Here is a 461,373-nt window from a genome sequence, read left to right on the forward strand (position 1 = left end):
CCCCCACCCGCGATAGGAGTCCGGCGCGGGGGCTCGGAGATGTGTATAAGACTGCGCCGCATGCGCGGCAGCGCGCTGCGCCAGCGCGGCCAGCTGCGCGATCGCGCCGGCCTGCTCGCCTAACGCGGCTAGCTGCGCCGCTGCCTCATTCGCTGCGGCTGTGCTCGCAGCGGCAACATGCTCCGCTAGCACGTCGATGATATCGAACGCTTGCTTGCGGTAGATCAACTTCACATCCGCGGCAAGCTCGCGGCTGTACACCATCGTGTATTCATTGCCGAAGGTTGCCCCGGTATTCACTTTCTCAATAAACCATTCAGGCTGAGGCTGCCAAGTCAGCTTAGACGTCAGCTCCTGCTCTATCCGTTCAGCCGTGAAACCTGCCTGCTCTGCTGCACGCCGCAGCAAATCCTTCACATGCCAGTCGATTGCAGCGTTCACTTGTGAACCGAACTCGGTCCGGAAAACTTCCAGACGGCGTTCCTGTTCCGCTGCCGTTTTTGCTCCTGCGAACAGGAGACCGGTCTTGAAGCCAGGTTTCCGGCTTTCCAAGAATACATGCGCTTTATCGCGCAGCGGTGCCGGCGTAATAATCGCGTTATCCAAAAGCGACTGTACGCTGCGGCGCAATTCCACGCGAAGCCGCTCAGGCTCTGCGGCAAGCTTTTGCTTCTCGGCTTCAAGCTTCGCCATCTCTTCCTTGACCTGGGCCGCGGCTTCTTCGCCGCCTGCTTCCGCTATCAGCCGCTCGCGCTCCGGCTCATCGCGCATATCCCACCACTTGTCATGCTCAGCTACCAAATGGCGCAGCGAAGCATCTACGCTATAAGCCGCAAGTTCCACCTTCTCGGCAGCAAGCTGGGTTAACAGCAGCTCCAATTGTTCCATTTCCGAATGCCGATGATCCGGCTGGCGCAACGACAAATAAACGATTCCCGCCGGCTCCAGATGCCAAGCTTGAAACGCTTCTTCTACACTCTTCCGGTACTGATCGAACGACAATTCACGGTCACGGTGCTTATCAATCTGATTTACGATAAAGTATAAGGGCTTGCCCCAGTCCTTCAATTGCTTCGCAAACGCAAAGTTAATTTCGGATTGGACGTGGTTATAATCCATGACATAAAAGACGACATCCGCCAAATGAAGGGCAGATTCGGTCGACATGCGGTGTGCGTCATCCGTTGAATCAATACCTGGTGTATCAAGAAGTACAGTATGATTGCCCAATCGTTCGGTAGGATAATAAATCGATACGGATTCAATATTTTCGCCGTCTTTGCAATAAGCATCCAGCTGATCAAGCGGAATATCAACGCTAACCCGCTCTCCGTTTGTTACGCTAACGACACTTGCTTTTGCCGTCTCCCCGCCTCGAATGGCTACGACGTTTGCGCTCGTAGGGATCGGGCTGGACGGTAGCAGCTGAGCCCCGCATAATCGGTTGACCAAAGTTGATTTGCCTGCCGAAAAATGTCCGCAAAATGCAACAGTAAGCCGGCCTTCGGCCAGCTTACTGTGGAGCTCCAGTACTTGCTTTGCGTGTAGACTGTCGCCGGCCTTCTGCATCGTTGCAGAGGCTTGCGACAGCGCTTCTGTTATGCCTTGTACTGTCGTCTTCATCATCTCTTATACAGCTTCCTCATCCGCAGGCAGGCAAATTTCAAATACGTTGCCATGCTGCAAAATCATAATGTTGCGCTCTTTTTCTTTCATGACAACAACTTCCGGCTTAACGCGCATACGTTCGATGTATTGATCCGGAACATCGCCGGAGCCGCTTACGGTAATGCCTTCTACCAGAATATCCTCGTTTTCTTGCGGAGGTGCTTCGAGAACTTGTTCAAAAATATCGGAGAACAGTTCAAAATTGTTTGTATACACGGAAATGCATTTCATTGTTCATCATCCTTCATTGGCTTTTTTCGGTTTGGCAGCCTTAATTTTAGTTTTCGTTTGTCCACCTGACTTCATACGCTGTTTGCCTTCCTTGCACAAATCAAGCAGCGGGCAAATCGGACATTGTGGGTTTTGTGCTTTGCAATGATAGCGGCCGAAAAAAATGAGCCGGTGATGGGTGATTGTCCATTCCTCTCGGGGCACAAGCTTCATCAGCTTTTTTTCGACTTCCAGGACGGTATCATCCAGCTTAGCCACGCCAAGCCTTTTCGATACCCGTTCCACATGCGTATCCACGGCAATCGCAGGAACGCCAAACGCATTGGAGACGACTACATTAGCCGTTTTGCGGCCAACGCCAGGCAACTCGGTCAGCTGTTCATGCCTCGAAGGAACTTCCCCTTCATATTTATCGATTAGGATGCGGCATAGCTTTTGAATATTAGATGCCTTACTGCGGAATAATCCGATACGGCGAATATCCTGCTCCAGCTCTTCAAGCGGCACAGCCAAATAATCTTCCGGCCGTTTGTATTTCTGAAACAGATTAACAGTAACTTTGTTCACTGTCTCATCCGTACATTGCGCCGACAGCAGGACGGCAATGGTCAGTTCGAACGGATTGCTGTGATGCAATTCACAATGGGCATCCGGGAACATCTCCGCTAACGTATCCAATATATGACGCATCTTCTGCTTCGCATTCATTGTCTCTCTCCTAATCCCAAACACTATCGTTCAAAGTGTAGCGAAATTTGTCACGAGAAGCAACCATATTCGGCCTTAAATAAAGAAAAAACCGCCCTTTTGGACGGTAATTTCACAAAATATAAGAATTTAGACGGATAACCTTTAAGATTTAACGATTTTGAGCGCTTTATTGTTGAAGCCATAGACCGTAATCGTATCGCCGTCTTTGAGCGCGCTCACTTGAATGGTAGCGTTGTTGAACAGGATTTTAGTATCGGAAGTAATATACGCGAAGTTGCCATTATCTTCGGAAGTATTTTTGTACGTCCATAATGTAGCGTTTGGAGCATCATATTTCCAATACGTACGTTTATCTCCCACCGCTACGGTTACGATCGTTTGCTCATTCTCGTCCTTATAGACTTGAACAATATCACCCGCGGCAATTGCGGAAGAAGCATACGTTGTTTGGGTACCCTTAATCACTTTGACGCCTTTGGAGAGCGATACGGCGGATGAAGTGCCGTTCATTTCGGTAACGGACAGACTCGTTGCCGACACGGATGCAACGGTGCCGTACTTCATTGAGATCGTCTTCACGGACTGGATATTGCTGCCGATGTAAGGGACATTGATGATCGTCCCGGTAGTCAATGCGCTAATCGTCAAGCTGCTCCCATTCTCATCGGTAATCGGAACATTGGTAAGCGACAGATCCCGTTGCGCGTTATCGGCAGTTTTGACGGTAACCAGCTTTGTTGATGCGTTCGCGGAAACAACCTGATATTGAAGCGTCTTGTGAACCTGGATCGTGGCGGCTTTGTCTTGATTCGAATCAAGCAGGAGCGTCACGGTGTCCCCTGCCTGCAGGCTTCCGATTGTAGGTACGGCTACACCCGGAATTTGAAGCAGCGGCGATGCATAAGAAATACTTACCTTTTCGCCTGATTCAAGCTTAACGGACAGCAGCTTGTCCGTCGTATTGACCGAAACGAGCGTACCCGTCTGCTTGTAAATAAAGCTGAGCGAAATAATATTTTTGCCGGAGTACGTAATCTTAACTTTGCGGTTGGCAACCAGATAAGATCTCGCTTGGCTTAAAGTGATGGACGAACCGTCGGAATCAAATTTGGTCGTATCCGTCAGGTACAAAGCGTTTGCGTTGGAAGTGGCAGGGTCAACCACGGTTAGCAGCTTATTATCGTTGCTGTAATTTACTACCGTGGCCGAATCGATAACCGAAACATTCCGGTTGACAACTTCAATGCGGGTTACTTCCTGCTCGGCATTCAAAGTAAGCTTGATATTGTCGATTTCTTTCAACAGATCGCTCACCGTCGGCTCTTCAATCCCGTTAATAACAACGTCTACGTTATCAGCCAGAAACTTGGACTGAAGGGTACCGTCTACAAGATAATTGATGAGCCCGCTGCCAGCGGAATAAAATTGTCCGGCAACCGTATTCGATGTCGCTTGTACTTCCGTCGTAACCGAAACAACCTGCGGCGTTGTGCGGAATGTATCCTGAACAATCGTCAGGTTCGCATCGCGTTTCAGATCTGATATTTGCAGCGTTTTGCCCGTGCTGTCTTTTACAGAAACCGCGCTGCCATACGAGAATTTCACAGGCTCGTCATTCACCCATGCGTAGAAATAACGATCGGTAGTATTCACCCGGTCAAGCTTTGCCGTGATGGTTTTGACATGCTGTTCGGTTCCTTGCGCCTCCACGTACAACGCTTTGCTCGAGCTGCTAATAAGCACGACATCGGAATATAGCTTAATGTCGCCCGCGGCAATCGCATTGTCACTGTCCGACGAATAGAAGAGGGAACTCGAATCAAGCGTGTACGTCGTTTCTTTTCCTTCTTTGTACAAAGTGATGGAGGTTGCCGTTTGTGCCGTTACGATTCCGCTCACTTGACCATCGTAAGGGACAACATATTGTTTCTCCGCACGGCTGAACAACGTCGCTAGACTTGCACGGTTAACCGGAGCTTTAGGATCAAACTTCGTTGCCGATACGCCTTTCACCAAATCTAACGATACGGCAGCATTGACATAACCTAAATATTTAGCGGAAATTTGGGTTCCGTCGGCGAAGGTAGATGCCGTCTTGCTAAGATCATCCGCCAAGTCTTTCTTATCGATGGCTTTCACCATTAATTTGGTTACCCATTCGCGCGTTGCCGGCGTTGAGCCCCATGCCACCTTTGTGTTAGCAGCCGCGTTGGCATACTCATCGTTCTGGTCCAGCAAGCCATTCTTAAACGCCACCATGATATAAGGCTTAAAGAAATTGCCTACTTTGAAGGAATCGGGATAAGCAACGATGTCGCTTGGATTAACCTCATCCTCCAGCCCGGCAAATCGAAGGGCCATTACTACAGCTTCTTCTTGCGTGACGCTGTTTAACGGGCGAAATTCTGAGCCCTTTGTCGTTTTATAACCATTAATAATGCCTTGAAGAGCCAGCTTCGCAACATGCTTCTGGGCCCATGCAGGAATCGTATCGATAAACAGACTATTGGCGGTTGTTGCTGCAAACGCGGACGGCGCGGGAACAGCAATGGCAGTGCCGCCGGCAAGCAAAGAGAAAGCTAGAACGCCGGCCATCAGTTTGGAACGGGATGAATGTTGTGGCATAGATGAATAATCCTCCTCAATTTATCATTTAACGGTTGGTCGAACGGTTGGATGGTCCAGGTCGAAGTGACCCATTAGGCTCTCCGGCGCTTGGCCATCCACCAGCAAATCATAAGATTGCACGAACTCGAACTGGAACAAGGTTTGCCCCAGCGAATCCAGAAGCATTTGTTCTCCTGGCGCTCCCAGACGGGCTTCGTCAGGCAACTCGATATCGATTGTTACCGCGTTGTCAGCAAGCTTGACGGATTTAATTGGAATGGGCTTCCACAAAGATACGGTGCCATCTGGTCCGTCCTTTTGTAGAGCATTAAGCGCTTCCTTGACCAACTCTTCATCCGAATCGAAAGTTACGTTCCTATCTTGTTCGACCAGCTTCTCAAGTTCTGTATCCGCGTAATAAATTTTAATCGGATTCACCGGTTTGCTGCTGCTTCCGATCACTTTGGAATCCGTTTCTTTATCGGGTTCTTTTGTCGCAGCCGGTTCTTCCGATGGACTTGGCGAAGGCTCGTCAGCAGAAGTATTCGCGTTGTCGGCGGTATTCGTATTTGCGGCTTCATTACCGCTATCCGACTGTCCGCCTGGCTTATTCGAGTTTCCGCATGCGGCTGCAGTTAGAAGTACAATAAAAACAAGTAGGATGATTGCCGGTTTGCGCACGTGTGAATTCCTCGCTTTCCAAGGTGAAACGACATTCGCCGTCCAGGGACGGCAAAAAGCGTTTCCTTCTAATATCTTAGAATTTAAGAAAGTTTCAGGTACTCTTTAATGCCCGCTACGATTTCCGTTGCCATCTTGTTTTGCGCAGCGTCGCTGTACAAGATAACAGAGTCGCTTGCATTGGACAAAAATCCGGTCTCGAGCAAAATAGCCGGCATCGTTGTTTCTCTCGTTACATGGAGATTTCCGTATTTCACGCCGCGGTCCTTAAGGCCCGTTGCCTTCACTAGATGCTTGTGAATCACGTTCGCAAGAGCTATGCTGCTGTCTCGGGTATAATAAGTTTCCGTTCCCGTAACGCTTGAAGTAGGATTGCTGTTTGCGTGAATGGAAATGAAAATATCCGCTTTATTGTTTTTGGCAAACGTTACGCGGTCTGCCAGCGTCACGAATTTATCTTCCGGTCTGCTGAGCAGCGGCTTGATATATTTTTCTTTGTCCAGCAAAGCTTTCACTTTAAGCGAGATGCTGAGATTAACTTCCTTCTCCCAACGTCCGTTGATGCTTTTGGCACCCGGGTCGGTACCGCCGTGTCCGGCATCGATAACAACGTTATACACTTTAGTGCCCGGATCCGTAGTTACCGGCGGTGTTGTCGGGTCAACAGGCGGCGTAGTTGTTGCGGGATCGGTAAGACCAATCGTTAACGTACCGGCTCCATTATCCTGAATCACCGTGTCGGCATCTTTGTCCGTATTCATATCTAGCACTAGTCTAGCAGTAGCCGGATTCGTAGAAAAGACGGAATAACGGAACATGGAGATGTACGGATTATCCGTCACGGCAACCCGTGTTTCCGCTCCCATGAATTGAGACGACATGACGTCCGAGTATGTAGTATTCGGAAAATCAATGACGATACGTTTCGGATTATCCAGCTTGAACGCCTTATTTGCCGTCACTTTGCCTTCATAATTCACGATAATGCCGAAGTTGCTGTCATACTGAATCGATGTAATCGAGCCTGTTCCCGCTGGATCTGGATCCGGAGTTGTCGTTGGGTCCTCCGGCTCGGCCGCCTTGTACAGGAATACCGATTTGGTCGCTTGATCCCATTTCACCGTTAGACCTAGCTGCTCGCTTACAAAACGAACAGGAATCATGGTCGTTCTGCCTTTTTGAAGTTTGGCAGACATGTCCATTTGCACCTTGTTGTTATTAACGAGTGCGATGTTGTCGTTGATTGTAAGTATAATTTCGTTTTGGCCGTTATGTATGGTGACTGTCTGCGCAGCTGCCGACCAATTGACCTCATATCCCATATTCTCGGATACAACCCTGATCGGTACGAGCGTAAAGTTGTTCACGATCTGAGGATCATCGTAAGGCTTGAGCAACTGATCGTTCAGATAAAGCTTCGGGACAACTGGGGTTGTTGCAGCTTGTCCCACTCCGGAGAACAAAGAAAACAGAACCGCCATAAACAACAAAATAGGTACAAACTTCTTTTTCATTTTCCACCTCGATGACTGAAATTGCCTGCATCGAATGTGAGATCATTCGACTTTGCTAGACGAAATAATAGACGCAATTTGTCAGAAAAAGTTGCGTGCAGAGGAAAAAAGAGGACAACTCTTCTTATTCCGAAGAGCTGCCCCCTTTCTGCTTCTATCTATTATCCCAAATAGGCAGGACGTTGTTGTTCGTAAGCTGTAATTTCGTCTTCATGCTGCAAAGTCAGGCCGATATCGTCGAGACCAAGAAGCAGGAACTGGCGACGGTGCTCGTCAAGATCAAAGGCAAGATCAAGACCGTATTCATCAGTCAGCTTTTTGTTCTCCAGGTCGACCGACAGCTTGTAGCCGTCATATTTCGCCGTGCGTTGGAACAGGTCTTCGACTTGTTCTTCGCTCAGCTTGATTGGCAGAATGCCGTTCTTGAAGCAGTTGTTGTAGAAAATGTCGGCATACGAAGGCGCAATAACAACCTTGAAGCCATAGTCCAGAATCGCCCAAGGCGCATGCTCGCGGGACGAGCCGCAACCAAAGTTCGCGCGGGAGATTAGAACGGAAGCGCCTTGATAGCGCGGTTTGTTTGGTTCGAAATCAGCGTTAACATCGCCGTTTTCGTGGAAACGCCATTCGAAGAACAAGAATTGGCCAAAGCCGCTGCGCTCGATGCGTTTCAGGAATTGTTTAGGAATGATAGCGTCCGTGTCGACATTCACGCGGTCGACCGGGGCAACGATGCCCGTAAGTTGTTTAAAAGCTTCCATGTCGGTAATACCCCTCTCTCACACGTTCAATTAGTTCAACACTTCGGATTTGATGTTCCAGTCGCGTACGTCCGTGAAGCGGCCGTTGATTGCAGCTGCTACAGCCATTGCAGGCGATACCAGATGCGTACGTCCGCCGCGGCCTTGACGGCCTTCGAAGTTACGGTTGGAAGTCGATGCGCAGCGTTGTCCAGGTTGCAATACGTCCGGGTTCATCGCAAGGCACATGGAGCAGCCTGCTTCGCGCCATTCAAAACCAGCTTCAACGAATACTTTGTCGAGGCCTTCTTTTTCCGCTTGCAGCTTAACGCGTCCGGAGCCCGGAACAACGATTGCCGTTACACGGTCGCTTACTTTGTATCCGCGTGCGATTTCCGCAGCGGCACGAAGGTCTTCGATCCGGCCGTTTGTGCAAGAACCGATAAAGACATAGTCGATTTCGATTTCGGACATTGGCGTGCCTGGTTTCAGGTCCATATATTCAAGCGCTTTTTCTGCTGCTTTGCGCTCGTTTTCGGTTGGCAGATCTTTCGGGAACGGAACAGAAGAAGTAATGTCTGTACCCATGCCCGGGCTAGTGCCCCAAGTTACTTGAGGGATCAGAGAATCAACGTCGAAGTCAACAACAACATCGTATGTCGCGCCTTCGTCCGTTACGAGCTCTTTCCAATCTTCTACAGCCGCATCATAGTTGGCAGGCGCGTATTCGCGGCCTTTCAAATAGTTGAACGTTGTTTCGTCCGGTGCGATCAGACCTGCGCGAGCGCCGCCTTCGATCGACATGTTGCAGACTGTCATACGCTCTTCCATAGTAAGAGTGCGGATCGCTTCGCCCGTGTACTCGATAACATAACCGGTAGCGAAGTCAGTGCCGTATTTCGCGATAACGCCGAGGATCAAGTCCTTCGCCGTAACGCCAGGTTTACGGGAACCGTTGAAGCGAACTTCCATCGTTTTTGGCTTAGCTTGTTGCAAACATTGCGTTGCCATAACGTGCTCAACCTCGGAAGTACCGATACCGAATGCAAGAGCGCCAAACGCACCATGCGTGGAAGTGTGGCTGTCGCCGCAAACGATCGTTTTGCCCGGGTAAGTCAGGCCGATCTCAGGACCCATAACGTGAACGACGCCTTGGTCCAGGTTGTTCAGGTCAAACAGCTTAACGCCGAAGTCTTCGCAGTTTTGCGTCAGCGTATCGATCTGTTGTTTCGAGATTGGGTCTTTAATATTGAAACGGTCCTTAGTAGGAACGTTGTGGTCCATTGTCGCGAAAGTCAGGTCAGGACGGCGAATTTTGCGGTTCGACAAACGAAGTCCTTCGAATGCTTGCGGCGAAGTTACCTCGTGTACCAGGTGAAGGTCGATGTAAATAATGCTTGGTTTGCCTTCTTCCTGATGAATGACGTGCTTATCCCAAATTTTCTCAAACAGTGTTCTTTTCGTCATTATGTTCACCCCATCGTTCAAGCGATCATCTCGCTTAGCTCTATTAGATGTTCCTAGCATAGCATCTCCTTCTTGATTGAACCAAGATATAATATCTATAATGGTTATAGGCAATAACTATAAAATAACGATAACTATTCTCATTTGGACTATAAGGGGATCATTGGCATGGAACTTAGACAACTTCAGTATGTTATACAAATCGCTTTGGAGAAAAATTTCTCGCGAGCAGCAGAGAAGCTTCATATTGCGCAGCCCTCGCTTAGCCAACAGCTGTCCAAGCTTGAACAAGAGCTAGGCGTCCTGCTGTTCCGCCGCACAACCAATTCCGTTGAGCTGACGCAAGCCGGACAAGTATTCGTGGATAAATCGCAAACGATTCTCGACGCGATTGAACAATTAAAACAAGAGATGGATGACATGGCCCAGATGAAACGCGGACGCCTTGTTGTTGGTACGCTGCCGATCACGGGGTCGCATATCCTTCCGCTTGTGCTGCCGGTATTCGGAGCGCTGTATCCGCAGATCGAAGTCATTCTTGTAGAGGATACAACGGTGAGGCTGGAGCAGCTTACGGCTAGCGGAGGCACCGACTTGAGTCTTCTCACTTTGCCGCTCGTTGACCAGACGTTGGAATGGGAGCCGCTTATGGAGGAAGAGATTTGCTTGGCCGTTCCGCCCAACCATCGGCTTGCCGGCCGTAAAGACGAGATTGCAATCGAAGAACTGAGAGACGAACCGTTTGTAGGGTTAAAAAAAGGCCAAGGCTTCCGGCAAATTCTCGTCCACCTGTGCCAGCAGGCAGGCTTTACGCCAAATATCGTCTTTGAGAGCAGTAATATCGAGACCGTACAATCGCTGATCGCCGGCGGAATGGGCATTACGTTTGTTCCGAAAATGCTGACCCGCGCGGCAGGCGGCGAATTTGTCCCTGTATACTTATCCTTGAAAACGCGCCCTTCTCGGACCTTGATTATCGCCAGCCGCAAAGGACGCTATTTGTCCAAAGCGGCAGTCGCATTTATCGAAACGATGAACAAAACAATCAGTCAATATAAGTAACTCTTAATATAAAGAAGGTCTGCGATCCTCAAATACCGGGATTTTGCCGCGTACCGTATCCACCAGAGAGAGGTCGATCTCGGCGTATACGATGGTCTCTTCTTCACCCGCTTCGGCAATAATCTCGCCCCAAGGGTCAAGAACCATCGAGTGACCGAAGAAATGCGTTTCTCCGCTTACGCCTACGCGGTTGCAGGCAATTACAAACATCTGGTTCTCAATGGCACGCGCGGTAAGTAGCGTCCGCCAATGATGAAGCCTCGGATGAGGCCATTCTGCAGGTACAAATAGCAGCTTCGCGCCGTCAAGCGCAAGTTTCCTGGCGAGTTCCGGGAACCGGATGTCATAGCAGATCATCATGCCTGCGCCCGCTCCTTCAATCTCCAGCTTGCCAAGCTTATCCCCTGCAGCCAAATATTTCTCCTCGTCCATCAGACGGAAGAGATGAATTTTCGAATAATCACCGATCTGGCGTCCTTCCCGGTCAAATGCAAAAATCGTATTGTATACGCCGTCTTCGCGCCCTTCCGCAATGGAACCGGCAATAATGTTAACGCGATGTTTCAAACTAAAAGCCGACAAATAGGAGATTGTCTGCTCGCCGTGCGGGTCGGCAAGGTGCGTAATTTCCGTTAAAGCGTAACCTGTATTCCACATCTCGGGGAAAACGATCACATCCGGTTTGTTCGCCCCGGATACCGCCTCTTCCAACATTTGAGCCAACTTGGCGAAATTCGCTTCCGGTTGTCCTACCTCTATATGCATTTGCAATAATGCAATTCGTAATGGCTGTGTCATGCCAAGTCCTCCAATTCTAATTCGCGTGTTTTCTTCTAATGGATTGTATTTCCCTAATGATACCTTCTCATGGTTCTGTGTCAAGATGGACAGATTAATGGGGAAGAGGTTATTCATTCGATGTAGAAGGAGAGAATGTACATGCGCCAAAAACGTTTCGCAGCCCTGCTGCTCGCCCTTTGCTTTATGCTGACATTCGCGGCCAACTCCGCCTTTGCGGCAGCACCGGAGGACCAGCCGTTTAAACCCGTTCAAGTATTTGACGTTAAAGCCGGCAAAGTGGTGCTTTCCACGCCAAACGATAAAGAATACCAGCAATTTGCGAACAAGTGGATCGCGTCCGTGACGGGGCTTGCTCCACAGCTTACCAATGATGACAGCTGCAACTATGTTTATCGCGTTCCGCTTGAGAAACCCGTTACGATCACGGTAAACTCCACAAAGCTGGTCGCCGACGATGTGTTTTTATTTTATTGCGACGGCAAACCGCCGCTTCTTCTTGTCTTTGACGAACAACGCAGACCGTATCTTCTGCTCTTTAAAGAAGATATTGCTCCGTTCATCAAAAAAATCGGCATACCTGCAACCTAGGCCCAAACGATTGCTCAACTCTGCGCATTGCTCGACATAAAAGGTTTTGACATGCTACATTTATACAAATGTCGTTACTCGATTAGAGAGCAATTATGGTGGAGTGTGAGCAAATGGAGACTCAAGTCAATAATCATGTAATCAAACCGGCAGACCGAATGACGGCGCTGCCTACGCAGTTTTTCGCCAAGCTTGTCGGCAAAGCGAATGCCCAGGCGGCCAAAGGCCGGGACGTCATCAATCTGGGGCAAGGCAATCCCGATCAGCCTACCCCTCCCCATATCGTAGCCAAAATGCAGGAAGCATCGGCAAATCCGATGTACCATAAGTATCCGCCGTTTAGCGGTTATTCGTTCTTGAAGGAAGCGGTCGCGCAGCGCTATAAAGAAGATTATGGCGTGGAAGTTGATCCAGCCACGGAAGTTGCTATTCTGTTCGGGGGCAAAACGGGTCTGGTTGAAATCAGCCAATGCCTGCTTAACCCGGGCGATGTTTGTCTGGTACCGGATCCGGGTTACCCGGACTATTGGTCCGGAGTTGCCTTATCCGGCGCCGAGATGAGCTTTATGCCGCTCACGGCGGATAACCGATTCCTGCCGGATTATAACGCGATAGATCAGGAAGCTCTAAAGCGCGCGAAGCTGATGTTTATCAATTACCCTAACAACCCGACCGGCGCTGTAGCGGATTCCGAGTTTTACGAAGAAACCGTTGCTTTTGCGCGCAAGTCCGGCGTTGTTGTAGCAAGCGATTTTGCTTACGGTGCGATTGGATTCGACGGCAAGAAGCCGGTCAGCTTCCTTCAGACGCCTGGCGCCAAGGAAGTTGGCGTGGAATTCTACACCCTTTCCAAAACGTACAACATGGCGGGCTGGCGGGTTGGATTCGCAATCGGAAATGCCCAGATCGTCTCGCTGATCAATCTGATTCAAGACCACTACTATTGCAGTCTCTTCGGAGGCATTCAAGAAGCTGCGGCTCTGGCGCTTACCGGTCCGCAGGATTGCGTGGTCGAGCTTAACGCCCGTTATGAAAGCCGTCGCGAAGCTGTATTTGGCGCTCTCGAGCGAATCGGCTGGAAGGCCGAACGTCCTGGCGGCTCCTTCTTCTGCTGGCTCCCGGTACCGGAAGGTTATACTTCGGAATCGTTCGCCGACCTTGTACTGGAGCAAGCCGATGTTGTTGTCGCTCCCGGCAATGGCTTTGGTACCCATGGCGAAGGTTATGTTCGGTTGGGCTTGTTGACCAGCGAAGAACGGCTTGTTGAAGCGATCGAGCGAATTGGAAAACTCGGCATCTTCTAACCTATTCGGCAGGCCGCTTCTTCCCGGTCTGCCGTTTGATTTTGCGGCGCTTGCCTTGCTTTACAGCATTCAGTGATCATGATATGCTAACATTAACTGAACATGTAACGTGATGACGGGACTAGTAAGCAAGATGAACCGCGTACAGAGAGCAAATCCATCAGGCTGCAAGATTTGCCCCGGTTCTTGCTGAATCCAACCCCTGAGCGGCCGGCGCAAGCCGGACAGCGCCTCCTGTTACGAGGCCTAAAGATGGACCAGACATGCGCATGCGCGCCGTCCGGTCAACAAAGGTGGTACCGCGGAAGCTATAGACTTTCGTCCTTTACGGACGGAAGTCTTTTTATTTTGCCATGAAATGGGATGAGAACATGTCGGATAGAATCGTTGTCAAAATCGGAAGCAGCTCCTTAACTTCGGAAGAAGGCGGCTTAAACCGTGAACGCATCACCTATTTCGCAGCCGAACTCGCTGCATTGCACAAACAAGGCTGCCCTCTTATTCTTGTAACCTCCGGCGCGGTTGCCGCCGGCTTCCGCCAGATTGGCTACGCCGCAAGACCCAAGGCGGTCCATGAGAAGCAAGCGGCGGCAGCGGTTGGCCAGGCATTGCTTATGCAAGCCTATCAGCAAGCTTTTGGCGATTATGGGATCGGCGTGGCGCAAATACTGCTCACGCGCGCCGACTTCTCCAACCGTACACGGATCCGGAACGCCCTCAAGACGATCGAAGAACTGCTGCGTCTTCGCATTATTCCGATTATTAATGAAAACGATACGGTCGCGACCGATGAGCTTGAACTGAAGTTTGGGGACAATGACAAATTGTCCGCCCTCGTTGCGGCGATGACGAAAGCGAGCAGGCTTGTCATGATCACGGATATGGACGGTCTTTATACGGAAGATCCGCGGAAGAACCCCCATGCCGTCAAAATCGAGCGCGTCGATCAGATATCCGAAGAGATCATGCAGCTGGCCGGCGGTGCAGGTTCTGCAGTTGGTACCGGGGGCATGCGCTCCAAGATTGAAGCTGCCCGCATCTCCATGCGTGGCGGCGTCCGGGCGTTCATCGGCAAAGTCCAGCAGACCGGCGATCTACAATTGGCGGTTGACGGTTCGGGCAAAGGCACTTATTTCGATACGCAATTACATAGTTTGCCCATGAAAAAGCAATGGCTTGGCTTCCACTCCAATCCGCATGGGCGTATCGTGGTCGACGACGGGGCTGAACATGCGCTGCTTGTGCGCGGTAAAAGCCTACTTCCTGCCGGAATCAAGGAAATCCAAGGTGATTTTCATTCCGGGGACGTTGTAGAAGTTACGAACCTCTCGGGCGAAACGATCGGCCGCGGAGTTGTCAATTATGAAGCTTGGCAGATTCAGGCCGTAGCCGGTCTAAGTACCGAAGAAGTGAAACGCCGCGTAGATGTGGCGCGAATCGAGGTCATTCACCGCGACGAGTGGGTTTCCTTGCGATAAGAGCTTCTTATGCTTTCGAAGTATGAATCATCACCATGCCCCTGATTAGGGCGATTGTGGCGATAATTCATTAGGTTTATGCTTTCGAAGTATGAATCATCACCATGCCCCTTTCTAGGGTCATGGTGGTGATAATTCATTTTAGGAGGAATCAACATGGCTAGCGAAGTAAGACAAAAAGCAACTTTAGCGCAAACTGCGGCAACTATCATGAACAAAATGACGACCGGGCAGAAAAACAACGCCCTTTCGGCGATGGCTGACGCTTTAATTAAGGATCAAGCATCCATTATTGAAGCAAACGCCCTTGATCTGGAGCGCGGCCGCGAGAACGGCACAAGCCCTTCCCTGCTGGACCGGCTTGCCCTCAATGAAGATCGCGTTGCGGGAATTGCCGAAGGACTTCGCCAGGTCGTGGATCTTCCCGATCCGGTTGGCGAACTGATCGAGCAATTCGACCGTCCAAATGGCCTTCGCGTTGAAAAAACGCGCGTTCCGCTTGGCGTAATCGGCATGATTTACGAAGCACGTCCTAACGTAACGGTTGATGCCGTTGGTTTATGCTTGAAGACCGGCAACTGCGTTGTGCTGCGCGGCGGTTCCGCTGCCTTGGAATCCAACCGCAAAATCGTTGAAGTACTCCGAAATGCACTCGCAACTACGGATTTGCCTGAGGATGCCATTCAGCTTATCGAAGACTCCGACCGTGCTTCCGTCAATGAAATGCTCAAATTAAACGGTCTGCTCGACGTTGTCATTCCTCGCGGCGGTGCTGCCTTGATCCGAAATGTGGTTGAGAATGCCACCGTACCCGTTATTGAGACGGGCGCAGGCATTTGCCATACGTACGTGGATGAGAGCGCGGATTATGATATGGCGGAACAGATTGCTTTTAACGCGAAAGTTCAGCGCCCTTCCGTCTGCAACTCGATGGAGACGCTGGTCTTGCATGAAGCATTCGCCGAACGCCATTTGCAGCAAATCGCCGATCGCTTTGTTTCCGCAAACGTAGAGCTCCGCGGCGACAAGCGAACTTCGGAACGTCTATCGCAGATCAAGCTTGCTACGGAACAAGATTTTGCAACGGAATATAACGATTATGTTTTAAATATTCGTATTGTAGCAAACTTAGATGAGGCGCTTGACCATATCCGGAAGTTCAGCACCAAGCATTCGGAATGTATCGTAACGGAAAATGCGGAGCACGCGGAACGCTTCTTGAACGAAGTAGATGCGGCTGCCGTTTATCATAACGCCTCCACCCGTTTCACGGATGGTTTTGAATTCGGCTTTGGCGCCGAGATCGGCATCAGCACGCAAAAGCTGCATGCACGCGGCCCCATGGGGCTGCCAGCTCTTACTTCTACAAAATACCGCGTTTACGGCAATGGCCAAATTCGCGGTTAAGACCAGATAAATCGTTTGGAGGGGAATCCTATGTTATCGATGGAACAAACGAATGCCCGCGTCAATGTTGAAGCTTTGAAAATCTGCTTCTACGGCGCAGGCTCGATGGCGGAAGCCATCGTACGTGGACTTATTAATCAAAAGCTGACCAAACCCGAACAAATTTCAATGCTGAACCGCCAGAACGCAGACCGGTTGAACGAACTATCCGAGCGTTACGGCGTGCAGACGGTACTCAACGGTTCAACGAATGAGCAATTTATTGAAGATGCCGATATTCTTTTCCTGGCGATGAAGCCCAAGGATGCGGTGAGCGCGATCTCATCGATCAAACATCTTGTGAAAGACAATCAGCTCATCGTATCGGTGATCGCCGGTTTGTCGATTGCTTCAATGGAACGCGTATTGGGCAAATCCGCGGCAATCGTGCGTTCGATGCCTAACACGTCAAGCACGATTGGTCTTGGCGTAACCGGAATCAGCTACTCGGAAAGCGTAACGGATGAGCAGCGCAAGCTCGCCGAAACGATGTTTGCATCGATCGGCATTAATGCCGTCGTAGACGAATCTTTGCAGGATTCAATCGTTGGCGTATCGGGCAGCGGCCCGGCTTATGTCTACTTCTTCATGGAAGCCATGATGGAAGCCGCGGAGAAGCTAGGCCTTCAGGCTGATCAGGCCAAACAGCTGATTATCCAGACGGTACTTGGCGCTGCCGAGATGGTACGGGCAACTGGCGAAGAACCTGCCGAGCTGCGCCGCAAAGTAACTTCTCCAAACGGAACTACGCAAGCAGCCATTGAATCGATGACAGAGAGCGGTTTAACGGAAGCTGTCGTTCGCGGCATGATGCGCTCCGCTGAACGCGCCGGCGAAATCGGAGCGGATATCGAAAGGAGCACGTTAGCCTAATGAACCAGATGTGTATTGCTACTTACCGCTGCTTTGACGACAAAGCGGATTTTGATAAAAAAGCATTGTCCATCGCCGTTGGCTTGACGGTTGGCAGCTGGACCGAGCTCCCCGAAGCGCGCAAAGCCGAGATGGAAAAACATCTTGGCAAAGTACTTTCTGTGGAGGTTCACGAACAAGCAGGCAGCGAGCGTTATGCAGACATCCGCATTGCCTATCCGGACATCAACTTCAGCCGCGATATTCCTGCCCTGCTCGTTACGATCTTCGGCAAGCTGTCGATGGACGGCAAAATCAAGCTGATCGATCTCGATGTATCCGAGCAATTCCAGTCGGCTTTCCCTGGCCCGAAATTCGGCCTTGAAGGCGTACGACAGCTGCTTGGCGTTCACGACCGCCCGCTTTTGATGAGTATTTTCAAATCGGTTGTTGGCCATGACTTGCCAAACCTGCAAGAGCAGTTCTATAAGCAAGCGCTTGGTGGCGTAGACCTTATTAAGGATGATGAAATCCTGTTCGAGAACCCGCTCACTCCGCTTGAGAAACGCGTGGAAGTATGCATGGAGGCGGCCCGCAAAGCACAGCAGGAAACAGGGCAAAAGCTGCTCTATGCCGTTAACCTGACCGGTCCTACTTCACAATTAGCAAGCCAAGCGCGCAAAGCGATTGCCGCTGGCGCTAACGCGCTGTTGTTCAACGTATTGTCTTACGGGTACGACGTGATGCATGAGCTGAGCAAAGATCCGGAGATTAACGTGCCAATCGCGGCTCACCCGGCAATGGCCGGCGCCTTCTATCCATCGCCGCATTACGGGATTAGCGCTTCCGTGTTGCTTGGCAAGCTGATGCGCCTTGCGGGCGCGGACTTGGTCCTATTCCCTTCGCCATACGGCTCGGTCGTTATGCCGAAGGCAGAAAATCTGGCGGTAAAAGATGCGCTGCTCGCGCCTTCCGATACGCTTCGGACAAGCTTCCCTGTTCCGTCTGCCGGAATCCATCCGGGACTCGTTCCGCTTATATTGCGCGACTTCGGCACGGATGTAGTTGTGAATGCCGGCGGCGGTATCCACGGCCACCCAATGGGCACTGCAGCAGGCGGCAAAGCTTTCCGCAGCGCGATTACGGCAGCCATGAACGGCGTACCGCTACGCGAAGCGGCAGCTCAGCCTGGCAATGAACCGCTTCAAGCGGCTATTGATGCATGGGGGATTAAGGAATGACTACAGCTAAGAAACGCGTCATCTTCTGTGATTTCGACGGAACCATCACCGTCAACGATAACATTGTAGCTATTATCAAACATTTCAATCCGCCTGGCTGGGAAGAGATTGCAACAAGCGTGCTTTCTCAAAAGATCTCGATCCGGGACGGCGTAGGCCAAATGTTCCGCCTCCTTCCGACTTCCATTCAACGGGAAGTTGTGGAGTATGGGATTAACAACGTGCAGATTCGAGACGGCTTTGCCGAGCTGCTTCAATATTGCAAAGACGAGAATATCGAGTTTTACGTGACAAGCGGCGGCATCGACTTTTTTGTATTCCCGGTACTCGCTCGCTTTGGCATTCCGGAGTATCATATCTATTGCAACGGCAGCGATTTCTCAGGCGAACAGATCGAAATTACATGGCCGCATCCATGCGACGGGCATTGTACCAATGACTGCGGCATGTGCAAAACGACCATTATGCGCCGATTCCCGGCAACGGAATATGAAAGCATCATTATCGGCGACAGCGTAACCGATTTCGAAGGCGCTAAGCTGGCCGACACGGTCTTCTCCCGCCATTATTTAACGGACAAATGCAAGGAGCTTGGCCTCCCGCATACCGAATTTACTACTTTCCATGACATTGTGCATGAGCTGAAGAAAGAAAGGATTGTCTAATATGGCTTTCTCCGATATTAAGCTGGAACATAAGCAGCAGGCGCTGGCCGACCTGCGCAGCGTTAAAGAATTATTTGCTTCCCGCGGCTGGTTTGCCGGAACAAGCGGCAATCTCTCCGTTCGCGTAGGCGATTATACGCCAGACGAATTCTACTTCGCGATTACGGCTAGCGGCAAGGATAAGACGGTACATACGCCGGAAGACTATCTGTTTGTCGATAAGGACGGAAAAGCTTGTGAAGCAACCAGCTTGAAGCCTTCCGCCGAAACGCTGATTCACAACGAGATTTACCGTTTAACGGGTGCAGGCGCTATTTTCCACGTGCATTCCGTATACAGCGCCGTCATGTCCGAATGGTTCTGGGAACGCAGAGCGGTTCCGGTTGACGGCGTGGAGCTCATTAAAGGATTAAACATTTGGGATGAAGAAGCCCATATCGATATTCCGATCGTCTCCAACTTTGCCGAAATTCCGCGTATCGTACCGGAAGTGACGGAGCGCCTCGACAAACGAATTCCGGGCATCATTCTTCGCAAACACGGCATTTACGCCTGGGGCGCTAACGCCTTCGAGGCGAAACGCCACATTGAAGCGTTTGAATTCCTGTTCGAATATGTATACCGCTGGGAAATGCTGAACGGACGGAAATAACATAAGTAAATGCAAAGAGCTGCCCTTTAGGCCATTCACGGGAATGGTTAGAGGCAGCTCTTTCTTGTTCATTTCTTCATCTCTTCTCCCTTTGGCCCCTAGATTCTCGCATTTTTCTCCAAACCGTAACAAGAATAATGCATCCTGAGAGAACGATATTAATCCAGATGGACAAAACAACCACAACATATTGGCCAGTTCCGGGCTGAACGGCCGCCAAGCATACGAAGGAAAGCAGCAGAAGGACAAGCGACAACGAGAGGGCAATTCTTGACAGCGCGCCGAAGTCGTCCATCACTTCTTCGTCCTGACGCCAAGCTCAGTCATCTTATGCTGCCAGAGCTCATGCGACTCCTCCGCATAATGGCAAGCGGTCTGCTCCAATCCTACCAAACGGAGCTGGGGTTCTTCCGTTGAGCATCTTGCCGATGCTATAGGGCAGCGCGGATGGAAGCGGCAACCGGAAGGTGGTTTGGCCGCGTTTGGCATCTCCAGGCTGCGGAGAGGCAGCTCCGCCATCGCCCTGGCAACCTCGGGATCGGGAGTTGGAACAGCGGATAGTAGAGCTTGTAGATAAGGATGTTTCGGCTCGTTGAGAACGTCAATGACGCCGCCCAATTCCATAACGCGTCCGAGATACATGACGGCCATGCGTCCTCTGCCTGCGATATAGCGAGCCGTTACCCGCTCTCGCCAACCAAGGCAATAATCTCTCCGGGATGGATATCTAGACTGACATCAACCACTGCACCCACTTTCTGGGCGTGGCCAAACATGCTCTGGTTCCGTTCGAAATACATGCTTACGCGATCAAGCCGCATCAATACCTCAGAACTTGCCGTTCTGGCAGCTCCCCGCGTCCTCTGTTTGAGCTCCAATTCTGACTCTAGATTTCTTACGCTCATGATGTACGCACCTCCGCTACAGACTCGGGATTCGGATATAAATGGCAAGCCACTTCATGCCCAGCAGGCGTGTACACTTTGACTGGATTCTCCACCCTGCATTTATCGTGCGCAAATTCGCATCTCGGATGGAAGGGGCATCCCGGCGGCATATTGAGCAAATCCGGAGGTGTTCCTGGAATTCCCTTCCGTTCCGTTATATCTTCATACAGGCTAGGAACAGCTTTCATGAGTTTCGCCGTGTAGGGATGTTTCGGTCGTTTGAACATATCGTAGACATCGCCGGCTTCAACGACGTTGCCGGCATACATCACGCCGACCCTGTCGGCGGTTTTGGCTACGACGCCGATATCGTGGGTCAATAGCAGCATGGAGATGTTCATGTCTTTCTGTATTTTTTTGAGAATATCGAAAATATAAGCCTGCGTAATAACGTCTAGTGCAGTGGTTGGTTCATCGAGAATGACAAGCTTGGGATCGAGCAGCAGGCTGAAGGCGATCATAACCCGTTGCTTCATGCCGCCCGAGAGCTCATGCGGGAACGAATTCAGTACCCGATCCGGATCAAGCCGCACATAATCGAGCAGATTCCTTGCTCTTTCTGTCATCTGTTTCTCCGTATACGGTTTGGAATGGGCATGGGCACGGAACGTCTCCATGATCTGATCCTTAATGCGCACAACTGGATTGAGAGCATTCTGAGCCGCCTGAAACACCATGGATACTTGCTCCCATTTGTAAGACTGCAATTCTTTTTTGCCCATTCTCATCACATCCCGGCCATCAAACCTTATCGAGCCGCTCGACACCCGTCCTGGAGCAGAAATCGCACGCAAAATGGCAGAAGCCATCGTTGATTTCCCGCTGCCGCTTTCTCCGACAAGCGCTGTAATCTTACCCTTCGGGACGACAAAGCTCGCTTCGTTGACAGCCCGCAACAGCCCGGCACGGGTCGGAAATTCGATTGTAAGTCCGGTTACTTCCACCAACGATTCCATCATGTCCCCTCCTTCGCCCTCAACTCTTTACGTTCTCAGTCTCGGATTAAGCGCCTCTTCCAGCCCATTGCTGAAGAAGATGCAGGCCATTTGGAACAGCCCTAGACACATGATCGGAGAGACCAGATAAATATAGCCTTTGGGGTTAAAAATACCTCCCGTGTTCTGAACGGCAAGCTGGATCATCATCCCCCAGTTGGTCGGAGAATAAGGCGCAAGACCAAGCATCATCAAGCCGACGCTGGCAACGATGGCACCTTGTGCCGCCATGATGAAATTAATCGCCAGATAGGGCGTCAGGTTCGGAAGAATTTCCCGGAATAAGATATAGGGCGTCTTTAGGCCCATAATTCGGCAGGCGATAATGAATTCGCGGTTTTTGAGCGAGAGCAGCTGTGACCTAACTGCCCTGGCGAGCGGTGCCCAGGACCAAGCCGCCAGAATAAAGGAAAACATGATCGGGTTCTTGATCTGAACAAGAGCTGCTACGATCATCAACACGGGAAAGCTCGGAACCGTCAGGAACAAGTTCGTAATGAACATGAGCACCGTGTCGGTCTTGCCGCCGGCAAATCCGGAAACCGCGCCGATAACAAATCCAAGCACTAGCGTAAACATGGCGGCGAATAGTCCAATCTGCAGAACATCCCGCGAACCGTACACCAGCTGTAGGAAAGTATCCCTGCCGCCGTAGTCGGTACCCAACCAATGGGCGAAAGACGGGCTTTCGTACCGGCCTTCGAAATTAACGGTCATGTCCAGCGTCGCCAACATAGGTCCGAAGACGGCCATAAAGATAAATAGGGCTAATATAATCATTCCTGAGAACGCTTTCTTATTCCGGTACATCGTTTGCCAGAATTCAATAACACCTTGACTCATCCGTCAGCCCTCCTCAAGCTTAACGCGCGGATCCAGCTTGGCGTAAATAAGGTCGGAGGCCAGATTGGCCAGAATGACCGCTAAGCTGGTCACGAGCAGCAAGCCCTGCATCAATGTATAGTCGCGCTGTTGTGTCGCCTGCCCGATGTAGTACCCCATGCCCGGATAACTGAACACATTTTCGATCAGCGGGGATCCGCCGAGCATAAATCCAAAGTTTACGGCCAGTGTCGTAATGAGCGGCAGCATCGCGTTGCGCCTGACATAACGGTTCATAAGCGTCCGTTCCGAGACGCCTCGGATACTGGCGGCGACGATATAGTCCTCGCCAAGCACGTTAACCGCGCTTCCTTTCATGGTCAGAGCCCATGTCCCGATCGTCGTAATGACATAGGTCAGTATAGGCAACGCTCCGTGATACAGCACGTTAAGTATGAATGGCAGGTTGAAACCGGGCTCCACGATTGGATCATATGCCCCGTTAACCGGGAACCAGCCGAATTGGAAGGAAAAGATAACTAGCAGCAGGATGCCAACGATGAAGTTGGGTACGGATGATGTAAGAATCGCATAGATCGAAATGATCGGATCGAGAATCGTCTTGCGTTTAAACGCCATCAAGGCGCCAAGATTGATGCCGATCAGGAAGCTTATGACAAGCGACACGCTCAGTACGAACAACGTCCAGGGCAGCGCATTGGCAATAATCTCGTTCACCGAAACGTTCTGATAAATCATGGACATGCCCAGATTGCCATGCAGCAATCCGCCCAAGTACCGTCCCAATTGGGTAAATATCGGCTCCTTCGGATTATAATTGATCATAGCCGTGATCTGGCGGTATGCTTCATCGAGGCTCATTCCGCGCTGGGTGGCAAAGTCCCTTGCCCAAGCATCGATCGCATTGCCGGGCGTCATCCGCAGCAGGAAAAAAGTAAGCAGCATGGCGAGGAAGACCGTGATCAGCGATACGGCGATTCTTTTCAAAACCCCACTCAGGCTCATTCTTGTCACCTCCAATTGTTTATTCTTATCTCGGCCAATATTCTTCCGGCATGTAAGATGAGTTGAAGCCGTGGTTCAAGTGGGTAATGGCAAGCTGCTCTTCCGGATCGGTCGCGATAGGCATATCGCGGTTGTATGGGACGATCTGATCCATCATCGGAAAGTCCCCTGACATTGTCTTGGTATTCAGCCAAGCGCCTGTAGCATTCTGAAAAAAGTTGACGCCCCAGCAGTTCTCGTTGGCGATCCATGCCAAATTGGCGATAAGCTCGCGACGTTCCTGTTCGTCTTGCACATAGGGGTATCGCTTCATTTCCTGATCGATGTCATAGACTTTCCCGTCGATGCCCTTCAGCTTCAGATCAAGCTTGCCTGTATCCACTTCGTTCCCGTTCGCGTCCTTCTTCTTGACATTCGGGAAGCCGACCTTGGTTTTCGTTCCTTGCCAGAACAGCACGCGCATCGAACTCCACGCATTCTGGAAGCCCCAGGATATATCAACCCAATCCATAGACATGTCATATTGTCCTTTATCCGCGTTAGCGAAATAGATGGTGCTATCAACCGCCTTTAGCTTGGTCGGAATGCCGAACTTGGTGAATTGTTCGGCGGCAATTTGGGCAGAGTTCACGCCAGGCGCCCAATTGTTCGGCGCACCGATAATGAAGGATGGCACTTTGCCATTAGGGTCGCGCCAATTCCCATCGGATCCTTTCTTCCAGCCGATTTCATTAAGCAGCTGGGCTGCCTTCTCCAGATTTGTAGTGTAATCGGTCATCTGGTTGAGCACGGATGCGTCAACTTCCTTATCCAAGGATGAAGGCATGATGCCCGTCATTGAAATCTTCGGATATTCCTGCCCGTAATAGTTGCCGATTTCACGCAGCTTTGTTTTATCCAGCACATAGGTCATAGCCTGCCTGAACTTCACATTGTCGAAAGGTTTATTGCGGATGTTGTACATCAGTCCCACGCTTGCCGGATCATACATCCGATAGTGCAGTATATCTTTGTTCTGCTTAAGCAGCGAGTCAAGAATATCCTTTGGCGGCGTGCCGTCATACCAATCCAGCTTGCCAGCCTTCACTAGCGCGTATTGGGCCGATAACTCTGGCACGTTTTTGATCCAGATCTTATCGAAATGGACGGCATCCGGCCGCCAATAATCTTCGTTTTTGTCGAGCAGCATATCGGTGGTGGTCACTTTTTCGAATTTATAAGGTCCTGTACCGACGGGGGTCGCAGGGCCTGAACGGGTAAACTCATTCCAGTTCAAGGCCATTTGTTTGGAGAGGTCATCCGTAATATCAAGATTAAATGGCCCGTCCTTGGATTTGTCTGTAAGCGGTTTCGCTTCTTTCAGCAAAGCATCAGCCTTATCCACGTATTTCTTGTAGAGGTGGTAAGGAATTTCACCCTGCAGGTCTTGAGCAAGAAGCAGCTTCCTCAGTTCGGGATACGGCGCGGGATTCCTCCAGTGGAATACGACGGTATAATCATCGGGCGTATCGATCGAGGTTAAATACTTCGTCACCTCAGCCCCGTTGTTCAGACGATAATACGCCCAAACATCCTTGCTCGTGAAAGGTTCTCCGTCATGCCATTTCACGTTTCGCTGCAAATGTACGGTCGTCGTTAGTTCGTTATCCTCGGAGGATTCCGCCAGACGGTTGTACACATTGTTCATGGACCGGATAAAGTAGAATAGTCCCTCATACATGTAACGGGTGTTGTTATCCCCAATTCCCCCGGAACCAAATGGATTGCCTTGATACAACGGAGGTTTGGGCCATCCGCCCAAAATACGGAAAATCTTATCCTTGTTATACATAATCTGCGCATCCGGTATCGGCTGCCGCATATCCTGCACATTACCGGCGTTCAGCCGATCTACCAGGTCGGGAGCTGAGCTTCCGCAACCTGAAACGATCATAAGGGCTGGAAGTAACGCGCTCAAACAAAGGCTCGATATTCTTTTGTGTCTGCTCAAGAGGTTCATGCAGTTCCTCCCGTCTAGGTTTTCTTCTCCGGATCCTGTCTGCCCTCCGGAATATTCCTTATTATAGCGAACGATTCTAAAACCCAGTTCATTAAAACGCTTCCATACACTTCTAAAAGCGGAGAAAATCGTTTCGTATTCGACGGTTGAAAACAGTTGAAAATGGTTATATTTGTTTTCTCCTCCACTAGCGAAATCCGCATAAACGAAAAAAGAACCTTTTGACTAGGTCCTTTTTCGTTTATTGACAACTATTCGTTTGCCCTTGCCGCCTCCATTCCATCGGTGTCATTCCCACGTGCTTGACAAACACCTCGTGAAAACGGCTGGACGAGCTAAATCCAACTTCCGTAGCGATAAATTCAACGGGTTTGCGCGATATGTGCAGAAGCCGCTTGGCCTCGTCAATCCGCAATGTAATAATGTATTGTTTAGGAGACACGCCAACACGGTCCATGAACTTTTTACGGAAAATGCTTTCCGACAAGTAATGGTTTGCCGCTAAATCCGACACTTTCAAAGGCATGTGGTAATTCTGGTGAATATCTTTGAGCGCGTCCTGAATCATTTGCTCCTCCGGATGCTCCAAAGCAGCCTCAATTATCTTGTCGCAAGTTCCTGTATGATAAGCCAGAAGCAGCGTTTCCAACCCGTTTCGCAGCACGTCATAGGAATATTCGTTCTTCTCCTCCCGCCCGCATTCTTCCCTAATTTGGCGCATGGCGGTTAACGCCCGCTCAATTGCTCCAGGAGTTAAAGACGCCTTCAGAATGGGCCCAGGCCGCTGCGTGAAAGCATGCGACAATAAATATTGGCAATACGAGGGGATATTCTGGTCGTAGATATGCAGCGAATAACCTTCCCAAGCCCGGATACAACCGTAACAGTGCTTTAAATTCGCCGGGATAAGCAGTAGGTCTCCAGGAAGAGCTATAACGTTTTGTTCCCCCGCGGAATAATAACCTTCGCCCTTGATCAGAAGGGTGAGCTCAGCGGAGGAATGGGAATGCAATTGAAATTGTCCTTCCTTATTCTCCTTGTTGCTCGGATTCGTATGAAAATTCACAATGCAGTCCATAAATCCGATCTCCATAGGCGATCCAGTCCTTTACTAATAAAGTTAGTTGATTTGGCAACTATTAGGATATCACATCATAGGTAGACTGTAAGTCAGTCGGAAGTATGGGGACGATTGTCCCTGTGAGCAATAAAAAGAGATGCCCCATTGTCATTCCCATGACTGACGAGACATCTCTTTTTATTCATACTCTCTCTTCGACTACGGCCAGCAGCTCTTCCATCTTGAACAAGGAATGAACTTCAAATTCGGCTTCTTCCAGATTCGCTCTGCCTGCCGGCTCGTTCTCAATGACGCAAAGCACTTCCTTCAGCTCCGCGTCATGATTAAGCAAATCAGCAGCACTGAGGAGCACCTGTCCGCCCGTTGTGATGACATCCTCGATGATGCATACCTTTTTCCCTGTAATGTCCATGCCTTCCGCCAGTTTGCTGGTGCCATACTCCTTCGCTCTCTTGCGAACGAATACGACGGGAATCCCCGTCTTGAGAGATAGGGCAGTGGCGATCGGAATGCCGCCCATCTCCAGCCCTGCTAGAACTTCAGTTCCTTCCGGAACAAGGGGGGCAAGTTCTTCCGCGATTGCTGCTAGTAGTACGGGATTGGATTCAAACAGGTATTTATCGAAGTAATGATTCGATGTTTTCCCTGAACGAAGCCTGAATTCTCCCGTCAGTCTCGACGTTTGCATAATTTCTCTTGCAAGCTCTAATCTGTCCATATAGAGTCCCCTTTTCCCCTGAAAGTAGATTGCCATTAATGCCGGTCCATCTTCAAAATTTATATGGAAGTCGATCTATAATCGTCCTTTAATAATTGCTTGGCAATATAGAAAATCTGGCCCATATGCTCCGAATAATGCGCTGCGCATTGATGCAGCATATCGAGATTACTGCGTTCCTTGCCGCGTACGGACTGGGTCTGTACCAATTGCTCATCCGATAACGTGTTTATTGTCTCGATTACAAATTGAAGACGTTCCTGTGCCATTCTTATAAGCTCGTTTGTTGTAAGAAATATCGGTCTTAACTCCGCATCCCGATCCCGAACAATCGCTTGACCCAAAATGCCTTTATTTACACGCTCCAGGATATTGCCTGCGATATGCCTGATTAATGTCGATATGGAGTGACTATTGGAATCAGGGCTCCAATTCACCTGTTCGTCATTCAGCTGTTCTAGCGCTTTTATGATCCTATTCTGGATATCCGCGAACTTCCAAGATAACCATGAGCGATTAAATTCATGTTGCATATTAATCGCCTTTGAACATATTGAAGATCGCGCCCGCCGCACTGCCTTCATCCTTGCCGCCGGTACCAAATCCGCGCGGCGCTGCAGCAAATACCCTGCTAGCCAGTCGGCTGAATGGCAGGGACTGAATATAGACGGTACCTGGCCCCTCAAGCGTAGCGAAGAACAATCCTTCGCCGCCAAAGAGGAAGGTTTTCACTCCTTTTACCATTTCAATGCTATAATTCACCGTTGGCGTAAAAGCTACCAAGCAGCCTGTATCCACGCGAAGTTTCTCGCCGGGGTTCAACTCTTTGCGGATAATCGTGCCGCCCGCATGCATGAAAGCAAGGCCGTCGCCTTCCAGTTTCTGCATAATAAAACCTTCGCCGCCAAAAAAGCCCGTTCCAATCTTCCGCTGGAACTCGATGCCAACCGATACGCCTTTTGCCGCGGCAAGAAACGCATCCTTCTGGCAAATCATTTTACCGCCGGCCGCGTATAGGTCAATCGGAATAATCTTGCCGGGATACGGGGCCGCAAAGCTGGCTTTCTTCTTGCCCGAGCCTTCGTTCGTGAAGGCGGTCATAAACAAGCTTTCGCCGGTTAGAATCCGTTTGCCCGCACTCATCAGCTTGCCCATTATGCCGCCCGACGACTGTCCGCTGCCATCGCCAAATATGGCTTCCATATGTATGTCGTCATCCATCATCATCAAACTTCCCGCTTCCGCGATTACCGTCTCATTCGGATCCAGCTCGATCTCAACGAACTGCATATCGTCGCCATGAATCATAAAATCTATTTCATGATTGTTCCTCAACATAATCCCTCCCGATCAAGTTCATGCTTTCTTATCATAACATTAACCTCCCATACATTTCCTATAAAAAAAAGAAAGCATACAACAAATTGTATGCTTTCCACTTTTCTTATTTGACCGCTCGGATCCACACGGTCATTTCTCCTTTTTGGCGGTTGCCCCATAAATAATACGGAACTGCTTTCAGTTGTACCGGCTTGGATGCCTGCTGTTTCGCATACGGACGATATGGCGTTTCCTCCCGCCAAGAATCCTGTTCATCTAACCGGCCCTCTGCTTCAACCACAACCGCTCCGCCCAGCAATTGATCATCGAAATAACTGTTCAGCACGCCGGAAGCCGCAATCGAGATGGCGGCAAGCGGTGCCCCGTTATCTGCTTCTTCCAAGCAATAAACAAGCGGTCCGCGTTCAATTGCTACTTTCCCGGCATTTGCCCGAATCTCCGGATGCGACGCCGTTAATTGCGTTTCGAGCTGCGGCTCCCATTCCGCAATATCTCCTTGCTGCCAATTGCGTGTCGCTAAGCCGTAACCATTGTCCGCGGTATATTCCGTTATTTGCCCATTAACCTTCAGAACCGCTTGCCCCTTGCTCCAAGACGGAATGCGGAGAGCAAACGTGAACGAACCGCCTGGAACTTCCGTAAATTCAAAGCTTGCATACCCCTTCCATGGCATTTGGGACTGTTGCTTCACGGTAACGGAACCTGCAGCAAGATCAAACCGGGCTTCGCTGCCAATAAACAGATGAGTGTAAATCGTGTTGGCTGCGCCCGAAGCCGTATAAATATAGTCATTCAAGGAACTAAGGAGACGAGCCACGTTTGGTGGACAGCAGGAACAGCCAAACCACTTCTGCCGTTCTGCCTTCACATGATGGCGGCCCGGATTTTTCTCGGAAGCTTTCGGCCATACTTCCAGCGGGTTCACGTAGAAATAATGTTTCCCGTCCTGAGACATGCTGCCTACCACGTTATTATACAAAGCCCGCTCCAGTACATCGGCATAATCGCTTTTGGCTTCCAGCATCAACATCCGCTGCGCAAAAAAGATCAGGCCGATCGAAGCGCAAGTCTCGGCATACACCGTATCGTTAGGCAGGTCATAGTCAAAAGAAAACGCTTCGCCATGATGCGTGGAGCCAATACCGCCGGTAATGTACATTTGTTTGCGAGTCATGTTGTTCCATAACCGCTCGCATGCTGCCCGAAGCTCTTGATCGCCCGTAAGTCTTGCTAAATCCGCCATAGCCGTATACATATAGACGGCTCGGACAGAATGGCCAACAGCCGCCTCCTGCTCGCGAACCGGCTTATGCGCTTGGTTGTAAGCCAATTGAGCTACGGTTGGCACAGGACGCTTGCCTCCCGCCCACAAACTGTATCCATCGCGCTGATGTCCTTCCTCGACAAGGAAGTTCGGTTCCTCGCCACGCTCATCTATAAAGAACTGTGCCAGATTCAAATAACGCTGTTCGCCCGTTGCCTGATGCAATTTCACAAGCGCCAATTCAATCTCCTGATGGCCGTCGTAACCTCTCAGCTTGCCTTCTTCCGGGCCAAATACCGAATCTATATGGTCGGCGAATTTGCTCATCACATCAAGCAGCTTGCGCTTGCCCGTCGCGTTATAATACGCCACTGCCGCTTCCATCATATGCCCGGCGCAATACAGCTCGTGGGCTTCATACAGGTTCGTCCACTGTTTGCCGGGATCTTTTATCGTGAAATACGTATTCAAATAACCGTTCTCATGTTGTGCGAGCGCAATGAGATCGATGACGCCGTCCGCCGTATGCTCCAATTCCGAATCAGGATGATTCGCCAAGGAATAACCAACCGCTTCCAGCCATTTGGCCACATCGCTGTCCTGAAACACCATGCCGCCATACGGATGTTCCTCTAACCCCGCCGCGACGCGGAAGTTCCGGATCGCGTAACTTGGCTCAGCATCTGCGATCCGGTCATTCAACGCTTCCCATTGATAGGGAATAACCGTCTCGCGTACCAGCTCCGTAAAGCGGTTCCAAAATGCATCCTCAATATGTACGCTACTTCTTCCCAGCTGCTTGTTCAATTGCTTAGCCATGACTGTTCCTCCTGATCGAAAATAAAAGATTTGATTATTGCTAATTTCTAGTTTATTCTCGAAAAGACAAGGAAACTACCACTAAAACGACCTTCTTTTTTATAAAAAATCACACTGGCGGGAGGTACTCATGGGTAACGAAACTACGATATCGTTTCAGCTTCCTCCCATGCCTTATTACATCGCTACCGGCTTAACCGAGTATACGCCCGGCGAGCAGCATCCGAACCGGCGCAATCTCGGACTTTTTGACCTGCTCTGGGTTACCAAAGGCACTTTATATATGGGAGAAGACGAGAAAGAATGGACGGTAACCGCCGGTGAAACGTTACTGCTGCTGCCGGACCGGTATCATTATTCAACGAAGCCATGCGACAGCGAGACGGCCTTTTATTGGATTCATTTCGATTTCAAAGGGGAATGGACGGAGCAGGAAGCAGGCGCTTCCTCGCTCCCCCTTACCTTGCGCCATGCTTGGGATAATCCGTATCTGATCCAGCTCCCCCAATACGCAGCCCCGCCGGAGTTTACGCTCGCCGAACGTCATCTGAGCCAACTACTCCTCTATTCCAACGAACAGCAAAGAGGCGTTTATTGGCAAGAGCATCAATTATTTATTGAACTTCTTGGTCTATTGGAGGATCGGCGGGACCGTTCGAATAACGACACGCCTGCCTTGAGGCTTGCGAGCAGGACCGAAGCATACATCCGCCAGCATTACCAGACGGAACTTACGAATTCGGCATTGGCGGAAGCCTTGCATTTTCATCCCAACTATATCGTCAGGTGCATGAAAGAGATCTATCACTGCTCGCCTATGGAGTATTTGCATCAATACCGCATGGAGCAAGCCAAACTGCTGCTCGTGAAAACCGAATGGTCGATCTCCGTAATTGCCGATAAGACAGGCTTCCGTCATGCGCCATATTTCTCCAATTGCTTTAAAGCCTATACGGGTACCTCTCCGCTGAAGTATCGGAAACAATTTGCGCCATAATAATAAACAGATATGAGAACCGAACAGGAGAATGCGTATGAATCATTCCATTGCTCAACAACATGACGGATTCCCCGGCCGCTGGATTGGCGGAATCGCTTTGCTCCTAGCACCGCTATTACTGCTTGCCGGCGTGCTGCTAAGAAGTCCATTCCACTTTTTCTTTCCCGATCAGCTCAGAGCCTATCAGGAACATCCGTCCCTCATGTTCTGGTCTTACAGTACGTTTAATGCCGGAATTTTGCTGCTATGGCCCGCTGTCTTGACGGTCGTGAGAATGATTCACCAGACAACGCCGGTCCTAGCCAAATGGGCAGGCTACTTTGTCATCTTTGGCTTGTTCGCGAGAACCTTTCACGCAGGCGTAGACCACTTGGCCTACCAAATGGTCCGCATACAAGGTCTGGATACCGCAACCCAGACCGTGGCCGATTCTTACGGTGCTTTCCATATATTCAGTATCCTTAGCCTCGCTATTCTGCTGGGGTGGATCGTACTTGCCATCGCCGCTTACCGCTCTAAGACGCTTGGGCTAATCCGCTCCATTGCTTTAGCGCTTATGTCCGCTCTTCCTCTAGGCGTGTTAAAAGGAACAACCACCTTCTCGATCATTGCGGTTGCCGGTCTTTGCATCGCGCTAATGCCTCTAGGGATACAAGTCCTTCGCGATGGTCCAAATCCGCCAGCACGCAACGTCCTGCTATCCATCGTGCTGGGAACCGTATTGATCGGCGTGTTTTACTTTATTGGCCAAGCGGGATAAGCGAGCAAAAAAGCCTTGTAGTCCCTCCAGGGAATACAAGGCTTTCTTCTTAGTATAATAGATAAGTGCTATCCGCGTGGCCCCCGGAATTTCTGGGAATGCGCGCGGGCTTCATCCACGTTGGTTACCCGGTTACGGCTCCATTCGATTAGAATCCGATCGATATAGCGCAAGCTAAGCTTGCCGGCGAACACGGCTTCCTTCAGAGCAAAGCGGATGAGTTCATCCGCATAACGGTCCTCATCCAGCCACCCCGTGATCGTCTCGCACTCCATCGGCGACAGCAGCCGGCCAAACTCCTGCTCGAATACGCTAAAGATGTTGCTTGCGTCTGTTGTCCGTTGCACCGTGCGGCGCTCCGCCCGGCGTGTCTCCCGTTTCTCCTCGGCTGCCCACTCGGCGGCCTTCAACATCCAGCCGGCCCAATTATATTGCTCCGATTGGATGCCGGACATCGAATCGATTCGCTCGTCGATGGTCAGGAATCCTTCCTTCATCAAACGGCCAATCATCTGCTCAATTACTCTTGGCGTGGAGCCGATACGTTCTGCTAGCTGCTCCATTGTCGGGAATTCTACGCCTTCAGACTCCCGGAACAACATGAGCTGCAGAAGCAATATCGCATCTGAATCCGTTAGATTCAAATGGCGGTAAGAACGAAGAAGCAAGGCCGAAACATGGACGCCTCCTTCATTCATGACAGCCGCCATCCCCCGCGAATAGGCCTTCCACATGTCTTCATTACTCATGCAACCGATCCCTCCGCTACGCTTAACTACTGCTATTCGATTAGTTCGAATCGCCCTTTACAATCGTGTACGTATCGCGGGCAATAAGGAGCTCCTCGTTGGTTGGCACAACCAGCACCTTCACGCGGGAAGCCGCCGTCGAGATCTCGCGAACTTCCTTGCTGCGGATATTGTTAAGTTCCTGATCCAATTCAACCCCAAGGAACGAAATGCCTTCGCAAACGGCTTTGCGCAGAACGTTCGAGTTCTCGCCTACCCCAGCCGTAAACAAAATCACGTCAACGCCGTTCATGGCTGCGGCATAAGCTCCAATATATTTGCGTACGCGGTACGTGTACATATCGAATGCCAGCTTCGCATTCGCATCGCCTTCGCCAATCGCTTCCACGATCTCGCGCATATCGCTGCTAATGCCGGAAATCGCCAGCATCCCGCTATGCTTGTTAAGCATAGAATTCACTTCATTAAGCGTCAAGTCTTCTTTGTTCATCACGTAAGGAACGATAGCCGGATCAAGATCGCCGCTGCGCGTTCCCATCATCAGACCTTCAAGCGGCGTCATGCCCATGCTTGTATCAAACGATTTGCCATCCAAAATAGCCGTACAGCTGGCGCCATTGCCGATATGGCAGGAAATCATCTTCAGCGACTCCAGCGGCTTGCCAAGATAGCTTGCCGCCTGCTGGCTCACATATTGATGCGATGTACCATGGAAGCCGTAACGGCGCACTTTGTGGCGGCGATACAACACCTTAGGGATGGGATACAGATACGAGGTATCCGGCATAGTCTGATGGAAGGCGGTGTCAAAGACAACGACCTGAGGAACATTTGGCATGTTCGCTTCCACCGCGGTAATCCCCATCATATGGGCGGGGTTATGCAACGGAGCAAGATCAAACAACTTGCGGATTTCCTGCTTCACTTCGGAAGTTACAAGCGCAGAGCTCTTGAACACTTCGCCGCCGTGTACGATACGGTGTCCTACCGCATCAATCTCATCCATCGATGCCACAGCGCCATGTTCCTTATGCGTCAGCATGTCGATGACCTTTTTTACGGCTGTAACATGATCCAGAATTTCGCTTACTTGCGTCACGTCCGGTTTGCCCGGAGGTTCATGCGTCAAGATCGAAGAATCCATGCCGATTCTTTCTACGCGGCCGCTTGCAAGCACGGTTTCGTTCTCCATATTATAAAGCTGATATTTCAGCGAAGAGCTTCCTGCATTAATTACGAGTACTTTCATTTAGATACGGTCCCCATCCTTGTCATATTTGAAAAATCCGATGCCCGACTTCACGCCGAGATGTCCTGCGCGTACCATTTTCTTCAGTACGATCGAAGGACGGTATTTCAATTCACCGTATTCCCGGAACATCCGGTCAAGGGCAGCAAGGACAGAGTCAAGGCCAAACCGGTCAGCCATCTCGAAAGGACCGTTCTGGAACGAATAGCCGATACGCATCGCGCTGTCGATATCTTCTGCCGACGCAACGCCTTCTTCAAGCACATGAAGCGCTTCGTTAATAAACAGGCAGATCAGACGAGTAGTCACAAAACCTGGCGATTCAAATACCATGATGCCTTTTTTCTGAATAACCTCATCCACGAATTCTTTTGTTGCGTTAAAGGTAGCATCGGAAGTTTGCAGACCGCGTACAATCTCGACCAGGTCTATCTTGGATACCGGATAAATGAAGTGGAGGCCAATAACGCGCTGCGGATGGCTTGTTGCGCTTGCCAGTTCCGTTAAGCTAAGCGTAGAGGTATTGCTCGCAATAATGACGTCGTCTCCGCAAATTTCGTCCAGCTGTTTGATAACCAGCTTCTTGCGTTCGAGGTCTTCGGTAATGGATTCGATCACCAGCTCGCAGGTAGCCAGCTCATCATAGTTCTTGCATGTATGGATACGGTTCAAAATCAGTTTTTTCTCAGCTTGCGTCAATGCCCATTTCTCAATCTGTTTGTCCAGGTTGATCTCGATCATCTGCATGCCGTATGTTAAGCGTTCCTCCGAGCTTTCGATTAAATACACATCCAGCCCTTTGGATGCTAGCATTTCTGCAATTCCTTGTCCCATAGTTCCGGCGCCAATGACGCCAACTTTTTTAATGGTCATAATTCTGTAAGTTCTCTCCTCGTATTTTATATCTTTTTTTAGTTGTTATTGAGAATTATTCTCTCTATCCAATACCCATTATACCTTGTTTTTAACAAAGAATGTAGGCAGGAAGTGAACGAAAAATGAACGGCAGTTGAGATGAACCGCCGTTCATTTGCGCTATGAAAAAATGTTATGCGCTTTGGGACAACTGGGCAAGAAGCGCCCGGAAGTCGTCGCCGCCAAGCGTTTCCTCGCGGATGAGAACATCCAGTGACTGCGTGAACACATCCCGTTTTGCTTCCAGCATCGCTTTGGTCTGAGCCATCAGCTCATCCAGAATGGTACGGGTAATGTTGGCCCATTTGTCCGGCGTCATCATGTTGGCATCAATAATGCCAAGCTCCGTTAGACCGGATTCCACCATCGTGCGAACGATGTTCATCGCTTGGTCAAAGTCGCCGCGCGAGCCGGTGCTGCGTCCTCCGTAGAAGATCTCTTCCGCTGCCGCGCCGCCAAGCGCAATCATAATCTGACTGTCGAGAAAATCCTTCGTGTACAAATAACGATCCTGCTGCGGATTATGGCGAACGTAACCAAGCGCCTGGCCACGCGGCGATAAAGCAACCTGCGATACGCTGCCCGGGCGGACAAGCTCTGCAGCAATAGCATGACCAAGTTCATGAAGAGCTACACGTTCGCGTTCTTCGGCTGTAGCTTCCCGGTCCGTTTTCTCGCCCATCATTACTTTATCGATAGCCATTGCCAGATGCTGTTCCATAATGGTCGCGCTGCTCTCGCGCATCGCATAGATGGCACCCTCGTTCATGACACTTTCAAGCTGTGCGCCTGAGAACCCAAAGGACTCTGAAGCAATGCGGTCCAAATCGACCGATTCGTCAAGCGGTTTGTTCGCCGCATGCAGACGAAGAATATGCAAACGCCCCTTCTTGTCGGGCAGATCAACTCCGATATGACGGTCGAAGCGACCCGGGCGAAGCAGCGCGCTGTCGAGCATTTCCTTCCGGTTTGTTGCGGCAATAATGAGAATCCTCGGCGCTTCATCGGAATGAATGCCATCCATCTCGGTGAGCAATTGGTTCAGCGTCTGATCATATTCCCGATGTTGGCCGCCGTCCCGTTTGCCGCCAATGACATCGATCTCGTCAATGAAAATAACGGCGCTTTTTTTACCCGCTTTTTTAGCTTTCTCGCGTGCTTCCTTGAACAAATCGCGAATACGGCCCGCGCCGACGCCCACATACATTTCAACAAACTCACTGCCGGATGCGGCCAAATAGATCGAATCCGTATAATGGGCCGCTGCTTTCGCAAGAAGCGTTTTGCCTGTCCCCGGAGGGCCGGTGAGTAAAATCCCTTTCATCGGCCTGATGCCAAGCTTCGCGATCTCATCTTGTTTGACAAGGAAATCGAGCGCTTCGGTAAGCTCTTGCTTCGCTCTGTCCTGTCCGCCGATCTGATCAAAGCTCATCGATACGGTATGAAGCGTCTTGCCACGTTTCGAGCCCGGCAACGCGGTCATTCTGCCTTTGCCGCCCCGGGTCGTAAACCACAATCCGGCTCCAAGGCCCGCAAGGACGAGAAATGGAATGATATTAAAACCTCTGACAGCAAGAAAAACAATCAGCACCAATAAAAAACCGGCCGATATCTCCATCACATATTTACGCATTCGTAGACACCTCCAGCATCGCAGGAGTGCGCGGAAGCACAACGTACTTCGTTGAGTTGCCGTCTTTCAGCGTGATATATACGTTATTATCGTCAAGCTCGGTTGCAAATTGAATCTCCTTGTTAGAAGCGGTAGCTTTCTGAAGAGCATTCGGAATTTGCGAGTAATTTTTCTTCTCCATCGCTTCGGCCACATCAAACAGAACCGAAGACCACACCTTCTCCAATTGATCATCAGGAGCCGCATTCGTAATATCAAGCTTCAATTCGCGGCTGCCGATCGCGTCTTTGCCTTCTTTTGCAATAGATTCATATACGTCTTTCAGATTCGCATCCGGCTTAAGAGATACCTGCACGGACACGACGTCCTGATCTATAGTAGGTTCTTTCGCCGAGGCGACACCTTCAATTTGTCCAATAGATTTCTGGAAAGGAGAAACAACGGCAAACTGTTTATATAACATCCATCCGCCAAACAGCAGTACAGCAGTTGCAACAGCGGAAAGCACGAACGGGACAATACGAAGTTTCATAGTTGGTTTCCTCCTCGATACGCGTTATATAGCAACACTTTCGTCTATCAACTCTGCCATACGAAAGTATATCATATATCGGCATCAAGGAGGCGGTGTAAAAACAGGAAGCGGAGCCAGCCGCGGTTATGCGGCTAGCTCGCTGTTTTGGCAGGAAGATGATATTCGGTCACGTAGGTGCCCGTGCGGAAATCATAGAAGTCATAGCTGTATTTCTCAGGACTTTTGCCTTGCGAATAAAACACTTCCCAAACAAGCTGCCCGTTCAGCGTTCCCGGCTGAATCCGCTTAATATCCGCGTCCGGTTTCGCAGCATGCAGGGCTTGGTTAATGGCATCTTTCGATGTGCCTTCGGATGCTTTCACGGTCTGCACCGTTTTGTCAGGACCTATGAGCCATACGTATATTTCTTCATCCGCGTCATTCTCGCCCTTCACGATCCATGATGTCGTGTCCCAAACCTGTTTCGTGATCGAGCTTACCTTCGTTAGGTTAGCCGCTTCTTTCGCTTGCTTCCGGATCGGATTCTCCGTATCCCAGAAAGGTTGCTGAATTGTATTGTAGTACATGACAATTACGGCAATCACGGCAGCCAAAGCTACAAAGAAGACAGCCACCCAGCGTTTAGGGTTCATGACCGACTGACGTTTTCTAGAAGTCGCTCTCATTATGCGTTAAGCAGGCGCTCGAAGCTCGCCTGCGCCTCGTAGCGGATTTTTTCCTCGTCCATCATCGTGCATTCGCCGTTATGAACGACTTTGCGTCCATTGACCCATACATGCTTGACGTCTCTTCCCGACCCCGAGTAGACAAGATGGGACACGATATCCGTCATCGGATAATAATGCGGCTGCTCTACATCAATCGCGATAAAGTCAGCTTTCATTCCTTCAGCCAATTGGCCGATGCTGTCTTCCTGCCAGATCGAACGCGCGCCGTACACCGTCCCCATGCGCAAAGCTTCCATAGCCGGAATAACCGTTGGGTCCCCGGAAATGCCTTTGTGCAGCAAAGCCGCGAATTTGATCTCTTTGAACAAATCGAGGTTATTATTGCTTGCCACGCTATCCGTTCCGAGCGATACGGTAACGCCTGCGCGAAGAAGTTCAGGAACACGCGCCACGCCGCTCGCCAGTTTCAAGTTGCTGACTGGGTTGTGGGACACCGCTACCTTGCGTTCCGCCAGCAGGGCAATTTCTTCATCGTTCAGATGCACCGCATGCGCAACTAGCGCAGGACGGGTGAAGAAACCAAGCTTGTCCAGATGCTCAACCGGACGGATTCCGTAATCGCGAACATTTTTCTCGACTTCGGCAAGCGTCTCCGACATATGAGTGTGTACCGGAAGGTCATAATCATGAGCAGCTTGTACAAACTTCTCGATATAGTCAGGCGGGCATGTATATGGAGCATGCGGAGAGATCATCGTGGTGATCCGTCCGTCTGCTTTGCCGTTCCAATCCCGGGCGAAAGCGATCGCTTCCTTCAGTTTTGCCTGCTGAATTTCCTCAGGGCATAAGCCAATTACGCCACGCGTTAACGCCCCGCGAATGCCCGATTGCTCGACCATTTGCGCAACTTGGTCCATCCGGTCATACATATCGACAAAAGCAGTGGTACCCGACTTCAGCATCTCCACAATAGCGAGCGCACTTCCTGCCCGCGTATCCTGGTCGACATATTTGCCTTCCATTGGCCACATCTTCTGCTCCAGCCATACCTGTAAATTCTGGTCATCGGAATACCCGCGAAGCAGCGACATTGCGGCATGCCCATGCGTATTGATGAGTCCCGGCATGAAGGCCAGCTTGCTGCCGTCAATACGCTCTGCTTGCGCATCCAGTCCTGTTGGAACTTCTGCCCCGATATATGTAATTTGATCATCCGTCACGACCATATGGCCGCGGAATACCGCATTCGCATCGTTCATCGTAACAAACAGGCCATTCTCAATCCATAACTGAGTCATTGTCTTGCTCATTCCTTTCTTTCTCCAAATAATAAGCCAGGCTGAGCAGCTCTCTTGTAAAGTCAGCGTGATGAATCCGAATATGATCCGGTAAACGCAAGATCGCGGGGGCAAAATTCAAGATTCCTTCGATTCCCGCTTCCACGAATTGATTGGCTACGTTCTGAGCTTCGGCGCCTGGAACGGTAATGATGCCAATCCGGATATTGTTCTCTTCAACCGTTTCCTTGAGTTTGCCCATCGGCTGAATGGTCAAATTGTTGATCATCGTTCCGATTTTGGTTGGATGATCGTCAAACACAGCGACAATTTTCATATTGTCTTTCGAGTATTTATTGTAATTGCATAAAGCATGTCCAAGGTTACCTGCACCAACAAGCGCAACATTAATCCGTTGGTCCAGCTTTAGGATCTGCTGAATTTTCTCGATTAAATAAGATACGTCATAGCCGATACCTTTGCGTCCAAAATCGCCGAAATACGCGAGATCCTTGCGAATCTGAGCAGGATTAAGGTCTAATTTGAGACCTAGCTCCTGCGAAGAAACGGTTTGCACCTCGCGGTTATTCAACTCATTCAGCACCTGCAGGTAGATGGGAAGCCGTCTGACAACGGCCTCCGAAATTTTCGCCTGCTTCATCCGTTCTCCCCCTCTTTACGTTTGCAGCCATTCCCGCATTCTCGGCACCATCTGATCGGTATGCATCGTCTCTATTTTAGGACCAGGCAAGGAGTACAAGAAGTGTTTCCCGTAATACGTATCAATGACTCTGGTGTCGTAGATAATAACAATCCCTTTATCCTTCGTGGTACGAACCAGCCTGCCGAATCCTTGCTTGAAGCGGATAACCGCTTGCGGGATCGACAGCTTCATGAACGGATTCTGCTTCTGCTTCTGCAACAACTCCGACTTCGCTTCCACTAGCGGATGATTAGGCGGTTGGAATGGCAAACGGACAATAGCAAGACAAGTCAGCGCCTCGCCGGGAATGTCTACCCCTTCCCAGAAGCTGCTTGTGCCGAGCAATACCGTTTCTGGCTGCTGCGTGAACCGTCTGGTCAACTTCGTCCGGTTACCGCTGTCAATTCCTTGTCCGAGCACCTGAATGCCGGAGGCAGCCAATGCTTCCTTGAGGGGTTCATACACCTGCTTGAGCATCCGGTAAGACGTGAACAAAACAAGCATTCGGCCTTTCGTTTCGGCAGCAGAATCGGCTAGAGAGTCCACAAGCATGGAAATAAAATGTTGGTCGCCCGAAGAACCTTTCAAGGTTGGAAAATTGCGCGGAATAATGACCAGCGCTTGTTCGCGGTAATTAAACGGCGACGGCAGCTGCACGGTCTTGAGCCGGTTGTTTTCCTCGAACCCTTCAAGTCCAAGCTGCTCGGCGGCATATTGGAACGACTTATGCACGGACAACGTTGCGGAGGTAAGGATAATGCTGTCCTTCACATCGAAGAAATATTGCTGAAGCTGCTTGCTGACATCAACCGGAACGGCATACAGTTGAACCGAACGGTAACGATAAGTCGTGCTTGCTTCGATCCAATACACTTCGGAGTTCTGCTCCATCTTGAGGAAAGTACGCAGATCGTCCTTTACCCTCGTTAAATCGCGGATAACGCCGTTCAGGTCCGTAATGAGTCCTTGAATCGTCTGGTCATCCAACCGGTCTTTAATATCCGATGCCATTTTGTCAGCGGTCTTTACGACGCGGCTGAGCTCCACGTGCACATTATTCTCGATCGTCAGAACATCATCCCAGCCCTTGGGAGGCGAATCGTTTTTCAATCGGCACACCGCTTGGCCGTTATCGTTCCCCGCTTCTCCGGACTCTCCGACAAAGGCATATAGCAGTTCAAACAACTTATCCCAATGTTCCTTCACATCTTGGAAAATCGGAATGATCGTGTCAATCGTTTCCGTCCATGCCTGAACTCGCTCATCATCCTCTTGCTGCAGGCGAAGCCTGAGTGCTGCTAGCAGACCCGAACGTGCATCCTTGAACAACCTTGCCGTCTGGTGAGCCAAAGAGAAATAGTTAAGCTGCATGCCAAGGTGTTTGCCGGCTACTTCTTCCACGTGATGGGCTTCATCAATAATCAAGTGGCTGTAGCTTGGCAACAAACGATGATCAGCCTGAACGTCCGTAAATAGCATGGAATGGTTCGTAATGCATACATCCGCGATGTTGGCTTCATGTTTGGCGCGATGGTAATAACAGCGTTTGAACCAAGGACATTGCCGGTTAAGGCAAGAATCGGCATCGCTCGCAACCGTAGACCAGAAATCTGCCCCTTTGTTGCCAAAGTTGAGCTCTTCCTGATCTCCTGTTTCCGTCTCGCTAAGCCAAACCACCATTTGCGATGCCGTAAGAGCATCGTCAATGGGAGAAGCTAGATCTTTCGTATTGATTTTACTTTCAAATTTGCGCAAGCACAAATAATTGCCTCTTCCCTTGAAGATCGAAGCCCGGAAATCAAAAGGCAAAATCTCGCGCAACAAAGGTACATCCCGCTGGCGAAGCTGTTCCTGCAAATTAATCGTATGCGTGCTGACAACAATTTTGCTTTCTTGCTGAATGCCGTAATAAAGGGACGGAATTAAATAGCCCAGCGATTTGCCTGTTCCGGTGCCGGCCTCAATCAGAAGATGGCGGTCATTACACAAAGAATCATAAACCTCGCGGAACATTGTCGTTTGCGCTTCGCGTTCTTCGTAATTCGAATATTTCTCCATGAAGCGTTGGCGGATTCCGTCCAAATATTGCTCAAAGGACACGTCCTTCAGTGGATCCTCTTCCACATCGGCCCGCGCGGGTTGTTCATCTGTCCATTCGCCGGCTTTGAGAGCAAATTGGTTAAAATACTGATAAGAGTTCATATCAATCGAGGTATGAAGCTCCGCGTATTTCAACGTCTCGGCCATAAACCAGCTCAAATCGCTTCCGTTGTCTATAAGAAAGGATAGCCGCTGCAAAGTGAGCAGCGGCAACTGTCTAAGTTTGTGTACCGATTGTGCGAATAGCTCTGCGGTGGCAATAGCGTCGCTGTCTGCCCGATGATGATTATCATGGGCAATCCCGAACAACTCGGTTACGGCGCCTAGCTGATAAGTAGTAATCGACGGATATAATACGCGAAGCAGCTCAATGGTATCGAGCCTCCGTCCGATAAACGGATGATAGCCGCAGCGGTCAAGCGCCTGATTCAGAAATCCGGCGTCGAAGTTGACGTTATGAGCGACCAATACCGCATCCTCCAGATGAGGGATGAGCTGCATCAGCACCTCATCCAGCTCTGGGGCATCCGCCACCGTCCCGGCATCAATGCCGGTCAGTTGCGTAATAAATTCGGGTATTTCTATTGTAGGACGTACGAAGGAACTAAATGAGTCAACAATTTCGAGGTTTTCGTTCAGCACGGCTAAACCAACCTGCAAAATATCGTCGCTGACGCCATGTCCTGTCGTTTCCAGATCCAATACTGCAAATTTCATTAATTTCCTATCCCCTCATAAGCAGCAAAGCTCGGTACTGCCGAAAAATAAGGATAATTGCTGCGGCGTTTCTTTACAACATTTCAAATTGTTTAACGGGTCCTTGAAGCTTGGGCAAGTCTCGTAGGCTTTCAGGAAAAACCGTTCTGCTTGCTCCAGATTCATGTAAATCGCTTGAATGCACCCAAGGGCATTATAGCCTAAAGCACGCCATTTCGGATAGTCCGTTAATGAAACCAGCAATTGGAAATGCCGCTGCGCCTCACTCCAGTTTTGCAGATGCATATGCGTCATTGCCAGATAAAGTCTTGCCAGGTTGCACTCCGGAAGGTAAGTTACCGCTGATTGAAAATGAGTGGCAGCATCGGAAAACATAAATAATTTATAATAACCCTGCCCCTTCGAAATCATCATGGCAAACTCATATGGTACTTCCATATCAAGCTCCGCGTTGTAAGCCTCTTCGTCCGATACCGGCTCCGGCCCCTCATTCTGCAGAGGCTCCTTGTTAAGGTGCTGCTGCTGTGGCATGGAGGACGGCTTTAAGGGCGGAAGCGCGGAAGCCGCTACGGGTTTGACCGGAGGTTCTCCCAATTCGGTACTGCTCTCCATCGTCATGAGCGATGGTGAATTCGGCTGAGGCAATTGCTCCGCAAAACCGGAAAATTTCTCTTCGAATTCAATCCATTGCTCGATTAGCGAATCGCTCATTTTTTTGAGCACGGTCACTTGCTCGTCAAATTGAGCTTTCTGCTCTCCGGTTGCCGTTGGATAAGATTCAATTAAGTGGTCCAGCATTTCATTCATGGCCTCGAACATCTGTTGAAACATGATACGCATCCCGCCTTCACCAAAGAATTGAGGAGTGTTATGCTCATTCTTTGTTTCGGGGGTGCTTTTCATACCCCATGCCATTCGTTACATAACGCTGGAATCCTGCTTAAAGCACTGTTGCGTGAATTTCCTCCGACAAGCTCTGGAGCGGACGGTTGTCGCTATCCAGAATCGTCACAATCGGCTTGTGCTTGCGTGCATCTTCATCGGTCATGGACGCGTAAGAGATGATAATAACCTGGTCTCCAGGCTGTACTAGGCGTGCTGCCGCACCGTTCAAGCAAATGACGCCGGAACCGCGTTTACCCGTAATGACATACGTCTCAAGCCGCGCGCCGTTGTTGTTGTTTACGATCTGTACTTTCTCGTTTTCCCAAATATCTGCCGCATCCATCAAATCCTCGTCAATGGTAATGCTTCCGACGTAGTTCAGATTGGCTTCCGTGACGGTTGCCCGGTGCAGCTTGGATTTCATCATTGTTCTATACATGATTATACACCTCTTCATTTGTTACAAATAAGGAATTATCTATTAGCCGAGTAGCTCCAAATTTAACGGCCAGCGCCAAAATATACTTCCCTCTATGTTCGGCAATTGGCTCATTCCAGGCAGGCAGCTCCAACGATGGATAAGCCAGCCACTCGACATAGTCGATTTCGGCCTGACCCGCTTCGCTGATTTTGGCTTTCACCCGGGAAAGAAGCTCCTCCGGCGTCATTCCTTGCTCCGCAACCCATTCTTTCGCTGAAGCAAGCGATTGAGACAATACAACCGCTTGCTGCCGCTGTTCCGCAGATAAATACACGTTGCGCGAGCTAAGCGCAAGTCCATCCGGTTCACGGACAATTGGACAAGGCCGGATCTCGACCGGGAAATTAAGATCGTCGGTCATTTGTTGAATGACCGCCAGCTGCTGGGCGTCTTTCATTCCGAAATAAGCGCGGTCGGGCTGAACAAGGTGGAACAATTTACTTACGACAAGACCTACTCCGTCGAAATGCCCGGGTCTTGAAGCGCCGCACAATCGTTCTGTAAGCTGGCTTACGATAACGGATGTACGCGGCTTTGCAGGGTACATTTCTTTCACTTCCGGCATGAAAACAAGGTCAATGCCGTTTGCTTGCGCGATTGCCAAATCTCTCTCTTCATCCCGCGGATAACGGTCAAAATCTTCATTGGGTCCAAATTGCATGGGATTAACAAATATAGATAATACCGATGCCGTATTCTCCGCTGCAGACTGGCGCATGAGGCTCGCGTGCCCTTCATGCAAGAAGCCCATCGTTGGCACTAAGCCGATTGTGGCTTGGTCGTTCGAATGTTTTATTTTATAAAGTTCGTTTTTAAGTTCAGCTATGGTTCGACACAAAATCACGCTTTTGAGACTCCTCTCTGGTTGCCTGGTTGCCGCTGCTTTGATCAGATGTCTCTCCTGCACCGCCGTACAAGTGGTTGATTGCCGCAGGTTTGGCACCAAATGAATGCTCTTCGGCAGGGAATACGCCGCCTTTCACCTCATTCACGTAGCTGCTGATGGCATTGCGAATCGTCGTTCCGATATCCGCGTACGTTTTGACCATTTTTTTATCGATATAAGGAGAAGAATATTGCAAAATATCATGATACACGAGAACTTGCCCATCGCAACCGCGTCCGGCACCAATGCCAATTGTCGGGATCGACAATTCCTTGCTGATGGCCTCGGCTAAAGGTTCGGTCACGAGCTCCAGCACGATGGCAAATGCGCCAGCTGCCTCAAGCGCTTTGGCATCATCCATCAGCTTCTGCGCTTCCTTGTCGAGCTTGCCCTGCACTCTGTAACCGCCAAGCTGATGCACGGATTGCGGGGTTAACCCGATATGGCCCATTACCGGAATGCCTGCTTTGACTAAAGCTTCGACTTCAGAAGCAATTTCCGTACCGCCTTCCAGCTTGAGCGCTTGCGCGCCGCCTTCTTGCATCAGTCTCGCCGCATTGCGAAGCGTTGACTCCCGGCCGATGCCATAAGTCATGAACGGCATATCCGTTACGATAAACGTATTTTTCGCGCCGCGCGCGACCGCGCGTGTATGGTAAATCATATCCTCGAGCGTGACCGGGATTGTGGTGTCATAACCAAGCACAACATTCCCTAACGAATCGCCGACCAGAATGACGTCAAGTCCGGCTTCTTCTGCCAGAACGGCGGAAGGATAATCGTAAGCGGTTAGCATCGAGATTGGATTGTTGTCCTGTTTCATCTTCTTGAGGTTGGTGATCGTGAGACGTTTCCTCATAACGCTTCATCCCCTTTTAAGTTTTAGGATAAACACAAAAAAACCTTTTAGCCGCTGCTAAAAAGGTTCCCGAACGAAAAAGGAAACGTATGCTAAATAATTGCTTCCTTCTGTCTCGGTCCCTACGGCTCAGAGCAGAGTGTGTCTTGCAAACGTACAACTACTATTACCCTTCGCAGTGCAGCTCTTACCAGATACCGCCTGCTCCTTTTATAGTAGCAAAAAAAGGTGAACCCGTAAACGCCTTTAGCGTACAGGTTCGCCCATTTCGGCAGAGAACACAACAACTGTGCTTCCGTCTTCCTTCCGAACGGTCAACGCGCCGCTGGCGTCAAGGCCAATCGGAACACCGTCGATGATCCCTTGAGGGGTAATCAGTCTTGCAGGTTGATGAAGCGATACCGATAACGCTTCCCATAATGTAATGATTGGCGCAAAACCTTTATCCAGGTACAGGAAGTATAGCTGCTCCCATTCATGAAGAAATTCGGTAATAACGGCTGTCCGGTCAAAACCTTCTCCATGATTGGCAATCCGAAGCGATGTGACCTTCTCGAGCATTTCTTCCGGGTAATCCGACTGCTCCAGATTAACGCTAATTCCGATTCCGGCAATGACGTAACGAAGACGTTCGTCTTCAGCCGTGGATTCTAATAATATCCCGCTTATTTTTTTGCCTTCGATCAGCAGGTCATTGGGCCATTTGATGCCAATCGGCAAAGAGGTCATCCGGCGCAAACTGCGGCATAAAGCTACTGCTGTCAGAAGGGTAAGCTGCGGCGCAAAATGAATCGGTACGGAAGGACGAAGCACCATGCTCATCCATATCCCTTTTCCTTGCGGAGATACCCAGCCTCGTCCCATTCGGCCGCGTCCGTTATTTTGTTGCTCGGCAATAACGAGCGTGCCCTCCGGAGCACCTTCCTCGGCAAGCTTTTGAGCCAAGTTTTGCGTCGAGTCCACCACTTCATGCCACTCGATTGAACGACCGAACACCTTTGATTTCAGTTGGCTTAAGAGCTCCGGCACGGATAAAGTATCGGGGACCGTGATGAGTTTATAGCCAAGCCGTCTTGAAGCATCAAATACATAACCCATGGATTCCAGCTTTTTAATCTGTTTCCATACGGCTGTACGGCTAACGCCAAGCTCTTGGCTAATCATCTCGCCGGATACATAAACGCCGGGATTTTGTTCAAACAATTCAAGCAATCGGTTCGTTGACATCGTTATTGTTCCTCGATTATCCATATTTGAGCTTGCTTCAGAAGTTCAGGCTGCGTATTTGGAAGCTTGCCCAGTGCAACGTCAAGCAATAAACGTTTGAGAAGTTGTCCGGTCCATAATCCGGGTTCTCTCTGCAACCCTTCGGCAAGCTGTCTGCCATTTAAATTCAACTGTTTCAGCGTGATTGCGGACATTCCGTTTAACCAGTCCAGAAGACATTGGTGGTGGGCGTGCTGCTTATGCTGCTTGTCCCAATCAACAACAACCAACCATCTGCGGGCAGCTTCTTCCCCATATTGGATAACGGCTTCCGTCCACGCCAGTCGAAGCTCCCCTGCTTGTTGCCTCATATTTATTTGAAGCAGCAAAATAGACATAATCGCATTCGTACGAATCATAGGGAAACGAAGTGCTTTAAAGGTTTCTTCTGCATCGGCCGCCGAAATGTCCTTAGTGATCATCAGAGCCGCATAACGGGTATCTGGTTCTGCAATCCCACTAAGCATCCCTGTCGTCACCGGCTCTGTCCACTTGTTTACATCAGGCAAAGACGTTCCGCAGTACCGCAGAAGCTCGCTTTCAGACAGCAAACGCAAGGCAGCGTCTGGGCTTGTTCCGCTTACCATCCGGTCAAGCTCCGCTTGTACCCGCTCCATGGCGATAAAGCGCAGGAGTTCCCGGTGATGAAGAAGAGCATTCCAAGTCGAATCCGAAATCGTAAATTCAAACTGCGATGCGAACCGGATGGCGCGAAGCATGCGGAGCGCATCCTCCTGAAATCTCGCGTCGGCATCCCCAACGCTCCGAACGGTCTTATGATGAATATCATCCAGACCGCCAAACGGGTCATAGAGCTCCCCTGACGCATTCATCGCCATCGCGTTAATCGTTAAATCGCGGCGCTGCAAATCGCCGTCCAAGCGGTCGATAAATTCAACCTGCAGCGGACGGCGATGTTTCTCGTATTCCGATTCCGTTCGAAAGGTCGTTACCTCGTATGGTACGCCATCATGCACCACGGTGACGGTCCCATGCTGCAGTCCCGTCGGGATGCAGCGCGGGAATATAGCCATCACTTGCTCCGGTTTAGCCGAAGACGCGATATCCACGTCCTTTATTGGAATGCCCATAGCCGTATCCCTTACGCATCCTCCGACAAAAAAAGCTTGAAAGCCTTGTTCCGTCAGCTTGTCGAGTACGGGCAAAGCTTGCTGCATCATGGCGGGCAGGTTATGGCCTATTCCCACTTACGCACTTCCTTCCTTGTCTACGCTTCGCATACCGGAACTGGCAGATCAGCTTCCATTCCAAGAACCCGATAATAAATTTGCTCGTATTGGGTCGTAATGACGTCATTGCAGAACTCATTCCTAGCACGGAACAAGCAAGCCTCTCTGAACGACTCGAGCAGCTTCTCATCCTTCAGCAGCTGCGTTGCGTATGCTGCCATTCCTTCTACATCGCCGATCGGGCATAGATAACCCGTCTCGCCATGGGTTACAAGCTCCGGAATTCCGCCGGCGTTGGAACCGATTGTAGGTACTCCGCAAGCCATGGCTTCAAGCGCGACAAGTCCAAAGCTCTCCTTCTCCGAAGGTAGCAGCAGCAAATCCGCAACGGAAATAACTTGTGCGACATCCTCTTGTTTGCCTAAGAAATGAACGCGGTCTTCCAGCCCCATCTGCCGGATTTTGCACTGGATTTTAGATAACTCCGGTCCTTCTCCAACGAGCAACAGTTTGGCGGGAACTTGCTTGGATACCCGTTCAAATATATCCACAACATCACTAACGCGTTTAACCGGACGGAAGTTTGAAATGTGCATAAGCACTTTTTCATGCGGCTCCGCATAATCAGCCCGGAGCGATACGGCATCTCGCGGATAATAGACGCGTTTGTCCACAAAGTTATAGGTCAGATCAATCGGACGGGTAATATCGACAAGTTGTCTCGTTTCATTAATGAGATCCTGGGAAACAGCCGTGACGGCATCGCTTTCGTTAATGGCAAGGCGAATCAAATCCTTAAGGGATTCGTCTTGCGCCAGAACGGTAATGTCGGTACCGTGCAATGTGGTTACCGTTTTGAAGCCGTCGCCGATCATTTGCTTAGCCAAATGCGCGCAAACGGCATGCGGAATCGCGTAATGAACATGAAGAAGGTCAAGCTTCTCCATTTTGGCCACTTGAGCCATTTTGCTTGCTAATGACAAATCGTATGGCGGATAACGGAATACATAATAATCATTGACTTCAACTTCATGGAAAAAGATGTTTTTATGAAATTTCCCAAGACGGAACGGGATGCTATGGGTGATAAAATGTATTTCATGACCACGTTCGGCCATTAATTTGCCAAGCTCCGTAGCAACAACGCCGGAACCGCCCAGGGTAGGATAACACGTGATGCCAATTTTCAATTTACGTGCCATAATTTATCGTCCACCCTCTCGTGTAACATGCTGATAATCTATATATTCGACAAAATTTTGTTTATGAATGACGTTATGATTAAAACCATTCTACCGCATGCGGACGTTTAATTGCGAAACCTTCCGCATACTTCCACCCGCGGGTTTGCCCAAGCAGGCTGTCCCGTGCTTCTACCCGCTCCACATAACGGTCCGTAAGCGGTGTTGCCACCCGGTCTTCGCCATTATCGGAAGCCGTTAGGAACTGGGATTTGTATGCCATTAACGATTGTTTCTTCTGTTCGTAGAAATCGGAAATATTTACGATTAACGAAACCTGATCTACATCGTTTATGTAATAATAGATAAGTTGCTCCACCTGGAAAGCTGGCAGCTCCGGCATATAACGGCGGAGTTTGGCATTAAATACGGCTTCTTCAACCAGCTTGCTGCATGCAATATGATCCGGATGACGGTCCACCCAATAAGGCACAAACACAATTGTTGGACGAGTACGGCGGATTTCGGCAACGATAGCGTCAATATGCCGCTTATTGATCTCAAGCCCACGGTCAGGCAGACCAAGATTCGAGCGGCTATATAAACCAAGCACCGAGGAAGCATGGGAAGCTTCTAGCTTCCTTAGCTCCACGGTGCCGTTTGAGGACATTTCCGCTTCGGTCAAATCACAAATGCCAACCCGTTTTCCGGCAGCCGTATATTTCGCAATCGTGCCGCCCATTCCGATTTCAGCATCATCCGCGTGAGCGCCAAAGACAAGGATATCTAATGGTTCACTCATGGCGCGTCTACACCCGGCTTGTACTTATGCACGAGCTCGCGCCAAGCGAAATCTCCGCGAGCAAGCGCCCGGACAAGCAGTTCAGCGGTAGCCACGTTTGTTGCAACCGGAATACCCTGCACGTCGCATAGGCGAAGCAAAGCAATGATGTCCGGCTCGTGAGGCTGGGCCATCAGAGGATCGCGAAGAAAAATGATGAGATCCATTTCATTTTGGGCAACCATAGCCCCAATTTGCTGGTCTCCGCCAAGCGGGCCGGACATAAAGCGCTGAATTTGCAAATCCGTCTTTTCCATAATGCGGGAACCTGTTGTTCCCGTAGAATACAACTCATGAGGCGCAAAGACGCTCTCATAAGCCGTCACGAAATTAACCATTTCTTCTTTTTTACGGTCATGCGCAATAAAAGAAATTTTCAACATTTATAACCCCACTCTTTCTACGCTGTATATAAAATTAGTCCATTACATGTTCAAAGCCATAAATTAACCCGCTGTAATTCATTACTTTCTTAACAGCTACGTTAACGCCCGGCATATACCCGGCACGGTCATAGGAATCATGCCGAATTTTGAGCGTTTGACCATAACCGCCAAATACAACTTCTTGCTGCGCGAATACGCCAGGAAGTCTGACACTATGTATACGGAAGCCGTTATAATACCCGCCTCGCGCGCCTTCAATTACTTCTTCTTCGTTCGGATTGCCTTGACGAAGTTCTTGGCGCACTTGCGAGATCAGTTCCGCTGTCTTAATGGATGTACCGGATGGAGCATCCAGCTTCTGGTCGCCATGGTATTCGATAATCTCCACATGCGGCAAATATTTGGAAGCTTCCGCAGCGAATTTCATCATCAGAATCGCGCCAATCGAGAAGTTAGGAGCAATCAGACCGCCAATGCCTTTCTCTTGGCAGAGCTTGTCCAGCTCTTCGATTTGCTCGGGGGTAAACCCGGTTGTGCCCATAATGGGACGAACGCCGTGTTCAATGGCAACCTTCGTATGTTGATAAGCAAGGGCAGGTACGGTAAAGTCAACCATGACATCCGCCTTCGCGTTACTAAATGCTTCTTCGATCGATGCGCTAACGATAACTCCAGTGTTTGCTTTGCCAGCGAATATGCCTGCATCAACAGGACCTGCTGAAGGAGCGACGGCGGCTACGAGCTCAAGCGCCTCGTCCTCCAGCACCATTTTTACAACTTCACGGCCCATGCGGCCGCTTGCACCGATAACTGCTACCTTAATTGCCACCAGGATCACCTATTCCTTCTGTTGTTGTTTGCCTATCACCCGCTTGCGCATCATTCTGCGCTGCCGATTGACATCGGCGAATAAGCGGCGAGCCGCGGAATGGCCGGGATCTAGCCTTAAAGCCTCTCTAGCGTTAATGACCGAATCCTCTATTCGGCCCATCTCCGAATACGTTAACGCGAGCAGATAAAACGCCTCAAAACTTAGGGGGTCAAGATCTGCCGCCTGCTGCAGAAGCGGTAGAGCATCCTCATAATGGGATGGTTCCTCCGCCAATTTAAGTTCTGCCGATGCGACCAAGAGCCTCGCCTCGATCGTTTGCAAATGATACTGATACTCGGGATGATTGCCGTCAAGCTCTACTGCTTGCTTTGCATATTGATGCGCTTTGCCCCATTTGCCGCTCCGGGCGCATGATACCGCGCATTTATGTTGATAGCTCGCATTTAGAGGTTCTGCCGCAATCGCTTGCTCGAACCAATAAATCGCTTGTTCAAAATCGCTGTTTAGAATAAACTCATAAGCCTTCCTCACGCAGCTTTCCCCGTCCATCTGCCCATCCTCCTTGTACACAGGTTGATGGTACAGCATATGTTCGAGTACGTTCTACTGTTCGGCGTTTTTTCTCGTCCAGCGGTTTGCGTCCCGCGTATTGAATTTATTCATGACTTTGTTATGCGCTTCCGTCAAATCAATCTGAAGCGAATTCGCAAAACAGGACAAGATAAATAAAATATCGCCAAGCTCCATTTCAATGGAGTTTTCTTCTTCGTTTGGCTTTTTGGGCTTCTCGCCGTGATAATGATTCACTTCCCTGGCGAGCTCCCCAACCTCTTCGCTCATTCGCGCCATTAGCGCTAACGGGCTGAAGTAACCTTCTTTGAATTGACCGATATAAGCGTCCACTTCACGCTGGATGTCGGCTAAAGATTTTTCTGCCATTGGTAAATGACCCTTTCTTTCTTATGTATACCGCTAATATCACCTATGTTAACGTAAAGAAGCCATGAAAACAATGTTTTTTGAGCCGTCCGTTAAGCTATAATACATAAATAGATTGTCCAAGAACTTAAAAGGAGCCTCACTTATGTCAAGGAAATTCATGCTTCAGCTTCAAACTGTGCTGCCGATATTAATTGGAACAGCCATTTATGCGTTTGGTCTACATTATTTCGTCATTCCAAATCAGCTAATGGAGGGCGGGGTTACCGGTATCGGCGTATTGCTTAATTATGCAGCCGATATTCCTTTGTCCATCTCCACGCTTGTGCTTAATATACCCCTATTCCTGATCGGGTGGAGAAAGTTAGGCCTTCACGAAATGGCCTACACCTTGGTTGGCATCATATCTTTATCCGGTTTTCTCGCGCTTCTGGAATGGATGATTGAGAAAGGCTGGATCGTTACCCTACATAATTCGCATGATTACCTCTTAGCCGCTTTATATGCCGGCGTTACGCTGGGAGGCGGGTTAGGGATCGTATTCCGCGCTGGCGGGACAACCGGCGGCGTAGATATCATCGCAAGAATTGCATCAAGGCGCAAAGCATTCAGCATGGGCCAGTTTATATTGCTGTCGGATGCGGTGATCATCGGAATCTCGCTACTGTACATCCCCATTGAAAAAGTGCTCTACACCTTAGTAACCGTATTTGTTGCATCAAAAATGATTGATTTTATCCAGGATGGCGCTTATGCCGCCAAATCCTTCTCCATTATTACTGAACATGGCAAAGAAATGGCTTCCCAAATTACTTCCGAGCTGGACCGGGGGGTTACTCTAATGCCAGCGATGGGCGCTTTTTCCGGACAATCAAAAGAGGTCGTATACTGCGTTGTTCAGCGGCAAGAAATGCGCCGTCTTAAGAACATAATACGCCGTATCGACCCCAGAGCTTTTACAGTCATTAGCGAAGTCCATGATGTACTTGGTGAAGGTTTTAAGGAAGAATAAACTTACGGGAGCGGCTTCACGCCATAAGGCTGCTGCTTGTATTTCCGCCAGCCCGAATAGGTGAGCACTGCCATGATGATCGCGCCAAGAAGCAAGATCCAACTAATGGGATTCGTTTCTCCAATCGGTGCCACGACCGGTTCTTCTTCCTGGTTATGTCCGTCATCAAATAACCGGTTTACCGAAAACTCTAAATCCTGAATCGAATTATCAGTCCAATCCTGCTTCGTTTGCCCCTTCATGCCGGCTTCGAGCAACACATTCGTATATTGCATGCGATCACGCAATTCTTGAATTCTGTCTACCGGCCGCTGCATCGCCGCAGCGGCTTCAATGCGTAACAGATGATCATTGAAGCTGTTCATCGCTGCTCTAGCGGCAGTCGCCCCGTCATCGGTCTGCCTATTCCAGGAACGATTGACCCGCTCTAAATCCTCTATCATAACCTTCTCGTATTGCAGCCACAAAGCGTGATCCGGACGAATTAATGCATCTGTAGTCAAATGAATCTTAGCCGCGGCCGTCAGCCAGTCCGATGCCTGCTTGCCGTTCTTCAAGGTAAATAGGATCGAATCAATGCTATCCTCGACCAGATCCCATCCTGCAGCTTGTCCCGCTTGTCTGATATCGCGGTTGCCGACAAGCTTCTCCAACTGCTGGACATATTTATAACCGGCTTGGCGATTGTTCAAATAAGCAGCCTCGTACAACGATGCAGCCGTATCGTCCAAACGAAGCAACTCGCTACGTGATTCATTGGCATGGCCTGTCCCGATCAGGTCAGAAGGCAAGGCTCTTGCAACCGTAACCGAACAGACGGTCATGACGATACATAAGCATAATGGCAGTACAAAACGTATCTTCATGGACATCCCCCTAAAAGCATCAGCTAATAACCACTTTATGAAGGGATGTCCAAACTTATGTCTGTTTTCTCGCTCTTAAGGCTAGTCCGCCAACAATAAAACTAAAGATTGTCAGGCTGTAAGTAAACCATTTGACCGCGGTCAAATCGTCCATTAGCGAATCCGAGAGCCACGGAAACACATCATACGTATAGTCTACCGTGTCATTTAGCAATAGCCATAACGTTCCAAGTACCGCTGCCCATACGCCTGCTTTCATGAATCGGGCATACAGCAATACTTCAATCGCCATAGCCCCGTGCGAAGCCATTAGCATCCAGTGTTCCCATTGCAGCGGATCGCCTTGCATATTCCCTGCCACGATCATCGATACAGCCCAAATGCCATATTTAATCGAAGTAACAACCGCCAAACCTTCAATGATCATGCGAGCGCCATTAACGAACCTGGAAGTGCTTTGAGGAGGAAACAGCCAATACAGCAAGGTAATGGTGAAAAACAAACTGGCTGTCGGGCTGTCCGGTACAAACACAACTTGCCACAGCGGATGGCTATTGATCGTATCTTCGATCTGATTGCCATACCAAATATAACCGTAAATGGTGCCAAGCAAATTACAGATAAACATCAGCCATAAGAAGAGGCGACTTAATAAAAAAGACTTGCTCCAAAACATTGATAATGGCATATTGGAATATTCGCCCCTCGCTAAATCATAATGGAAAACTAATTTCGAAAAAAACCTGACCGCATAATACGATCAGGTTTTTCGAATGCAGCTATTATTCAGCCGGCGCTTTTTGCTTCGCTAGCCAAGTTGTAAGTTGATCAATCTCTTCTGCCGTCAAAGTATCTTTGAATGACGGCATCCCGCCGCGACCATTAGTAACGGTCTCAACGAGCTCTTCTTTCGACAACCGGTCGCCAACGCCAGTTAATGCCGGCACTTGAGGAGGGTTGCCTTTCAGATCGTTCGCATGACAAGCCACGCATTGTGCTTTCTTCACGATATCCATTGCTGGATCGTTAGCATCAACAAGGGCAACTGCCTTCTCTTCTTTCTTCGTTGCGCTTGGAACTTCTTGGCCTTTTTCGTGGGCCTCACGTGCTTTCTCTTCCCGAACATGATGCTCAGGGATCGAGTTCGTTGCTTCCATCTCATGGGTGTAGTGATCCCAGGAAATAATGGTCAAATACACACAGGAGATTAAAGACAGGAACATAAGAGATGAAGCAATTGGACGACGATAGAAGCGGCGCTCTTTACCTGTATCCAGGAATGGAGCGAGCAGTAAACCGCCGAACATAACAGCTGGAACACCCATCGTACCAAGTACGATATAGTCACCAGATACCCATGGATATTTCAGGAACTGATACAGGAACAAGAAATACCAGTCCGGCATTGGAATAAAGGATGCATTTGTCGGATCCGCCGGATAACCAAGCGGTGCACCCTCAGCAATTGTCCATGTCAGGAACCCGACTAGAACGACACATCCGACCATCCATTCCTTAAGCAGGAAGTTCGGAATGAACGCTTCCGATTTACCGGGGTAGGACGTATAATCTGGCGGAATGTTTGGATGGTTGTTTTTCTTCACCCGCGAGTCGCCAACGTAAACGACCTTCTCGTTCGATTTATGACCGTGCGCCATAATAATTCCTCCCTTCGCTTAAAGTGGTCCAGAGATGCCTTGCTTCCGGATCATCAGGAAGTGCGCTGCGAGCATTGCGATCAGAGCGCCAGGCAAGAAGAATACGTGAATCGCGAAGAACCGCGTTAGCGTTTGCGCGCCTACGATGTCGCCACCGTACAGGAATTCACCGATATAAGGTCCGATATAAGGAACAGATTCAGCGATCTGTACGCCGACCTTCGTCGCGAAGTAAGCTTTGTTATCCCAAGGCAGCAGGTAACCTGTAAAGCCAAGGCCTAACATGATAAAGAAGATCAGCATCCCTACGACCCAGTTCATTTCACGCGGAGCTTTATACGAACCGGTGAAGAATACACGCAAGGTATGTAAAAACATCATAACGATAACTAAACTTGCTCCAAAGTGATGCATCCCGCGAACAATCCCGCCAAATGCTACCTTATGGTTCAAATAGTCAACGCTTGCATAAGCATTGATAATGTCCGGAACATAGTACATCGTAAGGAACATGCCGGACAAAATTTGAATTACAGTAATAAAGAACGTCAAACCGCCAAAGCAGTAAACGAAAGCGGAAAAGTGATGAGCAGGGTTAACATGCTCAGGAACTTCGTGGTCCGCAACATCCCGCCATAGCGGCGTAATATCAAGACGTTCGTCAATCCAGTTGTACATCGATTTAAACATCTGCTATCAGCCTCCTATACCCGAGAGTTCGCCTTAACTGGACCTACATACACAAAACCGTTTTCAACTTTCGTTTCATATTCATCCAAAGGGTTTGGTGCAACTGCAAGGTTCTTACCATCAACGGTATAACGTGCGCCGTGGCAAGGGCAGTTGTACTCATGTTGGCCCAGTGTATTCCAGCCAATAGTACAACCTAGATGCTTACAGACCGGTGAAAGTGCGAAAATCTGGCCATTAGCATCCTTCGTAATCCAAGCCCCAAGCTGTGGATCACTCACATACCAGCCATCAACCTGATGAATTTGGAACTTGAATTCTTGAGGCTCATTTGTTATTTTGCTCTCTTCAACTACTTTAACCCATGTACCCTCTGCTTTTTTGGCTAAGAGAGGATCTACCGCAAAACGGACCATAGGCAAAACCGCGCCACCCATCATAAAGGCAGTCGTACCGCCGAGTGTATACGACAAAAATTGACGCCGGGACATCTCTTTACGTTGAACCGGACGATGCGCGGTTTCTTGATGTTCGTGGTTACTCATCTTCTGTTCTAACCCCCTTTGCCAACCATTTCTCGCGTTCAGCCAGACGGCAAAACGCTTGACGAACTAGGACATAACCTATAATAGCCTAGGCGCTTGGGAGCGTCAAGAATATGGCTCGCGATTTGTTTACCTATAAAATGCCATTCACAAATTTGTTGGCAATTTGTCACAATTAACCTTGCCTTAACTTTTGTTTCCCCAAATCCCATTTTTTTTATTCAAAATAAGCCTCTTTTGACCGATGATAGCGCTTTTATTAACATTATGTTCCGTCACCGTTCCACAAAGCCTGAACGGCTTTCGACACAATTGCGGCAGATGGAGCCTCTCCGTCGGCGCTAGGACAAATGATCAAGTCCGCTTCCGGACATTCCAATTCGTTCAGACTAACGGCGGATATCAAGATAACAAAACGAAAGCCGGCCCCTTTTAACGATTGGCAAGTCCGGTTAATTAGTTCTGCCTCCCCATGTCCGTAATGCATGGCGGGATAAGTCACGATTCTGCCCTTGAACGGGATTTCAACCAGATCCATTACATCCCTCAACTGTTCAAGAGCTATTCTCGCTTCATGCGGCTGTTCCAATCCCGTCATGCCGGTAACAGGCAGCAAACAGGTATCCAGGTACGGTCTAAGCTCGTCCCATTGCTCCTTGGCAATATCGCTAAATTTCATTTTCTGCTTCCTTTCCCAGTTGAATTTATCCGTAAAGTCTATGTTACCCATAAAGGATGATCTTGCCAATCATCTTCAACAAAAAAACTCCCGCTGCTATGACGGAGACCGAGGTCATCTATCATAAAGGCGGAAGTTCTACTTCGTTTAAATTATTTTTTTAAATCGTTTAATTGAGCAGCTAAACGATAGAACGTATCCTCGTCCCCAATGGCTAACGCTTGATCTATGGCTTTATAAATCTGATCGGAGCGAAATTTGTGAACGGCTTCATCTAATACCATCTCTGCTGCTAATCCTAGCATTGCTTCATACGCAACTTTCATTTTGTCCATAGGATACACCTCCAAACCGGCGCTAAAGAGATCCTATCGTCTTTGACTATCGTCACGCGGTGATTCAAGTGAAAGAGTATAGGTCAATTCGTCTTTCTCAGTCACAATCGAACCGGCTCCTACTTTAAGCATATTCACCATTCTGCGCGCCGATAAGTACGATTGCCCCCATTTCAATTAATATGCCATCGCCTAGTTGGTTTCATAGAAAAAACTAATAGAGAAACATCCGGTCCTGATCTTCGAGGCTTACACCTGCGACAAGAGCCCTTCCCAGCTTGGTCATCCGCACAACCGTTCCATGTTCCTCATGCTCGCCAATCCGAACCATGCCCATATGTACCATCGTCCCGATGAGCCGAACATCAAGCACCTTATCGGCTGAGTCATAATAGAACGGTTTGATAAACGGAATGAGCACCTTTCTTAGCGTTTCCACGGTCACCCATTGTTCCGCCAGATTGTTCATCCAATGTACCAGCGTATGAATATTCGGAATCGGCCCTTTGTACAGCTTCAGCCAAAACTTATAAAGCTGTTCCATTTCGTTAGCTGGTTTACTGTTCAGCCGCTCTTCGCCAATCGTCGAAAGAGACAGTACCAGGTTGTTGTCCAAGAAATACTTCATATAGCTGCAGTAATCATACAAGAGTGACATCCGGTTCGGATAATGGTGGAAATGCCGGCCGTACCCGAATCGCCATTCGCCTTTTGACGGCAGCTCTTCCGAAATAGCGAGCTTCTCCAAAATCTGTCCGCTGAACCTTTTGTACATCGAACCATCCGCCGAAAGCTGCACCTCGTTGTGATAGATATAATGAAGCAGCTGGTAAATATCCTCCTGTATTAGAAACTGCTCGTCTCGGTACATTTGCGGCTCATCCGTAAAATGAAGCTCTGCCGTAAACCGTTTGCGAAGCGTATCGCGAAATCTCGTCCTCAAATCTTGAGGCACCTGGAGCATGTAACGGTTCGTGCCCGTCACTCCGTTAAAGAGCCAACCTTGCTGCTTAAATCTGGAGATCATTTCGCGAGGACCGGTTTCTTTTGGCGCTTCAGCCTCGGCTTGTTTCTTTTTGGTACGTTTTGTTTTCTTCTGCGGCGGTTCTTCAGCTGGCGTCTCGAGTTCGCCAAACTTGCTTTGCTGCACCCTTGCAATAAGCTCTTCCAAACTGAATGAATCTCGTGATTCGAACAGCAAGGAGTTCAAGAACCGCATTTCGTCCAGTTTCATACTGCTGATCTGCGCCTCAAATACATCTTTCCGGCTTACGGTTGAGAGAATCGACTGAATCAAATCATTTTTTGAGTGGCCATTGCACTCACATTGATAGACGGAAGCGATCCGGCTGAGTTGCTGAATATCCGCATAGACCAGCATATCCGACAAATTCATAATATCTCTCCTTTCCGTAATATCCCGCGCCGCTACATTGCGGGCTATTTGATTTGCTAGCAATAATTAGTACCATTATGGGAAGAATTTTGAATTTTAAAACTAGTTGTGTGAAAAAGCTTCACATTGGGCGGATTATTGACGCTACCCAAGCAAATGCCCTTTCGATCGCCATTGGTTCCGGATTCCTTCTATTAGAAGTGGTAGAGGTTAGGAATCCGGCAACCAAAAGCGTACGCTGCGCTTCTCAAGGACATTTGCTTGCTCCGCTTCCGCTTGCTCGTTTTTCACACAAAAAAGCTCAATAAAATTCAAAAGAGAAGAGGACAAATAGGGCTGCCATTGAAGCTGGCAGCCCTTATTTATGCGCGCTGCGCAAGCAAATGCCCTTTCGATCGCCATTGGTTCCGGATTCCTACTATTAGAAGTGGAAGTGGTTAGGAATCCGGCAACCAAAAGCGTACGCTGCGCTTCTAAAGGGCATTTGCTTGCTCCGCTTCCGCTTGCTCGTTTTTCACACAAAAAAGCTCAATAAAATTCAAAAGAGAGGACGACAAATAGGGCTGCCATTGATACTGGCAGCCCTTAATATCCTTTCGATCGCCATTGATTAAGGATTCTATCTAATAGTAGTTGTATTTGGTTAGGTATCCGGAAACCAAAAGCGCACGCGCTTCTCAAGGACATTTGCTTGCTGTGCTTCCCGTTTTCACACAAATACCTAAATAAAATTCAAAAGAGAGGACAACAAATAGGGCTGCCATTGAAGCTGGCAGCCCTATTTGTTGCAAAAGTAATTCGTGCTCATGGGCAAACGAATGCCATTTCGATGCAATCCGATACAGCTTCCTTCTATTAGAAGCTGTATCGGACTTTCGGAAGCATGAAATACGCTTCCGCCTGTTTAAATAAATAAGGCTGCCAAGTAATCGGCAGCCTGTACGGTCCAAACAAATTGACGAGGGAATGAGCGGCAAATGTATCTCCTGGAGGAGCGTAGCGCTCGCCTTTGCTTTTAATTTGCAACCATTGAACATTGTTGAGGCAAATTAAAAGCAACAGTGACCGTAAGGAGATACATTTGTCGTGATTGACCCCTCCGTCAATCACACACAGCTTATTTCGTCGTCGATTCCTCCGACTGCAAATGCCGAGTACAATTATATAGAAGCGGAGACCACTTATTGTCCTGCAGCTGGAGTATGGAATACGATAAATTGCCTAAATGCTGCTTCAAGATATCAGAGCATAACGTATCAAACATTTGAGCGAGAAACCCGCCGTGGGAGACAACGAGCAGCTTGCCTTCCGGCCGCCTCTGCTGCCAATCCTCGAGGAAAGAAAGCCCACGCGCTCGGACCTGGTCATCCGACTCTAATCCTGCCGCAACTTCACGCCAGTTTTCTCCCCATCGTTCCACTCTCTCCGGTAGAGTCAGGCCCTCCACTTCGCCGAAATTACGTTCCCGCAAGCGCGGATCTCCGTCAATCAGCTGGATGCCTAGCTTGTCTGCAACAATTGAAGCCGTCTGACGCGCTCTCTGCAGATCGCTGGAAATGACGGCATCCCACAACTTTTCATCATGCAGTAGCCGATCCGCAAGCGCATTAGCTTGTCTAATTCCAAGTTCATTTAGCGGGATATCTGTCTGACCTTGAATTTTGCCTAATGCATTCCAATCCGTATTGCCATGACGTACCATTCCAATGATCACTGCCGTTCACTGCCCTTCCGACAAAATGAGAAAACCTCTAACGGGGTCCCGGTTATTCCTGGCCGCAGGTAGAGGTGTTACAATCCGCATTCACATGAGATAAGCTTGCGCATTAGCTTCGCGTTCTAGACAGCCAATTCAAGATCAATAAAGCCATTACGATGCCCAATAAAGACAAAGCAACCCAGTACTGGGGAAACGACGGAACGACTTGAAGCACAAACGGATCGCTAACGCTTGCTACAGGTACTTCAAACTCCGCGCTGATGACCAGATCACTACCGGAAGCATTCGCCGTATCCATTAAACCGGTTAGTTGCGCCATCTTTTCTTCCGACGTCCCATGTTCGATTCCATTCACAAAAAAGATAAAGGAGCATAAGAATATCGCTAAACAGGCCGACAAGATAATCGCAATGTTTCTCCGGAAAGTCGGCGTAAAATGATAATTTTTCTGGGCTACGGGCATTAACCACGATTGCTCGGCATATATGCGATCCATGACGTTGCGATTGACATGTTCCATTTGCGCGCTAACGATCTCGTCCTCTTCAGAAAGCTTTCGGATCAACTCTTCGCTTTCTTCCCACAAACGGTATTGTTCGGTGCAATGCTCGCAATCGAGCAAATGGGCTTCTATCGCTTCCCGTTCGACATCTTCCTCTGATAAAATACCGAAGATATCGAACTTGTCTTGTACGTCATCGCATTTCATCGTGTGTTCATCCCTTCGTATTCTTCCATCATCGGCGTCTCGCCAAAATAAGGCTCAAGCTGCGACTTCACGCTGGCTCTAGCCCGGAATAACAACGACTTGACGGAACTGACCGTTTGACCCAAAATATTTGCAATCTCCTGATAGTCAAGCTGGTCGTATTCCCGCAGAATAAGTGCCGAACGTTGCTTCTCAGGTAAATTGTTAATGGCTTCGCGAACCATCGCCATTCGTTCATTGCGCAAAACATGCTGCTCCGGCACCTGGTCAGGCGGCGCCGCCGGCATCATATTGGACTCATCGAGCGGAACATGAGCCGACTTCTGTTTCCGCAGTTCGCTAAGTACCGTATTGCGTGCTATTGTGTATAGCCACGTCGAGAAAGAAGCATCCACTTCACGGAAGGAATGGAGGCTGCGATATGCTTTATAAAAAGTTTCCGAGCACAAATCTTCAGCCATCAGCTCGAGCTTGGCGCTCTTTAACATATGATAAATAAAGGCCAATATCTTTCGTTGGTAACGACGCATCAGCTCCGAATAGAGCTCGACGTTGCCCTCTTTGATCTCACGTATTAATTGGGAATCAGTCATGACAGGCGAACCTCCTCACCTGCGAATTCTTCTTCCCAGTTCGATTATGTATCATTGTACCGAACCGGAAGCGAAAAGTTGCGGTCATTATCATAAAAATTTTATATATGAATCCGATGTATGTAATTCGATTAGATCTAGTCAAATTCCTTCTTCTTTCGACAAAAAGGATTTTCATCCATATTTTAACAAACCAGACTGTCCTTACGTATTGTAACATACCTCTTCCCATTAGTCTTAAAAAATAAAAAAACTCTAATTTCTACATGCGGGTTTTTGTCGTAAAAAGGCATGTCCCGAAAATGGACAAAAAAAAACCACTCCGAAGAGTGGCAGCATTCATATTGAACGCTATAGTTTTGGATAGGAGTGGAGAGAAACCATACTGTACTTTTATTATATGTATACGCTTCCACAATGTCAACGGTTTTTTTGAAAACGCTTAAAATTATTTTGTAAGCGCAATCGGTCGCCTACATACCAAAAAAACCTCTTTCGAGGTTTTATTGGCGTACCGTATATCCTGTTTTATCGAGCAGCTTCATCGCTTGATCCAAGTCTTCCTGCGAGCGGAATGATAACCGCAGAACGCCTGGAACGTCTTCTCTGCTCTCAATAATGTTAATGTTGCTAAGATTGATTCGAGCACTGCCAAGCTCACTGGCTATATTGCCAATAATACCGGGATGATCGGGCACGTCTACATAACAATCGTATAAAGAATGAATCATGCCTTTACGACGCTCAGGCAACTTGCTCCGGAACTCGCCTGCAGCCATGAAAGATTCTTCGATCGCATCACCATTCAGCGTTTCCAACATTTCCGCAAACTTCCCAATCTCCGTATTCCAATCCTTCAATAACTTCAAAAGAACTTCACGGTTATTAATCAGAATATCGCGCCAAACGATGGGATCGCTCGCCGCAATTCTCGTAATATCGCGGAAACCGCCAGCTGCCAGCAATTCATAAAGACCGTTTTGCTCATTGTAGCCGCGAACCTGATTGACAAGCGCAACCGCAATGATATGCGGCAAGTGGCTGATTGCTCCAACAATCTCATCATGCGATTTGGCATCTACGCTAACGAGATGCGCTCTGGTGTGGACAAGCAATTCTCTCAACCGTTCCAGTGCCGATACCGGCGTGGACTCGTCGGGAGTCAGAACGTAAAACGCATTTTCGAATAAATTCGTGGAAGCCGCTTCTACGCCTGAACGTTCTGAGCCTGCCATAGGGTGGCCGCCGATAAATGAAATGCCGTTACGCTCAAGCCGTCTGCCGCATTCCGCAACCGAAGCTTTGGTACTGCCTACGTCCGTAATAATGCAGCCTGGCTTTAAATCCAGCTCGCTAAGCTCCGTTACATATTGTTCCAGCATGCCAACCGGTACGCAAAGAAAAATAAAATCGGCACCTTCAGCTGCTTCCCGCAAGGAAGTCGTCGCATAATCCACGACCCCCCGCTTCATGTATTTCTCGACCGAGGATTGACGGTTCGAGTAACCGACTACCGTCAGGTCCGGCTTGCCTTTGAAACAAAGCGCTAGCGAACCTCCAATCAATCCTACTCCAAATATCGCAATCTTCGTCATAAGGCTATCCGCGCACCGCCGCTTCCTGCAAAACTTGCTCAAAGGCAGCGATAAACTTCTCGTTTTGATCCGGCGTGCCTACAGAGACGCGAATGTGAGTCGGATAGTAAGTCCAGCGCGGTCTAACGATGACCCCTTTGCGAAGCAAGGCTTGGAATACGTCACCGGAAGGAATTTTTGCGTCCACCATCACAAAGTTGCCGTGTGCCGGGAAATAATTCAATCCCAATCGGTCAAACTGGCTGTAGAAATATTCAATCCCCGCTCTATTCTGCTCGCGGCAGAACGCGACAAAATCTTCGTCGGAGAGGGATGCCTTCGCCGCAACTTGTCCTAGTCGCGTCGTATTAAACGGCTCACGGATTTGATTCATGTATTGAATGACATCCGCATGGCCAATTCCGTAACCGATCCGAACCGAAGCGAGACCATAGATTTTGGAGAAAGTGCGTAGCACGATCAGATTCCGGTATTTCTTAAGCAACTGAATGCCGTCCGGGAATCCCGGTTCTTTCACGAACTCGCAATAAGCTTCATCCAGAACGACCAGAACATCCTTAGGAACTTGATCAAGGAACGCGGTAAGCTCCTCTTCGTTCACGATGGTACCGGTTGGGTTGTTCGGATTGCATACCCATACCAGCTTTGTACGGTCCGTGATTCTGGCCAGCATTGCGGGAAGATCATGTTTGCCGTCTTTGAGCGGCACTTCAATGATCCGTGCATTCTCAATCTCGCAGTTGTGTTTGTATTGGGAGAACGTTTCGTCGGCCATGATCGTCTCGTCGCCTGGAGCGAGATACGTTCGTGCCAGCATCAGAATGATATCGCTGGAGCCTGTACCAAAGATGATCTGGTTAGTTTCCACTCCGAATTTTTGCGCAACAGCGGCAGTTAATTCAAAGCTCGCGCCGTCCGGATACGTTGAAATTTGTCCTAATTCATTTATAATAGCTGCTTTCGCCTGTTCGGAATAACCAAACGGGTTCTCATTGGAAGCAAGCTTGATTACTTCCTCTAGTCCAAGTTCTCTCTTGACGTCTTCTACCGGTTTTCCGGGCTGATAGACGGGGAGATGCACTATGTTGCTTTTTGGCTGCATCGCCATTCACCTCTTTGTCTTATTGGCTAACTGCATGTTCCCTATTGTCTCACATCTCATCAACGTTTTAAAGGGTTGGCGCATAAAATAGGAAAAGTGACATGCAAAAAGGACAGAGCTGGTCCGCCCTGTCCCTCTATGACTAACCTTTTAATCCGGCTACAAAGCTGCGAATTTCGGCAAGTCCCGCTTCGCGCTTCGCTTTATCGTTCAGCAGAGGCAATGATTCTTCGATTTTACGAACGATCGCGCTGCCGACTACAACGCCGTCGCATGATTTCTCAAAGCGCTCAACCTGCTCACGGCTGGAGATGCCAAAGCCTACCGCAATCGGCAGGTCCGTTGCTTCGCGAACCGTAGCGAGGAAATCATCAATGCCGCTATGGAATTCGGCGCGCACGCCTGTAACGCCAAGCGAGGATACGCAATACACAAAGCCGCGTGCTTTCCGCGAAATCCGAACGACTCGGTCTTTCGAGGTAGGCGCTACAAGCGGAATAAGATGAACGCCATTTGCTTCAGCCAGCTGCCGGACTTCCTCGTCTTCTTCCATCGGGAGATCCGGAATGATCAAACCGCTGATTCCTTTTTCAACCGCAAGATTCATGAATTTCTCAAGCCCGAACTGGAGCACCGGATTAAAATACGTGAATAATATAAACGGCATTTGAACGCCTGCTTCGCGCGCCTGCGCGGCAGTCTCCATGCAATCCCGAATCGTAATCCGGTTCTGAAGCGCGCGTTCCGATGCCCTCTGAATGACGGGACCATCCGCTAGCGGATCGGAATACGGAACACCAAGCTCCACCATATCCGCACCGGCTTGCTCGAGCTCTTTAATAATCGCAATAGAGGTAGGGATATCCGGATCCCCCATGGTTAAGAACGGAATAAGAGCCGTCTTTCCTTCTTGCTTCAATCTGGCAAAAGCAGCATCGATCAAATTCACTTCTTAAACACCTCCCAGGTAACCCATAATCGCTTCTACGTCTTTATCCCCGCGTCCGGACAAGCTTACGACAACAATCTTGTCTTTATCCAGCGTTGGAGCAAGCTTGATCGTTTGCGCGATGGCATGAGCCGATTCCAATGCCGGAATGATTCCTTCCGTCCGGGACAACAGCTGGAGCGCATCAAGCGCTTCCGCGTCGGTAATCGGGAAGTATTCCGCGCGGCCGGAATCTTTCAGGTAGGCATGCTCCGGTCCTATACCCGGGTAATCCAGACCTGCTGATATCGAGTGGGCGGGCTGAACTTGGCCGTGCTGATCTTGAAGCAAGTAGCTAAGCGATCCTTGGAACACGCCGTGGCTGCCCATTGTCATCGTTGCCGCGTGTTCTTCCGTATTAATGCCGCGTCCCGCTGCTTCAACACCAACAAGACGAACAGACTCATCGCCAATAAACGGATAGAAAATGCCAATGGCATTGCTGCCGCCGCCAACCGCCGCGACAACATAGTCAGGTAGACGTTCCTCGACTTCTACAATCTGCTTGCGGGATTCGTCCCCGATAATGCGCTGGAAATCGCGGACCATCATTGGATATGGATGCGGGCCGGTAGCCGATCCCAGAATATAAAACGTATCGTCAACATGGCTTACCCAGTAGCGAAGCGTTTCGTTGCAGGCATCCTTAAGCGTTCGAGTGCCCGATACAACGGGTACCACTTCCGCTCCAAGCAGCTGCATCCGGAATACGTTAAGCTGTTGGCGTTTCATGTCTTCTTCGCCCATAAATACTTTGCATTCGAGACCAAGCAAAGCAGCAACCGTCGCAGAAGCAACTCCGTGCTGGCCTGCGCCCGTTTCAGCAATTACTTTTGTTTTGCCCATACGTTTGGCAAGCAAAGCTTGGCCGATTGTATTGTTGATTTTGTGAGCGCCGGTATGGTTCAGATCTTCGCGCTTCAGATAGATTTTTGCGCCGCCAAGATGCTCGCTTAACCGTTCCGCATAATATAACGGCGTTGGACGGCCTGAGTATTTGTGCAACAAATCATGGACTTCCTGCTGGAAAGTAGGATCCTGCGAATTGCGCTTATACGCTTCTTCCAGCTCCAGCAAAGCGTTCATCAGTGTTTCCGGTACATAACGGCCGCCGAATTTGCCAAAGCGTCCGTTCTCGTCTGGTACTTGGTTCATCGTTCAATCACCTTTCTTACGAATAATCTAATCTTCTCGATATCTTTGCAGCCGTCTGTTTCGACCCCGCTCGATACATCAATTCCGTCTACTTGATTGTCTGCCAGAAGATCCCCGACGTTATCGGGATTAAGCCCTCCTGCCACGTATAGCGGTACATGTATAGCTGCAGCAGCTTCCTGATATTGTGCAATAACCTGCCAATCAAAGGTTTGGCCGGTGCCGCCGCCGGCCGTATCGATCAGAATGGCATCAACCGCGCCGCTATAAGCGGATATCCGCTCTATTGCACTGACGCCATCTTGTCCTATGGACAATACCTTCCATACCTTCGTTTGGAGATTGTTTTTCGCTAACCGGCAAAAATCGGGGGTCTCTTGCCCATGCAACTGTACGATATCAAGAGGCGCTTGCTCCACAATCGCCGCAAGCACTTCGACGGATGGATTAACGAATACGCCAACCGTTTGGGGAGCCGTTCCGTCTGCCGCCTGAATTCTCTTGACCGCTCGAATTAGAGAAGCCGCTGTTTCCGCGCTCACCTGACGTTTGCTTGGAGCAAATACAAATCCGATCTCATGAAACGGAAGTCCATCCATTGCCTCGATTGTCGCTGTTTCCTTTAATCCGCAAATCTTGATTCTTGGCGTTGCCGTCATCCCCGCGTCACCGGTCCCATCAAATCAATGACAGCTTCTCCCGCATCCGGCTGGCGCATGAAATGCTCTCCGATCAGCACGCCATGCGCGCCAACCGTTTGAAGATAATCCATATCCGCCCGGCCGGCAATTCCGCTCTCGCTAATGACCGTAACGCCTTTGGGCATAAGATCAATAAGTGCTTCTGTCGTATGAAGATCCGTTACGAATGATTTCAAGTCGCGATTGTTGACGCCAATCAAGGTTGCTTTATCAAGCTCCAATACCCGCTCCAACTCTTCGCGGTCATGCACTTCGACCAATACGTCCATCCCAAGCGATTTGGCCGTATCGTACAGCTCGGACAATTCAGCCGATGTTAGAATTGCTGCTATTAATAGTACCGCATCCGCGCCGATAAGACGAGCTTCATATACTTGACGATAATCAATAATGAAGTCTTTGCGGATTAACGGATTGCTGACGTTTTCTTTAATTAGGCTCAAATAAGCATTGGAGCCTTGGAAATAATCGCGGTCCGTCAATACCGAAATGCAGTCTGCACCGGCGCGCTCATAAGCGATGGCAAGCTCTGCAGGATGGAACTCAGGACGGATCAGCCCTTTGGAAGGGGAAGCTTTCTTCACTTCGGCAATAAGTCCGATCTCCCGCTTCCGGCCGCTCGTAAGCGCACGTTCAAAGCCGCGGCAGCCGGGCAGCCCGGCAATTTGGCGTTCATAATCAGGCAAGTGAAACCCGGAAGCGAGATGAGCAACCTCTTCCCGCTTCGTTGCTACGATTTTATCAAGAAACATGAGTCAACTCTCCTGTCGTCTGAATAAGCTTCTGTAATTGCTGCTTCGCTTTACCGGAATCTATCATTTCGGCCGCAAGGGCTACGCCTTCGACGAGGGAGTCCGCATAACCGCCTACATAGATGCAAGCCCCTGCGTTAGCAAGCACGATATCGCGGTAAGCACCGCGTTGTTCGCCGCTGAAGATCGAACGGATCAACGCTGCATTGGTCTCAGGATCGCCGCCGATCACTTCGGAGATCGGGTAACGGTTCAGTCCAAGCTCTTCCGGAGTAAGCTCGTACGTTACCACTTCACCGCCCCGCAGCTCGGAGATTTGCGTTGGCGCCGAAATGCTGATCTCATCCAATCCGTCTACGCTGCTTACCACCATGGCCCGTTTTACGCCAAGCTCATTTAATACGGCTGCAATCGTTGACGTCTTGGTACGGTCATACAATCCGATAAGTTGACGGTCGGCACCAGCCGGATTAGTTAATGGACCAAGCATATTGAAGATGGTACGGACGCCTAACTCCCGGCGCGGTACCGCTGCATGACGCAAGGAAGGATGATACAACTGGGCAAACATGAAGCAGATTCCGATCTCATTCAGGCAATCCGACGCTTGCTCGGGAGTCAGCGTTATATTCACGCCGAGCGCTTCCAATACGTCGGCGCTTCCTGCTTTGCCCGACATGGCCCGGTTGCCGTGTTTGGCTACCCGGATACCGGCAGCCGAAGCAATAATCGCGGAAGCCGTCGAAATATTGAACTTATGAATGCCGGAACCGCCCGTACCGCAAGTATCGAGCAATCCTTCTTGCTTCGTCAGCACTTGGCTTGAATGCTGGCGCATCACTTCGGCAAAACCCGTAATCTCGTCTTTTGTTTCGCCTTTCATGCGAAGCGCGGTAGCAACGCCCGCAATTTGAGCGGATGTGGCATTGCCGCTCATAATAATATCCATGACGCCGCGGGCTTCTGCACGAGTCAGATCGGTGCTGCTCATCAATTTGTTAAGGGCGCTTTGCATAGTCACCGTTTCTGTCATCAAATTCATTTTACAACACCTCTCCGCTTGTTACATAGTAGTCCGCGTTAACGGCATGACCTGTTTTGCTTTTTCGTTCTCCAAAAATCGCTTCCGCGGCACGAATCGCCTTCAGGCTTGCTTTCGCTTTGTTCACCGTCTCTATATATTCGCTTTCCGGAACGGAATCCCATACGATGCCCGCTCCGCTTTGAACGTATGCTTTGCCGTTCTTAAATACAATCGTGCGAATCGTAATGCAAGTGTCCAGCGAACCGCCAAAGCCCAGATATCCGATTGCGCCCGCATATGCGCCGCGCGCCTCGTTCTCCAGCTCCGCGATAATTTCCATTGCCCGAAGCTTAGGAGCCCCGGATACCGTTCCCGCAGGAAGACAGGACAGAAACGCGTCAAAGAAATCTTTATCCTCCCGGAGTTTGCCGGAGACGTTCGATACGATGTGCATGACATGCGAGTAACGTTCGATCTCCATGTAGGAATCGCAACGAACGGAACCAAACTCCGATACGCGGCCGATATCATTGCGCCCAAGATCCACGAGCATCAGATGCTCTGCCCGTTCCTTCTCGTCGGCCAGAAGCTCTACCTCCAGAGCTTTATCTTCCTCCGTCGTTTTGCCGCGTGGTCTTGTACCGGCTATCGGGCGTGTCTCTACTTTGCGTTCGCCGTTTACTTTGACAAGCGCTTCCGGAGATGTGCCAACGATAACTTCTTCGCCCATCTTCAAATAATACATATAAGGTGAAGGGTTCATCGTACGTAGCACCCGGTATACATGAAGAGGATCAACCTCTGTTTCGATGCTGAAGCGTTGGGACAATACCACTTGGAAAATATCGCCCGACCGGATATATTCCTTAGCTTGCTCGACGTTCGATATGAACTGCTCTTTCGTCAGGTTCGACTGTACATCACCAAGTTCGGGATCAGTAGGGATCGTGTTGCCTGCCGTAACCGGCACGTTAATCGGCTGCTGTACACGTTCGATCGTTGCTTCGATTTTGGCCAATGCGCGGTTATAGGCTTTTTCAATATCCGCATCCGTTGCCCCTTGGGGAATATGCACATTACCGATAATTTGAAGCTGTTGCTTGAAATGATCAAATACAATAACTTGATCACAAAACATAAACTGCAGGTCATTCATTTGCAAGTCATCCGTCCGGTGAGCCGGCAGGTTCTCATAATATTGAAGAAGGTCATATCCGAAATAACCAATTGCGCCTCCCGTAAAAGGCGGCAGTTCCGGCAGCGACGGGCTGCGGTAGCCGCGAAGCTGAGCTTTCAGCAGCTCAATCGGTTTCTCGTCAAACACTTGCGCCTCTCCGTTATGCTCAAGCACCATTTTGCCGTTTTTCCCATACAGCATCATAAATGGATCCGTACCGATAAAGGAGTATCTCGCCCATTTCACTCCGCCCTCTACGCTCTCCAACAGGAAGGCATGTTGTTCTTTCGCGAAATGTTGGAATAACCGGATTGGCGTCTCTGTATCTGCAAGCATATAGCGAACGATAGGAATAATATTATATTGGCCGGCTAGCTTCGTTACTTGCTGCAATTCGTTTGTCATGGAGAGTTCCTCCTCTAAATTCTTGAAATTAAAAAAGCCCCTGCTAGGGGCAGGGGCGTTGAATTTAAAGATGAATACAAACAAGATTGCATGCTAATAAAGAATAGGCCGTTAACGCATTCCAGTTAGAAATATAACCGTTGCGCCAAACATAAATAACAAGCCTTCTATTCTCCACTAAACTGCACTCGTCTCTGCTCTTCTCATCTCTACTCAACTCTAAAGCCTGCTACCCTAATTACCTGTACTACCTGTCTCTTATCTTGCTACTGGCTACTCTTCTCTTACTACTCTTCTCTAACTACTCTTCTCTGGCTAAAAACTACTGTTAGAACTCAATATACTACCGATTAGGCGACACGTCAATCAGGATTTTGACAAATCCGGACGCAACACTCGTGCGCCGCCAAGGTAGACATGGTTGATTTCGGCTTGCGACTTCTCCGTATTCAGGTGAATCATGAACCGGATGCAACGCTCAAGGCTACCTTTTACGGGCACTTCAAGCGCGCACATGAGAGGCACCAGATCCCAGCCGCCCATTTGACGAATGGCAATAGCCGGGAATGTAGCATCCAAATCTTGCGTTACGGTAATAAAAACACTTGCAATATCATCCGGTACAATGCCGTTTTGTTGCACAATCTCGTTTAGTAGTTCAAGCGTCGCTTGCAACATCGGCTCTTTCTCGTTTACTTCTACGGTAATCGCGCCGCGAATTCCTCTAACTGCCATTTTATTTACGCCTCCAATTTCAATTGCTCGACAATCTCACGTACCCAAGCGGCCTGGACATCCTTCTTGATCTCCACCTTGCCAATCTCCGTCGGTACAACAAATACCATCGTGCTTTCGCTGAATTTCTTGTCATGCATCATGGCATCCATAATGGCTTCCACGTCAAAATGCTCTGCCAACTTAACCGGAAGTCCCATCTTGGATAGAACACGTTTCGTCGTCGTGTATACTTCCTCGGAAGCGCCGTAACGCAAGCCTAGTCTAGCCGATCCGATCATGCCGATGGAAATGGCTTCACCATGGAGAAGTTCGCCGTAGCCGGCAACCGCTTCAAGCGCATGGCCAATCGTATGGCCCAGGTTCAAGATGGCGCGCAGATCGTTCTCCCTCTCATCCTTGGACACAACTGCAGCTTTAACGCTGCAGCCTTTGTATAGCGCATAGCCTAGCGCATCCGGCTCAAGCGCCAGCAGGCGCTCCGCATTGTCTTCGCACCATGCCGTAAATTCCGCATCCCAAATCAGGCCATGCTTAACGACTTCCGACAAGCCTGCGCTTACTTCCCTCGGAGGCAGCGATTGCAGCGTATTCAAATCATATAGCACCATTTCAGGCTGATGGAAAGCGCCGATGATGTTCTTGGCGAGCGGATGGTTTACCGCAACTTTGCCGCCAACGCTGGAGTCATGCGCCAGTATCGTGGTCGGAATCTGTACAAACTTCACGCCGCGCATGTACGAAGCTGCTACGAAACCAGCAAGATCGCCAACAACTCCGCCGCCAAGAGCCACAATGGTTGATTTGCGGTCGAGACCTGCTTCAAGCGCTTTGGTCACGAGACCTTCCAGCATGGTAAGCGATTTGGAGCTTTCACCCGCAGGAACAACCGCGTTGGCCACCGTAAAACCCGCATCGCGGAGATGGTTCTCGAGCGGTTCCAGATAATGAGGAGCAACGCGTTCGTCCGTAATAATCATAAGCGGGGACTTTAAGCTGATCTGATGGTTTTTGAAAAAAGTTGCCGCATCCTGCAAAAGGCCTTCGCCGATATAAATGGGATAAGAACGTTCGCCAAGCTCTACTTTCAGTTCGCGCATCATTTGTACCATCCTAACTATTGAAATTTCCGGTCATTGTACTTATGTAAACATCTTTGCTCATTATAGTACAGGCTTTGGGCTTTGACAAGAAATCCGGCTATCTTGAAGGCACATAAAAAGGCGGATGTTAAAGCCATTCCTGGCCTTAACATCCGCCTAACGAGCGGCTATGGAAAGCGTTAGCTGTTCACAAAGCGCTTGCCTGTTTCCCGCTCCGCCTTGGCTGCCATCTGATTCATCAGATTGGGAAGCTGCCGGCTGTCCAGACCGAGAATTTGAGCGCATTCTTGAATGGTTATGATTCCGCTTCGGTAAGCATGAATCACTTGTCGCTTGTCCATCGTCATCCTCCAATAAAGTGTCGGTTGTCCTTAGTATTGGAGCAGATGGAAAACGGTATACATCCTTATTCTGCGATTCTTCTGTAGAAAAAGGTGTCGGCGGATTCAAAGCCGTATTGCGAAGGCGAAAAAATCTGCTCCGTGCTGCCCACAAAGAGCAATCCCCCAGGGCGGAGCGCTTGCGCGAATTTCTGATACAATAAGTGCTTGGCTTCTTCCGTAAAATAGATCATGACATTGCGGCAGATAATAAGATCATAAGAATGGTCGAACGCATCATGCAGCAAGTTCTGCTGCTTAAACGAGATTGCGTTCTTGAGTTTGTCCGTAACCGCAAACATGCCGTGCTCTTGTTGAAAATACTTCTGCCTATACGCGGCCGGCACATCACGCAGCGCGCGTTCGAGATACAGCCCTTCCTTGGCTTTGTCCAACACGACGGCATCCAAATCCGTCGCCGTTATGGATGCTTTGTGCAAGGCCCCAAGTTCCGACATAATCATGGCGATTGTGTACGGTTCTTCTCCCGTCGAACAGGCGGCGCTCCAAACCTTAAGCTTATCGCTCCGCCCCATCATTTCCGGCAGGAAACGGCTTTGCAGCACTTCCCACCGGTTCGGGTTACGCCAAAATTCAGATACGTTGATCGTCATTCTGTCCAGAAATTCCGTCAACAGGCTGCGATTGTGTTCAATGGCCCTCCAATAGGCTTCGAACGTCTCGTGGCCGTGCTTCTCGCGAAGCGTAGTGAGCCGCCTCTTCATCTGGGCTTCTTTGTATTGCGATAAATCAATATTGGTCTTAGCCTTCATTCGCTGGATAAATAGATTGAAATCCAGATCCTCCGACATGGACGCCTCCTGTTGTAACGACAGCGTGAGTAATGGCTTAGATCCAGCGCTGCACCGTATGTTCGTATTCAACCAACTGCTCCGGAGCGAAGAAATTCGCAATTTCCCGCGCTGCGCTTTCCGGAGAATCCGAGCCATGAATCAAATTCAAATTCGTATGTACGGCAAAATCCGAACGGATCGTGCCGGGCATCGCATCAACCGCATCCGTTTTGCCAATCATGGCACGGGTAAGGGCAATCACGTTATCCCCCTGCCATACCATCGCAAATACAGGACCGGCTGTAATAAAGTTCAGCAGCGGCTCGTAAAAGGGTTTGCCTTCATGTTCGGCATAGTGAGTTTCCGCTAGCTCTCTGCTGACAACCATAAACTTGGCAGCAACAAGCTTCAGACCTTTCCGCTCAAACCTCGAAACAATTTCACCGATCAATCCGCGTTGTACACCATCTGGTTTAATCATCAAAAATGTTCTTTCCATGAGTGTCCCTCTTCTCGAAAGTTTGCTTGATTTAGTAATTGCGCTTGCCAACAAAATGCGCAATGTCGATCAAATTCTTTTTCGCTCCAATACCCGGCAATCCCTCTAATGCGTGTAATGCTTTTTGAATGTAATCTTCTGCCAGCTGGTCTGCCAGTTGAATGCCTTTGCTGCTTTTGATCAAAGTTATTGCCGGTTTGGTATCTACATTGCCATTATGCTCCTGAATAAGGCGGATTTGCTCCATTAGAGGCTCCTTCACCTTCTCGTCTTTCAGAGCCAAGATCACGGGCAATGTAATATTGCCTTGCCGAATATCCGAACCCGGCGGTTTGCCAATCTGTTTCTCCGTTCCGAACAAATCCAGCATGTCGTCGCGAATCTGGAATGTCATTCCGACATTGTATCCGTAACGGTACATACGGTTTACAACATCCCGGTCGGCACCGGCCGCGGCAGCGCCAAGCTGGCAGCTGATAGCGATCAAGAGCGCCGTCTTCCGGCGAATCCGCAGCAGATAATCCCGGATGGTTTGTTCCGTGTTGAAGAAATACCGGATTTGCTCCATCTCTCCAATACTCATCTGCACAAGCGATTTCGAGAGCATCTGATGAATAAACGGATCATCCAGCTCGGTGGCAATCGTAAGCGCCTTGCCGAAAATGAAATCGCCCGTATACATGGCAATCCGGTTATCCCATTTGGATTTGACGGTCAGCTGTCCGCGCCGTGTCGATGCATCGTCAATGACATCGTCATGCACTAGGGAAGACATATGAATAAGTTCAAGCGGCACGGCAACTTTCGTCAATTTATCAAGATCATATTGGCCGAATTTGCCCGCAAGCAATACGAACACAGGGCGCAGCCGTTTCCCCCCTGCCTTCAGCAGGTGAAGAGACGTCTCGCTTAGCAGCTCATCGCCGAACGATATGCTTCGCTCCAGCTCTTGCTCGATTCGGGACATATCGCCTTTTAACTTTGCAAAAATGTCTAATAGTTTCATTCTTTCACCTGTTCGGCAGAGTTTCTTCTTGATAAAAATGCAGGCTTACCTCATGATCGAGCAAGCCTAGCTCCTTCGCATACCGGAAGTACAAGGTCAAACCTTCCTGTTGCTTGGGACCAAAATCGTAATTCAGAGAAGTAAAGTACATTTGCCAGTAAGCCGGATCGCCGCCGAGCTGCTCGCACGCTTTGTTGATCAGCGGCTCCAGATCGGCTAGACTTTTCTCTTTGCTCGCCGCAAACGCCTTATACAATCTCCCGAAGGCTTCCGGATAAGCCGCTACGGCTTCTCTTCGTGCCGCAATTACGGCATACGTCATTGCAAGCCCGGTCCACTGGTTCCATACCTCGCCGAGATCAATTACAGTCAGCCCTTTGTTTGCCCAAGACTCGCGAATCGCCGGATCCCCGATAAGCAAAGCGCCGTCCGCCCATTCGAGCATCTGGTCAAGCTCCGGTTCTGCCGGTTCGTATGCCGGTTCAAGCTCGTAATACTTGTTCATCAAAATTTTTAGAAGATTAACCGATGTGGCAGACGTGGTTGTAACCGCAATCCGCTCCGGAGTTTTCTTCTCGATCGGCTCCTTCAGAAACAGAAAGATCGAATTTACTTTTCCCTCCGAACCAACCGATAAATGCGGCAGCAGAACATAATCCCGATCATTCATGCCGTAAGCAAAGGAAGATACAGCCGAAACTTGTATCTCCCCTTCACGAAGCAGCCGGTTCAGTTGTGCGGGGACCTTCAATACGACATCGATGCCCGCTTGCTCGGCATAATCGTCCAAGTAATGAAAAAGCGGCCAAGCATTGGCATAATCAATGCGACCCACGCGAAGTGATTTATTCAGTCTGCCCGTCATGTATGTCATCTCCCCATCTTCTAAATAATTGATGCTCGATATTCATGCTATCAAGCACTTTGCCGACAAGGAAATTAATCATTTCGTCCATGGACTGCGGTTTATAATAAAAGGCCGGCATAGCCGGAATGATTCGTACACCAAGTCGTGCGAGCGTAAGCATATTCTCCAAATGTATCGCATGCAGCGGCGTCTCGCGCGGAACAATGATCAGCTTGCGTCCTTCCTTCAGCATCACATCCGCCGCGCGGGTGAGCAGGTCATCCGATATGCCCCGGGCCATCGAAGCTAGCGAGCCCATCGAGCATGGCACAATGGCCATTCCTTCCACTCGGAAAGAACCGCTAGCAATGCTTGCGCCGATATCCGCATTCGGATGGAACACAAGTCTTCGCTCAGCAAACGCATCGCCAAACCTCTGTTCCAGAGCCGCCTGGCGGCGGCTGGTATCCCAGCCGAGCTCTTCCTTGAATACGCGCCAGCCGGCCTCCGTGACTACAATATGGACAAGGTAACCCGCATGAAGCAGCTCTTCGATCAACCGGATCCCGTAAATCGCTCCGCTTGCTCCAGTTATGCCGACTACCCATCGTTTAGTCCTTGTTCCTCTGGTTGCTTCTTCTACCATTGGTGCACCACCAGCAGATCAAACATCGCAAAGGCAAACAATACAACGCTTAACGTTCCGTTCATTCCAAAGAAGGCAATCTGTACGCGGGACAAATCGTTCGGACGAACAAGCCAATGCTGATAGAACAACATCAGAATCGATACGACCGTACCAAGCAGGTAAATCCAGCTCAGTTCCGTCATCCAAAACAAAGCGAAGAAGCCAACTGCCGTCACGATATGAAACCCTCTCGCGATCCATAATGCTCTTGAAAGACCAAATCTGGATGGGATGGAATGCAGACCGTTATCTTTGTCGTATTCGTAGTCCTGAGTCGCATACACGATATCGAATCCGGCAATCCACAGGGCGACCGTTAGGTATAACACCCACGCGGAAGCATTAAGCGAACCCGTTACCGCAACCCAACCTCCAAGCGGCGACAAACCGATCGTCAGACCAAGGAATACGTGGCAAAGCCAAGTGATTCTTTTCATATACGAGTACAAGACCAGCATGACTACCGCTATCGGGAGAAGCTTCATCGCAATCGGATCCAAGTTTGCAGCCGCAACAAACAGCAATGCAAACGATACGACAATAAACAGAATGACCTCAACCGATTTCAATAAACCTGCAGGCAACGCCCGCTGTGCCGTTCTAGGATTAGCTTTGTCGATCGCCTTGTCAATAACGCGGTTCAAACTCATGGCCGCGCTTCGGGCACCAACCATCGCAAGCGCAATCCATCCAATGTCCCCCCAGGAGGGCAATTGCTTGTTAACCGCTAATGCCCCTAGAACAGCGCCAAGAAAGGCAAATGGAAGAGCAAATACGGAATGTTCAAATTTTATCATTTCCAAAATAATGCGTAGTTTGCGAATCATTGTTGCGATTTCTCCTTTGTACCGATGTGAAGAGCCGCGATTCCGCCGGTCAGCGGAAAGGCCTGTACGTCACGAAGTCCGGCTTGCCGGAATAAATCGGATAACTGTTTGGCATCCGGGAACAACTTCAGGGAATCCGGAAGCCACTTGTATTCGTCGAAGCGCTTGGCTACCCACTTGCCAATCATTGGCAACATCCGCTCGAAGTATAAATAATACATCCCCTTGAACGGCTGCCACATCGGCTTGGACAACTCCAGACAAACAACCAGGCCGCCTGGCTTCACCACTCGCTCCATTTCCTTCAGAACCTGCAAATAATCCGGAACATTGCGGAGCCCAAAGCCGATGGTTACATAGTCGAACGAGTTATCGGCAAAGGGCAATTCCATCGCATTGCCCTGCACGAGCGTAATTTGTTCCTTTAAACCTTCGTTCTTGACCTTAACGGCTCCTACATCAAGCATATTCTGGCTAAAATCCAAGCCGGAAATATTGCCGGTGCCGCTTGCTTTCGCTAGTGCGATTGTCCAGTCGCAGGTTCCGCAACACAAATCCAGCGCGGTTTGGCCAGGCTGAACATTCATCTTCCGCATCGTAAACTTCCGCCACGCTTTATGTCTGCGGAAGCTGAGCACATCGTTCATCATATCGTATTTGGGCGCAATATTCTCAAACAGCGCATGTACGTGTTCTTTCGAACTAGAGCCCGAGTTTGAACTTGAGCTTGGATTAGCATTCATCTGTCATTTCCCTCATTTCGTTAGGCCCGGATGCGGGCTGACATCTTCTCCAGGAAGGAATCCGCCATATCCTGAATGACTTCCTTAAGCGGTTCGGATTCCAGCTTGGCTGCCGTTTGGCGCAGACGGTCAGCCGCAGACTTAAGTTTTGAAACCAGTTTGCTCTGCAACTCGTATTTTCCCAGTAGATCATAAACATAGGATTGCTCCGGCTGCTTAGCAAGACTTTGCTGCTCCTCTGGCGTGCCTTCCTGCATGACATGCCAATAAGCCCAGCTTTGATAAAACCGGGGTGATGAATCGAACCGCTCCATTTCAGCTAGAACCGTTTCGCAACGGCTCACTTCTTGCAGCATCTCCGGCCATAGCTTAACAAAAGCGCCTTCCATCAAATCGGTGAACAGCTGAAACATCTCGCTCTTCAGCGCAGTCAGCTTAGTCAGATATTCTTCAGCCTTCAGCTGCGAACGCTGCATCTTTATGTAAAGATCCATCTTCAATCGGTTCACTTCGCATACAGCTGCGCTAATCTTCGATACCATGGCGATTTGACCGGCCTGCGATAGCAGTTGATAAAACCGGCTGCTGAAATAATCCCCGGCCAGTACTTTCAGCTGTCTGGACCTCATTTCCATCTCCGTGCGTCTAGTATCCTCCGTATCGATCAGATCATGGGTGTCCATGCCTAGTTGAACCAGAGATACTACAAGCGTATACAACTCGCTCTTGGAAGCTAGTGCTTCATGCTCATTCAGGACAGCGTGCAAAAGACGCAGCCTTGGGTCCGGAAAGGCAGGCAGCTCGGTGTAAGTTTGAATCATGTCATACTCGACATACTTGGATGCGAGTTCATTGATACGATAAGGTTTCATGGGGTAAGCCTCCGAACACATATTGCCGCTAAATAATCTAAACTATTATAGCACATCTTTACGCTTAGAGCATACGAAACAAGCATCCGGATGAGAATTGTTCAATATTTCGATACATCTCCTTCAAGAAGACGGAAGCGGTGCTGTCGAATAGGTATCAATCGGTCCCAATCGCTCTTCGAGAAAAGAAGTATAAGCAATACGCAGACGTTTTCTCCACAACTCGTCGTGCAAGGGATCCGCGTCGCTTAATTCGCTTAAGTGTTCGCTAAGCCAACTGTCTGTCCGGCGAACATCCGCCGCGAACAACATCCGTCCATTATCCTTGGCATCCACATACCGGATCAGCAGACGGTTAACATTGTCCATTTGCGTAAATGACAAACGGATCAACTTCTCCATGTCCTTGTACCACCGGTCTGCCTGCTTCTCTTCATCCGCCCGCATCTCGACAGTCAGCACCGCCTGGTTCCAATCTACTTTTCCGACGTTTCCATTAAGCTGCAGGCCTATGATCGCATCAACCAAATTGCTGCTTGTCAATCGCTTCAGACCAGTGGGATGAAATACGGCAACCTCCCTCCCCGAGTGAACCCCGGAGTGGGGCAGCAGGCCAATCACCGCCGTTACTGCTAGCGCCGCGCCTAGCGCCGTCAAATAAGCCTTACGCATAGCGGAATCCCCCTTGATCCAAATAGACGATATCGTTCCAAAGTTCCCTATATCCCATTTTACAACCAAAGAAGCCAAGCTATGCACAAAAAAACTCCCGATACGCATTCTCTGCGCATGGGAGTTTGTCCGTACGTATAATTATTGATCCGTTTCAATCATACCGTGCTTTGTCATTACGGAAGCTTTGCCGCGGATTTTGACCGCCGATGTATGGTCCGTGAACTGAACGATCAATATCTCATTCTTGTCCAGCTTCTCCGTGTGATGGAATTTGGTATCCTGACCACGCGTAAGACCGATAACCTGCACGCCTTGATCCTTCGCTTTAATAACGATGTAATCACCTTGAGTCGGCTCCATCTTAACCCTCCTAAAATGAATCATCACCTAGTTTGCCATGCTATGGCACATTGTGAGGACTTCATTGCTTCGAAAGCATCCACACTTGAACGCTCTAGCATCCTATTGCTGCGCCTGATTATACTATAGACCGCCGCCGTCATGCAAGACTTGGCAGCCGGCACGAGAAAGCGCCCGAACGCATGATGCGTTCGGGCGCTATGTTCAAGCATTAATTGGAAACGAGGTCTTTAAGAGATTTACCAGGCTTGAATGCAGGCATTTTGCTTGCAGCGATATCAATCTCTTCGCCTGTTTGCGGGTTGCGTCCTTTACGGGCTTGGCGTTCGCGAACTTCAAAGTTGCCGAAGCCAACCAGCTGTACTTTGTCTCCGCTTTGAAGAGCATCGGAGATTGCTTCGAATACAGCGTCAACCGCTTTAGTAGCGTCCTTCTTCGACAGATCGGACAATTCAGCGACTTTATTGATCAAATCGGTTTTGTTCATTTGTTTCACCTCCCCTAATAGGCAAATGAAGAGTCATCTTATCCCTCTTATTTACTGAAAACTTGAAAAATATACCTCGACCTCAAACAAACTTATAGTAATACAGCCGTTTTCCAATTTCAAGTAGGCGGAAGAGGTTCCTTGCACTTTCATTCATTTTTTCATGATTATCCGCTTCGTCTTCGGGACAAATGAATAAAAGTGACAGCTAGAGCGAGCACTAGGACAACGCCTTTGATGATATCATTCGCGTAGTATTGCACCTTCATCATCGTCATGCCGTTCAAGAGCACGCCGATCAGGATCGCTCCAAAGAACGTACCAACGACATTAGGACGGCCGGCGCCAAGCACGGAATAGCCGATAAAGACGGCAGCAACCGATTCCATCATCATGGGAGCGCCGGCATCAATCTGGCCTGTACCGACACGCGCAGCATACAAAATGCCGCCAATTGCCGCGAAAATGCCGGAAGCAATGTAAGCAGCCGTGCGAATGCGTCTAACGCGTACGCCGGAGAGGCGCGCAGCTTCTTCGTTTCCGCCCGTTGTATACATTTGGCGTCCCCATCTCGTGTATTTAAAGAACAGGTGAACGGCGATAACGGCGATAATCATCAGAACGACAGGCACGGGTACGCCTAGCAATTTGCCTTGTCCAAGCCACAAGAACGATTCGCTGAACTTGCCTGGAGCCGTGGAGCCGTCAGGCATTGGCATGTTGTTGTAGATGGAGTAGCCTTTCGTATAAGTCTTGTGAATACCACCGATGATGTACATGACGGCAAGAGTCGCCAGCATGTCCGGAATACGGATTTTAACGATTAATAGCGCATTTAATAGTCCGACCAACGCACCGATTAGTAGAGCAACAATAATTACGACAACTAGCGGTTGTTCGTACCAGACCATCATTGCTGCCGTTGCGACAGTCGTTAATGATACGGTAGAGCCTACGGACAAGTCAAATCCGTCAACCGTCAAAGAGAACGTTACGCCAATCGCTACGAAGGTTGTAATGGAAATCGAGCGTAAGATGTCGGATAGGTTTGCATACGTAAAGAAATGCTCATCCCACATCGAGAAGAATAGGATAACCAGGGCAATAACTAATAACGATCCGAATTTAAAAATGAAATCTAGTGACTTCTCTCTCATGCCTGCTCCTCCTTGCCGCCGCTTGCATACAGCATCAGCAGCTCTTGCGTGGCTTCGCCCCGTCCAAATTCCTTCACGAGCGCACCGTCGCACATGACAAGAATCCGGTCGGCAATGCCCATCGCTTCTGCAAATTCACATGTTAAGTAAACAATGGCCTTCCCTTGCTCGGCGAGTGTACCGATAATGCGGAAAATATCGCTTTTGGCGCCGATATCTACCCCTTTGGTCGGCTCGTCGAACAAATAAACCTCCGCACCCGTCGGCAGCCATTTGCCGATGGATACCTTCTGCTGATTACCGCCGCTTAACTGACCCGTTTTTTGCTGCGCGGAAGAGGTCTTAATCCCGAGCTTGCCGATAATAGCAGCCGCGTTATTAGACTCCTTTCTTCCCGAAAGAAAACCGTTTCTAGTCATCAGCTTCAAGATCGGCAAACTCAAATTCTGCTGGACGGATTCCCCGACAAGAATGCCCTGCTTCCGCCGTTCTTCCGGTACGAGCACGATCCCGCCCGCAATGGCGTCCGCGGGTTCGCTGTTCTTGATCACTTTTTTACCGATCGAGACGGTCCCTTGGTCTGCCTTGTCGGCACCAAACAGTACTCTTGAAAGCTCGGTTTTGCCGGCTCCTACGAGACCAACAATGGCGACAACTTCACCGTTGCGGGCTTCAAAGCTGACATTGCGCACATGATGGCCACGCGTAACGCCGGATACTTCAAGAAGCGGATCACCGATTGGAACCTCTGTTTTCGGGAACTCCTCCACAAATACGCGGCCAAGCATCGCCTGAACGACTTCATCGATGGTAAGCGTCGATGTTGGTTCCGTCAAGACTCGTTCACCGTCGCGCATAACCGTAATGCGATCACACAGTTGGAACACTTCCGGAAGCCGATGGGAGATAAAGACGATCCCGATCCCTTCTTCCTTCAGCTGTCCAATAACACGGAACAACCGCTCCGCTTCTTCGAGGCTCAGCGGTGCGGTCGGCTCGTCAAAAATAACGTATTTCGCTTTTTCGGTAAGCAATCTCGCGATTAGAACAAGCTGCTTCTCGGCAAGCGTCAAATCTCCCGCTTTTTTCTTTACGGGAATCGATGCTCCAAGCCGCGCCAATGTTGCCTCCGCCTGCTTCTCCAGCTTGCGCCAATTCAGCCATAAGCTGCTGCCTTTGCTTGAAATGCTGTCCAGCATGACATTCTCGGCTACGCTAAGCTGCGGAACAAGAGCGGTATCTACTTCCTGATAAACACAATGGATGCCCAATTGTTTGGCATCCGCAGGTGAAGCTATATGAACCTGCCGCCCGTCGATCGTAACGGTCCCTTCGTCTTGGCTGTAGGCACCCGATAATATCTTCATCAGCGTACTTTTGCCGGCACCGTTGGCACCTAGCAGCGCATGTACTTCGCCGCTAAGCAAGTTGAAATCGACATCGCGGAGGGCGGGGACGCCGGAAAACGATTTCCGGATCCCCTTCATTTGCAATTGCTTTGCAACACTCATGCCCTTGCACCTCTCGCTAAAAAGAATGGCTACGTAAAATCCGGATTATTTGGAGCCTTCCAGCTCTTTCATCCAGTCTTCATAGTTTTGCGTGCTGCTTCCCCAACCGTCAACGTATTGGGACAGTTGAGTCGTGCTCACTTGCTCAGCCGGCAAAGCGTCACGGCTAACATATACAGCGTTCAATACGAGAATCGGATCGTTAGGCTCGCCTTTGAATTCTTTATACAACGTACGAACTTGAACGCGTCCGATATCTTTCGGATCTACTGCGGCGGATGCAACCCAAGGGCTGTTCTTGTCTTGAATCATTTGCAGATCCTCATCGCTCATGTCGATGCCGTATACTTTAATTTCAGTACGTCCTGCTTGCTGAATAGCGCGCGCTGCGCCTTTTGCGAATTCATCCCATGCTGCCCAAACAGCCGTAATGTCGCCTTTGTTCGGGTATTGCTTCAGAATCGCTTCCATTTGCGCTTGCGTATCCATAGCAGGGTTGTTGGCGTTGCCGAAAGCCGCGATTTCTTTAATGTCCGGGTATTTAGCTTGGAAATCTTTGTACGCCAGTTGACGGCGTTCCATTGGAGCAAAACCGGCTACCCATACTTTAACGATATTCCCTTTGCCGCCAGCGTCTTTCGCCAGTTGCTCAAGCGTCAATTCAGCCATCGATTTGTTATCCTGTTGAAGAACTGGCACGCCGTCAATTTTCACGTCAGCGTCGAATACGACAACTTTGATTCCTTTTGCTTGCGCTTTCTTAATGCCTTGCTCGAGCGCGCCCGCTTGGCCGTGGTCGATCAGGATCCCGTCGAAGCCTTGGTTAACCGCAGCATCCAGGTTGGAAGACATTTTTGCAAGGTCATTATCGGAAGCGAATACTTGCACGGAGCCGCCGAATTTCTCAACTTGCTCTTTCACGCCTTCTACGTATTGCGAAGAGAATGTACCTGTATTGAACTGCATAACAAGTGCTACTTTTTTGCCTTTCAATGCGTCAAGCTCACTGTTGCCGGATGCTTCCGGCGATGTGGACGCTTCAGCAGCAGCATTATTGCTAGCTTCGGAATTAGCGGAATTGTTGTTGTTTGTTTTGTTGCCGCAAGCCGATGCAATAACCAGAATGATCGCAACAAGCAGCGTTAATGAAACTTTACCCCATTTTTTCATGTGCTTCTCTCCCTTTTTTTATGTAACCATATGATAGATGAATTTTCTATTTGTAATCATATCACTTTTACCAAGTATGTCAATCGGAATTTAAGTAATATCATTCGAAATAGAGATCGTTTCGACAAATCCGAACATTATTGTCGAAAAATATCGAAACGTTCAACAATTGCATTATATTAACCGCTGAACATAATTGCAATGAATTTTTTGTTACAAGCTTCAGGCTGATCTTGAACGCAAAAAAAGAACGGCTGATCCGGTGTTTAAACCGGTTCAACCGTTCTCTTCTTTTGAGAATCTAGAGGATGATGGCAATAAGTCCGCCGGATCCTTCATTAATGATTCTACCGAGCGTTTCTTGAAGCTTGTAGCGCGCATTGTCCGGCATCATGGCGATTTTGCCTTGGATGCCTTCGCGTACTAAGGAATGAAGGGATCTGCCAAATATGTCGGACTCCCAGATTTTGATCGGGTCTGCTTCGAAGTCCTGCATCAGGTAGCGGACCAGCTCTTCGGTCTGTTTCTCCGACCCGATAATCGGCGCGAATTCGGATTCTACATCGACGCGGATCATGTGAATCGAAGGCGCGGTCGCTTTCAGCCTTACTCCGAAACGGGAGCCCTGGCGGATAAGCTCCGGCTCATCCAGAGCCATCTCCGCAAGCGTTGGAGCAGCAATACCATAACCGGTTGCCTTAACCATCTCCAGAGCTTCCGCGAACCGGTCGTATTCCCGCTTCGCATGCGAGAATTCCTGCATCAGCTGAAGCAGATGATCCTTGCCGCGGATTTCAACGCCAACTACCTCCATGAGGATGCGGTCATACAGTTCATCCGGAGCGAAGAGATCAATCTCCGCCACGCCTTGACCCATATTCATTCCGCTGAGGCCGGCTCTAGCGATGAAATCATAGTCAGAGAACTGCGAGACCACGCGATCGACGTCTCTCAATCTGCGAATATCTTTTACCGTATCGCGTACCGAGTTTTCATAATTGCTGCGCAGCCAGTGGTTTTCGTTCAGAACCATGACCCAGCTTGGCAGATTCACATTGACTTCATGGACCGGGAACTCGTAGAGCACTTCGCGCAGGACGGACATTACTTCTTCTTCGCCCATCGTTGCTACGCTCATCGTAATAACCGGAATATCATATTTCGCCTGCAGCTCACCGCGAAGTTGAATCGCTTCTTCGCTGCGAGGGCGCGTGGAGTTAATGATCAGGACGAACGGCTTGCCAACTTCCTTCAATTCGCCGATGACACGTTCTTCCGCTTCTACATAGGAGGAACGCGGGATTTCGGCGATTGTGCCATCCGTAGTAACAACTACGCCAAGGGTAGAATGCTCTTGAATAACTTTTCTGGTGCCGATCTCCGCCGCCTCTTGGAACGGGATCGGTTCGTCGAACCAAGGCGTCGTAATCATGCGGGGACCATTCTCGTCCTCGTATCCCTTTGCCCCTTCAACGGCGTAACCAACGCAGTCCACAAGCCTTACATTAACATCAAGTCCTTCGCTTACGCGTAGTTGCACCGCTTGGTTCGGTACAAACTTCGGTTCTGTCGTCATGATCGTTTTACCCGCGGCGCTTTGAGGAAGCTCATCAACGGCTCTTACGCGCTCGGCTTCGCTTGCCATATTCGGAAGCACAACCGTCTCCATAAACCGTTTGATAAACGTTGATTTGCCCGTACGGACAGCCCCTACTACCCCGAGGTAAATATCCCCGCCGGTACGCTCGGCTATATCCTTGAAAATGTCCACTTTCTCCACTGAATATCCCCTCCCAATTGATTTTCCGGTATTCGCCGCCTTCCACCGGACAAGAGGGCAGGCTAGCGACGCAAACTCGTACAGCTTTGTTGGACTAGTAATAGCATATTGTCCTAGCCTACCGATTATTCCATTTCCTTTCACAATTTTTCCCCTAAAGTCAGTCACGTTCTTGCCCTTCCAAGATTGAGTTATATGAAGATGTAAAGATTTCTATACCAAAAAATCCTCATTACCGGTCCCGTAAAGGATAGTAATGAGGATCATGTGCCGCGCCAGAATTGCGCTTATGATTTAACGGCCTGCGGCTCGTTATTAACCCAATGATAAGCTGGGGCTTTAACCGGAACGTATTGATCGGAATCAACGAGAACCGTGCGAAGATCCGCGTCAGCGCTCGGTTTAACATCGCTGTGTTTCTGAATGACCTGCATGATATCAGGGCCATAGTCGATATAAACGCGACCGGTCTCATCCATCATTGCGGCTAACGTCTGGAAGGAATAGTCGCTTCGCAGATCAGGCGATTTTTTGTTCATCGCTTTATAATCAATGTAAGAATAACCCGGATAAGCTTGTCCGCTTGCCGGCAATTGGCCATCATGGCTGTTCTTGTAATCGTTAACCCAGCTTTGAATATCGTTCGCCTGCTGATAGGTTACCAGATTCATAAGTTTGATTTGCGGTTTGGTCTCTTCATTAATAATCAAGAAGTAATAATTGCCGCCGTTCTCAAACGCTGCAGTAGGTATTGAGCTTATGTACCCTTTATTCGTCAGCTGAGAAAAGTCAACAAGAAACTTCTCATATACAGGCGTATCTTCGGAGCTGTTTTTCATCGGCAGCATTCCGGTCTCCGACTGATATTGATCAATCGCTGCCTGTACGTTGCGGACAGCTTCTTTTGGAGCAACTTGATTCTGCTTCATTTCGCTTTTTGGATACATGCAGCCGCTGATCGAAATAACAGCCGCAATCAACGTTATAAGCATGACCGAGCGGCTAACCGCTGCCGAACGCAATTCTCTCTTTCTACCCCTCATCACTTGCTGATCCTCCCCGTTCTACCATAAATCGTCGTTTTCTTCCGCCTGCTTCGCAAGAAGCTTCTGTACCGCGGCCCGAAGCGGATCAAGCGGTACATCGACCTGAACGTCGCCGCGTGCCTTCGCCTGGCAAGCCAGTCTGAAACCTTGCTGCTCGAGACCGGCCAACTTCCTTCGTTCCTCATCCGCCATAGGCAGCAAATCGCTGCCCGGCCTGATCTGAACTTTGCACATAAAGCAAGCCGCATTGCCGCCACAGCGAGTCTGAATAAGGATCCCTGCTTTGCGGGCCGCCGACAAAATCGAAGTTCCCGGCTTTACTTCAACGGACACGCCTGAAGGCCAGAACGTCACTTTTGTGCTCATAGCGCCGCACCTGCCTGACAATAAATGAGCTGTTCGTTCATCCGTTTTTTCGCCTGAACGGTCAGTAGGTTACGCGCTTCAAGAGTGTTTCTTGCTTCCTCATGAAGCGAAACATTCTTTATATAGTGATTCATTATTAACGCAAGACGGTCTTCTCTGCCCCGAAGCATGTTGAACCATAATTCATGAGCAAGCGGAACAACGGGAACAGAAACTCCCTCGTCAATCAAGGTAAAACACTCCGAATAGGGCTTTAGCACAGAACGGACTTCCGTTTGATAACGGCAGCCGTTAGCCCGCACAACAAATCCTCCAACAAGCTCTACGGGAATGCCTTCCACAAGAAAATGACTAAGAACGGACCGATAATTGCCGCATTCGCTTAATTGCTTCACGTCTGTCGCGTATGGCGTCAGACGCTCATACAAGAGGTCATAATCGGCGTCATCGGTGTATAAGTCGATGTCATTCGGTTCTTCCGGCAATGGCAGACCCCGCAGCAACAACCCGCTGCTGCCGCCCAATACCCAAGCCGCTTCTACGCCATCAAGCGCCCGGACGATGGCAGCAAGAGCTTTGTCTATGGAGGTACTATTGTTATTGTTCATCACTGCACATCCTTCCCTTACGCTACTTTCGTTCCATCTAAGTTAGAAATAAGGCTTGTTAACCGCTTTAATAGATATGTCGCTGCTCTTCACGATCGCCTGGCAAGCGAGACGGTAACCGTCCTCAAATTCCTCCGGTTCCATCCGATCCCATTCCGCATCCGTAATGCCTTCAAGAGCCGCTGCTCCTTCTTCTATGTAGCACCGGCATCTCGCGCAAGTTCCGCGGGTACAATTCGAAGACCAGTCGACCTTTGCTTTCAATGCGTGCTTTAGCAGCGATTGCCCTACTTCGGACTCGACAACCGCCGTTTTCGTTCTCCCCTTCAACTCAATCATGCCGATCGAATTCCTTTCGCACTGTCATTATGTATGTATCTACCTTGCTTTAGACAATGGCAATCAGCCCGCATAAAAAACCGAATACAAGCAAAATAAAGGAAACAAAGGATAGCGTAAATTTGATTACTCCTTTTGTCTTTAGCCGGGCAAATGTAATGATAACGGCGGCGATCGCCATCAACCCGATTCCGATTAAAGATACCCACATCTTCGTCATTGGATCCATGAACTAATCTACTCCCTAGTCGATAACCATAATAAATGCAACACTCATTATAACATCAAGCACAAAAAAGGACAAAAAAAGCCAAAAAATCTGCTCCTATCGGCAGATTTTTTGGCGAATTCTTTACTTAATCATCATTTTGATCAATGATTCAATATTGCCTATGCCCATACCGCTTGCTTTCACGGCTTTTACAATATCGTTCATCGTTTTGTCTGAGACCGGAACCTTTGCCATATCCGATACTTGCTTAATCAGTTTACGGAGTTCGTCTTCATTTTGCATCGTCGAAGCCGATACGCCGTTAGCCAATTTTTTAACCGCATTCTCGGAAATGTTTTTCCCGGTTTTCTTATTTATTGCATTAAGAACATCTTTGGAAAGATTATTCTTGCTCATTTTTTTGCCCTCCTTCAATGTCGCTGAAGACCTCATAAGCGTTAGCCTTGGAACATCATATGAGGAGGGCGGATGATTGGTATAGGCAAGTGTCTTAGCCTAATTGTTCAATTTCATGCGTCTTTAAGCGGCCCATCAAATTGAGAACCGCGTCTTTCGGCGAGTTATTCGCAAACAACACGCTGTAAAGTTCGGCCGTAATCGGCATTTGTACATCATATTGCTTCGCAAGCTCATTGGCTGCTCTGGTCGTTCTAACCCCTTCTACGACCATTCCCATACGCTCCAGCACTTCCTCCAGAGGGGTGCCGTCGGCCAACATGGAGCCTGCCCGCCAGTTGCGGCTGTGCTGGCTTGTACAAGTCACTACGAGGTCGCCAACGCCCGCAAGTCCGGCAAAGGTTAGCGGATTGGCTCCCATGGCCGTGCCGAGCCGGCTGATCTCAGCTAAACCGCGGGTAAGCAATGCGGCTTTTGCGTTATCGCCAAAACCAAGTCCGTCCGATAGGCCGGCACCTAGGGCGATAATATTTTTGATAGCGCCTGCTACTTCAACGCCAACGACATCCGGGTTCGTATACACGCGGAAATATGTACTCATAAAAGCATCTTGCGCCTGTTCTGCGGCCTGAAGATCGGCAGAAGCAACAACAACCGTGGTCGGCTGCTTGCGGATGACCTCCTCCGCGTGGCTTGGCCCGGACAATACGACGATTGACTCCGCAGAACGGTTAAGCTCCTCCGATAACACCGTCGTCATCCGTTTTAAGGTTTCGGCTTCAAAGCCCTTTGTTGCATGAACAACTAAAGTGCCATCCTCCAGATAAGGAGCAGCTTGCTTAGCAACTGCTCTCATCGCCGAGGAAGGCGCGACGAACAAGGCCAGTCCGGCGCCTCTTAGCGCTTCTTGCATATCCGTAGTCGCGTGAAGCGAGGACGGAAGCGCAACACCCGGCAAATACTTTTCATTCGTCCGGGCTCTGTTCATCTGCTCCGCATGTTCGGCGGAACGAGTCCATAGCTGAACATCGTAACCGTTGCCGGCCAATACAGAGGCAAGCGCGGTTCCCCAGCTGCCTGCTACCAGTACTGCCGCACGCCCTTTATGCTTAACTGTCGTCATTCGCTAATCACGACCCTTTCTTAGCTCCCAGCTTGTTCTCCGTACCTTTCAGCAGCTTCACGATATTCGTACGGTGACGTACGAAGGCAAATAGACAAAGGATGAGACTTACCGTAACTACCGGAGCCGAATAATAGAAAATGGCGATAAGAACAGGAGTTAATGCAGCAAAGATGAGAGATCCAAGAGACACGTACCTCGTAATGGCAATCACGATAATCGTAATAATGCCCGCAATCAAAGCCGGTACAAAGGCAAGCGCTGCGATTGCGCCAATCGTTGTCGCAATCCCTTTGCCGCCTTTGAAGTTGAAATATACCGGCCAATTATGGCCCATGATTGCCGCCAGACCGCACAAGGCAGGGGTCCAGTCGATTCCTTCGTCGAGACCAAGAGCTCGTCCGATCCACACTGCGGCGATCCCTTTGGCGAAGTCAAGCACAAATACGAGTATACCCGGTCCTTTCCCCAGGACGCGAATCGTATTCGTTGCACCGGCGTTGCCGCTGCCATGCTCGCGGATATCAATGCCTTTCACAAGTCTTGCGATCACGATGCTAAACGAAACAGAGCCCAATAAGTAACTCAGAACAACCGCGATTACAGCGTATATCAAGCTTCTTCTCCCCTAATCTTCATCCGATTTCTTGCGCGTGAACAAACGAACTGGCGTTCCTTCAAAATCAAATGCCGCCCGAATCTTATTCTCGAGGTAACGCTCGTACGAGAAGTGCATCATTTCCGGATTGTTTACGAAAATCACAATCGTAGGAGGCTTGGTAGCCACTTGAGTGACATAGTTGATTTTGAGTCGTTTGCCTTTATCCGTTGGCGGCGGATTATATGCAACCGCATCGGACACGACATCATTAAGCAGATGAGTCTGAATCCGCATCGCATGTTGCTCCGATACATGATTCACGACAGGGAGCAGCTTATGCAAGCGCTGTTTGGTTTTCGCAGACAAATAGACGATTGGCGCATAAGTCATGAACAGGAAATGATCGCGGATGGTTTGCGTAAATTCCTGCATGGTCTTGTCATCCTTATCGACAACATCCCACTTGTTCACAACAAAGATAGAAGCCTTGCCCGCTTCATGCGCGTAACCGGCGATATGTTTGTCCTGCTCGATAATGCCTTCTTCCCCGTTGATAAGCACGAGCACGACATCGGCGCGCTCAATCGCTTTCAAAGCGCGCATAACGCTGTATTTCTCCGTAGATTCATAAACCTTGCCGCGTTTGCGCATACCCGCGGTATCGATCAGCACGTACTTTTGGCCGTCGCGTTCAAACGGCGTATCGATCGCATCGCGCGTTGTGCCCGCCACGTTGCTAACGATAACGCGTTCTTCCCCGAGCAATGCGTTCACGAGCGATGATTTGCCTACATTCGGACGTCCAATCAGAGCAACGCGAATAACGTCATCGTCATAGCCGTCATCTTCAATCTCCGGCAGTTTCTCGATCGCCGCATCCAACATGTCGCCGATCCCTAGGCCATGCGAGCCGGATACCGCAATAGGGGTACCAAAGCCTAAGCCATAAAACTCATAAATTTCATCCATCCGGCCTTGGTTGTCCACTTTGTTAACAGCCAGAACAACCGGTTTATGCGAACGGAACAGCATTTGCGCCACTTCGTCGTCCGCATGCGTGACGCCGGATTTCGCGTCGCACATGAAAATAATGACGTCCGCTTCTTCAATTGCAAGCTCTGCCTGCATCCGAACGGATTTCATTATTTCATCTTCGCCATCAATTTCAATACCGCCTGTATCTACGATGCTGAATGCTCTGCCATTCCATTCTCCTGGGCTATAAAGACGGTCCCGGGTTACGCCCGGTTTATCTTCAACAATTGCCAGCCGATCGCCAACCACCCGGTTAAAAATGGTGGATTTGCCCACATTCGGGCGACCAACTATCGCAATAACGGGTCTTGCCATTGTTCAATGCTCACTCCTTCAGAAATACTCACGACTATCATCATAGCAAAAAACAACGTTCTTGGCTAACTTTTCATCTTTAGTGATGGTTTACGATGATAATCGTTCCGTTTTTGAGGTCATGGGCGCTGGCATCCAATATTTTCTCAAGAAGAAAAGCAGTCTGCTGCATCTGTTTCTCGTCGGGCTCAATAAATATGGGTGCACCGCCGCCTACTTTCTCGTGTTGCACGGCAACCACGGCAACAATCTTAGCCATTATTCGGCGCCTCCTTATTCACTGAAGCTTCCGTTGGCATGCGGACTGCAGACTCCAGAATCGGCACTTTATTGATCACCTTCAGCGCTTTGGTCATATCCTTGTCCTGAGGAAGGAAAAAGATCGCGAGCCTGCCATCTTTCATATCCAGCTTCGCCATTGGGATCAGCGAAGGCTCCCCGTCATCGCGGAATATACCGAGAATCGTTGATAAATCGTACAGGATCGCTTGTCTTTGCCCCAAATTGCTGATGGTCACTTTGCCATTGGGGTTATAAGGCGTCAGAATAAACCCCATCCCGCGTTCACGGATAATCTCCTGATTTTCCCTAAGGCCAACATTCATAATGTAAATATCCCCTACAAACAGATCGGGACCGTCAACCCGCACCTCCGCACCTTCCGTGCGGCAGATATGAGCAATATTTTTGCCCGATTTGAGAAGACGAACAATCAGGAGCGACAGGATCCCTCCGGCAATGCCCAAATAAACGTTCCAGATGATCGCAAACAGACTGGTCAAGAGAGCAGACATAATAACCAAATAGTTGCGTCCTTCAAATACCATGGCAATGCCTTCTATGTACGTGGAGCCGCGGCTAACGAGCTCCAACTCGTCGATTTTGGTCAATGTCTCCCTCTCCATCTTCCTTACGTCGCGGAATTGCTGCGCGGCAAGGGACAGGAACGTAATCGCCGTATAGTCCTTATTGTAAAGAGCAGGTACCGCAACCGCGCCAAGCGCTGCTGCAATGACGCCAAGAGAGATATGGATAATGCGCCCGTGAGGATAAGTCGGGTATTGCCTGTAATCGGTGCGCAGCATAAGAAGCCGCGAGACGATGCCAAACACGATGCCCAGCAGCACGCCAAGCAACATTTTGTGCTCGACAAGATAAGTATTCATTTGGGTTAGCTTCCTCCTTTATTCCTCCATGGGATTGGGACAAATCGAACAACGCCGTTCTTAAGCGCCTGAAATACCAAGCTCACTACACGTGTTGCCGCAAAAGCAATCCATAAGCTGTCCCACCATTGCAAAGAACCGATGGACGCTTCATAGCTTCCCCGTTGCAGCATGGCATGGACAAGCTCTGCTATCGCGCCCGCGTAGAGCAGAACCGTAAACTGATGTTGTCCCTTGGTTGAGAAGGCGGCTGCCAGTACCCCGGCGGCTATTGGACCGTCAAGCAGCGGGTCCAGCCAGAAAAATACGGGGTCAACGCTGTACATTTTTCTTAAGCATCCCCAGATCATGCCTGCAAGCAGCGCACATACTAGCAAATATCCTCTTGAATCCCACACTACGGGACCGCTCATGACAAGCAACATGATAAGCATGAGCAGAATAGTACCCGCATAGACGTGGATTGCCATATTCCCAAGCCGGAACGTTTCCCGAACCGGCTGTAGAGCGGCACAAACCGCAATCGTCACAACAAGCCATTTTCCGTTCTTCACAGTCAATCCAACCAGGCAGGACCACCCGGTTGCCATTAATATGAAAGCCATAAGCATAATCCAGATTGAAATGTATCCGGCATTCACAAGATCGATCACCTCTCGTTGACCTATTATGCTCCAAATAAAAAGAGCTATTCCCGATTTTTACAAATCAGGAATAGCTCTGCTATTTCACGATAATAATTATTTCAATTTGCTCAGCTTGTCGCCGAAACGCTCAGCCAGCGAGTAGCTCATGCTGGAGCTGTTCAAGCTAACATTCGGGTTGTTGCCCAGATCTTCTGGCTTAACTTGCGGAGTACGCTCACGTTGCGGTTTGCCCGATCTAGGAGCTTGCTCGGAAGCAGCTGGTTGCTCTGGAGCTTCTTCTGTTTCTTTAATGCTCAGGCTAACGCGTTTCTCACCCGCGTTGAAGTCCAGTACTTTCGCTTGCACTTCTTGGCCTTCTTTCAGTACTTCGAAAGGAGTCGCGATGTGACGGTGAGCGATTTGCGAGATGTGCACCAAACCTTCAACGCCAGGAGCGATTTCAACAAACGCGCCAAACGTTACAAGACGGCGTACAGTACCCGTTACGATATCGCCTACGTTGAATTGGCTTGCAGCCGTTTCCCAAGGACCAGGTTGAGCAGCTTTCATGCTCAGGCTGATTTTGCCTGCCGCAGGATCAACTTTAAGCACTTTAACCGCAACTTTTTGACCTTCGGACACAACATCCTTCGGATGAGCCACATGTTGCCACGACAGTTCGGATACGTGAACCAGACCGTCGATGCCGCCGATATCTACGAATGCGCCAAATGGCGTCAGGCGTTGTACAGTGCCTTCCAGTTCTTGACCAACTTGGAGGCCGGCGATCACTTGTTGTTTGCTTTGCTCGAACTCAGCGTCCAGTACTTCTTTTTGCGACAGGATCACTTTGTTGTTCTCGCGGTCGATCTCTTTAACCTTTACGCGAAGCGTGCGGCCTTTGTAATCGCTGAAATCTTCAACGAAATGACGCTCTACCATGGAAGCCGGAATGAAGCCGCGTACGCCAACGTCAGCGACAAGACCGCCTTTCACAACGTCAGCAACTGCTACTTCGAATACTTCGCCGTTCTCGAAACGGGCTTGCAGAACATCCCAAGCTTTTTCGCCGTCGATCAGGCGCTTCGACAGAACAAGCTTTTCTTTCTCGTCGTCAATGCTGACAACTTTCAGTTCAACTTCTTGGCCAACTTGAACAGCATCGTTTGCATTAACCAGTTGCACAGCGGAAAGCTCACGAACCGGAACGACACCGTCATATTTATATCCAAGGCTTACATAAGCTTGGTTATCATCGATTTTGATGATTGTACCTTTAACTGTATCGCCTTTTTTCAAGGACACAAAGTTGTCCATTGCTGCCTGGTCTTGAACATTGATTTCTTCTGACATGGAAATAACCTCCTCGATTCATACCCCAACTTTATTTAAACCTGCTTTCACGATTGAATAGCAGTATTTAAAACGACTGTTATTTGTTCTTCTCAACCATCTCGTAAATGCGAGACATAATGGCATCCGTTATGCGGTCCAGCTTATCCGGCGAGGATTCATTTATGATAGCAGAAATATCAACCGGTTTGCCATAGAATACCCTAGTCTTGCCAAAAAGCCTGTAACGGCCAACCACGGCGCAAGGAATAATGGTAGCGCCGCTGCGGTAAGCAATCATCGCCGCGCCTTTTTTGGCTGCCGTCCCTGCTGCACCGTCGCTATTCCGCGTCCCCTCGGGGAAAATCCCCATCACTTTCCCTTCGCCAAGAAGGTTCAGCGCGGAACGGATCGCGTCTTTGCCAACGCCGCGTTTAACCGGGAACGCACCCCAAGCACGGATCAAAGGTCCAAACACCGGGACTTTGAACAGCTCTTCCTTGGCCATATAATGAACCTTGCGCGGCACTCTAATGCCGACGGCAGGCGGATCCAATAGACTGATGTGATTGGAGCATAACATAACCGGACCATCCTTCGGGATGTGCTCCAGCCCTTTCACTTCAAAACGGAACAATAGTCCGTAGAGAACGCTAAACAAGTTTTTAAAAATGGCATATAACATTAGTTTACTTCGCCTCCGCCAATTTGGTTCGGCTTAATTTCACAATGGTAGCCGCAACTTCATCGATTGACATTGACGTGCTGTCCAATACAATAGCATCCTTCGCGCAAATAAGCGGAGATATTTCACGCTGTTCGTCCAGGCGATCGCGATTCGCAATTTCCTGTTCGAGCTGTTCAAGCGTAATGGATTGCGTATCCGCAGTCTCCTTATAACGTCGCAGGGCACGCTCTTGCACAGATGCGGTAAGAAAAATCTTCAGTTCCGCGTTAGGCAGTACATGCGAACCGATATCCCGGCCGTCCATGACTACGCCTTTGCTCACTGCGAGCTGACGCTGCAGCTTACCAAGCAAATCTCTCACTGTTTCATTAGCAGCGACATGCGACACGGCAAGCGTTACTTCCCGGGAACGGATGAGATCCGTAATGTTCTCGCCGTTCAAGAAGACGGCTTGACCGTTTGCACCAGGTGCTAGCTTGATGTCGAGCGTCCTAGCATGAGCGGCCAGCTTATCGCCGTCCCGCGGCTCAATCTCAGCCCTCTGGGCGCTGAGCGTCACGGCCCGATACATCGCTCCTGTATCGATATAAATGTAATCTAGCTGTTCGGCAACCTTGCGCGCGACCGTACTCTTGCCTGCTCCGGCAGGACCGTCAATTGCAATGTTAATCCGGTCGCTGTCACCGTCTTGCTGCATCACCAACAACCTACCTCCTCAAAAAAATTGCATGCTTATTCGAGTGGCTGACGGTACATAGCGGACCGTAACCAATGAAATATAACCGGGTCTTATGTATAGAGTTATACTTCAAGGCAAAACTTATAGTTTCAAGAAAAAAGCAGGCACCGCCTGCGATCGTGAAAATTATACCACACTATAAACGCATATGCAAAAACGGCATCCGCTTAAAAAAGCCGTTATTCCGGGCTTGAATACGCTATCGGTAAGCAGCCCCTTCATAACGTTCGACATCTGTCAGCCAGTGTCGAATCATGTCATTTTGCAAAGTGAATTGCGCTATAATCAGACCGGCGATCAAGATGATCGCGATCTTCGTTAACCGTCTTGTAACGGCATCCATCTGCTTCTTCAATACCTCTTCGTCCTCGGAAATACGCATCTTGCTCCCCTTTCACGGCTAGCCGTTTCAGGATAGGATGCGTTAGCGAATCCAATCTTATACAGCGCTATCTTCCTCGGAATTCCAGCTGTCTCTCGAAGCAATAACGGATAATCTTCTGCCGCTCGCTGTCGCTGATGGCAACAAATTTGCACATGACCTGCTTCCTGCCAGTAACCAGATCGACGACGCGCACAACTTCCGCTTTGAAGGATGAATGCTCAATCGAACCGTTCTTATAAGGAATCAGAAGCCAGCAATCCATCTCCATGCCGGGCTTGATCGACCATTTGCCGTCGCTGATGAAGGAGATTCCGCCGCCGCCGACGTCATCGGTCATCGTAACGAACCGGACATTGCTCGACAAATTAACCGCTATCTCAAGATCGGCAGCAACCCTTAGAAAATGACGCCGCTGAATTTTGGTAATCCGTTCAGGATCAGGCTTGCGGATTTTGATCAGTTTAACAACGTCTTCGCGGAAGCCTATCACATGCGAATCAAAATAATGCTTAATGCCGTCTTCTAACAAGTAATGGACCGACAGCTCGTCCCCTAAGTAAAGCCGTTTCATCCGGCCTGATGCAGAATCGATCGGATTCTCGATTAGCAAACCGTCTTCCAGCTCGTCTGCGATCCTTGCTTTGTACTGGGCAGCTGCCTCTTCCTCATCAGCAGAAGCGATCTCGAAAAACAACATTTGGTTCACTCTAGGCAACAATTGGCTCCCCTCCCATATTGGTGTTTATTATAACACGTCAATTTGAGGGGAGCCATATCGTTATTTGGCGGAACTTGTCCGTTTGTCGAGCGGCGACAACTCTTCGATCGACTCTTCGACGCCCGACTCCGAATTGATATAGATCCGGTAATCGCTGCCGTTCACGCTTCCCGTAAACTCATAACACAACGTTTCTTCGCCTATTTCGTTCATAATCAAGGCCATGTTTTCTCTAGTCACCTTGTATTCCGGATTAAGCGCTTTGCGGGCTTCCGCTTTGCTTAGTTTTGCTTTTGGCAGACTGCGTTCGTGATGTTCGTAAACATAATCGTTGGCTTGCAAGCCAACCGCGTCTCCATTATCCAGGGCAACCTTGACCGTCACTTTCTCCGGGTAGATCAACACGCCGTTTTGCGTGCCGACAAAGGTGAATGCGCCGGTATTGTCAAACATATTGTAGCTGACTGCCCGCATGTTTTTAAAACCATGCTCGTTCAAAAACTTTTCCGCGGAAGCTTGTGCTTTGCCCTGGTCAATCTTCTTCTCCCCGATATCGCGGGAATCCATAAACCAGATCAGCTTGCCGCCTCTTTGCGTATAATCCATCTGCATTTTTTGACCTGTCTTCGGATCCGTAACCGTAGCGGAGTAAGACGAGTATTCCGTGCCTTTGCCGTTCTCCACAACGCGGATTTCGGCAGGTTTGGCGCCAAGGAATTCCTTCGCGTTCTTCTTGATGTCTTCGGCCGTTACCATCTTGCCGCCGAGCATCTTCATCGTGCGTTTCTGGTACATGCTTGCTACCGACGGTCCCCAGTTAATTTCCGGGTATTCGCTTACTTTCTTGTCAACGGTTTTGAACCCGTCAATAATTGTATTGTCGTTAGGCGAATTCTGCTTCGCAAGCGCTACTTCAACATCCATCCAGCGAAGGTGGTCGCCCAGCACTTTCTCCTGCATGGTGAACAAATCTTTGGAAATATCCTCCGACTTGGCATACAGCGTTTTTAAAGTCTTGAACTCGTCTTCGGACAATGGCTGTTTCGTCAAATCTCTAACCGAAGTTTTGTATGCGAAATTCGCGATGCGCGACAAGAAATCTTCGGCTTCGTTAAAAGGCAGCATCGTCAAAGGCAACTGGTTAATCTCGTTTTGCGCCTCGCTTGTCAGGCGCCATACGTTAACAAGTCCTTTGCGATGGTAGCTTTGGGAAGTGGAGTTCACCGCTAGCGTATTCCCAAGCTGTTGATGCAGTTGTTCCACATGATAAGTAAGGTCGTGGAAGGCACGCTGATACTGATTCTCGGCCTTGATCAGAATTGAGTTTTTCTCTTGATGCTCTTGGTAGCCCCAATACATTGAGCCGATTAATAGAAGCGTCATAATGGGGAACAACACCGCGCTTAGACGTTTGTACATAACAAAAAAGCTCCTTTCTTCTGCAAAACCTAGCGTTAGTTTGCTTTGCAGAAGGGAGCTTTATGCATCTGTGTCAAATGCTGTGTTCTTCAATATCGAGGTCGTTCGTGTTGTTGCAAATGCATTGCTTGAAGCCGGTGTCGATCATTCCTTTGTCGCGTCTTCCGCGAAGCACAAATTTCTCTCCGCATACATTGCATCGAATCGTTACCTTAACTCTTGGTTCCATTCCTGCCTCCGTCGATTTAGCACATTATTACATACCAGTATAGACGGATGGATTACAATTTAACCTCGTCCTCCCGGCTGATAAAACGGAATGGCGAACGGGAATTGGCACGGTTCATCTTGCGGAGGCCCCATACCCACAATGCAACCATAAACGGAATAATGACGTAAATCCAGTTGGTCTTGAACGAGATCATAATATAGTCATACGTTCCGTGCAAGAGAAGCGGCAAGCACAAGGAAATGGTCAAATATATATTTCTCTTGGACGCTGTGGCAAACTTCGCTTTGCCGACGTAATAACCCATCATGACCCCGAACAACGCATGACCGGACACGGGGAGAAGCGCGCGCATAAGCAACGTGCCGAATGTAGCCGGCGAAAAAATCGCGTAAAGGACATTTTCCAATGTCGCAAACCCAAGCGAGATCGAAGCCGCGTATACAATTCCGTCGTACGGCTCGTCAAACTCGGTATGATTGTAGATCATGTGGTACAGAACGAACCATTTCAGAAATTCCTCAATGCCCGCCGACTCTACAAAAGAAAAGAGCATAGGCTGATTATCGCCCAACCACAGCTGCATCCCGCGCTGGATGACAACAATCGGCACAACGATCAGCACGCCGAGCAGAAACATACGAACGACCATATGAATCGGCTCTGCATCATAACGGTCTTTCAAGTACAAATAAGTAAGCAGCGATACACCGGGGGCAACCGCGGCAGTCAGCACAGAAAACAATAGCAATTCGTTGTTTCACCTCCAAGGAGGCTTCCGGCGGCCGCGTTGCCGCCGGTTATACCCAGCCGCGATAACGAACCGCCTCAGCCATTTTGCGCACGCCGGCCATGTAGGCGGCAAGTCGCATGTTCACGTTTCTAGATTTATGAATCTCATATACTTGGTTAAAGCCGCGGATCATCATGACGCGCAGCCGGTCATCCACTTCTTGCTCATCCCAATAAAAGCCCTGGTTGTTCTGGACCCATTCGAAATAAGAAACAATTACGCCCCCGGCACTTGCCAGCACGTCGGGAATTAGAAGTATCCCGCGCTCGGTCAATAGCTTGGTCGCCTCAAGGGTCGTTGGGCCATTAGCTGCTTCTACAACAATCGCAGCTTTAATACGCGGTGCGTTATCCTCCGTAATCTGGTTCTCGATAGCAGCCGGAACAAGCACGTCGCATTCCAGCTCGAGCAGATCTTTATTGGATATCGTCTGCGGGAATAGATTCGTTACGTTGCCGAATGAATCGCGCCGATCGAGCAAGTAAGGAATATCTAATCCATCCTCATTATACAACGCTCCGTTCACATCCGATATACCAATTACTCTCGCACCGGCCTCATGCATGAATTTGGCAAGGTAACTTCCGGCATTGCCGAAGCCCTGAATAACAATTCTTGCCTTATTCAGCTCGATGCCCTTAAGCGCAAGCGCCTCATGTATCATAATAACAACGCCCCGCGCCGTAGCCGTCTCGCGGCCTCTGGAACCGCCTAACACAATCGGTTTGCCGGTAATAAAGCCGTGAGAATCAAATTCCCTGATCCGGCTGTACTCATCCAGCATCCATGCCATAATTTGCGAGTTGGTCATCACATCCGGGGCAGGAATATCTTTGGTTGGACCAACGATTTGGCTGACCGCGCGCACGTAACCGCGGCTCAGCCGTTCAAGCTCGCCGAAGGACATTTTTCTAGGATCGCAGATGACTCCGCCTTTCCCTCCGCCATAAGGCAGATCGGCTATCCCGCATTTGAGGCTCATCCAGATCGATAAAGCTTTAACTTCGTTTTCGGTAACGTCAGGATGGAATCTTACGCCGCCTTTTGTAGGACCTACGGCATCGTTATGCTGGGCACGGTAGCCGGTAAATACTTTCGTCACGCCATTATCCATCTTTACGGGAATTCTCACGCTAAGAATACGCATCGGCTCCTTCAGGAGCTCAATCATATCCTCTTTATAACCAAGCTTCAATAGGGCTTCTTCAATCACTACCTGCGTGGATTTCAAAACATCGTTATTCGCCATAATCAAGTTCACCCGCCTTTGTCTACTTGTAATATGAGCGTGTATACTTCACGATATTCCAAAAACAACCCCTGACATGCAAGAAGAGCACCTGCAGACAAGCCGTTGTCTGCCGATGCTCTTATCTCATGTGCTGCTCAATTATAGAAATGAGTGCAAATTTCCCGTACGGCTTGAGATGGCATGATGACCTTCCCATACTCTTCAAGCATCGCGGAAGTGACGGATGTCGCTTCTCCGTATTCGGCTAGAAGGGCGATTACGGCATTATGGCGCGATGTTTCGATTAGAGCCGGTTCCAGCGCCAAAATCCATTTTCCGTTGTAGGAATACAAACGTCCGTCTTCCGTAAGCGAAGCTGCCTGCAGCTGTTTGCAAACATTAATGACATCTTCAAAGTCCCGAAACGCGTACATCACGATATCGCTCTGCTCCATCGTAACTTCCATTTCGTATATCTCGTCTTCCGTGTCTTCATCATCGGTTGCCCGTTCATCGAGATGACCGTTCATTTTGCCACGGGTGACAATCACCACCATTCCTTGGGCGGGGAGGGCAAACACTTCGACCGCAAGAGGGCCGCTGGCATCGAAACCAAGTTCACTGTATGCTTGTTCCATCATTTCACTGAATAGGTCGTGTACTTTGGGGATTTCGCGCCACATGTCTTCCTTTTGGATCCCCCGCTCGAGCAGGTCGTCGAACGTCAGGAAAATCCGTATCTTGTCCTGACTAAGCCGTTCGATTTTCATGACTGGATCCTCCTCTGCAGCATCTGTTGTAAACAGCGTATGAAATTATTAGCAGGATGTGATCAAAATGATCAATTCGTACTATGTATTTACTTTATCATGTCTGTCCCCGGATTGCACCTAAATTAGCCAAAAAAAGAATCGTTTGAGACGCGCAAAAGGGCTGCGCGTGCATCAACCGATTCTAAAAACAACTTCATTAATGCGGTTTGGAAGACGATTCCGCCATGATCTGACTCGCCTGCTCCTTAAGTGCCGGATCGCTGTTGATCAGCTGCTCAACCTGCTCCCAGCCTCCTCCTTGCTTTCCGGCGGTATCGTCTGAACGCTTTGGGGCCATCGATGAAGCCGTCATTGCCTTTCCGAGACCTTTTCTCATCATCATCGATGCGGCGCTTTTGCCAACGGATGAACATGCGCTCGCAAGCGAGCTGGATGCCCACGCCGCCATACCGGGTCTTTTGCGCGATACGTATACTGCTGCCGCCAAACCAGCGACAGCGCCTAACATAAACCCGCCGATTCTCATGATTGGCGTAACCTCCTTATTAGGGGATAGTTGCAACATATATTTTCTCCCTAGCGCGAACCGTCATTCCCCTCAAATAAAGGAAAACAAACGGTTCATATGTTACTATGGGATCAGCAATCCAACCATTGACAACAAGGCGGCGATTTCGATGACAAAAACCAACCTGACCACCGTAAGTGCTGTTCTTGCCTTAACCTTCCTGTTAGCTTCTTGCAGTTCGCCTTCCGAGCCAACAGCCGCAGAATCAAGTGCTGCACCTGCCGCAAGCGCTGCCGTGCAGACGCCTTCCGCTGTTCCATCCCCGGCTACTCCGGCGCCTGCAAGCACTCCTTCAGCGAAGCCAAGCTCCGTACCGGAAGCGAAACAACCGCTCTACAAAATGACGAGCGTATACCGTTTCGTTCCCATTGACGAAACAAAAGCATCCAAAAAAGCGGTGCTGCTTACTTTTGACGATGCACCCCATAATGAAGAAGTCATTAACAGCTTATTGGATACGCTTGATAAACATAAAGCCAAAGCGATCTTTTTCGTAAACGGCTACCGGGTGAAAGATCATCCCGAATTGTTGACTTTAATCCATAAACGCGGGCAAACGATAGGCAATCACTCTTGGGATCATATCGATCTGAAGAAAGAATCGCCCGCCAAGGTGGAGTCGCAAATTGCAGATGTCCAAGCCGAAGTGAAATCGCTGATTGGAGAAGAACCCTTGTTCTTCCGCCCTCCTTACGGTTCCGGCGGAGATACCGTCAAGGAAACGGCAAAAAACCACGGCATGTTGTTCATGACGTGGTCCAACGGTTCCCTCGATTGGGAACAGAAATCACCCGGCGATCCGGACAAAGTGATCAAGAACGTGCTGGATCAGCTTCATCCAGGCGCCAATATTCTCATGCATGAATTATCATGGACGGCTGCTTCTTTAGACGGTCTTCTAACCAAACTCGAGACCAAAGGATATTCTTTCATCGATCCCGAGACGATTAAAGTTACTCCGTAAACCGCAAGCCGTACCAGAAAAGCCCTGCAACTAAACAAACGAATAGCAAAAATAAAATATTATAATACCATCTGGTCACTTTCTGCACGCTGGAAGGGTGTACCTTGCGTCTAGGCGGCAGCGCCTCTGCATTCGTCTCGGTCGCGATGCCAGGCTGTACTGCCGCCTGTTCATGTTGATGTCTCCCTCTGGAGCTTCCGAATTTCTGCACTCTGCTCATCACTGCTCGATATGCTCCCTCCTGAATCGAATAATAAGTCCCATAATAAAATCAACCAAGAAATGGGCTACAATAGGAGCCCATAACGAACCGGACTCGATATAAATCCAACCTAACCCGTAACTGATGGAGAAAACAAGACCCGTAGGAATCCAATGCTTCAAGTAACGGACATGAATGGCCGCAAAAATAATGCTTGTCCAATAAGGACCAAAGGAATGCTGTACCGCGCCGCGGAACAAGATCTCTTCGCATACGGCAACAACGAAGGAAATGACGGCAATATGCCATACCGGCCGATTTTTGAAAATGCGCTCATTAATCCCGCCGTCATCCGTCGCCTCTTCAGGAACCCACCTGGAAATTAACAGATCTACTATAATAACCGCGGCCGCCAAGCCGAGTCCCCACCATAAAAAAGTAAGGCTTTTCGGAAATTGCAATAATAGAAATGGATTAGAACGCTGAAATAATGCCCATATCAAACCGATAATAATAGTAATCGCTTGCGTGACGTACAAATTGACGAGCAGCATGCGGTCGTCGAGCTCGTCGACGGATAACTGGCGCACGCGAATGTTACGGAGATCGAATTTTTTCATAGCTTCCCGCCTGTCTAAGTAGGTCATATTTCCTTTTATGATCATTTCACCTATACTGATAGGGCACAAAATGACGGCACAATCTAATACATAGAAGGAGATTTGTGATGGAGAAACGTTTACCTCGTTCCGCAATGATATTTAGTTTGGGGTTTGTCTTTATGCTCGTCTGCGCGGTTGGCGCATTCTTCTACGGCGTAAAGATCGGGACGTCCAAAACGGAAACCAAATACGAAATGAAAGAATTAAAGTCTGCGTCCGCAGAAAACAACAGACCTTATCAGCAACAGGATCTTGTCTCATTTTATCATACCGTATTTTTGCCTTACCGTGAATTTCAATCTAAGTGGGACGATGCTGTCAGCGGATTTGAATTAAGCGACGGCGGCAGTGCCTCCTCTATTCTAAAGGATCTGGCAAACCTGGCTCATGCGAAAAAATCCGAAGCGGCATCCGTTGATCTGCAACAATCCCCGCTCCTAGGCGAAGCTCAGAACGATTATATTCGAAGCCTCGGGCAATTCGAGCAGGCTGCAAAGGCTGCAGCGGCTCAAGCGAAATCAACATCCGGCTCCGAACTTACTGGCAAGATCAAGCAGCTTGATTCTTACCGGCTAGCCGTTAGCCAATCTTTAGCCGCCCAACAGTCTTACTATACCGCTATGATGAAATGGGGGGCGACCGTTGATCCAAACATCCCTACCGATTATGCAATGCCAAAAGTTATTGAAGTGAAGAAATGGACAAGCCTGCCTCTCATCGTCAAAAACAAATTAATGGCCGACCAATTGGCTTCAAGAGAACAGCTTACCGTATTTTATCCGCAGGATCTGACGAGCCGAATCGACAAATTCATTTCGTCCGGCCAGCAAGCTAAGCTGAACCTCACGACCATATCTGCCATTGCCGAGCTTCTAATGGATACGGAAGCGGTTCGCAGCGGCGACTTTGCGGACAATCACACGACGCTGTACAAGCAGGATCTCCTGCCGCAGCTCCCCTTCTTCTCTTAATACCCCTCATTAATCATATTGAAATCCCTGTAACGAGGCTATAGCAGCCATTCCTCCGGTCACATTATGGAGACTGCTATAGCCTTGTTCTGCTAAATAATTGCAAACGGCCACACTACGCACGCCATGCGCGCATACTATATATAACGGTTTGTCGTCCGAAATGGTTCCGAGACTATAAGGTATCGTATTCATAGGGATCAAACGCGACGTTTCCAAATGATAGTAATCCCATTCAAAACTTTCGCGCACGTCTATGACCTGCTCCGGCTCGATCTTGCCGCCAGCAAGCAGCTCCAGCAACTTTTCCGGCTCCAATTCTTTCCACTCACTCATTCCCGGCTCTCCCCTGACCTACTATTATCTTCTTGTAATGCTTTGAATCATAACGAAAATTTCACATTTGATCAAGTTTATACATTGCATTTGTCCACTACCTTGCTATAAAATAAGAACGGTTGTCCAACTAACATCAGACGTGACTTTTTTCACAAATGAAGGACAAATACCATTTTACGTTTGCCGCTTTCAAGACGAATTTCTCGTCCGGACGCTCACGTTTTAGGTGCCGGGACGAGGTTTTTTGTTTTAGCAACCATCTATTGAATATTAAATGGACGTGAAGTGCCGACATAATGGGCAGAGCGCTTGTTTTGCCCCCTATGTCGGCACTTCACAAAAATTTTAGGAGGCAATCTACATATGTTTAAAGTGTTAGTATCGGATCCCATCAGCGATCTGGGCATCCAACAGCTTGTAGACGCAGAAGATGTAGCAGTCGACAAAAAGCCTGGACTAAGCGAAGACGAATTGGTGAGCATTATTGGTGAATACGACGCCTTGCTCGTGCGCAGCCAAACACGCGTTACACCTCGCATCATGGAAGCAGGCAAGCAGCTCAAAGTTGTTGGCCGTGCCGGCGTAGGCGTAGACAATATCGATCTTGAAGCAGCAACACAACGCGGTATCATCGTTATCAATGCACCAGACGGCAATACGATTACAACATGCGAGCATACTTTCGCGATGATGATGGCCGTTGCGCGCCACATCCCGCAAGCTTACCTGAAAACCGTTAACGGCGTTTGGGACCGTAAATCGTTCCTTGGCGTAGAGCTTCGCAACAAAACGCTTGGCGTACTTGGCATGGGCCGGATCGGCAGCGAAGTAGCAAAACGCGCAAAAGCATTTGGCATGGACATTATGGGTTATGACCCGTTCATGACGGAAGAACGCGCAGAAAAGCTTGGCGTTAAGCTGGCATCTGTCGATGAAATCATCCGCCATGCGGACTTTATGACTGTTCATACTCCGCTGACTCCGGAAACTCGCCATATGATCGGCAAAAAGCAATTCGAAGTTATGAAGCCTGGCATGCGCATTGTCAACTGTGCGCGCGGCGGCATCATCGACGAGCTTGCTCTTGTTGAAGCCATTGACGCAGGTATCGTAGCTGGCGCGGCATTTGACGTATTTGAGGTTGAACCTCCACAAGAGGATCATCCGTTCCTAACGCATCCAAAAATCATCGTAACACCGCATCTTGGCGCTTCCACGGTTGAAGCACAAGAAAACGTTGCGATCGACGTATCGGAACAAGTGCTGCACATTCTTCGCAACGAGCCTTTCAGCAATGCGGTTAACATGCCTCCTATTCCTGCTAACCTGCAAAGCAAGCTGCAGCCATACTACGCGCTGGGCGAAAAACTAGGCAGCCTGGTTGCGCAAATTACGGAAGGCGCCGTTCAAGAAATTACGGTTCGATACTCCGGCGAGCTTGCAGAGGTTGATACTCAGCCGCTGACTCGTTACATTGTAAAAGGCGTATTGTCCCATCATCTTGGTTCCGACCAAGTGAACGTCGTGAACTCGATGCATTTGGCAAAAGTACGCGACCTGAACATCGTTCAGCAAAAATCGCAAACGTCCAAAGACTTCACGAACCTGGTTACGGTCTCCCTTCGCACTAAGCAAGAAGAGCGTATCGTAGCAGGCACCCTGCTGACAGGTTACGGCGAACGCGTTGTTCAAATCGACAAGTTCCCTGTAGACGTGACGCCGGAAGGCAACCTGATCCTCATCTCGCATAACGACAAACCGGGCATCATCGGCCGCGTGGGTACGCTCCTTGGCAACAACGACGTAAACATCGCAACGATGCAAGTAGGCCGTCAGCTCGTTGGCGGTTCCGCGATTATGGTTCTGACGGTCGACAAGAACGCGGGCAAAGACATTCTGGAGCAATTGACTAGTCTGTCCGACCTGAATACAGCAAAAGAAATTACTTTGTTCTAAATAAAAGAAACGCCGATCATCGCGAGATGCTCGGCGTTTTTCTTTCTCTATAGGAGCCCATTTTAATTTAGCGGGGTATTGCGCAGTAAAAGACCCAAACTTACGGATTACCGCTCTCATAAACTAATGATGTGCATCTCGAGACCTTCCTGCCCGAAGGTCTTTTTTGCATTTATTCTCCAACATCTCATCACTCACTTTGGTACAAATAACGTTTTTATATGCGATAGAGGATACATTCCATTGTTCCCGCTTGCGTCGGTTAAGTCAACGATCCCGCTTCCCACAGCGTTAATAATGCCGATCTGCTCGGACGCGCTTCCGAAGTTAATGACAACCTTATTCCCCGATTCAAATGTGAACAGATCTTCAAATTTATTTACGCTTTCCAGATCTTTTGACATAGGAGTACGAACCGTTTCTGCGCTTTGGCCAAAAGGCATATAGTGGCTGGAGTATGGGATCAACCATTTCAAATGATTAAGGGACACAAATATTGTACGGTATACCGGTGATTGCAGAATGAGATAATCCGATTTGATCTCGCGTAAATAACCAGAGACCGGTTTGTGGCTGGATACGGAAATATCTACGAATAGATCGATTGCTTTTTGCAGCATCAGCCCTAATGGCTCCTCCTGTTCCATAAAGGAAATTCCATGGCTGTGGCTGTAATCTTCTTGGTTCGCTTTTGCATCCAATGTTACCCTATGAACATGGGACATCGGAATGTAGTAGTACTTTTGCTCGCGAAGAAGCACCACTAAGTCTATTCCGGCTGCAATTAACAAGCCATGCACTGGCGTTGTACCGGAAATCTCTACAATCACATTTTTGGAATAATAAGAAGCAAACTCGTTCAAATCAAATCCTCCCTCTATTATCCTTTCTTAGGATCTGGAATCAGAACAACCACGATACCCAGTAACTTAAGATGATTAACGTTACGATAACGGTAATGGGAATAACGATAATCGTCACCTTCAAATATTGGCCCCAGCTTATTTTCACGCCGCCTTTTCGGAGAATGTGCATCCACATGATTGTGGCAAGCGTTCCTATCGGTAGCAAAAGCGAGCCCATGTCGCTGCCGATTACACTCGCAAGGTAGGAGATTTTTAACGTAATCGGATCCAGTCCCATATTGGTTAACGTCAATGTCCCCACCATTAATGCAGGGTGATTGTTGAACAGATTGGACAAGACGCTAAGCAGCAGCCCCATCAGAACGCTAGCGTGCAATAAACTGCCGGCTACAAGCGGCTGCAAGAAATGAATAAGCCATTCCGTAAGCCCTAGATTCCGAAGGCCATAAATGATCACGTACATCCCAAAGGCAAAGATAAGGATATACCACGGGGTTTTCTTAATCATGTCTAATGGAGGTATCTTCAAATAAATCCAACGCCAGGCAAGCAAACAAGCAGAACCTATTACCGCCATCAAAGAAACGGGGAAATGGATATAGGATGCTAGAAATAAACTTACGCGTACGCAGAAAACGAAAATGAGGACATTGCGCATAAATTTATTGCTTCTTACTGCCGTTGTTTCTCCTTTAAGCGGGTGTCCGCCAGGCGTCAATCCCCATGACGGGACTGGTGGCAGCCTTTTGGGCAAAGTACGGTAGAACAGGAAAAACAGTAGAACGGATAGCAGCACAAGCCCGAGAGATGCGGGAACAAACATCATAGCCGTGTGCATATAGAGGTCCATGTGCACGATTTTGAGAGCTATCAGATTGACGATGTTGCTGACGCCGATGGGAGCGCTGGAAGCTGTTGCAATGAGCGCGCCAGAGAGGAGGTAAGGAATTTGCTGATGATTTTTAAGGCGCATGCTTTTGAGAAGCATCATTAAGATTGGCGTTGTAATTAGAATACTGCCATCGTTGTTTACAAATAGAGTCATAAGAAAACAAAATAAATTGGTCAGCCAGAATAATCGTATGCCCGAGCCTCTTGCTTTTCTAACTAATAGTTCAGCTGCCCATTGAAAAAATCCGAAGCTTTCTAATACGATTGCCATTACAATCGTTGCGATAATCGTAATAGCCGCACCGCTAATCGTCTCCGTTATAGATCCCAAGTCGGCAAATGTAACGGTGCCGGTTAGCAGGACGATGCATGCACCTATGGATGCGGGTATCGCTTCATTGACGTTTGGTTTCCAGAACATGAATCCAATCGTAAGGAAAAAAGTACAGATGGTGATTATAGCCATTAAATCATGCACGTGTTCTAACCTCTCTTCATGATGAACTTTCGAAGCTTTCTTCCAAATGAAGCAGAATTGTAAATTCAGCTATTTTCATAGATTCACTCCTTTCCAACTACCTGAAATGTTCAGCAATGTACTGTATTTATATGTGCATGACAAATGGCTCGTACTGGTCAATAACCCTAACTCTATGAAAACCATCTCGTGTCAGCCATTGATAGATATCCCTTAGTGATAGTTAGAGGGGAGCAAAATAATTTCCGCGTTTGCCCCTTATAAGCACAACAGACACAACGCAAAAAAGCCAAACATCATGAGATGTTCGGCTCTTATTTAAGCAAGACTATTTATTTATTCACGATAAATTTAATTTGCGTATTTAACCGGTATTTATCGCTTTCTTGATTATTTCCCGAGTCCCCTGTGTAAATCATAAAATCTGCCATGCCGGAAACGACGTACTCCCCTGAAGGCATCGTCCCCTTCCTACTCGCTTCCGTGAAAGCTTTCATGAAATCCACGTATTCCTTCGGATCTTGCGTTTCGTCGTAACCTCCGCCCCCTCTATAGAACTCCTTGAGGGGTACTCCTTTTTTTAAGGTTGTCACAATGAAAGGTTCATTCATCATGTACCCGATCTCATACCCTCTAGTCTCTTCTATCATAGGAAAATAAAACGGAGACGCAGAATGGGCGATTTGAATCTCATCTTGATCGCCAACATACTCTAATTCTGCATACAGGTTCACCTTCTCATCGCTCTCGTAAGCCTTCTTGTCCGACACGAGCCGGTACACGAAGTCGCCTTCTGTTACCTCGGCTTGTGCCGCAATGTCCTTGTTGGAAGTTGCAGGCTCAGGTTTCTCGCTTGAAGGCTCCGCATTCTTAGCCTCTCCACAGCCAGCCGCCGCCAAGGTTAGAACAACCATAGCCAGAATCATAACTTTTCGCATCTATTCCCCCCTTTCCCTACATTAAATTGACGTACCGATCCGCACTAAAGTTTCGGCTTGATGAGACCTTTGCCAATCAGATTGGCAGATACGGGCTTCTTGCCAAGTTCCCTTGACCAGACCGAAAGCTGGCCGATATGATGGATTTCATGAGCAATGACATGGCGCATAATCTCGCCCCAAGAGTGACCGGTAAACTTGCCGTCATTTTGCATGTCGTACAAAGGCAATGTTTCCATGCTCTCATCCCAGGACTGTACGAATTCTACGACTTCCTGCCGGAAGGAAGCATCAAGCTGCCGTACCTTCTCTAAACTTCTGTAACCATCAAAACTTTCCTGAAAATCAGGCTTCCCCTGCAAAGCGCGTATCCAGCTCCACTCCACGTCGGCGATATGAAACAACGTATGTAATATTCCTCCAACCCCTCCGGTTCGGACTCTCAGCAGCTCTTCTACCGGTATATCTTCGCACCAGCGGTACCATTCTTCTCTGACCAACCAGTTATATTGGAACATCGTTTTCATGCTTGATACTAACCCCCTTCTAAAATAATCGAACTATAAAAGACAGAAAAGCTAAAATAAACGCGCTAAACGGCAGTCCGAATACCACTACGACGAAAATAAACAATATAAGAAAAAAACAATTTTGAATTCTTTGCATACCCTACTCACTTCTTTTCAACTATTTAGAGTATAACATCGCCTAGAGCAATGTGTTTTCCCTACTTTTATTATAGTTGTATTCTCTAACTCGATAAGTTCTAACATTTGTAGAACCTTGTTAACGGACAGACCGGGCACAAGATTGTAGTAGTTTATAGATGCACAACAGCGGCGAACCAAGACCATAAACATAATCTTAGTTTGCCGCTGTTGTCATTTCATGCAATTCAGTGAGCTGATCGAAGTTCTTCCTTTAACTGAGCGATGAATAATTCCAAGCTCATAGCCCCAAGGTCACCTTCGCCCCGTTTGCGGATTGAGACGTTCCGGTCTTCTTTTTCACTTTCGCCGAGCACAAGCATATAAGGTGTCTTCTCCAGTTGCGCTTCACGAATTTTTATATCCAAGCTTCTCTTCCCGTACGTCTATATCCACTCGGATTCCAGCTTCAGCCAACTCTTTCTTCACTTGGTATGCATAGTCGTTGTAACGATTCGAAACGGGCAGAAGCTTCACCTGCACAGGCGCTAGCCAAAGGGGGAAAGCACCGGAATAGTGTTCGGTCAGAATACCTAGGAAACGATCGATCGAGCCATAGACAGCACGATGAATGACTACCGGGCGATGTTTCTGACTATCTTCACCGATATACGTGAGATCAAATTTCTCAGGCATTTGGAAATCCAACTGAATCGTTCCGCATTGCCAGCTCCGCTTTAGCGCATCGAGAATGTGAAAATCAATTTTAGGTCCATAAAAAGCTCCATCGCCTTCATTGATTCGATATGAGGCTCCCCGGTTGTCCAGAACATTCCGAAGTGCCTGTTCTGCTTGATCCCATAATTGTTCCGACCCCATCGAGTCTTCCGGTCTGGTTGAGAGTTCGATTCTGTACTCGAAACCAAACACGCTATAGATATGGTCGATAAGCTCCATAACCTTATTAATCTCATCTTCGATTTGCTCCGGCAAGACGAACAGATGAGCATCGTCCTGACAGAACGTGCGTACCCGCATCATCCCGCCTAGTGCACCGGAAAATTCATGGCGATGCACTTGGCCAAATTCCGCAAGACGAATTGGCAACTCTCGATAAGAACGAAGAGCATTCTTGAAAATCAACATATGGCCTGGACAGTTCATTGGTTTGAGAGCGAACTTCGTTTCATCCACATTTGTGAAATACATATTATCTTTATAATGATCCCAATGTCCTGATTGTTCCCATATTCGGTTATTCATCATAAGAGGTGTTCGCACTTCATCGTAACCGAGTTTCCGCTGAATATCCCGTGCAAAGTCTTCAAGTGCTGTGCGAATCGCCATTCCTTTCGGCAGATAGAATGGCATTCCCGGCGCTTCCTCAGAGAACATGAACAGTTCCAATTCTCTCCCCAGCTTGCGGTGGTCTCGCTTCTTAGCTTCCTCTAGCATATACAAATGTTCGTCAAGCTGGGTTTTACTCGGAAAAGCTGTTCCATAAATTCGCTGTAACATCTTATTATTCGAATCTCCGCGCCAATACGCCCCAGCCACATTGAGCAGCTTGAAAGCTTTAATTCGGCCTGTTGAAGGCAAATGCGGCCCACGACATAAATCTCGAAATTCACCTTGTTCATAGATCGTAATGATTGAATCCTCCGGGAATGTCCCAATCAATTCCAACTTCAGCGGTTCATCTTGTTCCTCAAATATACGTATCGCTTCTTCGCGGCTTACGACGTTCCGGGAGATGGAGAGGTTTTCCTGGATAATCTGTTGCATAGCTCTCTCGATAGCCTTTAAATCTTCGGTCGACAACGGCTTCTCCATATCGATATCGTAATAGAACCCATCTTCAATAACCGGCCCCATCCCTAGCTTCACAGCTTGCTGTCCATAGATTCGCGTAATAGCTTGTGCCATGATATGAGCCGTGCTGTGCCGGTAGACAATTAAACCATCCTTGTCAGACGGTGTTATGATCTCCAGGCAGCAATCATGGCTGATCGGTTGATTCAGATCAACTAATTTGCCGTCGATTTTTCCAGCTATCGCATTCTTTCTAAGTCCCGTTCCCAAAAAACCCGCCACTTGTTCAACGGTGGTTCCTTGTTGATACCTCCTAACTGTTCCATCTGGCAATTTTACTTCGATCTCCATGATTGTTGCCTCCATTTCTCAGTCATTTAAAAGTATTGAACGCAAAAAAACGCCTCTATCCCAGAAAGGGACGAGTGCGTTCAGCTCGTGGTTCCACCCTAATTCAACCTGCGACAAACTATTCCTGGTTTTACCAAAGATAGTTGTTGCAAGTCCTCATAAGTATCCGGTAACGGGGATCAGGCGGTGTCGCATACTTGCGTCATCCAAGAGGTCTGACGAGTTCAACGTCACGGCTACAAAGGGGTAATTTCAATCCGTTTCCTGAAGAAGCTCGCAGCGTATGCTTCTCTCTCTGGGCAGATCGTGAAAGAAATCATGTCTTTGGTCAGCGCCAATGGGATAATATTACATACATGTTCTCGATATGTCAAGAGTTCATGAGGCCAATGGTGGCTCGGATAATCGCATTTGAATCGGGTAAGGGGTAACGTGATTGAGGAGCATGAGCGTCCGCCTTTGCCGTGTCCATTGCCTACCTTAGCCAACCTCGATGAAAGGCAATGGACCGGCAACAGCGGCCGAAAGTACGTTACCCCGTCCCATGTTTTGTTTTGCTTTAGCTTTTATTTTTATTTTTGCTGTTGTTCTTTTTGCTTTTTGGTCTTGTCTTTGCCAAAAGCAAGGCCAGCATAGCGCGGCCTTCTCCTCCGCCGCACCACCAAGCATGGTGTGGCTTTGTCTTTTGGCCCATCAGCGCAGCGCTGCGGGCGAAGGTGGTGGCTCGGCGAGTGGGTTAGGGGTAACGTGATTGAGGAGCGTTAGCGCCCGCCTTTGTCGTGTCCATTGCCTACCTTAACCAACTTCAATGAAAGGCAATGGACCGGCAACAGCGGCCGAAAGCACGTTACCCCGTCCCACGAGCGCTCCGAGCCACCACCTGAGCCCCATCCAGCAAAGCCCCACAAGCATCCGCGCCAAACAACAAAAACCACACCATGTTCCACGAACAACAAGATTAATCCCCCTCATTCAACAAAAAAACGCTCCCCGAAGGGAGCGTAATGACAACTATTGATTCGATTCGACAGGCAGCAATAAAGTAAATGTCGTGCCTTTGCCGAGGACGCTGTCGACCTCGATGCGTCCATTATGCTGCGTAATAATATTTTTAACGATGGCTAGTCCTAATCCGGTACCGCCGGAGGCACCGCGCTTGCGGGCCTTGTCGGCCTTGTAGAACCGTTCGAAAATGTATGGTACATCTTCGCTTGGAATACCTTGGCCTTCATCGGCGATAATCAACTTCACGTAATTCATCTTGTTGATCGTCGCCAGCTGGCCGGCAATCTTAATCGATTTGCCCGCGGGCGTATGGCGGAGCGCGTTATCCATCAAATTCGTCAGTACCTGCTCGATTCGGTCTTCGTCGGCTTCCCTTACGGCAATTGGCGTATCCGGCAGATCGGCAATTAAACTGACGTCGCGTTCCTTGGCATAAACCTGGAACTTCCGGTGTACGCGGCGAATTACATTGCGAATATCGAATTCCTGGAGACTAAGCTCCACATGTCCGGCTTCCATCCGGGCCATATCAAGAAAGTCATTCACCAAGCGGCCCATCCGAAGGGATTCGTCGTAGATCACCTGGACAAGCTCTTTCCGCTCTTCCGGCGAAGCAACGATATCATCAAGCAGCGCTTCGCTGTAGCCTTGCAGCATGGAGAGCGGAGTCCGAATCTCATGGGAGACGTTCGCGACAAAATCCCGGCGAAGCTTCTCTAGCTTATGCTCTTCCGTGACGTTGCGGATAACGGCAACCGCACCGCGGACAACGCCGTCGGACTGCAGCGGAGCCATCACAACGGACCATACGTGGTTGCGGACTTGTACTTTATTCGTACAATCCCGACCTGCGGACATCACACGCTGGAACGTATCCCGTAAAGGACCGGGCACGCTATAGAACGGAGGAACGTCATCCTCATCCCAACCCATATCCATCTCAAGATCCGACCATCGGCTGACCAGCATATGTCCAGGAGGATTAGTCAAAATGACTTCTCCTTCGGCATCAAACGTAATAACGGCATCGCCCATGCTCCGCAAGATGCTCGACAAATGTTCTTTCTCATGATTCAAATCGTCAATGAGCGTCCCTAATTGTTCGGTCATATGGTTGAACGTTTGGGCCAGCTCGCCAATCTCGTCCGAAGACCTGATTTGAACTCTAGTCTTATAATTGCCGCCCGCGATCGAGTCCGCCGCTTTCTTCAACTGCAAGAGTGGCTGCTGAATGCGCGAAGACAAGAAAAAGGCAAAAAAGGTCGATAGCAAAAACCCTATAACAGCTACGACAATAAACAGCACTTTAATCTGATGCTGATAGTCCTTGAAGGCAATATCAATATATTGAAGGAGGAAGGTCCCGAGAATAACGAGGACAAGCGCGACGAGAAACATAATCGTCCACCATAACTTCCCCACAACCGTGTGCAGGGCAAAATTCCCCCAACGTTTGAGCAGCCTCATTACTTCGGCACCTCAAGCTTATAACCGACGCCCCACACCGTTGTAATCATCGACGCCGCGTCAGGCGATACCTTGTTTAATTTCTCGCGTAACCGTTTCACGTGCGTATCGACCGTCCTGAGATCGCCAAAGAACTCATAGTTCCATACATCTTTCAGCAATTCTTCGCGCGAGAACACTTTATCCGGCGATACCGCCAAATAATGAAGCAGTTCGTATTCTTTAGGAGTAAGGCTCACTTCTTGGCCTCCAGCCGATACGCGGTGCGCATCATGCTCAATGACCAGGTGAGGGAATACGATGTTGTTGCTCGAGTTCACTTCTTTTGTCAAAAAGGCTGTGGCGGAAGAACGGCGCAAAATCGCTTTTACCCGGTAGATGACTTCGCGCGGGCTAAACGGCTTCACGACATAATCGTCGGCGCCAACTTCAAACCCTTGCACGCGGTTCATCTCTTCCCCTTTGGCGGTCAGCATAATGACTGGCGTTGCTTTTACTTGACGCAAACGGGAGCACACCTCCACGCCGTCAATGCCAGGAAGCATGACGTCGAGCAGAATTAGCGCATAATCGGTTACCGTTGCCAGCCGAAGCGCCGTCTCACCGTCTTCCGCTTCATCGATCAAGTAGCCTTCCTTCTCCAGATACATTTTCAGCAAACGACGAATCCGTTCTTCGTCATCTACCACAAGAATACGGCTTGCATAGTCGGACATGCGGTGTTGCTCCTTTCAAAAATGATTGATTATTATTATACGCCTGCGTAGGAGTGTAAACCAGCGATGACGAGGTTAACCCCAACCAGGGTGAACAAAATGACGACGAAACCGATAACCGCAAGCCACGAGGACCGTTTGCCCTGCCAGCCTCGCGATAAACGGAAATGGAGATACGCGCTGTAGTACAGCCACGAAATAAGCGCCCATACTTCCTTCGGATCCCAACCCCAGAATCGGCCCCATGCGATATTGGCCCATATCATGGCGAAGATGAGTGCCCCTAACGTAAAGATAGGGAAACCAATGGCAATCGCCCGGTAACTGATCTCGTCCAGATCTTCCGGATCGATGTCACCCATCAGCGGATGGATAACGGCGCCGATCCGTTTGCGGAACAACAGACGAATGATGCCGTACAAGATAGAGCCCGCAATAACCGACCAGATGACCGTATTGAGCTTCCGTCCCGCATTAATCCCGTTCATCCAGCTTGGCGCCTCGAACAGCGGCTTGTCCATGCCGAGGAAGGAATCCATCTCGACAGCCTGGCTGTTATAAGGCTTAACGATTGGCGGCAACGTATATTTTGTGGTGTCTTCGGAAGAATGATCCACGCCTTTGCTGTCGATCGTTACTTTCTCCTGGTTAAAAGTAGCTTCGTACCCCGCCCCTCTGAAAATAAAGACGACAGCGATAAAACCGATAACGAGAACAATCGTATAAAGGGAGAATTCTACCCAAAACTGATCTCTTCTTGCTTCCTTTGACGTCTGCTTGAAATCTACCACGCGAATCAAATACATCATGCCTGCCGCAAAACCAACCGCAAAAAACGCTTCGCCAAGCGCGGCGGTCGTTACATGCACTTTCAGCCAGATGGAGCTGAGAGCCGGAATAAGCGGCTGTACTTCCTGCGGGAATACCGAAGCATAAGCAATGACCAAAACGACCAGCGGCAAGGAGAACATGCCAAGCAGCGGCTTTCGGTAGATGGCATAAACGACCGTAAAGGCGATCATAATAGCCATGCCGAGGAACGTGATGAATTCGTACATATTACTGGTCGGAATTTGACCGCTTCCAAACCAGCGGGTAAAGAAAAAGGTCAGATGAGCGATAAGTCCGAGCGTCGAAGTGACGAACGAGATTCGCGACCAGCGCTTTTCATGCTTTTCCGGGTCGCGGTTGCTCCATTTTTTGCCCGCGATCGTTACCACGTAGAACAAGAATGCAAAGCAATACAGGAAAAAGGCAACGATAAAAGCATCGCTGCTGAAATCGACATAACTCACGCGTTATTCCCTCCGTTATCAAGCGACTTAGGTTCTACGGCTATTCCGGACTTCCGGAGCGCGTAAGCCACGTCTGCTCTCATGCCATACCAGTTTTTGTTCGTATGAGCGCCAAGCGACAGCCGGCCGTCGTCAATGCGCAGCCATATGCGCCGGTGTTGCCAGTAAGAACCAAGCAGAAGGCCTAGCATGGAAATGGCCGCCCCATACCATACATAGGTCAGCGCTTTATCTTTGCGGACATTCAAATAAGTTGAAGCTTCGGCAAAGTGAACGTTATCCATGCCGTCGACTTTAATCTCGAGCTTGTCCGCGATTGAGGCATTCAGTTTGTCCTGATCAAACTTTTCCTTGTCCTTTTGCATCGGGAAATAGATATAAGGCTGTCCTTTTTCCGGCAAGCCTGGACCCGTGATCAAGAAAATAAAAGCCGGAGCGTTCGGATCACGGCTTAATGTCACCGGTTCCCCGTCTTCGCCAATGCCAAACTCCATATAATTGGCAGCTAACTTCATTTTGTACGGCCCAAGCGTATAATCCAAAGGCGCATCCTTCATCGGCAGTTCAAACGGACCATAAGACTCGCCAGTTTCTTTATTAACAAGCATCGGACTAACGCTCTTCAACTTAGGCGTTACGTCATAATCGAATTGGTAGAGCTTCAGGCCGTCATGCTTCAGCGGGTGATTGACTTCAATTTCCTGTTGTTTCACTTGCTGCAGAACAGGTTCGCCTGTTGCATCGTCACCGCAATTGTCCGTACATTTGTAAAGAATGGCATTGGTTTCGTATTTCTTGGCCCGAATCGTCCCTTGCAGTTCTGGCGGCAGCTCTTCGTCCTTGTAATATTCAACGGTGAACTTTTCGTTCTTCACGTAATAGTTCGTGCCTTCGATCGGAACCGTATCTCCGTCAGGAATGTTTACATAGCTGTCCATTTGCCAGCCGGGAAGGCTTCTGCCGAGAATAGCTAGCAGGAACAAAATGAGACCGATGTGATTAATATAAGGACCCCAACGGCTGAACCGGTTTTTCTCGGCGAGCAAGGCCGAACCGTCTGTATGTATTTTGTAACCCTTTTTCTTCAAATGGACGGAGAACTCTTTCACCCATTCGTCCGTATTTCCTTCCACTTGACCGGCATAAACCGTCTTTTGTCTTGTAATAAACCGCAGATGCTTGCGGATCTGCTGTTTGCTGAGCGCTCTGTACAGCGGCAGCACACGGTCCAGACTGCAAATGACCAGTGAAGTACCGATCATGACCAGCAGCGTAATGAACCACCAGGAATCATAGGTATGAGACAAGCCCAGCTTGTAATAAAGCTTGCCGGGCAGCCCATAGGTTTCCTCGTAATATACGGAAGGTTTGAAATTGTTCAGGAAGGAGCCTTCCTGAGGATAGATCGTGCCGAACATTGCCGTAACCAGCGTAATGACAATCAAATACACGGCGATCTTGACGGACGAGAAGAAATTCCAAATTTTATCAATCGGATTCGGATTGCTCTTCTGCGACCGCCGTGCAACCCCATCGTAGCGCATCTCAAGAGGGGCATCGTTCTCCATGTCTTCCATCAGCGGTTTGCCGCAGCTCTCGCACAGCACCGTGCCTACGGCGTTCTGATGCCCGCATTCGCATTTCGTGTTATGTAGCGCTAACACCGTGAAACCTCCTAGTATAGCAAGTCCTTCTTACTGAAGCAGTTGGTTAACGCGGGAATCAATATCCTTCTCGGTCATCCCGCCAACAAATACATCCGAAATCGTACCGTCGGGCTTAACGAAAAAGGTCGTCGGGTATGATTCCAATCCGTATTTGTGCTCCGTCTTCCGGTTCACGTCCCGCAATATCGGGTAACTGAGATCAAACCGGCGAACGAAATTGTTAACGGTCAACGTATCTTCGCTCAAATTGATCGCCAATATCTCGAGACCTGAATCCTTCCATTTCTCGAATTGGCGCTCAAACTCCGGCATCTCCTTCACGCATGGCGGACAAAAGCTACCCCAGAAGTTGATGACAACGGCCTTGCCTTTATAATCAGAAAGATTGTGCGTATTGCCCTGCAAATCAGCTAGCGTAAACTCGGGCGGTTGTTCCCCGATCTTCGGAATTCCTTCCTCTTTAGCGGCGAATAAGGTATTGCCAATGGCATATCCGCCAACTACCAGCACGGCAAGCAGAATGACAATTTGCACCGTTTTTCGATACTTGCCCATTCCCGTCCCATCACCTACATTTCACCATTGATGTCAGCTTTGAATACATCCATTATAACGAAAAATGGGCGGCAATAACCGCTGCCGCCGTTTACTTTTTATGAACTTTATGTGTCTTGCGCGCCTGGTCTCTAAGCTCTTTCACCTCAACGGGAGTCAGGTGTCTGAACTGTCCGCGGGCCAACGTCCGAAGTCCCAGTTCGCCGAATTTCACCCGTCTCAGCTTGAGCACCGGATGCTTGATCGCATCAAACATGCGGCGTACTTGGCGGTTGCGTCCTTCGTAGATTGTAATGCGGATCGTCGACATGTTTTTCTCTTCGTCGATATCCTGATACTCAAGCTCTGCCGGCGCTGTCATGCCGTCTTCCAGCATAACGCCCTTTTTCAGCTGATCCAAGAGAGATCCGTGCGGTACCCCTTTGACGGTTGCGTAGTAAGTCTTCGGTACGTGATGGCTCGGATGCGTGAGCAGATTGGCAAACTCTCCGTCATTCGTAAGAAGCAATAACCCTTCCGTATCGTAGTCCAGCCGTCCAACCGGATAGACGCGTTCTCTAATGCCGGGCAAAAAATCAGCCACCACTTTGCGCCCTTGCGGATCCTTGGCACTAGTGATGACACCTCTTGGTTTATTCAGCATTAAATAGATCTTTTTCTCGCTGCGGATCGGCTTGCCATTCACCGTAATCTCATCCGTTGCCGGATCCGCCTTTACTCCAAGCGTTGTCACTTTCTCGCCGTTTACCTCTACGGCACCGGAGAGAATAAGCTCCTCGCATTTTCGACGGGATGCGACGCCCGCTTGCGCTAATATTTTCTGTAAACGTTCCAATGCTTTCACCTCACCCTCCATCATAACGATATGAAGGAGAAAGCACAAGCGCGACTACTTGAATATGTACATGCAGATAAATATGGCAGCCAAAAATCCGACCAAATCCGAGAATAACCCGACTTTCAGCGCGTATCTGGTCTTACGGATGCCGATTGCGCCGAAATAAACGGTCAGCACATACAGCGTGGTATCCGTGCTGCCTTGAATCGTGGAAGCAATTCTTCCGATCAGGGAATCGGGTCCATGCGTGGCGATAAGATCAGCCGTGAAAGCGAGCGATCCCGCGCCGGTCAGCGGCCTCAGTATGCCAAGCGGCAGCACCTCGGTCGGAATGCTCAGCAGGTCAAATAATGGCCGAACGGCTCCCAGCATCAAATCCATTGCCCCTGAAGCCCGGAACATGCTGATCGCCACCATCATGCCAACCAACGCGGGAATTATATTGATAGCGGTGCCAAAGCCGTCTTTGGCGCCTTCAATAAACGTTTCATAAACGGGTACTTTGCGAAATGCGGCGTACAAAGGAATAAATACGATAATTGCGGGAATAAGCCAAGCGGATACGCGAGTGAAAAGCTCAAACAACCTCCCCACCTCCTCCATTCCTTAGAGCGGAAGATGCCGATATTGGAGGATCCGTGGCCTTGCTGATTGGAATTGCTTTATTTGGAGTGCGTGTTTTGCTTGGAGGCGGCGCCGACTTCCTGCGGTACCATCGGTCTGCGAGAATAGCAGCGCCCGTCGCGACAAACGTAGCGGCAAGCGTTGTACCGACGATCTCCGCAGGATTAGCCGAGCCGTAATTCATTCGAATGGCGATCAACGTTGTTGGAACAAGGGTAATGCTTGAAGTATTCAGCGCGAGCAGCGTACACATTGCCGGCGTTGCCGTTGTTTGGTCGGGATTAAGCTTCTGCAGCTCTTGCATCGCCTTGATCCCCATTGGCGTAGCCGCATTGCCAAGCCCAAACAGGTTAGCGCTTAAATTGCTCATGATATACCCCATTGCCGGATGATTGGGCGGTACGTCAGGAAATAGGCGCCGTACGATTGGACTAAGCAACTTGGCCAATTTCTTCAAAATCCCGGCATCCTCGGCGATACGCATCATTCCCAGCCAAAACACCATAATGCTGATCAATCCGAAGCTTATGGTGACACCGGATTTGGCCCCGTCAAACGCTGCTTGCGTGACGGCGTCAATCCGGCCGTTTATAGCCCCGACTACTACACTAACGACAATAAAAAACAACCATATCCAGTTCACCATAATTGGCTTACCTCCCCCGATTAGCCAAATGTTTGCGCTGCGCCAACTAGCGGAGCAGCATACGTTCATCTAAAACAAAGAATCTAAAACAGAAGTTACCGAATGCAGGAAACTTTCGCGGTTACGGGCTGCCCGCTTGAAATCAAGCCATGCGGCATCCGACATCGGCTGGCGTTCCGGCAAGCTAATTCTGGCGCCTCCGATATCGTATACCGGTATGGAGCCAATCTTTTGATCGTTCAAATACCATTCCAGCGCACCGCGTTCCCCAAGCTTGTAATTCATTGTAGCCATATCCAGAACTACGAGACGGGATTGCAAGCTGCCCCGTTCTTCTTCCGTCAGCGGATAATAAAACGCATGGCCTACCGCGTAAGGATAACCGGCTAGCGTTTGTCCTTTGCTCGCTACTTCCACTAGCGGATAGTTTCTAAAACCCCAGTCCAGCATGTTGCGGTGATCGATCCAATCGTCGCGGTCGTTTAATGTTACAGCGGCGATCTGTTGACCGTCTCTAGTCGCAGAGCTGACCAGACAACGGAGCGCTTTTTTGGTATAGCCGGTTTTAACCCCGTCGGCGCCTTCGTACATGGCTAACATTTTATTTTTATTGGTCCAGCTGTACTGCCATTGTTCATGCGGATTTGGAACGCTCTTCACCTTCGTGCTGACGATCTCGGCGAATACCGGATTCCGAAGGGCATAGGCCGTTAGTTTGGCAAGATCGTTCGCTGACGAATAATGCCCTTCGGCATCAAGGCCATGCGGATTTTTGAATTGACTGTGGGTAAGACCCAGCATTTCCGCCTTTTCGTTCATGAGATGAACAAACCCTTCCTCCGATCCGCCAACATGCTCTGCGATTGCCGTTGCCGCATCATTGCCCGATCGAAGCATAAGCCCGTACAGCATATTGAGCAATGTCATTTCCTCATTAAGCTGTAAATAGATCGAAGAACCTTCCTTGCCGACGGCACGGTTGCTCGTTTTCACTTTGTCCGACAGTTTGCCGTGCTCTATAGCTACAATGGCCGTCATTATTTTCGTCAGGCTAGCAATCCGCATGGATTGGTCGCCATTTTCGCTGTACAGCAATCTCCCCGACTTGACGTCAATCAGCGCCGAAGCATTTGCGCTTGTATGATACGGCTTAGGCGCCGCATGCGCGGGAGCGACAAAGCTTGTCCCCCAAATCAAACTTGCTGTCCATATTCCGATTCCTATGCGGCGAAGCTGTCTACCTATCACGCTTTATAATGCTCCTTTCCTATCGTCAGCCCTCACCTTGTACAGTATATGCTTACGATGGGCAAATTAAGACATGCCTTCCCTCGAGAAATGAGAAAACCTCTAGCGAGGTCCCTCGGGAGTGAGCGACCGCGTTTAGAGGCGAGTGTTATTGCTGAAATTAATTTACATTCGTAATTGGCCGCTTATTTAAATAAGCGTATCGTTGCCAGCTATATAGTCGCTGCTGCTTGCGCCTGTACCCGACTTGAACATCGATTGGACCTTATCGAATACTTGCGGAGCCGAGTCGATAATCCGTTCCATCAGATGGGTTTGGTTATCGAGCGGTACGATCTTGACGCCATGCGTGCCGACTACGAGAAACGCGATTGGAGTAATCGATACGCCGCCGCCGCTGCCGCCGCCAAACGGTTCGGCAATGCTGGCATTGTGATGGTTGCTTCCGTCGGACGGCGAAGAATGCTGATGCGATGAAGCGTCAAACCGGATATCGCTACCGCCCGCCACGAAACCGAAGCCAACCTTTGAGATCGGCATAATGATGCTGCCGTCCGGCGTTTGGACTGGATCGCCTACAATGGTATTGACGTCAACCATCTCTTTAATATTTTCCATCGCTGTCTGCATGAGGCCTTGAATCGGATGTTCTGGCATTGTGGACTCCTCCTGAAGTTAAATTGTGTTTGTGCGTTATGGATGAGGACTCGCCTACACTTTTGCTATTCTGCTCATCCCGGTAGCGGACTATGTATGGAACCAATCGTCAAACATATCCTTTGAGCCTTAAGCCTTGAATAACACGGCATGCCAGGCTTGTACGCCTTCCTTCGCTTTCTTAAGCCGGAATAGAAGCTTCAAACCTGCCATTATGGCGCTTCCTAACCCGATTTTGGCTATGCAGGACCATTCGGTTGTAAAACAAGTCCGGGCATAAACGGGCTGCACGTTCACGCGGGGTTCTGCTTGCAGCTTGACGAATTGGGATAACACGCCCAAGGTCGTCGTTTTGACGGACCATAACAGCCCCGTGGCCATTGCCGTCCACATCGCATCGCCAGTACCAACGGAACTGGACCACTTCCACTCCTCCAGCTTCACCTTGGCTAACGTCGCTTTTGCCCATTTCGATAAGTTATGGGTTAATGCGGCTGCGCGCTTATATTTTTCGATCCCGGCCATCACGCGATTCGTATCGATTTCATCTTTTTTTTCATTGTTGCTGCTCATTCCAATGCTAGTCCCCATTAAATGCTCTTGCAGACGGATCGCCTTGCCGCTGAAATCAATCGAACGGATCTTAAGCTTGTAGCGCAATAAACCAAAGACCGCTTTGAATTTAATTTCGATATCGTCATTGTCGCCGTCACGCTTCATTTGACCTTGAATGACAACCGGAGAGACCAAGGTTATGAACAGGAAAAGCACAATAAGGAGACCGGCTGCTAGTACCCAGAAATAAGGATGACCGATCATTCCATGCTTCCTCCAAGTTTACGAGATTAGGTTATTTCTAGTATGGCTTGGCAAATGGATTTCATGCAAAAAAAGCCCTCGGGATACGGATCCCGAGGGCTTTGCAAACGGATTATTTAAATGCGGGCACGATTGCGCCTTTATAGGTATCTTCGATGAATTTCTTCACATCCGGGGATTGAAGAGCTTCAGCCAAAGCCTGGATTGCTTCGGAATCCTTGTTGTCTGGACGAGATACGAGGATATTCACGTAAGGAGAGTCGCTGCCTTCGATGAACAGAGCATCCTTTGTCGGAACAAGATCGGCTTCAAGCGCGAAGTTAGAATTGATCAGGTCAAGATCCACTTCACCGAGAACGCGCGGTAGCGTAGCCGCTTCAACTTCCGTAATTTTCAGGTTCTTCGGATTTTCTGTAATGTCATGCACGGTAGCTGCAACGCCAACGCCATCCTTCAGCGTGATAAGCTTGTTAGCGGCAAGCAATTGCAAGGCGCGTCCGCCATTCGTAGCGTCGTTCGGGATAGCCACTTTAGCGCCGTCTTTTAATTCATCAATGCTTTTGATTTTTTTCGAATAAGCGCCCATTGGCTCCAAATGAACACCTGCTACGTTAACAAGGTCATAGCCATGTTCTTTATTGAAATCATCAAGATAAGGGACATGCTGGAAGAAGTTTGCGTCCAATCGCTTTTCATGTAACTGCGTATTGGGTTGAACGTAATCGTTGAATTCAACAACCTCAAGATTAATGCCCTTTTCTTTCAAAGCTGGTTTAATGTAATTAAGAATTTCAGCGTGAGGCACCGGCGTAGCGCCAACCTTCAACGTCACTTCTTTTACTTCGTTGTTGCCGTTGCTTGCCGACGTATTGTTCTCGTCTTTCTTGGCGCCGCATGCGGATAATGCGAACACAAGCGAAAGAGCAAGCAGGATGTAACCAAATTTCTTCATTTCTCTATTCCTCCATCTTCTGTATGTTGCTTCTATGATGTCCACCTTACTTCCGGCTGAACCGGCGAACCAAGTGGTCGCCCGCCATCTGCAGGAGTTGAACCAAAACAATAAGCAGCGCAACCGTCACGATCATAACGCTGAGTTGGAACCGCTGATAACCGTAACGAAGCGCAAGGTCGCCCAAACCGCCGCCGCCGATCACGCCTGCCATTGCCGTATATGATACCAGCGTAACGGCCGTGATCGTAATACCCGCAATTAGACTCGGTCTTGCTTCGAGAAGCAGCACGCGTCTTACGATATCCCATCTGGAAGCCCCCATTGCCTGCGCGGCTTCGATAACGCCTTTGTCCACTTCGCGCAGCGAAGTTTCAACCAACCGGGCGAAAAACGGCGCAGCCGCCACAACAAGCGGCGGAATAGTGCCTTGAACGCCAAGCGTCGTGCCCATCAGCACTTTCGTAAATGGCATGATCAGAATCATCAAAATAACAAACGGCACGGACCGCAAAATGTTAACCACGAGCGATAAGAACCAGTATACAGCAGGTTGCTCGAGAAGCTGTTTACGCGAAGTCAAGAATAGAATGATCCCGATCAACAGACCCAGAATGACGGTAAACAACAAAGAAGCCCCCATCATGGTCAACGTATCCTTGGTCGCCGGCCAAATATCCTCCCAGCGAACATCGCTCCAGTCAATGTTTTGTTTCAGCATCATTTCAGATCACCTACTTCCAGCCCTTTCGCCCGAAGTTCGGCGAGCACTGTGTCGATCTCTTGATCGTTGCCGATAAATTCGATGACGAGCTGACCGTATGGCGTATTTTTCATGCGGGAGACCGTCCCTTGCAATATCGTAAATTGCACAGAAGTCGACTTCACGGCGTTAAACAATAGCGGTTCATACGTAATCTCGCCAACATAGTTGATCTTGATCAGCCGGCCGCTTCTCGTATCGATCAGCTCGCGCGGATCAAAGGAATCGGCGATCTGGCTGACAAAATCCTTCGTGATGGAATGCTGCGGCTTCAGGAATACATCCAGCACATCGCCCATCTCGACGATATCGCCTCCGTCAATAACGGCCACGCGGTCACAGATCGCGCGGATCACATGCATCTCATGCGTAATCAGCAGAATCGTAATGCCTAGCTTCTGATTGATATCGAGAAGGAGCGACAAAATCGCGTTAGTCGTTTGCGGGTCAAGCGCCGAAGTGGCTTCATCGCAGAGCAGCACATCCGGGTTATTCGCAAGCGCTCTTGCGATTCCGACGCGCTGTTTCTGGCCGCCGGACAGTTGTGCCGGGTATTTATCCGCATGCTGTTCCAGTCCAACCAGCTTCAGCAGCTCGTCCACGCGTTCTTTGACCGCGGTCTTTGGCATCTTCGCCAGTTCCAGCGGAAACGCAATATTATCGCGGACGGTTGCCATCGAGAGCAAATTGAAATGCTGGAATATCATGCCGATTCTGCGCCGTTCCTTCTGCAGCTGCGTCGTTGATAACTTGGTCAGCTCCACGTCGCCTACCTTAACTACTCCCGATGTCGGGCGTTCAAGCAAATTGACGCAACGGAGCAATGTGCTTTTGCCGGCGCCGGAATGTCCGATAATGCCGAATATTTCACCTTTGTTAATGGTCAGGCTTATATTTTTTACAGCTTCTACGCTGTTTCCGTAAGTTTTTCTTATGTCCAGAAGCTCTATCAGTGGTATTACCTCCTGCTATCCATCGTATCCCATTGATGCTAGAATCCCCTGATCGGGCAGGTTCATCCTACAACTTAAAAAACAACAAACGCCATTATACCTAACTTTGTGCGTTATTGTCACTAGATAATAAAGTAAAAAAAGTCCGTTACCCCAAACAAGAAGGGAATAACGGACCAAACGTTCACGGTTTCGACTTTTTTGCAGGCTAACTCAGCAGTCTAATTATTCCTTGTCTTCAGGCAACGGAATAAACTCGTCGATTGTCGTTTGGCGCTCGCCCATGCGTTCGAACAGCATTTGCGTCTGTTCTTCCAGCGCCTCGTCGATATCAACTTGTCTAGGTTCCGGCAAAGCTTTGATGTTGGGCAATCCGAAATAATCCAAAAATGATTTCGTAGTTCCGTACAATATCGGTCTGCCGATCGCTTCTGCCCGCCCGACTTCCTCGATTAAATCCTTGGACACAAGCGATTGAATCGCGCGGTCGCTCTTCACACCCCGAATCTCCTCTATATCGATCCGGGTAATGGGCTGACGGTACGCGACGATCGCCAATGTCTCCAAAGCAGCCTGCGACAATTGGGAACGGGTAGGCGTATACGCCATGCGCTCGAAGTACAGGGCATGATCCGGATTTGTTGTCATCCGGTACGCCCCGGCGACTTCCGCCACTTGCACCCCTCGCTGCTCCCGTGCCAAGTCACGGTGTAAATCATAGACCAGATCTGCCGCCAAATCGGCGTCAAGCTCCAATATATCGGCAAGCTGACGTTTGTTCAGCCCTTCGTCTCCGGCCATAAATAACAAACCTTCAATAATTGTCTTCAACTTCGGGTAATCCATTGTTCGCCGCTTCTCCTCTCCAATGAATGACGATGTCATCAAACAGCTGATGCTGGAAGCAGCGAATATGTTTCATCTTCATCAGTTCCAGAATAGCAAGGAAAGTAACGACAACCTCATGTTTGTTCATGTTCTCCCGGATCAGGCGGGAGAACCGAACGGTCTCAAACTGCTTCAGAACTTCAACAATGTCCCGGATCCGGTCCTTGACGGAAATTTCATCCCTCTGCACCGTTGCTACTATGTTTCGGCGCGCCGCTCTGCGCAGCGCCCGCTGGAAGGCGGCGATCAGGTCAGAGACATGAAGACCCTCGAGCGGATTGACGAACTCTTCTTTCATGTATGGCGTCATATCATCCGGCTCCCGGGAATACACAAGACTGCGTTCTGTTTCCTTCTCCCGAAGCTGTTCTGCAATTTGCTTGAATTTACGGTATTCGACCAGCTTCTGAATAAGCTCGTCCCTCGGATCAAGGCCGTCATCCGGCCATTCTTCATAGAAGTCCTCAAACACGGGAGGTTTCGGCAGAAGCTGCTTGCTCTTGATGGCGAGCAAAGTTGCCGCCATGACAAGAAACTCGCTCGTGAGCTCCAGCTCGAGCTCTTTCATCGCGTTTAAGTAATCCATATATTGATCCGTTATTTCACTAATCGAAACCTCATGGATGTCGATCTCTGACTTATCGATAAGATGAAGCAGCAAATCGAGCGGTCCTTCAAAGGATTCCAACTTGTAATGCATCGTCACTTCTTTACGATCCCCCTGCCATATGCAAACGGCTGACGTCCTATCAACAAGTGACGCAGCATAATTTGAGCTAGTACTCTAATTATGCAGTAATTTCGACAAATTTGCCATCTCTATTGCAGAAACAGCCGCCTCATAACCTTTGTTCCCTGCTTTTGTACCCGCGCGTTCAATCGCTTGCTCAATGGAATCTACCGTCAACACGCCAAAAATCGTCGGCACGCCGGTCTTTAGAGCGATTGCGGCTACCCCTTTGGCTGCTTCGTTACATACGTAATCAAAGTGTGGAGTTGATCCCCGGATAACGGCGCCAAGCGTAATTACGGCATCGTATTTGCCGCTTTCGGCCATTTTTTGCGCGATAAGAGGAATTTCGAAAGCGCCCGGCACCCAAGCGATATCTACGTCTCCGTCGTTTGCTCCGTGGCGTTTGAAGCCATCAAGCGCGCCGCCAAGCAATTTACCCGAGATAAATTCATTAAACCGTCCAACTACAACCCCAAATCGAAGTCCTTCCGATACAACACTTGCTTCAAATACGTTTGGCATAATTAAATCCTCCTAGTGTTTTGCTTATTATATTAGTTGCGTTTGCCTTACATTTGAATAGGAACGCGCTCGACAATTTCAATGCCATGGCCTTCCAAACCTCTGATCTTGCGCGGGTTATTCGATAATAGGCGCATTTGGCGCACACCCAGATCACGCAAGATTTGAGCGCCTACCCCGTAATCGCGAAGCTCAAGCTTAGGTTTTTGCGCTTCATGGTCCTGCCCTTGATCAAGCTGTGCATAGGCTTTCAGCTTATTCACAAGTCCAGTCCCGTCCTGGCGCATATAAAGAAGAATTCCGCTGCCCGCATCGCTAATCTGCTTCAAAGCCGCTTGCAGCTGGGATCCGCAGTTGCAGCGCTTCGAGTGGAACACGTCCCCCGTCACGCATTCGGAATGAACCCGGACCAATACCGGCTTCTGCGAATCAATCTGGCCTTTGACAAAAGCGACATGTTCCTTGCCGTCTGCCTGATTGGAGAACGCTATGGCTTTGAAATCGCCAAATTCGGTTGGCATGTCAACCTCAACGATACGGTCAACCAACTTCTCCTTCGCGTTGCGATAAGCGATCATTCCTTGAATCGTAATGAGCTTGAGGTCGTGTTTTTCTTTGAAAATAACGAGATCCGGCAGACGGGCCATCGTACCGTCCTCTTTAATAATCTCGCAGATAACGGCTGCCGGCTCCGAGCCGCACATACGCGCCAGGTCTATGCCTGCTTCCGTGTGGCCGGCGCGGCGGATGACGCCGCCATCCTTGGCAACAAGCGGGAATATATGTCCGGGTTTACGGAAATCGGTTGGTTTCGTTTCCGGATCAATTAGCGATTTGACCGTTTGAGACCGTTCAAAGGCTGAAATTCCCGTTGTTGTCGAAACATGGTCGACCGATACGGTAAAGGCTGTGCCATGATAATCCGTATTGTGCTGGACCATGGGAGGCAGATCGAGCTGCTCGGCGCGTTCTTGCGTAATAGGCACGCACACGAGGCCACGGGCTTCCGTAATCATGAAATTGATGACTTCCGGCGTAGCTGTCTCCGCCAGCGCGATTAAGTCCCCTTCATTCTCGCGGTCCTCGTCATCCACGACAATGATTGGCTTTCCGGCTTTCAAATCCTCAAGCGCCGCCTCAATCGAGTCGAACAATTCCTCCTGCAGGCCAAGCTCTTGTTTGTTCATCATTATCCCTCCTTCTATCCCATTCTCTATGGATTATAGAAATCCGTTCTCGCTCAAAAAAGCGGCGCTGATCTTCGATTCCTTCCCGCTGCCGGATCTTCCGTTGTCCTTCGCGGGTTTGTAATGAAGCAGATGGTCAACGTATTTGCCGATCACATCGCATTCGATATTAACCGAATCCCCGGCTTTTTTGTTTTGCAGAGCGGTCTCTGCCAATGTATGCGGAATGACCGATACCGAAAATCCAGAAGCATTGGTGCCAACAACCGTCAGGCTAATCCCGTCAATGGTGATTGAGCCCTTGGGTATGACGTACCGCAGCATCTCGTCGTCAGACAGCCGGATGGCGAACACAACCGCATTCGCGTCCGTCTCGCGTCCCGTGATGACGCCAACGCCGTCAACATGCCCTTGCACAATATGGCCGCCGAACCGTCCGCCAGCGAGCATCGCCCGCTCCAGGTTCACTTCCTGGCCCGGACGGAGCTGGTGCAGATTGGACTTCCGGAACGTCTCCGGCATCACATCCGCATCAAAGGACGTTCGGTCGAAAGCGATGACCGTCAGACAGACTCCGTTCACGGAAATGCTGTCACCCATTGCGACGCCTTCCGTCACCTTGGAAGCCTCTAACGTAAGCACCATCGCTTCGCCTTGCTTCTTGACCCGTCTTAATGTGCCAACTTCTTCAACCAAGCCGGTAAACACGGGCACTCCCCCAATCTATTCATTGCCATAGGCAGGATATCCCGAAATGCAAATATCTTCGCCTGCCATTTCAACCTTTACATGCTCCAGCTCAATGGCTTGCGCCATCTTCTCGAATCCAGCGAATGTGAAGGTGCCGGGAGCATCTATGCCGCCAATAATTTTGGCAGCCATATAAATCATAATCTTATCGATTAAGCCCGCTTCCAGCATCGCTCCGTTCAGCTTGCCGCCGCCTTCGAGCAAGATGGAACCAATCTCGAGTTCACCGAGCTTGCGTATCGCTTCGGCTAGATCAACCTGTGCCCCATCGCCGCAGCGGATCACTTCAACGCCTGCCTGAACAAGCGCTGCCTCTCGTGCTGCATCGGCCTGGCCGGAAGCGATAACCAACGTACGGGCTAAGCCGTCCGTTACTACTCTGGCATTGAGCGGCAATCGAAGCTGGCTATCGACAATGATGCGAACCGGGTGAATGGCCGGAACGGCCGCGCGGGTCGTAAGTTGAGGATCGTCCGCAAGCAACGTGCCAATGCCCACCATAATCGCTTCATGCTGATGCCGCAGCGTATGTACCTGCTCGCGGGCCGCCGCTCCCGTAATCCAGCGGCTGTCCCCTGTACGGGAAGCGATCTTGCCGTCCAGCGTGCTTGCCGTCTTGAGCGTAACGAACGGAAGTTTCGTCGTAATGTACTTGTTGAACTTCTCATTCATGCTTCTGGACTGTTCATCCAGCAACCCCACTTCAACCTCGATGCCTTCCTCCCGGAGACGCGCGATGCCCCTGCCCGCTACTTGCGGATTCGGGTCGGTCGTTGCTACGACAACGCGGGCGGCCTTGGCATTGATGATGCGCTCGCAGCAAGGCGGCGTTTTCCCGAAATGGCTGCATGGTTCCAGCGTAACATACACGGTCGCCCCTTCCGCTTCGTCGCCGGCCATCTGCAAGGCATGCACCTCGGCATGGCCCGTTCCTCTCTTGAGATGCGTGCCAACGCCGATAATGCGTCCTTCTTTGACGACTACGCAACCTACGACCGGATTAATGCCGGTCTGCCCGGAAGCTTTCGCCGCCAGATCAAGTGCAAGACTCATATAATAAGAATCATTTAGTACGTCCATAAATGCAAAAAACACCCCCATTAGCCAGCTTAGCCAACGGGGGTGGGAATTTAACCATTCGACGACTGCATAAATAAGCTTAATAAACCTACCCTCTTATGCTTGTGAAAATAAGCACAAGAAAAAATAAGCATGAAAAAAGCTTTCGCGCATATCGCTTCGAATGTGTCTCCTTCTCCCATCCAGACTATACTGTCGGTCCCGGAATTGCACCAGGTCCACCGTTCCGGTTAAGGCAATGCGATGAATCGCTCTTGCCTTATTCGGCCCGGGTCACGGACTGACGAGAAAGCGCCGCACGCCGGATTTCCGGATGTGCAGGCGCTGCTCGATCACCGCCGGTTGGGATTTTCACCCTGCCCCGAAGGTAAGCCACAAACTATAAATTTGTTAGTATCTTAACATTAAACTTCGTAAACTTCAACCTTTTGCATTTTGTCGCGTCCTTTGAACGCGTCAACATGCTCCATGCCTTTGGCAACTTTGCCAAATACCGTATGTTGGCCGTCAAGATGCGGCTGCGGCTGGTAGCCAATGTAGAACTGGCTTCCGCCTGTGTTGCGGCCTGCATGTGCCATTGCGAGCGAACCGCGCTCATGTTTGTTCGGGTTGATCTCGCAATTGATCGTGTAGCCAGGACCGCCTGTGCCAGTACCGTTAGGGCAGCCGCCTTGCGCAACGAAGCCAGGAATAACGCGGTGGAATACCACGCCGTTATAGAAACCTTCGTTTGCAAGCTTTTCGAAGTTTGCTACCGTATTTGGAGCATCTTGTTCGAACAGATCGAGAATAACCTCTGCACCGTTCTCAAGTGTGATTTTTGCTTGTTTAGCCATGTGTAACATCTACCTTTCTTTGTCCGAATAAGACTACGTTACCAAATTTAACCCTTACTTAGCAAGCGATTTGCTCAGTCTTGCCGGAATTACGTCGTTTCCAACGATATTATCAAGCGTTTCGCGCTGAACGACAACGTCGGATTGACCGTCTTTTACGAAGACAACGGCAGGGCGGCGGAAGCGGTTATAGTTGCTCGCCATCGAGTAGTTATACGCGCCCGTACAGAATACGGCAAGCAGATCGCCCGTTTCGGCTTTTGGCAGCTGAAGGTCAATGATCAGCTTGTCGCCGCTCTCGCATGCTTTGCCCGCAATGGTAACCGTCTCCGTGTTCGCTTCGTTAGCACGGTTCGCCAGAATAGCCTCGTATTCGGATTGATATAGCGCCGGGCGAGGATTATCCATCATGCCGCCGTCTACCGCAATGTACTTGCGTACGCCGGGAATGTCCTTCATCGTGCCAACGGTGTACAGGGTTGTACCAGCATCGCCCACAATGCTGCGGCCCGGCTCCACCCAGATCTCGGGAAGAGGGAAATTAGCTGCCGTGAAATTCGCAATAACCGCATTCGTAATTGCGGCTACATATTCGGATACCGGAAGCGGCGTGTCCCCTTCCACATAACGGATGCCGAAACCGCCGCCAAGGTTAACAACCTTGAAGATCAGACCAAGCTCGTCACGGATTTGGACGGCAAACGCGGCAACTTTATCAACGGCCATGCGGAAGCCGTCTACTTCAAAGATTTGGGAGCCGATATGGGAATGCACGCCTAGAATTTCGATGTTCGGCAGCTGCATGGCTTCCTTAATCGCTTGCTTCGCCGCACCGTTGCCAAGGTCGAAGCCAAATTTCGAATCCTCTTGGCCAGTGGAAATATATTCATGCGTATGCGCTTCTACGCCTGGTGTAATCCGGAACAAAATTTTCACTTTTTTGCCTTTGTCGGCAGCAAGAGCGTTCAGCAGGCGCAGCTCGACAAAGTTGTCGACTACAAAACATCCGATGTTCGCGTCGAGTGCCATGTTAATCTCGTCCGGTGTCTTGTTATTGCCGTGGAAATGTATGCGGCTAGCCGGGAAGCCGGCTTGAAGAGCCGTGTAAAGCTCACCGTCGGATACGACGTCGAGCGATAAACCTTCTTGATCGGCAATGGCGCACATCGCCATAACCGAAAACGCTTTGCTCGCATAAGCAACCTGGAATTTCAGGCCGGTCTCGTTAAAAGCCGACACATATTCGTTTGCGCGTTGCCGAATTAAGGCCTCGTCCACAATGTACAGCGGGGTACCGTATTCTTTTGCCAGATCCGTTACGTCGACTCCGCCAATTTCCAGGTGCCCCTGGGCATTTATTTTGCTTGTGCCATGTAAGTACACGATTTCTTTTCCCCCTAATAGAAGCTGATTACGATTTGCACCAATAGCCACAGTATATCGCAATCTAACCTTGAGAGAAATGGATAAATCAACATTTCATTTGTATTTATTATCTACGACTTGGACCGCGGCATTTTGTCGCTTTGTTGCGGGCGAAGCAGGTTTGGACGGGTCCTGTTCTTGAGCACCGGCTTCCGCACGATGATGTTCCACATCGCGCGGTAATCGAACGGAATAAACGGCCACATATACGGACGGTTGAACGAACGCTGCATGCAAAGCATGATCAGAATAGCGGTTGTCGCAACTACAAATCCAGGAGCATAGAACAGCGAAACCGCTACGATAAGCACCAGCCTGACTATCCGGTTCGCGAGACCAAGCTCATAACTTGGGGTAGCGAACATCCCAATCGCGGCGATGGCCATATAGAGAATAACTTCGTTGATAAAAAGCCCGGTCTTGACCGCTATATCGCCAACCATGATGGCGGCAACGAGAGAGACGGCCGTAGCTAGCGTTGACGGGGTGTGGACGGATGCCAGCCGCATGAGATCGACGCCTAATTCAACGATCAGAAACTGTACGATCAGCGGCAGCTTGCCGACTTTTTCCGGTCCGAGAAATTCCAGCGCTTGCGGCTTCAGATCCGGATGAATAACAAACAGAAGCCATAGCGGCAATAGAAACAGCGACGAGAAAATGCCGATAAACCTGACCCAGCGCAAATAAGTGCCGATGAACGGCGTTTGCCGGTTCTCCTCCGCGTGTTGGATCAAATCGAAGAAAGTCGTTGGCAATATCATCGCGCTTGGAGAAGTATCCACAAATACAACGACGTTCCCTTCCAGCAAATGCGCCGCTACAACGTCCGGCCTCTCCGAATAACGGACAAGCGGAAACGGATTCCACCCCCGCTGCACCGTTGCTTCCTCCAGCTGTTTGTCAGCCAGTGGCAAGCCGTCGATATGTACTAGCTCGATTTTGTCCTTGATCGATTTGACGAGCTCAGGATCCGCCAAATCGTTAATATAAGCGATACAAATATCCGATTGCGTCCGTTCCCCGACTCTGACAAGCTCGTAACGCAGCTGAGGGTCGCGCAGACGTCTGCGGACGAGGGAAATGTTCATCATCATCGTCTCGACGAAGCCGTCCCGGCTGCCCCTAACGACGCGCTCAAGCTGCGGTTCATCCGGGCTGCGGGCCGGGAATGCTTTGGCATCGATAATAATCGCGTTAGGTTCCTTATCGATAAACATCGCAGTCGACCCGGACAACACGAAGGTGAGCATTTCGTTCCACTTTTCCTTCTTCTCCGCCTGGGCCGCGGGAACGTACATGTTCAGAAAATTATGGAAGGCATCGCCGGTCACTTCATCGGACTGCAGGTAAGTAAGACGTTTCAGAATTTCGGTCAAAATCGTATCCTTGGCGAGACCATTCATATAGAAAAAGGCAACGCGACGATTACCAAACGTCATCTCGCGCACGACGATATCGAAGCTGACCTTGTATCCTACCTCGTTCTCCAGCCGTTTGTATACTTCGTCCAGACTATCGGGGATAACATCATCTTTGTCCGAACTTTTTTCTTTCTTTTCATGCGATTGTTTTGGTTTCGATGCTCGGTCCGTTAATTCAAAAGGAGGAGTCGGAATCGCCATTCCTTGCTCCTCGTTTTTTTGCTCTGCGGGTATGTACATATACGGGGGTTCCCCGTTTGATTGCTCCCGCTCTTTCTCCTTATCGGTCATCCTCATCAACCTCCATGCCGTTAATTACTTGCCTACCATTGGAAAAACAACCAATCAAACAAAGAGCCTAACGTCTTGCCAAGCACCATTGCCATGACTAGACCCACCAAATAATCGGATAAATTCATGCGTTTCGCCAGAATAGGCAGAACGTTCATTACTTCCGTCAAAGCCCCCGCCAGCATGCCGACAAACACGCCGGCCATCAATCCGGCAACTGATAAGATCAGCGCTTTGGGCAGAGACAGCCGCCAGTCCATAAAGTCGGCAAACGTCCAGTACATGGAACCGCAAATGACCGCCGTCTCGAACCAGATGGACATGCGGTACGCATAAGCGATTTGGGCTAGCCTTGGAATCAAGTCGAGCACGATCAGGAACGCTACCAACCCGCTCCCGACGGCAAGACCGCCGGACAAGCCAAGCAGCATGATGAATAGATGCATGAGCCAGTCACCCATCGTCATTCCCCCGCTCGCCGTGCTGGTTGTTTTTTTTGCGCATTTCGTCGGCGATTACATACGCATTCACATTTTCCTGGTACGTATAAAGTTCAACCTCAAGAGGGTTTGGCTCCTCGTTGAATCTCTTCTTGAACAAATGGTTGAAGAACAGGATCATGCCAAGGCCAATGCCAAGCGAATACGGCACCTGAAACCATAACGGATGTTCGGATCGTTCGCCCGTCAATAGCTCGACGATTCGGATGTGAACTTCCTTCATGCTTACGTCGGTATGGAAATTCATAATCGCAAGGCCCGCACCAAAGAAGAGAAGCAGCCACGCAAATATTAGCACGACGATACGGGGCTTCTGCGGTTTAGGCGAAATCATGATGAGTACCTGAGGATCCCCGTAAGCCTCTACGGACAACTCGGGTGCAGCCTCGCGAATAACTCTGACGATTTGGAGCAAATCGATAACGACTCGGTTGCCGTCCCCTTTGTGATGGCGGTACAGCACCAGTTCGTTTAATTGCTGTTCCAGCTCCTCGTTAGGAGCAAGCAACCTCGACACCTGACCAAGCGTTACGCTCCGCTCCGGCCGGATATTCACTTTTTTCTTGAGACGAAGATAGAGGGCGGATGGCTGGGTAGTGTCCATCTGTCATCATTCCTTTATCTGCATAGGGTTTACTTCCCTGTTAGTATGAGATAAGGAGATAACGGATAGTCATGCTTATAAAGGTAAAATAAAGAAACTCTCAGCTCTTATGTTGATCATGCAGAAGGATTAACTTCTTCTTGGAAGAAATTTATTCAAGAACTACTGTCGCAGGAGGACACGAAACATGAATCGGATTGCCATAATAGGCTCGGGCGGCGCCGGCAAATCAACATTAGCCAGAAAGCTCGGCCTGCAACTTCACCAGGAGGTTTCCCATCTGGACGCTTTGTTCTGGAAACCCAATTGGGTAGCTGCACCAAAAAGCGAACAGATTACCGTCCAAACCGAGTTAGTCAAGCAAGACCGATGGATCATTGACGGCAATTACGGCGGTACGCTCGATATACGGTTAAATGCCGCCGATACGATTATTTTCTTGGATTACCCACGGATTTTATGTTTGTACCGCGCGTTGAAAAGAGTTTTCCAATACCGTCGCCGAACGAGACCAGACATGGGACCGGGCTGCAAAGAAAAAGTTGATCTGCCGTTTTTGAAATGGATCTGGAATTTCCCAAGAACTACAAAACCGGGGATTGTAAGCAAGCTAGAGCAATTAAGCGGGGAGAAACGGATCCTTGTATTCAGGTCTCCCGGAGAGGTAAATTGGTTTTTGAAAAAGTTGGAGCACACATGAAAAAGACCAAATGGCAGCCAATCGCCTTGAAAAGGCGATGGTTGTCATTTGGTCTTTTGGTTATTGGGCGATTGCGATTTGTTCGCTTCCAAGAGAACATATCGCTAATTACTGCGCGATCTGTTCTCTTATAACCTGCAAAATTTTCTTCTCCAACCTCGACACCTGAACCTGGGATATCCCAAGGCGGCTGGCGACTTCGGACTGGGTTTTATCACGGTAATAACGCAAATACACGATCAGCCTCTCGCGTTCGCTAAGACCCTCGATCGCTTCGATGAGAGCTAGTTTGTCGAACCAGCGTTCCTGCGAATCGTCGGCAATCTGGTCCATAAGGGTAATCGGGTCGCCGTCGTTCTCGAACACGGTCTCGTGAATCGATGTTGGAGGTTTGTTCGCTTCCTGAGCGAACACCACATCCTCCGGCGTAATGCCAAGACGATCCGCTACTTCGCTGACCGTCGGCAGACGGCCAAGCGTCTTGGACAGCTCATCTTTCATTTTCCGGACCTTGTTCGCCGTCTCTTTGAGTGAACGACTAACCTTAAGCGTACCGTCATCGCGCAGAAAACGCTGAATCTCGCCGATAATCATCGGCACCGCATAAGTAGAGAACTTCACGTCATAGGACAAGTCGAATTTATCGACGGACTTCAGCAGCCCGATACATCCGATTTGGAACAAATCCTCCGGTTCGTAGCCCCGGTTAATGAACCGCTGTACGACAGACCAGACTAACCTGATATTACATTGCACAAGCGTGTCTCTTGCCAAGGTATCTCCTGATTGGCTCAAGGCAATGAGACGCTTCACTTCCGAATCATCCAAATACGGCTGAGCCGTTTGCTTCAAATCGGCATCCATGAGGTTCAACCCCTATACGCTAGTTATACAGCGCTTTTTTCGATTCAATACGCTTCATCATCGCTACCCGCGTACCTTGGCCCAGTTCGCTAGTTACTTCAAAACGGTCCATGAAATTTTCCATGATCGTAAAGCCCATACCCGAACGTTCCATCTCCGGCTTGGAGGTATACAGCGGCTGGCGTGCCAGCTCGAGATCCTCAATGCCGCGGCCATTATCATAAATGGCAATGGATACAACATCCCCGTCGATCGAAGCTTCAATCGTCACTTTGCCGTCAGGATTGCTATCATAGCCATGAATAATGGAATTGGTAACCGCTTCGGATACCGCTGTCTTCAGATCATTCAATTCTTCTAACGTCGGATCCAATTGCGACACAAACGATGCCACCGCAATACGGGCAAAAGCCTCATTCTCCGATCTGGCGCTAAAGGATAATGTCATTTCGTTGCGTCCCATTACGAGACCACCTCCAGACTAGAAATCGCCATTCTTTCATTGTCGTAAATGCTCATTATTTTAAACAAGCCCGACATTTCAAACAGGCGGTAGACACTTGGATTCACGTCGCACACGACCATCTTGCCGCCTTTGCTGCGAACCTGCTTGTATCTGCCCAAAATGACGCCTAATCCGGAGCTGTCCATAAACTGCAGATCCTTCAGGCTGAGAATAATGTGGTGACTATCCCCCCGCATGATCTCCGCTTCCATCTTATTGCGGACAATATCCGCCGTATGATGGTCAAGCTCCCCGCGAAGACGTACGATCAAGACATTACGGTAATGCTCCAGTTCTGCTTGCAGACTCATTGTCGCCGTTCAACTCCTTTAGGCTTCGCTTTTGGATCGAACTACGATTTCTCCATGCGGCCCAAGGTTTCCTGCACGACGACAAAACTAGAAGAGAAGCGCTAGAAGAAGACAAAAAACGCTACGAGAACAATCCGCTGAAGGACCGTTTGAGCAATTTGAACCAGCCTGCTTTATCAACGGACTGAGGCGCGTCAACCGGGAATTCCTTCACAACCTGATCGCCTTGGTAGACAACGAGCTTCCCGATCGATTGACCGATGGCAACCGGCGCTTTCAATGGCTGTTCAATTTGAAGTTCATAACGGATGTCGTTAGTTGCAGCGCCTTTTTTGAGCAAAATGCTATAAGGATGCTTCGCAACAAGCGGCAGCTCGCGAACGGATCCTTTCTCGATTTTCATGGTACCCATCGTGTCTCCTTCTTTAAAGATCGGATGGGTCGTATATTGGGCAAACGTGAAATCAAGCATTTGCGAAACTTCGGCATTTCTTGTTTTGGTGTTCGGCTCGCCCATAACAACCGCGATTACGCGCAAATTGTCGCGTTTAGCCGTCGCCGTCAAGCAGAATTTAGCTTCATTCGTAAAACCTGTTTTGAGACCGTCCGCACCGCTGTAGAACCTTACAAGCTTATTCGTGTTCACCAGCCAAAACGGTTTCTCCGACGATTTGCGCAAATAATCCTGGTACGACCCGGTATATTTCGTAATCTCGGAATGCTTCAGCAATTCGCGCGACATCACCGCGATATCATGCGCGGAAGTATAATGATCGGCCGCGGGCAAGCCATTGCAGTTGGCAAAATGGGTATTTTGCAAACCTAGCTGCTGCGCCTTCTCGTTCATCATAACGACAAACTGTTGCTCGGAGCCCGCTAGCTTTTCCGCCATAGCGACAGAAGCATCGTTGCCGGAAGCCATCGCAATGCCTTTCAGCATTTCGTCAACCGTCATTTCTTCGCCCGGCTCGAGGAAGATCTGGGATCCGCCCATAGAAGCCGCGTATTCGCTTGTAGGCACTTTATCGGTAAGCTTGATCTTCCCGTCGTCCAGCGCTTCCATGATCAGCAGCATCGTCATGACCTTCGTAATACTAGCCGGAGGTAGCTTGACGTTGCTGTCCTTCTCGTAAATAACGGTACCGCTGTCGGCATCCATCAGGACGGCCGACCTTGCGGAAGGTGCTAAATCAAGCGACGAGGCTTGCTGCTGCCCAGGAGCGGATGGTACGGGCTCCTTGGCGATTACGGTTTCACTTGCGTAAGCAGCAGCCGGCATCGCAGTCAGGGTAAATGCAGCGAATAGAATGAACAGCTTCGTACAAACTTTTTTCATAGAGCAGGTCTCCTCCAAAGATGATTGTTCTACGCGTTTTCATGACGAAAACACCGCAATTGGGCTATATTGTCTTCTCCAGTCTTGACCTCTTTCATGAAAAATATTCCACAGAAGCTTTTTGTCGAATTTCGCCCTCGCGAATAAAAAAAACCGCCTTACTCCCTTCCGGGCGTAAGACGGTTCCTATATATGCGCTAGTATCGATTAGTCCCTTCCGTTGTCACAACAGACAACAAAAGCGGACGCTCCGCCGGCTTCTCAGCCGTAATCGAATATGCGCTTTGAATTTTAGCCGCAACTTCTTCTACTGCTATATCTTGAGCTTTCGTATGCAGCACGACCAGCGTTTCGCCTTCGCTAACCGGATCGCCTACCTTTTTACCGATCATAATGCCCACGGAGTAATCAATCAGGGCTTCCTTCGTCGCACGCCCGGCACCGAGAAGCATCGCAGCAATACCAAGCTGTTCCGCGTCAATTGCCGAGACAAATCCGGCTGCTAGCGCCTTCACTTCAACCTGCTCCGCCGCTTGAGGCAGAAGCGTCACATCCTCAGCCACGGTAGCATCTCCGCCTTGCGCGGCAATAAACTGCTTGAATTTCTCCAACGCCTGGCCGTTGTTCAACTGTTGCCGCAACAGCTCTTTGGCTTCAGCAACATTCTCGGCATGTCCGCCTAATACGACCATATGGGCACCAAGCGTCAAACACAGCTCCGTGAGATCTGCCGGACCTCTGCCCCGCAAAGTCTCGATGGCTTCCCGAACTTCAAGCGCGTTGCCGATAGCAAAACCAAGAGGTTGATCCATATCGCTGATGACGGCGGCCGTCTGGCGGCCGACCTGCGTACCGATCTCGACCATGGCTTGCGCAAGCTTCTCCGAATCCTCCACCGTCTTCATGAAAGCGCCGCTGCCCGTCTTGACGTCCAGTACAATGGCATCCGCGCCAGCTGCAATCTTTTTGCTCATGACAGAACTCGCAATTAACGGAATCGACTCGACGGTAGCCGTCACATCCCGCAGCGCGTATAGTTTTTTGTCAGCTGGTGCCAGATTTCCGCTTTGCCCAATAACCGAAAGCCCAATCTCATTCACTTGTTCGAGGAATTTCTCCCTCGACAATTCGGTCTGAAATCCTGCAATCGATTCCAGTTTGTCGATTGTTCCGCCCGTATGGCCAAGGCCTCTGCCCGACATCTTCGCAACCGGTACGCCAACCGAAGCAACAAGCGGTGCAATAATAAGCGTTGTTTTGTCGCCTACGCCGCCCGTGCTATGCTTGTCTACCTTTATGCCGGCAATTGGAGCCAGATCTACCTGGTCACCCGAGTTCGCCATGGCAAGCGTCAAAGACGCCGTCTCTTGCGGCGTCATACCGCGGAAGAGCACGGCCATCGCCCAAGCCGACATTTGATAGTCCGGAATGCCTCCATCGCAATAGCCATCCACCAGAAACGTCAATTCTTTTGCAGTCAGCACTCCGCCGTCTCGCTTCTTTTGTATTAGATCTACTGCACGCATGTTACCCACTCCGTTTCTGCTGCACATTCATTTATGTGAACGCGCCCGCAGCGTTTGTTGCCGAACGATCAGCTCGTCCAGCATCTGGCTGAGCTGGAGCACTTCACGATGTACAAATGTTTTCTTTTTCATTGCTTTTTCAACCATTTTCCCTCGCAACTGCTCAATTTCGACGAGTAACAGCTTGTCCACTTATCTCCACTCCATCATCCCGTAATCATGGACATTATACGACGATGCCGTCATCAAATACTGTCATATTCCGTCGATGGGATTATTACAATTATATTACAAGCACCCACTAGAATTGTCGGATTAATTCTTTCACCAGCGCCAAAAATTCCGCTTTAACCCGCTCGGTCGTTTCAATAACCTCGTCATGGGACAACGGTTGATCTAATACCCCTGCTGCCATGTTGCTGATACAGGAAATGCCCAGTACTTCAATGCCGGAATGGCGGGCTGCAATCACTTCAGCAACAGTCGACATGCCGACGGCATCTGCGCCTAATACGCGAAGCATGCGGATTTCGGCAGGAGTCTCATAGGTAGGACCAAGCAATCCGGCATAGACGCCTTCCTGCAGCTTAAGCCCTTGCTTAGCCGAAGTTTCACGAGCAATCGCGCGAAGACGTTTGCTATAAGCTTCGGACATATCCGGGAATCTTACGCCAAGCTCGTTATCATTTGGACCGATAAGCGGATTTTTGCCCGTCATATTCAAGTGATCGGAGATCAACATCAAATCGCCTGCTTCGAAATCCAGATTAACGCCGCCTGCCGCATTCGTAACTAGCAAGGAGGTAACGCCAAGCGCCTTCATTACGCGAACGGGGAAAGCGGTCAACTCAGAGCCATAACCTTCGTACATATGGAATCTGCCGCGCATGAGAATAACAGAGCGCCCGGACAAGGTGCCAACGACCAATTCCCCCGCATGGCCTTCTACCGTGGATACCGGAAAATGCGGAATGTCGCTGTAATCGATCGTAACCGCGTTGTCGATATGATCGCCAAGCACGCCAAGACCGGAACCCATAATCAGGCCAATCTCGGGTTGAACCTGCACCTGTCCCGCAATATAGGAAGCTGCCTCTTTAATTTGAACAGCCGTCATCGTATTTGAACTCATCGTAAGTTCCTCCTCTATCCTTGTTATTTGGTCTGAAGCAAACTTAAAAAGCTTGTACCGTTCGGCGGTACGGCAACTCCAAAGTTATCCGCAATCGTTGCCCCTAGGTCCGAGAAGGTTGTTCTGGTCTCGAGCCGCTTCGGCTGATCAAAAGCCGGGCTGAATAATAAAATAGGAACATACTCGCGTGTATGGTCCGTACCCGGGTGGACGGGGTCATTGCCGTGGTCGGCCGTTACAATGAGCAGGTCACGTTCGCCTATCGCGCTCTCCAGCTCAGGGATTGCCCGGTCGAATTCCTCCAGCGCGGCAGCGTAACCTTCCGGATCGCGACGATGGCCGTACAAGGAGTCGAAATCAACAAGGTTCGTAAATAATAAGCCTTTGAACGGCTTCTTTAATGCTTCAACCGTTTGAGCAATTCCGTCGGCATTGCTTTTGGTTGAAGACGTTGCCGTAATGCCTTCCCCGTCAAAGATATCATTGATTTTCCCGATTGCAATCGTATCGAAGCCATTATCCTTAAGCAAATCCAGCACGGTTGCTTCCGGCGGCTTAACGGCGTAATCGTGGCGGTTAGGCGTACGTTTGAAGGCACCGGGCGAACCGACAAAAGGTCTTGCGATAACCCTGCCCACGGCAAAACGTTCGTCCATTGTTAATTCCCGCGCAATCTCACACCCGCGATACAACTCTTCCAGCGGTACGATCTCTTCGTGCGCGGCAATCTGAAATACGCTGTCAGCCGAGGTGTATACGATCCACGCGCCCGTCTCCATGTGTTCCGCGCCAAGCTCGTCCAGTATTTCGGTTCCGCTGGCTGGCTTGTTGCCAATTACTTTGCGGCCCGTCCGTTCCTCAAACGCCTGTATCAATTCCTCCGGGAACCCTTCCGGGAACGTCTGAAAAGGCACCGTAATGTTGAGTCCCATCAGTTCCCAATGTCCTGTCATCGTATCTTTTCCTACCGAGACCTCCGCCATCTTGCCGTAATAGGCAGCGGCTTCCCCAGACGGCTTCCAATCGGATAATTCCGTAATCCGGTCGAGTCCCCAGCGTCTCATGTGTGGCAACTCTATCGTTGGCACCCGTTCAATAATATGCCCAAGCGTGTGCGAACCGCTGTCTCCAAAAGACGGCGCATCCGGCAGTTCTCCGATTCCAACGCTGTCTAGTACAATTACCGCAATGCGATCGAATTTCATGGTTACCTCCTAAAATGAATTGCCAAACTAGGTTGATTATATCAACCGTTTGTGGTGATTCATGCTTCGTAAGCATACGCTTAATGAATGGCCAAACTAGGTTGATTACATCAACCGTTTGTGGTGATTCATGCTTCGTAAGCATACGCTTAATGATTAAGCCCTAGGATGGGCATTCGAGTAGACATCTTTCATCTTTGCTTTGGACAAGCGCGTATAACGCTGCGTGGTTGAAATATCCGCATGGCCAAGCAGCTCCTGGACGGAGCGCAGATCTGCTCCGTTCTCCAGCAGGTGAGCGGCAAAGGAATGGCGCAAGGTATGCGGGGTAATGTCTTCCGAGATCCCCGCTTCCTTCGCGTATTTTTTGACCATTTTCCAGAAACCTTGTCTTGTCATTCGCGTTCCGAGCTGATTGAGGAACAAGGCGGGCTCGTCCTCTGCTTGCCGCAACAGCTCCGTTCTGCCTGCCTGCAAATAATCGTCCAATGCCGCCTGCGCCATTCGTCCGAACGGAATAATCCGCTCCTTCATGCCGCTGCCCACGCATCTTATAATGTTCAATTGCGAATTAACGCTATCGACATCAAGCGAAATCAATTCGGATACCCGGATTCCGGTTGCATAGAGCAGCTCCAGCATGGCCTTATCCCGCTTCCCTGCAGCGGTAACGGACTGAGGGGTCTCAAGCAGCAGGCCGGCGTTCTCGACGGTTAATACTTTAGGCTCCTTCTTTTCTTGTTTAGGAGACTCTATGTACATGGCGGGATTAAGCTGAATATAACCGTTTACCGCCAAATAATGAAAAAAGGCGCGTATAGACGCAATATGCCTGGAGACGGTTGACGTTTTACGCCCGCTCTCTTTTAGACGCAGTAAATAATGCGACAAATGGTGACGATGAATGTCAGCCACTTCCGCAACGGATTGCTGCTCCAGATAATCGAGCAAGCTTTGCAAGTCGCGACCATATGATTCCAGCGTACTGCTCGACAATGCGCGCTCGCTCATTAGATATTGTATAAAAGATTGTACGTGAGCTTTCATGCCGGTTCCTCTCGTTCAAGAAAGATGATCAAGGCCATGGGACCATGGACCCTGTCTCGCGGGCAAGTTATCCTGCTTTACAACTATTCCACAACCGGCGCTTCAAATCCTGCTTTACTCTTATTTGATCATCGATTTGCTTATTCGCCATACCAATAAAACCATCTCAGCCGATCGGCAAGACTGCCTTTTTCAACGGCTGCCGGGTCCGATTGAAACACCTTGAGCGCATCGCCTTTAGGTGTCCTGTAAGGATGGACGGGAGCAATCGCATCAATGAGAAAGCGATAGCTGCCCGTTACTATGAGAAGCAGCAATGTGAAGATGACGACAAATAAAATTCGGCTTAACCATTTGCGCAGCGAGAGGACCATCTGCTTGCCTCCTTCACTTTTGTTACGGTTGTCCATCCGTACAATTTATGAAGGCAGCCCGCCCTTTATGTCAGGGCTGTCGCCTATGTCCCCTCATTGTGTTAACGTTGATCGAAGTCTCAAGACTCCAGCTTATCGAACGAAATCGAATCCAACCAGCGTTCCAATGGCGTATAAGGCAGACCCGCCGCTTCGGCAACCGGTTTATAAGTGACCGTACCGCGATAGGTGTTGACTCCTTTTTGCAAAGGCACGCTGCCTTTGACCGCTTCCCAGCCTCTACTGGCAAGATCGAGGGCATACGGCATCGTCACATTCGTCAGCGCAAACGTCGATGTGCGGGGAACTGCGCCAGGGATGTTTGCTACCGCATAATGAATAACCCCATGCTTGACGTAGATTGGATCTCTATGCGTAGTTGGCCGGTCTACCGTTGCAATGGAACCGCCTTGGTCTACCGCGACGTCTACAATGACTGACCCTTTTTTCATCGACTGCACCATGTTTTCCGTAACCAAGTGAGGAGCTTTGGCTCCCGGAATCAAGACGGCGCCGATTAGAAGATCCGCTCTGCCGACTGCTTCCGCAATATTATAGGGGCTTGACATGACGGTATGGATTCTACTGCCAAACACATCATCCAGGTATCTCATCCGGTCCGTGCTTTTTTCCAAAATAACGACGTTAGCCCCCATACCAAGGGCAATCTTGGCTGCATTGGTTCCAACAATACCGCCGCCGATGACCACGACTTCCGCCGGAGGTACCCCCGGAACTCCCCCCAGCAGCACTCCCCTGCCGCCATGGAAAGCTTCAAGAAATTGAGCGCCTACTTGTACCGCCATGCGGCCGGCCACTTCGCTCATTGGCGTTAATAAAGGCAGACTGCCATTTGCGAGTTGTATCGTCTCATACGCGATTCCCGTTACTCCGCTGTCCATCAATGCTTGCGTCAGCTCTGGAGCAGCCGCCAAATGCAAATACGTAAACAGGAGCAATCCTTCACGGAAGTAACCAAACTCCTCTTTGAGCGGCTCCTTGACCTTCATGATCATGTCCGCTTCGCTCCAGACTTCCGCTGCGGCGGCACGGATTTCCGCGCCTTCCCGTTCGTAATCCAGATCCTCAAATCCGCTTCCTTCGCCGGCTCTCGTCTCCACAATAACCTTATGGCCTGCCGCCTTCAGCATGGTTACGCCTGCCGGGGTCAGAGCAACACGGTATTCACTGGCTTTGATTTCCTTCGGAACGCCGATAATCATAAGCTTCCCCCTCCTTGAATGTGGCGCACTTACCTACTATGTTGTATGAATCTTAGAGGACAAATGTTAGTCCTTAAGCGTACCTTTTCCAGCCCAATCAAAAAATATGTGCGGTTGTATTGTACGGTTGACCATATCGAACTTGGCGAAGCTCCCATACACTGAACAAGCACGTTTTCATTGTTTAATGCCGGACTTCATATAGAGAACGAATAGGAGAATGTTTATGCCAAAGCTGGAAAAACTGCTGTTCACAAGCTCGAGACGTGTTCCATCCAAACATACCGTTCGTAAACTAATTACCTTTAAAACAGGTCGCTCGTATAAAAAATGTTTGAAAAAGCTTCGGGTTAAAGGATTAAAGCCGTATAAAAGAATGCCTTCTCTTCGGACAATCGGCTGTCATTTCGACAAACGCAGACCATGGAAATCCATTGTCAGACATCCGGAAGTCAAACGCGTGGAGAGCGATGTCCGGATCCGGATGCATCTGTACCGGAAACACCGGCAAACGGTAAATCGGAAAAAGGCAACCACGTCGACGTCAACAACTTGTCCTCCGGAACTCACTTGGAACATCTGCCGCATTAAAGCAAACGAAGCATGGCCTCGAACAACCGGAAGCAAGATTAAAGTTGCGATCATGGATACGGGCATTGCCACGCATCCGAACCTGCAGATTGCGGGCGGAGTCAATACGATTAGAGGCGGAAGCTATGCCGATGATAACGGACATGGCACCCATGTCGCAGGGATTACCGCAGCCAAAGGACTAGATGGGGTTAAAGGGGTTGCGCCTGATGTAGAGCTGTATGCGATCAAAGCGCTGGACAGCCGCGGAGGCGGATTCGTATCCAGTATCATTGCCGGCGTGGACTGGTGCATTCGCAATAAAATGGATGTCATCAACATGAGCTTTGGCCTTGTTGGAACTTCGGTCAGCCAAGCATTGCGCGAGGTCATTGCAAAAGCGTATAAACAAGGGATCGTTATCGTTGCCTCGGCAGGCAATTCCGGAACGGACGATAACGGCATGATTGACGCACCCGCCTCCTTCCCGGAAACGATGGCCATCGCAGCCACCGATATGTCGGATAAAGTAACAAACTTCAGCAGCCGCGGCACGGGTATTGATCTTGCCGCGCCTGGCGAACAGATCAAATCAACTTGGCTAAACGGCGGGTATATGACGCTTTCCGGTACCAGCATGTCTGCTCCGCATGCTACAGGCGGCGTTGCTCTTCTGCTATCCCGTCAACCAAAGTTATCTCCTTCGGCAGTTACGGAGTTGCTCCGAGGCTGGGCACAATCTCTTCCGTCCGAGACTGAAGATGAACGAGGCGCAGGATTATTGCAGCTTGACCAGGTATAATGTGATAAAATCCGTCAAAAAAATGCCAAAACGGCTTTGCCGTCCAGTTATGCTGGGCAGCAAAGCCGTTTATTCATTAGATTTGTCATTATTTGCGTTACAACGATGGCAAACGCCTTGGAAGTCGAGACGATGGTCAATGACGGTAAAGCCGTATTCCTGCTCTAACCGCTCTTCCAGAGGAAGAAGCCAATCTTCCTTAATCTCGTCCATTGCGCCGCATTGCACGCAAATGAGATGGTGATGATGGTGTTTGCTGCTATCCGTACGAAGGTCATAGCGGGCAACGCCGTCACCAAAGTTTAGTTTTTCTACTACGTGCATCTCGCTCAAAAGCTCGAGTGTACGGTATACAGTAGCGAGGCCGATCTCCGGGGCCTTGTCCTTTACGAGCATGAACACATCTTCCGCGCTTAAATGATCATCTTCATTCTCAAGCAATACACGAACGGTTGCTTCACGCTGCGGGGTTAATTTGTAGCCCTGCGACTGCAACTGTTGTTTGATCTTCTCAATCCGGGCTTCCATGATTTCCCCCCTACCACATGTCTGCGCCAACATCAGGAAACGTTTGCTTTCATTATAGGGGTTAACCATTCCTAAAGTCAAACATTTTGCCGTTATACGCTTGTTTCGGAGCCCGTCAAATAAGGCGCTGCCCACTGCATAATGTGGGGCGAAAGATACGCTTCGAATAGCGATGCGCCAGCAAGAAGAAGCAGCATAAGCAGCGCGGTTGAAGTAAATGCGGCAACCTGCGGAGCCAAAGCTCCTTTTTGCTGCAACAAGCGGTTTTTGATGACAAACGTCGAAAAAGTAATCGCCGCTACGCTCGTAATCATAATAGCCGGCACGACGATTAAATTAGGCGGCGCAACAGAAGCCAGCGAGAACAGCAGTCCTTTCCAGGCATGCTGGGAAATTAAAGAACCGATGGCGAATCCAACAAGTGCGCCTTTCAAGAAATCAAGCGCGAGAACAAACGGAACCCCAACGACCGAAATGCCAAGGAACCATAACAAAAACAGCCATTTGCCATGGAAAAATAAATTATCCCAAAAAGACTGCGCGGGATCAGGCGTCGCGCCGTCATGAACCAGCCGGATATATTGATTAACATCCGTCGCCAAATCCTGTTGCTGCTCGAGTGTCAAAGCGTTGACCATCAGCCCGCCGAATATCGCCCCTACAACAAATAATACCGCAACAAATACATATAAGGTCAGCTGGTTTTTCACAGCATCTTGAAATGATGGCGAACGCATGGCATACCCTCCCCCTTGTCCCAATGATAAAGTGTATGTTTCCTTTATTCATCGTATGACGTTTGAGAGAGTTGCCCTTATGCAAGTTTTAAATCTTGCCCGTCAGTTGATAAAGCTTCCAGGCATAGACGGCTAGAATTGTCTTGGCATCACTGATGCGGCCTTCTGCGATATAAGCCTCTGCTTGATCAAGCGTGATGGCTTCCACCTGCAAATACTCATCTTCGTCCGTATGCTGCGTTCCGACGGTCACATTGTCGGCAAAGTACAAATATAACTTCTCATCCGCAAACCCCGGGGAAGTAAAAAAAGCGCTAACCAGCTTTAGGTTATCCGACCGGTAACCGGTCTCTTCCTCCAGCTCTCGTGCAGCAGCTTCAAGCGGATCTTCGCCTGCGTCCAGTTTGCCGGCCGGAATTTCGATTTGAAACTTTTCAAGCGGCTTGCGGAACTGCTCGACAACAAGCAGCTTGCCGTCAAGCAGCGCCATCACGGCAGCTGCGCCAGGATGCTTGACTATCTCGCGTGTGGCAGTACGTCCATCCGGCATAGCAACGGTATCTACTTGCAGCGTAATCATTTTTCCTTCAAAGATCGGTTCGGTGCTGATTGTTTCCTCGCGCCATAGTTCGTTATTTTGAGTCATCTCATTACTCCCCTGTCTATTAGAATAGGATAATTCCGGCATAACTTGTCCGCTCCTCGCATATCCATTGCTTATAAGAAACAACCAAAAGGAGCGTGTTTGGAATGAAACAATACTTAACACATAATGAGCTCAGACTTGTCGGCAAAGCTTGGGAAATTCAAAGCCAGCTCCGGAAGCTTTCTAATATGGATATCCCGCTGCACAAGCTGCTTAAGCCGCAAAAAGCAAAATAAACGGCTTATCCGACTGTCTGCATGCAACAGTCAGGACAAGCCGTTCTCGGCAATCTTTAAACCTTAGCGGCTTGTTTGATAATCTCGACGACAAACTCCGTAATTTTGACAAGGTCAGTAACCTTGATCTGTTCCTTTGTTGTATGGATATGTTGATACCCTACAGCCAGGTTGACCGTCGGAACGCCCATGCCATTAAAAATGTTGGCATCGCTGCCGCCGCCGGAATGGAACGTACGCGGCGTAAGGCCGATATTTGTTGCCGCTTGTTTAGCCAATTGAACAACCGGCGATTGATCATCATGGACATAAGCCGGATAGATAATATCGCTTTCGAATTCCGCACGCGCGCCAAATTCCTCCGCAGCACTCTCCAGCGCCTCGCGCATTGCCACTAGCTGGCTATCCAACTTCTCTTGCACGATACTGCGTGCTTCCGCGACCAGCTTCACGAAATCGCAAACGACGTTTGTTGCCCCTCCGCCTTCAAAGCTTCCGATATTGGCCGTTGTTTCGTTATCAATTCGCCCAAGCGGCATACGGGAGATTGCCTTCGCAGCGACCTGAATCGCACTGATGCCGTCCTCCGGATTAACGCCTGCATGCGCGGATTTGCCATGCAGCTTCATAATGACTTTTGCCTGCGTTGGTGCTGCGACCGCCATATCCCCAATCGAACCGTTGGAATCAATGGCATAGCCAAACGACGCCTTCAGCTTGGATGCATCCATATGACGGGCGCCAAGCAGACCGGATTCTTCGCCTACCGTGATGACGAATTGGATCGGTCCGTGCGGAATGTTGTTTTCCTTCAATACGCGAATCGCTTCCAGCATCGCGGCAAGGCCGGCTTTATCATCGCTGCCGAGAATTGTAGTGCCATCGCTTCTTATGTATCCGTCACTGTCGATCTGCGGCTTAATGCCGTTGCCTGGGGCAACCGTGTCCATATGGGAGGTGAAGAGGATCGTAGGCGCACCGGCTTCCCCTGTCCCTTCCAGATAAGCAAACAAATTGTTTGCGCCATGCCCTGTCTTTTCCATCGCGTCGTCTTCCTCAATGGAAAGCCCCAGCTCTGCGAATTTTGCTTTAAGTACCTTGCTGATTTCCTGCTCGAACCTCGTCTCGCTGTCAACCTTTACAAGCTCAATAAACTCGCTTACGATCCGTTCTTGATTTACCATTGCTATTTCCTCCGCTCTCTGTTTTCGATTACAATAGACGGGAGCTTGTTTTTTCCTAATTAGAAAGGAGTTTTATCTTTGAAGATGCAAAAGCTGATTCGTCTAGTTGCTATTCTTGTTGTTGCTGCTCTAGTTGTTACGACACTTGTAGCGTCCATCAGTTCTCTACTCTAGTAGTTCGGGAACCTGGAAGCCGAATACATGGCAGAAATGCGGCAGCAGCTGCCGCGCTGCCTCCTCCACGGTCAAGTTACGGCCGGTGAGGTCATTAAAAGAGGTTACGCCATATTCTTGAATACCGCAAGGGATAATCCCGCTAAAGCCAAAATCACCTATCCCAGCCTCAATATTTAATGCAAAACCATGGCTGGTTACAAAACCGCCGCGATCACGGGCCCGATTGAATTTCACGCCGATTGCGGCGATTTTTTCATTGCCGACCCATACCCCTGTATATTCCGGCTTTCTTCCCGCTTCTATACCATATTCGGCCAGCCAATTGATTATAGCCTGCTCCACTGTCCGAAGATAGGCGTGCAAATCCAGTCCTTCCATCGGAAGAAACACCATCGGATACCCGACTAATTGTCCTGGTCCATGATAAGTAATGTCCCCTCCGCGGTCGATTTCAAAGACCGATATCCCACGCTCCTTCAGCTCATCCGCACTAAGCAGCAAATGCTCGTGATGGCGGTCCGTGCCAAGCGTATAGGTTGGCGGATGCTGAAGAAGGAGAAGCGTCTCTCTCCGCTCCTCCTGGCTGATTTGCCGCACGATCGATTTTTGCATGTCCCAAGCTTCCGCATAACCGATCATTGGTATATATCGGGCTTCCAAATGCCGCTCCACGCTCGTTAATGCCGTGTCAGTCATTTACGGATTACCCCGTTTCTTAATACAATTTCGTATCCAGATTAAAGCCTTCAAGATTATCTTTTACCCGCTGCAGGAACCGGCCGCAAATAACGCCGTCCAATACGCGGTGATCCAGCGACAAGCACATGTTGGCCATCGAACGGATTGCAATCATGTCGTTAATGACAACAGGACGCTTCACGATCGATTCGAAAGTCAAAATGGCAGCTTGCGGATAGTTAATGATCGGATTCGTAATAATCGATCCAAAAGAGCCTGTATTGTTAACCGTAAACGTACCGCCTTGCATATCGCTTAAGGTTAACTTGCCTTCGCGTCCTCGGCGTGCCAAATCGTCGATTTCACGGGCAAGCCCGGCTATCGTTTTATGATCGGCATTTTTAATGACCGGTGTTGCTACGGATTCTTCCGTACCGACCGCAAGCGAAATGTTAATGTCCCGTTTCACGATGATTTTATCTACAGCCCACATGGAATTCATGATTGGGAAGTCTTTGAGCGCATTAACGACGGCTTTCAACACAAAAGCGAGATACGTCAGATTAATGCCTTCGCGCTTCATGAATTCATCCTTCACTTTGTTGCGAAGCTGTACCAGATTCGTCACGTCGACTTCAATCATCATCCAGCCATGCGGAATTTCGTTCACGCTGAGCATCGTATTGCGGGCAATCGCATTGCGGATCGGCGATACGTCGATGAAATCTTCGCCGCGGCCAGCAATGGACGCGCTTTGAGCAGGTACAGTAGGCGTGCGAGGCGATTCCGTCAAATGCAAACCTGACGAACGAACCTCCGATACCGTCGTGCTTGGCAGTGGAGATACTGGCTTGGATCCTGCTGGCGAAGTCGCTTTGGTTGCTCCAGAAGCGACATGGGCAAGGATATCTTTCCGAGTAATCCTTCCGCCTAGCCCCGTTCCGGTCACATCTGCCAGTCGAACGCCATGTTCGGCAGCTAGCTGTTGAACAGCCGGAGAGAATCGATTGCGCATCGATTGATCGCCTTCATCCGTCGCTCCCGCGTCCGCGCTAGCGCTTGCGTTTGAACCGCTGGCTGTACCCTGCGGTTGCGTTGCCTCCGTGGAAGCGACTTCTGTCTCAACGCGACAAACCGGAGTGCCTACGGGCACTGTTTCGCCGCTACTTACCAGAATCTCCACCAATGTCCCTGCAATGGTGGAAGGCAGTTCTGCGCTTACTTTATCTGTGATCAGTTCACAGATCGGTTCATACATCTCAATCCGGTCACCCGGCTGCTTCAGCCATTTATCAACAGTCGCCGAGACCAGTGATTCCGCCAGCTGAGGAATGACGATCTCCTTCACCGATTTCATTAATTATCCATCTCCCTACCTGACACGTACTTGCCGCTTAGTATAGCGCCAAATTGCGCATAGCTTCTTTTACTTTGTCCTTATTTAACATAAAGAACTTCTCACCCGGCGGATTAATCGGCATAGCCGGGACGTCCGGGCCGCAAAGTCTTTGGATAGGAGCATCAAGCTCATACAACAATTCTTCCGCGATAATAGCGGATACTTCAGCGCCAATGCCGCCGGTTTTATTATCTTCATGAATAATCAATACTTTGCCCGTCTTGCGAACGGCAGCAAGAATCGCTTCCTTATCCAGCGGTTGGAGCGTTCTAAGGTCAAGAATATGAGTGCTAATGCCTTCCTGCTCAAGCTCTGCAGCAGCTTGCTCTACGAACATGAGCGGCATGCTGTAGCCGATAACTGTAATGTCATCGCCTTCGCGAAGGACATTGGCTTTGCCGATCTCAACGATATAATCGTCTGCTGGTACATCGCCGTTTATAAGCTTGTAACATTTTTTGTTCTCGAAATAGATGACCGGATCCGGATCACGCACGGCCGCTTTCAAGAGACCTTTCGCATCATAAGCCGTATATGGCGCAACAATCTTAACGCCTGGCGTACCGAAAAACACCGATTCCGGACATTGCGAGTGATATAAGCCGCCAAAAATACCGCCGCCAATCGGCGCTCGAATGACAAGCGGGCAACTCCAGTCATTATTAGAACGATAACGGATTTTGGCTGCTTCGCTAATAATTTGGTTGGTAGCCGGGAACATGAAATCCGAATATTGCATTTCAGCAATAGGCTTCATGCCGTACATGGCAGCGCCAATCGCAACTCCTGCAATGGCCGATTCTGCAAGTGGCGTATCTAGGGCGCGCATCTCGCCAAATTGCTCAAGCAACCCTTTGGTCGTTGTAAATACGCCGCCTTTTACGCCAACATCCTCGCCAAGCACGAAGACATCTTCGTCCCGTTCCATTTCTTCTTTCATTGCCAGACGTATAGCATCAATATAGTCCATGTTTGCCATATTATTGTCCCTCCTCCGCATACACATGCAACAGCACGGATTCAGGCGCCGGGAACGGCGCGTTATCGCCATATTCCGTTGCTTCATCAATCATCTTGCGTATGCGAGCTAGAAGTTCAGCCTCCAGCTCTTCGTTCCAAAGGCCGCATTCTTCGAGATAGATTCTGAATTTCGGAATTCCGTCCTTCGCCCGATTCTCATCAACCTCTTCCTTCGTACGGTAAGCAAGGTCGTTATCGGATGTAGAATGCGGAGACAAGCGGTACATCATCGCTTCAATTAATGTTGGGCCTTCGCCGGCAATTGCGCGTTCGCGGGCTTCCTTCACGACACGGAACACTTCAAGCGCATCGTTGCCGTCAACTTGATAACCCGGGAATCCATAACCTAAGGCGCGATCCGCTACCCGGCCGCCAAGCTGTTTGCTTACCGGCACCGAAATGGCATATTGGTTGTTCTCGCACATCAAAATGACCGGAAGCTTATGAACCCCGGCAAAATTGCAGCCTTCATGAAAATCTCCTTGGTTGCTGGAGCCTTCGCCGAAGGTAACAAAACTTACGATTGGTTTATTTTTCATCTTTGCGGCAAGCGCGATGCCAACAGCATGCGGCACCTGTGTGGTTACCGGGCTGGACCCCGTAACGATACGAAGACGCTTGGAACCAAAGTGGCCAGGCATTTGACGTCCACCGCTGTTTGGATCTTCGGCTTTCGCAAATACAGACAACATCAATTCTTTGACCGTCATGCCGACAGCAAGTACAAATCCATAATCACGATAATAAGGCAGGAAATAATCATTATCCCGGTCCAAAGCAAAAGCAGCTGCTACTTGAGCAACTTCCTGGCCGATCCCGGAAACGTGGAAATTAATTTTTCCTGCTCTTTGCAGCAGCATGTTGCGCTCGTCGAATTTACGCGCAAGCACCATCATTCCGTACATTTCAACAGCCTGCTCGTTCGTTAAGCCCAATTCATTATGCCGAAAGGTTTGTTCGGTTGATTGACTCATGAGGTTATGCCTCCTTTAACCTGATTTTAAAACCAGGTACTAAGACTTGATATTACCTATTATAACCGCATTCGCGCGAAAAAGAAAATCTTCCGCTATAGCGCCAGCGATTTGCCTTCGATAGCAAGCATCGCTTCTCCGAGCGCTTCGGATAAGGTTGGATGCGGATGAATGAGCTGTCCGACTTCCCATGGCGTGGCATTCAGCAATGCGGCAAGCGATGCTTCCGAGATCAAATCCGTCGCATGAGGACCAATCATATGAACGCCAAGGATATCGCCGGTTTTCCGGTCGGCTATAACTTTTACAAAACCATCGGCTTCACCGAGCACCAGCGCTTTGCCAATTGCCGCAAAAGGAATTTTCCCGGTCTTAATATCATGCCCTTTCGTCCTTGCGCTATCTTCGGTTAATCCGTATGAAGCAACTTCCGGACGGGAGTAGATGCAACGGGGAATCAGATTTGGATCTGTTGCCGCATGTTTATGCCCGGCAATATGCTCAGCTGCTGCGACACCTTCATGAGCCGCTGCATGCGCAAGCTGAACCCCGCCGATCACGTCGCCAATCGCATAAATATGAGGTTCCGTCGTTTGTCCATTGTCATTCACGAAGATAACGCCGTTTTTCGTCTGAATATCGGTGTTTTCGAGTCCAATGTTCTCAATGTTCGCTTGTCGACCGACTGATAAAAGCAGCTTGCTGGCCGTTAGTAAAATATTGCCCTCGGACGTTTCCGCCATAATGGACACTTCGTCGGCATTAATCGAAAGTTCTTCAGTCTTGAGCTGGACATTAGTCAGTACTCGTACACCGCGACGACGCAACAGTCGGGTTAGTTCAGCAGATACTTCGGCATCTTCGCCTGGAAGCAGTCTTGCTCCTACTTCAATCAAAGTGACTTTCACGCCAAAATCTTGCAGCATCGATGCCCATTCTACCCCGATTACGCCACCGCCAACGATGAGGATAGAGTCGGGCAGCGTCTCAAGCTGTAATGCATCGTCGCTGGACAAAATATGCACGCCATCCGGTTTTAGTCCCGGCAGATGACGAGGGCGTGAGCCTGTCGCGATAATCAGATTTGTCGAGACAACCGACTCCATCTCTCCGTCCGCTAGTTCTACCGCCAATGATCCGCTGCGCGGAGAAAAGATGGAAGGTCCGATCACGCGGCCTTTGCCGTTAATAACTTGGATATCATATTTCTTCATTAAACCTTTCAAGCCGCGATGCAATTGTTCAACGGTTGTTTCCTTGCGGCTTTGAACTTTATTGAAATCAAGAGACAAAGCGCCTTCTGCGACCGTAACCCCATATTTATCAGCCTCTAGCAAAGTCGCATACACTTCCGCGCTGCGAAGAAGCGATTTACTCGGTATACATCCTTTATGTAAGCAAGTGCCGCCTAGCTTATCGAGCTCCACGATTGCTACGCTTTTGCCTAGCTGGGCAGCTCTGATCGCCGCTGAGTATCCGCCAGGGCCTCCGCCAAGCACAGCTACATCCACTTGGATTGTCATTTATGTATTTCCTCCTAAAATGAATTACCACCTACAAAGGCATAGGTTTTGCCGTTTGTGTGATTCATGCTTCGAAAGCATAAGCTAAATGAATTACCACCTACAAATGCAAAGGTTCTGCCGTTTGTTTAGTGGATCGTCTCGATTGCTACTCGTCCTATTGTACCTTTTTTCAAATCGATTTACATCGTTAAATTTCCGAAATAGACAGTCCCCTCAGAAAAAGGTATCATAGGAAATAATATTGATATCGGATACAAGGAGAACATCATACATATGAAATTAGTTGCTGCCCGTCTGGTTGCCGTTCTGCTGCTTGTCATTCCCGGCATAGCTGCCTGTATCGGTTTCCTCAAAATGAAGAATGCTATATTTAATTATTTCTCCGAATTTGGCAATGATTCGATTACTCCTGATTTCGCGTGGCTCAGCTTTCTATTTGGTCTTGTTTTGTTTATGATTGGCGTTGGTTTTATCGGCGGCTGGATTTTCTTCCGCGACCGCAAACGCAATTACGTGGCTCCGAGATTTCGTCCCAAACGTCCTAGACCGCCTAAACCGCAGGCTTAAGACGACGTAGAACACCCCGCGATAACTCTAATGAGTATTGCGGGGTGCTTTTTATTTCCTGAAAAGAAAAACCGCTTTCATATTGGAAAAACCAATAAAATAGCGGTTCTTGTCTTTAGCTGACTTTGTGTTCAATCCGAAGCTTATCCGCTACCATCGCGATAAACTCGGAGTTCGTTGGCTTTGACTTGCTGATGTTAATAGTGTAACCAAACAAATGCGAGATGCTGTCGATGTTGCCGCGCGTCCAAGCCACTTCAATCGCGTGGCGGATTGCGCGTTCAACGCGGGATGGCGTTGTTTTGAACTTTTCAGCGATTGCCGGATAAAGCGTCTTAGTAATTGCACCAAGAATTTCGATGTTGTTGTACACCATCGTGATAGCCTCGCGCAAATACTGATAACCTTTAATATGGGCTGGAACGCCAATTTCATGAATAATGCTAGTAATGTTCGCGTCAAGATTTTTGCCTTTAGCAAGCGGGACGACGTTTGATTTGATCGTCGTTGTTGCGGCAGAACTGAAAGATGCCGAAGAAGTAAATGCAGTATTGCTCACCAATTGGCGAATTCGATTCGCAAGAATTTCCATATCGAATGGTTTCAAAATTTAATATGACGCGCCGAGTTGTACAGCTTTTTGGGTGATATTCTCTTGGCCAAACGCCGTCAACATGATGATCTTTGGCATAGGCGAGATATTCAATTCCTTAATCCGCTCCAAGACGCCAAGGCCATCCAAGTGTGGCATAATGATATCCAAAATGAGAACATCAGGTACTTTTCTGCCTTCTTCGAAATAAGACAATACCTCTTCACCGTTATAAGCTACTCCGGTTACGTTCATATCATTTTGTTCCGATATGTATTCGGATAATAAATTGGTGAATTCACGATTGTCATCTGCCAGCAATACTTCGATCTTGTGCAAGGTCTGGTCCTCCCTTAAATGGATATTCACTCGCGATTACCTTCCCTAGTTGTCTTGGATAAAGTTTTCGACACGCCGCTTTAAATTCCTTCTGTCGAAAAATTTTTTTCCTTTGATTTTTAAATCAATTTCGTTATAATAAATATTTTATTACAAATGTTGATGACGTTCGAAAGTTTTCGACAATCTTAACCAATTCTAGACGCTTGTCATAAATAAAACCGCTGAGGGATACTCAGCGGTTTTGTTTGTTTATGCAGCTGTACGATGCGTTGTAGATCGCTCTCGCTCTCGCATTAGAATACCTGCATCTTGCAACATCCATTCAATAAAACATCCATACCCCGAGGAAGGATCGTTAACGAATACATGCGTTACCGCTCCTACAAGCTTCCCGTTCTGAATGATCGGCGATCCCGACATCCCCTGAACAATCCCGCCTGTTTTATCAAGAAGACGTTTATCGGTTATTTTGATAACCATCCCTTTAGTTGCTGGCGCAGGTTGTTTGGTAACATGAGCGATTTCAATATTGAATCGTTCGACCTTCTGCCCGTTTACAACGGTCAGAATCTGAGCCGGTCCCTCTTTAACCTCTTCGGCGAAAGTTACGGGAATCGTTTTGTCACTGTAGCTATGAATCGGATTTTCGTTCATTTTGCCAAAAATTCCGAAAGGCGTGTTTCGTTCGATATTGCCTAAAATTTTACCTTCTTTGACGAAATGAGCGCGTTTTTCTCCAGGCTCTCCCGTTTGGCTCTTGTTAATGGACGTCACGCTGGATTGTAAAATCTGCCCTTCCCCAACCTCAATCGGGGTCTGGGTATCCATATCCGTAATAACATGTCCCAAGGCACCGTAAACGCCCTGTTCAGGCGCATAAAACGTTAAGGTGCCAACACCTGCAGCGGAGTCGCGGATATAAAGCCCCAGCTTCCAATTACGCTCTTCTGCGTCTCGGATCGGATATAGCTTTGTTTCTCCAATCGTACCATTGCGTTTATAAGTAATTGCGAGCGGACGCTGTTCTTTACCTGCTTGTTCCACTAAATCAGCGACTTTGCGTACTTCATTAATATTGTGCCCATCGATCCTAATAATAAGATCGCCTAACCGGAGACCCGCTTTTTCACCCGGGGACTCTTTCGTACCGTTATTAGCGCGAACCTGATGATGGCCAACAACCAGTATGCCAGCGGATTTCACTTTCACACCAATGGTCTGGCCGCCTGGAATAACCCTCAAATCAGGAACCACATTAACTTTAACGGTTTTGAACGGAATTTTACCAAATAATTTCACTTTCATGCTCGTTTGACCGCTTTGATGCGGTTGTAACGAAATAGGATCGTTCAAATTGACTGATAATGACTGACGGGTTGAGCCATTAATTTGAAGCATTCGTGGATCCACGGTAACTTCTGCATGTACGGGTACTCCATATTGTAATCGTTTCAGTTGGCCGGAGAATAAACGTAGTTCATTCGGGAATGCGGCAAAATGTTGAAACGGCGCGGAGAGGCCGATCATGCAGACGCAGATAACGAGAACTAGGCCAAACCATTTCTTCCTTGGGCTGGAGTTCAATGATTTCACGCTCCCTGTTATTCCATCGCATGACGAGAAAGGTCGTTTCGCCATTGGCGTACCTTTAAGTTACCCCGCACTCCTTGTTTTATGACCGCAAAAACATTCCCTGAATGCCTTCCATTAGGCTCCCTTCTGTCGATCCGCCAAAACAAGCATTTCTTGTGCATGATGGCGAGTTTTTTCCGTAACTTCTACGCCGCCCAACATACGGGCAAGTTCCTCTATTCGCGAGTTCTCCATAAGCTTTGTTACATTAGTGGAGGTACGTTGCTCAATCACCTGCTTGCGGATTTCGTAATGATGATCGGCCATACAGGCAACTTGCGGTAGATGCGTGATGGAAAAGATCTGACACTTGGACGATAGCTGCGACATCTTTTCGGCTATCGCTTGAGCTGCCCTTCCGCTGACACCAGTATCCACTTCGTCAAAGATCAGGACCGGCACTTGATCGATCTCTGCGAAGATCGCCTTCAGCGCCAGCATAATTCTCGACATTTCACCGCCTGAAGCAATTTTGTTCAATGGTTTCAATGGCTCTCCCGGATTCGTTGACAACATAAAGATCGCTTCATCAATACCGTTGGCATTTAAGGTTGCCATCTCAGAACTATCGGCTGAAGCCGGATGATCAAGTTGTACGCGGAAAATGGTATTGCCCATCTGCAATTGCTTCAATTCAAGTTCGATGGTAACAGCAAGACGTTCGGATGCGTGGGCACGGAGTTCGGATAATTCTTGCGCCAGTTCATGTGCTTGCAAATACAATCGCTGTTCGTCCTTGCGCAGCCTGTCCAAATATTCATCGCGGTTCTCGATCTTATCCCGCTCTTCTGTTATGCGATCTAGATATTGCAGGATTTCGGGAATGGTCTCGCCGTATTTGCGCTTCAATCCGTTGATCAGATCCAATCTGTCTTCAATGAGGGAGAGCTGCTCCGGGTCGGAATCGATGCCATCCCGGTAATCCCGAAGCTGGAATACGGCATCCTCCGCTTGATAATAGGCAGATTGCAGCTGTTCAAGCAAAGGCGTCAAAATGGCAGGGTCATAAGTCTGGATATCCGTTAGCTTGGCGATCGCCTTGCTGAGGACAGCTAGTCCCTTGCCGTTATAAAGGAGATCATAGGCCTCGGATACGCTGTCCATCCGCTTACCGGCATATTGCAGCTTGCGCTTGTCTTCCGCTAACTGCTCATCTTCGTTTTCCTTCAGCTTAGCATTTGTAATCTCCTCAATCTGATACCGGTACAAATCCAGCATCTGCACGTTATGCCGGGTTGTTTCCTCCAGATCGCGTACGGATGCCCTAGCTTGCTGAAGCTGTTGATATACAGCTCTATAGGCTGTCTTGCGCTCAATGAGCAAATCACCCGCGAACAAATCCAACCACTCTAAATGCTGCTCTGTTCGCAAGAGCGATTGATGTTCATGCTGGCCATGTATATTAACGAGGCATTCGCCAATCTCGCGCAGCATTGTCATTGTGACCAACTGGCCATTGACGCGGCTGCTGCTCTTGCCATGCGCAGTGAGCTCCCGTCTAATCACAAGCATCTCTTCTCTTGAAGCCTGAACGCCGAGACGTTCCAATACCATCCATACCGGATGGGAGGATGGTAAATCAAACATTGCCTCCATCTCGGCTTTATCACAGCCATACCTGACCATATCTGCGGAGCCGCGTCCACCGACTATTAAGCTCAGTGCATCGATTATGATGGATTTCCCTGCACCTGTTTCCCCCGTCAATACATGAAATCCATGATGAAACGAAACATTTACTTCCTCAATAACCGCCAAATTCCGAATGGATAACTCGCGCAGCATGGCCTATGACCTCCAACAATGATTAATTCAGAAGGTCGAGCAGCTTCTCTACAAGCTCGCCGCTCTTCTCCTTCGTTCGGCAAATAATTAGGATCGTATCATCGCCGCATATTGTACCCATAACCTCCGGCCATTCCATGTTGTCGATCAATGCGCCAATGGCATTGGCCGTACCCGGCAAACATTTCATGACGACCAGATTCTCGGTATAGTCAATATGGGTGAAGTGATCAATAAGCGCCCGCTTCAGCTTATTAATCGGGTTATGACGCTGCTGATCCTGAGGCAGCGAATATTTATAACGGCCATCTCCAGCGGGCACCTTAATGAGCATAAGCTCCTTCATATCTCTTGATACGGTCGCTTGTGTGACCTGAAGTCCGGCTTCCCGTAAAGCGTCAACCAGTTCCTCTTGTGTTTCGATCGTACTTTTCGTAATTAATTCCTTGATTTTGTACTGTCTAATGCCCTTCATTACGTTCTTCCTCCCCAAAACATGCTAGTCGCTTATATGAAAAATAATTTGCCGAACAATCTGCTCTTTCGCGTCGACGAACAAAATTCCCGTGCATTCCGGCAACAGGAGCGAATACACAAGCAAACGGTCTCTTACGCCGCTGCCTGTCCAATCCATCGGCATTCGTTCGCGAGCAGTTTTTACAATATACATTTTGCCATCTTGCTCGGCAATATAATCAATGTACAGTCGGCTGTTCAGTGATTGTCCGTCCAATTCAATTCCTACCGGAACTCTGTGCTTACCGGAGATAACCTCATAGCCGGAACGTTCCAGGAACAGAACGTTCTCATCGTCTACATCCAGTTCACCGCCCTTGCCAAGCGTTAACCGATTAACGCTGACAGGCTGATGAAGCCACTTATAGACACCGCGGTATGCCCAGAACAATAAAAATGCGCCAGCGACTAGCATAATAAACCAGTCACCGAACATTCCCATACACAGCCCTCCTATCCATTAGAACCTTGTTTACTTAATTGGTTCGTGATGAAGGGAGCATTTTCCTCTCAGAACAAATGGACGAACGCATGTTTGGTTGCTTTCAGTTTAGCAAATCGAACACATGTTTGTAAAGAGGGGAAATAAAAACGGCTGCTTGCACATAGAAAACAAAAGGGAACGCCTGCCGCATTGCGGCTTAGCATTCCCTTCCATCTGTTTCGTACCCGCATGCTTGTGCTTGTGGTGTGAAACAAAGCTGCTATGGTTAATGTTTTTTGTTAACGGTAAAGGTCTCGCTTGCTTGACGGACAACGTCCGAAATCAGCTGTTCATCCGGCACTTGGCCGTTTGGCTCGTTCTCCCACGTCCAATGAGCGAGAAATTCGATGTTGCCTTCTCCGCCGGTAATAGGCGAGAAAGTCAGGTTTTGCAGCTTGTAGCCAAGCTCGGAAGCAGCTCCAAGAACGTTCTCAAGCACTTCCTTGTGAACGGCAGGTTCCCGTACTACGCCTGATTTGCCAACCTTCTCCCGCCCCGCTTCGAATTGCGGCTTGATAAGTGCAACAATTGCGGAACCAACGCCCAGCAAACCGCTGAGAGCCGGCAAAATAAGCTTAAGCGATATAAAGGATACGTCAATCGAAGCGAAAGTCGGCGGTGGTCCTTCCAAATCAGCCGGCTGCGTGTATCGGAAATTGGTCCGTTCCATGACGCGTACTCTTTCATCCTGTCTAAGCGACCAGTCCAGCTGATTGTAACCAACATCGATGGCATACACGAAAGAGGCGCCGTTTTGCAAAGCGCAATCGGTAAAACCTCCTGTAGAGGCACCGATATCCAGCATGACTCTGCCGTTTAGATCAAGATCAAAGGAACGAATCGCTTTCTCAAGCTTTAATCCCCCGCGACTTACATACGGGTGGATCGCGCCTTTCACCTTGATTTCAGCTTCGCGCGGAACCTTCATTCCGCCTTTGTCCACCGGTTCGTTGTTCACCAGAACAAGCCCCGCCATTACTGCTGCTTTCGCTTTTTCCCTGCTCTCGTAGAATCCGCGCTCTACAAGCAATACATCGATTCTTTCCTTAGGTGTTGTTGTCATGTTTCTCCTTCATTACTGCCCGGTTGCGCGTTTCTGCAGGCTCGGAAGCATATTCTTAAGCTCCATTGCCGCTCTCTCTCCCGTTAAGCCAACTTCCACTCGCTGCTCTTTGATGGAACCGTGTTCCACGAAAATGTCCGGAACGCCCATAATACGAACAGACATTCCGTAAATACCGCGCAAAGAGTAGAACTCCATCACCGCGCTGCCGAACCCGCCGAGTTCAGAGCTTTCTTCAATAACAAGAATATGTTTCCCTTCCGCTGCGAAAGCCAAAAGCATATCTTCATCAAGCGGCTTAATAAATCTGGCATTCACAATCTGGACTTGAAGTCCGTCACGCTTGAGCAGATCGGCGGCTTCTTCAGCTACCTGGATCATTGGCCCCATCGCCAGAATGACGGCAGAATCGCCTTCCCGAAGCGTTTCCCACTTACCGATAGGCAGCGGGAGCAGTTGTTCGTCCATCTTGACGCCCAATCCGTTGATACGCGGATAACGGACCGCAATCGGGCCTTCGTTATAATCAATCGCCGTCTTCATCATGCGGCGAAGTTCGTTCTCGTCCTTAGGCATCATAATGACAAGGTTCGGTATATGGCGAAGGAACGCAATATCATAAACGCCCTGATGCGTCTCGCCGTCCGGGCCAACAAAACCGGCACGGTCAATCGCAAATACAACATTCGCGTTGTGACGGCAAATATCATGCACAACCTGATCGTAAGCACGTTGCAGGAAAGTGGAATATACCGCATAAACCGGCTTCATTCCTTCCATTGCGAGAGCGGCGGACATGGTTGCCGCATGCTGCTCGGCAATGCCTACGTCGATCATGCGGTTAGGGAACCGTTCGGCAAATTTGAGGAGCCCGGAACCGCCAGGCATTGCAGGCGTTACCGCAACGATCCGTTTATCTTGCTCGGCCAGTTCAATCAATGTATTGCCAAATACGTCTGTGTACATCGGTGGACCAACTGCCTTGACAACTTGACCCGATTCGATTTTGTACGGCGTGATGCCATGCCATTTGAACGAATCGGCTTCTGCAGGGGAATACCCTTTCCCTTTAACGGTAATAACATGCACCAGAACCGGACCTGGAATGGAGTCTGCCTGTTTGAACAGTTCGATCATTTGTTCCATGTCATGGCCGTCCACCGGCCCTAAATAAGTGAAGCCAAATTGCTCAAACAAAATGCCGCTGACGAGCAAATATTTCAGGCTGTCTTTAAACCGTTCGGCCGTCTTCGCAAGCTTTCCGCCAATTGCCGGAATCTTGTTAAGCAAATGATGCAGCTCATCTTTCGCTTTCTGATAATGACGGTCCGTACGGATTTTGCTCAAATAATGATGCATCGCGCCAACGTTTGGCGCAATTGACATCTCATTGTCGTTTAACACGACAATCATGTCCTTCTTCTCATCGCCGATATGGTTCAAAGCTTCAAGCGCCATGCCGCCGGTAAGCGCGCCGTCGCCGATGATGGCCACGACCCGGTTGTCCTCGCCTTTCAAATCGCGGGCAAGCGCCATACCCATGGCACCGGACAGGGAAGTACTGCTATGACCCGCTTCCCAAACGTCATGTTCGCTTTCCGCGCGTTTGACAAAGCCGCAAAGCCCTTTATATTTACGTAATGTATCAAACCGGTCTTTGCGTCCGGTCAGAATTTTGTGAACATACGATTGATGGCCTACGTCAAAAAGAAACTTATCCTTCGGACTGTCAAACAAATAATGGAGAACGAGAGTCAGCTCCACTACGCCAAGGTTAGGTGCGAGATGACCACCTGTAACGGAAAGGTTCTCAATGAGAAACTGGCGTATCTCCTCGGATAACTGCTCCAGTTCTGTCATAGACAAATCTTTCAGATCTTGAGGTCCTTTAATTTGATCAAGCAGCACGTTACTTCCTCGCTTTCTGGAATACGACTTTTACACTCACGTCCCATTCCACAATAAACGTCAAAATATTGCAATCATTATAGCATAATCGCCGATCTTTTCCCAATGTACCTAATTACACGATCCTAATTAATAGTCCCGTTGTACGAGGTAATCGGCAATTAACAGCAATTTATCAGGCGCGTCCAGCCGTGCTTCGAGGATGGCGGCTTTCGCCTCACGAGTCAAACGTTTGACCTGTGATTTGCTCTCTTCGATCCCCAGTAGATAAGGGTAAGTAACCTTTTGCTGTTCCACGTCGCTGTTCGTTTTTTTGCCAAGCTTTTTCTCGTCGCCGATTAGATCAAGAATATCATCTTGAATCTGGAAGGCCAGCCCGATGTTGCGCGCATAATGGCGCAAAGCTTCCAACTGTTCAGTCGAAGCGCCGCCAATGCGGCCTCCTGCCGTCACCGAGAATACAATTAAATCGCTTGTTTTATGAAGATGAATATATTCGAGTTCCTCGATCGAGGTTATCCCCTGTTCGCCTTCCATGTCAGCCGCCTGACCGCCCACCATGCCCCGAGCCCCTGCAAGCATAGCCAAATCTTCCACGATATCAAGCGCTACTTCGGCGCTTACCCCGCCACTGCGGGCCGCTTTAGGGATAAGATGAAAAGCGTGAGTAAGCAGGGCATCGCCCGCAAGAATCGCCATGGCTTCTCCGAATACTTTGTGATTCGTCAGCTTCCCGCGGCGGTAATCATCGTTATCCATGGCAGGCAGATCGTCATGGATCAACGAATAGGTATGAATATATTCGATGGCGCAAGCAACCGGGAGCGCATGGCGCGCAGCCGCGGCTTGACCTTGAACCGCTTCGGCAGCGGCCAGGACAAGAGCCGGACGCAGCCGTTTGCCGCCAGCTTGCAGAGAGTATAACATGGACTCTCTAAGCTCCTGCGGAATATTCCAATCGGCGGGCAGCGCCTCGGGAAGAGACTTTTCAACAAGCGCAGCACATTCATGCAAGTAGGTCTTGATATCAGTAATCAATGTTATTCCCCTTTTTCCTCGTTCATTGGAGCGAATGCCTTCTTCTGAAAACCTTGCTCAGTCTCAATCAACAGTTCAATCTTGCGTTCAACCTGCTCGAGCTTGCCGCCGCACAGCTGCGACAGCTTCATGCCTTCTTGGAAAAGATCAATCGCCGTTTCAAGCGGAACATCTCCGCTCTCAAGCCTCTCAACAATTTTCTCTAGCTGTTCCATGGCTTCTTCAAAACTTAATTCGCTATTCGCCGCTGCTTTCAACGCCATCTTCTCCTTTCATCGACCAGACATGACAGTCTAGCTGTCCGTCTGCTACCTTAACCCTTACAAGATCACCCGGCTGAACTTCTGCAATGGATTTTATCAGTCGCTTCTCCTGTTCGTCGTAGACCAGGCTGTAGCCTCTGGCCATTACTTTGAGAGGACTAAGCGCATCCAGCTGCCTGATTGCGCTATGGAGCTGCAACCGCCGCTCTTTAAGAGAGGACACCATCGCTTGCTCAAGCCGCTTTTGATCACCTTGAAGACGTTTGGCCGCAAATGCCGCCTGCTCTCCAGGATGATGACCGGCCAACTGACTATGAAGTTTATCAAGCTTAGCTTTACCGCGTTCTGCTACACGCAAAGTTCGATGCTGCAAACGCTCCTGTAGACGATCCAGTCGCTGTGCCTGATCCAATAAATATTTACGCGGATGTACGAAAAATGGCGACCGCCTGACGCGCTGGAGCTGCTCCTTCCGGCCCTGTACCATCATCCGCAGCGATTGTTCCAACCGCTGTCGTTGTCTCGTTAGCTGCTGCTGCAGCTCTGCTACATGCGGCACGGCCAGTTCGGCGGCAGCGGTTGGCGTCGCTGCCCTCAGATCAGCTACAAAATCTGCTATCGTAAAATCCGTTTCATGTCCAACCGCGCTAATGATCGGAATTTGCGATGCGGCAATGCTTCTTGCGACAGGTTCTTCGTTAAAAGCCCAAAGCTCTTCAAGAGAACCGCCGCCCCTGCCTACAATTAATACGTCGACTTCGCCAAAACGGTTCATCGATTCTATAGCTTTTACGATTGAAGGTGCCGCTTGCGTCCCTTGGACGAGCACCGGAAACACGTAGATCGGAACGGAGGGATGCCTGCGCTGCAACGTAATAATGATATCCCGGACCGCTGCCCCCGTCGGAGAGGTTATTACGCCTACGGCGCGAGGGAAACGCGGAATGGGCCGTTTGCGCGACTCGGCAAACAACCCTTCTGTCTCTAGCTTTGATTTGAGCTGCTCGTACGCTAAATACAAACTGCCAATCCCGTCCGGCTGCATCGCCGTTACATAAAATTGATAGTTGCCGTCACGTTCATAGACGGACACGTTGCCGCGCGCCATCACTTTTGCGCCTTCACGCGGAATAAAAGGCAACCGCTGATTATGCGAAGCAAACATAATGCATTTCAAACGGCTGTCTTTGTCCTTCAGCGTAAAATACATATGGCCGCTGGAGTGATGGGTAAAATTAGAAATCTCGCCTCTTAGCCATACATCGCCAAGCAAGACATCCGATTCGAGCTTCATCCGTATGTACCGGTTAATATCTTTTATCGAATAAATGCGAGGCTGATCTGCCATAAGACACCATCACTCCCCGATTTTATGTGCACGCTTCGCAGCTGTAATCGTGTTGTTCATCAGCATCGTAATCGTCATCGGGCCAACTCCGCCCGGTACCGGTGTAATAAAGCCCGCTGTTTCCAAGCAGTCCTCGTAATCAACATCGCCGCAAAGTTTGCCGTCAGGCAGCCGGTTAATGCCCACATCGATAACAACCGCGCCAGGCTTCACGTATTTGCTGTCAATCGCTTTTGCTTTGCCAATCGCAACAACTAGAATATCCGCTTGCTTCGCGATCTCTTCCATATTGGCCGTACGGGAATGGCAAATTGTAACCGTTGCATTCTCGCGGAGTAGCAGCATCGCAACCGGCTTGCCGACAATATTGCTCCGGCCGATCACTACCGCATGTTTGCCCGCGATATCCACGCCGCTGCGTTTGATCAATTCAATGCAGCCGGCAGGCGTGCACGGAAGCAGGCTGTCATCGCCGATGACCAGATTGCCGACGCTTTCCGGATGGAAGCCGTCAACATCCTTGTCGACGTGAATCGCATCGATTACGGCTTTTTCATTAATATGTTTAGGCAATGGAAGCTGTACGAGAATACCGTTGATTTGGTCATCGTTATTCAGTTGATCAATAAGCGCAAGCAATTGCTCTTCCGAAGTCGTTTCTTCCAAACGGTGAACCTCGGAATGGAAGCCAAGCTGCTGACAGGCCTTCTCTTTCGAGCCGACATAAACTTTCGATGCCGGATCTTCTCCAACGAGAACAACCGCAAGTCCGGGAACAACGCCTTTTTCCTTCAGCTCAGCCGTTTCCCTCTGAATTTCTTCCCGGATCATATCAGAAATCTTTTTCCCTGCAATAATTTGTGCGCTCATCATCATCTCTCCCCTATGTACACGGCCGATTGGCCGTTCAACTAATTTGTCGATTCTGAATTTGCTTGCTCGCCTTCGCGTTCTTTGAGCAATTTGCCCAATACGCCGTTAACGAATTTACCGGATTCCTCGGTGCCAAAATGCTTTGCGAGTTCAATCGCTTCGTTAATTGCGGCTTTTGGCGGGACATCATTGCGGTAAGCTATCTCAAAACAAGCAAGACGCAAAATTTGACGGTCCACGCGGGACAACCGGTCCACTTGCCAGCCCGTCAAATATTGCTGAAGCATGTCATCAATGGCAGCTTTATTGTCAGCAACGCCATTTACTAGCTCGCGCACGTAAAGGTCTGTTTGATCATTCTCTGTAAATTCCGCTTCGATTTCATTCTCCGAACGAGCTTCCTCCATCAGCATATCGACTGCTTCCATGGGTGTAACTTCGTTCATCTCCAATTGATAAAGGCTCGATACAGCTATCTCTCGTGCTAATCTACGTTTCATGAATTCCTCCTCGGCAACATGCCGATATACTCTTTTATTTTGAAAAAAAACCTATGATCTCCTCCCTGCCCGGAACTGGCGGCAATCCATCTTCCGGCGTACGGAGGAGACCACAGGATTATCTAAACGGCCGATATCTTTCCGTGAGCCATGACCAAAGCCGCTGCCATGGCAGAATAGGACCGTTTTGCAAGTCCTTCTGCTTGCCTAACCAATAACCGACCGAGACGACCAGTATGAAAAACAGCATGTCCCAAAAGCCGGCAAACAAATACACAAATCCAAAAAACAGACCAGCGGCAGCGCCGATCGTCCGTTTCCCATAGACTGCCCAGTACTCCCTCCACATCGGCATTCTCCCCTTTACTCGACGCGACTTTTATTCGGTGCGGATTGAATGACGTTAGCGACAAAAACCGCTACATTCGTCACCGGAATGCCGGCGATTTCTTCAACATGCTCTTTAACCGCCTTCTGGATTTCCTCCGTGAGGCTAGGAATCGAGTTCTCGCCGTCAACCACCGCGCGCAGAATAATGTTGAGGCCGGAATCAGAAGCCTGGATCCGGGCTTTCAAATCTTTCACGCCGCGTTGCTTAGCCGCAGCCTTGAGCGCTAAATTCTCAATCGTCTCAATCGAGATGCGGATATCGCCAAAATCGGTACGCTGATCAATAGAAGGTGCCGTAGAGGAAGAACGTTTCAGCGACACAACAAAGAAACGCAAGCTTAGTACGAGAAGAACCAGACCAACAATAATAGTAGCGATAAGGAATGAATCGTTACGGTATAACTCAGTGACCATATCATTCAAATCGTCTTCCCGAATCCACTCAAATCCGATACAGGCAATAAAGACGGATATAACGCCGATGGCAATACTGTAAATAAACAAGAAGAGCTTGTCTATAATTCTGATCAACGTAACGCCTCCTCGCATCTGAGCGAATGAAAACCCCCTGGCGCGAAGCGGCATAACCATCACGAGGGGGTTATATGAATTCAATTCATCTGCGTATTTGTTATTTCACGCGGAAGTTTGTATCTTCTTCTTCCGGTTTGCTCTCCGTTTTGAAATGGACATCGTGAATATGTACGTTCACTTCAATAACGTTTAATCCCGTCATCATTTCAATGGAGCGTTTTACATTACGTTGAATTTCCGAGGCGATCTCCGGAATGCGGTTGCCGTATTCCACGATAATCGACACATCGACCGCAGCTTCCCGCTGGCCGACTTCAACTTTTACACCCTTGGACAAATTTTTGCGGCCAAGAAGCTCGGCAATTCCACCGGCAAATCCGCCACTCATACCTGCTACGCCATCCACTTCAACAGCAGCTAATCCAGCAATCACTTCAATGACTTCAGGGGCAATTTGAATTGTGCCAATGTCCGTTCTCTCATAATCTGCAGCAATCGTACTCATGATGGTTGTACACCTCCTTAAAGTTGCGCGCTCCGGCAAAATCGAAAGCTACGCCGAAGAATTACCTTCGCATCTTATTTCTATACTATAACATTCGACGTGAAATATGACAAACCAGGTGCAGATTGTACAATTCCGCTATTCCGCAAGCTCCGGTTGGTTCACATCGTATTCCTCAAGGAACTTGATATCGAAATTGCCATTCACGAACACCGGGTGGTTCAGAAGCTTCTGATGGAAAGGAATTGTCGTCTTGATTCCGTCAATGGCGAACTCCGCAAGCGCGCGTTTCATCCGTGCGATCGCCTCTTCCCGTGTACGGCCCCATACGATCAGCTTCGCAATCATCGAATCGTAATGCGGGGAAATCGTATAGCCCGGATAAACCGCGCTGTCCACCCGTACACCCGTACCGCCCGGAGGCAGGTAGAATGGAATCGGACCAGGAGAAGGCATAAAGTTGCGCTCCGAATCTTCCGCGTTAATGCGGCATTCGATCGCCCATCCGTTAATTTGAAGATCTTCTTGCTTAAACGACAGCGGACTGCCTTCTGCTACAGCGATCATCTCTTTAATAAGGTCGACATTCGTAATCATTTCCGTTACCGGATGTTCAACCTGGATCCGAGTGTTCATCTCCATAAAGTAGAAGTTGCCGTCCGGACCTAGCAGGAATTCCAGCGTTCCCGCGCCCGCGTAATTAACGGCAAGTGCGGCGCGTACTGCTGCGCGTCCCATCCGTTCGCGCATCTGAGGCGTCAATACCGGGCATGGAGCTTCTTCAACCAGCTTCTGGCGGCGGCGCTGAACGGAGCAATCACGTTCGAACAAATGAACCGCGTTTCCGTGCTTGTCGGCCATAATTTGAATTTCGACGTGCTTCATGCCCGTCAAATATTTCTCCAGGTATACGCCGGCGTTGCCGAAAGCTTTTTGAGCTTCCTGCTGGGCGGTTGTGATCTGTTGAACGAGGGATTCCTCATCCTCCGCAATTCGGATCCCTTTGCCGCCGCCTCCGGCAGTTGCTTTAATAATGACCGGGTAACCAATGCTGCGTGCAACAAGGATTGCCTCGTCCATATTCTCGATCAGGCCGTCGGAGCCCGGAATAACCGGCACATCCGCTTCCTTCATCGTTTGTTTGGCTACCGCCTTGTCGCCCATCTTGCTGATCGCTTCAGGGGAAGGTCCGATAAACGTAATGTTGCAGGACTCGCAAATCTCCGCGAAATCCGCGTTTTCGGCCAGGAAGCCATAACCCGGATGCACGGCATCGCAGCCTGTAATCGTAGCTACGCTCATTAGGTTCGTCAGATTCAGATAGCTGTCCTTTGAAGCAGTTGGACCAATGCAATACGCTTCATCAGCGAGTCGCACATGCAAGGAATCACGGTCCGCTTCGGAATAAACAGCAACAGTCGAAATGCCGAGCTCGCGGCAGGCGCGAATAATGCGTACGGCAATCTCTCCGCGGTTAGCGATTAATACTTTTTGGAATTTCACGTTTGTACTCCTCTCAGGCAACAATTTCTCCAAATTCGGAGTTAGGCTTATTCCGGTTTAACAAGGAAGAGCGGCTGGCCGTATTCAACCAATTGGCCGTTCGTCACCAGAACCTCAACGATCTCGCCGCGAACTTCCGCTTCCAGTTCATTCATCAGTTTCATTGCTTCAAGGATACACACAACACTCTTCTCGGATACGCGGTCGCCGGCTTTCACGAATTCCGCAGCGTCCGGAGACGGGGAACTGTAGAACGTGCCGACCATTGGCGATACAATCTGATGCAGGTTGTCCGTATTCGGACGGGCGCTAGGCGCGCTTGCTTGTACAGCCGCGACAGGAGCTTCTGCTACCGGCTGAGGTGCAAGTACAGGCGCCTGCGTATATGTATGCGTAATTGGGGCTGCTGCTTGTACATTCACCACTTCGGTTTTGCCAGGCTTGCGAATGAATAAGCGTGCTCCTTCGTTTTCGATCTCCAGCTCATGAACGGAAGTCTGATCAACCAGTTTGATCAATTCCTTAATCTCGCTCAATTTGAACATGAATAGTTTTCACTCCTTAAAAGTTTCCGAAGCCTTCTGCTTCGTATGCGTTTTCTCAGATGGAAATAGCATGATTCAGTTTCATTGGATAATGTTAGTTATCCTTCACATAACGTCTAACATTATATCACAAACGCGGCGGAACACGAATCAATTTTTTAACCTGCCTTTACAAACGGCCTAACATATCAGGCAAAGAAGAAGCCGGCAAGGGTCTTTAGCCCTGCCGGCTTCTCCATATTTGTCCACATTATGGAATGAATTGTACGGAAACTTGATCCGCGTCTACCCCTAACGTTTTCATAACCAGATCGATAATGTTGGCAGCTTGGCTCTTATCCAGCTTATCGCTCTCAACGAGAACTTTGTAGCCATTGCCTTCTTCATTGACGATTGCTTGCTGGAAGCTCTTCATCAATTCGTTCTCGATGCTCGTTAATTTGGAGTTTTTCTCTTCAAGCTGATCGAGCTGTTCCATGGCCGCTTTGCTGTCCTCAGGGTCTTGCAAATTGGTGATGTCTGCCAGGAGTTTATCCTGTTGCTCGTTGTTCGACTGGCTGCGCTTCTCTTCGGCTTGGGCAAATTCGCTGTTGTCCACTCCGCCCTGCGCCTCAATCTGATTAAGAACTTCCTTATCTTGCTCGGAGATGCCGCTGTTGTCTGCCGCTGCGTTATCCGCAGGGTCTACTTGATCAACCACAATCTGGCTATTGCCCGCATTTGCTTCCGTTGCACCGGCCTTTTGCTCCGTCTGTGTGCCGTCAGAGAGCATGTCAGGCGATTTGGTGTCTTGCGTAAACAGGTAGTACGCGGATAATACAACCATCAAACTCAGCATGGATACGAGCCAAATTGTTTGTCTTTTCGTGTTCATAGAACACCCTCCTCAAATTGGTTATTATCATTGCTTGCTTGGCGCTACGGATATGCGGTTGGCCGGTACGTTTACGCCCTTCTCCACCGCGTCTATAATAAGGCGTCTCACGGTCTGGTTCTCCGCGCCTTTGGCGACGATAAGCACACCGCGAATGCTCGGGTTAATCTTCTTCGTCACAATCGGCTTCTGATCGCCCGCGACTTCAACAATGACAATCTGGCCATTCTTATTGATCGCCGTGATATGCCGTTTGCCGCCGTTGCGGTCATTCTCGTCCGTAATGGACTGGTCCACCTGATCGTTTGTCGCGTATACGGTCTCTTCCGTAGAATCAATCGTCACGAGAACATCTACCGAGCTGACACCAACGATTTTCTCCAAAATCTCTTTCAAGCGGTTCTCAAGCGGCCTTTCGAATTGGGCAAAAGGCGAAGCATCTTCTGCCGGTTCTCCCCATGTTGCTGTTGATTCCTGCGGAGGCGGGTTGGCATCCTGCGTCACGGTATCCACCTTGTCGAATTTCAGAAAGGAGTTGAGCAGCATGAGGGCCGCTCCTATACAACCGATAACGAGAAGCAGTCTAAATGTCTTAACCCGCTTCGGACCGCCCGGACCGCCGCCCACCATCGATTCCAGACCACTCAGCCATTTGGCCACTGTCGCTTCCTCTCCTTTTCCTTAGTTGCTGCTTCCTGCCCGCTGCCTGATCTGAATGCTGCCGGGATTAACCGCCCATCCTTCAGCGAGCAGATTCCGGATTTCCTTGCCAACCTCAGCATTCGCCTGAACCCAGCCGTCTTGTCCGCCGTTTGGATCATCCTGCTTCTTTGCCGCTTCGCCAGCATCCGATTGAACGTCTACGTCATTGATATCTACCTGAACGGCAGTCACTTCCTGCACTTCATCCCCGGTTGACGATGGGGCATCAGCCGGCTTCTTCTGTTCATCGGGCTCGGGCAAAGACACCAGCACCGATTCTAACGAAGGCGTCATCTTCTGCCCTTGCTTTTCCCAACTAAGCGTGACGTCTACCGCTTCCACCTGTTGTCCCGTCTGCTTGGTTACCGCGCTCTTCATCGCCGATTCCAGCGTTTGCTCCATTAATGCCGCCGCGTCGCTCTCTTGCTTCTCGTTTAGTTGTTCCGCTTTTTTCTGGATGTCGCTTAAGGTTGGCATCTTCACTTCCCGCTTCACTTCCAACTGGTCCCAATGCGTAATTCCGTCTTTCAGCTTGGCGTTGAAATCCCCTTGCAGAAGGCGCAGAATCGGAGACATGATGGTTAGCAGAATGAGAAGTCCGATGACCAGCCTCGCATACCTAAGCATCGCTTTGTTCGGAAGCAGAAGCTCGACGAATGCAGCCAGCAGAATGACTGCGATAATATCTCTCAGCCAATCGCTGAGCCAGGCAATCATCTCATCGCCCCCTTTGATATCCTGCCGCAACTTCCCATCATCGGACCATCAGAGCGGCGTTGCCGGCTGTCAGCACGATCGTAACGGCGAGGAAGAACATGAGACTTACGGCGGCAAGGGCTGCGAATACGTAGATCATCGTTTTGCCTATCGTGGATAAGCAAGTGACGATCGGCGAATCGCCAAGCGGCTGCATGACCGCGGCTGAAACATTGTAGATCAGCGCCAGCGTCAATATTTTGACGGCGGGGAACGCGCATAGGAACAGTAGAATAATGACGCCTGCCAGTCCGATTGCATTTTTGGCAAGCAGGGAAGCAGATATGACCGTATCCGCAGCATCCGTGAACATCCGTCCGACCACCGGAACAAAGTTGCCGGTCACAAACTTGGCCGTCCTCATCGTAATTCCGTCCGTTACCGCTCCTTTAGCCCCTTGCACCGAAAGAACGCCGAGAAACACAGTGACCAGTACCCCCATGATGCCTACCCCGATATTCCGGAGCAAATTCGCCAGCTGGGTGACTTTGAATTTATCCGTTAGCGCGCTCACGATATGCAAGACGGCCGAGAAGAACAGCAGCGGAAACACAATGGTGTAGATGACGGTTCCGACCGTATTGATCATGAAGATAATTAGCGGATGCAGAATCGATACGGTCAGCACGTTTCCCATCGCGGCGAGCAATGTCAGAAGAAGCGGCATCATGGCTAACATGAACTGGATCATGGTACCGATTGCGTCTTTGGCGTAACCGATAGCTACGTGGAAGCTATTAACGGCAATGATGATCAGCACCATGTAAGTGATTGAATAAGCCACCTTGCTGACGGCATTCCGTTCAAAAGCGTTTTGCAGCGTTTCCAGCACCATGCTGAACACGGTGAGCATAACGATAGTGACTAGTAATTTGCCGTTATACAACACTTCGTGGAAGAAGTAACCAAGCAGCCCTTTAACCACGGTAGAGAGCTTCAGCCCTTCGCCGCCGGGCTTCAGCATGTCGAAGAAGGTTGGCATTTTCTCATCCGGAAAATATCCGCCGTACTCCTCTTTCAACCGGCTCCAGTAGTTTTCAACCGTTTCGGTGTCGAGCCCTTTAAGCTGGCTTTCGGTCAACTGGTCCGTCATGGCCGTATCGCTCTGCTGCTGCCCTGTCGCTTCTGCCGGCGCGTTCTCCGCTGCCGAGACCGGAATGGCCAGAAACATACTGACCAGCCAGGCGATCAGCAGAAAAGCGAATAACCGGAAGGTATACGCATACAGCTTGTTCATCCGTTTACCCCCCCGCCGGCAGCAGCCCCATTACGGTCTCGACGATTACGCTTATAATCGGAACCGCCATGACAAGAATAAGCACCTTCCCGGCAAACTCAATTCTCGATGCGATGCTCTCTTGACCGGCATCTCTTACTATCTGCGCTCCAAATTCGACGATATAGGCGATGCCGATAATTTTCAGAATCGTCTTCAAGTAAATGGAAGGTATGCCGGAGCGGTCCGCCAAATCCTCAAGCACCGTGATGACGGAATCGATTTTACCGATGAGGAAGATGAAGATAAACAGTCCGGTAAAAGCCGCAAGCAGAAAGGCGAATAATGGCTTCTGCTCTCGGACGACAATAATGAGAATAGTGGCGATCAGCCCGAGGCCGACGATCTGAATAATCTCCAACTTCATTCACCTACTTGCGGCTTCTTTCGAACGTTTTATTGAAACAGGAAGATTGTCTTGATTTCTTGAAACAAATCGTTCAGCAGCCGAATGACCATAAACAGGACAACGACAAAGCCGATCAGCGTAACCCATTGCGCCATATCCTCTTTCCCCATCTGCTTCAGTACCGTATGAATCATGCCAATAATAATTCCGATACCTGCAATTTGGAAAATAGCGCTCACATCCATATTCATTTGAGCGGCACCCCACTAAACCATCAATATCACGACGAGCACGGCAATCAGCACGCCCAGGCTTTTCCACATCTTCTCATAACGCGTTTGGTCCTCTCTTGCAGCGTCTTCCTCTGCTTTCAGTTGCAGCAGCGCCAGGTGGATATGTTTCAGTTGATCCTCCTTATCGCTTATGCCTAGAGTAGAACCAAGCCGGTGCATGATCGAAAGCTCGGTCTTCTTCAGCGCCGTCGATCCCCATCCGCTAGTCATCGCTTGCTCCCAGCTCTCGCGAAAGGTTAGCCCTTCGGGTCCGTTTACTCGTTCAGTGGCATCCCGGAACAATCCTGCCAAAGGCTCCGGCACCGCATCGGCCGTTCGCTCCATTGCTTCCGGCAGCGGAGTATGGCCATAACCGATTTCCGTCTCGAGCCTTTGAAGCGCATGAGCCAACTGGCGAAGCTGCCTGGGTCTTGCCGCCAATCTAGCTGCCTGCTGAAAGCCGATCATCGTACCTGCGAATAGGATCAATACAGCGCCTAGCAGCTTGATCAAGGGCCATCGCCCCTTTGCATCCCGGCGTAAGCCTGCTCTTGCTCGCCGATAGAAGCAGTTGCAGTAGGCTCCCGCGCGGCAGCGGGCAGCTTGTCTCTCCTGTCCGCGGCAATAACCCGGTGCATGAACCCGTCAGCAGATCGTTTCAACTCCACGACGTAAGTAAAAGCGCCTTCCTCCAGCAGTTGCCTAAGTACCGGCCTTCCTCGGGCATCCTGCAAGTCGTAAGCATGGGCGGTTGCAATAACGCTTATCCCTGCGTGACTCGCTTCGCGAATCGCGTCTCCATCTTCCGGCCGGCCGATTTCATCAACAATAACGACATCGGGTGACATCGAGCGAAGCAGCATCATCATTCCTTCCGCCTTTGGACAAGCGTCCATCACATCGGTTCGCGGTCCAACATCGAAAGTTGGAATACCTCTCACGCAAGCGGCAATCTCCGACCGTTCATCCACGATCGCAACTTTGCGGCCGGACCAACCCGCCGCATGCTCAAACATTCCCCAATGTCCATAGCTGATCGAGCGGGCTATATCTCTGACAATGGTTGTTTTCCCTTGCTGGGGTGGAGCGAGAATCAATGTTGAATGAACGGACTTACGGTTCTTGTCCAGCAGCTTCGGCAGCAAATTCCGGGCTGAACCTACTACCTCCCGGGCAATCCGGATATTGAATCCGCCAATATCCCGAATTCCTCGGACATGACCGCCGTCCAGAATCGTTCGCCCGGCTAGTCCAATCCGATGCCCTCCCGCAACAGTAATGAATCCCCTCTTTAACTCCTCTTCCATGGCGTATAGCGAATGATTCGTAATTTTCTCCAGCAGCTTCCGGCAAGTATCCGCGTTAGGCTTGTACGCTCCGTCACTGCCTGCACGAAGAGTTCCATCAGATGCGGCAAAACGGGACTGTCCCCGCACGCCGAGCTCCAGCGGCCGGCCTTCCCGAATCCGTATTTCTTCCAACTGCTCCATTGCCGATTCGGGCAGCTTATCCAGCACCGCCTTCAGCTCCGGCGGAAGCAAATGCATGATACGGTCCAGCATAAGTCATCACTCCCGGATGAAAAGTCCTTCGTACTCTTATTTGTATGCTTGCCTCACTAGAATATGTCCAACAACTTGCAGATTTAATAGATTGCTATTTTTTTAAAATGCCAATAAGCAAACAGAGCACGCCCGCGGTTACCCATGCCATCTTTCCGAATGAAAGCTTGTCTGTCATGCCAATGAGACCAATCGTTGTTGTGGCGATTAATATAAAAGGTCCTACTAATGCGAGAGATGAATTGACGACTAATGCTTTGTCGATCTGGTTCAACCTAAGCATGAGCAGAGCCGCGCAAATCTCGATCGTTCCCGATGTAAGCCGTAAAGACGCCATGGTGAGTACGATTTTATTCAACATCACCGTTCACCTCCTTGTCCGACGCCAAATCTTGCAGGCCTTATTCCAGCTATTTCATAAATCAGCATCCCTTTCATCCTATGAAGCTCGTCTCTTATTCATGCTTACCGCACGGGCACACGCCCAGCACCTCCTGCATATATTGCTCCATGCCCCGCCCTCAAGCGGGAATCATCATATGTTAGGAGTCAACTCCCATGACAACAGCGAGCAAAGCGGTTTGGCACCGCACTTTGCATGATCCGAGCGGTTACCGCGATTACGGCCCTGCAAGCCAAAAGGGAAAAACGATGGTCATCGACAAAGGTATCGGGCTAGGTAGCTTTGCCGATTTCTTGCAAGTGGCCGGCCGCTATGTGGATGTGATCAAGCTTGGATTCGGAACGGCTGTTTTGTATGAGCCGGAATTTCTCAAAAGTAAAATCGAGCTTGCCAAAAAAAGCGGGATAATCATCATGCCGGGGGGCACATTGCTTGAAACCGCTGTTCAGCAGCGATTAGCCGCATCGTTCTTCGATACGATCTGCGAGCTTGGGTTTAACGGCATTGAGGTATCTGACGGCACGATCGAGCTGGGTCGAAATCAGCGGACAGAGCTGATCAAAGAGGGCAAACAAAGAGGGCTGCTTGTTCTTACCGAATACGGCAAAAAATCAGCAGGATCACTAATAGATCCGGAGGAACTGGCGGTTACAGCCGATTATGATCTGGCAGCCGGCGCTGCCTGGGTTACGGTTGAAGCCAGGGAATCGGGATTGGACGTAGGTCTGTTTGATGAAAAGGGCAACTGCAGGGAACAAACCATCGAGCAGATTCTGGCTGAAATGACCTCCCAGGACTGCCTGATGTGGGAAGCTCCGTTAAAGCAGCAGCAGGCATATTTGCTTCAACAATTCGGGCCAAACGTCCATCTGGGCAACATTCAGCCTAGTGACGCCTTGGCTCTAGAGGCAATGCGCCGCGGACTCCGTTCCGATACGTTTGAATTCGGAATGCGGGAGGAGCCTGCCCACTATATGATTTAAAGCAACAACAGAAAGGAAGAGCGATTGCTATGCAAGTGCAAGTCATTTCAAGCGTGAATGAAGCCAGCTCCGCACAATTCGTCCACAAAACGGCTATGATTATCGACGTGCTCCGGGCCACGAGCTCCATTATTACAGCGCTGGCTACCGGCTCCTCCGGCGTCATTCCCGTGGAGACCGTAATGGAAGCCCGTACAGCGCAGCAGGAAGGCGATTTGCTCTGCGGAGAACGCTTCTGCAAAAAAATCCCCGGCTTCGATCTTGGAAACTCGCCTGAAGAGTTTCTGATGAACGCGGTTAAAGACCGTCGCGTCATCTTGACGACAACTAACGGCACCAGAGCCATTCATAAATCAACAAGAGCGGAAACGATGTTGATTGCTGCTTTGCTGAATGCTTCCGCATGTGCCAAGACGGCAATCGATCTAAGGCGGGATGTTGTTATTTTATGTGCGGGAAGCCATGATGAATTTGCCATTGAGGATGGATTATGTGCCGGACTTCTTCTTTCCAGGATGCAGAGATTATGTTCTGCCCCGCTCGAGATTGATGACTTCGGACTCGCCATGCTATCACTCTATCAAGACCGTGCCAACCAGATAAAAGAAACCATCCTCTCAGGAGCAACAGGCAAACGCCTGATTAAGCTCGGCATGGCCAGAGATATTGATATTTGTTCGGAGGTTGACACCTATACCATTGTTCCGCGGCTGCAGTCCAGCGGGGATTTGTTGCTCTGCTCCTGCCACTGACATAATCGCGATAGGATGTCCATATAATGGAGCAAGCAGTTTATCCGCTTCGTGACTGGAGTCCAAATCAATGACCGGTGAATTGATATTAGTAGGTTTAATCGTGATTGGCCTGATTGGGCGTTCGCCTATTATAGCAACGGCAGCGTGCGTGCTGCTTGCCGTTAAGCTTCTGCATCTAAGCCGGTTCCTGCCTTCGATCGAACGTCGGGGGCTGGAGCTTGGTTTATTGTTTCTGACGCTCAGCGTTCTCGTGCCCTTTGCTTCCGGCAAGGTCCAAATGAAAGAATTGATTGCCGCCTTTAATACATGGCCAGGCTGGCTTGCCTTAATTGGAGGAGCCGCTGCCGCCTACATGAATGCCAAAGGACTCGATTTGCTTAAGCTTGATCCTCAAATGGTCGTCGGGCTTGTGATCGGTTCGATCTTCGGCATTATTTTTCTGCGCGGCATTCCGGTTGGTCCACTTATGGCAGCCGGGATTACGGCGATTTTGTACAAGGTGTTTAAGTTAATGAGCGGAGGAGGATAAACGGCGAATTATTCTCGGGTTAAAGACCAAACTGCGCATTGAATATTCTTCCGATCGCCATTGCTCGGGGATTCCGCTGAATTAAATTTTAGCAGTAGGAATCCCCAGAGCAAAAGCGAACGTTATCACTTCTACAGAATCATTCAACGCTCCGTTTGGATTTAACCTGTCAAATAGATCGCCGTTTATTGTGGAAGGGCCGAAAAAAAAGCCGTGCAGCTAACCTGCACGGCCATTTTTTATGATCAAAACTTATTAACGGCGGTCTTGAGGTCCGCCGACGAATACTTGCTCAGCTGTGTCCAGACCATAAGCCGTATGAAGGGCGCGTACAACGTCCTGCAGAGGCTCAGCCGCGATAATGCATGAAACTTTGATTTCGGATGTGCTAACCATCTTAATGCTAACGCCCAGCTCCGAGATTGCGGCAAACATCGTTGCAGCTACTCCAGGATTGCTAACCATTCCCGCGCCAACGATCGATACCTTCACAAGATTGTCTTCCGAAGTCACTTCGTTGAAAGGCACTTGGTCGCGGTTGCCGCTAATTACTTCAACGGCACGCGCAATATCATCACCGGAAACAGTGAAGGAGAAATCCGCTTTACCGTCTTTAACACCGCTTTGCACGATAACGTCAACATCAATGCCGTTATTCGCAAGGGAACCAAATACTTTGGCGAGTACGCCCGGTACATCCTCAACGCCGAGAATGCTGATTCTTGCTACATTTTTGTCAAAAGCGATACCGCGTACAACTACACCTTGCTCCATGACCGCTTCCTCCTTCACACTTGTACCTTCGTTTTGCGTAAAGCTGGAACGTACAACAAGCTTCACATTGTTATGCTTTGCGTATTCCACCGCGCGCGGGTGAAGAACGGCAGCTCCCAAATGCGCCAGCTCCAGCATTTCGTCATACGAAATTTCATTCAATTTGCGAGCGCATTTCACGACGCGCGGGTCTGTCGAATAAATCCCGTCAACATCTGTGTAAATTTCGCACACATCCGCTTGAATGGCTGCGGCAAGCGCTACGGCTGTCGTATCCGATCCGCCGCGTCCAAGCGTTGTGATGTCGCCGTCTTCCGTCATGCCTTGGAAGCCCGCTACGATAACCACATTGCCCGCATCCAATTCTTTGAACAAACGATCAGGACGAATATCTGTAATCTTCGCCTTGCTGTGTACTGCTTCCGTCCGAATGCCAGCTTGCCAGCCTGTCAACGAAACCGCATTGTGGCCGAGCTGGTGAATCGTCATCGACAATAGTGCAACCGATATTTGTTCACCTGTCGTCAGCAACATATCCATTTCCCGCGCAGGCGGGTTTGGATTCAGTTGCTTAGACTGATCAATTAAATCATCCGTTGTATCTCCCATTGCGGATACGACAACCACAACGCGGTTACCCGCCGAACTGCTGTCTATAATCCGCTTTGCAACACGCTGCATCCGCTCCGGCGATCCTACCGAGCTTCCGCCAAACTTCATCACTATCAACGACAAAGCTGATTCACTCCCAACCTTGACATATAACATACAAGTCAATAGTATAGCACAATTTCGGCTTGTCTGGGTATATCCGCCCACTGATTTTGTCGAAAAATAAAAAGCCGCCCGAATCCATGATTCGAACGGCTTGTCTTGTATTATCTATGCGCGGGAGATGTATTTGCCTTCGCGAGTATCGATCAGGAGCACATCGCCTTCGTTGATGAACAATGGTACTTGAACGTTCAGGCCAGTTTCAACCTTAGCATTCTTCGTCGCGCCTTGCGCCGTATTGCCTTTAACGGCAGCATCTGTTTCAACAACTTTCAGATCAACGCTGTTTGGCATTTGAATACCGATGATTTCGCCTTGGTAGCTGGAGATGTTAACAGTCATGTTCTCTTTCAGGAAGTTCAGTTCCCACTCGAGTTGTTTGTAGTCCAGACCAAATTGGTCATAAGTCTCGTTATCCATGAATGTGTACTCATCGCCGGAGTTGTACAAGTATTGAACTGCACGGTTCTCGATGATCGCGCGGCCGATTGTTTCGCCTGCGCGGAATGTTTTTTCCACAACGTTGCCGTTACGGAGGTTTCTCAGCTTGGAGCGTACGAATGCCGCGCCTTTACCTGGTTTTACGTGTTGGAACTCGGTAACCGAGAAAATATCGCCGTCAACTTCGACGGTCAAGCCTGTTTTGAAATCGTTAACTGAAACTGTCACTTCAAATTCCCTCCTGAAATAGCTGCTTTAATAGTCCTTAACCCAGAGTTATCAATTGTTTCGGGGATGAGGTTAATATTTTAATACCGGACTCCGTGATGACGATATCGTCTTCAATCCGCACTCCGCCAAAGCCGGGGAGGTAGATGCCTGGTTCAACCGTCACAGTCATTCCGGGGGTTAAAATCGTATCGCTGTTTCGTGCGAGGCGCGGATATTCGTGAATTTCCATTCCCAGTCCGTGCCCGGTGCTGTGGCCAAAGTTATCGCCATAGCCGTATTTCGTAATAATATCGCGCGTAAGCGCATCGGCTTCATGCCCAGTCATACCCGGACGAATCTGTTCCAGCGCATGAAGTTGTGCTTCCAGCACGATACCGTAAATCTCGCGGTGCTTATCGGTTGGCGTCCCCACAACGACCGTACGGGTAAGGTCGGAACAATATCCTTTGTAATAAGCGCCAAAATCAAGCTTTACAAACTCATTATTGCCAATAACGCGCTCGCTAGCCACGCCATGCGGCAAAGCAGACCGTTCTCCGGACGCGACAATCGTGTCAAAGGACGAAGAAGTTGCGCCGTTTTTGCGCATAAACATCTCCATCTCAAGAGCGATTTCGCTTTCCTTCACGCCTGGCTTAATGAATGACTGGATATGCTGGAACGTTGCATCGGCCAAATCAGCCGCTTCCTGCATAATTTGCAGCTCGGCATCGTCCTTGATCATCCGCAGCTTCTCGACAAGTCCGGCTACCGGCACCAGCTTAATATCGCCAAGGTCTTCACTCCAGGCCGCATATTGGCTGTACACGACCTGATCCTGTTCAAATGCCGCCCTTCGAATTCCTTTGCCTGCCAGAAAATCGCGGATATTCGCAATCGCTTTCGGACCGTGTTCAATGATTTGGAAAGATGCCGCCTGCTGCGGTGCCTGCGTCATATAACGGAAATCCGTAAACAAAACCTGGTCTTGCGGCGTGATCACTACCGTTCCGGATGATCCCGTAAACCCGCTAAGATACCGCCGGTTATGCTCGCTCCCGATAATGATCGCTTCGAGGCCTTGTTCGGCCATTACTTCTCTCAGCCGATTTACTCTCTCGAGTGACATGTTATGCTCCCCTTTCACGCAACACCATTTTGAAGCTTTGCAACAAGCGCTGCAAGTCCAAGCTCATAGCTTTGACCGCCAAAGCCGGCGATTTGACCAATCGCCACCGGAGCAATGACCGATACATGACGGAATGATTCGCGTTTATGTATATTGGACAGATGCACCTCTACAACCGGAAGAGCTACCGTGCTTAACGCATCTCTCAGCGCATAGCTGTAATGCGTTAACGCACCCGGATTAATGAGTATGCCATCCGCTTGCCCGAATGAACTATGTATCCGGTCTATTAAAGCGCCCTCGTGATTGGATTGGAAAAACTCCAACTCCACGCCGAGCTGCAAGGCTTGCTCTTGCAATTTCGCTTCGATCTGAGCCAATGTTTCTGTGCCGTACACGCCTGGCTCACGTACGCCAAGCATATTTAAGTTAGGCCCGTTCAAAACAACAATTCTAAGCAATTTCGCACCTCCCAATCAGCGGAAATCTTGCACCTAGCCAAAGATCATTAGCCATTTTACCACAACTAACCGCTTCTTGAGAAGTCGCAACTGCTTTAATGTGCGCCAATCGGCTCCCGCGACGCTTCGTCCGTAAATTCGAAGGCGATGGAATACCCGATAAATAGTCCCCATAAGAGGAAAATGCACAGTTCGGAAAACAGCGTGTTCCAGCCAGCAACCGTAATCTGGCGGGACATTCCGGTAATAGGACCGAGCAATACGAACAAGATCAGCCACCACCCGAGGCCATACAATATACCTGGCCATGGTCCTCTTAATTTCCCGAGCAGCACTTTATACAGCATTGCCGCAAGAATAGAAAAAACGACGTAAAAAGCAATTCCGACCACGTATCCCCAGCCCGTTTTCAAAAAAGAAGATTTGAAAAAAGGATCGACAATAAACCCGGGAAGCTCGAGCGTAAACTTCATTTCAAAAAACAGCCAGCGGACGATCCCCCAGATCATGCCCGCAAAAAAGCCAATCACGCTGCTAAATAACCATGGATTGGTATGATGTTCCCCTTTATATTGCCTGCTGTTTGGTTTGGTTTGACCTTCTTTTGCCTGAGATGCTGCCATTGTTATGCCTCCATTCATGATCCGTTTGGAACCTACTCCTAGTATGCAACGTTAGCTCCGCGGATAACCAAGATGATGGCTGTGGCAAATCTACAACTGATCAAGTACAATAGATTTATACCTTTCGTCACCTGATCGGGACGATACTATTAAGGAAGGTGACAAGCTCTTGTCTCAGAACCCTACAAGCATTTACGGCGGACAAGCTGTAATCGAAGGCGTTATGTTTGCCGGCAAGCATGTGAATGTAACCGCTGTACGCCGGAAAAACGATGAAATTGTATTTTACGAGGTGCCGCGCACGACGAAGCGATGGGTTCAATCGCTTAAGAGAATCCCTCTTGTGAGAGGCGTTGTTGGAATCATCGATTCCAGCGCCAAGGGCTCTCAACATTTGAACTTCTCCATGGAGGCTTATGCGGAGGACGAGACTTCGGACATGTCCGAAGAGGAAAAAGCAGCCGCCCAGAAAAAAGAGAAGTCCGGCTGGAGCCTTGGCATGATTGTTGGCGTTGCGGCTGCAGGCGTTATCTCGTTCATATTCGGCAAGCTTCTTCTCACCGCTGCCCCGGCAGCTCTTGAAAGTTTGCTGTTTCAGAATGTATTCGAGAACAAAGTTGGTCATAACCTATTAGAAGGACTTATTAAACTGATCATACTGCTTGTTTATTTGTATCTCATGTCATTGACGCCGCTTATTAAACGGCTTTTCCAATATCATGGCGCGGAACACAAAGTAATCAGCGCATATGAAGCAGGCGAAGAATTAACCGTCGGCAATGTGCAAAAGTACAGCAGGCTGCATTACCGCTGCGGCAGCAGCTTTATCATTTTTACGGTTATCGTGGGGGTTATCATTTATTCCCTTCCGATCTTTGACTGGGATACGATTTGGGAGCGTGTCTACATCCGCATTCTGCTTCTTCCCGTAACGCTCGGGATCTCTTACGAAGTGCTCCGCTGGACAAACGCATTGCGTGATGTTCCCGTATTGCGCTACCTGGGCTACCCTGGATTGTGGCTTCAACTGCTTACAACCAAAGAACCTAAGGATGATCAAGTAGCCGTATCGATCGCATCCTTCAACCGGATGCGCGAGCTCGACAAAGAAATTAGCGTAAAAGCTTAATCCATTCAACATAAAGGACAGGTGATATTATGCCGCGGAGATGGAACGCATCGTCTATCATCGTGCTGACCCTTTTGGCCATCGGGATTTTATACGGAATCGGACAGCACCTTACTTCGTTTCTAATCCCTATCATCGTTCTAGGCGCCATATTCCTGTTGTATAAATATCCGCCTAACACTTGGGGTACCCGCGTGCGGGTCAGGCAGCAGCCTTATGTAAAACAAACAAAAACGACTCCCCGGCAGAAGCCGAAATCCCGCCGGGCACCGTTCCGGGTTATTGATGGCGGCAAAGATGATGATGATCTGCCGAAATACCATTAATGGCGAAATCCTTCGAAAAATTGATTCGCTGCCCGAAAGCCGGATTGAAACAGCAGCTCCACCATCCCTTCCGGCAAATGAAACTGTGTTGTCCGAACGCCTAAGGTTGGAATTTTGACCGTCCGGTCACGGGCATACTTCTTAATGTACCGCTCATCATGAGCCTGCATCATCGTCTCGAATATCGCTTCAAGCATAGACAACGGACCGCGTATTTCATGCGGTTCGTTGTTGTTTTTACCGACCATTTGGAAGCCGACCGTCGGAACCGGATTTTCCCTGCCGGCCTGCTCCCGGTCAAATAACCATAGCGGAAAATTGCTCAAGAGCCCTCCGTCAACAATATAAGCTTGCTGCAGCTTTGGCTTTTCCGTTGCCGTATTCGTAGAAGACAGCAGCTTGGAATAACGGACAATTACCGGATCGAAAAAATACGGAATGCTTGCGCTCATCCTTACCGCTCTGGCAATACTAAACTTTTTTGGATCCATGCCGTAAATCTTGATATCCTCCGGCAAAACAAGCAGTCTTCCATTTGTAATATCCGAAGCGACGATACGGAGCTTGCAGTCCGGCAAATCCCCAAACGTTCTGATCCCCTTCGCCTCAAGCAGGCTTGAAACCCAATATTCGAACGCTTCGCCGCTGTAAAGCCCTTTCTTGACGAGCAAACGCAACGCAGGACTAATGACTTTCATATTGAATATGAACGAACGTTTCAGAAACGACGTAAATGGCGTGTTTTCTACAATTCGTTTAATCTCCAGACCGCTGTAATTGGCAGCCAGCAATGTCGCAATAATAGCGCCGCTCGACGTACCAGCCACCTGTTCAAATTTAATGCCCTGCATTTCCGCCGCTCTCACCGCGCCAGCCAGCGATATGCCCTTTACTCCTCCACCTTCGAACACCGCATTAATTTTCACTTCCGCATCCTCCGGACAACGGAAGCAGTGCTCATATCGCTTCCATCAGAAGAATATATGCCAGGTAGAATTGTCTACATGCAACAGTATCCGAAATAAGCAAAGTCGTTTAAACTAGAAGAAAATAAAGACATCGGAGACTAAGGCATGAGTTTTCATGAACTAAAAGAACAAATAAGTTTGTGTCAAGATTGCAGGCAGAAATTCGGATTCACTCCCCATCCTATCTTTCGCGGGACGGCCAACTCCAAAATTATGCAAATCGGTCAAGCGCCGTCCAAGAAGGTGCATGAGAGCGGCTTGCCGTTTAACGACCCTTCTGGAGCTAAATTAAAATACCAATGGTATGAGATCACAGACGATATTTTCTACGATGAAAATAATTTCTATATGACGGGATTAGCCCATTGCTTCCCGGGCAAACATCCCAAAGGCGGGGACAATCCTCCTCCACTCGCCTGTGCGAATAAATGGCTGGCCAAAGAAATAGTAATGGTGGACAACGATCTCTATATCATCATTGGCGCTCGCGCAGCAAAATATTTGTTCCCGAAAGAGAGTTTTGAAGATTTGGTCTTTCGAGACTCGCAGTTTAATGGCAAACCGGCCATTGTACTCCCCCATCCGTCACCGCTTAATGTTCGGTGGTTCAAGTCCCATCCTTCGTTCGAAGAAAAGAGAGTACCAGAGATCAGGGAGATGATCTGGGATGTTCTAGGTCTTTGATAATGAGCCCGCAGGTTTAGCCGCGGGTTTCGGGGTTTCGGGGTTTCGGGGTTTCGGGGTTTCGGGGTTTCGGGGTTTCGATTTGAGCGGCAGCCGATGAGGCGCCGGAGCATGGAGATCTCCTGCAGGAGCGGAGCGTCCGCCTTTGTCCGGGGATTGCAACCTATGCAGCAGCTTATTCAAGCAATCCCCGGACAACAGTGGCCAAAAGCCAAGATCCCCATGCTCCTAGCCCACGATTCGGCTCAGCCCGAGCGGCCCTCCCTCCAAAAGCCCGCCGGTCTCGCGGCGGGTTTTTGGAGTTGTCTTGCCACAGCCAGAGAAGACGGCGCCGGGGCACGGGGTACCTCCTGAGGAGCGGAGCGTCCGCCTTTGTCTTTCTTTTGCCACCTCAACAACTCCATTCGAGGCAAAAGAAAGGCAACCGCGGCCGAAGGAGGTACCCCGTGCCCCAAGCAGCCCCTCCGGCCAAACAGCAAGACAACTAAAAAAGCCCGCCGCAAGCGGCGAGCTTTTCATTCCGTTTCTAATTCAGTCCGGATCCCTCTAAGCTCGTCCAAACGAGCGGGCTCACGGTTAAAGTATTCGACCAATGTCTCGATGCATGTGATCGAATCCCAGCTTAAATGATGCTCAATACCTTCCACGTCGCGGTAGATGTTCTCTTCCTGCACGCCGATAATCGTCAGGAAAGATTCAAGCAGATGATGGCGGTCAACGAGCCGTTTGCCCATCTTTTTCCCTTTGCTTGTCAGAACAAGTCCCCGGTACTTCTCATAGATCAGATAATTATCTTTGTCCAGCTTTTGAATCATCTTTGTGACAGATGAAGGATGCACCTCAAGCCCTTCAGCTATATCCGAAACGCGCGCATAGCCCTTTTCGTCAATAAGTTTATAAATACGTTCCAAATAGTCTTCCATGCTCGGAGTCGGCAATTTAAGAAGAACCCCCTAACCTTGCATTCTACACCTTGTCTCTGGCGTTACTCTTAGTATCATACAACGATTTTTAATGCCACTGCAAGCCGATTTGACCGCGTTTCTCCATTAAAACTTCATAAAAGCAGGCGTCACTTGGTTCAACCAAATGGTAATTTTCGTCATTTGATCGGTAAATAGCAAAATCCCCATCAGTACCATAACGCCCCCGCCAATCCGCATGACGATCGACGAATATCTCAGCAGCCAACGGGCCGAACCGAGGAAAAAGGCCAACAGGAAAAACGGAATCGCAAAACCAAGGGCATACGAAGTCGTAAGCTGGAACCAGGTTCCCGGCTTAGACGCCGCCAAAGCTAAAATCGCGGTTAATGCAGGTCCAATACATGGCGTCCATCCTGCGGAGAAGCCAACTCCAAAAATAAAGGAGCCGAGATAGCCTGTTTTTTTGGTCGGATCAAAATGGAACCGACGCTCCTTCATCAGTGCCTGCGGCTGAAAGATTCCGGCAAGAAACAAACCCATCAATACAATCAATATCGCGGACAATTTGCGGATAAGATCCTCGTATTGGCTGAAAAACTCCGCAAATACATTGGAACCGTATCCAAGCGTGTAATAGACCGTACAAAATCCCAATATGAAAAACAAGGTGTGGGACATTGTCCTCACTCTCATCTGGGACGTGTGGTTATTATTCTTCAAATCACTAACGGAAATGCCGGTTATGTAAGATAAATATGAAGGATATAAAGGCAGGCAGCAAGGCGAGATAAATGAAGCAAAGCCGGCGCCGAACGCCAGCCATACGTTAATGTTATCCAAAACTAAACACCCCGGTCGAAGTTCGAAGTTTAACTACCCATCTTCATACCACGTTTAAGCAGCATAAGAACAAGCATAATCGCAATCAATAATAAAACGATTGTACCGCCCGGAGCAAGGTTCCACACCCCTGCAAGCATCAACCCAAGGACGACAGCAAGCTCGCCGATCACGACAACGGTAATGACGCTCTGACGGAAGCTGCGGGCTATTATCAGGCTGCAGGCTGCGGGTATCGTCAGCAATGCCGAGACAAGCAATGCTCCTACGATTTTAATAGACGCGCTAATCACAAGTGCAGTAAGCACGCTAATCATAACATTATAGAACCGAACGGGCAAGCCGCTTACAGCCGCCGCATCCTCGTCAAACGTGAGCAGGAACAGCTCTTTCTGTTGAGAGATGATGGCTACGAGCACGACGATGGTTACGACCGCAATCGTAATCAAATCCACGTTATCGAGGGTAAGAATACTACCGAATAAATAGCCGTTCACATTTACGTTGTAACCTCTGCCCATCGTAAACATAATCGAAGCCAGCGCAACGCCGCCCGACATAATGATGGCAATAGACAGCTCAGCGTACGTTTTGTACGTCTTCCGCAACTTCTCGATAAAGAACGATGCGATTATCGCAAACAACAGTCCTACCGCGACCGGATATACGCCGATCAGAAATCCTAATGCTACCCCCGCAATGGATACATGGGACAACGTATCCCCAATCATCGATAAACGGCGCAGCACCAGAAAAATACCGATAAGCGGCGCAGTGATCCCGATCAATACGCCGCCAATCAACGCGCGCTGAAAAAACTCGCTAGCTAATATCTCCAACCGTAACGACCTCTCTTTTACTTTCCATTTGATGACGAAGTTCCCGCAAGCTATGGGTTAAATCATTCTCCACGCAATCCTGAAGCTCATGGGAGTGTTTCTTATAAAATTTTAACTTGCCGCTTTCGATGGCTGGCTGTTGTCCGAGATAAGAACGGATCATCTCCATATCGTGAGATACCATTAGAAACGTAATATTATGATGCTGATGCATATGCTTGATCATATGGAAGAAACCTTCTTGCGTCTCGGAATCAATCCCAACCGTCGGTTCATCCAGAATGAGAAGCGATGGATTATTAATTAATGCCCTGGCGAGAAACACGCGCTGTTGTTGTCCGCCGGACAATTGGCCGATCCGCTTCATAGCCAAATCCTCGATGTTCATCGCATGCAGCGCATCGTCGCATTTCTTCTGATCCGCTTTCGTAATTTTGCGGAACAATTTATTCCGGGTATATAAGCCGGATAAGACGACTTCCCGGACGGTTGCCGGGAATAAAGGGTTAAAGGAATTTTTTTGCGGCACGTAACCGATCCGGTCCCAGTCCTTGAATTGGGAAACGGGCTGGCCGAACAAACGAATCGTACCGCTATCCGGTTTAAGCAGCCCCACAATCATGCGCAGCAAGGTTGTTTTGCCCGCTCCGTTGGAACCGATAAGTCCAATAAAGTCTCTCTCTTTCACCGAGAAATTAAGCCCTGAGTGAACCGCTTGATTCTGATACGAGAAAGAAACGTTCTCAAGGGTAATAATATCTTGGTGACAACTGTTATTTTGCATCGTTGCCCTCATCTCTTTTGCATATTGATTCTGGTTATGCCTGTAATCCGGTTAATAAGTTTTGCAGATTTTGCTTCATCAGGCTAACGTAATCTTCGCCTGCTTTTTCCTGCTTTGGCGTCAGACCTTCGATCGGATTAAGAACGAGCAGCTTTGTCTTTGTCTCGCTCGCAATCGTTTTAGCCAAATCCGGAGAGACCAGCTCTTCAAAGTATATATATTTAATGCCTTCGGATTTCACAAACTTCGCAACTTTAAGCAAATCTTGAGCACGCGGTTCCGCATCCGGCGAAAGGCCCGTAATGGCAATTTGCTTCAGACCATAATCTCTCGCCAGATAACCAAATGCCTGGTGGGATACAACAATCGATTTATGGGGCGCTGCCGAAATTTTGGCTTCGAACTCTTGGTCCAATGCCTCAAGTTTGGCAACCAGCTCGTTATAATTGGCTTCAAACTCATCCTTATGCGCCGCATCGGCCTGAACCAAGCTGTCTTTCACATTGCCGGCCATAATAATGGCAGACTTTGGACTGACCCAAGTATGCGGATCTACGTCAAGATCGTGGTCATGATTATGTTCTTCATCCGAGTGTTCTTCCTCATCCTCGGGATTACCGTGAATCAGGTTAATTCCCGCGCTCATTTCAGCTGCGATCAAACCGTTATTTTTAGGCAAACCTTTCAAAAAATCGTCGGTCCAACCTTCAAGACCGGCACCGTTATATAGAAAAAGCTGCGCTTTTGAAGCTATCGTTAAATCTTGGCTTTTTGGCGTCCAGTCATGCGGCTCCACCCCGGCCGGGATCAGATTGACGACATTGACGTTGTCGCCTCCGATTTCTGAAGCCAAATAATAGAGCGGATAAAAGCTAGTTACGACATTCGTCTTGCCCTCCACAAGCGTTTTGCCCGAGTTATTCCCGCAAGCTGCCAGCAAGACGGTCACCGCTATCACCAGCAAGCTTAAATTTCTAGTATATCGCATTCGTATAATCTCCAATCAACCTCTTCTTAGTAATCGTTACTATTACGTTTTAGATTATACGAGCGGGTTCTGACCCTGTCAACAAAAAACTATTATCTACTATTCACACGCTTGTACCCCGGCATACGTGGATACACAAGAGAACCGCCGCGGATTTAAGGATCCGGGCGGTTCTCTTGTGTGGTTATTTACTTCACGATTGCGCCGTTAGGCATATCTTCAGGTACCGTCGCCAATGTTAATTGATCACCGTGCGATGCCGCCAGAATCATGCCTTGCGACAATTCGCCGCGAAGCTTCACCGGCTTCAGGTTAGTTACGCAAATGACTTTGCGGCCAACCATTTGCTCCGGCGTGTAAAACTTCGCAATGCCCGACACGACTTGGCGTTGCTCATAACCAAGGTCCAACTGGAGCTTAAGCAGCTTATCGGCTTTCGCAACCGGCTCGGCAGCAATAACCTGCGCAACGCGAAGCTCAACTTTGCCGAAATCCTCAATGCCGATTTCTTCCTTCGTTTCGACCGCAGGAGCAGACGCTGGTGCCGTTTGCTCCGCAGGTGCAGCAGCTTCCGCCTTAGCGGCAGCTCCGCCGCCCATAGCACCGGCAATATAAGCTACCTCTTCCGCCGCATCAAGCCGCGGGAAGACAGGTGCGCCTTTGCTGACGCGCGTGCCGCCTGGCAGCTGGCCAAAGCGATTCGTGCTTTCCCAAGTGGTCAGTTCGCCTTCTTCCAAACCTAGCTGGCGCCACAGCTCCCGCGGAGCATGCGTCAGGAACGGTTGAAGAAGAATCGAAATCATCCGCAGCGATTCCGCAAGGTGGTACATAACGGAAGCTAATTCACTTTGCTTCGCTTCATCCTTGGCAAGCGCCCAAGGCGAAGTCTCGTCAATATATTTATTCGTACGGCTAACGAATTGCCAGATTGCAGCGAGAGCAACCGAGAACTCCATCGTTTCCATAGACGCTTCCACTTGTCGAACCGTATCTGCCGCAAGCACTTGCAGCGACTCGTCAAATGCCGTCACATTACCGCCGTAAGCCGGGATTTCGCCGCCGAAATATTTATCAATCATCGCCACCGTACGGTTCAGCAGATTGCCGAGGTCATTGGCCAGATCAAAGTTGATCCGGTCAACAAAGTTCTCCGGCGTGAAAGTTCCGTCAGATCCAAAAGGTACTTCCCGGAGCAGATAATAACGAACGGCATCCAGACCGTAACGGTCGATCAATGTTACCGGATCTACGACATTCCCTTTCGATTTCGACATTTTGCCATCCTTCATCAAAAGCCAGCCGTGTGCAAATACTTTCTTCGGCAGCGGCAGTCCCAGCGCCATTAACATGATTGGCCAATAGATCGTATGGAAGCGGACGATTTCTTTGCCGACAAGATGAACATCGGCCGGCCAGAAGCGATCGTACAGATCGCTGTTATTGCCCTCAGCCCCGTAGCCCAATGCTGTAATATAGTTGGACAACGCATCAATCCATACATAAATCACGTGTTTCGGATCGCCTGGAACTTTTACTCCCCAGTCAAACGTTGTACGCGATACCGCGAGGTCCTCTAGACCTGGCTTAATAAAGTTGTTGATCATTTCATTCTTGCGCGATTCCGGTTGAATGAACTCCGGATTGTCCTCATAATGCTTAAGCAGACGGTCTGCGTATTTGCTCATCCGGAAGAAATAGCTCTCTTCCTTCACCAGCTCAACCGGGCGTCCGCAATCCGGGCAGTTGCCGTTGACCAGCTGGCGCTCGAGGAAGAACGATTCGCATGGCGTGCAATACCAGCCTTCGTATTCCCCTTTATAGATATCGTCCTGCTTCAGCAATTGGGCAAAAATTTTCTCCACCGCTTCTTTATGGCGCGGTTCTGTCGTACGAATGAAATCATTGTTCGAGATTTCCAGCTTCGACCACAGCTCTTTGATGCCAACAACAATATCGTCGACAAATTGTTGAGGGGTTTTATTTTTGTCCTTGGCGTTGCGTTCAATCTTCTGGCCATGCTCGTCTGTACCGGTCAAATACCATACGTCATAACCGCGAAGCCGCTTGTAACGCGCCATTGCGTCCCCGGCCACCGTCGTATACGCATGACCGATATGGAGCTTGTCGCTCGGATAATAAATCGGGGTCGTAATATAAAAGGTTTTGTTATCGTTACCCATTGTCCATTCCTCCAACTTCAAATTTCATCATTTTTGAACGCAAAAAACTCCCGTCCAACATGGGACGAGAGTTACGATCACTCACGCGGTACCACCCAAATTCCCGCTGCGCTCACCCTTCTGGTGAAGAAGCACAGCAGCTTCGTGTGCCGCCTTGCGGGGCGGCTGAGCTGTTAACGCCAGCTTCGCGCCATCTCCTTACCTCATCAAGGAGGCTCGGAAACGGATTCTCCGGGACCATCTTCCGATGTTTATCCATACCGGCTTCCAGCGCTTTGCCCGGCTCTCTGTTATGGCATCTTCATCGTACTTATCCGTTCATCGAATATATGCTTATATGACAAAATATAACCAATTGGGAGCTACGTTGTCAAGGAGCAGCCGTACCTTCTCCGCTCTTGTCGCCATCCACTGGCGGAACAGGATCGTAGCCTCCCGGATGAAACGGATGACAGCGTGCAATTCGTTTGGCTGCCAGCCAGGAGCCTTTCAGCGCCCCGTGTTTCTCCAACGCTTCAAGCGCATAAGCCGAGCAAGTCGGATAATAACGGCAGGTTGGCGGTGTCAGCGGCGAGATGACCTTGCGGTAAAAAACGACCGGTGCCTTCAATACTCGGACAGCTGTGCGGCTTTGGGCCATCAGTTTGCTCCGGTGGCCGACTCTTCTTGAATGCAGTCCTTACAGTAGCCGAACACTTCGAATTTATGCTTCACCACTCGGAAATCATCCGGAACGGCCGTCTGCTCCATCGGACAAAACGTAATCGGATACGTATGGCCGCATTGCAGACAGATCATGTGATGATGATGCTCGTTTTCCCTGCAATGCAATTTAAACTTTACGCCATCTTCAAATATGACTTGCTCGATGACGTTCAGCTCCTCCATCACCCGCAAATTGCGGTATACCGTATCAAAGCTAAGACCCGTATAGGATTTGCCCATATATTCATAAACTTCCTTAGGTGCCAAGTAACCCGGCGTCTCCGCGAATAATTTGGCCAGCGATTTGCGCTGATCCGTGATGCGAAGACCTTGTCCGGCCATTCTTTGTATTATTTCTTCAATTGTATGCAATGAAAGAACCTCCGACAATAAAGTGTCTTTCTATTCATAATGCCGAAAAAAAAGACTCTCGTCAATGAGAGTCTTTCGGGCAAGGATTAACCGTTGAGCCGCATGTTGATCAAAAAACTTGCGCACATAGCCAGAAATAACAGAACACTTATAACGGAAACCGCTTTACGCCTTTTTTTCGCCGTTGCCAGCCGCTCTCCGCCTGCCGGATTCTGCGCGGCTTCCGTCACGAACCGGTGCATGAATAATAACGTGATTACCGAAGCGACAAAAAACATATTAATGACAAACCAGATTGCCGTCCACATCATACCGGGCATACCCCCTGCTTCTCTTCCAATCTACCCGCTATAAATACCATTTGTTCAAAATAATCATCAAAACGACAAAGCTGACGATCGCCCCGACAAAACAAATCCATCCATAACGGAAACGCTGCTGGAACATACGCAGGATGCCAAGACTAAGCAGCCCGAAGATAAGCAATAAAAAGACGACTCCAATAATGAATAATGAAGCTGAGATGTCACTGACATCGACTAAAGTCACTGCATACACTCCCCTATGTATTAATGCAAGAACATACTATTAGCATTATAAGGGATTGTCCATCCATTCGCCAACCGCAATCGGTAAAATTGATGACAAATTCCGACAGGCAAGGCCCTGAATTAGCGGCCTTTCAACCATCGGATATCCGCTTCATAATAAGTACCGGCTCGCGGCCTTTTGCGAAGCTTCACTTGTAAAATATAATTTTTCACAACCGCCTGGCATATGGTCGGCCTAACAAGCTTTGGCAATTTGATGGTTTCCTTCTGGTTGTTCGGAAGTCCTTCGATCCGCAGCCGGTCATCCCGTACGTATAAGCGAAGATCTTCCCGGCTTGTTTCACGCGGAAGGTGGAACTTCACAAGCAAGTTATTATGGGTTTCAAAAAAAGAAATCCCTTCGTTTGCTTCCGCCTGATCCAGTATGGAATTGGCTGCCGCCGGCAGCGACTTGGTCATCATTTTCCGGACGAATTTCTCAACCCAATCCGGCTCCTTCATGACATCAAAGCCTTTCGGAAGACGCTGGCCATCCAGCCATCTCTCGAGTTCATCCCATTTGTTATCCACGTTCCCGTTCACCTCCAGCCGTTCTCTCCAACATATGCTGGCTTAAGCTAGGCGGCTACTTGCAGGGGATGATAGGCATCTATCCACACCGGCCGCGGAACCTCTGGGCGAATGCCGCATACGATAATATACAAGACGCTTAAAGGGAAAAGGGTGAGTACGATGCCTTCTATTGTTGGATTTGTAAAAGTAGTTAGCGTTGGTTCAAGCGCCGTTATTCAATTCGGAGACACCGTCCAAGTGTCGCCGTCCAGCCAGACGAAAACCTATGCAGGCTCCGGCTCGTTCCTGACGGGAAGCCTGGCCAACTCGAACAACGCGGTCAGCGCTACCAACACGCTAGATCCGGACGTGCAAGACAATTCTCAGAACAACCTGGAAACCGTGGTGTAGGATATGAATTGGACGATCTATCAGACGATTACGATTCAGCAGCTTAGAGTAAACAGCGTCTCCAATAGCTCGGTCCTGCAGGTCGGAAGCGCAGGATCGATCCGTTCATTATCTCAAATGTACAATTCGGGAGGGTTTACGGGACCTGCTCCGCAGCTTGGCGAAGAAAGCCCGCTCTCCCTAGTCCCCCTTCCGGATCCCGCATAAAGAGAGGAGGCTGTCAACATGCAGCAGCAGCCGCCCGGCAACGGGCTGTCTCCATGGCAAGCTTGGTCGCTTGAGCTTCAGTCAAAGATGAAGTTGCAGCAGACGTTAATCTACTCCTTGGAGCAGCAGCTTGCTGTTCTTAGCGAGCAGCTGAAGCAGCTGGAGAACAAGCCTACTTATCATATCGAGAAGCTGGAATATCATTTTGACCAATTAAAAGTCGAAAAGCTTGAAGGAACATTAAATATCGGAATGACGCCGCCCGGCATGCCTAACGGAGACGGGGATATCGAGCAGTTGTCCGTTCCCCCGCAAAAACCAAATGTATATCCCGCCGCTGCCTCCGGCTTAACGCCACCGTCCGAGCCTTATGCGGATGTGCGGGCAAAAGCAGATCGTTATTTGACGCTTGAGGGCGTGCAAAAGCTAATCGCCCTGGAGACGGAATACGGCGTAGATCTTGATCCCTACCACCGACGCATGGTTCTGGAAGATATCCGGAAGCAGTTGCCCTCCCGCATTCATTTCTATATGGAACTGAAATCAGAAGAGCAGGAATCCGATAGCGGAGAGACGCAGACCGAGCAGCAGAGGAAAGAAATGATTTTATCCAAAACGATTAGAGATGCCGACGCAGCCATGCAAAGATACGTCCTGCAATTAAAAAATGGCAGCAACAGCTGACGGGAGATGCTCACGATGGTGAATTTCACCGTTCATAATTGCGGTTTAACCGTGGGTGCAATTGAAATTTTGGGGGTGTCGGCAGCCTCCATGTTCCAAATCGGCGATTCCGATTATGTCACCCTTTACTCCATGTTTGATACGCCGCCCGAATCTGTCATTGCCGGCCCAATCGCCCCGCTTCCCACTCCCGAAGGAGAAGAAGATGCGGTTGGCGAATCTCCGATGGCCGGTTAGGAGGCCCTTGCATTGCTGGAACAGAATTATCCTATCCGCGTTGCCCAAATTGGTCTCGTATCGGTTGTAGACGTATCGCTAGGTGCCATCGTTCAATTCGGAGACCGAGCCGAAGCGACGCCAAGACTGAATGCTCTCGCCGTTCAACGCGCGATCGACCACACGAAAGCTGGCAGCGTTTATTTCGAATCCTACCCCATCTTCAACCGACCTTTGCCAAGTCTCGTAGACCCGGTTGCAGACAGTGGCGAGGACGTTAGTATTCGAAGATTTAACCATTGCCCTCGCATAAATGTTGGCTGCATCTATGTAACGGCAGTAGGCTCCACATCGAGCCTTCTTGCCGGAAATGCGATGAGAACGACCGCCGAATCCCGGATCAAGCACATCAGACAATACGAAGCACATCTCGTTAAGCTCACCTAGGCGATTTCATCAAAACCATTTGCACAGGTACAAATGTCCAGTTTCTCCGCAAACTCCTCTCATATATTGGTCTTGTGATTCCGAATCGAATCACAACAACGACTCAGGAGGAATGAACAATGGGATACCCTGTAGCAGGTGCCAATACGGGCTACGCACCGGTTCAAGGAGTCTGGAACAATAGCGCTGCCTATATTCTTGTTTTGTTCGTATTGCTTGTCATTATTCTCCGTACTTGCAGCTGGTTCTAAGCGATTCAGCTGCAAGTACGTCTTGAACGGGAGCCTTTGTACTCGCGTTCTTATATGGCATTTACGCCACAACAAACGGGGGTGTCCCATAAGTCATGTAAATGACGATGGGACACCCCCGTTGTTATTTAGGTTAAACGGCAACCTGCGCAATTAATGTTCTTCCGATCGTCATTGCTCAGGGATTCCTTGAATTAAGATTTCAGAGGTAGGAATGCCTGAGCAAAAGCGAACGCTTCAAAGCTTTGAAGTAAAGAGCAAAAAAAGCACTGCAAGGGTGAACTGCAGTGCTTTTTTCATAAAAAACGTGTTCTTGTTATGACAGATTAAGTGCCTATAAGTGCTTTATACTTGGCTGCATATTTGCTAACGCTTTGCACGAAGGTCGCATGGGACCAGGTCAATGGAGCAACGGATAATGGCGTTCCATCGTATGGATTAAGCTGCTCCGGAAGAAGTCCGCTCGACAACGCGTGCTCGACGACCCACTCCAAGGTTTGGCGAGGCCCATCAAGATCAGCCAGCGATTGCGCAGCTTCAATCTCGTAGTTGGCCACCCATAACGTACAGATGATCCATGGATTTCCCGGCACTTGATCTATCTCGCCAGTCTGCTGGAAATAATAATCGTTCGTATATCTGGCGATTCCGCCGATATTCGTCCGGACGCGCAGACCGTCCTTAATGGCATGCATCGTTTTGACGACGCGTTCGTCATGAACGGATAATACGCCAAACTCCCACAATCCAAACAAACTGCTCTCCAGCGTCATGTCCTTCACCCAGCGGTTATCCCGTTGAACAAGCCCGCGTGCGAAACGGCCGGTCTCTTCATCCCATAGATGGGTTAGAATCCCGGTTTTGATCGTATGCGCCATGTTGCGGTAATGATCGCTCCGCTCGTAATCGCCAAACAGCTCCGTAAAGAAAGCTCCCGCCATTAGACCGGCATATACGGAAGACGCCGTATACGTCCAGATACCGTAACGCTCCTCCCAAAGATCGTAGCTTGGCTTCGGAAGAGACAGCTCAGGGTCGATATATTCGCTTAGGAATGAAGCGGCTTTGCGAATCAGATTGCTATAGAGCGATTGAGGCAGCTCAATGACCTGATTGCGCGAGTAATCCTGCCATAAGGCGAACAGGACAAGCGCCGTTTCATCCTCCTGAATCGGGATCCTCTGGCTCCCCTTCACGATATACGGATGCCAGCTGGAGCCCACGGTTCCATCCGGATTGTACTTATGGTACAGATATCCTTCCGGGGAGAGCGCATTCGCACAGAAATGGAAAAAAGGAGCAATAACGCTCTGATAACCGGCCATAGACATCGCTTCGGCAATAAGCGCTCCGTCGCGCGGCCACATATAGCTATAATGATCCCGATTATATTGCAAAATGTCGGTATCGTTCGCCGCCAGTATCGCACCACGCTCATCCACCTGCGTCCGGACTAGCAGCAAGCTATTCTTGAACATTCGGATAACCTCTTTGGGCAAATCCCCCAGATCGGTCTCGGCGCGTTGCAGCCAATGCTTCCAGTAAATCACGATTCGGCTTAACAGCTTCTCTGGATGGTTATCCTTCACATACCTGTGGAGCGTCTTGACCTCCTCCAGATTTTTTCCAACGGACATCCAGTAATACATCGTCTTCTCGCCGTTAGCCGGCACGGTAGTGCGCAGACCAATCGTACTGTCAACGGAGCCTTGGGCAATCGTGTTGCCCATAAGCACGCCATCTTCCGCGTCGCGCCAGGTTCCTTCGGCAGAATGAAACCTTTTGACCCCGGTGGAATACTGCATTATGCCGCCTTCATCCGTACAGCCGCTAAACATAAAATAGTTTGAGCGTTTATAGTGGAACATCGTGTTATTTTCCGGATAAAAGGCCGCCGTATCCCCTACCTCAGAACCTTCAATCATCAGGTCCTGATGGAAGAACAGTCTTGCTTCCCGGCTATCGTTCCTCTTGTTGCGTACAACAACCCGCTTAATGTAGATGCATTCGCGCTGGTGAATACCGTCGTTGATATGAAGCTCGACGCCTAGTCCCTCATGCTTGGCAATAATATTCGTCACAAGGGCATCGTCGATATAATTCAGTTCGAATGTCCATTCCTTCTCGTCCAACCAGGAAAATGCGCCTCCGATCCAGATCCCGAACCGGCAATAGTGTCCGCCAACATGGTTAAGCTGTCCGACATACGGAAAATAAATATCCCGAATAAAACAGTGTTGATCCAAATTGAGCAGCAGCTTGCCATTGCCGATTACAAGGTGACGGGCCATCTTTCTGTCCCCTTTCTAGAAGCAAGAAGTTGATCGTACAAGGCCATATATGCTTTAGCCGAACGGCTCCAACTGTAATCTTCCTTTCCGGCATTATCCACAATGCGGCGCCATGCCGTTTCGTCACGGTAAAAGCTGAGCGCCCGGTTCAGGGTATACCAATAATCGTCCGCATTATAATGGGTAAAGCTGAAGCCGTTACCTTCCCCGGTCTCTTCATTATAGGATTGGACCGTATCCTTTAGACCGCCAGTTTCCCGGACAACGGGTATAGAACGGTAACGAAGCGCGAGCAGTTGGCTTAGTCCGCATGGTTCAAACCGGGACGGCATTAGGAAAATATCAGAGCCTGCATAGATCCTTCTTGCAAGGCGGTCATTATAACCAAGCCAGACGGCAGCTTTCTTCGGGTAACGGGCGACCAGCTGGTTCATCGCGTTCTCGAAATGCCAATCTCCCGCTCCGAGTACGACCAGTTGAACGTCTTCCTGCATAAGCTGTTCAAGCTTCCAAGTGATCAGATCAAGTCCCTTGGATTCCACTAGCCGGCTGACAATGCCAAGCAACGGAATGTCTTCCGACTCGGGAAGACCCAGCTCCGCTTGCAAACTCAGCTTGTTTTTCCGCTTGCGGCCAATAGACGAACGGTAAGGCGTATGTAGGGCATCATCGTTCATCGGATCAAACAATTCGGTATCAATACCGTTGACGATACCCGTTAAATCAGCGGAGCGTGCACGCAGCAGTCCGTCCAACTGTTCGCCATACTCCCAGCTTTGAATTTCGCGCGCATATGTTTCGCTAACTGTTGTCAGTTTGTCCGCATAAACAAGACCGGCCTTCAAGCAGTTTGCGGCACCATGAAACTCCAGCTTGTCATCCGTGAACAACTCGTCTCCGGCACCAAGCAGATCCTTGATTTGCTCCATGCCGAAGACACCTTGATACATTAAGTTATGGATCGTAAATACCGACTTGACGCCATCCCAAGCCGGATCATTCGCGTAACGCGTACGGAGCAAGAAAGGAATAAGACCCGTCTGCCAGTCATGGCAATGGACAACATCCGGCTGGAAGTCCATATACCGGACGGCCTCCATAACGGCAACACAATAAAATACGAAGCGCTCGGCGTCGTCTCCGTAACCGTAGAGTCCTTTGCGCCTGAAATAAAACTCATTGTCGATCAAGTAATAAATAACGCCGTTGATTTCCGCCTTGAACAAACCGCAATATTGGTTTCGCCATCCGAAGCTGACTTGAAACTCCGCAATTCTCTCAAACTGTTGAATATAGTGATCCGGAATTTCCTCATACTTCGGCATTACGAGTCTAACATCAGCACCTCGCTGTTTCAGTGCTTTTGGCAATGCGCCAGCAACGTCAGCCAGACCTCCTGTCTTAGCCAGTGGATTCGCCTCGGAAGTCGCCATTAATAGATTCACGTCTGATCACCTCATACCCTATCCAAAGTTTTAATTGCTATATTTATATAATTTTACGTTTGCCAGCAAGAAACGGATTTTCCACGGAACCGCGAATATCGCGGTCATATTGCACTCGAACATCCTTATCCAATATGCAGTGCTGGATTAAGCTGTTCTCGCCAATGTCGCCATTTTGCATGATGATGCTATTGCGGACAACGGCCCCTTTGCGAACGTGCACGCCGCGGAACAAAATGCTGTTCTCGACCGTGCCTTCGATCCGGCAACCATTGGCAATAAGCGAATTGGATACTTTCGAAGTGCCCAGGTAGCGTGCGGGCGGTTCATCTTTGCCTTTCGTAAATACGGTGCCCGGCTGGAAGAACACTTCGCGCCATACATCCGGTTCGAGCAGACTCATATTGCTTTGATAGTAACTGGACAATGTATTTACAACTGCCAAGTAACCTTCATGCATATAGCCAAAAACCCGAAGTTTATCGATTCTTGAGAAAATCGCGTGACGGACCAAATGGTCTTGCCCTTGTGCCAGCGAAGTCTCGACGAGTTCCATCAGCAGGTCTTTCCGCATGATGTACATCTCCATGGAGGAGACGTCGCTGTGCATTCTGCCATAATGGTCTTGCATGGCCGTAATGCGGCCGTCCGCGTTCATCTTCACCTTGCGCGCTTTGCCGCCCATAAGATCGGCATGTTTCTTGCACACAATCGTAATATCGGCTTCGCGTGCCTTGTGGGCTTCGATAATCGGCTCGAAATCGATGTTGCATACCATGTGGCTGCGCGCAATCACAACGTATTCCAAGGTGGAACGGTTAAAGTAGTCACGGTGCTGATAGAAATGATATAAATCGCCGCGGCTAACTTCCTGAATATCATCCGTTGCCGGAGGAAGCAGGAATAGTCCGCTCTGGCGATTGTTTAAGTCCCAATGGTCGCCTGATCCGACGTGGTCCATTAGAGAACGAAATTTCGTATGCGCAAATACGGCTACTTTATTAATGCCCGAATTGACCATACTGGAGAGGATAAAATCAATGAGACGGTATCTCGCCCCAAACGGTACGGTAGCCAGACACCGATTTTGTGTCAGCCGTTCCAAATCATCGGTTTCGTGAATTAGATTAATAACGCCCATTACTTGATGCTTCATGACGGCTCCACCTCCAGTAGTAAAGGTTCATTGGATACAAATTCGCCTACGGCTACAACGGTTATCGCATCATCGTCCGGACTGCCGATGCATACACCGTCTTCGATTACCGCACCTTCGCCTATAATCGCCCTGTAGATGCGGGCGCCTTTGCCGATTTGAACATTCGGCATAATGACAGATTCGCTAACGATACTCTTCTTGCCGGTCGTCACGCCAAAAAACAACACGGATCGTTCGACGTCGCCTTCTACGATGCAACCTTCCGTTACCATCGAGGAGGTTACGCTCGCGCCGGAGGCCATATATTGAGCCGGCCTGTTCGGACTGACGGAATAAATGCGCCATTCTTTATCCGCAAGATCAAGAGATGGTTTGTCGTCTAGCAGGTCCATATTCGCTTCCCACAAGCTTTCGATCGTGCCGACATCTTTCCAATAACCCCGGAAGGAATAAGCGCTCAAATGCAAGCCATCTCTCATCATAGCCGGGATAATGTCTTTGCCGAAGTCATTGCTGGAATTGCGGCTGGCTTCGTCATACATCAAATATTTCTGGAGAACCGACCACGAGAAAATATATACGCCCATCGACGCGATATTGCTCGTTGGCGACTTTGGTTTTTCTTCAAAAGCCGTAATCCGATCCTCGTCATCCACATGCATGACGCCAAACCGGCTGGCTTCCTTCCATGGCACTTCAATTCCTGCAATCGTAATATCCGCGCCAGACTTCTTGTGATGCTGCAGCATCAAGTCGTAATCCATTTTATAGATATGGTCACCAGAGATGACCAGAACATAGTTAGGGTCATACCGTTCTATGAAAGCCATGTTTTGATAGATCGCGTTTGCCGTGCCTTTATACCAGACGCCGCCCTTTTGCTTCACAAAAGGAGGCAGAATAGCCATGCCGCCATCCTTGCGGTCCAGCCCCCACGGACTTCCAATTCCCAGGTACCGATTCAATTCCAGCGGCTGGTATTGCGTCAGTACGCCTACCGTATCAATTCCGGAATGTGCGCAATTGCTTAACGTAAAGTCGATAATGCGGTATTTTCCGCCAAAATATACGGCCGGCTTCGCCAAATCCTTTGTGAGAACGCCCAGACGCTTACCTTCTCCTCCTGCCAGAAGCATTGCAACCATTTCCTTTTTTCGACCCATGACACCAACCCCTTCTTATTGTGTGTCCCCACTCACAAATCTGAACAACTGGAAGGATAGAGGGGGGAGATAGATGGAAATGCTCTGGTTATAGCCGTGCCAGCCCAATTTCTCGCTGTTATACTTCCTTTTTGACCGTGAATCGGTACCTCCGAACTGTCCTTCATTGCTGCCCAGAATCATGCGATAACAGCCCGGCTGCGGCACGCCTAATCGATAATGGGAATACCCGTTTCTGGAGAAGTTGGCGACCGTGACGGTAAAGCCATGCTTGCCATAACGAATGAAAGATATGATTGACTGTTCAGCATTATTCACGTCGATCCATTGGAATGCCGTAGCGTCCTGATCTCTTTCCCAGAGAGAAGGCTCCTTTGCATAGACATGATTTAATGCTTTGACATAATGCTTCATTTTGCCGTGAAGAGGGTAATCGAGCAACATCCAGTCAAGCGGGTCGCGGTCCTTCCATTCGTCGAACTGCCCCCATTCGCTGCCCATAAACAGCAGCTTTTTGCCGGGATGCGCAATCCAGTAACCGTACAGCAGCCGGAGCTGGGCAAATTTCTCCTCGTAGGAGCCAGGCATTTTGTTAAGCAAGGACCGTTTGCCATGTACGACTTCGTCATGCGAGAAAGGCAATACAAAATTTTCCGTGTAAGCATACAAAAGTGAGAAAGTTAATAAGTGGTGGTAGTGTGTGCGGTCGGCAGGATCATACGACATGTAGCGCAATACATCGTTCATCCAACCCATGTTCCATTTGAAATTAAAACCCAGCCCGCCTAAGTAGGTAGGTGAGGTAACTGCAGGCCAAGCGGAAGAATCTTCTGCAATCATTAGTGCGTCTGGGTAGTAGTGAAATACGGTTTCGTTTAGCCGTTTCATAAAGCGGAGAGCGTCTAGATTGTCTGTGCCGCCATGCTCATTCCAGGTGAAGAGTTCCGGCGGTTTATCCATGTGGAGATTGATCATGCTGGCGACGGCGTCAATCCGAAGACCGTCGAAGTGGTACATATCCATCCAATAGATGGCGTTGGAGATTAGAAAGCTGATAACTTCGTTTCGTTTGAAATCAAAGGCCAATGTCCCCCATAAAGGCTTTTCGGCAAGCTTCTTGTCATTTCCTTCAAAGATCGGAGTTCCGTCAAAACTTCTTAGACCATGATCATCCTTGCAGAAATGTCCCGGGACCCAGTCCAGGATGACGCCAATTCCGTGAGCGTGGCAGCAATCTATGAAATTCATCAGCTGCTTTGGCTCGCCATATCGGCTGGAAGGCGCATAATAACCGGTAATCTGATAACCCCAGGATTGGTCAAAAGGATGTTCGTTAAGCGGCATCAGCTCAATATGGGTATAACCCATCTCGGCGACATAAGGAACCAACTGCTGGGCAAGCTCATCATAGGTGAGGAAATCCTCTTTCCCTTTGAGCCGCCAGGATCCGGCATGCACTTCGTACATGATCATCGGATTGGAGTAAGCCGTTTTGTTCTTTGCCGTGTTCATCCACTTCTGGTCTCGCCATGAAAATCCGCGCAGATCAGACACAACGGAAGCCGTTTGAGGACGTCTTTCAGCGAGATTGGCGTAAGGATCTGCTTTGAGCAATCGCTCACCGGAAAAGGTCGCAATCTCGTACTTGTATACAGCGCCTTCGCCAAGTCCAGGCACAAAGATCACCCAGACGCCGGTAGAACCGATGCGCTCCATCAACAAACCGGTACGATCCCAGTTGTTAAATTGGCCAACAAGCCGAACTTCCTTCGCGTTGGGAGCCCAAACTGCAAATCTGACGCCTTCTTCACCTTCCCAATCCATGACATGAGCGCCCATGAACCGGTAACTGTGGTAAGAGCAGCCCTTGTTGAACAAGTACAAATCGCTCAACATCAGGCCGTACGGTGCCGTTTTTTGAATCATTTCCGACAATCGCCTCCATTGGGTTAGAATGGTGCCGTTAACGTTGAGGGTTCATTTCCCGGAAAATGGGGAGTTACCTACATTATACATATTTTCATGAAAATATACACCCCATTTTCAAAGCACCATGTAACATTATCTTACATAAATCTAACAATTTTTCTGCAAGACTCGATTTATGTAATAATGTTTAACACAGAACCCTTTCGAAACGGCTTGACTCGTACAGTTGGTCCAGCTGCAATCGACCATTTTTTTCGTTCTGCGGGGCATTACCGTGTGCGGGTCCCCATGTCTCATCAATCTCTGATGGTGCATGGAGCATAGGTCTCTTGCTTTTACGGGTTTGGAGCAATTGTCGATCCCGCATGTTTTCATGCTGTTATATCCCTCCTAGAAGCAAACCTGCGTTTTCTTATATTACCTGAGAAATAATAGACATATAAAGCTCGCTGTTAGCTGATCATTCTATCATTTCGTCATAGATATAGCATCTTCCGCATAATAGAACCGTTTCCTGCCGACAAGTTTAATTTATTAAACCAAAACGGTTTTAATTTTGACGATTCTGTTAAATACAGCAAAGCTATTGTATAGTGCAGACATACAGCTTATACTCGTTTTTGTAAATTGGCATGTTAGGCATTAAGGGAGGATCATTTATTGACAGCATTCTACCACATATTCCAGATACTAGATCAACCTATGGTGCTTGTCAAAGTATCGCGAACAGCAACAACCGTTCACGAAACCAATGAAGCCTTCTGCAGGCTTTCGGGATATACGCAGGAGCAGTTGAAAGACGCCTCCATTGAGCTGTTGATTACAAAACATTTACCTTGCGACAACAGTCAGCATTTTACGCAGGAGACCATTCTGATTACTTCGGGAGAGCAGGAAATTCCCGTTTATCTTGATTTCCGGCCATTAACGGTAACCGATCAGGACGAAGCCATCTACGCCCTGATCATGTTGGAGGTTACTAGCGAGTATGCGTTGCATGAGGATTCCTTAACGGTGATCAATCATGTATCGGAGCCTGCCAAGCGGTTGAAAATGTGGATGGCCAAACGAGATCTCAGCGCTAACCAACTATCTGCGGCTACGCACATCTCGCTTCAGACGATATCCAAGCTGCGCAATGGCCATATTGCCAAGCCCAACCGTTTGACTGCCGAGCTTATAGCCGGGGAACTGCAAGTCGCCGTCAGCGATATCTGGCCTGAAGTACGAAAAGGCCGGTGATCGCTGGCTTATTTTTTTTCGGCAACAACTCGGGATAAAAACGGACTTGGCTCATCCGTGTAATAGAGATGTAGTTCATGCATAGCGCGGGTGCAAGCGGTGTAAAACAGCTTGCGCTCGCTTTCCTTGCCATATACACGGCTTGAAGCGTTATAGAGAATGACGGCGTCAAACTCTACGCCTTTGGCCAAATACGACGGGATAACGACAATGCCGTTCTCAAAAGTGACCGTTTCCTTCTCGATTAGCCGCATGCCAGGACAATGAACGGCTAGCGCCTCGAACGCCGCCTTGCTTTCCTCGGCAGTCTTGCAAATGATTGCAATGGATTGCGCCCCTTCTTCCTCTAACAGACGAATACGCTCCTCAATCTTGACATGAAGCTCCTCTTTACCTGAGACTTCCGTGATCGTCGGTTCTTCTCCATGACGATTAAACGGCACGATTCGACTTCCGCCCTCAATCATTAAACTCGTAAATTCGACAATTTGCTTAGTGGAGCGGTAACTCCGGGTTAGTACGATTGTCTCAGTCTCCTCTTTGCTGTACAGTTCGCCAAGCGGATCAAAGCCGTTTCCGAGTGCCGCGTGCGCAAAGATAGACTGATTCAAGTCGCCTAACGCCGTCATTTTTGCCATTGGGAAAACTCGCTTCAAATAATAAAATTGGAACGGCGAATAGTCCTGTGCCTCATCGATAAACAAATGCCTTACCGACGTATTCGTTTGGAAGCCTTCAATTAAATCTTTCATATATAAGTACGGTGTTGCGTCTTCATAAGTAAGTACTCCCAGGTTCAGCTGCTCCGCCGTTAGCTTGCTTATCGCAGCCCACTCCTCTGCACGAGCAGGGTCAAGCCCGGACGCAAGATCACGCTCATACAACCGGCGGTACAACGTTTGCGTGTCAATAAACCGTAGTTTCTTCACGCGGCTCCGCAATCGTTTGAAGCGTTCTTGCACAATCATGGTAGCCAGAATATCCTTCTCCCGTTCGAAATCGTCAAAAAAGTCGGAGTCCGTTTTGCGGCGCATTTCGTTATAGGCATGAATGTACTCTTCTTTGTCCAACAGCTCCATCTCATCCTCAACCCACTGCTTCTTCCGTTCTTCCTTGCTTAATCTCGTCAGTTCTTTGAGCATCCAGTCAGCAACCATTTTGAGCCGGTTTGGAATCGAATACGATCCATCGAGCCCGTAAAATTTCTGCTCGATCTCTTCTGCCGAAATCAGCTTCCGCCCTCTGAACTTTATGGATTTGAACAATAATCCCGATCGGCCTAACGATTCGACATATTGATCGATCACTTTCATGAAGGCCGCGCCCGATTTATGTCGAATGGACGCCATGCGGGTCTCATAGTCCGGATCGTCCATCCCGCCAAGCGTATATTCCATCTGCGCGAATGGGTCCTCCAGAGCAAACGATTGTCCAATCCGGTGCTCCAAATATTGCTGATAAGTGGTTTGCTGCATGTTTTGCTCGCCAAGCTCCGGAAGAACGGTAGCTACGTAGCTGTTAAACATGGGATTAGGCGAGAACAACACAATCTGGTCCGCCTGAAGAGTTCCCCGGTAACGATACAGCAAATAAGCAACGCGCTGCAGCGCGGCAGAGGTTTTGCCGCTGCCTGCAGCACCTTGTACGATGAGCAGCCGCGCCCGCTCATTTCGTATAATCTGGTTTTGTTCCCGTTGGATCGTGGCTACAATGCTTCTCATTTGCGAATCCGATTGTTTGCCCAACACCTCTTGAAGCAATTCGTCGCCAATTGTTACTCCGGTGTCAAACATACTAACGATCTGTCCGCGCCGAATGACGAATTGGCGTTTCAGCTTCATCTCGCCGGCAATTGTTCCGATTGGCGTGTCATAGCGCGCCGGCCCCGGAGAGTAGTCGTAATAAAGACTGGATACAGGTGCCCGCCAGTCGTAAATCAAATAATCGGAGCTGTTCTCATCCAGCATCGAGCCGATGCCCAAGTATATCCGTTCTTCATTAGAACTACCCTCTTCTATGAAATCGACCCGTCCGAAGTAAGGGGTCTGTTCCAGCTTGCGAAGCATCTTAACCTGCTGTGCGGCATGCCTGTGGCTGTGTTCGCGTTCAGCCAGTACTTCAGCCTGCTGCTTCAAGCTCGCCGCGGATTCCGCAGCTTCAGCCGCATCTTCAAAGTTCAGCGTGACATCGTCCCAGAAGTTTTTCCGGATATCAACAATGTCTTCCCTCATACCGCTTGAGGTTTGCAGCAGCTTCCCAAGCTGCTCGCGAATGATCCGCATAACGCGATCCACTCGTTTCTGCTCCTCTTTGTGCTGTTCGTCCTGCATGATTAATCCTCTCCTTCAAGCGCTAATTCTGCATTGTTATAACGCATATCAAATGTTCGGTTTCCATTGTAACAAAATCTGCCTGTCTTCGTGTATCGGCTTTGCTTAAAAAAAAGCCAACAAAATCGTATTGATCCTATGAAAACAAGCGATTATAATGGCAAAGGCAGAAAATCTATCATACACCTTGTGCAAACGGTTTGCAATTTTTGCATATTCGATAAGGAGTACAACAGGAGGCACTATGTTTAATTTGTGGTTTGGCGCACTATTTATGCTTATCCATTTTACCTTATTTCTGATTTCATACCGGTTATTTGGACGAGTGGGGATATATGCCTGGATTGGCATGGCAACCGTATTAGCTAACGTTCAAGTAGTCAAAACCGTGGAAATGCCCTTGGATATCATTATCACGCTTGGCAACACGATGTACGGCACCATTTACCTCGCATCCGATCTTCTTAACGAGAAATACGGAGAGCGAGCAGCCAAGAAAGCGGTTTGGTTCGGCTTCTTTACGCTAATCGCGTCTACGGTTATCATGCAAATGGCGCTTGTCTTTCATCCGGACAGCTCTGAATTCGCCCAAGATACCAACAACGCCCTTCATACGATCTTTGGTCTGATGCCAAGAATCGCTCTTGGCAGCTTATGCGCTTATTTCGTCAGCCAGTTTCTCGACGTACGGATCTATTCCATGCTTAAACGGCTTTTCCCCGCGCCGGGGCAGCTGTGGATCCGCAACAACGGAAGCACGGTAGTTAGCCAACTGGTGGATACGCTGATCTTTTGTACGATCGCTTTTGCCGGCACATTGGAAGGAAGCGTATGGGTCTCGGTCTTTCTATCGACATACATCATTAAATTTATTGTTTCCATCTTCTCTACACCGTTCTTGTATGCGGCAAGACGATTTACGTTCAAAGAAGAGGACCATTAAACGTAAAAGGGCTCCCATGGCGGGAGCCCTTTGTGTTTGTTTGCTAATCTAGTTCGACAACCCGATATCATCGAGCATAATTTTACCCGGTCCGCCGATAAAACGAAAAGTAATCTGGCTGATGGATAAGTCTTTATCGTTTGCGGCTTGCGCAAAGCCGGTTAAAGGCAGACGGTAAGTCTGAAATACCGATTCCGTCTCATTCTTGTACTTTCCGCTCTTAATGGATTTCTCTAGCCAAGGAACAAGGGTATATGTCGTCTGAAAAGGCTTCTGAACCGCCATATAATCGTTAAGCGGAAGGATAACCTGCTCCCCGGTTGTTGCCGTTAATTCAATTTGAATTTGCGGTGACGAATTCTTATGCACGGGATCCAGCTGCGAAGACATATTGGCGAGAGAAAACGCAAACACCTGCTTCGCTTCTGCCGCATCGGACAGCGAGAAAGGCTTGGATAGGCTTAGTGTATAAGAGCTGTCCTCCAGCCATTCGATCTGTGCCCCTACCGTCCCCTTGTTATTATGATCGCGATCCTTCACATCCAGCTCATCCCATGACTTAAGATTGTCCCCTTCCAGCTGTCCGCCTTGCGGCATCGTGGATTTATTTCGATCTTCGTCGAAACGGGTCCATTCATCAAATGAAGAATCTTCAAACCGCGATACATATGCCGTCGAGTCCGGCAGCCATTCAAGCCCCGCACGATAATCCTGCAGCAGCGGAACATAATCCGATTTCTGGTGCAAAGTTGCTTCCAGGAAAGCGGAGACGTACACTTTGGCGGCTTGCTGCTGCTCTTCCGGCTCCATCATTCCGCGTTGGCTAAGGAATAACCCGCCTGGCGGGCGTTCATCCATAGTCCCCCACTCCGTGTTAAACCGGCTGTGATTGGCCTCGGACAAATAAACGGAAGCTTTCATATACCCGGAGTCTGGAGTGAAACTTGACCTTATATATTGCCGGTCTCCGTAGAAATCATTAACGTCCCCGTCCCGTGCTCCCTGCAAGGTCAAGTAATTGACATCCGTAAGCTTCGCGGACTTGTTGTCAATCGTCTTATCCGTTGGAGCAAGAGCAATAACCGTTTGAATGCGAACTTGCCCATTGTTTAAGCTTTCCAGCGTACGGTCGGCATCGAACCAGGTATCGCGGTCTGCTGCCATCGCAACCGCTTGACCTCCACGGGAATGCCCGATGAGAGCAATATTAGAGAAATCGACCCGGTTATAAAAGGCGTTGCCCTGCTCTTCGCTAAAAGTTTGTATCTGTTGGATATGCTTAAGCAGCATCCAAGCTCTTACCTGGAAATCATTATCCGGAATACCAGACCAAGTTGAGTAGTTCAAGAAATTCTCGTCAACCGAAATCGCAATAAAACCTCGGCTAGCAAGAAGTTTCCCTAAATAATCGTACCCCGCGTCAGAGAAGTCTTCCATTAAATGATTACCATGCACCATCAGCACTAACGGAAAAGGCCCTTCCCCTTCGGGCATCCAAACCCGTCCGTTCAGAGGCAGATCGTGTTGATCAAAACCCCAGAACTGCTCTTTCATCCAATACCAATGTTTGATGTAGTCGGAAGCATCTACGGATTTGGAAATCAACGCAGCATCCTCTTCATATTCGTCGCGCTGTTTGTCAGTTCCGCTTCCATAGGTAAAAAAGCTGTACTCATAACTACCCGGTTCGCCAGGATTATCAACGTCCAGCAAGGATGAAGGCGAGCCGTCTAATTGTTCGGCACTCGCGAACACGGCTGCCGCTGTCCCGCCTCCAAAGGGTTCTTTAACCCAAATGCCTATACCGGACACGATCATAGCGCCCAGAACGATACCCGCAATGATTCGGATCCGGCTCCGGCTAAACCAACCAATCAGTATACCTGCAATAGCGCCAATTGCCGTATATATAAGTGCGCATATGACCGAATTCCATATTTCAAAATCCGAATAATAGAGAATATAATAACATTCAAAGCCCACATACAGCAGAAAGCCCGCAAACAAACGCGGAACCGGCACGTACATGAAAGACAATAGAATCGCGATTACCTGAGAAGCGATTAATAGCGCCAATGCGTTAGCCAGCACAAACGCGCCAATATCAATAGCCATGCCAAACCCGGTAGGCATGCCTAATGCCGCTGCCGTTATCGCAGCCGAGCCGAATAACAACAAACCGGCGGCGCCAGCACGCCAAAGCGGTCCATCATATTCAAGCCGCCTTGCAGTCCGGCGGCGAAGCCAGTCTGCAAGTCTCTTTCTCCACGGCCCGCGCTCCGGCAGCGGCTGCGGATGCGGCTCCATTAATTCGAGTTCCATAACGACTCCGTTTCTTTGACGAACAGCCAATTCCGTCCATCCCGGCGTTCGATCTCAACCGGAACATCAAAAAACCGGCTCATCCGTTCCGTAGTCAATACTTCATTCGTTTGGCCTGCAGCGAATACTTCGCCTTGTTTAATAAGCAAAGTTTGATTGAAGCATGGCAAAATTTCTTCCACATGGTGAGTGACATATATAATAGTAGGTCCGTCTGTTGCGACCTTTTGTACCATCGATAACAACTGTTCTCTGGCAAAAATATCAAGACCTGTGCAGGGCTCGTCCAATATAAGCAGTTTTGGCTTTGCCATAAGCGCTCTTGCGATTAAGACGCGCTGTTTTTCCCCTTGCGACATCGTGTCATAAGTACGCTCGGCAAGATAAGCGCAACCCAAATCCGTCAATAGCTTCAATGCCTGTTCAAGATCTTCTTCATCGGTATGGTCATAAAGACCAATCGTGGCAAACTTTCCGCTTAATACGATGCGGGTAGCCGTTTCGCTTCCGTACAATTTTTGCTGAAGGGATGTGCTTACCCAGCCAATGCTTTTGCGGAGTTCGCGAAGATCGTATTCGCCAAACTTATTGCCAAGCACCGATATCTGTCCGCTTGTTGGCCATATATAGCCGTTTATCATATTAAGTAGCGTTGTTTTCCCGGAACCGTTCAAGCCTAGCAAGCACCAATGCTCATTTGGCCTTACTTGCCAATTGATATCTCTAAGTACATGCTTGTCCCCGCGTTCCCAGCTTGCTTGCTGAATATCAATAATCATCGGTCGTTCCCCTCCCATACACCTATAAATTATAGGTAAAATCGGGCAAAGCGGCAATCCAAAGTTATTGACATTCCTTAATCAACTGCCCATATGTAACAAAAAAAGCCTTAACAGCACAATGGCTGCCAAGGCTTTGCCTTTAAGTTACCGCGTAATAAAAAGGAACAATTACTAATGAAAGCAACACGGCGACAAGGCCAATTGCCATCGCCCACCCGCCAAGCGCCCTAGCTCCCTGGCGATATGCGATAAAGCCGAGTACGGCAGAAGTGATGCCAAGTACAACCGGCCACAAAAACCAAGACGCTGCAGCGAATACAAGCGCTACCCAACCAAGTGCGGTTCCGCCTGCTTCCACTTCCGCTACGGCTTCTTCAATGCTGCTCTCTTCTCTTGGCACGTAAGATACCGGTGCTCCGACAGCGAAATCCGCCGCCATTTCCTCGTGGACGTTGCCTACATTGTTTTCATTCGCCCATTCTTCCACTTTCCCGCCATTTAAATCCGGCATTGCATTGGGAGCAGATACTTCGTATTGCGGATAATCATTTTTGTGACGATCGGTAATTTTGACGCCCCGTTGATCCATTCCCCGTCACTCCTTCGGTTTAAAAGTGTGGCAGCAGGTAGCGGATGACTCTGTTGCTTGATCCTGGTGGTTCAGTCCGAGTTCGTCTGCTGCAAATTCCGCGTTAAAATCCGCATGCTGATCGATATCGATGGAAATGGCATTCGCGTTGCAATTGTTGCCTTCCTTCCAGAAAGCGCAGTTGGAAACGCTGCAAGTTACGCCTGTCGGCATAAAAAAATCACCTCCGTTATCAAGTTTCCCTGATCGAAAGTGATTCATTCCGCCCTATTTTTGCCCCTGCATACGGCGCTGGGTCATGTAATCATTCTCATAATACGCAAGCTCATCGCGCAGCTCTTCGTAGATCTTGGAGACGCTGAGGACGATATCGCGCGCTTCGCGAACGGGTTTAAACCGGAAGCGGATGGCATCTTGTCCAGTATAAGCATAACGACCGTCTTCCGAATAACATTCATTCTTCGGATAGAAGAAGGCGTTCACGCATTGATGATAAACATCGTAAAGGGCGCGCTCTGCAAAATCGTTATCGAAATTTGGCCGTCTGAGCAATACTCCCAGCTTCTCAACCGAGACTTCAGAGAATACCAATAAATGTCTCAAATCGGACAAAAGGCCTTTGTAAAACGTTTGTGCTTCATCACCAGTCTCCTCGCCGATTAATTGGTTCAGCGAATACTGGTTAAGAAACGATTCCAATTGATTAATTGCATCTTTTAACTTTGTACGCGATGTTTCACTAAGCGACTTCGCATTGGTCGATGGCATAGGTAGTTCCCCTTTCTTCTACTACAACAAAAAACTAAAGCACCGACAATATGATACCACAAATTGCTTAGTTATGGTACTAGCGTTTCAGACTTGCCAGGCGCATATTTTACGCCTTACGATGAGCAACCTATCCAATAGTGTGACAACTACGCCGGCAAGCGATGGAGGGACATTGAAATCATGAACGCAAAAAAATGGGTTGGATTATGTGCCATAATAGCACTGGTTGCCATTGTTGTACCTGGTACGCGTTATATCTTCACGGATCGGCAAGCACCAAATTCCGAGGTCAGGAACTTCTCGGCCGAGCAGGAAAAAACGCTCAAAGTAAAAACCTTGAACAAAGATATGGATGCCACCGCATTGTTATGTACAACCGAATGCGGCAAGGAATTCCATAAACTGATGGCAAGCGGAACAGATAAGGGAACCATGAAAGCCCAGTCGGATCATGTTGCCCATATGATGAACATGCACAAACATATGGTGTACATTAGCTGGATTAACGGCGAACGCAGCGTGGACCGCGGCGCCCTTCCGGATCCTACGGCTGCCAAACAGGTTGCCGAAGCTAAAGAAAAAGTAAAAGCGGGCCAATCTTTTCAATCCAAGCCTTTTGTTAGCGAGACGGGAAGCCGTTACATGGTGCTTGGCGTTCCAAGCGGCAAAAACAACGGTATTGGCGTGGTTGGCGTCATCAATCAGGATATCGTCATGCAGGTGGAACGCCATCAAAAACGGAATCTGCGCCTTGTTCCTTATCCGGCTGAAGGCAACTACCGCATCGAATCCGTTGAACCAAACAGCAATCGCGAAACAACGGTTCATGACGGCGAAGACAACGGCAATGCCAGCCATTATCATGTGCGAGATGTCGTTGTTCATTTCCAAGATAAGCTGTCAAAACAACAGTTAGAACAAATCAAGAGCAAAATAAATGCGCAAAATATCCAAAAAATCGGCGACACTTACGTGTTCCGTTCCAAGGATATGGATGCGGACAAAATGGTTCATTATTTCCAAAAATCTTGGAAAACAGAATACGTGGAGCCGCATTATTTGTACCTTACGAATGCGAAGGCTAGCGACGATGCAGACATTATCAAGCCAAACGACGCTCTCTATTCCCAGTACCAATGGAACCTCCCTTCAATCGAGACCGAAAAAGGCTGGAATTTATCGAAGGGCAGTGACAAAGTTATCGTCGCAATACTCGATACCGGCGTGCAGGCCGATCATCCTGATCTGAAAGGCAAGCTTATGGACGGCACCAACATTGTGGATACCAATGCCGCCCCTAATGACGATGTAGGCCACGGCACTCATGTCGCGGGTATTATCGGAGCTTCCGTTAATAACGGCGAAGGCGTGGCGGGTATCTCCTGGTATAACAAAATCATGCCGGTTAAGGTTCTGGACAGCAGCGGCGCAGGTTCAACCTATTCCGTTGCCCAAGGGATCATCTGGGCCACCGATCATGGCGCCAAAGTCATCAACATGAGTCTCGGCAACTATGCGCAAGCGGAATTCCTGCATGACGCGATCAAGTATGCTTACGATCATGATGTAGTAATGGTGGCCGCTAGCGGTAACGACAATACGGATCGGCCCGGTTATCCGGCGGCTTACCCGGAGGTATTTGCCGTCGCGGCAACGGATTCGGCCAATAATAAAGCATCTTTTTCTAATTATGGCGATTACATCGATGTTGCAGCGCCTGGCGACAGCATTGCCAGCACGTATCCGGGCAGCCAATATGCCGCATTGTCCGGCACATCAATGGCTAGTCCGCATGTTGCGGCCTTGGCTGGCTTGATCCGTTCGATTAATCCTGACTTGAACAACGAAGAAGTCATGGATATTATGCGCAATTCCTCGATTGACCTTGGCAATAAAGGCAAAGATAACTATTACGGCTACGGTTTAATTGACGTCGACAAAGCACTGAAGGCGGCTTCCAACTACACAACCGCTCTTCAGAACTATCCTAACCAGACAGAGCGCCGTTTAGAAGCAATTAGCCGGCAGTATAACGCAGAATAAGAATTCAGCAACCTCAGGTATTTCGCTGGGGATGCTTTTTATTTATCCACTATCGTTGATCCATGTTGCATGGAATACAGTATAATTACCGCTATTAGCTAAAAAAAGAAACTATACTGCACGAAATGCAGTGTGTTCGGCAATATTGAGCCCCTACGATCTCAACTCGCCGATTATGCTGCATTCTCTACAGTGTATGTCCTCTTCAAGGGACAATTCCTTAATTTTCCCTGTATACCGTGCAGCGTAGCTAAAGCATTAAAACCTTTCGTAGTTGCTCTTTCGGTTTTCGCTCTTTAGGTTTTCGCTCTTTAGGTTTTCGCTCTTCTCTTCGGGTTTTCGCTCTTCTCTTCGGGTTTTCGCGCTCTTTCGGTTTTCGCGCTCTTTAGGTTTTCAGCAGCTTTTTAAGCTGCCCCGAGCGGCATAGCCACGCGAGGGAATCCCGGTTGGAGTAACACAAATAAGCATCCTTGGCAGGAGCCAAAGGATGCTTATTTGTTGTCGTGCAGGAAAGGTGTTGGCAACAAGGAGGAGGAGAGTAAAGGGATATCTGTTTCGGTCGCCTTTGTCGGAACGACAACAGCGATAGAAATAGATATCCCTTACACGACGACGACGCCCATCAGCCAATAATAAAAACATCAAACTTTCCGCACAAACAACAAAAAAGCCTCCCGGCGAATGCCAGGAGGCGTAATTTGTTGTTCGTTGCGGAAAGTTTGCCGTAAGCCGGGTTCTGTACTTCAGAGTGGTATTAACGGGAACGACCCTCCCACGAAGAAGCGACAATCATCTATCTAGGCCATCCATTGCTGAACAGCTCAAGCAACCAACCCGAACGAGCCTCGGGCTAAGGCTGCAGCTCGAAGCTGCTACGTTCTCTCGGTCTTGCTCCAAGTGGGGTTTACCAGGAATATAGTCACCTATACTCCTCGTGGTCTCTTACACCACGGTTCCACCCTTGCCTGTGCCGGCGTTAAGCCGGCCATCGGCGGTCCATTTCTGTGGCACTATCCTTCAGCTCGCGCTGACTGGACGTTATCCAGCACCCTGCCCTGTGGAGCCCGGACTTTCCTCTCGCGGCAACAAGGCCGCCAGCGATTGTCTGTCAAACTTTCCGATGCACGAATAAGTATACAAGGATTTTTACAAAAGCTCAACCTGTTTTATACAGCCAATTGCTACACAAACCGGAATGGTTCCGTATTTATGGTGGAATAAACAGCTTTTGTATCAAACTTCCGTCCCGCAAGTTGTTCGTTCAGCCAATCGGCTACGCGTTGCTTCATAATTTTCTCGACGTTATGACCCGGGTCAATAATAGACAAACCATCCGCCAACGCATCATGTGCCGTATGATAGTCTACATCGCCGGTAATCAAAACATCTGCTCCGGCAAACTGGGCATGACGGGTATATCGGCCGCCGGAGCCGCCTAAGACGGCAGCTTTCTTGATTATGCGGGCAGGATCTCCGACAACGCGAACATAAGGAACTTCAAATACTTCCTTCACTTTTTCCGCCATTTCGCCGAGCGTAACGGGGGTCTCCAGCTTACCGCTGCGGCCAAGTCCGAAGGAACGGCCTTTCAAATCCACCGCATACAAATCATAGGCAACTTCTTCGTACGGATGCGCCTTCAACATCGCTTGCACCGCTTTTCGGTGGACGCTGTGCGGAACAATCACTTCAACGCGTACTTCTTTTGTTTTTTCCAATTGCCCCGGTTTGCCGATAAAAGGATTCGTGCCATCGCCGGGAAGGAATGTACCGGTACCTTCGATATTAAAGCTGCAATGGCTGTAATTGCCGATATGGCCTGCACCCGCCTGGAACATGGCCTGAAGGACTTTCTCATGGTGGCCCTCAGGCACGAAAACAACCAATTTATACAACTTATCGGTATGTACTTCTTCAAGGCATTGGCGACCTTCTGATTTTATTCCGACCAGATCCGCCATCCAATCGTTAATGCCGCCGTCCGCGACATCAAGATTCGTATGCGAAATATAAACGGCGATATCGTTTTTGAGCAGCTTTTCGTACAATCTGCCTGCCGGAGTCGAGGTATCAAGCTTTGCCAGAGGACGATAGATAATCGCATGATGCGCAATGATTAGCTCCGCTCCTGCCGCAATGGCTTCATCTACAACTTCATCTGTAACGTCCAGCGCTACGACAATTTTTCGGATTTCCTTGTTTAAAGTACCAAGCTGCAGCCCAATTTTGTCATTCTCGACCGCGTAATGCTTAGGCGCAAGCTGCTCCATTATTTGGATGACGGTTTGCCCGTTTGCAAACATTGAAGCACCTCCTCAATTACATTCATCTCATCACGGAACTGCTGTTTTTTCTGCTCAGCTTGATCCGATTGGGACATTTGGGTAACAATCCTGCTCATTTTCTCAAGCTCAAGCTTCCATTTTTTGAAAAAAACCTCTTGAGGAGCACGAAGCAAATGAGGACCCATTTTCTCCAGTATCGCAGCTCCCTTGTCTTTATAGGTCGGCAACGTCAGGAATGATGCTTCGTACACTCCTTCATTCCGTTTCTTCGCTTCATCCTCTTCATATTTGAACGCATGAAGCACTTCGTATATTTTATCGTCTTCCTCCAGAATGGTCTCTTCTGCAAGGAACCAACCGCGCTTCAGCAGCCAACTGCGAACAAACTCCTCGCCTACGTTTGGCTGAAGGACAAGCTCCTTGACGCCATTCAGCTTCCCGGCTAAATAGCCTTCCTCCAAGATGCTGCTCATGAGACTCCCGCCCATGCCGGCAATCGTAACCGTGTCGGCTTCTCCAGGCTCCAGAACGGACAAACCGTCACCGCGACGAACCTGCAATTTGGTAGTTAGTCCGGCATCAGCCGTTTGTCTGCGTGCCGCCTCATAAGGGCCGGGATTCAATTCGCCCGCGATTGCGGTTGGAACGCGTCCCGATTGAATTAAATAAACAGGCAATAAAGCATGATCAGAACCAATATCGGCTACGCGCGAGCCGGGCGATACGTAATCTGCAATCGCCTGAAGACGTTTCGATAATTTCAACATTAAGCAACCCACACCATCCATTGTTTTCGCATATAGAACAATAAACCACCGCCAGCCGCAATTTTTGCAAGCAGTTGAAGCTGCAGCAGCAGAAAGACCGGTTCCTTCCAAACGATCATCTCATATAATTCCGGCATAAACCACAAAATGGCGCATGCCGCAAACAATACCATTGCAGTAGGCTTGGACCAACGATGGACAAACCAACTTCCCCAACCAAATAGCGCCGCAAGCGGCAACCAATAAAGCTGCGACTCATACCAAGCCGGCGAACTCGTTAATTTCGCGAGCAGCCATGCATATACCATTATTCCCGCCAGCCAACCGCAAAAATGCAGCAACTGAATTTTTGATGTTATGCCGTACACAACCCAGAATAATGCGCAACCACCAAGCACGGCGGCCTTCCAACTCCACTCATTCCAATCGTGCAGGTCTAATATGTATAAGCCTGAACCGAGCATAAGAAGCATCCCTACACCCGTAACGGCAAGCCCGGCAGCCTCATGACGACGGCGAAGACGGGCGCCGTACCACAACAAACCAAGAACGCCGGCAACCGAAACCCCAATTTGCAATAGCGGGTGAAAAACGTTAAAATAAAGCACAACAAAGGAAATAAAGGTAAAAAATCCAAATGTAAGAAGCCAATGCTTGCCGGAAGCATGTTGGACGGCCATTACCGCTTTGGTGATCGAATGACTGGATTCACGTCTTGTTTCCCGTTCATGATCCATATACAAGTTAAGCAGAAAATCACAATATTGATCAGGCAGCAGTTTGCTTCTGCTCCAATGTTCAATTTCTCTAACGATAATCTGTCGTCGCTCTTCATTCATAAGCCTTATGTTGTCCTCTCAAGTAAGATGACGTTAGGTTCAATAGGAAAAAAAGACCTTGCTGCAAGGAGCAGAAAGGTCGGTATCAACTAGCCTATTCTAAGAAATCTTTAAGTCGTTTGCTTCGGCTTGGGTGACGAAGTTTGCGCAAAGCCTTCGCTTCGATCTGACGAATCCGTTCACGGGTAACGCCAAATACTTTGCCCACCTCTTCGAGAGTACGAGTACGACCGTCGTCGAGTCCGAAACGCAGACGCAGAACATTCTCTTCGCGTTCAGTCAGCGTATCAAGTACATCCTCCAGCTGTTCCTTCAGCAGCTCGTAAGCTGCTGCATCGGCAGGAGCCAGAGCTTCCTGGTCTTCGATGAAATCGCCCAAATGCGAATCGTCTTCTTCACCAATTGGTGTTTCCAGCGATACCGGCTCTTGTGCAATCTTCATGATTTCTCTGACTTTATCGGTGCTTAGTTCCATCTCCGCCGCAATTTCTTCAGGGGTTGGTTCGCGCCCGAGCTCTTGAAGGAGCTGTCTCGAAACCCGGATCAGTTTGTTGATGGTCTCAACCATATGAACCGGAATCCGGATTGTGCGGGCTTGGTCCGCAATAGCGCGCGTAATCGCCTGGCGAATCCACCATGTTGCATACGTACTGAATTTGAAGCCTTTTTGATGATCAAACTTCTCAACCGCTTTAATAAGACCCATGTTGCCTTCTTGAATCAAGTCAAGGAACAACATGCCGCGGCCTACGTAACGTTTGGCTATACTGACAACGAGACGAAGGTTAGCTTCAGCAAGTCTTCGCTTTGCTTCCTCATCCCCATTCTCAATTCGTCTTGCCAGTTCGATTTCATCATCCGCCGACAGGAGCGGAACACGACCGATTTCCTTCAAATACATCCGTACAGGGTCATTAATTTTAATCCCCGGTGGCAGAGCCAGGTCATCGTCGAAGTTGAAATCGTCACTTTCACGATCGCGCTCAGTATCTTCTCCACGGTTAAGCGGATCGCGATCCTCATCTCTTTCGTTTAATACCTCAATACCCAAATCATCAAGCTGTTCGAAAAACTCATCGATTTGTTCGGGATCCTGATCAAACGGCGATAATTTCTCCATAATCTCTTTATAAGTTAAGGAGGCTCTTTTCTTCCCCTGTTCAATCAATTGTTCCTTCACTAAATCTAATTTTTGTTCGGCATCTAGTTCAGTATGCTGATCATTCGCCATATTCCGACTCCCTCCTCCCTAGAACCGATCGTCAAGTCGTACCTTTAAGCTGTCTCTCTAGGGTTATAATCTCACTTAACATTTGCGCGGCGAGCAGATGATCTCCGGCGCGTTCCGCCTGCATCATTTCTTCTTTTTTTCGGTCGATTTCCCGGTACCTAGGAACTTTGATAATGTCCTGAATATCGGCTTCCAAAATCGCATCGTTAAAAGGAAAATCTCCGTCCATCATCAGAATGGCTGCAGCCGTCCTCTCCAGACGTTCGTCTTGGAGCGAGGCGATAAACCTCCCTGCATCCGGATCAAAGCCCTGCGCGTAAAATGCGTATAAATAAGCAGCAAGCGCTGCGTGATCCTCAATATTGAACGCGTCCCCCAGCTTTTCATGGACAGTTTGCGCTACTTCATTGTCGCGCATCATCACATGAAGCAACCTCCGCTCTACATACGTATAGGCAGGCTGCAGCATAGGTGGCCCCGATCTTCGGCGATTTTCATTCCTACCATTATTCCACGAATTGTCGTTATTATCCCTTCCGGGTTTCTTTTTTTGCAATTCTTGATGCTTATTATGACAATCCTGCTTCAGTACCTCTAATGGGAAATTAAATTCGCGCGAAAGCTCTTGCAGATAAACTTCGCGTTCAATAGCCGAATCAAGCTCTGCCACAATTCCGGCGGCTTCAAGCAAGTAATTTTTCCGACCTTCTTCTTTTAGCAGTATATGGTTTTTTCTTGAATATATAAGCTTAAATTTTGTCGTAGTAGCAGGCTGGTCAATGATTTCGCGAAGATAAGAATCCGGACCGTATTCCGTAATATACTCATCCGGGTCCTTGCCTTTGGGCAGCATGGCCACCATCACTCTAAGTCCTGCTCCTTCAAGCATCGGAATGGATTTCATGGCAGCTGCTTGTCCAGCATCGTCGCCATCATAACAAACGACAATTTCATCAGCCTGACGGGCGAGAATCGTACAATGCTCTTCCGTCAAAGCCGTCCCCATTGTGGCTATTCCATTCTTTACGCCTGCACTCCAAGATTTAATAACATCCATATACCCTTCGAATAAAACAACTTGCTTGCTCTTCCGGATGGCAGGCCGCGCATGATGCAGATTGTAAATCGTTCGGCTTTTGGTAAACAACATCGTTTCAGGCGAGTTCAAATATTTCGGCTGGCCTTCACCGATAATACGACCCGCAAACGCGGTTACCTTGCCGTCCCGATCCCATATCGGAAACATAATGCGTCCCCGAAACCGGTCTACGTATCCGCTGCCGTCAGACTTGGCAGATAGAAGTCCGCCTTTCTCCATCAAGGAGGGATCGAAATTTCTTGCCGATAAAAACCGGCTTAGCGTGTCCCATTGCTCGGGAGCATAACCAATCATAAAATGATTAATCAGCTTGTCCCCAAGGCCCCGGTCGCGCAAATAATCTTTGGCTGCACGTCCATGCTGCGTGTTGTTCAACAAGTAATTGTACAACTTGGCAGTCAGCTCATGCGCTTCAAGAACGGCATTCCGCTCCGTATCGGCAGCTGTTGGCTTTGCGCCGTCCGGATTAGCCCAGGTAACCGGTATGCCCGCTTCTTCAGCAAGCACCCGAACCGCTTCTGGAAAAGTATAGCTTTCAATCTCTTCCACGAATCGGATGACGTTGCCTGTTTTGCCGCAGCCGTAACAGTGGAAAATCTGCAGTTCCGGCGTTACGGTAAACGATGGCGTCTTTTCGGAATGGAAGGGACAAAGCCCCTTCATATATTTGCCGTTCTTAGAGAGATGAACGTACTTGCTCACCGTATCTACGATGTCATGATGACGGCGTACCGCCTCAATAACGTCGTCCGGTATTTTAGCATAGCTCAATGTTCATCACCTTCATCTTAAATGACACGTAAATAATATTCGCTATATGTCATGTTTCTCCTGCAAGTTTGATAAAACTTTTGTCAACTTTTGTTGAAACCGCTCCCGATCGTCGCTATTCATTGCTTTTGGGCCTCTTGTTTTGCCTCCTGCGCGCCTTCTTTTTGCTAATTCATGACGTCTTTCCATCAAATAATCGATGTTCTCGTCCGAATATTGCTCACCGCGCGGAGACAGGACAATAGAACCTTTCCCGATGGCAATGCATGCGAGACCAAAATCCTGCGTAATGACAATATCGCCCTTGCTTATATGATTCACGATATACAAGTCGACGGATTGACTGCTCCGGTCGACCTGCACAACCGAAACCCCTTCCTGCGGCTCAAGTCGGTGGTCATAGGAAGAAACCATGACGACAGGTACGCGGAAGCTGCGTGCAGCTCGAGCAATTTCAGTCTTAACGGGACAAGCGTCGCCGTCGACGACGATTGTCGGCTCTTTTTGCATCAAACACGCATCACCGCTCATTTGTATATTTCATTTACCGTACTATTATATACGGCAAGACTTCAAAAAAATCCTTCATTTTGCGCTTATCCCCCGCGAAAATGCTCCATAATGAGGCTTGCTGTCTCCTCGACCGCGCGGTGGGAAACATCAATCACGACACATCCGATTTGTTTCATAATCGCTTCCGCGTATTCAAGTTCCTTCAGAATTCGATCCTCCGCCGCATAAGACGCGTTGTCCGGCAAGCCTAGTGCCTTAAGCCTCTCCTTGCGGATCGTGTTCAAATACGGTACCCCGATCGTCAGGCCGATGATCCGTTCAACCGGGACATTGAACAGCTCCTTCGGAGCTTTGATTTCCGGTACTAGCGGAATGTTTGCCACCTTAAACTTCTGATGCGCCAAATACATGGACAAAGGCGTCTTCGACGTTCGTGATACGCCAATCAGGACAATATCTGCTTTCAGAACGCCAGACGGGTCTTTCGCATCATCGTAACGAACCGCAAATTCGACAGCATCCACCTTGCGGAAATAATCCGCGTCAAGAACATGGTTTAGACCAGGCTCTTGACGTGAATGCCGGCCGGTTTGCCGTTCGAGACTTTCGATAAGCGAGCCCAGCAAATCAATAGCTTCGACTTCATGCTCCTTGGCCAGACTCTTCATCGCGTCGCGCAAATGAGGAATAACAAGCGTATAGAGCACGATTGCACCAGATAACTTGGCTTGCAGAACAAAGCGTTCCAAGGTCGGAACGTCCATGACAAACGGCGCGCGCCGAATGTCGGTCTGGACCGGATGGAACTGTGCCACCGCAGCTCTGACAACAAGCTCGCCGGTGTCTCCGGCAGCGTCAGATACAACGTAAATAATAACTTCAGCCGAACCTGCCATAATCATCATTCCTTCCTTCTATGGATTGACGACAAGGATACGGGCGACGAGTATGCCACTATTACCAGACCAGCTTCGAAAAGTCGGCGATCGCTGTAATATCGTCCGCGATAAGCGCCAAAGCGGCAAGACGGTTGTTGCGAACGGCGTCTTCCTTAGCCATTACCATGACGGAATCGAAATAAGCGTTAATGGCTTGCTTCAGCGAAGACAAATTCGCCAGTGCTGCCGCAATATCTCCTGCGGCGATTGCGCTGGCAACTGCCGGATGAGCTTGCTGCCATTGCTCGTAAAGCACGCCTTCAGCAGCTACTTCGAACAAAGCAGGATCTACGTTGCGCGATTCTGCCTTGGAAGCCAGATTGCAAACCCGGTTAAAGGCATCAATCGTTAGCTTGAATTCACTGCGCTCGTTGCCGGAAGCCAGTCCATTAATAAGCGCGGCACGTTCAACAGTTATACGCAGATCATTAAAGCCGGTTGCCATGACGGCATCCACGACGTCATAACGGTTAGCTTGCTCCGACAATACATTCTTCACGCGAAGAGCAAAGAAGTCGTTCAAGTCTTTACGGATTTCATCCGCGCCGCGTTTCATCCCGCGCGCGGCATGCACTTCAAGTGCTGCATCAAACAAATCGGACAGCTTCAGATCAATTCCTTGCGCCAAAATAATCTGAACAATACCCGATGCCTGACGGCGAAGCGCGTAAGGGTCTTGCGATCCCGTCGGAATAATGCCGATCGAGAAGCAACCGGCAATCGTATCCATTTTGTCAGCCAAGCTGACGATGGCCCCCGTAAGGGACGCCGGTGCACGGTCGCCTGCAAAACGAGGCTGGTAATGCTCGTTGATCGCTTTGGCTACAACTTCGCTCTCGCCTGCTTTGCGGGCATAATCCTCGCCCATAATGCCTTGCAGCTCTGGGAACTCGTATACCATTTGAGTTACAAGGTCAAATTTGCAAATATCCGCAGCGCGGCTTGCTGCTGCAGCCGTATCTGCGTCCACTCCTAGCTTCGAAGCAATCAGGTCGGCAGTTGCGCGGATTCTTCTAACCTTATCGGCTACCGAGCCAAGTTCCTCGTGGTATACGATATTTTCAAGCTTGGCAAGTGCGTCGTTGATCGCCAGCTTCTGATCTTCCTCGTAGAAGAATTTCGCATCGGACAGACGAGCCCGAAGTACCTTTTCGTTGCCTTTAGCCACGTTCTCAATCGAAGTACGGTCGCCGTTGCGCACCGTAACGAAGAATGGCTGCAATTGGCCTTCCGTATTTAATACAGGGAAGTAACGCTGATGCTCTCGCATCGAAGTGATCAGAACTTCTTGCGGGATATTCAAGAAGGCAGGATCGAAGGTCCCATATAATACGTTCGGATACTCAACGAGGAATAAGACCTCTTCGAGCAAATCTTCCTTAATTGCAATTTCCCAGCCTTTTTCCTTGGCGAGTTCTTCGATTTGAGCCACGATCAGCTTCTCGCGTTCTTCAACGTCTACGATGACTTGCTGCTCGCGCAAACGCTCTTTATAGTCCTCAGGAGAAGCTACAACGGTCTCTTCGCCAAGGAAACGATGGCCGCGGGACACATTGCCGCTCTTCACGTTTGTAATCTCAACCGGAATAATCTCTTGGCCAAACAAAGCGATAATCCACTTGATCGGTCGTACAAACTTCAGCTCGTAATTGCCCCAACGCATATTTTTCGGGAAGGACATCGATGTGATCAGATTCGTCAAACCTTCTGGGAGCACGGAAGCTGTATGCGTTCCTACGCTGCTTTTGTTCGCATATACGTACTCAACGCCAGCAAGCTCCTGGAAGAAGAATTGCTCCGGTTCAACGCCTTGGCTGCGCGCGAATCCAAGCGCTGCTTTGCTCCAATTGCCTTGGTCGTCAAGCGCGATTTTGCGGGATGGACCTTTAACCTGCTCATTTACATCTTCTTGCTTCTCTGCCACGCCTTTTACGTGCAAAGCAAGACGGCGCGGAGTTGCGTATACGTCAACTGCCTCGTAAGGAATACGCGAGTCATCGAACCATTTGACCGCTTTCTCTTTCAACTGATTCATCGCGCTGCGCACAAAACGGGCAGGCACTTCCTCAAGCCCAATCTCCAGCAACAAATCTTTAGCCATTGTTCTCCACTCCTTTCTTCAGCAGAGGGAATCCAAGACGTTCCCGCTCCTCCAGATATGTTGCCGCGCAGGCACGCGCCAGATTGCGGACGCGCATAATGTAACCGGTACGCTCCGTAACGCTGATTGCGCCGCGCGCGTCAAGCAAGTTGAACGTATGGGAGCATTTCAGTACGTAGTCGTACGCAGGGAAAACCAGTTTATGCTCCATCGTTTTTTTCGCTTCGGCCTCATACATGTTGAAGAGGGAGAACAGCATTTCCGAATCGGATGTTTCAAACGTATATTTGGAATGCTCAAACTCCGGCTGCAGGAACACGTCGCCATAAGTTACGCCGTTCACCCATTCCAGATCGAATACGTTTTCTTTCTCCTGAATGTACGAAGCAAGGCGCTCCATACCGTAAGTAATCTCAACCGCTACCGGATTCGCGTCGATGCCGCCAACCTGCTGGAAGTACGTGAATTGGGTAATTTCCATGCCGTTAAGCCATACTTCCCAGCCAAGCCCCCATGCCCCAAGCGTCGGCGATTCCCAGTTGTCTTCAACAAAACGGATATCGTGATGCTTCGGATCAATGCCAAGACGCTTCAAGCTTTCCAGATACAACTCCTGAATATTGTCCGGGGACGGCTTCAGAATAACTTGGAACTGGTGATGCTGGTATAAGCGGTTCGGATTCTCTCCGTAACGGCCGTCAGCAGGACGGCGGGATGGCTCTACGTAAGCCACGTTCCACGGCTCTGGGCCAATGGTACGGAGAAAAGTCATCGGGTTCATTGTTCCCGCGCCTTTTTCCACGTCGTACGGTTGTACTAGGATACAGTTTTGCTCTGCCCAAAATTGCTGCAGTGTCAATATCATGCCTTGAAAATTCATGACCTTTCGCTCCTTTATCAATAGTTTAGGCGGATCCGGGGATGCAAAAAAGCTCCCGTCTCTACGCCTGCTGCCAGACGTAGGGACGAGAGCTGACTCCCGCGGTTCCACCCTACTTGATTTCCGCTTAGCGCTGCTCGTTCCAGCAACGTGCGAAAATCCTCTTTTCGTTAACTGACTCCGGAGTGCCGTTTCGCATGTTTGGCCTGCCCGGGCTTCCACTATCCCCGAATCGCTAGCGCAAGGCATTAACTGCTACTTTCTCCATCACTGTCCTTATTCATATTCCCATATATTAAACATTTTTAATGCTGTTGTCAAACCAGATATTAGGTACGAATGCCCATATTTATTCAAAGGAATATTTGTCCATCTGATCAAGGAAGGTCCTTGACTTCAGCTGTATGCCAATGTGGACATCCATCAGGCCCCGCATCAGCTTTTTCAACTCTTGTTTCGTTTCCGGCTTGACCTGAATCGCTCCAAGACGTCTCAAGTCCATGCGGCTGAACAATTTCATAAGCTTGTAAGCTCCATCGCTCATCGACATCGCTTGGGCATCGTTTCTCGCGCAACGCGAACATAACACTCCGCCTGCATGCGGACTTAAGCGATACGGTCCTTGATCGCTCGAGCAATTCACGCAATAGTCCATCTCAGGCGAATACCCCGCTACATCCAAGATGCGCATCTCGTATAGATGCGATATGATCTGAGGATCTTTGCCTTCCTGAAGTGCCGCAAGGCCTGCCTTCAGCTGCTCAAACAGCAAGACGCCTGACTCGTCTTCTTGCAGCGTTCTGTCCGTCAACTCCGCCATGTAAGACGCATAGGCAGCCAGATCAAGCTGTTCACGCAAAAGATGGTGAGATTCAAGAATCTCACCAGCGTTAAGAGAACCTAATCCTTTATTCCGGAAAAATACGAACTCTCCGTATGTAAATGGCTGCGCGAGAGAAGCATATCTACTCTTCACCTTCTTCGCGCCGCGCACCATTACGCCAAGCTTGCCGTTTGTTTGCGTCAGTAGCGTAATTATTTTATTGCCTTCCCCATAGTCCATGCTGCGGATGACAATGCCCTCCACACGATATAGCATACTACCTTCTCCCCCATGCTTGATTCAAGGCAGCCTGCAAAGTACACAATTAAGGGGCAGACGAATCCTCGAACTCAGCAGCAAACTCCTCATTGTCTCCCGGCAAATGTTGAGGATGATTCTCTGGACCAAGTTGATCCATTTCCTTGTAGAGCATGTATGACTCCACGTCACCGGTCAATGTAAAATACTTCCACGAAAAATTTCGCATTCGTATTCATCCCTTTCCGCCATGGAAATGAAGCCCCAGACGGTAATTAGGATACGAAGATTCCCCGAATGCTATCCTTAGCAATTTTCGTCAATTCGGCTTAATCGTGACGGAAGCCGAAATCCTTCAAGACGCGATCCTGATTGCGCCAATCCTTCTTCACTTTGACCCATAGCTCCAAGAAAGTACGGGAGCCAAGCAAAGCTTCTATATCGCGGCGGGCTTGCTTGCCGACTTCCTTAAGCAAGGCGCCTTTCTTGCCGATAATGATGCCCTTCTGGGAATCCCGCTCGACAAAAATCACTGCGCCGATATAAACAACACCATTCTCCTGCACGCGCATGTCTTCGATGCCAACGGCAATGGAATGCGGAATTTCTTCGCGCGTCATATGCAGGATTTTCTCGCGAATCAGCTCAGATACGACAAACTGCTCCGGATGATCCGTTACTTGATCGGCCGGGTAATATTGAGGACCTTCCGGCAAATATTTCTGAAGCTGCGCAAGCAGTGTTTCTACGTTGTTGCCTTGAAGAGCCGAGATCGGTACAATCTCCGCAAACGGGTACAGATCCTTGTATTGCGTAATTGTCTCGAACAGCAGCTCCGGCTGCACTTTGTCAATCTTGTTCATAACAAGAAATACAGGCGTATCAACCTTCTTAAGCTGTTCTATAATAAAACGGTCGCCGCCGCCAAGTCCGTCTGCCACATCGATGAGGAATAGAACGGCTTCGACTTCTTTCAGAGCGCCTTCCGCTGTTTTCATCATGTAGTCGCCAAGCTTGGACTGCGGTTTGTGGATACCCGGCGTATCCAGGAATACAATCTGGGAAGTATCCGTTGTGTATACGCCATGAATCTTATTGCGCGTCGTTTGGGGCTTATCCGACATAATGGCGATTTTTTGCCCGATTAAATGGTTCATAAGCGTGGATTTACCGACGTTCGGACGGCCGATAATGGCCACAAAGCCGGAACGGAATTTCGTTTGAGTCATCTGTATAGTTAACTTCCTTTCTCTAATGAAGCCGGTGTAAAAGCGCCAGGCAGCAGCTCGCTCACCGTCATAATATTCCAATTGCCGCGCAGATTGCCCATGATAACCGGCATGTCCGGTTTGCATAGTTCGATGAGAACTTGCCGGCAAACACCGCATGGGGTGATTGGTCCTTCCGTATCGCCCATCACGGCAATAACCTGGAATTCACCGGGCTGTCTGCCGTCGGCGATTGCGCGGAACAAAGCCGTTCTTTCGGCACAGTTGCAAGGGCTATACGCGGCATTCTCCACGTTGCAGCCATGGTGGATTTGTCCGTTGCCGTCCAGTAGGGCCGCGCCTACCCGGAAACCCGAATATGGTACATAGGCCCTCGACATAGCCTCCTTCGCCACTTCGAGCAAATTCGAATAATGTTCCGATAATCCCTCGAATGCCATGAGCCCTCAACCCCTATTCTTCGTATTAATCCCTAATAAAATGCCACAAGGGCGGCCCAAGAATGAGCAGCCCGATGATGACGGCAAAACATGTTGCTACAAGTACAGCGCCGGCAGCCACGTCTTTCGCCGCTTTCGCAAGCGGATGAATCCCGGGACTGGCAAGATCGACGGTCGATTCGACCGCTGTGTTAACCATTTCTAGCGTGATTACTAGTGCAATAGCTAACAACAGCACCGCCCAATCCAACCGGCTTAAGGGCAGCATAGCCCCGATTATAACAACAATGCCAGCAGCTACGGAATGAATCTTCATGTGCCGCTGGGACCGGACTGCCAAGACAATCCCCGAACATGCAAACCTAAGGCTGCGGATAAACTTCGGCATTAACGCGACAAACCTGCTTTTTGCAGGACTTCTTCCTGCTTAGCCGTCATTTCCGCTTCGCCCGCATCGTCGATATGGTCGTAACCGAGCAAATGGAGGAAGCCATGTACGAACAGGAACCCGATCTCTCTCTCGAGCGAATGGCCATAATCCTCGCTTTGCTCTTGCGCTCTCTCAACCGAGATGACGATGTCGCCAAGCATGCCCGAAATCGGATCGATCTCGTCTTCGCTTTCTACTTCGAAGATAATGTCAAGTTCCTCCGTACCGTCGTCTTGCATGGCAAAGGACAAGACATCAGTAGGACGGTCGATGTTCCGGTATTCACGGTTAAGCTGATGGATTTGCTCATTGTCGGTGAAGGTCAATGTTACTTCTCCGTCCGTAAGACCTTCCATCTCGCCGGCGATTTGCAGAAGCTGCTCCAAGCGACTAATCCACTCTTCGGGCACTTCCAGTTTGTCTTGTTCATTGCTCCAGTCTAATTGCAAACTCATGCTTTTAACGCTCCTTTGATTTTACATCTTCCGGGTATTCAATCCGCGAGTGGAATATGCCAATCACGCTTTCCTTAAGCGAATGGGCGATTTTGTCCAGTTCCTTCATCGTCAAATCGCACTCATTGTATTGATTGTCCTCTACGCGGCTTTTTATGATTTTCTGGATCATAGCTTCAACCTGTTCAACCGTTGGGTTGCGCAAACTGCGGACCGCTGCCTCCACGCAGTCAGCAAGCCCAACAATTGCGGCTTCCTTCGATTGTGCCTTCGGCCCCGGATAACGGTACTCGTCTTCCGTGAAGCTGACCTGAATGCCCTGCTCTTCCGCTTGTTTAAGCGCTTTGAAGTAGAAGAACTTAAGCGAGGTTGTTCCATGATGCTGTTCGGCAATATCCCGAATTGGCTTCGGTATATTTTGCGCCTTCAGCATGTCCACTCCGTCGCGGGCATGAGCAACGATAATCGATTTGCTAAGTTTGGGTTCGATCGTGTCATGCGGATTCTCCATGTTGGTCTGGTTCTCGATGAAATAACTCGGCCGTTTCGTCTTGCCGATGTCGTGGTAATAAGAACCAACGCGGCAAAGCAATCCATCCGCCCCAATCGATTCGGCAGCTGCTTCCGCCAAGTTGCCTACCATTACGCTGTGATGGTAGGTACCGGGGGTTTCCGTGAGCAGCTTGCGCAGCAGCGGATGGTTCGGGTTGGACAGTTCTACCAGCTTCAGCGCGGACAAGATGCCAAACGTAATTTCAAAAAACGGCATTAACCCGATGACAAGAATCGCAGTCAATAATCCGCTCGCGAAGGCAAATGCGAGGGAGTATACCAGCGGTCCTTGCTCCAACTGCTCGTTCAGGAACATAAGCGACAATACGGCCAGCGATCCAAACAAGCTGACCATAATTCCCGCTTTCAGAATAGTAGAGCGCTGGCTCGCCCGGTGAATGGAGAAAATCGCCGCAAGAGAAACGACGATAATGACAAATCCGTATTGAAAATCAAATATTTGAGCTTGCTGTGTATTCAGTATAATACTTCCGCTCATCGCAAACAAAACGGAGCTGATCAAAGCAAGATTCACGTCAAGCAGCAGCGTAATCAGCATCGTTCCCAGCGCGGCCGGCGCTAGATAACCGGCATAAGGCGCGGAATCCGTCTGCGTAAGCGAGATGACCTGCATCGTAATGATATTAATTAAATAAATGAGCCATAACATCAGCAGATGGGTATTGCTATGGCTTGGCTTCGTGCTGTCGTTGCTGCCGTATTGGTGCAGATACGTGTATAAGCCAACCACTATCATAACGGACATCAGGAGTAGTCCCAGCTGCGGCCAATAGTTCCGTTTGTCTTGCAACAGCTCGGATTCTTTCAGCAGCTCGTACATCTCCGGCGTAATAATCTCGCCGCGCTTTACGATGAGATCGCCTTCTTTGATGACGACCTGCGGCGTATTTTGTTTGGCCAGAATTTTTGCTTCATCCGTTGCTTGCTGATCCAAGAAGCGATTCGGCATAATCGTAAACCGAGCCAGTTCCTGCACGATCTCGCGGCTTGAACGATTGGTCAGAGAGCTCGCATTCACCAGCTCGGCGACTTTCGTACGGGCTGTCTCCGCGTCGCGGAGCTGCTCGCTCATCAGCTTGCGGACGACGTCTTGTCCAACCGTGCGCATCTCTTCAAGCTGGTCAACCGTCAGGTTCGGCAGCTTGTAGAAAGTCTCTTCCGGTATCGTATACACCTGATCCTTGATCACCTTCGACATTTCTTCCAGAAGGGAATCGTTATACTTCCCCGTTCCCATGTTCATCTTAACGAAGTTATCTAAGAATGCGCTGTATTTGCCAGGAATTTCATTCCGATAGATTTCGACCTTGTTTTGAACCGTAACTTGATCATCCATATTCAACTGCTCAATCCGGACAAAAATTTGATCGATCAGCTGTTCGTTGCGAAGCGCAACGTTAGAGTAGATCGGATCGATTTTGTTAGCGGCCTCTTCCTGCGCTTCCAGCGTCGCTTTGCTGTCGAAGATTTGATGCGGAGCCGCAATATCCTTGTCGCTTGGCGCATCCACCTGTATATCATAGGTTTCAGGGACCAGATGCGGTGCCAAGCTGAAATAAAACAGCAACACAAACATAAACAAGAGCAGGATACGCACGGGTATGCTCTGTTTCCAACCAGCCGGCTTTGTCGGCTGCAGGTTAGTAGGTTTACCGGCCTGAGTCTGATTCATCGAGCGGACATTCCTCTCTATGCTTTGTTTTCAGCGTCCCAGTTGTATGCCACGATTATTTTTTGAACCAAGGAATGGCGAACCACGTCTTGCTCGGAGAAATGGATAAAGCCGATTTCCTCAATATCTCTTAGAATGCGCTGCGCTTCGATCAGCCCGGAGTTTTTGCCCCGCGGCAAATCAATCTGCGTCACGTCGCCCGTGATGACCATTTTCGAACCGAAACCAAGCCTTGTCAGAAACATCTTCATCTGTTCCGGCGTCGTATTTTGCGCTTCGTCCAGAATAATGAACGAGTCGTCAAGGGTACGTCCGCGCATATAAGCGAGCGGGGCGATCTCGATCGTTCCGCGCTCGAACGCTTTTGCCGTTTGGTCAGGACCTAGCACCTCATGAAGCGCATCATACAATGGACGCAAATAAGGATCGACCTTCTCTTGCAAGTCACCGGGCAAGAAGCCCAGATTCTCTCCCGCTTCAACGGCAGGACGAGTCAGCATTATTTTTTTAACAGAGCCTTCTTTAAGCGCCGCAACCGCAAGAACAACCGCGAGATACGTTTTGCCGGTACCGGCAGGTCCGATCCCGAACACGATATCCTGCTTCTTGATTGTCTTCACGTAATGGCGCTGGCCGATCGTCTTCACGCGAATCGGCTTGCCTCTGTAAGTCGTCGTAATTTCAGCCTTAAGCAAATCGAGTAATTCTTCCGCTTGCATGTTGCGCGCAAGATCTAGCGCATAAGTGATATCTCTCTCCGATGGAGTATAACCGCCGCGAACAAGCTGAAGCAGCACGTTATACAACTGCTCTAGCGATTCCACCTCATGTTCGGGTCCGGAAATCACGATTTCCGCTTCGCGGGATGATAGAGTAGCTTCCATCTGTTGTTGTACGAGCTTAAGATACTTATCCTGGGGGCCGAAGACAGCAAGTCCCTCTACGGCATTCTGGAGCGGAATTTTGATTACTTTTGCTTCACTCTGCAACAACCTCATTCTCCTTGCATCTGGACTAGTGGCATCTCTTCTACGATTGATTGCTCCACTTCAAAAAGAACTTTCATATAAACTTTACCATTGTCCGTCTCTTCATGCAAAACAATTTCCTTTAATATAACAGCATCTTTTCCTGCATTTACCATTACATTCGCTTTAGCCTGCAGTATGGCATTATGTTTCGCTTCTTCTTCCGTTAATTGGCGCACGTCCGTCCGGACTTCCATGATCGTCTTTTTAAGTCGTCCGAAAGGAAGCTGCAACCCGCGCCACGACGCCTTCTCCTCCACAACAACGTTCTCGGAGGTACCAAACGGATTTTTGCCATATCCGCTTACCTGAAGCGCCCGGTTGCCGATAACCGCATACCACTTTGTTTTCTTTTCCCCCGTGTATACCTTAACTTCCTGGGTTAACGGAGAAGCTACGTTATATTCATACCAGACTAGTCCCCTTACGCTGCCTTTGGCAACAACCGTCTGCGTATAGTCGCCGCCTCCGATCGTTCCCGATATCAAGGTCTGTCCTTTTTTAACTTTCATATTTTTCTTGACTACGGGCCGGCCTTTCTCCGTATAAATCTCCGTAACGACCGCATCGTTGGAGGCGACCAAATGGCGCGGACTTTGCGGATCCGCCTTCTCGGCTTCCGTTGATTCGACGACTTGAATAATAACCCTTGTCCCTTTTTTCTCCACGCCAACCCAGGTTGTGCCCGGCAGGTCCGTCACCAGTTCCTTCGCGAGCACATCTTTATCCTTTAACCGGAACGACCATTGCAGAGGGAATATGCCTTCGCTTTTGGCTGCCGCAAGAATCTGTTCTTCCGACAGTTTCACGTTTCCTTTCACTTCAACGGACCAGACTAGCGAAGATAACAAATAGATGCCGATAAAAAACAAACCGATGCCAAGCGCGAAAAACTTTCTTTTTTCCACGCGGACCAGCCAAAAGGGCATTCCTTCTCTTCTCGCGACATGCGCTCTGCAGCCTGTCTCCTTCAGGAACGGGCGAAGGCGGAAATAATCGCCGACTGACAGTTCAAATTCCAGCTTCCCATCGCTTGTCCAACGGATGGAAGACAGCTCGAGCCCTCCTTCGAGAGCTCTGTTTACAAGACGTTCGGGTTGTCCGCCCCTGATATGAACCGTAACAACACCGCGTACCCACTGCAGCCATTGACCAGCCATGCTTATCCCTCCTGATCCCTTACTTCGATACTTTTAATTTGACCTTCTATAAAGACCTCTTCCGTCCAGATCGTGCGTATGACAAGCGAGGTTCCCGTCACTTCCAGCTCCCCTTTGCTTAAGGCCAGCTTAAGCTTCTCGCTGGAGAAATGAAGCACGCCGCGGTGATTCTCAATATAAAGCTGCCGGTCGCCGATCATCGTCATGCGGGGCAGATCATAGACCACATCCTGAGGCAAATCCAATACATCGGCAGTCCATTTGCGTAATTTACGGTTTATACGGCCCATAGCTGATCCATTGTCCCCCTCCGCCGCGCGAGTGCACATTATTGTACTGTACCAAAGTATGCGGCGAGGAAACGATTTATGAGATATATGGAGAACGGTGATGGATAAAAAAAACAGCCGGGTAACGATGCTTATATCGCATCATTACCCGGCTGTTGATTTCGATTGCTATTTGCCAAATGGCCGCTTTGCACGCGGCGGCCCTAATATTTCGGCCCATACGACTGCTTTGCGCAGTTCTTCGGCCTTAATGTCCGTTTTAACCGTATGATCCGCCGCAACTGCTTGCGGTTGCGGTTGTGCCTTAGCAGCAGCCAGACGCGCACGAGGCGGCTCTGAAGGACGGCTAGGCACCGCTTGCAAGCTCTTCTCCAGCGCCGCGGTCCTAGAGCCTTCTCCAGTCCCCATACCTTCGCCTCCCGCGTAAGAGCCCGTCACTGCGGGCCTCTGGGGAGGATAGGACGCCGATGTGGATACCGGTTGCGGTAATCCCTCAACATCGTCCTCTTCTTCGTCCTCTGCCCACTCGCGCTGCTGACTCGGCCTTTGTTGATTGGGCCCATTGCCGCCACCGAAGCTTGGCATCCTGTTCGTGCCGCGCGTGGGGCCCGCCCCCCCCCNNAGTGTTCGTCCGGCGCTTGGCGCCGGACCGACCGAACATGGAGAATAGCACGCCGCCGATTACGATTACCCAATAAATATTCTCAAGCAGAAAACTGATTACATTCACGTCTGCACCTCCATCCTCTGACGCGGCGGAGCGCCTCAGCCTTAGTTGTCTTTATCGGCAGGGGTGTCAGGTTTACCGATCGAATTGCGCATTTGCGTATCGGCTTCGATATTTTTCAAGTTCATATAATCCATAACGCCGATTTTACCGGATTTCAACGCGTCTGCCATCGCAAGAGGCACTTGCGATTCGGATTCTACGACCTTCGCGCGCATCTCTACGACGCGGGCTTTCATTTCCTGCTCTTGCGCTACCGCCATTGCGCGGCGTTCTTCGGCTTTCGCTTGCGCGATCCGCTTATCCGCTTCCGCCTGTTCGGTCTGCAAGTGAGCGCCGATGTTTTTACCCACGTCCACGTCCGCAATATCGATGGACAGGATTTCAAACGCCGTACCCGCATCCAATCCTTTGCCAAGTACGGTACGGGAGATCAGATCCGGATTCTCAAGCACGTCTTTATGCGAGCCTGACGAACCAACCGTAGTAACGATACCTTCGCCGACGCGGGCAATAATTGTTTCTTCGCCGGCACCGCCGACGAGGCGTTCAATGTTAGCGCGCACGGTTACGCGGGCTTTAACTTTAACTTCAATACCGTCTTTGGCAACAGCAGCTACGGTAGGCGTCTCGATAACGCGCGGGTTAACGCTCATTTGTACCGCCTGCAAAACGTCACGGCCGGCAAGGTCAATCGCTGCCGCACGTTCGAAGACGAGCGGAATGTTGGCGCGTTGCGCGGCAATCAAGGCGTTAACGACGCGGTCAACGTTACCGCCTGCGAGGAAGTGGCTCTCCAGCTGATTAATTGTAAGTCCTAGTCCGGCCTTCGTTGCTTTGATCAACGGATTAACGATCCGGCTTGGCGTTACACGGCGCAGACGCATGGCAACCAGCGTAATAATGCCGATTCTTACACCCGATGCCAAGGCCGAAATCCACAGCATGATCGGGAAGAAGCTAAGGAATACGGATAGAACAATAATCGCTACCACTACAATAATTAATACGGATACAATAGGATCCATTTGGTATAACCCTCCACATCATTTTTTCTCATTATCTTACAGGACTTCTCTTACGACAACCCATGTTCCTTCGGTTTTGATCACTTTTACGGTTTTGCCGGAAGCGATAAATTCGCCCGAAGTCACGACGTCAATCCGGTTATCGCCGATTTGAATCGTACCGGCCGGACGGAGCGGCGTGATGGCAATGCCTTCTCGGCCAAGTAAATCTTCCTTGGTTTCCGCAGACAAGTACCCTTGCTCGGCGGTAAGTTTCTCCCGCAGTATAAACTTGTTCCAGATGCCCCTGTCCTTGTACTTCCTTACGACAAAGTACAAGATCACGACTGCGATGACAAGTGCAATAACGAGCGATATAAAAGCTGTCATCGGGCTGGAAGCAGCCGTCAATACCCCGGCGATTAACGAAGCGCTGCCTACCAAGCCAAGTATCCCCCAGCTAGGCACAAACAGCTCGATGATCAGCAAAGCTATCCCGACGATAAACAGCGCCACCGATTCCATCCCCGCGAAACCAGCAATATAATGGCCGAAGAAATAAAGGCCAAAGGACACAATCCCCACAAACCCGGGGACGCCAAAACCCGGAACAAACAATTCAATGGCGATGCCCGCTATCCCTAGCGTAAACAATACGGTCATCACGATCGGACTCACTAGCCAAGTGGCGATTTTCTCCGCTATAGTCGGTTTTAGTTCGATCAGGTCCCGGTTCTCGAGCCCAAGCCACTTAATCGCGTCATCTACGGACTCGGCCTTATATTCTGCGTACCCAGCCTTAATCGCTTCATCCGCCGTTAACGTCAGAACTTCTCCTTGCTGCTTAACCGTTCCGAGCTCCGGCAGCGAGATTACGGCCCCCGGGTCTACCATCGCGGCAGCTACATCCGGATTTCTCCCGTTCAGCTCCGCAGCTTCCCTCATCGTTTTTACCCAGAAGGAAATCACCTTTGGACTATCGATAAGTTTGCCGGAACTGTTCACCACCGAAGCCGCGCCAATTGTGCTGCCTGGTTCCATCACGATGTTTTGTGCATTTAGCGCAATATAAGTACCTGCTGATACCGCTTTCCCTTCCACGTACGCCGTCGTTGGGATTTTGCTCTTGCGGACCAATTCACCAATCTCTTCGGCACTGGTTACTTCTCCGCCAAACGTATTGATTACCAGAACGACTCGTTCCGCTTTCGCCTCGGCTGCTTCTTTGTAAGCCCGTTCCAAAAACGACTTAAGCCCCGACTCCACCGACTGCTTGACCGGTACAACGTACACCGCGGGACCGGTTTGTGCCGCCTCCGCCGCTTGCGCGGTTGTGCCGCTTGCCAGCAGACCGCCGGCTGTCACCAACATTAGCGGAATAAGCATTAGCAGCGTCCAAATGACAGCAGCTAGTTTCATTCGCAATGTGCGCTCCTCCTTTTCAATCTGTAACCTTTAATACGGATATATGTACGCTATGTTTCAATTTTGTCACATTTGATTATAAAACAAAAGCAAAAACACCCCTCGAAAGGGGTGTTCTCGTCATAACGTATAGTTATTGCAGAAATTGTTGTACATATTGATTTACTAGTTTACCGTCAGCGCGCCCTTTTGTTTTTGGCAAAAGAGCACCCATAACTTTTCCCATCTCGGCTTTGGAAGAAGCACCGAGTTCCTGGATGGTCTGCGTTACAATCGCTTTTATCTCTTCTTCGGTCAGCTGTACGGGAAGGTATTGACTAATAATTTCAATTTCTGCTGAAAGATCTGTAACCAGATCATCTCGGCCGGCTTTGCTAAATTCTTGGAGGGAATCTTTACGTTGTTTGATCTCACGACTGAGTATATCTACCACTTCAGCATCCTCGAGAGGACGCTTCAAATCAATCTCCAAATTTTTGATAGCTGCACGAATCATGCGAATCGTAGTCAGCTTGAACTTGTCCTGATTCTTCATGGCTTGCTTCATATCGTCGTTCAATCTATCGCTCAGGTTCATTATGGAAGGATCCTCCTAAAACTTTCTCTTACGCGCAGCCTCAGACTTCTTCTTGCGCTTTACACTTGGCTTTTCATAATGCTTGCGTTTTTTCACCTCAGCCAAAACACCATCTTTAGCGATGGAACGTTTAAAGCGGCGAAGCGCAGCATCAATAGTTTCGTTTTTGCGAACTTTAGTTTCAGACACCAGTTTTCCCTCCCTCCGAAACAGACCGTCCAGAGCATTAAACATTAAACACGGTTTATCAAACTTCATTATAAGTCAAAACAAAATGAAGTGTCAACTTACACTATTTCCTACTAATGCTCCTAACTTTTCTCCACCCAACAAATGAATATGGAGATGGTATACCACTTGACCGCCGTCACTGTTCACATTATTGATTAGCCGGTACCCGGACTCGGCAATTCCTAGCTGCTGTGCGATCTCTCGCGCAGCCGCGAACACTTCCGCGATGACCGGTCCATCCTCTTCGGTAACATCGTTCATCGTAGGAATGTGTTTTTTGGGAATAATCAATATATGTACAGGAGCCGCCGGCTGAATGTCTTTAAACGCAATCACGTTCTCGGATTCGTATACCTTCGCCGAAGGAATGGAGCCTTCGATAATCTTGCAAAAAATGCAATCCAAATATGCCCCTCCCTTCAATCCATACTATGCCAATTATTATAACCGATAAAGGTGTGCTCGTCCAATCTTCGGACGCCGGCCAGAACAAAAAAAAATCTGAACCGGGTTTACCTCAAAATCTTAATAAAACGGCAATAGCGAAAGGGACAAAAGTCCTGCCAGCGGCAGCACCTGACGGTAAAACCGTCCTCTTGGATAATACGGATACGGGTATAGACCCGGGTACGGCATAAAAGCTCTCGAGTCCCAGCTTAACGAACCATTGCATGGTACCGCAAGGCATAAATATTGGTCATCGACATATTCCACGATTCCGTCGATACACCAACCGTCATGCGTCTGGGCAAGTACGTAACGATGCAGATGCGATGAGCAATGCTCCTTCAGCGACTGATCCTGTGGCGCGACCAGCGCTGCCTGGACCGTCTGCGCCTGATTCTCAACCTTTGCCGGTGCGAGCGCTGCCGGCTTGGACCCGGCCGGTTTAACCTCCGTGCCTTTTGCTTTGTCTTTCTTGCCTTTCTCCATCCTTATCAGCCTCCTGTCTGCTACTATCGTATGCAGAGCTGGGCATTTGGCTACTGGGCTGAATATTTGATGCTAGATTGATGCTCCTTGATCGACTGCTCGAGCTGATTGGCAAGTTCCAGCCAACCGATGCCTGCCCCGATCTGAATGGTGCCGCTGCGGTTTTTATCGGCATCGAAGTTGAATTCTTTCAGAATGGTCAGCTGTTTCGTATAGACGTCCTGCACAGATTTTAAGTATTCGGTTTGCTCCGCTGTGAGCTTCCCGTCTTGTTGTTTTATGTATGCAACAGAATTGTCTACATCAATCATATAACTGTAGATAGAACCGGGATCAAATGCATCCTCTTCATCGAAGCTATGCGATTGCTGTACAAAATCGGCAACGCCAGCAGCATCGCGGATAACGGTGCCTGCTTCGGCAGTTTTACCTTCCAATAAGGCGAATATATCGTCAAGCACGGCTTGATAATAATCTACCGCTTGGGTTGCCGCTCCAATGACGTCCTTTCCTTTGTCGTATTTCTTGTCCAAACCGCCTTGCAGCGATTGGGAATACAAAAATACATTGCCCGTTAAGCTAAATACAAGCAGAAGCAGAGTAATAGGCAATGCGTAGGATCTTTTCTTCGGATGTTGCTCCTTGTCCTGTTCCATCTGTGTGTCCACCTTTCTTTTGATAAAAGAAGGAAGGGCAGTCCGCTAACGTAAGCGGACCGCTTGTCCTCCGTCAAAGAAAAATACATGACTTTCGGCAATTGGCCGGCCTATAACCGACTCAATTGCCTCCGCGTACAGCTCCAACTGGAACCTGTGGCGTTCCGCGGCTTGCTCCCATTGTTTCATGTAGATCCGATCCGTCTTGTAGTCGAGAAGAACGACTCCGTTCTCGTCTTCGAACAGACAGTCAATGACCCCTTGGATTAAGACCGGCTCGCCTGCCATGTCAGGCGTTAAGCCCGGGTATACCCGCTGGGCGGGGAACATGCAGCTGAACGGAACTTCCCGTTTGGCCCACTTAGCGTTAACTAGTCTTCTGCCGATGTCCGTAACAAAAAACGAAGCAACGGCCGGCAAATCAATGGACTCAGCTTGCCTTGCCGTAAGCAATCTGCGGACTACCATGTCCGCCAGAATCGTCTCAAGCCGCTGAACGTCGACCTCTTCCGCCAGCGGAAGATGCTGCATAAGGAGATGGCTTACGGTCCCTTTCTCGGCGGCGGTCAATGAAGCTTCCTCCATGAATCTTGGCCGTCTTAAACGGAACGTATAACTGCCCCCTCCGGAGCTGTTATCCTTGGACCCTGAATTAGAATCATAGACAACCGGCGTTAACGGCTCGCTGTCTTCCGGCAACTCTACCGCTTCGGCATGAAGCCGTTTCATTTCCGTAACCGAAGTTTTGGCAGCTACGACGGTAGAGGCCATATGGCCGTACCGCCATTCTAGCTTGCTGCGCAACTCCTTATCCTCGTCTACTTCATCCAGCTGGGCTAACGAGAGGATTCCATCCAGACGGATTTCCCGCTGCCGATCCTCGTCCGTCAGCTGTTCTAAGCCGACAGCTGCCTCAAGACCAAGCATTGCAGCGTCCACCACTCCTGCTCTCCACTGCAGCAACCTTGAAGCATCGTCGCCAGGAAGCGTTTCTTCCGGCATTTGATTAAAAGCTGCCGAGGCTAGCGGACCAAGCCAGTCGAGAAACGTTGATGCCGAGCTCAACCGGAAATCGGGAATCGTTCCGTTAGCGACCGCAGCGCCTTGCCAGCGTCGCTGTTTGGCAGCGGCATCCGATACGGTGCCGATAAGAAACAGCTTCTCCTTCGGACGGGTCAAAGCCACATAAAGAATGCGCATCTCTTCGGCCAGCATCTCCATTCTCATCCGGCGCCGAATCGCCAGGAACGGCAATGACGGGTAACTGACACGCTTAAGCGGATCAATAAACTTCGGACCAAAACCAAGCTGCTTATGCTTAAGAAAGCTGCTTCGCAAATCCTGCTGATTGAAGTTTTTGCCGAGTCCAGCCGCAAAAACGACCGGAAACTCCAATCCTTTGCTTTTGTGAATCGACATAATCCGCACGACGTTCTCTTGTTCGCCAAGCGCTCTTGCCGTACCCAGATCGCCTCCGCTGTCCCGCATCCGTTCTACAAACCGCAAGAACCGGAACAAACCGCGGAATGAGGTCGCCTCGTATTGACGGGCACGGTCGTGAAGGGCTCGCAGATTAGCCTGCCTCTGAACCCCGCCGGGAAGTCCGCCGGCAAAATCATAATAACCGGTCTCCCGGTAAATGCTCCAGATCAGATCAGCGAGCGAGCCTTGTCTTGCATCATTGCGCCAGCGGTCCAGGCGGTCCAGGAACAAGGACAGCTTCCGTCTCAACTCGTCAGGCAATAGCAAATCGCCCGCTGCCTGAAGCACCGCGTCGTAATAAGTGTCATGCATCGCTCCAATTCGAATGAGCGCAAGCTCTTCGGCGTTTAATCCGAAAATCGGCGAACGGAGCGTACCCGCCAGGGGGATATCCTGGTACGGGTTGTCAATGACGCGCAGCAACGATAATACCGCCTCCACCTCGGTCGCGTCAAAATAACCGCTGCTTAGCTCCGCATAGGCAGGTATTCCTGCAGCCTGAAGCTCCTCTATAATGATCGGAGCCCATGCTTGCGTAGCTCTTAGCAAGATGACAATGTCGCGCCATTCCAGCGGCCGGCTTTCCCGCTTCTTGCCGTCGTAGACCCGGAAGCCTTCCTCCAATAGAGTCCGAATCTGACGGGCGATCAGACGAGCTTCCAACTGCGCCGTTTGAAGCTCTTCAGCCGATTCGGCTGGAGGTCCGGCTGCTCCTTGCTCCGAATCCTCATCCGAATCATTCGATATCGAAGACGAATCGTCTTCCGAATCCGGCGAACCTGCTTTGTCGATGACGGCCAGTTCCACCGCGAATCGCCCTTGTTGTTCGGGCTCCGGATAAGTAGCACCGCATACAAGCTCCGCTCGTTTGTCGTAGTCCATCTCCGCAACCGACTCGCGCATAATCGCGCGGAATACGTCATTAACGCCATCCACGACTTCGAGCCGGCTCCGAAAATTACGGGCCAGGTCAATTCGCAGGCCATCGCCGCCTGCAGTACCGTAACTTTTGTATTTGCTCATAAACAGATTCGGCTCGGCAAGGCGGAAACGGTATATACTCTGCTTCACGTCGCCCACCATAAACCGGTTGCCGGCTTCCGGATTCGCAATCAGCGATACGATAGCTTCCTGCACCATATTGGTGTCCTGGTATTCGTCCAGCAGAATTTCATCGAATTGGCGCTGGTATTCCAGCGCTGCCGCGGAAGGGGCCGTACGCTCCGGAGTTGATTCCGGCGCTCTTAAGATCCGCAGGCAATAATGTTCCAAATCGCCGAAATCAAGCAATCCCTTCGCCCGTTTCGCCGCTTCGTACCTCTGTCCGAATTCGATAACAAGCTCGGATAATGCCGCCATAAGAGGAGCAAGCTCCTGCATCTCCCATACGAACTCCTCGGCAGAACGGCCGAACAATTCGTCAGACAATGAGCTGATCAGCTTCTTCGCTTGATCGCGAAGTTCTTTGGCCTGCTCCTGTATGCCTTTATCGTAATCATCGCCGCGCATGGCCTTGAGCTTTCCGAACTGCACCGCTTGGAAAGCTTCGAACCACAACTCCCAAGGATTCATACGGACCGTTTCCGCCAAGCCGTTCACAAGAGAGAGATCCTCTTCAAACGTCGCCGCATAAGGCGCAGGACCAGCCGGTTCCTTGGTCAGCTGCATCGCCTGATTTAAGAGCGATGCAGCTCCGGACAGCGCTTGTTCCACGTCAGTCCTCAGACTGGCTACCCAAGGGCTTTCCCGAAGTCCCTCTACATCTTCTATAGCAAAATTTGCAGCCGTCTGGCGCAGCCAATACGCCGGCCAAGGATGGCTCTGCGCAAAATCATACAGCTGCTGCACCAGCTTGTACAGAGGCTCATCGCCCCGCTCCCCGCCGTAACGGTCAGCCAGGCGCAGGAAGGCTCCGTTATCGCCGGCTCCTTCGTACTTCTCTTCAAACAATTGATCGAGAACATCAATACGCATTAATTCGCTTTCTGTTTCGTTCGCAATCCGAAAGCCCGGATCCAGCCCGATCAAAGGATAATATCTTCGAATGACATCAAGGCAAAACGAATGGAGCGTCGTAATGGAAGCACGGTTCATCAGGGCAAGCTGCCTGCGCAGATGCTCCGAATCCGGCTGTTTCTCCAGTTCTTTCTCAAGGGCTATCCGAATCCGGTCTTTCATCTCGGCTGCCGCCGCTTTCGTGAAGGTTGCGACTAGCAGCCTGTCGACATCGGAGAACGAGGAGATTTTCCGGATAATGCGCTCAACGAGAACCGCCGTCTTCCCCGAGCCTGCCGCCGCCGCGACCAGAACATCCGAGCCTTCGGTTACAATTGCGCGCCACTGGTCATCCGTCCAGGTACTGTTCTCCGGCTTGGGCGGAATGTTAGTCGATTCCATGCTGTTCCTCCTTCTCTTCGTTCAACTGCTGCCAAATCTCTTCATCCGCCAGTTTGCTCAGCTTCGTATATTCATTGCCGTCAAACAGCGGGTCAAACTGGCATACCGGCTTGTAATCGCAATATTGGCAAGGCGACTTCGTCCCGAGCTTATACGGCTCAATGGATACTTTCCCGCAGCCGATCTCCGTGCCGATCCGGCCAATCGTCCGTCTGACCGAGCTTCGCAGAACATCCCATTGCTCGCCCGTCACGACGGAGGAACTGCTGTAAAAGCTTCCGTCCCGCTTCAGCGCGACCGGCAAAATCTCGGAGTAACCGGATTCCAGCTCTCCGTCCATCAGTTTTGCGGTTTCCGCTTCCGCCGTTATCAATCCGCGGGTTTTGAACTTTTTGAGCATTCTCGCTTGCACTTCGGCCCCTGATAAGCCGTTGGATACCGCAAGCATCGGATTATGCACATGGAAATACAGAACGCCCGCAGGCGACGCCGGCTTCCCAAGCCAATCGGATGCATGCGTCACAAGCACATCCAGATAGGTGAGCATCTGAAGCGACAGGCCAAACGCCACTTCCTCCAGCTTCAACTGCGTAGCGCTGGATTTATAGTCTAATACTCGCAGAAGCAAGCCGTCTTCCGTATCGGCGGCATCCACGCGGTCAATCCGGCCGATAATTTCCATCGTACTTCCGTTATCGAGCGGAATAACAAGAGACGGAAGAGTCCCGTCCGGGCCAAAATCAACCTCAAGTCCCACGGGCTGGAACTGCGCCCTGCGGGAATGCTCGCTTAAGATTACGGCCGCTTGCGCCACTATTTCTTTCAGCTTGCGGGCAATATACTGAAACCTGCCGCTGCTGAGCAAAATTTGCGACTGTAGTCTTGGCGCCAGCTCGTCCACCGCTTTAGCCGCGGCATCGCGAATTTCGCTTTCAGGCATTGAACCCCACCGCTGCCCGGCATTTCCCGCAAGACGGCTTAAGGCCGCATGGAACAACTGCCCGACATCCGGCGCTTCAAGCCGGTACATCTGACGTTCCCGAAGGCGCAGGCCATGGATGGCAAAATGCTGAAACGGACAGGATACAAATCTCTCCATTCGGGAGACGCTGGCCTTTAGCTTGGTGCCGTAAAGCTGTTCTGCCGTAACGGTCGTCAGCACGCTTTCCTGGTTGGAATAGCTGAGGGATCCGCTCAAAAGCTGCAGCTTGTCCTGCCATTCGGGCCGAATCGCAAACCAATTATAGACATCCCACCAGAAAGGAACGATCTCCGCTCCCTGCTGCCAGGCACGAAGTTCAGTGATCAGATAAGCAAGCGTCCTCTGAGGATGTTCGATATAAGAGCGTTGTTCCTTCGTTTCCATGCCTGGCGTTGGCTCTCCGGCTTTCTGATACACCGGAATTCCCGGGAATAGCTGCTTCACTTGCCGGATGACCTCCGACGGGAGGAGGCTTTTGCCTTCCTCGTCGGCTTGGGCCCAGCTGATCCAAAGATGTTGGCTAGGAGTCGTCAAGGCATTGTAGATTAGAAACCGTTCGTCCAGCAGCCTTCGTCTAACGCCAGGAGCCATGGCTAGCCCTTCGTCGGCAAGACGCTCCCGTTCCTGCTCGGTCAACACGCCGTCTTCCTGTACGCGCGTTGGCATAATGCCGTCATTGGCACCAAGCACATAACAAATTCGCACATCCCCGGAACGCGTCCGGTCCATGCTGCCGATCAACGCCTGATCAAGCGCTGGCGGAACGGCTGCTAGCTTCAGACTCTCAAGACCCGTTTCCACCATGCCGGCGAAAAGCTCCGGCGACATCGCTTCGTCCCCGACCATTTCGACGAGCTGATCAAGTAACTGCATAACGCCGTCCCATAGCTGGCGATGGGATCTCGCGCGCTGCGTGCGGCCAGCGGCGTTGTCATCCCGGCTCCACCGTTCAAGCCGGTCGGCGGCATCCGCATGGTCAAGCAGCTTGTACAGCGCTTCGCACATCGTTTTTACGTTTGCGGCTTTTTTCAAGGACTGCTCGAATTTTCTAAGCGGGGGAACGATCGACTCTCTCGCCGCCATAACAGCTTGAAACTCCCGTTTCGCTCTTGCGGAAGGCTCGTTCACAACATCAGGTTCATCTTCCAGAGATTGAGCCATTAACGGCTGCCATCTCGAGCGGTCCAGCCACTTCCACCCGTCTACTCCTGCCGCAAGCACATAGTTTTCCAGCCGGTCGAACAGCTCCCTCGAAAGGCTTCCGTCAATCGGGAACAGCAGCTCCGTCTTAATGCAACGGAATACAGCCTCGTAATGCCAGCCGTGAAGCACGGTTTCAAGCGCCGACCGAATAAATTCAATTAGCGGATGATGAACCGTGTTGTTCTTCTGATCGAGGAAATACGGAATCTCGTAATCATCGAATATCGTTTGGATATAATCGTTATAATCGGCCGCATTGCGGACCATTACCGCCATGTCGCGCCATCGGTAGCCTTCTTCCCGCGCCCTCCGTACCATATCTCTGGCAGCCGCCTCTACTTCGGCTCTACGATTCGCGGAGGCATGCAGAGACAAGCCGCAATCCGGATGGTCGGAGGCAAGCTTTGCCTTGTCCGGAATAAGCATAGGCGTTCTCCCGCCATAATGCTTCTCCAGATGGGACAGCATCGGGCTGTCTTTGAAACGCAATGGCCCGTCTTCGCCAAGAACAACGGTGTCATACGCCGTTACGCCGGCTTGCGCGGCCAAAGCCGCCAGCTTACCGTATGTTTCCGCCGTAGGATGAAACATCTCAAGCTCATGCGGCACCTCGCCGTTGTCATACGGACGATCGAGCGTTAGCGCAATCGTTACTTCGGCCGAAGAGGCGATCAGGGCCCCCAGCGCCTCGTATTCCTTAGGCGTAAAACCATGGAATCCGTCAATCCACAGCTCTGCCCCCTGCATTGCCGGAGCGGATGCGTACCCGGCAATCAATTGCGTCAAATAATCTTCCGAATCAATATATAGACCGCTTAATTCCTGTTCCAGCTTGTCATAAATAAGGCGCAAATCATGCAGCTTCCGGTTCAAGAGAGATGCCTCCTCTACGGAAGCGGTTTTTTCCTTCAACAGCTCGGCATCAATGCCGTAACGTTTCCACTCCGTCAGCAATTCTCCCAGCCGCTCGATAAATCCAGGCTGCTCCGAGCCGCTCTGAAACAGCTCCAGTTGCTTCCCAAGGCGGTGAATGATCTTGAACAGCATCATATGTTTGCCGTTGTCGCTGATCGGAATCAGGGCTGTTCCGCCCGTCTCCTGCATGACGCGAAAAGCTAGACGGCGGAAGCTAAGCGCCTGGGCACGGATCGTTCCGCTAAGCTCCGTCCCTTTCAGAAGCGCATACTCCGTCTGAAAGGTCGCCTGCTCCGGAACAAGCATAATAAGCGGAGAACCGTCTGGCTCGCCCTGCAGCTTGGCGCGGATGGCATCGAGACAGAAGGTTGTTTTACCCGTTCCTGAACGGCCTAGCACAAATCGAAGTCCCATCCCCAAATCTTCCTTTCCGAATCCATCTCATAATCTACTATACTATCATATCGCGTGTCCTTTTTCACCCGATTAACAAACGTATGTTCTGGAAGCGCATCGCTAAAATTAAGCCATAAAAAACAAAAAATCCCGCATGCGGATTTCCGCTCTGCCGGATTAGGTGGCTTGGACATACAGTGGTCTGCTCTGCCCAATTACTTTGTCGCTAATTGCAGTCGACTGCCTCTTAACGATACTTTTCTATTATACACAGCGATAAAGACTATGGGAAGACAAGAAGCCGCATGGATCGTAGAACGATTCACGCGGCTTCTGAGTCATATTTATTTGCTCCGCACTTCAAATACGGCAAATTTCAAATAATGGCCTTCCGGCACGCCAAGCAGCTGAGGATGATCCTTGCCCGCAGCCCGCCATTCAACAAGACGAAGCAGCTTGCCGGCATCCGAAGCAGCTTCCTGGATCGTCTCAAGGAACAGATCCGGTCTCATATGGTACGAGCAGCTGGCCGTCACGAGGTACCCGCCTTCATTCACCAGCTTAAGGCCGTGCAGGTTAATGTCCTTATAGCCGCGGCAAGCCCCTGCAACAGCGCTTTTTGTTTTTGCAAAAGCAGGCGGATCCAAGATCACAACATCCCATGTGCGTCCGCTGCCGCTGATCGGCTTCGAAGTATCCGTTCCGGCACGGCTGCGTTCCAGCCGCTCCTCAACGCCTTTCACTTGCGTACGCAAGTATTCAAACGCATCGGCCACAACAAATTCTACGCGGTCGGTGAATCCGTTACGCTCGACATTGCGGCGCGCCGTATCGATGGCATGCTCGGATACGTCGAGGCAGGTTACTTTTTTCGCGCCGTATTTGCAGGCATGAAGGGTAAAGCTTCCGGTATGGGCAAAGCACTCCAGCACGGTCGCACCGTCCCAATAAGGGAAGGTCACCTCTTTACCGTTCGGATTCACCGGCACAAGCCTCGTAACCTCCGTATCCGTATCAGCCGGACGGCTCTCCAGCTTAATCCCGCTTCGGGCTCCCCAGCCTTTCATTAGCGGTTCTATGGATGCGCGATTCTCGCGTTGATCATAGAAATAACCCGTCTTTTGTCCCTCTACGATATCTACTTCCAGCTTAAGTCCATTCTCTTCGATCTCAAGAATGCGCGGACATTCCCCGTACAATAGCCCCGTACGAAGTTCTAAGCCTTCCAGCTGCCTAACGCCAACATCGCTACGCTCGTATATCCCTTTTGGCCCAAACACGTCAACAAGAGCCTCTACAAGCGCTTCACGGCGGACATCCATCCCAAGCGTCACAATCTGAATGACCAATACATCGGCGAAACGGTCTACGACAAGACCGGGAAGAAAATCAGCTTCTCCGTATACAAGACGGCAATCGCGGTCCGGTACGAACCGGCTGCGATGAGCTTCGCATGCACGGAACTTTTCCCGGAAGAAATCGGCATCCATCTCATCGAGCGGCTGATACGAAACGACGCGAACCGTAATCTGGGATTTCGGATTATAATAGCCGGTTGCCAGGTATTTGCCGTTATGGCCAACGACATCAACCAGCTCCCCCGGTTGCGCTTCTCCTTCCAGCTTCTCAATCTCATTTGAATAAATCCATGGGTGGCCTGCTTCCAAACGCTTCTTGCGGCCCTTCTGCAGCCAAACTTTTGCTTTGCTCACTTCGTGTATCTCCCTTTCTGGTCTTGGCTTGTCATGCTTGTCTAACGATGCGCATATGTATCAAAGATAACGATTTATAAAAGGAGAACCCCTCATGCTCCAATCGATTCTGTTGCCTATGGCCATTGGATTTACGATATTTATTAGCGGAATGAAACTCATGGAACTCGCGCTGCACCGACTAGCCGGTCCTTATCTGCAGGGTATATTGCAACGGTCAACCGCCACTCCCATACACGGCATGGCCATCGGAACCGTGACGACGGCATTTCTGCAAAGCAGTACGGCCGTAACGGTTATCGCAATCGGACTCGTCAATGCCGGCTTGCTTACTTTTCCGCGTACGCTTGGCATTATCCTCGGCAGCAATATCGGGACATGCCTCACTACGGAGCTGATCGGGTTAAGTTTAAATAAATTGTCCGTTCCGTTGCTTCTGCTCTCTTTGACCGTTTGGCTTGTTACCGTGCTCTTTAAGGAATTTGGAGCATTGCCGAGCGTCCGGTCTTTCAAGCTGATCGAAACGATAAGATCATCTGCCGTTGCCCTTGGCGGCTTCAGCATGCTGCTGTCCGGCATGGCTTTGATGCAAGCCATTGGACCAGCCGTGCAGGAAAGCCCCTTATTCCATTGGTTCCTTGAAAAATCAACAAGCAGCCTCTGGTGGGGCTTAGCCGCCGGCGCGGTGCTGACAGCCATCGTCCACAGCAGTGCTGCTGTTATCGGTATGATTATGGGTTTTGCATCGATCGGAGCGATGCCGCTTGAGCTTGGCGTTGCCATCGTGCTGGGCGCGAATATCGGTACATGCGTCACAGCGCTCCTAGCATCCTTCAGCGGTTCGAAGTCCGGCCAATACGTGGCATGGTCCCATACCCTTCTGAACGCGGGCGGCGCCTTGCTCTTTATGCCGTTTCTCGGCGAACTCTCGGCCGTATCCGAATGGTTCGCCAATTCACCGGCGAGTCAAATCGCTCACGCGCAAACGATCTTTAACGTGCTTAGCTCCCTTATTGCGCTGCCGCTATGTTACTTGCCTACGATTCGCAAGCTGAGGGTTTAATCGAATTTAATGCCAAGCAAGTTGAGGGCCCCAGCTACAATGCGATTATTGTTCTCGTAGCCCGACTGTCTCTGGCGTCTCCACGCTTCCAGCGGATCAAACCATTCGACGCCGCGGATTTCCTCCACTTGCGCCTGCAGCGATCCTCCGACGGCTTCAACCAAATAATAATGGACCTCTTTGTTAACCGTTCCCTTATGGGCATCGTGGTATTGATATTTGATCTGATCAATCGGTTTCGCGATGACTCCGATCATGCCCGTCTCCTCGGCAATTTCTCTGAGCGCCGTCTGTTCAACCGTTTCCCCCGGCTCCATCTTGCCTTTAGGGAGCGACACTTTGCCATAACGGTCCTGAATGAGCTGGATTTGCAAAAGCCCGGCCTCGTTCCGGCGATAGACCACGCCTCCTGCCGAAATTTCAACCATCTTCGTCCCCCCTTGCCTGCTTGACATTTGCATGCAACAACGAGGATTTCCCGCTTTTTCCAATACTGCAGGAATGGGCAAGAAATCCTCGTGCGTTATTGCTATCTCTAAGCTCTCATCGCTTCCGCCGGTACATCGTCAAGAACCCGGACAAGCTGAGCGCGGCATTCATTAACGCCGGCTTCCGTAATTTTGACGCGGCACAGTTTGCCGACAAGCGCTTCTGTCCCTTCAAATACGATTTGCAGGTAGTTATCGGAGTAACCCATCACAAGACCTGTTCCGGGAGCTCCTTTGTAGTCGCGCTCCGGAATAACGTCGAGCACAGCTCCTACATATTGCTTCGCGTAAGCGAGCTGCATCTTCTCCGACAAGTCGATCAGTTTGTGGACGCGTTCGTTCTTCACTTCTTCATCCACTTGTTCTTCCATGCGAGCTGCAGGCGTACCCGTACGTTTCGAATAAGGGAAGACATGCATTTCGGAGAATCCAACCTCTTCCATAAACTTGAAGCCGTTCTCGAACATCTCTTCCGTTTCGCCAGGGAAGCCTACAATGACGTCAGTCGTGATTGCAACGCCTGGCATTGCTTCGCGGATTCGCTTCAGCTTGGCCGCAAATTCTTCTGTCGTATATTTGCGGCGCATCCGCTTGAGCACCGATGTATCGCCCGCTTGAAGCGGAATGTGCAAATGACGGCACATCTTTGTCGATCGGTTCAGAACATCGATCATAGCGTCGTCAATTTGACTGGCTTCAATCGAACTGATCCGAATGCGCTCAAGACCTTCGATTTTGTCCAAGTCCCACAGCAGGTTAACGAGACGGTAATTTTCCATATCGTCGCCGTAACCGCCGGTGTGGATACCCGTCAGAACGATCTCCTTGTAACCGGAAGCGACCAGCTGTTTAGCTTGCTCCAGTACGCTCTTCGGATCACGGCTGCGGGACAAGCCGCGCGACCATGGAATAATGCAGAAGGTACAGAAGTTGTTGCAGCCTTCTTGAATCTTCAGAAACGCGCGAGTACGTTCGTTGAAGTCCGGAACATCCAGCTCTTCGAATTCGCGGGTCTTCATGATATTGCGAACCGCGTTAACCGGCTGGCGGTCATCATGAATTTGATTAACAAACGTCATGATTTTCTCGCGGTCTTGCGTACCGATAACCAAGTCAACGCCAGGGATCGCCATGATCTCTGCCGGAGAGGTTTGGGCATAACAACCCGTTACCGCAATAACCGCATCCGGATTGCGGCGTACCGCACGGCGGATAATTTGACGGCTTTTCTTGTCGCCGGTATTGGTAACCGTACATGTATTAATCAGGTATACGTCTGCTGTCGATTCGAAATCAACCTGCTCGTATCCTTCGTTTTTGAACAGTTGCCAAATCGCTTCCGTGTCGTAAAAGTTAACTTTGCATCCCAAGGTGTAAAATGCAACCGATGGCATAAAATCCTTACGCTCCTCCCATTTCTCCGGCTTCGTACAGCAAGCAGGTCAGACCCACGATACCCGCGGTTTCCGTCCGCAAAATACGTTTGCCAAGTCCAACGATAACAGCACCGGCTATTTCCGCTTCATCTGCTTCCCGTTCCGTAAAGCCGCCTTCGGGACCAACGATGAGCAGCATCTTCGGCTCGGCTGTTTGATTGCCCGCCCGCTGCTTCCAGTTCAGCACGGCATCCCGGATGCCCTTGCCTTCCACTGCATCGCCTTCCCGCTCATAACAAAATAACGCCAAATCAAATGCTGGAATAACTTCCTTCAGCTCACGCCAAGTGCGAACGGGCTCAATGGCCGGTACGCGGCAACGGTGCGATTGCTCCGCCGCTTCCTTCGCGATTTTGCCCCAGCGCTCCAAACGTTTTGCTTCTTTTTTTCCGTCATATTGAACGATCATCCGCTCGGACTGAAACGGCGCAAACGAATACGCGCCAATCTCGGTTCCCTTCTGGATAACGAGCTCCATCTTATCGCCCTTCGGCAAGCTTTGGGCAATGGTGACCGACCAGCTGGACTCGCTGTCCATTGGAAGCTCCTCCACGATGTCCGCCACAACCTCCGAAGAACTTGCTTCCCTGACGGAAGCAAGCACAACGCGGGAAATACCGTCGCTGGCGATAAATTTCTCTTCCGGCTTCATCCGCATGACGCGGACCGCATGGAAGGCATCTTCTCCTATTAAACGCACGCTGGAGCCGTCAAACTGCTCCGCTGCTACAAAATATCGTTGCATTGCGTCAGTCTAACCATCCTTCATCATAGCATGTTTCCGCTTTAAAAATCTATGAAAAGCGGCTTAAAACAGCGGTTGGAATAATTTCGCAAAGAAATTGCTTAGCGGCAACCACCAATTGAGAATCGGGTCTAGCGTCACCCGGCGAAGCGGCGGGATAAATACAAGCAGAAGGAAAATATAAACGCCCCACTGCACATTCTGATCCATCTTGATCCGTGTCTTAAGCGGCACCAGATCTTGAATAATCCGATAGCCATCAAGTGGCGGCAGCGGAATCAGATTAAAAATAAACAAAAGAAAGTTAAGATAAATAAAATAGCTTAAAAACCGTTCTATTGCAAGGTTCACGCCATTCGAGCTCGCATACATGAGGCCTGTTGAGTCCAGCGTCAACAAGATCAGGATTCCGATGACGCCAAGCAGCAAGTTGCTAATCGGCCCGAGCGCCGATACGATAACCCCCATTACGCGGGGATTCTTGAATCGGCTCGGGTTGATCAGAACGGGCCTCGCCCAACCGAAGCCCGCAATCAGAATAAGAATGGCGCCAAGCAGATCGATATGCACACGCGGATTAAGCGTTACTCTGCCCATCTCTTTTGGCGTATTGTCCCCAAATTTGTAGGCGCTGTAAGCATGCGCAAACTCATGTACCGTAAACGAAATGATGAGGACCAGCGCAACAAAAGGCAAGTCCTCGATTGGATAAGCTAAAAAATCATTCCAGCTCATTCATTCACCTGCGGCTTTCTCGCAACGAAGGCAATCCAGTCTTCATCGCGCCGTTTGTCAACGATCTCAAAGCCCGAGCGGATCAGTCCTTCTTCCACGTCGGATTCCTTATTCTTGTAAATCCCGGAAGCGATATAAATGCCGCCTGGCTTCACCGCAGCAAACACGTCATCAATAAAGAGCAGAATAATCTCCGCCAGAATGTTCGCGACAACTAAATCAACTGGCAACGTTACCGACGTAGCGAGCGCATCGCGTTCGTTAACAGCATGGACAACTTTGCCGCCAAGAACACCTAACAAATCGCTTTCCAGCACTTCCACGTCGCTAGAGAGACCATTCAGCCTAACATTCTCCGTCGCGCTTGACACGGCTACAGGATCGAGATCCAGCGCCAACACGCGCCTTGCTCCCAGCTTCATGGCACCGATGGCCAGAATACCCGACCCCGTGCCTACGTCGATCACTTCTTCGTCGCCCGTGATAACGGACTCCAAGGTCTGCAGACATAGGGCTGTAGTTGGATGCGTACCGGTGCCAAATGCCATCCCGGGATCCAGCTCGATGATGTTCTCCCCTGCCTCAGGCTCATATTCTTCCCATGTCGGTTTGATCGTCAGCTTCTCCGATACTCTGATCGGTTTGAAATATTGCTTCCATGCCGTAGCCCAATCCTCTTCGTCCACAAGCTTGAACGAAATCTCATATTGGCCCGGATCAATGCCGAACTCCTTCAGCTCTTCAATTCGCGGCACCAGTTGCATCTTCAGCTCATCCATATTGACGCTTTCCGTGAAATAGCCCTTAATAATGGCTTGGCCTTCAGGAATATCGTTGAGCGGTTTCTCATACCACTGTCCCAGCGACGTGTCGCGCTCTTTGTTCAGCGTTCCCGATTCTTCAATGGATACGCCGCCCGCATCCATTTCATGCAAAAAGTTTGAGATCATCTCGATCGCTTGTTCCGTTGTCGAGATTGTAATTTCATGCCATTTCATATGTACGATTAACCTCCATCAATAAAAACTACCATCTATTGTACACTATTCATCATTTATGCACAAAAAAGCGGCAAACAAAAAGTTTGCCGCCCTTCTGCATTAGCCCAATGCTTCCGTCTCCGGGCTGCCGCCAATCTGTTCAATCATATGAATCGCCCGCTCTGCGACGTCTTCATCAACGGTTGCTGTAAGTAGTCCGCTTTCAAAAATGCCATTCACTTCAAAAGCTCTGAGCGCCTGAAGTTTCCGTAAAGCTTCCTGGGCAGCGGCCGGTTGGCCGAAATTCGCCCGGATTTCAATCTGACCGGACATTACACGCCCTGCTCATTCTCGGCTCGGGCATCCGCTGCCGCAGCGCGCTCAACTGCCTTTTTGTCCGCTGCATCAGCTAGCTCTTCCGAAAATTCGACATCTTCGTTTTTGCCTACCGGTAAGTCCCCGAAGTTTACTTTCTCCATGAAGTTTTTATCTTCGTTAGTCATTGTTTATTCCGCTCCTTAAGTATAGGCTTCAAGTACTTAGGTAATATGTTTCGCGAGGAGAGGATCTATTCACAATTGGCAAAAAAAACGTTCCGGGCTACTCGCCGCGGAACGCTTTTTTCATTTTATCGAAGATGGATTCATGATGTTCTTGATTCTCAGCCGGGGACTCGCCGCCGATGCCGCCAAACTGGCGAAGCAGATCTTTCTGTTCATCCGACAGTTTAGTTGGCGTAACGATCGTCACTTTTACATGCTGGTCGCCTTGACCGTAACCGCGAAGCTTCGGAACCCCTTTTCCTTTGAGGCGGAAATAGGTGCCCGTCTGCGTGCCTGCAGGAATCTTCAGCTTAACCTTCTCCGTCAGCGTTGGGATTTCAATCTCATCGCCAAGTGCTGCCTGAACGAAAGTAAGCGGCACTTCGCAATAAATATCGTCATTCTCGCGTTCGAAGAACTCATGCGCTTTCACGCGGATCACGATATACAGATCGCCTGCAGGACCTCCGCGCAAGCCGCCTTCGCCTTCGCCGGAGAGACGAATTTGCGCGCCGTCATCCACGCCCGCTGGGATGCGGACGCTAATTTTACGCTGTTTTTTCACTTTGCCCGCGCCATGGCAAGTTCCGCATTTCTCTTTGATCACTTTGCCTGCGCCGCCGCAATTCGAACATGCTCTGCGGTTGACCATGCGGCCAAACGGCGTATTTTGCACAACCTCTTGCTGTCCTGTACCGCGGCAGACCGAACAAGTATCGGGCTTCGTGCCGGGTTTCGCGCCAGAGCCTGCGCAAGTATCGCAAGATTCCGTACGAGGAATCGTAATTTCCGTCTCTTTGCCAAATACGGCTTCCTTGAATTCGATTGTCATCGAATATTGCAGGTCATTGCCGCGTTGTGGCGCATTTGGGTCGCGACGTCCGCCGCCACCGCCGCCAAAGAACATATCAAAGATATCGCCAAAGCCGCCAAAATCACCGTTTCCAGAGAATCCGCCAGCCCCGCCCATGCCTTGATTAGGATCCACATGACCAAACTGGTCATATCTTGCGCGTTGTCCGTCATCGCTCAGGACATCATAAGCTTCTTTCACTTCTTTAAACTTGGTTTCCGCATCCGCTTCTTTATTGACGTCAGGATGGTACTTACGTGCCATTTGGCGGTAAGCTTTCTTGATCTCGTCACCGGAAGCGCTCTTGCCTACGCCAAGCACCTCATAATAATCGCGTTTATCTGCCAACTCATCTCACCTCCACCCATGTTTGCTGCAAATAAATGTCTATGCACATACGAGAAGGTCAAAGACAGGAAGCCCCCGTCTTTGACCTCTCCCATTACAAGTTAAGTCTTATTTCTTGTTCTCGTCAACCACTTCGTAGTCAGCGTCTACAACGTTGTCTTTGCCGCGTGCGCCTGCTTCAGCATCTTCCGCGCCTTCAGGAGCACCGCCCTGAGCCGCTTGAGCTTGCTCATAAAGCTTGACAGACAGCTGTTGAACGATTTCAGTAAGTTCTTCGGAAGCTTTCGTAATTTGCTCCAGATCGTCTGTTGCAATTGCGCTTGTTACTTTCTCTTTGGCAGCATTTGCTTTTTCGATTTCGGAAGCGTCTACTTTATCGCCAAGGTCTTTCAGCGTTTTGTCAACCGAGTACACGAGCTGGTCAGCGCTGTTCTTCGCTTCTACAAGCTCACGGCGTTTGCGGTCTTCTTCCGCGTTCAGCTCAGCATCCTTCATCATTTGTTCGATTTCAGCGTCGCTCAAACCGCCTGAAGAAGTGATCGTAATTTTTTGGCTCTTGCCTGTGCCTTTATCGAGTGCCGATACGTTAACGATACCGTTCGCATCGATGTCAAAAGTAACTTCGATTTGCGGTACGCCGCGTGGCGCCAATGGAATATCATTCAGTTGGAAACGGCCCAGCGTTTTGTTGCCGGCAGCCATTTGACGCTCGCCTTGCAGGACGTGAATTTCAACGCCCGGTTGGTTATCCGCATAAGTGGAATACACTTGCGATTTGCTTGTTGGGATCGTTGTATTGCGGTCGATCATCTTCGTGAAGACGCCGCCCGCAGTCTCGATGCCAAGGGACAATGGAGTTACGTCAAGCAATACAACGTCTTTAACGTCGCCAGTCAATACGCCGGCTTGAACAGCTGCGCCAAGGGCAACCACTTCGTCCGGGTTAACGCCTTTGTGCGGCTCTTTGCCGATCAACTTTTTAACCGCTTCTTGTACGGCAGGGATACGAGTCGAACCGCCAACAAGAACGACTTTGTCGATTTCGCTTACGGACAGACCCGAGTCGCTCAGTGCTTGACGCGTAGGAGCAAGGGAACGCTCAACCAGTTGTGCCGAAATTTCTTCGAACTTCGCACGAGTCAGGTTTAGCTCCAAATGCTGTGGAACGCCGTCAGCCATCGTGATGAATGGCAGCGAGATTGTTGTAGTCAGAACGCCCGACAGTTCTTTTTTCGCTTTCTCGGCAGCATCTTTCAAACGTTGAACAGCAGCTTTGTCCTTGGAAAGATCAACGCCTTGCTCCTTCTTGAATTCAGCTACGAGGTAGTCGATGATCACTTGGTCAAAGTCATCGCCGCCCAGTTTGTTGTCGCCGCTAGTTGCTTTAACTTCGAAGAAACCGTCACCCAGTTCAAGGATCGAGACGTCGAAAGTACCGCCGCCAAGGTCATAAACGAGGATCGTTTGATCTTCTGTTTTCTCAAGGCCGTATGCCAATGCAGCAGCCGTAGGCTCGTTGACGATACGAAGAACTTCCAGACCTGCGATTTTACCAGCGTCTTTTGTTGCTTGGCGCTGGCTGTCGTTGAAGTAAGCCGGAACCGTAATAACGGCTTGTGTTACCGATTGGCCCAGGTATGCTTCAGCATCGGATTTCAGCTTTTGCAGAATAATTGCGGAAATTTCTTGAGCTGTATATTCTTTGCCATCGATTACTTCTTTGTGGTTTGTACCCATATGGCGTTTGATCGACATAACCGTACGGTCAGGGTTAGTGATCGCTTGGCGTTTCGCTGTTTCGCCAACGATACGCTCGCCGTCTTTCTTGAAACCAACAACAGAAGGTGTTGTACGGTTGCCTTCCGGATTCGGGATAACGACGGCTTCGCCGCCCTCCATTACCGCAACGCAAGAGTTTGTAGTACCAAGGTCAATACCGATAACTTTACTCATCGTAAGTTTCCTCCTCAATTTTCGCTTCGTTATAAGGACATTCTTATTTAAATTCCATAGCGGAAGTTATTAGCCGCTTACTTTAACCATAGCAGGACGCAGGACGCGGTCCTTCAGGACGTAGCCCTTTTGTACTTCCTCTACGATGATGCCTTCTTCGTGTTCATCCGATTCCACGGTCATAATCGCCTGATGGAATTCAGGGTTGAACGGCTGGCCAACAGCCTCCATTGCTTTCAGGCCTTCCTGCTGCAACGTTTGTTCCAGCTGACGGAAGATCATGTCAACGCCTTTTGCGAGAGCATCAAAATCCTGGTTAGCGGAAGCTGCCGCAACCGCGCGATCAAAGTTATCGACAACCGGCAACAGTTGTCCGATCAGCTTCATCGAAGCGTATTGCGCGAGATCTTCTTTTTCCTTTTGCGTGCGACGGCGGAAGTTATCGAAATCCGCTTGTGCGCGTAAGTATCGTTGATGATTCTCTTCAGCCAGCTTCGCAAGTTCTTCCAGGCGCGAATCTTCCTGTACGGATTCTTCTTGCTGTTCCGTTTGTTGCTCTTCTATAACTTCATCGATTGTTTCGTTATGTTGGTCATTACTCACCATATTCACCTCCTTAAAAGAATTGCGAAGCAATTCAACTGGCGGTTTGTGTATGCCAGTTGCTTGCGCGCCCCAAGCGCGTAAAAATGTTTTTCCTTTGCTTTTGCCTTTCGCTGCGGTGCTGCGCGCCGGGCGCGGGAGAGCGGGGTATTGCCTGAAGAGCGTGAGCGCTCGCCTTTGAAAACGGGAATATTCCGCAAGGAATCCATTCAAAATTCCCGTTTTCAACAGCGACGGAAGGCAATACCCCGCTCGTACGCCCCAAGCCCCAGCACCACCCGCAGCTCCAGCCAAAGCAACAGAAAACTATTTATAGAAGCGTCCCAAGATGTTGGCCATATCCTTCGAGATCACATCTAGAAGCGAGATCACTTTCCCGTATTCCATCCGGGTCGGTCCCAGAATGCCAATCGTGCCTAACGGTTTTCCATCCAATTGATACGTGGCCGTAATAAAGCTGCAATTCGCAATTGCCTCATGGTCATTTTCTGTTCCAATCCGTACTTGTATACCCGTCGGAGCGGCGGAAATCATTTTCATCACGGCAGGCGTTTCATCGAGCAGATCCAGAATCGTCTTCACCTTATCGACGTCTTTGAATTCAGGCTGCGTGAGCATATTTGTCGTACCGCTAAGGAAAATCCGCTGATCCGAGTCGCTCGCGAGCGCGCTGTCGAGAATGCCAAGCACTTCCTCGCAATGATCCACATAACGTTCCAGTTCTTGACCAACCTCCGCATACAGCTTCGACTTCAAACGTACGAGCGGAATGCCGATCAGCTTGGCATTTAGAATATTTACGATCTTCTCCATCTCATCCATGCGGATGCCTGGAGGAACGGTAATCGTACGATTCTCCACATGCCCGGTATTGGTCACGATAATCGCAACGGCCGTCGTCTCGTCAAGAGGAACCAGGTTGAAATGCTTGAGCGAATTGCTGAACATTTCCGGCCCCAGCAGAATCGACGTATAATTGGTCAAGTTGGACAAAATCATCGCGGCATGCTGGATAACCTGTTCCATTTGAATCATTTTTTCCGAAAAGAAGGAATGCGCCTGTTTCAGATCTTGTTCTTTCAATTCATTCAGCTTAACGAGATGATCGACGTAATAACGATAACCTTTGGTTGATGGAATGCGTCCTGCCGAAGTGTGAGGCTGCTCGAGGAAACCAAGCTCCTCCAGATCGGACATTTCATTACGGATCGTTGCAGGACTAAAAGCAACATCGCCGCGCTTCGAAATGCTCCTGGAACCAACCGGCTCAGCCGAACGGATATAATCGTCCACAATTGCATTCAGTATCATTCTCTGCCGCTCAGTCAACATTCGCATCATCCCTCCAAAAGTTTATCTGAATCCTCTCGTTAGCACTCATTAGACCCGAGTGCTAATCATTAATACAAAAATACCAAACCACCAGAAGCATTGTCAAGTCGGTTCGGCATTTTCAGGCCCATGTCCTGTACATTTCAAAAAATAAAAGGTCAGGCAAAATGCCTAACCTTTGTGTTACCAGCTTAACAATTTGAGAACGGCTATCTCGTCGCAGGCATGCTGCTTCGGACAGTTCACGCAGTCTTTCCACACTTTCTCCGGGAAAATCTCTTTCTCGACAACGGAGAACCCGTTACGCAAAAAGAAATTCACCGCGTAAGTCAGCGCCATTATCTTCGGAATGCGCTGTTCTCTCGCCTGTTCAACCAGGAAATCAACCAGTTTGTTGCCGATCTTCAGCCCTCTATACTCCTGAGACATCCCAAGGGAACGAATCTCCACGAGATCTTGACCCAAGCGCAATAACGAGCCGCAACCAACGACCGTATCCCCGATCTCCGCTACGACAAACGTATCAATCTGACGCAGCAACGTATCCCGGGTGCGGGGCAGCATGATTCCCTGTTCCGCATAGCCTTTAATGAGTTCGTACAATGTTTCTACATCTTCCGGTGCCGCTTTTCTGCACACTACCGTTAACTGTTCCGTTGCCTCCATGCTGCTTCGCCTCCACCCGGTGCATATCAATTCTATTGAATAAATATACAGCATAGCGCATGTTTTCTCAAGAACTATTTTTCCGAATTTTAGCCAGCCGCTTCTTCCTCTAAACCGATAAACGAACCAAATACGTCATTGCCAAAAAGAACGCCTTTATCGGTCAATTTGTATATCGTATCGCCATCTTCTTCAAGCTTCTCAAGCAACCCGTCTTTCAGAAGTTTTCCGATGATCAGGCCAAATTTATCCTCCAGCTTGCGACCATCAAATTGAGCCGCATAGTCGGAAACGCGGACGCCCTTAAGCAGACGCAGCCCCACCATCATAAAGTCTTCCATCGCTTCCGATTCCGGGATCGCGTTCTCCTCAAGGCGAGGAAGCTTCGTCTTTGTATAATCAATGTAAGGCTGCACGCCTTTCACATTCACATGGCGAAGCCCGCGCGCATAGCCGTGCGCACCTGCACCCAGACCGTAATACGGCTCGTTCCGCCAATAAGTCGAGTTATGTCTGCTCTCGTACCCTGGCTTGGCAAAGTTGCTAATCTCATAGTGAACATACCCTGCCTGCTTAAGCCGATCCATGAGCAAAGTATACATATTAAACTCCTCATCCTCCGGAGGGAGCGGCAGCTCGTCGCGCTGATACAGCTTATGGAAAAGCGTATTCTCCTCCACCTTGAGGCTATAGAGAGAATAATGCGGCAGATCAAGCGCAAGCGCTTTGTTGACGCTATCCTCCAACATCTCAAGCGTCTGCTTCGGCAAACCAAACATCAGATCGATCGACAGATTCGTGAAACCGGCCGCGCGCGCATTCTCCAAGCTCCGGTACACGTCGTCAACGTTGTGAATACGGCCAATCCGCTCGAGCAGCCCGTTATCAAACGACTGTACGCCAAAGCTGATCCGGTTCACGCCGCCCGCAAACATCGCCGCAAGCTTCTCCGGATCGGTTGTGCCGGGGTTAGCCTCCATCGTAAACTCCACATCGTCCGCAAGCGGAAAATGTTTTTTCACCGAAGCGAGAAAACGCGTCATCTGTGGCGGCGTCAGCACTGTTGGCGTGCCGCCCCCAACAAATACCGTATCGATTCTCTCCGGCGGCATTTGAGCAACCGTCAGTTCCATCTCTCTTTCCAGTGCATCGAGATAGTCGTCGACGGGCTGTCCCTTTAATACATACGAAGTAAAATCACAATAATGACACTTGTTCGTACAAAACGGGATATGGATATAAAGCGCCTTCGGCGCGTAATTTATCATTTCAATTTCCTCCTATACATAATCGCAAGCAATCCTTATACCGCAGCGATCATTACTCTCCCTAATAAAAAATCGACAGGACTAAGGAGAGCAAGCTCCTTAGTCCTGTCTAGATTTTTGGCACTGGCTGCGTTGGGGTAAGGGGTATCTCGTGGAAGAGCGAAGCGCCTGCCTTTGCTGCATTTTTTTCAACCGATCCAAATTGTTCGAAGAAAAAAATCAGCAACAGCGGCTGTAACGAGATACCCTGTCCCCTAAGCTCAGCCCTATGCCATGATCTTACGACAGGCTAAGCAGCAGCTACTCTTAGTCCTCGTCGATTTTCAGCACCGCCATGAAGGCCTCTTGAGGCACCTCTACGCTGCCGACCTGCTTCATCCGCTTCTTGCCTTCCTTCTGCTTGTCGAGAAGTTTCCGTTTACGGCTGATGTCACCGCCGTAACACTTGGCAAGAACGTTTTTGCGCATCGCTTTGACCGTCTCGCGGGCAATAACTTTCGTACCGATCGAAGCCTGTACCGGCACCTCGAACATTTGGCGCGGAATGAGCTCTTTCATCTTCTGGCAGATCACGCGTCCGCGCTGGTAAGCACGGTCACGGTGAACGATTACGGACAAAGCGTCGACCTGCTCGTTATTCAGCATGATATCCATCTTCACCAGATTCGATCTGCGGTAGCCCGACAGCTCGTAATCGAACGAAGCATAACCTTTGGTGCTCGATTTCAACTGATCGAAGAAGTCGTAAACAATCTCCGATAGCGGAATTTCATAAGTAAGCGTAACCCGGTTCGTATCCAGGTACTCCATGTTCACGAATTCGCCGCGTTTGCCTTGGCAAAGCTCCATGATGGCGCCTACATAGTCGTTAGGCACGATTACCGAAGCTTTTACATAAGGCTCCTCTACAAATTCCAGCTTGCCAGCTTCCGGATAGTTGGACGGATTATCAATCTCCATGACCGTACCGTTCGTCAGCGTAACGCGGTAAATAACGCTTGGCGCTGTTGTGATAAGCGGAATATTGAACTCACGTTCAATACGCTCCTGAATGATCTCCATATGCAGGAGGCCAAGGAAGCCGCAGCGGAAGCCAAAGCCCAGCGCTGTCGAGGTTTCCGGCTCGTAACGGAGCGAAGCATCGTTCAGTTCGAGCTTCTCAAGCGCTTCGCGAAGATCGTTGTAGTCCTGCGTCTCGATTGGGTACAGACCGCAATAAACCATCGGATTGATTTTGCGGTAACCTGGCAAAGCTTCCGGAGCCGGACGTTTTGCTTCCGTTACCGTATCGCCGACGCGCGTATCCTTTACGTTCTTGATGCCGGCAACAACAAAACCTACGTCGCCAACCGCAAGCTCGTCCACAATGCCCATCCGCGGTTTGAACGCGCCAACTTCGATAACCTCAAATTCAGCGCCTGTCGCCATAAAGCGGATTTTCTTGCCGGCCTGAATGCTGCCGTCGATGACGCGCACATACACGATAACCCCTTTGTACGGATCATAATGCGAGTCAAAAATAAGCGCTTTAAGCGGATCATCCGGGTTGCCTGTTGGCGCCGGGACCTTCTGTACCACTTGCTCCAGAATTTCTTTAATGCCGATCCCTGCTTTTGCGGAAGCCAGAACCGCTTCGCTTGCGTCCAAGCCGATGACATCTTCAATCTCTTGTTTCACGCGGTCAGGTTCTGCGCTTGGCAGGTCGATTTTATTAATAACCGGAAGAATCTCCAGGTTGTTGTCAAGCGCCAAATACACGTTGGCCAGCGTCTGCGCTTCAATGCCTTGTGCCGCATCGACAACAAGCAGAGCGCCTTCGCACGCCGCCATACTGCGGGATACTTCATAAGTGAAGTCGACATGTCCCGGCGTATCGATCAGATTAAGTAAATATTCTTCGCCGTCGTCCGCTTTGTACGTAAGACGAACGGCCTGCAGCTTGATGGTGATACCGCGCTCCCGCTCCAGATCCATCTGGTCGAGAACCTGATCCTGCATCTCGCGCGAAGATAACGCTCCTGTAAATTCAAGAATACGGTCAGCGAGCGTTGACTTCCCGTGGTCAATATGTGCAATAATCGAGAAATTCCTAATTTTCTTTTGCCGGTCACGAACGTCTGTCATGCCTAACCCCCACACAATCCAATATAGCTAATCATTCTTTCCATTATATCAGCTATATGGTATACCAGCAATGCGGTTACGGCAAGATGCACCGCTGCCTAACCGGTTACCGAACCAAACAATGAAGCAATGAACCGAATTCCGCTATTGGAGACGGACTGCAGAAGGCCAGCCGTACCGTCCGCCACTTTGTTCACCGTTGGTTCGCCCGAGTCGGACGAAATGCCGGGGAGCCGCTCATGACGGGCATTTTGCTCCGCGATTTTGCGGACTTCTTGCAGTTCCTTCTCAAGCTGAGCGATTTTCCGGTCTGCTTCCTTGGACAAGCCGCTCGTTCCGGCATTAACCTGCTCCTCGTCCGCAGCCGTCTGATTATACGCGTTGTCTTCCGACATAATCGCGGAAGTCCCCTTATTGTCGATCGGTCCGTAGATCCGTTCAATTCCCGACGAGGACATTTCGATGCCGTACAAAACGATAAAAACCAACACGCCGCCCAGCAGCACCCACTTTAATGCACCCTTCATCACGCTTGCACCCCTTCCACTCTGAGAAGGCTGCCGAAGCAGCCTTGCCTCTTCCTTATTTCGAAGCGGATACTTTCTCCGCATCCCAATAAATATCCGCGATAACTTTGGCCAGCACATCCGCCGTCCGGTAGCTTTCGGTCAGCGTATTATCAACGCCTCCGATTTCAATTAATACGCTGTCATCCGATAGCGACTGGTTGTATTCCCCGTTGCCCGTTGCGGTTGTTTTCCCTAGAATGCCGCGGGATAAGCCCGGGTATTGCTTTTCCAGCTCTTCGTGAATTTGAGTCGCAAATTCCGCGTTCTTTTTCCAGTCCGGATTTTTATGCCCGATAATGAAATACACTTGCGCGTAGCTTTTGCCGTTTATATTCGCCGTAGTTGTCTTCCGTCTGCCCGAATCGCGGTGAATGTCGAAGAAAAACTTTAGTTTCTTGTTGCTGGCCATCGCTTCCTGAACGGTCTTCTTCGAGTATTTGTACGAGTAGTTCCAATCGTAACCAGGAACCGTAGTTGGATAATCCTCGTCGGAATGGGTTGTTCCAACTCCAAGATCCTCGAGTTTCTCGGCGAGTCGTTCGCCGACTAGCGTTATATTTTTGCTAGCCGAATTGGCGTCCCCGTCTTTATCCGCGATTTCCGGATACCAGGATTCCCGGCTGTGGGAATGATAGATAAAGACGACTTTGTCTTTGCCTGTCGTGTGCCCCCCGGTTTGGTCCGGTGTTGGCGTTGGCGTCGGGCTCGGATCGTCCGATGGAGTCGAAGCAGGCGGTTCCGGCGTATGATCCGGTTCGTTGTCACCTTCATTCACCCCGGCACCATGATCATCTCCACCGCTTGAGCCCTTGTCTCCGGGAATCGGTATATTATCCTCCGGCCACACATCGGGTTCCGTCGCTACGCCACCTCGGATCAGGAAGGAGGAGTCTGCATTCATGCCCGGAATCTCGCCGGCAACCAAACTTCTCGGATCGCCGGGATTCACATTCGTCATTAAGCGAAGGAGAAAGCTGCTGATTTGCGTGCCGGACAATTCCTCGCCCGACTTGCTGCTATGAAATTGCGGCATCTCCATCTCTAGCATATCCCCGAAAAACCCGCTTGAAACAGAAGACGCAAATCCCGCCATAGAAGACACCGGCGCGGATAACGAATGTTGATGGGCCATGCCGGCAAGACCAATCGCAACAAAAAACAACATAGAGCTTATCGCTAAAACCATGAAGGTTTTTCCGGTTACAAGCAATTGACGAATACGTTTGCTTCCGCGCGTCAGATCAAACAACATAATCGTTTTTTTCATTTCAAGCCATACCTCCCGCTTCTTCGTTGCTCATCTGCTACTAATCTATGAGACAAGAAACTTTAATAGAACCGTCGAATTCGAAATTAATAGAGTTGGGAGGATGATTTGCTAGATTAAGAGAATACCCCAAACGCAAAAAAGCTCTCGAGGCCATTGCCTCAAGAGCTTGTACGGAATTCCCTTAGTGCGTATAAGCAGCAACGTTGTCTGAATCAACCGCCTCATGAAGCGAGGCATTCAAACCGCTTGCGATAATATTGGCGATATCTTCGATAAACTCGTCAATTTCTTTAGGAGTCACCAGCAGATCGTGACCAAGCGGATTCAAAGCTTCCTTCACAAGCTGCAGACGTTCCGCTTCCCCCATCTGGTTCATCAGGCCAAAGATCTGATCATTGTTGCCTTTGTTAGCCTCCATATGGCTTTTCATCAACTCGATCGTATGGTTTACGATTGTAGAAGCATACACGACAGTTGGCACTCCTATGGCAATCACTGGAATTCCCAGAATTTCCTTCGTTAAACCTTTACGTTTGTTGCCGATCCCGGAACCCGGATGGATGCCGATATCCGCGATTTGAATCGTCGTGTTGACGCGGTCCAGCGATTTGGAAGCCAACGCGTCGATGGCAATAATGACGTCCGGACGGCTTTTCTCCGCGATGCCTTGGACGATCTCGCTCGACTCAATCCCGGTAATCCCGAGCACCCCGGGAGCCACGGCACTCACTGCGCGGTAACCCGGCGCAACCTGGTCGGGCATCAGCTCGAAAAAGTGCCGCGTTACCATTACGTTTTCCACGACCAGCGGCCCAAGCGCATCCGGCGTCACGTTCCAGTTGCCAAGGCCCACAATAAGCACCTTTGCCGTCTTGCCTATGCCAATCCTCTCGAGGAACGTTTCGAAATGTTTCGCAAATTGCGTCGCTACGCGATCCTGCAGCCCCGTATCCTGTTTGCGCAGGTCAGGTACTTCAATCGTAACGTAGCGCCCCACCACTTTGCCGATTGCCCGCGAGCCTTGCTCGTTTTGCACATGCAGATGCGTGATCGTAATGCCGTTATCTTCGGTCGTCTCCGAATGGATGCCCGGGATCGGACCTCCTCCGCCAAGCTGCTCCGCTATTTCTTTGGCTTCTAGCGCCAGATCGGTACGAATGTTATATTGCTGCAAATCAAGTTCGGCCATCTTACCATTCTCCCTTCAAACCTTACCATTCTCTCCAGCTTATTGTTCGTGAAGGAAGACGATTTCATACTTTGCCGCGATTGTGCAAAAATGGCAGTAGCAGCTCGCTATTGCTTTTCGCAGTCGTGCATGGTAATATATTTTAAGTTGTGTTACCTAGACTTATAGCGTATGCTTTTTGTTTGCTTACGCAAACTTTGTAGGAGGTGAAACTCGATGCCAAACATTAAATCCGCAATCAAACGCGTTAAAACGAGCGAAAAACGCCGCGCTTTGAACGCTTCCCAAAAATCCGCGCTTCGTACGGCTGTTAAATCTGCTGACCAAGCTATCGCTGGCACTGACGTAGAAGTAGCTAAAGCTGCTCTGGTCGCTGCAACGAAAAAATTGGACAAAGCGGTTACTAAAGGCCTGATTCATAAAAATGCGGCTTCCCGCAAAAAATCTCGTCTTGCTAAAAAGCTGAACGCTCTGTCGGCTCAAGCTTAATACCGCAAACAAATGAACGGCTTCGCATATGCGAAGCCGTTTTTGATTTGTCGTTATCGTTATTTCGCGCTTTGACCTTGCTGCAAGCCAAGCGACAGCAGAAAAAGTTCCAAGCCAAGCGTCTTGTCAATGGCGCCAGTTTTCATTTTATAATCCAGATCCGCCACGTCATTAAGCAGCGCGCCAAGCCTGGTTACCTTGAACTTCTGACTTTTCTCCGCGGCAAGCTTTACCGCATACGGATGTAGTCCAATCTGCCCGGCCATCTGTTGAGGCGAATACCGATGCTGCTCCAGCTCTTTGATCTGCAGCATAATCCGCAGCTGTCTGGCAATTAATGCGGCAATCTTGATAGGCTCTTCCCTTCTTATCAGCAAAGCCCGGTACAGCTTAAGCGACCGGTCAACCTGCATGCTTGCAATGGCATCCACCAGCGCAAACACATCTTCTTCTACCGTGGAAGCCGTCAGCAGCTCCGTCTCTTCTACGCCAATGACCCCGCCTTCTCCGGCATGAAGGCATAACTTGTCCACTTCAAGTGCTAACTGCTGCATATTCGCTCCGATTCGCGACAGAAGCAGGTCCGCGGCATCCGCCGTCATCGTCCGCTTCTGCTCTTCCGCCCGCTTCACCACCCAGCGCTTCAGTTCGCCCGCGTCAAGCTCCTGAAAGGCAATCAAGGCATCGCGGTCCTTCAGCATCTTAACCAGCTTGCGACGCTCGTCCAGCTTCTCTGCATGGATAATAAACAACATAACCGTCGTCTCCGACGGAATATCCAGGTATTGCTGCAGCCGGTCCGTCTTATGATCCAGCTTGCCGCCCTCCTTGCCCCCAGCCGCGAACACGACGGAGTCACGGACAATAACGAGCTTCCGCTCCACAAAAAACGGCAACGTCTCCGCTTCAAGCGCCGCTTCCTCTATAAGCGTCTCCGACGTATCGAACTTGACTACGCCAAGCTCGCGCTCGTCCGGCGTGAACATAGCCTCCGTCAAGGTATCCACAAACTGTCCAATGCGGTAGCGATCTTTGCCGTATATTACATAAGCAGGCCGGAATTTCCCCGCTTTAATTTCCTTCATCGCTTCTTTTGCTTCCAAAAACATCCCTCGCGATCTCATCACAAATAATAAACCTCAAGCTAGACGCATAACAGCAACAAAGGGATGGGCAGCTATGGCCTCATCCCTTTGTCCCTGAACATCTATATAAACATCGGCAGTCAGGTCCATGGTACCGCCCTGCAGATGGTCATACTTTTGATCAAGGCTCGCGCTGATTTTGTATATCATACGCAAATAACCGGTCATGTGTGCGGATATCCGTAGTAAAATGATCCCGGATTAATGAGCCGCCTTCGATTCCGTTTTGGTCTTCACGTCAACGACGTAACGTTCCATACCGCCGGATTCCAGTTGAATCTCATAAGTCAGCTGTTTGTTGTCTGCCGACCATACGAGAGTGGCGATCTTGCCGTTTCTTCGCACGGAATCATAATACGCTTTGCCGGACTCTTCACCGGACTTGTAGATGTGGATCTGGTAACCTACAGCCTTGGCAATATAACCGCCGTCCGGCGAGGCTGCTTCAAGCGGAGCCGGTACATACCCGGTTATCCCTTGGTTCGGTTCGCTTCCGCTATTGCCGCCACCTTGATTGGCGCTTACGGATGGAGCTTCGCCGGTTACGGAACCGGAATCCGTATTGCTGCCGGATGCGGGTTCGTTGGATGTTCCGGCATCGTTGCCGGAAGCTTCTGATCCACCCGTCTCATTTTGTGCGCTGTAGAATTGTTTAGCGTCCTCGGATGTATCCGATTTTTCTACAAACGAATCAATCGAGTCTTTGCCAGCGTTATTAGCCAAAGGCTGAACTTCTTTCAATGACTTGCTTGTGTCAAGCATGCTGGATGCCGCATCCGATGACGCCGTTTGCGCGCTATTGTTATCGCTAAAGCTGCCTGAAGTCGGGAATAATCCCGCATTATAGGATACCAGGAACAATCCCGCGGCAACACTCGCCGCGATAATACCGGTAATTGCGCGGAAGCGCAGCTGATGCCGTTCTTTCGTACGCCGGTTTGTCTGCTGCGAAAGCCCGGTAACCGCTGATGGAGAAAGCTCCATCGTAGCGGCTTCCGGCTGCCGGAACGGTACAATTTGTTCAAGCTGAGGTAAAATAGCGTCTACCAGACTGTACTTTGGCATGACGTGAGGTAAACTCCCAAGCTCCTCTGACAGCTTTCTCAGCCGCTCAAACATTGCTGCACAGTCCGGACAATGTCTCGTATGCTTGATCAAGATCTCATATTCATGTTCATTCAAATCGCCGTCTAGCTGCCGATTCATGTATTCGATCACCTCTTGACAAGTCATCCCCGGACACCACCTTTCTGATAATCATGTAGTAAAGTTTGAAGCTGCTGCCTTGCTCGGAATAAGTAGGATTTCACCGTATTTAAAGGCAGATCAAGCGAATCAGCGATTTCGTTATAAGAGAAATCCTGCAAATAACGCAGTACAACTACTGCCCGATGATGCTCCGGCAATTTGTCGATGGCGTTGCGAATGTCTTGCACGGCATAAGCCGACAAGACCTCGTCTTCGACATTTTGCTTCTCCCGGAATACCATTTCATGCTCGTCTATCGATACGGTTGGCTTGCTTCTTCTAAACTTATCTATACAAATATTTGTTACTATCCGTTGAATCCATGTTTTGAACTGGGCCTTCTCTTCGTAGGAGCCGATTTTCGTATAAATCCGGATCAACGCTTCCTGCGCTGCGTCCATCGCATCCTGTTCATTGTTCAATATATAATAGGCTGTCCGGTAAACATGGGTTTCAATCTCTCGCAATAGAGTAATTAAAGCATCCCGATCTCCTGACTGAGCGGCTCTGATAAGGCCAGGCTCGACCACGAAGGATCCCCCTCTCTTGCAACCTCTCTGACGAGTACGTTGCATAAAATGTTGCATACCAAAAATGAAAAAGCTTTAATTTTTTAAGTGAAATAGTAGAAAACTCCAACCTAAAGGATAACAAAAAAATGGAACCCCGTATATAGGTAGTTCCTAGTGGGTTAGGTTGAAAGAAGCATTTTGGCGGGCAAAGAGGATGGGAAGATAGACTCTTCAATAATTTTTTTCCTCTATTTACCTGATCGTTTGTTCATAGATTCCGGCACGATTTACCTTATATCGGATCTCGCCGTCCTTATCGGTGCGCAGCACATCGGTCCCTTCCGACCGAAGGCGCTTAAGGACATCGGGATGCGGATGCCCGTAAGTATTGGTTGCTCCTACCGAAATCGCAGCCTGCAGAGGATTCCAATACCGCAGCCACTCTTCGGACGTGGAGTATTTACTCCCGTGATGCGCGACTTTAAGAACGTCTACCTGCTTGAATTCATCATCAGCTTCATCTGCAGCAAATGCGGAAGGCTTCTCCTGCATCCGCGCCAGGATCGCGGCCTCCGTTTTACTGCTTATATCGCCGCTTAGCAGAAACGAGGATTCATAAAGCTTCATATATAAAACGACGCTGTCGTCATTCTGCTCTTTGATATGCGGAACTTCCTTCCCGGAAGTATGCGGCGGCCATAATACGGTTAATACCGTATGCTCGTCAACCTCCCACCGCTCTCCAAATTCGGCTCGGTACAGCGGAATCCGCTTTTTTACGGCGGTTTGCAGAAGTTTCTCCGCATCTTCAGCGGATTTCAAGCTGCCATTCCATACAATCGCCTTAACCGGAATCGATTCCAGGACCGCTTGCAGTCCCCGGATATGATCGCTGTCGAGATGGGAAAGCACGAGCAAATCGATTGCGTGAACGCCTCTCTTCATTAATAAAGGAACTACAACCTTCTTTCCCACTTCAAACGGATCGCTCCGATCCTTCCATTCTTCGCCGGCTTTTCGGAAGCTCAGCGTCCCTCCGCCATCCACCAGAATCCGTTTGCCATGCGGCGAACGGATATAAATCGAATCGCCTTGCCCCACATCCAGCACGTCTACCTCGGCAGTCCGTTTAAGCAGATCCGGATAATAAGCGTAGAGCAGCAAACCGGCTCCCGCCGTTAGAGATAATAGCAATCCGCTTAGCCGACTTTGCCATATCGGAAGCTTGCGGGCTTCGGTTAGCTCCCAAATCGGCTCTGAATGGATCGCTATTCCAAACGCCGTATCCGCGAGAGGTTGCGTCACCTCGGAGGCGTCCGCTGGCAACGCAGCAGACGGAGCTTCAGGAAGCAATCTGCACAATACGCTCAGCGTCATGTACCATGCGGCTATCCACCATACCGGAGGAGTTGCCCAGATGGATCGCACCGCTTCTACCTCTCCCAGCTTCTCGACGAATAGGAAGGTCCAATCATTCGCATACACGCTAACTGCCGCAAGCAGTTGACCGCCAAGCGGCCATAGCAAACCAAACAGCAATGCGACGGCACCAATCGGCATAACGATAAAGCTAATGAACGGCACTAGAATCAGATTCGCCGGAATCGACAGGAGATGAAATTGATTAAAGTAATAGATGGTCAGAGGAAAAGAGACGGCCTGCGCAACAACCGTCACGACCAGCAAATCAAACAGCGATTTGCTTCTCGGCCAATTGGGCATCGCCCTCCTAACCGGCGGAACGAACAGGATCAGTCCCGCGGTAACCGCAAAGGACAATTGGAACCCAACATCCGATAAGAAATAAGGGTTCCAGACCAACATGGCGACCGCAGCCGCCGCCAGCAGATGCAGACCGTCCTTCAACTTGTCCATTCTGGCGGCGAGCAACGCCAGCATCGCCATCAGCCCGGCTCTAACAACCGACGGAGAAGAACCGGACAGCAGGACATACAGCGGAACGGCCATCATCAAAGCGACGAGGATCCGCTCCCTTGTCATGCGCAGCAGCCGCATAACGGCTCCAAGCGCGTATATAAATACAGCCACATGAAGGCCGGATATGGCCAATATATGAGTCAGTCCCAGCCGGGAAAATTGCTGGAACTGCTCGGGGTCAAGGTCCTCGCGGATGCCGAGGACCAGCCCCTTCATGTACCCGGACTGATCGGCCGGGTACAATTGGTCCATCCGCGCGCCAAGCCAGTCGCGCGCGGCATCCACGCGGCCGAGCATAGCGGCCGCGGTCCAGCCCGGGCCCGGGGGGGGGGGGGGGGGGGGCGNNCCGCATGGACGGCGCCGATGCCCGTGACCTCGAGCAGCCAGTGAACATGCTGGCTGCTCTCGAGATAGCGGCGGTAATCGAAGCCGCCGCTATTGGATGCGCCCGCCGGCAGCGATAGCTCGCCGGCGAGGCGCACTTTGTCGCCGCGATGCCACGCGGCGGCGATGTCCCGGTGCGGCTGCTCAGCAAGCCGCACCTGCACGAGCAGGCGCTCGCGGACCTTGCGCGGCGCCGCTTCGCCACCTACGCGGACGGCATCGGCCGTCACGCGGAACATCGCGCGGTCGCCGTCGATCTCGACCGCGGACACAATCGTGCCCGTCGCTTCCGCTTCATACGAAGCGCCCGGCAAATCCAGCGCCGTCACATGGCGGGTATCCGCCCATAACCGCTGGCCGGCTGCCAATGCGCAGCCGATTAAGCAGACAATGGCAAGCGTCCTAGACGACTGATTGATCCGTACAAGCGCAAACAGCAGCATCGCTACGGCGCCTAAAGCCAAAAGAACGCCTCCAAAGTCAAGCTCCGCAGCAAAGCTGCTCCCCGCAATCCAGCATACGGCAAACCAGACTAACGGCCGTTTATTCACAGCGACCCCTTCTTTCCAATCCAAATGAGAAACCTCTATAGAAGCCGCTCCATGATGTGCGCCCCCGCTTAGAGGGAGGTTTTATGCGGTAAATAAAAAAGAACCTCCAGACGCATCTATATAAGATGCATGCAGAGGTTCTTCCCCATTTGTTCATTCAAGTTACGAAGTGACTTTCATGCTTGCCTGCGGCGGTGGTTCGTAATCGGACAGGAAGCGGAATACAATCCCTTTCTGGCTCATGAGCAGACTCACTTTATCGCTGTCCTTCGGATATCCCCGGTGGAATACGATCTCCTGCACTCCGCTGTTCGCGAGCATATTCGCGCATGTCCAGCAAGGCTGGTCCGTCACGTATACGGTAGATCCTTCCCGGTCGGCACGATCCGTGAAGAGCAGCAGATTTTGCTCCGCGTGAATCGTACGGATGCAGCGCTGTTTCTTCACCATCTGCTCCTGGCCGTCATCGCCAAGTTTAGTTTCCCATTCCTCGGCGATCATGCAACCGGCTTCCGAGCAATCCTGCACGCCCATCGGAGCGCCGTTATAAGCCGTGCCAAGCAGCTTTTTCCCCTGTACGAGCACCGACCCGACATGGCGGCGGGGACAACGCGAACGCGTCGACACCATATAAGCGATATCCATGAAATAGGTGTCCCAGTCTTTGCGCGAGGCATCTTGTGATTCTGACATCATTTCCAGCTCCTTTTCCGTTTGCCACAGACAGCTCCCGGCGAATGGCGGCACAGCCGCATTCACCGGTTCTGTCTCTCTCTTGTTGTAGGATATATCTTATGAGTTCAATTGACTGCCGCGCAACGCTTGATCGAGGTCGGCCAAAATATCTTTAATGCCTTCGGTGCCAATCGATAAACGGATCAAACCGGAGGTTACCCCCGCCGCTTCCTGCTCTTCAGCCGACAATTGCTGATGAGTGGTGCTTGCCGGATGGATAATAAGCGATTTCGAATCGCCGACGTTCGCCAAATGCGAGAACAGCTTGACGTTGTTGATCACTTTTTTGCCGGCCTCAATTCCGCCTTTAATGCCAAAAGTCAGAATAGCTCCTTGACCGTCCGGCAAATATTTCAAAGCTAGCTTATACGACGGATGGCTTTCAAGGCCCGGATAGCTGACCCACTCCACCGCCTCATGCGTCTCGAGGAATTGAGCCACCGCTAGAGCGTTCGAGCTGTGGCGTTCCATGCGCAAGTGTATCGTCTCTAATCCCTGCAGCAGCAGGAACGAGTTGAACGGCGACAATGCGGCGCCCATATCTCTTAGCAGTTGTACTCTTGCTTTGATAATATAAGCAATTGGACCAACAGCCTCTGTATATACAACGCCGTGATAGCTCGGATCCGGCGTAGTAAGACCCGGGAACTTGCCGCTTGCCGACCAGTCGAATCGTCCGCCGTCTACGATAACCCCGCCGATCGACGTACCGTGGCCGCCGATAAATTTCGTTGCGGAATGCACGACAATATCCGCTCCATGCTCAATCGGCCTGAGCAAATAAGGGCTCGGGAACGTGTTGTCGACGATCAGCGGAATACCGTGCTCATGCGCGATAGCCGCTACCGCTTCAATATCCAGAACATCCCCCTTCGGGTTGCCGACGGTCTCGGCGTACAATGCTTTGGTTCGCTCCGTAATCGCTCCGCGGAAGTTCTCCGGATTCGACGGATCAACAAATTTCACCTGAATGCCAAGCTTGGGGAGAGTTGTCGAGAACAGATTGTATGTACCTCCGTACAAGCTGGTCGCCGATACGATCTCATCCCCCGCGCCTGCAATATTCATAATCGAATACGTAATCGCGGCTTGTCCGGACGCTACGGCAAGCGCCGCAGGTGCGCCTTCCAGCTCGGCTACGCGTTTCTCGAATACATCCGTTGTCGGGTTCATCAGTCGGGTATAAATGTTGCCAAACTCCTGCAGCGAGAACAAATTCGCCGCATGGTCCGTATCCCGGAAGCCATACGAGGTCGTCTGGTAGATCGGAACGGCTCTGGCGAATGTAGTAGGATCGATCTCCTGTCCGCCATGGACGGCCAATGTGTCGAGCGAACGTTTGTTTTGCTCTTGATTAGACATGTGCAACAACTCCTTGATATATAGGTTAGACATGCTACAACCACTTCAAAGCAAACGGCTCGATTATGGTAGTCCATTCATTATTCGGCTGTACCTGAAATGGTCCCGGGCTGGGAATACCTCCCTGCACCTTGTCCCATTTTCTCATAATCACGGCTTTGCTACAATGCCATCTTTTATGCCGGCCAGCAATTTATCGCCAATCCCCTTAACTCTGAGAAGATCGTCCACCGATCGAAAAAGTCCGTTCTGCTCGCGGTTGGCGATAATCGCCCGTGCCTTTGACGGTCCTATCCCCTTCAACGTATCCAGCTGCTCGACACTTGCCCGATTGATATCAATCAGGCCTGAACCGGCTTCAACCTCGGACTTGGCTGCTTGCTTGTCTTCCGCCTCCGCTTCCGCTTCCACCTCCTCAGCCTCCGCTTCCTCTTCCACCTCCTCAGCCTTTGCTTTCTCCGGCCCTTCCGTGTTTACCGCTTCCTCCGCTAACCCCGTTGTCACCGGCTTTTGCGCCGCCTGCGCATCGGCTTCCTTCACTTCATGCACGTTCAGAGCGCTTTCCACCTCGCGGTTCAACTGCACCCAATCTTCAGGGGGTTTCTCCTTCGGCTGTGCCAAAGCCGCCATAATTAAGACGGCTGCCGCAGCTATTAACAAAAGAGGAACAATCCAACTGCTACGATTCGAATTTGTTCGACGTCCATTTAAAAAACGAGCCATAATAGATACTCCTTTCACGATAAAAAGGCGATTTTTAACATTTTCATGTCATATGTGGCAAGTCTTGCGGAATAGGTTAAAAGAGCAAATCTGTTAGGAGGGCTGAGCATGAATGTCGGATTCATTGGTACGGGAGCAATGGGAAGCCTGCTGATCGAAGCATTCGTAGCATCTGGAGCACTCGACCCGTGTCAGATCGTTATCAGCAACCGCACGCATGCAAAAGCACAAGCGATTGCCGAGCGATTTCCCGGAATGAGAGCCGAGCGTTCGAATGCAAGCACCGCTAGCGTCAGCGATCTCTTGTTCTTATGCGTGAAGCCGCATGAATATAAGAAAGTCATTGATGAGCTGCTTCCCGTATTGCGGCCGGAGCAGCTTCTAATATCGATCACAAGCCCGGTTCTGATCGGGCATCTGGAAGAGCTGGTTCCGTGCAAAATCGCAAAAGTAATACCAAGCGTCACCAACTTCGTATGGAGCGGCGCGACCTTATGCATTTACGGCACGAGAATTGCGGAAGAAGACCGAATCATGCTCGAAGATCTGCTGGCCTTCATTAGCGAGCCCCTTCCGATTGAAGAGCCCTACACAAGGATCGTATCGGATCTCTCCAGTTGCGGACCGGCGTTTTTCGCGTACCTGGTTGAGCAGTTTGTCGATGCCGCCGTTAGCGAGACGGGCATTGCGCGGGAGGATGCGGTCAAAGTGGCAAGCTCGATGCTGCTCGGGACCGGCCTTCTTCTCACCGAAGGCGGTTTATCTCCGGAAGACGTTCAGCGCAGAGTCGCGGTTCCCGGCGGAATAACGGCGCAAGCGCTGCAGCTTCTGAATCGCGAGCTTGACGGCACCTTTAACCGGCTGATCCGGACGACACATAAAAAGTTCGATGAAGACGTAGCCAAGATAACAGCCGATTTCTACGGCGAAGAGGTGAACGGACAGTAGCACAATTTGCGCTGCTGGACCGCTCACCTCTTCTTTTTTTGCCGTGCTATTTAGTTCGCAACGATGTTGACGAGCTTGCCCTTAACAACGACCACTTTACGGATCGTTTTGCCTTCTATCAGTTCTTTCACTTTATCCATGTCTTTGGCGAGGCTTTCCATCTCCGCTTCCGCCGTATCGGCAGCTATGGAGACACGCTCGATAATTTTACCGTTTACTTGAACAACGATTTCGACTTCGTCGTCAACCGTCAAAGCTTCCTCGTAAGTCGGCCAAGCCGCATAAGTGATCGACTCGGTTCCGCCAAGTTTCTCCCACAATTCTTCCGTGATGTGCGGAGCAAGCGGAGACAGCATTTGCACGAATTGTTTCATCGCTTCAAGCGGCAGAACGTCCGTCTTGTATGCTTCGTTGACGAAAATCATCAATTGGCTGATCGCCGTGTTAAAGCGCAAATTCTCGAAGTCGTCCGTAACCTTCTTGATGGTGCGGTGCCAAGTTTGCTTGAACGCTTTAGTTGTTTCGCCGTCGTTTGAGATTTTCGCGTTAACGTTGCCGTCATCGCCGACAAACAAACGCCATACGCGGCTCAGGAAGCGGTAAGTGCCCTCTACGCCGTTCGTGTTCCATGGCTTAGTCGCTTCCAGAGGTCCCATGAACATTTCGTACATCCGGAGCGTATCCGCGCCAAATTCGTTCACGATATCGTCCGGGTTAATGACGTTGCCGCGGGATTTGGACATTTTCTCGTTGTTCGTACCGAGGATCATCCCTTGGTTAACGAGCTTGTGGAACGGTTCCTTCGTGTTCACAACGCCCAGGTCGTACAATACTTTATGCCAGAAGCGAGCGTACAGCAAGTGCAGAACAGCGTGCTCCGCGCCGCCGATATACAGGTCAACCGGCAGCCATTCCTTTTGCTTCTCCGGCGAACAGATTTCGTTCTCGTTCTTTGGATCGATAAAGCGCAGGTAATACCAGCAGCTTCCCGCCCATTGCGGCATTGTGTTTGTCTCGCGGCGCGCTTTCATGCCCGTTTCCGGATCAACCGTATTCACCCACTCCGTAACGTTGGCAAGCGGAGATTCACCGGTACCGGATGGCTTGATCGCCTCTACGTCCGGCAATACAAGCGGCAGCTGATCAACAGGAACCGGCTTCATGGTGCCGTCTTCCAAGTGCAAGATCGGAATTGGCTCGCCCCAATAACGCTGGCGGCTGAACAGCCAGTCGCGCAGGCGGTAAGTCACTTTGCCATGGCCTTTGCCGGAACCTTCGAGATGCTCGATCATCGTTTTGATCGCGTCTTCATTGGTCAGACCGTTCAGGAATTCCGAATTTACGTGAGGACCGTCGCCCGCATAAGCTTCCTTCGACACGTCGCCGCCTTGAACAACCTCAACGATTGGCAGATCGAATTGCTTCGCAAACTCCCAGTCGCGCGTATCATGGCCTGGTACCGCCATAATCGCTCCCGTGCCGTAACCGGCAAGCACATAATCGGCAATCCAGATTGGCGTCTTCGCGCCGTTAACCGGGTTGATCGCGTAAGCGCCCGTGAATACGCCTGATTTGTCCTTCGCCAGATCAGTACGTTCCAGATCGCTCTTGCGTGCAGCCGCTTCTTTGTAAGCTTCAACCGCTGCGGCTTGATCAGCTGTCGTAATTTGGCCGACAAGTTCATGCTCAGGTGCCAGCACGCAATAAGTAGCGCCAAACAGCGTATCGGGACGGGTCGTAAATACAACCAGCGAAGCGTCGTGGCCGTCGATTGCAAAAGTGACTTCCGCGCCTGTCGATTTGCCGATCCAGTTGCGCTGCATGTCTTTGATGCTTTCCGACCAGTCGAGCTCTTCCAGATCCTCGAGCAAGCGTTCTGCATATTCGGTAATTTTCAGCATCCATTGGCGCATTGGCTTGCGGATAACCGGATGGCCGCCGCGCTCGCTGAGGCCGTCGATGACTTCTTCGTTCGCAAGGACCGTACCGAGTGCCGGGCACCAGTTAACCGGTACTTCCGCTACATAAGCAAGGCCTTTGTTGTACAGTTGGATAAAGATCCATTGCGTCCATTTATAATAATCCGGATCGGTCGTGCTGAATTCGCGGTCCCAATCGTACGAGAATCCAAGCGATTTGATCTGACGGCGGAAGTTGTTGATGTTCTCTACCGTAATCTCGCGCGGGTGGCGTCCCGTCTGCAAAGCGTATTGCTCCGCAGGCAGACCAAATGCGTCCCAACCCATTGGATGAAGGACATTGTAGCCGCGCATCCGTTTGTAACGGGATACGATGTCCGTAGCGGTATAACCTTCCGGGTGACCTACGTGCAGGCCTGCGCCGGACGGATACGGGAACATATCCAGCGCGTAAAATTTCTCCTTGCCCGGATCTTCCGTTGTTGCGAACGTTTTGTTCTCGTCCCAATATTTCTGCCATTTCGGCTCTACCGTAAGCGGGTTATAGCCGTGAAATTCCTGACTCATGATCATTTCCTCCTAGTAACATGCGCATCGTCTAACCTAACACAAAAAAACTCCCGCCCCTAGCGTATTATCGCTAGGGACGAGAGATTATTCCCGTGGTACCACCCTAGTTAACGGCCGGCATGCTTTGCCTTCCGTTCACTCTAAATCCTTAACGCGGACTATACGCTGCGTTATTCACGCAAAAGCTCCAAGGCGAGATTCATATCGCTGCAGGTCCGGCTTTCACCATTCGCCGGCTCTCTAAGCCTTGCAATGCGACATTACTGCTCCTCTTCAACGCCATTAATTATAGAAAAACATGGTTAACCCCGATTATAACGCCGTAAGCGCCGTGTGTCAAGATAGGTTAACCGATCAAATCAGGGTCATACGTCAGGCAACCGGCAATAATCATGCCAACGCTGCACGAGATCAGCAAGATCAGAATGCCGACCGCGATATTATTTTGCTCAATCGCTTTGAAGATGGTCACATGCACGCCTAGCATTTTGCCGAACAGGTAAGTGATCAGCTCCGTTACGTAATAAAGAATGACAAGCGCAACAATCCCGATTACGCCCCAGAGCAGCATATCGGACAGCGATACCGAGTTCTCCGAAGCCGCTCGGACTACGATAGCAAGACCGGCCAACCTGCCGCCAAGGGACAATGCCGCCGACACATTTCCTTTAAAGATAAGAGCAAATTCCTTGTTTTTGGTTGTAAGCTCAAACAACAGCAACCCTACAATCATAATCCCAAAGCCCGTCAAGGCATAAACCAGAAAATCCACATACAAATTAGTGTCCATCTTATAGTAGCTCCCTATCCTAATTTAGTTATGCCAATCGGCAAGAAATAAGATAAATTATCGGTGATCGGATTGCCGATCCTTATGCCGATCGCGCCGGCTTTTCCTCCAACGAGAAAACTTCCGAACATATAGGAGCCCTGCCGCTCCCCCTTTTCCGTACGGAACTCCGCTTTCGGCAGCTCCGCGTACTTCTGGTAGACCGGAAGGAAATGGCCGTAAGAATTATGGCTATCTTCCGCCGCAACCGTACCGTCGCCTTCGAATATGGCGACCGTATCTCCTTCGCGCCCAAATGCGGGCTTCCTTACGTATTTCGTCCGGCTTTCAAGAAAGCGGTCCGGCTCCAGGTAAGTCGGGAGGAAATGCTCCTCGATCCACCGATGTTCTTCTTCCGTGTAATAAGGACTGGCTTCCTCATGAAGTCCCCATATAATGGCCTGAACGGCCTTGGACTGCAGAAGGAATGCGGACGGCGGATTGACGAATGCGAGTTTCTTCTGCTCAATAAGCTCAAGAAGCCATAATCCAATTGGATTTCCCGCCTCGTCTTCATCCTCGATCAAATTCTCAACCGGGAAGGTCTGGCGGTAAAGCACATGAATTGAATTGCCTTCCTCATCAAAAAGTCCTTCATGCCGGATAATCTGAAGCTGATCCAGCGGTACAAATCTCGACGGAAAAGGAAGAAGACTCCGCAAATAAGCCGCTGTATTCGCATCCTCAATGTTATCTCCGTGCGCGGTAAATACGATATGCGCCGGTTCGGGGGATTCGCCAAGCCCAAGGTATTCCAGACTTTCGATGACGGCCTTTTCCACTGCCAAGGCAAGTTGCTTCTCGTAACCCCCATTAGGGTTATGCCGGTCAAAAGCTTCGCAGATCAAGCCGTTAACCAGATGCAGCTCCTTAATAAAAGTAGGCGTATCCGAATTAATTTCCATGCATTTGTACGTCTCACCGGTGCCGATCAGATCCAATCTGGCGATGACGCTCTCGACCGATAAGCTTCTGATCCTTATGTAAGCCAACGTTTCGCGCGGGAAACCAAGCATCAATAAAGTCTCGTCGTCCACCGTGCGAAGCAATTGGGCCGTCTTGTAAAAAATATGGCCAATCCGGTTCGTCGATTCGCGAATCTTATGAACCTCTTCTCCCGTCATATCGTAAAGGTCATAGAGGGAATACTCTTCGCCGTACAAATCAGCCCAATAACCTTCGATCCCGGAATAGAAAGCGGCTCTTTCCTTTGAATGATCGTTCACTTCTAGCCTCCGCTGATGGAGCTGCCTTTGCCAAAGCCGGAGCTCGTTTTGCTTGAGATGCTTGATTTATAAGTGGAATAAGAGCTGCTTTTCTGCAGGGATGAACGGGTTGGGTAATAACTGTTGCCGTAATAATAATGCCGATAGTAAGAAGAACTGGAGTCATCGCAACGATATACGCCGTCCTTGCTGTCCCACTCCCAGTCTCTACACTGGGCGTCTGTAGGCGCGGCCGTTCGCGGATAAGCCGTCGATTGACCGCATCCCGTCAGCGCCGTAGCCATCGCGACCGCGGACACGCCAAGCATTGCTTTCTGAGTTAAATTCATAGACTAGTTTCCTCCAAGCTTCATAGTTCCTATAAAGTTATAACACACTTAAGTGACGTGTAGTGTAAGAAAAGTTAAAGTTTCCATAAAATGATGGTATGATGATGAAATCATTTTGATTACGGGGTGAGCGAGTTGAACAAATTAACTTATTTTATCGATCGTGGATTTAATGAATATGAGCCGCTTATGGACTATCATTCCGGGAAAGTCGGCATAGACGAAATGTATGCCCGGCAACTCTGCACGTATCTGATCGCCAATGGGATTCAATACGAATTAACGTCAAATGAGATGCAGGAAAACGAAGAAATGCTAATCGTCAAGCAAATTGGTCCTAACGAGAACTACGGGGATGAAGCCAACTACCGGGGACGCGGCATATTTATCGAGTTTCGCAAGCCTAACGAACGCGGCCGCAAGTTGACGGAGATCCGGAGCGCTAATCATTACGACGTCATCCGTTATTTGTTGAAAGATATCGTGGACATTCCGGGTTATGGCCCGATGTTCACGACATCCACTGAAATTGACGAAGACCGCGGCTGTTATGTCGTGTACGTCCGCGGCATGAACGAACCGGAGTAAGGTTAAGATGCGATAGAGAAATAACCGCACAAGAAAAAAAAGCTGCCGGTTGGCAGCTTCTTTCATTATTATCCGCGTTGTACCTTTATTCGGTTGACGGCACCTTATTTTCCGCAGCTTCTTTTTTGCCGGCTTTTGACTTATACAAAATAACAACCAGCACGCCAAGCAGCAGGACAAGAGCCGCCAGCCCTACAGCGGTCAGGACGCCAAACGCATGAATCAATTCCAGCCAGACGTAAAGCCCGGCAAGCGTAATAAATAAGGTTGGTACCGTCAATACGAAACCAGCTTTCATATAGGAGCCCCACGAGATCTTCACGTCTTTTTTCGCCAGCACATGAAGCCATAACAAAGTCGCTAGCGATCCGATTGGCGTCATCTTTGGCCCCAAGTTGCAGCCGATCACGTTCGCGTACACCAACGCTTCCCGAATGGCGCCTTCCGTTGCGGTTCCTTTGATCGCAAGCGCATCAATCATAACCGTCGGCATGTTGTTCATGACCGAGGATAAGATAGCTGCCAGGAACCCCATGCCAACCGTGGATACAAACAGGCCTTGATCGGCAATCGCCTGAATGACGTCTCCAAGCGCATCCGTAAGTCCCGCATTGCGCAAACCGTATACAACGACATACATACCGATCGAAAAAACGACAACGGTCCACGGCGCTTCCTTCAGCACCCGCTTCGTATGGATTGCCGGACTACGGCGTGCGTAGAACAGAAAGACCAAAGATACCGCTCCGGTAATGATCGATACCGGAACATGAATAAATTCGCTGGCCAGATAGGCAATCAGCAGAATCGCAAGCAATACCCAGGATAAACGGAACATCTTGTGATCCTTGATTGCTTGTCTTGGCTCTTTCAATTCCCGCACATCGTAGTTTGCGGGAATGCTTTTTCGATAAAACAGTAAAAGAACAACCAGGCTAGCGCCAAGAGAGAAGAAATTCGGCACAATCATACGGCTGGCATATTCCACAAAACCCGCTCCAAAGTAATCTGCCGATACAATATTAACCAAATTGCTTACAATCAGCGGCAACGATGTGGTATCGGATATGAATCCTCCGGCCATTACAAAAGGAATGATCATTTTGTAATCAAACTTAAGCGCCCGCACCATCGCCAGCACAATAGGAGTCAGAATAAGCGCCGCACCGTCGTTTGCGAAAAAGGCCGATACCGCCGCGCCAAGCAAGACGACGTAAATAAACATCCGTCTGCCATTCCCTTTGGCGAGACGGGCCATATGAAGGGCTGCCCATTCAAAGAACCCTATTGCGTCAAGAATAAGAGAGTTTAATATAATGGCGATAAATGCGATTGTCGCATTCCAGACGATTCCCGTAACCGCTCCTACGTCTGCAAAGCTGACAACGCCAAATAGCAGAGCCAGAATCGCACCGCCGGCAGCAGACCAGCCAATGCCAAGTCCTTTGGGCTGCCAAATAACAAACGTTAAAGTAATTAGAAATAGAAGAACAGCTATAAATGCCACTTGTGTTTCCCCGCTTTGCGTTCAATCAAAAAGCACATCATTCCATACTATAACAGCTAATCGACCGGATAAGCATCAATTAAATTTATCCTGATCGCCAATAAATTGATTAACATCCCTATAAAACGCTTTTTTATCCCCGCTCTCCAGCGCATGGCCCGACCTGGCATATTGCTTCTCCTGTATCGCCGTACTCATCTGTCGGTACAAGTTCATATGCGTGTCGTCAATTAGCGAACCTTCCAATTGCCCTCTGCCTACAAATAGAGGCATTGGGAGCGTTTGGTTTAACGGAATGAACATCGATTCCCTCTGTATCCCCCATACGGCATCTTGCCGAATATTCGCCGTGCGGTTGAACGGAATTAAATAGTTATGTATATAATCCTCCGCCCAGCCATCCGGCATAGACCGGTGCTCCGGCGGGTAGTCTCCGACAATAAGGGATCGCACTGCTGTGCTATGCTTATGGGCAAAACCTAGCGCATACGATACGCCTCTTGAAAAACCAAACAGGTGAAAATCAGTCAACCCGGCCGATTCAATAACCGCCTCTATGTCGGCCACATGCTCTGCCAGATTATAGCCGGACTTTGGCGTATCGCTTTTCCCCCTGCCCCGGAACGATAATAGAATACATCTTCTTGGAGCAAGCTCCTGAAGTAAGTCCACGTACTCCTCGGCTGTTTCGGATAATCCCGGACATACCACGACGGGAGCAAGTTTCTCATCCGCTCCGGCCATCGAATCGAAATAATGGATGCCAACTTCGCCGTTCATCGCGTAATATTCGTTCATCGCCACAATCTTCACCATCCTAGTTATACTATATTAATAATTGATAATTTGCCGGATTATATTGCAATTTGTCGAATTAGAAAGTATGGTAAAAGATGTCAAAATATTCATCTGTAGGTGAAAGTCATGAGAGCTACATTACTATTGATAACGAGCATCGCCGTGCTAATCATTTGCTCCGTCTATCAGATTAGACAGGTATCACCGGATAAGAACCCCCAAGAATTCACTTCCGTCATCGAGAATTGGGATTATCAATGGCTGTCGAAGCCGGGTAAACCGTTCCATCCGTCATGGATTGCAGAAGCGGATCCCGGCAAATGGCAACATGCCGATCGCAATCAGCCCATGTCCAAGCGCGCTGCAACCGCAGATGCCTTGCTTCTTAGGATCACTCTACCCTCGCTGGAATGGAATACGCCGAGTATTTGGCTGAAACGGGTCTACGGAACGGCTGTAAGCGTGTCGCTGGAGGACAAACTGCTCTACAACATGGCAAGATCGTATCCTTACGACGTGAACTACGCGCTTCTTCCGTTGCCGCAATCCGCAAGCGGCAGCCATTTAATGGTGTTGTTATATTTGTCCGAGGAAAGGCAGTCGCTGGAACCGGAAATCATCTTAGGCGACTATAATCAATTGCAGCCCCAGTACGAGAGGTACGGCTTGATTGAGCTGATCATGGGCGGTTCCTTCATGCTGATCGCCTTAATTATGATGACTTGCTTATTGCTCTTGCAACGGGAGCAGATTATGATGTGGCTGTCATTATGCCTCATTATACTGTGTTTGGGAGAAATAATCCTTGCTTATTCTCCGGCGCTCTACCATCATTTTTACGCATACGGAAAACCATTTCTGGATTTATTTGATTTAGCCCTGTTTTTGATTACTCCAGCGCTTGCCGTCTTTTTTGAACGGACGCTTGGGGCGGGCTTTTACGGCATCATCCGGAAATTCCGAATCGTTCTCCTGCCCGTTACGGTCATTGTCATCGTATTGTGGGCGCTTGGCAAAACGGTGTTCCCTTCCATAAACCTCAGTCTTCTGCAGGTCGTGCCGCTAACGGTCATAGCTGCCGTTCAGTTCTTGATCTTAACCGCGCACGCGATTGGATATGCTTGGAAAGGGAATCGGGATGCCATCTTGATCTCTGTAGGATACTCGATATTTGTCAGCGTCTTTATTTGTGAAATCATCATTTATTTCAAGGATGAGACTTACCATCTGATTTATTGGAAATGGGGAATGCTCGTTTTCATTGTGGCATTAATAGCCGTTATGGGAAGGCAGCTCTCCCATAACCACGAACAGCTGATCAAATATTCAAGAGAACTCGAGGTGTTCAACCGGGAGATTCAGCGCTCGGAGAAAATGGAACTAATCAGCCATCTGGCTGCCTCCATCGCGCATGAGGTGCGCAATCCGTTGCAAGTGACAAGGGGATTCATCCAGCTGGTTGGAGAAAAGGCGGAAGGAAAAGAGCGCCAGTTCCTGCAGATGGCCGTGCAGGAGCTTGACCGCGCTTCGAGCATCATTACCGAATTTCTGACTTTCGCCAAACCCGAGCTTGATGATTTGAAGACGCTCAACATCTCGGAAGAGCTATATCAAATTCAGGACATCATTTCACCGTTAGCCGCCATGCAGAGCACGAAGCTTGTAGTAATCACGGAACCGGAACTATATGTGCTCGGGAGCGCCGAGAAGCTGAAACAGGCCATCATCAATATGATCAAGAACAGCCTTGAAGCCATTAACAACGCCCATGGCACCGTTTCTATACATGCCAATAGAGACCAGAACGCCATTATCATCCGAATAATCGATAATGGCGAAGGAATTGAGCCGGAGAAGCTGGACAAGCTTGGGGAGCCTTATTTCACCAATAAATCCAAAGGGACAGGCCTAGGCTTAATGGTTACTTTCCGGATCATCGAAGCCATGGAAGGCACAATCCGATTCAGCAGCACAAAAGACGTCGGCACGGAGGCGGTTGTCCGGCTTCCTGCCCTTCCGAAAGAGCAGCCAGGCAATCCCGATACTGACAAATAAACAACAAAGAGAGCCCTGTTACATGAACAGGACTCTCTTTGTTATTTATCCAAGCCAATAGATCATCCCGGAAATGGAGAAGCAGATGACAGCCAGCACAAGCGACCATGTCGCAACCATTCTTTTGATCTTTCTGTCAGAAGGCTGTTCCGTATAAAAGTTGGCTCTCTGCTGATCCGGTGACGTCCAAGCTCCCACGGCAATTCCCGAGATTGCAATTAATCCGCAACCGATATAGATAAATAACTGAAACATAAATCGTCCCTCCTGAGCAGTCTTCGTTCGTTAACTAACTTATACGTCTTTCCTTCAAAAAAGTTGTAAAACAAAAGTCAGCCCCTTTCAGGACTGACTTCTCCACGCGGTTTTCCGTATATAATCTCCTATCCCTTGCACATCATTTATCTCGAATAACATAGCCCCTGCCGGAATATGGTCTTCTCGCAATCGATATTCCGGCCAGACGGCTACAGCCTTAATTCCCTTAAGGTCAACCAGCAGCCGTTCATCGTCAGCATGCCTGATGATTACCAGTTTCGGGAAAACCTCTTGTTTGAACCCTTCGACGAGGACAAAAGCATCAGCAGGCGCCTCCCCGATCAATTCAAGCAGCCGGGACGGTTCCTCTTTCACAATAGCGGTCCGTTCAGAAGAAGTAATAGCCGACCATATGGCGCCGGAATTGCGGTGCCGTGCCGTGTCCGCGTGGGGAGCCTCCGCTTCGAATTCATGCCCGTCATGTTTGATCGTAGCAACCTTTATGCCGCGCGAAACCAAGTCATCGATTAAGCGGCACATCAATGTTGTTTTGCCCGTATTTTTATAGCCCGTGATTTGAAAGACGGCTGCCGCCAACCGCTACACCCCATTCCTCTTCTGCAACTTGCAACGCCGCCTCATATTGCTCCGGCGTATTGATGTTCTCAATAAAGCTGAGGTTAATGCCCGCGGCATGAAACTTGTCCTCCGTCACCCGGACAACATTCAACTTGTTCAGTAAACCTTTCATCCTGTAATCGCCTTCCTGCAGGCAGCGTTCAACTTGTTCCACGCACTCCGCCCGGTAAATGGCCTGAAGCGGATGAAGCTGGCCTTCCAGGCAAGGGACGGCTGCCATACTGCCGCTTTCCTCCATTTCCCTTAATAAAAGGGCTGCCGCTTTATCCGATACAAATGGCATGTCGCAAGCCGACACCCACACGGCAGAATAACAATTGTACGCAAGTGCGGTATGAAGAGCAGCTAGCGGCCCGCGGCCGGGCGTTTCATCAATCAAGTAAGGATAGTTCAAACCGGATAAGAGCTTGCCTTGTTCTTCCGATGCGACTACAACGGTAACGCTGCTGCATAACCGGCTCATTTGACGGCTTACATGCTCAATCATGGATTGTTCGCCAATTGGCAAGAGCGCCTTCATCAGACCGCCCATACGCCTCCCTTGCCCTCCCGCCAAAATAACTCCTCCAAGCATCAATTCGTCATCCGCCCTTTCTGCTCCAGCAAATATTCGGCAAGCGGCTGAATTCGAACGGCACTTGTCTTGAAATCAGGCATCCGGCAGTTAGGATCCAGCAAATCATTGGTCACGCGATTGACGTTCTGGGCATCGCCCCAATGCATCGGAATAAACAAGGTATCTTCCCGGATCGCAGAGGTAAACTTCGTCCGGACAATAACCGTTCCCCGGCTGGACCGCACGCTCGCCAGCGCGCCATCCTCCAGCCGGTGTTTTCTCGCCGTTAACGGATGGATTTCCAATACATTCTCAATCTCTCGCGCGGCCAGAACAGGACTTCTTCGGGTCTGTACTCCGGTTAGATAATGAGAAAGCAGCCGACCGTTCGTTAAGTACAGCGGATATTCTTCCGATGGCTGTTCGGCAGGCGATTGATGATCCACTTGTTGAAATACCGCCAGCCCGTCCTGATGGGCGAACCGTTCGCCGAACAACCGCGGGGTCCCCGGATGGTCCAGGGCCGGACAAGGCCAATAAATCCCTTCTTCCTTGCGAAGCCTGTCATAAGTTATGCCATAATAGTCCGCAATACCGCCTCGGCTGGCAACTCGCAGCTCATTGAAAATTTCTTCTGACTGACGGAATGGGAAGTACTGCTCCTTACCAAGCGAATAGGCCAAATCGCATAATATTTGCCAATCATGGCGTACTTCTCCTGGCGCAGACCGGCCTGCGGGACGCAACAATACCCGGCCCTCGAGATTTGTCATCGTCCCTTCATTCTCAAGATAGGCACTGACCGGCAGCACAATATCGGCCAGCTTAGCGGTCTCCGACAGGAACATATCCGCCACTACCAGAAATTCCGCCCGCTCCAGCGCTTCCTCTACCAACGTTGCGTTTGGATTCGACACGATCGGATTGGAGCCCATCACGAATAAGCCTTTAATAGTGCCGCCATGCACAAGCTCCATCATTTCGTAGGCGGAAACACCTTTGCCAGGCAAATCATTCGGGTCAATCCCCCACACGCCAGCCACATAAGCACGGTCATCGGGATTTTCAATCAGCCGGTAACCCGGAAGCTGGTCGGCTTTTTGCCCGTGTTCCCGGCCGCCTTGCCCGTTGCCTTGCCCGGTTACCGCACCGTAACCGCAGCCGGCTCTTCCGATTTTGCCCGTGGCCAGCACCATGTTCAAGAAATTGCGCACAGCCATATGGCCATCGGCATGTTGTTCAACCCCGCGGGCCGTAAATACCATACCCGTGCGGGCCTTGCCAAATTGAATAGCCGCCTTGCGAATCAGCTCGATACTTACGCCGGTGTAGTCGGCAATCTCCTCCAAGTTAAGCGAAGAGACATGTTCTTTCACTGCGTCAAATCCTTTTGTCCGGTTTCGGATAAACTCTTCATCCGTCAGCTTCTCGTCCACGATCACTTTAAGCATGGCGTTAACGAGTGCCGCATCCATCCCCGGCTTGACTTGCAGATGAATATCAGCGATCGATACGGTGGCAGACGCACGCGGATCAATCGCAATAATGACAGCGCCATTATCTTTTGCTCTCGTGAAATAAGGCATCAGCGTTGGCTGGCATTCGGCGATGTTGGTACCGGCTAGAATAATGCATTCGGCCATCGGAATGTCCGACATGGCGAAAGTCAGCCCCCGGTCGATGCCAAAGGTCTTTACCCCGGCTGACGCCGCAGCCGACATGCAAAACCTGCCGTTATAATCGATATATTTGGTCTTAAGCGCTACACGCGCGAACTTCCCAAGCAAATAAGCCGATTCGTTGGTAAGCGATCCCCCGCCGTACAACCCGATTGTATCCGCGCCATGTTTGGTTTGAAGCTCCGTGAACCGGCTGCTGACGGCCTCCAGCGCTTCTTCCCAAGAGACGCGGGTTAATGCCCCGTCTTTGCGCATCATCGGGTGCAGCAGTCTTTCTCTGCTGACCGCATGCTGATAAGCATTCATCCCTTTGACGCATAAACGTCCTTCCGAGGCTTTGTTCGGAATCGCGGTCACCTGATAGGCGGGACGACTGCCAGAGAGATCCTCCACAACTTCCATCTTGCATTGAACGCTGCAGAAGGGACATTGCGTTGCCATAATCTTGTTTGCTTGCTCCACCGAGAAAGTCATCGTATCTATTTGACGCTCCATGCCATCTCCGTCCTTTCCGCCAACTGAAGGCGGGTTAGCAGTTCTTCCATATTGCCTCTGTCCAACAACTTCTCTCGAAGAGGCTGTAGTCCCATCCGCTCAAGCCATTTCCAAGGACGTTCCCCATAATGGGCAGTCTCCCGGTATAACTGAATACAGGCCACGGCGAGTTGCATCGCCATCTCCTCCTCCGCTTCTACGGCAAGCAGCTGCGCTTGCTTAACCGGATGCTCCGCATGCCCGCCGGCGTAAACTTCCCAGCCTGCCGGAACAGCGGCAAGCCCGAAATCCCTGACTAGCACATCCGAAGAACTTAAATAATGATCTGATAATTCCAACCTGACCGGATGCGGAAGCAAGATTTCCTTCGAGCGGAAAAAGACCTCCCTGGCGCAAACGTCCGACTGTTCACCGCTACCCGGCGGTTCCTCAACGCCATGCTTGGCTTCGGCTGCTAATCCCGCGTAATAAGGAATGGCAGCACGGCAGACGATGCAGCCTCCGGCTTTCTTCCACCCGAGTTTTTCCTGGATTTCCGCGACTTGCGTTGCTTCCAGCTTCGCGATTGCTTCTTTTATTTCTTCATGCCCAAGTTCGGTACAGCTGCATATAGGATCGGTTTTTTTCACCCCGACGCCAGCTCCGGCCAGCACGCAAGACAATACCGCGCCAACCAACTGCTTGCAACCGCCGCAGGAACCGGAGGCTTTTGTTTTCTCGCGAATCTGTTCAACCGTCTGCAAACCGTCTTCTTGAATGGCGCTCACAATGGCGCCTTTGCTTACGCCGTTGCAAGAACAGACGGTTTGGTGATCAGCCATCGCCAGAACCGCTTCATCGTTGCCTCCGGCTCCCCCCTCCGGCTTCTCGAATAAAATTTCGGCAGCCGTCTTTTTCTTCAAATAATCAAGCAGCTTCATCCCTTCCGAACTGTCGCCGTATAGGACCGCGCCAGCTATCTTGCCATTCCTGACCGTCACTTTCTTATACGTCCCCTGCAGTCCGTTGTACTGTTGAAGCGCTACCTCGACATCCCCTTGAATGTCTCCTGCCGAGAATACGTCCACGCCGGATACCTTAAGCATCGAGTAAGGAATGGAGCCTTTGTAAGGCTCAGTGTCCACTCCCGCTAACACGCGAGCAAGAACCTTCCCTTGTTCGTATAGGGGTGCGACCAGACCATATACCGTCCCGTTATGCTCCGCGCATTCGCCAACCGCGTAAACATGGGGCGTGTTGGTCCGCATGCAATCATCCACGAGGATTGCCCGGTTCGTTGCTATGCCGCTGCCGGCAGCTAGTGCGGCATTGGGGCTAATGCCTACGGCCAGAACGATCAGATCCGCGCTAAGCTTTGTACCGTCACTGAATAGCAACCCCTCAGCCCGTTTGCGTCCGAGTATCTTCTCGGTCCGCTTCTCCATCCAGAACCGCATGCCTTGTTGCGCGAGTTCACGCTTCAACATATCGGCCGACATCGCGTCCAGCTGTCTGTTCATCAGATTAGAAGCGTTATGGACGACATGCACTTCCATACCGAGGTTAAGAAGACCGCGCGCCGCCTCAAGCCCAAGCAATCCGCCGCCGATCACCGCCGCTCTCCGGTACTGCTCCGACGCTTCAATCATCGTCTCACAGTCCTTAATATTGCGGAAAGCCGTTACGCCAATCTTATGGATGCCCGGAATAGACGGGATAAAAGCCGAAGAGCCCGTCGCCAGAATAAGTTCGTCATAAGGCAGCGCCGTACCGGATTCTAGAATAATCTTCTTGCCTGCCGTATCGATGCGAACGGCTTTTTCGCCAAGTATCAGACGAATGCCGCGTTCCTTGTACCAGCCGAAATCATTAATCGTAATATCCGTGATCGAGGTGTCTCCCTGAAGTACTTTGGACAACATGATCCGGTTGTAATTCGGGTGGGGCTCATCCCCAATAATCGTGATCTCGAAGGCATCGGGCGATAACCGGTATAACTCCTCCACGCATCTGACGCCAGCCATTCCATTGCCGATTACCGCTAGTTTCCTTGTCGTCACAACGTTAATCCTCCGTTTGCCATATGCGTTAGTAATAGAAAGGAGACGATCTCGCCTTTTGCCGCGCCTCGTCCGCCCGCAGGAATTACGGCAATCGCGTTTGCCTCGGCGAACGCCGCAATATTGCCGGATTTATCGTTTGGCAACGGATTAATCCGCCACATGCCAAGCTCCATCGTTGCAATCGAACGGATATACCGCGGATAAGGACAAGGCTTGCCCACCGAATCCTCCAGCTTCCCCTTGAGCCATTGATTGCGGTAGCTTTTCATTCCTTTCAACCATTGAACCGTTGGTTTTACAAGCAGTTCCAAACCGGAATAACATGCAGACGGATTGCCCGACAACCCCAGCAGCAGACAATTTCCTTTTTTAAATGCCGAGGTTGGCGTTCCGGGTCTCATGAGCACCTTCGTAAAAACAGGCTCGAAACCGGCGCTCGCGGCGGCGCGTTCCACATAATCATGGTCGCCTACGGATATCCCGCCCGTCGTAATGACAATATCCGCTTGTTCCGCGGCTTGCTCAATCTCTCTTGTCAGAACAGCAAGTTGATCCGGCACGGGCTTTCTGCGAATGACATGCGCGCCTAACTGTTTCAGGAAGGCATATACCGCAAGACTATTCGCGTCATAAATCCGATTCGCGGATAAGGCTGCGCCCGGTTCCAGCAGCTCATCGCCAACTGGCAGCACGGCGATCCGGGGTTTGGCGTAAACAACGGCATCCCTTTGCCCGTATGAGGCAAGTACCGCCATCTCTTTCGCCCCGATCACTGTTCCTTTCACAAGAATCAGCTTGCCCGGCGCCAAATCCTCTCCCGCTTCCGCAACATGCTTCCCGCTTGGATGCGGACGGTCGATTCCGATCCATCTCGTGCGGCCGTCATCTTCTATACTGGTAGTAACTGCTTCTTGCATCACTACGGTATCGTAACGGTGCGGCACGGGTGCTCCCGTAAAAATCCGCACGCAATCCGCATCCTCTATAGCTATGCCTCCCGTACACTCCTCCACCCATTCGCGCGAAACGCCGGCTTTTATCTCCGCAATGACCCGAAGCCTGGTCTCTTGGCCAAGTTTTGCGCCAATCGTCGCGTTTGATCGAACGGCGTACCCGTCCATCGCCGCACGGCGGAATGGAGGCATTGGAAACGGCGTGAGAAAATCTTCCGCAAGCACTCTGCCAACGCAATCCTCCAAATCCAACCGTTCCGCCCGGCCAGGGGACATTCCCTCACACAAATGACGAATCGCTTCTTCTACAGATACAACGAACTGCTGCTTCTGCAAGGTAGCCATTTCACGGATCATCCTCCCCACCGGTCAAAATGAACAGAAAAAGCCCGTTCCCTATCGAGTCGGGAATCGGGCTTCATTGCCAAGGTCAACAGCACATCGTTGTGCTGTACATTTGTTTTGAGCATAATGGAAGAATGATTGCATGTCAATATAAGTGACGCAAATAAACATGCTTTTTCCTTATTTTACGGAAGTTATAAAATTTGGTGTTAAGTTTATTGACATGAGTTTGACAATTCCCCTATAATTCGAATTGGGTTCACAATGATGTGACCGTACGATCCGGTGGGTACAATGTTGTACCGCCTTCGGCAAAGAGGCCGCTAACTGTCCGCAAGGGCAGCTTGCGGCCTCTTTTTTATTCTAGAGACAATTGGAGGTTAGACCCCGCCCCGGGAACGCTGGTCTGGCCATCCACACTAAATAATTTGGAGGGATTGGAATATGAGTAATCCTACATCGTTTTGGAAGAGCGGGCACAAGCCATCATTATTCAGCGCATTTATGTATTTCGATATCAGCTTTATGATCTGGGTCCTTATTGGTCCGCTTAGCGTCGTTATAATGGGAGATTATGATATGACGCCCGTGCAAAAAGCGAACCTTGTCGCCCTGCCGGTGCTTGGCGGCTCCATACTGCGTCTCGTATTTGGATTTCTTACCGATTATATCGGGCCTAAAAGAACCGGGCAGCTTGGCATGCTGCTTACGATGATCCCCCTCGTCTGGGGCTGGAAATTTGTTGATTCGCTCGGAGATCTGCACATCGTTGCGCTTATGCTCGGCGTATCCGGCGCTTCCTTCGCAGCCGCGCTCCCGCTCGCAAGCCGCTGGTATCCGCCGCAATATCAAGGACTTGCCATGGGCATTGCGGGCGCCGGGAACAGCGGCACGGTATTCTCCACGTTGTTTGCCAACCGGATTGCGCAGCATTACGGCAGCTGGGAAGTTGTTTTTGGCCTTGCCCTTATTCCCATCGCGATTGCCTTCATCGTCTTTACGGTCTTCGCCAAAGACAGTCCGAATCAGCCAGCACCCAAAAAGCTGTCCCATTACGCAAAAGTATTGAAGCAACGCGACACGTGGCTCTTCTGCATTATGTACAGCGTAACGTTTGGCGGGTTTGTTGGCCTTTCCAACTATTTGACGATCTTCTTCAATACGCAATACGGGCTATCTGCCGTTAAAGCTGCCGACTTCACAACGCTTTGCGTCATCGCGGGCAGCTTCTTCCGGCCGATCGGCGGCTATTTGTCCGATAAACTCGGCGGTATCAAAGTACTCATGATTTTGTATACAGGAGCAGCCGTTATGCTCGCCTCCATCTCGAGTCTCCCACCGCTTTATCTTGTCATTGCGATGTTGTTCATCGGAATGATGTGCCTTGGCGCAGGCAACGGTTCCGTGTTCCAGCTCGTGCCGCAGCGGTTCGGCGATGACATCGGCCTTGTGACCGGTATCGTAGGAGCGGCAGGCGGCATTGGCGGATATGCGCTTCCTCTCATTCTGGGCAACCTGTATCAATCTACAGGTTCTTATACGCCAGGCTTCCTTATCTTGTGCGGCATTGCGATACTCAGCGTTGTCATGCTCGCGATCGCCCAGCTGGACTGGAAGAAGAATTGGATCGGAGAAGGCGGCAAGGCGCGCAGCATGTAATCCTTTATTGAAGAGATGTAACGGATATTTCGATTCTCCCGCATGAAAATTGTATCCGCGAAGGTTATAATGTGGAGAGACTTGATCTATTGCAGAGGAGAAAGAGCATATGCGGTTTATCGATAATAACCAGATTACGGATCCGGCGCTGAACCTGGCGTTAGAAGAATATATTTTGCGTTCGCTTCCGGAAGACGAATATTTGCTGTTCTACATTAATGAACCTTCGATCATTATCGGCAAAAACCAAAACACGGTTGAAGAGATCAACGCCGATTATGTAAAAGAAAAAGGCATTCACGTTGTCCGCAGGTTATCTGGCGGCGGTGCCGTCTATCATGACCTTGGGAACCTGAGCTTCAGCTTCATCATGAAAGATGACGGCAAGTCGTTCCACAACTTCAAGAAGTTTACCGAGCCTGTCGTGCGCGCATTGCGCAAACTTGGCGTTGACGCGGAACTGTCCGGGCGCAACGATCTGCAGGTCGGGGAACGGAAAATTTCAGGCAATGCCCAATTTGCTACCAAAGGGAAAATGTTCAGCCACGGCACGCTCCTCTTTGATTCCGAAATCGACAACGTCGTCTCGGCGCTGAAAGTAAACGCGGAGAAATATGTCTCGAAAGCGACCAAATCGATTAGAAGCCGCGTAGCGAATATTTCGGAATTTCTGGCGGAGCCGATGACGATCGAGCAATTGCGGCAATATTTGCTGGAATCGATCTTCGAGGGCGAACCGGAAATTCCGGTCTATGAGCTGACCGAAGAAGATTGGGCGAATGTGCGCAAGCTGGCCGAAGAGCGTTACCGCAGCTGGGAGTGGAATTATGGCCGCTCCCCAGCCTTTAACGTCCGCCAGACGAAACGGATTGAAGGGGCGGGCACTTACGATGTACGCCTTCAAGTGGAGGAAGGCATCATCGTGGATGCCGCCGTATTCGGCGATTTCTTCGGAAGAGGCGAAGCGAGCGAAGTAACTTCGCGGCTGGTCGGCCTGCGTTATGACGCGGAGTCGATCGGCAGCCTGCTTGACGAAGTTGACGTCAACTTCTACTTCGGCCCGATTACGAAGGAACAGTTGCTGTCCCTGATGTTCTAGAGGATTTGAGCAAAAACACAAAAAAGCGATGTTGAAGGGAATAACCTCTTCTACATCGCTTTTTTGTTGACATTCCATTCTTAATGATGAAATAACTTCGGCTAGCTCTCTAATCTTCGATAAATCTTTTTGACTCTCTTTAATTGCGATTCCGTAAGCTGCTCTTCCCTGCCACGGAGAACACGCAAAAAACCCTCTATATTCCCGCTGGTCACCGCCAGCAGCGTGCTTTCGGCGTGTTGGGGAACTTCCTTGGACCTGCAATTGCGCAGGTGATCAAGCAAATAAGGAAAAATCTCGTTGTTGTTCTCCCGGCTGACGGCTGCCAGCTTAGAAAGCGCAAGAACGCCCCTATCAACCGTAATTACAGAACCATTGTGCATAGCAGCTATGACTTGTTCAAGATGCTTCATGATCGTATCCGCCGACATATCCGCAATCGCCGATAAAGCCGTCATTGCTCCCCATACGATCCGGTTATCCCTGCTTTTGAGCAGCTCAATGAATGTCTCCGCGTATTCGCTGATAAGCGCAGGATTAAGTTCCCCTGCTTCATAGGCAACTTTTATGCAATCATGTTGGATTTTTTTGTTCTTGTTCGTCAAATTAACAATGATTTCCGCAATTCCGTCATGATTGCTCTCGCCGGCCAATTGCCGTGCCAGCAACACATTTGGTTCTTCGTCGTTCCGGCCAAGCTGAGAGGCTAAGCGATTTAATACCGTCATGAACATCCCTCTTCGATCCTATGGTCTCCTTACTTGCCAAGCACAAACGGAAGCCCCGACCAGAATACCCTGATGGCAAAATACATGAACAGCAGCGCCGAGAATAACGAAATGATTCGAATAAACTTTGCGCCAAGCGCTTTGCCCGCCCGGCCGCTTATATACGCCATGCCAAGCGACCATGTTAATCCCGCCGTGAAAAATCCGGCGATAAATACGGCTATCGCATAACGGCTGTCGCCATGCACTTCCGATACAATCGGTCCCGCCGATGCCACGAACCAGAGCATGACCGTCGGCGACGACAATGCGGCACCTAGGCCAAACAGGAAATCGGCTAGCCTCCGTTTAGGCCGGTTACGACCGCCATCGCTTTCTTTCACGCTCCAGTCGATCATTTTGGGATGAACGGACTCCTTGGCCATTTTGAAAGCGAGCAAGAGCAAGACAACCGTACCCGCAATCCATAAGACCCAACGGACAGCCGTAATCTCCAATATGAAGCTAAATCCGACCAGCGCAAGCGCCAAATAAGTCAAATCCCCGAAGCAGGAACCAAAACCAATCATAAACGAAGGCTTGAAGCCGCGTTCTACGCCGGTCTTGATAATGGCGACATTCACCATGCCCAAATCCAAACATAAAGATAACGAAAATAAAAAGCCTTGTATAAAGGCAAGCCATAATGCCATGTTCCGTCAATCACACATCCTGCGTTCTAGATTTCACCCGGTACCAATACTCGTATATCGTCTCAAACCCAAACTTGTCATACAGCCGGTTCGCCGGCTGATTGTCTTGCACAACTAATAAATAAGCCTTGTCTGCCCCATTTTGTCTCGCCCAATGGAATAGATGGAGCAGCAGCTGATAGGCCAGCCCCCGGTTGCGGAACCGTTCCGAAGTTACAATATCGTATAACCCGACGTATCCGTGCTCAATAACTCCTACGCCGCATGCAGCAGGCTCTCCATCCAGATAAAGCGTCGCAAAACATTGGCGCAAAGGCATGGAGGTCAGCAGTTTTGCGGCTGTCTCCCTGTGAGATTCAAAGCTTGGCACAAGCAAGGCGTAGTTATCCAGCCAGCGCTTGCTTAATTGTTCATCCAGTTGGCACTCCATCTCCGCCGGGGCCGGCAGCTCCGCCAGATCAGCCGTCTTTACATAAACCGGATCCATGACCCGATAACCCCGCTCGTCCAACAATTGATCCAACTGGTCTGGTTTTGCGAATGGCGTTATTTTGAAAATAACATCCTGGCGGCGCTCCGCATATAACCGTTCGCAATGGCGGATCTTGTCTATCACTTCAACATGGCTTTCATACAGAGGCATCACGCAATTGGAGCGTTTTGTATAACCGTCCGCAAACCGGAGCAGCCAGCCGTCGTAAACGACCGTCTGCAGGGATGGCCATGCGTTAAGACTTAATTCTTCAATCTGCTGATGCAATTGGCGTAATTGAAGCATGCCCGATCGCCTTCCTTCCTTTATAGAAGACGAAACCTTTCTAGCTGCTCATGTTGGTTCTCCCGAAGCAATATCTCGCGTTGTTTGGACCCTAGAAGGTCAAAATGAGGAAAAGGGTCTCGTCTGTGAATATATTTAGGATTTAATCCTTGCTCCTTGCACCACTGGGCCAGCTTGTTCAGATCGGAGCAGCCCACTTTCGTTACCGTCTTGATTCCCGGAAATCGCGGGTCCACCCAGTAATGGGTCAGGAACGCAATCTCTCCCCGGCCGACCGCTTCCTTCCATGCGCCCATCTCGGATCTGGAAATGCCAAATGCCATAACGCTATGCTCCTTGCCTTGCCTAAGACGGATAAATCTGCTTGACTCTGCCCACTTGACCGTCTGTCAGCCGTACTTTAATTCCGTGAGGATGCGTTGGAGAATTAGTAAGCAAATCTTTAACGATTCCTCGAGTCAGCTTGCCCGTCCGCTGATCCTGCTTCAGAACAATATCGACTTCAAGTCCGGGCTTAACCGTTGCCCGCTCTGTCCCGCTATTCATGGTTGATCATTCCTTTGTTTGCATGTATGCTTAATAGCTTATGACGCCCAGCATAGCATATGTAGATGAAAGATGCACTTCCAAAGCACAACTGGTATACTAAACGTTAAATGAGTTCGATGAAAAGAGGAACATATACAAAATGTCAACTGAATTTATTGCCATGGGAATAATTCCGGAGTTATCCGAAGTCCTCAAGACAAACGGGATTTCAAGCCCCACTCCAGTTCAAAAGAAAGCGATTCCTGTCCTCCTGGCCGGACAAGACGTGATTGCTCAAGCTCAAACCGGCACAGGTAAAACGATCGCTTTCACCTTGCCAATTCTGCAGCGCATCGACGTTAATAAAGAACAGGTTCAAGCGCTGATTCTGACGCCAACCCGCGAACTGGCGATCCAGATTACAAGCGAGCTGAAGAAACTCGCTTCCGCCGTTGGCGCAAAAGTGCTTGCCGCTTATGGCGGACAAGACGTAGAAGCGCAAATCCGCAAGCTGAACAATGCTCCGCATATCGTTGTAGCTACTCCAGGCCGGCTGATTGACCACATGAGACGCGAAACGATCAACCTCGGGAAGCTGAAGATGCTTGTTCTGGATGAAGCGGATCAAATGCTGCACATGGGCTTCTTGCCCGAAGTAGAAAGCATTGTCGAACAAACGCCTCGCGCACGCCAAACGATGCTCTTCTCGGCCACGATGCCGGATCAGATCAAACGTCTTGCAGAAAATTATATGAAAACGCCTGTTGATATCAAAATCCAAAGCACAAACGTGACGCTTGATAACATTAAACAAATCGTTGTCGAGACGACGGACCGCGGACGCCAAAAAGCTCTGATCTCGCTGATCGAGACGCAGCGCCCGTATTTGGCCGTTATTTTCTGCCGGACGAAGGTTCGGGCGAAAAAGCTGAATAAAGAACTTCAGGATTACGGCTTTGAATCCGATGAACTTCATGGTGACCTGACGCAGGCGAAACGCGAGCAGGTTATGAAGCGGTTCCGCGACGCCAAACTTCAGATTCTCGTCGCAACGGACGTAGCGGCTCGCGGGCTTGACGTTGAAGGCGTTACCCATGTTTTCAACTACGATGTACCAACCGATTCGGAGATTTATATCCACCGCATTGGCCGGACAGGCCGTGCGGGACAACGCGGCGTGGCTATCACTTTGGCATCGCCGTATGACCGTGGATCGGTTGCCCATATCGAGCGCAGCATTAACGCTTCCTTGGAGCGCCGCGTCGTTGAGTCTGACGGCACGATCGTGAAGAGCAACAATCCGCGTACGGAACGTGCCGAGGGCGAAGGCCGCGGCTCTAACAGAGGCGGTAAGCAAGATCGTGGCGGGCGCGGACGCGGAAGCCGCGATACGAAGCCGGCGCAAGGCGGACGCGGAGGCCGGGGCGAGCGGAATGAACGCAGCGGCGGAGGCCGTTCGCAAGCAAGCGGGCGCGGCCAGCAGGCACGTACGGCAGCGGTTGAAAGCAAAGCCGGCGATAGCGGTAATCCGTGGGAAGCCGGCAGCAATGAAAGAAGCGGACGCGGCGAACGCGAATCCGGGCGCAGAGGCGAGCGCGGCGCAAGCCAAGGCGGTCGCGGCGAACGTACGCAAGGCGGCGGTCGTGGGCGCAGCAATGGCGGCGCGGCAAGCACGAGCGGCGGTCGCGGGCGCAGCAATGGCGGCGCAGCAAGCACGAGCGGCGGCAGATGGGAAGGCCGTTCGAACAACGCTCCGCGCAGCGGCGGCAATAACGGCGGCTCGCGGGGCGGCAGTTCCCGTGGCGGCAGCCAAGGCGGACGACGCGGCGGCAACAGATAAGCATAAAGGAGTTGCAGGACATTGAAGAACGTGCAGCTGCCGGATGCGTATGTCCGGCAAATGCAGGCTCTTCTCGGAAGGGAAGAAGCCGAGCGGTTTCTTGACAGCTACAGCGAGCCCAGAGCTTTCGGGCTTCGCTTCAATCCATTAAAAAGCCAAACCTCTCTCACGGCTGCTCTCAAGCAGCCGTTTCATTTGGAACCTGTGCCTTGGTGCAAGGCGGGTTATTATTACGACGAAGAGACCAGACCGGGCAAACATCCCTTTCACACGGCCGGTCTTTATTACATTCAAGAACCTTCTGCGATGTCGGCAGCGGAGTTGCTTGATGCGAAGCCGGGCGAGACCATTCTTGATTTCGCCGCGGCGCCAGGCGGCAAGACGACTCAAATCGCCGGCAGCATGAATGGCGAAGGGTTACTGATCGCGAACGAAATCCATCCGGCTCGGGCGAAGATTCTCAGCGAGAACGTCGAGCGCTTTGGCATCCGCAACGCGGTTGTGACCAATGCGGCGCCCCATGAGCTGTCGAGACGTTTCCCGGCCTTTTTCGACCGCATTATGCTGGACTCCCCTTGCTCCGGTGAAGGCATGTTCCGCAAGGATGAAGATGCCATAGCGGAATGGTCGGAAGCGCATGTGACTTATTGTGCCGAACGCTCCTCCGACATTTTGGAGCATGCGGCGGTCATGCTGAAACCCGGCGGCGTGTTGGTTTATTCGACTTGTACGTTTAACCGTGCCGAGAACGAAGAGACAATCGAGCAGTTTGTGGAGAAGCATCCTGCCTTCCGCGTAGAGCAAATCGAGCGGTTGTGGCCGCATCAGGTTCGCGGCGAAGGGCATTTTGTCGCGCGTCTCCGCAAGGCTGCTGAAGAAGAGCCACTTATCGAAGTTCGGGAACGCAAGAGCAACCGGCGCGACCACGGTAAGCGGAACGCCGGACGAGCCAAGCCGCTTAACGCTGAGCTCGCCTTGTTTCACGGTTTTGCCGAGCAGGCGTTGCCTGGCTTCACGCTTGGTCCGGGAGAGCCGGTCCGGTTCGGAGACGCCTTGTATTGGCTGCCGCATCAAACTTCCGGCAGCTTTGGCGCCGCTGATCTTGACGGGCTAAAAGTAGCTCGTCCCGGCCTCCATCTTGGCGACATTCGCAAAAACCGGCTGGAGCCGGCTCATGCGCTAGCTCTTGCCGTCAAAGCGGACGATGCGGCCTGGTCGCAAAGCTACCCGCCAGAGGCTCCGGAAATCGCCGCCTATCTGCGCGGGGAAACATTGCCGGCCTCTCGCGACGCCAACGGCTGGGGACTTGTCGCCGTCAACGGGCTTCCGCTTGGCTGGGCGAAAGCAAGCGGCGGCCAGCTGAAGAATCATCTGCCAAAAGGTCTTCGCCGCTTCAATTAAAGCCGGTAAAGGCAACCGTCAGGCCACTTGCTTACAGCCGCTTCCGGCAAGCTTTTCCTCCTGGGTCATTACCCATTTGCAGTTATACCGTGACAGTAGTCCATTCCTATCAGGGCGTTTCACATACAATACTGTATACCGAACTGAGGGCGAATGTACTCGAATGGCAGCAGCCTTCCAGCGGAATATAATCACAAGGAGGAATTAGCATGTCTGGCGTATACGGAGGCGGCGTCAATACGGTAGGTTTCATCCTTGTCCTTTTCATTCTTCTGGTCATCATCATCAGAACAGTTTGTCACTAAGGACTTGGCAGCAAAAAGGGGCAGCACCACGGTCATGATGACCGAGGGGCTGCCCCTTCTCCTTTTCCATTAGCCTAACTCCAGGCAAACTCGCGCAACGCATGCGCAACGCCGTCTTCCGCATTGGAACGTCCAACGACATCAGCCGCGTCTTTGACTCCGTCGGGCGAATTGCCCATCGCAATTCCGCAACCGGCAAATTCAAGCATCGAGATATCATTGTAGTAATTGCCAATAGCGAGGATCCGGTCCCGCTCGATTCCTTGGCTTTGCGCAAATTGCTGCAAGGCTCTGCCTTTGCTTGCTTCCGGGTGATGAACGTCAATAAAGAAATCGCCGCTGCGGATCGTTAGCAATGTCGGAGGCCATTGTTCCCAGTCCATCTGGACGCGATCCACCGTCTCTTTGTCGCCAAATATCGTAAACTTTACGAGACCTTTTGGAAGATTAGCGCCATGGCCAAGAACGGAAGGAGAAATATGAAACTTGGTATACATATCGGTGAGCTCTGGCGTAAGAGATTCCACCATCATTTCAAAGGCGGTATTGATGTCGAAATGAATCTTGTTCGTCCGGCAGTATGCAACAAACGGCTCCAATTGCTGCGGCGCAATTTCATATTGATGAATGATCGTTTTTGTATCCGAGTCAATCGTTGCTCCGCCATTATGTGTAATAATTGTACCGCTTAGACCTAGCTCTTCGAGAACCGGAAAAACGCTGACAGGCGCGCGCCCCGTGCACAATACGATGCCCGCTCCGCGTTCCGCCGCCTCGCGCACGGCTTCGCGAGTCTTGACCGTCAATTGATGGTCATCCGTCAATAAGGTGCCATCCACGTCAAGCGCAATCAAATCATACTGCAATGCCATACGATTCTCCCCAATCCTATTCTCTATTTTTATTCCAAGCCCCGGTGAGCGCGCAGCATGGCTACTTCCTCATCGGTCAATTCACGGTAAGTTCCTTCCTCCAGATCAGCGTCCAGCTCAAGCGGCCCCATCGACACCCTCTTCAGGTATACGACTTTTTTGCCTACCGCCTCAAACATCCGCTTCACCTGATGGAACTTCCCTTCCATTATCGTAAGCGATATAACCGAAGTCACGCCACCCTCATTACTGTCTTTTTTCAATATCTTTAAATCGGAAGGCATCGTCAAATAACCGTCATCCAGCGTTACGCCAACTTTAAACGATGCTTGATCTTCTTCGCCAACATCGCCTTGCACAATCGCCTCGTAGGTTTTTGGCACATGCTTGCGCGGCGACAATAGCTCATGCGCCAGCTGTCCGTCATTCGTCAGCAGCAACAGACCTACCGTATCCTTATCCAATCGTCCTACGGGAAAAGGCTCCATCAACTGATCGGCCGCTTCAAGCAAATCGATAACCGTCCGTTCTCTCCGGTCCTCGGTCGCCGAAATGACGCCCGGCGGTTTATTCATCATTAAATAGATGACTTCCCTGTACATTACCCGCTCTCCGTCAAAAGCTACTTCATCTACCTCCGGATCGATAAGCAGCCCGCTATCCTTGGCCGCCTTGCCGGCTACCGTTACTTTACCCTGTTTAACCAACTTTTTGATCTCGCTGCGCGTACCGTAGCCCGTATGCGCAAGCAGCTTGTCGAGCCGCATTTTTTTCCCCATCCTACATCCACCTCCAACCGGCTGGCAGCTCGTTTTTGAGCATGCCGTCTCCGGAATACTTGCCCCAGCCAATCGGATAGCCGTCGGTGCAGACGAGTACATATCCCTTCAAAGGTTGCGGCAAGTCTCCTCCCGCCTTCATCTGACCGGCATCTACAAATAAAGTCTCGCCTTTCAAATACCGAATGACATTAGGGTCTGCCGAGCTGAAATCAAGCGATAGCGCAGCCTCGCGTTGCTGAAGCCCCATCGCCAGCGCTTGGGACGGTTCAAACTTATGCTTCCCCGCTTCGCCGACATACCAACCCGCCCTCACGACACGCAAACCGTCCAAGGAAGGCAAGCCTTCCGGCTGCAAATAGACCCGCGAGCCAAAGCATTGCACGTTACCAGTTCCCTCGAATAGCTCCGAAAGCTCTCTTTCGGCAAAAACATGCCATAACGCGGCGGCGTCTACGGGCTCAACTTGTCCTTTGCCGGCGTGCTTGCCGTTAATGACCGTCCGATGCAGCTTCCCGCTGTCTTTCGTTCCTCGTCCGCCTTTTTTCTCGGCGGCCCGCATTGCGGCTCCGGCATTGCCTTTCAATTTCTTTCTTTTCCCTGCATCCGCGTCAAGAAGGGCAGTCTCGGAGACAACCGGCTCTGCATCCTCCGTTCTAGTGCCTTTGCGGGTCAATACCGCCGCATAATGCCCTTCTCCTTCTATATGATGAGGCCATAACCTAACCGTTCCCGCTAGCGAAGCTAATTGGCCGCCAGTCAGATCCCGGCCGGCTTCGCCTGCCCAATCCGGATTCCCTGGCTTCCAACCGTATTGATGAGGAACCGGCAACACTTCGAAATCCGGATATTCGGCAAGAAGTTCCGCGATTTGGGCTTCGTTCTCTTCCGGCGAGAATGTGCAAGTCGAATAGACAAGCACGCCGCCTGGAGCAAGCATCGCTGCCGCATCCCGCAAAATATGCCGCTGCATCGCCGAGCAGCGCTCAATGGAATGCTTCTCCCACTCGGCAATCATCGACTCATCCTTGCGGAACATGCCTTCGCCGGAGCATGGGGCATCTACCAGAATACGATCGAACCAGCCTCGGAATACCGGGGCAAGCGCTGATGGCTCTTCGTTAAGCACCACCGCATTGCGGACGCCGGCAAGCTCGATATTTTTCGCTAGCGCTTTGGTCCGTTCTCTGGCGTTATCATTGCTGACGAGCACGCCGCTGCCTTGCAGCTTACCGGCAATTTGAGTCGACTTGCCGCCTGGAGCCGCGCATAAATCAAGCACGCGATGTCCAGGCTGAACATCAAGCAGCTCAACCGGCGCCATCGCGCTTGGTTCCTGGATATAATAAAGACCGGCATGGTAGTGAGGATGTTTGCCCGGACGGGCGCCCTCTTCATAATAATAGCCGTCTGGCGCCCACGGAATCGGACGGACTGTATCCCCCATCGGCGATAAGTTCTTCCAATCTTCGGCATCAATCTTAAGACGATTGATACGAATGCCGTATACACGCGGATCCTCATAGGAGGACATAAACCTGTCGAACTCTTCTCCGAGCAGCGACTTCATCTTTGTTGTAAAAGCAATCGGCAAATAGCCGGACATCTGGTCATCCCCTTGCAAGCTTTGCGCATGAAATATAACATCGAGTATACTCTAATGCTCTTCTAATTTGAAGGGCTGAGCATTTGTGATCAATATGTGAAATTAATCACAACCTATTGTCAAAACCGTTCCGTTCGCATATGATAAGAGCAAGAAGAGATTGTGAAATTAATCACATATCAAATTGCAACATGCTCCTTGCGATTGATGACTTCCCTTCAGCATAGCCGACAACAACATGATGAAGTCGACGAAGAGAAGAGAGAAACAACAAGCGTACCCTCCCTATTGGTCTCGCTTGATTTTTCGCAAGGAACTATGTGAATTATTTCACAGGAAAAATAAGGAGGAGTTTTTTATGAAGATCGCTGTTATTGGTTGCACGCATGCAGGTACCGCCGCCGTTACTCAAATGGCTAAGCTTTATCCCGAAGCGCAAATTACGGTGTATGAGCGCAATGACAATGTATCGTTCCTCTCGTGCGGCATTGCCCTAACTGTTGGCGGCGTAGTGCCGGATATGAACAAGCTGTTCTACGCATCGCCGCAGCAACTCATGGACTTGGGCGTTCATATGAAAATGCGCCATGATGTTCTGGAAGTCCATACGGAAGCCAAAACCATTCTGGCCCGCAATCTCGATACAAACGAAGAAATGCTCGAAGCCTATGACAAACTAGTCGTAACGACTGGTTCGTGGCCGATTGTTCCGAAGCTGCAAGGAATGGAGCTTGACAATATCGTGCTCTGCAAAAACTATGCTCATGCTCAAACCATTATCGAAAAAGCAAAAACGGCTAACAAGATCACCGTTATCGGTGCGGGTTATATCGGAATCGAGTTGGTTGAAGCGTTCGAGCAACTCGGCAAGCAAGTTACGCTAATTGATAATATGGACCGAATTTTGTTCAAATATTTGGATCGTGAATTTACCGATGTGATTGAACAAGAGCTTGATGACCGAGGCATAGAACTCAAATTGGCTCAGACGGTAACCGGCTTCCGCGGAGAGGAAGGCAAAGTAGCGACCGTTGTTACCACTTCGGGCGAATACGAAACGGACATGGTAGTCTTATGTATCGGCTTCCGCCCGAATACGGATCTCCTGAGGGGCCAGATCAACATGCTTCCTAACGGTGCCATTATTGTGGACGAATACATGCACACTAGCAATCCGGATGTCTTTGCCGCCGGCGACAGCTGCGCCGTGTTCTACAACCCGACGCATAAGCATGCTTACATCCCTCTTGCAACAAACGCGGTTCGCATGGGGACTCTAGTCGCACGCAACCTCTTGAAGCCAACGGTTCGTTATATGGGAACGCAAGGAACATCGGGGATCAAAATTTATGAGCAAAATATCGCTTCGACCGGCTTAACTGAACTTGCCGCGCTGGATACGGGCATGGACGTGAAGACCGTGATCCTTGAAGACAATGACCGCCCCGAATTTATGCCGACCTACGAGAAGGTGCTGCTCAAGGTCGTATATGAAGCGGATACGGGCCGGATCGTTGGTGCCCAAGTGATGTCGAAGGATGATTTGACGCAGGCCATTAATACGATGTCGGTCTGCATTCAGAACAACATGACGATGAGCGAGCTTACCTTTGTCGATTTCTTCTTCCAACCACATTACAACAAACCTTGGAATCTGCTGAATCAAGCCGGCTTGCAAGCCATTTAATATACAAAGCGGAAGCTCCCGCAAGGAGAGCTTCCGCTTTTTTGTTTTATTCCACAAATTGAACTCCGTCCGGAGTGAGCGCCGCGATCCGGGCCAGCGAATCAACACGGTAACCCGCTTCCTTCAGCTTATCCGCGCCGCTCTGGAACGACTTCTCAATGACGATGCCAATCCCCGCCACGCTTGCCCCGGCAGCTTCCACGATTCTCGCCATGCCAAACGCCGCTTCGCCGTACGCGAGGAAATCATCGATGATAAGCACCCGCTCTCCCGGCGTCAGAAACTTGCGCGAGATGGCGACTTCGCTTTTGACCTGCTTCGTGAAGGAGTAAACCTCCTCGACATACAAGTCGTCACGCAAAGTGAGCGACTTCTGTTTGCGCGCGAACACAAGCGGTACTTGAAGAGTTAACGCCGTCATGACAGCCGGCGCGATGCCCGATGATTCAAGCGTTAATACCTTCGTCACGCCTTCACCTTCATAAGCTCCCGCAAAACATTGCCCGATCGCCAGCATTAACTGGGGATCCACTTGATGGTTGAGGAAGGAGTCCACCTTTAATACGGTCTCGCTTAGAACAATACCTTCGTTTCGAATCTTATCTTGCAATGCTTTCATTACGCTTGCCAGCCTCCTGCCCAATTCTTCTCATCTACTAATGAGACTACCGCTAATCGGGCAAGTACGCAAGCTTTTCGGACACTTACAACCCCAGCATGAACTGAATCGTGCGGTCGGATACTTCCGGCAGATGCTCATGTCCAAAGTCCGGATAAATATCGGTGGATTTCGGTGCCGTAATTTTGTTATAAGCCGCAAACTGCGTAGACGGAGGGCAAATGGTATCGGCAAGGCCAACGGTCATCAGCACTTCCCCTTGAATCCGGTTAGCCAGATGCTGAAGATCGATGTAACCAAGCTTCTCGAAAATCTCGTCCTCCCGCTCATGACGCGGATCAAAATGGCGGAAAAACGTTCTCAGCTCGCCATAAGCATCCTTCGCCAAATCCATCTCCCACACCCGTCTGTAATCGCAAAGGAACGGATAGACGGGAGCCAGCTTCTTGATCCGCGGTTCAAGCGATGCGCAAGCAAGCGTCAAAGCTCCTCCTTGCGAACCGCCAATCGCGCCGACACGGTCCGCATCAACTTCCGGCATATTCATGGCAATGCCCGCAAGCTGAGCGGTATCGAGGAAAATATGACGCATCAGCAAGTTATCCGGATGGTCGTTAAGTCCCCGGATAATATGGCCGTGATGCGTAGTTCCCTTTACGCTGCCGGTATCTTCGGATGATCCGCCTTGTCCGCGGCAATCCATCGCAAAGACGGAGTAGCCAAGCGCCGCATAAGTCAGCTTGTCCGACCAATCCCCTGCGTTCCCGGTATATCCATGAAATTGAATAATGGCTGGATGCGGTTCGGAAACATTTTTCGGGCGGACGTATTTGGCGTGAATTCTGGCTCCGCGAACACCTGTGAAGTACAAGTCGAAACAGTCTGCAAAAGGTACTTGGAAGCTGCTTGGCGTAAGTTCGACTTGCGGGTCAACGGCGCGCATTTCGTCAAGCGCACGCTCCCAATAGGCATCGAGGTCTTCCGGACGCGGGCTGCGTCCCTCATAGGCGTACAACTGTTCAAGCGGCATATCAACTAGCGGCATCTTCGATCATATCCCCTTCTGTTCGTCCTGCTTCTTCAGAACTTAGTATCTTAGAAAGCGAAATTCCGGACGCTCCATCAGCTTCAGATTACTTGCAATCAACTCGCTGCGCTGCTGCACGCAAGCATGGGAACGCAGAGGGTCAGCCGGCGTATGTACGCAATAATCGACCAGCTTCTCAATGGTGGAGACGGCTACATGGCAGCGCGTATCCGATGATGCGTAATAGATGTACACATCGCCGTTCTCTCTGGCTATCAAGCCATTGGTGAACACCACGTTCGAAACGTCGCCAACCCTCTCTTCCCCTTCCGGTGCAATCAAATGTCCTCCTGGTGAATAGATCACTTTGTTTGGATCATTTAAATCCGTCATAAACGCATAGATGACATAACGCAGCCCCGCTGCCGTATTCCGAACGCCGTGGGCAATATGCAGCCACCCTTTCTCTGTTTTAATCGGGGCCGCACCTTGTCCGTTCTTCACTTCCTTAATGGTATGGTATATTTTCTCATCCACAATCGTTTCCAACTCAATAGTCGCATGCTCGATGCTCGTTGACAAGCCCCAACCGATACCGCCGCCGGATCCCGCATTAATAAAGCCGTCCTGCGGCCGTGTGTAGAAGGCATATTTACCATCCACAAACTCCGGATGGAGCACGACATTGCGCTGCTGGGGCGAAGGCGTCCGAAGGTCATCCAGCCGTTCCCACGCAATCAAATCCTTCGTTCTAGCGATGCCTGCGCTGGCTACCGCACTGGACGTATCCCCTTTATTGGCCTGAGGATCCTTCCGCTCGGTACAAAATACCCCGTAAATCCAACCGTCCTCATGTTTGGTCAGCCGCATATCGTAGACGTTAACGTCCGGATTAGCCGTCTCCGGCATCACGATTGGATAATCCCAGAATTTGAAGCCGTCAATGCCATTCTCGCTCTCCGCAACGGCAAAAAACGATTTGCGGTCATGCCCTTCCACGCGAACGATTAAATAAAACTTCCCGTTTAACTCAATTGCACCAGGGTTAAGTGCCGCGTTTACCCCGATCCGTTCCATGAGATGAGGATTCGTCTCCGGATTCAGATCGAAACGCCAGTACAGCGGCGCATGCGCGGCGGTAATTACGGGATTCTCGAACTTGTCATAAATGCCGTTGCCGCCTGCTGCAGGTTTATTTGGTTGGTTCAGCAGCTCTTGATGCTTGGTATGCAGCTCGTTCAGCTTTTCCAAAAAGGTTGTTGTAGTTGTCATTATGTACCCTCCATAAATTTTATTGTTTGACTAATTTCTCGAGTCGTTCCAGCGTTTCGAAGCCCATTCGCCCGTTATGGTATGGGCATTTCCAGGAATCAATCTTCATGGCTTCCAGGCTTGGCTCTCCGGCTTGATTCACCTTCCAGAACCATTCGCCGTTTGCCTTGTCCACGATATAGCGGTCTATGAATCTCCACGTCCGATAGGCAGCCTGAAGGAAATGCTCCTTGCCCGACAACTGATAGGCGTTCAAGAATCCAACAACCGCTTCCGCCTGCGGCCACCAGATCTTGTCGGTATCCGTCCAGCCGTTTGGACCCGCTTCGTTCACGACCGCTCCGTCCGTATCGACGCCTTCTTCGTATACGGCTTGGGCCATCGCGAGAGCAACTGATTCCGCACGGCTAATCAGCGGCTCATCCCCGAGCACCTCCGCCGCTTCCAACAGCAGCCAGCTGCCTTCGATGTCATGGCCATAAGAGATCTCATGAGACTTGGAATGCCATTGTTCATCAAAAAACAATTTGAAATGTCCGGATTGTTCATCAACAATCTTCTCTATCATCGTGACAATAAGCTCGGCTTGTTTCTTCCGCAATTGTTCCACGGGCCATACCCGGTACAAATTCGTATACGCTTCCAGCACATGCAAATGGGTGTTCATCGACTTCTTCTCATTCAGATCCGTGCTGCTTAGACTGAGATCCTCCGTCTCCTGCCAGTTGCAATCAAGCGCTTCAATATACCCTTTATATTCGGGATCATAACTGTAACGCTCAATTTGTTCGAACAGCCGCACCGCTTGCTGCAGCACCTCGTCATTTGGACAAGCGCGCACGTATTCCGAGAATGCATAAATAACAAAAGCTTGACCATAAATTTGTTTCTTGGTCTGAACCGGCTCCCCCTTATCATTTAGCAGCCAATAGAAACCTCCGTGTTCCCGGTCATAAAAGCGATCCATTAAGTAACGGTAAGCGCGATCAGCCACTTCGAGATAGTCCGGCGTCTTGTATCTCCGGTATGCCGCAGCAAACGTCCATAAAAGCCGGGCGTTTAATACAAGCAACTTATCGGCCGTTGCCTGTACTTTCAGATCATTGGTCATGCGGCCAATAAACCCGCCGTCTTGCTCGCTCAACGAATGCTTCAGCCAAAAGGATAAAATGTTATCGATTAATTCGCTCTCCATCTCCTGCTGCCAATGTTTCAATTCCAACGGTTCCACTTGTCGCAGTCTCCTTCCAATCAACATTAAGTTAAATTTAAGTTATCGATTAAGTTACAAGATAATCGCAAAATCAATTTCCGTCAATAAAAAAAACATGAAGCGAACTTTATCGCCTCATGTTTCGATTGTTTTTACAGACTCTCTGCTAATCATATTGCCTCTCACGAGTACTCGGCCGCTGCTCGGCGTGCCGGTTCTAATTTTGCTTACGATCTTGGTAACCGCCGCTTTCGCCATTTCCTTCCGGTCCACTTCAACCGTTGTCAGCCCGGGCTCGGCAAGCGTCGCGTACATATCGTTATCGAAACCAACTACCGAACAGTCTTTCGGCACCTCCACCCCTCGCTTGCGAAGAGACTGGATCAGCATGTAGGCAACCTGGTCGCAATTGCAGACAAACGCCGTCGGCATCGGTTCAGGCAACGCGAATTCAATTAATTTGCCTTTCTCATCCCGATCGCTAATGATGTAATCTTCGCGAAGCGCTATGCGATGCTCTAGCAGCGATTTATAAAAACCGAGGAACCTGTCCTGTATGCTGCTGGTGGAATGAATGTTGCCGACAAAGGCAAGCTCCCGGTGACCGTTTTGTATCAAATAGTTGGTCATCTCGTACATGCCGTAGAAATTGTCCGTAATAACGTAATCAAGTTCCGTATCGTCCGTATAGAAATCCAGAAATACAAGCGGTATGCCCGTCTCGTAAAAGGCCGACAAGTAGTCCTTGCTGAGCTGGCCTAGAACGATAAACCCGTCCGCTTTCCGGTCATGGTAAATTCTCGGCAATACAAGCTGCTCTTCATCGCTTTCGCTCAACATATGAAGAATGCCGGAATACTGTTCTTCCTCCAGCGTTGTTGCCAGAGATTGATAGAATTGCAGATAGAAAGATTGGGTAGCCGCTACGTAACGCTCGGCAATGACGACGCCAATGTTCGAGGTATAACCGTCCTTCATCGCTTTCGCCGCCGCATTAAACCGGTAGCCCATTTCTTTGGCCAGCTCTTTAATCTTCTGCTTGAGCTCTTCGCTTACGCCATCTTTATCGCCTAAAGCTTTGGATACCGTTACGCTGCTGACGCCTAGTCTGCTCGCAATATCCCGCATCGTTACATGATTTTGCATTTCGTGCCCTCCGGCTCTGTAGATCGCAAGTTTATCGTTAACCTTACAACGTTAAGATAGGACGGATACCGGCTTTTGTCAAATCCCGTCGTTCGCAAAAAATCCCGCGTACTGCATCGATGGCAGCCGCGGGATTGGTTTATGGGGTAGGGTTGTTATTTTTCTTGGCGCGCAAGATCGCGGTTTCGAGATCAAGCAATAACTGCTTGAGACCGTATAGGTCTTCCTGCTCGAACAACTCGTTGAATTTCATCTGGAATTGTGCCGCTTCCCTTACCCGGTGATAGTAATACAAATCCTGAATCGAGCTCAGCACTCTGGATACAACGTTGGAGCGTTCCTCGAAGTCGCGCTGCGAATCCAGGATCTCATGGCGAATGCTCGACATCTCCGTATCCAGCAAATAAGCCGCTTCGGCCGCTTTTTTCAAGCGTTCGCGCACATCCTCCGGCAGGCTTTCCTTATATTTATAATTAAGCGAATGCTCAATTGTAGCCCAGAAATTCATGGCAAGCGTGCGGATCTGGATCTCGGCGAGTACGAATTTTTGGCCAAGCGCCGTCTGTACCGGATATTCCACAATCATGTGGTAGCTGCGGTAGCCGCTGTCCTTGTAATTCGTAATGTAGTCCTTCTCGTAGACGAGCTTCAAATCCTTCCGTGTCCGGATAAACCCGGCAACGCGGTGTATATCGTCCACGAACTGGCACATGATTCGAATGCCTGCGATATCCTCAATGCCCTTTTCCAATTGATCGGCAGGTACGCTAAGACGCCTTGCTTTTTCCAAGATGCTTGATACTTTCTTGACACGACCGGTTACAAACTCAATTGGCGCATAAGCTTCGCGCATCTTAAGCTCAACCCGCATCGTTTTTAACTTTACTTTTAATTCTTCTACTGCTTGCTCATAAGGCTGCAAAAAAAGATTCCAGTCTCTGCCATCCATCCGGCCGCCTCCTGTTCCTATCGATGATCTGCGCCTACTGCCTCCGATATATTGCGGTAGCCGTCTTTACGCAATCGTTCTTTCAAGCCGTTCGTCAGTTCGCGGAGCACTCCTGGACCTTTGTAGATTAAAGCGGTATAAATCTCTACCAACGAGGCTCCGGCGCGAATTTTATCGTATGCGTCATCTGCGGTGAAGATTCCGCCCGAACCAATAATCGGAAGTTTGCCACCCGTCAGCTGGTACACTTCGCGAACAACCTCAGTCGAACGGTCGCGAAGCGGCGCTCCGCTTAATCCGCCCGTTTCTTTCGCGTTCGGATGCGTAAGCCCCTCTCGGGAAATCGTCGTATTCGAAGCAATAATGCCAGATACGCCGCTTTCTTTAATCGTCGATACGGTAAGCTCAAGCTGCTCGTCCGTCATATCAGGAGCAATCTTCACAAGAACCGGTTTAGCTTTGCTTCCTAATTTCGACGCCTGAAGTCCGATTTCCTCCAACACTTCGCCAAGAAGCGTGCGCAGCTCATCGCCATGCTGAAGCGCCCGCAAGTCGGGGGTGTTCGGGGAACTGATATTTACGACAAAGAAATCGCCGTGCGGATATAACACTTGTATGCAGGAACGGTAGTCTTCGTGAGCCCGTTCATTTGGCGTTGCTTTATTTTTGCCGACGTTCACGGCAATCGGAATGCGGTGAATCTTGCGCTGCGACAGCTGGCGGGCCATCTCATCGGCGCCTTCGTTATTAAAGCCCATCCGGTTAATAAGCGCTTCGTCGGATGGCAAACGGAATAGCCGCGGCAGCTCATTGCCGGGTTGTCCTTTGGGCGTTACCGTGCCTACTTCCGCGAATCCAAATCCAATGCTGGAGAACCCGTCTGCGGCTACGCCGTTTTTGTCCAGCCCGGCAGCAAGGCCAACGGGATGCGGGAAATGGATGCCAAACAGATCTACCGCAAGTTCGGGAGAAGAATCAACGCCATACATGGCATGCAGCATGTTGTTCATGCCCGGAACGCGTCCGGCTGTATGCAGGCCGTCTATAACGAGATGATGCGCCTTTTCAGGGTCCATTTTGAAAAATACCGGTTTAAGAATTGAAGAATAAAGCAAGATTACACACTCCGTTTCAAGTTGTCATTCCTAACAGACAGTTTATCTTTTTTAGAAGAAAAAGAAAAGGGCGGCGCTCTTATTCCAAGACTTGCGCGAGCTTGCGGCTACGAAAGAAACCGTTTACAATGAAAGGACATGGTTATCATTTTTCCATAGAAAGGTTGATTGAAGATGAGCACAGCCAAACGGAAAGCTCCCGCAATGAAAACAAAACCAAAAGAAGAGGTAAATATTAAGGCGCTCGCGTGGATCGGATCGATCGTAGTCGTCGTTATTGCCGCCGTTGCCGTCCTTCTCATCCTCAATCAATAATGCCCGCAAATGCCCGCAAAAAAACTCCATGTCCTCAGCGTAGGCTGAAAGGCATGGAGTTTATGATTACAGATTACATATTAAACGGTTCGTCAGCAATCTTGATCGAATCTGTAGGGCAGCCGTCGCAAGCATCTTGCAAGTCGTCGTACAGATCTTCAGGAATTTCTGTATTACCATGGTTGCCGTCGTTTTTGAAAATCACTTCAGCAATACCTTCGTCGTCATAGTCATAAATATCAGGCGCTGTAGCGCCGCATGCGCCGCAAGCGATACAAGTGTCTTTCTCTACCCATGTAAATTTACCCATTGGTATTCCCTCCCACAAAAAAATATACATAAAAAGGCGTCTGCAAACGTCGTAGTTGCCGCTCGCTATAATTAGTGTAAACCTTCACTCATCAATATATAACAAACCGTCCACCTTGGCAACAAGCTATGCCCATGCAAATGCTACAAATCATCCTTTTGAAGCGACGTTCCGCGCAGCTTTTTGTTGCGGATCAGCACGGACGGATCATCCCCCAGCATCCCGGCGGTAAGCACCGCATTCTCGCCAAATTTGTCCCGCAGCACGTCCATCGTTTTCGTCAAAGCTTCTTTGCGGGGCTGCTCTTTGTAGTCGAACAAATCGAGCTGAACTGCCGTTTCTTCTTCCGCCGCCAGATTCTGCAAGGTAACGCCGAGCAGACGCGCCGGCTCGTTAACCGGCCAATGCTCATCGAACAGTCTGCAAGCTTCGGAATAGATCGCATCCGTCGAATGGGTTGGCGCGCGCAAGGTGCTGGAACGCGTTATCGTGGCCATATCCGGCTTCCGGATCGTAATCTGGACCGTAGAAGCCATCAGCTTCTGCCGGCGCAGCCTGCGGGCCGTCTGATCCGCCAGATTGAGCAGGATGCGATGAGCATCATGCCGGTCCGTTACGTCGTACGGCAAAGTTGTCGTATGCCCGATCGACTTGCTCTGCTCCCGGTCTGCCCGAACCTCCGACAGATCAATCCCATGGGCTGCTGACTTCATCCAGGAACCGTAAACGCCGAATTGCCGAACGAGAAACTCTTCGTCCGCTGCGGCCAGTTGACCGATTGTCCGGATCCGCAGCCGTTCCAGCTTATCCGCTGTTTTTTTCCCGATGCCATGCAGAACGTCGCAAGGTTTATCCCATAATACGCTTGGGACATCCCTCAGACGAAGTACCGTCAAGCCGTTAGGCTTCTTCATATCCGAAGCCATTTTGGCAAGCAGCTTATTCGGCGCAACGCCAATCGAGCTGGGCAGCATCCATTCTTCCGCAATCCGGCGCTGAAGCGTCCCCGCTATATCCAGCGGCGAACCGAATATTTTGGAACCGGTAATATCCATATAACATTCGTCGATGGAGATCGGCTCCACGAGAGGCGTAAATTGCCTTGCGATACTCATAAAGCCGCGGGAGTATTTACGGTACAGGTCAAAGTCCGGCTGAATGAGAAGCAAACCGGGACACATTCTCATCGCTTGCCTGACGGTCATGCCCGTCTTGATCCCTTTGCTTCGCGCAGCATAGGAACAAGTCACGATAATGCCTTTGCGAAGCTCTACGCTTCCCGCAACCGCCGTCGGCTTGCCTTTATATTTCTCTGGCTCCTCCGCTTCATGTACGGAGCAATAGAATGCATTCATGTCCAAATGAAGAATGACGCGCCCTTTGGCCGGATAATCTTTGTGCCCGTCAGCCATAGCCTGAAATCACCTTCCTACTCCATCCAGCATACCGCCCTGCGGGAAGGTGCGTCAAATTGAGAATGATGCGTCCAAAAAAATTCCATGCTCCTCTCTACATTCTAATCAACAAGTGTTATAATAGTTAATTATATTTAAAGGCGATCAGTGTAGAAGAGAAGGAGGCGTCCCGGCTATGACAACATCGATAACTATATTTGATACTACGCTTCGCGACGGTACGCAAGGCGAAGGGATCAGCCTGTCAGCGGATGATAAGCTCAAAATTGCTCAAAAACTTGACGCTCTCGGCGTTCATTATATTGAAGGCGGGAATCCAGGAAGCAACGGCAAAGATATTGAGTTTTTCCAACGGGTAAAAAGCTTGAACCTGCAAGCCAAAATCACGGCCTTTGGCAGTACGCGCCGCAAATTCAGTCTGGCTGAACAAGATTCTTCCCTCGTCCGCATCGCGGAATCCGGCGTACCGGCTGCTACGTTAGTCGGCAAGTCGTGGGATTTCCACGTGCATACCGCTTTGCAAACGACGCTGGAAGAGAATTTGTCCATGATTTACGATTCCATCGCCTTTCTGAAGCATAAAGGCATGGAAGCCTTGTTTGACGCCGAGCATTTCTTCGACGGCTACAAGAACAATCCGGAATACGCGGTTCAAGTATTGCGCAAAGCTCAAGATGCTGGCGCTGACTGGCTTGTGCTCTGCGACACGAACGGCGGCACGCTGCCTGGTGAAATCCATGAGATTGTCAGCCGCATCCGCCAGGACCTTACGGCACCGATTGGCATACATACCCACAATGACTGCGAGCTGGCGGTAGCCAATTCCCTCGCGGCCATCCAAGCCGGCGCACGCCAGGTACAAGGAACGATCAACGGCTACGGCGAGCGTTGCGGCAATGCCAACCTTTGCTCGATCATTCCAAACCTGCAGCTGAAGATGGGCTACGATGTCTTGCCTGAAGAGAAACTTCGCACGCTGACAGGAACTGCGCGGTACGTGAGCGAGATTGCGAACGTCAATATGCCGGTTGGTCAAGCTTACGTCGGCAACGCGGCTTTTGCCCACAAAGGCGGCATTCACGTATCGGCTATCATGAAGGATTCCAAGACGTACGAGCATATTCAGCCAGAGCTTGTAGGCAACAAGCAGCGGATTCTCGTATCCGAACTTGCCGGCCAATCGAATATTATTTCCAAAGCGCAAACGCTTGGCCTGGATGTGAACGCGAACAATGAGCAGACCAAAGCGATCATGGACCATATTAAAGAGCTGGAACATCAAGGCTATCAATTCGAAGCTGCCGACGCCTCTCTTGAGCTTCTTCTCCGCCAAGCTTTTGGCGAGCCCGTTGAAGTATTCAAGGTTGAATCGTTCAAGATTCTCGTTGAGAGCGGCGCTAAAGGCCAAATGAACTCGGAAGCCATCGTTAAGCTGAAGGTTGACGGCCAGCAGGTCTATACCGCCGCTGAAGGCAACGGACCTGTCAACGCGCTTGATAACGCCTTGCGCAAGGCACTAGTTCAGTTCTATCCGAAGATTGAAGAGATCCATTTGTCCGACTATAAGGTTCGCGTATTTGACGAAAAAGATGCTACGGCAGCGAAGGTGCGTGTCCTTGTAGAATCCTCCAACATGGATAGTACCTGGAGTACGGTCGGCGTATCCAGCAACGTTATCGAAGCAAGCTGGGAAGCGCTGGTTGACAGCATCCGTTATGCTTTGCTGAATATGGAGAAAGCAAGTACAGCTCCTTACGACAATATCGAACGAATCGGTGTTGTTAACCACTAAATAAACGTCAAGAAAGCCCGGCAGACAACTGCCGGGCTTTTTGTTATTTCTACATTAGCTATATTGCTCGATCAACCGCTCCCACTCATCAATGGTAATCACGCCATTGATCCGTTCGCGGATAACCCCGTTTGCATCAATAAGGAAGGTGGTCGGGAATGTGTCAACCTTATAGGTGTTCGTAACGTCCCCTTTACGGTCCATCAGAATCGGAAACGTAAATTCATGATCGTCCACAAATTGCCTTGCGGCTCTTTCCTTATCAAACTTTGTTGCATTCACGCCGTAAAAAGCGATTTTATCCCCGTATTTCTCGTATAACTGCTGCAAATCCGGCGCTTCCAGCTCGCATGGACCACACCAGGATGCCCAGAAATTGACGAAAGTCAGCTTGTCCTGCTTGCCGCCAATCGCATACGTTTTCTCGTCTAGCCCCGGCAGCTCGAAGGTCACGGCTTCCGCTCCGGCTTTAGGCTTGAAGCTTGATGAGGCTGCCGTAACGCTGGATTCGTCTTTTGCAACATATTGATACACCGCCAAACCCGCTAATACAAAAGCTGCAATAAACAACATCGTTGCGCGCTTCATGATGTCCCTTCTTTCATTCGCGTTTCTATATTATGCCTATCGTAACACGGCGAGGAATGGAAGCTCAAGCTAGGGGGCACATTAGCCATTGAAAAAAGTCAATGTCACCAAGATCGGAGGAGACTGTTGTTCATGGCCAAACACAAATGGCTGCAGTATCTTGCTTTTGCTTCCGTTCCGCTTGTCCTTGTGCTTGGCAACTCGATGCTTGTTCCGATATTGCCTGACCTTGCCAAAAAGATGAAGATTACAGAGCTTCAGTCCAGCCTCGTTATCACTTTATTTTCGGTCAGCGCCGCTATTTTCATACCATTGATTGGTTATTTGTCAGACCGGTTCCGCCGAAAAGCAATCATCATCCCCGCATTGGCCGTCTATGGCGCCGCAGGGATATTAGCGGGCTTTGCAGCCGTCTGGGGCACTTACTGGCTCCTCGTTATCGCCCGCGTGATCCAAGGCATCTCTGCGGCCGGTACGGCGCCGATTGCCATGGCGTTAGTTGGCGATATGTACAAAGACGGCGAAGAAAGCGAAGCGCTTGGCATTGTCGAAGCGTCCAACGGAGCCGGCAAGGTGATCAGCCCGATTCTCGGAGCTTCGCTCGCCTTAATCATCTGGTATGCGCCGTTCTTTGCGTTTCCGGTATTTTGTGCCGCAGCTCTGGCTGCCGTGTGGTTCTTTATTAAAGAACCCGAGTCGAAGTCCGAACCGCTCAAGTTAAAGCAATATTTATCCGATATGAAGAAAATATTCAAGGAAAAAGGCAGCTGGCTCATTACCTCGTATTGTACTGGCGCATTAGGTTTATTCCTTCTGTTCGGCGTGCTGGTCTATCTGTCGGATATACTGGAGAAGCCCCCATACTCGATCGAGGGCGTTCTAAAAGGCTGCATCCTGGCCATTCCGCTCCTTGGCCTTGTTGTTACGGCCTATTTGACCGGTCACAACATCAAAAAAGACGGCAAAAAAATGCGCCGTTTTATTCTGATCGGATTATCGCTTATGAGCGCGGCTCTGATCGGTTGTTTGTTCAGCTATTGGCTCATCTATGTTTTTATCGGTTTTATTACGTTAAGCAGCATTGGTACCGGCTTGCTTCTCCCTTGTCTGAACACTTGGATTACGGGATCCGTGGACCGTTCCCACCGGGGAATTGTAACTTCGTTCTATAACAGTTTGCGCTTCTTCGGCGTTGCGGCCGGGCCTCCCCTCTTCAGTTGGCTTGCCGATCGTTCCGTAACCGCATTGTTTATTCTGCTGGTTGTACTTGCAATTGCGGCCCTCATCTTCGCGATTAAACTGCTGCATCCGGAGAAAACGGCTAATCCGGCTAGCTAACCTTTCCTGCGCTTAGTATAATGAATTGGATTCCGCAGGAAAGGGACGGGAAGCCGATGTCTACCATTGCGATTACACAGTCTGCTTATATTCAATTAATTGAACGATGCCAGCAGGAATTACCCCGGGAGGCTTGCGGAGTACTAACAGGAACTGCGGCAACTCAGGGTATTCCGGCAATCGTTACGCACGTACACGCCATAACAAATATTCACGAGGATCCGTTCCGCTCTTTTCGCTTTCATCCCGGAGAATGGGTATCCGTGTATTATGACATGCAAAAAAACCGACAAACGCTCGTCGGTTTTTTCCACTCGCACCCAACCTCTTCCGTCACGCCGTCCAAACGCGATTGGCTTGGCTTGCCTGCTTCAGAGGAACAGGCCTCCTATTGGATTATCTCTATGGCAGATGGTCCCGTACCAGTCGTTCAACCTTATAGGCATGCTGGCCAGACCTTCTGTCCTCTAACGCTAATGTTTGCTTAAATAAGCGTACAAATCCCCTAAAGTCGTAATGTTCCGGTCCAAAATCCGGATCAGGAACTGCTGCCAGAGCTTTGCTGTCATCAAGGAATCCTGCAGCGCGTGATGGCGTTCCGTTATTGGAATTCCGAAGTCTTCCAGCAAATCGTCAAGCGCATAAGAAGCCCGCTTCGGCTCCAGCCATTTGGCGACAAGCATCGTGTCCAGAACCCGGTGATTCAAGCTGATTTTCGAAGTTCTCCATAACGCGGCATTCAGGAACTGCTTATCGTGTCCGGCAGCATGGGCCAGCAGCAGTCTTCTGCCGAGAAATTCCATAAAGTCATGCAGAACCTGCATCAGATCCGGAGCATCCTGCACCATCTCATTCGTGATTCCCGTTAACTCTATGATTTGCCTTGGAATTCGACGTTTCGGGTTGACAAGACTATAGAATTGCCTGGACTCATTCAGTTCCAGTCCCTTCATATGGACAGCGCCAAACGAGATGATCTCGTCCCCGTTCGAGGGATAGAACCCGGTTGTCTCCAAATCAAATACGACAATGTCCAGCTCCCTCAGCGGCATATCCAGCAAAGACTGCTTGCGCTGCTCTTTGTTGATGGAGCGGATAAATGCCATCTGCTGTGCGTTTTGCGAACCAAGCATAGAGGCAATGGCAGGCGTAAAGCCTCCCATTTTATACAAATTCCACATCCGCCCGACGCCTTTTGGTTCCTCCTTCATTCCTTATCCACCGCCTTACATGAACCTTCCTGTTGTTCGCTTGAACACTTTACGCTGTAGCCTCTTCCCGATTCTGAGCGCGCTCTTTAGCTCCTCGGTCATTTCTCTGCTCAAGCTCCGACTGGAGAGCTTTCCGTTATTGGCATACAATCCGTCGTCATTTTGTTCCGTTGTCATAAGCCGCAACCGGAGAAACAGTCGGAAAGCCTGCTCGTAGGAGGCCGCTTCATCCGATTCCAATTGATCATGCATCGCCAGCGTGCGAATACGAGACAATGTTGCCGTATCGCGAATGCCCGCTTGAAGCGCCAGCAGACGCACGGCGTTCACAAGCGGGATATAGGCTCCATATTTAATATCCAGACTACCGGCATCCGTTCCATACTGTTCTTTAAGCAAATGTCCAAATACGCCAAGCAGCACTTTATGGCGCATCGTATTATCCAGCATTCGCCGAGTAATATTCGGATAATCAACGACATTATTGAAATAATGGTCCTTCAGCTCAAACGCCAAACGATGATCGCCGTATACCGATCTAGCATCGGCCAAAATCAACAAATAACGAACAGCTTCCCAAGCCGGCTCGGCAAACCAGCTATTCAGCTTGGCCTTCCATTCGGCTAACGACATGCACCATTCCGGGTTGTTGCTTAGCACGTTACCCTCGCATAACGGATAGCCGGATTGATGCAAAGTCGAGACGATAATTGAGGTTAATTGCTGAAAATAAGCCTTGGCTTCTTCCGAATCGTCCGCGGAGTCCTCAAAAACAATACCGCTGTCCTGATCACTCGACAACGTCTGCTCCTGACGTCCTCCGCTGCCGAACAATAGATACGCGTAAGGCACGGGGGGAGAACCCATCCCCAACCGTGCCATTTCCGCTTCCGCTAATAGGATAGAGCGGCAGATCACAGAATCATGCAGCTCATTTAATTGTTCGTTGAATTGTTCGACCGGACTCATCTGGAGAACGCCTTTCATATGCTCATGTACTTGATCCCGCAAACTGCGCAGTACATTCACGTTATCGGCTTTGCCGATTTGCTTCAGAAGCTGCACACGCACCGGATCTCCCATCCGCCGCCTCTCCCCTCAGGACAGTCCAACAAACCTTGCCTTAACCTTGGATGCCTTGACCTTTTTTAAGTTGCTCAGGATAACCATAAGCGCCGTGTTCACTCAGGTCAAGACCGATAATTTCTTGTTCTTCCGTTACGCGGAATCCAATTGTGTACTTAATAATGGCAAGCACGATGAACGATGCCACAAGAACAAATACGCCGCACACCAGAACCGACAAAGCTTGAACGCCCAATTGGTGCCAGCTGCCAGTATCAATCAGACCGCCTTGGCCCACGCCTACTTTGGAAGCAAGCTCATCCGTTGCGAAGATACCGTTAGCAAGCGTACCCCAGATACCTGCAGCACCGTGTACGGACATTGCATAGATCGGATCGTCGACTTTGATTTTTTCGAAGAATTTCGCGCTGTAGAATACAAGCACGCCTGCTACCAGACCGATTACTACCGCAGCCCAAGGCTCAACGAATGCGCAAGAAGCTGTAATGGCTACGAGACCGGCAAGCGTACCGTTCAGCATTGTCGTAATGTCAGCTTTGCCGTTAACTGCCCACGAGATGAGAAGTGCCGCAACTGCGCCAGCGCCAGCGCCAAGCATCGTCGTGAAACCTACATAACCAAAGAAACCGTCGCCGATTGCAAGTGTCGAACCAGCGTTGAAGCCAAACCAACCTACCCACAGAAGCAATACGGACAAAGCCGTAAATACTTGGTTGTGGCCGGAAATTTCGTTAGCGGAGCCGTCTTTGTTGTATTTGCCAATACGCGGTTTCAGGAGTACGGTTGCCGCGAATGCCGCAATAGCGCCGGACAAGTGAACTACCGTCGAACCAGCGAAGTCTTGCGCGCCGTCTTTAGCGAGCCAGCCGCCGCCCCAGATCCAGTGAGCCACGATAGGATAGATAACACCGATAAATACAATCGTAAAGATGAAGTAAGAGGACAATTTAGCGCGTTCTGCAAAGCCGCCCCAAGCGATGGACAGCGATACTACCGCAAAAGCAAGTTGGAACAGGAAGAACAATGTAGTAGGAAGACCGTCGTCTACGCTAATAATGGAAGGATCGAATAGAAAATCGCCGAATCCGATAAATCCGTTAACCGAGCTGTCGGCACCAAACGCGAAGCCATAACCAACTGCCCAATAAACCAATGCTGCAAGTCCTGCGGTGAAGATCGTTTTGCCGGCAACGTGGCCTGCGTTTTTCATTCTAGTGGAACCTGTCTCTAATAGGATGAAGCCGCCTTGCATGAGCAATACGAGCACGAATGCTACCATTACCCACAATGAGTTAATCCCCATGTTAAGCGTTCCTGCTGTCGGGTCATCGGCAAACGCCATTGCCGGAAACACCAAACATAATACAGCTAAAGTTAACACCATTTTCTTAATCAATACGACCACTCCCTTAATGTGATGTTTACTAACATGTTAGGAAAGACTTAATGTCATTATAGTCAGGAACACCTAATTTGACAATATATAATCTTCTAAAATAGAAAAAAAATCTAACGTTCGTGTCTTAATTCGAACGGAATGTTAAGTTTTTTCACAAATGAGCTAGGGAATTGGTTCTAGAGCATATATATTCTTCGCATTTTCAATCTAATACTTTGGAATCATAGTCTACCAAAATTCAATATTCAGGCGAAATTTGTACATTCATGTAACACGTTTGACTGTACGGTTAGTTTAGGATTAAAATTAATGAATAGTATATAGAAAGAAGGTGGAGAGATTGGGGATACGACGCTTTATCGTATAGGCGAACTTTCGAAGTTAGCGAATGTGAGCTCTCGGACAATTGATTATTACACTTCCATGGGCCTAATAGAACCGTCGGAACGTTCCGCCAAAAATTATCGTTTATATCACGATGAAACTTTAGCCAGGCTCAAACGTATCGAACAAATGAAGCTAGAAAAATATACGCTGGACGAAATCAGGGAAGCTTTGGACGGCTGGAGCAAGATTACGCCCGAGGAGCAAGTTTCTCAGAAGCTTACGGATCTGCAGCATCACTTATCCCAATTGGAACGCGAAGTGAAAGAGCTGGAGCCGGTTATTAAGCAGCTGAAGCCAAGACAAGCCAATCGGTTGTATACTCGCCTCATGCCGCAAACCGCAGCTTGTATCGAAGCGTTAATGCTTCTTATTAACAAGGGAAATTTCATGTAAGGATTTGTCCCATCGATACAGCCTTGACCATTCTATTGGAGGTATGATCACATGTTTTTCCACCCTATGGACTTCCTCATCCTGATTGCCTTCGCTTTATCCATTTGGGCGCAGTTTCGGGTCAAAGGAACGTTCAACCGATGGGCCGGCGTACAAACGGCATACGGTTTGACCGGTTACCAGGCTGCACGGCGAATGCTGGACGCAAACGGCCTGCATGACGTACCTATCGAGCCTGTACGCGGTACGCTGTCTGACCACTACGATCCGATTCATCGCGTTGTTCGATTATCTGAGCAAGTGTATTATGAAAGTTCGATTTCCGCTGTTGCGGTTGCCTGCCACGAAGTTGGGCACGCGATTCAGCACAAAGAGCATTACCCGATGCTTGTTCTTCGCCACCGGATCTTCCCGGTCGTGAACATCGCATCCGGTATCGCACCGTTCCTGCTCATCGCCGGCTTCTTGTTCCATGCGATGAACTTAGTCGGTCTTGGCATCATCTTCTTCTCGGTAGCCGTTGCCTTCCAGGTCATTACGCTGCCGGTCGAATTTAATGCAAGTAACCGGGCACGCGATTTGATGGTTGCCGAAGGCTTCATTACCAATGAAGAAGAACGCGGAGTAGCGAAAGTGCTTAACGCTGCCGCCCTCACTTATGTAGCAGCAGCGCTGATCTCCTTGCTGGAGCTCGTCAAATACATTATGATCTTCACATCAAGTAATGATGACTAAAACACAAGAAACGGTATCTCCAGGGAGATACCGTTGATGTAACTGACACAAGAAACGGTATCTCCTAAGGAGATACCGTTTCTTTGTTTCCTTGCTTATCTTCCAGCTCTTTAAAGTATCGGATCAGGAAGCTATGAAATACTTTGGCCACTAGCGGCATCTTTTCGTTGGACCGGTGAATGATGCCGATATTCCTCGTTACCTTTGGCGACCGGATGCGCACCTTGGCGGTTTGCAATACCCCTGCATGATACAACGCCATTTCAGGCAGCAAACTTACCCCCATGCCGGCTGCAACCAATCCGCGGATCGTCTCCGTCTCTTCCCCTTCAAAACCGATCTTAGGGGTAAATCCGGCTTCCTCGCAAGCTTCGTATACGATTGGCCGAAGCGAGTACCCTTCACCAAACATAACAAAGGTATCGTCCTTCAGCTGGCTAAGCTCAATCTCCTGCTCCCCGGCAAGCTGATGGGTAGTAGGCAGTATCGCAAACAATTCCTCCGTTAGCAGAACTTCGCCGCAAACCTGCTCATGCTCATCGGGAAACGGCGAGATAAAGGCCAGATCGATTTCTCCCTTTACCATATCGCGAATCAAGGAAGGATACATCCCCTGACGGAATCGAAACTGGACATTAGGATGCAGCTTGCGAAAAGATGCCACTACCTGCGGAACTACGGTTACGCCTAAACTATGCGGGAAGCCTAGCCGAATCTCCCCTTTTTCCGGGTCCATAAACTCGTGGATTTCCACGACTGCCTTCTCCAGGTCCTCGAGAATGACCTCCGCGCGTTTAAGAAACAGCTGCCCAACCGGAGTCAGCTGCAAATTACGCCCCTTCTGCAGAAACAGCTTAACCCCCAGCTCTTCTTCAAGCTGATGAATTTGCCGACTGACTGCAGACTGCGCAACATGCAGCTCTTCTGCCGCTTGCGTCACATGTTCTTTTTTGGCAACCTTCACAAAATAATAAAGCTGACGTAGTTCCATAATGTCTCCTATCTCTCCCGTACATCCTGATTCTAATTCATGCGCCTTCTCTTCGTCATGGCGCGGTCCAGTAAGCCGTATAGCACAAATCCCGCAAGTCCGCCGCCTACATGCCCCCACAGATCGATCGAAGGGATTAGGATCGAATAAACGACGCCAAATCCTAATATCGTATATACCGTTTTGCGCGAGGCTTCATCCAGCCACGCCTTGCGGAACAAAGAAATAAACAAAAACGCTCCATACACGCCGTAAATAGCTCCCGATGCTCCTACCGCTAAATGCGGCTCGTTCTGGATATAGCTCGAAATCAAGGAGCTAAGCAGATTGCCCAGGATGCCGCATAGAAGGTAAAACAAAGCGTATTTCAGCGACTTCAGCAATCGCTCAAGGGGCGGAGCAAACACCAGTAAGGAAAACATATTAAATAGCAGATGCTGAATACCCGAATGCATAAAGATGGAAGTAACGTACCGCCATGGTTCTTGCAGACCTAGCGGGTCACCTGCCGGATAACTTATAAATGCTCCATAATCAATTACATGGCCTGCATCATTGGTATTCCCCGTCATGGCAACTACGATGAAATAAATCAGGTTAAGCGCAATGAGAACGGAAGTAACCGGATATGCCCGTAAATATCCGCGAAAGCTTTCATATCTTAAAAAAATCATTACGAATCTCCCCTTCCAACCATTGGACAACGCCGTTTCACAAAGCTTATAATATAACCTGTTACAAACCTTAAACGTGAGAAGGAGGACATATCCATTATGTCACAAGAGCGTACTGGCGTTGCCGCATTCAAAGGCAATCCTATTACATTAATCGGTCCAGAAATCAAAGTTGGAGATCAAGCTCCGGATTTCACAATCAACAAATCCCTGGTTGACCATGTATCCTTGAAAGATTTCGCTGGCAAAGTAAAGCTGATCAGCGTTGTTCCTTCCATTGATACTGGCGTATGCGACGCGCAAACTCGCCGTTTCAACGAAGAAGCCGCTTCCCTTGGCGACAACGTTGTTGTGCTGACAGTTAGCGTTGATACTCCGTTCGCGCAATCCCGCTGGTGCGGCGCTGCAGGCGTTGACAAAGTAGTTATGCTGTCTGATTTCAAATCGCATGACTTCGGTCAAGCTTACGGCGTCTACATAAAAGAATTTGGCCTTGATATGCGCGCCATCTTCGTCATCGATGCGAACGATAAAGTACAATACGTAGAATATCTGTCCGAAATGACTGAACATCCAAATTACGAGCAAGCCATCAACGCGGCTAAAGCGCTCGTATAATCATTTACGCGTAAATAAAGCGAGTGAAGGCATACCTTCCTCGCTTTTTTATTTTGTATGCGGTTCTTTTTCTTAAGCTTTAAACGCAGCAAGCTTCTTGTCCAATGTCCGGTAAATATCAAGAATGACACGGTAATTGGAACCAAGATCACCTAGCGAGCCTTTGGAAGCGGAATAAATATCAACCGCCGAAGTAACAGGATTTACACTGATCACGGTTACGGTAATATCCATGGTGCGTCCGGTCATCGTACGTTTCTCCAGGACAATCTCCCCAACTGACTTCACTTCGTGCAGAAGCTTGTATCCCTGCATTTTCTTCAGGGTAGACACAACTTCCTCCCAAGCCTTTTCTTTCGAAAGCTTGTAAACATGTGATTTGAGCAGTGGGTCTTTAGCTTTATCGCCCGTCGCTTCGTGACTGCGAAGCAGTCCGATTAGAGTGCGCTTCAACAACGATGATCTCCCCCTCTAGCATCTATGTACGTATACATCAAAATAATTGTAGCATGTTTGTACTCATGAAAAAAGACCATAAAGGGTATCTACACAAAAGCAGCCCCTTAATCATCAATAAAATGATGACCAAGGAACTGCCGGTCGCTATAATGGCAAGAAAAAAACCCGCGAATGCCGTCCGACTTACATGCTTCTGAACCCGCTCTCGCAGGTGGGTGTCCGCAGAAACGTTTTTGAGATCCCCTTTAGAGGGCCTGTCAGCCGCGCTTCAATGTTGGTCTCCCTAGAAACAGCCATTGGTTCAAAACAACGAAAAGCCGAAACGAACATCGCAGGATGTATTGCTATTATAGACGTAAATCCGACAAAAGTAAACTTGTGTCTGCTGCTATTTACTGGTTCCGGTCTCTCTCCGAGTCCGCGAGATCAGCAAGTTCATTTTCCTCTGCTTCTGCTGCTTTCTGTTTCTCCATTTGATCTTGAAGCTTACGGTAGATCAGGTGGAAATTCCAGAAGGACAGGTAAGCAATCACGCTGCCCATGAAGAAAGGAATAAGGAACGTATATTGCGTGCTGAAATACATTACCGCCGCGGCCATAATGGCTGTCGAGAAGGAGCGGATCGGACGTCCAATTGTAATAAGGACCGCATTTTTGAGCAATTGAAACGTTTTCATATGATAGTGCACTAGCATAGAGAAGAAGTTAAATAAGGACACCACTAACAGAAGGCAAATCGCCAGGTACAGATAGGAGAACAAATTGAATTGATCCTTGTACACCACAAAATCAATGACCATGATTCCAAGAATAAGCGAATAGAAAATACCGCCGATCATACTTTGTAAATAATTCTCTTTGTATCCGCGGAAAAACGTCTTGAACATCGGAACATCCACTTCGCCCATTACCCATTTGCGTGCAATCGTGAACATAGCTGCCGTAGCCGGGAACAACGTGAATGGGGCGATAACTGCCATCATAATCAATGTCGCGTATACCTGACTCGTAACCGCAGAATCAGAAGTATCCGCAGGCGCAGCTAGAAGCCCGCTCCAAGCGATAAATACAAACGGAATCGAACATACCAGCCATAAGATGTTAATGACCGCCAGACGCATTATCCATTCGGAAATCCGGTACAAACCGCCAACAAGGCCTTTTGGTTCCATTTGAATCGCCCCTACCTTCATAGAATAAGTTGTGTATGAAAAACCCTCTATCGAAGCCACTTGAAGTAGTGCGACCGCGTGTAGAAGTAGGTTTTCTCTTAAGCGGATTAAAAAAAGGGAAAGCCCGGATGCCCGCTAGGCATCACGGACTTCCCCTGATCTAGATAACTTAGTTGTTTGCGAAGTCTTCAGACGAATATTTCGGACGACGGGACTCGCTGCTGCTGCTGCTACGGCCTTCACCGCTGCGTCCGCGTCCGCCACCACCGTTATTGTCACGGTTGCGGCCTTCGTAGCCACCACGGGATCCACCGCCGCTGCCACCTTGACCGCCGCTGCTGCGTCTGTCGTCACGGCCGCGGTATCCACCGCCGCCGCCTTGACCGCCGCCACGGTTGCCGCCGCCAAACGATCCGCCAGAATAACGGCGACCGTTCGAACGAATGTCCGGCTTGCGTTTCTTAGCGCGAAGCGGTTCTTCCGGCGTCAGTTCAACGTTAACGTCTTTCTTCTCGCCAGTAAGCAATTTGAGGGCAGCTGCCATCAAATGCACGGAATCGTATTGCTCCAGCAATTGGATAGCGATGCCTTTGTACTCCGTGAAGTCTTCGTTCTGCACAACTTCGAGCACACGCTCAGCCGTCAGGCGTTGTTTGCCTTCAATTGCTTCCGCCAGGCTTGGCAAAGGCTTCTTGCTGATGCGTTGACGCGTAACTTTCTCAATGAAGTGAAGGTGATCCACTTCGCGAGGCGTAACGAACGAGTAAGCGGAGCCTTCTTTACCCGCACGGCCGGTACGGCCGATCCGGTGAACATAGCTCTCAGGGTCTTGCGGAAGGTCAAAGTTAATAACGTGAGTTACACCCGATACGTCGAGACCACGTGCCGCTACGTCTGTTGCCACGAGAACATCGATGCTGCCGTCGCGGAATTTGCGCATAACGTTATCGCGCTGGTTCTGGGACAGGTCACCGTGAAGGCCGTCAGCCGAATATCCGCGTTTTTGCAAACCTTCGCTGAGCTCATCAACACGACGTTTCGTACGACCGAAAATAATGGCGAGTTCAGGCGATTCCATATCGAGCAAGCGAGCTAGCGCTTCGAATTTCTGGCGCTCATGCACTTCGAAATAATTTTGTTGAATCGTTGGTGCCGTAACTTGTTTCGAAATAACCGCTACATGCTCCGGATTTTTCAAGAATTGCTGAGCCAGCTTCTGAATGTTCGGAGGCATTGTTGCCGAGAACAAGAGGGTTTGGCGCTCTTCAGGTACTTGCTTCAGGATGGATTGGATATCCTCCATGAAGCCCATGTCCAGCATTTCATCCGCTTCGTCTAGGACAACGGTCTGTACGTCTTCAAGTTTAATCGTCTTGCGGTTAATATGGTCGAGCAAACGGCCCGGTGTACCGATAATAATTTGCGGCTTCTTCTTCAGAGCGCGAATCTGGCGACCGATTTCTTGTCCGCCATAGATCGGCAATGAACGAAGACCTTTGTATTTAGTCAGCTTCCCGATCTCGTCTGCTACTTGGATAGCAAGCTCACGGGTTGGCGTCATAATCAATGCAACGATACGTTCTTCGTTGACCGGAATCTTGTTAATAAGCGGGATTCCGAATGCAGCCGTTTTGCCTGTACCCGTCTGTGCTTGACCAATCATATCGCTCCCTGCCATTGCAATTGGGATCGATTTGTCCTGGATTGGGGTAGATTCCTCAAATCCAAGCTCCGTAATTGCCTGCAACACTTTCGGTTCCAGGCCAAATTCAGCAAATGTTTTCAAACTTTTCTCATACTCCTTTTATCTGCAGCCTACTAAAAAATATCCAAATCATTATAGCACATAAAGACTTACGAATACCAGCAATGGACAAAAAGCCATACTACCATAGATTAACAACCGCTGATTTTTAGCGAATTCAATCATGGAGCTAACCAATAATGAACATATGGACTTTCAAGCCTGCCGTCGCCGCAGCCGTCATGACGATAGGCTCATTGCTAATTGCCGGCGCATTTAATCTTTTCCTTATTCCCCATCAATTACTTAGCGGCGGCCTCTCGGGCGTTGCAATGATGATCGGCTATATTACGGGTGGAAATATCGGCTTGCTGTATTTAGTGCTTAATGTTCCGGTGTTGATATGGGGCTGGTTCATCGTGGGACGCCGTTTCATTATCTGGAGCATCTACACCGTTCTAGCGTCAACCTTATTTCTTCAACTCATTCCTGTCACCGCGATTGCGCAAGACGTAGTGCTTGGCTCTGTCTTCGGCGGCATCATTCTCGGGATCGGCACGGGCATGACACTCCGGTTCGGCGGATCCTCCGGCGGCTTTGATATTATTGCATCCATTATTACGCGCAAACGGGATTTACCGGTGGGCTCCATTATTTTCACGCTCAACGGACTGGTCATCGCGGCCCTCGTGTTATTTACGAAGGACTGGAACCTGGCGCTCTACTCGCTTGTATCCATCTTCACGGCCGGCAAAGTGGTCGACATTATCCATGTCCGCCATATAAAAGTAACGGCCTTTATTATTACGACAAAGACCGAAGAGATTTTGGCGAAGCTGCTTAGCCATCCGCGCGGCATTACCATCATCAAAACAAGAGGCGCTTATACTTCAGCGGAGAAAGATATGCTTATGACCGTAAGGACTCGTTATGAGCTTGCGGAGCTCCGGAAGACGATTGCGTCGATCGACCCTAAAGCATTCGTAAACATTGTTGAAACTGTGGGCGTGATCGGCGACTTTAGGCGACCGAAGGATTAGTCCAAGTATAATAGACAAACATGGAATCATATACATATCCCTATGTTTTTACAATTGATCCTGTTATAATGTGGTTATCCCGTAAGTTTAGTTTCTTGCCATATGATTTGCCCTGAACCTATGATGAAAGGGTGATGCTCAGGTGGATATGGAAACAGTCACATTGTCACAGATTGTGGAAAAGCTGGTGCCCGAGCTAAGTTCTTTCCTTACGAAGCGCGAGCTTGCGATCAACATCGTGCTGCGGGACGGATTAGCTGTTCTGGAACCGGAAGATGCAAGGGAAATTGTACATCACAGCATTTGCGAGCATCAAATAGAAGCTTTGCTGCAATGACAAATCGGGTGTTTGAATAGAACTGTTTAGCCTGTCGGCCTTGAGCCGGCAGGCTTTTTGTTTGTGTCAACAATTGGTTGCTTAGAAAGTCCCTTCTCCGAAAAAAATAATGCCACGAATCCTTCTTCTGCATTATAATTTGGATGAAAACGCTAACGGGGAGAGGGCATAATATGGACATTATCTTTTCGACGCTGCTGCTGTTGTACCACCTCATTACGGGAACCGGAGAAGACAATGTCGCCGCCAAGCAGCTATCTGCCTCGCTCTTTAACGCGGCTGCAGGCAAAACGATCATTCAGGTCGAGCCTGCCGCAACAACTACAACCACGCCAGAAGCCGTAGACAACGGCCTAAAGACGGATCCGCAGCCGGACGCCCCAGCAGTCAAAGGCGTATACGTAACGGCACACAGCGCCGGTGGGTCGCGTTTAAACACGTTGCTGCATCTTATGGATGACACGGAGCTTAACAGTATGGTCATTGACATTAAAGATGACAATGGATACATAACTTATCCGACGCAGACGCCGGAGCTGTTGACATTGGGAACAACCCAGAAATACATTGCCAATATCCAGTCATTGATGGCCAAACTTAAAGACCATAACGTATATCCAATCGCAAGAATTGTGGTGTTCAAGGATACCGTGTTAGCCAAAAAGCATCCCGAGTACTCTTACCGCCATTCCGATGGTTCACTCTGGGCCAACGGCAATGGAGACAGCTTTGTTAATCCCTATATGCCGGAGGTATGGGATTACAATGTGGCGATTGCTAAAGAAGCCGTTAAATTAGGCTTTAAAGAAATTCAATTCGATTATGTGCGCTTCCCTGAAGGCTTCGAGAAAAAAGCCGATTCCTTAACCTTTGCCAAGACGGACCAAAGCCGCGTAGATGCCGTTGCCGGCTTCGTGAAATACGCCAGAGAGCAACTTGAGCCGCTAGGCGTCCGGGTATCCGTCGATATATTCGGGTATGCCGCATCCGTGCCTGCAGCGGAAGGGATTGGACAGGATTTTGCCAAAATTTCGAGCGATGTTCATGTCATCTCCCCTATGATCTATCCAAGCCATTACTCGACCGGCTGGTTCGATCAGCAGGATCCGGATAAAAATCCTTACGCGACGATTGCCGGGGCCATGAAGGACACGCACAAGAAACTCGACCCGATTGGCGACGAGAAGCCGATTATCCGTCCTTGGATTCAAGATTTCACCGCAAGCTGGCTGGGCAAAGGACATTACATCAAATACGGGGCAACCGAAGTGCAAGCTCAAATCAAAGCGCTGCATGACGCCGGAGTGGACGAATACCTGCTGTGGAACGCAAGCAACCGCTATTCGGAAGGCGTGAAATACTGAAGCGCAAAAGTCATGCCAAGCTCGAAATAACCTCCGCTCCCCCAACCTTAAAAAGGCTTCTTCGACCGTTACGGGTCGAAGAAGCCTTTTTTCAATCATTTATTCAGCTGTTACTTTTGCTTTTTTCTTGCGGTTGAACAATTCATAAACCAATGGCACGAAGATCAGGGTCAGCAGCGTCGAGCTGGTCAGACCGCCAATAACGGTAATCGCCATGCCTTTCGAGATCAGACCGCCGGATTCAAACCCGAATGCAAGCGGCAGAAGCGCGCCAACCGTAGCGATTGCCGTCATCAAGATTGGACGCAGACGCGTGCCTGCTGCTTCAAGAAGCGCTTCACGAACCGACAAGCCTTCTTTTTGCTTGTGAATAACGCGGTCGACAAGGACGATCGCATTCGTGACAACGATACCGATCAGCATCAGCATACCGATAAGCGAGGTAACGCTGATTGTCTCTCCAGCGATCCAGAGGCCAACCAAGGCACCGATAACGGTGAACGGCAGCGAGAACAGAATCGCAAACGGTGTAAGTGCTCCGCCGAAAGTAATAACAAGCACAAGATACACAACGGCGATTGCAGCAAGCATGGCAAGACCAAGTTGCATGAAGGATTCCTGCATATCTTCCGTTACGCCGCCAATCTTGATATCAACACCGGCAGGCAGCTTCATTTCGTCAATCATCTTCTGCAAATCGGACGATACCGCGCTAACGTTGGAGGATACCACATCAGCCGTCACTTCCGCATTGATGCGGTCGTCCAAACGGGTGATTGTATTTGGCGATTTGCCTTCCTCGATCGTCACAACGTCCTTCAAAGCTACTTCAGCGCCCGTAATAGGCGACTTCAGCATCACATTCTCAATATCGGATTTGTCTTTGTACGTCTTGGTATCGACCTTCACGTACACATTCACATCTTCATTGTCTTTCTTAATGGTCGTCAGCACCGGATTGTCGCGAACCGGGCTAAGCGCCATGGCCACTTGGCCGGCAGTCAAGCCATATTGGCTCAACTTCGCTTGATCCGCTACAAGGCGGTATTGGTCATAACGTTCAGCAAGGCTGGAATCGACTTTCTCCAAATCTTTGTTGTCCTTCAGCTTCGCCATCAGGTCATTGACGACCGGATCAAGCGAATCCATATCCGGACCGTATACAACCATCGAAATAGTGGAACCGCCTACGCCGCCGGCAGCGCCAAAGTTTTGTTCTTTCCATTCGCCTTTGCCTCCGAGAGTTTGAAGAAGCGGAACGATCTGTTCCTTCTCGCCTGCAAAGTTTTTCATGTTCTCATCGTAAGTCAGGTTGAACAAAGCTTGTTTCGATGCGGCAGGGCTGAACGGATTAGAACCGCCAACCGCGTATTGAACAATATCAATACCTTCCCGCTTCATCAATTCCTTCTCGGCTTTCAAAGCCATGTCTTCTACTTGCTCTTTCGTCTCGCCCGGAGCCGGGTTATACGTGACGATCATGGATTTCTCCTCATCGCCGGACAAGAAGCTCATGCCGATGAGCGGAGTAAGCGAGATACTGCCTACAAGCAGCACGACCGCAATAATGGACGTAATCCACTTATGATTAAGAGACCAGCTCAGTACGCCTTTATACCAGGTAGCAAGACGGCCATGTTTATCGTGGTCGACGGCTTTGTCGGCTTTAATGCCGTTCCTGAACATCATATGCGCAAGCATTGGCACTACGGTAATTGCAACAAGCAAGGATGCAAGCAATGCGAATACTACCGTCAGAGCAAACGGGGTAAAGATTTCGCCAATCATGCCGGATACAAACGCCATTGGCAGGAATACCGCAATCGTTACAACCGTCGAAGACATAATCGGGATAAACATTTCGCGCGTAGCTTCGAGAATCAGTTCTTTACCTTTTAGCTTCTCGCCTTTAAGCGCCATTCGCCGGTATACGTTCTCAATGACGACAATCGAGTCGTCGATAACCCGCCCTATCGCGATGGTCATGGCTCCAAGCGTCATAATATTAAGCGTAATATCCATCTGGCTCAAAATGAGCAGCGCGATCAGAATCGACAACGGTATAGATACGACAGCAATAATGGTGGAACGGATGTCGCGCAGGAAAATCATGATAATAAGAACCGCGAATAGAGCGCCGATAACCGCTTTTGTGATCATCGTTTCTACCGATTTCTCAATCGGTTTGCCTTGGTCAAGCGTTGTGACGATGGTCAGGCCGTCGTTTTTCTCTTGCATGTCCTTAACGACATCCTTGACCTTATTAACAACGTCAACCGTATTGGCATCCGCAGATTTGACAATGTTGATGCCGATTGAATCTTTGCCGTTCGTACGAGAAACGGATTCTGCTTTGCCTTCAACCGTAAGTTTCGCTACATCGCTTAACTTAACGTTAGGCATAAGAACGAGATTGTTCAAATCGTCTGAAGTCGTAACATTACCGTCTACAACAACCGCTTTCTCGGTATCGCCAAATTCAAAAATCCCAAGCGGGGCTTTCATTGCGGAAGCTTGGATGATGCCTTTCACCGCATCTTCAGTCAGACCAAGCTGGGCAAGCTTGGCTTGATCAAATTCAAGCTGTCCTTGAATGAGGTTTTGACCGGAGATTTGAACATCCGCAACTCCCGAAACACCTTGCAGCTCAGGCAAAATGCTGGAGTTAACCAAATCTGTCAGCTGCGCCAGGCTTTGCTTGTCATTCGCAAAGCTAAGCGAGATAACCGGGAAAGCATTTAAGCTGATGCGGGATACATCCGGATCTTGCGTCCCTTCAGGCAGCTTTATATCAGCGAGCAGGCTTTTTACTTCGCTCTCTGCTTTCTCCATATTCGTTCCGAATTTATACTGAATAATAACGGATGACGCATTCTCGTAAGAGGTCGAGCTGACAGTGTCAACGCCCTCCATATTCCGCGTACGCTGCTCGATCGGTTTCGTAACCTTTTCCATTACTTCTTCAGGCGCAGCGCCCGGGAGAACCGTCGTAACGCTTACGATCGGAACCGTAATGTCTGGCAACGTCTCCATCTTCATGTTGAGACCGGAATACAAACCGGCAAACAACACGATAACAGTCATAATCCATAAAGCAAATTTGTTGTTCAGCGAGAACTTGATTATGCTCTTCAAACCTTTCCACTCCTTCTCTATTGTCTATACTTTGAACCGATAACCGACTCCCCATAACGTCTCGATATATTGCGGGTTCGATGGATCGTGTTCGATTTTCTCACGCAGCCTCCGAATATGAACCGTAACCGTAGCTGCGTCGCCATTTGAATCTAGACCCCATATCCGCTCAAACAGCTCTTCTTTCTCAAAAACCCGGTTGGGATGCGCGGCAAACAATAACAGCAGGTCATATTCCTTCGAGGTCAACATCGCTTCCTTGTCATGAATCGTTACCCGGCGCGACGTCTTGTCAATCATCAGCCCGCGTATGCGGATCTGCTCATGACTACCCTCGCTTCTGCCTGCGGTCAGCCGCTCATACCTGGCGAGGTGAGCCTTCACTCTGGCTACAAGCTCGCTTGGACTAAACGGCTTCGTCATGTAATCATCCGCGCCGAGCCCAAGCCCTCTAATCTTGTCAATGTCTTCCTTCTTCGCTGTCACCATAAGGACAGGAATGTTAATGGCCTGCCTAATCTGACGGCATATTTCGAATCCGTCCAGCTTCGGCAGCATGACATCCAGAATGATAAGGTCATAAGAGCCTTCCAATGCCTTCTGAAGCCCAATATCTCCACGGCCTTCAATCTCGACGGAGAAGCCGTGGCTTTCGAGATAATCCCGCTCCAGTTCAGCTATCGCCTTCTCATCTTCAATGATTAGTATGCTCTTCATGATCCGTCACCGTTCTAACCGGTACCGATTTCGGAAGCAGCAGGCAGAATCTGGCGCCGCCTTGCTCTGCATGTTCTGCCCAAACCGTACCGCCATGCCCTTCGATAATTTGTTTGACGATCGCCAGTCCAAGCCCGCTTCCTCCTGTTTCGGAATTGCGGGACTGTTCAGCCCGGTAGAACCGGTCGAAAATATACGGCAAATCGTCCTTGTCAATCCCCGGTCCCGAGTCTTCAATCGCAATAAGAACATCGCCTTGCCATTCCTTGACCGACACTTGAACGCTCATCTCATCAGACTCGGGCTGCTGACCCATATATTTCTCACTGTTGTTCAAAATATTCGTCAGCACGCGGCCTAGCTTGTCCGGATCAGCGGCGATAAGCATCTGAGAATCGGGAGCATCATAATGGAGCCGAATGCCGGACTTCTCGAGGTCAAAACGCTGCTCTTCCAAGAAATGCTCCAAATATTTGCCGATGTCCATCGTCTTGAAATCAAAAGCAATCTTATGCAAGTCGAGCTTGGAGAACAAGAACAGCTCATCAATCAATTGGTCCATGTCATTGGCTTTGTGGTAAATCGTCTGCATGTATCGCTCGCGCTTTTCGTCCGTATTCGCAATGCCATCCATAATCCCTTCAACATAACCTTTAATCGCGGAGATCGGCGTCTTTAAATCATGCGAGATATGCGATAACAGCTGCTTGCGATTCTCCTCGTACTGCAGACTTTGGTCTATGGACTGTTTCAATTGGACCCTCATCGCTTCAAATGCGTTAGCGAGCTGGCCAACCTCCCCTTTGCTTGTGACAACAACCTGTTGGGATAGGTCACCGTCCTTAATCTGCAGCGCTGCCGTCTTTAAAGCATGGATCGGACGAATGATGCTTCGGGACACAAAGTAGGTCAGAAGCAGACTCGTCAACCCCACAATCGCGCTGAAAATCAATGCCCCCACCGGACGCCAGACATATGGCACAACGTCGTTCCTCCGAAGAAGAAGCATTTTACCATCGCGACCGTCAGGATAGGCGAAGGAGATTGCATTGACTTGGAACTTAAAGGCGTTGAAGGAAACGGAATCAGGCGACCGGTTAAAAAAAGCCTGCCAATTCTCATGCGGAGACTGCTGCCGCAAAAACTCAGGCACTTCGTTCACCACGCCGTCTTTGGCGATAATAATGCCCGCCCATTGTTCTGCCAGCCTGGCCTGCAAATGATCCATATAGCCGGAAGATGACAGTTTATCCGCGTCATTCTCGATGACGTATTTCATTTCACCGTAGATGAGGGATTGATTCGTCTTCTCTTCCTTTTCCACCTTGAAATATTCCCTTAAATCCTGCATCCCTCCCGCGTGAAGCACAAACACGATAAAGGCGATAATGAGCACAAGCGGGAGAAACACCATAGCCACATACGATAAATACAACTTTACCCGAATGGACAAATCCTTCTCACCCTGACTGCTGCAAGTTATTGAATCTATCGTTTATCATAACGCCCAATTCTAAACGAACCCGTAACCGTTTATTACAAAGTTCTTACAATTGGGGCAACGCAACGGGCAAAGTGACGATAAAGACGGAGCCTTTGCCAATCTCACTCTCAACGGCAACCGTCCCGTGATGCATCTCAACGATCTTCTTCACCAGCGACAGCCCAAGCCCGCTTCCTCCGATCTTGCGGCTCCGCGCCTTATCCGCCTTGAAGAAACGTTCAAAAATTTGCTGCTGCTGCTCTTCGGCGATGCCTATCCCCGTATCCTGAATCCGGAATTCCGCCAATCCGTCCTTATGCCGTAATGTGATATCAATCTGGCCGCCTTCCGGCGTAAATTTGATGCTATTGCTGATCAGATTAATCCAGACTTGGCTGAGCAGATCTTCATCCGCTTCCACGTACACGTCATCAAGGTCGGCATTCAGCTCAATCGATTTGCCCACCCATTGCGGCTCGCAAGACAAAACAAGCGTGCCCAGCTGCCGGTCCAGCCTGTAACGCTTCGGTTCGAACGGATGCTTCTCGGAGTCAAGCGAAGCAAGACGAAGCAAATTCTCGCTAAGCTTGGATAACCTCGTGCTTTCACCTTCGATAATACGCAAATATTTGTTTCTGGTGTCAACATCCAGCGATTCATTCTGCAGCGCGCGCGCAAAACCGCTAATCGACGTCAGAGGGGTTTGAATCTCATGCGAAACGTCCGAAATAAACTCTTGCCTAAGCGCTTCGAGTTTTTCAAGTCCATCCGCCATCAGATTAACTTCATCAAGAATTTCCTGATATCTCGGATCCGTTCTCACGAAGCTAAGGCGCACCTTGAAATCCCCCTGCGAGATTCTTCTGAGCGCATCTTTCAGCGAATTGGAAACTTCCTTTTGTTTCTTGTGGAAGAACAGCCAACCTATAAGCTGAATCATCAGCCCCATAATGAACAGTGCCGCCAGCATATTAATCAGTTGACCCACATAATGATGCGGATGCCAATCAATCCGGTTATAGAGCCAATAGCTGAAAAAATAAGCGACTGTCCAACAGCCCGATATAAACGCGATACCAAAACAGATTTGAGCAATCTTAACGATTACTTTCCAAACAAACTTCAGCTTGTTCTTTATGTTCACCCCTGGACCTCCAGACGGTAGCCAAGCCCCCGGATCGTGCTGATCTTAAACGTATGCTGCGATTCGGGAAACCGCTCGCGCAGCCGGTTAATATGAACGTCCAAGGTCCGTTCGTTACCCTCGAAATCAAACCCCCATATTTCTTCAATGAGTTGACCGCGGGAAAATGACTGACCGGGATAGCTGGCCAGCTTAAACAGCAGCTCAAATTCCTTAAGCGGCAGCGTCATGCTCTGGCCGTTAACCGTTACGGCGTAGCTCTTCTTGTCGAGCGTAAGATCTCCCGCCTGTACGGTTTGCGAGGATGCAATCCGGTAACGCTTAAGCAGCGCTTTGACCCGCGCAATCAATTCAAGCGGTTCAAACGGCTTCACCAGATAATCGTCGGCACCAAGCTCGAAGCCTTTCAGCTTCTGGGACGTATCCCCTTTCGCCGTCAGCATGAGGCGCGGAAGGTCATAATGATCACGAATCTCGGCACATAACTCCCAACCGTCCATGTTTGGCATCATAACATCCATCACAACGAGGTCCGCTTTGGCAGATTCCAATACCGAAAGCGCATCCTCACCGTCACAAGCTTCTATGACCTCGAATCCCTCCACCTTCAAATAGTGGCTAACCAACTCGCGGATATGCGCATCATCGTCTACGACCAATATCGTTGCCATCTGAATTCTCCCCTTTCACCCTAATTAACCTGCTCTATCCGAAGCTGCTGATTGGCGAACTCGCGGTACATCGCATGCGATTGCACTAATTCACCATGCGTTCCTCTACCGGTAATCGTTCCTTTTTCAACGAATAAGATCTGATCCGCATCGACCACCGTAGACAACCGATGGGCAATGACCAGTGTCGTACGTCCAACCATCAAGTTATCAAGCGCTTGCTGAACCACAATCTCCGATTTGCTGTCGAGACTGGATGTCGCTTCGTCCAGCATAAGAATTTGAGGATCGCGCAAAATCGCCCTGGCAATCGCAATTCGCTGCCTTTGTCCGCCGGACAACTTAATGCCGCGCTCGCCAACTTCCGTCTCATACCGACCTGGCAGCTCATCTATAAATACATCGGCATAAGCCATCTTGGATGCCAGCATGATCTCCTCGTCCGTCACTTCCCGGTCCGTGCCGTAAATCAGATTATCGCGTATGGTTCCCGCTATGATCGGGCTTTCCTGCGAGACATACCCGATCTTGCTCCTCCAGGAATGAAGGGACAAATCCCAAATACTATCCTTCCCGATCCGCACCTCGCCCGACTGCGGCTTATAGAAACGTTCAAGCAGCGAGAACAGCGTTGTTTTCCCGCCTCCGCTTGGACCTACAATCGCGGTCACCGTACCCGGCATCAGCGTAAATTGAACATCCTTCAACACTTCGTCATTCTCGCCGTATGCGAAGTTCACTTGATCAACAACAATAGGCTGCCTTGGATTCATGAGAGAGCGCCCTTGATGAAGAGGTTCTTCTTCCGCGTGCAAAGTAGCAATAATACGTTCCGTTGCTCCGATTGCTTTTTGCATTTGCGTAAAAAATTGCGATATCTGATTAATCGGCATAACAATTTGAATTAAATACAAGATAAACGCCACAAGATCACCCGCCGACAAATCGCCGGAAGACACGCGCATACCGCCGTAAGCGATAATAAGCACAAGCATCCCCATCATAACGAGCCCTACAATCGGGAAAATAAAAGCTTGAAGTTTCCCTTCGCGAATCCCGAGCGCAAGCAGCCTGCCAATCGAACGTTTGCCGTTGTTATATTCATAGTCTTCTGCATTTGATGCTTTCACTAATCGGATTTCGGATAACGCCTGGTCGAGTACCGTCGTGAAGGTGGCGGTTTCCTCCTGAAGTTCTTTGGAGATCTTCGTCATTTGCCGTCCTACAGGGATAAAAACAACCATCGTAACGGGTACGGCAATCAACAGGAGGAGAGTCATTTTCCAATCCAGGAACAACAAGATCGCAACCGCGCCAATGATCGATATGATTCCGTTAAAGAACCCGGTCAAATGCTCCGTAATCAGTCCTCTTACGATACCCGTATCATTAATAACTCGACTGACGGTATCCCCCGTTCGATGTTTATCGAAATAAGGGATGGTTAATACGAGCAGCTTCTTCCATAACCGGTCGCGCAAACTTGCTACTACGCTTTTGGCCAACCCGGTTCAGCATATAGATCGAAATGCCGGATGCCGCCGCCTGCCCGAGGAAAGCAACTCCCAACAATACAATTTGCGTGATACTTATATTCGCAATCGAGAAACGATCCACGACATTTTTCGTAAATAAAGGAACAATCAGTCCCACGATCGTAGACAAGATGCTTAAACCTGCCGCAATGCCAATCATCCATTTGGACGGTTTCGTATCTAACAACAGCTTTATAAAAGGACGCCAGCTGCCTCCGATTGTCTTCTTGCTCACTTCCTGCCTCATCTTATGCATTCAACTCCTTTAGTATCTTCAGGAAGCATACACCATGATTGTAAACCAAATTTAAACGAAAATACGCCAGAGCATAAGCTGCTCTGGCGTGTATAACAGGTTGTTATGGATTATTGGGACAGGCGAAGCGCCAGGTTATACATTTCCATGTTGAATGGTTTTTTCGAGTTAACAACCGTATCGATATCCGTCGTTACAAGCTCGCCGCGGATAATGCCGCAAGCTTTGCCCGATTCGCCCAACATGAGTTGATGAACGGCGAAATCGCCAAGACGGCTTGCCAGAATCCGGTCCATAGCCGTTGGCGTACCGCCGCGCTGAATATGGCCAAGAACCGTTACGCGCGGCTCCAGACCGCAGCCCTTCGTAATTTCTCTTGCAACGTCTTCGCCGCGGCCGGCGCCTTCGGCTACAACCACGATACTATGGCGTTTGCCTTTGGCAAAGTTTTGTTTCATCCGCTCGGATACTTCCGCCATATCAATCGGTACTTCAGGCACGATAATCGTCTCGGCACCGCTTGCAAGGCCAGCATACAAAGCGATATCGCCACAGTGGCGGCCCATTACCTCAACGACCGACGAACGCTCATGCGAAGACATCGTGTCGCGGATTTTGTTAATTGCGTCAACAACGATGCTTACAGCCGTATCGAAGCCGATTGTAGAGTCCGTAAACGGAATGTCGTTATCGATTGTACCCGGCAGACCCATCGTGCGAATGCCCAGCTTGCTTAACTTGTTAGCGCCTTGGTAAGAGCCGTCGCCGCCAATTACGACAAGTCCATCAATCCCGCGTTCACGAAGAACGTCCGCACCGCGCTGTTGGCCTTCCGGCGTCATGAATTCTTTGCAGCGCGCCGTTTGAAGGATCGTGCCGCCGCGTTGAATAATATCGCCAACGCTGCGAAGGTCCATCTTGAACAGATCATCGTTGATCAGACCTTGATAACCGCGTTGAACGCCATATACGTCAAGACCATTAAACAAAGCGCTCCGGACAACGGCGCGAACGGCCGCGTTCATGCCCTGGGAGTCGCCTCCGCTCGTTAAGACAGCAATTGATTTTACAGATGACATAATCATTCCTCCAAGTAATTTTATCTAATCCTGTTGTCTTCGAATCCAAATACTGTTGACCCAAAAAAACAGGCGGGTAAGCGGACTTTTCTTCATCAGCTTGCGTGATGCGGCTTGCACATCCGATTGCGTCCGCACTTTCGGGTCGGATAAATATAGCGCTAACAGCCCTTCGATAATTAGCCGGTGAAAGCTAGCTGCAGGAAGCTTGGTTACGTCTTCCCTAGCCCGGTTCACAATTGTAGCAATCCGTTCAACAAGCTGATGCTGGCTGTCATAGTAATGACAGAAATTCAGATCGCCACCTGCGCGGTCTTCTTCCTGATCGATTAAATAATCGAGCATAATATGAAGACTGCACACATGAGGGAAATATATATTTTTAATTGCTTCCGCGTCTTCAAGGCGCAAATGGTCCTCGCTCGCCGCAGCAAACAGCATAAACATGCCCAGCGTTGAGCCCGTCGCGGCCGCAAATTCATTCCAGTATAAATCAGGGAATTGCCCTGCATACTTGTTCCACCAGGTGAGCAGCTGTTCCTCGCGCAATTCTTTGCGGATGTGCTTATACACCTGAAGATCGCTGTATAAGCCAACAAGCTCCGTTACATGCGGCTGAACCGCGGCATAAGAAGGGAGCATCGAAACACAGTGTTGACATAAATTTACCAAATGATGCAAGTAACCGCCATCATTCCGTTCCTGCCGCAAGGCGTAGTAATCCTGAAGAGGTGCCGAAGGATCCACCGCATCGAGCATCGATTGATGCAAAAGACGGAAATCATCCGGATCTAACGACGTGCTCCGATCACATAAATTATCCAAGTAATCGCTGATGGTCTGGAGCGCGACAATAAGCGGAATAAGAACATACCGCTCGTCCAAATTCATTGCAGCATAAATGGCACCGCCCTGGCAATGAAACTTCTTGCTGTCCATGCTTTGAAGGGCTTGCGTCCGAAGCTCCGGATCGGGAATCTGCACAGCCAAACGCCGCAGCTTGCGAAGCTCGATATTCACTTCGGGCAATATGTACTTATACACGCGGTGCATGAGCTTTAACGGGCTTTCGGGTACCCGGTTGCCGGCTGAAGACATCACTCTTTCATTGCACCCCCTCTTACAAAGCCATTAAGTATGCCGGCGGGAATCCAACTCTTGATTGGTACGGTACCAGATAAGCAAGTCGTTGATCCGGCTTGCGTACTCTGCGATCTCCGTATTCAAACGGCAGGACTCTTCAAAATTGTCTTCTTCAAACAGTTCCTCTTGCTTACGGTTAATGATTCTTTCGAACTCCATTACCCGGTCCGGTATTGTTCCCCTGATGAGCTCCCACTGCTCTACAATGTCCGACTGCTCTAGCGCGCTATATTGCTCCCAGTCCGCTTCGAGCACCGGCAATGCCAATCGCAGCCGCTCATTCCATTCAAACCGATACATCAACATTCGTGAACCTCCACACAATAATGTACCATTTCAACAAGCAATAATCCAGCCTATCATGTATACTGTTAAACAATGTTGTTTTTGTTAACGGAGGTTGTACATATGGAACAGTCAGACGCCGCGATGCCTTCGGCAGCATCGTTTGGACGGGATAAACATTCTCTTCGGGCCTTCAGCTTTTCGATGTACGCTACACAAGCCGTTCTTATATCGTATATCCCTTTATATTTTATGGATCAAGGGTTCTCTGCGCACCAGATCGGCATCATTTATTCAACCGGACCGTTTATATCGATCTTCGCCAATCTCATGATGGGTATGGCCAGCGACCGGTTCCGAACGATCAAAAAACTTCTTACGATTCTTTTAGTCGGTCAACTTGCTATGCTTGCTTTGTTGTTTCCCGTCCATCATTTTGCACTCATCTGCCTAGTTATGACAGCGTTTTATTTCTTCCAGACCCCCATGAACCCGCTTAGCGATAGTCTCATTCTGCTTGCGAGCGAACGGATTCGCACGCCCTACGCGCTCATTCGCATATTCGGATCGCTGGGTTTTGCCGTAACGGCCTTTTTAATCGGTATTCTATTGAAGCATATCGGCTCCGACTGGACGCTGCCGATCGGATTATGCACGATTTCGGTTACCCTCGTGTTATCTTTCTTCTTGAAAGATTACCGCGGGAGTACCCGCAAAATCGAATTCTCGGGCTTCTTCCAATTGCTCCGCAAGCCTGAAGTGTTGTTTTTCTTCTTCATTATATTGCTTGTCTCGATCAGCCATCGGATGAACGAGAGCTTCCTGGCCGTTGCGTTGCGGCAAATGGGCGCTTCCGATTCCGACGTCGGACTCGCCTGGCTGTTCTCCGCCGTGAGCGAGATTCCCGTCTTATTCCTTATGGGGAAATACGGTCATCGCTTCAAGGAGCTTCCTTTGCTCGTGTTCGCCTGTCTGATGTATATGCTGCGCTTTTGGCTGGCTTCCGTCCTGGACAATCCGTTCCTTGTGCTTAGCACGCAACTTATGCATAGCGTCACCTTTGGCATTTATTTCTCAACGGCGCTCCGGTACCTGTCCCACCTCATTCCCGAAGAATACCGGTCCTCGGGCCAAGCGGTGTACGCGGTTGTATGGTCCGGCCTTGCTGGCTTGATCAGCGGGACCCTTGGCGGCTATATATTCGAGCATTATGGAATGAGCAATTTCTACCGGGTAGGAGCGGTACTAGCCCTAATCTCTGCCGTATTGTTCTTCTGCCAGCACATATTCGCCCGCAATGCCGGGAGATGAAAGCAAAAAAGAGATCCTCTCGATTACTCGAGAAGGATCTCTTTTTTGCTTTCATGCGTGCTTATAAGGGGTTGATCTTATAATTTAACGACGTTAGACGCCTGTGCACCGCGATTGCCTTGTGTAATATCGAATTCGACCGATTGACCTTCTTCCAGCGATTTGAAGCCATCGCCTGTAATTGAAGAATAATGAACAAACACGTCTTCGCCATTCTCTACCGAGATAAAACCGTAGCCTTTCTCAGCGTTAAACCATTTAACTGTTCCTTTCAACTGACACAACCTCCTAAAAATAACCGCCGCTTAATGCCGGCGAGTAATAACATTATATATCCCTAATTTGGAAAAATCAACAAATTGAAATACGCAAATATTGACTGGAGCCCGGTATAAAAGGAAGCCTGGACAGCAGCAGCTCCGGCTCCCCGCCACTTGCCAATATGGCGGCCATCAACTCATCCATTCGCTCGAACGGCTTCCAGCCAAGAGAATAAAGCGGATAGATTCTTACTTCTCCGCCCGGCTTGCATACCCGCATCAATTCCAGAATCGATTGTTTATGGAACGCAAAGCCGAATTGCTCGGCATATAGAAAAAGGAAATGACTGCATAACACTAAAGAGAAGGCATGGTCTTGAAAAGGCAGATTCGGTAAGGAACCTGCGATATATCGGCTTCGCCCGTCCGCGGATTGCAGGTGATCGGAGAATCGCTTCAGCGATTCAATACGCCCTTCCCTATGCTGCTCCGGACTGCCGTAATAACTCCAGTCGAAATGCTCTCTCAGCTTTTTAAGCTTCTCCGTGGAAGTCTCAATCTCTACGGCCGCTTCTGCGATCCATTGTGCCGAATTGTGCACGTATCTGGGATCTGCGGCCATCGCATCGTAACCTTGACTTACAGCGTCTGCCGTAAACGAAGACCCGCCCCCGGCAACGTCCAAGATTTGTCCATGCGCCAAATGGTCTTTCGTCAATTCAAACATTCTCAAATACTCGTCAAACCCGCGGCATGTCATCGCCACGCCAACTTGCTCATACAGCGATTTGCTCATTTTCCCGCACTCTCCTCGTCTCATCTCGTCTCTTCTCGGCTCAACTCTTGCCCTCTGCATTCCGCCAATCGGCAGAATAGCCTAATTCTACCATTACCTATTATTGATTTCCACCCTTGAATTTGGCTATGATGAACAGTATATCAAGCGAAAAGGTGGAATAACGGCAATGTTCAAGAAACATGAAATTTTTAAAACGGATAAATACAATATGCTTACGGTAGAGGTGCAAGGCAAAACCTTGATCGTCCGTGAAATATCCGATCAATGGGGCGAGGAAACCCATACCTTCGTTAGCCGTCCCGAAATGATGCATTGGGCGGAAAACCGCTTTAAGCCAGAGCAATTCACCGGCCGTGAAGAAGAACGGGAAAATATTTTGAAAGCTCTTAAAGAAGTGTAAGTTGGCAGGAAATATTACCCTGCACGGCGAACATATCGTATCATCGCGAAGCATAGACTAGCGAATGCTTACTTGCTACGCAATCTTTAAGATTATGCTTTCGAAGTAAATTGCTACGCAATTTTAAGCGTATGCTTTCGAAGTAAGATTGCTTCGCAATCTTTTTAGGAGGATCAAATGGGTTCCGTTAACGTTATTTTTATTATCTCTGCTTTTGTGCTTGGCGGACTTGTTATTCTCAAGCGCGATTCCATGGCGCCAAAACTTCGCAGAGGGATGGCGATTGCCTCCATCATCCTCATTGCGTTCGCCTTTTTCCTCATTGTATATAGCTTCTTAACAATGGGAACCTAGGACATGATTGGAAGCATCACCGGACATACTAGGACAAACTGTCCTTGAGGTGATCTTCCGGCAATGAAATGGCTGCCCGTAATCTTAGTGTTATGCCTTGCTCCCGGTTCGGCTTCCGCCGACCCCGGCCAGCAAGCTTCGCCACATAACCAATCTACTATATCCGTACCGAGGAGGAGTTCGATGAATCACGTACCTAAGCGTTCCGAGACCGCAGTTGATTACCGCTGGAAACTGGAGGATCTGTTTGCAGATCAAGCTGCCTGGGACAAAGAGTATGCAGCAGCAAAAGCTTTGATTAAAAAAGTCGGAGCATTCGAAGGCAAACTTGCGGACCCTGCTCAGCTTAAAGCCTGCTTCGAACTGGAAGATGAGCTCTCCCTGCATGTTGAACGGCTTTATGTATACTCCAATATGAAACATCACGAAGATACGGCAGAACCAACTTATCAAGCGCTGTCGGACAAAGCGAAGAAAATCAGCGTTGAGACGGGCGAAGCCCTGTCCTATATCACGCCTGAGGTATTGTCCCTTTCCGATGCCGAGCTTGACGCTCTGATCAATAATGAAGACCTTGCGGTGTTCAAACATACGCTCGAGGAAATGCGCCGTCAGAAAGCGCATGTACTCTCCAAACCGGAAGAAGCGCTTATGGCGCAAGTAGGCAACGTCAGCTCGGCTCCCGGCTCGATCTACAGCATTTTGAACAATGCGGATTTGAAGTTCCCTAAGGTTAAGAATGAAGCCGGTGAAGAAGTCCAATTGACACAAGGCTCCTACATTCAATTCTTGGAGAGCAAAAACCGCGAAGTTCGCGCGAATGCTTTCCATACGATGTACGATACATACGGAAAATTAAAAAATACGCTTGCTACAACGCTGAACGCAAACGTAACGAAAAACATTTTCTACGCTCGGGCACGCAAGTACCCATCCGCGCTTGGCATGTCGCTGTATGGCGACAACATCCCGGAGAGCGTCTATACGAATCTCATTGATACGATCCACAAGCATATGCCGCTGATGTACCGTTACATGGACCTCCGCAAAAAGCTGCTTGGCGTAGATGAGCTTCACATGTACGATCTGTTTGCTCCGCTTGTCGAAGAGTTCGACATGGAAATTACGTATGACGAATCGAAAAAAATCGTTAAAGAAAGCTTGAAGCCGCTTGGCGAGGACTATTTGTCCGTGTTGCAGGACGGCTTCGACAACGGCTGGATCGATGTCTACGAGAACGAAGGCAAACGCAGCGGCGCCTACAGCTGGGGAGCTTTTGGCACCCACCCGTATGTGCTCCTGAACCATAAAGACAACCTGAACAGCATGTTCACGTTGACGCATGAGATGGGTCACGCGCTGCATTCGTATTATTCGGATACGAACCAGAACTATCGCGACGCGCAATACACGATTTTCCTCGCGGAAGTAGCTTCCACGCTGAACGAAGCGCTTCTGATGGATTATCTGCTTGGCAAGTCTACGGATCCGAAGGAAAAAATGTACCTGCTGACGTATTATGCCGACCAGTTCCGTACAACGGTATTCCGTCAAACGATGTTTGCCGAGTTCGAGAAAATCGTTCACGAAAAAACCGAGCAAGGCGAATCGCTCACTCCGCAAGACTTGAGCAAAATCTACTATGACCTGAACGTGCTTTATTACGGCAAAGACATGGTTGTAGACAAAGATATCGAGATGGAATGGGCTCGGATTCCGCATTTCTACAACAGCTTCTATGTGTTCAAATACGCGACGGGCTTCTCCGCCGCAACAAGCTTCTCGAAGCAAATTCTCGAGGAAGGCGCACCGGCCGTTGACCGTTACTTAGGTTTCCTGAAAAGCGGCGGCAGCGACTTCTCGATCAATATCTTGAAAAAAGCCGGCGTAGACATGTCTTCCCCAGAGCCAATCGAACAAGCGATGAGCGTGTTTGAGAGCTTGATTGAGCAGATGGAGGAGTTGACGAAGTAGACTCCTCCTGGCAGTTTGTGATGTGATTGGCTCCGAGGACGGAAAAGTATCTCCTTCCGGTTGCTGTTGGAATCGGGAATTTTGAATGACACCTGAAGGTGTATTCCCGAGTTCCAAAGGCAAGCGCTACGCTCCTCCAGGAGATACTTTCCCTCTCTCTACGCACTCACATCAAAACCTGCTCCCCCCCTCTACTTCGTCATATAGAGGGGCCGTTTGAAAGACAGACTCGATTGATTTCGAGTCTGTCTTTTTTTGTGGATCGGGTGGCGTAACTTATGTACTCCGCTTTGCGTCTATACCTGTACATAAGGAAAGGATGATCCAATGCTGGGGAAAATTAGGTATATAAAGACGATGTTTGGGATTATGGTATTGCTGCTAGTTGCTGTGGGATGCAAATCAGAAGCCAAGGCGCCGGCGAGTGGAGAACTTGCGTACAAAGAAACTTTATTGGACGAGCAGGATGTCGTCAAAGCTTTGGAAGAGAACGAAGTGAAACTGACGGCCGATTCTTCGGCTTCCTATTTTGAATTGAATAAGGTAAAGCCGACGATTTTCGCGCTGCCGGATCAAGAGAAGATTATGGTGTATGTGTATGGTTCGGACAAGGATACGCAAGAAGCCCGGCAGGATTTTGCGGAGCAGACCAAGTTGATGGACATGAACGCACCGCTGTTTTATAACGTCAAGAACGCGTTGATTCTCTATCAGCATCAAGTAAGCAACAGCACTCCGAAAGAAAAAACCGCCTACCACTCGAATATTGAACAAGCGATCGAACAGCTGCTAGGCGATGAGATTTATGTGAAATTGGGAAAACCATACAACCTTCCAAGGATGGAGCAGTTCATAGATAATTTCAACGATCATAAGGCGGATCAGCTGAAAATAACCGCGTTAACGATTGAAGGCGATCCAATCTATACATATTTGATTACGGACGGAACCAAGTTGCAATATGTGAATGATAATAGAGAGGATACCTATGGCGGCGATAAAGGTATCTCGAAAACGGAATGTACCGCTATTGAAAAACAGAACAAGGAAGAAAATACGGTGTACACGGTAACCGGTTGCCAGGACGAGAACGAAAGATATGTAATGGCTGTACCGGGTCTCCAATAAAACAATGGCAGCGTGGGGATTGTAATCCCCCGCTGCCATCGTTATTTAAGACTCTATAATAGCAACTGGCCGCGACCAGCCAGCGCTTGCTTTTTCCACCTTGATTGGGAAGCAGCTTACTTTGAAACCAAACGGCACGGGAATCTGGTCCAAGTTGGCGAGTTTTTCGATCTGGCAATATTCCCGGTCTTTGCCGACGTAATGGGCCGCCCACAGGACGCCTTCCTGTGGCTCTTTTTTGTAAGCATCGGCTTGCAGGTTGAGCGGAATATCCCAGCCCCAACCGTCCGTGCCAACGACCTTGATCCCTTGATCCAGCAGCCATACCGTTGCTTCAGCCGATACGCCCGCATGCAGATAAGCATAATGTTCGTGATACAGCCGTTTGTCCGCATCGCTGCGAATTAGGACGATGTCATACGGCTTCAACGTATAACCGATTCGGGTTAATTCGGCTTGCAGATCCTCCGTCGTAATCTCGTAACCAGGCGGTTTGGCGCTGAAATCCAGCAATACGCCATCGGAATAAAACCACTCCAGCGGCATCTCGTCAATGGTTCTAGCCTGCTTGCCTTCCGAGGTTGGCCAGTAGTGCCACGGCGCGTCGACATGAGTTCCCGCATGCGTATTCAAAGTTACCGTCTCGGTAGCCCAAGCTTTGCCCTCCGGAAAATCGTTCTGGTTCAGCCCTAGAATCGCGGCCGCTTGCTGCGCCCCCGCTTCGTGGCTAGAATACTCGATTTTTGCCGGCAAAGGCTCCTGGATGCGCGGGCTAATAGGAACGCTTAAGTCGATCAGCTTCATCTCATCTTTCTCCCTTGTCTCCCGATTTCCGTCCCATTATACCATAATGCACCATTTACTTATCCGCTTGTTTGTCTAGTAATTTGCCTTCATAGACCGTCTGATAGTCGTCCACAACAAACTTTCCGTTCTCTTCGGCAAACGTAAGCGACTCAACCGTATTGTAATAAGAGGGTCCGCTCGTCTCCGTCAGATAAGTGATGGTAACGTGATTTCCTTCGATTGTACTCTCATAACTAACGACCCACGGACTTGAAACTCCGATATTGTAATTCCAGTCTTTCCCGCCTCGAGCCTGTTGCTCTTTGACGAATTTCTGCTTCGCTTGGTCGGACATCATGTCATACCGGGTTTTCCCGTCGCGTGTCTTTAACGCGGTTGCCCATATTTCGGTCAAGTCTTCAATCGTTGCTGCCGGTGCCGGAGTTACTGTAGCTGGCACTTCTTCAACTGGAGTTGCATCCGCTGTGCTTGCAGGAGTTGCTGTAGGAGATCCAACTGGGCGATTATTCTGCTCTCCGTTATTTGGCGACGCGGAGCAGCCGCCCGTTAATAGCAGTGCAACGGCAAGACCAACCGCTAACCATTTCAAGCTGGATGGAACTTTCATGCGTTCTCTCCTCTTGTCGTCCGTCATCCTTCTCGCATAACTTCCATATGCTCCAAAAACTCTTCATGTTTTAACCGAAGGACTCTTTCAAGCGAGGCAACTTCATAGAGATCCCAATACGTATTGACGTCCGACTCGTCTTTAACACAGTAAAATTCCGACCCTTTCGGAATAACAAACGATTCGTTTTTGCTAACGCGGATAGTAAGGTCTTTGATTTGGACAGCTTTGCAAGAATAGGTTTCCTTAACCGTGTCATCGATCCAATCCTTTACGCCACCATCGACAATGTCAAAATAATCGCCCATAATGCTGTTTTTCATTCGATGTTGAATGTGGGTCTCATTACCGGTAGTTTGAATGACGTAAGTATAGCCGATCATATCCACGGCTTCGCAAATTTCGCCTTGGCGGATAAACGTTTCGTTCCAGATCAGATCTTGCTTTAATTTCAGTACGGCATGTAGTCCGCAAAAAGACGGTGGTGTATAGATTGCCATTTCTTCTAAACTTCTCCCCAATAAACCTCAGTCTCATAGTCGAAGGAAATGAATCCATCCTCTTCGGTAGAGCCGAACAGCTGCCGCAATTGTTCCATTAACGGCTCGTAGTTCGGGTGGCCCGGTAAAGGCACGTAGGAGGAGGAAGACATCCTTCCTTGCAATTGTTCGTAGTTCAGCCGTTGCTCTAACGGGAACGTAGCTTTATGCAGACCTCCGTCCTTGAAAAACGGGGTAAGCGCGTCTTCGGAAATATTCTTATGGCCAACCTGTTCGTAATCAATGCCATAGGTGCGCAGCAGAAGATCGTAACCCTCAAGAAACGGCGTGCCGGTCGTTATACGGGAGTTCCAGATCAGCACGACTTTGCCTCCGGGCTTTAAGATCCGGTTGAATTCCGCCTTCGCAGCCGCTCGGTCAAACCAATGGAAAGATTGCGCGCAAACGATATAATCGACAGAGTGGTCAGCAAGACCGGTCTCTTCCGCCGAACCGGATTCCGCGCGGAACTTCGGATTGCCGCTCGACTGGTCTACAGCTGCCTGCCTCATATCCGCATTAGGCTCTACGGCAACCACTTCGCTTCCTTGTTCCAACAGCAGCCGCGTGAATATACCGGTTCCCGCACCAATATCGGCAATCCTCGAGCTCGCTGTGAAACCAACCGTATGATACAAGTATTGAATTACCGCTTCCGAATAACTCGGACGGTATTTGACGTAGTGATCAACCCGATCGGAGAAACGTTCCTTGCTGTTCATTGCGATTCATCCCCTCTAGTCAAGTTTTCATTCCATTCCATAAACTCAAGACGATTGCCAAACGGATCTGCTACATAAATACGTGTAACACCTTCACCCGAACGCGCATCGTCGTCGAACAATTGTACGCCAGACCGAAGCAAATAGTCGCGCAAGGCATTTAAGTTTTGCACGCAAAAGGCGGGATGAGCTTTCGTTGCAGGCACGAAATGGTTCTGAATGCCAATATGCACCTGCTGTGTACCGCATTGAAACCAAACACCTCCGCGGCTTTTGAGGTTATCCGGCTTCTCTATTTCCGCCCAGCCAAGCAAGCCGGCATAAAAGCTTCTAGCTTCCGGTTCGCAACCTTCGGGAGCCGCCAATTGCACATGGTCAATGCCGCTGAATTGGAAATCCGGCATCTTAATCGCCTCCTCCTGCGCACACTTGGTTTCATTATATGAAACTAAGTTTCAATTTATAATCCCATTTTATAGGATAATGGTTCAGGAATCCAGTGGATAACAAAAAAAATCTACTTGGGAGATTAGCTGTACGTTCTCAAGCTAATCTCCCAAGCAGAGGTTAAAAGAAAGAGCCTATGGCCCAGCCAAGCAGCCCGGCGAATACGGACGACAGAAGGTTCACCCTGTCGTTGTTCAGCGCGGCTAAGCCGCGCACGCGCTCCGCCGCCGCCCCGCAATGGGCGGCGCGCTCAGTCTCGCTGCCGCATACTCGGCAGCGGTACATGGCCTGGCCGGTGGCGCCGAGCAGCGAGTCGGCGAAGCAGCCGGCCAGGCCGGCGGCAGCTGCGGCGATGACGACCGCCGCCGCGCCGCCAGGGGCGCCCGCAGCTGCGTCAGCCTGCTGCGGGAGCGCCAGCAGCGCTGCCGCGACGCCGCCGATGAAGGCGGCGCCAGCCAGCGCTGCAAGCGTGCCGAGCGGCGTAATCGCGCCGCTCGTGCCCGGCTTCACCCGCTTGCCAGTCGTAATCGACCGCGGCGCGCTGCGGCTTAGGGCCCCGATCTCCGTGGCCCAAGTATCCGCGTTAACGGCGGCCATCACGCCGATATAAGCAAATAACCAGGCAGCATCCGGCTGCAGGGCATTGCCAACGCATAAGAGCAGGCCAATGCCGCCGTTCGCCCATACTTGCCCCGCATCGCGCCTGCCGGTTTTCTCGTAGTTCGCTTCCGCTTCGGCTTTCGCCCGGTGACGTTTCTTCCACTTCGACCATACCGTCGAAGATACGAAGAAAGCGATCAGACAACCAAACCATACCGGCTCGCCTAACGTAACGAAGCCTGTCCCCATGATGAGGGCCGACAAAGCTCCCGAACCGGACAAGGATCTTGTCCGGTAAGCCGCGGCGGCGATCAGGCAGCTGCCTACGAGACCTGCAAGCAGCCTCAGCCACCACTCATCTACCCATCCAACCATGATCAACTCTCCTCTTACATCGCGCCTACCGCAACCATCGCGCCGCGCCAGCGGTCCGGGTAATTCGTACAGACCATAACATCCGGATCCAGCATAATCAGCTTGCGGATCGAACGTTCGTCGTTTGGCGTCCATGCCATTACCTGGATGCCCGCTTGCTTGAGCAACTCTACGCGGGCGGCGTTCAGCCTGCCGAATTCAATCGATAAAAACTGCGCCCCAAGCTGCTCCAGCTCTTTGGGCAACGAATTGCGCCAGCCGTCGAGAATAAGTCCGGTACGAATGCGCCCATCCGTCAACTTGTGGGCATTATGCAGCGTTGGAGCATGGAACGATGTAATAACGACTTCATCTTCCATCCCATAGGCTTTAATCATGTCTACGACGCAATCTTCCAGCTTCGTATAACGCCCGTCCGTCTTCAGCTCAATATTGAGTTTGATCCGTCCGCGCGCCAGCTCCAGCACTTGACTTAGCAGCGGTACGCCTTCGCCCTTGTACATCGGCGAGAACCAGCTTCCCGCATCTAGGGCCGACAATTCCTCTGCCGTATAGTTCCTCACTTCGCCTCGGCCATTTGTTGTCCTTCTCAGCTTGTAATCATGTATTACAACGGGCACATCGTCCTTGGACAGCTGGACATCGATTTCCGCCCAGCCCACATCCGGTTCGTCAATCGCCAGTTGAATGGCGGCCAGCGTATTCTCCGGTGCGCGTCCCGACCAGCCCCGATGCGCTACGCATTCATTTCTCATAGGGTGCTGACCTTCCTTTCGCTTTCCTTATTTCGGTACGATCGTACCGTTCTCGCGCACTTTTACCCCAAACGAAATCGCGCTCAAATGACTAAGCAGCGTCTTCGCGTCTTCGCCTTCAACGGGCTTAGGTTGAGCAAGATTATTGTTCATCGGATCAAAATTCAAGTCGCAATCGCCCGATTTCGTGCAAACGGCATTAAGCACTCCCGTGTCCGCCGTTGCCCCTTTTGGATAAGCGCTGAAAATAAAATTGCCAAGGCTGTAAGCAATCCACTTGCCCTTGTATTGTTCAAAGCCTTGCAAAACGTGAGGATGGCTGCCAATAACGAGATCCGCGCCGGAATCGATATATTCCCTTGCAAAATCCCGCTGGTAGGCTTCAGGATTTTCCGCTTTTTCAATCCCCCAATGGACCATCACGACAACGACATCGGCTTTCTCTTTGGCTTTCTTGATCGCTGCCTTCGTTCTTGTGGTATCGTAGGTTTCGGCTACGCCGGCACGGTTTTTATCCGCTTTCCAGTCGCCGGTCGGAACGACCTTGCTGACCCCGATATAAGCCACTTTAATGCCATTTGCTTCTTTGAGGACCGGAGCAAAAGCTTCCGTGTCGTTATTCCCGGCGCCTACATGGGCAAGACCCGCGCTGTCGAGATGCGAGATCGTATCCAGCAAACCTTCAACGCCTTGGTCCAGCGTATGGTTATTGGCTAGCGTAAGCACGTCAAAACCCGCGTCTTTTAACGCTGGCAAAGCGCCCGCATCGCCTTTAAATACAAATTGTTTGTCTTCGGCCGGAATGCCCCGGTCCGTTACCGGATATTCCAGATTGGCAGCGGTCAAATCGGGCTCGCTTAAGTGAAATTTAGCTTTCAGGTACGGATAATCGTCCCCGTATTGCTTCATCATGTCGCCTACGCTTTCGGCAAGCAGGATATCGCCTACAAAAGCGAGGCTGACCGTATCGCCGCTTCCTGCGCCAACCGCTCCGCCAGAACCAACAACTGCCGAGGAGTCGCCATCATCCGGCGCTTCGCTTGGATCATTTTGCCCTGCCGAACTGCCTTCATTGTCATTGTTTACCGTTCCGCCCGTGTTTCCCGAATCATCGGTGGCAGCAGGCTCAGAAGGTGCCGTACTCGCTTCAGACTCCTCTTCCGCGTTTGCCGTTTGATCGGGGGAAGCATTCCCGCCTGCAGCCGACTGCTCATTCTGCGGCTTGTTCCCCTTATGGAAAATACCGCCGTCTTGCATGGAGGCCCATACGGCGACGATTACGATAAGAAGGCCAATTACCGTCAAGTTGACGGTTAACAGAAATCGAAATTTTTTCTTGCGTTTTCGTTTTTCATGCTGATGTGCTTCAGAACGAGATGCGTACAATGGATCGGCTCCCTCCAGCTCTAGAATTGCTCCGCAATTCCTTTGGTTATGCCTTCCATTATAGCAAAGGTTGCTACTCTATTGCGAAAAGATTCATAGAGTTGCTAGAATCTCCATCGCCGCGTCTTTCCCCGAACGGATGCAATCCGGCAGTCCTACGCCGCCAAACGCCGCTCCCGTCACATAGACGCCAGGCAGCTCTTCCGACAACCGTGCGCGAAGGGCAGACGTGTTATCCAGATGCCCTACAGGATATTGCGGCATCGAGCGCGGCAGACGTGTTATTTCCGTAAAAATCGGAACGGCATCTATGCCTAGCACCTTCTGAATGTCTTCCAGAACGGCTTTTTTCAACTCTTCGTCCGGCAGCATTGCCGCCGCTTCATCGCCCGAACGGCCTACATAACAACGGAGCAGCACTTTATCGTCGGGACTGGTATGCAGCCATTTGTTCGATGTCCAAGTGCAGGCCGTAATCCGAAGGCCCTCCGAACGGGGCACAAGGAACCCCGAACCGTCAAAAGAACGGTCAAAGGTCGATTTCTCGAACGACATAACCACGTTAGCTACCGATACGTAATTGATGGCGCGAAGCTCCGCAACGTCCACCAGCGGCTCAAGCAAATCCGCAGCACGGAATGCCGGAACCGTCACTAGCACATGATCGGCAGGTATAACTTCGCCCGACTCCATAACAACTTCATAACGGGCAGTAGCATCCTCGCCATCGAGCGGCCGAATTGCCGTCACGGCGTCTCCCATGCGGCGGTCCACGCTTTGCAGCGCTTGATCGAGGGCATCGACCATCGTGGACAAACCATTCTTAAAGCTTAGGAAAACGCTTTTCTTAAGCTCTTCCGGCAAATAGTCCGGCGCTTGTTGCGGCGTTTTGTTCTGCTGCTGCATTTGCGTCCCGCGAATCAGGCTGCCATATTGGCGTTCTGCCTCCGCAAATTGCGGGAATGTCGCCCTGATGCTCAGTTTGCTAAGATCGCCTGCATAAATACCGGCCAGCAACGGTTCTGAAATATGCTTCACAATCTCCGATCCGATCCGGCGCGACAAGAAGTCGCCAAGCGATTCATCCCCATCCGGCGCGTCGCTTGGCATATCCAGATCCTCTAGCGAACGCGCTTTTCCTTCGTCGGACAGTAGTGTCGTCTGCATAAACGTATCCAGATTGGTAGGAATGCCAAGCACCATCCCTTTCGGCATTGGATGCAGCTTGCCATCTCGCATGATATAGGATGTTTTTCCGTTCTCGTTCTGAGCCGTCAGCTCATTCTCAATGCCGAGGTCTTTCGCCAGCTCGATAATCGGCAGCTTGCGCGCCAGGAAAGAATCCGGTCCCCGCTCAATGACAAATCCGTCACGCTGCAGCGTATTAATTTTTCCGCCAAGTACGGGCGCACCGTCAATAATCGTGACATGCGCCTTTTTCCCTTGCCGCTCCGCTTCCCGCTGCAAATAAAAAGCGGAGCTCAGTCCGCTGATCCCCCCGCCGATTACGACAATTCGATCAATCATTCCGATTCTCCGCATATGGTTCATCCTTTCTATTCCAAAGAACCGGCGCTAATAACCGATTCCGCTAACGTTTCCATGTATAGTGGATCTTTATTCAGCATCGTAATCCGTTCAAGGGTAATGCCTATCTCGCTTGCCGCTTGTTTGGCCTCGAGGTCGAGGTCATACAGCACTTCCAAATGATCGGATACAAACCCGACTGGCGCAACGAGGACAGCTTTGACTCCTTCGCCGGCAAGCGTCTGAAGCGTGTCCAGAATGTCCGGTCCTAGCCAAGGCTCTCTAGTACGGCCGGCGCTTTGCCAAGTGAACTGCCATGTGGCTTCGTCCACATTCGACAGCTTTGCAACCTCGGCGGAAGTAGCAAGCAATTGCTCTTCGTACGGATCGTTAAGCTCGCGGATTTTTTCAGGCAAGCTATGCGCGCTGAACAATACTTTTACCGGTTGCGCGTTATTCGAAGAAACGGCAAGACGTTGCAAGCCGTCCGTCACACGCTCGCTCAAAGCCTTAAGCAGCTTGGGATGCAAGTGGTATTCTTTGACGAAAGACATCTTGATGCCGAGTTCCTCTGCTTTGGCCTCCGCGCGTTTGATATAAGAGCCTACGCTCATCACGGAATAATGCGGAGCCAGTACGATGCCTACGGCTTCTTTGATGCCGTCCTTCGCCATTTGCTCCACGCCATCCTCAATGTAAGGAGCGGCATGCTTCAACCCTTGGTAGCACACATAACGGCCCGGCGCCAGCTGCTCCAGCTTATCTTGCAGACCGGCTACTTGCCCGTTTGTATTCTCGCGCAGCGGGAACACCCCGCCGACGATCGCTTCATAACGGTCCGTCAACTCTTTCAACTGCTCTTCCGTAGGCGGATGGCCGCGGCGGATATGCGTGTAATAAGCTTCAACATCGTCCAGACTTTGCGGTGTGCCATAAGACATGACGAGTACACCGGTCTTGTTGTTCATCTCAGACATGGCTCGTTTCCTTCCCCTTTCGCGCTGCAATAGCTTTCTCCGAATAGGAGTGAATAAATGCCGTTAGTTCTGTCAATTTCTCCAATGAAGCTTCCGGGAACAAACCATGGCCCAAATTAAACACAAAACCTGGCTGCTCTATCCCCTGGTCGATAATTTCTGCCGCATACGACTCAATAACGCTCATAGGCGCAGTCAGAATAACCGGATCCAGGTTGCCTTGCACCGCGTATTTGCCATCCAGGCGGCGTCTGCCTTCCGGAATCGATACGCGCCAATCAAGACCAATCACATCCGCCTGCAGGTTGCGCAGTTCCGGAAGTAACTCACCCGAGCTGACGCCAGGGAAATAGATTTTCGGCTGCGGCAAATCGGACAACTCGGCAAAGATTCTTTCGATGGTAGGCAGCACAAACTTGCGGAAATCCGCAGGGGTAAGCGCCCCCACCCAGCTGTCGAACAGCTGGAACGCTTTGCCGCCGTTCGCCATATGGGCGCGCAAATAAGCAATGACCATATCGCCAAGCTTGTCCATGAGGCTGAACCAAACTTTTGGTTCGCTGTACATGAGCGCTTTGGTGCGCAAATAGTTTTTCGAAGGTTTGCCTTCAATCAAATAACTTGCGATCGTAAACGGCGCTCCCGCAAACGTAATAAGCGGAACTTCAAGCTCTTTGTCCAAAATGCGGATCGTCTCGAGTACATGGCCCAGATCGCCTTCCACATCAATCGGCGTCAGCCGCTCGACATCTGCCGCGCTGCGAATCGGATTCGCAATTACAGGCCCGACGTTGGCAACAATGTCAAAATCAATGCCAATTGAAGCAACCGGGTTCATAATATCCGAATATAAAATAGCTGCATCTACGCCCAGCTTACGCACCGGCATCATCGTAACTTCTGCCGCAAGCTCAGGCTGCTTGCAAATTTCAAGGAGAGAATATTTTTCTTTAATTTTACGATATTCAGGATCATAGCGTCCTGCTTGACGCATGTACCAAACCGGTACGCGGTCTACAAGTTCCTTCCGGCATGCCCGAATGAAACGGTCGTTATAGCTCATGTTGCCGTTCCTCTTTTCTGTATTTTTTCACTAATTTCCATTATGCCCGTTTTCGTTACCCCTAACAACCATTCTCGCTTTGTTTCCTATGACAATAGTATGACAATCAAACTAGACCTGCATGAAGAACCGATGAACTTTGGGAATAAAAAAGACCGGATGCTGCCGCCCGACAGGACAGTCCGCACCGATCTATATAAACGATGTTTGACCCTTATTATTGCGCTGTTTGCGGAACAATCGGGTTATTCAGCATGTCCTTATAGCTAGGATCGAAATAAGCGGTAAAAGCAAGTTCGGCCGTATCCATCCCGCTGTCCGTCTGCTGCAACGTATAGGAATTAACGACAACAAGCCGTTTTTGCCGTTCCAGTTGATCCATCCAACTTTTCACCTGCGCGTGTGTGCCAAGCAAAGATACGTGGACATTCACTTCTTGAACCGTCGGATACAGCGGGTCGGCGTTGTCGGATAGCAGATTCAGCTTATTGTCGCCAGGCAAATCTATCGTTGCGCTATTCACCTTTGCCCCGGTCTGCTGGCTTAAGGTTTTGAGGCTGACGACAAGCTGCTCGGAATTATCCCATAGCGGAAGCGCGGCTTGAATGTCCTGCTCCGGGAGATTGCTTCCTTCTTCTTTCTTGTTGATACTCGCTTGAAGGGCATTGAGCTGTTGCTCCGCGTTACTAACAAGCCCCTTCTGATCCAACAATTCGGAGCTGGAAGGCTGAAGCAGCACCACGTACAACAGCAGCAGAACAAGGAACAGCAACATCATGACGATGAGTCCAAACGAGCGGTTTTTGGCATTATCCATTGTCCGTCCCTCCTGTCTCCTCTTGCTTCTCCGGCCCTTTCCACCCGATCTGGTAGCTGCCGTACCATACGCCGTTATTATCCGCAAATGTTTGCAGCTGCACCGAGCCAACAAACGACATCGCGCGCAAACTTGTCAGATAAGTAGACAACGCGGTCAAGTCCGCGCTTTTGAACGTGAGTGCGATTACGCCCGGTTTGTTGTATTCAATCGTCGTAAGCCGGGAGCCGTATGGCAGCTTGTTCGATAGTTCATCAAGCACGGCAACCGCATCTTGGCGATGTTCTTTAATGAATTGGATGACTTCCTGCGGGTCCGCATTAGCCGCTGCCACGGTATCCTGAGAACTAACCTGCTTCTCCAGCAGAGCCGTCTGATCTTTCAGAACCTGCAACGTATGCTCGTAATCCGAGATTTGAAGCCGGTTATTTGTATTCAGAGCCAGAATAGCCCCCAAACAAAGCAGCCACACGATCCCTGCGACAAGCAGCTTGGCCGGAATTTGTTTGGTTTTGCGCACCTTCTCCGGCATCAGATTAATGCCCGTGCTCGCTTTCTCCCGAATGGCAAGGCCAAACGGAATCATAAATTCATCCAGCTTCCTCCGTACCCGCTTGCGAAGAGGCGACTCCAGCTCAACCGTCTCGACTCTCATATCCGGCTGCGCTTGTTGAAGTTCAGCCGCTAATTGCGTGCGCCCTGCCAGCTCTCCCGCGATAATAGCTTGTACGATACGGAACTTGCCTTCATGAATACTGTATTGATAGAAGCTCAAGAGCCGCGCGATCTCGGCATTAATGCTCGTGATCAATTCCGGCGTGAACGTTCCGTCCGAAGTGCCGCTGTAATCGTACTCGTTAATCACCCGCATAAAGACCGGATGGCCATTGTGGAACATATATACTTCGACATTTGCTTTGTCCAGATGGATCAGCATCGAATTATCAAGTGGATCCTTGTATTGCGCCTGAATCGCCCGGGCAAAAGCCGTTGAAGCCAGTTCCGCGAACTTTACCTTCAGCCCAACGCTTTCAAGCAGGTCTATGCTTTGTTTGATCCAACGCTGCGGAGAGGCGTAGACTAGCACGTTAGTTGCTTGCTCTTCCGATCCGGCGGCTATGTAATCATAGACGGGATCTTCAAACGGAAGATGAAGCGCTGTCTCCACTTCCAGATTGATAAGCTGGCTCAGCTCCTTGGGATTAACGGTTCCGATCTGCATCTTGCGAATAATAATTTGCGAGGTAGGAATGGACAGCGTAATGGCGGTGCCGTTAAGCTTCTCCTTCTTCACCCAGTCTTTCAGACTGGAACGAAGCTCTTCCATGTTCGTGAATTGATCCTCAAGAATGACTCCGTCGGCAAAAGGCAGGAAGCCGGTTTTTTCGATCTCCCAGCCCTTTTTCCTTTTCCTTACTCTCGCGTAGCGTACTCCGCCATGATCAATCGTTAGACCAATACGCTTGTTACTGTCGAGCATTCTTCATCACATCCCACTACATCAGAATTGAACGGTAAACATCAATCATCGCATCGCCGTAAGCAAATGACAGTAAAGCGCCTATTAGCAAAAAAGGTCCAAACGGAATCGGTTGTTTTCTTGTCACAATCTTCAGAAGCAATAATAAACCTCCGACCAAGCTGCCAAGGAAGCAAGCGATAATAAAGGCCGGGATAAGATGGGACAAGCCAAGAATCCATCCCAGCAGCGTTAATAGCTTCACGTCGCCTAATCCCATGCCCCCCTTGGTAAGGATAACGACCAATAGCAGCACACCGCCGCCAACAACCGCACCCCACGCATGCTGCCAGATCGAATCGACGGGGGACAGGAATCTCCACACCAGAAATACCGGTGCAAAAGCTAGCAAAATACGGTTAGGCAATAACATATATTTCAAATCGGAGACGGTAAGAATGACGGACATGCTGACGAGCAGCAGTCCCAATACCGTATTCCAGCTGTTTCCGAAGGTTATGTAAATCCAAACAAACAATAAACCGGTAGCTAGCTCCCCTAACGGATACACGGGCGAGATCCGAACGCCGCATTGGCGGCAACGGCCGCGGGCGAGCAAATAACTAACTACAGGCATCAGATCGCGAGGCTTCAAGCGGTTCCCGCATTTCGGACATTGCGAAGGCGGCGACACCACCGACAGCTTGAGCGGAATCCGGAGACCAACAACGTTATAGAAAGAGCCTAAGATTATGCCGACAAAAAAGAGATAAATCGTAAGGAATAGGGTCATAGGCGGGTTCGCTTTCGGATGTATTTAGAAGATTTCCGGAATCGGTATTAATCCGATTCCGGAAACATTGTTATCTATCTTTTTTACCTTTTAATACTTCATCTTTTGAAACTCCTGCATTTGCAATAGTAGCCGTTTTGAGTGTTACTGATTGGAGCGATCCATCCTCATTAAAAGCTACTTGTGTACCATCAATTAAAGGCTCTTTTGTACTCGGCAAAACTGTTGTTCCCGCCAGATATCCGTTATCGACCAAATCATCTAATGTTACTATTACACCGTTAACAGTTTCAGCATCTTCCGCACCTTCAAAATTGCCATTCTCTTCGCCAGTTACATATAATTTAGCTGCATCATAAATTTGGCGTGCAGTTGCAACATTAGAATCTTCTCTAGTATTATCAATAATTCTACCAATCAACGGAATCGCAATTACCGCGATAACCGCCAGGATTACAATTACCGCCAAAAGCTCAATCAGAGTAAAGCCTTTTTCTTCTTTCTTCAGACGTTTCATCATTCTTTTCAACATGTGATTTCCTCCCAATAATGGATTATTTCTTTTGTCTCTTCTATGTTGTCTTGCTGTAAACCCCTTGGAATCTAGTTATTGAACGTTGGAGTACAAAGTGAACATCGGCAATATAATCGCCATAACGATTAATCCCACGACACCGGCCAGAAAGACGATCAGCAGCGGCTCGATGAGCGACTTAAGACGGTCGACGGTGTTGTCGACGTCCATCTCGTAAAAGTCCGCGATTTTGGCTAGCATCTGATCGAGTGAACCCGTCTCTTCGCCTACCGCAATCATTTGCGTCACTAGCGGCGGGAATACCCAGGCCTTCTTGAACGGCTCGGATAAGGAATTGCCTTGCCTTAGCGATTCTCCCGACTTGCGTATGTATCCGCCGATCACTTTGTTGCCTACCACCTCCTCCACGATAGTAAGGGATTGCAGTACGGGAACGGAGCTGGCATACAAAGAAGATAAGGTGCGCGACATTTGGGCTATGGCGCCTTTTTGCGCGAGCTTGCCGAAGATCGGCATCTTGAGCTTGGCATAATCAAGCACGTATTGCCCCCGCTCCGTGCGTTTATAAATCTGGTAACCGAGTATAAGGACGACCAGGCCGATGACCCAGTAATACCATTGGTGGGACATGCTTTTGCTTAACGCGAGTACAATCTTCGTAATCGCCGGAAGCTCCGTATCAAAGGACTCGAACATCGTCACGAATTGCGGGACTACGCCTTGCAGCAGATAAATAACCGCGGCGATCGACATGAATCCCACAACCATCGGATAAGTCATCGCTGACTTAATCTTCTCTTTGGTCGTGTGCGCTTTCTCGAAAAACAACGCCAACCGGTCCAGCGTTCCTTCCAAGTCGCCGGTCTCCTCGCCGGCACGGATCATGCTAACGAACAACGGCGGAAAAATCCGCTTATGCTCCTGAACGGCCTGGGAGAACGGAAGCCCCCGAAGAAGGGCTGAGCTTACCTCTACTAATGCTTTTTTGAGCGGTTTACTTTCCGTCTGCGCGGCCAGAATGTTAGTTGCTTCTACGATCGTTACCCCGGCGCGGATGAGCGTGGAGAACTGCCGGCAGAAAATAATAAAATGAATGCTTTTGACCGGATTGCCTATGTAGATCTCGGTGGATAGAATGCTTTTGCGTATTTCCTCTACGGACAATACGATTAATCCGCGTTTGCGAAGCTCCTCCACCGCCGAGGACTTGTCCATGGAGTTCAGCTTGCCTTGCAGCTGTTTGCCTCCGCTGGTCTTGACATGATAAGCAAATTGCGGCATTACAAACCTCCTTCCGCCAAATACGGCTTAGCGGCATCGGGATGAATCGTTCCTGCAAGCAGCAGGTCCTTCACCGACATATCCATCGTGTGCATGCCAAGCGTACGGCTTGTCTGCATGACGCTGCGAATCTGATGCACTTTATCGGTCCGGATCAAATTCGCTACCGCAGGCGTGTTCATCAATATTTCCGTAGCGCAAGCCCGGCCGTCTGCCCGCTTCGGAAGCAGCCGTTGGGCCACGATCGTGACAAGAATCGATGCAAGTTGCGAACGAATCTGACCCTGTTGATGAGCCGGAAAAGCGTCGATAACGCGATCAATCGTTTGAGGAGCATCGGATGTATGCAAAGTCGCTAATACAAGATGGCCCGTCTCCGCTGCGGTTATCGCCGCTGCTATCGTCTCGAGGTCGCGCATCTCTCCGACCAATATCACGTCCGGATCCTGCCGGAGCGCTGCCCTAAGACCATTCGAGAAACTTCGCGTATCCTGACCTACTTCTCTTTGATCAATAATGGAGTTCTTGCTTGTATGTAGAAATTCGATAGGATCTTCAAGCGTTACAATATGTCTGGCTTGCTTCCGGTTAATATGATCAATAAGTGCCGCTAGCGTTGACGACTTCCCGCTTCCGGTTGGCCCCGTCACCAAGATCAGCCCTTGATGCCTCTCTGCTAGCAGGGCTAGCGAAGCCGGCAATTGAAGCTGCTCGAAGGTCGGTATTTGCGATGGGATAATCCTAGCGGCAATGCTGATCAAACCTCTTTGCTTGTAGACATTCAGCCGGAAGCGGCAACAGCCTGGCAATGCAAGGGAGAAATCCACTTCTCCTTCGGACCGCAGCTTGTCCGCCTGATCGCTTGTCATCAGTCGAAGCGCCATCGCTTCTGCGGATTCTTTTGTAATAGGTACATCCCCAACTTTGCAAAGCTCTCCATTAATCCGTAACGCCGGTAGATTCCCGGCCGATAAATGAAGATCCGAAGCCCGGCGTTCATAGGCCTCCTGCAGCCAATTAAATATAAGATCGTTAGGCATAGCCGTCCTCCTAGACATTAACGGAGTACATTCCACCTTGAAAACATGGCTTAGTTGGCCACGGTTTCGCGGAGAACTTCTTGCAAGGTCGTAATGCCGCGCGTAACTTTGTCCACTCCGTCATCCATCAGTTGAATCATCCCTTGTTTGGCTGCTGCCTCCCGGAGTTCGCTTAAGGAACCGGATAGCGTAATTAACTCGCGGATCTCGTTATTCACATGCAAGACTTCATGAATTGCTACCCTGCCGCGATATCCCGTGCTGCCGCAGTTGCCGCAGCCTCTTCCGCGGTACAGCTTCTCCGCTTGAATCCCCCTGCTCCTGAGGAACAACCTTTCCTGATCGGTAGGTTCATGCGCTTCTTTGCAATCGTTGCAAATCCGGCGTACGAGCCGCTGCGCAACAACGCCTATTAAGGAAGAAGCAATCAGATACGGCTCAACTCCCATATCCCGGAATCGAGTAATGGAGCTAACGGAATCGTTCGTATGCAAGGTGGATAACACCAAGTGGCCCGTCAGGGAAGCGCGTATGGCGATCTCCGCCGTTTCCGTATCCCGGATTTCGCCGACCATGACTACGTTCGGATCCTGACGCAGGATGGAACGCAATCCGGTAGCAAAAGATAAGCCAATCGTAGGGTTAACCTGTACCTGGTTAATGCCGTCAAGCTGGTATTCGACCGGATCCTCGACGGTAATGATATTGGTGTCTTCTTCATTCAGGTGGCTAAGCGCCGAATACAATGTTGTTGTTTTACCGCTGCCCGTTGGCCCCGTAATGAGAAGAATGCCGTAAGGCCGCTCAATCATTTCTTTAAAGACGCTGACGTTATGGTTATTGAAGCCCAGCTGGTCAATGGCCTTCACGCCGGTGCTAAGGTCGAGAAGCCGGAGCACGATTTTCTCGCCGTGAATGGTAGGCAAAGAAGATACGCGGATATCCACGGTCTTGAATTCGAACTGCATCTTCATCCGCCCGTCCTGCGGCAGCCTCCGCTCGGCGATGTTCAGCTTGGACATAATCTTGAGCCTTGCCGTAATAAAACCTTGCATCTGTTTCGGAATAGCCCGTTCCGTGCGGAGTACGCCATCAATCCGATATCGGATCGTTACGCTTGTCTCGCCCGGATCCACGTGAATGTCCGAAGCTCTAAGCTGTACGGCCTGTTGAATCATCTGGTTAACAAGCCTCACAACGGGTGAATCTTCATCTGTAATTTCGGTCTCGCGAATCTCTTCCTGCGTAGGAAGCTCAATCATCATTTGGCTCATCGAGTCCTGCAAGCCGTAATGCCTTGCAATGGCCCGCTGAAGTTCATCTTTGCTTGAGATAGCCGGTTCGATTCGGAAGCCTGTGCTCATGCGAAGCTCTTCGATCGCGAAGTAGTCTAGAGGGTCTGCCATCGCCACCATCAGTTTGCCGCCGTCCTTATGGAGCGGAATTGCCTGGTAACGCTTGGCCATGCTTTCGGGGATGATCTGGGTGATTTCCGGATCAATCTGGTATTTATAAAGACTAACGTGAGGAATCCCAAGCTGGAATTCCAACACTTCAATGAGCTGCTGCTCGGTTATGTATCCTTGTGCGATCAATAAGTCGCCTAACTTTTGCTTCGATTTGCCCTGCTCTTGCAGCGCCTTCTGCAGCTGTTCTTCGGATATTATGGCGCTTTCGACCAACAAATCTCCTAGTCTCTTCTTAATAGCCACCATCTCTTAACAGCCCCATTCTCTTATATCTTCACTAATAGATATAAACGCGATATACAAAATGTATCGAAGTAGGGTCCTATGTACCTAAAATTGTAGACCACAGCACCATTTTTGGCAATATTTATTATATTACTTATTGCATCTAACGACCCTCTGACTTAAACTGATTATAGCGCATAATTACTAGATTTCAAGAAGTTTTTTAGGTATATGGAACTATGTAAACAGAATGTAAAATTGGGAGGATAGGACTATGAAATCAGTAAATTTTCAGAAAAGAATTTCCATCACCTTAGTCATTACTCTCCTTGCGTCGGTATTCGCATTTGTGGGCTACCCGGTGAAACATGCTGAAGCGGCGAATACGTTCGACCTGGGACTCGTGGCGCTGAAATCGTCTGGGAAAGGGAAGTTCGTGAGGGTAACAACAAGCGGCACTACGCCAACCGCTGACTCCAATGATGTATGGAAGGAAGAGTTGTTTGTACTCCAGAAATCCGGCAACTACTACACGCTTAAATCGAACAATACAGGGAAATACCTTACCGCACCAACCAGTACAAGCTCCTCGGTAAAAGCGGACGCTACTTCCGTCACGAATTCGCAGAAATTTTCGATTGCGCAAAATACGGACGGTACCGTATCCTTTCTCGCTTATTCAAAAATCTCAGGTACAAAATATTATTTGGGATCTGCCAGTGACAATTATCTCTATACAGGCAGTTCAACAATAGGCGCAGCCCAAAAGTTCAAACTCACCTCCTACCGCAATGCGATTCGGATCCTCGAAGTGACGGAATCCGGGACTTCTGACCTCTATTCCATTCTAGGCACTAATACTCCAATCCCCTTTACTATCGATACATACAGCATGAAGGAATTTGTCGCTTCCAGGGATGACCTGGACGGTAAATACGATGTCGTATACATTGGCAAAGGTACACTAGTCGACAAAGACAACAAAGCAAAAACTCCGTACAGCATGACCCTTCTTGGCACGCAAACGCAAGGAACCACGCAGAGCAACAACCACAATACAAGCAGCATACAGAACGATATCACGCAGCTTAAGGCTAATGAGATCACCAATGATTTTATTACCAAAGGACTGCCGGTTATCTTCTACAATGATTCAGGCACTTCTAACGGCGTTGAATATCAAGCCGATCTTAGTTCAACCAATAAAGCACTTTTAAAGAAGAACTTCCTTCCTTATAAAACACAGCAAAGCACAACGAGCGTTATTTTCGTTGATTCCACCAATATCTCGACCGCGGATAATTTCATGAGCAAAACTAATTTGCTCGAGAAAGCAAACGTCCGGCCTCAATTAACAGTGACTAGCAAACCAAATGACTACACGGCTAACCAGGCTAATCAATATAAGGCTGGCGATACCATCAGCTTTGGTTACACGATTGATAATGTCGGCGATATCAGCTCTAAAAATATCGAGCTCAACCTGTACATCAGTACGGACAGCGCCCTGCCTTTTGGCGCCGAACAAGTCGTTGCTACGAAGCAGGCGAACAGCGCAAGCGGAACGATCACTTACACGCTGCCGAAAGGTTATTCGGGCATTCAATATTGGCGGCTTGAAGCGGTGGATTTCAACACCAAACTGAAGGATTATACTTCGGGTGTTTACCGGTTCCAGGATCAGAAGATTAACATCAAGGTCCTGCAAGTTATGCCTAATGACAGCAGCGCCAGTTCGCTCAAGGATACAAACAACATGAAATCGGCTTATCTCGCTCCAACATCCGGCAACACAAGCGATGCCTACAGCATCAGCATAGACACCATGAACATGAACACTTTCAACAGTGATGGCTATAAGACTTTAAACGGCAAATACGATATGCTGATTTTTGGTTTCGGCGATATTTACAACAATAACGCGCCGATTAGCGATAATGCCGCGGCTGCCGTTATCACCTTTATTAACACCAAACAAAGCGTCATGTTTACCCATGATACGATTTATAACAGCAGCAACTCGAACAGCCGTAACTGGCTCGACAAATTCCAAGATATAACCGGTCAAATCGCTCCGCGCACGGATCTCGGTCTCGGAGCACCAGAGTCTTCAACAACGACGGAAAAAGTAAACGACGGCTTGTTAACGCAGTTCCCGTTCCTGCTCAGCGATACAACCAATGTCGCAACAACGCATAACCAATACTACACACTTAAATTGGAAGATCCGACGGTCATCCCATGGTATAACATGAGCGGTGGCAAACGGACTTCCGGCGACAGCTGGAACTCGTTCTATACTTACTCCAAAGAGAATGTAACTTACTCAGGTTCGGGTCATACGAATTCCAAGTTCCCCGACTGGGAGCAGCAATTATTCGTCAATACGATGTACCGGGCTTATCTCGGTTCCAACCATGCGCCTCAGTTGACCGTCAACTCGCCGGTAGAGTACAACTCAACAACCAACAACTTCATTCCGTCGTATCAGAACATTTTGCTCAATTATCAAGTCGATGATTTCGACCTTGGGGATCGTGAACTGAAGACTTCCGTTGACTTCACCTACAGTGGCAAAACGGAACATATATTGACGAATGAATCTGTGCTTGCAGGCGGCACCATCAACAAGCAGATTGCCAATCCGCTTCCGAATGGCGGAGATCTGAAGATTGATATTACTGCTACGGACAAGTCCGGCGCTGTCGTCAGCAAAACGATTAACGTAAAAATCGTCAAAGTCGAATCCAATATTGATTTGAGCCGGACGGTGTCCAGCAACGTCAAGGATAACCGGGTTCAAACCAATACAGCAGCTACGTTCACTTATACGATTACTCCAAAACCTATTGCAGCGAGCGGCTCTTTGACTGCTGATCAAATGAAAATAACGAATATTAAATTCAACGAAACGTTGCCCGCGAACTTGGAAGTGACCACTCTTCCTAGCGGATTCACGAAAACCGGTTCGGCAACAACCGGCTATACGGTATCCGGAACACTTAATCAAATCACTTACAGCTTAAACGGAAACAATTATACGGCTGTACCTATGTCATTCGAGATTGGCGTAAAACCAACGAAAGACGGGTTGTACCCGCTTCAGAACGCTGTACTCACGTTTAACGATATTGGCCAGCAAACCGCAAGAACGTTAATGTTCCCAAGCTACGTGCTTGAAGCAGTAACAAAACTGACTTCGCTCAGCTTAACGGATTCAACTCTGCTTGTAGGAGACAGCAGGAAAATGATCCCAACTATTGCACCGCTTAACGCAACTTACGGTTCGGCGTTCACTTGGGAGACTGACCGGCCAGATCTTGTCACAGTCGACAACTCCGGCATCTTGAAAGGCATTGCAGCCGGAACAGCCCGCATTACGGCAAGAGCAACGGATGGCAGCGGATTGATCGCTACAGCAGCCGTAACGGCTATTAAGCCAGGACTTAATATTGTCGGTCAGAACCGTGTCGCAACAGGAGATTCCATTAATTTAGCTGCAAATCTGTATACAGCCGATTACGAGAAAATTACAAGCTATCAATGGAGTATCACAACGGGCTCAAGCAAGATCAGCTTAACCGGATCAACCAATAGCACAGTCTCCGTGACTGGAAATAGTATCGGAACAGCTACTGTACATCTAACGGTTGGAACGGACCAGAGCAACAAATACGAAAGTGATATAACTATAACCGTGTATAAAAAGGTAACCTCCATTACAGTCACCGGAACCAAAATGTTTGTTGGAGATACCTATCAACTTAACCCTGTTGTAGGCCCATCAGACGCAACGGATAAATCTATTGTATATTTGCCAAGCAGCGACTCTAGCGTAGCTACCGTTAACAGCTCCGGACTTGTTACGGCGGTTGGTGCCGGAGAAGCAAGAATTACCGTGCAAGCCCAAGACGGCAGCGGAGTTACGGGTACTGCGGTTATTACCGTAGTTAAACGCACTCTGGTCACTTCCATTGATTTGACGGGTACAACCATGCAGGTTGGATCGACGTATCAGCTTAATCCTGTCGTAAGTCCTGCAGACGCAACTAACAAATCGGTCACTTGGACGAGCAGTAAACCGAACATCGCAACCGTAAATAGCACAGGACTTGTTACTGCTGTTAGTGTTGGTGAAACCACGATTACCGCACAAGCCCAAGACGGCAGCGGAGTACAGGGTACAGCGGTTATTACCGTTATTAGAACGATTCCGGTCGCTTCCATTGCGATAACGGATACAACATTGGTAGTTGGCTCAACCTATGACCTTAATCCGGTTATAAGCCCATCGGATGCAACCAATAAAACAACTACGCTATCAAGCAGTAATCCAAACATCGCAAACGTAAACAGTTCCGGAATTGTCACAGCCGTAAGCGCTGGAGTAGCTGTAATAACGGTTCAAGCTCAAGACGGCAGCAATGTAAAAGGGACAGCGACAATTACGGTTATAAATCCGGCGGCCGTAATCACGGGACCAACCAGCTTAGAGCTTGGAACCGATGGAACAATGAACGCCAGCCTTCAGCCGCAAATCCCAGGCGATGCAATAAACGTTATTACATGGTCGTTTACCGAAGGTGTTGATCAGGTCACTGTTAAGGGATCAACAACAGGCACTTCTCTTACATTTACCGGCAAAAAAGCAGGTAAAATAAAGATTAAAGCAACCATCCGGACAAATAGCGGCAAAATCTTTACGGCAGAACAAGAAATAACCATTAAGTCCGTTAGATTGCAGCTAGAAAAGACGTACCGCATCAAAGTCGGAACAAGCAAAGAACTGTTTGATGCCCTTGCTTCCAGTCCAGCAGCAGGCAAAAACAATATTAAAGGCGATCTGGCGTGGACTTCGAGTAATCCGGCGATTGCCAAAGTTGACGCGAACACAGGTCGCGTTACCGGAGTAAAGACTGGGACGGTAACCATCACGGTCACCTACAGAAATGATCCATCCATCACCGCCAAGACGACTATCATCGTGGAAAGAAATTCAAACGGCGAGAAATACTAATATTCACAAAAGGAATGACCCGGTTGTTATAGGGTCATTCCTTTTTATTCGACGCCAAAACAAAAGCAGCCCCTAAGTCACGGTAATGACTTAAGGGCTACTATTTTGTGATTATGAATTTGATGCCACTAACTGCTTTTTCCCTACAATAACGCTTAACTTCTTTACGCGGGGCAAGCCTTCGTATTGATTCTCGAACAAGTCATAATCGTAGTTGATTATAAACCGTGAGTCTTCTTTGGTGAGTGAGTTTTGCGGTCTCGGATCAAATATAATATCGGAATCTCCCTCCGAGGCTTTCCCCAGCACGGCATTAATCGTTAAATCACCTTTTGAGAAGAATCCTCCCCTTAACCAGAAGATCGAGCCTACGCCATAGAGCTCCGCATCTTGATCGGTATAAAAGAAAGCATCAAGGATATTTGGTTTGTTCGGACTATAAGTGCCAAAGTCATTAAAGGAGTCGACCTTGTTAACCAGTACGGGCCCTTTCGAGATCATAATCAGCTGCTGGCGATCCCCATTGTTCTGAATCCCTTGAATTTGCGCGTCTTCTATGGTTGTACTTCCCAGTGTAAAGATCGTGGAATCGACTTTCACTGAATCGCTTATAAAGACATTGCCTGTTACAAGAATGTTTGCTTTAACGACAAGCGGATCGCTGGAATAGTTGGAGATCGTCAAATCACCGTTTACAATCAGCCATTTATGTTGGTTCTTTTTGGCATCATCGGTATAAATCATGTTTTTATAATCAATGCCGTCAAGTGCCAGGTTACCGTTAAACATAACCGTACTGGATAAAGAGTTGAAGTGTACAAAATAAGCCTCGTAATCTGCTAATTTCTTATCATAATCAGCCATCAAGGCCTCGTCATCCAGATCCGTAGGCAAAGTTGGCTTTGGAGGAGGCCCTTCGGTGTACTGCACGCCGCTGCCGGCTTTCAGCAGGGACACAAGACTGTTGAAACTTCCGGTTGTTCCGCTATTCGCGATTCCGGAATCCACGGCAGATTTAATATCGCTGCGATTTACCTTCGTAGCCTCTTCCGCCTTGTCGATGAAGGATTCGGCAACGTTAATGGAGATAAACTTCTGCTGATCGCGAAGCTGAATGTTTTTGTTCTCCACGCCAAGCAATTGCTGCAACGTCAGGTTAGTTCGCGAATACGGCTGATACTTGCCGCTAATGTCCAATACTTTAATGGAATCCATATTCTGAATAAAAATATCGCCTTCAAAATACGGATATTTTGTCTCTTTCTTTTTATCCGGATCATTATTGTAGACATATTTGGCTGTATTGCTAATCAGAAATTCATGTCCGGCATAGATATTGCCAAGTCCATAAGCAGCACCGTTAATAATAACATCATTCTCAGAACCAAAAGCATAGTTGAGGAAATCCGGATAAGCCCCTATTGTAATCAGCTGGGTTAACTTCCTCTTCACCTTGTTCACTTCTGCTTCTGCGGTCAGGTTCAGCTTATAGCTGGTCTGATCGCCGATGTTCACCTGCTCCATGGTGATGTCCGTAATTTTCCCGCTAGCTCCCTGGAAGCTGGATTTGGTGTCTCTTTTCTTCAACTCAATCACGGCATTATTCATCAAGACTGAAAGTTCCTCGGGAGCAATATCTTCCCTGCCGTCGTATTTGGTGACGAGATAGGAAGCTGCTTCGCTTAACGTTTTTTCCGCAAGATGCAGGCTCTGCACATCGCTTTCCCGCGTTTCCGCCCGCGTTGCCCCGCCAAGCGTGGAGCTGACCACCGCCGTGCCCAATATCGTCAGAAGCAAGATCATAAACAAAACCATAACTAGCGCATATCCTCGCTCTCGATCATTCCCCAGTGGCATGCAGCCTTCCTCCTAAAACCCGAATTTACTTTCCAGAGTCAGCTGCTGATTGCGGCCGTTATGCTTCTGCTCAAGCACAAGCTTGATCGTAATAAGACCGCTGCTGCATTCCGTTACATTCGTGCTGCATTTGAGCTCTATGGCCGAAGTTTCTGATGAAGCATTCGTCTGATCCGGCAATTCGACTTCCGATCTTGTATCAATAATCCGGTCGCCGATGTGAAGTTGCTTGTTCTGGAAAAAGATCTTCCTATCTTCCGGCGTCCCCACATCCCGTATGAGCTTAACACCATCCGGATCGGCCGCTATTAAGTCCGGTCCATACGAATACAATTCCGTTATGATCGAGGACATAAGCAAATCCCCATCGTCCCGCAGGGCATTTTCCGTTTCGATTCGGTTGTATGTATTCATGCCAAAGGTAATAACCGAGAAAATAATTCCTGCCGCGATTGAAAGCAAGGTCATCGACGCAATCAGCTCAACGAGCGTGAGTCCCTGCTCTTCGCTCCGCCATTTCTTAACGAACTCTCTCACTGGCGATATACCCCTCCACTTCCGCCGCGTTACGCGCGCTCGCTGTTCCGTTCACTTTCTCAACCCTTACCAGAACAGGCAGCAGTTCTTCCGCCATATTTTTCGTATCCGAATTGTTGAGCATATCGTTATGCATATCCCTCTGATAAATGACGGAAATCGTGTACTGAACATTGTTGATGTTGGGGTTTAGAATCTGCTGCAAGATCGAGGAGTCTTCCGCCAGTTGACTGACGTTGGCGTCACAGCCAGATACCGGGCAAGTAATTGCCGTGTTGGTGGTGTTCGCGAAATAAGTATGTATCGGTTCATAAGACTGCTTCTCCATGTAGAAGAGCGCGTTGCGCGCCAAGTTGACCATAACCGTCTTGCTCTGATTGCCTTTCGCATAAGTAAGTGCGTTCGTGAAGAAGGAGGTGAGCACCAGACTGACCACCGACAAAATAACGAGAGCAGCCAATACTTCCACCAAAGTTAATCCGGATTCATCCGTTCCGCGCCGAATCCATTTCATCGGAATAGCACCTACCATCTACCAGCATTTTATTATCGCTAAAACTACTTCTATTTTACTATAAACTAGCTAATTTTACCATGAAACCTAATTCTAATTTCATAGATTTTGAGTGAGAATAATAAGTCTATAGAACTATCTCCATGCCAACAAAAAAAGCCGCCCCAATGGTCATTATAGATGACCTCGGAACAGCCTTTGGTTAATTTCTTTACTTCACGATCGCAATCGCCAGACCGTCATATCCCGGGAGCACCGTACTCATCAGGCGTTCGTCGCTTGCGATTTGCTGATTGAAGCTGCGGACGGCCTTGACCGACGGGCCTTCTTTGGCCGGGTCCGTCGTGCGGCCGCGCAGCAGGATGTTGTCGCCGATAATGACGGCTCCCGGATTCGAGAGGGCAATCGCATGCTCCAGGTATAGCGGGTACCCTTCTTTATCCGCATCGATGAAGAAGAAATCAAACTTTCTTCCTTCTTCCTGCAGCTTAACCAAGCTTTCGCGGGCATCGCCGATCCTATATTCTACAACATCGCCTAATCCCGCTTCCGTCATATGTACCTTCGCGACTTCCGCGTATTCTGCTTTCAATTCTAATGAAGTAAGAAGCCCGCCTTCCGCCAGCCCCCGCGCGATGCATATGCCGCTATAGCCGCCAAGCGCGCCAATCTCCAAAGCCGTCTTGGCTCCGTTCATCTTGGCAAGCATCGTCAATAACCGGCCGTATCCGTCAGCAATCGAAATATCGGGCATGCCGCGTTCCGCGATCCCTTGTTTCGTGCGAATAAGGTCCTGATCCTCGCTATATAAACCGTCTACATATTGCTCGTCTGTCAAATTACTCTCAACCTCTCTATTTTTACAATTTGTAAAAGCTACCCTGTTTGTCCTATACTTGATTGTATGATTTTGACCGTGTGGATACAACTCATGTTTTCACAGGTAAGGGGAGAATGGAAATAATGACAACGATTAACCTGATCGCTACCGCGCCGATGGGACTGGAAGCGATCGTTGCGCGCGAGCTGAAAGCTCTCGGCTATACGGACCTTCAGGTGGAGAACGGCCGCGTCCGTTTCACCGGGCAGCCGATTGATATTTGCCGCACCAACCTGTGGCTTCGCTCCGCCGGACGCATTCTCGTTAATATGGGCGAATTCAAGGCAACAACGTTCGAAGATTTGTTCGAAGGAACAAAAGCGCTCGACTGGCCGGAATGGATTCCGGAAGACGGTGAATTCCCGGTGAACGGCCGCTCGCAGAAGTCGCAGCTCACCAGTGTTCCAGCCTGCCAAAGTATCGTAAAAAAAGCGGTTGTAGAGAAAATGAAGGACCGCTACGGCACGGAATGGTTCCATGAAGACGGCGGCCAATATGTCATCGAAGTCACTTTGATGAACGATACGGCGATGCTGACGCTCGACACAACCGGCCCAGGCCTCCATCAACGCGGTTACCGGAAATTTTCTACCGAAGCTCCAATCCGCGAGACGATGGCTGCTGCCCTCGTAGACCTCAGCCGCTGGAATCCGGAACGTCCGCTTTACGATCCATTCTGCGGATCCGGCACTATTCTTGTTGAAGCAGCCATGATGGCATGGAACATTGCTCCCGGCCTGCGCCGTTCGTTTAACGCAGAAGGCTGGCCGCTTGTCCCGAATGAACTGTGGGACGAAGCGCGCGAGGAAGCTTTTGACGCGGTGAAGGATGATATCCCGCTCCAAATCGCCGGTTCCGATATTGATCCTTATGCGATTGAAATTGCGGAAGCTGCCGTTAAAAAGGCTGGATTTGGCAAAGAAATCAAGTTAAAGGTCATGCCCGTTTCGAAAATCAAGCCGGAAGGCGATTATGGCGTCATTATTACGAACCCGCCTTACGGCGAGCGTCTCGGCGATGACAAGGAAGCGGAGATGGCGCTTATGCAATTCGGCCGTTCGGCTCTGTATCTTCCAACATGGTCCTTCTTCTCGATCACTCCTTCGAAGACGATGGAGCACTATTTCGGCAAGGTGGCAGATAAGAAACGTAAGCTGTTCAACGGACGTATCGAATGTACCTATTATCAATTCTTTGGTCCATTGCCTCCCCGGAAATAACAGAAAGGAATTTTTACAATTATGCTTAGCTATACCAATCAACCAAACGCCGCTCGCCGTATGATGCGGTTCACCCTAGACTGGCTGAACCGCTTGAAGGGCGTCGACGTTTTCTTCTTTTTTGTCGTGATGTTGTTAAAACAGCTGTGGTTCAACCGTCTCATTCATGTCCCGAATATGGATATGAACGGTTACGATACGGTTGTCGCCATCGGCACGCTTGCTCTCGTTACATTTTGGACGTTCTGGCTGCCTACCCGCGGCCGGATTATTGCGTTAATCGTGCTCGACATCTTGTTATCTTTCATCATGTATGCCGATCTTATCTATTACCGTTATTTCCAAGACTTCATCTCCGTACCCGTGCTTTTGCAGGCTAACCAAGTAGATTCGCTTGGCGAAAGTATAGGGACGCTGATGCATGCCAAAGATTTTCTGCTGGCGATTGACTGGTTGCTCGTTATTCCATTCGCGGTATACGTGATTTGGAAGGGCCGGTCCGATCTGCGCCGGGATTCTTATGGCTACGGCTATTCGTCGTCTCCGCGGAAGTCCTCCGTATGGCGTAAAATAACGATCCGTGTTGCCGTAAGCGCCGCAATCTTCGCAATCGGAATGACCATGTCGATCGGCAACGTCAACGAAGCGAAAAAAACGTGGGCGCTTGGCCTTTTCGACGGCAACTGGTGGAATGTCTCGCTCTACAACGTAACCGGTATCGTTGGTTTTCACGGCTATGATATATACCGTTACGCAAAGCTGCATTGGGTGGACTCCGAGCAAGCATCGGCCGAGGAAACGGCGGAGGCTTTAGCCTTTACCGAAACACGCGGCGATAACCGCCAGGCGCTCGAGTCGGATCCGACATTTGGCGAATATAAAGGCAGCAACGTTATTCTCGTACAGATGGAAGCTTTCCAGAACTTTATGATCGGCAAATCGATCGGCGGTCAGGAGATTACGCCAAATCTGAACAAGCTGGTGAAGGAAAGCGCGTATTTCAGCCAATTCTATCATCAGACGGCACAAGGCCGGACATCGGATGCCGATTTCCTGAGCAACTGTTCGCTGCAGCCGCTTATGAGCGGTTCGGTCTTTATCCAATATCCCAATCATCAATATAATTGCATGACGGGCACGCTTAAGGAGAACGGCTACACGACGGCCGCGTTCCACGCCTATGAAGGCGGGTTCTGGAACCGGAATACGATGTACGCCAATATGGGTTACGATACGTTCTATAGCAAAAAGAATTACACGATCGACGAACCGGTAGGCTGGTCGCTTGGCGATACGTCGTTCTTCCGGCAATCCGCCGATATAATTGCGAAGCAACAAGAACCTTTCTATTCGTTCCTGATTACGCTCTCCAGCCACTATCCGTTTACGATGCCGGAAGCGGACCAGACGCTGGATGTCGGCGAGCTGGACGGCACGCTGATGGGCGATTATTTGCAGTCCATCCATTACGTCGATGCTTCCATCGGCAGCTTCATCGACGATTTGAAAGCCAAAGGTCTCTGGAATAACACGATTGTTGCATTCTACGGCGATCATGACAATTCCATCCGGGATTGGAGCTTGTTCGAGAAATTCCTCGGACAACCGCTGAATGACCTGCAGCGCGAAATGATCCTGAAGCAGGTGCCGTTTATCGTGCATCTGCCGGACGGCAAATATGCCGGCACGCATACAAACGTAGGCGGCCAGCTGGATGTTACGCCAACGCTGCTGCACCTGCTTGGCATTTCGACGGCTGACAAGACGCTGCTCGGTCAGCCGCTTATTACGAGCCAGCCGCAGAGCAAGCTGGTCGTGCAAAGGAACGGTGCCTTCACCGACGGCACCGTGTATTACATGCCTTCCGGCGATGCGGTCGCCGAGAACGGCAAGTGCTGGAACATCGCGGCGAATGCGCCTACCGATGTGCAAAGCTGCCTCGGCAGCGTCGACGACGCGCGCGCCGAGTTGTCCATGTCCGATCAAATCGTGCAGCATGATTTGATCGCATCGTTCCGCGCAGCCGCCGTAGAGGCAAGCGCGGACGGCGGCGAGGCAACCGCCGTGAGTACCAGCGGCGCGGGCAAGTAGCGCCGCGCCTAACAAAGGGCATCCCCCTCAGGTCACAATCGACCTTGAGGGGGATGCCCTTTATTCAATCTTTCGCATGTGCTTTCAGCCAATCCAGCACTTCATCAATCGTCTTCACCGGCACGATGTTCAGTCCAGGCGCAGCAGCCTTCGCTGCTTCAAGCGATGCCGCCGGTACAAAGAACACGTCCGCGTCCGTACGGCTGACGGCATATGCCTTCTGCGGAATGCCGCCAACCATGCCTACGGAGCCGTCCGGTTCAATGGTACCGGTGCCGGCTACTCGGACGCCATGCGTCACCCCGCCCGGCGTTAGCTGATCGATCAGCGCGAGCGTCAGCATAGCGCCATGCGACGGACCGCCGATATGAGCAATGTAATGGCGGAAGGAGACTTGGCGCGGAATATCCGCATGCCAATCATTATCCGCCGCGATGCCGAATACAGCGCGTCTTGGCAAGTCACCCGCCGCTTCCGTTTCGCCGGTTGGCGCTTTGACTTCAACCGTTTCCTTGCCGCGCCTGAGCGTTACCTTCACCTGTTCACCGGGCTCGACCTGTTTCACCATATAATCCGTTAGCTCTGCCATATTGCTAATCTGATGTCCGTTCAATGCAATGATGACATCGCCGGCCTTAATCAGCGACTTCGCAGGCGCGTTATCGGCAACGGCCACAACCCGGGCACCGGTAAACTCAATCCCTTTGCCTAAGCCCGCCTTCTCCATTGCAATCGCACCTGCCACGTCATCCGCGCCTTGCTTCATCTGGACGACTTCCGTGTACGACTCCGTGAGCGGCGGTTCGTCCTTGCTTCTTTTCTCGAAGCTATACATCGGCAGCAGCTTGGCATACAGCCAATCCGCAGGCACGGCAATCCGCTCGAACACTAATACGCCGCTGATCCTGCCTTCGGGCTTACCGCCTTCTACATGCGCATACCGGTTCATCCCCATCGTAAGACCCGGATAGGTGACATTGTAGTTTGTAGGAAAAGCAAAGCAGGCTATTAACGCAACTAAAGCCAAGAGGCACGCTAAACTTCGCCAAGGCCACCTCAGCGACTTGCCAACACCGGACAGCCTGCGCTGCACCGTATCGCTCCAGATCAAATCCACGAACAAAACGAGCAGCCCGGCTCCAAGCACGGCAAGCCCGATGATCAGATCATCCGGTTTAACTAGCAGAAATACGAAACCTGCCATACTTGCCGCAAGAAGCAGCACGCGCACGCACAGCAGCATCCGTCTGCGAGTTCCTCGGCCCCCATCCATCCACAGCCGCCTAATGCCAACGGCTGCCCCAATCCCCCATAACAACGGAATCAAGGCTAAGCCATATAACAAATCATCGATCATATCAATCCAGAGCATGCCGGAGGAAGTCTGCAGCGGCGCGGGCAGCCAGATCAACTCCGCAGCCAGGATAAAGAACAGAACCACAATCATCCCGGCCAAATAATAACGGGCATGGCGAATCATTCGCGTATACCTCCCCATTTAAAAAAAGACCCAACATCTGATGTTGAGTCTTTTCCATTCCAATCTTATCTATACCCGCTTCTAGCTCTTAGTGATCGCCGCTATTGCCTTTGGACGGGTTGGTGATTGCAAAACCTTCCTCCGGCACGTAGAAGTAATCGATACGTACGCCGTCGAGGAACTCGTTATCCTTCTCAAGGATTACGTCAATTTCTTTGTCCGTGGATACAACAACATCCTTCTCGTTAGCATCGTCGATCGCAAGACCGTAATGAGCATGATCGCCATGCGAATGCGTAATGTATACGCGAAGCTTCTTGCCTTCGTTCTCGGGCTTGTCCAATTCCAATTTCAACATTTTTGCCGCATTGCGCGTAATTTTTACGTTCATATCTATCTTCTCCTTCTCAACCTTGAATGGGTAACATTACCTGATCCTATTATACTTCTTCTCCATCCGCCGGGCAAACCATTCGGCAAGCAGCATCGTCACCGCGATATCGTCAACAGGCATAAAAGGTATGGCGTCGGGAAGTACCCAATATAATATAACCGGCACCAGAAATAATAACTTGTCCGTTATAGCGACCTCTCTTGCGATAATCAGCTTGTAGATTCGGACAAACGTATTTTTCCAATGACGCAGAGATAACCATTTGCGCATGAGGCACACCACCTTCAATGGCTTTTGCCGAACATTATAGCATAGGCGTGCCCCGGAAACATCTTTATTCGTTAACCCGTATCAGCGCTGAATCCGGACAAACTCGCTAAGCAAAGGTCCGATCCTTGCATAAATGTCGTTAAACTCCCCGGGTGGCAGCGGATTTACGCCTAGTCCCGCTTCCACGGTAAACCCGGGCTTCCGGAATCGCTGAATGAACCAATCCTTGTACCCCGCATCGCTCCCGGTCAGCTTCACCGGTTTGTAGCCGCTCACGCCTCCAAGCCGGTCCGCTTGGCTCTCCGCATGCTCAGGTTCATACTCCCGGTAGTTCCAATAAATCTCCTCGCCTTGCGTATGAAGGGCAAGAACGGAGTCGAACTGCAGCGACAACGTCAGACGGGCCAAAGCTTGCGCTTCAGGTTCGCTTAGCGGGAACGGGCCGGGGAAATCGCGTGGTCCCGGACCTTCCATTCCTCTGCGCAGCCTTTCCTCTTCCCAGTGGGCGGGAAATTGATCGTTCAAATCGACACCGCGTATATTGGCTTTCCATTGATCGAATTGTTCAGACCCTCTATTCATGGCGAGCAGCTGTTCCCGATAAGGATTCCCCGGCTCAATCCCCTCCAATGACAACTGTACGCCGTCGGGATTTACCATCGGCACAAACCATACTTCCGTCTCCCGGTACAACTGGCAAGCTTGTTCTCCGAATAGGTTGCCGTCGCCAACGCAAGCGCCCGCCCACTCCTCGGCAAACCGCATAAGCAGCGGGGTTGTAATCCATTCATTGGCATGGAATGAACCGTTCATATGTATTCGCCTGGCACCTTCCCCGCATTTAATCGCCAAGATCGGCTTGCCGAGCACGCTATGTCCTATAACATATCCCCTGATAAAAGGATACGTTCGGATCAGCTTGTCACAATCCGCCACCATCTCGCAATACCCGTATTGCCCGTTAACGAAGCTCACCATGACCATTTCCCCCTTAGCTCCTACATCGGCTGTCATCTTTAACATGCTATTCACATGAGATGCAGCACATACCAAGGCTTAAGGCGCAGCCAAATTAAAAGGCCGTCCGCGCGCCGCTATTGCGCGGAGCAGGACGGCCATTATTGTCATGGTTATCCGATCTGAGGGACTTGCCATACGACCGGCGTCAATTCAATCTGTTCGCCAAGCCATTGCTGGGCAATCGATTTAAATATCCGGTGATCGCCGCTGCAGAAAAACTGATGAAGCGGCATTTCCTCGCCATGCGACAACTTGCCTTTGTCATGGAGAATGGCGCTGACTTCACGGGCTGTTTCTTCCGCTGAGCTGATCAAGGTGATGTCAGGACCAATAACTTCCTGAATAACTTCGGACAGAAACGGATAATGCGTACAGCCAAGAATCAAGCTGTCCATCGGGTAGCTGCGAAGATGGCCAATGGACCTCCGAATCGTGTCGTACGTTTCAAAGGAACGGAAATTGCCCTTCTCAACAAGCGGCACAAATTGCGGACAAGCCTCGCTAATTACATGTACATGCGGCGAGATCTCCCTCAACGCATCTTCATAGGCACCGCTGTTAATCGTTCCTTCGGTGCCGATAACGCCAATACAACCGGTAAGCGTACGGCCAATGGCCGCTCTGGCTCCCGGCTTAATAACGCCAACTACCGGAACGGTAACCTTTGCGCGTATATCCTCCAGAGCAAAAGCGGTAGCGGTGTTACAAGCTATAACAATCATTTTAGGACGGAATTGAATGAGATAATCTACGATTTCACGCGTAAACCGAGTCACTTCTTCCGGATCGCGGGGACCGTAAGGAGCTCTGACCGTATCGCCAAAATAAACGATTTTTTCACGCGGCAGCTGGCGCATGACCTCTCTGGCGACGGTAAGGCCGCCTACGCCTGAGTCTAGTATCGCAATCGGTTGCTGCACAAACACACCGCTTTCTTGAACTTTATGTTGTATACAAGATTTATGAGGGTAGGAGACCTAAAGCTTCAATACTATATGAAACTGGGCACCAAAACGTACCTACGCATCTCATCTTAATGAAAGGACAACGTTCAAGGAATGCAAGGGGATGTCGCATGCTGCAGCAACCGAATACGATACGCTATAAATCAACCGTTAATTGATCGTTTGCAATTCCTTTGCTTCTTCCACGGCATCTTCGAAAGTATCCGCTACTTCATCCGTTACTTCTTCCACTGTATCCGCAAGCTCAGCCCGGCGTTGCTTCACCGATGATACCGCCGCTCCTGCCGCAGCTTTAGCCGTGTCGGCAAGTTCCGTTGCTTGGCTGCCGATTTGTTTGGCGATTCTTACTGTTGTATCCGACACTTGACCCGCTGCTCTAACCGTTTGCTCCTGCAATTTGATTGCCCCTGCCGAAATATCCTGGCGCAGTTCTTTCCCTGCTTTTGGCGCAAACAATAACGCCGTTACCGAACCGATAATACCACCCGCGAGTGCACCAAAAAGAAAACCTTTTGTTTGTTTTGCCATTGTCAATCGCTCCCTTCAAATGTGAACTATTCGCCCTGCCCTTGATTGGAGGGTTCATAACGTTTACGGTTAGTCTGCCATTGCTGCCAAAAAGCCATACCAAGTTCCATCCACTCCAGCATGGAACTCGCCTGCCGCTCAGCCGATCCGCTATCCGCATGTTTGGCGGCAGATTGCGAAATAACGCTGGACACCCGATGAATAGCCGTCGTTGTATGTCCGATCGTATCTCCAATCTGACCAACCGCCTCAAACAGCCTATTCGCCTGCTGCAGCTGATGATGCACCGTTTGAACCGTCTGCTCCGTCGTATCCGCAAGGACTCCCATTTTGCCGGAAGCCTGCCGCACGTCTTCCTGCAACGCCTCAGCGGAAGACTGCAGCTTTGTAAGCTTAGCAAGCAACGCGCGAACACCGATCAATAAGCCTGCAGCAAGAATAACAAAAGTAACCGCAGCAATAAGCGCACTCCATTCCATAACCGTCATGACCATTCCCTCCTCCTTCAAAAGCGGGCGGATGCCCATTTCGTAATGCCATTATAAGCATCTTGGGCTTGACCTGACACAACGCAGGCAAATAAAAAAGGCTAGCGGTTCGTTAAGAACCGTTAGCCTGATTGTCAATTCCAATGGTATAGCTGCATCTTCCTCCGCCTTTGGCGAGGCATTCCGTCCGCTCAACCTGTGTCTGAAGCAAGGATTCGAACAACGATAACTCACAGCTGCAAGCCTGCTCGTATTTGCCCGCTACCTGCGCAATCGGACAATTATATTCATGCAGGACATATTGCCCGTTATCTTTATCTTCCACCTTGGCCATGTAACCGCCGGCGTTCTGAATAACTTCCAGCTCCGTTACTTTCTCCGCAAGGCTTTTGCCCGTCATTCTTGGCTCATACCGGTCGAGCAGCTTCTTCTGGCGTCCTTCGAACATGCGGGTAATAAGGCCCGCCGTTTCAGGATCCTCGGCCAGCTCTTCCAGCAGATCAAGCGCCAGCAAATTATAGTTCTTCGGGAAACGATCGTCGGCCAGCACCGTCAGCTCATAAGCATGAACCGGCCGCCCCATACCCTGCTTGACGGCAACGATGCTGACGCTGCCTTCGCGCTCCAGCGCATACATATGCCGCCTGACCGCCATTTCGGTAATTCCTAATTCACCGGACAGCTGACCTGCGTTCAAACGGCCGTTTGTCTTCAAGAGCAACAGGATCCGGCCCCGTGTTGTTCCGTCCACGCTGCGGGATTCCGTCTCCATCACGCGTTGTTTCTCCAGCATCAACCCATCACCACCTTAGCAGGTACCACCTTTGCAGGTTTTGTTAGGGTCATTGTAACGTATTTCAACTTTTTCGTAAATCGGATTCATCCGGCAACTCGCGCGCCAAATACTGCTTAACGGACTCGCCGAATAGACGCAGCTGATCCGGAAGGTCACGCGTCATGGAATGAAGTTCAGATCTCTGCCAGCCGTAATATTCCTGGACAAGCGGCTTGCGGAGCTTGACCAATTCAATGAGAAGCGGCTGAATCGACGAAGGGAAAGCCTCCGCTTCGCCCGCGATTTCTACAATATCCTCGTAGCTGCTCGCGTCTCTTAGAATAAAACCATCAATCAAATAACTGCCGACATCCGTAACCGTCTCAATCGCAAGGTGCAAAGCCCGTTCCTGAGCCAAACCTTCGAGCAGCGAACCTTGCCAGTTGGCAGACAGCTGCTCAAGTGCCGATGCGATATCCGGAATGCTATTAAGTCTAACTGCAATTTGCTCTTTGTTTACATAATACATGTCTTATTCTCCCGCTTTCAGCCTTGCTTTCTTCTTTTTCCCTTTTCGTTTGAGCCATGCCACCATCACGACGCTGCTGATGAGGATGACGATCAAATAGGTCATAATCTCAAAGACGTCTCCCATGAACTTATCCGCGCTCCTCTTGCCGAATTAGCTTTCGAAGTCAACGGCGATAACGGATTCGCGAACTTCGTTAATATGCTCGATGACCTTTTTATGTACAGGATGAACCTGATACGCTTCTAACGCTTCAAGCGAATCAAACCTAGTGATTAGAGCGATGTCATAAGAACGCGCCGAATGGATAACATCAAGGCCAACCTCGATCGCTTTCAGCTCATCGATCTTGCCTTCCATGTCCCGCAATACTTGAGCCGTGCGCTCCACGCTTTCCTTGCTGCCGTCCTTCAACTTGAACAATACGATATGAGTAACCATAATTGTGTTGCTCCCTTCAACTAGTCGTATGACAAATATCCTTTTGTCACATAATAACCCAAGCAGTCGCATTACGGCAACATTAGCCTGAGAAAGGAACGGTGCGTTATGCGCTTTCCCGTTATGTTCGTTGCTACCCTCATAGGGCTTGCACTATGTGTCTATAATTCAACCGGTTACGACCCTCATAATTTTGTGTTTTTTATGTTCAGCATTCCGGCATGGATCATGGACCTGTTTGTCGACATCCATGATGTAAACGTTCTGCTCATGTATGTGTTGACGGTTGCTTCCTGGGCGCTGCTTGGCTATATCGCCGACGTTCTGATCGAGCGGGGCAGAAGAAGCAACCGGCGCGAAGCTTAATACAAATCGAAAGAGGAGCCGCGAGGCTCCTCTTCTACATTTATTATGCTGCGTCTACGATAAGTTTTGTCTTCATCGTGGCATGACCGGTACCGCAAGGTACGGAGCAATGCATCTCGTATTCACCCGGTTTGTCGAATTCGAGGTTTGTTTCAAGATTGTCGCCTTCCAGATCCACGTTCAGTGCTTCAATCTTCAAGCCGTGGATACCGCTCTTATTTTGCAGCTTCAGGATTACTTTGTCGCCAACCTTCACGTGGTACTCTGCTTCGCCGTAAGTAAAGTCGCTGTTCGCTTCAACCTTAACAAGTACGGTACCTTCAGGAAGTGAAGCGGATTCATCAACCGGCTTGGCAGGAAGACCGAATGTCAGCAGGTAAACTCCGAGAAGAGAGGCCGCTGATAATAGTACGAACATGATCCATTTGTGCATTGCTACGTGCTCCCCTTTGCGATTCTTATTGTCGTAGTGTTTAATTCTTATATTACATAAGATCGTCCGAAGTTCTCAACCTTAAACTGCAGAATAAGGAAAAGTTTTTTCCCGAATATGACAAAATAATGAACTTTCTGTGACTTAACTTTTAAAGTATTGCTTAATGGCCTGCTCGGATTCCGCCTTTAAATAACTCCATGGCAGATAACAACGCTCCTGGCTGCCGCGGCAAATATAGATTGTCTCCAGTCCGTCCTTCAGCCTGCGTTCTTCCACGAGCTTAATGCCCGCTCTTCTGAACTGCAGACGCAAAGCGGCTTGCTCCAGCAATACCCGGTCTTGTATGCCGCGGAGCAGCGATTCATACAACCTCGGCAGCTTGACGGTGCCCGTCCCCATTACCCTTATATCATGATCCAATACGAGCATCACAATTCCAAGCAGGATATAGCGCTGCACAAGCACTGCATCCTCATCCGTCAAATAGGCCGGAGCTTCTTGCTCCCGTACCTGTTCTACAGCATACTGGACAGCCATTTGATATCGCCTCCCATAAATCGAACACTTGTTCTCATTATAGCGAACACCGCTTGTACAGCGCAACCCTATTTGTTACTTCTCTTTATCCTTCAGCACTTCTATGATTTTGCGAATCCGGTCAGGCAGCGGAAGACCAATCCGGCCATAATTCTCTATAATAGAAATCATTTCATTCGCAATATAGAAATAAATCGCTGCCCCCATTGTTACATTACCCAATTCAAGCAAAATATCAACACGATGTGCCAATAGAATGACGAGTAACATCATTCCCTTACGTGCCAGCCCCCATGCTCCGAAAAAGCTGTTCAAACCTTTCCCTTCTTTAATAGATGCGGTTATGCCAGATACATAATCAATCCCCATTGCAACTACTAATAGTGTTAATGATTCCATCCATCCGCCGAATGCAAAAGTAATCACAGAGCCGATAATTCCGCTAACCGAGCAAACAGTGACTAACTGCAACTCTCGCCACCCCTTTCTGCAAATAATCTATCTATCATATGCAGAAAAGATAAGAGGTGCCTGTTCATATGCTATACATTCTATCAAACGGGCTAATTGGCATTGTACCGGTCAAGCGCTGCCTTCTGAATCGCTATCGCCCGGTCAATATTAAGAGCTTTCAGCTGGGCCACGTAATCCTCGTAAGAATCAAGAGGATCGATGCCAAGAATAATCCGCAGCGACATTTCGTCTACCAGCGTCGTTACGTCCTGCATAATGGCGGACAATTCCGCGCTTTCCCGCTCCGTCTTCTGGACCGGCGGCAGCAAATAGTGCTCCGCGTCGGTATCCGCCCAAATATCAACCGCGTCCTTCTGCTCCTGCAGCATATAATATTGCTCCATATAATCCACGTCCTGGACGAACGGTCCGAAATAACTCGCTCTGCTATACATGGCAATAGCTTGAGACGGAGCCAGCTTCTCGGGATTATTCAAGATCAAGTCCGTGTAGGTCGGTCTGCCGTTCTTCATCGTATAGCTGACGCCATCAATCCCGAAATTAAACAGCAGATGGCCTTCCTCGCCATAACCGTAATCGAGCATCCGAACCGCTTCGATGGCATGGCTGCTGTTTGCGGATATCGCAACGCCGCCGCTGCTCATATACGGATTCACCCTCTGCCCGAACATCGGCCTGTCCCCTTCATGGAGCACCGGATACGGCGCAGCGACAAGCTCCCCTTGCGGATCCTTCTCCTTCAGCTGGGGCAGCCATGTTCCGATTCCCGAGCCGGCATTCCAGATGCTGGCGCCGCTTCTCCCGGTGAGCATGCTGGAATCAATCGTTCTTGTATCTACGGTTGCGATGTTGCGGTCGATCAGGCCTTCGGCGTACCAGTCTCGGAACAAGGCCAGAAACTGTTTGTAACCAGGCTCAATCGGACCAAATTTAACTTCTCCGTCTTTCAGATAAAAGCCTTTCTTTACGCCAAACGCTCCTACAAAAGCGCCATTCTCAATCCCAAACAGCGGGCTTGGCGTACTGAGAAAAGTAAGCGGCGCTTCAATGCCCTTCTTCTCCTTGAATGCCTTCAGCACGGTATGCCAATCATTGATCGTCTTAGGTACGGGCAATCCCAGCTCGTCAAGCCAATCCTTGCGGATGATAGGACCTTGATACGTCCGAAGGCGCGAATCGCCTTGAATAAACGGAAATACGTAATAACTGCCACCAGCCGTCTTGATCTGCTTGTCGATATCGGGATGCTCGCTCAAATACCGCTTTAAATTCGGGGCGTATTTATCAATAAGATCATTCAGCTTCAGAATGTATCCGTCATTGATCGCTTTCTCCGGACCGCCCGGGAATGCCGCCCATTCGTATTCGATCATATCCGGCAGCTCTCCCGATGCCAGCATGACGTTTAACGCCTGTTTGGCCTGATTGGCCGGAGGCTGAATAAACGTCAGTTGAACGCCCGTGCGCTTCTGCCATTCCTGGAAAAAAGGGACATCCTGAAAGCGCGGCTTCACGCTTGCCGCATTGCCGTTCAGTTCGGCCCAATAGGTCAGCTTCCCGCTTGATCCTTGAGCGGATTGCTGCTCATGGTCCGGCTGGGAACGCGTGCAGCTTGTAAGTAAAGATAGGATACTAATGACAATCAGGAGGAATTTGGATATGCGGTTATTGATCATCATGATGGATTGTCCCCCTAATTCATTTCCTTGTATTTGCCCGGCGTAATTCCCTCGTATTTCTTGAATACACGGATAAAGGTTGCCGCATCGTTATAACCAACCGTCCTTGATACTTCGCTTACGGATTCTTGATGCTGGGTCATGCGGTGCTTGGCCTTCTGGATCCTGTATTTATGCAAATAATCCAGCAGTCCTTCTCCTGTCTGGGTCTTGAACAGCTTGGACAAATAACTGCCCTTCAGGTCAAAATGCTCGCCAATCGTGTTGACGTTCATGTTCGAATCGCTGTAATTCTCCTCAATATAAGCGGCTACGCGCGCGGATAAATCGCGAATCGAATCCGCGCGCTCTTGCGTCACGTTGGATTCCAGCCTAACCGTTGCGAAAGCGCATACATCGTGCAACAAAGCATGAAGCTCCTGCTGCATTTCCTGGACGGTATCGCAAGCCAAGATGCTGTTCATCCAATTCGGATTATCGTTCAGAACGCTGCCTTTGCCATCCCCTAATTCATTCATCGCCTTGACCATCGTCCCAACGAGATTAAACATGAAACATTTGGCCAGCGTAACGTTCATCATCGGCTGCCGGAAATTGCGATCCGTAATGTCGTTCATAAAGGAAGAAGCTTGTTCAAAATCGCCGATCTTAATCAGGTTGATCAACTGCTGCTCGGCCTGCAGCGGATAATAGTAGCCGAACTGCACTTCATCTGCCCGATTCGAGAGAATATCTTCATACGCAATGATGCCTTTTTTGCCGAGCACCATCTTGTACTCCATCGCGTCTACCGCTTCGCTGTAGGCGGCCGCAATGCCAGCGAGCGTGTTATGCCTGCCGCTGATCGCTACGGTTAAATCCATGTCGTAGCGTTTCAGGAACCGCTGCGCTTCCGTTGCGATCTCGAACAAATCTTGCTTGTATAACGTATCGCCCTCAGCGGCGTCGTTTAAGTTCACAAGACATACCATCATATCGTCCACCTCGGCCACATAGCCCGCATGATGATAACGGCCGGCCAGTTCCTCCACGACATTGCTAATAATAAATTGAAGAAATTTTCTACGTTCATTCTCATCGATGCCCGGCAGCTTCTCGTAAAGGCTTTCATCATTCTCGACAACAAATAAAATAACCGCGTATTGATCCGAAATCTGCTCCATGCGATACGTTTTGAAGGCTTCTTCGTAAGGGATCGGCGAATCCATCCGTCCTTTCAGCAGCCTGCTAAGCATATTCGACCGCAACACCGTTTGATGCATTTGGAGCTGCATGGCGATCTTGTCCTTTTCGCTACGCGTCCGGCTGACAGCCCGCTGAATGAAATTCAGCTCATTCCATTCCGCAAACTCTTCTTCATTATTTTTGTCCGAGAGCGATTGTACCAGCTGTTGGATAGGGGAATAATTGCGCCGCATAAAAAACCACGTTAAGACGCCCGCTCCCATTAAGCTGATCAAGATGCTCACCAGCGTCAGCTTCCGTACATATTCGGCCTTCTGCCAATAAATGCTGCTTGGAATGACAAGCGCGTACTTGAGGTCCGATACGAAGGACTGCAAATAAAAAATTTCCGAGTCTCCCGACTTCATCGATGCCGGCATTTGCTCCCCGCCGCTGCGCACCTTCTCCAGAACGGCTTCTTCCCCTTGTTTTTTCGGCAAATTCGACAAGAGCACCTCATTATTGCGGTTTAGAATAAGCACATATCCGCCGCTGAACCCCGATATGCTCTTGATGGCATCCTGAAACCGGGCCAAATCCGTCATGACAACAACCGTGCCGGCTTGCCTGCCGTTCAAATCCTTGGGCAAATGAGTAATGTAAGCGATGGAAGTCTGCGAATCTCCCGCATCCGTTAACGGAAGCAGCGTAAATTGGTTATGCTCCGAGTTCTCTACCTTGGCCAGCCAATCGTCGTAGCTGAGTTGACCGGTATCATGGAGCGTCGCAAACGCCGTCTTCATGTCTCTTACGTTGCCGGAACGCAATACCGCATGCTCCCGCTCCCAGGTCACGTAAAATTCATCGATAGAAGCATACGAAGTCTGATAGGTTTGAAATTCCTTCACGAGCTGATAAGCATCGAATTGCGCATCCGCTTCCGATCGGCTCGAATACATCAAGGTTTGCAGCCTTGCGTTCCAGGTCAATTCCATTGTCAAACGCTTCATTTCATCCACCTGGTTGTCAATGGTATAACCGACCTGCTTAAGCAAGGCATCGTTAGCGCGGTGAATCTCGCTCCTCAGCGCCGCGCTTGATTGCGAATATACAATTAAACTGATTAGAATCGGAACAAATAATACCGCGCAATAGGACATAAGCCAGGTTACAATAATGCTTTTCCGTTTCTGCCATATGGATCGAATATTCAACCGGGATCTCCTCGCCTATACGTAAAGTGTAGAACCCTATTATACGCATAATAGAGACTTCGGAGGAAGTTGCAATATGTGCAAAACGATTGACGATTACGCAACTTGAGGCCGGAAACAGCACAAATAGCCCGGATAGAATGATCTACTCGGGCTATCTATTAGCCAATTTTTAAGAATACTAGAACATGCGCTGCTTCCAGCCGTTCAGCTTCGCAATCGCTTCAACGAAGAAATAATCGCCGTAAATGAGCGACACGTCCACGTTCTGGCCGGCCGGCTTATGACCGGTTCCATGCTTCAGAATCGCTTCATGCGACGGTTCGTTCCATGTGCCGTAATTCGCGTGAAGCGAACTAAGAATCCGCTCCGCCGCTTCGCGGTAGACGCGGCCTTCTTTCTCGGTCAGCAGAGCAGCCAATTCGATCAGGCCCGAAGCGGCGATGGCTCCGGCCGACGTATCGCGCGGTTCTTCCTCCATCTGTTCCGACGCTCGGAAATCCCAATGCGGAACGTGATCAGCCGGCAAATTCGCGATAAAATAATGCGCAACGCGTTGTGCCGCGCGCAAATATTCGATATTGCCGGTGTAGCGGTAAGTATTCGCCAAGCCGTATAGCGCCCAGGAAGCGCCGCGGCTCCAGCCGGAATTCGGCGCTGCTCCTTGCCCTCCGCGAACCTGGTCAAATTCTCCCGTCTCCGGATCAAAGCAGACGATATGGTTCACGGAACCGTCCTCGCGAATGAACTGCTTTAGGACCGTATCCGCATGCGCGCTTGCGATCTGGGCAAACCGCGGGTCGCCGCTTTCAACCGATGCCCAATAGAGGAGCGACAAATTCATGCAAGTATCAATAATGGACCAGCCATGCATGTCGCCGTTCCAGGCGCGAATGAACCGTCCGTTCAGGTTAAAGCGGCCCGCCATGAAATTCGCCGCGAACAAACCGCGCCGACGCGCGTCTTGATCGCCGGTGATCCGGTATTTCGCAACCGCGGTAGGCAGGAAATGAAACCCTACATCATGGTCGAAGGAGTTCGGCTGAAGCATCTGTGCTTCCAGTCTCTCATCCCACTCCCAAGCGGAAGCCTTATATTTCTCCTCCCCGGTTACTTCCTTCATCAGCCACAATATACCCGGCCAGAAGCCCGACGTCCACCAGTCGATTTTCGGATCATCATAGATCCCGTCCGCTTTGGCTACATGCGGAGATTTATCCCCGATCTGGACCATCATGCGGTCCACTTTCTCCTCCAGCTGCTTCCAAATACGCGTAACATCGAGTTTATGTTTCGCTTGTTGCTCCCCGCTTGCTTGCATTGGATCTGCCTCCTCGATTTTAACCTTTCACCGAACCTACCATAACGCCTTTAACGAAAAAGCGCTGCACAAACGGATATACGCAAAGTATGGGAACCGTAGCCACCATAATGGTTGCATATTTAATCGTTTCGCCGATCTGGAACCGGTCTCCTGCCGAAGCGCCCGATGCCATGCTGTCGGTGGAATTCGCGATCAGAATCTCGCGCAGCACCAGCTGCAGCGGGAACAACTCGCGGCTTCGAATGAAGATGGACGCATAGAACCAGCCGTTCCACTTGTCTACGGCATAATACAGAATCATAACCGCGATTACCGGCATCGACAGCGGAATAATAATCCGGAACAGGATGGTGAAATGGTTCGCCCCGTCGATTTTGGCTGATTCCTCAAGCGCATCCGGAATGCCCTTGAATGCGGTACGCATGATGATCAAATTAAACGTACCGATCGCAAATGGAATAATCGTTGCCCATAACGTATTCAAGAGGCCTACGCCCTTGACGACCAGATAGAGCGGAATAAGACCGCCGCTGAAAAACATCGTTAACAGAATAAGGCCCATAAACAGGTTGTTCCAAAGCACGTCTTTGCGGGATAACACATAAGCGCCAAGGGCGGTCATGATCAAGTTAAGCACGGTTCCGCAGACGAGAATGAACAGCGTATTTTTATAACCGGTCGTAATGCCCGGATTCTTGAACACGCTTGTATAAGCCTCAAAACTTAATCCTAGCGGATGCCATAAGATGCCTTTGTTGGCCACAAGCTGACCCGCGTCGCTGAAGGAAGCAAACAATACGTAGAGCAGCGGATATAACGTCGATACGATAAGGATGAGTAAGACGGCGTACACCACGACGTCGAACACTCTCTCGGAAAAAGTCGCTTTCATTTGCATAATTGTCACCTCACCATAAGCTGCTTTTATTTACTTTGCGGCTGATGTAATTGGCGGTAACGAGCAAGGCGAGGTTAACCACGGAGTTGAACAATCCGACCGCCGAGCTGTAGCTCCAGCCAAATTCCAATAAACCTTTGCGGTAGACAAACGACGAGATTACGTCGGCCGTGTTGTACGTTACCGGGTTGTATAACAAAATGATTTTTTCAAATCCAACATTCAGCATATTGCCCATCCGCAAGATGAACATGATCGTAATCGTCGGCAGGATGCCCGGGAGCGTAATGTAGAAAATCTGCTTCAGCCGTGTCGCCCCGTCGATTCTGGCCGCTTCATACTGTTCCTGGTCGATGCTCATTAAGGCCGCGATATAAATAATCGACTCCCAGCCGATTCGCTGCCAAATCTCCGAGAGGATATAAATCGGACGGAACAGCTCCGGCTTCTGCAACATCGCTTGGCCGTCATATCCAAATAGCATAAACAATCTATTAATAATGCCGTCAGCATTCGTAAAGTCGGTAATTATCCCGCAAATGACCACGAGGGAAATAAAATATGGCATATACGTAATCGTCTGGGCTACCCGTTTGAATGTCTTGCTGCGAACTTCGTTAATGAGCAGCGCCAATATAATCGGTGCGGGAAACTCGAAGATTAACGAATACAAGCTGATGACAAGCGTATTCTTAAGGATCCTTGTAAAATAATAGCTGCTGAAGAAATCATGGAAATGCTTGAGTCCAACCCAATCGCTGCCCAAAATGCCTTTCATCGGGGAATAATCTTTGAAGGCAATTAATGCCCCGTACATCGGAATATAGTGAAAAATAATATAATACGCGATGACCGGAAGAATCATCAGATATAACAGCTTATTTAATTTGAAATCGCGGATAACGCGGTTTTTCCCCACATGCCTCACTCCTTCTTGAGGGAGAGGAAAAGGGCAGGAACCCTTCCCCTCTCTTGCTATCTATTAACGGCTGTTGTAACGGTCAAGCGCCGCTTGTTGAATCTCGATCGCACGATCCAAATTCAATGATTTCATCTTGTCCAGATATTTATCGAACGCATCAACCGGCTCCGTGCCGAGAATGATCTTGAGCGACATTTCGTCTATCAGCGTGTTGATGTCGTTCATGATCGCCGCATACTCGGAAGCTTCATCCGGCGACGGCGTAATTGGCGGCAGCTGGTATTTCGCTGCGTCGGTCTTTTGCCAAGCGGTTACCGCGTCGCGTTGTGTTTGAAGAGCGAAGAACTGCTCGGCATAACGTTTGTCCTGCACGAACGGACCGTTGTAGCTGCCGCGGGCATAGAGCGAGATGGCTTGTGCCGGTGCCAGCTTGTCCGGATTTTTAAGAAGAAGATCGGTGTAAGTCGGGTAGCCGTCTTTCATGTTGTAGCTGACGCCTTCCGTACCGAAGTTGAAGAACAAGCCGCCTTCTTCGCTGTAGCCGTAATCGAGCATTTGGACCGCGAGTTCAGGGTCTTTCGCTTGCGTTGTAATAGCTACCGTACCTTCGGATGCGTACGCCGTGTTATGTTGGCCGAATTTTGGCGTGTCGCCTTTCTTCAGAACCGGGTATGGAGCGCCGATCAGCACGGCTTTAGGATCTTTGGCTTCCACAAGCGGCTGCCATTTGCCGATCCCGCCGCCGGCATTGCCGATGGATGCGCCTGTCGCGCCGGATGCGATGTTGCTGTCTACCGATTTGGTATCCGCGGTCGCGATGTTCTTATCGATCAAACCTTTCGAATACCAGTCGCGGAATAACGCCAGATATTGCTTGTAGCCTTCTTGCTCAGGACCAAACACGACCTTGCCGTCTTCCTGGTAGAAGCCGCGCGTTACGCCAAACGCTCCCATGAAAGCTCCGTTGCCGCCGTCGTTGAAGAAGCGGGGTTTGCTGTTAAACGTAAGCGGTGCTGCCGCGCCTTTCTTTTCTTTAAATGCGGTCAGCGCCGCTGTCCAGTCGTCAATCGTTTCCGGTACCGGCAACCCTAGCTCATCAAGCCAGTCTTTGCGGATAATCGGGCCTTGGAAGACGCGCAAGTATTCGTCGCCGCGAATGAACGGGAACGCGTAATAGCTGCCGCTGTCGGTCTTCACCATCTTGTCGATGTCCGGATTGTCCTGCAAATATTTCTTGAGGTTAGGCGCGTATTTGTCGATCAGATCGTTCAGCTTCACGATATAGCCGTCCTGGATTGCTTTCTCGGGACCGCCCGGGAAATCGCCGATAAAGTTGTACTCCACCATATCCGGCAGTTTGCCGGATGCGAGCATCACGTTAAACGCTTCTTTCACTTGTCCCGTTGGCGGTTCCGTAAATTCCAGCGGCACGCCGGTTTTCTTCTGCCATTCCTGGAAGAACGGAATATCTTTGTGCGACTCCTTCACGCCAATCAACTGACCGTTAATCTCGCCCCAATACGAGAGCGTCTTATCCGTCTTAATCGGATACGTCGTTGCTTCCGCCGGCTGTTCCGCCGAGTTGTTGCCGCCATTGCCGGTGTTTGTGCTCTCGCCGTTCTTATCATTATTAGAAGAACATGCTGCCAGCATCGTTCCCATCAGCGCAATGCTGAGCGAACCTGCTACCCATTTTTTCATGACCCTACCTCCGTTTATTGTGTAGTGAAAATGGCTACATCCACAGCGTAATGGAGCAGGAAGGCGAGTCATATGGGCAAAAAACATAATCAAATGGTGATTTATGAAGGGGGAATTGAGGATAACGCCATTCGGATTGATGGAAGGAGTGATGATTTGGACAATTCAATGGTGAAAATAAATAATTAGGGACGAGAGATGTGCCGGAATGCCGGAAATGAGGGGACGAGAGATGTCGGAATGCCGGAAATGTATCTCCTTACGTCGCTGTTGCCATCGTGAAATTTTGAATTTACTCGTTTATAACGAGATTTCACGAGTGGAAAGGCGAGCGTTACACTCTCCAGGAGATACATTTCCTCTATTCCTCCCTTCTCTGGGGAGGGGACAGAGAAAAGAAAAAGAGAGCAACATTGGCGGTTGCTCTCTTTGGAAAAAGCTCTGTTATACTTCCTATTGAGATAGGCTTTTTAATCAACTTAAAACCACCCATAATTTAATGACCATTAGATTTGATTGAATATATTGCGTGTCCCCATTTCCCAATAAAAATGATGCCGCTATTATCTTTGGGGTTTCCTACACTATAAATGGTAAGTGTATCCGTCCCCCCATCTCCAATCGTAAAACTTCCTTCATCACAATTAACAAATCCATATTTCATTCCTGGCTCTTCTGAGGTATTCTCAGATATTAATTCATAACTTTGTCCGGACCAGTTCAGAACTTTCGGCGGTTTCTCACATGTATCTGATTTTGCAACAAAAGATTCTAACTCAGTTGCTGATGTGTTTTCTGCCTCACCGTTAATACAACCAACGAAAATTGTCGTGCTAATGGACATCAATAAGATTAATCGGATAATTGAAATAAACATATGAGCACCCCCTAAAGTTGTTTATGTAATTGACAGAACTTCGAGATAGAAAGTTTCAACTAAGCTGCCCATTAGCTTAATAAAAATAGAGCAGCTGCCGTAGTGACAATCTGCTCCTGGATGGCTGAACTAACGTTCCCCTAGCTTAACAACTGACTTCCACGCTAGTCTCATAACAGCATCTTATTATTTCTCCGAAATGGCCTGAGACAACGCACGAACCAAGGTGAGAAGCGATGACAAGGTCTTATTGTCCGTCACACTACCATTCGGACCGATTATCTTACTGACGAAAGGAACGGCAATCGATGCTTCTTCCGGAATAGATGCGCTCATCATCTTTAAAGTCAATGCCAGCGATTGCAGTGCTGTTGCACCACCATCCGGATGCGGAGAAGCGCTTATAACCGCAGTCGGCTTATTCATGAATTCTCCCGAAGATACGACCCAGTCCAGCGCGTTCTTGAGCGAACCTGGTACACCTCGCGCATATTCTGGAGTACAGATCACAATCGCATCCGCTTCTCGCAACTCCTCCCGCCATACATGCACCGCCTCATGCGATTCAGCTTCATCTCCATCTAAGTCTGGATTGAAATGTGGTAAACTCGCAAGCCCTTGATATATACGAAACTCTGTACCGGCTGGCATCATTCCCTCGATGGTCGAGAGTAACCAAGTATTGGACGACTTCTTACGTAAACTTCCAGATATACCCAGAAATACATGAGTTTTATGCTCCATTTGATTCACCATCCTTTGCGTTCGATATCAGCATTGTAAACCATGACATTAATGTCATAGTCAATTGGGCTAGGTTTTTAACATGTATTGAGGTGTAATACGGTATCCTCCCGTTAGCGCAAAGCTGACCATACGATTTTTTTAAATTTTAATCTGCAGTCTCTCCGCATAATAAAAAATTCAAGAGAACTTTCATTCATTTCACTGTCACCCCTCACAAGCTTGAGTTAAACTAGATCTAAACTAGTCTTAAGGGAGGAGAACGGAAATATGGACGTGAAAAGCAAGGTTCAGCTCTATTTAGATCGAATCGGCTATGACGGACCGCTGGACAGAAGCGCTCAAGCGCTCGCAGATCTGCAGGACTGCCATCTTCACGCGGTGCCTTATGAGAATTTGGACATTGTGCGCGGAATGCCGATCTCGCTTGAGATTGATCACCTATTCGATAAAATTGTCGTGAGGCGGCGCGGAGGTTATTGCTTCGAATTGAACGCGCTATTCGGATGGTTGCTGCGCGAGCTGGGATACCCTGTAACCGATCTATTCGCCCGCTTTTGGCGCGACGAGCCGTCACCTCCTCCGAAACGCCGCCATCAAGTGCTGAAGGTTGAAGCTGGGGACCAAACCTATTTATGTGACGTTGGCGTCGGCGGCATCGTTCCCCGTCGGCCAGTCGCCATGGTCGAGGGGCTTCCGCACCGGCAGGGCGATGAAACTTACCGTTTGGACAAGGACCCTTACTACGGCTGGATGCTGTGCGAACTGAAGCATGGAGAATGGTGCCGGCTCTATTCTTTCACGGAAGAGCCGCAGCTGCCGAAGGATTACATCATGGCCAGCTATTGGTGCGAGCATGCGCCGGACTCGATCTTTACGAAGGCAGAGATGGTTGCCATCCGCACCAGGGGAGGCCGGAACACGGTGGCCGGGAAGGAATTCCGCCTGTTTACCCAAGATGGGGTCAACGTGTTCACGCCTCAATCGGACGAAGCATACAAGGAAGCGTTACACCAGCACTTTGGGATCAAGCTGGACTAGTCGTTTAAATACAAGAACTGCCTATCGTCATTATTCTAAAGACAACAGGCAGTTTCCTTGTGTGCGCTAACTCTTCATCGTTCCGTGATATAAGGGATATACGCCAGCGCAGAGGATCCTTCGATCCAACAAGCCGTCGATCATTATAAGCAGGCTGCTGTCGTGTTGTTGAGCTATAGTTCTCAGTTTGGTTAACAAACTATTATCTAATTGAGCTCCTCAACTAGGAGTGAATATATGAGGGTATCGGTGAATAAAGTGCCAAAAGAGTATGCCCTTAACAGACCTTCATTCTTAAAATTACATTTTTCCAATAAACTTATTGACGCATTATTTTCGGGCATTACCAATGCTTGAATACGATGCAAACCTAAATTATTAAACCCAAAAGGTATTATGGCGCCTATTGCCTCTAACATGAAGCCTCTTTTCCATTGTTCACGCGATAGGTTATAACTGATATTTGCCATTGACCCTCTTACAAAGTTACCTAATATACACGTACCGATAATCTTATCAGTTCCCTTCTCAGATATCCCCCAGACAATCATATCTTTTCTCTTAAACGCATTACTAAAGCGTACAAAGGTGCTTGCAACTGTTTTTACATCTTTTGGACAATCATATCCCCAATACATGGTTACTTCTTTGTTAGAGAAATAACTAAAGTAATCTTCTGCATCCTCGGACTGAAGTTCGCGCAATATTAAACGTTCTGTTTCGATAATGGGAAACTCTTGAAATGACTCATTAAAACTCATTTTTATCTCCATCCCCATATGAAAATTCTTCTAGCACTTCAAAATAATTATACAGATATTGGAAGTGTTCTAACCTTTACTTCAATAATAGCAGCAGTAGATCCTCTGAGCCGCTGCAGCTTTTTGATTGTACTAAATTTCTTCATAAGTTATATCCGACTAATCATCGAACTTCTTATCTAGTACAACTATTAAAAAAGTGGCTACTGGTCCCATCAATAATGACAGAAGAAACCAATTCATACCACTCCTGTTTTTCCCTTGTGCTAGCCCTGCATTAATTAATGCAAGTGTACCCCACCCGACTGTAAAACTGCTTGTATTCATCTACAAACTTCTTTACTCTCATGAACTCAGTTGTTTCAAATTATATGATATTCACAAAATATTTAAATTCACGCCATTACAAAAGCTCCGAAATCATTCAACTATCCTCCCCTTTGTTCAACAAAAAACAGCCGAACATAAATGCTGACCGCTTTGTCGTGTGGTTACGCTATAGTTTTCCGTTACTTCAATGAATCCTTATTTACTAATTTTTCTCAAGTATAACAAGTGAATAAACTGTACCACCAGAATCACAACCAGACATAGGATTCTGGCTTACAACTTTCCATCCATCTTGCAATAGTTGATTTAGCTCAGCTAAGTTATTCTTTTTTTCGTTAAAATAATGAACGACGATTGCCTTCTGCATGAAATACACCTCCAAAAATTGCAGAAATGATTTTATCGGGGAACACCAGCATTCTTATGATTCCGATTATATTGCCCGATAGCGTAACAAAGAGCCGCCAAGTTGGCAGCCCTCATCATGTTGGACGAGATCATCTTCTATTAATTAGCGTCATGTAGTAATCCGATTCAATATACTACCACATTTTCTTATCACCTCTAATAGACTTGCCGCCTATGGCATCAATTAGATTGTAAGCAGAATCTCAAAAAGTTTGTCTGGTGCATCTGACATAATGTCGTGACGACTAGGCAATGCATATACACTCCACGCTGGGTCCGAAAGCAATTGTTCGTACGTAGCAGTAAACGGCGTGTCCTTCCACCCAGAAAGGTAGATGTAATGTTTACGTATCCTTTCGTCTAACCAATGATTGAGGCGAATCTTTTGCATAAATGAGGCAAGCGGGTGCGCTGTTGTCCTGATATCAGCTCCAGGCCGTGGTTCTACAGCATATCCGTTTTTACTAGCTCCTTCAATAAATCTTTGTCTATACGTTTCATTCGCCAGACTCCAGCAAGAATCCCCATCTTTCGGAACATAGGCATCGATATACACTAAGCTAGAAAGACATTCTGGAAAGCGATCGGCAACTCCGGTAATAACCATTCCGCCATAACTATGACCACATAACACAACATCGGTAAGTCGTTCAGTTTTGAGGAAGTTAATTACATCTTCAATATGTGTATCTAAGTTCGTTGATGCCGCCAGTAGATGTGCCCTGTCACCAACACCAGTGAGTGTCAATGGAAATGCATTATGGTTCTGTTGATGTAGTGCTGAAGCAAGCTCTTGAAAGTACCATCCACCGTGCCATCCCCCCGCAACGAAAACGAAAGTCGTCATAAAATTCCCCCTTCCACTTTTTCTTATAAACGACAGTAAAACACTGAAAACTGGGAGCGCTAGCTGTTGATGACATACTACGCTCGCTTTACACCATCGTAAAGGAGCGCCATCTTTAAAACAAACGGATTCTTGTCAATTATTTCATTGATTCAAAGGAATAAATGATTTTCGATTGTTATGCATATCTGCCTGCGGTTGGCCACCTCACTAATGATAATTGCGCTAATCTGCCTGTTACTTGAATACACAAAATAGGATTGCCTCGAAGCAATCCTAAACTATAGTTACCAATTAGAGTTTATCGAACGAATAAAGGTATTTAGCGTTGGTTTAGAATAAAAATTGCCTTTTGAGTAACTGATGAGAATCAAATTAACTCTACAAACTATTCAAGATAATACGAAAGAGTGGGCTATCCCACTTATCTTTCATGCCTACTGACTCATCCCCCTTAATTAACAATAATACCCATATACATTACGAGTTTATGAGTATAATGCCAATCGCACGGTGCAAATCCTATTTCAGACTTCTTCGGTTTCTGGAAAAGATCACGAGCGCGGCGATTACCATCGCACCGAAACCCATGTTTTTGGCTAACTCGGATTCCATTCCCAGCAACATGCAAAGATTGGTAACCAAGCTTTTCGTTAGGAGTGCAACTACAATCAGCATGATCGGACGAATAATATTGTACTTTTTCATATGTGTCACCTTTTCTTATGTGTCTGCTAATTCAATTATTTTCTGTCTAACTTTGTTTATTTGCTTTTCTAATATTACAATGCGGTTATTGATTGATTTATCGTATTGAAACATGACTCTTAAAAGAACAAGTGTACTGGATTGAATAGCACTTACAGCGATAGCCATGTCATGATTTTTAACTATTTAGTCTTACTTTTCTTCTTCTATTACTTCTGGTAAAGAGGCATAAACATATTCTAGTTGTCTTGAAATCTCCTTCTGTAATTCATCAAATTCCTTACTCACTGTCTCACCTTTCCCTGAAAATTCTTACATTTTTGTACGTTTTTCAAAAGTAAAAAGTTTCAATCTCTGTTCCGTTAATTTGCCCGTCCATCAAAAAAAGAAGCAGCTGCCTGCCGCGGCGAACTGCCTCTGATTGTTCAACTATAGTCTCCCGTTAGCGGAACAGACCACCGAAAAGGGCAGCCTGAATTAATCATCAGGGGTGGTAATCGGCACCATTTTAAGATATCCCCCATTACCATCCTCAACGGCAAATGCCTTTTTTGGACTAAAACCCTTTATTTCAAAAGCTTCGGGTCCATTTCCATTATCAAGATTACCAATCTCATTGCCTATATCAGATTTGTTTACAGTCTCTTTTGTAAATTTGTACTTTTGATTGTTGTAAACGTGGGTTAAAATGCCGTCCACAGTGCCAGATTGCTCATTCGATTTATGCTCCTGAGAACAGGCTACAAGAAAAAGAAAAATCAAAAAGATAAAGAAACTCTTTCTCATTAAAGTTCCTCCTCCTCCTTCGTTTCCTTTAAGGAAAAGATAAGAAGTGCGACATGGCTACCAGTTTACATTGTATCTTTTAGTGGTATGACCATCAAAATATTACATTTTCATGATTGAGAATGCTATGCGTAATTTGAACTAAACTGCCCGTTACTTCAATGGGAAACAGCACCCGATCGTGTGGTCGGCTGCCGTTGTGTCTCCATTCAACTATCGTCTCCCGCAATGACAAATCACTTGGGCCAACCACTCCAAATATCGAGTTTATTACCATCAGGGTCATAGGCATTAAAATTAAGACCACAGCCCTCATTGTCTGAATCCTCTGAAATTTTAACTCCGCTGTTTTTCATTCGACTGTAGAGTCCGTGAAAATCATTGACTTCCAAGGTAAGTGCACTTTGTTCTATTCCTTCGTTTTGTATATAGTTAAGGGTCGTTCTCGTTGGAGTCTTAATCAAAAAAAAGGCTTGACCCGAAGGGATACGAAGTTGAGCCTGATTCTCATCAACGGGTCTCATTAACTCCAAACCCAAATTATTCATGTACCATTTTGCTGATTCTTCTGTGTCGGTTGTAGGGATATAAATACAGTTAATCTCTTTTACAATACTCATTACATCGTCCCCTCCTTGAGTTCTACAGACCACCTTATTATACCAATTATTGTTTATATTGGGCGTGAATATTGAATAAGTTACTCAACTAATTGTTTGTATTTGCATGTTTCGCAAACCGCTTGGAACTCATCTAAATCTTTGAAAGCACCGGTTCGTTTAATCCATTCTCGCAATTCGTCTGCAGTATCTGTGGGACCGCCACGCCCAGCAAAGAAATATTCCCAACATAAGCCATGAGCTATAACCTTTTTTACCGCTGGACAAAACCATCCGTCTTCCACATAGCTCCCCTATCTTCTCTTAGAGATATTCTGCTTAATTGCCCTTTACTTCAGCAAACAAGCCGCCGAACTATAAACGGCAGCCTGTTAATTTAATAGAACTGGAGGTTCTCGTTAATGGAACGTTTACTAGCTAAATCTTTCGACCATCTACAAATTGCGGCGGATCGGACTGCGCTTTGAAAAAAGAAAGATACTGGCCTTAAGCCTCCGCTGATACAGACCACACATAAGAAACAACTTCCTCAAGATCCTGAATGATTGCATCAGCTTGCACATCGGTGGAGGAAGCATGGTTTTGTTTCCACAAAGCTTTCATTCCCACGGCTTGGCTTGCTCGAACATCGGCGTCAGGATGGTCGCCGACAAATACGGCTTCTTCCGCAGTCACGCCTAGCTTAGCCAATGCGCGGTGGAAAATTGCCGGATCCGGCTTTCGCAAGCCTTCCCATTCCGAGATTAATACCTCGTCGAAAAATTGACTAATGTTTAATGCTTGGAAATTATCATGTTGAAATTGGCCGTAGCCATTAGAGATGAGTGCTATTTTGATTCCGTGGTTTTTGAGCGATGACAATGTGCTATGTAGATTGGGATAACCGACGCAAAATTTTTGAAAGACACGTAAATAATCTTCCAGCAGTTCATTCCAGCTGATGTGCTCAATCTGATGTTCCTCTAACAGCTGCTGATACACTTTGTCTTTCCATACATAGCCATGCTGGTCGAGTTCGATAAAGCGCTTCGCCCATATCTCTTTGTCAACAGCCTGAAGCTCCGGAAAACGCTCGTATTGGTCTGCAATAAACAGTGCCAATGAGGAATCTCGGTCCAATAACGTACCGTCAAGATCGAATAGAACCGCTTTAATTCGCATCATAGGGCGGCTCCTGTAATCGTCCAAATGCGATTTTTCTATGCAGCTTGCTGGTATCAAGTGCATTGTAATCCTGTATGATGTTTGGGACATTGTTCTTCGTTAATACGTATCCTTGGATAATATCCCGAATATCTAGTAGCTGTTCCATTGGTATAGCAGCCAAAGCTTCCGGTGCCAACGAGAGTCCAGAGTGAACAATAGTACGGAGTTGGCGAATCAATGCATCTTGTTCCTCTCCAGTCAAACGGCTAAATAGCTTGGAAATTTGATTTTCTTCAATTCGCATCCATACCCCTCCTCTATTACTTTACATCCCCCAAATATCTGCTTTCCACGTTCTTGTGTTTCACTCGCTTGCCGAGTTCAGCCGGGTAAATTCGAATCTCATCAAGCAACTTGATGTCAATCCATTCGACACCGACTTGATGATCATCCGGTAAGCTCACATGCTCAAACGTTGGGCTATCCGATACAAGCGTACAGCTGAAATAAAACTCGACTTGATGGAAACTCACATCCATGCCATCGTGATCTTTCTCCATTAATTCTCGAACATACACAAGATCGCCGACTTCTACCTTTTCCCCGATCTCCTCCAGGCACTCCCTATGAACCGCATCCGCTAAGTTTTCACCATGCTCTTGCCCGCCGCCGGGGCATAAATAGAAGAACCCTTCGTCATCCTTATTTTTCGTAAGAAGGATTTGATCGTTCTGAATAATGATTGCTTTGACTGAGTTGCGGATGTTTTTCATAGTTCCCCCATTAATTCCTCGATAATTTAGTTGGACTCTTCATATACTTCTGCCGGTACCTTGATCGGTTTATCCATGTTGGCAAAGATATGAACGGTATGTAGAACCATAATGATATGAAGAATGAATAAAAGCTTAAACAGGATTGGCGACTTCTTTCTTAAGTAGCGGACTAGGAAACAAAATAATAAGGATAGGACCGCTCCCGCCAGCTCGATCATTCCAATTCCATTCAGATGAGTAAGATGAAACATAGGGATCAAATAAACGATTAACCAGGTGCTGATTTGTTGCCAATAAACCAGGAATATTAGCGTATAGAATAGCGCAAAACCAAAGCCTTTTATAACTTTCATGTTGTCCTCCGCATGCTGTTGTCGTAGTTAGCTTTACGATTTTATACTATTTTTCCTAATAAAGAAATGATTAAAAATGCCGAAGACTCGGATCTCCTGCTCTTCAGAAATCTGGGTTTCAGCGGTCATATATATGGGAAGAGTCAGCATATGCTCTGACTGCGCTTGGATACATTTCTCATGAATGTTGAAGCAAACCCCGTGTTCCTTGTATAAGTATGTACGGTAATCGTCGTCAGTAGGCCTGGTTAGAACCATCACGAAATAGATACCAAGTACCGCAGCTATCACGTATCTCTTCTTCTTAATGCGAATGATCCCACCTACTTAAATATTTTTCTTCTCAACCATTTAATTGTTGCGCTTAGCAATAGATATAAGACAAAAATATATAATACCGTAAACAAATAAGAGGTGAACGTAAAACTTACCCATTGCGCGGTCATGGACACTGAACCATCTGATTCGATCACTGTTGAAGATTCGGATTTATTGATAATGACGAGGAGCACCAATGGAGCAATAGCTGAGATGATGAATGCAAGGATGAGTTCAAACCATTTGAACATTTAGACTTAATTCCTCCGTTTCGTAGACAAACGCAAGCCAGCCACAAACAAGGTTAATCTGATTATAATAAGTAATTAAAGTATACGGTTATACAACCGAACAAGCAGTATATATGTCCTCCAAAGGTTTAATTCTCCTTGAGAATAGAAGTAACGAGTTTATATCCAAATACACAAACAAGGACAAACCCTATCGTTCCCACGATTTTATGAAGAGGAGTGTCAATGATGTCTCCTCCGGTTATTGCATCTAATACATCACTGATAATAAAAATATGAGGCTGAGGAAGTATCATTAGAATGACGCCAACTATAAAGCCAATAAATAAATTAATCGTTCTCGGCATAGCCACACTCCTTGTCACAATAAATAACAACCACTTATACGCTTCCAATGTCTGGAATGTTTCTATGTTTAAGGAATTAAAAAAGCAACCGTTATTACGGCTGCTGTCGTGTTGGATGTTGAACTCTAAAAACGGTTTGACGGACTACCCATGTACCCGCATAGAAAGCAACGAAGGCGAGCATCGTTCCCCAAAGCTGGTAACTCCGAATGTAATCACTTCCGCAGAACATAGGCAGCTCTTCGCATAATAGAGCATGTCCGCTGGAAGGAAAACCTCGCCCATACCATGGATATCCCGTGCCTAATAAAGTCCCTAAATAAACGAAGACAACTTTCTCTATCAGAAACCCGACTCCGACCGCATGTATAGTAAGAAGAAGACTTCTTCTTCTCACATAGCCGTACAGCAAGAACCCCATTGGAAAGTAAGGCAGCATAGCAAACAGCACACCATAATATATCCAGGATACCTCGCGTGACTGGTCCGCAGGCTCCGATGAGAATAGGCCATAACTCGCCGAGGCAAACATAAAAGTTATCACATACAGTCCTGTGAACATGAAGCCGGCCAGCAAAGTAATTTGAATCCAGGGGTACCTCCGTTCCAACCGATCACCTCAGAACTCATTTGGGATATCTAATAATCTCGTCTGCGACCGCTTGAGGCGGATACGATAACATCGTATATCCAAAAGCTCTTACCGTTACTCGCTCCCCAACTTGCAGGTCATTATACAGCTGCCTATCATTAACGTGATAGATCATCACATCGTCATGGTCTTCGTTTGTCAGAAAATAAGACAGGGACTTCGTCTTCGCGTCTTTTGCGGTGATCTCATGTACGACATATATCTCCGGCGTGTTGCTTGAGATTGTTTTCTTCACCACATAGTCACCTTTATCCGCTAATTTGCTGCATCCCATTAATAATCCAATAACAGCAGCAATCAAGCAGAGTAAATACAATCGTTTCAAAATAAGCTCCTCCATCATTAATCAAATAATCGGTTTATTGCCTTGGTTCAATTTATATTTTCTTCCTTTTGTTTCGTCCAATCTATTTTGGATATTTTACCCAAGCTTAGACCGAACTATCCTTTAAATTAAAAAACAGCAGCCGCTAATTAATGGTTGCCGCCCTAAAAGACTCCCCGTTTGAATACAATATCAAGGATTGGAATGTGAGAACTCAAGGTCAAATTGCACACTGGGACGGTGTTCGAAATGGCGAACGTGAACAACATTCAGGTTCTAGCTTCGACGACTAACGAAGATAAAGAATGGCTAAGGCAGTTATGGATTAAGGAAATGGGAGACGACTACGTCGTCTCGAAAGGTCAACAACATCGTGTTCAACATGCCGAAGGCGTCATCGCCTGGTTAGACGGACACCGGGCCGGAGCAGCCACTTATCGAATAAGCGGGCAAGAATGCGAACTGACTAGTCTTCATGCAACCATGCGGGGAGCAGGAATCGGGAGCAAACTGATCGAAGCGGTGGAGCAAATCGTCTCGCAACTTGGCGTACAGCGATTATGGCTGATCACAACCAATGATAATATGAATGCCATGAGATTTTATCAGAAGCAAGGGTATCGCCTAAAAGCCGTTTATCCAGGCGCCGTCGATGAAGCCAGACAACAGCTCAAGCCTTCCATCCCCTTAATAGGCAATGACAACATCCCAATACGCGATGAGATTGAAGTAGAGAAATTTTTATAATTTTGACATAAGAAAACCGCCTAGGTGGGCGGTTTTTTAATCATAGTTCATCTTAGCCAAGGTGACATCATTGTTCTGGATTTTGGTTTCATATAACTTAAACACTTTTTCCGGGTAATCAAACCTATACATATCGTGAACGGTAAGCACCCCATTCGGGTGCGAAAATGCAAATACCCAGCGTACAGCATCAATCTGGCAACCGATGTTTTCGTAATGAACGATGTATTCTGAGATGGGATCCGTCTGAAATACCATATCCTTCAGTTGTTCTTGGGTAAAATGTGATTCCGACATGTCTAGCTCACCAGTTAAATTCGTTACATTATCGGAAAATCCAATTCGACTATTCCCTAAATATTTGCTAGAGAACCGATCATCATCATCATCATCAGCAAATATGGATTTCACCGGATCGCCGAAAATACGCGTCCACTGATTCTCTACCCTACTGAAGACGGAAAGTCCCATAGCACCCGCGCTTCCGACTGAATATTCATATAAGAAAACTTCAGGCCGGCTGTCATCTTCTACATCTCCGATCATTATCTTGCTATTCCAAAAGATCCCTTCCAGAACAATGTTTCCATCAATTTTCAACACAAGATTATGAGAGAACTTGGTGTCAGGAGCTAATAATTCAGCTGTATGTACCCTTACACGATCATGATCTGAGTCCAGCTCTTTAATATAGGTCGAGGAAAATTGCACTATTTGTATCACGTGTTCCGCTGACTCCAGTTGAGGATAGGCATAACCAATTTGTATTCCAAAGACAAACCATAAGACGTACATACTTATTAGAACTTTTCTCAATCTCGCCTTCTCCTTTAATTCCAAAAGCTTAAGTTTCGATTTGGATATTTTACCCATGCGAGCATTTTGCTATCCAGAATCGCTATACGACAAAATGGAAGGTCGTTCCCGAGAATGAGATCACCAGTTGTTCTACGCCTTAAGTTGTTAGTGTTATCACGCAAACTTAACGATTCTTATTTAGACAATATCCATTCTGCGATATCCTCTAACACAGACCCGTCCACGTCTTGTGGGATGTTATATTCATTCCAAATGTCTTTCAACGTGCCAAACGCGGCTTTCATAAACAAATGGTTCAAACCGGGATAAAGCTTGAATGTGACATCGGGATAGTCTTTTAACAACTCCCGGTATCGATTGAAATCTTTTTCAACCGAAACCTGTACATCCTTATCGCCCTGTGCGATAAAAATCGGTTTTTTCTTAGTTGATACATAATCCTTAAGAGGATGTTGATTCATTTCTTTAAAATACCAAGCGTAAACAGAACCAAACAAAACAGTCTGCTGCGCCTTCTCGACCGTCATTCCAGTTATAGCATCGAACTTGTTTTGCAAATCTTTTACCTGCATTAAGGCGATCTCTTGCTGGGATGCATCAAGCTGTTTGATTGCATCTTCATTTTGGTTGAGGATAACTTCTTCAAGCGTTCGCGGTGTGCCAGCCAAGATGATTAATCCTGCCACATCCCCGCCTTCCTCATCAATTCTGGGAGCAAGCATCCCGCCTAAACTGTGTCCAATAATGAAAATGCGGGTTGCATCTACGCGGGGATCGTTTTTCAGCAAATTGATAGCCGCACAGGCGTCCTCTATGACCTCTTCTTTGACCGAAAGTTTGCCGTCGAGTTCTTGAAGCATCTCCTTGCCATAAGCAAAGGTGCGCTTGTCATAACGAATTGATGCAATCCCTAACCTTGCAAGTCCATCCGCAAGATCTCGAAAAACCTTGTTTGCGCCAATGGTTTCATCTTTATCCAAAGCGCCTGAACCATGTACCAATACAACTGCTGGGACTTTTTCAGTATGAGAATCAGGCAACGTTAAAATTCCTTCCAAGGGATAGGCGGCGTTTGCCATAACCGTAATTTGTTCTATCATTTTTATCCTCCTAAAATATTATTCTTCATCCGTTTTATTTCTCATTTTTTCTCTTATTTGATTAGCTTCAACCCAAGCGTCAGGTAGTGTAAAGTAATCATCATATTCTTTTAAAGCTTCGGGAGTTTGTTTCTTTCTCCACTCCCATAAATAAGATAAATATTCTTCACCTATACCCATTCTCCATCCAATGCTAAAGGGATGAATGTCTGGAAAGACTATCCATTGAGGAAGTAAGAACTCAGGCTCATAATCTTCCATACTATCTCTAATGTTCATTAACAAACTACCTAACCTATTTTCCCCTTGCCCGTTACCGCCATCTCCCCAGAATGAATCATTAATTGTATGTTCAAAAATGACACAATCACCAGTAGATAAAAGAATAGATTTTACATTTGGATGTTGTTCTATTTTAGCAAGAAGTGCTTCCCGCATAATGCTAACTTTACACTCTTCCCAATCTTTGCGGAGTGGTTTATTTCTATCTCTTCCTAGCCGTGCAGCATCCATTGGAGTACTCGCTAAACGTATTTCATCTTCATGAATGGTACCTACAAATTTTTGAGCTTGAAAATAGTGTTCCGTTGTTGGCCATTCTTTGTTCTGTAACGTAATTTGGTGTTTTGAAAAATTCGAAAAACAACCATATGGCTTGTCAGTTTCATAAAAATTGATTATTTTTTTATCCGCATTTGTGCTTAAAAGGTTCCTTTTAATATCTTCCATCCATTTAGAAAGTTCATCCAAATGATCTCCTCCAAACTTAGCTCGGTAGTTTCCAAGTTTTGTCCTTTAGCCCAATAAAAAGGCAGCTACCGCTGTAGCAACTGCTCTCTGGATGACTGAACAATTATCTCTCTTTAATGATCTAAATTAGAACAACTTGCCAAGTTTAATATCTTCAACAGGTGCGTTTGTTTTGATATTAAATACCCGCACGAATGTTACATCGAAGCTTGGGTAAGGAGATAATGCTTCTTTCGCAGCCAATTTCATTTCTATAATTTCTGCTTCATTCATGCCCCATTTTGTTTGACCCAAAGTCAAATGCGGAATGAAGTGATCCAACTCTATATGCCTTTCAATAAGCTCGGGTGGTGGGGAAACCGCATCTACCAAGTTCTTATGCAGATCATATATTTCATTCGATTCAACGCTAAGGAAAGTAACCGCTGTTCCGAATGTTGCTGGTTCTGACAAAGTTAACTGGAAGATTGGAAATGATGAACAAGCTTCTCTTACTTTTTCAAGCCAATTCATATCTTCCGTAAGTCCACTTTTGGCTTTAATCGTAATATGGGGCTCCACAGGTTCCCTAAAGCCATTATCATCCCATCGATTTCGAAATGTATTGGACCATTTATTTCTAAATACCGAAATTTGTTCTTTATAATCTTCAGGTGGAACGATTCCTATGAAAAAATCCATATTTACACCCTGGAAATACATTTTCATGTAACTTTAAGCTTTTCATCGATCAGCTCGATTCCCCTCACTGTTGAATTTTGAGTCGATGTATTTCGCGATTTAATTGCCATTGTCAACGACGCGTACCCTTGAATTTTTTCATCAGGTTAAAAACCAAGTAAATAACACTTGTACAAAGCAAGAAAATTCTATCATGTTTGATATTAAACGCGGTATTACTTCCACTGAAAATATATTCATTGTAGAAGAAATGATTTCCAAGAATATAAGAACGTCCTGAAGCATCCATAACAATTTTACTAGCGTTAAGATCAACTAACAAACATGCCAAGATATAAGCGAACAGCAGAACTGCCATTACTAATATTATTTTATATTTTATAATGATCTCTCCCCAAAATTTAAGAATAATTTCCCGGAAAATAAACGTTAATTAATTTAATAAGCAGCAGTAACTCCTCCCGTTATAGTTAGCTCAACGATTCTTCGGATATAAAAAATCCATCTGGATAGTTCTCGTCTTCCTCAACATCTACATCAGGGTAGCGATTAAAGACCGATTGAAAATGATCGTGTTCGATTAAATGGTCGATTAATTGCTCAATTCTTTCCCTGCTTATAATATCAATCAACACCATGTTGCTGGACCAAAAATATGCGCCGTTCATGCATTCACCGGTTTGTATATTCTTTTGTCTCAACGTATCGATATTCTGGTAAGTAAAAAAACTGGCCATCCATTTAGATCGATCAGGAAAAACAACAATAACATCTGAATTATTATCCTTACAATCCCATGAGCCTACAGGCCATATCTCAGCTTCTACCCATATATAACGCTTCAAGAAGTTCATAGCCAGTCTCCTGTATTTTGGTTGTATTTCAGCTACCGTCTCCAGTTAGCTTAATCAGTAGACACATGTATTTTATTCAAATAACCATTTTATTTCTGTTGAGCCGATGTCTTTTTCAGCTATCACTGGTGTTTTCTTAGCATCACCTAATTTTTCAATGCGCAAGTGAAATGGTTTAAGCATCTCTTCCCAACTGCTAGGAGTCGATAAGTTTGAAGCAGCATGGCTGAGATAATCAATAACAATTTGTTTCAATTGTTCACTGCTTATTTGACTCGGGTCGTATTCAATTCCAACTTTATATAATTTCTCTTTGGGGTCGGCAGCAAAGCCAGTTAAAAGTATGCCAGGGTGTTTATCCATTTGTTTTATACTTTCGGACAACTTATCACTGACTTCAGGAAAAGTATCCTTTTTGCTTCCTCCTTGGCAGCCCGCAATAATTGTAACGGACACAATCATAACTATTAGCATTTGAAAAGTACGTAGCAAGTTCATCCTCATCACCTTTTTCAGCGTAATTGTTTGGTATTTATATGACGAAATATGGTAACTAAAGTTGCGCTATCCAGCCCGTTACTTCATAGAAAACGGCAGCTGACCATCAAGCCAGCTGCCGTCGTGTTATATTGAGATATCTTACCTCTTTAGCTTAACTTTTTTATTAAAAACACTTCTTCGTTTCTGTGGCTCTCGGCTCTACAAAACAGCGCATAAAAAAATTATGGATAGTGAGCATAAAACACCTACAAATATCAAAGACCAATTGCTCCCTGAATTGCTGGACTAACGTTCTCCGTATAGTTGAACTATTGACCTAAGTAACGAATTAAACCAACTTTGTTCACATCCAAATAATGAAATAAATTATCAAATATATTGTCGTTGTCTCGGTAAAGGTATAGGTAATCAGCTTGAGAGCTTATTTCATTTAATACTTCGGCTAAATCATCACCATGAATATCTGAAGAATACGTAACCTGATATAACGATGACTCGTTTACATTCTCTCTTAATCTAATTGGGGTAATTCCATTTGAAATTAATAAGCGTTTAATATTATTTATTATTTCAAAGTCGTCGGTTGCACCAATACGGAACAATGTCTGAATCGTTTCTTCAAAATAGTTACCTGTTGAATTCTCTATAAAACCGATTATTCCGTTCATTTGGAGTTCGATATCAAAGTCCAAAATCAATAATATATCTTGCAATACAATTGGAAGTTGAATAAAAACTTCTTTCTCACGGAGCTTCGTATAATCTCTTTCATACATATTACTTGCGATATGTTCGATAATGGCCACTGATGTTAAAGTATTCAGGTCTAGTTCTGATAATAAACTCCTGACAAGCTCTTTGATATCCTCCATGTTTCGCCTCACCAACTTATGAAAATCCTACCTAATTTGAATATTACCATATTAAAGCCATTATACATTAAACCACTAACTCCATAATCTTCTGCCCTTTAAGCAACCGGAGGTAACGCGCCGACTGCAGTCGTATTGTTAAGCTAAAGTTCGCCGTTAGCATAAGTTTGCCTCTTGTACAGATATTATCTCAAGTGTTCCGGTCTTCTTTCTATTGCAATCATCATTACATCAATCTCGGTCTCTGTCAGATTCATGAATTCCAAATTTTTAATTTTATTGTTGTCAAAAATATTCTTTACCCGTTCTGAAACATACTGATTCAGGGTATACCCTCTTTTATCAGGGTTTTCCATGAACAAATCCGTCCCATCCCAAATATCATCCTTAAAATAGCTACCTTTAAATCTAGGGAAATGCCCCCCAGGATATTCCTTGTACACAATTTCACTGCGGGAGTAATCGAGTGGATTGCATCTGCCTGTAATGGAAACTCCAGAATAATTAGGAATGATTTCATCATTTTTTCCGTAGAAGGTTATTCTGAACGTTTCCCAGCCAGTAATCTGGTTTTCGATGAACGCTTCAATAATCGAATCGTGTAGCAATAAGGAAAAACCGGTATGTATGGCAAGCGCCGGTGTGTATGTACCCCTCATATGTCTAACTTCAATAATTTCAGAAGGCTTTATAGCACCACGTAACAAGGCGCAGGAATATTCAAAATCGGCTTTAATACCTGCCTTAAAAGGTCTTGTTGAGTGTACATCAGAACATTCGTATAACTTATCGTAATCTGGTAAGTAAGGGGACATTTACTTCTTCCTCTCCATGTTTCTGAAACTTATTCGTTAGTCCAATTTAGTTATCCTGCCCGCTAGCTCAATAGTAAAAGATCAAAAATCCAAAAAAAAGAGAAAGCGCAAATCACGCTTTCTCTTCCCACGCCCTCTCCCCCCAATAGCCATTAAGGGGAGGAGGCTTTGCTATGGCATTTGTGGTAAATGGGATGGAGGGTTTGTATCTGCTGGAGGAGTGTAACGTTCGCCTTTATCATTCTGAATAATCATTAGTTTAACAAGTTCAATATTCAGAATGATAACCGCGGCCGGAAGGAGATACAAATCCGTAGTCCCTGCTCTACCACAACGCCCTAAACAGCCTCAATCGCTTTCCCCGTAAACTGGCTATTATACAAATCCGCATAGAAACCGCCCTGCTCCAGCAACTCTTCATGCGTGCCCTGCTCGATAATCGAGCCTTGGTTCATGACGAGAATGAGGTCGGCGTCGCGGATCGTCGACAGACGGTGGGCGATGACGAAGCTGGTTCGGCCTTCCATCAGATGGCCCATCGCCTTCTGAATGAAGACTTCAGTCCGAGTATCGACGCTGGAAGTCGCTTCATCCAGAATAAGAATGGACGGATCCGCCAGGATGGCGCGGGCAATAGTCAGCAATTGTTTTTGCCCTTGCGATATATTTGAAGCTTCTTCGTTCAGAATCGTGTCGTAACCGTCCGGCAACGTCCGGATGAAATGATCGGCGTGAGCCGCTTTCGCTGCATTCACGACATCCTCTTCCGTCGCGCCTTCACGCCCATAAGCGATATTATCGCGAATTGTTCCGTTGAAGAGCCAAGTATCTTGTAGAACCATCCCGAACATGCTGCGCAAATTGCTCCGTTTCAAATCCGTTATGTCTACGCCATCAATCTTAATTTTCCCGCCATTAAGCTCATAGAAGCGCATGAGCAGGTTAACGAGCGTTGTTTTACCGGCACCGGTTGGACCTACGATCGCAACGGTCTGTCCAGGCTTCACGTCAATGTTCATGTTCTCGATTAACGTTTTCTCAGCGGTATAACCGAAGTTGACATGATCAAACTGAACGGAACCGTTCGGACGAGTAAGGTTTTTCGCCGGATTCGCTTCCGGCACTTCTTCTTCCTCGTCCAGCAATTCAAAGACGCGTTCTGCGGAAGCAATCGTCGATTGAATGACGTTCGAGATATTAGCCAGCTGCGTAATCGGCCAAGTGAATTGTCTTGTGTATTGAATGAAAGCAAGAATATCCCCGACTTCAATCACGCGTCTCGTTACCAAGATACCGCCCACGATGCTGACGAAGACATACCCGATATTTCCGATGAAGCTCATGATCGGCATAATAATGCCGGAGATGAATTGAGCGCGCCAGCCGGCATCGTACAACTCATTATTCATCTTATCGAATTTCTCAATCGATTCGCGTTCGCGGCCGAAAGCTTTAACAATCTTGTGACCGGTGTACATCTCTTCAACGTGACCGTTCAATTTGCCAAGTTCCGCTTGCTGCTTCACGAAATATCTTTGCGAACGTTTGGCAATAACAGCGGTAGCCGCCAAGCTGATTGGAATGGTCAAGAACACAATAAGCGTCATCAGCGGGCTAATCGTAAGCATCATCACGATAATACCGACCAGCGTAATGACCGATGTAATCAGCTGGGTTAAGCTTTGCTGCAGCGTATTGGCGATATTGTCCACGTCGTTGACGACCCGGCTCAGAATTTCACCATTAGACTTCGAGTCAAAATATTTCAGAGGCAGCCGGTTGAACTTCGCGTTCACCTGCTTGCGCAAATCATAAACGGTATTTTGGGCTACGCCCGCCATCAAATATTGCTGAATGTAGCTGAATACGGAGCTGATGATGTACAGCACAACGAGAATCAGCAAAATCCGGTTAATCGAATCAAAATCAATCCCCGGCCCGCCGTTTGCCTTACCGTAAAAGCCTGTTGCCAGATCTGTCATGGCATGACCCATGATTTTCGGACTCACGATGCTGAACACGGTACTGAGGATCGCAGTTAACAGAACGAGCAACAGCTTCGTTTGATGTGGCTTCAAATAAGCCATTAAGCGGAACAACGTTCCTTTAAAGTTCTTCGCCTTCTGAACAGGCATCCCGAATCCGCCTGGACCTCTGCCTGGACCGCCCGGTCCTCCAGGTCCGCCGGGACGGGCATTTCCTTTTGGCTGGCTCATGCAATCTCCTCCTCTGACAGCTGCGACGATACAATTTCCTTGTAGACGTCGCAAGTTTGCATAAGCTCTTTATGATTGCCGATGCCAGCGATTCTTCCTTCATCCAGCACGATAATCCGGTCGGCATCCATAACGGTGCTTACGCGCTGCGCAACCAGCATCACGGTTGCATTGCCGACTTCCGACTTCAGGGCAGCACGAAGCTTCGCGTCCGTCTTGAAGTCCAGCGCCGAGAAGCTGTCGTCAAACACGTAAACTTCCGGCCTTCTAACAAGCGCCCGCGCAATGGACAAACGTTGCTTCTGTCCGCCGGACACGTTATTGCCGCCTTGCGCGATCATGGAATCATAGCCTTGCTCCATCTTGCCCACAAATTCGGAAGCTTGGGCAATAGCGGCCGCATGCTTCACTTCTTCGTCAGACGCTTCTTCTTTGCCATAACGGATATTATCGGCTACCGTTCCCGTGAAGAGAACTGCCTTCTGAGGGACAAATCCGATCTTGTGGCGGAGATCCTCTTGCGACATGTCTTTAATGTCTACGCCGTCAATGATGATCTGCCCGGCATCCACATCGTAGAAACGCGGAATCAGGCTGACAAGCGTTGATTTACCCGCTCCGGTACCGCCAATAATAGCTGTTATCTCGCCAGGTCCGGCCTTGAACGAGATATCCGACAATGCTGGTTGCTCCGCACCCGGATAGCTGAATGTAACTCCGCGGAATTCCACATTTCCTTCTTTGCCGTTGTTTTTCTTCGTTACGGCTTTGTCGGACAACGTAGGTACCATTTCCAACACTTCATTAATACGGACAGCCGATGCCTGAGCGCGCGGAATCATAATAAGCATCATCGACATCATGAGAAGCGAGAACATAATCTGCATGCCGTATTGGATAAACGCCATCAGGGAACCAATCTCCATATTGCCATGATCGATTCGGATTCCGCCGATTGCGATAATAACAATAGTAGAAATGTTCATAATGAGCATCATTAGCGGCATCAATACCGCCATAATTTTGTTGACGCGTACCGCCGTATCCGTCAGATCCGCGTTAGCGGCATCAAATTTCTTGTTTTCATGATTGATGCGGTCAAACGAGCGGATAACGCGAATCCCCGTCAACCCTTCGCGAAGGACCAGGTTCAGCTTATCAATCTTCGTTTGCATCGCTTTGAAGAGCGGAATCCCTTTGCGGACAACGAGGAAGATTGCGCCTGCCAGCACCGGAATAACGACAACAAACACAAGCGACAGCTTGGCGTCTTTGGAGATCGCCATAATGATACCGCCGATACACATCATTGGCGCGGTAATCATCATCCGCAAGATCATGATCAACACTTGCTGAACTTGCGTAATATCGTTCGTCGTGCGGGTGATCAAGGAAGCGGTTCCGATCTTGTCAAACTCTTGCAGCGAGAAATTCTCAACATGCTTGAATACTTTCGTACGAACGTCACGACCAAACCCCATTGCCGATTTGGACGAGAAATAACTGGCCAGCACGGAGCATATACCGCCACCTGCCGCAACAAGCAGCATGTAGCCGCCGATTTTCCAAATATAAGATTTGTCGCCTACCGAGACCCCTTTATCCACAATATCCGCCATCAAGGTCGGCAAATATAAATCGGATAACGTCTGCAAGAAGACGAATAGCAATACCCCAACAACCAGAAGCCGGAAAGGCTTCAAATAGCGGAACAGTTTCAACATAAATTAATCATCTCCACCCGAATCGCTCTGATTCATTTGTTCGAAATAAGAAGTTGTCTTCTTAAGCAAGCGGATCAACTGCTCGGTATCCTCATCACCCAAGTAATCGGCAAGTCCGTTCATACGGTCCATAAATCCTTGCAAAGCTTTCTTGGCCGTTAACTCTCCTTCTTCTGTTAAGGATACCCGCACCGCTCTTCTATCTTTTGGATCTTCTTTCCGCGCGATGAGGCCCATCTCTTCCAACCGGTTAAGCATCTGTGTTACCGTTGGTGACGTTACGCGCAGAAACTTGCTTAAATCGGATACTTTGACCCCGTCTTTAGCAATGATGTCCATTCGTTTAATGACAACAAGCAGCCGAAGTTCGCTATGCTTCTGCTTCAGATCCACTTGCTGCTGGTTCCAGTTCACTTTGTTAAAATGCATGAACACTTCAATTAGTTTTCTCGCCGCGGTCTCTTCTCCACCGCCTAACATTTCATCACCTCATTTTATGTAAGCCACCAATTATTTTACCACTATTAATAATAGGCTACCTAATTATATTTCACCCTAAAGGCCCCCGTCAATATGAGGAGGCTTTTATGAGAGCGTTTCTTAACAGATTCTCATTATTTTTTCATAAAGATGAAAACCCTTAATAAAACCAGCTCTTTTTCTCTAATTGTAAAAAATTGTGTTGTTTCGGTTGTGTTATAGTAAATCCAGACAAAATGGAATTCCGAACGGAATGAATTTATCAACGAAAGGATACCATACAACCATGAAAAAACTTAAAGCATTCAAAAAAATAATGACGCTTAGCCTTCTAGCAACAATCGCCGCTTCGGCCTTTACACTTGGAACAACAACAAACCATGCAAATGCTGCAACAGCTAAAACGCTGGCTTTGATCAGCGAAGGCAAAAACTACTTAGGAGTCCCTTACCAATACGGTGCCCCAGTTGGCATTACATATGCTTTTGATTGCTCCTCCTTCACGAAATTCATGTTTGCCGGCCTCAAAGTAAACCTGCCGCGTACGGCAAGCGAGCAAGCAGCCGTTGGCAAAAAGGTTCCAAAAACCGAACTGAGCACAGGTGACCTGGTGTTCTTCCGTACAAACGGCATCAGCATCAGCCATGTTGCGATCTATGCCGGCTCCAAAAAAATTCTTCACAGCTCCACAAGCCAAGGCGTTACCGTATCCGACATGAGCAGCTCTTATTGGGCTAGCAAATACGTTACTGCACGTCGTGTAGTGAGCTAATATAATGAAACATCGAAATGGCTGGGCATAACGCTCAGCCATTTTTTTATTTACGGCGAAGGACTGCAGGCATGGCTCATGGAATATGTCAGGAAACACAATTGGGAGGGTTACCTTTGAAGATCAGAATTCTGAATGAACAAGATGCGGAACGTTGCCATGAGCTGCGGCTGCAATCCTTGCTCGACACCCCTGAGGCTTACCTTACGACGTATGAGCTTCAAGCAGCCAGACCGATTGAAGATATTCGGGAGCAGATCAGGCCGGAGGAAGACAAGTTCACGCTTGGAGCTTTTCAAGCGGATAAGCTAGTTGGCATGGTTACTTTCGTTAGAGAGAAGCGAACGAAAATCGTGCATAAAGGCAATCTTTACGCCATGTACGTTGCGCCCGAGATGCGCGGTCAAGGGATCGGCAAGCAGCTCGTAACGGAGCTGATCCGCAAAGCCTCCCTTCTGCCTGGCCTCGAGCAGATCCAGCTATCCGTCATTACGGATAATCCTTCGGCAAGAGCGCTGTACGCCAGCTGCGGATTCCAAGTCTACGGCGTTGAACGAAATGCCATGAAGGCCGGAGAACAATATTGGGATGAGGAAAAGATGGTGTTGTGGTTGAACTAAAAAGAGGTTGTCCCGCCAAGGGGACAACCTCTTTCTTCTATATAATAGCATTAGTTGCTCAAAGTTTCGGTCAGTGACCAGAAACTCTGAGCTGTTATTATTTGCTCAAAGTTTCGGTCAGTACCGGAACAATTTGCGATTTACGAGACACAACGCCTTTGAGAACCGCTTTGTTGTCTACCAGCGATACGTTGTAAGCTTGCTCCACCGCGTTAGCTTTGGCACCCAGCGCAAGAGCTACGGAATCGCTGTTCAGGATGTCGGTTACAACAAGTACGAACAGGTCGAGACCTTTTTTCGCAATAGTGTCGTTGATTGCCGCTTCCAGATCCGCTTGGCGAACCAGTACATCATTTGTATCAACCGCGTTAACTTGCGCGATCTCTACCTTTGCGCTGCCCATCGAGAATTCTTTCGCGTCAAGCGACAGAAGCTGCTCGATTGTTTTGTCGCGAAGATCCGCGCCGGCTTTCAGCATTTCCAGGCCGTAAACCTCAGCGTCAACGCCGGCGATTGCTGCCAGCTCGCGAGCTGCCGCAACGTCTTGCTCCGTGCAAGTTGGCGATTTGAACAGAAGGGAATCAGAGATAATAGCGGACAACATCAGGCCAGCGATTTCTTTGTCGATCGCAACGCCGTTTTCTTTGTACATTTTATTCAGGATTGTAGCCGTGCAGCCAACTGGCTCCGCACGGAAGTACAATGGCTGCGCCGTTTCAAAGTTAGCGATCCGGTGGTGATCGATTACTTCAACCACGCGTACTTGTTCAATATCGGAAACGCTTTGCTGGCGCTCGTTATGGTCGACCAGAATGACGTTATTCACTTCGCCTGCAACCGAGTCAACAAAACGGGGAGCCGCTGTATTGAAAGTATCTAGTGCATATTGCGTTTCTCCGTTAACATCGCCGAGGCGTACGGCTTCTACTTCGAAACCAAGCTTTGTTTTCAGATCAGCATAGGCAATCGCGGAGCAGATTGTATCTGTATCCGGATTTTTGTGCCCGAAAATCAATGTTTTTTCCATTGCGTGCATTCTCCTTATTTCCCAATTATAGAACCTCACATCATTATATCGCATAATGCGTCTAGTTCCTACTTCTTTACGGCGATTTAAGGTGCGAGTAATGGTTATCGAGCAAAGTTCAAACTAAACGCCCACAGCTCGTCCGCCTTCTCCTTGGTGTACTTGGCGGATAGCGGTACGATCTGTTGTTTCTCGTTGAACAACTGCCCGCTTACCTTCGCGAGCTTCGGATCCAGTGCCAATTCCATGCCAACCGGCTTATTTTTCTTGGACAATAGAAGTCCGGCAAGCGCACCGAGACGTTTCGCGAGCCACGAGGAGTCCGCTCCGTAGTTCGAATCCGTCACGTAGCCCGGATGGAACATATTTACCGTTACGCTTGTGTCCTTCAACTGCTCGCGGAGCGCAACCGTAAGCAGCACCTTGGCGACGAGGGATTGTCCAACGACCTTTAAACCGCTGTATTTGGTTCCATTATCGGTAGCAGTAGGCGTAGGCAGCTCAACTTTGCTATGGTTGATAAAAAACGGCAGCGCTCCAACGATGAGCACCCTCCCTTGCTCAGCCTGTTTCAACAGCGGAATCAGTTCGTTGATCAGCCAGAAATGGGACAAATAATTAACAACGAAATTTTGATCATGGTGCTCGCGGGTTAATTTCAGCTCATTGAACATCACCCCTGCCGCACTGACGAGAATATCGATAAACTCGTATTTGGCTTCCAGAACGCGACGGAAACCTCGAATCTCGTCCAGGGAGGACAGATCGATCGGGTAGAACGTTACATTGCCGTTCCCGGACTCCTTGATAATGTCGTCCCTTACTCGATTTCCTCTCGCTTTATCTCTGCCCAGCAGGATGACTTCAACCTTATTTTTCGCCAGATCCATGGCCGTTTTCTTTCCTACCCCCGACGTTCCGCCGGATACGACGGCAATTCGATGCTTATGTGGAATGTTATTCAATGGGTTCGACTCCTTTACATTAGGAAATGATATTCATTAATATAAAGGGTGGAGTTAACTCTACAGCAAGAGGAGATCACTTGAATGCCGGAACAGGAAAAATATTATTCGACCCGGGAAGCCGTAGAACTAACGGGGCTCCCCAAGGACACCTTGCGCTTTTACGAAAAAATCGGCATCCTCCAGCCCGTCGCCCGGGATTCCAATCATTATCGGAAGTATTCCCAGGACGACATCGATTGGATCCTGTTGGTGAAGTACCTTAGAGGAATCGGGATCGAAACCACGGCGTTTATCGGCGGTCAGCACACAAGTTATCGGGAACGATGCGAATATTTGGAGCAATACCAGGTCCGCGTCCAGAACGAAATCAAGGAGCTTCAGCGGATTAACGATTTGCTGAGCGACAAGATCGCGCTGTTAAGAACCTATTGGTGATTCTTCCAGCCTCCCGAGGCTTGCCTAATATCGGAATTCGATGGTATAGTACGTCCATATATAGATGATCCGTATATTTAGGAGAATGGGAGAGCTTGCTATGCCTTATAAAATTGCGTTCTTTGATATTGACGGCACGTTATTAGATGAAGAAAAACAAATCCCGCAGGATACGATCAACGCCATCCGCGAACTTCAAGCAAGCGGCGTCCCCGCTGTTATTGCTACGGGCCGGGCACCTTACTTTTTCGCTCCGATTGCCGAGCAGCTTGGCATTGATTCCTACGTCAGCCTTAACGGCGCGTACGTGGTGTACAAAGGCGAAGCGATCTACCGCCGCCCGATTCCGCGCGAAGACGTGGAGGCTTTGGTTAACCACGCCGCGACGCATAACCATACGCTAGTATTCGAAGGACATGATTCGTTCTACCGCAACACGGAATCCCATCCTCATGTCTTTAATTCCGTAGCTTCCCTTCGCGTTGCCCAGCCCGGCTTTGATCCGGAATTCTGGCAAAAGGAAGACGTGTATCAAATCTTCTTGCATTGTACCGCAGACGAAGAACATCTATACGGCGAAGCTAACCCGGCACTTCGGTTCATCCGTTGGCACGAGACCGCCATGGACGTTCTTACGAACGACGGCTCTAAAGCACAGGGGATTAAAGCGTTGCTGAAACTGCTTAATATTGCGCCTGAAGAAGCCGTTGCCTTCGGCGATGGCCTGAATGACAAAGAAATGCTGGAGGTTGTAGGCCTCGGCATCGCGATGGGCAATTCCCACGAGGAATTAATGCCATTCGCCAATTACATTACGACGCATGTAAGTGACAGCGGAATCCGCAAAGGTCTTGTACATGCCGGTCTTATTAAATAATAAGGTAGGGAGCCGTCTAAAAAGGTGATCGCTCACTGTAAAGATGGCTCGCATAATAGCACTGTAGGGGATTACCCTTGCAGTGCTATTTTTGCTCTTGCTGCTTTCTTCTCTTCACTTCCATAACCTGCATCTGTAATGATGGTTATCGGCAATTGGTCCCATCGTGTCATTTACATGACTTATGGGACAGCCCCTTCTTTTTTGTGCTAACGAAACGTAGTAACCATATTTGCAGAAAATCAGTCTTCTACAGAATCTAACGAAACCTGGTAACGTTAAATAGCTGATAAGAAGTCATAAGACGAGTAAATGCATCAAATAGCAATAAGAGGTTTCGTTAGATTTGAAAATGCGTTGATATCGAGCAAATAGCGTTACGTCGTTTCGTTAGCTTCCAATCCTTAAACCGTCGCACATCTAAATCTCTAGCGTGAGACCCAAAGCCTTGAATTTCTATCCCTCCTTTTGAGTCGTCGTCTTTTATTTTTTGTGCCTGATGCCACTAAATCTCACAACCGTGTATCGTATTCGCCTTATTATTCCAAACTAACCAAGGCGCAAACCCTAAACTTGACACCACTAAATATATATTTTATATTTATTTACGAAAAGTAACTGACAGAGAGGAGAACTTTATCATGTCCATAAGCATACACCCCGATACAACTTTAGGCGCTGTAAAGCTTAAAATCAGCGATCTGACACAGTCTCTCCGTTTTTACACTGAAGTCGTAGGCTTGCGGATTCTCGAAAAGACAGACGCTTCTGCCGCCTTAACGGCTGACGGCAAGACCGCTCTCGTATTGCTCGAGCAAATACCTGATGCCATTGTTGCTCCAGAGCGGAGAAGAACGACCGGTCTGTACCACTACGCCTTGCTTCTCCCTAATCGCAAAGAGCTGGGAATCGTACTTAAACGGCTTATTGCGCACCGCATTCCGCTTGGACAAGCCGATCACCTGGTTAGCGAAGCTTTGTACATCTCTGACCCTGACAATAACGGCATTGAAATTTATGCTGACCGGCCAAGATCGGAATGGAAACGCGACGCAAACGGCGATTATGAGATGGCGACCGATCCGGTAGACTGGGAAGGATTATTGCAGGAAGCCGGCGAAGAACCAATTACCAAAGGACTGCCGCCTGAAACCATTATGGGCCATGTCCATCTCCATACCGTCGGCATCGAGGAATCCAGAGCTTTTTATACAGGCTTGCTTGGCTTCGATGTTGTCGGCGATTACAAGCAAATGCGTGCCTTGTTCGTATCTGCCGGAGGTTATCATCACCATCTGGGACTGAACATTTGGGCAGGCATCGGCGCTCCCGCTCCATCGCCGCGTTCGACTGGCCTGGACTATTACACCATTGTGTATCCGGATTCCGGAACGTTATCCGCAGCGCTGGAACGTCTTCTGGCCGCGGGCATTGCCGTCGATCAGCAAGACGGCGAGGCTTACGTAACGGACCCGTCTAGCGTACGAATTAAACTTACCACCAAACTCGTTCACCAAAACTAAGATTATGCTTTCGAAGTAAGTTTGGTGGAGCCGTTTTTGTTCCACTAAACTCACTTCCCACCAAACTTTTAAAGGAGCTTAACCCATGACCGATATCATTTTCCACGGACATTCCTGCGTACAAATTTCTTCCGGTGACAACTCGCTTGTGATCGATCCTTTCTTAAGAGGCAACGAGCTTGCCGTAGCGAAACCGGAAGATATTAAAGTCGATGCCGTCCTGCTAACCCATGCCCATATGGATCACATTCTGGACGCTGAGCCGATTGCCAAAGCAAACAACGCAAAAGTGGTTGCGAACGTCGAGCTTGCTACATACATGTCCTGGAAAGGCCTTGATACGATTGGCATGAACATCGGCGGCACGGTTGATCTGGGCTTTGCCAAAGCGAAAATGATTCAAGCCTTCCACAGCTCCGGCATTACCATCGCTGAAGAGCAGCGCATTATTTATGGCGGCATGCCAGGCGGCTTCATTATTACGGTAGACGGCAAAACCATTCTCCATGCCGGCGATACAGGATTGTATGGCGATATGAAAATGATCGGCGACCGCCATAACATCGATGTCGCTCTCATCCCAATTGGCGATCATTTCACGATGGGTCCTGAAGATGCTCTGCAGGCGGCTGAATGGTTCGGCGCGAAGGTAACCATCCCTGTTCATTACAATTCGTTCCCGGTTATCCGCCAGGATGCGGAGAGCTTCATTCAAGCCTTGGAAGCTAAGGGCTTGAAAGGCCATCTCCTTGAGCCGGGCCAAACACTTTCGATTTAATTCACGTTGCATAGAAACTGCCTTCCCGAACGGGAGGCAGTTTTTTTATCTGCGATTAAGGAAAAAATGACGCAAAACGCCGATAATAAGTAGACAAAATGGAGCAATTGAGGTGCAACAATGAACCGTATCCGAATATTGGTGGCCGATGACGAGCCGCCAATTATACAATTTCTTGAGCTTGGACTATTAAATGAAGGATTTGAGATCCGCACGGCGTTGGATGGCGAAGCCGCCTTAAAGGTAGCCGCCGAGTTTCAGCCGCATGTCCTTATTCTCGATGTGATGATGCCCGGGATGAACGGGTTCGAAGTATGCCAGGCGCTCAAAGAAACCGGCGCAAACGTCGCCGTCATCATGCTTACCGCCAAGGATGAAATTGAAGACCGGGTTAAGGGACTCACGTTGGGCGCTGACGATTACGTCGTCAAGCCGTTTAGCTTCGAAGAGCTGCTAGCCCGGATTAAAGCCCGCCTTCGAAATCAATTCCCAAGTCTGCTTGGAGAAGCCGCTTACGGACCTTTTCGCATTAATGACCGGAAGAAGGAATTGATCTATCGGGATCAGTCGCTTGAACTCTCCCCTACCGAATACGAGCTGCTTAAATATATTATCCTCAACAACGGCATTGTACTGAGCAAAGCTCAAATTCTCGATAGCGTATGGGGCTACCGTTTTGGCGGCGAAGAAAACATCGTCGAGGTATATGTCCGTTCCTTGCGGGAGAAGCTGGGCGACAAAGAACATCGCCTCATCCGTACCCTTCGCGGAGTAGGTTACCGGATGGATCTGGCATGAAGCGGTTTTTCTTCCCCCGCTCGCTCCGGTTCCAACTGCTTCAGCGTTCCTTGTTTGTACTAGCCGCTCTCCTCTTCATGATCGGCATTTTGCAATATGTCCTGATGAAGGATTTTCAGTATAAAAATAAAGCCGAAGCCTTGGACGCGCAGGTCATTTCGCTTCCTCCGGATTGGTTCCCGGCCCCTTTTTATTATCAGCCCGGCTTATCCCTTGCTTCTATAAATCTCGAAGGCGAATTAACCGATCTCTCGCGCGGGGACGAGCTGAGAGCGCCAAAGCTTTCGGCTGAGCAATATAAAGAGCTCATTCGGAAGCCCGATAAGCCCGGCACCTACCGGATTATGACGGATAGCGAAGGTACGGAGCAGCTTGTGGTGCTGCATGTGGTCGGCCCTCCCGGACATCCGGACGGCATTATTCAGGCCGGAACCGATACGGCATCTTTGAAGCAAATTCTGATGACGCAGCTTGCTATCTTTATTGGCTTGTCCGTGCTTGCCTTGGCTGCGGGTTTATCTTTGTACATCCCGCTTCTTCGCCGAACGCTTAAGCCCTTATCCAGTGTCGTAACCTCCGTTAGCCAGACCGATGCCGCAAACTTGAACGAAAGATTGCCCATACATCAAGGACAGCTGGAAGTAGATCAGCTGGCGCTCGCCATTAACGGAATGATGGAACGTCTTGACCTCTCCTTCGAGGCGGAGCGCGCGACAACGGAACGGATGAGGCAATTCATCGCGGATGCGTCACATGAATTGCGGACGCCGCTTACGTCTATTCATGGCTTTATTGAGGTTCTTCTAAGAGGTGCTGCCGCAAATCCGGAGCAGCTTAGATCTGCTCTAAGCAGCATGCAAATGGAGTCGATACGCATCAATAAGCTTGTGGAAGATTTGCTGCTTCTGGCGAAGCTTGATCAAGCCCCGGCACCTGTTAGCGTCGAGATTTCTCTGGACCGGCTTCTCAAAGACATGGAACCCCAACTTCGCTTGCTTGGCGGAAGCCGGACCGTTCAATTGACAATTGCCCCCGATATTCCGGTAGCCGGGCATCCCGATCAGATCAAGCAGGTGGTGTTAAACCTTTTCCTTAACGCCGTTCAGCATACTGATCCGGTTGCCGGTATCGTGTCTCTTAACCTGTCCAAGGATAATGAAGAAGCTGTCATTACGGTAACGGACAATGGGAACGGCATCGGCGAAGAACATCTCCCCCAACTGTTCGAGCGGTTCTACCGGAGCGAATCTTCCCGTACTCGCAAAAGCGGCGGAACAGGACTTGGCCTCGCCATCACCAAATCGCTGGTAGAGATGCATCGAGGCTCCATCCAGGTGGAAAGCATTCCGGGCTCGGGCAGTACGTTCCTGGTCAGACTGCCGCTCCTTCAATAGAACTGAATTGAACTGAATAAGGCTATTCCGACATGCCTCATGCCGGGATAGCCTTTTTGTCATGCCCGACATTACATTCAGCATTCTTTCAGCCAGCATTAAGATTGGAATCAGAATCAGCCTATACAATAAGTTTTGTTAACGGAATGTAAAGACGTTTGAGGCGAGAAACGAGGTGTACAAACGAAATGAGCAAACTCAAATTCAGGCATGAGCTGAAATTTTTCATTAATCATCTGCAGTATTATACGATCCGCCAGCGGTTAAGGAATATGATGCTGCCCGATGAACATACCAGCCGAAACGGCGAATATCATATCCGGAGCTTGTACTTCGACGATATTTACAACAGCGCGCTGCATGACAAGTTAGGCGGCCTTCGCGACCGGAAGAAATACCGGATCCGCATTTATAACGGCAAGGACAAAGTGATTCATTTTGAGAAAAAGCTCAAACGGATGGATTACATTGCCAAGCTGAAGGAACCGCTTACCAGAGCGATGTACGACCGTATTATGGCAGGTGACTATGAAGTGCTGAACGTGCCGGACAAGCCGCTCTTCATGGAAATTTATCACGAAATGAAGGATCAGCTGCTCCGTCCAAAAGTTATCGTGGATTATGTCCGCGAGCCTTACGTATGCGATAACGGCAACGTTCGGATTACGTTCGACAAGGATCTTCGAACCGGCTTGCATGCGGTAGATATTTTTGACCCGACCCTCGCTCCGGTGAAAGCAATTGATGAGGATCTCATCATTTTGGAAGTGAAGTTTGATGAATTTATTCCGGGCTACATTCAAACGGCTCTGCAGCTGGAAGGCTTGAATCGGCAATCCGCGTCCAAATACGTGATCTGCCGGAAATTTTTGAAATACAACTCGTGGGAGGATTATTAGAACTTATGGATACAACAACAGCAACTACGAATGACACGAATACGTTTACCGACTTGTTAAAGAGCTCGGTTCTCGACAACTTCAGCACAGGCATCGATATTTCGAAAATGCTGATCACGCTCGCTATCGCTTTTGTGATCGGACTGTTTATTTACACGCTGTACAAACGGATTTTTAGCGGCGTTCTTTATTCGAAGAGCTTCAATGTCTCGCTGATCGGGATGGTTATCATTACGTCCGTCGTCATTCTCGCCGTCAATTCGAACCTTGTCCTGTCACTCGGTATGGTCGGCGCTCTGTCGATCGTTCGTTTCCGTACGCCGATTAAAGACCCGACCGACCTGATCTTCCTGTTCTGGGCTGCAGCTGCCGGTATCGTAACCGGCGCAGGCTTTTACACGCTGGCGGTCGTTGGTTCGGTCGTTATTGGTCTCGTCCTCTTCCTGTTCGTCAAAGGCGGCAAAGTAGAAACTCCTTATCTGCTGGTTGTTCATTGCGCCAGCGACGAGACGGAACAAGCTGTCCATGAGAAAGTCGGCCAGCTTGTGAAACGTTATAACGTGAAGCAGAAAAACGTAACGCCAGGCAATATTGAAATTACGCTGGAAGTTCGTCTTAATGACCAAGAAGGACGATTTGTTAATGAGCTGTCGGAAATCGGCGGCGTAAGAAATGCGGTATTGATCAGCTATAGCGGTGACTACGTAGCGTAATGGATAGGATGGTGCAACAGATGAAAGCGAAGTTTCTACTAACGCTCTTCTCTATCGTCCTAATCATCGGTTTGACCGGATGCGCTTCTAAGCCGACGGCTGATAACAATGACGAGGGGAATGCCGCGATCCGGGCGGCTACCTCCGAGGATGAGCAGTTTTTAGACAAAAGCGTATTCCCGAAAGACAAGGTTGTCGATGTTAAAATCACGATCGATAAAGACGAGTTTCAGGATATTCTCGATAACGCTAGCGCTGAAGAATATCACACGGCCTCTGTTGATTATAACGGTGAGCATTTCGATAATGTCGCCATTCGCGCCAAAGGAAACTTGAGTCTGCGAAGCGTCGTGCAGATGGACGATTCCGACCGGTACAGCTTTAAACTCTCGTTTGACGAGTATGTGAACCAAACGCTAGGCGGCATTAGCAAGATCAACCTGAACAATAACTTCAGCGATCCGAGTTACATGCGGGAATTTCTCACCTATGAGTTAGCGGAGCAAATGGGACTGCCAACTCCAAAGTTCTCCTATGTGAACGTCTATGTGAATGATAAGCTGTGGGGATTCTATCTGGCCGTTGAACAGGTTGGCGATTCCTATTTGGATCGCAACTTCGGCAATTCGTACGGTGCCCTGTACAAAGCAATCATGAGCACGGGCAGTGACCTCAAATGGATTGACGACAAGCTGGATTCCTATCCAGGTCTGACGCAAAAATCCAAGTCGTCCAACAACAATGTCCTGATCGATATGCTGGATGAGTTGAACAATGGAACAGACTGGAAGGATTATGTCGATGTTGACGATGCTTTGGGCTATATTGCCCTAAACGTTGCCACCAATAATACGGACAGCTATATTGGCGGTAATAAGCAGAATTATTATTTGTACGAGAATGAAGGCGTATGGTCGATTCTGCCATGGGATTATAATATGGCGTTTGGCGGAATGGGCAATATGACGGGAGGCTTCGGCGGCGGCAAAGCCCAAGGTGGCGGAGCTGGCGCAAGCACTAGCAATCTATTGATAGACGAGCCGACGCAAAGCGCAGTGGCCGATCGTCCTCTGGTCGCGAAGCTGCTCGAAGTCGATGCGTACAAAGAGAAATATCATGATATGCTTCAGAACATCGTAGACGGATATTTGTCTGACGGACAATTCCAAACTCGCGTGAATGAATTAAGCGATATGATCTCTTCCTATGTAAAAGCAGACCCGTCCTCTTTCTACACCTATGAGGAATACGAGTCGGGCAAAACATCGTTAATCTCCACTAACGCAAGCACGGTAACCAACATTAAGCAGCAACTCGACGGCACGATCCCTTCCTCGGGCGACGGTTCCGGCAGCGGCGGCGGGATGGGCATGCCTGGCGGCGACATGGGTGGTCAAGGATTCCCGGGCGGCCAGCAGCAAGGCGCGGCTCCAGGCGATAACGCGGCAGGTGACCAGCAAGGCGCGGCTCCAGGCGGGGACAATGGCCAAGGTTTCCCGGGCGGAGAAGGAATGGGTCAACCTCCCGAAGGCTTCCAAGGCGGCGAGATGGGTCAGCCTCCGGAAGGTTTTCAAGGCGGAGGATTTGGTGGTGGTGGTGGAGGAATGCGCGGCGGCGGCATGCCGGCCTTTGGCAACATGGGCGGCCAAGTTGCTGAGCAGGACAACTCCAAGGAAGCCATCACCGCGGGTATAGCCATCGTTGTTTTGCTCTTGGCTTGCCTATTCATCAAATACTTCAACCGAAGAAGATTATAGCTTTCCATAACAAAGGAGCAGGGACTCACCCCTGCTCCTTTCCGGCTTCCCTCAAACAAATGGAGGAGGAATGAAGGCAATGTATCTCCTGGAGGAGCGTAGCGCTTGCCTTTGCCATGTACTTTACCACTCTATAAGAATCGTTAAAGTAAAGTACTGGCAACAGCAACCGGAAGGAGATACATTCCGAAATTCCATATTCCATTATCAATGCCTTCTGCCTTCTTACCTACTCCGTATAATCGCCACAATCAACCACACAAACAAAATCGACGCGATCCCGAAGCCAATCTCAATCGCCGGGATATTCCACAGCACCGTACTCTGATGCCCCATGGACGAGCCGATGATCAGGCCAACCATAATAATGCTGAACGACAAAAGCACGATGCTTAAGCTTAGCCGATTGCTGATCTGATCCATTTTTTTCAGGACGGCATTTAGCTCCGGTATAGCAAGATCAAGGCCTACTCGGCCTTTGCGCAACGTATTCAGTACGCTTCGCAAGCTTAATGGCACATCGGACAGCAGCTCCAGATAATCCGGTATATCGTCTACCCACTTGCGCGCAAGCCTGCGCGGATCCAGCTTCTCGATCACCAATTTGCGGCCAAAAGGTTCGGCAACGTCAAATACGCTTATTGCCGGATCAAGCGACGTCGCCACGCCTTCCATCGTCAGAAACGTTTTGCCAAGCAGCGTAAGTTCGGACGGAATCCGGATACCATGGCGAAAAGCAAGCGCGAATAACTCGCTAACGGACTCGCCGATTTTCACCTGACTAAGAGGAACCTTGTAATATTTGTCCCTCATTTCGTCTACGTCCGCCCGGAGCGCCTTCATATTCGTATCATCCGGGATAAAGCCCATTCCGTTAATAGCCCGGATAATCGTGCTCGTACTTTGATTGCGCAGACCAATTACAAAGGTGGCAAAATGTTTTTTCGTATCGGGAGTTAGTCGCCCCACCATGCCAAAATCCAAAAATGCCAAATTCCCGTCAGGCAAAGCTAATACATTGCCCGGATGGGGGTCCCCATGGAAAAAGCCGTCGACCAGAACTTGATGAAAGATCGTTTTTGCGTATCGCTCGCCAAGTTTTTTGCAGTCGTACCCTTCCTCAACTAGCCGGTCCCGATCAGACAACTTAATGCCTTCCACATAATCCATCGTCATAACAAGCTTGCTTGTATAATCCCAATAGACCGCCGGGATGATGACGCCATCAAGCTTACTGCTTTGTGCCGCAAAACGTTCGGCATTACGGGCTTCCAGCTCGTAATCAAGTTCGGAGCGGAGCGCTTTTGCAATCTCATCCATCATGTCCCGCACCCGGTAGCTGCGCGCCCATTCGAGACGATGCTCTGCCACGCGGGCAATCTCGGACAATATATCCAGATCCGTCTCAATAATTTTCTGAATATGCGGTCGTTGCACCTTAACGGCAACGGATGTCCCGTCAATTAGTCTAGCCCGGTACACCTGTCCAATTGAAGCCGAAGCCATGGGCACTTCGCTGAACTCGGCGAACAAACGCTCAATAGGCATGCCCAGCTCATGTTCAATAATATGTACGGCTTCCAAATAGGTAAAAGGCTGCACCTGGTCTTGCAATCGCTCAAGCTCCGTAATGATTCCCGCTGGAATTAAGTCCGGCCTGGTGCTGGCCATCTGTCCCAACTTAACAAATGTAGGCCCCAGCTCTTCTAAGAACATTCGAATCCGCTCGCCTACCGTGCGTTTTCGAATGCCCCGCCTCTCTCCGCCAATCTTCAGCCCCGTATCTGGCAGCCCCAAATCTTTGGCGATATACCCGAAGCCGTTCCGGACAAAAGCGACAGCAATTTCCCGATAACGCTGCAAATGCCTGAATTTTGTTCTAACGCTCATACAACCGCCCCAATTTAATCCACGGGTGTTTCTTTATGTTCCAGCGCGGCTACCCGGCGCTCCAACTGCTCGTATTGCTCTTTGGTTACATAATTATCGCCTATAATGGACTGCACCCGTTCACGGATCATCTCTTCTATTTTATTGCGCGTTTCTTCGCCTCTGCGCAGCACGTCATCGACATAAGCCGAGGATTCCGCTTTGGTGATTTCGCCTTTTCGAACCCATTCTTCCGCCAGCTTTTCAACCTGCTCCTTGCTGGTCACCGCAAATCCAAGTCCAAACGATACCGCCCTGCCAAACAAATCCTTCATCTGTATCTCATCTCCTACAGTATGGAATATATCCAGTTTATGCAACTTGGCCCGATTACAGTCATCCCGTATGCACACACCGTCCAATACAGGTAAAAGAAGGTTAAATTAACGAATAATTCTTTCTCGATTCATGCATAATAAATCTCAAAATCGTTTTTTGGAGGCTAGAACTTTATGGCGAACCGCAAATCCTTGTTAGTTCCCGAAGCACGCGCCGCGCTTGAACAAATGAAATACGAAATCGCGCAAGAGCTTGGCATTCAACTTCCCGCCGACGGCTATTATGGTCATATGACCACTTACGATATGGGCTCCATCGGCGGATCCATCACCAAACGTCTGGTCCAGATTGCACAAGAGCAAATGGCCGGCCGCTTCTAGAACATTTGGCGACTTCCTATACTTACGCGACAAGGGCTAACCCTGCAGAAAAATACTGCTGCCAAGGGCTTGGCCCTATTTTTTGTGAAATCCTTAATGAGCGAACTTCCCTTTAGAGCTAAAAATCGGTAAAATGAGAGATGGCTTGTCTTATAGCGATCAACCTATACTTATGATTTTAATGAAGAGAGGATTTTCCCATATGATCATTAAACCGAAATCCCGCGGCTTTATTTGCACAACCGCTCATCCGGTTGGATGTGCAGCGCAAGTTGAACGCCAAGTGGAATATGTACAATCCCAGCCAAAAATCGAAGGCCCGCGCAACGTACTCGTTATTGGCGCGTCAACCGGCTACGGCCTTGCTTCGCGTATTGTCGCATCGTTTGCTGCCGGCGCCAACACCGTTGGCGTGTTCACCAGCAAAGGCGCGGAAGGCAATCGTACCGCAAAAGCAGGCTGGTACAACACCGCGGCTTTTGAGGAAGCTGCCGCCAAAGCCGGCTTGAAATCGTTCAGCGTCTCCGGCGATGCATTTGCCGACGAGACGAAAGCAAGAACGATCGACCTGATCCGTACGGAGCTTGGTTCGGTTGACATGGTGATCTACAGCGTAGCAGCTCCGCGCCGCGTAGATCCAAAGACAGGCGAAGCATTTAATTCGGTCATTAAACCAATCGGCCAAACCTACACGAACAAAACGGTAAACTTCCATAACGGCGTTGTTACGGAAGCTACCATCGAACCGGCTACGGAAGAAGAGATCAGCCAGACGATTACCGTTATGGGCGGCGAAGATTGGCAAATGTGGATCGACGAGCTGCAGGCAGCCGGCGTTCTCGCTGATGGCGCTACAACGATTGCTTACTCGTATGTTGGTCCTGCCATTACGCATGCTGTCTACCGTGACGGCACAATTGGCAAAGCCAAAAACGATCTTGAAGTAACCGCGCACCGCTTAACGGAGCAGTTGTCCCCAACTGGCGGACGCGCTTATGTAGCAGTGGCGAAAGCTTTGGTTACGCAATCCAGCTCGGCGATTCCGGTTGTTCCTCTCTACATCTCGGCGCTGTTCAAGGTCATGAAGGAAAAAGGCATCCATGAGGGCACGATCGAGCAAATGTACCGTTTGTTTGCAACCCGCCTGTATGTGGACGGCCAAACGCCTGTTGACGACAAAGGCCTCATCCGCATCGATGACTGGGAAATGCGCGATGACGTCCAAGCTGAAGTAGACAAGCTGTGGGCAGAGATCACAACGGAGAATGTTTACGAATTGTCCGATCTCGAAGGCTACCGCCGCGAATTCTTCCAACTGTTCGGCTTCGAAACCGAAGGCGTTGATTACGAAGCGGATACCAATCCGGAAGTCGCTATTCCAAACCTTCGCTAAAATAACGCAAAAAACCGGAGCAGGCTTGACCTGCTCCGGTTTTTTGCGTTTGTTTTGAAACATGTGGACCGCACACGTTTTACTTCCCGCTTAGTCCAAGCTGAGCAATCAGCTCGTAAGACTTCAGCCGCTCCTGATGATCATAAATCGCGCAGTTGATAATCACTTCGTCGGCGTCAGTCTGTTCAATAAACGCATTGAGCTTTGCTTCCACCGTCTGCGGGCTGCCTTTAATCGCCGTACGCAGTTGATTTCGCACCGCCGTCAGCTCATGCGGATTTGCGACTCCCTCCAGATCAGCCGGCGGTTGAATTTTTCTCGGTACGCCGCCCCGGATCAAATTCAGGAATTGCTGCTCGAGCGTAGTCCCGAGCCATTCCGCATGCTCATCCGTATCGGCAGCAATTGCATTAACGCCAACCATCGCATATGGCTTATCCAAATAGGCCGAAGGCTTAAAGCTGTTGCGGTAAATATCTAGTGCCGGCAAGGTGAAGTCCGGCGAGAAATGGCTGGCGAAGCCAAATGGCAGTCCCAGCTCCCCGGCTAGTCTTGCGCTGAAATCACTGGAGCCTAGCAGCCAGATCGGCACATCAAGTCCTTCGCCCGGCACCGCGCGAACCGCCCGCTCCGATTCCGGTCCCCGGAAATAACCGCGCAGTTCCTCCAGCATCGCGGGGAAATTCTCCCCGCCGTACAAGTCGCGGCGCAGCGCCATCATTGTCTGCCGGTCACTGCCCGGCGCGCGGCCAAGCCCAAGATCAATCCGGCCAGGATATAGCGACTCCAGCGTACCGAATTGCTCTGCAATAATGAGCGGCGCATGGTTTGGCAGCATGATGCCGCCGGAACCTACCCGAATCGTCGAAGTGCCGCCGGCAATATGTCCGATTACCAAGGATGTGGCCGAACTCGCAATTCCCGGCATGCTGTGATGCTCGGCTACCCAATAACGGGTATAACCCCATTGTTCCGCGTGTTGGGCAAGATCAAGACTGTTGCGCAAAGCGTCCGAGGCCGTCGATCCCTCAACGATTGGAGCCAGATCTAATATAGATAGCTTGACGTTGCCAAGCTTTTTGGATGTAGTCATGTTTCACTCTCCTTTTCTCACAATGACATCTTAACCATTATAACGAAGTTCTATCGCGTCTGCTATACATTAGTAAGTGACTGCAGAAAACACAATGTTTCCCTACTAAAATCCGCCATCGTCTGCCTGAATTCGCTTTACGAACCTCACATCACGAGCTATAATAAAGACATAACGATTTTTGAAATAGGGTTTCACAGAATGAAACAACAAAATCGTCAACATCATTCAAGGAGGAATACCTGAACATGGCAAATCAAGACCATTATTCCGTTCGTTCTAGCCTGGAAGTCGGTGGCAAGTCTTATGCTTACTACAGCCTTCAAGGACTGGAAAACCAAGGACTTGGCGACATTTCCAAACTTCCATTTTCGATCAAAGTATTGCTCGAAGGCGCTGTTCGTCAATTTGACGGCCGTGCGATTACGAAAGAGCATGTTAAACAACTTGCTGATTGGGCGGCTAACCGCGACGACAAAGAAATTCCTTTTATCCCTTCCCGTATCGTACTGCAGGACTTGACTGGCGTACCGGTAGTCGTTGACCTTGCGGCAATGCGCGAAACGGTTAAAAAAGCAGGCGGCGACCCTAAAAAAATCAACCCGCTTGTACCCGTCGATCTTGTAATCGACCACTCCGTAATGGTTGACGCATTTGGTTCCCCGGACGCGCTTGAAATCAACCAACGCATCGAGTTCGAACGGAACGCAGAGCGCTACCGCTTCTTCCGTTGGGCACAAACGGCATTTGATAATTTCCGCGCTGTACCGCCAGATACAGGTATCGTTCACCAAGTTAACTTGGAGTACCTGGCATCCGTTGCGGCTACAAAAACAGTTGACGGCGAAACTTTCGTATTCCCGGACTCCCTCGTAGGTACGGACTCCCATACGACGATGATCAACGGTCTTGGTATCGTTGGCTGGGGCGTTGGCGGTATCGAAGCGGAAGCTGGCATGCTTGGCCAACCGCTCTACTTCGTAACTCCTGAAGTTATCGGCTTCAAACTGACTGGCAGCCTGGCAGAAGGCGCTACGGCGACTGACCTTGCGCTGACAATCACTCAAATGCTTCGTAAAAAAGGCGTTGTAGGCAAATTCGTCGAGTTCTTCGGTTCCGGCTTGTCCAACATCAGCCTTCCTGACCGTGCAACAGTTGCTAACATGGCTCCTGAGTACGGCGCAACAATCGGCTTCTTCCCGGTTGACGCAACTACACTCGACTTCCTGCGCGCTACTGGCCGTACAGAAGAGCAAATCGAGCTGGTTGAAGCTTACTACAAAGCGCAAGACATGTTCCGTACGGACGCTACGAAGGACCCTGTCTTCACTGAAGTAGTTGAACTCGACCTTTCGACGGTTGTTCCTTCCCTTGCCGGTCCTAAACGTCCGCAAGACCGTATCGAGCTGACTTCGATGAAAGACGCTTGGAACGAAATCGTTCGCAAGCCAGTCGACAAAGGCGGCTACGGCCTGACTGACGAGAAAACGGAAGAAGTCGTTACAATTAACCATGCTAACGGCAAAGTAAGCGAAATGAAAGCTGGCGCAGTTGTTCTGGCCGCTATCACTTCCTGTACGAATACTTCCAACCCTAGCGTTATGGTAGGTGCAGGCCTTGTAGCGAAGAAAGCTGTCGCTCGCGGTCTCGTTAAACCAGAATACGTGAAGAGCTCGCTGACTCCAGGTTCCCTGGTTGTTACTGACTACCTCGTAAAAGCAGGTCTGCTTGAGTCGCTTGAAGCACTTGGCTTCCACGTTGCCGGTTATGGCTGCGCAACATGTATCGGTAACTCCGGTCCATTGCCGGAAGACGTAAGCGCGGCTATTGCCGACAACGACATGACTGTTGCTGCCGTATTGTCCGGTAACCGTAACTTTGAAGGCCGTATCCACGCGCAAATCAAAGCGAACTACCTGGCATCGCCGCCACTTGTTGTTGCTTACGCACTGGCTGGTACGGTTAATATCGACTTTGCTAGCGAGCCAATCGGCTTCGATCCGCAAGGCGAGCCTGTCTTCTTGAAAGACATCTGGCCAACGAACCAAGAAATCGCCGATGCGATGAGCGCTTCGCTGTCCCCAGAAATGTTCCGTGCGAAATACGAAAATGTATACACGCAAAACGAACGTTGGAACGCGATTCCGGTACCGGAAGGCGAACTGTACGAGTGGGATCCGAAATCCACTTACATCGCTAACCCGCCGTTCTTCGACAGCCTTGCTGACGGCATCCGCGACGTTGAAGACATCAAAGCAGCAAAAACTTTGCTTGCTCTTGGCGACTCGGTTACAACTGACCATATCTCGCCTGCAGGCAGCATCCGTCCAGATGCTCCAGGCGGTAAATATCTGATCGCTAACGGCGTTGAGAAGAAAGACTTCAACTCCTACGGCTCCCGCCGCGGTCATCACGAAGTTATGGTTCGCGGTACATTCGCGAACATCCGTATCCGCAACCACATGGCTCCAGGTACTGAAGGTGGCTTCTCCACTTACCAGCCTACCGGCGAAGTGACTTCCGTATACGATGCTTCGATGAAGTACCAAGCGGACAAAACAAACCTGGTTGTACTCGGCGGTAAAGAGTACGGTACAGGCAGCTCCCGTGACTGGGCAGCAAAAGGTACGTTCCTGCTCGGCGTTAAAGCTGTTATTACAGAAAGCTTCGAGCGTATTCACCGTTCCAACTTGGTTGGCATGGGCGTTCTTCCGCTTCAGTTCCAAGCTGGTCAAGGCTGGCAGGCGCTTGGTCTGACAGGTTTCGAAACCTTCGATATCGTTGGTCTGAATAACGATGTTCAACCTGGCGATCTGGTTTCGGTTATCGCGACTAAAGAAGACGGTTCCCAAATCGAATTCAAAGTTATCGTACGCCTCGACTCCCTCGTGGACGTTGACTACTACCGTAACGGCGGTATCCTGCAAACGGTTCTGCGTCAAATGATTAAGAACTAATTCCTTATTTATAGCAAAAGGCGAGCCCTCAGCGGCTCGCCTTTTTAATTGGCTATGTAACAACGGTTACTCCAGTTCTGTTAGCAATCCCGTCGTGACAGCCGTATACAGCAGACGGTTAATCTGTTCGCGCTTCGCTTCACTCGGGTGCCGCAAATAATAGCTGCACATTCCGTTCAGCATCGTGAGTACGCCGGACGCCGCCATTTGTCCGTCATCCTTGGCCATTCCGGCTTCAACAAGGATATCGGCAATAAATTGAATATACGCGTCACGTTCATTCCGTACGGCGAGAAGAACCTCTTCCTCAATTCCGTTCGTGATCTCATTGAAGAAAATATGCGCCAGCTCGCTGTATTCCAAGAATAGCTCAACGTTTAGTCGAATAACCAGCTCGATCTGTTCTTGAAGCGAACGATCCTTGTTGATTTCCGTCTTGATCGTATCGGTAATCATTTGCAATCCTTCCGTAATCAACGCCTGGAACATCCGCGCCTTGCTCGGAAAATGATAATATAGCGTTCCCTTAGCCACGCCAGCTTCCAGCGCGATATCCTCCATGCTGGACCGGTGATAGCCGCTGCGCGAGAACATTCGCGCTGCCGCGTCTAATATTTTGTCTCTGCTCATAGGCGATAGTCTCCATTCATACCCTGATCCTCAATTGTTTAATGCCAAACATCATGTCACTTTCCAGCCTCTCGAGCGGTTTGTCATCCGTACGCTGCAGCCTTTCAATCCGGTCAACGATGACGTCTAGCGCTACCCTCGCTTCAAGCCGCGCCAACATCGCCCCCAGGCAGAAATGAATCCCTTGACCAAAAGCCAAATGCGGGTTTGGGCTTCGCCTGATGTCGAACTTCCCAGGGTCTGCGAACACGTTCTCATCATGGTTGGCCGCTCCAATAAAAGTGTAAACCCTTTGCCCCTCTTTCATCAAATGCCCGTTCCAATTCATATCGGCCTTCACCCTGCGTTCCATGAATTGCACCGGCGAACAGAAGCGGAGCGTTTCCTCGACCGTTCCGGGAATCAGCGCGCGATTCAAGCGAAGCTCGTTGAACGTATCCGGGCTGCTCTCGAGGCACATAATCATCGAGGATATGAGATTGGTTGTCGTTTCGTTTCCGGCGACGAGCAGCAGGATGCACATTCCGATCACTTCCAGCTCGCTAAGACCGTTATCATCCTCCATGCAGGACTGCACGAGTGCCGTTATCAAATCATCCTGAGGCTGCTCGCGCCGCTCTTTGATCTGGACGCGGAAATAATCCCTCATTTCCATCTGGCATTGCAAATAACGCGAATAATCTATTCCAACAAGATCATCAGACCATCTCTTGAACAACTCCCGATCTTCCGGAGGAATGCCCAGCATCTCCGCGATTACGATAACGGGCAGCGGGCTTGCAAAGTCGCTTACGACTTCGATACTCCTAGCGGCAGCAGCCCGGTCAAGCATCTCCACCGCAATCTTCCGGATTCGAGGTTCCATCGCCTCTATGGCCTTCGCGGAAAATGCTTTCGCGATGAGGGATCTCATCCGCTTATGTTTAGGCGGGTCCCGCCGCAAAATGCTGCCCTCGATCGGTTCGTCTTCGGATGGATTCTCTTGCATCTGAGAAGAAAAATGCTCGTAATCGGCAAAGATTCGTTTGACGCCGTCATGCCTATAGACCGACCATGAACCGCTATCCGAATTGTACAACGCCGCTCCTGCCGCGCGCTGCTGTTTGTACCGCTCCAGAGGAAGCAAATCATATTGGCTAACCCACTTCATCATAAACAACCTCCCATTTCTGTACTGACTGGTCAGTTTAATTATGATTCAGGTTTAATCTCATGTCAATTGTATTCATTGCGTTTAGATGAGCCTATTTATGAAACAACAAAAAAAGGCTGTCCTAATTCAGGACAGCCTTCTCTTCCCAGCCGTTACTCGTGCGCGGCTTGGGGATGTTTTTTCTTCCATTCGTTCGTCCACAACCCTGCTCCAAGCACCGTCACAACGGCTATTGCAATAACCAGCCACTTCACGACCAGGTTCTCTTCGAACCAATCTTGCCAGACAGGCTCATGGGTAATCATCTTGGAAGCGGTATACGCCAATACGGCCGAACCCGCGTAGATGATCCAAGGGAATTTGCTCAGCAGCTTGATGAACAAGGTGCTTCCCCATACTACGATCGGAATACTGATGATCAGACCAATGACAACAAGCAACGTATGTCCATGGGCCGCACCGGCAACGGCTATAACATTATCCAGGCCCATTGCCGCATCGGCTACAATAATCGTCCATACGGAAGCCCATAACGTATTGCCCGCTTTGATGTTCCCATGGTCTTCTTCCTGGACCAGCAGCTTATACGCAATCCAGAGTAGAATAATCCCTCCGGCAACAAGCAGCCAAGGAACCCGAAGCAAATAGACAACTAATATGGTTGCAACGATCCGAAGCAGAATAGCTCCGCAGGTCCCGTACAAAATGGCTTTTTTCTGTGTATCCTTTGGAAGGCGCTTTGCCGCCATTCCGATTACAATTGCATTATCGCCAGCCAAAATAAGATCAATAAATACAATGGACAGCAAGGTAGTCAGTAATTCAAACGGCGTCAAGTCCAATTCCCCTTCTTTCTTGCTTGATAAACAATAACAACAATCATTATAGTTTATTTTTTGCGAAGGATGTAATATTTATTGATAAAATTTAATCATGCAAAGCCGTGTGGCGTTTGTACAAATCTTCAACCACCATGCACGCCATCGCTTCTACAACCGGAACGACGCGCGGACAGATACATGGATCATGACGGCCAATCGTCTGGATCGTGTGCTCATTGCCTTCTTCGTCAACCGTTTGCTGCGGAAGCGAGATGGATGAGGTTGGTTTGACCGCGATGCGGAAAACAATGTCCTGCCCCGTGCTGATGCCGCCCACAATACCGCCGGCATTGTTCGTCAAGAAGCCGTTTGCGTCCATTTCATCGTTGTGCTCGCTGCCGAACATCGTTGTTGCCGCAAACCCCGCGCCAAACTCAATGCCTTTAACAGCGCCGATCGACAGCATGGCTTTAGCGAGTTCCGCGTCCAGCTTATCGAATGCCGGCTCCCCGATCCCCGGCTTCACGCCACGGATGATGCACTCCACAACGCCACCGCAGCTGTTGCCTTTAGCGGAAAGATCCTCTACAAGCTTGACCATTCTGTCCGCCGCGTTCAGATCGGCTGCACGCATCGGGTTTTTCTCGATAACGGATTCGTCAAACGTCTCGCATTTGATGCCGCCCGCTTCTTTGGTGTATGCCACGATCGATACGCCACGGCGCTCCAACAGCTTGCGCGCAATGGCGCCCGCTGCTACGCGCCCTGCCGTTTCGCGGCCGGATGCGCGTCCGCTTCCGCGATGATCGCGATGGCCGTATTTGCTCACGTATGTGAAATCCGCATGTCCCGGACGGTACAATTTGCGGTTTGCTTCATAATCCTTCGACTTCATATCCGTATTGTTCAGCATAACGGCCAGTGGCGCGCCTGTTGTTTTCCCTTCGAATACGCCGGACAGGATCCGGATAATATCGTATTCTTTGCGTGGTGTCGTAACCGAAGATTGACCCGGCTTGCGGCGGTCCATTTGCACCTGAATATCCGCTTCCGTAAGTTCAACTCCCGGCGTAACGCCGTCAATAATAACCCCTACTGCCTCGCCGTGCGATTCGCCAAACGTCGTCATCTTGAAATGAGTGCCAAAGCTGCTTCCTGACATATAAAAAACCAACCTTTCTCTTTTGACTATATCGATTAAATTCATTATAATTTCAAATGTGCGATAAATGAAATCACAATTCCATAGCGTTGCAATAGAGAGGGTTTATGCCAAATCGATTAAATAGCTTAGAGAGCTACCGGATTTTTTTGTATACGGCAAGAACGGGCAACTTCACGAAAGCAGCCGAAATCCTGCACGTGACCCAGCCTTCCGTCAGCTATGCCATTAAGCAGCTGGAGGAAACGTTTGGCGTGAAACTATTCGACCGCGGGTCCAAAGGCGTAAAGCTGACAATGGAAGGCAAAGCGCTTCTTGACTACATTGAGCAATCCTTCCACCTCATTGAGCGCGGCGAGCGCAAACTGCTCGAACTGGCCAATCTGCATGGCGGCGATCTTAGGATTGGGGCAAGCGGTCCGATTATCAAACATATTTTATTGCCTCATATCGATAAATTCCACGCGGAGCATCCGCAGGTTCGGATCCGGCTGCAACAAAGCAAGACCAACGAAATATCCAAACAGCTCAAGGAAGAAAATATCGACCTTGGCTTTGTTCACTTGCCCTTTGACGATCAGGATCTGGCTATTCAGCCGTTGCTCTCCATTCAGGATTGCTTCCTGGTTGGCGAGGCTTATAAGGAATTGGCTGCTGAACCGGGTTCGGTACGCGAGTTATTGAAGCTTCCTTTATTATTGCCCACGTCAGGGAGCAGTACCCGGCTATTTGTCGAGCAATGGCTTGCCGGTCATGGCATTTATAAGGAACCGGACATTGAATTGACAAGCACGGAGATGATTATCGAGTTTGCGCAGCGCGGTTACGGAACGGCTTTTCTTACTCGCCGGTTTGCCGAGCAGGAGCTGGATAACGGATCGTTATTCGAGGTGAAATTGACGGAGATTGTTCCTTCCCGGGCCATTGGCGTCGTTACGCGAAAGGACGCGACTTTGCCCGCTTCCTCGTCCGTTTTCCTAAATGAGGTAATGAAGCAATGAGGGTTGGTTTTATCAACCAACACAGGCATGAATGTTCATAAGAATGCCTTGGAATCGTTGTTGACTTGCGTGTTTAAGAGTTTTAACATATAATGATAAACTTTAAAAAATGGGGCGTTAAACATGAGCGAAAACAAACCTTATCGTATTCTTTTATACTATAAGTATGTCCATATAGATAACCCGGCGGAACTGACTGCCGAACACTTGCAATTCTGTAAGGATCTTGGCGTCAAGGGGCGCATTCTGATCTCCGAGCAAGGCATTAACGGCACATGTTCCGGTACGGTTGAACAGACCGACGCTTATATCGCGCATATGCGCGCGAACCCGCTGTTCGCCGATATGGTCTACAAGATTGACGAGTCCGAAGGCCATGCGTTCAAGAAGATCTTCGTTCGTCACAAGAAAGAGCTTGTAACCCTTCGTTACGACAAAAAGCTGGATCCTAACGTACGTACCGGCAAACATCTGACACCGGTCGAATTCTACGAGGAGCTTCAAGGCGATGACGTTATTATTATCGACGGACGCAACGATTATGAATACGATATCGGCCATTTCCGCGGCGCGATCCGTCCTACCGTCGAATCCTTCCGCGAGTTCCCGGAATGGCTGCGCAAGAACTTGCCGGAAGACGCGAAGAACAAAAAAATCCTTACCTATTGCACAGGCGGTATCCGTTGCGAAACGCTGACTGGCGTCCTGCTTGAAGAAGGCTTCTCGGATGTTAACCAGCTCGAGGGCGGCATCGTCACTTACGGGAAAGACGAAACGGTTAAAGGCCGTCTATGGGACGGCAAATGTTACGTATTTGATGAACGCATCTCCGTGCCGATCAACCGGACAGACGAAGATATTATCGTCGGCAAATGTTATCACTGCGGCAAAGCCGAAGACCGCTATATCAACTGCGCGGACGATCTTTGCCATCGCAAGCATATTTGCTGCCCGGAATGCGAAGCCGAGCACGAAAGCTATTGCGCGCCGGAATGCAAAGTGAATGACGAAGCACGCAAATTAAAAGTCGTATCTGGTCGGTGATTAACGATGGGACTTGGGCTAGTTGTTGTTGAGGTCTGTACCCGCAACGAAATGGCGCTGTTGCCTCTGGAAGAGCTCGAAGAGAAATTCCCGGAGGCTGCCGTTATGCGCACGGATTGCCTGAACATGTGCAATCTGTGCCGGGCAAGACCTTATGCGATGGTGAATGAGAACCGGATTTACGCAGGTACCAAGGAAGAATGCCTTAAGCAGGTTGAAGAAGCCGTGCAAGAAGAAATTAAACAGTTTTTTGGAGAATAAGCCTATGAGCGACAATAAACCTTACCGCATCTTGCTATATTATAAATACGTGCACGTAGACAACGCCGAACAAGCAGCGGCTGAGCATCTGCGCTTCTGCAAGCAGCTTGGCGTCAAGGGACGCATTCTTATTTCCGACCAAGGCATCAACGGAACCTGCTCCGGCACCACCCAGCAGACCGATGCTTATATGGCGTATATGAACGAGCATCCTTTGTTCAAGGACATTACCTACAAGATTGACGAGTCCGAAGGCCATGTGTTCAAAAAGCTGTTCGTTCGCCATAAAAACGAACTTGTTACTTTGCGCTACAATAAAAAAATGGATCCGAATGTCCTGACGGGCAAACGGTTGTCTCCAAAGGAATTTTACGAGCAGCTGCAACAGGAAGATGTCATTATCATTGACGGACGCAACGATTACGAATACGATATCGGCCATTTCCGCGGTGCAATCCGCCCTACCGTCGAGTCGTTCCGCGAGTTCCCGGAATGGATCCGCAAGAACTTGCCGGAAGACGCGAAGAACAAACCGATCCTTACTTACTGCACCGGCGGCATCCGTTGCGAGACATTGACGGGCGTTCTGCTTGAAGAAGGCTTCAGCGACGTTGCGCAGCTCGAAGGCGGCATCGTTACTTACGGCAAGGACGAAGAAGTAAAAGGCCGTCTCTGGGACGGCAAATGTTACGTATTCGACGACCGGATTTCCGTGCCGATCAACCGTACGGAAGAAGATATCGTTATCGGCAAATGCCATCATTGCGGCAAGCCGAATGACCGCTACGTCAACTGCGCGAATGTAACCTGCGACAAGCGCCACATCTGCTGCGAGGAATGCGAAGCGGAGCATGCGCGTCATTGCTCGGAAGCCTGCAAGGGGCACTAATAATCAACGCCACAGGAAGGATCCTGTGGCGTTTTTTTTGCCCTATGACTTCTCCTTGTCAATCCGTAACATTCAGAAACGTTAGACTTACAAGCCATAGACATATCGGAAGAAGCGTGCTGGAGAGAGCCATTTCTACCGTATACGGTTTTTTCCTCGTTAATGCCAAGACGGTATCCGCTATGAAAAACAGTATCGCCGCCAATAAGCTGATACGGAGCAGAATGAGGCCAAACAAACAATGGAACAATGCAGATATCGTCAATTGCAGCCATCTTCGTTTTGTTACGACCCGTGATATAACCTCGCTGATTAGCGAAGTTACAATCCCGTAAATATAAATGGCTGGCGTAGTGTAAAACATGTAGGCAGATATCGTCTGAAAAGCTTCCTTAACACGGACAATGTTTGAATACGTGTTGCTTATGCTGAACGGATCCGGTTCCAGCCATGCGTAAATCACCGTAAATAAACAGGTGGCAATGGCAGCGCTAATGAATTTCCTGATAACCATTTGCGCGAAATTTACCGTTTTCATTGTTCTGATCATCTCCCGCCTTCTGTACGTTCCCTCTAATCCATCATTAAAGGCATCGTACAAAAAAACAGGAAATGCGGTAAGTTCTAACTTTCATAGAACCCTTTAAGCACATGAGGCTAACCGATGTAGACAACCGCGTTCCCGCGGCGAAACGCACCCGGCAGTTCTGCCTCAAGCAGCTCCAATCGGCGCTGCATATGCTCCTTGGCATCTCCGCCCATCTTGGAACTTACCCATTCCTTCAGCAGACTGATTTCTTCCAGAATGATCGGCACGTCTTCTTTCTCTACGTCCGTTCCTCCTTGGAACAAAACCGTCCACTGAAGCCCCAGCTCCTCTGCGGCTGGCTCCCAATATTTCTTGTAAAAGTCCTCCGTCGCAACCGGCAGCATAAAGCTACGCTCGAAATCATCTTCTGGATCAACGATAAATGCGCTAATCGACATGTCATTTCACTCCAAATCTAATCTTAAATGTGTAATCCGGGAACTCTTGGCGCAAACGGTTCAGACTGTTCTCAGCCGCTGCCCGGAGCTCCGGCGTATCTCCATCCAGCTGAAACTCGAACCGGCGGATGTTCTTGATATCGTCAAGCGTTGGAATATCGGATGTGCCGTCCGGCGTAGTCCGCGTCCCAACCGCCTTCTCCAGCAGGTTATTAATTCGCGTTTTCGTCTTCTGGTACAGTTGTTTGTCGGTGAACTGCTGCGGCGTCTGCTGCGGCCTGCCCGTTTTCGGGTGAATGCGGTTAAGGCCTTCAGCCGATTTGGCTTCGTAGAAAATGCCATTCTCGACGTCAATGCCGTCGAATTCTCCAAGCGCTCCGTTGCGGCCGTCGTACAATTCAACGCCTTTATACTTCGCCTTGCTCCAATGAACGTAGTCGTCATCGGGATCCTTTGGCTTCGTCGTCTCAGGCTCCTCCGGTTCAGGCTTATTCCGATCCGGCCCGTCTCCATGAGGCTTGCGCGGAATATCCGGCTCCGGCTTGTTCCGGCGCCGAAGCATCTTCTCAAGCCAGTCTTTAAGCCGCCCCCCGCCTTTTTTGCCTAGCCGGCCAAAGGGTATTCGGCTTAAGGCAATAGCAAGCAAAGCAGCCGCTGCATTTTCCGGAGTGAGAAGCCGTTTCGGGTCCCGAATGTTCTTCGCGATGTCATGACCGCTTGCCGGGATGCTGGCGGCTGTCAACGCGAACCCAAGCGCCGGCCAGAAACCAACGAATAACAGGGCAAGAGCAAAAGCGCCAAGCACAATCGCCCCTTTCTCCCGGAAGCTGAGACGATCCCACCAATCTTGCAGCGAGTCGAACATGCAGGAGAAGCAAGCCGTCCCGTCGGCACTTACCGAGGACTGTATGTAAAGCGCTAGTCCCGCAAGCAGACCCGCGCCAAGCAGCAATACCGCTATGCCCGCTGCCTTCTTGTAATGAAGCTGCACGCTGCCGCGTACTTTCTCCCGGATTAACTCCGCCTCCGAATTTCCGTACAACATAGAAAACCCGAGTTCCCTGCGCTCTCTGGTCAATGCCAAAACGCTGGCAAAACGTTCTCTCCGCCGGAAAAAAGCCGCCGCCATCTGCCATAGTTCAGTCAATGGATCGATAAAACGGTCGCCGGGCATTAAGGGCAACTTGTCTTTGATCCGATTAAGCGCCACATAGTCCAAACCAATCCCAAGGACAAGCATAACCAGGAATAAATCCTTTGTCTGGTAACCGCTCCCGGTCCAGTCATTGAGGGTCATCACCCATTCCGGCAACGAATTTTGCCCGTTATAGGCGGCATGCTCGAGAATCGATAAGGCTAGCAGCAGCGCGGGCACGCTAAATACCCAATTGGTTAACCTTTTGCGAAGACGTACGGCAAGCCCTAGACCAAGCGCGACCATCGCCGTATGAACGGGATGGCTGACGGTCATGAGCGTAGGGAAGATGCTTTCTTCAAACCGACCGGGAAACAACGTCCACACATCCCAGTGGATCGTCTCCCCTCCCAGCATCGTCACGCTGTAGCCGTACGTCCGGCCGATAATGCCGGAGTTCAGCCATCTGCGGCTTAACTCCTCCATCAGTTGAAAACCTACGCCTGACGCTGCCCCCGCCAGCGCGTAGTCGGATAAGCTCATAGAGGATGCCCGGCGGGAAAACAATAAATACAAGCCAAGCGGCAGCAGCTTCCACACTTCCTCCGCGATCGGCGTGACAACCGCATTGGACCAGACGTCCATCGTCCGGCCGCCAAATATTCCGTGTACAGCCTGCAAGGTCCAGGTGGTGACGGGTATAACGAGGACAATGCCAAGCAGCATAAACATAGCGGTTTTTTTCCAGGTAAAAGTTTTGCTCCGGCCTAACAGCCAGAATTGCATCATCACGTAGAACGACCAGAGATATTGCACGAGCATTGTCCGCGAATCGCGGAAATAGAATAATCCAACGATAAACAGCAATAAAGACAACCAGCACCAAACGGCATAGACCGCACTAAGCCAAGGATATCGCTCCGGTACAGCACGCATGAATCGGTAAATAGCCTCAGCATAATCTCTGATCCTGCTACGGATTCGCCATATCGTATCCGTCTCTAATCCCTCCTCGCAGAGCTTTCCCCATGAAAGCCGTCTAATCCTCTTTTCAAATCATACTCGATTAAACGGGCCATGAATCATAAATAAGGAGAGATTTCTAAAA

The 461,373-nt window shown here is 49.5% G+C and carries 473 protein-coding genes, 2 other RNA genes, 4 pseudogenes, 1 riboswitch and 1 other annotated feature; of the genes and pseudogenes, 84 read left to right on the forward strand and 395 right to left on the reverse strand.

Going from position 1 to position 461,373, the window contains the following annotated elements; genetic code table 11:
- The 8 genes from QQK89_RS16285 to leuC form a co-directional block, all read right to left on the reverse strand.
- Nucleotides 1–1,626 (reverse strand): dynamin family protein (locus QQK89_RS16285; RefSeq protein ID WP_284239691.1); only part of this gene is annotated, 1,626 nt, incomplete at its 3' end.
- A 3-nt stretch (nucleotides 1,627–1,629) separates the two neighbouring features.
- Nucleotides 1,630–1,899, reverse strand: coding sequence for an NAD/NADP transhydrogenase alpha subunit (locus QQK89_RS16290; RefSeq protein ID WP_284239692.1), 270 nt, complete (start codon nucleotides 1,897–1,899; stop codon nucleotides 1,630–1,632).
- Nucleotides 1,900–1,905: 6 nt separating this feature from the next.
- On the reverse strand, nucleotides 1,906–2,607 hold the full coding sequence (gene nth / locus QQK89_RS16295; protein WP_284239693.1) for an endonuclease III: 702 nt from the start codon (nucleotides 2,605–2,607) through the stop codon (nucleotides 1,906–1,908).
- Nucleotides 2,608–2,751: 144 nt separating this feature from the next.
- Nucleotides 2,752–5,235 (reverse strand): S-layer homology domain-containing protein, encoded by a 2,484-nt coding sequence (locus QQK89_RS16300; protein ID WP_284239694.1) that lies wholly within the window; start codon nucleotides 5,233–5,235, stop codon nucleotides 2,752–2,754.
- A gap of 24 nt (nucleotides 5,236–5,259) precedes the next feature.
- Nucleotides 5,260–5,898 carry a GerMN domain-containing protein gene (locus QQK89_RS16305; RefSeq protein ID WP_284239695.1) on the reverse strand — a complete coding sequence of 213 codons (639 nt, stop codon included), beginning with the start codon at nucleotides 5,896–5,898 and terminating at the stop codon, nucleotides 5,260–5,262.
- Nucleotides 5,899–5,981: 83 nt separating this feature from the next.
- Complete coding sequence (locus tag QQK89_RS16310; protein ID WP_284239696.1) at nucleotides 5,982–7,412, reverse strand: N-acetylmuramoyl-L-alanine amidase family protein; 1,431 nt, start codon at nucleotides 7,410–7,412, stop codon at nucleotides 5,982–5,984.
- Between the two features lie 161 nt (nucleotides 7,413–7,573).
- Nucleotides 7,574–8,173, reverse strand: coding sequence for a 3-isopropylmalate dehydratase small subunit (gene leuD, locus QQK89_RS16315; protein ID WP_284239697.1), 600 nt, complete (start codon nucleotides 8,171–8,173; stop codon nucleotides 7,574–7,576).
- A 30-nt stretch (nucleotides 8,174–8,203) separates the two neighbouring features.
- Nucleotides 8,204–9,619: a 3-isopropylmalate dehydratase large subunit gene (leuC, locus tag QQK89_RS16320; RefSeq protein ID WP_284239698.1), complete on the reverse strand. Its 1,416-nt coding sequence runs from the start codon at nucleotides 9,617–9,619 to the stop codon at nucleotides 8,204–8,206.
- 168 nt (nucleotides 9,620–9,787) lie between these two features.
- Here leuC and QQK89_RS16325 point away from each other — a divergent pair, with 168 nt between their 5' ends.
- Complete coding sequence (locus QQK89_RS16325; protein WP_284239699.1) at nucleotides 9,788–10,681, forward strand: LysR family transcriptional regulator; 894 nt, start codon at nucleotides 9,788–9,790, stop codon at nucleotides 10,679–10,681.
- Nucleotides 10,682–10,684: 3 nt separating this feature from the next.
- Here QQK89_RS16325 and QQK89_RS16330 read toward each other — a convergent pair whose 3' ends face one another.
- The gene (locus QQK89_RS16330) at nucleotides 10,685–11,479 is read right to left on the reverse strand and encodes a carbon-nitrogen family hydrolase (RefSeq protein ID WP_284239700.1); all 795 of its coding nucleotides are present in this window, start codon (nucleotides 11,477–11,479) and stop codon (nucleotides 10,685–10,687) included.
- Nucleotides 11,480–11,620: 141 nt separating this feature from the next.
- On the opposite strand from QQK89_RS16330, the gene QQK89_RS16335 reads away from it, so the two are divergent.
- The 8 genes from QQK89_RS16335 to mtnB all read left to right on the forward strand — a co-directional run bounded on the left by QQK89_RS16335 (nucleotide 11,621) and on the right by mtnB (nucleotide 19,708).
- Nucleotides 11,621–12,070: a hypothetical protein gene (locus tag QQK89_RS16335; RefSeq protein WP_284239701.1), complete on the forward strand. Its 450-nt coding sequence runs from the start codon at nucleotides 11,621–11,623 to the stop codon at nucleotides 12,068–12,070.
- Between the two features lie 113 nt (nucleotides 12,071–12,183).
- Complete coding sequence (locus QQK89_RS16340) at nucleotides 12,184–13,374, forward strand: pyridoxal phosphate-dependent aminotransferase (RefSeq protein ID WP_284239702.1); 1,191 nt, start codon at nucleotides 12,184–12,186, stop codon at nucleotides 13,372–13,374.
- 371 nt (nucleotides 13,375–13,745) lie between these two features.
- A complete protein-coding gene (gene proB, locus QQK89_RS16345; RefSeq protein WP_284239703.1) occupies nucleotides 13,746–14,852 on the forward strand; it encodes a glutamate 5-kinase in 1,107 nt (368 codons plus the stop codon).
- 156 nt (nucleotides 14,853–15,008) lie between these two features.
- Entirely contained in the window at nucleotides 15,009–16,259 is a 1,251-nt protein-coding gene (locus QQK89_RS16350; protein ID WP_284239704.1) for a glutamate-5-semialdehyde dehydrogenase, read from the forward strand.
- Between the two features lie 30 nt (nucleotides 16,260–16,289).
- Nucleotides 16,290–17,171: a pyrroline-5-carboxylate reductase gene (proC, locus tag QQK89_RS16355; RefSeq protein WP_284239705.1), complete on the forward strand. Its 882-nt coding sequence runs from the start codon at nucleotides 16,290–16,292 to the stop codon at nucleotides 17,169–17,171.
- The gene (locus QQK89_RS16360) at nucleotides 17,171–18,391 is read left to right on the forward strand and encodes a 2,3-diketo-5-methylthiopentyl-1-phosphate enolase (protein WP_284239706.1); all 1,221 of its coding nucleotides are present in this window, start codon (nucleotides 17,171–17,173) and stop codon (nucleotides 18,389–18,391) included. Before proC ends, QQK89_RS16360 begins: the two co-directional genes overlap by 1 nt.
- The gene (locus tag QQK89_RS16365) at nucleotides 18,388–19,056 is read left to right on the forward strand and encodes a 2-hydroxy-3-keto-5-methylthiopentenyl-1-phosphate phosphatase (RefSeq protein WP_284239707.1); all 669 of its coding nucleotides are present in this window, start codon (nucleotides 18,388–18,390) and stop codon (nucleotides 19,054–19,056) included. Before QQK89_RS16360 ends, QQK89_RS16365 begins: the two co-directional genes overlap by 4 nt.
- Before the next feature lies 1 nt (nucleotide 19,057).
- Nucleotides 19,058–19,708 (forward strand): methylthioribulose 1-phosphate dehydratase, encoded by a 651-nt coding sequence (mtnB, locus tag QQK89_RS16370; RefSeq protein WP_284239708.1) that lies wholly within the window; start codon nucleotides 19,058–19,060, stop codon nucleotides 19,706–19,708.
- Between the two features lie 294 nt (nucleotides 19,709–20,002).
- Here mtnB and QQK89_RS16375 read toward each other — a convergent pair whose 3' ends face one another.
- The 11 genes from QQK89_RS16375 to QQK89_RS16425 form a co-directional block, all read right to left on the reverse strand.
- Entirely contained in the window at nucleotides 20,003–20,359 is a 357-nt protein-coding gene (locus QQK89_RS16375; protein WP_284239709.1) for an oligopeptide/dipeptide ABC transporter ATP-binding protein, read from the reverse strand.
- Between the two features lie 29 nt (nucleotides 20,360–20,388).
- Nucleotides 20,389–20,613 carry a hypothetical protein gene (locus QQK89_RS16380; protein WP_284239710.1) on the reverse strand — a complete coding sequence of 75 codons (225 nt, stop codon included), beginning with the start codon at nucleotides 20,611–20,613 and terminating at the stop codon, nucleotides 20,389–20,391.
- Entirely contained in the window at nucleotides 20,610–21,614 is a 1,005-nt protein-coding gene (locus tag QQK89_RS16385; protein ID WP_284239711.1) for an ABC transporter ATP-binding protein, read from the reverse strand. Before QQK89_RS16385 ends, QQK89_RS16380 begins: the two co-directional genes overlap by 4 nt.
- A 24-nt stretch (nucleotides 21,615–21,638) precedes the next feature.
- Nucleotides 21,639–22,493: an ABC transporter permease gene (locus tag QQK89_RS16390; RefSeq protein WP_284239712.1), complete on the reverse strand. Its 855-nt coding sequence runs from the start codon at nucleotides 22,491–22,493 to the stop codon at nucleotides 21,639–21,641.
- Nucleotides 22,494–22,496: 3 nt separating this feature from the next.
- The gene (locus QQK89_RS16395; protein ID WP_284239713.1) at nucleotides 22,497–23,498 is read right to left on the reverse strand and encodes an ABC transporter permease; all 1,002 of its coding nucleotides are present in this window, start codon (nucleotides 23,496–23,498) and stop codon (nucleotides 22,497–22,499) included.
- 25 nt (nucleotides 23,499–23,523) lie between these two features.
- Entirely contained in the window at nucleotides 23,524–25,455 is a 1,932-nt protein-coding gene (locus QQK89_RS16400) for an ABC transporter substrate-binding protein (RefSeq protein ID WP_284239714.1), read from the reverse strand.
- 283 nt (nucleotides 25,456–25,738) lie between these two features.
- Nucleotides 25,739–26,575 (reverse strand): AraC family transcriptional regulator, encoded by an 837-nt coding sequence (locus tag QQK89_RS16405; protein ID WP_284239715.1) that lies wholly within the window; start codon nucleotides 26,573–26,575, stop codon nucleotides 25,739–25,741.
- A gap of 184 nt (nucleotides 26,576–26,759) precedes the next feature.
- Complete coding sequence (pyrE, locus tag QQK89_RS16410) at nucleotides 26,760–27,296, reverse strand: orotate phosphoribosyltransferase (protein ID WP_284239716.1); 537 nt, start codon at nucleotides 27,294–27,296, stop codon at nucleotides 26,760–26,762.
- A 59-nt stretch (nucleotides 27,297–27,355) separates the two neighbouring features.
- On the reverse strand, nucleotides 27,356–27,829 hold the full coding sequence (locus QQK89_RS16415; protein WP_284239717.1) for a DinB family protein: 474 nt from the start codon (nucleotides 27,827–27,829) through the stop codon (nucleotides 27,356–27,358).
- A 1-nt stretch (nucleotide 27,830) separates the two neighbouring features.
- Nucleotides 27,831–28,634: a TIGR00266 family protein gene (locus QQK89_RS16420; RefSeq protein ID WP_284239718.1), complete on the reverse strand. Its 804-nt coding sequence runs from the start codon at nucleotides 28,632–28,634 to the stop codon at nucleotides 27,831–27,833.
- 106 nt (nucleotides 28,635–28,740) lie between these two features.
- Nucleotides 28,741–30,720: a glycoside hydrolase family 127 protein gene (locus tag QQK89_RS16425; protein WP_284239719.1), complete on the reverse strand. Its 1,980-nt coding sequence runs from the start codon at nucleotides 30,718–30,720 to the stop codon at nucleotides 28,741–28,743.
- A 130-nt stretch (nucleotides 30,721–30,850) separates the two neighbouring features.
- On the opposite strand from QQK89_RS16425, the gene QQK89_RS16430 reads away from it, so the two are divergent.
- Both QQK89_RS16430 and QQK89_RS16435 read left to right on the forward strand, forming a co-directional pair.
- Complete coding sequence (locus QQK89_RS16430; RefSeq protein WP_284239720.1) at nucleotides 30,851–31,717, forward strand: helix-turn-helix domain-containing protein; 867 nt, start codon at nucleotides 30,851–30,853, stop codon at nucleotides 31,715–31,717.
- Between the two features lie 37 nt (nucleotides 31,718–31,754).
- Nucleotides 31,755–32,480: a hypothetical protein gene (locus QQK89_RS16435; protein ID WP_284239721.1), complete on the forward strand. Its 726-nt coding sequence runs from the start codon at nucleotides 31,755–31,757 to the stop codon at nucleotides 32,478–32,480.
- A 68-nt stretch (nucleotides 32,481–32,548) separates the two neighbouring features.
- Here QQK89_RS16435 and QQK89_RS16440 read toward each other — a convergent pair whose 3' ends face one another.
- The 21 genes from QQK89_RS16440 to QQK89_RS16540 all read right to left on the reverse strand — a co-directional run bounded on the left by QQK89_RS16440 (nucleotide 32,549) and on the right by QQK89_RS16540 (nucleotide 52,772).
- Complete coding sequence (locus tag QQK89_RS16440; RefSeq protein WP_284239722.1) at nucleotides 32,549–33,229, reverse strand: DnaD domain protein; 681 nt, start codon at nucleotides 33,227–33,229, stop codon at nucleotides 32,549–32,551.
- 40 nt (nucleotides 33,230–33,269) lie between these two features.
- Nucleotides 33,270–34,478, reverse strand: coding sequence for an acetate/propionate family kinase (locus tag QQK89_RS16445; protein WP_284239723.1), 1,209 nt, complete (start codon nucleotides 34,476–34,478; stop codon nucleotides 33,270–33,272).
- Entirely contained in the window at nucleotides 34,479–35,351 is an 873-nt protein-coding gene (locus tag QQK89_RS16450) for a 3-hydroxyacyl-CoA dehydrogenase family protein (RefSeq protein WP_284239724.1), read from the reverse strand.
- Between the two features lie 175 nt (nucleotides 35,352–35,526).
- Nucleotides 35,527–37,026, reverse strand: a complete 1,500-nt coding sequence (locus QQK89_RS16455) for an AAA family ATPase (RefSeq protein WP_284239725.1) — start codon at nucleotides 37,024–37,026, stop codon at nucleotides 35,527–35,529.
- Nucleotides 37,019–37,558 carry a hypothetical protein gene (locus QQK89_RS16460; RefSeq protein ID WP_284239726.1) on the reverse strand — a complete coding sequence of 180 codons (540 nt, stop codon included), beginning with the start codon at nucleotides 37,556–37,558 and terminating at the stop codon, nucleotides 37,019–37,021. The genes QQK89_RS16455 and QQK89_RS16460 overlap by 8 nt, the downstream gene beginning before the upstream one ends.
- Before the next feature lie 134 nt (nucleotides 37,559–37,692).
- Nucleotides 37,693–38,193, reverse strand: a complete 501-nt coding sequence (locus tag QQK89_RS16465) for a DUF5590 domain-containing protein (RefSeq protein ID WP_284239727.1) — start codon at nucleotides 38,191–38,193, stop codon at nucleotides 37,693–37,695.
- Nucleotides 38,194–38,225: 32 nt separating this feature from the next.
- A complete protein-coding gene (locus QQK89_RS16470; protein WP_434481700.1) occupies nucleotides 38,226–39,539 on the reverse strand; it encodes an amidohydrolase in 1,314 nt (437 codons plus the stop codon).
- A complete protein-coding gene (locus tag QQK89_RS16475; RefSeq protein WP_284239728.1) occupies nucleotides 39,508–40,167 on the reverse strand; it encodes a redox-sensing transcriptional repressor Rex in 660 nt (219 codons plus the stop codon). Before QQK89_RS16475 ends, QQK89_RS16470 begins: the two co-directional genes overlap by 32 nt.
- 15 nt (nucleotides 40,168–40,182) lie before the next feature.
- A complete protein-coding gene (dinG, locus tag QQK89_RS16480) occupies nucleotides 40,183–43,026 on the reverse strand; it encodes an ATP-dependent DNA helicase DinG (protein ID WP_284239729.1) in 2,844 nt (947 codons plus the stop codon).
- A 15-nt stretch (nucleotides 43,027–43,041) separates the two neighbouring features.
- Nucleotides 43,042–43,857, reverse strand: a complete 816-nt coding sequence (locus QQK89_RS16485; RefSeq protein WP_284239730.1) for a hypothetical protein — start codon at nucleotides 43,855–43,857, stop codon at nucleotides 43,042–43,044.
- 109 nt (nucleotides 43,858–43,966) lie between these two features.
- Nucleotides 43,967–44,350 (reverse strand): aspartate 1-decarboxylase, encoded by a 384-nt coding sequence (gene panD, locus QQK89_RS16490; protein ID WP_284239731.1) that lies wholly within the window; start codon nucleotides 44,348–44,350, stop codon nucleotides 43,967–43,969.
- Nucleotides 44,343–45,236, reverse strand: a complete 894-nt coding sequence (panC, locus tag QQK89_RS16495) for a pantoate--beta-alanine ligase (protein ID WP_284239732.1) — start codon at nucleotides 45,234–45,236, stop codon at nucleotides 44,343–44,345. The genes panD and panC overlap by 8 nt, the downstream gene beginning before the upstream one ends.
- On the reverse strand, nucleotides 45,211–46,137 hold the full coding sequence (panB, locus tag QQK89_RS16500) for a 3-methyl-2-oxobutanoate hydroxymethyltransferase (RefSeq protein WP_284239733.1): 927 nt from the start codon (nucleotides 46,135–46,137) through the stop codon (nucleotides 45,211–45,213). Before panB ends, panC begins: the two co-directional genes overlap by 26 nt.
- Nucleotides 46,138–46,383: 246 nt before the next feature.
- Nucleotides 46,384–47,364 (reverse strand): biotin--[acetyl-CoA-carboxylase] ligase, encoded by a 981-nt coding sequence (locus QQK89_RS16505; RefSeq protein ID WP_284239734.1) that lies wholly within the window; start codon nucleotides 47,362–47,364, stop codon nucleotides 46,384–46,386.
- 2 nt (nucleotides 47,365–47,366) lie between these two features.
- Nucleotides 47,367–48,611, reverse strand: a complete 1,245-nt coding sequence (locus QQK89_RS16510; RefSeq protein ID WP_284239735.1) for a CCA tRNA nucleotidyltransferase — start codon at nucleotides 48,609–48,611, stop codon at nucleotides 47,367–47,369.
- 20 nt (nucleotides 48,612–48,631) lie between these two features.
- Nucleotides 48,632–49,795: an N-acetyl-alpha-D-glucosaminyl L-malate synthase BshA gene (gene bshA, locus QQK89_RS16515; RefSeq protein ID WP_284239736.1), complete on the reverse strand. Its 1,164-nt coding sequence runs from the start codon at nucleotides 49,793–49,795 to the stop codon at nucleotides 48,632–48,634.
- A 79-nt stretch (nucleotides 49,796–49,874) separates the two neighbouring features.
- Nucleotides 49,875–50,576, reverse strand: a complete 702-nt coding sequence (gene bshB1, locus QQK89_RS16520; protein ID WP_284239737.1) for a bacillithiol biosynthesis deacetylase BshB1 — start codon at nucleotides 50,574–50,576, stop codon at nucleotides 49,875–49,877.
- Entirely contained in the window at nucleotides 50,573–50,998 is a 426-nt protein-coding gene (gene mgsA, locus QQK89_RS16525) for a methylglyoxal synthase (RefSeq protein WP_284239738.1), read from the reverse strand. Before mgsA ends, bshB1 begins: the two co-directional genes overlap by 4 nt.
- A gap of 34 nt (nucleotides 50,999–51,032) precedes the next feature.
- Nucleotides 51,033–51,791: a 4-hydroxy-tetrahydrodipicolinate reductase gene (dapB, locus tag QQK89_RS16530; RefSeq protein WP_434481717.1), complete on the reverse strand. Its 759-nt coding sequence runs from the start codon at nucleotides 51,789–51,791 to the stop codon at nucleotides 51,033–51,035.
- Between the two features lie 48 nt (nucleotides 51,792–51,839).
- Nucleotides 51,840–52,382 (reverse strand): tetratricopeptide repeat protein, encoded by a 543-nt coding sequence (locus QQK89_RS16535; protein ID WP_284239739.1) that lies wholly within the window; start codon nucleotides 52,380–52,382, stop codon nucleotides 51,840–51,842.
- A gap of 54 nt (nucleotides 52,383–52,436) precedes the next feature.
- The gene (locus QQK89_RS16540; RefSeq protein WP_284239740.1) at nucleotides 52,437–52,772 is read right to left on the reverse strand and encodes a nucleotide pyrophosphohydrolase; all 336 of its coding nucleotides are present in this window, start codon (nucleotides 52,770–52,772) and stop codon (nucleotides 52,437–52,439) included.
- A gap of 145 nt (nucleotides 52,773–52,917) precedes the next feature.
- Between QQK89_RS16540 and QQK89_RS16545 the strand changes: the two genes are divergently transcribed.
- Nucleotides 52,918–53,784, forward strand: coding sequence for a YitT family protein (locus QQK89_RS16545; RefSeq protein WP_284239741.1), 867 nt, complete (start codon nucleotides 52,918–52,920; stop codon nucleotides 53,782–53,784).
- A gap of 2 nt (nucleotides 53,785–53,786) precedes the next feature.
- On the opposite strand, the gene QQK89_RS16550 is transcribed toward QQK89_RS16545, so the two are convergent.
- The 60 genes from QQK89_RS16550 to QQK89_RS16845 all read right to left on the reverse strand — a co-directional run bounded on the left by QQK89_RS16550 (nucleotide 53,787) and on the right by QQK89_RS16845 (nucleotide 104,194).
- A complete protein-coding gene (locus QQK89_RS16550) occupies nucleotides 53,787–54,650 on the reverse strand; it encodes a sporulation protein YpjB (RefSeq protein ID WP_284239742.1) in 864 nt (287 codons plus the stop codon).
- A 55-nt stretch (nucleotides 54,651–54,705) separates the two neighbouring features.
- Nucleotides 54,706–55,338, reverse strand: coding sequence for a DUF1405 domain-containing protein (locus QQK89_RS16555; RefSeq protein ID WP_284239743.1), 633 nt, complete (start codon nucleotides 55,336–55,338; stop codon nucleotides 54,706–54,708).
- A 94-nt stretch (nucleotides 55,339–55,432) separates the two neighbouring features.
- Complete coding sequence (locus QQK89_RS16560) at nucleotides 55,433–56,308, reverse strand: menaquinol-cytochrome c reductase cytochrome b/c subunit (RefSeq protein WP_284239744.1); 876 nt, start codon at nucleotides 56,306–56,308, stop codon at nucleotides 55,433–55,435.
- Between the two features lie 18 nt (nucleotides 56,309–56,326).
- Nucleotides 56,327–56,998: a menaquinol-cytochrome c reductase cytochrome b subunit gene (gene qcrB, locus QQK89_RS16565; RefSeq protein WP_015844031.1), complete on the reverse strand. Its 672-nt coding sequence runs from the start codon at nucleotides 56,996–56,998 to the stop codon at nucleotides 56,327–56,329.
- Between the two features lie 14 nt (nucleotides 56,999–57,012).
- Complete coding sequence (locus QQK89_RS16570) at nucleotides 57,013–57,543, reverse strand: ubiquinol-cytochrome c reductase iron-sulfur subunit (protein ID WP_284239745.1); 531 nt, start codon at nucleotides 57,541–57,543, stop codon at nucleotides 57,013–57,015.
- Nucleotides 57,544–57,808: 265 nt separating this feature from the next.
- Nucleotides 57,809–58,222, reverse strand: coding sequence for a DUF2487 family protein (locus QQK89_RS16575; protein ID WP_284239746.1), 414 nt, complete (start codon nucleotides 58,220–58,222; stop codon nucleotides 57,809–57,811).
- 152 nt (nucleotides 58,223–58,374) lie between these two features.
- Nucleotides 58,375–58,557, reverse strand: a complete 183-nt coding sequence (locus QQK89_RS16580; protein ID WP_284239747.1) for an IDEAL domain-containing protein — start codon at nucleotides 58,555–58,557, stop codon at nucleotides 58,375–58,377.
- A gap of 214 nt (nucleotides 58,558–58,771) precedes the next feature.
- Nucleotides 58,772–59,953 (reverse strand): hypothetical protein, encoded by a 1,182-nt coding sequence (locus QQK89_RS16585; protein ID WP_284239748.1) that lies wholly within the window; start codon nucleotides 59,951–59,953, stop codon nucleotides 58,772–58,774.
- A gap of 1,117 nt (nucleotides 59,954–61,070) precedes the next feature.
- Nucleotides 61,071–61,667 carry a histidine phosphatase family protein gene (locus QQK89_RS16590; RefSeq protein ID WP_284239749.1) on the reverse strand — a complete coding sequence of 199 codons (597 nt, stop codon included), beginning with the start codon at nucleotides 61,665–61,667 and terminating at the stop codon, nucleotides 61,071–61,073.
- A gap of 112 nt (nucleotides 61,668–61,779) precedes the next feature.
- Nucleotides 61,780–62,382 (reverse strand): anti-sigma factor family protein, encoded by a 603-nt coding sequence (locus QQK89_RS16595; protein ID WP_284239750.1) that lies wholly within the window; start codon nucleotides 62,380–62,382, stop codon nucleotides 61,780–61,782.
- Nucleotides 62,379–62,975, reverse strand: coding sequence for an RNA polymerase sigma factor (locus tag QQK89_RS16600; protein WP_284239751.1), 597 nt, complete (start codon nucleotides 62,973–62,975; stop codon nucleotides 62,379–62,381). Before QQK89_RS16600 ends, QQK89_RS16595 begins: the two co-directional genes overlap by 4 nt.
- Nucleotides 62,976–63,478: 503 nt before the next feature.
- Nucleotides 63,479–64,570: a prephenate dehydrogenase gene (locus QQK89_RS16605; protein ID WP_284239752.1), complete on the reverse strand. Its 1,092-nt coding sequence runs from the start codon at nucleotides 64,568–64,570 to the stop codon at nucleotides 63,479–63,481.
- A 4-nt stretch (nucleotides 64,571–64,574) separates the two neighbouring features.
- On the reverse strand, nucleotides 64,575–65,672 hold the full coding sequence (gene hisC, locus QQK89_RS16610; protein ID WP_284239753.1) for a histidinol-phosphate transaminase: 1,098 nt from the start codon (nucleotides 65,670–65,672) through the stop codon (nucleotides 64,575–64,577).
- 142 nt (nucleotides 65,673–65,814) lie between these two features.
- Complete coding sequence (gene trpA, locus QQK89_RS16615) at nucleotides 65,815–66,621, reverse strand: tryptophan synthase subunit alpha (RefSeq protein ID WP_284239755.1); 807 nt, start codon at nucleotides 66,619–66,621, stop codon at nucleotides 65,815–65,817.
- Nucleotides 66,622–66,624: 3 nt separating this feature from the next.
- Nucleotides 66,625–67,815 carry a tryptophan synthase subunit beta gene (gene trpB, locus QQK89_RS16620; protein ID WP_284239756.1) on the reverse strand — a complete coding sequence of 397 codons (1,191 nt, stop codon included), beginning with the start codon at nucleotides 67,813–67,815 and terminating at the stop codon, nucleotides 66,625–66,627.
- Nucleotides 67,812–68,474, reverse strand: coding sequence for a phosphoribosylanthranilate isomerase (locus QQK89_RS16625; RefSeq protein ID WP_284239757.1), 663 nt, complete (start codon nucleotides 68,472–68,474; stop codon nucleotides 67,812–67,814). The genes trpB and QQK89_RS16625 overlap by 4 nt, the downstream gene beginning before the upstream one ends.
- Nucleotides 68,471–69,268 carry an indole-3-glycerol phosphate synthase TrpC gene (gene trpC, locus QQK89_RS16630; protein ID WP_284239758.1) on the reverse strand — a complete coding sequence of 266 codons (798 nt, stop codon included), beginning with the start codon at nucleotides 69,266–69,268 and terminating at the stop codon, nucleotides 68,471–68,473. Before trpC ends, QQK89_RS16625 begins: the two co-directional genes overlap by 4 nt.
- Entirely contained in the window at nucleotides 69,258–70,310 is a 1,053-nt protein-coding gene (gene trpD, locus QQK89_RS16635; protein ID WP_284239759.1) for an anthranilate phosphoribosyltransferase, read from the reverse strand. Before trpD ends, trpC begins: the two co-directional genes overlap by 11 nt.
- A gap of 1 nt (nucleotide 70,311) precedes the next feature.
- Nucleotides 70,312–71,874: an anthranilate synthase component I gene (gene trpE / locus QQK89_RS16640; RefSeq protein WP_284239760.1), complete on the reverse strand. Its 1,563-nt coding sequence runs from the start codon at nucleotides 71,872–71,874 to the stop codon at nucleotides 70,312–70,314.
- A gap of 366 nt (nucleotides 71,875–72,240) precedes the next feature.
- Nucleotides 72,241–72,609 (reverse strand): chorismate mutase, encoded by a 369-nt coding sequence (aroH, locus tag QQK89_RS16645; RefSeq protein ID WP_284239761.1) that lies wholly within the window; start codon nucleotides 72,607–72,609, stop codon nucleotides 72,241–72,243.
- Nucleotides 72,610–72,614: 5 nt separating this feature from the next.
- Nucleotides 72,615–73,712 carry a 3-dehydroquinate synthase gene (gene aroB / locus QQK89_RS16650; protein WP_284239762.1) on the reverse strand — a complete coding sequence of 366 codons (1,098 nt, stop codon included), beginning with the start codon at nucleotides 73,710–73,712 and terminating at the stop codon, nucleotides 72,615–72,617.
- A gap of 179 nt (nucleotides 73,713–73,891) precedes the next feature.
- Nucleotides 73,892–74,053 carry a hypothetical protein gene (locus QQK89_RS16655; protein ID WP_284239763.1) on the reverse strand — a complete coding sequence of 54 codons (162 nt, stop codon included), beginning with the start codon at nucleotides 74,051–74,053 and terminating at the stop codon, nucleotides 73,892–73,894.
- Nucleotides 74,054–74,118: 65 nt separating this feature from the next.
- Nucleotides 74,119–74,904 carry a CheR family methyltransferase gene (locus QQK89_RS16660; RefSeq protein ID WP_284239764.1) on the reverse strand — a complete coding sequence of 262 codons (786 nt, stop codon included), beginning with the start codon at nucleotides 74,902–74,904 and terminating at the stop codon, nucleotides 74,119–74,121.
- Between the two features lie 37 nt (nucleotides 74,905–74,941).
- Entirely contained in the window at nucleotides 74,942–75,385 is a 444-nt protein-coding gene (gene ndk / locus QQK89_RS16665; protein WP_284239765.1) for a nucleoside-diphosphate kinase, read from the reverse strand.
- 31 nt (nucleotides 75,386–75,416) lie between these two features.
- Nucleotides 75,417–76,391: a polyprenyl synthetase family protein gene (locus QQK89_RS16670; protein WP_284239766.1), complete on the reverse strand. Its 975-nt coding sequence runs from the start codon at nucleotides 76,389–76,391 to the stop codon at nucleotides 75,417–75,419.
- A gap of 4 nt (nucleotides 76,392–76,395) precedes the next feature.
- Nucleotides 76,396–77,256, reverse strand: coding sequence for a menaquinone biosynthesis protein (locus QQK89_RS16675; protein WP_284239767.1), 861 nt, complete (start codon nucleotides 77,254–77,256; stop codon nucleotides 76,396–76,398).
- Entirely contained in the window at nucleotides 77,237–77,884 is a 648-nt protein-coding gene (locus tag QQK89_RS16680; protein ID WP_284239768.1) for a UbiX family flavin prenyltransferase, read from the reverse strand. Before QQK89_RS16680 ends, QQK89_RS16675 begins: the two co-directional genes overlap by 20 nt.
- Nucleotides 77,878–78,753, reverse strand: a complete 876-nt coding sequence (locus tag QQK89_RS16685; protein ID WP_284239769.1) for a UbiA-like polyprenyltransferase — start codon at nucleotides 78,751–78,753, stop codon at nucleotides 77,878–77,880. The genes QQK89_RS16680 and QQK89_RS16685 overlap by 7 nt, the downstream gene beginning before the upstream one ends.
- Nucleotides 78,750–79,496, reverse strand: a complete 747-nt coding sequence (locus QQK89_RS16690; protein WP_284239770.1) for a demethylmenaquinone methyltransferase — start codon at nucleotides 79,494–79,496, stop codon at nucleotides 78,750–78,752. The genes QQK89_RS16685 and QQK89_RS16690 overlap by 4 nt, the downstream gene beginning before the upstream one ends.
- A gap of 20 nt (nucleotides 79,497–79,516) precedes the next feature.
- Nucleotides 79,517–80,368 carry a heptaprenyl diphosphate synthase component 1 gene (locus QQK89_RS16695; RefSeq protein WP_284239771.1) on the reverse strand — a complete coding sequence of 284 codons (852 nt, stop codon included), beginning with the start codon at nucleotides 80,366–80,368 and terminating at the stop codon, nucleotides 79,517–79,519.
- A gap of 123 nt (nucleotides 80,369–80,491) precedes the next feature.
- Entirely contained in the window at nucleotides 80,492–81,040 is a 549-nt protein-coding gene (locus QQK89_RS16700; protein ID WP_284239772.1) for a hypothetical protein, read from the reverse strand.
- A 141-nt stretch (nucleotides 81,041–81,181) separates the two neighbouring features.
- Entirely contained in the window at nucleotides 81,182–81,403 is a 222-nt protein-coding gene (gene mtrB, locus QQK89_RS16705) for a trp RNA-binding attenuation protein MtrB (protein WP_284239773.1), read from the reverse strand.
- 211 nt (nucleotides 81,404–81,614) lie between these two features.
- Nucleotides 81,615–81,890: an HU family DNA-binding protein gene (locus QQK89_RS16710; protein WP_127494178.1), complete on the reverse strand. Its 276-nt coding sequence runs from the start codon at nucleotides 81,888–81,890 to the stop codon at nucleotides 81,615–81,617.
- A 167-nt stretch (nucleotides 81,891–82,057) separates the two neighbouring features.
- Nucleotides 82,058–83,047, reverse strand: a complete 990-nt coding sequence (locus QQK89_RS16715; protein ID WP_284239774.1) for an ABC transporter permease — start codon at nucleotides 83,045–83,047, stop codon at nucleotides 82,058–82,060.
- Nucleotides 83,044–84,558, reverse strand: a complete 1,515-nt coding sequence (locus QQK89_RS16720) for a sugar ABC transporter ATP-binding protein (protein ID WP_284239775.1) — start codon at nucleotides 84,556–84,558, stop codon at nucleotides 83,044–83,046. The genes QQK89_RS16715 and QQK89_RS16720 overlap by 4 nt, the downstream gene beginning before the upstream one ends.
- A gap of 45 nt (nucleotides 84,559–84,603) precedes the next feature.
- Complete coding sequence (locus QQK89_RS16725) at nucleotides 84,604–85,728, reverse strand: sugar ABC transporter substrate-binding protein (protein ID WP_284239776.1); 1,125 nt, start codon at nucleotides 85,726–85,728, stop codon at nucleotides 84,604–84,606.
- A gap of 301 nt (nucleotides 85,729–86,029) precedes the next feature.
- Nucleotides 86,030–87,508 carry a stage IV sporulation protein A gene (spoIVA, locus tag QQK89_RS16730; RefSeq protein WP_284239777.1) on the reverse strand — a complete coding sequence of 493 codons (1,479 nt, stop codon included), beginning with the start codon at nucleotides 87,506–87,508 and terminating at the stop codon, nucleotides 86,030–86,032.
- A 287-nt stretch (nucleotides 87,509–87,795) separates the two neighbouring features.
- A complete protein-coding gene (locus tag QQK89_RS16735) occupies nucleotides 87,796–88,554 on the reverse strand; it encodes a hypothetical protein (protein ID WP_284239778.1) in 759 nt (252 codons plus the stop codon).
- Nucleotides 88,555–88,572: 18 nt separating this feature from the next.
- Nucleotides 88,573–88,920 carry a 2Fe-2S iron-sulfur cluster-binding protein gene (locus QQK89_RS16740; protein ID WP_284239779.1) on the reverse strand — a complete coding sequence of 116 codons (348 nt, stop codon included), beginning with the start codon at nucleotides 88,918–88,920 and terminating at the stop codon, nucleotides 88,573–88,575.
- On the reverse strand, nucleotides 88,917–89,528 hold the full coding sequence (locus QQK89_RS16745) for a hypothetical protein (protein WP_284239780.1): 612 nt from the start codon (nucleotides 89,526–89,528) through the stop codon (nucleotides 88,917–88,919). The genes QQK89_RS16740 and QQK89_RS16745 overlap by 4 nt, the downstream gene beginning before the upstream one ends.
- Before the next feature lie 42 nt (nucleotides 89,529–89,570).
- Nucleotides 89,571–89,867 carry a 2Fe-2S iron-sulfur cluster-binding protein gene (locus tag QQK89_RS16750; RefSeq protein ID WP_284239781.1) on the reverse strand — a complete coding sequence of 99 codons (297 nt, stop codon included), beginning with the start codon at nucleotides 89,865–89,867 and terminating at the stop codon, nucleotides 89,571–89,573.
- A 49-nt stretch (nucleotides 89,868–89,916) separates the two neighbouring features.
- Nucleotides 89,917–90,096 (reverse strand): DUF2768 family protein, encoded by a 180-nt coding sequence (locus QQK89_RS16755; protein ID WP_284239782.1) that lies wholly within the window; start codon nucleotides 90,094–90,096, stop codon nucleotides 89,917–89,919.
- Nucleotides 90,097–90,219: 123 nt separating this feature from the next.
- A complete protein-coding gene (locus tag QQK89_RS16760; protein ID WP_284239783.1) occupies nucleotides 90,220–90,495 on the reverse strand; it encodes a stage VI sporulation protein F in 276 nt (91 codons plus the stop codon).
- A 94-nt stretch (nucleotides 90,496–90,589) separates the two neighbouring features.
- Nucleotides 90,590–91,618 carry an NAD(P)H-dependent glycerol-3-phosphate dehydrogenase gene (locus QQK89_RS16765; protein ID WP_284239784.1) on the reverse strand — a complete coding sequence of 343 codons (1,029 nt, stop codon included), beginning with the start codon at nucleotides 91,616–91,618 and terminating at the stop codon, nucleotides 90,590–90,592.
- A 7-nt stretch (nucleotides 91,619–91,625) separates the two neighbouring features.
- On the reverse strand, nucleotides 91,626–92,234 hold the full coding sequence (gene plsY, locus QQK89_RS16770; protein ID WP_284239785.1) for a glycerol-3-phosphate 1-O-acyltransferase PlsY: 609 nt from the start codon (nucleotides 92,232–92,234) through the stop codon (nucleotides 91,626–91,628).
- Between the two features lie 12 nt (nucleotides 92,235–92,246).
- A complete protein-coding gene (gene der, locus QQK89_RS16775; protein ID WP_284239786.1) occupies nucleotides 92,247–93,569 on the reverse strand; it encodes a ribosome biogenesis GTPase Der in 1,323 nt (440 codons plus the stop codon).
- Between the two features lie 79 nt (nucleotides 93,570–93,648).
- Nucleotides 93,649–93,828 (reverse strand): capping complex subunit for YIEGIA, encoded by a 180-nt coding sequence (locus tag QQK89_RS16780; RefSeq protein WP_284239787.1) that lies wholly within the window; start codon nucleotides 93,826–93,828, stop codon nucleotides 93,649–93,651.
- Nucleotides 93,821–94,735, reverse strand: a complete 915-nt coding sequence (locus QQK89_RS16785; protein WP_284239788.1) for a YIEGIA family protein — start codon at nucleotides 94,733–94,735, stop codon at nucleotides 93,821–93,823. Before QQK89_RS16785 ends, QQK89_RS16780 begins: the two co-directional genes overlap by 8 nt.
- 5 nt (nucleotides 94,736–94,740) lie before the next feature.
- Nucleotides 94,741–95,376: a YphA family membrane protein gene (locus QQK89_RS16790; protein WP_284239789.1), complete on the reverse strand. Its 636-nt coding sequence runs from the start codon at nucleotides 95,374–95,376 to the stop codon at nucleotides 94,741–94,743.
- Between the two features lie 99 nt (nucleotides 95,377–95,475).
- A complete protein-coding gene (gene rpsA / locus QQK89_RS16795; protein WP_284239790.1) occupies nucleotides 95,476–96,714 on the reverse strand; it encodes a 30S ribosomal protein S1 in 1,239 nt (412 codons plus the stop codon).
- Nucleotides 96,715–96,793: 79 nt separating this feature from the next.
- A complete protein-coding gene (locus QQK89_RS16800; protein ID WP_284239791.1) occupies nucleotides 96,794–97,378 on the reverse strand; it encodes a lysophospholipid acyltransferase family protein in 585 nt (194 codons plus the stop codon).
- Between the two features lie 4 nt (nucleotides 97,379–97,382).
- On the reverse strand, nucleotides 97,383–98,084 hold the full coding sequence (gene cmk, locus QQK89_RS16805) for a (d)CMP kinase (protein WP_284239792.1): 702 nt from the start codon (nucleotides 98,082–98,084) through the stop codon (nucleotides 97,383–97,385).
- Between the two features lie 235 nt (nucleotides 98,085–98,319).
- On the reverse strand, nucleotides 98,320–98,502 hold the full coding sequence (locus tag QQK89_RS16810) for a hypothetical protein (RefSeq protein ID WP_284239793.1): 183 nt from the start codon (nucleotides 98,500–98,502) through the stop codon (nucleotides 98,320–98,322).
- Nucleotides 98,503–98,569: 67 nt separating this feature from the next.
- Nucleotides 98,570–99,223 carry a flagellar brake protein gene (locus QQK89_RS16815; RefSeq protein WP_284239794.1) on the reverse strand — a complete coding sequence of 218 codons (654 nt, stop codon included), beginning with the start codon at nucleotides 99,221–99,223 and terminating at the stop codon, nucleotides 98,570–98,572.
- 60 nt (nucleotides 99,224–99,283) lie between these two features.
- Complete coding sequence (ypeB, locus tag QQK89_RS16820) at nucleotides 99,284–100,642, reverse strand: germination protein YpeB (protein ID WP_284239795.1); 1,359 nt, start codon at nucleotides 100,640–100,642, stop codon at nucleotides 99,284–99,286.
- A 73-nt stretch (nucleotides 100,643–100,715) separates the two neighbouring features.
- Nucleotides 100,716–100,871: a hypothetical protein gene (locus QQK89_RS16825; protein WP_284239796.1), complete on the reverse strand. Its 156-nt coding sequence runs from the start codon at nucleotides 100,869–100,871 to the stop codon at nucleotides 100,716–100,718.
- A 52-nt stretch (nucleotides 100,872–100,923) separates the two neighbouring features.
- Nucleotides 100,924–101,622 (reverse strand): glutamic-type intramembrane protease PrsW, encoded by a 699-nt coding sequence (gene prsW / locus QQK89_RS16830; RefSeq protein WP_284239797.1) that lies wholly within the window; start codon nucleotides 101,620–101,622, stop codon nucleotides 100,924–100,926.
- A 49-nt stretch (nucleotides 101,623–101,671) separates the two neighbouring features.
- The gene (locus QQK89_RS16835) at nucleotides 101,672–102,913 is read right to left on the reverse strand and encodes a Glu/Leu/Phe/Val family dehydrogenase (protein ID WP_284239798.1); all 1,242 of its coding nucleotides are present in this window, start codon (nucleotides 102,911–102,913) and stop codon (nucleotides 101,672–101,674) included.
- A gap of 137 nt (nucleotides 102,914–103,050) precedes the next feature.
- Complete coding sequence (locus QQK89_RS16840; protein WP_284239799.1) at nucleotides 103,051–103,665, reverse strand: genetic competence negative regulator; 615 nt, start codon at nucleotides 103,663–103,665, stop codon at nucleotides 103,051–103,053.
- A 199-nt stretch (nucleotides 103,666–103,864) separates the two neighbouring features.
- Nucleotides 103,865–104,194, reverse strand: a complete 330-nt coding sequence (locus QQK89_RS16845) for a hypothetical protein (RefSeq protein ID WP_284239800.1) — start codon at nucleotides 104,192–104,194, stop codon at nucleotides 103,865–103,867.
- A gap of 151 nt (nucleotides 104,195–104,345) precedes the next feature.
- Here QQK89_RS16845 and QQK89_RS16850 point away from each other — a divergent pair, with 151 nt between their 5' ends.
- On the forward strand, nucleotides 104,346–105,200 hold the full coding sequence (locus QQK89_RS16850; protein ID WP_284239801.1) for a polysaccharide deacetylase family protein: 855 nt from the start codon (nucleotides 104,346–104,348) through the stop codon (nucleotides 105,198–105,200).
- Here QQK89_RS16850 and QQK89_RS16855 read toward each other — a convergent pair.
- Together QQK89_RS16855 and QQK89_RS16860 are read right to left on the reverse strand one after the other, a co-directional pair.
- A complete protein-coding gene (locus tag QQK89_RS16855; protein ID WP_284239804.1) occupies nucleotides 105,190–105,423 on the reverse strand; it encodes a hypothetical protein in 234 nt (77 codons plus the stop codon). The genes QQK89_RS16850 and QQK89_RS16855 overlap by 11 nt on opposite strands.
- Nucleotides 105,420–106,022: a CPBP family intramembrane glutamic endopeptidase gene (locus QQK89_RS16860; protein WP_284239805.1), complete on the reverse strand. Its 603-nt coding sequence runs from the start codon at nucleotides 106,020–106,022 to the stop codon at nucleotides 105,420–105,422. The genes QQK89_RS16855 and QQK89_RS16860 overlap by 4 nt, the downstream gene beginning before the upstream one ends.
- A 107-nt stretch (nucleotides 106,023–106,129) precedes the next feature.
- Here QQK89_RS16860 and QQK89_RS16865 point away from each other — a divergent pair, with 107 nt between their 5' ends.
- A complete protein-coding gene (locus tag QQK89_RS16865; protein ID WP_284239806.1) occupies nucleotides 106,130–107,035 on the forward strand; it encodes a hypothetical protein in 906 nt (301 codons plus the stop codon).
- A 9-nt stretch (nucleotides 107,036–107,044) separates the two neighbouring features.
- Here QQK89_RS16865 and QQK89_RS16870 read toward each other — a convergent pair whose 3' ends face one another.
- Entirely contained in the window at nucleotides 107,045–107,371 is a 327-nt protein-coding gene (locus QQK89_RS16870) for a rhodanese-like domain-containing protein (protein ID WP_284239807.1), read from the reverse strand.
- 366 nt (nucleotides 107,372–107,737) lie between these two features.
- On the opposite strand from QQK89_RS16870, the gene serA reads away from it, so the two are divergent.
- Nucleotides 107,738–109,330: a phosphoglycerate dehydrogenase gene (gene serA / locus QQK89_RS16875; protein WP_284239808.1), complete on the forward strand. Its 1,593-nt coding sequence runs from the start codon at nucleotides 107,738–107,740 to the stop codon at nucleotides 109,328–109,330.
- Nucleotides 109,331–109,524: 194 nt separating this feature from the next.
- Here the strand turns inward: serA and QQK89_RS16880 are convergent, their stop codons facing one another.
- The 30 genes and pseudogenes from QQK89_RS16880 to QQK89_RS17025 all read right to left on the reverse strand — a co-directional run bounded on the left by QQK89_RS16880 (nucleotide 109,525) and on the right by QQK89_RS17025 (nucleotide 139,758).
- On the reverse strand, nucleotides 109,525–110,193 hold the full coding sequence (locus QQK89_RS16880; protein ID WP_284239809.1) for a hypothetical protein: 669 nt from the start codon (nucleotides 110,191–110,193) through the stop codon (nucleotides 109,525–109,527).
- 40 nt (nucleotides 110,194–110,233) lie between these two features.
- Nucleotides 110,234–111,565 carry an arsenic transporter gene (locus QQK89_RS16885; RefSeq protein ID WP_284239810.1) on the reverse strand — a complete coding sequence of 444 codons (1,332 nt, stop codon included), beginning with the start codon at nucleotides 111,563–111,565 and terminating at the stop codon, nucleotides 110,234–110,236.
- 332 nt (nucleotides 111,566–111,897) lie between these two features.
- Nucleotides 111,898–112,503, reverse strand: a complete 606-nt coding sequence (locus tag QQK89_RS16890; protein ID WP_284239811.1) for a hypothetical protein — start codon at nucleotides 112,501–112,503, stop codon at nucleotides 111,898–111,900.
- 44 nt (nucleotides 112,504–112,547) lie between these two features.
- Nucleotides 112,548–113,030: a DinB family protein gene (locus QQK89_RS16895; RefSeq protein ID WP_284239812.1), complete on the reverse strand. Its 483-nt coding sequence runs from the start codon at nucleotides 113,028–113,030 to the stop codon at nucleotides 112,548–112,550.
- Between the two features lie 368 nt (nucleotides 113,031–113,398).
- Nucleotides 113,399–115,313, reverse strand: a pseudogene (gene thrS / locus QQK89_RS16900) (threonine--tRNA ligase).
- Between the two features lie 1,011 nt (nucleotides 115,314–116,324).
- On the reverse strand, nucleotides 116,325–117,785 hold the full coding sequence (locus tag QQK89_RS16905) for an ATP-binding protein (protein WP_284239813.1): 1,461 nt from the start codon (nucleotides 117,783–117,785) through the stop codon (nucleotides 116,325–116,327).
- The gene (locus tag QQK89_RS16910) at nucleotides 117,785–118,501 is read right to left on the reverse strand and encodes a response regulator transcription factor (protein ID WP_015843966.1); all 717 of its coding nucleotides are present in this window, start codon (nucleotides 118,499–118,501) and stop codon (nucleotides 117,785–117,787) included. The genes QQK89_RS16905 and QQK89_RS16910 overlap by 1 nt, the downstream gene beginning before the upstream one ends.
- Nucleotides 118,502–118,536: 35 nt before the next feature.
- Nucleotides 118,537–119,796, reverse strand: a complete 1,260-nt coding sequence (gene ccsA / locus QQK89_RS16915; protein ID WP_284239814.1) for a cytochrome c biogenesis protein CcsA — start codon at nucleotides 119,794–119,796, stop codon at nucleotides 118,537–118,539.
- Nucleotides 119,793–121,460, reverse strand: coding sequence for a cytochrome c biogenesis protein ResB (gene resB, locus QQK89_RS16920; protein WP_284239815.1), 1,668 nt, complete (start codon nucleotides 121,458–121,460; stop codon nucleotides 119,793–119,795). The genes ccsA and resB overlap by 4 nt, the downstream gene beginning before the upstream one ends.
- Before the next feature lie 30 nt (nucleotides 121,461–121,490).
- Nucleotides 121,491–122,018 (reverse strand): redoxin domain-containing protein, encoded by a 528-nt coding sequence (locus QQK89_RS16925; protein WP_284239816.1) that lies wholly within the window; start codon nucleotides 122,016–122,018, stop codon nucleotides 121,491–121,493.
- 91 nt (nucleotides 122,019–122,109) lie between these two features.
- On the reverse strand, nucleotides 122,110–122,853 hold the full coding sequence (locus QQK89_RS16930) for a pseudouridine synthase (protein WP_284239817.1): 744 nt from the start codon (nucleotides 122,851–122,853) through the stop codon (nucleotides 122,110–122,112).
- A 54-nt stretch (nucleotides 122,854–122,907) separates the two neighbouring features.
- A complete protein-coding gene (locus tag QQK89_RS16935) occupies nucleotides 122,908–123,441 on the reverse strand; it encodes a spore maturation protein (protein WP_284239818.1) in 534 nt (177 codons plus the stop codon).
- Nucleotides 123,434–124,126, reverse strand: a complete 693-nt coding sequence (locus QQK89_RS16940) for a nucleoside recognition domain-containing protein (protein WP_284239819.1) — start codon at nucleotides 124,124–124,126, stop codon at nucleotides 123,434–123,436. The genes QQK89_RS16935 and QQK89_RS16940 overlap by 8 nt, the downstream gene beginning before the upstream one ends.
- A 69-nt stretch (nucleotides 124,127–124,195) precedes the next feature.
- Nucleotides 124,196–125,320 (reverse strand): D-alanyl-D-alanine carboxypeptidase family protein, encoded by a 1,125-nt coding sequence (locus QQK89_RS16945; protein ID WP_284240194.1) that lies wholly within the window; start codon nucleotides 125,318–125,320, stop codon nucleotides 124,196–124,198.
- 243 nt (nucleotides 125,321–125,563) lie between these two features.
- On the reverse strand, nucleotides 125,564–126,031 hold the full coding sequence (ytfJ, locus tag QQK89_RS16950; RefSeq protein ID WP_284239820.1) for a GerW family sporulation protein: 468 nt from the start codon (nucleotides 126,029–126,031) through the stop codon (nucleotides 125,564–125,566).
- Between the two features lie 129 nt (nucleotides 126,032–126,160).
- Nucleotides 126,161–126,850, reverse strand: coding sequence for a DUF2953 domain-containing protein (locus QQK89_RS16955; protein ID WP_284239821.1), 690 nt, complete (start codon nucleotides 126,848–126,850; stop codon nucleotides 126,161–126,163).
- Between the two features lie 112 nt (nucleotides 126,851–126,962).
- On the reverse strand, nucleotides 126,963–127,802 hold the full coding sequence (locus QQK89_RS16960) for a MetQ/NlpA family ABC transporter substrate-binding protein (RefSeq protein WP_284239822.1): 840 nt from the start codon (nucleotides 127,800–127,802) through the stop codon (nucleotides 126,963–126,965).
- Nucleotides 127,803–127,848: 46 nt separating this feature from the next.
- Entirely contained in the window at nucleotides 127,849–128,526 is a 678-nt protein-coding gene (locus QQK89_RS16965; RefSeq protein ID WP_284239823.1) for a methionine ABC transporter permease, read from the reverse strand.
- On the reverse strand, nucleotides 128,523–129,518 hold the full coding sequence (locus QQK89_RS16970; protein WP_284240195.1) for a methionine ABC transporter ATP-binding protein: 996 nt from the start codon (nucleotides 129,516–129,518) through the stop codon (nucleotides 128,523–128,525). Before QQK89_RS16970 ends, QQK89_RS16965 begins: the two co-directional genes overlap by 4 nt.
- A 225-nt stretch (nucleotides 129,519–129,743) precedes the next feature.
- Nucleotides 129,744–130,364, reverse strand: coding sequence for an SMC-Scp complex subunit ScpB (scpB, locus tag QQK89_RS16975; RefSeq protein ID WP_284239824.1), 621 nt, complete (start codon nucleotides 130,362–130,364; stop codon nucleotides 129,744–129,746).
- Nucleotides 130,333–131,112, reverse strand: a complete 780-nt coding sequence (locus tag QQK89_RS16980; protein WP_284239825.1) for a segregation and condensation protein A — start codon at nucleotides 131,110–131,112, stop codon at nucleotides 130,333–130,335. The genes scpB and QQK89_RS16980 overlap by 32 nt, the downstream gene beginning before the upstream one ends.
- 78 nt (nucleotides 131,113–131,190) lie before the next feature.
- Nucleotides 131,191–131,661, reverse strand: coding sequence for a 6,7-dimethyl-8-ribityllumazine synthase (gene ribH / locus QQK89_RS16985; protein ID WP_284239826.1), 471 nt, complete (start codon nucleotides 131,659–131,661; stop codon nucleotides 131,191–131,193).
- Between the two features lie 47 nt (nucleotides 131,662–131,708).
- Nucleotides 131,709–132,848: a 3,4-dihydroxy-2-butanone-4-phosphate synthase gene (gene ribB / locus QQK89_RS16990; protein ID WP_284240196.1), complete on the reverse strand. Its 1,140-nt coding sequence runs from the start codon at nucleotides 132,846–132,848 to the stop codon at nucleotides 131,709–131,711.
- 33 nt (nucleotides 132,849–132,881) lie between these two features.
- A complete protein-coding gene (ribE, locus tag QQK89_RS16995) occupies nucleotides 132,882–133,556 on the reverse strand; it encodes a riboflavin synthase (protein WP_284239827.1) in 675 nt (224 codons plus the stop codon).
- 15 nt (nucleotides 133,557–133,571) lie between these two features.
- On the reverse strand, nucleotides 133,572–134,678 hold the full coding sequence (ribD, locus tag QQK89_RS17000; protein WP_284239828.1) for a bifunctional diaminohydroxyphosphoribosylaminopyrimidine deaminase/5-amino-6-(5-phosphoribosylamino)uracil reductase RibD: 1,107 nt from the start codon (nucleotides 134,676–134,678) through the stop codon (nucleotides 133,572–133,574).
- A 166-nt stretch (nucleotides 134,679–134,844) separates the two neighbouring features.
- A riboswitch (FMN riboswitch) is annotated at nucleotides 134,845–135,051 on the reverse strand.
- A 31-nt stretch (nucleotides 135,052–135,082) separates the two neighbouring features.
- Complete coding sequence (locus QQK89_RS17005) at nucleotides 135,083–135,514, reverse strand: peptidylprolyl isomerase (RefSeq protein WP_015843947.1); 432 nt, start codon at nucleotides 135,512–135,514, stop codon at nucleotides 135,083–135,085.
- Nucleotides 135,515–135,568: 54 nt separating this feature from the next.
- Nucleotides 135,569–136,897 (reverse strand): diaminopimelate decarboxylase, encoded by a 1,329-nt coding sequence (lysA, locus tag QQK89_RS17010; RefSeq protein WP_284239829.1) that lies wholly within the window; start codon nucleotides 136,895–136,897, stop codon nucleotides 135,569–135,571.
- 113 nt (nucleotides 136,898–137,010) lie between these two features.
- Nucleotides 137,011–138,654: a spore germination protein gene (locus QQK89_RS17015; protein ID WP_284239830.1), complete on the reverse strand. Its 1,644-nt coding sequence runs from the start codon at nucleotides 138,652–138,654 to the stop codon at nucleotides 137,011–137,013.
- A 32-nt stretch (nucleotides 138,655–138,686) separates the two neighbouring features.
- A complete protein-coding gene (locus QQK89_RS17020) occupies nucleotides 138,687–139,115 on the reverse strand; it encodes a stage V sporulation protein AB (protein WP_434481703.1) in 429 nt (142 codons plus the stop codon).
- Nucleotides 139,108–139,758: a stage V sporulation protein AA gene (locus QQK89_RS17025; RefSeq protein ID WP_284239832.1), complete on the reverse strand. Its 651-nt coding sequence runs from the start codon at nucleotides 139,756–139,758 to the stop codon at nucleotides 139,108–139,110. The genes QQK89_RS17020 and QQK89_RS17025 overlap by 8 nt, the downstream gene beginning before the upstream one ends.
- 187 nt (nucleotides 139,759–139,945) lie before the next feature.
- Between QQK89_RS17025 and QQK89_RS17030 the strand changes: the two genes are divergently transcribed.
- Nucleotides 139,946–140,458 (forward strand): DNA topology modulation protein, encoded by a 513-nt coding sequence (locus QQK89_RS17030; protein WP_284239833.1) that lies wholly within the window; start codon nucleotides 139,946–139,948, stop codon nucleotides 140,456–140,458.
- Nucleotides 140,459–140,566: 108 nt separating this feature from the next.
- Here the strand turns inward: QQK89_RS17030 and sigF are convergent, their stop codons facing one another.
- The 11 genes from sigF to ald form a co-directional block, all read right to left on the reverse strand.
- Nucleotides 140,567–141,322, reverse strand: coding sequence for an RNA polymerase sporulation sigma factor SigF (sigF, locus tag QQK89_RS17035; RefSeq protein ID WP_284239834.1), 756 nt, complete (start codon nucleotides 141,320–141,322; stop codon nucleotides 140,567–140,569).
- A gap of 19 nt (nucleotides 141,323–141,341) precedes the next feature.
- Nucleotides 141,342–141,785 carry an anti-sigma F factor gene (gene spoIIAB, locus QQK89_RS17040; RefSeq protein ID WP_284239835.1) on the reverse strand — a complete coding sequence of 148 codons (444 nt, stop codon included), beginning with the start codon at nucleotides 141,783–141,785 and terminating at the stop codon, nucleotides 141,342–141,344.
- Nucleotides 141,785–142,138, reverse strand: a complete 354-nt coding sequence (gene spoIIAA / locus QQK89_RS17045; protein WP_284239836.1) for an anti-sigma F factor antagonist — start codon at nucleotides 142,136–142,138, stop codon at nucleotides 141,785–141,787. Before spoIIAA ends, spoIIAB begins: the two co-directional genes overlap by 1 nt.
- A 121-nt stretch (nucleotides 142,139–142,259) precedes the next feature.
- On the reverse strand, nucleotides 142,260–143,474 hold the full coding sequence (locus QQK89_RS17050) for a D-alanyl-D-alanine carboxypeptidase family protein (RefSeq protein WP_284239837.1): 1,215 nt from the start codon (nucleotides 143,472–143,474) through the stop codon (nucleotides 142,260–142,262).
- Nucleotides 143,475–143,671: 197 nt separating this feature from the next.
- On the reverse strand, nucleotides 143,672–145,000 hold the full coding sequence (locus QQK89_RS17055; protein WP_284239838.1) for a pyrimidine-nucleoside phosphorylase: 1,329 nt from the start codon (nucleotides 144,998–145,000) through the stop codon (nucleotides 143,672–143,674).
- A gap of 27 nt (nucleotides 145,001–145,027) precedes the next feature.
- Nucleotides 145,028–145,192 (reverse strand): aspartyl-phosphate phosphatase Spo0E family protein, encoded by a 165-nt coding sequence (locus QQK89_RS17060; RefSeq protein WP_284239839.1) that lies wholly within the window; start codon nucleotides 145,190–145,192, stop codon nucleotides 145,028–145,030.
- Between the two features lie 109 nt (nucleotides 145,193–145,301).
- The gene (locus QQK89_RS17065) at nucleotides 145,302–146,132 is read right to left on the reverse strand and encodes a purine-nucleoside phosphorylase (RefSeq protein WP_284239840.1); all 831 of its coding nucleotides are present in this window, start codon (nucleotides 146,130–146,132) and stop codon (nucleotides 145,302–145,304) included.
- Nucleotides 146,133–146,155: 23 nt separating this feature from the next.
- Nucleotides 146,156–147,337, reverse strand: a complete 1,182-nt coding sequence (deoB, locus tag QQK89_RS17070; protein WP_284239841.1) for a phosphopentomutase — start codon at nucleotides 147,335–147,337, stop codon at nucleotides 146,156–146,158.
- A 156-nt stretch (nucleotides 147,338–147,493) separates the two neighbouring features.
- On the reverse strand, nucleotides 147,494–148,384 hold the full coding sequence (xerD, locus tag QQK89_RS17075) for a site-specific tyrosine recombinase XerD (RefSeq protein ID WP_284239842.1): 891 nt from the start codon (nucleotides 148,382–148,384) through the stop codon (nucleotides 147,494–147,496).
- Nucleotides 148,385–148,524: 140 nt separating this feature from the next.
- Nucleotides 148,525–148,758: a DUF4227 family protein gene (locus QQK89_RS17080; RefSeq protein WP_284239843.1), complete on the reverse strand. Its 234-nt coding sequence runs from the start codon at nucleotides 148,756–148,758 to the stop codon at nucleotides 148,525–148,527.
- A 119-nt stretch (nucleotides 148,759–148,877) separates the two neighbouring features.
- Nucleotides 148,878–150,020, reverse strand: a complete 1,143-nt coding sequence (ald, locus tag QQK89_RS17085) for an alanine dehydrogenase (protein ID WP_284239844.1) — start codon at nucleotides 150,018–150,020, stop codon at nucleotides 148,878–148,880.
- Between the two features lie 226 nt (nucleotides 150,021–150,246).
- Between ald and QQK89_RS17090 the strand changes: the two genes are divergently transcribed.
- The gene (locus QQK89_RS17090) at nucleotides 150,247–151,392 is read left to right on the forward strand and encodes a S8 family peptidase (protein ID WP_284239846.1); all 1,146 of its coding nucleotides are present in this window, start codon (nucleotides 150,247–150,249) and stop codon (nucleotides 151,390–151,392) included.
- A 69-nt stretch (nucleotides 151,393–151,461) separates the two neighbouring features.
- On the opposite strand, the gene QQK89_RS17095 is transcribed toward QQK89_RS17090, so the two are convergent.
- From QQK89_RS17095 to QQK89_RS17105, 3 genes are all read right to left on the reverse strand, one after another.
- Entirely contained in the window at nucleotides 151,462–151,920 is a 459-nt protein-coding gene (locus QQK89_RS17095; protein ID WP_284239847.1) for a Fur family transcriptional regulator, read from the reverse strand.
- Between the two features lie 92 nt (nucleotides 151,921–152,012).
- Nucleotides 152,013–152,657, reverse strand: coding sequence for a stage II sporulation protein M (spoIIM, locus tag QQK89_RS17100; RefSeq protein ID WP_284239848.1), 645 nt, complete (start codon nucleotides 152,655–152,657; stop codon nucleotides 152,013–152,015).
- Between the two features lie 88 nt (nucleotides 152,658–152,745).
- Nucleotides 152,746–153,303, reverse strand: a complete 558-nt coding sequence (locus tag QQK89_RS17105; RefSeq protein ID WP_284239849.1) for an NUDIX hydrolase — start codon at nucleotides 153,301–153,303, stop codon at nucleotides 152,746–152,748.
- A 104-nt stretch (nucleotides 153,304–153,407) separates the two neighbouring features.
- On the opposite strand from QQK89_RS17105, the gene mciZ reads away from it, so the two are divergent.
- Nucleotides 153,408–153,539: a Z-ring formation inhibitor MciZ gene (mciZ, locus tag QQK89_RS17110; RefSeq protein WP_284239850.1), complete on the forward strand. Its 132-nt coding sequence runs from the start codon at nucleotides 153,408–153,410 to the stop codon at nucleotides 153,537–153,539.
- Nucleotides 153,540–153,595: 56 nt separating this feature from the next.
- Here mciZ and QQK89_RS17115 read toward each other — a convergent pair whose 3' ends face one another.
- From QQK89_RS17115 to lpdA, 6 genes are all read right to left on the reverse strand, one after another.
- Nucleotides 153,596–154,723 carry a M20/M25/M40 family metallo-hydrolase gene (locus QQK89_RS17115; RefSeq protein WP_284239851.1) on the reverse strand — a complete coding sequence of 376 codons (1,128 nt, stop codon included), beginning with the start codon at nucleotides 154,721–154,723 and terminating at the stop codon, nucleotides 153,596–153,598.
- A 165-nt stretch (nucleotides 154,724–154,888) separates the two neighbouring features.
- Nucleotides 154,889–155,596, reverse strand: coding sequence for a lipoyl(octanoyl) transferase LipB (gene lipB / locus QQK89_RS17120; RefSeq protein ID WP_284239852.1), 708 nt, complete (start codon nucleotides 155,594–155,596; stop codon nucleotides 154,889–154,891).
- Between the two features lie 19 nt (nucleotides 155,597–155,615).
- Nucleotides 155,616–156,935, reverse strand: coding sequence for a dihydrolipoamide acetyltransferase family protein (locus tag QQK89_RS17125; RefSeq protein ID WP_284239853.1), 1,320 nt, complete (start codon nucleotides 156,933–156,935; stop codon nucleotides 155,616–155,618).
- 37 nt (nucleotides 156,936–156,972) lie between these two features.
- Entirely contained in the window at nucleotides 156,973–157,956 is a 984-nt protein-coding gene (locus QQK89_RS17130) for an alpha-ketoacid dehydrogenase subunit beta (RefSeq protein ID WP_284239854.1), read from the reverse strand.
- 1 nt (nucleotide 157,957) lies between these two features.
- A complete protein-coding gene (locus QQK89_RS17135; RefSeq protein WP_284239855.1) occupies nucleotides 157,958–158,971 on the reverse strand; it encodes a thiamine pyrophosphate-dependent dehydrogenase E1 component subunit alpha in 1,014 nt (337 codons plus the stop codon).
- Between the two features lie 95 nt (nucleotides 158,972–159,066).
- Nucleotides 159,067–160,494, reverse strand: a complete 1,428-nt coding sequence (gene lpdA, locus QQK89_RS17140) for a dihydrolipoyl dehydrogenase (RefSeq protein ID WP_284239856.1) — start codon at nucleotides 160,492–160,494, stop codon at nucleotides 159,067–159,069.
- A 276-nt stretch (nucleotides 160,495–160,770) separates the two neighbouring features.
- Here lpdA and QQK89_RS17145 point away from each other — a divergent pair, with 276 nt between their 5' ends.
- Nucleotides 160,771–161,064 (forward strand): DUF2627 domain-containing protein, encoded by a 294-nt coding sequence (locus tag QQK89_RS17145; RefSeq protein WP_284239857.1) that lies wholly within the window; start codon nucleotides 160,771–160,773, stop codon nucleotides 161,062–161,064.
- 115 nt (nucleotides 161,065–161,179) lie between these two features.
- Here the strand turns inward: QQK89_RS17145 and spo0A are convergent.
- From spo0A to QQK89_RS17275, 26 genes and pseudogenes are all read right to left on the reverse strand, one after another.
- Nucleotides 161,180–161,995: pseudogene (gene spo0A / locus QQK89_RS17150) on the reverse strand (sporulation transcription factor Spo0A).
- A gap of 252 nt (nucleotides 161,996–162,247) precedes the next feature.
- The gene (gene spoIVB / locus QQK89_RS17155) at nucleotides 162,248–163,582 is read right to left on the reverse strand and encodes a SpoIVB peptidase (protein WP_284239858.1); all 1,335 of its coding nucleotides are present in this window, start codon (nucleotides 163,580–163,582) and stop codon (nucleotides 162,248–162,250) included.
- A gap of 123 nt (nucleotides 163,583–163,705) precedes the next feature.
- Nucleotides 163,706–165,415, reverse strand: a complete 1,710-nt coding sequence (gene recN, locus QQK89_RS17160) for a DNA repair protein RecN (RefSeq protein ID WP_284239860.1) — start codon at nucleotides 165,413–165,415, stop codon at nucleotides 163,706–163,708.
- Between the two features lie 22 nt (nucleotides 165,416–165,437).
- A complete protein-coding gene (gene ahrC, locus QQK89_RS17165; RefSeq protein WP_284239861.1) occupies nucleotides 165,438–165,890 on the reverse strand; it encodes a transcriptional regulator AhrC/ArgR in 453 nt (150 codons plus the stop codon).
- Between the two features lie 24 nt (nucleotides 165,891–165,914).
- Nucleotides 165,915–166,373, reverse strand: coding sequence for a hypothetical protein (locus tag QQK89_RS17170; protein ID WP_284239862.1), 459 nt, complete (start codon nucleotides 166,371–166,373; stop codon nucleotides 165,915–165,917).
- A gap of 268 nt (nucleotides 166,374–166,641) precedes the next feature.
- On the reverse strand, nucleotides 166,642–167,478 hold the full coding sequence (locus tag QQK89_RS17175; RefSeq protein ID WP_284239863.1) for a TlyA family RNA methyltransferase: 837 nt from the start codon (nucleotides 167,476–167,478) through the stop codon (nucleotides 166,642–166,644).
- A gap of 12 nt (nucleotides 167,479–167,490) precedes the next feature.
- Entirely contained in the window at nucleotides 167,491–169,386 is a 1,896-nt protein-coding gene (gene dxs, locus QQK89_RS17180; RefSeq protein WP_284239864.1) for a 1-deoxy-D-xylulose-5-phosphate synthase, read from the reverse strand.
- Nucleotides 169,387–169,515: 129 nt separating this feature from the next.
- Nucleotides 169,516–170,424: a polyprenyl synthetase family protein gene (locus QQK89_RS17185; RefSeq protein ID WP_284239865.1), complete on the reverse strand. Its 909-nt coding sequence runs from the start codon at nucleotides 170,422–170,424 to the stop codon at nucleotides 169,516–169,518.
- Nucleotides 170,425–170,426: 2 nt separating this feature from the next.
- On the reverse strand, nucleotides 170,427–170,687 hold the full coding sequence (xseB, locus tag QQK89_RS17190; protein ID WP_434481705.1) for an exodeoxyribonuclease VII small subunit: 261 nt from the start codon (nucleotides 170,685–170,687) through the stop codon (nucleotides 170,427–170,429).
- Nucleotides 170,662–172,035, reverse strand: a complete 1,374-nt coding sequence (xseA, locus tag QQK89_RS17195; RefSeq protein WP_284239867.1) for an exodeoxyribonuclease VII large subunit — start codon at nucleotides 172,033–172,035, stop codon at nucleotides 170,662–170,664. The genes xseB and xseA overlap by 26 nt, the downstream gene beginning before the upstream one ends.
- Before the next feature lie 9 nt (nucleotides 172,036–172,044).
- Nucleotides 172,045–172,905, reverse strand: a complete 861-nt coding sequence (gene folD, locus QQK89_RS17200) for a bifunctional methylenetetrahydrofolate dehydrogenase/methenyltetrahydrofolate cyclohydrolase FolD (RefSeq protein WP_284239868.1) — start codon at nucleotides 172,903–172,905, stop codon at nucleotides 172,045–172,047.
- Nucleotides 172,906–172,946: 41 nt separating this feature from the next.
- Nucleotides 172,947–173,408, reverse strand: a complete 462-nt coding sequence (gene nusB / locus QQK89_RS17205; RefSeq protein ID WP_284239870.1) for a transcription antitermination factor NusB — start codon at nucleotides 173,406–173,408, stop codon at nucleotides 172,947–172,949.
- 118 nt (nucleotides 173,409–173,526) lie between these two features.
- Entirely contained in the window at nucleotides 173,527–173,757 is a 231-nt protein-coding gene (locus QQK89_RS17210) for a DUF2273 domain-containing protein (protein ID WP_434481706.1), read from the reverse strand.
- Between the two features lie 14 nt (nucleotides 173,758–173,771).
- The gene (gene amaP, locus QQK89_RS17215; RefSeq protein WP_284239872.1) at nucleotides 173,772–174,329 is read right to left on the reverse strand and encodes an alkaline shock response membrane anchor protein AmaP; all 558 of its coding nucleotides are present in this window, start codon (nucleotides 174,327–174,329) and stop codon (nucleotides 173,772–173,774) included.
- A gap of 100 nt (nucleotides 174,330–174,429) precedes the next feature.
- Nucleotides 174,430–174,837, reverse strand: coding sequence for an Asp23/Gls24 family envelope stress response protein (locus QQK89_RS17220; protein WP_284239873.1), 408 nt, complete (start codon nucleotides 174,835–174,837; stop codon nucleotides 174,430–174,432).
- A 138-nt stretch (nucleotides 174,838–174,975) separates the two neighbouring features.
- Nucleotides 174,976–176,340: an acetyl-CoA carboxylase biotin carboxylase subunit gene (gene accC / locus QQK89_RS17225; protein WP_284239874.1), complete on the reverse strand. Its 1,365-nt coding sequence runs from the start codon at nucleotides 176,338–176,340 to the stop codon at nucleotides 174,976–174,978.
- A gap of 47 nt (nucleotides 176,341–176,387) precedes the next feature.
- Complete coding sequence (gene accB / locus QQK89_RS17230) at nucleotides 176,388–176,885, reverse strand: acetyl-CoA carboxylase biotin carboxyl carrier protein (protein WP_284239875.1); 498 nt, start codon at nucleotides 176,883–176,885, stop codon at nucleotides 176,388–176,390.
- A 250-nt stretch (nucleotides 176,886–177,135) separates the two neighbouring features.
- Nucleotides 177,136–177,759: a SpoIIIAH-like family protein gene (locus tag QQK89_RS17235; RefSeq protein ID WP_284239876.1), complete on the reverse strand. Its 624-nt coding sequence runs from the start codon at nucleotides 177,757–177,759 to the stop codon at nucleotides 177,136–177,138.
- A gap of 27 nt (nucleotides 177,760–177,786) precedes the next feature.
- Nucleotides 177,787–178,419: a stage III sporulation protein AG gene (gene spoIIIAG, locus QQK89_RS17240; RefSeq protein WP_284239877.1), complete on the reverse strand. Its 633-nt coding sequence runs from the start codon at nucleotides 178,417–178,419 to the stop codon at nucleotides 177,787–177,789.
- Nucleotides 178,420–178,440: 21 nt separating this feature from the next.
- Nucleotides 178,441–179,178, reverse strand: coding sequence for a stage III sporulation protein AF (spoIIIAF, locus tag QQK89_RS17245; RefSeq protein WP_284239878.1), 738 nt, complete (start codon nucleotides 179,176–179,178; stop codon nucleotides 178,441–178,443).
- Between the two features lie 37 nt (nucleotides 179,179–179,215).
- Complete coding sequence (gene spoIIIAE, locus QQK89_RS17250; RefSeq protein WP_284239879.1) at nucleotides 179,216–180,454, reverse strand: stage III sporulation protein AE; 1,239 nt, start codon at nucleotides 180,452–180,454, stop codon at nucleotides 179,216–179,218.
- A 4-nt stretch (nucleotides 180,455–180,458) separates the two neighbouring features.
- Nucleotides 180,459–180,854: a stage III sporulation protein AD gene (gene spoIIIAD, locus QQK89_RS17255; protein WP_284240197.1), complete on the reverse strand. Its 396-nt coding sequence runs from the start codon at nucleotides 180,852–180,854 to the stop codon at nucleotides 180,459–180,461.
- Nucleotides 180,855–180,889: 35 nt separating this feature from the next.
- Nucleotides 180,890–181,093 carry a stage III sporulation protein AC gene (spoIIIAC, locus tag QQK89_RS17260; RefSeq protein WP_015843896.1) on the reverse strand — a complete coding sequence of 68 codons (204 nt, stop codon included), beginning with the start codon at nucleotides 181,091–181,093 and terminating at the stop codon, nucleotides 180,890–180,892.
- 15 nt (nucleotides 181,094–181,108) lie between these two features.
- Nucleotides 181,109–181,627, reverse strand: a complete 519-nt coding sequence (spoIIIAB, locus tag QQK89_RS17265) for a stage III sporulation protein SpoIIIAB (protein ID WP_284239880.1) — start codon at nucleotides 181,625–181,627, stop codon at nucleotides 181,109–181,111.
- Entirely contained in the window at nucleotides 181,624–182,676 is a 1,053-nt protein-coding gene (gene spoIIIAA / locus QQK89_RS17270; protein WP_284239881.1) for a stage III sporulation protein AA, read from the reverse strand. Before spoIIIAA ends, spoIIIAB begins: the two co-directional genes overlap by 4 nt.
- Nucleotides 182,677–182,770: 94 nt before the next feature.
- The gene (locus tag QQK89_RS17275) at nucleotides 182,771–183,037 is read right to left on the reverse strand and encodes a YqhV family protein (RefSeq protein ID WP_284239882.1); all 267 of its coding nucleotides are present in this window, start codon (nucleotides 183,035–183,037) and stop codon (nucleotides 182,771–182,773) included.
- 197 nt (nucleotides 183,038–183,234) lie between these two features.
- On the opposite strand from QQK89_RS17275, the gene QQK89_RS17280 reads away from it, so the two are divergent.
- The 3 genes from QQK89_RS17280 (at nucleotide 183,235) to QQK89_RS17290 (ending at nucleotide 185,346) form a co-directional block, all read left to right on the forward strand.
- Nucleotides 183,235–184,062 (forward strand): phosphosulfolactate synthase, encoded by an 828-nt coding sequence (locus QQK89_RS17280; protein ID WP_284239883.1) that lies wholly within the window; start codon nucleotides 183,235–183,237, stop codon nucleotides 184,060–184,062.
- 29 nt (nucleotides 184,063–184,091) lie between these two features.
- Nucleotides 184,092–184,814 (forward strand): 2-phosphosulfolactate phosphatase, encoded by a 723-nt coding sequence (locus QQK89_RS17285; RefSeq protein ID WP_284239884.1) that lies wholly within the window; start codon nucleotides 184,092–184,094, stop codon nucleotides 184,812–184,814.
- 70 nt (nucleotides 184,815–184,884) lie between these two features.
- Nucleotides 184,885–185,346, forward strand: coding sequence for a DUF441 domain-containing protein (locus QQK89_RS17290; protein WP_284239885.1), 462 nt, complete (start codon nucleotides 184,885–184,887; stop codon nucleotides 185,344–185,346).
- Between the two features lie 255 nt (nucleotides 185,347–185,601).
- Here QQK89_RS17290 and QQK89_RS17295 read toward each other — a convergent pair whose 3' ends face one another.
- From QQK89_RS17295 to QQK89_RS17315, 5 genes are all read right to left on the reverse strand, one after another.
- On the reverse strand, nucleotides 185,602–186,855 hold the full coding sequence (locus tag QQK89_RS17295; RefSeq protein WP_284239886.1) for an aspartate kinase: 1,254 nt from the start codon (nucleotides 186,853–186,855) through the stop codon (nucleotides 185,602–185,604).
- Nucleotides 186,856–187,002: 147 nt separating this feature from the next.
- Entirely contained in the window at nucleotides 187,003–187,563 is a 561-nt protein-coding gene (efp, locus tag QQK89_RS17300) for an elongation factor P (protein WP_284239887.1), read from the reverse strand.
- A gap of 37 nt (nucleotides 187,564–187,600) precedes the next feature.
- The gene (locus tag QQK89_RS17305; RefSeq protein ID WP_284239888.1) at nucleotides 187,601–188,674 is read right to left on the reverse strand and encodes a M24 family metallopeptidase; all 1,074 of its coding nucleotides are present in this window, start codon (nucleotides 188,672–188,674) and stop codon (nucleotides 187,601–187,603) included.
- 14 nt (nucleotides 188,675–188,688) lie between these two features.
- Nucleotides 188,689–189,135 (reverse strand): type II 3-dehydroquinate dehydratase, encoded by a 447-nt coding sequence (gene aroQ / locus QQK89_RS17310; RefSeq protein WP_284239889.1) that lies wholly within the window; start codon nucleotides 189,133–189,135, stop codon nucleotides 188,689–188,691.
- 95 nt (nucleotides 189,136–189,230) lie between these two features.
- Nucleotides 189,231–189,758, reverse strand: a complete 528-nt coding sequence (locus QQK89_RS17315) for a YqhR family membrane protein (protein WP_284239890.1) — start codon at nucleotides 189,756–189,758, stop codon at nucleotides 189,231–189,233.
- A gap of 223 nt (nucleotides 189,759–189,981) precedes the next feature.
- Between QQK89_RS17315 and QQK89_RS17320 the strand changes: the two genes are divergently transcribed.
- Nucleotides 189,982–190,887: a DUF1385 domain-containing protein gene (locus QQK89_RS17320; protein ID WP_434481718.1), complete on the forward strand. Its 906-nt coding sequence runs from the start codon at nucleotides 189,982–189,984 to the stop codon at nucleotides 190,885–190,887.
- A gap of 29 nt (nucleotides 190,888–190,916) precedes the next feature.
- Complete coding sequence (locus tag QQK89_RS17325; RefSeq protein WP_284239892.1) at nucleotides 190,917–191,213, forward strand: hypothetical protein; 297 nt, start codon at nucleotides 190,917–190,919, stop codon at nucleotides 191,211–191,213.
- On the opposite strand, the gene QQK89_RS17330 is transcribed toward QQK89_RS17325, so the two are convergent.
- Nucleotides 191,210–192,139, reverse strand: coding sequence for a patatin-like phospholipase family protein (locus tag QQK89_RS17330; protein WP_284239893.1), 930 nt, complete (start codon nucleotides 192,137–192,139; stop codon nucleotides 191,210–191,212). The genes QQK89_RS17325 and QQK89_RS17330 overlap by 4 nt on opposite strands.
- Nucleotides 192,140–192,286: 147 nt before the next feature.
- Between QQK89_RS17330 and QQK89_RS17335 the strand changes: the two genes are divergently transcribed.
- Nucleotides 192,287–192,865, forward strand: coding sequence for a uracil-DNA glycosylase family protein (locus QQK89_RS17335; protein ID WP_284239894.1), 579 nt, complete (start codon nucleotides 192,287–192,289; stop codon nucleotides 192,863–192,865).
- A 515-nt stretch (nucleotides 192,866–193,380) separates the two neighbouring features.
- Here QQK89_RS17335 and mntR read toward each other — a convergent pair.
- The 11 genes from mntR to QQK89_RS17390 all read right to left on the reverse strand — a co-directional run bounded on the left by mntR (nucleotide 193,381) and on the right by QQK89_RS17390 (nucleotide 201,620).
- Nucleotides 193,381–193,803, reverse strand: coding sequence for a transcriptional regulator MntR (mntR, locus tag QQK89_RS17340; RefSeq protein WP_284239895.1), 423 nt, complete (start codon nucleotides 193,801–193,803; stop codon nucleotides 193,381–193,383).
- Between the two features lie 111 nt (nucleotides 193,804–193,914).
- Complete coding sequence (locus tag QQK89_RS17345) at nucleotides 193,915–194,631, reverse strand: cytochrome c biogenesis CcdA family protein (RefSeq protein ID WP_284239896.1); 717 nt, start codon at nucleotides 194,629–194,631, stop codon at nucleotides 193,915–193,917.
- 29 nt (nucleotides 194,632–194,660) lie between these two features.
- Nucleotides 194,661–195,470 (reverse strand): metal ABC transporter permease, encoded by an 810-nt coding sequence (locus QQK89_RS17350; RefSeq protein ID WP_284239897.1) that lies wholly within the window; start codon nucleotides 195,468–195,470, stop codon nucleotides 194,661–194,663.
- Complete coding sequence (locus QQK89_RS17355; RefSeq protein ID WP_284239898.1) at nucleotides 195,454–196,254, reverse strand: metal ABC transporter ATP-binding protein; 801 nt, start codon at nucleotides 196,252–196,254, stop codon at nucleotides 195,454–195,456. Before QQK89_RS17355 ends, QQK89_RS17350 begins: the two co-directional genes overlap by 17 nt.
- A 34-nt stretch (nucleotides 196,255–196,288) precedes the next feature.
- Entirely contained in the window at nucleotides 196,289–197,242 is a 954-nt protein-coding gene (locus QQK89_RS17360) for a metal ABC transporter solute-binding protein, Zn/Mn family (protein ID WP_284239899.1), read from the reverse strand.
- 188 nt (nucleotides 197,243–197,430) lie between these two features.
- Entirely contained in the window at nucleotides 197,431–199,422 is a 1,992-nt protein-coding gene (metG, locus tag QQK89_RS17365) for a methionine--tRNA ligase (RefSeq protein ID WP_284239900.1), read from the reverse strand.
- Between the two features lie 370 nt (nucleotides 199,423–199,792).
- Nucleotides 199,793–200,062 (reverse strand): membrane protein insertion efficiency factor YidD, encoded by a 270-nt coding sequence (gene yidD / locus QQK89_RS17370; RefSeq protein WP_284239901.1) that lies wholly within the window; start codon nucleotides 200,060–200,062, stop codon nucleotides 199,793–199,795.
- Nucleotides 200,062–200,499, reverse strand: coding sequence for a Fur family transcriptional regulator (locus tag QQK89_RS17375; RefSeq protein ID WP_284239902.1), 438 nt, complete (start codon nucleotides 200,497–200,499; stop codon nucleotides 200,062–200,064). The genes yidD and QQK89_RS17375 overlap by 1 nt, the downstream gene beginning before the upstream one ends.
- An 86-nt stretch (nucleotides 200,500–200,585) precedes the next feature.
- Nucleotides 200,586–200,810, reverse strand: a complete 225-nt coding sequence (locus QQK89_RS17380; RefSeq protein ID WP_284239903.1) for a hypothetical protein — start codon at nucleotides 200,808–200,810, stop codon at nucleotides 200,586–200,588.
- Nucleotides 200,811–200,847: 37 nt separating this feature from the next.
- Entirely contained in the window at nucleotides 200,848–201,048 is a 201-nt protein-coding gene (locus tag QQK89_RS17385) for a hypothetical protein (RefSeq protein WP_284239904.1), read from the reverse strand.
- Between the two features lie 122 nt (nucleotides 201,049–201,170).
- Nucleotides 201,171–201,620: an Hsp20/alpha crystallin family protein gene (locus QQK89_RS17390; protein ID WP_284239905.1), complete on the reverse strand. Its 450-nt coding sequence runs from the start codon at nucleotides 201,618–201,620 to the stop codon at nucleotides 201,171–201,173.
- Nucleotides 201,621–201,782: 162 nt separating this feature from the next.
- On the opposite strand from QQK89_RS17390, the gene QQK89_RS17395 reads away from it, so the two are divergent.
- From QQK89_RS17395 to QQK89_RS17420, 6 genes are all read left to right on the forward strand, one after another.
- On the forward strand, nucleotides 201,783–202,013 hold the full coding sequence (locus tag QQK89_RS17395; protein ID WP_284239906.1) for a spore germination protein: 231 nt from the start codon (nucleotides 201,783–201,785) through the stop codon (nucleotides 202,011–202,013).
- Nucleotides 202,014–202,016: 3 nt separating this feature from the next.
- The gene (locus tag QQK89_RS17400; protein ID WP_132304456.1) at nucleotides 202,017–202,220 is read left to right on the forward strand and encodes a spore germination protein GerPB; all 204 of its coding nucleotides are present in this window, start codon (nucleotides 202,017–202,019) and stop codon (nucleotides 202,218–202,220) included.
- 18 nt (nucleotides 202,221–202,238) lie between these two features.
- The gene (gene gerPC, locus QQK89_RS17405; protein WP_284239907.1) at nucleotides 202,239–202,904 is read left to right on the forward strand and encodes a spore germination protein GerPC; all 666 of its coding nucleotides are present in this window, start codon (nucleotides 202,239–202,241) and stop codon (nucleotides 202,902–202,904) included.
- A gap of 15 nt (nucleotides 202,905–202,919) precedes the next feature.
- Nucleotides 202,920–203,141 carry a hypothetical protein gene (locus QQK89_RS17410; RefSeq protein WP_434481708.1) on the forward strand — a complete coding sequence of 74 codons (222 nt, stop codon included), beginning with the start codon at nucleotides 202,920–202,922 and terminating at the stop codon, nucleotides 203,139–203,141.
- A gap of 12 nt (nucleotides 203,142–203,153) precedes the next feature.
- The gene (locus QQK89_RS17415; RefSeq protein WP_284239908.1) at nucleotides 203,154–203,567 is read left to right on the forward strand and encodes a spore germination protein GerPE; all 414 of its coding nucleotides are present in this window, start codon (nucleotides 203,154–203,156) and stop codon (nucleotides 203,565–203,567) included.
- Nucleotides 203,568–203,686: 119 nt separating this feature from the next.
- On the forward strand, nucleotides 203,687–203,818 hold the full coding sequence (locus QQK89_RS17420; protein WP_284239909.1) for a sporulation protein YjcZ: 132 nt from the start codon (nucleotides 203,687–203,689) through the stop codon (nucleotides 203,816–203,818).
- Between the two features lie 326 nt (nucleotides 203,819–204,144).
- Here the strand turns inward: QQK89_RS17420 and QQK89_RS17425 are convergent, their stop codons facing one another.
- The 5 genes from QQK89_RS17425 to glgB are packed head-to-tail and all read right to left on the reverse strand — an operon-like array spanning nucleotide 204,145 to nucleotide 211,802.
- The gene (locus QQK89_RS17425) at nucleotides 204,145–206,109 is read right to left on the reverse strand and encodes a glycoside hydrolase family 15 protein (RefSeq protein ID WP_284239910.1); all 1,965 of its coding nucleotides are present in this window, start codon (nucleotides 206,107–206,109) and stop codon (nucleotides 204,145–204,147) included.
- Nucleotides 206,091–207,554, reverse strand: coding sequence for a glycogen synthase GlgA (glgA, locus tag QQK89_RS17430; RefSeq protein WP_284239911.1), 1,464 nt, complete (start codon nucleotides 207,552–207,554; stop codon nucleotides 206,091–206,093). The genes QQK89_RS17425 and glgA overlap by 19 nt, the downstream gene beginning before the upstream one ends.
- 43 nt (nucleotides 207,555–207,597) lie before the next feature.
- A complete protein-coding gene (gene glgD / locus QQK89_RS17435; RefSeq protein ID WP_284239912.1) occupies nucleotides 207,598–208,710 on the reverse strand; it encodes a glucose-1-phosphate adenylyltransferase subunit GlgD in 1,113 nt (370 codons plus the stop codon).
- Nucleotides 208,707–209,876: a glucose-1-phosphate adenylyltransferase gene (locus QQK89_RS17440; RefSeq protein ID WP_284239913.1), complete on the reverse strand. Its 1,170-nt coding sequence runs from the start codon at nucleotides 209,874–209,876 to the stop codon at nucleotides 208,707–208,709. Before QQK89_RS17440 ends, glgD begins: the two co-directional genes overlap by 4 nt.
- Before the next feature lie 15 nt (nucleotides 209,877–209,891).
- The gene (glgB, locus tag QQK89_RS17445) at nucleotides 209,892–211,802 is read right to left on the reverse strand and encodes a 1,4-alpha-glucan branching protein GlgB (protein WP_284239914.1); all 1,911 of its coding nucleotides are present in this window, start codon (nucleotides 211,800–211,802) and stop codon (nucleotides 209,892–209,894) included.
- A gap of 663 nt (nucleotides 211,803–212,465) precedes the next feature.
- Between glgB and QQK89_RS17450 the strand changes: the two genes are divergently transcribed.
- On the forward strand, nucleotides 212,466–213,047 hold the full coding sequence (locus QQK89_RS17450) for a helix-turn-helix domain-containing protein (protein WP_284239915.1): 582 nt from the start codon (nucleotides 212,466–212,468) through the stop codon (nucleotides 213,045–213,047).
- Between the two features lie 8 nt (nucleotides 213,048–213,055).
- On the opposite strand, the gene helD is transcribed toward QQK89_RS17450, so the two are convergent.
- The gene (gene helD, locus QQK89_RS17455; RefSeq protein ID WP_284239916.1) at nucleotides 213,056–215,377 is read right to left on the reverse strand and encodes an RNA polymerase recycling motor HelD; all 2,322 of its coding nucleotides are present in this window, start codon (nucleotides 215,375–215,377) and stop codon (nucleotides 213,056–213,058) included.
- 244 nt (nucleotides 215,378–215,621) lie between these two features.
- Here helD and QQK89_RS17460 point away from each other — a divergent pair, with 244 nt between their 5' ends.
- Nucleotides 215,622–216,320, forward strand: a complete 699-nt coding sequence (locus QQK89_RS17460) for a queuosine precursor transporter (RefSeq protein WP_284239917.1) — start codon at nucleotides 215,622–215,624, stop codon at nucleotides 216,318–216,320.
- A gap of 48 nt (nucleotides 216,321–216,368) precedes the next feature.
- Here QQK89_RS17460 and QQK89_RS17465 read toward each other — a convergent pair whose 3' ends face one another.
- From QQK89_RS17465 to QQK89_RS17485, 5 genes are all read right to left on the reverse strand, one after another.
- Complete coding sequence (locus QQK89_RS17465; protein ID WP_284239918.1) at nucleotides 216,369–218,672, reverse strand: alpha/beta hydrolase family protein; 2,304 nt, start codon at nucleotides 218,670–218,672, stop codon at nucleotides 216,369–216,371.
- A complete protein-coding gene (locus QQK89_RS17470; RefSeq protein ID WP_284239919.1) occupies nucleotides 218,627–219,421 on the reverse strand; it encodes an ABC transporter ATP-binding protein in 795 nt (264 codons plus the stop codon). Before QQK89_RS17470 ends, QQK89_RS17465 begins: the two co-directional genes overlap by 46 nt.
- Before the next feature lie 142 nt (nucleotides 219,422–219,563).
- The gene (locus QQK89_RS17475; RefSeq protein WP_284239920.1) at nucleotides 219,564–220,013 is read right to left on the reverse strand and encodes a hypothetical protein; all 450 of its coding nucleotides are present in this window, start codon (nucleotides 220,011–220,013) and stop codon (nucleotides 219,564–219,566) included.
- Nucleotides 220,014–220,019: 6 nt separating this feature from the next.
- The gene (locus tag QQK89_RS17480; protein WP_284239921.1) at nucleotides 220,020–220,226 is read right to left on the reverse strand and encodes a DUF1540 domain-containing protein; all 207 of its coding nucleotides are present in this window, start codon (nucleotides 220,224–220,226) and stop codon (nucleotides 220,020–220,022) included.
- 54 nt (nucleotides 220,227–220,280) lie between these two features.
- Nucleotides 220,281–220,781, reverse strand: coding sequence for a YpuI family protein (locus QQK89_RS17485; protein WP_091188870.1), 501 nt, complete (start codon nucleotides 220,779–220,781; stop codon nucleotides 220,281–220,283).
- A gap of 183 nt (nucleotides 220,782–220,964) precedes the next feature.
- On the opposite strand from QQK89_RS17485, the gene QQK89_RS17490 reads away from it, so the two are divergent.
- Nucleotides 220,965–222,827, forward strand: coding sequence for a S8 family peptidase (locus QQK89_RS17490; RefSeq protein WP_284239922.1), 1,863 nt, complete (start codon nucleotides 220,965–220,967; stop codon nucleotides 222,825–222,827).
- 710 nt (nucleotides 222,828–223,537) lie between these two features.
- On the opposite strand, the gene rnpB is transcribed toward QQK89_RS17490, so the two are convergent.
- The 31 genes from rnpB to QQK89_RS17645 form a co-directional block, all read right to left on the reverse strand.
- Nucleotides 223,538–223,944, reverse strand: an RNA gene (gene rnpB / locus QQK89_RS17495) — RNase P RNA component class A.
- A 64-nt stretch (nucleotides 223,945–224,008) separates the two neighbouring features.
- A complete protein-coding gene (locus QQK89_RS17500) occupies nucleotides 224,009–225,130 on the reverse strand; it encodes a Nif3-like dinuclear metal center hexameric protein (RefSeq protein ID WP_284239923.1) in 1,122 nt (373 codons plus the stop codon).
- Complete coding sequence (locus tag QQK89_RS17505) at nucleotides 225,097–225,879, reverse strand: tRNA (adenine(22)-N(1))-methyltransferase (RefSeq protein ID WP_284239924.1); 783 nt, start codon at nucleotides 225,877–225,879, stop codon at nucleotides 225,097–225,099. Before QQK89_RS17505 ends, QQK89_RS17500 begins: the two co-directional genes overlap by 34 nt.
- Entirely contained in the window at nucleotides 225,879–226,718 is an 840-nt protein-coding gene (locus QQK89_RS17510) for a hypothetical protein (RefSeq protein ID WP_284239925.1), read from the reverse strand. Before QQK89_RS17510 ends, QQK89_RS17505 begins: the two co-directional genes overlap by 1 nt.
- Nucleotides 226,719–226,812: 94 nt before the next feature.
- Nucleotides 226,813–227,949 (reverse strand): RNA polymerase sigma factor RpoD, encoded by a 1,137-nt coding sequence (gene rpoD / locus QQK89_RS17515; protein WP_284239926.1) that lies wholly within the window; start codon nucleotides 227,947–227,949, stop codon nucleotides 226,813–226,815.
- A 31-nt stretch (nucleotides 227,950–227,980) separates the two neighbouring features.
- The gene (gene dnaG / locus QQK89_RS17520) at nucleotides 227,981–229,819 is read right to left on the reverse strand and encodes a DNA primase (RefSeq protein ID WP_284239927.1); all 1,839 of its coding nucleotides are present in this window, start codon (nucleotides 229,817–229,819) and stop codon (nucleotides 227,981–227,983) included.
- A gap of 42 nt (nucleotides 229,820–229,861) precedes the next feature.
- A complete protein-coding gene (locus QQK89_RS17525; RefSeq protein WP_284239928.1) occupies nucleotides 229,862–230,329 on the reverse strand; it encodes a YaiI/YqxD family protein in 468 nt (155 codons plus the stop codon).
- A gap of 86 nt (nucleotides 230,330–230,415) precedes the next feature.
- Nucleotides 230,416–231,228 (reverse strand): pyruvate, water dikinase regulatory protein, encoded by an 813-nt coding sequence (locus QQK89_RS17530; RefSeq protein ID WP_284240199.1) that lies wholly within the window; start codon nucleotides 231,226–231,228, stop codon nucleotides 230,416–230,418.
- Nucleotides 231,229–231,289: 61 nt separating this feature from the next.
- Nucleotides 231,290–233,371: a glycine--tRNA ligase subunit beta gene (gene glyS, locus QQK89_RS17535; protein WP_284239929.1), complete on the reverse strand. Its 2,082-nt coding sequence runs from the start codon at nucleotides 233,369–233,371 to the stop codon at nucleotides 231,290–231,292.
- Nucleotides 233,364–234,251, reverse strand: a complete 888-nt coding sequence (gene glyQ, locus QQK89_RS17540) for a glycine--tRNA ligase subunit alpha (protein ID WP_284239930.1) — start codon at nucleotides 234,249–234,251, stop codon at nucleotides 233,364–233,366. Before glyQ ends, glyS begins: the two co-directional genes overlap by 8 nt.
- Before the next feature lie 349 nt (nucleotides 234,252–234,600).
- Complete coding sequence (recO, locus tag QQK89_RS17545; RefSeq protein ID WP_284239931.1) at nucleotides 234,601–235,350, reverse strand: DNA repair protein RecO; 750 nt, start codon at nucleotides 235,348–235,350, stop codon at nucleotides 234,601–234,603.
- Between the two features lie 49 nt (nucleotides 235,351–235,399).
- The gene (locus tag QQK89_RS17550; RefSeq protein WP_284239932.1) at nucleotides 235,400–235,561 is read right to left on the reverse strand and encodes a YqzL family protein; all 162 of its coding nucleotides are present in this window, start codon (nucleotides 235,559–235,561) and stop codon (nucleotides 235,400–235,402) included.
- Nucleotides 235,562–235,661: 100 nt separating this feature from the next.
- The gene (gene era / locus QQK89_RS17555; RefSeq protein ID WP_284239933.1) at nucleotides 235,662–236,561 is read right to left on the reverse strand and encodes a GTPase Era; all 900 of its coding nucleotides are present in this window, start codon (nucleotides 236,559–236,561) and stop codon (nucleotides 235,662–235,664) included.
- An 8-nt stretch (nucleotides 236,562–236,569) separates the two neighbouring features.
- Nucleotides 236,570–237,001: a cytidine deaminase gene (gene cdd, locus QQK89_RS17560; RefSeq protein WP_284239934.1), complete on the reverse strand. Its 432-nt coding sequence runs from the start codon at nucleotides 236,999–237,001 to the stop codon at nucleotides 236,570–236,572.
- Nucleotides 237,002–237,026: 25 nt separating this feature from the next.
- A complete protein-coding gene (locus QQK89_RS17565) occupies nucleotides 237,027–237,389 on the reverse strand; it encodes a diacylglycerol kinase family protein (protein WP_284239935.1) in 363 nt (120 codons plus the stop codon).
- Nucleotides 237,389–237,886 carry an rRNA maturation RNase YbeY gene (ybeY, locus tag QQK89_RS17570; protein WP_284239936.1) on the reverse strand — a complete coding sequence of 166 codons (498 nt, stop codon included), beginning with the start codon at nucleotides 237,884–237,886 and terminating at the stop codon, nucleotides 237,389–237,391. Before ybeY ends, QQK89_RS17565 begins: the two co-directional genes overlap by 1 nt.
- Nucleotides 237,887–237,890: 4 nt before the next feature.
- Nucleotides 237,891–240,131: an HD family phosphohydrolase gene (locus QQK89_RS17575; protein WP_284239937.1), complete on the reverse strand. Its 2,241-nt coding sequence runs from the start codon at nucleotides 240,129–240,131 to the stop codon at nucleotides 237,891–237,893.
- 17 nt (nucleotides 240,132–240,148) lie between these two features.
- Nucleotides 240,149–241,129: a PhoH family protein gene (locus QQK89_RS17580; protein WP_284239938.1), complete on the reverse strand. Its 981-nt coding sequence runs from the start codon at nucleotides 241,127–241,129 to the stop codon at nucleotides 240,149–240,151.
- Nucleotides 241,126–242,319: a sporulation protein YqfD gene (gene yqfD, locus QQK89_RS17585; protein WP_284239939.1), complete on the reverse strand. Its 1,194-nt coding sequence runs from the start codon at nucleotides 242,317–242,319 to the stop codon at nucleotides 241,126–241,128. The genes QQK89_RS17580 and yqfD overlap by 4 nt, the downstream gene beginning before the upstream one ends.
- Nucleotides 242,320–242,321: 2 nt before the next feature.
- Nucleotides 242,322–242,609 carry a sporulation protein YqfC gene (gene yqfC, locus QQK89_RS17590; protein ID WP_284239940.1) on the reverse strand — a complete coding sequence of 96 codons (288 nt, stop codon included), beginning with the start codon at nucleotides 242,607–242,609 and terminating at the stop codon, nucleotides 242,322–242,324.
- 168 nt (nucleotides 242,610–242,777) lie between these two features.
- Nucleotides 242,778–243,194: a hypothetical protein gene (locus QQK89_RS17595; protein WP_284239941.1), complete on the reverse strand. Its 417-nt coding sequence runs from the start codon at nucleotides 243,192–243,194 to the stop codon at nucleotides 242,778–242,780.
- A gap of 186 nt (nucleotides 243,195–243,380) precedes the next feature.
- The gene (gene floA / locus QQK89_RS17600) at nucleotides 243,381–244,364 is read right to left on the reverse strand and encodes a flotillin-like protein FloA (RefSeq protein WP_284239942.1); all 984 of its coding nucleotides are present in this window, start codon (nucleotides 244,362–244,364) and stop codon (nucleotides 243,381–243,383) included.
- A gap of 36 nt (nucleotides 244,365–244,400) precedes the next feature.
- A complete protein-coding gene (locus QQK89_RS17605) occupies nucleotides 244,401–245,762 on the reverse strand; it encodes an NfeD family protein (RefSeq protein ID WP_284240200.1) in 1,362 nt (453 codons plus the stop codon).
- Between the two features lie 139 nt (nucleotides 245,763–245,901).
- Nucleotides 245,902–246,345 (reverse strand): GatB/YqeY domain-containing protein, encoded by a 444-nt coding sequence (locus QQK89_RS17610; protein ID WP_127496401.1) that lies wholly within the window; start codon nucleotides 246,343–246,345, stop codon nucleotides 245,902–245,904.
- A gap of 15 nt (nucleotides 246,346–246,360) precedes the next feature.
- The gene (rpsU, locus tag QQK89_RS17615; RefSeq protein WP_005547957.1) at nucleotides 246,361–246,534 is read right to left on the reverse strand and encodes a 30S ribosomal protein S21; all 174 of its coding nucleotides are present in this window, start codon (nucleotides 246,532–246,534) and stop codon (nucleotides 246,361–246,363) included.
- 93 nt (nucleotides 246,535–246,627) lie between these two features.
- Nucleotides 246,628–246,981 carry a histidine triad nucleotide-binding protein gene (locus tag QQK89_RS17620; protein WP_284239950.1) on the reverse strand — a complete coding sequence of 118 codons (354 nt, stop codon included), beginning with the start codon at nucleotides 246,979–246,981 and terminating at the stop codon, nucleotides 246,628–246,630.
- Between the two features lie 120 nt (nucleotides 246,982–247,101).
- Nucleotides 247,102–247,509 (reverse strand): hypothetical protein, encoded by a 408-nt coding sequence (locus tag QQK89_RS17625; protein WP_284239951.1) that lies wholly within the window; start codon nucleotides 247,507–247,509, stop codon nucleotides 247,102–247,104.
- A 50-nt stretch (nucleotides 247,510–247,559) separates the two neighbouring features.
- Nucleotides 247,560–248,165, reverse strand: a complete 606-nt coding sequence (locus tag QQK89_RS17630; protein WP_284239952.1) for a hypothetical protein — start codon at nucleotides 248,163–248,165, stop codon at nucleotides 247,560–247,562.
- A 45-nt stretch (nucleotides 248,166–248,210) separates the two neighbouring features.
- Entirely contained in the window at nucleotides 248,211–252,044 is a 3,834-nt protein-coding gene (addA, locus tag QQK89_RS17635; RefSeq protein ID WP_284239953.1) for a helicase-exonuclease AddAB subunit AddA, read from the reverse strand.
- Nucleotides 252,031–255,558 (reverse strand): helicase-exonuclease AddAB subunit AddB, encoded by a 3,528-nt coding sequence (gene addB, locus QQK89_RS17640; RefSeq protein ID WP_284239954.1) that lies wholly within the window; start codon nucleotides 255,556–255,558, stop codon nucleotides 252,031–252,033. The genes addA and addB overlap by 14 nt, the downstream gene beginning before the upstream one ends.
- 326 nt (nucleotides 255,559–255,884) lie before the next feature.
- Nucleotides 255,885–257,252, reverse strand: coding sequence for a class I SAM-dependent rRNA methyltransferase (locus tag QQK89_RS17645; protein WP_284239955.1), 1,368 nt, complete (start codon nucleotides 257,250–257,252; stop codon nucleotides 255,885–255,887).
- Between the two features lie 94 nt (nucleotides 257,253–257,346).
- Between QQK89_RS17645 and QQK89_RS17650 the strand changes: the two genes are divergently transcribed.
- A complete protein-coding gene (locus QQK89_RS17650) occupies nucleotides 257,347–258,315 on the forward strand; it encodes a Na/Pi cotransporter family protein (protein WP_284239956.1) in 969 nt (322 codons plus the stop codon).
- Here the strand turns inward: QQK89_RS17650 and QQK89_RS17655 are convergent.
- The 17 genes from QQK89_RS17655 to gpr form a co-directional block, all read right to left on the reverse strand.
- Nucleotides 258,312–258,743: an NUDIX hydrolase gene (locus QQK89_RS17655; RefSeq protein WP_284239958.1), complete on the reverse strand. Its 432-nt coding sequence runs from the start codon at nucleotides 258,741–258,743 to the stop codon at nucleotides 258,312–258,314. The two genes, QQK89_RS17650 and QQK89_RS17655, sit on opposite strands and share 4 nt — an antisense overlap.
- Before the next feature lie 107 nt (nucleotides 258,744–258,850).
- The gene (mtaB, locus tag QQK89_RS17660) at nucleotides 258,851–260,197 is read right to left on the reverse strand and encodes a tRNA (N(6)-L-threonylcarbamoyladenosine(37)-C(2))-methylthiotransferase MtaB (protein WP_284239959.1); all 1,347 of its coding nucleotides are present in this window, start codon (nucleotides 260,195–260,197) and stop codon (nucleotides 258,851–258,853) included.
- 7 nt (nucleotides 260,198–260,204) lie between these two features.
- On the reverse strand, nucleotides 260,205–260,984 hold the full coding sequence (locus QQK89_RS17665; protein ID WP_284239960.1) for an RsmE family RNA methyltransferase: 780 nt from the start codon (nucleotides 260,982–260,984) through the stop codon (nucleotides 260,205–260,207).
- A 63-nt stretch (nucleotides 260,985–261,047) separates the two neighbouring features.
- The gene (locus QQK89_RS17670) at nucleotides 261,048–261,719 is read right to left on the reverse strand and encodes a site-2 protease family protein (protein WP_284239961.1); all 672 of its coding nucleotides are present in this window, start codon (nucleotides 261,717–261,719) and stop codon (nucleotides 261,048–261,050) included.
- The gene (prmA, locus tag QQK89_RS17675) at nucleotides 261,716–262,717 is read right to left on the reverse strand and encodes a 50S ribosomal protein L11 methyltransferase (protein WP_284239962.1); all 1,002 of its coding nucleotides are present in this window, start codon (nucleotides 262,715–262,717) and stop codon (nucleotides 261,716–261,718) included. The genes QQK89_RS17670 and prmA overlap by 4 nt, the downstream gene beginning before the upstream one ends.
- A 102-nt stretch (nucleotides 262,718–262,819) precedes the next feature.
- A complete protein-coding gene (locus QQK89_RS17680) occupies nucleotides 262,820–263,032 on the reverse strand; it encodes a hypothetical protein (RefSeq protein ID WP_284239963.1) in 213 nt (70 codons plus the stop codon).
- Entirely contained in the window at nucleotides 263,032–263,202 is a 171-nt protein-coding gene (locus tag QQK89_RS17685) for a YfhD family protein (RefSeq protein WP_434481711.1), read from the reverse strand. The genes QQK89_RS17680 and QQK89_RS17685 overlap by 1 nt, the downstream gene beginning before the upstream one ends.
- A gap of 97 nt (nucleotides 263,203–263,299) precedes the next feature.
- The gene (gene dnaJ / locus QQK89_RS17690; protein ID WP_284239964.1) at nucleotides 263,300–264,442 is read right to left on the reverse strand and encodes a molecular chaperone DnaJ; all 1,143 of its coding nucleotides are present in this window, start codon (nucleotides 264,440–264,442) and stop codon (nucleotides 263,300–263,302) included.
- Nucleotides 264,443–264,550: 108 nt separating this feature from the next.
- Nucleotides 264,551–266,395: a molecular chaperone DnaK gene (dnaK, locus tag QQK89_RS17695; RefSeq protein WP_284239965.1), complete on the reverse strand. Its 1,845-nt coding sequence runs from the start codon at nucleotides 266,393–266,395 to the stop codon at nucleotides 264,551–264,553.
- A gap of 69 nt (nucleotides 266,396–266,464) precedes the next feature.
- Nucleotides 266,465–267,001 (reverse strand): nucleotide exchange factor GrpE, encoded by a 537-nt coding sequence (gene grpE, locus QQK89_RS17700; RefSeq protein ID WP_284239966.1) that lies wholly within the window; start codon nucleotides 266,999–267,001, stop codon nucleotides 266,465–266,467.
- Nucleotides 267,002–267,304: 303 nt separating this feature from the next.
- Complete coding sequence (hrcA, locus tag QQK89_RS17705) at nucleotides 267,305–268,330, reverse strand: heat-inducible transcriptional repressor HrcA (protein WP_284239967.1); 1,026 nt, start codon at nucleotides 268,328–268,330, stop codon at nucleotides 267,305–267,307.
- Nucleotides 268,331–268,513: 183 nt separating this feature from the next.
- Entirely contained in the window at nucleotides 268,514–268,996 is a 483-nt protein-coding gene (locus QQK89_RS17710) for an N-acetyltransferase (protein ID WP_284239968.1), read from the reverse strand.
- Between the two features lie 89 nt (nucleotides 268,997–269,085).
- Nucleotides 269,086–270,264, reverse strand: coding sequence for a radical SAM family heme chaperone HemW (hemW, locus tag QQK89_RS17715; RefSeq protein ID WP_284239969.1), 1,179 nt, complete (start codon nucleotides 270,262–270,264; stop codon nucleotides 269,086–269,088).
- A gap of 306 nt (nucleotides 270,265–270,570) precedes the next feature.
- The gene (gene lepA, locus QQK89_RS17720) at nucleotides 270,571–272,388 is read right to left on the reverse strand and encodes a translation elongation factor 4 (protein ID WP_284239970.1); all 1,818 of its coding nucleotides are present in this window, start codon (nucleotides 272,386–272,388) and stop codon (nucleotides 270,571–270,573) included.
- A 98-nt stretch (nucleotides 272,389–272,486) separates the two neighbouring features.
- Nucleotides 272,487–272,915, reverse strand: coding sequence for a hypothetical protein (locus QQK89_RS17725; RefSeq protein ID WP_284239972.1), 429 nt, complete (start codon nucleotides 272,913–272,915; stop codon nucleotides 272,487–272,489).
- Between the two features lie 55 nt (nucleotides 272,916–272,970).
- Nucleotides 272,971–274,224 (reverse strand): stage II sporulation protein P, encoded by a 1,254-nt coding sequence (locus tag QQK89_RS17730; protein ID WP_284239973.1) that lies wholly within the window; start codon nucleotides 274,222–274,224, stop codon nucleotides 272,971–272,973.
- Between the two features lie 184 nt (nucleotides 274,225–274,408).
- Nucleotides 274,409–275,416, reverse strand: coding sequence for a GPR endopeptidase (gene gpr / locus QQK89_RS17735; RefSeq protein ID WP_284239974.1), 1,008 nt, complete (start codon nucleotides 275,414–275,416; stop codon nucleotides 274,409–274,411).
- A gap of 216 nt (nucleotides 275,417–275,632) precedes the next feature.
- Here gpr and rpsT point away from each other — a divergent pair, with 216 nt between their 5' ends.
- Nucleotides 275,633–275,905, forward strand: coding sequence for a 30S ribosomal protein S20 (rpsT, locus tag QQK89_RS17740; RefSeq protein ID WP_015843799.1), 273 nt, complete (start codon nucleotides 275,633–275,635; stop codon nucleotides 275,903–275,905).
- A 59-nt stretch (nucleotides 275,906–275,964) separates the two neighbouring features.
- Here the strand turns inward: rpsT and holA are convergent, their stop codons facing one another.
- The 8 genes from holA to QQK89_RS17780 all read right to left on the reverse strand — a co-directional run bounded on the left by holA (nucleotide 275,965) and on the right by QQK89_RS17780 (nucleotide 284,503).
- Entirely contained in the window at nucleotides 275,965–277,014 is a 1,050-nt protein-coding gene (gene holA, locus QQK89_RS17745) for a DNA polymerase III subunit delta (protein ID WP_284239975.1), read from the reverse strand.
- A gap of 237 nt (nucleotides 277,015–277,251) precedes the next feature.
- A complete protein-coding gene (locus QQK89_RS17750; protein ID WP_284239977.1) occupies nucleotides 277,252–278,283 on the reverse strand; it encodes an anti-sigma factor family protein in 1,032 nt (343 codons plus the stop codon).
- Complete coding sequence (locus QQK89_RS17755; protein WP_091188819.1) at nucleotides 278,280–278,828, reverse strand: RNA polymerase sigma factor; 549 nt, start codon at nucleotides 278,826–278,828, stop codon at nucleotides 278,280–278,282. Before QQK89_RS17755 ends, QQK89_RS17750 begins: the two co-directional genes overlap by 4 nt.
- Nucleotides 278,829–279,062: 234 nt before the next feature.
- Nucleotides 279,063–281,045, reverse strand: a complete 1,983-nt coding sequence (locus tag QQK89_RS17760) for a ComEC/Rec2 family competence protein (protein WP_284239979.1) — start codon at nucleotides 281,043–281,045, stop codon at nucleotides 279,063–279,065.
- Nucleotides 280,961–281,683, reverse strand: coding sequence for a ComEC/Rec2 family competence protein (locus QQK89_RS17765; RefSeq protein ID WP_284239980.1), 723 nt, complete (start codon nucleotides 281,681–281,683; stop codon nucleotides 280,961–280,963). Before QQK89_RS17765 ends, QQK89_RS17760 begins: the two co-directional genes overlap by 85 nt.
- Nucleotides 281,684–281,845: 162 nt before the next feature.
- Nucleotides 281,846–282,376, reverse strand: a complete 531-nt coding sequence (locus QQK89_RS17770) for a deoxycytidylate deaminase (RefSeq protein WP_284240202.1) — start codon at nucleotides 282,374–282,376, stop codon at nucleotides 281,846–281,848.
- A gap of 99 nt (nucleotides 282,377–282,475) precedes the next feature.
- Nucleotides 282,476–283,780, reverse strand: coding sequence for a homocysteine synthase (locus tag QQK89_RS17775; protein WP_284239981.1), 1,305 nt, complete (start codon nucleotides 283,778–283,780; stop codon nucleotides 282,476–282,478).
- Nucleotides 283,781–283,930: 150 nt separating this feature from the next.
- Nucleotides 283,931–284,503: a ComEA family DNA-binding protein gene (locus QQK89_RS17780; protein WP_284239982.1), complete on the reverse strand. Its 573-nt coding sequence runs from the start codon at nucleotides 284,501–284,503 to the stop codon at nucleotides 283,931–283,933.
- 108 nt (nucleotides 284,504–284,611) lie between these two features.
- On the opposite strand from QQK89_RS17780, the gene comER reads away from it, so the two are divergent.
- Nucleotides 284,612–285,451, forward strand: a complete 840-nt coding sequence (comER, locus tag QQK89_RS17785) for a late competence protein ComER (RefSeq protein ID WP_284239983.1) — start codon at nucleotides 284,612–284,614, stop codon at nucleotides 285,449–285,451.
- A 50-nt stretch (nucleotides 285,452–285,501) separates the two neighbouring features.
- On the opposite strand, the gene leuS is transcribed toward comER, so the two are convergent.
- From leuS to QQK89_RS17805, 4 genes are all read right to left on the reverse strand, one after another.
- Nucleotides 285,502–287,937 carry a leucine--tRNA ligase gene (leuS, locus tag QQK89_RS17790; RefSeq protein WP_284239984.1) on the reverse strand — a complete coding sequence of 812 codons (2,436 nt, stop codon included), beginning with the start codon at nucleotides 287,935–287,937 and terminating at the stop codon, nucleotides 285,502–285,504.
- Between the two features lie 72 nt (nucleotides 287,938–288,009).
- Nucleotides 288,010–288,226, reverse strand: a binding site (T-box leader).
- A gap of 60 nt (nucleotides 288,227–288,286) precedes the next feature.
- On the reverse strand, nucleotides 288,287–288,730 hold the full coding sequence (locus QQK89_RS17795; RefSeq protein ID WP_284239985.1) for a DUF350 domain-containing protein: 444 nt from the start codon (nucleotides 288,728–288,730) through the stop codon (nucleotides 288,287–288,289).
- A gap of 14 nt (nucleotides 288,731–288,744) precedes the next feature.
- Entirely contained in the window at nucleotides 288,745–289,995 is a 1,251-nt protein-coding gene (locus QQK89_RS17800) for a glutathionylspermidine synthase family protein (protein WP_284239986.1), read from the reverse strand.
- 2 nt (nucleotides 289,996–289,997) lie between these two features.
- Nucleotides 289,998–290,324 (reverse strand): aminotransferase yhxA, encoded by a 327-nt coding sequence (locus QQK89_RS17805; protein WP_284239987.1) that lies wholly within the window; start codon nucleotides 290,322–290,324, stop codon nucleotides 289,998–290,000.
- Between the two features lie 126 nt (nucleotides 290,325–290,450).
- Between QQK89_RS17805 and QQK89_RS17810 the strand changes: the two genes are divergently transcribed.
- The gene (locus QQK89_RS17810; RefSeq protein WP_284239989.1) at nucleotides 290,451–290,912 is read left to right on the forward strand and encodes an RNA helicase; all 462 of its coding nucleotides are present in this window, start codon (nucleotides 290,451–290,453) and stop codon (nucleotides 290,910–290,912) included.
- Nucleotides 290,913–290,997: 85 nt separating this feature from the next.
- Here QQK89_RS17810 and QQK89_RS17815 read toward each other — a convergent pair whose 3' ends face one another.
- Together QQK89_RS17815 and QQK89_RS17820 are read right to left on the reverse strand one after the other, a co-directional pair.
- The gene (locus QQK89_RS17815; RefSeq protein WP_284239990.1) at nucleotides 290,998–292,419 is read right to left on the reverse strand and encodes an arsenic transporter; all 1,422 of its coding nucleotides are present in this window, start codon (nucleotides 292,417–292,419) and stop codon (nucleotides 290,998–291,000) included.
- Nucleotides 292,420–292,494: 75 nt separating this feature from the next.
- Nucleotides 292,495–293,217: an alpha/beta fold hydrolase gene (locus QQK89_RS17820; RefSeq protein WP_284240203.1), complete on the reverse strand. Its 723-nt coding sequence runs from the start codon at nucleotides 293,215–293,217 to the stop codon at nucleotides 292,495–292,497.
- A gap of 126 nt (nucleotides 293,218–293,343) precedes the next feature.
- On the opposite strand from QQK89_RS17820, the gene QQK89_RS17825 reads away from it, so the two are divergent.
- Nucleotides 293,344–295,272, forward strand: a complete 1,929-nt coding sequence (locus QQK89_RS17825; protein WP_284239991.1) for a HAMP domain-containing sensor histidine kinase — start codon at nucleotides 293,344–293,346, stop codon at nucleotides 295,270–295,272.
- 45 nt (nucleotides 295,273–295,317) lie between these two features.
- Here QQK89_RS17825 and QQK89_RS17830 read toward each other — a convergent pair whose 3' ends face one another.
- The 6 genes from QQK89_RS17830 to QQK89_RS17855 form a co-directional block, all read right to left on the reverse strand.
- Nucleotides 295,318–295,527 (reverse strand): DUF5316 family protein, encoded by a 210-nt coding sequence (locus QQK89_RS17830; RefSeq protein WP_284239992.1) that lies wholly within the window; start codon nucleotides 295,525–295,527, stop codon nucleotides 295,318–295,320.
- Nucleotides 295,528–295,614: 87 nt separating this feature from the next.
- Nucleotides 295,615–296,127, reverse strand: a complete 513-nt coding sequence (mobB, locus tag QQK89_RS17835; protein ID WP_284239993.1) for a molybdopterin-guanine dinucleotide biosynthesis protein B — start codon at nucleotides 296,125–296,127, stop codon at nucleotides 295,615–295,617.
- Nucleotides 296,093–296,725, reverse strand: a complete 633-nt coding sequence (mobA, locus tag QQK89_RS17840; RefSeq protein WP_284239994.1) for a molybdenum cofactor guanylyltransferase — start codon at nucleotides 296,723–296,725, stop codon at nucleotides 296,093–296,095. The genes mobB and mobA overlap by 35 nt, the downstream gene beginning before the upstream one ends.
- Nucleotides 296,726–296,742: 17 nt before the next feature.
- On the reverse strand, nucleotides 296,743–298,899 hold the full coding sequence (gene nasC, locus QQK89_RS17845) for an assimilatory nitrate reductase catalytic subunit NasC (RefSeq protein ID WP_284239995.1): 2,157 nt from the start codon (nucleotides 298,897–298,899) through the stop codon (nucleotides 296,743–296,745).
- Entirely contained in the window at nucleotides 298,884–300,938 is a 2,055-nt protein-coding gene (nirB, locus tag QQK89_RS17850; protein ID WP_284239996.1) for a nitrite reductase large subunit NirB, read from the reverse strand. The genes nasC and nirB overlap by 16 nt, the downstream gene beginning before the upstream one ends.
- A complete protein-coding gene (locus QQK89_RS17855; RefSeq protein ID WP_284239997.1) occupies nucleotides 300,935–302,239 on the reverse strand; it encodes a molybdopterin molybdotransferase MoeA in 1,305 nt (434 codons plus the stop codon). Before QQK89_RS17855 ends, nirB begins: the two co-directional genes overlap by 4 nt.
- Nucleotides 302,240–302,683: 444 nt before the next feature.
- Between QQK89_RS17855 and QQK89_RS17860 the strand changes: the two genes are divergently transcribed.
- Both QQK89_RS17860 and QQK89_RS17865 read left to right on the forward strand, forming a co-directional pair.
- Entirely contained in the window at nucleotides 302,684–303,898 is a 1,215-nt protein-coding gene (locus tag QQK89_RS17860; RefSeq protein WP_284239998.1) for a nitrate/nitrite transporter, read from the forward strand.
- Between the two features lie 109 nt (nucleotides 303,899–304,007).
- Complete coding sequence (locus tag QQK89_RS17865) at nucleotides 304,008–304,997, forward strand: lipoate--protein ligase (RefSeq protein ID WP_284239999.1); 990 nt, start codon at nucleotides 304,008–304,010, stop codon at nucleotides 304,995–304,997.
- Between the two features lie 101 nt (nucleotides 304,998–305,098).
- Here QQK89_RS17865 and QQK89_RS17870 read toward each other — a convergent pair whose 3' ends face one another.
- Genes QQK89_RS17870 through QQK89_RS17890 form a run of 5 tightly spaced genes read right to left on the reverse strand, consistent with a single transcriptional unit; the run spans nucleotide 305,099 to nucleotide 307,741 of the window.
- On the reverse strand, nucleotides 305,099–305,725 hold the full coding sequence (locus QQK89_RS17870) for a hypothetical protein (RefSeq protein WP_284240000.1): 627 nt from the start codon (nucleotides 305,723–305,725) through the stop codon (nucleotides 305,099–305,101).
- A gap of 29 nt (nucleotides 305,726–305,754) precedes the next feature.
- Entirely contained in the window at nucleotides 305,755–306,417 is a 663-nt protein-coding gene (locus tag QQK89_RS17875) for a LysE family translocator (RefSeq protein ID WP_284240001.1), read from the reverse strand.
- Nucleotides 306,418–306,427: 10 nt separating this feature from the next.
- Entirely contained in the window at nucleotides 306,428–307,195 is a 768-nt protein-coding gene (locus QQK89_RS17880; RefSeq protein ID WP_284240002.1) for a GNAT family N-acetyltransferase, read from the reverse strand.
- A 20-nt stretch (nucleotides 307,196–307,215) separates the two neighbouring features.
- The gene (locus QQK89_RS17885) at nucleotides 307,216–307,518 is read right to left on the reverse strand and encodes a hypothetical protein (RefSeq protein ID WP_284240003.1); all 303 of its coding nucleotides are present in this window, start codon (nucleotides 307,516–307,518) and stop codon (nucleotides 307,216–307,218) included.
- Nucleotides 307,519–307,540: 22 nt separating this feature from the next.
- Nucleotides 307,541–307,741 (reverse strand): YwbE family protein, encoded by a 201-nt coding sequence (locus QQK89_RS17890; RefSeq protein ID WP_284240004.1) that lies wholly within the window; start codon nucleotides 307,739–307,741, stop codon nucleotides 307,541–307,543.
- Between the two features lie 142 nt (nucleotides 307,742–307,883).
- On the opposite strand from QQK89_RS17890, the gene QQK89_RS17895 reads away from it, so the two are divergent.
- The 3 genes from QQK89_RS17895 (at nucleotide 307,884) to QQK89_RS17905 (ending at nucleotide 311,269) form a co-directional block, all read left to right on the forward strand.
- Nucleotides 307,884–309,563, forward strand: coding sequence for a DEAD/DEAH box helicase (locus tag QQK89_RS17895; RefSeq protein ID WP_284240005.1), 1,680 nt, complete (start codon nucleotides 307,884–307,886; stop codon nucleotides 309,561–309,563).
- A gap of 21 nt (nucleotides 309,564–309,584) precedes the next feature.
- Nucleotides 309,585–310,964, forward strand: coding sequence for an RsmF rRNA methyltransferase first C-terminal domain-containing protein (locus tag QQK89_RS17900; RefSeq protein ID WP_284240006.1), 1,380 nt, complete (start codon nucleotides 309,585–309,587; stop codon nucleotides 310,962–310,964).
- Nucleotides 310,965–311,173: 209 nt separating this feature from the next.
- Entirely contained in the window at nucleotides 311,174–311,269 is a 96-nt protein-coding gene (locus QQK89_RS17905; RefSeq protein WP_015843766.1) for a hypothetical protein, read from the forward strand.
- A gap of 74 nt (nucleotides 311,270–311,343) precedes the next feature.
- On the opposite strand, the gene QQK89_RS17910 is transcribed toward QQK89_RS17905, so the two are convergent.
- The 3 genes from QQK89_RS17910 to QQK89_RS17920 are packed head-to-tail and all read right to left on the reverse strand — an operon-like array spanning nucleotide 311,344 to nucleotide 314,526.
- On the reverse strand, nucleotides 311,344–312,141 hold the full coding sequence (locus QQK89_RS17910; RefSeq protein ID WP_284240007.1) for a Cof-type HAD-IIB family hydrolase: 798 nt from the start codon (nucleotides 312,139–312,141) through the stop codon (nucleotides 311,344–311,346).
- Nucleotides 312,142–312,170: 29 nt separating this feature from the next.
- Complete coding sequence (locus tag QQK89_RS17915) at nucleotides 312,171–312,920, reverse strand: pseudouridine synthase (RefSeq protein WP_284240008.1); 750 nt, start codon at nucleotides 312,918–312,920, stop codon at nucleotides 312,171–312,173.
- Nucleotide 312,921: 1 nt separating this feature from the next.
- Entirely contained in the window at nucleotides 312,922–314,526 is a 1,605-nt protein-coding gene (locus QQK89_RS17920) for an RsmB/NOP family class I SAM-dependent RNA methyltransferase (protein ID WP_284240009.1), read from the reverse strand.
- Nucleotides 314,527–314,884: 358 nt separating this feature from the next.
- On the opposite strand from QQK89_RS17920, the gene QQK89_RS17925 reads away from it, so the two are divergent.
- A complete protein-coding gene (locus tag QQK89_RS17925; RefSeq protein WP_284240010.1) occupies nucleotides 314,885–316,213 on the forward strand; it encodes an FAD-dependent oxidoreductase in 1,329 nt (442 codons plus the stop codon).
- A gap of 46 nt (nucleotides 316,214–316,259) precedes the next feature.
- Here QQK89_RS17925 and QQK89_RS17930 read toward each other — a convergent pair whose 3' ends face one another.
- The 7 genes from QQK89_RS17930 to QQK89_RS17960 all read right to left on the reverse strand — a co-directional run bounded on the left by QQK89_RS17930 (nucleotide 316,260) and on the right by QQK89_RS17960 (nucleotide 323,554).
- Nucleotides 316,260–316,832, reverse strand: a complete 573-nt coding sequence (locus tag QQK89_RS17930; RefSeq protein WP_284240011.1) for a xanthine phosphoribosyltransferase — start codon at nucleotides 316,830–316,832, stop codon at nucleotides 316,260–316,262.
- Nucleotides 316,833–316,917: 85 nt separating this feature from the next.
- Nucleotides 316,918–317,877 carry an alpha/beta fold hydrolase gene (locus QQK89_RS17935; RefSeq protein ID WP_284240012.1) on the reverse strand — a complete coding sequence of 320 codons (960 nt, stop codon included), beginning with the start codon at nucleotides 317,875–317,877 and terminating at the stop codon, nucleotides 316,918–316,920.
- Between the two features lie 42 nt (nucleotides 317,878–317,919).
- Nucleotides 317,920–319,131 (reverse strand): glycoside hydrolase family 130 protein, encoded by a 1,212-nt coding sequence (locus tag QQK89_RS17940; RefSeq protein WP_284240013.1) that lies wholly within the window; start codon nucleotides 319,129–319,131, stop codon nucleotides 317,920–317,922.
- Nucleotides 319,132–319,150: 19 nt separating this feature from the next.
- Nucleotides 319,151–320,353: an AGE family epimerase/isomerase gene (locus tag QQK89_RS17945; RefSeq protein WP_434481719.1), complete on the reverse strand. Its 1,203-nt coding sequence runs from the start codon at nucleotides 320,351–320,353 to the stop codon at nucleotides 319,151–319,153.
- A 126-nt stretch (nucleotides 320,354–320,479) separates the two neighbouring features.
- Entirely contained in the window at nucleotides 320,480–321,490 is a 1,011-nt protein-coding gene (locus tag QQK89_RS17950; RefSeq protein WP_284240015.1) for a LacI family DNA-binding transcriptional regulator, read from the reverse strand.
- A 139-nt stretch (nucleotides 321,491–321,629) separates the two neighbouring features.
- Nucleotides 321,630–322,439, reverse strand: a complete 810-nt coding sequence (locus tag QQK89_RS17955) for a GTP pyrophosphokinase (protein WP_284240016.1) — start codon at nucleotides 322,437–322,439, stop codon at nucleotides 321,630–321,632.
- 17 nt (nucleotides 322,440–322,456) lie between these two features.
- Nucleotides 322,457–323,554, reverse strand: coding sequence for a quinone-dependent dihydroorotate dehydrogenase (locus QQK89_RS17960; protein WP_284240018.1), 1,098 nt, complete (start codon nucleotides 323,552–323,554; stop codon nucleotides 322,457–322,459).
- A 174-nt stretch (nucleotides 323,555–323,728) separates the two neighbouring features.
- On the opposite strand from QQK89_RS17960, the gene QQK89_RS17965 reads away from it, so the two are divergent.
- Nucleotides 323,729–323,869, forward strand: coding sequence for a hypothetical protein (locus QQK89_RS17965; protein WP_284240019.1), 141 nt, complete (start codon nucleotides 323,729–323,731; stop codon nucleotides 323,867–323,869).
- 73 nt (nucleotides 323,870–323,942) lie between these two features.
- Here QQK89_RS17965 and QQK89_RS17970 read toward each other — a convergent pair whose 3' ends face one another.
- On the reverse strand, nucleotides 323,943–324,179 hold the full coding sequence (locus QQK89_RS17970; protein ID WP_284240020.1) for a ferredoxin: 237 nt from the start codon (nucleotides 324,177–324,179) through the stop codon (nucleotides 323,943–323,945).
- Nucleotides 324,180–324,322: 143 nt separating this feature from the next.
- On the reverse strand, nucleotides 324,323–325,591 hold the full coding sequence (locus QQK89_RS17975) for a DNA polymerase IV (protein ID WP_284240021.1): 1,269 nt from the start codon (nucleotides 325,589–325,591) through the stop codon (nucleotides 324,323–324,325).
- Between the two features lie 178 nt (nucleotides 325,592–325,769).
- Between QQK89_RS17975 and cimA the strand changes: the two genes are divergently transcribed.
- The gene (gene cimA, locus QQK89_RS17980) at nucleotides 325,770–327,386 is read left to right on the forward strand and encodes a citramalate synthase (protein WP_284240022.1); all 1,617 of its coding nucleotides are present in this window, start codon (nucleotides 325,770–325,772) and stop codon (nucleotides 327,384–327,386) included.
- A gap of 54 nt (nucleotides 327,387–327,440) precedes the next feature.
- Here cimA and QQK89_RS17985 read toward each other — a convergent pair whose 3' ends face one another.
- Nucleotides 327,441–327,974 (reverse strand): TlpA family protein disulfide reductase, encoded by a 534-nt coding sequence (locus QQK89_RS17985; RefSeq protein WP_284240023.1) that lies wholly within the window; start codon nucleotides 327,972–327,974, stop codon nucleotides 327,441–327,443.
- Nucleotides 327,975–328,106: 132 nt separating this feature from the next.
- On the opposite strand from QQK89_RS17985, the gene QQK89_RS17990 reads away from it, so the two are divergent.
- Nucleotides 328,107–329,312: an MFS transporter gene (locus QQK89_RS17990; protein WP_284240024.1), complete on the forward strand. Its 1,206-nt coding sequence runs from the start codon at nucleotides 328,107–328,109 to the stop codon at nucleotides 329,310–329,312.
- 56 nt (nucleotides 329,313–329,368) lie between these two features.
- On the forward strand, nucleotides 329,369–329,800 hold the full coding sequence (locus QQK89_RS17995) for a M67 family metallopeptidase (RefSeq protein WP_284240025.1): 432 nt from the start codon (nucleotides 329,369–329,371) through the stop codon (nucleotides 329,798–329,800).
- Here QQK89_RS17995 and QQK89_RS18000 read toward each other — a convergent pair.
- Genes QQK89_RS18000 through QQK89_RS18010 form a run of 3 tightly spaced genes read right to left on the reverse strand, consistent with a single transcriptional unit; the run spans nucleotide 329,786 to nucleotide 333,005 of the window.
- Complete coding sequence (locus tag QQK89_RS18000) at nucleotides 329,786–330,523, reverse strand: 3'-5' exonuclease (RefSeq protein WP_284240026.1); 738 nt, start codon at nucleotides 330,521–330,523, stop codon at nucleotides 329,786–329,788. The genes QQK89_RS17995 and QQK89_RS18000 overlap by 15 nt on opposite strands.
- A gap of 15 nt (nucleotides 330,524–330,538) precedes the next feature.
- Nucleotides 330,539–331,606, reverse strand: coding sequence for a DUF294 nucleotidyltransferase-like domain-containing protein (locus QQK89_RS18005; protein WP_284240027.1), 1,068 nt, complete (start codon nucleotides 331,604–331,606; stop codon nucleotides 330,539–330,541).
- A gap of 40 nt (nucleotides 331,607–331,646) precedes the next feature.
- Complete coding sequence (locus tag QQK89_RS18010; protein WP_284240028.1) at nucleotides 331,647–333,005, reverse strand: ammonium transporter; 1,359 nt, start codon at nucleotides 333,003–333,005, stop codon at nucleotides 331,647–331,649.
- A gap of 342 nt (nucleotides 333,006–333,347) precedes the next feature.
- Here QQK89_RS18010 and QQK89_RS18015 point away from each other — a divergent pair, with 342 nt between their 5' ends.
- Both QQK89_RS18015 and QQK89_RS18020 read left to right on the forward strand, forming a co-directional pair.
- Nucleotides 333,348–333,788 (forward strand): MerR family transcriptional regulator, encoded by a 441-nt coding sequence (locus QQK89_RS18015; RefSeq protein ID WP_284240204.1) that lies wholly within the window; start codon nucleotides 333,348–333,350, stop codon nucleotides 333,786–333,788.
- A gap of 51 nt (nucleotides 333,789–333,839) precedes the next feature.
- Nucleotides 333,840–334,523 carry a zinc metallopeptidase gene (locus QQK89_RS18020; protein WP_284240029.1) on the forward strand — a complete coding sequence of 228 codons (684 nt, stop codon included), beginning with the start codon at nucleotides 333,840–333,842 and terminating at the stop codon, nucleotides 334,521–334,523.
- Nucleotides 334,524–334,587: 64 nt separating this feature from the next.
- On the opposite strand, the gene QQK89_RS18025 is transcribed toward QQK89_RS18020, so the two are convergent.
- On the reverse strand, nucleotides 334,588–335,514 hold the full coding sequence (locus QQK89_RS18025) for a LysR family transcriptional regulator (protein ID WP_284240030.1): 927 nt from the start codon (nucleotides 335,512–335,514) through the stop codon (nucleotides 334,588–334,590).
- A 32-nt stretch (nucleotides 335,515–335,546) separates the two neighbouring features.
- On the reverse strand, nucleotides 335,547–336,188 hold the full coding sequence (locus tag QQK89_RS18030) for a rhomboid family intramembrane serine protease (RefSeq protein ID WP_284240031.1): 642 nt from the start codon (nucleotides 336,186–336,188) through the stop codon (nucleotides 335,547–335,549).
- A gap of 99 nt (nucleotides 336,189–336,287) precedes the next feature.
- Between QQK89_RS18030 and tpx the strand changes: the two genes are divergently transcribed.
- Complete coding sequence (gene tpx / locus QQK89_RS18035) at nucleotides 336,288–336,806, forward strand: thiol peroxidase (protein WP_284240032.1); 519 nt, start codon at nucleotides 336,288–336,290, stop codon at nucleotides 336,804–336,806.
- A 72-nt stretch (nucleotides 336,807–336,878) separates the two neighbouring features.
- Here tpx and QQK89_RS18040 read toward each other — a convergent pair whose 3' ends face one another.
- The 4 genes from QQK89_RS18040 to QQK89_RS18055 form a co-directional block, all read right to left on the reverse strand.
- Nucleotides 336,879–337,262, reverse strand: coding sequence for a DUF1499 domain-containing protein (locus QQK89_RS18040; protein ID WP_284240033.1), 384 nt, complete (start codon nucleotides 337,260–337,262; stop codon nucleotides 336,879–336,881).
- A 161-nt stretch (nucleotides 337,263–337,423) separates the two neighbouring features.
- Nucleotides 337,424–337,606, reverse strand: a non-coding RNA gene (ssrS, locus tag QQK89_RS18045) — 6S RNA.
- A 51-nt stretch (nucleotides 337,607–337,657) separates the two neighbouring features.
- Entirely contained in the window at nucleotides 337,658–338,437 is a 780-nt protein-coding gene (locus QQK89_RS18050; protein ID WP_284240034.1) for a YesL family protein, read from the reverse strand.
- Nucleotides 338,438–338,606: 169 nt separating this feature from the next.
- Entirely contained in the window at nucleotides 338,607–340,223 is a 1,617-nt protein-coding gene (locus tag QQK89_RS18055; protein WP_284240035.1) for a DEAD/DEAH box helicase, read from the reverse strand.
- Nucleotides 340,224–340,381: 158 nt separating this feature from the next.
- Here QQK89_RS18055 and QQK89_RS18060 point away from each other — a divergent pair, with 158 nt between their 5' ends.
- The 3 genes from QQK89_RS18060 to QQK89_RS18070 all read left to right on the forward strand — a co-directional run bounded on the left by QQK89_RS18060 (nucleotide 340,382) and on the right by QQK89_RS18070 (nucleotide 342,922).
- Complete coding sequence (locus tag QQK89_RS18060; protein WP_284240036.1) at nucleotides 340,382–341,221, forward strand: YitT family protein; 840 nt, start codon at nucleotides 340,382–340,384, stop codon at nucleotides 341,219–341,221.
- A gap of 148 nt (nucleotides 341,222–341,369) precedes the next feature.
- Nucleotides 341,370–341,558 (forward strand): hypothetical protein, encoded by a 189-nt coding sequence (locus QQK89_RS18065; protein WP_091189279.1) that lies wholly within the window; start codon nucleotides 341,370–341,372, stop codon nucleotides 341,556–341,558.
- Between the two features lie 173 nt (nucleotides 341,559–341,731).
- A complete protein-coding gene (locus QQK89_RS18070) occupies nucleotides 341,732–342,922 on the forward strand; it encodes a putative glycoside hydrolase (protein WP_284240037.1) in 1,191 nt (396 codons plus the stop codon).
- Nucleotides 342,923–343,021: 99 nt separating this feature from the next.
- Here QQK89_RS18070 and QQK89_RS18075 read toward each other — a convergent pair whose 3' ends face one another.
- The 9 genes and pseudogenes from QQK89_RS18075 to QQK89_RS18115 all read right to left on the reverse strand — a co-directional run bounded on the left by QQK89_RS18075 (nucleotide 343,022) and on the right by QQK89_RS18115 (nucleotide 354,391).
- Nucleotides 343,022–346,057: an efflux RND transporter permease subunit gene (locus QQK89_RS18075; protein ID WP_284240038.1), complete on the reverse strand. Its 3,036-nt coding sequence runs from the start codon at nucleotides 346,055–346,057 to the stop codon at nucleotides 343,022–343,024.
- Nucleotides 346,058–346,081: 24 nt separating this feature from the next.
- Entirely contained in the window at nucleotides 346,082–346,774 is a 693-nt protein-coding gene (locus tag QQK89_RS18080) for a response regulator transcription factor (protein WP_284240039.1), read from the reverse strand.
- On the reverse strand, nucleotides 346,752–348,227 hold the full coding sequence (locus tag QQK89_RS18085; protein WP_284240040.1) for a sensor histidine kinase: 1,476 nt from the start codon (nucleotides 348,225–348,227) through the stop codon (nucleotides 346,752–346,754). Before QQK89_RS18085 ends, QQK89_RS18080 begins: the two co-directional genes overlap by 23 nt.
- Nucleotides 348,228–348,321: 94 nt before the next feature.
- On the reverse strand, nucleotides 348,322–349,401 hold the full coding sequence (locus QQK89_RS18090; RefSeq protein ID WP_284240041.1) for a sensor histidine kinase: 1,080 nt from the start codon (nucleotides 349,399–349,401) through the stop codon (nucleotides 348,322–348,324).
- Nucleotides 349,398–350,072 carry a response regulator transcription factor gene (locus QQK89_RS18095; RefSeq protein WP_284240042.1) on the reverse strand — a complete coding sequence of 225 codons (675 nt, stop codon included), beginning with the start codon at nucleotides 350,070–350,072 and terminating at the stop codon, nucleotides 349,398–349,400. The genes QQK89_RS18090 and QQK89_RS18095 overlap by 4 nt, the downstream gene beginning before the upstream one ends.
- A 20-nt stretch (nucleotides 350,073–350,092) precedes the next feature.
- A pseudogene (locus tag QQK89_RS18100) lies at nucleotides 350,093–351,854 on the reverse strand (ABC transporter ATP-binding protein).
- Nucleotides 351,855–351,973: 119 nt separating this feature from the next.
- A complete protein-coding gene (gene pfkA / locus QQK89_RS18105) occupies nucleotides 351,974–352,942 on the reverse strand; it encodes a 6-phosphofructokinase (protein ID WP_284240043.1) in 969 nt (322 codons plus the stop codon).
- Between the two features lie 24 nt (nucleotides 352,943–352,966).
- The gene (locus QQK89_RS18110) at nucleotides 352,967–354,040 is read right to left on the reverse strand and encodes a tetraprenyl-beta-curcumene synthase family protein (protein ID WP_284240205.1); all 1,074 of its coding nucleotides are present in this window, start codon (nucleotides 354,038–354,040) and stop codon (nucleotides 352,967–352,969) included.
- Nucleotides 354,041–354,073: 33 nt separating this feature from the next.
- The gene (locus QQK89_RS18115; RefSeq protein WP_284240044.1) at nucleotides 354,074–354,391 is read right to left on the reverse strand and encodes a hypothetical protein; all 318 of its coding nucleotides are present in this window, start codon (nucleotides 354,389–354,391) and stop codon (nucleotides 354,074–354,076) included.
- A 102-nt stretch (nucleotides 354,392–354,493) separates the two neighbouring features.
- On the opposite strand from QQK89_RS18115, the gene QQK89_RS18120 reads away from it, so the two are divergent.
- The gene (locus QQK89_RS18120) at nucleotides 354,494–355,681 is read left to right on the forward strand and encodes an MFS transporter (RefSeq protein WP_284240045.1); all 1,188 of its coding nucleotides are present in this window, start codon (nucleotides 354,494–354,496) and stop codon (nucleotides 355,679–355,681) included.
- 77 nt (nucleotides 355,682–355,758) lie between these two features.
- On the opposite strand, the gene QQK89_RS18125 is transcribed toward QQK89_RS18120, so the two are convergent.
- A complete protein-coding gene (locus tag QQK89_RS18125; protein WP_284240046.1) occupies nucleotides 355,759–355,956 on the reverse strand; it encodes a cold-shock protein in 198 nt (65 codons plus the stop codon).
- 76 nt (nucleotides 355,957–356,032) lie between these two features.
- Nucleotides 356,033–356,737 carry a class I SAM-dependent methyltransferase gene (locus QQK89_RS18130; RefSeq protein ID WP_284240047.1) on the reverse strand — a complete coding sequence of 235 codons (705 nt, stop codon included), beginning with the start codon at nucleotides 356,735–356,737 and terminating at the stop codon, nucleotides 356,033–356,035.
- 169 nt (nucleotides 356,738–356,906) lie between these two features.
- On the opposite strand from QQK89_RS18130, the gene QQK89_RS18135 reads away from it, so the two are divergent.
- From QQK89_RS18135 to QQK89_RS18150, 4 genes are all read left to right on the forward strand, one after another.
- The gene (locus tag QQK89_RS18135; RefSeq protein WP_127496579.1) at nucleotides 356,907–357,140 is read left to right on the forward strand and encodes a hypothetical protein; all 234 of its coding nucleotides are present in this window, start codon (nucleotides 356,907–356,909) and stop codon (nucleotides 357,138–357,140) included.
- Between the two features lie 177 nt (nucleotides 357,141–357,317).
- Nucleotides 357,318–357,494, forward strand: a complete 177-nt coding sequence (locus QQK89_RS18140) for a hypothetical protein (RefSeq protein WP_284240048.1) — start codon at nucleotides 357,318–357,320, stop codon at nucleotides 357,492–357,494.
- 183 nt (nucleotides 357,495–357,677) lie between these two features.
- On the forward strand, nucleotides 357,678–359,468 hold the full coding sequence (gene pepF, locus QQK89_RS18145; protein ID WP_284240049.1) for an oligoendopeptidase F: 1,791 nt from the start codon (nucleotides 357,678–357,680) through the stop codon (nucleotides 359,466–359,468).
- A gap of 327 nt (nucleotides 359,469–359,795) precedes the next feature.
- Complete coding sequence (locus QQK89_RS18150) at nucleotides 359,796–360,596, forward strand: DUF4362 domain-containing protein (RefSeq protein ID WP_284240050.1); 801 nt, start codon at nucleotides 359,796–359,798, stop codon at nucleotides 360,594–360,596.
- 45 nt (nucleotides 360,597–360,641) lie between these two features.
- Here the strand turns inward: QQK89_RS18150 and QQK89_RS18155 are convergent, their stop codons facing one another.
- The 18 genes from QQK89_RS18155 to QQK89_RS18240 form a co-directional block, all read right to left on the reverse strand.
- A complete protein-coding gene (locus tag QQK89_RS18155; RefSeq protein WP_284240051.1) occupies nucleotides 360,642–361,400 on the reverse strand; it encodes a cyclase family protein in 759 nt (252 codons plus the stop codon).
- A gap of 55 nt (nucleotides 361,401–361,455) precedes the next feature.
- Complete coding sequence (locus QQK89_RS18160; protein WP_284240052.1) at nucleotides 361,456–362,010, reverse strand: hypothetical protein; 555 nt, start codon at nucleotides 362,008–362,010, stop codon at nucleotides 361,456–361,458.
- 23 nt (nucleotides 362,011–362,033) lie between these two features.
- Nucleotides 362,034–362,510 carry a hypothetical protein gene (locus QQK89_RS18165; RefSeq protein WP_284240053.1) on the reverse strand — a complete coding sequence of 159 codons (477 nt, stop codon included), beginning with the start codon at nucleotides 362,508–362,510 and terminating at the stop codon, nucleotides 362,034–362,036.
- Nucleotides 362,511–362,515: 5 nt separating this feature from the next.
- Nucleotides 362,516–363,271 (reverse strand): class I SAM-dependent methyltransferase, encoded by a 756-nt coding sequence (locus QQK89_RS18170; RefSeq protein ID WP_284240054.1) that lies wholly within the window; start codon nucleotides 363,269–363,271, stop codon nucleotides 362,516–362,518.
- On the reverse strand, nucleotides 363,268–363,675 hold the full coding sequence (locus QQK89_RS18175) for a VOC family protein (protein WP_284240055.1): 408 nt from the start codon (nucleotides 363,673–363,675) through the stop codon (nucleotides 363,268–363,270). The genes QQK89_RS18170 and QQK89_RS18175 overlap by 4 nt, the downstream gene beginning before the upstream one ends.
- A gap of 163 nt (nucleotides 363,676–363,838) precedes the next feature.
- Nucleotides 363,839–364,693: a DUF92 domain-containing protein gene (locus QQK89_RS18180; protein ID WP_284240056.1), complete on the reverse strand. Its 855-nt coding sequence runs from the start codon at nucleotides 364,691–364,693 to the stop codon at nucleotides 363,839–363,841.
- Nucleotides 364,694–364,707: 14 nt separating this feature from the next.
- Nucleotides 364,708–365,448, reverse strand: a complete 741-nt coding sequence (locus tag QQK89_RS18185; RefSeq protein ID WP_284240057.1) for a glycerophosphodiester phosphodiesterase — start codon at nucleotides 365,446–365,448, stop codon at nucleotides 364,708–364,710.
- A gap of 27 nt (nucleotides 365,449–365,475) precedes the next feature.
- A complete protein-coding gene (locus QQK89_RS18190; protein WP_284240058.1) occupies nucleotides 365,476–366,834 on the reverse strand; it encodes a CapA family protein in 1,359 nt (452 codons plus the stop codon).
- 93 nt (nucleotides 366,835–366,927) lie between these two features.
- Complete coding sequence (gene hemG / locus QQK89_RS18195; RefSeq protein WP_284240059.1) at nucleotides 366,928–368,376, reverse strand: protoporphyrinogen oxidase; 1,449 nt, start codon at nucleotides 368,374–368,376, stop codon at nucleotides 366,928–366,930.
- A gap of 14 nt (nucleotides 368,377–368,390) precedes the next feature.
- Nucleotides 368,391–369,329, reverse strand: coding sequence for a ferrochelatase (gene hemH / locus QQK89_RS18200; protein ID WP_284240206.1), 939 nt, complete (start codon nucleotides 369,327–369,329; stop codon nucleotides 368,391–368,393).
- A 1-nt stretch (nucleotide 369,330) separates the two neighbouring features.
- The gene (gene hemE / locus QQK89_RS18205) at nucleotides 369,331–370,401 is read right to left on the reverse strand and encodes a uroporphyrinogen decarboxylase (RefSeq protein WP_284240060.1); all 1,071 of its coding nucleotides are present in this window, start codon (nucleotides 370,399–370,401) and stop codon (nucleotides 369,331–369,333) included.
- A 217-nt stretch (nucleotides 370,402–370,618) separates the two neighbouring features.
- Nucleotides 370,619–371,218, reverse strand: a complete 600-nt coding sequence (locus QQK89_RS18210; protein ID WP_284240061.1) for a GspMb/PilO family protein — start codon at nucleotides 371,216–371,218, stop codon at nucleotides 370,619–370,621.
- Complete coding sequence (gene pilM, locus QQK89_RS18215; protein ID WP_284240062.1) at nucleotides 371,211–372,698, reverse strand: pilus assembly protein PilM; 1,488 nt, start codon at nucleotides 372,696–372,698, stop codon at nucleotides 371,211–371,213. The genes QQK89_RS18210 and pilM overlap by 8 nt, the downstream gene beginning before the upstream one ends.
- A 16-nt stretch (nucleotides 372,699–372,714) precedes the next feature.
- On the reverse strand, nucleotides 372,715–373,470 hold the full coding sequence (locus QQK89_RS18220; protein ID WP_284240063.1) for a prepilin peptidase: 756 nt from the start codon (nucleotides 373,468–373,470) through the stop codon (nucleotides 372,715–372,717).
- A gap of 70 nt (nucleotides 373,471–373,540) precedes the next feature.
- Nucleotides 373,541–374,002 carry a type II secretion system protein gene (locus QQK89_RS18225; RefSeq protein ID WP_284240064.1) on the reverse strand — a complete coding sequence of 154 codons (462 nt, stop codon included), beginning with the start codon at nucleotides 374,000–374,002 and terminating at the stop codon, nucleotides 373,541–373,543.
- 75 nt (nucleotides 374,003–374,077) lie between these two features.
- Entirely contained in the window at nucleotides 374,078–375,286 is a 1,209-nt protein-coding gene (locus tag QQK89_RS18230; protein ID WP_284240065.1) for a type II secretion system F family protein, read from the reverse strand.
- On the reverse strand, nucleotides 375,286–376,326 hold the full coding sequence (locus QQK89_RS18235) for a type IV pilus twitching motility protein PilT (protein ID WP_284240066.1): 1,041 nt from the start codon (nucleotides 376,324–376,326) through the stop codon (nucleotides 375,286–375,288). The genes QQK89_RS18230 and QQK89_RS18235 overlap by 1 nt, the downstream gene beginning before the upstream one ends.
- 50 nt (nucleotides 376,327–376,376) lie before the next feature.
- Complete coding sequence (locus QQK89_RS18240) at nucleotides 376,377–378,041, reverse strand: GspE/PulE family protein (protein WP_284240067.1); 1,665 nt, start codon at nucleotides 378,039–378,041, stop codon at nucleotides 376,377–376,379.
- A 253-nt stretch (nucleotides 378,042–378,294) separates the two neighbouring features.
- Here QQK89_RS18240 and QQK89_RS18245 point away from each other — a divergent pair, with 253 nt between their 5' ends.
- On the forward strand, nucleotides 378,295–383,037 hold the full coding sequence (locus QQK89_RS18245) for a DUF5057 domain-containing protein (protein ID WP_284240068.1): 4,743 nt from the start codon (nucleotides 378,295–378,297) through the stop codon (nucleotides 383,035–383,037).
- A 111-nt stretch (nucleotides 383,038–383,148) separates the two neighbouring features.
- On the opposite strand, the gene QQK89_RS18250 is transcribed toward QQK89_RS18245, so the two are convergent.
- From QQK89_RS18250 to QQK89_RS18265, 4 genes are all read right to left on the reverse strand, one after another.
- Nucleotides 383,149–384,894, reverse strand: a complete 1,746-nt coding sequence (locus tag QQK89_RS18250) for a hypothetical protein (RefSeq protein ID WP_284240069.1) — start codon at nucleotides 384,892–384,894, stop codon at nucleotides 383,149–383,151.
- 12 nt (nucleotides 384,895–384,906) lie between these two features.
- Nucleotides 384,907–385,431: a PilW family protein gene (locus QQK89_RS18255; protein WP_284240070.1), complete on the reverse strand. Its 525-nt coding sequence runs from the start codon at nucleotides 385,429–385,431 to the stop codon at nucleotides 384,907–384,909.
- On the reverse strand, nucleotides 385,415–385,945 hold the full coding sequence (locus tag QQK89_RS18260) for a type IV pilus modification PilV family protein (RefSeq protein WP_284240071.1): 531 nt from the start codon (nucleotides 385,943–385,945) through the stop codon (nucleotides 385,415–385,417). Before QQK89_RS18260 ends, QQK89_RS18255 begins: the two co-directional genes overlap by 17 nt.
- A gap of 211 nt (nucleotides 385,946–386,156) precedes the next feature.
- Entirely contained in the window at nucleotides 386,157–386,783 is a 627-nt protein-coding gene (locus tag QQK89_RS18265) for an O-methyltransferase (protein WP_284240072.1), read from the reverse strand.
- Nucleotides 386,784–386,908: 125 nt separating this feature from the next.
- On the opposite strand from QQK89_RS18265, the gene QQK89_RS18270 reads away from it, so the two are divergent.
- Both QQK89_RS18270 and QQK89_RS18275 read left to right on the forward strand, forming a co-directional pair.
- The gene (locus QQK89_RS18270; RefSeq protein ID WP_284240073.1) at nucleotides 386,909–388,045 is read left to right on the forward strand and encodes a THUMP domain-containing class I SAM-dependent RNA methyltransferase; all 1,137 of its coding nucleotides are present in this window, start codon (nucleotides 386,909–386,911) and stop codon (nucleotides 388,043–388,045) included.
- A gap of 21 nt (nucleotides 388,046–388,066) precedes the next feature.
- Nucleotides 388,067–390,136 (forward strand): LTA synthase family protein, encoded by a 2,070-nt coding sequence (locus tag QQK89_RS18275; RefSeq protein ID WP_284240074.1) that lies wholly within the window; start codon nucleotides 388,067–388,069, stop codon nucleotides 390,134–390,136.
- A 64-nt stretch (nucleotides 390,137–390,200) separates the two neighbouring features.
- Here the strand turns inward: QQK89_RS18275 and QQK89_RS18280 are convergent, their stop codons facing one another.
- The 11 genes from QQK89_RS18280 to QQK89_RS18330 all read right to left on the reverse strand — a co-directional run bounded on the left by QQK89_RS18280 (nucleotide 390,201) and on the right by QQK89_RS18330 (nucleotide 397,026).
- Nucleotides 390,201–391,616, reverse strand: coding sequence for a PDZ domain-containing protein (locus QQK89_RS18280; RefSeq protein WP_284240075.1), 1,416 nt, complete (start codon nucleotides 391,614–391,616; stop codon nucleotides 390,201–390,203).
- An 88-nt stretch (nucleotides 391,617–391,704) separates the two neighbouring features.
- Nucleotides 391,705–392,007 carry an iron-sulfur cluster assembly accessory protein gene (locus QQK89_RS18285; RefSeq protein WP_284240076.1) on the reverse strand — a complete coding sequence of 101 codons (303 nt, stop codon included), beginning with the start codon at nucleotides 392,005–392,007 and terminating at the stop codon, nucleotides 391,705–391,707.
- A gap of 36 nt (nucleotides 392,008–392,043) precedes the next feature.
- The gene (locus QQK89_RS18290) at nucleotides 392,044–392,280 is read right to left on the reverse strand and encodes a hypothetical protein (RefSeq protein ID WP_284240077.1); all 237 of its coding nucleotides are present in this window, start codon (nucleotides 392,278–392,280) and stop codon (nucleotides 392,044–392,046) included.
- Between the two features lie 81 nt (nucleotides 392,281–392,361).
- Nucleotides 392,362–393,258 carry a M14 family metallopeptidase gene (locus QQK89_RS18295; RefSeq protein WP_284240078.1) on the reverse strand — a complete coding sequence of 299 codons (897 nt, stop codon included), beginning with the start codon at nucleotides 393,256–393,258 and terminating at the stop codon, nucleotides 392,362–392,364.
- Nucleotides 393,259–393,410: 152 nt separating this feature from the next.
- Nucleotides 393,411–394,220, reverse strand: a complete 810-nt coding sequence (gene racE / locus QQK89_RS18300) for a glutamate racemase (protein ID WP_284240079.1) — start codon at nucleotides 394,218–394,220, stop codon at nucleotides 393,411–393,413.
- 195 nt (nucleotides 394,221–394,415) lie between these two features.
- On the reverse strand, nucleotides 394,416–394,793 hold the full coding sequence (locus tag QQK89_RS18305; protein WP_284240080.1) for a YtxH domain-containing protein: 378 nt from the start codon (nucleotides 394,791–394,793) through the stop codon (nucleotides 394,416–394,418).
- 26 nt (nucleotides 394,794–394,819) lie between these two features.
- On the reverse strand, nucleotides 394,820–395,281 hold the full coding sequence (locus QQK89_RS18310) for a DUF948 domain-containing protein (protein WP_284240081.1): 462 nt from the start codon (nucleotides 395,279–395,281) through the stop codon (nucleotides 394,820–394,822).
- Nucleotides 395,282–395,393: 112 nt separating this feature from the next.
- Nucleotides 395,394–396,074 carry a helix-turn-helix transcriptional regulator gene (locus QQK89_RS18315; RefSeq protein WP_284240082.1) on the reverse strand — a complete coding sequence of 227 codons (681 nt, stop codon included), beginning with the start codon at nucleotides 396,072–396,074 and terminating at the stop codon, nucleotides 395,394–395,396.
- Nucleotides 396,075–396,138: 64 nt separating this feature from the next.
- Nucleotides 396,139–396,585 carry a DUF86 domain-containing protein gene (locus QQK89_RS18320; protein ID WP_284240083.1) on the reverse strand — a complete coding sequence of 149 codons (447 nt, stop codon included), beginning with the start codon at nucleotides 396,583–396,585 and terminating at the stop codon, nucleotides 396,139–396,141.
- 3 nt (nucleotides 396,586–396,588) lie between these two features.
- Nucleotides 396,589–396,711: a hypothetical protein gene (locus QQK89_RS18325; protein ID WP_279590370.1), complete on the reverse strand. Its 123-nt coding sequence runs from the start codon at nucleotides 396,709–396,711 to the stop codon at nucleotides 396,589–396,591.
- A gap of 27 nt (nucleotides 396,712–396,738) precedes the next feature.
- Nucleotides 396,739–397,026, reverse strand: coding sequence for a Dabb family protein (locus tag QQK89_RS18330; protein ID WP_284240084.1), 288 nt, complete (start codon nucleotides 397,024–397,026; stop codon nucleotides 396,739–396,741).
- A gap of 108 nt (nucleotides 397,027–397,134) precedes the next feature.
- On the opposite strand from QQK89_RS18330, the gene QQK89_RS18335 reads away from it, so the two are divergent.
- Entirely contained in the window at nucleotides 397,135–397,392 is a 258-nt protein-coding gene (locus QQK89_RS18335) for a hypothetical protein (protein WP_284240085.1), read from the forward strand.
- A gap of 43 nt (nucleotides 397,393–397,435) precedes the next feature.
- Here the strand turns inward: QQK89_RS18335 and QQK89_RS18340 are convergent, their stop codons facing one another.
- The 11 genes from QQK89_RS18340 to QQK89_RS18390 form a co-directional block, all read right to left on the reverse strand.
- Nucleotides 397,436–397,825, reverse strand: a complete 390-nt coding sequence (locus QQK89_RS18340) for a cytochrome C oxidase subunit II (protein WP_284240086.1) — start codon at nucleotides 397,823–397,825, stop codon at nucleotides 397,436–397,438.
- Nucleotides 397,826–397,969: 144 nt separating this feature from the next.
- The gene (locus QQK89_RS18345) at nucleotides 397,970–398,365 is read right to left on the reverse strand and encodes a hypothetical protein (RefSeq protein ID WP_284240087.1); all 396 of its coding nucleotides are present in this window, start codon (nucleotides 398,363–398,365) and stop codon (nucleotides 397,970–397,972) included.
- 75 nt (nucleotides 398,366–398,440) lie between these two features.
- The gene (locus QQK89_RS18350) at nucleotides 398,441–398,836 is read right to left on the reverse strand and encodes a phage holin family protein (protein ID WP_284240088.1); all 396 of its coding nucleotides are present in this window, start codon (nucleotides 398,834–398,836) and stop codon (nucleotides 398,441–398,443) included.
- Between the two features lie 92 nt (nucleotides 398,837–398,928).
- Nucleotides 398,929–400,518, reverse strand: a complete 1,590-nt coding sequence (locus QQK89_RS18355) for an extracellular solute-binding protein (RefSeq protein ID WP_434481715.1) — start codon at nucleotides 400,516–400,518, stop codon at nucleotides 398,929–398,931.
- A 14-nt stretch (nucleotides 400,519–400,532) separates the two neighbouring features.
- Nucleotides 400,533–402,896 carry a helix-turn-helix domain-containing protein gene (locus QQK89_RS18360; protein ID WP_284240089.1) on the reverse strand — a complete coding sequence of 788 codons (2,364 nt, stop codon included), beginning with the start codon at nucleotides 402,894–402,896 and terminating at the stop codon, nucleotides 400,533–400,535.
- A gap of 181 nt (nucleotides 402,897–403,077) precedes the next feature.
- A complete protein-coding gene (locus tag QQK89_RS18365) occupies nucleotides 403,078–404,217 on the reverse strand; it encodes a glycoside hydrolase family 88 protein (protein ID WP_284240090.1) in 1,140 nt (379 codons plus the stop codon).
- Between the two features lie 19 nt (nucleotides 404,218–404,236).
- Nucleotides 404,237–405,118 (reverse strand): carbohydrate ABC transporter permease, encoded by an 882-nt coding sequence (locus QQK89_RS18370; RefSeq protein ID WP_284240091.1) that lies wholly within the window; start codon nucleotides 405,116–405,118, stop codon nucleotides 404,237–404,239.
- Nucleotides 405,119–405,128: 10 nt separating this feature from the next.
- Entirely contained in the window at nucleotides 405,129–405,983 is an 855-nt protein-coding gene (locus QQK89_RS18375; protein ID WP_284240208.1) for an ABC transporter permease, read from the reverse strand.
- 117 nt (nucleotides 405,984–406,100) lie between these two features.
- Nucleotides 406,101–407,741 carry an extracellular solute-binding protein gene (locus QQK89_RS18380; RefSeq protein WP_284240092.1) on the reverse strand — a complete coding sequence of 547 codons (1,641 nt, stop codon included), beginning with the start codon at nucleotides 407,739–407,741 and terminating at the stop codon, nucleotides 406,101–406,103.
- 496 nt (nucleotides 407,742–408,237) lie between these two features.
- Nucleotides 408,238–408,618 (reverse strand): hypothetical protein, encoded by a 381-nt coding sequence (locus tag QQK89_RS18385; protein WP_284240093.1) that lies wholly within the window; start codon nucleotides 408,616–408,618, stop codon nucleotides 408,238–408,240.
- A gap of 186 nt (nucleotides 408,619–408,804) precedes the next feature.
- Nucleotides 408,805–409,362 carry an NADPH-dependent FMN reductase gene (locus tag QQK89_RS18390; protein ID WP_284240094.1) on the reverse strand — a complete coding sequence of 186 codons (558 nt, stop codon included), beginning with the start codon at nucleotides 409,360–409,362 and terminating at the stop codon, nucleotides 408,805–408,807.
- Nucleotides 409,363–409,632: 270 nt separating this feature from the next.
- On the opposite strand from QQK89_RS18390, the gene QQK89_RS18395 reads away from it, so the two are divergent.
- Nucleotides 409,633–410,403, forward strand: a complete 771-nt coding sequence (locus QQK89_RS18395; RefSeq protein ID WP_284240095.1) for an arylamine N-acetyltransferase family protein — start codon at nucleotides 409,633–409,635, stop codon at nucleotides 410,401–410,403.
- Between the two features lie 206 nt (nucleotides 410,404–410,609).
- Here QQK89_RS18395 and QQK89_RS18400 read toward each other — a convergent pair whose 3' ends face one another.
- The 13 genes from QQK89_RS18400 to QQK89_RS18460 form a co-directional block, all read right to left on the reverse strand.
- On the reverse strand, nucleotides 410,610–411,182 hold the full coding sequence (locus QQK89_RS18400; RefSeq protein WP_284240096.1) for a GNAT family N-acetyltransferase: 573 nt from the start codon (nucleotides 411,180–411,182) through the stop codon (nucleotides 410,610–410,612).
- 514 nt (nucleotides 411,183–411,696) lie between these two features.
- Entirely contained in the window at nucleotides 411,697–411,861 is a 165-nt protein-coding gene (locus tag QQK89_RS18405; RefSeq protein WP_284240097.1) for a hypothetical protein, read from the reverse strand.
- 225 nt (nucleotides 411,862–412,086) lie between these two features.
- On the reverse strand, nucleotides 412,087–412,749 hold the full coding sequence (locus tag QQK89_RS18410; RefSeq protein ID WP_284240098.1) for an alpha/beta fold hydrolase: 663 nt from the start codon (nucleotides 412,747–412,749) through the stop codon (nucleotides 412,087–412,089).
- Between the two features lie 522 nt (nucleotides 412,750–413,271).
- The gene (locus QQK89_RS18415; RefSeq protein ID WP_284240099.1) at nucleotides 413,272–413,457 is read right to left on the reverse strand and encodes a hypothetical protein; all 186 of its coding nucleotides are present in this window, start codon (nucleotides 413,455–413,457) and stop codon (nucleotides 413,272–413,274) included.
- A 477-nt stretch (nucleotides 413,458–413,934) separates the two neighbouring features.
- A complete protein-coding gene (locus tag QQK89_RS18420; protein WP_284240100.1) occupies nucleotides 413,935–414,243 on the reverse strand; it encodes a hypothetical protein in 309 nt (102 codons plus the stop codon).
- Between the two features lie 236 nt (nucleotides 414,244–414,479).
- The gene (locus QQK89_RS18425; RefSeq protein WP_284240102.1) at nucleotides 414,480–414,863 is read right to left on the reverse strand and encodes a VOC family protein; all 384 of its coding nucleotides are present in this window, start codon (nucleotides 414,861–414,863) and stop codon (nucleotides 414,480–414,482) included.
- A gap of 80 nt (nucleotides 414,864–414,943) precedes the next feature.
- Entirely contained in the window at nucleotides 414,944–415,147 is a 204-nt protein-coding gene (locus tag QQK89_RS18430) for a hypothetical protein (RefSeq protein ID WP_284240103.1), read from the reverse strand.
- Nucleotides 415,148–415,349: 202 nt separating this feature from the next.
- Nucleotides 415,350–416,024, reverse strand: coding sequence for an HAD family hydrolase (locus tag QQK89_RS18435; RefSeq protein ID WP_284240209.1), 675 nt, complete (start codon nucleotides 416,022–416,024; stop codon nucleotides 415,350–415,352).
- Nucleotides 416,014–416,313: a hypothetical protein gene (locus QQK89_RS18440; RefSeq protein ID WP_284240104.1), complete on the reverse strand. Its 300-nt coding sequence runs from the start codon at nucleotides 416,311–416,313 to the stop codon at nucleotides 416,014–416,016. Before QQK89_RS18440 ends, QQK89_RS18435 begins: the two co-directional genes overlap by 11 nt.
- A gap of 16 nt (nucleotides 416,314–416,329) precedes the next feature.
- Complete coding sequence (locus tag QQK89_RS18445; RefSeq protein WP_284240105.1) at nucleotides 416,330–416,782, reverse strand: NUDIX domain-containing protein; 453 nt, start codon at nucleotides 416,780–416,782, stop codon at nucleotides 416,330–416,332.
- Between the two features lie 26 nt (nucleotides 416,783–416,808).
- Nucleotides 416,809–417,138, reverse strand: coding sequence for a hypothetical protein (locus QQK89_RS18450; protein WP_284240106.1), 330 nt, complete (start codon nucleotides 417,136–417,138; stop codon nucleotides 416,809–416,811).
- A gap of 697 nt (nucleotides 417,139–417,835) precedes the next feature.
- The gene (locus QQK89_RS18455; RefSeq protein ID WP_284240107.1) at nucleotides 417,836–418,054 is read right to left on the reverse strand and encodes a hypothetical protein; all 219 of its coding nucleotides are present in this window, start codon (nucleotides 418,052–418,054) and stop codon (nucleotides 417,836–417,838) included.
- Between the two features lie 626 nt (nucleotides 418,055–418,680).
- Entirely contained in the window at nucleotides 418,681–419,031 is a 351-nt protein-coding gene (locus QQK89_RS18460; RefSeq protein ID WP_284240108.1) for a DUF3221 domain-containing protein, read from the reverse strand.
- A 249-nt stretch (nucleotides 419,032–419,280) separates the two neighbouring features.
- Between QQK89_RS18460 and QQK89_RS18465 the strand changes: the two genes are divergently transcribed.
- The gene (locus QQK89_RS18465; RefSeq protein ID WP_284240109.1) at nucleotides 419,281–419,778 is read left to right on the forward strand and encodes a GNAT family N-acetyltransferase; all 498 of its coding nucleotides are present in this window, start codon (nucleotides 419,281–419,283) and stop codon (nucleotides 419,776–419,778) included.
- Between the two features lie 36 nt (nucleotides 419,779–419,814).
- Here QQK89_RS18465 and QQK89_RS18470 read toward each other — a convergent pair whose 3' ends face one another.
- The 11 genes from QQK89_RS18470 to QQK89_RS18520 all read right to left on the reverse strand — a co-directional run bounded on the left by QQK89_RS18470 (nucleotide 419,815) and on the right by QQK89_RS18520 (nucleotide 430,590).
- Complete coding sequence (locus QQK89_RS18470) at nucleotides 419,815–420,594, reverse strand: hypothetical protein (protein ID WP_284240110.1); 780 nt, start codon at nucleotides 420,592–420,594, stop codon at nucleotides 419,815–419,817.
- 176 nt (nucleotides 420,595–420,770) lie between these two features.
- Nucleotides 420,771–421,697: an alpha/beta hydrolase family protein gene (locus QQK89_RS18475; RefSeq protein WP_284240111.1), complete on the reverse strand. Its 927-nt coding sequence runs from the start codon at nucleotides 421,695–421,697 to the stop codon at nucleotides 420,771–420,773.
- An 18-nt stretch (nucleotides 421,698–421,715) separates the two neighbouring features.
- Complete coding sequence (locus tag QQK89_RS18480; protein WP_284240112.1) at nucleotides 421,716–422,447, reverse strand: NADAR family protein; 732 nt, start codon at nucleotides 422,445–422,447, stop codon at nucleotides 421,716–421,718.
- A 126-nt stretch (nucleotides 422,448–422,573) separates the two neighbouring features.
- Nucleotides 422,574–423,128, reverse strand: coding sequence for a 2'-5' RNA ligase family protein (locus tag QQK89_RS18485; RefSeq protein WP_284240113.1), 555 nt, complete (start codon nucleotides 423,126–423,128; stop codon nucleotides 422,574–422,576).
- Between the two features lie 470 nt (nucleotides 423,129–423,598).
- Entirely contained in the window at nucleotides 423,599–423,982 is a 384-nt protein-coding gene (locus QQK89_RS18490; RefSeq protein WP_284240114.1) for a hypothetical protein, read from the reverse strand.
- 72 nt (nucleotides 423,983–424,054) lie between these two features.
- Nucleotides 424,055–424,480, reverse strand: a complete 426-nt coding sequence (locus tag QQK89_RS18495) for a hypothetical protein (protein ID WP_284240115.1) — start codon at nucleotides 424,478–424,480, stop codon at nucleotides 424,055–424,057.
- 311 nt (nucleotides 424,481–424,791) lie between these two features.
- On the reverse strand, nucleotides 424,792–425,355 hold the full coding sequence (locus QQK89_RS18500) for a DMP19 family protein (protein WP_284240116.1): 564 nt from the start codon (nucleotides 425,353–425,355) through the stop codon (nucleotides 424,792–424,794).
- Between the two features lie 185 nt (nucleotides 425,356–425,540).
- Nucleotides 425,541–426,170 carry a hypothetical protein gene (locus QQK89_RS18505; RefSeq protein ID WP_284240117.1) on the reverse strand — a complete coding sequence of 210 codons (630 nt, stop codon included), beginning with the start codon at nucleotides 426,168–426,170 and terminating at the stop codon, nucleotides 425,541–425,543.
- Nucleotides 426,171–426,508: 338 nt separating this feature from the next.
- A complete protein-coding gene (locus QQK89_RS18510; protein WP_284240118.1) occupies nucleotides 426,509–428,386 on the reverse strand; it encodes an ABC transporter ATP-binding protein in 1,878 nt (625 codons plus the stop codon).
- Nucleotides 428,383–430,110, reverse strand: coding sequence for an ABC transporter ATP-binding protein (locus QQK89_RS18515; protein WP_284240119.1), 1,728 nt, complete (start codon nucleotides 430,108–430,110; stop codon nucleotides 428,383–428,385). The genes QQK89_RS18510 and QQK89_RS18515 overlap by 4 nt, the downstream gene beginning before the upstream one ends.
- A gap of 3 nt (nucleotides 430,111–430,113) precedes the next feature.
- Entirely contained in the window at nucleotides 430,114–430,590 is a 477-nt protein-coding gene (locus QQK89_RS18520) for a MarR family winged helix-turn-helix transcriptional regulator (protein ID WP_284240120.1), read from the reverse strand.
- A 286-nt stretch (nucleotides 430,591–430,876) separates the two neighbouring features.
- On the opposite strand from QQK89_RS18520, the gene QQK89_RS18525 reads away from it, so the two are divergent.
- Both QQK89_RS18525 and QQK89_RS18530 read left to right on the forward strand, forming a co-directional pair.
- A complete protein-coding gene (locus QQK89_RS18525; protein ID WP_284240121.1) occupies nucleotides 430,877–431,362 on the forward strand; it encodes a C40 family peptidase in 486 nt (161 codons plus the stop codon).
- A gap of 116 nt (nucleotides 431,363–431,478) precedes the next feature.
- Entirely contained in the window at nucleotides 431,479–431,982 is a 504-nt protein-coding gene (locus QQK89_RS18530) for a GNAT family N-acetyltransferase (protein ID WP_284240122.1), read from the forward strand.
- 97 nt (nucleotides 431,983–432,079) lie between these two features.
- Here QQK89_RS18530 and QQK89_RS18535 read toward each other — a convergent pair whose 3' ends face one another.
- Together QQK89_RS18535 and QQK89_RS18540 are read right to left on the reverse strand one after the other, a co-directional pair.
- Complete coding sequence (locus QQK89_RS18535; RefSeq protein ID WP_284240123.1) at nucleotides 432,080–433,009, reverse strand: manganese-dependent inorganic pyrophosphatase; 930 nt, start codon at nucleotides 433,007–433,009, stop codon at nucleotides 432,080–432,082.
- Between the two features lie 104 nt (nucleotides 433,010–433,113).
- The gene (locus QQK89_RS18540; protein WP_284240124.1) at nucleotides 433,114–433,974 is read right to left on the reverse strand and encodes an SDR family NAD(P)-dependent oxidoreductase; all 861 of its coding nucleotides are present in this window, start codon (nucleotides 433,972–433,974) and stop codon (nucleotides 433,114–433,116) included.
- Between the two features lie 84 nt (nucleotides 433,975–434,058).
- On the opposite strand from QQK89_RS18540, the gene QQK89_RS18545 reads away from it, so the two are divergent.
- On the forward strand, nucleotides 434,059–434,412 hold the full coding sequence (locus tag QQK89_RS18545) for a MerR family transcriptional regulator (protein ID WP_284240125.1): 354 nt from the start codon (nucleotides 434,059–434,061) through the stop codon (nucleotides 434,410–434,412).
- Nucleotides 434,413–434,512: 100 nt separating this feature from the next.
- Nucleotides 434,513–435,289 carry a Cof-type HAD-IIB family hydrolase gene (locus tag QQK89_RS18550; protein ID WP_284240126.1) on the forward strand — a complete coding sequence of 259 codons (777 nt, stop codon included), beginning with the start codon at nucleotides 434,513–434,515 and terminating at the stop codon, nucleotides 435,287–435,289.
- A 400-nt stretch (nucleotides 435,290–435,689) separates the two neighbouring features.
- Here QQK89_RS18550 and QQK89_RS18555 read toward each other — a convergent pair.
- A pseudogene (locus tag QQK89_RS18555) lies at nucleotides 435,690–435,761 on the reverse strand (transcriptional regulator); the annotation flags it as partial.
- 169 nt (nucleotides 435,762–435,930) lie between these two features.
- On the opposite strand from QQK89_RS18555, the gene QQK89_RS18560 reads away from it, so the two are divergent.
- From QQK89_RS18560 to QQK89_RS18590, 7 genes are all read left to right on the forward strand, one after another.
- Entirely contained in the window at nucleotides 435,931–436,812 is an 882-nt protein-coding gene (locus QQK89_RS18560; protein WP_284240127.1) for a VOC family protein, read from the forward strand.
- 85 nt (nucleotides 436,813–436,897) lie between these two features.
- A complete protein-coding gene (locus QQK89_RS18565) occupies nucleotides 436,898–437,590 on the forward strand; it encodes a metal-dependent hydrolase (protein WP_284240128.1) in 693 nt (230 codons plus the stop codon).
- 120 nt (nucleotides 437,591–437,710) lie between these two features.
- Nucleotides 437,711–438,388, forward strand: coding sequence for a response regulator transcription factor (locus tag QQK89_RS18570; protein WP_284240129.1), 678 nt, complete (start codon nucleotides 437,711–437,713; stop codon nucleotides 438,386–438,388).
- Nucleotides 438,385–439,782 carry a sensor histidine kinase gene (locus QQK89_RS18575; RefSeq protein WP_284240130.1) on the forward strand — a complete coding sequence of 466 codons (1,398 nt, stop codon included), beginning with the start codon at nucleotides 438,385–438,387 and terminating at the stop codon, nucleotides 439,780–439,782. The genes QQK89_RS18570 and QQK89_RS18575 overlap by 4 nt, the downstream gene beginning before the upstream one ends.
- A 188-nt stretch (nucleotides 439,783–439,970) precedes the next feature.
- Nucleotides 439,971–440,681: a polyphosphate polymerase domain-containing protein gene (locus tag QQK89_RS18580; protein ID WP_284240131.1), complete on the forward strand. Its 711-nt coding sequence runs from the start codon at nucleotides 439,971–439,973 to the stop codon at nucleotides 440,679–440,681.
- Nucleotides 440,682–440,686: 5 nt separating this feature from the next.
- Complete coding sequence (locus tag QQK89_RS18585) at nucleotides 440,687–441,394, forward strand: DUF4956 domain-containing protein (RefSeq protein ID WP_284240132.1); 708 nt, start codon at nucleotides 440,687–440,689, stop codon at nucleotides 441,392–441,394.
- A gap of 20 nt (nucleotides 441,395–441,414) precedes the next feature.
- Nucleotides 441,415–443,151 carry a CotH kinase family protein gene (locus tag QQK89_RS18590; RefSeq protein ID WP_284240133.1) on the forward strand — a complete coding sequence of 579 codons (1,737 nt, stop codon included), beginning with the start codon at nucleotides 441,415–441,417 and terminating at the stop codon, nucleotides 443,149–443,151.
- A 225-nt stretch (nucleotides 443,152–443,376) separates the two neighbouring features.
- Here QQK89_RS18590 and QQK89_RS18595 read toward each other — a convergent pair whose 3' ends face one another.
- Both QQK89_RS18595 and QQK89_RS18600 read right to left on the reverse strand, forming a co-directional pair.
- Nucleotides 443,377–445,041, reverse strand: a complete 1,665-nt coding sequence (locus QQK89_RS18595; protein ID WP_284240134.1) for an ABC1 kinase family protein — start codon at nucleotides 445,039–445,041, stop codon at nucleotides 443,377–443,379.
- A gap of 14 nt (nucleotides 445,042–445,055) precedes the next feature.
- On the reverse strand, nucleotides 445,056–445,355 hold the full coding sequence (locus QQK89_RS18600) for a phasin family protein (protein ID WP_284240135.1): 300 nt from the start codon (nucleotides 445,353–445,355) through the stop codon (nucleotides 445,056–445,058).
- Between the two features lie 177 nt (nucleotides 445,356–445,532).
- Here QQK89_RS18600 and QQK89_RS18605 point away from each other — a divergent pair, with 177 nt between their 5' ends.
- Together QQK89_RS18605 and fabV are read left to right on the forward strand one after the other, a co-directional pair.
- Entirely contained in the window at nucleotides 445,533–445,739 is a 207-nt protein-coding gene (locus QQK89_RS18605; RefSeq protein WP_284240136.1) for an alpha/beta-type small acid-soluble spore protein, read from the forward strand.
- Between the two features lie 202 nt (nucleotides 445,740–445,941).
- Nucleotides 445,942–447,132, forward strand: a complete 1,191-nt coding sequence (gene fabV, locus QQK89_RS18610; RefSeq protein ID WP_284240137.1) for an enoyl-ACP reductase FabV — start codon at nucleotides 445,942–445,944, stop codon at nucleotides 447,130–447,132.
- A 79-nt stretch (nucleotides 447,133–447,211) separates the two neighbouring features.
- Here the strand turns inward: fabV and QQK89_RS18615 are convergent, their stop codons facing one another.
- On the reverse strand, nucleotides 447,212–448,225 hold the full coding sequence (locus QQK89_RS18615) for an LLM class flavin-dependent oxidoreductase (protein ID WP_284240138.1): 1,014 nt from the start codon (nucleotides 448,223–448,225) through the stop codon (nucleotides 447,212–447,214).
- Between the two features lie 248 nt (nucleotides 448,226–448,473).
- Here QQK89_RS18615 and acnA point away from each other — a divergent pair, with 248 nt between their 5' ends.
- On the forward strand, nucleotides 448,474–451,182 hold the full coding sequence (gene acnA, locus QQK89_RS18620) for an aconitate hydratase AcnA (protein WP_284240139.1): 2,709 nt from the start codon (nucleotides 448,474–448,476) through the stop codon (nucleotides 451,180–451,182).
- Nucleotides 451,183–451,248: 66 nt separating this feature from the next.
- Here the strand turns inward: acnA and QQK89_RS18625 are convergent, their stop codons facing one another.
- The 4 genes from QQK89_RS18625 to aroC all read right to left on the reverse strand — a co-directional run bounded on the left by QQK89_RS18625 (nucleotide 451,249) and on the right by aroC (nucleotide 454,948).
- Nucleotides 451,249–451,812, reverse strand: a complete 564-nt coding sequence (locus QQK89_RS18625; protein ID WP_284240140.1) for a TetR/AcrR family transcriptional regulator — start codon at nucleotides 451,810–451,812, stop codon at nucleotides 451,249–451,251.
- A gap of 16 nt (nucleotides 451,813–451,828) precedes the next feature.
- Nucleotides 451,829–452,965, reverse strand: a complete 1,137-nt coding sequence (locus QQK89_RS18630; RefSeq protein WP_284240142.1) for a cytochrome P450 — start codon at nucleotides 452,963–452,965, stop codon at nucleotides 451,829–451,831.
- Between the two features lie 152 nt (nucleotides 452,966–453,117).
- A complete protein-coding gene (locus QQK89_RS18635; protein ID WP_284240144.1) occupies nucleotides 453,118–453,801 on the reverse strand; it encodes a TerC family protein in 684 nt (227 codons plus the stop codon).
- 91 nt (nucleotides 453,802–453,892) lie between these two features.
- Nucleotides 453,893–454,948, reverse strand: coding sequence for a chorismate synthase (aroC, locus tag QQK89_RS18640; RefSeq protein ID WP_284240145.1), 1,056 nt, complete (start codon nucleotides 454,946–454,948; stop codon nucleotides 453,893–453,895).
- 107 nt (nucleotides 454,949–455,055) lie between these two features.
- Here aroC and QQK89_RS18645 point away from each other — a divergent pair, with 107 nt between their 5' ends.
- The 4 genes from QQK89_RS18645 (at nucleotide 455,056) to QQK89_RS18660 (ending at nucleotide 458,143) form a co-directional block, all read left to right on the forward strand.
- The gene (locus QQK89_RS18645; RefSeq protein WP_284240146.1) at nucleotides 455,056–455,949 is read left to right on the forward strand and encodes a LysR family transcriptional regulator; all 894 of its coding nucleotides are present in this window, start codon (nucleotides 455,056–455,058) and stop codon (nucleotides 455,947–455,949) included.
- Between the two features lie 123 nt (nucleotides 455,950–456,072).
- Nucleotides 456,073–456,993, forward strand: coding sequence for a rhodanese-related sulfurtransferase (locus tag QQK89_RS18650; RefSeq protein ID WP_284240147.1), 921 nt, complete (start codon nucleotides 456,073–456,075; stop codon nucleotides 456,991–456,993).
- A 6-nt stretch (nucleotides 456,994–456,999) separates the two neighbouring features.
- On the forward strand, nucleotides 457,000–457,254 hold the full coding sequence (locus QQK89_RS18655) for a DUF1450 domain-containing protein (protein ID WP_015843630.1): 255 nt from the start codon (nucleotides 457,000–457,002) through the stop codon (nucleotides 457,252–457,254).
- Nucleotides 457,255–457,258: 4 nt separating this feature from the next.
- Entirely contained in the window at nucleotides 457,259–458,143 is an 885-nt protein-coding gene (locus QQK89_RS18660) for a rhodanese-related sulfurtransferase (RefSeq protein ID WP_284240149.1), read from the forward strand.
- 58 nt (nucleotides 458,144–458,201) lie between these two features.
- Here the strand turns inward: QQK89_RS18660 and QQK89_RS18665 are convergent, their stop codons facing one another.
- The 3 genes from QQK89_RS18665 to QQK89_RS18675 all read right to left on the reverse strand — a co-directional run bounded on the left by QQK89_RS18665 (nucleotide 458,202) and on the right by QQK89_RS18675 (nucleotide 461,201).
- Nucleotides 458,202–458,681: a hypothetical protein gene (locus QQK89_RS18665; protein ID WP_284240150.1), complete on the reverse strand. Its 480-nt coding sequence runs from the start codon at nucleotides 458,679–458,681 to the stop codon at nucleotides 458,202–458,204.
- Nucleotides 458,682–458,800: 119 nt separating this feature from the next.
- The gene (locus QQK89_RS18670) at nucleotides 458,801–459,130 is read right to left on the reverse strand and encodes a hypothetical protein (protein ID WP_284240151.1); all 330 of its coding nucleotides are present in this window, start codon (nucleotides 459,128–459,130) and stop codon (nucleotides 458,801–458,803) included.
- Nucleotide 459,131: 1 nt separating this feature from the next.
- Entirely contained in the window at nucleotides 459,132–461,201 is a 2,070-nt protein-coding gene (locus tag QQK89_RS18675; RefSeq protein WP_284240152.1) for a PrsW family glutamic-type intramembrane protease, read from the reverse strand.
- Between the last annotated feature and the right edge of the window lie 172 nt (nucleotides 461,202–461,373).

Source organism: Paenibacillus glycanilyticus, assembly GCF_030161375.1.
Taxonomy (GTDB): domain Bacteria; phylum Bacillota; class Bacilli; order Paenibacillales; family Paenibacillaceae; genus Pristimantibacillus; species Pristimantibacillus glycanilyticus_B.

Bases quoted from the DNA above. Each gene is read 5' to 3' on its own strand.
- QQK89_RS16290 (WP_284239692.1), bottom strand. From the start codon at position 1,899: ATGAAATGCATTTCCGTGTATACAAACAATTTTGAACTGTTCTCCGAT.
- nth (WP_284239693.1), bottom strand. From the start codon at position 2,607: ATGAATGCGAAGCAGAAGATGCGTCATATATTGGATACGTTAGCGGAG.
- QQK89_RS16300 (WP_284239694.1), bottom strand. From the start codon at position 5,235: ATGCCACAACATTCATCCCGTTCCAAACTGATGGCCGGCGTTCTAGCT.
- QQK89_RS16310 (WP_284239696.1), bottom strand. From the start codon at position 7,412: ATGAAAAAGAAGTTTGTACCTATTTTGTTGTTTATGGCGGTTCTGTTT.
- leuD (WP_284239697.1), bottom strand. From the start codon at position 8,173: ATGGAAGCTTTTAAACAACTTACGGGCATCGTTGCCCCGGTCGACCGC.
- leuC (WP_284239698.1), bottom strand. From the start codon at position 9,619: ATGACGAAAAGAACACTGTTTGAGAAAATTTGGGATAAGCACGTCATT.
- QQK89_RS16325 (WP_284239699.1), top strand. From the start codon at position 9,788: ATGGAACTTAGACAACTTCAGTATGTTATACAAATCGCTTTGGAGAAA.
- QQK89_RS16330 (WP_284239700.1), bottom strand. From the start codon at position 11,479: ATGACACAGCCATTACGAATTGCATTATTGCAAATGCATATAGAGGTA.
- QQK89_RS16335 (WP_284239701.1), top strand. From the start codon at position 11,621: ATGCGCCAAAAACGTTTCGCAGCCCTGCTGCTCGCCCTTTGCTTTATG.
- QQK89_RS16340 (WP_284239702.1), top strand. From the start codon at position 12,184: ATGGAGACTCAAGTCAATAATCATGTAATCAAACCGGCAGACCGAATG.
- proB (WP_284239703.1), top strand. From the start codon at position 13,746: ATGTCGGATAGAATCGTTGTCAAAATCGGAAGCAGCTCCTTAACTTCG.
- QQK89_RS16350 (WP_284239704.1), top strand. From the start codon at position 15,009: ATGGCTAGCGAAGTAAGACAAAAAGCAACTTTAGCGCAAACTGCGGCA.
- proC (WP_284239705.1), top strand. From the start codon at position 16,290: ATGTTATCGATGGAACAAACGAATGCCCGCGTCAATGTTGAAGCTTTG.
- QQK89_RS16360 (WP_284239706.1), top strand. From the start codon at position 17,171: ATGAACCAGATGTGTATTGCTACTTACCGCTGCTTTGACGACAAAGCG.
- QQK89_RS16365 (WP_284239707.1), top strand. From the start codon at position 18,388: ATGACTACAGCTAAGAAACGCGTCATCTTCTGTGATTTCGACGGAACC.
- mtnB (WP_284239708.1), top strand. From the start codon at position 19,058: ATGGCTTTCTCCGATATTAAGCTGGAACATAAGCAGCAGGCGCTGGCC.
- QQK89_RS16375 (WP_284239709.1), bottom strand. From the start codon at position 20,359: ATGGCCGTCATGTATCTCGGACGCGTTATGGAATTGGGCGGCGTCATT.
- QQK89_RS16380 (WP_284239710.1), bottom strand. From the start codon at position 20,613: ATGAGCGTAAGAAATCTAGAGTCAGAATTGGAGCTCAAACAGAGGACG.
- QQK89_RS16385 (WP_284239711.1), bottom strand. From the start codon at position 21,614: ATGATGGAATCGTTGGTGGAAGTAACCGGACTTACAATCGAATTTCCG.
- QQK89_RS16390 (WP_284239712.1), bottom strand. From the start codon at position 22,493: ATGAGTCAAGGTGTTATTGAATTCTGGCAAACGATGTACCGGAATAAG.
- QQK89_RS16395 (WP_284239713.1), bottom strand. From the start codon at position 23,498: ATGAGCCTGAGTGGGGTTTTGAAAAGAATCGCCGTATCGCTGATCACG.
- QQK89_RS16405 (WP_284239715.1), bottom strand. From the start codon at position 26,575: ATGGACTGCATTGTGAATTTTCATACGAATCCGAGCAACAAGGAGAAT.
- pyrE (WP_284239716.1), bottom strand. From the start codon at position 27,296: ATGGACAGATTAGAGCTTGCAAGAGAAATTATGCAAACGTCGAGACTG.
- QQK89_RS16415 (WP_284239717.1), bottom strand. From the start codon at position 27,829: ATGCAACATGAATTTAATCGCTCATGGTTATCTTGGAAGTTCGCGGAT.
- QQK89_RS16420 (WP_284239718.1), bottom strand. From the start codon at position 28,634: ATGTTGAGGAACAATCATGAAATAGATTTTATGATTCATGGCGACGAT.
- QQK89_RS16425 (WP_284239719.1), bottom strand. From the start codon at position 30,720: ATGGCTAAGCAATTGAACAAGCAGCTGGGAAGAAGTAGCGTACATATT.
- QQK89_RS16430 (WP_284239720.1), top strand. From the start codon at position 30,851: ATGGGTAACGAAACTACGATATCGTTTCAGCTTCCTCCCATGCCTTAT.
- QQK89_RS16435 (WP_284239721.1), top strand. From the start codon at position 31,755: ATGAATCATTCCATTGCTCAACAACATGACGGATTCCCCGGCCGCTGG.
- QQK89_RS16440 (WP_284239722.1), bottom strand. From the start codon at position 33,229: ATGAGTAATGAAGACATGTGGAAGGCCTATTCGCGGGGGATGGCGGCT.
- QQK89_RS16445 (WP_284239723.1), bottom strand. From the start codon at position 34,478: ATGAAAGTACTCGTAATTAATGCAGGAAGCTCTTCGCTGAAATATCAG.
- QQK89_RS16450 (WP_284239724.1), bottom strand. From the start codon at position 35,351: ATGACCATTAAAAAAGTTGGCGTCATTGGCGCCGGAACTATGGGACAA.
- QQK89_RS16455 (WP_284239725.1), bottom strand. From the start codon at position 37,026: ATGCGTAAATATGTGATGGAGATATCGGCCGGTTTTTTATTGGTGCTG.
- QQK89_RS16460 (WP_284239726.1), bottom strand. From the start codon at position 37,558: ATGAAACTTCGTATTGTCCCGTTCGTGCTTTCCGCTGTTGCAACTGCT.
- QQK89_RS16465 (WP_284239727.1), bottom strand. From the start codon at position 38,193: ATGAACCCTAAACGCTGGGTGGCTGTCTTCTTTGTAGCTTTGGCTGCC.
- QQK89_RS16470 (WP_434481700.1), bottom strand. From the start codon at position 39,539: ATGAGCAAGACAATGACTCAGTTATGGATTGAGAATGGCCTGTTTGTT.
- QQK89_RS16475 (WP_284239728.1), bottom strand. From the start codon at position 40,167: ATGAAGCAGGCGAAAATTTCGGAGGCCGTTGTCAGACGGCTTCCCATC.
- dinG (WP_284239729.1), bottom strand. From the start codon at position 43,026: ATGAAATTTGCAGTATTGGATCTGGAAACGACAGGACATGGCGTCAGC.
- QQK89_RS16485 (WP_284239730.1), bottom strand. From the start codon at position 43,857: ATGTTTCAACAGATGTTCGAGGCCATGAATGAAATGCTGGACCACTTA.
- panD (WP_284239731.1), bottom strand. From the start codon at position 44,350: ATGTATAGAACAATGATGAAATCCAAGCTGCACCGGGCAACCGTCACG.
- panB (WP_284239733.1), bottom strand. From the start codon at position 46,137: ATGAGGAAACGTCTCACGATCACCAACCTCAAGAAGATGAAACAGGAC.
- QQK89_RS16505 (WP_284239734.1), bottom strand. From the start codon at position 47,364: ATGTCAACGAACCGATTGCTTGAATTGTTTGAACAAAATCCCGGCGTT.
- bshA (WP_284239736.1), bottom strand. From the start codon at position 49,795: ATGGCACGTAAATTGAAAATTGGCATCACGTGTTATCCTACCCTGGGC.
- bshB1 (WP_284239737.1), bottom strand. From the start codon at position 50,576: ATGAGTGAACCATTAGATATCCTTGTCTTTGGCGCTCACGCGGATGAT.
- mgsA (WP_284239738.1), bottom strand. From the start codon at position 50,998: ATGTTGAAAATTTCTTTTATTGCGCATGACCGTAAAAAAGAAGAAATG.
- dapB (WP_434481717.1), bottom strand. From the start codon at position 51,791: ATGGGCCGTGAAGTTGTAAAAATGGTGCTGGAGGACGAGGCGCTTGAG.
- QQK89_RS16535 (WP_284239739.1), bottom strand. From the start codon at position 52,382: ATGGACGGGGAAAGCTGCGTGAGGAAGGCTTATGAGTTTATTCTAAAC.
- QQK89_RS16540 (WP_284239740.1), bottom strand. From the start codon at position 52,772: ATGGCAGAAAAATCTTTAGCCGACATCCAGCGTGAAGTGGACGCTTAT.
- QQK89_RS16545 (WP_284239741.1), top strand. From the start codon at position 52,918: ATGTCAAGGAAATTCATGCTTCAGCTTCAAACTGTGCTGCCGATATTA.
- QQK89_RS16550 (WP_284239742.1), bottom strand. From the start codon at position 54,650: ATGAAGATACGTTTTGTACTGCCATTATGCTTATGTATCGTCATGACC.
- QQK89_RS16555 (WP_284239743.1), bottom strand. From the start codon at position 55,338: ATGCCATTATCAATGTTTTGGAGCAAGTCTTTTTTATTAAGTCGCCTC.
- QQK89_RS16560 (WP_284239744.1), bottom strand. From the start codon at position 56,308: ATGGCGCACGGTCATAAATCGAACGAGAAGGTCGTTTACGTTGGCGAC.
- qcrB (WP_015844031.1), bottom strand. From the start codon at position 56,998: ATGTTTAAATCGATGTACAACTGGATTGACGAACGTCTTGATATTACG.
- QQK89_RS16570 (WP_284239745.1), bottom strand. From the start codon at position 57,543: ATGAGTAACCACGAACATCAAGAAACCGCGCATCGTCCGGTTCAACGT.
- QQK89_RS16575 (WP_284239746.1), bottom strand. From the start codon at position 58,222: ATGAAATTTAGCGATATTGCCAAGGAGCAATGGGACGAGCTTAGACCG.
- QQK89_RS16580 (WP_284239747.1), bottom strand. From the start codon at position 58,557: ATGGACAAAATGAAAGTTGCGTATGAAGCAATGCTAGGATTAGCAGCA.
- QQK89_RS16585 (WP_284239748.1), bottom strand. From the start codon at position 59,953: ATGAATTTGTCGGATATGCTGGTCTATGCGGATATTCAGCAACTCAGC.
- QQK89_RS16595 (WP_284239750.1), bottom strand. From the start codon at position 62,382: ATGAAATGCGATGACGTACAAGACAAGTTCGATATCTTCGGTATTTTA.
- QQK89_RS16600 (WP_284239751.1), bottom strand. From the start codon at position 62,975: ATGACTGATTCCCAATTAATACGTGAGATCAAAGAGGGCAACGTCGAG.
- QQK89_RS16605 (WP_284239752.1), bottom strand. From the start codon at position 64,570: ATGACGAAGATTGCGATATTTGGAGTAGGATTGATTGGAGGTTCGCTA.
- hisC (WP_284239753.1), bottom strand. From the start codon at position 65,672: ATGCAGCCAAAAAGCAACATAGTGCATCTCCCCGTCTATCAGCCCGGA.
- trpB (WP_284239756.1), bottom strand. From the start codon at position 67,815: ATGAACCAAGTACCAGACGAGAACGGACGCTTTGGCAAATTCGGCGGC.
- QQK89_RS16625 (WP_284239757.1), bottom strand. From the start codon at position 68,474: ATGACGGCAACGCCAAGAATCAAGATTTGCGGATTAAAGGAAACAGCG.
- trpC (WP_284239758.1), bottom strand. From the start codon at position 69,268: ATGTTTCTTGATAAAATCGTAGCAACGAAGCGGGAAGAGGTTGCTCAT.
- trpD (WP_284239759.1), bottom strand. From the start codon at position 70,310: ATGAATTTGATGACAGAAACGGTGACTATGCAAAGCGCCCTTAACAAA.
- trpE (WP_284239760.1), bottom strand. From the start codon at position 71,874: ATGACAAACGAATTGCAGCAAGTAACGAAGCTAGCCGGCCAATATAAT.
- aroH (WP_284239761.1), bottom strand. From the start codon at position 72,609: ATGGCAGTTAGAGGAATTCGCGGCGCGATTACCGTAGAAGTAAACGAG.
- aroB (WP_284239762.1), bottom strand. From the start codon at position 73,712: ATGATGCGCGAACTGAAAGTAGAGCTTGGCGAACGTTCTTATCCCATT.
- QQK89_RS16655 (WP_284239763.1), bottom strand. From the start codon at position 74,053: ATGGACAAGCGACAAGTGATTCATGCTTACCGAAGCGGAATCATAACC.
- QQK89_RS16660 (WP_284239764.1), bottom strand. From the start codon at position 74,904: ATGTCGGAGGATCTGGATTTCAATCTATTTATCCAGCGAATGAAGGCT.
- ndk (WP_284239765.1), bottom strand. From the start codon at position 75,385: ATGGAAAGAACATTTTTGATGATTAAACCAGATGGTGTACAACGCGGA.
- QQK89_RS16670 (WP_284239766.1), bottom strand. From the start codon at position 76,391: ATGAAACTATTAGACATTTTTGCAAAGTTAAAAGGCGATATGTCCCGA.
- QQK89_RS16675 (WP_284239767.1), bottom strand. From the start codon at position 77,256: ATGACGGGCAGACTGAATAAATCACTTCGCGTGGGTCGCATTGATTAT.
- QQK89_RS16680 (WP_284239768.1), bottom strand. From the start codon at position 77,884: ATGGTAGAAGAAGCAACCAGAGGAACAAGGACTAAACGATGGGTAGTC.
- QQK89_RS16685 (WP_284239769.1), bottom strand. From the start codon at position 78,753: ATGATTCGCAAACTACGCATTATTTTGGAAATGATAAAATTTGAACAT.
- QQK89_RS16690 (WP_284239770.1), bottom strand. From the start codon at position 79,496: ATGAATGCTAATCCAAGCTCAAGTTCAAACTCGGGCTCTAGTTCGAAA.
- QQK89_RS16695 (WP_284239771.1), bottom strand. From the start codon at position 80,368: ATGAAACCTTATCGTATCAATGAACTCGCATCCAAGTATGTCGAGTAT.
- QQK89_RS16700 (WP_284239772.1), bottom strand. From the start codon at position 81,040: ATGCGTAAGGCTTATTTGACGGCGCTAGGCGCGGCGCTAGCAGTAACG.
- mtrB (WP_284239773.1), bottom strand. From the start codon at position 81,403: ATGGAGCCGACTCAAGGTGATTACATCGTTATTAAAGCGAAGGATCAA.
- QQK89_RS16710 (WP_127494178.1), bottom strand. From the start codon at position 81,890: ATGAACAAAACCGATTTGATCAATAAAGTCGCTGAATTGTCCGATCTG.
- QQK89_RS16715 (WP_284239774.1), bottom strand. From the start codon at position 83,047: ATGAGAGAGAAGTCACTAGATTTCATTTTTAAATTCGGATCGTTATTA.
- QQK89_RS16720 (WP_284239775.1), bottom strand. From the start codon at position 84,558: ATGAGTGTTGCAAAGCAATTGCAAATGAAGGGGATCCGGAAATCGTTT.
- QQK89_RS16725 (WP_284239776.1), bottom strand. From the start codon at position 85,728: ATGAAAAAATGGGGTAAAGTTTCATTAACGCTGCTTGTTGCGATCATT.
- QQK89_RS16740 (WP_284239779.1), bottom strand. From the start codon at position 88,920: ATGAGCACAAAAGTGACGTTCTGGCCTTCAGGCGTGTCCGTTGAAGTA.
- QQK89_RS16745 (WP_284239780.1), bottom strand. From the start codon at position 89,528: ATGAACAATAACAATAGTACCTCCATAGACAAAGCTCTTGCTGCCATC.
- QQK89_RS16750 (WP_284239781.1), bottom strand. From the start codon at position 89,867: ATGATTGAGTTGAAGGGGAGAACGAAAACGGCGGTTGTCGAGTCCGAA.
- QQK89_RS16755 (WP_284239782.1), bottom strand. From the start codon at position 90,096: ATGGATCCAATGACGAAGATGTGGGTATCTTTAATCGGAATCGGGTTG.
- QQK89_RS16760 (WP_284239783.1), bottom strand. From the start codon at position 90,495: ATGAGCAAGAATAATCTTTCCAAAGATGTTCTTAATGCAATAAATAAG.
- QQK89_RS16765 (WP_284239784.1), bottom strand. From the start codon at position 91,618: ATGACGACAGTTAAGCATAAAGGGCGTGCGGCAGTACTGGTAGCAGGC.
- der (WP_284239786.1), bottom strand. From the start codon at position 93,569: ATGGCAAGACCCGTTATTGCGATAGTTGGTCGCCCGAATGTGGGCAAA.
- QQK89_RS16780 (WP_284239787.1), bottom strand. From the start codon at position 93,828: ATGGCTAAGATTGTTGCCGTGGTTGCCGTGCAACACGAGAAAGTAGGC.
- QQK89_RS16785 (WP_284239788.1), bottom strand. From the start codon at position 94,735: ATGAATACTTATCTTGTCGAGCACAAAATGTTGCTTGGCGTGCTGCTG.
- rpsA (WP_284239790.1), bottom strand. From the start codon at position 96,714: ATGTCAGAAGAAATCAATGTTCAAGACCAGGCAGCAATGGACAACTTT.
- QQK89_RS16800 (WP_284239791.1), bottom strand. From the start codon at position 97,378: ATGTTATATGCCATTTTTAAAAACTTGTTTAGCGTTCTCTACGGACTA.
- QQK89_RS16810 (WP_284239793.1), bottom strand. From the start codon at position 98,502: ATGCGTATTTCCGAGGACGAAGAGGTATTGAAGAAGCAGATGGATGCC.
- ypeB (WP_284239795.1), bottom strand. From the start codon at position 100,642: ATGTACAAACGTCTAAGCGCGGTGTTGTTCCCCATTATGACGCTTCTA.
- QQK89_RS16825 (WP_284239796.1), bottom strand. From the start codon at position 100,871: ATGGAACCAAGAGTTAAGGTAACGATTCGATGCAATGTATGCGGAGAG.
- QQK89_RS16835 (WP_284239798.1), bottom strand. From the start codon at position 102,913: ATGGCGAATAACGATGTTTTGAAATCCACGCAGGTAGTGATTGAAGAA.
- QQK89_RS16840 (WP_284239799.1), bottom strand. From the start codon at position 103,665: ATGAAAATCGAACGGCTTAGTCAGGACAAGATACGGATTTTCCTGACG.
- QQK89_RS16845 (WP_284239800.1), bottom strand. From the start codon at position 104,194: ATGAGAATCGGCGGGTTTATGTTAGGCGCTGTCGCTGGTTTGGCGGCA.
- QQK89_RS16850 (WP_284239801.1), top strand. From the start codon at position 104,346: ATGACAAAAACCAACCTGACCACCGTAAGTGCTGTTCTTGCCTTAACC.
- QQK89_RS16860 (WP_284239805.1), bottom strand. From the start codon at position 106,022: ATGAAAAAATTCGATCTCCGTAACATTCGCGTGCGCCAGTTATCCGTC.
- QQK89_RS16865 (WP_284239806.1), top strand. From the start codon at position 106,130: ATGGAGAAACGTTTACCTCGTTCCGCAATGATATTTAGTTTGGGGTTT.
- QQK89_RS16870 (WP_284239807.1), bottom strand. From the start codon at position 107,371: ATGAGTGAGTGGAAAGAATTGGAGCCGGAAAAGTTGCTGGAGCTGCTT.
- serA (WP_284239808.1), top strand. From the start codon at position 107,738: ATGTTTAAAGTGTTAGTATCGGATCCCATCAGCGATCTGGGCATCCAA.
- QQK89_RS16890 (WP_284239811.1), bottom strand. From the start codon at position 112,503: ATGCGAAAAGTTATGATTCTGGCTATGGTTGTTCTAACCTTGGCGGCG.
- QQK89_RS16895 (WP_284239812.1), bottom strand. From the start codon at position 113,030: ATGAAAACGATGTTCCAATATAACTGGTTGGTCAGAGAAGAATGGTAC.
- QQK89_RS16905 (WP_284239813.1), bottom strand. From the start codon at position 117,785: ATGAGGCTGCTCAAACGTTGGGGGAATTTTGCCCTGCACACGGTTGTG.
- QQK89_RS16910 (WP_015843966.1), bottom strand. From the start codon at position 118,501: ATGTCCGACTATGCAAGCCGTATTCTTGTGGTAGATGACGAAGAACGG.
- QQK89_RS16925 (WP_284239816.1), bottom strand. From the start codon at position 122,018: ATGGGCAAGTATCGAAAAACGGTGCAAATTGTCATTCTGCTTGCCGTG.
- QQK89_RS16940 (WP_284239819.1), bottom strand. From the start codon at position 124,126: ATGGTGAACTGGATATGGTTGTTTTTTATTGTCGTTAGTGTAGTAGTC.
- ytfJ (WP_284239820.1), bottom strand. From the start codon at position 126,031: ATGCCAGAACATCCGATTCAAGGCCTCATGCAGACAGCGATGGAAAAT.
- QQK89_RS16955 (WP_284239821.1), bottom strand. From the start codon at position 126,850: ATGATCGGTCATCCTTATTTCTGGGTACTAGCAGCCGGTCTCCTTATT.
- QQK89_RS16960 (WP_284239822.1), bottom strand. From the start codon at position 127,802: ATGAAGAAATTTGGTTACATCCTGCTTGCTCTTTCGCTTGTGTTCGCA.
- QQK89_RS16965 (WP_284239823.1), bottom strand. From the start codon at position 128,526: ATGATGCTGAAACAAAACATTGACTGGAGCGATGTTCGCTGGGAGGAT.
- scpB (WP_284239824.1), bottom strand. From the start codon at position 130,364: ATGGATTACCCGAAGTTGAAGACAATTATTGAAGGTTTGTTATTTATG.
- ribH (WP_284239826.1), bottom strand. From the start codon at position 131,661: ATGCCAAACGTATTTGAAGCAAGTGTTGTATCGGAAGGACTTCGATTT.
- ribB (WP_284240196.1), bottom strand. From the start codon at position 132,848: ATGAACAAACAAGAGCTTGGCCTGCAGGAGGAATTGTTCGACTCGATT.
- ribD (WP_284239828.1), bottom strand. From the start codon at position 134,678: ATGGACGTACTAAATGATTCTTATTATATGAGTCTTGCACTTGATCTG.
- QQK89_RS17005 (WP_015843947.1), bottom strand. From the start codon at position 135,514: ATGGCTAAACAAGCAAAAATCACACTTGAGAACGGTGCAGAGGTTATT.
- QQK89_RS17015 (WP_284239830.1), bottom strand. From the start codon at position 138,654: ATGACCGATAAGGAGAAAGAGCGGGAGCAATCAAACGGGGAACCCCCG.
- QQK89_RS17020 (WP_434481703.1), bottom strand. From the start codon at position 139,115: ATGGGTGACTGGCTCATGCATCTATTCATCATGCTGCTTGGCTTGTCC.
- QQK89_RS17025 (WP_284239832.1), bottom strand. From the start codon at position 139,758: ATGGACACTACCCAGCCATCCGCCCTCTATCTTCGTCTCAAGAAAAAA.
- QQK89_RS17030 (WP_284239833.1), top strand. From the start codon at position 139,946: ATGAATCGGATTGCCATAATAGGCTCGGGCGGCGCCGGCAAATCAACA.
- sigF (WP_284239834.1), bottom strand. From the start codon at position 141,322: ATGGATGCCGATTTGAAGCAAACGGCTCAGCCGTATTTGGATGATTCG.
- spoIIAB (WP_284239835.1), bottom strand. From the start codon at position 141,785: ATGGGACGCAACGAAATGACATTATCCTTTAGCGCCAGATCGGAGAAT.
- spoIIAA (WP_284239836.1), bottom strand. From the start codon at position 142,138: ATGAGTCTGCAAGCAGAACTGGAGCATTACCGTAATGTCTTGATCGTA.
- QQK89_RS17050 (WP_284239837.1), bottom strand. From the start codon at position 143,474: ATGAAAAAAGTTTGTACGAAGCTGTTCATTCTATTCGCTGCATTTACC.
- QQK89_RS17055 (WP_284239838.1), bottom strand. From the start codon at position 145,000: ATGCGTGCAGTAGATCTAATACAAAAGAAGCGAGACGGCGGAGTGCTG.
- QQK89_RS17065 (WP_284239840.1), bottom strand. From the start codon at position 146,132: ATGAGTTCAAATACGATGACGGCTGTTCAAATTAAAGAGGCAGCTTCC.
- deoB (WP_284239841.1), bottom strand. From the start codon at position 147,337: ATGAAATTCGATCGCATTGCGGTAATTGTACTAGACAGCGTTGGAATC.
- xerD (WP_284239842.1), bottom strand. From the start codon at position 148,384: ATGAAAGCTCACGTACAATCTTTTATACAATATCTAATGAGCGAGCGC.
- QQK89_RS17080 (WP_284239843.1), bottom strand. From the start codon at position 148,758: ATGGTCCTCTCGCTGCGCAAATGGTTAAGCCGAATTTTATTTGTCGTC.
- ald (WP_284239844.1), bottom strand. From the start codon at position 150,020: ATGATTATCGGCGTTCCGAAGGAAATCAAAGCCAGTGAATACCGTGTT.
- QQK89_RS17090 (WP_284239846.1), top strand. From the start codon at position 150,247: ATGCCAAAGCTGGAAAAACTGCTGTTCACAAGCTCGAGACGTGTTCCA.
- QQK89_RS17095 (WP_284239847.1), bottom strand. From the start codon at position 151,920: ATGGAAGCCCGGATTGAGAAGATCAAACAACAGTTGCAGTCGCAGGGC.
- spoIIM (WP_284239848.1), bottom strand. From the start codon at position 152,657: ATGCGTTCGCCATCATTTCAAGATGCTGTGAAAAACCAGCTGACCTTA.
- QQK89_RS17105 (WP_284239849.1), bottom strand. From the start codon at position 153,303: ATGACTCAAAATAACGAACTATGGCGCGAGGAAACAATCAGCACCGAA.
- mciZ (WP_284239850.1), top strand. From the start codon at position 153,408: ATGAAACAATACTTAACACATAATGAGCTCAGACTTGTCGGCAAAGCT.
- QQK89_RS17115 (WP_284239851.1), bottom strand. From the start codon at position 154,723: ATGGTAAATCAAGAACGGATCGTAAGCGAGTTTATTGAGCTTGTAAAG.
- lipB (WP_284239852.1), bottom strand. From the start codon at position 155,596: ATGACTGACACGGCATTAACGAGCGTGGAGCGGCATTTGGAAGCCCGA.
- QQK89_RS17125 (WP_284239853.1), bottom strand. From the start codon at position 156,935: ATGAAATCGGTGAAGGAGATCGTCATTCCTCAGCTGGCGGAATCACTG.
- QQK89_RS17130 (WP_284239854.1), bottom strand. From the start codon at position 157,956: ATGGCAAACATGGACTATATTGATGCTATACGTCTGGCAATGAAAGAA.
- QQK89_RS17135 (WP_284239855.1), bottom strand. From the start codon at position 158,971: ATGAGTCAATCAACCGAACAAACCTTTCGGCATAATGAATTGGGCTTA.
- lpdA (WP_284239856.1), bottom strand. From the start codon at position 160,494: ATGACAATCCAAGTGGATGTAGCTGTGCTTGGCGGAGGCCCTGGCGGA.
- QQK89_RS17145 (WP_284239857.1), top strand. From the start codon at position 160,771: ATGAAATTAGTTGCTGCCCGTCTGGTTGCCGTTCTGCTGCTTGTCATT.
- recN (WP_284239860.1), bottom strand. From the start codon at position 165,415: ATGCTGCGCGAGTTATCCATTCGGAATTTGGCGGTTATTGAGGAAGTA.
- ahrC (WP_284239861.1), bottom strand. From the start codon at position 165,890: ATGAAGGGCATTAGACAGTACAAAATCAAGGAATTAATTACGAAAAGT.
- QQK89_RS17170 (WP_284239862.1), bottom strand. From the start codon at position 166,373: ATGGGAATGTTCGGTGACTGGTTTATTATGCTAGTCGCTGGCGCATTT.
- QQK89_RS17175 (WP_284239863.1), bottom strand. From the start codon at position 167,478: ATGACAACAACACCTAAGGAAAGAATCGATGTATTGCTTGTAGAGCGC.
- xseB (WP_434481705.1), bottom strand. From the start codon at position 170,687: ATGGCGTTGAAAGCAGCGGCGAATAGCGAATTAAGTTTTGAAGAAGCC.
- xseA (WP_284239867.1), bottom strand. From the start codon at position 172,035: ATGGCAGATCAGCCTCGCATTTATTCGATAAAAGATATTAACCGGTAC.
- folD (WP_284239868.1), bottom strand. From the start codon at position 172,905: ATGAGCGCACAAATTATTGCAGGGAAAAAGATTTCTGATATGATCCGG.
- nusB (WP_284239870.1), bottom strand. From the start codon at position 173,408: ATGAAACGTAGATTAGCACGAGAGATAGCTGTATCGAGCCTTTATCAA.
- QQK89_RS17210 (WP_434481706.1), bottom strand. From the start codon at position 173,757: ATGTGGAGGGAGTACTGGGCAGTCTATGGGAAACGGACGATCGGCGCT.
- QQK89_RS17220 (WP_284239873.1), bottom strand. From the start codon at position 174,837: ATGAGTACGATTGCTGCAGATTATGAGAGAACGGACATTGGCACAATT.
- accB (WP_284239875.1), bottom strand. From the start codon at position 176,885: ATGTTCAAATTGAGCGAGATTAAGGAATTGATCAAACTGGTTGATCAG.
- QQK89_RS17235 (WP_284239876.1), bottom strand. From the start codon at position 177,759: ATGAACACGAAAAGACAAACAATTTGGCTCGTATCCATGCTGAGTTTG.
- spoIIIAF (WP_284239878.1), bottom strand. From the start codon at position 179,178: ATGATTGCCTGGCTCAGCGATTGGCTGAGAGATATTATCGCAGTCATT.
- spoIIIAE (WP_284239879.1), bottom strand. From the start codon at position 180,454: ATGAACAAGCTGTATGCGTATACCTTCCGGTTATTCGCTTTTCTGCTG.
- spoIIIAC (WP_015843896.1), bottom strand. From the start codon at position 181,093: ATGAATATGGATGTGAGCGCTATTTTCCAAATTGCAGGTATCGGAATT.
- spoIIIAA (WP_284239881.1), bottom strand. From the start codon at position 182,676: ATGCTGGACCGTATCATGCATTTGCTTCCGCCGGAGCTGAAGGCGGTG.
- QQK89_RS17275 (WP_284239882.1), bottom strand. From the start codon at position 183,037: ATGTTGAATAAAATCGTACTCACCATGGCGTCTTTACGGCTTACATCG.
- QQK89_RS17280 (WP_284239883.1), top strand. From the start codon at position 183,235: ATGACAACAGCGAGCAAAGCGGTTTGGCACCGCACTTTGCATGATCCG.
- QQK89_RS17285 (WP_284239884.1), top strand. From the start codon at position 184,092: ATGCAAGTGCAAGTCATTTCAAGCGTGAATGAAGCCAGCTCCGCACAA.
- QQK89_RS17290 (WP_284239885.1), top strand. From the start codon at position 184,885: ATGACCGGTGAATTGATATTAGTAGGTTTAATCGTGATTGGCCTGATT.
- QQK89_RS17305 (WP_284239888.1), bottom strand. From the start codon at position 188,674: ATGTCACTCGAGAGAGTAAATCGGCTGAGAGAAGTAATGGCCGAACAA.
- QQK89_RS17315 (WP_284239890.1), bottom strand. From the start codon at position 189,758: ATGGCAGCATCTCAGGCAAAAGAAGGTCAAACCAAACCAAACAGCAGG.
- QQK89_RS17320 (WP_434481718.1), top strand. From the start codon at position 189,982: ATGTTTGCCGGCAAGCATGTGAATGTAACCGCTGTACGCCGGAAAAAC.
- QQK89_RS17325 (WP_284239892.1), top strand. From the start codon at position 190,917: ATGCCGCGGAGATGGAACGCATCGTCTATCATCGTGCTGACCCTTTTG.
- QQK89_RS17335 (WP_284239894.1), top strand. From the start codon at position 192,287: ATGAGTTTTCATGAACTAAAAGAACAAATAAGTTTGTGTCAAGATTGC.
- QQK89_RS17355 (WP_284239898.1), bottom strand. From the start codon at position 196,254: ATGCAAAATAACAGTTGTCACCAAGATATTATTACCCTTGAGAACGTT.
- QQK89_RS17360 (WP_284239899.1), bottom strand. From the start codon at position 197,242: ATGCGATATACTAGAAATTTAAGCTTGCTGGTGATAGCGGTGACCGTC.
- metG (WP_284239900.1), bottom strand. From the start codon at position 199,422: ATGGGTAACGATAACAAAACCTTTTATATTACGACCCCGATTTATTAT.
- yidD (WP_284239901.1), bottom strand. From the start codon at position 200,062: ATGGCCCAAAGCCGCACAGCTGTCCGAGTATTGAAGGCACCGGTCGTT.
- QQK89_RS17380 (WP_284239903.1), bottom strand. From the start codon at position 200,810: ATGATGTGGACGGCAATCTGGTTTGTCATTAATATGTTTTTTGTCGCT.
- QQK89_RS17395 (WP_284239906.1), top strand. From the start codon at position 201,783: ATGCCTTCTATTGTTGGATTTGTAAAAGTAGTTAGCGTTGGTTCAAGC.
- QQK89_RS17400 (WP_132304456.1), top strand. From the start codon at position 202,017: ATGAATTGGACGATCTATCAGACGATTACGATTCAGCAGCTTAGAGTA.
- gerPC (WP_284239907.1), top strand. From the start codon at position 202,239: ATGCAGCAGCAGCCGCCCGGCAACGGGCTGTCTCCATGGCAAGCTTGG.
- QQK89_RS17410 (WP_434481708.1), top strand. From the start codon at position 202,920: ATGGTGAATTTCACCGTTCATAATTGCGGTTTAACCGTGGGTGCAATT.
- QQK89_RS17420 (WP_284239909.1), top strand. From the start codon at position 203,687: ATGGGATACCCTGTAGCAGGTGCCAATACGGGCTACGCACCGGTTCAA.
- QQK89_RS17425 (WP_284239910.1), bottom strand. From the start codon at position 206,109: ATGGCCCGTCACCTTGTAATCGGCAATGGCAAGCTGCTGCTCAATTTG.
- glgD (WP_284239912.1), bottom strand. From the start codon at position 208,710: ATGAAGCATCAAGTAATGGGCGTTATTAATCTAATTCACGAAACCGAT.
- QQK89_RS17440 (WP_284239913.1), bottom strand. From the start codon at position 209,876: ATGGGTCGAAAAAAGGAAATGGTTGCAATGCTTCTGGCAGGAGGAGAA.
- glgB (WP_284239914.1), bottom strand. From the start codon at position 211,802: ATGATTCAAAAAACGGCACCGTACGGCCTGATGTTGAGCGATTTGTAC.
- helD (WP_284239916.1), bottom strand. From the start codon at position 215,377: ATGCAGGACGAACAGCACAAAGAGGAGCAGAAACGAGTGGATCGCGTT.
- QQK89_RS17460 (WP_284239917.1), top strand. From the start codon at position 215,622: ATGTTTAATTTGTGGTTTGGCGCACTATTTATGCTTATCCATTTTACC.
- QQK89_RS17470 (WP_284239919.1), bottom strand. From the start codon at position 219,421: ATGATTATTGATATTCAGCAAGCAAGCTGGGAACGCGGGGACAAGCAT.
- QQK89_RS17475 (WP_284239920.1), bottom strand. From the start codon at position 220,013: ATGGATCAACGGGGCGTCAAAATTACCGATCGTCACAAAAATGATTAT.
- QQK89_RS17480 (WP_284239921.1), bottom strand. From the start codon at position 220,226: ATGCCGACAGGCGTAACTTGCAGCGTTTCCAACTGCGCTTTCTGGAAG.
- QQK89_RS17485 (WP_091188870.1), bottom strand. From the start codon at position 220,781: ATGCCATCGACCAATGCGAAGTCGCTTAGTGAAACATCGCGTACAAAG.
- QQK89_RS17490 (WP_284239922.1), top strand. From the start codon at position 220,965: ATGAACGCAAAAAAATGGGTTGGATTATGTGCCATAATAGCACTGGTT.
- QQK89_RS17500 (WP_284239923.1), bottom strand. From the start codon at position 225,130: ATGTTTGCAAACGGGCAAACCGTCATCCAAATAATGGAGCAGCTTGCG.
- QQK89_RS17505 (WP_284239924.1), bottom strand. From the start codon at position 225,879: ATGTTGAAATTATCGAAACGTCTTCAGGCGATTGCAGATTACGTATCG.
- QQK89_RS17510 (WP_284239925.1), bottom strand. From the start codon at position 226,718: ATGAATGAAGAGCGACGACAGATTATCGTTAGAGAAATTGAACATTGG.
- rpoD (WP_284239926.1), bottom strand. From the start codon at position 227,949: ATGGCGAATGATCAGCATACTGAACTAGATGCCGAACAAAAATTAGAT.
- QQK89_RS17525 (WP_284239928.1), bottom strand. From the start codon at position 230,329: ATGCAAAAAGAGCCGACAATCGTCGTCGACGGCGACGCTTGTCCCGTT.
- QQK89_RS17530 (WP_284240199.1), bottom strand. From the start codon at position 231,228: ATGGCAGGTTCGGCTGAAGTTATTATTTACGTTGTATCTGACGCTGCC.
- glyS (WP_284239929.1), bottom strand. From the start codon at position 233,371: ATGGCTAAAGATTTGTTGCTGGAGATTGGGCTTGAGGAAGTGCCTGCC.
- glyQ (WP_284239930.1), bottom strand. From the start codon at position 234,251: ATGAATTTTCAAGGCATGATATTGACACTGCAGCAATTTTGGGCAGAG.
- recO (WP_284239931.1), bottom strand. From the start codon at position 235,350: ATGCTATATCGTGTGGAGGGCATTGTCATCCGCAGCATGGACTATGGG.
- QQK89_RS17550 (WP_284239932.1), bottom strand. From the start codon at position 235,561: ATGCGAAATTTTTCGTGGAAGTATTTTACATTGACCGGTGACGTGGAG.
- era (WP_284239933.1), bottom strand. From the start codon at position 236,561: ATGACTCAAACGAAATTCCGTTCCGGCTTTGTGGCCATTATCGGCCGT.
- cdd (WP_284239934.1), bottom strand. From the start codon at position 237,001: ATGGCATTCGAGGGATTATCGGAACATTATTCGAATTTGCTCGAAGTG.
- QQK89_RS17565 (WP_284239935.1), bottom strand. From the start codon at position 237,389: ATGCCGAAGTTTATCCGCAGCCTTAGGTTTGCATGTTCGGGGATTGTC.
- ybeY (WP_284239936.1), bottom strand. From the start codon at position 237,886: ATGAGTTTGCAATTAGACTGGAGCAATGAACAAGACAAACTGGAAGTG.
- QQK89_RS17575 (WP_284239937.1), bottom strand. From the start codon at position 240,131: ATGAATCAGACTCAGGCCGGTAAACCTACTAACCTGCAGCCGACAAAG.
- QQK89_RS17580 (WP_284239938.1), bottom strand. From the start codon at position 241,129: ATGAGGTTGTTGCAGAGTGAAGCAAAAGTAATCAAAATTCCGCTCCAG.
- yqfD (WP_284239939.1), bottom strand. From the start codon at position 242,319: ATGGCTGGTCAATGGCTGCAGTGGGTACGCGGTGTTGTTACGGTTCAT.
- yqfC (WP_284239940.1), bottom strand. From the start codon at position 242,609: ATGGGCCGTATAAACCGTAAATTACGCAAATGGACTGCCGATGTATTG.
- QQK89_RS17595 (WP_284239941.1), bottom strand. From the start codon at position 243,194: ATGCCAAGCTTCGGTGGCGGCAATGGGCCCAATCAACAAAGGCCGAGT.
- floA (WP_284239942.1), bottom strand. From the start codon at position 244,364: ATGGATCCTATTGTATCCGTATTAATTATTGTAGTGGTAGCGATTATT.
- QQK89_RS17605 (WP_284240200.1), bottom strand. From the start codon at position 245,762: ATGAAACTAGCTGCTGTCATTTGGACGCTGCTAATGCTTATTCCGCTA.
- QQK89_RS17610 (WP_127496401.1), bottom strand. From the start codon at position 246,345: ATGAACCTGAGCGATAGATTGAACGACGATATGAAGCAAGCCATGAAG.
- QQK89_RS17625 (WP_284239951.1), bottom strand. From the start codon at position 247,509: ATGGAGAAAGGCAAGAAAGACAAAGCAAAAGGCACGGAGGTTAAACCG.
- QQK89_RS17630 (WP_284239952.1), bottom strand. From the start codon at position 248,165: ATGGAACAGGACAAGGAGCAACATCCGAAGAAAAGATCCTACGCATTG.
- addA (WP_284239953.1), bottom strand. From the start codon at position 252,044: ATGGAATCGACTAACATTCCGCCCAAGCCGGAGAACAGTACCTGGACG.
- addB (WP_284239954.1), bottom strand. From the start codon at position 255,558: ATGGGACTTCGATTTGTGCTAGGCCGTTCAGGAACGGGTAAAACAACC.
- QQK89_RS17650 (WP_284239956.1), top strand. From the start codon at position 257,347: ATGCTCCAATCGATTCTGTTGCCTATGGCCATTGGATTTACGATATTT.
- QQK89_RS17655 (WP_284239958.1), bottom strand. From the start codon at position 258,743: ATGGTTGAAATTTCGGCAGGAGGCGTGGTCTATCGCCGGAACGAGGCC.
- mtaB (WP_284239959.1), bottom strand. From the start codon at position 260,197: ATGCCATCGGTTGCATTTTACACCTTGGGATGCAAAGTTAACTTTTAC.
- QQK89_RS17665 (WP_284239960.1), bottom strand. From the start codon at position 260,984: ATGCAACGATATTTTGTAGCAGCGGAGCAGTTTGACGGCTCCAGCGTG.
- QQK89_RS17670 (WP_284239961.1), bottom strand. From the start codon at position 261,719: ATGAGCTGGAATGATTTTTTAGCTTATCCAATCGAGGACTTGCCTTTT.
- prmA (WP_284239962.1), bottom strand. From the start codon at position 262,717: ATGAAATGGCATGAAATTACAATCTCGACAACGGAACAAGCGATCGAG.
- QQK89_RS17680 (WP_284239963.1), bottom strand. From the start codon at position 263,032: ATGTCCGGTCAGATTGAAATCCGGGCGAATTTCGGCCAACCGGCCGCT.
- QQK89_RS17685 (WP_434481711.1), bottom strand. From the start codon at position 263,202: ATGACTAACGAAGATAAAAACTTCATGGAGAAAGTAAACTTCGGGGAC.
- dnaK (WP_284239965.1), bottom strand. From the start codon at position 266,395: ATGAGTAAAGTTATCGGTATTGACCTTGGTACTACAAACTCTTGCGTT.
- grpE (WP_284239966.1), bottom strand. From the start codon at position 267,001: ATGGTGAGTAATGACCAACATAACGAAACAATCGATGAAGTTATAGAA.
- hrcA (WP_284239967.1), bottom strand. From the start codon at position 268,330: ATGTTGACTGAGCGGCAGAGAATGATACTGAATGCAATTGTGGACGAT.
- QQK89_RS17710 (WP_284239968.1), bottom strand. From the start codon at position 268,996: ATGGAGGCAACGGAACAGTTAACGGTAGTGTGCAGAAAAGCGGCACCG.
- hemW (WP_284239969.1), bottom strand. From the start codon at position 270,264: ATGATAAATTACGCGCCGAAGGCGCTTTATATCCATATCCCGTTTTGT.
- lepA (WP_284239970.1), bottom strand. From the start codon at position 272,388: ATGACAGACGTTCGTGACCGGCAAAAGAAAATTAGGAATTTCTCGATT.
- QQK89_RS17725 (WP_284239972.1), bottom strand. From the start codon at position 272,915: ATGAAGGGTGCATTAAAGTGGGTGCTGCTGGGCGGCGTGTTGGTTTTT.
- QQK89_RS17730 (WP_284239973.1), bottom strand. From the start codon at position 274,224: ATGAAAAAAACGATTATGTTGTTTGATCTGACGCGCGGAAGCAAACGT.
- gpr (WP_284239974.1), bottom strand. From the start codon at position 275,416: ATGGCCGAACTTGATTTGCAGCAATATAACATTCGTACCGATCTGGCG.
- rpsT (WP_015843799.1), top strand. From the start codon at position 275,633: ATGCCAAACATTAAATCCGCAATCAAACGCGTTAAAACGAGCGAAAAA.
- holA (WP_284239975.1), bottom strand. From the start codon at position 277,014: ATGTTTTTGGAAGCAAAAGAAGCGATGAAGGAAATTAAAGCGGGGAAA.
- QQK89_RS17750 (WP_284239977.1), bottom strand. From the start codon at position 278,283: ATGACTTGTCAAGAGGTGATCGAATACATGAATCGGCAGCTAGACGGC.
- QQK89_RS17760 (WP_284239979.1), bottom strand. From the start codon at position 281,045: ATGCTCGGCCGCGTGGATGCCGCGCGCGACTGGCTTGGCGCGCGGATG.
- QQK89_RS17770 (WP_284240202.1), bottom strand. From the start codon at position 282,376: ATGTCAGAATCACAAGATGCCTCGCGCAAAGACTGGGACACCTATTTC.
- QQK89_RS17775 (WP_284239981.1), bottom strand. From the start codon at position 283,780: ATGTCTAATCAAGAGCAAAACAAACGTTCGCTCGACACATTGGCCGTC.
- QQK89_RS17780 (WP_284239982.1), bottom strand. From the start codon at position 284,503: ATGGCTCGTTTTTTAAATGGACGTCGAACAAATTCGAATCGTAGCAGT.
- comER (WP_284239983.1), top strand. From the start codon at position 284,612: ATGAATGTCGGATTCATTGGTACGGGAGCAATGGGAAGCCTGCTGATC.
- leuS (WP_284239984.1), bottom strand. From the start codon at position 287,937: ATGAGTCAGGAATTTCACGGCTATAACCCGCTTACGGTAGAGCCGAAA.
- QQK89_RS17795 (WP_284239985.1), bottom strand. From the start codon at position 288,730: ATGGACACTAATTTGTATGTGGATTTTCTGGTTTATGCCTTGACGGGC.
- QQK89_RS17805 (WP_284239987.1), bottom strand. From the start codon at position 290,324: ATGAATTTAACTCAGAAAGCAATGCTTGGCGTGTCCGCGGTCGCGATG.
- QQK89_RS17820 (WP_284240203.1), bottom strand. From the start codon at position 293,217: ATGAACGAATATTACGCGATGAACGGCGAAGTTGGCATCCATTATTTC.
- QQK89_RS17825 (WP_284239991.1), top strand. From the start codon at position 293,344: ATGAGAGCTACATTACTATTGATAACGAGCATCGCCGTGCTAATCATT.
- QQK89_RS17830 (WP_284239992.1), bottom strand. From the start codon at position 295,527: ATGTTTCAGTTATTTATCTATATCGGTTGCGGATTAATTGCAATCTCG.
- nasC (WP_284239995.1), bottom strand. From the start codon at position 298,899: ATGGAGCGTCAAATAGATACGATGACTTTCTCGGTGGAGCAAGCAAAC.
- QQK89_RS17855 (WP_284239997.1), bottom strand. From the start codon at position 302,239: ATGGCTACCTTGCAGAAGCAGCAGTTCGTTGTATCTGTAGAAGAAGCG.
- QQK89_RS17860 (WP_284239998.1), top strand. From the start codon at position 302,684: ATGAGTAATCCTACATCGTTTTGGAAGAGCGGGCACAAGCCATCATTA.
- QQK89_RS17865 (WP_284239999.1), top strand. From the start codon at position 304,008: ATGCGGTTTATCGATAATAACCAGATTACGGATCCGGCGCTGAACCTG.
- QQK89_RS17870 (WP_284240000.1), bottom strand. From the start codon at position 305,725: ATGACGGTATTAAATCGCTTAGCCTCTCAGCTTGGCCGGAACGACGAA.
- QQK89_RS17875 (WP_284240001.1), bottom strand. From the start codon at position 306,417: ATGGCATTATGGCTTGCCTTTATACAAGGCTTTTTATTTTCGTTATCT.
- QQK89_RS17880 (WP_284240002.1), bottom strand. From the start codon at position 307,195: ATGCTTCAATTACGCCAATTGCATCAGCAGATTGAAGAATTAAGTCTT.
- QQK89_RS17885 (WP_284240003.1), bottom strand. From the start codon at position 307,518: ATGGCATTTGGCATTTCCAGATCCGAGATGGGCGCATGGAAGGAAGCG.
- QQK89_RS17890 (WP_284240004.1), bottom strand. From the start codon at position 307,741: ATGAATAGCGGGACAGAGCGGGCAACGGTTAAGCCCGGACTTGAAGTC.
- QQK89_RS17895 (WP_284240005.1), top strand. From the start codon at position 307,884: ATGTCAACTGAATTTATTGCCATGGGAATAATTCCGGAGTTATCCGAA.
- QQK89_RS17905 (WP_015843766.1), top strand. From the start codon at position 311,174: ATGTCTGGCGTATACGGAGGCGGCGTCAATACGGTAGGTTTCATCCTT.
- QQK89_RS17910 (WP_284240007.1), bottom strand. From the start codon at position 312,141: ATGGCATTGCAGTATGATTTGATTGCGCTTGACGTGGATGGCACCTTA.
- QQK89_RS17915 (WP_284240008.1), bottom strand. From the start codon at position 312,920: ATGGGGAAAAAAATGCGGCTCGACAAGCTGCTTGCGCATACGGGCTAC.
- QQK89_RS17920 (WP_284240009.1), bottom strand. From the start codon at position 314,526: ATGTCCGGCTATTTGCCGATTGCTTTTACAACAAAGATGAAGTCGCTG.
- QQK89_RS17925 (WP_284240010.1), top strand. From the start codon at position 314,885: ATGAAGATCGCTGTTATTGGTTGCACGCATGCAGGTACCGCCGCCGTT.
- QQK89_RS17930 (WP_284240011.1), bottom strand. From the start codon at position 316,832: ATGAAAGCATTGCAAGATAAGATTCGAAACGAAGGTATTGTTCTAAGC.
- QQK89_RS17935 (WP_284240012.1), bottom strand. From the start codon at position 317,877: ATGCCGCTAGTTGATATGCCGCTTGAACAGTTGTACGCCTATGAGGGA.
- QQK89_RS17940 (WP_284240013.1), bottom strand. From the start codon at position 319,131: ATGACAACTACAACAACCTTTTTGGAAAAGCTGAACGAGCTGCATACC.
- QQK89_RS17950 (WP_284240015.1), bottom strand. From the start codon at position 321,490: ATGCAAAATCATGTAACGATGCGGGATATTGCGAGCAGACTAGGCGTC.
- QQK89_RS17955 (WP_284240016.1), bottom strand. From the start codon at position 322,439: ATGGATGGCAGAGACTGGAATCTTTTTTTGCAGCCTTATGAGCAAGCA.
- QQK89_RS17965 (WP_284240019.1), top strand. From the start codon at position 323,729: ATGAGCACAGCCAAACGGAAAGCTCCCGCAATGAAAACAAAACCAAAA.
- QQK89_RS17970 (WP_284240020.1), bottom strand. From the start codon at position 324,179: ATGGGTAAATTTACATGGGTAGAGAAAGACACTTGTATCGCTTGCGGC.
- QQK89_RS17975 (WP_284240021.1), bottom strand. From the start codon at position 325,591: ATGGCTGACGGGCACAAAGATTATCCGGCCAAAGGGCGCGTCATTCTT.
- cimA (WP_284240022.1), top strand. From the start codon at position 325,770: ATGACAACATCGATAACTATATTTGATACTACGCTTCGCGACGGTACG.
- QQK89_RS17985 (WP_284240023.1), bottom strand. From the start codon at position 327,974: ATGAAGCGCGCAACGATGTTGTTTATTGCAGCTTTTGTATTAGCGGGT.
- QQK89_RS17990 (WP_284240024.1), top strand. From the start codon at position 328,107: ATGGCCAAACACAAATGGCTGCAGTATCTTGCTTTTGCTTCCGTTCCG.
- QQK89_RS17995 (WP_284240025.1), top strand. From the start codon at position 329,369: ATGTCTACCATTGCGATTACACAGTCTGCTTATATTCAATTAATTGAA.
- QQK89_RS18000 (WP_284240026.1), bottom strand. From the start codon at position 330,523: ATGAAGGAGGAACCAAAAGGCGTCGGGCGGATGTGGAATTTGTATAAA.
- QQK89_RS18005 (WP_284240027.1), bottom strand. From the start codon at position 331,606: ATGGGAGATCCGGTGCGTGTGCAGCTTCTGAAGCAAATCGGCAAAGCC.
- QQK89_RS18020 (WP_284240029.1), top strand. From the start codon at position 333,840: ATGTTTTTCCACCCTATGGACTTCCTCATCCTGATTGCCTTCGCTTTA.
- QQK89_RS18025 (WP_284240030.1), bottom strand. From the start codon at position 335,514: ATGGAACTACGTCAGCTTTATTATTTTGTGAAGGTTGCCAAAAAAGAA.
- QQK89_RS18030 (WP_284240031.1), bottom strand. From the start codon at position 336,188: ATGATTTTTTTAAGATATGAAAGCTTTCGCGGATATTTACGGGCATAT.
- tpx (WP_284240032.1), top strand. From the start codon at position 336,288: ATGTCACAAGAGCGTACTGGCGTTGCCGCATTCAAAGGCAATCCTATT.
- QQK89_RS18050 (WP_284240034.1), bottom strand. From the start codon at position 338,437: ATGGAACCAAAAGGCCTTGTTGGCGGTTTGTACCGGATTTCCGAATGG.
- QQK89_RS18060 (WP_284240036.1), top strand. From the start codon at position 340,382: ATGAACATATGGACTTTCAAGCCTGCCGTCGCCGCAGCCGTCATGACG.
- QQK89_RS18065 (WP_091189279.1), top strand. From the start codon at position 341,370: ATGGAAACAGTCACATTGTCACAGATTGTGGAAAAGCTGGTGCCCGAG.
- QQK89_RS18070 (WP_284240037.1), top strand. From the start codon at position 341,732: ATGGACATTATCTTTTCGACGCTGCTGCTGTTGTACCACCTCATTACG.
- QQK89_RS18080 (WP_284240039.1), bottom strand. From the start codon at position 346,774: ATGAAGAGCATACTAATCATTGAAGATGAGAAGGCGATAGCTGAACTG.
- QQK89_RS18095 (WP_284240042.1), bottom strand. From the start codon at position 350,072: ATGGCAACGATATTGGTCGTAGACGATGATGCGCATATCCGCGAGTTG.
- pfkA (WP_284240043.1), bottom strand. From the start codon at position 352,942: ATGTCATCTGTAAAATCAATTGCTGTCTTAACGAGCGGAGGCGACTCC.
- QQK89_RS18110 (WP_284240205.1), bottom strand. From the start codon at position 354,040: ATGTCTTCAGCCGGCAACCGGGTACCCGAAAGCCCGTTAAAGCTCATG.
- QQK89_RS18115 (WP_284240044.1), bottom strand. From the start codon at position 354,391: ATGTTGATGTATCGGTTTGAATGGAATGAGCGGCTGCGATTGGCATTG.
- QQK89_RS18120 (WP_284240045.1), top strand. From the start codon at position 354,494: ATGGAACAGTCAGACGCCGCGATGCCTTCGGCAGCATCGTTTGGACGG.
- QQK89_RS18130 (WP_284240047.1), bottom strand. From the start codon at position 356,737: ATGAGCAAATCGCTGTATGAGCAAGTTGGCGTGGCGATGACATGCCGC.
- QQK89_RS18135 (WP_127496579.1), top strand. From the start codon at position 356,907: ATGTTCAAGAAACATGAAATTTTTAAAACGGATAAATACAATATGCTT.
- QQK89_RS18140 (WP_284240048.1), top strand. From the start codon at position 357,318: ATGGGTTCCGTTAACGTTATTTTTATTATCTCTGCTTTTGTGCTTGGC.
- pepF (WP_284240049.1), top strand. From the start codon at position 357,678: ATGAATCACGTACCTAAGCGTTCCGAGACCGCAGTTGATTACCGCTGG.
- QQK89_RS18150 (WP_284240050.1), top strand. From the start codon at position 359,796: ATGCTGGGGAAAATTAGGTATATAAAGACGATGTTTGGGATTATGGTA.
- QQK89_RS18155 (WP_284240051.1), bottom strand. From the start codon at position 361,400: ATGAAGCTGATCGACTTAAGCGTTCCTATTAGCCCGCGCATCCAGGAG.
- QQK89_RS18160 (WP_284240052.1), bottom strand. From the start codon at position 362,010: ATGAAAGTTCCATCCAGCTTGAAATGGTTAGCGGTTGGTCTTGCCGTT.
- QQK89_RS18165 (WP_284240053.1), bottom strand. From the start codon at position 362,510: ATGGCAATCTATACACCACCGTCTTTTTGCGGACTACATGCCGTACTG.
- QQK89_RS18170 (WP_284240054.1), bottom strand. From the start codon at position 363,271: ATGAACAGCAAGGAACGTTTCTCCGATCGGGTTGATCACTACGTCAAA.
- QQK89_RS18175 (WP_284240055.1), bottom strand. From the start codon at position 363,675: ATGCCGGATTTCCAATTCAGCGGCATTGACCATGTGCAATTGGCGGCT.
- QQK89_RS18180 (WP_284240056.1), bottom strand. From the start codon at position 364,693: ATGGTTGGATGGGTAGATGAGTGGTGGCTGAGGCTGCTTGCAGGTCTC.
- QQK89_RS18185 (WP_284240057.1), bottom strand. From the start codon at position 365,448: ATGAGAAATGAATGCGTAGCGCATCGGGGCTGGTCGGGACGCGCACCG.
- hemG (WP_284240059.1), bottom strand. From the start codon at position 368,376: ATGCGGAGAATCGGAATGATTGATCGAATTGTCGTAATCGGCGGGGGG.
- hemH (WP_284240206.1), bottom strand. From the start codon at position 369,329: ATGAACAACAAGACCGGTGTACTCGTCATGTCTTATGGCACACCGCAA.
- hemE (WP_284240060.1), bottom strand. From the start codon at position 370,401: ATGAGCTATAACGACCGTTTCATTCGGGCATGCCGGAAGGAACTTGTA.
- QQK89_RS18210 (WP_284240061.1), bottom strand. From the start codon at position 371,218: ATGGATAATGCCAAAAACCGCTCGTTTGGACTCATCGTCATGATGTTG.
- pilM (WP_284240062.1), bottom strand. From the start codon at position 372,698: ATGCTCGACAGTAACAAGCGTATTGGTCTAACGATTGATCATGGCGGA.
- QQK89_RS18220 (WP_284240063.1), bottom strand. From the start codon at position 373,470: ATGACCCTATTCCTTACGATTTATCTCTTTTTTGTCGGCATAATCTTA.
- QQK89_RS18225 (WP_284240064.1), bottom strand. From the start codon at position 374,002: ATGTTGAAAAGAATGATGAAACGTCTGAAGAAAGAAGAAAAAGGCTTT.
- QQK89_RS18230 (WP_284240065.1), bottom strand. From the start codon at position 375,286: ATGCCGCAATTTGCTTATCATGTCAAGACCAGCGGAGGCAAACAGCTG.
- QQK89_RS18235 (WP_284240066.1), bottom strand. From the start codon at position 376,326: ATGCCTAACGATCTTATATTTAATTGGCTGCAGGAGGCCTATGAACGC.
- QQK89_RS18240 (WP_284240067.1), bottom strand. From the start codon at position 378,041: ATGGTGGCTATTAAGAAGAGACTAGGAGATTTGTTGGTCGAAAGCGCC.
- QQK89_RS18245 (WP_284240068.1), top strand. From the start codon at position 378,295: ATGAAATCAGTAAATTTTCAGAAAAGAATTTCCATCACCTTAGTCATT.
- QQK89_RS18250 (WP_284240069.1), bottom strand. From the start codon at position 384,894: ATGCCACTGGGGAATGATCGAGAGCGAGGATATGCGCTAGTTATGGTT.
- QQK89_RS18260 (WP_284240071.1), bottom strand. From the start codon at position 385,945: ATGAAATGGATTCGGCGCGGAACGGATGAATCCGGATTAACTTTGGTG.
- QQK89_RS18270 (WP_284240073.1), top strand. From the start codon at position 386,909: ATGACAACGATTAACCTGATCGCTACCGCGCCGATGGGACTGGAAGCG.
- QQK89_RS18275 (WP_284240074.1), top strand. From the start codon at position 388,067: ATGCTTAGCTATACCAATCAACCAAACGCCGCTCGCCGTATGATGCGG.
- QQK89_RS18280 (WP_284240075.1), bottom strand. From the start codon at position 391,616: ATGATTCGCCATGCCCGTTATTATTTGGCCGGGATGATTGTGGTTCTG.
- QQK89_RS18285 (WP_284240076.1), bottom strand. From the start codon at position 392,007: ATGAACGTAAAAATTACGCGCAATGCGGCAAAAATGTTGAAATTGGAA.
- QQK89_RS18290 (WP_284240077.1), bottom strand. From the start codon at position 392,280: ATGCGCAAATGGTTATCTCTGCGTCATTGGAAAAATACGTTTGTCCGA.
- QQK89_RS18295 (WP_284240078.1), bottom strand. From the start codon at position 393,258: ATGGTGAGCTTCGTTAACGGGCAATACGGGTATTGCGAGATGGTGGCG.
- QQK89_RS18305 (WP_284240080.1), bottom strand. From the start codon at position 394,793: ATGGCAAAACAAACAAAAGGTTTTCTTTTTGGTGCACTCGCGGGTGGT.
- QQK89_RS18310 (WP_284240081.1), bottom strand. From the start codon at position 395,281: ATGACGGTTATGGAATGGAGTGCGCTTATTGCTGCGGTTACTTTTGTT.
- QQK89_RS18315 (WP_284240082.1), bottom strand. From the start codon at position 396,074: ATGCTGGAGAAACAACGCGTGATGGAGACGGAATCCCGCAGCGTGGAC.
- QQK89_RS18320 (WP_284240083.1), bottom strand. From the start codon at position 396,585: ATGTATTATGTAAACAAAGAGCAAATTGCAGTTAGACTTAATAGCATT.
- QQK89_RS18325 (WP_279590370.1), bottom strand. From the start codon at position 396,711: ATGGGAGACGTCTTTGAGATTATGACCTATTTGATCGTCATCCTCATC.
- QQK89_RS18330 (WP_284240084.1), bottom strand. From the start codon at position 397,026: ATGGTTACTCATATCGTATTGTTCAAGTTGAAGGACGGCAGCAAGGAA.
- QQK89_RS18335 (WP_284240085.1), top strand. From the start codon at position 397,135: ATGCGCTTTCCCGTTATGTTCGTTGCTACCCTCATAGGGCTTGCACTA.
- QQK89_RS18340 (WP_284240086.1), bottom strand. From the start codon at position 397,825: ATGCACAAATGGATCATGTTCGTACTATTATCAGCGGCCTCTCTTCTC.
- QQK89_RS18345 (WP_284240087.1), bottom strand. From the start codon at position 398,365: ATGGCTGTCCAGTATGCTGTAGAACAGGTACGGGAGCAAGAAGCTCCG.
- QQK89_RS18355 (WP_434481715.1), bottom strand. From the start codon at position 400,518: ATGATGATCAATAACCGCATATCCAAATTCCTCCTGATTGTCATTAGT.
- QQK89_RS18365 (WP_284240090.1), bottom strand. From the start codon at position 404,217: ATGCAAGCAAGCGGGGAGCAACAAGCGAAACATAAACTCGATGTTACG.
- QQK89_RS18370 (WP_284240091.1), bottom strand. From the start codon at position 405,118: ATGCAAATGAAAGCGACTTTTTCCGAGAGAGTGTTCGACGTCGTGGTG.
- QQK89_RS18375 (WP_284240208.1), bottom strand. From the start codon at position 405,983: ATGATTCTTCCGGTCATCGCGTATTATATTATTTTTCACTATATTCCG.
- QQK89_RS18380 (WP_284240092.1), bottom strand. From the start codon at position 407,741: ATGAAAAAATGGGTAGCAGGTTCGCTCAGCATTGCGCTGATGGGAACG.
- QQK89_RS18385 (WP_284240093.1), bottom strand. From the start codon at position 408,618: ATGTTTATTTCAATTATCCGATTAATCTTATTGATGTCCATTAGCACG.
- QQK89_RS18390 (WP_284240094.1), bottom strand. From the start codon at position 409,362: ATGGAGCATAAAACTCATGTATTTCTGGGTATATCTGGAAGTTTACGT.
- QQK89_RS18395 (WP_284240095.1), top strand. From the start codon at position 409,633: ATGGACGTGAAAAGCAAGGTTCAGCTCTATTTAGATCGAATCGGCTAT.
- QQK89_RS18400 (WP_284240096.1), bottom strand. From the start codon at position 411,182: ATGGGGATGGAGATAAAAATGAGTTTTAATGAGTCATTTCAAGAGTTT.
- QQK89_RS18405 (WP_284240097.1), bottom strand. From the start codon at position 411,861: ATGCAGAAGGCAATCGTCGTTCATTATTTTAACGAAAAAAAGAATAAC.
- QQK89_RS18410 (WP_284240098.1), bottom strand. From the start codon at position 412,749: ATGACGACTTTCGTTTTCGTTGCGGGGGGATGGCACGGTGGATGGTAC.
- QQK89_RS18415 (WP_284240099.1), bottom strand. From the start codon at position 413,457: ATGAAAAAGTACAATATTATTCGTCCGATCATGCTGATTGTAGTTGCA.
- QQK89_RS18420 (WP_284240100.1), bottom strand. From the start codon at position 414,243: ATGAGAAAGAGTTTCTTTATCTTTTTGATTTTTCTTTTTCTTGTAGCC.
- QQK89_RS18425 (WP_284240102.1), bottom strand. From the start codon at position 414,863: ATGAGTATTGTAAAAGAGATTAACTGTATTTATATCCCTACAACCGAC.
- QQK89_RS18435 (WP_284240209.1), bottom strand. From the start codon at position 416,024: ATGCGAATTAAAGCGGTTCTATTCGATCTTGACGGTACGTTATTGGAC.
- QQK89_RS18440 (WP_284240104.1), bottom strand. From the start codon at position 416,313: ATGCGAATTGAAGAAAATCAAATTTCCAAGCTATTTAGCCGTTTGACT.
- QQK89_RS18445 (WP_284240105.1), bottom strand. From the start codon at position 416,782: ATGAAAAACATCCGCAACTCAGTCAAAGCAATCATTATTCAGAACGAT.
- QQK89_RS18450 (WP_284240106.1), bottom strand. From the start codon at position 417,138: ATGAAAGTTATAAAAGGCTTTGGTTTTGCGCTATTCTATACGCTAATA.
- QQK89_RS18455 (WP_284240107.1), bottom strand. From the start codon at position 418,054: ATGCCGAGAACGATTAATTTATTTATTGGCTTTATAGTTGGCGTCATT.
- QQK89_RS18465 (WP_284240109.1), top strand. From the start codon at position 419,281: ATGGCGAACGTGAACAACATTCAGGTTCTAGCTTCGACGACTAACGAA.
- QQK89_RS18475 (WP_284240111.1), bottom strand. From the start codon at position 421,697: ATGATAGAACAAATTACGGTTATGGCAAACGCCGCCTATCCCTTGGAA.
- QQK89_RS18485 (WP_284240113.1), bottom strand. From the start codon at position 423,128: ATGGATTTTTTCATAGGAATCGTTCCACCTGAAGATTATAAAGAACAA.
- QQK89_RS18490 (WP_284240114.1), bottom strand. From the start codon at position 423,982: ATGAACTTCTTGAAGCGTTATATATGGGTAGAAGCTGAGATATGGCCT.
- QQK89_RS18495 (WP_284240115.1), bottom strand. From the start codon at position 424,480: ATGAACTTGCTACGTACTTTTCAAATGCTAATAGTTATGATTGTGTCC.
- QQK89_RS18500 (WP_284240116.1), bottom strand. From the start codon at position 425,355: ATGGAGGATATCAAAGAGCTTGTCAGGAGTTTATTATCAGAACTAGAC.
- QQK89_RS18505 (WP_284240117.1), bottom strand. From the start codon at position 426,170: ATGTCCCCTTACTTACCAGATTACGATAAGTTATACGAATGTTCTGAT.
- QQK89_RS18510 (WP_284240118.1), bottom strand. From the start codon at position 428,386: ATGAGCCAGCCAAAAGGAAATGCCCGTCCCGGCGGACCTGGAGGACCG.
- QQK89_RS18515 (WP_284240119.1), bottom strand. From the start codon at position 430,110: ATGTTGAAACTGTTCCGCTATTTGAAGCCTTTCCGGCTTCTGGTTGTT.
- QQK89_RS18520 (WP_284240120.1), bottom strand. From the start codon at position 430,590: ATGTTAGGCGGTGGAGAAGAGACCGCGGCGAGAAAACTAATTGAAGTG.
- QQK89_RS18525 (WP_284240121.1), top strand. From the start codon at position 430,877: ATGAAAAAACTTAAAGCATTCAAAAAAATAATGACGCTTAGCCTTCTA.
- QQK89_RS18535 (WP_284240123.1), bottom strand. From the start codon at position 433,009: ATGGAAAAAACATTGATTTTCGGGCACAAAAATCCGGATACAGATACA.
- QQK89_RS18545 (WP_284240125.1), top strand. From the start codon at position 434,059: ATGCCGGAACAGGAAAAATATTATTCGACCCGGGAAGCCGTAGAACTA.
- QQK89_RS18550 (WP_284240126.1), top strand. From the start codon at position 434,513: ATGCCTTATAAAATTGCGTTCTTTGATATTGACGGCACGTTATTAGAT.
- QQK89_RS18560 (WP_284240127.1), top strand. From the start codon at position 435,931: ATGTCCATAAGCATACACCCCGATACAACTTTAGGCGCTGTAAAGCTT.
- QQK89_RS18565 (WP_284240128.1), top strand. From the start codon at position 436,898: ATGACCGATATCATTTTCCACGGACATTCCTGCGTACAAATTTCTTCC.
- QQK89_RS18570 (WP_284240129.1), top strand. From the start codon at position 437,711: ATGAACCGTATCCGAATATTGGTGGCCGATGACGAGCCGCCAATTATA.
- QQK89_RS18575 (WP_284240130.1), top strand. From the start codon at position 438,385: ATGAAGCGGTTTTTCTTCCCCCGCTCGCTCCGGTTCCAACTGCTTCAG.
- QQK89_RS18580 (WP_284240131.1), top strand. From the start codon at position 439,971: ATGAGCAAACTCAAATTCAGGCATGAGCTGAAATTTTTCATTAATCAT.
- QQK89_RS18585 (WP_284240132.1), top strand. From the start codon at position 440,687: ATGGATACAACAACAGCAACTACGAATGACACGAATACGTTTACCGAC.
- QQK89_RS18590 (WP_284240133.1), top strand. From the start codon at position 441,415: ATGAAAGCGAAGTTTCTACTAACGCTCTTCTCTATCGTCCTAATCATC.
- QQK89_RS18595 (WP_284240134.1), bottom strand. From the start codon at position 445,041: ATGAGCGTTAGAACAAAATTCAGGCATTTGCAGCGTTATCGGGAAATT.
- QQK89_RS18600 (WP_284240135.1), bottom strand. From the start codon at position 445,355: ATGAAGGATTTGTTTGGCAGGGCGGTATCGTTTGGACTTGGATTTGCG.
- QQK89_RS18605 (WP_284240136.1), top strand. From the start codon at position 445,533: ATGGCGAACCGCAAATCCTTGTTAGTTCCCGAAGCACGCGCCGCGCTT.
- fabV (WP_284240137.1), top strand. From the start codon at position 445,942: ATGATCATTAAACCGAAATCCCGCGGCTTTATTTGCACAACCGCTCAT.
- QQK89_RS18615 (WP_284240138.1), bottom strand. From the start codon at position 448,225: ATGACTACATCCAAAAAGCTTGGCAACGTCAAGCTATCTATATTAGAT.
- acnA (WP_284240139.1), top strand. From the start codon at position 448,474: ATGGCAAATCAAGACCATTATTCCGTTCGTTCTAGCCTGGAAGTCGGT.
- QQK89_RS18625 (WP_284240140.1), bottom strand. From the start codon at position 451,812: ATGAGCAGAGACAAAATATTAGACGCGGCAGCGCGAATGTTCTCGCGC.
- QQK89_RS18630 (WP_284240142.1), bottom strand. From the start codon at position 452,965: ATGATGAAGTGGGTTAGCCAATATGATTTGCTTCCTCTGGAGCGGTAC.
- aroC (WP_284240145.1), bottom strand. From the start codon at position 454,948: ATGTCAGGAAGCAGCTTTGGCACTCATTTCAAGATGACGACGTTTGGC.
- QQK89_RS18645 (WP_284240146.1), top strand. From the start codon at position 455,056: ATGCCAAATCGATTAAATAGCTTAGAGAGCTACCGGATTTTTTTGTAT.
- QQK89_RS18650 (WP_284240147.1), top strand. From the start codon at position 456,073: ATGAGCGAAAACAAACCTTATCGTATTCTTTTATACTATAAGTATGTC.
- QQK89_RS18655 (WP_015843630.1), top strand. From the start codon at position 457,000: ATGGGACTTGGGCTAGTTGTTGTTGAGGTCTGTACCCGCAACGAAATG.
- QQK89_RS18660 (WP_284240149.1), top strand. From the start codon at position 457,259: ATGAGCGACAATAAACCTTACCGCATCTTGCTATATTATAAATACGTG.
- QQK89_RS18665 (WP_284240150.1), bottom strand. From the start codon at position 458,681: ATGAAAACGGTAAATTTCGCGCAAATGGTTATCAGGAAATTCATTAGC.
- QQK89_RS18670 (WP_284240151.1), bottom strand. From the start codon at position 459,130: ATGTCGATTAGCGCATTTATCGTTGATCCAGAAGATGATTTCGAGCGT.
- QQK89_RS18675 (WP_284240152.1), bottom strand. From the start codon at position 461,201: ATGCGTGCTGTACCGGAGCGATATCCTTGGCTTAGTGCGGTCTATGCC.